Raw genomic sequence first — 367,811 nt, forward strand, 5'->3', positions numbered from 1 at the left:
CATGCGCCGCACCAGGGTGTCCCGCATCCTGGTCAGCGCCTCGATCCGCTCCGTCAGCTCGGCCACCCGCCGGGCCCCGACCTCGTGGTTCGCGGCGCAGGAATCCGAGTGCGCGAACACCTCGGGCAGGTCGCCGTCCAGGAAGCGCACGAAGGACTTGACGTTCTCCACGGTGAACCCGGAGGCGAGCAGGTCACGGATGTTGCGGACCCGCGTCTCGGCTCCGGGCCCGTAGACGCGGTAGCCGCCCGCGCTCCGACCGGACTCCAGCAGGCCCTGCTCCTCGTAGTAGCGCAGGGCGCGGGTCGTCGTGCCGGTCCGCGCGGCCAGGTCACCGATCAGCATCTCGCTCACCTCAGGGTTCACCTCTCCTGGTGGTCTACGGGAGTCAACTCCCCAGCCGTACCACGGTCTTCCCCGTGTATGCACCGCGGAGAAGATCGGTCAGCGCGCGGGGCGCGTTCGGCAGCCCGTCGATCACCGTCTCCTCGTAGACGATCTCCCCATCGCGCAGCCACCTGCGGAACTGCTGCCCGAACTCGGCCGCCTTGTCCAGGTGGTCGACGACGGTGAAGCCGCGGATGGTCAGCCGCTTGGCGGCCACGGTCAACAGGTCGCCGGGGCCCTGGTCGGGGCGGCCGGAGCTCTGGCGGGCGAGCGCTCCGCAGACGGCGATGCGGCCGTGCGGGTTCATCACCTCGACAGCGGCCCGCAGTTGCTCGCCGCCCACGTTGTCGAAGTAGACGTCGATGCCGTCGGGGGCGGCCTCGCGCAACCGGTCCAGGGCGGGGCCGTCGTGGCGGTCGAAGGCCGCGTCGAAGCCGAGCCTGCCGGTGAGGTTCCGGACCTTCTCCGGAGACCCCGCGCTGCCGATCACCCGCGCCGCGCCCTTGAGCCGGGCGATCTGACCGGCCAGAGAGCCGATCGCGCCCGCCGCGCTGGAGACGAACACCGTGTCGCCGGGCCGCAGTCGGGCGACATGGACGAGCCCGACGTAGGCGACCAGGCCGAAGCCGAGATGGAGGGAAGGGGTCGGGTAGGCGGCCGGGTCGACGCGGCGGAAGACCTCCGCCCCGGCCACGGCGTACTCCCGCCAGCCCAGCCGGTGCACCACCAGGTCGCCCTCCGCCAGGGAGGGGTCGGCCGAGGCGATCACCTCGCCGACGGCGTCCCCGTACAGCACCTCGCCGAGCTCGTAGCGGGGCCGGGGCACCGCGGGTTCGGCCGACATCAGCGTCAGCATGCCGGGGTCGAGGGACAGGTAGAGGTTGCGGACCAGCACCTGGCCGGGGGCCGGATGGGGCACCGGGACCTCGGCGATCTCGAAGTCGCCGGGGGTGGGCAGGCCGTCGGGCCGGAAGGCGAGTCGAACCTCCAGGCCCGTAGGGGAGTTCACAGCGGAAGTCGTCATGGCGGCGACGCTAGGGGTTGACCCATACGTGAAGGTCAAGCCGCCCCGCGCCGCCGCCCGCCCGGTCAGTGCCCGAAGTCGAACCAGTTCACGTTCACGAAGTCCGCCGGCTGGCCGCTGGTGAAGGTCAGATAGACGTCATGGGTGCCGGTCACCGCACTGATGTTGGCCGGGACCGTCTTCCAGGACTGCCAGCCGCCCGTGTTGGCGAGGGCGAAGCTGCCGATCGGAGTGGCGGTACGGCTGTCCAGGCGCACCTCGACCAGGCCGCTCACCCCGGATCCGGCGCCGCTCGCCACGCGTGCGTAGAACTGCGTGGCCGCCGTGGAACCGAAGTTGACGCCCTTGTAGAGGGCCCAGTCGCCGTTGGCCAGGGAGCCGATGTCCTGGCCGCCGCCGGTGTCCGTGGTGCTCTCCGTGACAGTGCCGGACTGGCTGTCGTACGACTCCGCCTGGATGGCGCTGTAGGCGTCACGGTTGCCGGAGGGAGGGGGAGTGGTCGTGCTTCCGCCGCTCGACAGGACCTGGACGTAGTCCACCAGCATCGGGTGGCCGGACTCGGTTGCGCTGGTCGGGCCGCCGCCGAACGCGGCCGGGAAGGCGCCGCCCATCGCCACGTTCAGGATGACGAAGAAGCCGTGGTTGGTGGCGTTGGCCCAGGTCGTTGCGTCCATCTGATCGGCGGTGACGGTCTGGTAGTTGACACCGTCGACGTAGAAGCGGATCGCCTCGGGGCTGACCGAGCGGTCCCACTCCATGGTGTAGGTGTGGAAGCCGGACTGGCAGGTGGTGCCCGGGCATGCGATCGAATTGCCGAGGCCCGTCGTCTCGTTGCAGGGGCCGCCGGGGTTGGTGCCGCAGTGCATCGTCGCCCAGACCTTGTTGATGCCCTGGACGTTCTCCATGATGTCCAGCTCGCCGACGCTCGGCCAGTTCTGGTAGTTGCCGCGATAGGGGGCGCCCAGCATCCAGAACGCCGGCCAGTACCCCGCGCCCGCATCGCCGGTGACGTCGGGCATCTGGAGACGGGCCTCGACGCGCAGCTTGCCGCCGGCCGGGGGCTGGAAGTCGGTGCGGTTGGTCTCGATACGGCCCGAGGTCCAGTTGCCGGCGGAGTCGCGGATCGGGGTGATCTTCAGGTTGCCGCTGCCGTCGAGTGAGACGTTGCTGGTGCTGTTCGTCATCGTCTCGACCTCGCCGGTGCCCCAGTTGGCGGCGCCGCCGGGGTACGAAGTCCCGGTGTCGTACTGCCAGTTGGAGGTGTTGACGCCGGTTCCGGCGGAGCCGTTGAAGTCGTCGAGGAAGAGCTGCGTCCAGCCCGACGGGGGCGTTGGCGCCGAGGCGTCGGCGGACTGGGTGGCGGCCGTGGCGAGCGCGGCCGCCAGGCCGAGCGTGCTGAGGACGGCGAGGAGCGCGCGTCGCCGTCTGGGCATGCCGGAGGTTGCACGCATGGGGGTGCCTCCCGGGTACGGAGTGATGGGCTGCGGGTGCTCTTGAGAGCGCTCTCAAAGTGGGCCCAATGTGCTCTCCGTCACCAGACTCGTCAAGAGTTAAAGCAAGGAAAGTCCTTCCGTGGCGTGGAAGTTCATGCCCTGAACGGTGCAAAGGTGTTAAAGCGCGCCCCCGCCTTCCACTCCGTGGCCGAACACCGGCCCTATGCGGGTCAGCTTGAATTTGTTGATCCTTTGAATTTCCGGGCCGATTCCTGAGATTCGGTGAGGAGTCGCCCTGAGAACGCCCGAAACCACGGTTGTCTCAGTCCTTGGGATTGTGAACAGAGTATGAGCGGCCCGACCGGGGCTCTGAGTGACCGACCACCGCCGGAGGTATACGTGACCGAAGTCCGCGAGCCGCACCACACCGTGGCCGTCGTCGGAGCGGGCGCGGCGGGCGCGCTGACCGCCGTCCAGCTCTGCGAGACGGCGACGCGCCGCCGGACACCGCTCGGCCTCGTGCTTCTCGATCCGGCCCCGGAGGCGGGCCGCGGCACCGCGTACGCCACCCGCGACCCGCGTCACCGCCTCAATGTGCCCGCGGGCGGCATGAGTTGCTACCCCGACGACCCCGGCCACTTCACCCGCTGGCTGTGCCGCCACGGCGAACCGTCGGTGACCTCGGCCGACTTCGCCACCCGCTACCGCTACGGCGCCTATCTCGCCGACACCCTCGCGCAGGCCATCGTCCGGGCGCAGGGCACGGTGACGGTACGCCGGCTGCGCACCCGCGCCGAGAGCTGTACCGGCACCCCCGAGGGCGGGCTGGAGCTCCGCCTCGCCGACGGGGGACACCTCACCGTGGACAGTGCGGTCCTGGCCACCGGCCCCGCCGCCCCCTCCGCGAGCTGGGCACCGCCCGCCCTGCGCGCCTCGGCCCGGTTCGTCGCCGCGCCCTGGGCGACGGGCGCCCTGGACGGACCGCTCTCCGACACCGCCGACGTCCTCCTCGTCGGCACCGGTCTGACGGCCGTCGACCTCTCCCTCACCCTCGACCGTCCCGGCCGCACGGTCCACGCCCTCTCCCGCAGCGGGCTGCTGCCGCAGCCGCACGCCCTCACCCCGGCCGGCCCGATGGGCGCACCCGAGGGCCTCGACGACACCTCGCTGGGCCGCCTGCGCAGGACCGTCTACCGTCACATCAGCCGCTCCGTGCGTACCCACGGCGACTGGCGTCCCGCCCTCGACAGTCTGCGCCCGCACACCGCCCGCCTCTGGGAGAGCCTCACCCCCGAGGACCGGGCCGAGTTCCTCGCCCGCGAGGGCGCCCTGTGGAACACCCACCGCCACCGCATGGCCCCCGCGACCGCCGAGTCCGTCACCCGGGCCCGTACGGCCCGGCGGCTCACCGTCCACACCGGCGCGGTGACGGAGGCGGTCGAGCACGACGGCTCACTCCTGGTCACCCTCTCCGACGGCCGTACCCTGCACGTCGGTTGGGTGATCGACTGCACCGGACCGGGACGACGGTTCGACGACCCGCTGTGGCGCTCCCTGTTCACGTCCGGGGCCGCGGTCCCGGGCCCGCTGGGGATGGGCGTGGCCACCCGCGAGGGGCGGCTGCTGGACTCGGAGGGCCGCGCCGAGCGCCCGCTGTTCACGCTGGGCGCCCCGCGCCGCGGCGAACTGTGGGAGACGACGGCAATCCCCGAGATCCGCGTCCAGGCGGCGGCCCTGGCGGGGCAGTTGCTCGCCCCGCTGACGGGCAGGTCGGGCAGGCCCCGCCCCTCCCGCCGTCCCGTCGACGGACAGGGGCTCGCCCTGTCCACCCACGCCGAGGCGGCCGCCGCCTACCGCAGTGGCCTCAACCGGGCCCTCAAGGTGCGTGCCGGCGCCGAGGACGCCTTCGCCCGGGCCGTGGCCCTCGACCCCGGGTTCGCCCTCGGCCATGCGGCCCTCGCCCTGCTGGGCCACGAGTGCGGCGCCGCCGTCGACGTACCGCAGGCACTCGCCGAGGCGCAGCGCTCCGCACGCGAACACGCCGACGAGCGGGAGCGCTCCTTCGTGGACGTGGTCACGCGGCGGGTGCACGGCGACGACGGCGACACGGCCCTCGTACGCCACCTCGACGCCTACCCCGGCGACGCGCTCGCGCTGGCCGTCGCCGTGCCCACCATCGCCTTCTCCGGCGTCACCGACCTCGACGACGACCACGCGCTGCGGCTGGTCGAGCGGACGTCTCCCGCCTACGACGGCCACTGGTTCCACACCTCGCTGCTCGCCTTCCTCCGGCAGGAGCAGGGGCGGCTGCACGAGGCCGGTGAGCTCGCCCACCGCGCTCTGGCTCTGGAGCCGGCCTCCGGACACGCCGTGCACGCCCTGGCCCACGTGCACTACGAGTCCGGCGTGCACGAGGCGGGCCGCGACTGGCTGGACGACTGGGTGTCCGGGCAGGGCCGGGGCGCCGTCCACCGGGCCCACTTCTCCTGGCACATCGCCCTGCACGAACTCGCCCTCGACGACCCGGCGGCGGTCCGCAGGCGCTGGTTCGCACAGCTTGCACCGGGCCGGGTGGTGACCGGGGTGCGGGCGCTCGTCGACTCGGGGTCGCTGCTGTGGCGGGCCCGGCTGAGCGACAGCTGGCGGGGCGAGCTGCCCGCGGGGGACGTCCTGGACACGGTCGCCCTGGACGTCCTGGAACGTCCGGCCACCGCCTTCACCGCGCTGCACGCGGCCGTGGCTCTCGCCGCCGCCGGGGATCTGGCCGCGCTGCAGCGGCTGCGGGACCACGCCGCCGGTGCCGACGAGGTGCAGCGGGAGGTGATCGTGCCGCTGTGCGAGGCGTTCGCCGCGGTGGTGGAGGAGCGGTTTCAGGACGCCGTGCGGGGGCTGGATGCGGTGTTGCCGATGCTGCGGCGCGTGGGCGGCAGTGCCGCTCAACGGGAGGTCGTCGAGGAGACGTTGCTGTATGCGCTGGTGTCGGCGGGGCGGTGTGACGCTGCGCGTCGGCTGTTGGATGCGCGGTTGGAGCGGAAGGAGGCGCCGCGGGATCGGCGTATGCGGGCCGGCCTGCCGGCCTGAGCCGGAGCGCCGCTGGAAGAGCCGGGATGTGTCGTTTGGCGTGTGCGGCGTCGTCGTGGCTGGTCGCGCCCACGCGGCGGAGCCGCATATTGATACAGTCCCCCGCCCCCAAAGGCCCGGGGGACTGGCCGCCAGTTCCTCAGCTGTGTGTCAACTCCCGCTGCCTGGGCGCCTCTTCGTGCAAGCCAAACCTGTCGTGCACCCGCCGCAGTTGCTTCGGCGCCCACCATGCCCAGCGCCCCAGCAGGGTCATCGTCGCCGGGACCAGCAGCATGCGTACGACCGTGGCGTCGACCAGGACCGCGAGGGTGAGGCCGAGGCCGATCTGGAGGATGGGGGAGAAGCCGCCCGTCATGAAGGCGCCGAAGACGACGGCGAGGAGCAGGGCGGCGCAGCTGACCACGCGGCCGGAGCGGCGCAGGCCGGTCACCACTGCCTCCTCGTCGTTGCCGGTCAGGTGCCGGGCCTCCCGCATCCGGGCCAGGATGAACAGCTCGTAGTCCATGGCCAGTCCGAAGGCGATCGCGACGATCAGCGGTGGGGCGGTCAGGCTCAGCGCGCCCAGGCCCTCGGCCCCCAGCGCGCCTGCCAGGTGGCCGTCCTGGAAGACCCACACCACCACGCCGAGCGCCGCGCCCAGGCTGAGCAGCGTGGTCAGGATCGTGCGCAGCGGGATCAGCACCGAGCCCGTGAACGCGAACAGCAGGACGAAGATGCCCGCCAGTACCGTCAGTGCGGCCCAGGGCGCGCGGTCGGAGAGCATCGCGCGGAAGTCGACCAGACGGGCGGCCTGTCCGGTGACCTGGACCGGTTCGGTGCCGCGCAGGTCCCGTACCTGCTTCACCAGGTCGGTGGCCTCCTTGCCGTCGACCCGGCCCGACGGCTGGAGCTGTACGACCGTCCCGCCGTCGGGCAGTTCGCGGGACTGTGCCGTCGGAGACAGGGCGTGGATCCGGTCCGCGGTCGCGGAGTCGGTGCCCGGCCTGAGGACGACGGTGACCGGCGAGACCCCCGTGCCCGCCGGGAAGTGCGCGTCGACCGTGTCGTACAACTGCCGTGCCTCGGTGCCGGCGGGCAGCTGGGTCGCGTCGCCGATCTCGATCCTCATGCCGGTGACGGGCAGCGCCAGGACGAGCAGGGCCGGGACCACCGTGGCCAGGACGGCGACGCGGCGGCGGGCCGAGAAGCGGGCCACACGGGCGAAGAAGCGGCCCTCCTCGCCCTCCGGCACGGCCTTCGCCGGGGCGATCTTCGCGCCGAACCTGGCCAGCAGCGCCGGCAGCAGCGTCAGCGCGGCCAGCATGTCGATGACGACCACGGCAGCCACCGCCAGGCCCATGCTGCGCAGGAACACACTGGGGAAGACGAGCAGACCGGTCAGGCTGACGGTCACCGTGAGCCCGGAGAACAGCACCGTCCGCCCGGCCGCGGCGACCGTCCGGTGCACCGCCTCCACGACGTCCTCGGTGGTCCGCCGCTCCTCGCGGAAGCGGACCAGCATCAACAGGGCGTAATCCACGGCGAGTCCGAGGCCCAGCATCGTCGTCACCTGGATCGCGTACACCGAGATGTCGGTGACCTGGCTGAACCCGAACAGCGCCAGGAAGGCGCCCGCGATCCCGCTCACCGCGATCACCAGCGGCAGCCCTGCCGCGCGCAGTCCGCCGAACACGACGAGCAACAGGGCGAGTACGACGGGAAGTGAGATCAACTCGGCATTCTTCACGTCCTGTTGGGCCCGCTCACCGAGTTGCTTGCCCAGCAACGGGCCGCCACTGACGTGCACTTGGGGCGCGTCGATCTGCTTGATGCGGTCGGCCGTCGCGTCCACCGCCTTCTTTTCGGCGCCGTCGGCGAGCCCGCCCTTGAAGGTGACGGGGACGATCAGGGCCTGCCGGTCGGCGGCGGTCAGACCGCGGGTCCGGTACGGGTCCGGCACCGCGGCGACACCGGCGATGTCTCGTACGTCCGCCACGGCCCGCTCGACCTGCTCGCGCAGCCCGGGGTCGGAGACGGCGGTCCCCGCGACGACGGCGGTGATCGACTCGCCCGTCGGGTCGGCGCGGTCCAGGTACTGGGCGGCGCGCTCCGACTCGGTGCCCGGCACCTCGGGCACGTTGTCGGAGAGCCGTCCGAAGACGCCCGTCCCCAGCCCGAAGCCGAGCAGCAGGAAGAGCATCCACAGCAGGATGACGGTCAGCGGGCGGCGGGTCGCCGCCCGGGCGAGTACGGAGAGCACGGTCCCTCCCGGCGGGTCGTCGGTTCTCATCGCCTTCAGGTTCGTGCTGACGGAGGGTGTGGCGGATCGCCGGAGGGAGTGGTTTCGGGGCCTCGGTCGTACGAGGGAGGCAGACGTCCGGCTCACCCCTGAGAGGGAGACGGCGGGAATCCTGCGCATGCGCACCGGGGTTGAGGGAGCAGCAGAACCGCGATCTTGGAGGAGCCCGTATGTCCGGTGAACCCGCCGTCCGCGAACTCCGTCTCGTCGTCACGGCGGCCGACTACGACGAGGCCCTGCGCTTCTACCGTGACGTCCTCGGCCTGCCCGAGCGCGCCGCCTTCTCGTCTCCCGACGGGAGAGTCACCATCCTCGAAGCGGGCCGCGCCACACTGGAGTTGGCCGACCCGAACCACGCCGCCTTCATCGACGACGTCGAGGTGGGCCACCGCGTGGCCGGGCACATCCGGGTCGCCTTCCAGGTCGACGACGCCGGCGTCGCCACGGCCCGACTGGCCGCCGCAGGGGCCGAGGTCCTCGCCGAGCCGACACGCACCCCGTGGAACTCCCTGAACTCCCGCCTCGAAGCTCCGGGAGCCCTCCAACTGACCCTCTTCGAGGAACTGGACGGCTAGGAGGCCCCCGGCGTCACCAGCCCCGTCTCATACGCGCAGATCACCGCCTGTACCCGGTCCCTGAGCCCCAGCTTGCTCAGCATGTTGCTGACATGGGTCTTGACGGTGTGCTCGCTCACGAAGAAGGCAGTGGCGATCTCGGCGTTGGACAGGCCGCGGGCCAGCAGCCGCAGCGTCTCCACCTCGCGGGCGGTCAGGGCGTCCAGCCGCTGCGGGACGGCCGGGTCGGCACTCTGCTCGCGGCGCCGCTGGACGATGTCCGCGACCAGTCGCCGTGTCACCGTCGGCGCGAGCAGCGAGTCGCCGGCCGCGACCACCCGTACGGCGTGCACCAGGTCGTCCCGGCGCACGTCCTTGAGGAGGAAGCCGCTGGCGCCCGCGTACAGCGCCTCGTACACGTACTCGTCCAGGTCGAACGTGGTCAGCATGACGACCTTGCAGCAGGACTGCGCACACACCCGCCGGGCCGCCTCCAGGCCGTCCATGACCGGCATCCGGATGTCCAGGAGCAGCACGTCCGGTGTGTGCCGCCGGACCGCCGCGACCGCCTGCTCGCCGTCGCCGGCCTCGGCGACCACCTCGATGTCCCGCTGCGCCTCCAGGATCATGCTGAAACCGCTGCGGACCAGTTCCTGATCATCGGCGACGACCACCCGGATGCTCACCCGAGGGCCGCCTGACGGTCGGCCGCGGCAGGCAGGCGTACGACGACCCGGAAGCCGCCGTCCGGTCCGCGCCCGGCCTCGGCGCTGCCCCCGCACGCGGCGGCCCGCTCCCGGATGCCGATCAGCCCGTGCCCGCCGCCGGGCGTCGCCGGGCCCCGTCCGTCGTCGGTCACCGTGAGGGTCAACAGGTGCTCCGTCCAGTCGAGTTCGACGGTCGCGCAGGCAGCGTACGCATGCTTCACCGTGTTGGTCAGGGCCTCCTGCACCACGCGGTAGACGGCGACCTCGGCGTCCGCGGGCAGGGGGTGCGGGTCGCCCGTGGTGTGCAACTCGACCCGCAGGCCCGCCGATTCCCCGACCTGGCGCAGCAGCCGGGGGAGCGCCCCCACACCCGGCTGGGGTGAAGTGCCGTTGTCCTGCTCCTCCTTGAGCACGCCGAGGATCCGCCGCAACTGCGCCATCGCGTCCCTCCCGGCCGCCGCGATCGCGTCGAAGGAGGCCTCCGCACGCTCCGGATCGCTGCGCACCACGACCGGTCCCGCTTCCGCCTGGACGACCATGAGGCTCACCGCGTGGGCGAGGATGTCGTGCATGTCCCGGGCGATCCGGGCGCGTTCCTGCGCGATGGCCCGTGCGGTGTCCGCGGCGCGCTCCCGCTCCATCCGCCGGGCCCGGTCCTCCAGTTCCGCGGTGTAGGCGCGCTGGACGCGGGCCAGCCACCCGAGCGAGTACGCGCAGGCGATGCAGAGCAGATGGAAGGCGTACTCGAAGGGCCGGACGTCCTCCTTGTGCTGCATGGTGACGGTGGCCCCGATCACCCAGCCGACCAGCATCAGGCGCCGCTGCCAGGGCAGGGCCCGGGCGGCCATGGTGTAGAGGACGACCAGTCCGCCCCACAGCACACCCGGCGGGGGCGCATGGTAGACGGCCATCGCGGGCGTGGCCGCCGACACCACCCATGCGGTCGCGAACGGCGCCCGCCGCCGCCACACCAGCGGCACGGCCGTCGCGGCACCCAGCAGCCAGCCCTGCCAGGTGAGCCGGTCGCCCCCCTCGTCGGGGAAGAGCCACTGCAGTGAGACGGCGAACAGGACGAGTGCGGCGAGCGCGGCGTCGACGGCGTACGGATTCGCCGTCCGCAGACGCGCGGCGGCCTGCGTGAACCAGGACTGCGGGGACATGGGCGGCTCCTCGGGGCAAGGGCCGTTCCAGTATCGCGAGGGTTCCTGGGCGGGGCCTCGCCGGTAAGAGGGATATCCGGGGGCGTCGGTCGTCTCCGAGCTTTGTCAGCGGAGCGCAGCGGTCCGCCTCCGTTTTGTCACCCTTTAACTATCAGTGCTTACCTACTCGTCCGTAACCTCGCGGCTCCTGGTCACCACGCAGAAGGGACGTTCTGAGGTGACGAAGAACCATTCGAAGAAGCCGCGCGACCGGAGAGCCGCACTCATCGGGGCCGGAGCCCTGCTCGGCGGGCTGCTGGCCGTTCCGGCCGTGACCGCGACGGCCGGGACGAACGGGGCTTGTTCCGATCCCGACGCCGCCATCTACCGGCCACCGGTGAGCGCGAGCGCCGCGCCGGGCGAGATCATCGCCTGCCGTACGGTCGACTCCCTGCCCATGGTGGGAGGGGGCACCCCGTTCCATGCCTGGAAGGTGCAGTACGGCTCCACCGACGGCCACGGCAGGAAGGACGCCGTGGCCGGCACGGTGATCGTGCCCCGCGAGGCCTGGCAGGGCCCGGGCGAGCGGCCGCTGGTCGCGTTCGTGCCCGGCACCCTCGGCATCGGACCGCAGTGCGCCTTCTCCAAGCAGCTCGCCGGCGCGTACCAGGACGCCTACGAGGGGCCGAACATCGCGGCGCTGCTCAAGGCCGGGTTCGCCGTCGCGGCGACCGACGGCGCCGGATACCTGGACGGCCAGGTCCATCCCTACGTCTCCGGCGCCGACGCCGGACACGCGGTCCTCGACGTCGTGCGCGCCGCCTCCCGGCTGCCCGGCAGCGGGGTGAGCCCCGACGCCCAGGTCGGGATCTGGGGCTACTCGGAGGGCGGTTCGGGCAGTCTGTGGGCCGCGCAGCTCGCCAAGTCGTACGCCCCCGAGGTGAAGGTGGCCGGTGTGGCGTCCGGCGGGGCCCCCGGCGACCTGAGGCAGGTCGGGAACTCGCTCGACGGCGGGGCGTTCGCCGGGTTCCTGGTGGACGCGGTGATCGGCCTGTCGGTCACCCACCCGGACATGCCGTTCGACGGACTGCTCAACGACACGGGCCGTCAGGCGGTCAAGGACGCCGAGTCGCTCTGCGCGGTCGGCACCGTCGCACGCTTCACCGGCGTCCACATCGAGAACTACACCAAGGACAAGCTCACCCTCGACCAGCTCTACGCCCTGCGCGGCCCCGACGGCACGACCTGGGGCGAGATCGCCGACACCAACAGACTCGGCGTCGGCGTGGGCCCGTCGGGATCCGGGGCCCGCTACGAGATGGGTTTCCCGGTCCTGCAGTACCGCGGCCTCCTCGACGAGGTGATCCCCGCTCAGACCGGCCAGGCCACCCGCCGCGCCTACTGCGACGCAGGGATAGCCACGCAGTGGACCTCGTACGCCGGCGACCATCTCCTCGGCGACCCGCAGGCCATCGGCGACTCGGTCGACTGGCTCACCGACCGGTTCGCGGGCAAACCGATGCCCGGCAACTGCTGAACGGTCTCTACGGCTGCTTCACAGGCCGCCACCCCAGGGCCCGCGAAATGCCGCGTGCCGCAAGCCGCACCGCAGGCGCCAGCACCGGTACCTGCGCATCGGCTTGCGGCACCACCACCGACACGGCGGCGACCACCGCCCCGCCCGGCCCGCGCACCGGGGCGGCCACCGACAGGGCGTCGTCGGTGACCTGACGGCTGCTCACCGCGACCCCTGTGCGCCGCACCTCGGCCAGCACCCGGCGCAGCTGGACCGGCTCGGTGATGGTGTACGGCGTGAACGAGGCGAGCGGCCCCGCGCAGTACTCCTCCTGCGCCTGCGAACCGCAGTGCGCCAGCAGCGCAAGCCCCACCCCGGTGGCGTGCAGCGGCCAGCGCGCCCCCACCCGTATGTGCACCCCGACGGCGCTGCGACCGGAGATCCACTCGATGTAGACGACCTCCCCGCCGTCCCGCACCGCCAACTGCACGTTCTCGTGCGTCGCCTCGTACAGGTCCTCCAGGTACGGCAGCGCGATCTGCCGCAGCGCGAGCCCGCGCGGGGCGAGCGCCGCCACCTCCCACAGCCTGAGCCCCACGTGGTAGACGCCGGATGCGTCCCGCTCCAGGGCACCCCAGTCGGTGAGGGCACCCACCAGGCGGTGCGCGGTGGTGAGGGTCAGCCCGGCCCGCCGGCTGATATCCGTGAGGGACAGCGCCGGGTGCTCGTGGTCGAACGCGGCGAGCACGGCGAGCAGCCGGTCGGGGGCGGAGCGGGCGGTCATGGCGTCAGCCGAGCCCGTCCCCCGCGATCCGCAGCAGCAGCGCGTGCAGCGTCTCGCGTTCGGCCGGCTCGAGCGGTTCGAAGAGCTCGTTCGTCGCCCGCAGCCCCGCCTCGTCGGTGTCGCGCAGGAAGGCGCGGCCGTCCTCGGTGAGGACGACGATGCGGCTGCGGCGGTCGTCGGGGGAGGGGCGGCGCTCGGCGAAGCCCAGCTTCTCCAGGTCGTCGACGAGGCCCACGATCGCGCTCGGGTCGTAGCCGAGGCGGGTGCTGAGTTCCCGCTGCAGGGCGCCGTCGGTGGTGGCGAGGAAGCGCAGGACCGCGTAGTGCCGCAGGCGCAGCCCCGACTCCTGCAGGAAGGCGTTGAACAGCTGTCCGGAGCGCAGGCCCAGGCGGTAGAGCAGGTAGCCGGTGTCCGCGTGCAGCCCACGCATCCACGGCTCGTCCACGTCGATGGGCTTCGGGGTGGCGTGCTGGCGTGTGATGGCGGGCTCCCTGTGCTCGATGCGTCCTGGTGATTCCAGCATGACGTGCCCATAGGTCGGCAACAACTATTGACGCCAACAATTATTGCTCTTAGCTTCGATCTCGAAGCCGCACCCCATGCGAAAGGGATCCACTCGTGCCCAGCATCGATCTCACCGGCAAGGTCGCCGTCGTCACCGGCAGCGGCCGGGGCCTCGGCCTCGCCTACGCGCACGCCCTGGCCGCCCACGGCGCGTCCGTGGTCGTCAACGACGTCGACGAGGCGGTGGCCGAGGCGGCCGTGAAGTCCATCGCCGAGGCGGGCGGCACCGCCGTCGCCGAGGTGGTCCCGGTCGGCACGAGCGAGGCCGCCGACCGGCTGGTGAATCGCGCGGTCGAGGAGTTCGGGCGGCTGGACATCCTGGTCACCAATGCCGGCATCCTGCGCGACAAGGTGCTGTGGAAGATGTCCGACGACGACTTCGACGCGGTGATCACCACCCATCTCAAGGGCACCTTCACCTGCGCCCGCGCCGCCGCGATCCGGATGCGCGAGCAGGGCGAGGGCGGCACCCTGATCCTGGTCGGCTCCCCGGCGGGCCAGCGCGGCAACTTCGGGCAGACCAACTACTCCGCCGCCAAGGCCGGCATCGCGGCCTTCGCCCGCACCTGGTCGATGGAGCTGGGCCGCGCGAACATCACCGTCAACGCGATCGTGCCGGTCGCCGCGACCGCCATGACCGAGACCATCCCGGCCTTCGCCCCGTACATCGAGGCCATGAAGAACGGCGAGCCGCTCCCGGACTTCCTGCGCAAGGGCGAGGGCTTCGGCACCCCCGAGGACTGTGCGGCCCTCGTCCCGTTCCTCGCCTCCGAGGCCGCGCGCGGAATCACCGGTCAGGCCATCGGCATCGGCGGCGACAAGGTGGCACTCTGGTCCCACCCGCAGGAGATCAAGGCGGCGTACGCCGACGGCGGCTGGACCCCGGACAGCCTGGCCGACGCCTTCCCCACCTCGGTCGGCGCGGAACTGCAGAGCGTCGGCGTCCCCGCCCCGAAGTTCCCGGAGGCCTGAGCCATGACGAGCATCGACGTCGAGGAACTCGTCGCGATCGACGTCCACACCCACGCGGAGGTCTCCTCCAAGGGCCACTCCTCCCTGGACGAGGACCTGCACGACGCGTCCTCCGCCTACTTCAAGGTCGAGGGCAAGCGGAAGCCGACCCTTCAGGAGACCGCGGCCTACTATCGCGAGCGCAAGATGGCCGCCGTGATCTTCACGGTCGACGCCGAGTCCGCCACCGGCACCGCGCCCGTCCCGAACGAGGAGGTCGCCGAGGCCGCGGCCGCCAACGCCGACGTCCTGATCCCCTTCGCCTCCATCGACCCCTTCCGCGGCAGGGCGGGCGTGAAGCAGGCCCGCCGGCTGGTGGAGGAGTACGGGGTGAAGGGCTTCAAGTTCCACCCCAGCATCCAGGGCTTCTTCCCCAACGACCGCTCGGTGGCGTACGACCTGTACGAGGTGATCGAGGAGACGGGCGCCATCGCCCTCTTCCACACCGGCCAGACGGGCATCGGCGCCGGAGTCCCCGGCGGTGGCGGAATCCGCCTCAAGTACTCCAACCCCCTGCACGTGGACGACGTGGCCGCCGACTTCCCGCACCTCAAGATCATCCTGGCGCATCCGTCCTTCCCCTGGCAGGACGAGGCCCTCGCCGTCGCCACGCACAAGCCGGGCGTGCACATCGACCTGTCCGGCTGGTCGCCGAAGTACTTCCCGCCGCAGCTCGTGCAGTACGCGAACACGCTGCTCAAGGACAAGGTCCTCTTCGGCTCCGACTTCCCCGTCCTGACCCCCGACCGCTGGCTCGCCGACTTCGAGAAGCTGTCGATCAAGGACGAGGTGAAGCCGAAGATCCTCAAGGAGAACGCCGCCCGCCTGCTCGGGCTGACGAAGCCGTAAGGGGCCGTAGATGCGCAACGAGGGACTCGGGTCATGGCCCGCACGCCGGGCCCGCAAGACCCCGCACCGTGCCGCCCTGGTCCACGGCGGCACCACGCTCACCTACGGCGAGCTGTACAGCCGCACCACCCGCCTCGCCCACGCCCTGCGCGCCCGGGGTGTCAGGCGCGGCGACCGGATCGCGTACCTCGGGCCCAACCACCCCTCCTTCCTGGAGACCCTGTTCGCGGCCGGGCTGCTCGGCGCGATCTTCGTCCCGCAGAACACCCGCCTGGCCGGCCCCGAGATCGGCTACCAGCTCGCCGACTCCGGTGCGAAGGTCCTCGTCTACGGCCCCTCGCACGCCGGACTCGTCGCCGGACTGCCGGGCAGCACGGACGTGCGCGTGTTCCTCGAAGTCGGCCCGGAATACGAGGAGTTGCTCTCCGCGTCCCCGGACGAACCGATCGACGAGCCCGTCGCCGCCGACGACACCTGTCTGATCCTCTACACCTCGGGCACCACCGGCCGCCCCAAGGGCGCGATGCTCTCGCACGCCAACGTCACCTGGAACGCGGTCAACTTCCTCATCGACAAGGACCTCCAGGCCGACGAGCGGGCGCTGGTGTCGGCGCCGCTGTTCCACATCGCCGGCCTGACCGTGCTCACCCTGCCGGTCATACTCAAGGGCGGCACCTGCGTCCTCGTCGAGGCCTTCGATCCGGCCGCCACCCTCGACCTGGTCGAACAGCACCGGATCACCTACATGTTCGGGGTGCCGGCGATGTTCGAGCAGATCGCCCGCCAGCCGCGCTGGCCGGACGCCGACCTGTCGTCGCTGCGGATGCTCAGCTGCGGCGGCGCCCCGGTGCCGACCCCGCTGATCGAGACGTACCAGGCGCGCGGGCTGACGTTCCTGCAGGGCTACGGCATGACCGAGGCGCTCGGCATCTGCTTCCTCGACGGCCCGCAGTCGGTCAGCAAGACCGGCTCGGCGGGCGTGCCGCACTTCTTCGCCGACGTCCGGGTGGTGCGGCCCGACCTCAGCCCGGTCGAGCCGGGGGAGAACGGCGAGGTCGTGGTCCGCAGCCCGGCCGTGATGTCCGGCTACTGGGGGCTGCCGGAGGAGACGGCGGCGGCCTTCGCGGACGGCTGGTTCCGCACCGGGGACGCGGCGCGCGTCGACGAGGACGGCTACGTCTACATCGTCGACCGCATCAAGGACATGATCATCTCCGGGGGTGAGAACATCTACCCCGCCGAGATCGAGGACCGCCTCCTCGCCCACCCCGACATCGTCGAGTGCGCCGTCATCGGCGTGCCGGACGAGAAGTGGGGCGAGGTGCCGCGCGCGGTCGTCGTGCCCCGCGAGGGCGCCACGATCGACCCCGACGAGATCCTCGCCTCCCTCGCCGGACAGCTCGCCAAGTACAAGATCCCGAAGTCGGTGGTCCTCGCGGACGAACTCCCGCGCACCGCCTCCGGAAAGCTCCTCAAGTCCCGCGTGCGCAAGCGCTACGGCACCCACTCCTGAACTCCTGAACTTTCCACGTAAGGACAGCTACATGAGCGTCACCGTCAACGGCATCGACGAACTGAAGAAGCTCGCGGGCAGCGACCTGGGCACCAGCGAATGGATCGAGGTCACCCAGGAGCGCATCAACACCTTCGCCGACGCCACCGGCGACCACCAGTGGATCCACGTGGACCCCGAGCGCGCCGCCGAGGGCCCCTTCGGCGCCCCGATCGCCCACGGCTACCTCACCCTCTCCCTGTTCATCCCCCTGTTCACCGAGCTCCTGGACGTCCAGGGCGTCACCACGAAGGTCAACTACGGCCTGAACAAGGTCCGTTTCCCCTCCCCGGTGAAGGTCGGCTCCCGCATCCGCCTGGTCGGAAGGCTCGCGGAGGTCGAGGAGGTGCCGGGCGGTGTGCAGATCACCGTGGACGGCACGATCGAGATCGAGGGCGGCACGAAGCCGGCGGCCGTACTGCAGAGCCTGTCGCGGTTCTACGCCTGATCGGGGCGTACCGGCATCAGGTCGAGAAGGCGCTCCGCGGCCTCCCGTGCGAGCGGTGTGAGCCGCTCGTGCACCGCCCGGAACGTCTTCTCGGCCCGTTCCGCCGGCCAGTCGTCCGGCAGGTGCTTGACCGGGAGGCGCGGGTCGCGGCGGATCACCTGCAGCCACTCGGCCTGCAGCCGCAGCCGCAGCGCGAGAGCGTCGTCGGCGTCCGGCAGCCGGCGCTCCCAGGCCTCCCAGCGGCTCACGAACTCCTCGTAGCGCGCGGCCAGTTCGGACAGCTCCCAGGTCTCCTCGATCATCGCGCCGATGTCCATGCCGGCGTCGGCGTGCGCACGGAACACCTTCACATGGGCGGCGAGCCCGAGCTCGGACACCAGCTCCGCCACGTCGACCTCGCCCGGCGCGATCCACAGACCGCTGAACAGCGGCCCGAAACCGCTCCAGGTGAGCTTGGAGCGCAGATCGTGCCGCTGTCGCTGCCAGGACTCCGGCAGCGAGAACCCGAGCAGGGTCCAGGTGCCGTCCCAGTGCCGGTTGACCGCACCGGTCTGCCAGATCCGGTGCTCACCGTCGCGCAGCACCGCCGCCGAGTGCTCGGTCAGCCCGAAGTACATCTTGCGGCCCTCGCGCTGGCGCCGCAGGAGGCCTCGCTTGACCATCCGGGTCAGCGTCGAGCGGGTCGCCTGCTCACCGACCCCGGCACGCGCGAAGACATCGATCACGCTGCCCGAGTACACACAGACGTCCCGCCCCAGCACCTGGTCCCCCAGAAACGTCAGCAGGAGGGACTGCGGCCGCAACGACTCTTCACCGGTCATGCGGCCACGGTACGACGCGAAGGATCACTTCGACGCGTCAGCCACCTACCACGTCGACGAAGACGGGGTTCGAGTAGAACCACGTGTCCGCCCACGGGTCACCGTTCCCGGGCTCATGCGGAATCGGCCCGGCAGGGTCGACCGAGGCACCCAGATACCCCACCCCGTGACGGTTCCCGTCACTCCCGCGCAGCCGGACGTAGAAGGACTCGTCCCCGGCGGTCAGTGGGATGCGCAGGGTGTACGTCCCCGTCCGGCCGGACACGTCCTTCGTCTGGACGACCCTGGTGTCCGGCGCCTTCCAGCTGTCCCGGTCGCTCACCGGTCCGCGCACCGCGCCCCGGATCACGTCCACGTGCGCCAACTGGGGCAGGATGCCCTGCGGATTGGCCCGGGAGGCGGTGGTGACGGTGACGTACAGGGTGATCCTCTCGCCCTTGCGGACGCGCAGCCGCCCGCCGAGCGTGACACCCCGGCCCGCGTCGCAGTCCCGCTTCACCCTGACGTCGAGGCCGTCGAGCAGATGTCCGTGGTCGAGCCAGACACGGCCCGCGCGCAGGCCCGCCATCACCGCGCGGTAGCCGTAGCGGGTCACGCCGACGTGGGTGCGGCTGAACTCGCCGGGCCAGAAGTCGCTGCCGGGCTGCGGGGTGTCGGTGTTCACCGGGTCGGGCAGCCTGCCGGTGTTGTCGAAGTTCTGCCCGGCCGGCCAGTCGCCGTTCTTCCAGGTGTCGAAGACCGTGCGGTGGTTGTCGGAGTTGGTGGTGATCGTGAAGAGGCGGCCCTCGGCGAGCATCGAGTCCCACAGACCGCCGACGGTCGCCGTCGCCCAGTCGAAGCCGCCGTACGTCAGATACGCGTCCGCCGGGTAGCCCGCCCAGGACTGCGCCGACGGCTTGTTCTCGTACTCGCCGCGGATCGAGGTGGCACCGCGCCAGCCGGGGATGGCCGCGCCCTGGGCGCCGGGTGCGCCCTCCATACCGATCATGATCTCGGGGGCCGCGTCCCGCCAGCCCCGCATCTCGTGCGGGGAGTCGATGCCGAGGCGCAGGGGGTGGTTGGCGAGGACGAGGACGTCGTCCACGTAGCCCGAACTGCGCTGCTCGGCCAGCCATTTGACGGCCTTGACGGCGTGGGCCTCGTTGCGGGCGGTGTCGGCGCCGGTCGCGGAGCCGTCGGTGTAGCCGAGGAGCTTGCCGTCGTAGGCGAGCTCGAACTGCGTGAGCAGATCGACCTCGTTGGGGCCGGGCGCGGCGAACACGGTGCAGTGCTCGGCGGCCGGGATGTACCACTCCAGGCCCTGGAAGATCAGCTGACGCGGGTTCTCGGCGCGGGCCTTGAGGATCTCCTGGTGCTCCAGCGCGGCGCCGTGGTGGGCGTGCCCGAAGTTGGAGTGCTCGTTGAACACCATCCAGTCCAGGCCATACTTGGCGGCCGCCTGCGCCTGCTGGGAGAACGTGTACTTGGCGTCGTGGCTGTAGACGGAGTGGACGTGGTGGTCGCCGACGAGGTACGCGAGGCGCGGGTCGTCGCCCCCGAAGGCGGGCTGCCGGGAGGAGGCGAAGGCCGGGGTGGCCGCCGACCCGAGGGTGAAGGCGGCGCCGAACATGCCTGCGCGGCGCAGGAGCCCGCGGCGGGAGACGCCCTGGGCGTCGAGGTGGGCGGGGGAGACGGACGGGTCGGCCCAGGCGGGCAGCTGCTGCTCGGTCATGGTGGGTCCCTGTCGCGGGTCAGTGGTTCATGAAGGAGGTGACGGGCAGCGCCCGCGAGACGATCCGCACGTCGCCGAGGCGGCCGTGCAGGATCTGGTCGATCTTGCCCGCGTACTCGTAGCCGCCGAGCAGCCACGGCAGTCCGACGGAGGTGATGCCGATCGCGGGGGCCTTCGGGTTGCGGACGACCGGGCAGCCCTCGACGTAGAGCGTCGTGTGCTTGCCGTCGTTGACCACCGCGAGGTGCCACCAGGTCTCCAGCGGGGTCTCCTGGCCCCAGTTGGTGGCGATGCCCTGCTGGTTGAGCGGGCGCATCGCCCACTGCGGCTCGCGGTCGTTGGACAGCGAGAGGGTGGCCAGCGGCTCGTCGGGGTCGTCGGCGGTCTTGCCCGCCGCGCCGCCGGTGCCGGTGCGGCTGACGATCCCGGACCAGGCGTTGTGGTCCGGGTCCCAGTCGGCGGGCAGCCGGTAGAACGCCTCGATGGTGTAACCGTCCTTGAACGTCGCCGAGTTGAGCGGGGCGCCGTCGACCGTCTTCAGATACGCGCCCTTCAGCGGCGACTTGTAGCCCTGGAACTCCAGGCTGCCGTGGCCGGGCTGGTCGGGGTGGTGGTCGGAGGACCAGTTCAGGGCGCCGCCGCCCACGGTGACGAGGGTGAGGTCGTTGCCGCGCCCGGACAGGTCACGGACGGTGCCGCCGACCGCCGTACCGTCGTCGTGTCCGTCGAATCGCCAATAGGCGACCGTGCCGGGGATGACGACCTTGGACGCCGGGCGGGCCGGACGTGCCGGGGCCGGGGCGAATCCGGCGAAACGTTTCTCGAAGTCGATCTCCACCGAGAAGCGGTCCGCGTCACCGCTCAGCTCGATCTCCTGCCGCTCCAGCTCGTTGAGGTCCTTGCGAGCCCGGCCGAGGATCCACGGGGAGACGGTCTCCACGTCGATGACGTTCCGGTCCAGGTCGAAGCGGTAGAGGCGGATCATCGCCGCGCCGCCGAAGTAGCGGTTCTGGTAGTTGGTGAGGTGCAGATGGACGTCGTTGCCGGCCGCGTTCTTGCGGGTCGCGCGGCCCGCGGGCCAGTAGTGGCCGTTCAGGGTGAGGAAGATCTGGTCGTGCTCCTCGACCAGCTGGTCCCACAGCTGCTGCCCGTACGTCGACAACTGGTCGTCCTGGACGACGAGTTCATGCGTGGTGAGGATGACCGGCGCCTTGGGGTGCCGGGCGAGCACGTCCTTCGCCCAGGCGTACCCCTTCGCCGACAGCCGCCAGTCCAGCGCGAGCACCAGCCACTCGCGCCCGGCAGCCCTGAACAGGTGATAGGTGTTGTAGCCGTCGTCGGACGCGCCGCCGAACGTCTTCCTGCCCTTGAAGCGCTGCGGCCCGAACGTGTCCAGGTACGGCGTCGAGCCGCGCTGGTCGTCCGTCGAGGACCTCACGTCGTGGTTGCCGGCCAGCACGCTGTAACCGACACCCTTGCGGTCCAGCAGCCCGAACGCCTCGCCGATCGCGGCGAATTCGTCCTCGGCGCCGTTCTGCGTGAGGTCGCCCAGGTGGGACAGGAAGACGATGTTCTCGTCCTTGCCGTGCTCCAGCAGATAGCGCAGGGAGGCCTCGACCGGCGCCTTGTCGATGCTGGGCCCGTCGAAGAGGTATTGCGTGTCGGGCATGACGGCGAGCGTGAAGCGACGGCTGTGGACGTCGGGCCGCCAGCTGCTCGCGCTCGCCGGTGCCGCCTCGGCGACGGCCGGCAGCGCGACCCCGGCACCGGCGGCGGCGCCGAGCAGCGCGGTGGCTCTGAGGAAACTGCGTCGGGCGGCACCGGCCTGTGCGGCCTCGCCCTGGTTGTGGTCATGCGAAGTGCACACGTGTGCTCCGTGAAAGGTGACGTGAGGAACGGGGAAGGGCGGCGGTCAGAGAACGCGCAGGGTCCAGCTCCAGCGGTGGACCCCCGGCGGGATCAGATACGAGGCGGAGGTGTCGGGGCCGCACGACGCCGTGCCGAGCCCCCGGTGCGCCGCGTCGAGGTGCACCACACACCCGGAGCGCGGCACCAGCTCGTCGTGGTGCGAGGCGGCGGTCAGGTCCTCGGCGCGATGGCGGGTGACGGAGACCTGGCGCGGTTCGTCCAGCACGACCGCGAGGCCGGTCGCGTCCGCCGCGGACAGCGTGAAGTGCCGTACACCGTGCCGTCCGCCGCTCTCCTGCGGGCGCAGATAGGGGGTGAACAGCGCGTCCACGGGCACGGAGTGGTGGCCGACGGGCGCGCCGACGCTCCGGTCGGGATACGACTCCCACGGGCCCTGCCCGAACCACTCCAGCAGGTCGAGGCCGTCCGCCGTCTCGAAGACCGAGCCGACCCGCGCCACATCGTGGAACTCGTCGGGCAGCTCGGCCTCCTCGTCGATGCGGATGCCGCCCTCGACCGGTGTGAACACCTGCCGGTGCCGTACGACGCCGACCGTGCCCGCGTACTCGGCGTCCACGGTGACCCGGCCGCCGTCCTGCCGTACCGACACGACCTTGCGGACGAGCGAGTCGAGCCCCCAGGTCCGCCAGCGCAGGGCGATGCCGCCGAGTTCGTCGTTGTCGGTGGGCGCCCGCCACAGGGAGAGCGTGGGGGCGGCCGTCAGCAGCGGATGGACCAGGAGACCCTCGTCGTCGACCTCGACGGTGCCGGCCACGGGGACCTCCCAGGACACGGACGGCCCGCGCAGTTGCACCTGGGGCGCGCACACATCCGTGCCGCGCGGCGCCCACGGCTGGTCCTCCGCGGTCGTCACCCGCAGCGTGAGCCAGGCCTCGCCGCCGTCGCGCGGGAGGTCGAAGGGCAGCGGCACTGCGGCCGTCTCGCCGGGCCGCAGGGCGGGCAGTTCGGCGGGCGCGGTCAGCGTGCGGCCGTCGGCGAGGGACAGTTCCCACCGGCCGGACAGCCAGTCCAGGCCCCGGAAGTGCTGGTGGTTGCCGAGCACGATGCCCTCGTGCTTGAAGCATTCGATGCGCACCGGCGCCGCGATCTCCCGGTGCTCGTACAGGACCGGCTTCGGGGCGCGGTCCGGGAAGACGACTCCGTCGGCGATGAACGCTCCGTCGTGGATCGTCTCGCCGAAGTCGCCGCCGTAGGCCCAGCGGTGGCCGGGCGCGGCGACACCGTTGTCATACAGCCCGGCGCCCCCACGCCCGACCGGTCTTCCGTCGTTCACACGCTGGAGAATGCCGTGGTCCCAGAACTCCCAGATGAACCCGCCCTGAAGACCTGGCGTTGACTCGATGGCCGCCCAATGGTCCGCTAGGGTGCCGTTGCTGTTGCCCATCGCATGCGAGTACTCGCACTGGATGAGCGGCCGGGTCTGCCGGCCGGACAGGGCATGGGCGACGCAGTCCTCCAGCGGCGCGTACATGGGGCAGGCGATGTCGGAGGCGTCGTCCGTCGCCGCCCAGTCGAGCTTCGCGGCACCCTCGTACTGGATCGGCCGCGTCGGATCGTGCCGCCGCACCCACCCGGCCGCCGCGTCGTGGTTGGCGCCGTAGTCGGACTCGTTGCCCAGCGACCAGATGATGATCGACGGGTGGTTCTTGTCCCGCAGGACCATCCGCGAGACCCGGTCCACGAAGGCTCCCAGGTAGCGCGGGTCGTCGGCGATCTCGTGGGCGTGGTCGTGGGACTCGATGTCCGCCTCGTCGACGACGTAGAAGCCGAGTTCGTCGGCGAGGTCGTAGAGCGTCGGGTCGTTCGGGTAGTGGGAGGTGCGGATCGCGTTGAAACCGAACCGCTTCAGCAGCACGAGGTCCGCGCGCATGTCGTCGTACGACACCGTGCGGCCGGTCAGCGGATGGAAGTCGTGCCGGTTGACGCCCCGGATGAACACCCGCTCGCCGTTGACGAGCAGGTCCCGTCCGACGATCTCGACGTCGCGGAAGCCGATGCGGTGCCGCGAGGTGTCGGCGACGGTTCCGTCGGCGCGGTGCAGGCGGACGGTGAGGTCGTACAGCTCGGGAGTCTCGGCGTTCCAGGTGCGCACCTCGGGGACGGAGGTCTGGATGCGGGCCTCGCCGAGGAAGTCGGAGACGCGGTCGTCCTCGGCGTTGACGCGGTCGAACTCCCGGTCCTGCGTGAGGAGTTGTCCGTCCAGTTCGCCGCTGACGTACCACCCGTCGGGCAGCGCTCCGCGCGTGTCCCGCACCCGGCAGTCGACGCGCAGCTCGCCGCCGTACGACGCCCGCACCGTCACGTCGGCCAGGTGCAGGGGATCGGTCGCGTACAGCAGCACCGAGCGTGTGATGCCGCCGTGCCACCACTGGTCCTGGTCCTCGATGTGCGAGGCGTCCGACCACTTCACGACGGTGAGCCGTACGGCTGACGGCCGGCCGGGACGCACCACGTCCGTGAGGTCGAACTCGGCGGCCAGATGGGAGTCCTTGGAGATCCCCACGGGGCGCCCGTCGACATGCACCAGCAGCACGCTCTCGGCGGCCCCGACCTGGAGCACGATCCGGCGCCCGGCCCAGTCGGCGGGGACGTCCACCTCGCGTTCGTACACGCCCGTCGGACTGGCGTCCGGTGAGCCGGGCGGGAACTCGGGGAACGGCATGCGGACGTTGGTGTACTGCGGCAGGTCGCCGGCACCGGCGGGCTGCATGGTCCAGACGCCGGGGACGTACGACGAGGACCAGTCACCGCCGACCGGCACGTGCGGAGCGGGAAGCAACTGGAAACGCCAGTCGCCGTCCAGGGAGAGGGCTCCGGAGCGCCGGTCGACGGCGTTCATGGGGAGGCGGCCCCAGGAGGTCACCTCGGGTGCCTGCCAGGGGCGGAGGGCGATCAGGGGATCCGCGGGGAGTGCGTCGGTCATGACCTGTCCGAAGTCGGTGCGATGGGCCGGGGGAGGACGCGGCCCTGCAGGCCCCAGGCGGGGTCGACGGGGATGCCGAGCCGGTCCAGGACGGTGGGGGCGATGTCGATGAGGCGGGGTGCGTCGAGCTGGGCGCCGGGGGGCCGGGGGTTGTCGGGTCGGTTGTCGGCGGGCTGGGCGCTGTTGGGGCGGGTGCTGTCGGGTCGCGCGCTGTGGGGTCGCGTGCCGTCGGGTCGCGCGCTGTTGGGGTGCGTGCCGTCGGGTCCGCGGTCGGCGGGCTGGGTGCTGTGGGGTCGGTTGTCGGCGGGTTGGGCGCTGTGGGGTCGCGTGCTGTTGGGTCGCGTGCTGTTGGGGTGCGTGCCGTCGGGTTGCATGCCGGTGGGTCCGCGGTCGGTCGGCTGGGCGCTGTGGGGTCGGTTGTCGGCGGGCGGGGTGCCGAGGGGCCCGGGGTCGGTGGGTCCGCGGTCGGCGGGTTCGGCGCCGAAGGGCCGGGTGTCGTCGGGGCGGTCGCCGGTGGGCCTTGTGCCGTCCAGCCCGCCGGGCTCCGCCAGGATGACGAAGACCTCCCGTTCGGCGTGCGTGTCCCCGCCGTGGCCGCCGCTGTCGAGGTGGCCGTGGTCCGTGGTGACCAGCACGGTCCAGCGTTCGTGGGCGCGGCGCGGGTCGCTGCGCCGGGCGTCGATCGCCTGCAGCAGCCGCCCCAGGTGGGCGTCCTGGGCGAGGAGGGCCCGGTCGTAGGCGGGGGAGAGGGGGCCGGTGTCGTGGCCGGCCTCGTCGGTGGCGCCGAAGTACACGAACACGACGTCCGGGTCGTGCCTGGTGAGCCAGCGCAGGGCGGTGCGGGCGACGCGGCGGTCCGCGGTCCGGTAGCCGCGGAACTCGCCGTTGAAGCGCCGGCGACGGTCGATGGCGGGGCCCAGGACGCCGCGGCGGACCAGTTGCGGCCAGGACACCGCGGCCGCGGTGCGCAGACCGGCTGTGGCGGCGCGGGTCAGGAAGTCGGGGTAGCGGGCGTAGTCGGCGCCGCCGAAGTCGTTGCCCCGCACGCCGTGCCGGTCGGGCCACACCCCGGTGAGGATGCTCGACCAGCCTGGCCCGGAGTCGGTGTAGGCCATGCTGGTCGACGGGCCGTTCTCCGCATGGCCGTCGGCCTCGCCGTAGGGCAGCAGGCTGGTGCCGACGGCGCCCGCCGCCATCAGGCCGTGCAGGACGGGGGCCGCGGACGGCGACCGGGTCAGCCGGTCGAACCGCAACCCGTCCATGCCCACCACGAGCACCTTGCCGCGCCCCGGCCGCGCACCGCCGACGTCGTGGCTCACCGCCCACCCCTCTCTCGCGACTTCGCCTCAGCTGCCCTGCACGGCCCCTTCTGTGGCCCCCGCGATGAACCCGCGGGCGAAGATGCTGAACACGATGACCAGTGGCAGCGCCGCCATCAGTACACCGGCCATGACCATGCTGTAGTCGGTGGTGTGGCCGACGTTGAGCTGGGCGAGCTCCACCTGGAGCGTCACATGGCCGGGGTTCGTGAGCACGACCAGCGGCCAGACGTAGTCGTTCCAGCAGTTGACGAAGGCGTAGATGGCGAGGAACGACAGCGCGGGCCTGATCATCGGCAGCGCGATGTTCCAGTACTGGCGGAAGAACCCGGCGCCGTCGATGCGCGCGGCGTCGAGGAGTTCGTCGGGCACGCCGTTCTGGATGTACTGGTGCAGCCAGAAGATGCCGAAGGCGTTGGCGAGGGACGGCAGGGCCAGCGCCTTGAGCATGCCCACCCAGCCGATCTTCGACATGAGGATGAACTGCGGCAGGATCGCCAGCTGCAGCGGCAGCATCATGAACAGCAGCAGCGTGCCGAAGAGCAGCTTGCGCCCGGGGAAGTCGAACTTGGCGAAGGTGAAGGCCGCCAGGGAGTCGATGAACAGCACCAGGACGGTGGTGACCGTCGCGACCATCACCGTGTTGAGCATCGACCCGAAGAAATCGATGGTGTTCAGCACATGCCGGATGTTCTCCAGCAGATGGGAGCCGAAGGTGAACTTCGGCGGGCTCTTGTAGATGTCCTGGGTGGTGTTGGTCGCCATGACGATCGTCCACGCGAAGGGGAAGACCGAGACCAGGACGGCCACGACGAGGATGATGTGCGCCGTCAGGCCCCTGGGGCGGCGCCGCCGCCTGCCGCCCGTGGCCGGCCGCGCGGTGTCCACTGCCGTCATGCCTTCCTCCCTCGTGTGGTGATGCGCCAGTTGACGGCGACGAGGATGATGATCAGTACGAAGAAGGCCCACACGATGGCCGCGCCGTAGCCGTAGTCGTTGTTGAGGAAGGCCGACTGGTAGAAGTAGAGCAAGGTGGTCAGACCCGCCTGGCCCGGACCGCCGAGGTTCGCGTTGGCGGCGTTGCTGCCGAACAGGACCTGGGGTTCGCTGAAGCTCTGCAGACCGTTGATGGTCGAGATGATGACGGTGAACAGGATGATCGGCCGCATGATCGGGATCGTGATCTGGAAGAACGTGCGGATGGGGCCCGCACCGTCCATCTTCGCCGCCTCGTAGATCGAGTTCGGGATCGCCTGCAGACCGGCCAGATAGATGATCATGTTGTAGCCGGTCCACTGCCAGGTCATCAGCAGCGCGATGACCAGCTTGATCAGCCACGGGTTGCTCAGCCAGGGAACCGGCGAGATTCCCACCATGCCCAGGATCGCGTTGACCAGGCCGAAGTTGTTGCTGAACACCGCGCCGAAGAAGATCGCCACGGCGACGATCGAGGTGACGTTCGGGACGTACAGCGCGATGCGGTAGAAGCCCTTGAAGCGGCGCACCGAGTGCAGCAGCGTGGCCAGCATCAGGGCGCCGAAGAGGGTGGGCACGGTGGACAGCACCCAGATCACCAGGGTGTTGCGGATCGACAGCCAGAACACCGGGTCGTCCCACAGGAACCTGAACTGCTGCAGGCCCACGAACTGCATGGTGCCCATGCCGTCCCAGCGCTGGAAGGCCAGGTACAGCGAGTAGAAGACGGGGAAGAAGGAGAACGCGGCGAAGATCAGGTAGAACGGCGAGATCGCCAGGTACTGCCGCCAGTACGACAGCGGCCCGCGCCGCCTGGGCCGAGCGGAGCCCGCGGGCGGGGTGCGCCGCGGGCGGAACCGGGCCGGGACCGGCCCGCCGAGGCGCTGCGGCACCTCGGCGGAGCCGGTGACCGGAGGGGACGACACCTCAGCTCACCCCCTGCCGGCGGGCGATCTGCTTGGCCTGGCTGACCGCGTCCTTCCAGGCGTCGTCGGGCTTCTTGCCCTTGGCCTCGATGTTGGTCAGTTCCGTCTTGTAGGGGGCCATGACAGCCGCGTCGGCCGGGGCCTCGTACGCGAGCGGCACCGCCTTGGCGGCCGGACCGAAGACCTCGATGATCTTCTGCCCGCCGAAGAAGGCGTCGGGACCGGTCATGGCCGGCATGGAGTACGCGGCCGGTGCGGCGGGGAATATGGCGGCGTCGGTGAAGCCGCGGGCGTCGTTGGCGGGGCTCAGGATCCAGCTGATGATCTTGAAGGCCTCTTCGGGGTTGCGGCACTGCCTGGGCAGCGCCAGGTAGGAGCCGCCCTGGTTGGCCGGTCCGACGGGCATCGGGCACACCCGCCACTTGCCCTTGGTCTGCGGGGCGGCCTGCTCGATGTCCAGCGCGTGCCAGGCCGCGCCGAGCTCGGTGAGGAGGGTCTTGCCGACGGCGGCGTTCCAGGTGTTGTCGTTGATCTTGGCGTCGAGGCCCAGGGTGTAGGGGCGCACCGACGTGGTCCATGCGGCGCGGATGTGGTCCTGGTCGCCGATGAAGTGGTTGTTCTTGTCGATGAACCGCTCGGTGCCCTGGCCGACGGTCATGTCGAACATGGAGCCGATGTTGTTGACCAGGTAGGTGCCGGGGTTCTTCTTCTGCAGCTCGGTGCCGAGCTGGAAGTAGTCCTCCCAGGTCTTGACCAGGGCGGCGACCTTGGCGGGGTCGGTTTCCACGCCGGCCTTGGCGAACAGGTCCTCGCGGTAGAACAGCGCGGTCGGGCCGATGTCGATCGGGAAGCCGATCTGCTTGCCGTCCTTGGTCTGGGCGAGCTTGGTCTTCCAGTCCAGGTACTGGGACGAGACCTTCTTGAAGCCGAGGTCGTTCAGGTCGAGGAAGCGGGAGGCGTTGGGCAGGAAGGACGCCATGTCCTCGCCCTTGATGCCGGTGATGTCCGGCACGGAGGTGCCCGCCGCGATGGTGGTGGTGAGCTTCTGCTTGAAGTCGCCGCCGATGGAGGCGGAGGTCAGCTTGACCGAGCTGCTGAAGTGGGTCTTCGCCTCCGCGACCACCTTGTCGCTGAGTGCGCCGCCCCAGTACCACAAGGTGAGGTCCTTGCCGTTCTTGGTGCCGCCCGAGCCCGAGCTGCCGCCGCATGCGACGGTCAGGCCGGAGGCGGCCGCGGTGAGCGCGGCGGCCTGGAGGAAGCCTCTACGAGAAAGGTCCACGGGTCACTCCTGTTGTTCCTGTTCGACTGGAGAGGGGGTTCGAGGGGGTGCTGCCGCCGTTCTCAGGCGTGGGGGCCGACGGGCGTGTGGGCGGGCGGGGTGACGGGGGCGTGCCGCACGGGCGGTCCGGGCTCGGCCGGGAGCCGGTCGGCCAGGAAGCCGTACGCGCGCCGCAGTTCGGGGTCCTTCAGCGACCGCCACCAGCGGTCGACGCCGTACCAGCCGGGCGCGGCGAGCGCCCCGCCGTGGTGCCGGACCGACAGCCCGGCGGCGAGGACGGCGAACCGGAGCCGTTCCTGAAGGGGCCAGCCGCCGAGCGAGGCCGCGACGAAGCTCGCCCCGAAGACGTCGCCGGCGCCGGTGGCGTCCAGGACGTCGACGTCCAGGGCCGGGACCTCGGCGTACTCGCCGGTGGTCTGGTCGACGGCCACGGCGCCGTCGCCGCCGCGGGTGACGACGGCCACCGGTACCAGCTCGGAGAGCGTGCCGAGCGCGGCGACCGCGCTGTCGGTGCGGGTGTAGGCCATCGCCTCGGTCTCGTTGGGGAGGAAGGCGTGGCACAGCTTCAGCTGGTCGAGGAGGTCGGTGGACCACTCCTGGGTGGGGTCCCAGCCGACGTCGGCGTAGATCCGGGTGCCGTTCGCGGCGGCCTTGGCGAGCCATGCGCGGGGCTCGGCCTCGATGTGCACGAGGGCGGTGCGCGCCTCGGGCGGGTCACCCATCAGGGTGTCCTGCGAGTACGGGGGTGCCTGGCCGTGGGTGACGAGAGCCCGGTCGTGGCCGGTGGCGAGCGAGACGGTGACGGGGGTGGGCCAGCCGTCCGCGGTGCGGGAAAGCGAGAGGTCGATGTCCTCCTGGTCGCACAGGACGTCACGGCAGTACTCGCCGTAGAAGTCGTCGCCGAAGACCGTGGCCAGCGAGGTGCTGAGGCCGAACCGGGACGCGGCCACCGCGAGGTTCGCGATGCCGCCGGGGCCGCAGCCCATCCCGCCCGTCCAGATCTCCTCGCCCGGTGTCGGCGGCTTCCCGAGCCCGGTGAGGACGAGATCGTAGAAGAGCAGCCCGGTCAGGAGCACGTCGGGCCTGTCGTCGTCCACGCGAAACAGCCTCTCGTCAAAACTCGTCATTTTCGATGACCGGAATCGTGCGCTGATCCATGAGATTGGTCAATACCCGAGCAGAACTGAGCATGGATTTGATTGAAGATGACGAGTAGTGTTCACGCCGTGCTGGCAGAACGACGACACCAACTCATCCTGCGGGCCCTGCGCTCCGGCGGGCCCGCGGCTGTGACCGACCTCTCCGAGCAGCTGGGTGTGAGCCCCGCCACGATCAGGCGCGACCTGGTCAAGCTGGAGGAGGACGGCCTGCTCACCCGTGTGCACGGCGGCGCCGTCGTGGAGGAGGGCGACCAGCCCTTCGCCGAGGTCGCCGAGGTGCGGGTGTCCGAGAAGGACGCCATAGCCGAGCGGGCCGCCGCCATGGTCGCCGACGGCCAGTCGGTGCTGCTCGACATCGGCACCACCGCCTTCCGGCTCGCCCGCCAGCTGCACGGCCGCCGCCTCACCGTGATCACCAGCAATCTGGTGGTCTACGAGGAGCTCGCCGACGACGAGGGCATCGAGCTGGTGCTGCTCGGCGGCATGGTCCGCCGCGAGTACCGCTCCCTGGTCGGCTTCCTCACCGAGGACAACCTGCGCCAGCTGCACGCCGACTGGCTCTTCCTCGGCACCAGTGGAGTGCGCCCGGGCGGGCAGGTGATGGACACGACGGTCGTCGAGGTGCCGGTCAAGCGCGCCATGATCAGAGCGAGCGACAAGGTCGTCCTCCTCGCCGACCAGGCGAAGTTCCCGGGCACGGGCATGGCGAAGGTCTGCGGTCCCCAGGACCTGGACGTGGTGGTGACGAACGCCCCGGTCGACCCGGCGACCCGCTCCTCCCTTGAGGAGGCGGGCGTCGAGGTGGTCGTGGCAGGAAAGGTGCAAGGGTGAAGCTGACGATTCTGGGCGGCGGCGGGTTCCGCGTGCCGCTCGTGTACGGGGCCCTGCTGGGCGACCGCGGCGAGGGCAGGGTCACCGAGGTCGTCCTGCACGACCTGGACGCGGGCCGGCTGTCCGCGGTGACCCGGGTCCTCGCCGAGCAGGCCGCGCAGGTCGCCGACGCCCCCGAGGTGACCGCGACGACCGACCTCGACGAGGCCCTGCGCGGCGCCGACTTCGTCTTCTCCGCGATCCGCGTCGGGGGCCTCGAGGGCAGGGCGAACGACGAGCGCGTGGCCCTCGCGGAGGGCGTCCTCGGCCAGGAGACGGTCGGCGCGGGCGGCATCGCCTACGGCCTGCGCACGGTCCCCGTCGCCGTCGACATCGCCCGGCGGGTGGCCCGGCTCGCCCCGGACGCCTGGGTCATCAACTTCACCAACCCGGCCGGCCTGGTCACCGAGGCCATGTCCCGGCACCTGGGCGACCGCGTCATCGGCATCTGCGACTCACCGGTCGGCCTCGGCCGGCGTATCGCCCGGGTGCTCGGCGGGAACCCCAAGGAGGCCTGGATCGACTACGTCGGCCTCAACCACCTCGGCTGGGTCCGCGGCCTGCACATCGCGGGCCGCGACGAGCTGCCCCGGCTGCTCGCCGACCCCGACCTGCTCGGCTCCTTCGAGGAGGGCAAGCTCTTCGGCGTCGACTGGCTCCAGTCCCTCGGTGCGATCCCCAACGAATACCTGCACTACTACTACTTCAACCGCGAGGCCGTCCGCGCCTACCAGCAGGCCGAGAAGACCCGCGGCGCCTTCCTGCGCGACCAGCAGGCCCACTTCTACGAGGAGATGCGCGACCCCGGCGCCCACGCCCTCGCCGCCTGGGACCGCACCCGCGCCGAGCGCGAGGCCACGTACATGGCCGAGAACCGCGAGACCGCCGGTGCCGGTGAACGCGACGCCGACGACCTCTCCGGCGGCTACGAGAAGGTCGCCCTCGCCCTGATGCGGGCCATCGCCCGCGACGAACGCACCACGCTGATCCTCAACGTCCGCAACCGCAGCACCCTCTCGGTGCTCGACTCCGAGGCCGTCATCGAGGTCCCCTGCCTGGTCGACGCCAACGGTGCGCACCCGGTCGCCGTCGCCCCGCTGCCCGAGCACGCCACCGGCCTGGTCTGCGCCGTCAAGGCCGTCGAGCGCGAGGTCCTCGCCGCCGCCGAGTCCGGCTCCCGCACCACGGCCGTGAAGGCCTTCGCGCTGCACCCGCTGGTCGACTCCGTGAACGTGGCCCGACGGCTGGTCGAGGGCTACACGGCCGTACACCCGGGCCTTTCCTACCTGAAGTAAGCTCCGGCGGAAAGCGCTTTCCAGCACCTTGCGCCCTCGCCGCCCTCTCTCTGGAGACCTCTCATGCACGACGAACGCCGCCGGATCGAGGAGCGCGCCGAGCGCCTCCACAACCAGCGCATCAAGACCGCGATCTACGCGGCCACCGTCCCCCTGACGGTCGAGGCCTGGCAGGCGCCGGGCGAGCCGGTCCCCTTCGAGGAGGCCGCGGCCGCGTCCTACGAGCCCTTCGCGATGGGCACCCCGTGGGGCCCGCCCTGGGGCACGACCTGGTTCCGGATGCGCGGGCAGGTGCCCGCCGAGTGGGCCGGCCGGCGTGTGGAGGCCGTCATCGACCTCGGCTTCGTCGGCGACTGGCCGGGCAACCAGGCCGAGGCCCTGGTCCACCTCACCGACGGGACACCGCTGAAGGCGGTCAACCCGCTCAACCAGTACGTGCCGATCGCCAACCCGGCCACGGGCGGCGAGGAGATCGACTACCTGGTGGAGGCGGCCTCGAACCCGGACATCCTGGCGAACAACTTCGCCGAGCCCACGCCCCTCGGTGACGTGCTGACAGCGGGCGACAAGCCGCTGTACACCTTCCAGCGCGCCGACCTCGCCGTCCTCGACGAGGAGGTCTTCCACCTCGACCTGGACTTCCAGGTGCTGCGCGAGCTCATGGTCCACCTCGGCGAGCACGAGCCGCGCCGCCACGAGATCCTGCACGCCCTGGACCGCGCCATGGACGTCCTCGACCTGGACGACGTGGCGGGCAGTGCCGCCGCCGTCCGCGCGGTGCTCGCCCCCGTCCTCGCCAAGCCCGCGCACGCCAGCGCCCACACCGTCTCCGGTGTCGGCCACGCGCACATCGACTCGGCCTGGCTGTGGCCCATCCGCGAGACCAAGCGCAAGACGTCTCGGACCTTCTCCAACGTCACCGCACTCGCCGACGAGTACGACGACTTCATCTTCGCCTGCTCCCAGGCCCAGCAGTACGAGTGGGTGCGCGACAACTACCCCAAGGTCTGGGCGCGCATCCAGGAGTCCGTGAAGAAGGGCCAGTGGGCGCCGGTCGGCGGCATGTGGGTCGAGTCCGACGGCAACCTGCCCGGCGGCGAGGCCATCGCCCGCCAGCTCATCCACGGCAAGCGGTTCTTCATCGAGCACTTCGGCATCGAGACCAAGGGCGTCTGGCTGCCGGACTCCTTCGGCTACAACGCGGCCTACCCCCAGCTCGCCAAGCTCGCCGGCAACGAGTGGTTCCTCACCCAGAAGATCTCCTGGAACCAGACCAACACGTTCCCCCACCACACCTTCTGGTGGGAGGGCATCGACGGCACCCGCATCTTCACCCACTTCCCGCCGGTCGACACCTACAACGCCCGCTTCAGCGGCGAGGAGATGGACCGCGCGGTCCGCAACTACGCCGAGAAGGGCGCCGGAACGCGCTCCCTGGCCCCCTTCGGCTGGGGCGACGGCGGCGGCGGCCCCACCCGCGAGATCATGGAACGCGCCCGCAGGCTCGCCGACCTGGAGGGCTCGCCCAAGGTCGTCGTCGAGCACCCGGACGACTTCTTCGCCAAGGCCCGCGAGGAGTACCCGGACGCCCCGGTCTGGAACGGCGAGCTCTACCTGGAGCTGCACCGCGCCACCTACACCTCCCAGGCCCGCACCAAGCAGGGCAACCGCCGCTCCGAACACCGCCTGCGCGAGGCCGAGCTGTGGGCGACCACGGCCGCACTGCACGCGCCGGGCTACTCCTACCCGTACGAGAAGCTGGACCGGCTGTGGAAGACGGTCCTGCTCCACCAGTTCCACGACATCCTGCCGGGCTCGTCGATCGCCTGGGTGCACCGCGAGGCGGAGGCCGAATATGCCCGGGTGGCAACGGAGTTGGAGGAGCTGACGGCCGAGGCGATCGCCGCGCTCGGGGGTGGCACGGCGCGGGTCTTCAACACCAGCCCCTTCGACCGGGCCGAGGTCGTGCGTACGGCCGAGGGCGCCCCGGCGTATGTCGAGGTGCCCGCGAGCGGCAGCGCTCCGCTTACGGCCGCCGAGCCGCCGCAGCCCGTGACGGTGGCCGGACGGGTCCTCGACAACGGCCTGGTCCGCGTCGAGGTGGCCGAGGACGGCACCCTGGCGTCCGTACGGGACCTGCGGGCCGGCCGCGAGGTCCTCGCCGACCGGGGCAACCTGCTGCGCCTGCACACCGACCTCCCGAACTACTGGGACGCCTGGGACATCGACAAGCACTACAAGAACCGCTACACGGACCTGCTGGACGCCGACTCGGTCACCGTCGTCGAGGAGGACCCGCTGCTCGGCGCGATCCGAGTCGAGCGCAGCTTCGGCAAGGGCTCCAGGCTCACCCAGACGATCACCCTGCGCGCCGGCAGCCCCCGCATCGACTTCGAGACGGACATCGACTGGCACGAGGCCGAGAAGATCCTCAAGGCGGGCTTCCCGGTCGACATCCGCGCCCCGCACTCCTCCGCGGAGATCCAGTTCGGCCACATCCAGCGGCCCACGCACACCAACACCAGCTGGGAGGCGGCCCGTTTCGAGGTCTCCGGACACCGCTGGGTGCACATCGCCGAGCCCGGCTACGGCGTCGCGGTCATCAACGACTCGACCTACGGCCACGACGTCTCCCGCACGGTCCGCGAGGACGGTGGTACGACGACCCGCGTCAGCCTCAGCCTGGTCCGCGCCCCGCGCATCCCGGACCCGGAGGCCGACCAGGGCCGCCACCGCTTCGTCTACTCCCTGCTGCCCGGCGCGAGCATCGAGGACGCGGTCGCGGAGGGCTACGCCCTCAACCTCCCCCTCCGGGTGGCCGATTCGGCGGGTGCGCCGGAGCCGGTCGTCTCGGTGGACGGCGAGGGCGTGACGGTCGAGGCCGTGAAGCTGGCCGACGACGAGTCCGGCGACGTGGTCGTCCGGCTCTACGAGTCCCGCGGCGGCCGCGCCCAGGGCGTCCTGCGCACCGGCTTCCCGCTGGCCGGCGCCCAGGTCACCGACCTGCTGGAGCGCCCGCTGGAGGACGCGGAGCTCGTCGAGGGAGCCGTCCCGGTGACGCTGCGCCCCTTCCAGATCCTGACCCTCCGGCTGCGGAGGGGCTGACGCATGGCCATGCAACCCTGGTTCACCGACGCCAAGTTGGGGATCTTCATCCACTGGGGCATCTACGCCGTCGACGGCGTCCAGGAGTCCTGGTCGTTCTACGACGACATCGTGCCGCACGACCGGTACATGTCCCAGTTGGAGCGCTTCACCGGCGCCAAGTACGACCCGAAGGCCTGGGCGGACCTGTTCGCCCGGGCGGGCGCCAAGTACGCGGTCCTGACGTCACGTCACCACGACGGCGTGGCCCTGTGGGACACGGAGTACGGCAACCTCAACCTCGGCAAGGACTACCTCGGCCCCTACGCCGAGGCCCTGCGGGAGAAGGACCTCAAGGTCGGCTTCTACTACTCCCACTCCGACTGGAACCACCCCGACTACGCGTCCACCCGCAAGCCGGGCCGCCCGCCGGAACAGGAGGACAACCGTTACTCGGAGGTCGCCGCCGAGGACGAGGACCTGGACGCCTGGGAGCGTTTCATCGCCTATCGGGACGGTCAGATCCGCGAACTGGCCTCCCGCTACCGGCCCGACCTGATGTGGTTCGACGGCGAGTGGGACCGCAGCGAGGAGCAGTGGCGCATCCCGGAGTTGGCCGCGCTGATCCGCTCGTACGTCCCCGATGTCGTCTTCAACGCCCGCATGCTCAGCGAGGGCGACTACGCGACGCCGGAGCAGGGCGCCCCCATCGTGCCGCCGGACGGCCCCTGGGAGCTCTGCCTGACGATCAACGACTCGTGGGGGTACCAGCACCACGACCACAACCACAAGTCGCTCGCCCAGCTGATCCGCTACTTCACGGAGACGATCGGCGGCGGCGGGAATCTGCTTCTGGACGTCGGCCCGATGGAGGACGGCACCATCCCGCAGCCGCAGGTCGAACGGCTGGAGGGCCTGGGGGAGTGGATCCGCAAGCACGCGGATGCCGTGTACGGAACGGTCCGCGGGCTGCCCGCCGGGCACCACTACGGCCCCAGCACCCTCTCCGCCGACCGCCGCACCCTCTACCTCACTCTGTTCGACATCCCCCGCGCCGACATCGGCGTCCGCGGTCTGGCCACGAAGGTCCGCAAGGTCAGCGTGGTGGGCACCGGCACCGAGCTCGGTCACCGGGTGGTCGGCGGTCTGCACGACGCGGTGGGCGTGCTGTGGATCGACCCGCCGGCACAGGCGGATCTGGACCCCTACGCGACCGTGCTCGCCGTCGAGCTGGAGGGCGAGCTGGAGCTGTACCGGGGCTCGGGCCGCTTCTGAGACCCGCTCACATATAGCCGTCCCGGTTCTCGTCGCGCTGCTTCCGGGCTTCCCGCCGTCCTTGTACGAGTTCGGTCAGGGGAGCCCGGAGCGCGAAGATGCCGACGAGGGCGCCGGAGATGCCCGCCGCCGTGTACAGCCAGTTCCGCATCGAGGTGAAGCGGTGCGACCAGGTGTTGTACACCTTCAGATGGACCTTGATCGGTGGGCTGAGGGTCTCCAGGGCACGGCTCGTCTCACCCTGGTAGGTGATGACGGTGAGAGCGAGGTCGTAGTCGCCAGGCTCGTCGGCCGACACGCTCCACTGCCACTGGGCGTTCTCGCCCGGCGCCCCGATGGCCTGCCTCTGCGGGCCGTGCAACACCGTCTTCACCTCCGGGCCGTCCGCCGACAGCCCGGCGCCCTGCCATCCGCCCACCCGGAAGACCCGGGTCTCCAGGGCGGCCTGCGCGGCGCGGCGCGCCGACTTCTCGCCGCGCGCGGTGAGGACGACGGCGTAGGTCAGACGTCCACCGACGGACATCGAGACGTCCGGGGTGTAGGTGAGGGACCCGTCGAAGAGGTGTTTGCGGTCGTTGCGGATCGACGCCTCCAAGGCGGCCTGACTCAGCCCCGCCCCCGAGCCCGACTCGCCGGGCACCCCGCAGGCGGCGAGGCCGAGCGTGAGGAGGAGCAACAGACACCAGGCGGCTGCGATCCTCGTCCTCACGCCTGCGCCGCCCCCGATTCCCGTCACGTCGAACCACGGGAAGGCCCCCGCGGCGGGACAAGATTCTTCCCGCCGCGGGGGCCCGGGCGCCAGCCCTTCTTCCGGCCTCCTCCCTTGCTCCTCAGCCGGTGAACCCGGCCGTGATCGAGGTGAACTGCCAGTTGTTCTGGCTGATGCCGGAGCAGTTGCTCACCACGCCGCCGCCGGGGCACGGACGGTCGCGGTTGACCGACCAGAAGGCGAGCCGGGCGATGTGGTGGCTGTTCGCCCAGTCCTTGATCTGGGTCCAGATCGCCGGAGTGGTGGTCTCCTGCTGGTCGGACAGGCCGTTCATGCCCGAGATCCCGATGTGGGAGTAGGCGGTGGCGTCGTCCCAGCCGAACGTCGACTTCAGCTTGGCCTTCAGGCCCTCCGCCGCGTTCACGGTGTTGCCGTACATGTCGGAGCCGCCGCCGAAGTCGAACGGCATGATGGTGAAGACGTCGATGTCGGCGCCCAGCGACTGCGCCTGCTCGATGAGCCGGTTGCCGTAGTACGTCGGGCCGGTCGTCGAGGTGCCGAAGGTGACGATGGTCTTCAGGCCGGGGTTGTTGGCCTTGACCGTCTTCAGGGCGGTGAGGATCTTCGCCTGGACGGCCTCGTTCTCGAACTCGTCGGAGTTCTCGATGTCCATGTCGATCGCCTTGAGCGAGTAGGCGTCGATCACCTTCTGCAGGGCCCCGGCGAGCGCGCTCGCGGAGGAGCAGTTGGCGCCGAGCTTGCTGCCCTGCCAGCCGCCGAACGACGGCACGATGTCACCGCCGGCCGAGCGGACGGCGTTGATCGCGGACTGGTCGGCGCCTCCGGTCAGCGGCCGGCTGCCGTCCCAGGCCGGGGTGCAGCCGCCGGAGTCCAGCACGAAGGCCATGGTGAACCACTTGATGCCGGTCGCGCTCATCACCGTCGACGGGTTCGGCGGGTCGCCCCAGCCCTCGTACAGATAGGGCGCGGCCTGCTTGAACCCGGTGCCGCCACCGCCGCCCGCATCCGTGGTGACGGAGACGGCGTTGGAGGCCCCGGAGGTGTTCCCGGCCGCGTCCCGCGCCTTGACGGTGAAGGTGTACGACGTGCTCGGCGAGAGCCCGCTGACCGTGGCGGTCGTACCGGAGACGCTGAGCACGTTGTTGGAGCCGCTGTAGATGTCGTACGCCGTGACGCCGACGTTGTCCGTCGAGGCGTTCCACTGCAGCGACACGCTCGACGAGGTCCTGCCGGTGGAGGTCAGCCCGGTCGGCGCGGTCGGCGCCTGGGTGTCCGAACCGCCGCCACCGCCGCCGGGGCCGTCGAGACTGATGTCGTCGGCGTAGTAGGTGCCCTGGGCGTACCAGCCGTGGACGTAGATCGTGGCGCTGGTCTGCGAGGCACCCGTGGTGAACGAGACGGACAGCTGGCTGTACGCCGACGGGGAGGTCGTCCAGTTCGACGCACCGCCGGTCACGCCCAGGTAGACGTAACTGCCACGCACCCAACCGGTGAGGCTGTACGTCGTGTTGGGCTGTACGGAGACGGTCTGGGTGCACTGAGCGTTGTCGCTGTCGGTCACCGCCCCCTGCAGGGCCTTGGAGCCGCCGTGCACGGGGGAGGAGACGACCGAACCGAGGTTGCCGGTGCAGGTCCAGGGGGAGAGGCTGCCCGACTCGAAGCCGGGATTGGTCAGGATGTTGGCCGCTTGGGCCGTACCGGGAAGAGCGATGGCTCCGGCGAGCGCGAGAGCAGCGGAGCCGAGCAGAGCAAGAAGCCGACGTCTGTGACGTCCGAGTGTGTTGCGCACGCGATCTCCCAGGAGGAATGGGGGTGTTCGGGAGTGCACGGGATGCAGAGAACTGCGCAACACAAGTTGGTATGGACCAATCCCGCTGTCAATACCTGACGCGGAATTGGTCCATACCGGTGAGCTTCTTCAGAGGCGCGGGCCTAGAGCGGCAGGACCTGAGCCGAGACCTCGACGGAGTCGACCGGTGCAAGTACGGCCGGCAGCAGGGGCTCGGACTCGTGGGCGCGCTGCTGCGGCAGCGACACCGGTCGGAGCTGCCGCGGCCCCGACACCACCGTGTAGTCCTGCCCCAGGAACGGCGGAGCCATCTCGCCCGGGTCCTCGCCGAGAGCCAACTGCACAGCCGCCCAAGGGGCGTTGACCCCGCACAGCGACAGCTGGTGCAATCCGCCCGCGGGCCGCGTGTTGACGTCCATCAACACCGGCTCGTCGCCGAACATCCGGAACTGGATGTTGGACAGATAGTGCAGCCCGAACCCCTCCGCGATCCGCCGCGCCGGCTCCAGCCACTGTTCGTGCAGCGTGAACCCGCGCCGCCGCCCGTTCTTGGTGCGCCCGATCGCCAGCCGCACCCGGTTGTCCGGACCGGTGAGGCAGTCCACCGACACCTCCGGCTGCTCCAGACGCGGCATCACCAGCCAGTCGACGGGCTCGTCGGCCTGCCGCAGCGCCTCCACGACCAGATCCAGCGGCACATGCGGGCCCGGGAAGCCGTTGAGGTGAACGAGCGAGAAGGGGGCGCGCGTGATCACACGGAAGCCCACGCCGCCCGCGCCGGACGCCGGCTTGAAGCACGCCTTGTGCCCGCCCGCCTCCAACTCCTCCACAGCGGCGACGAGTTCAGCAGCGGTCCGTACCCGCCACCACGGCGGCACCGGCACCCCGATCGCCTGCACCGCCTCGTACGCGATCACCTTGTCGTGGAAGACGGCCACCGCCTCCGGAGGCGGCGCCAGCAGCGCCGTACCGACCGCCTCGAAGTCGGCGCGGTGCGCCACGATCGCCGCCTGCTGCAGCCGGGGCACGAACACGTCGATGCCGCGCCGCTGGCACTGGTCGAGGGCGTACTCGACGTACGCGGCCGGGGACAGGCCCTCCGGCTCCAGATCGGCGGTGTCGGCGGCGGCCAGCACGGGGGAGTCCGCGTCCCCGTGCGTCGCATGGATCTCGACGGCGCGATCGCTGGGATTTCGCCGCAGCTGATCCATGAAGAACACGTTCTCCGCGTACGTGCGGTTGAGCCAGACGCGTACGCGAGAGACCATGCAGGGCCGTCCTTTCACGGTTCGCGGGCACGGCTGAGCAGCCCGTGCCCGGGCAGGGGAGATGGAGGGTCACCAAACCGCCCTTGAATGAAGGGAAGTTCCCGGCGGTGGTGTTGGGGCGATCATACGGCTTCCCGGAGGCCGCGCGTGCAACGTACGTGTTACGGATTCAACGATCTTGCCGCCTTGTCGGTGAGCCGGGAAATGTGTTCTCGTGGTCCCATTCGTGAGTCCGCGGATGCGCTGCGTGTACGGAGGGGGCGACAGGTGACGTCGACGGCCGGTGGTGCCGGACAACTGCTGGCCATCAGCGACCTGCACATCGGATACGCCGAGAACCGCGCCCTGGTCGAGGCGATGCGCCCCGAGTCGGACGAGGACTGGCTGCTGGTGGCCGGCGACGTCTCGGAGAACGTGGCCGACATCCGCTGGGCCCTGAAGACGCTCGCGAGCCGTTTTCGCAAGGTGATCTGGGCGCCGGGCAACCATGAGCTGTGGACCCATCCGAAGGACCCCGTCACCCTGCGCGGCGTCGCCCGCTACGAGCACCTCGTCGCCATGTGCCGCGAACTCGGCGTGACCACCCCCGAGGACCCCTACCCGGTGTGGGAGGGCCAGGGCGGCCCGGTGGCCGTCGCACCGCTCTTCCTCCTCTACGACTACTCGTTCCTGCCGGCTGGCTGCACCACCAAGGAGCAGGGCCTCAAGTACGCGCACGGCACCGGCATCGTGTGCAACGACGAGTTCCTGCTGCACCCCGACCCCTATCCGAGCCGCGAGGCCTGGTGCCGGGCCCGGGTCGCCGAGACCGAGGGCAGGCTCGCCGCCCTCCCCGCCGATCTGCCGACCGTCCTGGTCAACCACTACCCGCTGGACCGGCACCCCTGCGACGTCCTGTGGCACCCGGAGTTCGCCATGTGGTGCGGCACCGAACTGACCGCCGACTGGCACCGCCGCTTCCGCGTCGAGACCATGGTGTACGGGCACCTCCACATCCCGCGGACCACCTGGCACGAGGGTGTCCGCTTCGAGGAGGTGTCCGTCGGCTATCCCCGCGAATGGCGCAAGCGGCCGCAGCCGCCGGGGAGACTGCGACGCGTGCTGCCCAAGGAGGCCGGAGTCCGGTGATCGAGGAACTGCTGCCGGACGACGTGGTGGCCGTGGAGGCTCACGGCGACGACGGGAGCGAGCCCGCACCGCTGTACCCCGAGGAGGCGGCGGCCGTCGCGCAGGCCGTCTACAAGCGCCGCCGCGAGTTCGCCCTCGTACGGGCCTGCGCGCGCCGCGCCATGGAGAAGCTCGGCGTGCCCGCGCAGCCCCTGCTGCCCGGCGAACGCGGGGCACCGGGCTGGCCGCCCGGCCTGGTCGGCAGCATGACCCACTGCGACGGCTACTGCGCTGCCGCCCTGGTCCGCGCCACCGACCTGGCCTCCGTCGGCATCGACGCCGAACCCCACCGGCCGCTCCCGGAGGGCGTCCTGGACGCCGTGTCCCTGCCCGCCGAGGCGGGCAGGCTGCGCCGCCTGGCCGTGCGGCATCCCGAGGTCCACTGGGACCGGCTGCTGTTCAGCGCCAAGGAATCGGTCTACAAGGCGTGGTTCCCCCTCACCGGACTGTGGCTGGAGTTCACCGAGGCCGACATCGAGGTCTTCGTCGACCCCGACGAGCGGCTGCACGGCGGCTTCCGCGCCGAACTCCTCGTCCCCGGTCCGCTGGTCGGCGGCCGTCGGCTCGGGCACTTCGAGGGCCGGTGGACCGTCCAGCGGGGGCTGGTGGCGACGGCGATCGCGGTGCCGCACGCCCGCTGAGTCCCTGCCTGGCGGCCGCGGGCTGTCGGGGCTTCGGGTGTCGGCTCTGGCGGGGCTGGTGGTGACGGCGATCGCGGTGCCGCACACCCGCTGAGTCCCTGCCTGGCGGCCGCGGGCTGTCGGGGCTTCGGGTGTCGGCTCTGGCGGGGGCTGGTGGCGACGGCGATCGCGGTGCCGCACGCCCGCTGAGTCCCTGCCTGGCGGTCGCGGGCTGTCGGGGCTTCGGGTGTCGGCTCTGGCGGGGGCTGGTGGCGACGGTGATCGCGGTGCCGCACAGCCGCTGAGTCCCTGCCTGGCGGCCGCGGGCTGTCGGGGCTTCGGGTGTCGGCTCTGGCGGGGGCTGGTGGCGACGGTGATCGCGGTGCCGCACACCCGCTGAGCCCCCGCCCGGCGGCCGCCGGCCGTCAGGGCTCCGGGCACCAGCTCTGCAGCAGTCGGAAGAACTCCTCCTCGTTCCCCGCCAGTCCCGCGGCCGCCAGTGCCTGCTCCGCCTCGGCGAGCACGGCGGGCGGTACGACGGGTGGTCGCGGGGAGCCGGGGGGACCGTCGAACGCGGCTCGTACGGTGTGCAAGAGCCGCAGGTAGGCCTGTACGGCGGTGCGCTCGCGGTCGGTCAGTACGGCAGTGGGCATCGGTCGGCTCTCCCCGCGTCGGCGTCGTCGGTCGCACCCCGCACAAGGGGGCGCGACTCCAGCTTGCCGCCCGCCACTGACAATGGGGTCCGGGCACCTGTCGGTTCGCCCGCTTAGCGGAGGCGAAACGTCCTCGAAATCCCTTGTGGGAAAGCAGTTCTACGCTGGAGGACAAGGGCTTTCGGCCGCTTTCGCGCGGCCCTGGAAAGGGGAGGCGAGTGCGTGGTCGACGTCCCACGACGGCGCCCGGTGCGCGCCGTACGACTGCGCCCGGTGGGCGACGCAGAACTCGAGTTGCAGTACCGCGTGGTGCACGGATACCGGCGCGCCTTCCGCATGGCGGGCGAGGGCCCGGCGCTGGTGCTCATCCACGGCATCGGCGACTCCTCCGCGACCTGGGCCGAGTTGATCCCCGACCTGGCCCGCACGCACACCGTGATCGCGCCCGACCTGCTCGGCCACGGCGCTTCCGACAAACCGCGCGCCGACTACTCGGTGGCCGCGTACGCGAACGGCGTGCGGGACCTGCTCACCACGCTCGGCATCGAGTCGGCGACGCTGGTCGGGCACTCGCTGGGCGGGGGCGTGGCCATGCAGTTCGCCTACCAGTTCCCCGAGCGCACCGAGCGGCTCATCCTGGTGAGCGCGGGCGGGGTGGGACGCGAGGTCAATCCCGTGCTGCGGCTGGTCTCCCTGCCCGGCGCCCATCTGATGCTGTCGACGCTGCGGTTGCCGGGGATGCGGCTGCAAGTGGGGCTGGCGGTGCGTCTGATGAAGCTCCTGGACACCGATCTCGGCCAGGACGCACCCGAACTGCTCACCCTCGTCGACGCCCTGCCGGACGAGACCTCCCGCAACGCGTTCATCCGCACCCTGCGCGCGGTCGTCGACTGGCGCGGCCAGGTCGTCACCATGCTCGACCGGTGTTATCTCACCGAGGGCATGCCCACCATGCTGCTGTGGGGCGACCGGGACAGCGTGGTGCCGGTGCGGCACGCGTACGGGGCGCACGAGGCGATGCCGGGCAGCCGTCTGGAGATCTTCGAACAGGCGGGCCATTTCCCGTTTCACAGCGACCCCGCGCGGTTCGTGTCCCTGGTCGAGGAGTTCACGTCGACCACGCATCCGGCCGACTGGAGCCGGGAACACTGGCGCGAACTCCTCGTCGGGGGGCGGCCGGGCAGCACCGCAGGCCGGCCGGACACGGCCCGCAACCGTAAGGTGGAACGGGATCTGAGGGAGGCGAGCGAACGCAGTGCAACGTGACATGCCACCGCGGTACTCGCCCGAAGGGACACCCCTGGGGCGCACCGCGGACGACCTCAGGTTCAGCACCGGCTACTCCACCAGGACTCCCCGTGCCCGCAAGCTGTGGTGGCGCATCAGGGGCGTGCTGCGCCGGCCGGTGAAGAACAGCACGCAGAGCCGGTGATGCGCGCACCCGTGCCGTTCGTCCGCCGCTAGCCCTGCGGCCCCAGATACCCGAGCGACGCCTCGATCCGCCCCGCCAGATGATCGCGTTGCACCGGCCCCCGCACCCCCGAACCCGCCAGCCACGTACGGCATCTGCTGGCCAGCAGCAGGCCGAAGGACTCGGCCTCCCGCTCCTCGGCGAGGTCGAAACGGCTGCGGGCGGCCACCGTGCGGACGGTGTCCCGCAGGTCCGCGTCGTCGCTGAGCAGCCGGGCCGCGACCCGGGCGCCCTCGACGTGATGGCCGCAGTGGCCGGCCTTCATGTGCCACAGCTCGTGTCCGAGAATCACCAACTGGTGGTCCGGCGCGGTCCGTTCCTCGATCACGACGAGGTCCTGGTCGGTCATGTCGAGCCACAGCCCGCTCGCCGTGCCGGTCGGGAAGGCGGCCGTGCGGAAGTGCACCGGCCGGCCGCGCCGTCTGCTCATCGCCTCGCACAGCGCGCCGTACAGGTCCTCGGGCGGCGCCGGTGCGGCAAGGGTGAGCTCCGCGACCAGCTCGCCGCACAGGCGGCGCATGTCCCTTCCGATGCCCACAGCTCTCCCCAGGCTCACGACTCGGGCCGCTTGACGCTCTCCAGGAGCATGTCCAGCCACTCCGCGACCTTGTCGCGGTGCTGGTCGGTGGGCAGTTGTGCGGCCCGCCAGGCGATTCCGCGGACGCCGTGGTCCTGCAGCAGCCGCTCCAGCGGGTCGTCGGCGGCCGCGGCCGCCTCCCGCTCGGCGAGCTTGTGCAGCAGTTCCTGCTCCGTGCCCTGCAGGGCGCCCGTGAGGGCCTCGGGGTCCTCGGCCGTGAGGAATCCGGCGTGCACCCGGAAGAAGCGCTGGATGGCGTCGCAGTGCTCCATGGTGGGCCGCCGGTCGCCGTTGATCAGCGCGCCCGCCTGCTGGCGCGACATGCCCGCACCGTCGGCGATCTCCTGCTGGGTGTACTTGCGACCGTTGGGCTTGAGCCGGGTGCGCCGCAGCAGATCGAGCCGTTGCAGAAACCGCTCCTGCACATCGGGCTCGCCCGCGGGACGGCCGCTCAGCAGGGCTCTGACCACGGGCTCGGGAACCCCCGAGGCGGCGGACAGGCGCCCGGTGTCGAAGACCTCCGCGTGCGGCACGCCGAGCCGGTCGGCGAGCGCGGTGACGCGGGCGACGACGGCCGGCAGTGCAGCGGTCGTGGCCGTGGTGCCCGGACTCTCGAAGCCATCCGTCACCGACAGATCTCCTACGTTTCTCACAGGCTTCTCACAAGCGGTTGCCGTGAACCCGACGGAGATTACCGGGTAGTTCGAACTCACATCCAGGTGTCGCCACAACTGTGGCCAAATTCAGCCGTCAACAAGCATGAAATGCCACGATAGTTGACACGACTCGACCCGGGGCCGCAGGATCAAGGCGCCGCGTGAAGGCCGCAGAGGCAAGAGGGGTGACCTCCCGATGGCATATCAGGCAGGAGGGCAGCGTCCGGCACCGCGGCCCGTCCCCGAGAGTCTCGAGGCCCAGGCGTATCTGCAGGACTACGCCACCCTCCTGGAGGCCGTTCCGTTTCCGTCCGTCGTCCTCGACCACCGCTGGGACGTCGTTCTGTCCAACAATGCTTTCGCGTCACTTTTCCGTGAGGTGAGCCCGCATCCGACGGCGATGCCCGGCGACAACTTCCTCAGATTCGTGCTGTTCCACCCCGATGCGGGCACGGTCCTGGGCGAGCACGAGTCCAGCTGGTGCCTGCCGATGCTCGCGCGCTTCGCGGCCGCCGTCGAGCGCTACGGCCACGACCACGGACTGCAGTCCATCCGCCGCGACATCGCCCAGGACCCGATCATGGAGGCCGCCTACCGGCAGGGCCTGCCGCACTGGATCCGCGCGGTCGGCGAACAGGCCGTGGCGCACGACGGCGCCGTACGCCCCCTGACGCACCCCGATCCGCGCTGGGGCGCCACCGACTGCCGTGTGGTGGACGAGACCCCGAGGACGCTGCAGGACATGGGGTACACACGGATGACGCTGGTACTGCGGGAGACCCGACCCGCCCGCCCCAGAGCCCGCAAGCCCCGGCACACGGCGGCGCACCTGAGGGTGGTACCGGCCCCCGAGGCCTGACCGCCACCGGGATCAGCGCGGGGAGACGACCAGCACGAGGGGGATGTCCCGGCAGGGGACCAGCCGCAGTCCGCGAAACCGTCCGGGCCGCGCCCGCCGCAGCACGGCGGCGAAATCCGGCCCCTTCGTGAGGGACCCGGCGAGATGGGCGGGGTCGGCGGAGGCGGTCACCCGCCCGCGGGCGTTCACCAGATGGGCCGGCCCGGGCAGTCGGCGGAGCATCGGCAGCACGGCCGCCTCGAAGTGCCGCAGATACACGTCCGCCGCGGCCACTCCGGCGAACCGTCCCTCCATCTGCACCGGCGCCGACAGCGTGAGGCTGTACTCGTCGGAGCAGAGATAGTCGACATACGGCCCGGCCACCGCACGCTCCCCGGTGTCGCGGGGCAGGGCGAACCAGTCCCAGTGCGTGTAGTCCGCGTACGCCGACTGCTCGGGATCGAGGTCCAGCAGCAGCGGCCGTACATCGCCGTCGGAGCCGCTCTGCCACCACTCCAGCCAGGCCGGTACGTCGGTGAGCAGCCCCGGAGCGGCGACGAAGCCGACGCCGGAGACCAACTCGGTGCGGGCCAGGCGCAGATGGAGACCGGGGCGCAGTGCGGCGAGGTCGACGGTCGCGGGGCGGCGGCTCTCTGCGGCCACCCGGGCCAGCAGCTCCTCGGTGTCGGTGCGGGTGGCGGCCACGGCGTCGAAAACGCTCTCCAGGGCGGAGCGGACCGCTGCCGCGACCTCGGATGCCGTACCGACTGCTGCCGTCGCGAGGCTCATGGGCGCCCTCCAGCGGACCGGGACCGGTCGCGACGCCTACAGGGCCAGGCGCAGGGCGACGAGCCGCGCCGTGGAGTCCTGGACGCACCGCTCGGCCAGTTCCCTGGCCGTTTCACGGTCCCCATCCTGCACGGCCGAGATCACGGAGCGGTGACGGTCCGCCACCTCTTCACGATATTCGTCGTCCCCGAGCACAAGACACAGCAGCGCACCGATCTCGGTCTGCAGCGCGATCTGTTCCCGGGTGAGGCGGGCGGACTGCGCCGCGGCGGCCAGCTCCACATGGAAGCGGCCGTACACACGACTGCGGGCCGCCGCATCGGCCGCCTGCGTCAACTCCTCGGCCGTACGCCTCAGTGGTACGAGATCGTCCGGCTCCGTGCGCTCTGCGGCGAGCCGGGCCGCCGTACCGGACAGGGCCGCCCAGTGGTCGCCGAGGTCGCGCAGCTCCTCGGTGCTCCAGCCGCGCAGCCGCACCTTGAGCCGCTCCTCTCCGGGGACCTCGGGCAGGGAGACGAAGGAGCCGCCGCCGCGACCCCGGCGGGTGGTGACAAGGCCCTGCTGGCGAAGGGCCATCAGCGCCTCGCGCAGGGTCACCGTGGACACGCCGAGCTGCCCGGCCAGCTCGCTCTCGCCCGGCAGCTGCTCACCGTCGGCGAGCAGGCCGAGCTCGATGGCGTCGCCGATCCGCCGGACGACCGCGTCGACCCGCGCCCGGTTGTCCACCGGGCTGAAGACGGCTCTGCGGGCGCCGCCGTCCATCTGCTGCTGCTTCACGGCCACCACCTGGTGCATTGACTCAAGCTTTACCCCAAGGGCCTCTTGAGCTTTGAACTATGACTTCATATCTTTTCGTGCAACGTAGCAACGTACGAGAACGCCAGAAAGGTTCCCGTCCATGGAGGGAATTGCGATCCGGCTGCAGGATCTGCGGAAGTCGTTCGGGGAGACGACCGCCGTGGCCGGGATCGACCTGGAGATCCGGGACGGCGAGTTCTTCTCCATGCTCGGCCCCTCCGGCTCCGGCAAGACCACCGTGCTGCGGATGATCGCCGGGTTCGAGATCCCCACCGCCGGCCGCATCGAACTGGCCGGCCAGGAGGTCACCGGCCTCGCCCCCTTCGAACGGGACGTGCACACCGTCTTCCAGGACTACGCCCTGTTCCCGCACATGACCGTCGAGCAGAACGTCGCCTACGCCCTCAAGATCCGCAAGGTGCCCAAGCCCGAACGCCTGGTCCGCGCCCGCAAGGCCCTTGCCGAGGTCCGCCTCGAAGGCTTCGGCAAGCGGCGCCCCGCCCAGCTCTCCGGCGGCCAGCGCCAGCGCGTCGCCCTCGCCCGCGCCCTGGTCGGACGCCCTCGCGTGCTGCTCCTCGACGAACCCCTCGGCGCCCTCGACCTCAAACTGCGCGAGCAGATGCAGGTCGAGCTCAAGGAGCTCCAGCGCGAGGTCGGCATCACCTTCGTCTTCGTCACCCACGACCAGCAGGAAGCCCTGACGATGAGCGACCGCATCGCCGTCTTCGACCAGGGCCGCATCCAGCAGGTCGGCACCCCCGCCGAGATCTACGAACGCCCCGCGACCCCCTTCGTCGCCTCCTTCGTCGGCACCTCCAACCTGCTGGACGGCGAATCCGCGCAACGCGTCGTCGGCACCCCCGGCATCTACAGCATCCGCCCCGAGAAGATCCGCGTCCTCAAGGAGTCCGCGGAGGCCGACCAGCCGGACCACGCCACCGCCACCGGCACCGTCGCCGAGGTCGTCTACCTCGGCGACGCCACCCGCTTCCTGGTCGACCTCGACGCCGGCGGCCGCCTCACCGCACTCCAGCAGAACCTGGAGACCTCCGCCGAGGACGTCGCCGCCTACCGCGGCACCCGGGTGCGCCTGCAATGGCACCACCGCCACACCGTCCAGGTCCCCGACGCCCGCTGAAGCCCCTTGTCCCGTTTGTCCCGTAGGGAGAACGTCGTGCGCCCCACCCGAACCCTCCAGGTCGCGGCCTGCGCCGCCGCACTGCTCCTCGCCGCCACCGCCTGCTCGTCCTCCGGCAAGGGCGGCTCCTCGGCCACCGGCCTCAACCCCCCGGACCTCAAGGCCCCCACCAAGCTCGGCAGGACCGAGGGCGAGGTCAACCTGATCGCCTGGGCCGGCTATGTCGAGAACGGCTCCAACGACCCCAAGGTCGACTGGGTCACCCCCTTCGAGAAACAGACCGGCTGCCGGGTCAATTCGAAGGTCGCGGCCAGCTCCGACGAGATGGTCAAACTGATGAAGACCGGCGAGTACGACGCCGTCTCCGCCTCCGGCGACGCCTCCCTGCGCCTGATCGCCTCCGGCGACGCGGCCCCCGTCAACACCAAGCTCGTACCGAACTACAAGGACATCTTCAGCGGCCTGAAGAACGGCAGCTGGAACTCCGTCAAGGGCCAGATGTACGGCATCCCGCACGGCCGCGGCGCCAACCTGCTGATGTACAACACGCAGAAGGTCGACCCGGCCCCGACCTCGTGGTCCGCCGTGTTCGACGACGCCGCCAAATACAAGGGCCACGTCACCGCGTACGACTCGCCGATCTACATCGCCGACGCCGCCCTGTATCTCAAGGCCACCAAGCCCGAGTTGAAGATCAAGAACCCGTACGCGCTCGACCAGAAGCAGTTCGACGCCGCCGTCGCCCTGTTGAAGAAGCAGAACGCGAACGTCGGCGAGTACTGGAGCGACTATCTGAAGGAGATCTCCGCCTTCAAGAGCGGCGACTCCGTCGTCGGCACCACCTGGCAGGTCATCGCCAACCTCGCCGCAGGCGAGGGCGCCAAGGTCAAGGCCTTCGTGCCCAAGGAGGGTTCGACCGGCTGGTCCGACACCTGGATGGTCTCGGCCAAGGCCAAGCACCCCAACTGCGCCTACAAGTGGCTGGACTGGATCGTCTCCCCGAAGGTCAACGCCCAGGTCGCCGAGTACTTCGGCGAGGCCCCCGCCAACTCCAAGGCCTGCGACCTGACCAGCGACAAGAACTTCTGCACGACCTACCACGCCGCCGACGAGGGCTACTGGAAGAACATCGCCTTCTGGAACACGCCCATCGAGCAGTGCCTCGACGGCCGGACGGACGTCACGTGCGTGCCCTACGCCAAGTGGGTCCAGGCCTGGACCGAGATCAAGGGCTGAGTCCATGGCCGTACTGGCCCGGACCGCGGGGGCGCTGCACCGCCGCCCCCGCCTCCGGCTGACCCTGCTGCTGACGGCGCCGCTCCTGTGGCTCGCCGTGCTCTACCTCGGCTCGCTCGGCGTGCTGTTCGCCTCCGCGTTCTGGACGACCAACTCCTTCACCTCCCAAGTGGTGAAGGTCTGGTCGACGGACAACTTCCGCGAGCTGTTCACCACGCCCGTGTACCGCCAGGTCGTCCTCCGCAGCATCGGCGTGGCCCTCGCGGTCACCGCCCTGTGCGCGGTGATCGCCTTCCCGGTGGCCTTCTACACGGCTCGGGTCGCCAGGCCCAGCCGGCGTCCGCTCCTCGTCGTCGCCATCCTCACGCCGCTGTGGGCGAGTTATCTGGTGAAGGTGTACGCGTGGCGGCTGATCCTGTCGGAGGGCGGGCTCGCCGACTGGATGCTGAAACCGTTCGGGCTGAGCGGGCCGGGGTTCGGCCTGCCGGCCACGGTGCTGACACTGACGTACCTGTGGCTGCCGTACATGATCCTGCCGATCCACACGGCGCTGGAGCAGCTGCCCGCCAACCTGCTCGACGCGTCCGCCGACCTGGGCGCGCACGGCTGGCGGACCTTCCGGTCGGTGGTGCTGCCGATGGTGCTGCCGTCCGTCGCCGCCGGGTCGATCTTCACCTTCTCGCTGAGCCTCGGCGACTACATCACCGTGCAGATCGTCGGCGGCAAGACCCAGCTGATCGGCAACGTCGTCTACTCCAACATCGAACTCAACCTGCCGATGGCTGCGGCGCTCGGCACCGTTCCGGTCGTCGTCATCGTGCTGTATCTGCTGGCGATGCGGCGCACGGGTGCGCTGAGCAGCCTGTAGAGGAGCCTGCCGTGCAACTGTCCCGCTCCGCGCGCATCGCGCTGCGTACCGCCGCCGGTCTGGGCTTCGCGGTCATCTACGTCCCGCTGCTGCTCGTCCTCGTCAACTCCCTCAACCCTGACCGCAGTGCGAGCTGGCCACCGCCCGGACTCACCGTGCGCTGGTGGTCCGTCGCCTGGCAGAACTCCGGTGCTCGGGAAGCGCTTTGGGTCTCCGTGAAGGCGGGCCTCGGCGCCACCGCGATCGCCCTGGTCCTCGGCACCCTGATCGCCTTCGCCGTGGCCCGGCACCGGTTCTTCGGCCGCGACGCCGTCTCCTTCGTGGTCGTCCTGCCGATCGCCCTGCCCGGCATCGTCACGGGCATCGCCCTCAACTCGGCCTTCGGCACGGTACTCGCGCCGCTCGGCGTCGGCCTCGGCCTGTTCACGGTGGTCGTCGGGCACGCCACCTTCTGCATCGTCGTCGTCTTCAACAACGTCGTGGCCAGGCTGCGACGCACCGCCGGCTCGTACGAGGAGGCGGCCATGGACCTCGGCGCGAACACCTTCCGCGCCTTCGCCGACGTCACCTTCCCGCTGGTGCGCTCGGCGCTGTTCGCGGGCGGGCTGCTCGCCTTCGCGCTCTCCTTCGACGAGATCGTGGTGACGACCTTCACCGCCGGCCCCGGCATCGAGACGCTCCCCATCTGGATCTTCAACAACATGACCCGCCCCCAACAGGCACCGGTGGTGAACGTGGTGGCGGCCGTGCTCGTCCTGCTCTCGGTCGTTCCGATCTACGTCGCGCAGCGGCTGTCGGCGGACACGGCAACCGGGAGCCGGGTCTGACTGCACCCCAGGGGTCATGGCGACCGAGCGACCTGGGATGACGTCGCTCATGGGCAGTCGGTCTCACTACCCGGCGTGATGCCCACATCAGCGGCACCGCGAGGAGCATTGCGGCCGGCCGTGTGCGCGCCATGTTCAGAATCAGTGGTATGTGACATAGTACTGCCGTGAGTCAGCCACTGACCTGCGATGTCGTGATCGTCGGAGCCGGTATGACAGGCGCCGCCTGCGCCCTCTACGCCTCCCGCGCAGGCCTGGACGTCATCGTCGTGGACCGCGGCCCGGTGGCCGGCGGCACGACCGGTGCGGGGGAGGGCAACCTCCTCGTCTCGGACAAGGAGCCCGGCCCGGAGCTCGACCTCGCGCTTCTCTCCCACCGCCTGTGGGCCGAACTGGCGCAGGAGTTCGGGGAGGCCATCGAGTACGAGGCCAAGGGCGGCGTGGTGGTGGCCACCTCCCCCGGCGGTCTCGTCGCGCTGGAGGACTTCGCCGCCGGCCAGCGAGCCGCCGGAGTGACCGCCACGACGGTCGCGGGCACCGAACTGTACGCACTCGAACCCCATCTGGCCCCCGGCCTGCCCGGCGCCGTCCACTACCCGCAGGACGCCCAGGTCATGCCCGCCCTGGCCGCCGCCCACCTGGTCCGGGCCTCCGGCGCACGCCTGTTCACGGGCCGGACGGTGACGAGCGTTCTGCGCACAACCGACGGGAACGTACGGGCAGTTCGCACAGACAGCGGCGACATCCACACTCCGGCCGTGGTGAACGCGGCCGGAACCTGGGGCGGTGAACTCGCCGCCCTCGCGGGCACCTCCCTGCCCGTCCTCCCGCGACGCGGCTTCGTCCTCGTCACCGAACCGCTGCCCCGCATGGTCCACCACAAGGTGTACGCCGCCGACTATGTGGCCGACGTGGCCAGCGACTCGGCCGCGCTACAGACCTCGCCGGTCGTGGAGGGCACGGCCGCGGGCCCGATCCTGATCGGCGCGAGCCGGGAACGGGTCGGCTTCGACCGGTCGTTCTCGCTACCGGCGCTGCGCGCCCTCGCTGCGGGCGCAACCCGCCTCTTCCCCTTCCTGTCCGATGTCCGCGCCATCCGCTCCTACGCCGGTTTCCGCCCGTACATGCCCGACCATCTGCCCGCCATCGGCCCCGACCCCCGCGTCCCCGGCCTCTTCCACGCCTGTGGCCACGAGGGCGCGGGCATCGGGCTCGCCACCGGCACCGGGCACCTGATCGCCCAGACCCTGACCGCGAAGACACCCGACCTGGACCTCGCCCCGTTCTGTCCCGACCGCTTCCCCGAGGAGACCCCGTGAGCTCCCCACTGGACCTGGCACAGGCCCACCCGCGCCCGGCCTTCACGGTCACACTGGACGGCCGGGAGATCGAAGCGCTGCCCGGCCAGACGGTCGCCGCCGCGCTCTGGACAGCGGGCATCACCTCCTGGCGCACCACCCGGGACGGAGGCCGCCCGCGCGGCGTCTTCTGCGGGATCGGCGTCTGCTTCGACTGCCTGGTGACCGTCAACGACCGCCCCAATCAACGGGCTTGCCTGGCCTCACTGCAGCCGGGTGATGCGATCCGCACCCAGGAGGGGACCGGCCATGGCGACTGACCGCCCCCATCTCGCCGTCATCGGCGCGGGCCCGGCGGGCCTGGCCGCGACCGCGGCCGCCGCCGCGCACGGCGTGCGGGTCACGCTCCTCGACGCGGCCGCACAACCGGGCGGCCAGTTCTACCGGCAGCCCGCCGCCGAACTGCGCGCGCACCGCCCCCAGGCGCTGCACCACGACTGGCGGACCTGGGAGCGACTGCGGGACGGGCTCGACACATACGCAAGGGCTGGTGCCGTCACGCACTTGACGAACCATCATGTCTGGTTCGCCGAACGTCACGCGGACCGGTTCACCGTGCACGCCCTGCTCGGACCCGAGCAGGAGGACCCGGTGGCCGTGCAAGCCGACGCCGTGCTCCTGGCCACCGGTGGCTACGAGAAGGTGCTGCCCTTCCCCGGCTGGACCCTCCCCGGCGTCCTCACCGCGGGCGGCGCCCAGGCCATGCTCAAGGGAACCCTCGCGGTGTCCGGACGCACCGCCGTGGTCGCCGGCACCGGCCCGCTGCTGCTGCCGGTCGCGACCGGGCTCGCCGCGGCCGGAGTGCAGATCGCCGCGCTGGTCGAATCCGCCGATCCCAAGGCGTTCGTACGACGGTCCCGGGCGCTCGCGGCACAACCGGGCAAGCTCGCCGAAGGGGCCGGATACGCGGCCCGGTTGCTCCGGCACCGCGCGCGCACCCTCACCCGGCACACCGTCGTCGAGGCGCACGGCACCGAGCGGCTGGAGGCGGTGACCGTTGCCGCACTCGACGGCGAGGGGCGGGTCCGGCCCGGCACCGCGCGCCGCATCTCCTGCGACACCCTTGCCGTCGGCCACGGCATGCTCCCGCACACCGACCTCGCCGAGACCCTCGGTTGCCACCTCGACGGCGTGAACGTGCAGGTGGACGACGAGCAGCGCACCGACGTCCCCGGTGTCTGGGCCGCGGGCGAGACCACCGGCATCGGCGGCTCGGCCCTCGCACTGGCCGAGGGGCACATCGCCGGACGCTCGGCCGCAGCCCGCCTCGCGGGCCGTGCACCGGACCAGCGCGAGTGGGCCGCGGCCGCCAAGTCCCGTACGCGGCTGCGGGAGTTCGCCTTGGCGCTCGACGGCTTGTACGCGCCGCCCGCCCGCTGGAGCGAGCTGATCACCGACGACACCGTGGTGTGCCGCTGCGAGGAGGTCACCGGTGGCACGATCCGCGAGGCCGTCGCGGAGCTCGGCGCCGGCGACGTCCGCACGGTGAAGCTGCTGACCCGGGCCGGGATGGGCTGGTGCCAGGGCCGGATGTGCGCGGCCGCGGTCGCCGGGCTCGCCGGGTGCCGACTCGCCCCGTCCAGACGGCCGTTCGCACGTCCCGTACCGCTCGGTGTCCTCGCCCGCGAGGACACGCACCCCACCGAGAGAGGATCCTCATGACCGACCACCGTCCCTGGCGCGGAGTCCTCGTCGCCACCGCACTGCCGCTGAACGACGACCTCACGGTGAACCATGACAGATACGCCGAGCACTGCGCCTGGCTCGTGGAGAACGGCTGCGACGGCGTCGTCCCCAACGGCTCGCTGGGGGAGTACCAGGTGCTCACCCCCGAGGAACGCGCCAAGGTCGTCGAGACGGCCGTCGCCGCGATCGGCGGGCAGCGGGTCATGCCCGGGGTGGCCGCATACGGGTCCGCGGAGTCCCGCCGCTGGGCCGAGCAGGCCCGCGACGCCGGCTGCCACGCGGTGATGCTGCTGCCGCCCAACGCCTACCGCGCCGACGAGCGTTCGGTGCTCGCCCACTACGCCGAGGTCGCGAAGGCGGGTGTGCCGGTGGTGGCGTACAACAACCCGATCGACACCAAGGTCGACCTCGTGCCGGAACTCCTCGCGAAGCTGCACGGCGAGGGATACATCCACGCCGTCAAGGAGTTCTCCGGGGACGTCCGCCGCGCCTACCGGATCGCCGAACTCGCCCCGGAACTGGACCTGTTGATCGGCGCCGACGACGTCCTCCTCGAACTGGCGATCGCGGGCGCGAAGGGCTGGGTGGCCGGCTACCCGAACGCCCTGCCGGCCGCGAGCGTGGAGCTGTACCACGCGGCCGTCGACGGCGATCTGACCACCGCGAACCACCTCTACCGGCAGCTGCATCCGCTGCTGCGATGGGACTCCCAGGTGGAGTTCGTGCAGGCGATCAAGCTGTCCATGGACATCGTCGGGCGGCACGGCGGGCCGGTCCGGCCGCCCCGTGTGCCGCTGCTGCCGGAACAGGAGGCGGTCGTCCGTGCGGCCACCGAGAAGGCCGTCGCCGCCGGACTCGCGTAACCCACAAGGAGGCAGGCCATGCGCAGCAGACTCGTCCTGCACGCCGTCGACTCGCACACCGAGGGTATGCCCACCCGTGTGATCACCGGCGGGATCGGGACCATCCCCGGTTCGACGATGAACGAGCGGCGGCTGTACTTCCGCGAACACCGCGACGACATCAAGCAGTTGCTGATGAACGAGCCGCGCGGGCACTCCGCGATGAGCGGTGCGATCCTCCAGCCGCCGGCCCGGGCCGACTGCGACTGGGGTGTCGTCTACATCGAGGTGTCCGGCTATCTGCCGATGTGCGGGCACGGCACGATCGGTGTCGCGACCGTGCTCGTCGAGACCGGCATGGTCGAGGTCGTCGAACCGGTCACCACCATCCGCCTCGACACCCCCGCCGGAGTCGTGGTCGCCGAGGTGGCGGTGCAGGGCGGCGCGGCCAAGGCGGTGACGCTGAGGAACGTGCCGTCGTTCGCGGTCGCGCTCGACCGCAAGGCGACGCTGGCTGACGGGCGGTCGGTGACATACGACTTGGCCTACGGCGGAAACTTCTACGCCATCCTCCCCCTGGACCGGTTCGGCCTCCCCTTCGACCGTGCCCGCAAGGACGAGATCCTCGCGGCGGGGCTGGCGTTGATGGACGCCGTCAACGCCGAGGACGAGCCCGTCCACCCCGAGGACCCGTCCATCCGCGGCTGCCACCACGTCCACCTGCTGGCCCCCGGCTCCGACGCCCGCCACTCCCGGCACGCGATGGCGATCCACCCCGGCTGGTTCGACCGCTCACCCTGCGGCACCGGCACCAGCGCGCGCATGGCGCAGCTGCACGCACGCGGCGAACTCCCGCTGCACACCGAGTTCGTCAACGAGTCCTTCATCGGCACCCGCTTCACCGGCCGCCTCCTCGGCACCACCGAGGTCGCGGGCCGCCCCGCCGTCCTGCCCAGCTTCACCGGCCGCGCCTGGATCACCGGAACCGCCCAGTACCTGCTCGACCCGGAGGACCCGTTCCCCGCGGGGTTCGTGTTGTAGGCGGCCCGATAATGTCCGGTAACCCAAGGAGGACGGTCACCATGGCCCAGCAGCATCGCCCCGCCATCCCCTCGCTCGGCGGCAGGAAGCCCAGCTTCCGGGAGAAGGTCGTGGACGTGCTGCGGGCCGCGCTGATCTCCGGTGAACTGCGCCCCGGCCAGGTGTACTCGGCGCCCGCCCTCGCACCCCGCCTCGGCGTCTCCGCGACCCCGGTGCGCGAGGCGATGCTCGAGCTGGTGAAGGAGGGCATGGTCGAGATCGTCCCGAACAAGGGGTTCCGGGTCACCGAGGTCTCCGAGAAACAGCTCGACGAGTACACCCACATCCGGTCCCTGATAGAGATCCCGACGACGGTCGGCCTCGCGACCAGCGCCGGCCTCGACGACCTGAAGGCGCTGCGCCCGCTCGCCATGGAGATCGTCACCTCGGCCACCCGAGGCGACCTCACCGACTACGTCGAGGCCGACCTGCACTTCCACCTCGCCCTGCTCGCCCTGGCCGGCAACGACCACCTCGTGGAAGTCGTACGGGACCTGCGGCAGCGTTCACGGTTGTACGGACTGACGGCCCTGGTCGAGACCGGACGGCTGAAGGCCTCAGCCGAGGAGCACCTCGAACTCCTCGATGCGCTGCTCGCACGCGACTCGGAGGCCGTGCGCGAGGTGATGACCCGGCACCTCGGACACGTCCGGGGGCTCTGGGCCGCACACTGAGAGCTGCTTTCGGCATTACGCAAACCGTTTGCATTTCTTGCGCTATTCTTGCGTTCGTGACGCGACGACTTGCTGAGGTGGCGAAGAAGGTAGGGGTCAGTGAGGCCACGGTCAGCCGGGTGCTGAACGGCAAGCCCGGGGTCTCGGATTCCACCCGGCAGGCGGTGCTCAGTGCCCTGGACGTCCTCGGCTACGAGCGGCCCACGCAGCTGCGCGGCGAGCGCGCCCGGCTCGTCGGACTCGTCCTGCCCGAGCTGCAGAACCCCATCTTCCCGGCGTTCGCCGAGGTGATCGGCGGCGCCCTCGCCCAGCTCGGCCTGACCCCGGTGCTGTGCACACAGACCAAGGGCGGCGTCTCCGAGGCCGACTATGTGGAGCTGCTGCTGCAACAGCAGGTCTCCGGCGTCGTCTTCGCCGGCGGCCTGTACGCCCAGGCCGACGCCCCGCACGACCACTACCGCCGGCTCGCCGAGCGCAACATCCCGGTGGTGCTGGTCAACGCGTCCATCGAAGACCTCGGCTTTCCCCGTGTGTCCTGCGACGACGCGGTGGCGGTGGAGCAGGCCTGGCGACACCTGGGCTCGCTGGGGCACGAGCGGATCGGGCTGGTGCTGGGGCCGGACGACCACGTTCCGTCGGCCCGCAAACTGGCCGCCGCCAAGGCGCTCGCAGACCTTCCGGACGAGCATGTCGCGCGCGCGATGTTCTCCATCGAGGGCGGTCACGCTGCTGCCTCCCGTCTCATCGACCGCGGTGTCACCGGCTTCATCTGCGCCAGCGACCCGCTCGCCCTCGGCGTCATCCGGGCCGCGCGCCGCAAGGGACTGGACGTGCCGGGCCGGGTCTCGGTCGTCGGCTATGACGACTCGGCGCTGATGAACTGCACCGAGCCGCCCCTGACCACCGTGCGCCAGCCCATCGAGGCGATGGGCCGGGCGGCCGTGGAGCTGCTGAACGCGCAGGTCGGCGGCGGTTCCGTACCCGCCGAAGAGCTCCTGTTCGAGCCGGAGCTGGTGGTGCGCGGATCGACCGCGCAAGCCCCTCGTCCCTGAGGACCGATCGCCTGTCGAATAATTGCAGATTCTGCGCGACATCTTGCGGACGGATGGGGGCGGTGCTTGAGTGTGCGGCGCCCACCGCTCCTGCCACGAGGGGTCCACCGATGAGAAGCACCGGGTTCCGCCGTACGTTCGTCGCGCTCAGCGTCTGTTCTCTCGCACTCGCCGCCTCCGCCTGCGGATCGGGCGGCGACGGATCCGCGAGCGGAAAGACCCGTATCACCGTCAACTGCGAGCCGCCCCAGAGCGCCAAGGTCGACCGTGGGTTCTTCGAGCAGGACGTCGCCGCCTTCGAGAAGCAGCACCCGGACATCGACGTCGTCGCGCACGACGCGTTCCCCTGCCAGGACCCGAAGACCTTCGACGCCAAGCTCGCCGGCGGGCAGATGGAGGACGTCTTCTACACCTACTTCACCGACGCCAGGCACGTCGTCGACATCCACCAGGCGGCCGATCTCACGCCGTACATCAAGGAGTTGAAGAGCTACGGCACCATTCAGAAGCAGCTGCGCGACATCTACACCGTCGACGGGAAGATCTACGGCATCCCACGCACCGGCTACTCGATGGGCCTGATCTACAACCGGGAGCTCTTCCAGAAGGCCGGCCTCGACCCCGACAAGCCCCCGGCCACCTGGGACGAGGTCCGCGCCGACGCCAAGAAGATCGCGGCCCTCGGCAACGGGACCGTCGGATACGCCGACTACAGCGCCCAGAACCAGGGCGGTTGGCACTTCACCGCCGAGCTGTACTCCCAGGGCGGCGACGTCGTCAGCGCCGACGGCAAGAAGGCCACCATCGACACCCCCGAGGGGCATGCCGTCCTGCAGAACCTGCACGACATGCGCTGGACCGACGACTCGATGGGCAGCAAGCAGCTCCTGGTCATCAACGACGTGCAGCAGATGATGGGCTCGGGCAGGCTCGGCATGTATCTCTCCGCCCCGGACAACATCCCGATCCTGGTGAAGGAGAAGGGCGGCGACTACAAGGACCTCGCCCTCGGCCCGATGCCCGGCGGCAAGGGCACGCTCATCGGCGGCGACGGATACATGTTCAACAAGCACGACACGCCCGCCCAGATCCGCCCCGGCCTACAGTGGCTCGACCACATGTTCCTCACCCCCGGCAAGGGCTTCCTCGGGGACTACGCCCGCGCCAGGAAGGCGAACGCCCCGGTCGGCCTGCCCGAGCCGCGCCTGTTCACCGGCGCCGCCGACGCCAAGGACCAGCAGGTCAAGAAGGCCAACGCCAATGTGCCGGTGGAGAACTACCAGGCCTTCCTCGACGGCAACCACAGCCTCCAGCTGAAGATCGAGCCGCCCGACGCCCAGCAGATCTACTCCGTCCTCGACTCCGCCGTCTCCGCCGTCCTCACCAAGAAGGACGCGGACATCGACCAGCTGCTCAAGGACGCCTCCGGCAAGATCGACGGCATCCTGGCGCGGGGCTGAGGACATGACGAAGACGGCCGAGCGGCACCCCCTCCAGAAGGCCGCGGTCCATCCGGTCCAGGCGCCGTCCCCGTCAGGGGGCCGGGGACGCCGCCGCCTCGCCGACCAGGCCCGCGCCTACGCCTTCCTCCTCGGCGGCCTCGTCTGCTTCGCCCTGTTCTCCTGGTACCCGGCGATCCGTGCCGTCGTGATCGCCTTCCAGAAGTACACGCCGGGCTCACCGCCCGAGTGGGTCGGCGCCGCCAACTTCACCCGCGTCTGGCACGACCCCGAGTTCACGGCCGCCTGGCGCAACACGCTCACCTTCACCGTGCTCGCCCTGCTGCTCGGCTTCGCGGTCCCCTTCGTGCTGGCCCTCGTCCTCAACGAACTGCGCCACTGGAAGGCCTTCTTCAGGGTCGTGGTGTATCTGCCGGTGATGATCCCGCCGGTGGTCAGCGCGCTGCTGTGGAAGTGGTTCTACGACCCGGGAGCCGGCCTCGCCAACGAGACCCTGCGGCTTCTGCACCTGCCCACCTCGAACTGGTCCAACGGCACCGACACCGCCCTCGTCTCGCTGGTCATCGTGGCCACCTGGGCCAACATGGGCGGCACCGTCCTGATCTATCTGGCAGCACTCCAGGCCATCCCCGGCGAGCTGTACGAGGCCGCCGAACTGGACGGCGCGAACCTGCTCCTGCGCATCCGGCACGTGACGGTGCCGCAGACGCGGTTCGTCATCCTCATGCTGATGCTTCTGCAGATCATCGCGACGATGCAGGTCTTCACCGAACCGTTCGTGATCACGGGCGGCGGCCCGGAGAACGCCACGGTCACCGTCCTCTACCTGATCTACAAGTACGCCTTCCTCTACAACGACTTCGGCGGCGCCTGCGCGCTCAGCGTCATGCTCCTCGCGCTGCTCGGCGCCTTCTCCGCCGTATACCTGCGCCTGACCCGCTCCGGAGAGGAGGACGTGTGAGCGCCACCCGCACCCTCATCTCCCCGGCGACGCTGGCCCGCCCGCGGGGGAGGACCGTGTACTGGACGGTGTTCACGCTCGTCCTCGTCCTGTTCGCGCTCGCCTTCCTGTTCCCCGTCTACTGGATGGTGACCGGCGCGATGAAGTCGCCGGACGAGGTGGCGCGGACCCCGCCCACGTTCGTCCCCGAGCACTGGCGCCTCGGCGGCTACACCGACGCCTGGGACCTCATGCAGCTGCCCCAGCACCTGTGGAACACGGTGGTCCAGGCGGCCGGCGCCTGGCTGTTCCAGCTGGTCCTCTGCACGGCCGCCGCCTACGCCCTGTCCAAACTCAGGCCCGCCTTCGGCAAGCTGATTCTCGGCGGCATCCTCGCCACCCTGATGGTGCCGGCCCAGGCCCTGGTCGTACCGAAGTACCTGACCGTCGCCGACCTCCCCCTGATCCACACCAGCCTGCTCAACGACCCTTTGGCCATCTGGCTGCCGGCCGTCGCCAACGCCTTCAACCTCTACCTGCTCAAACGGTTCTTCGACCAGCTCCCGCGAGACGTCCTGGAAGCGGCCGAGATCGACGGCGCCGGGAAGCTGCGCACCCTGTGGTCGATCGTGCTGCCCATGTCGCGGCCGGTGCTCGGGGTCGTGTCGATCTTCGCGCTGGTCGCGGTGTGGCAGGACTTCCTCTGGCCGCTGATGGTCTTCTCCGACACCGGCAAACAGCCGATCAGCGTGGCACTCGTGCAGCTGTCGCAGAACATCCAGCTGACCGTGCTCATCGCCGCGATGGTGATCGCCAGCATCCCGATGGTCGCGCTGTTCCTGCTCTTCCAGCGGCACATCATCGCCGGGATCAGCGCGGGCAGCGCCAAGGGCTGACGCCCTCCCTCCGACAGAAAGGCCAGCACAGTGGGACAGCCCCGCCATGCCCCCACGGAGTGGTGGCGCTCCGCCGTCATCTACCAGGTCTACGTCCGCAGCTTCGCCGACGGCGACGGTGACGGCACCGGTGATCTCGCCGGCGTCCGCGCCCGACTGCCCTACCTCGCCGAACTGGGCGTGGATGCCCTGTGGTTCAGCCCCTGGTACCTGTCACCGATGAAGGACGGCGGCTACGACGTCGCCGACTACCGCGTGATCGACCCGGCCTTCGGCACCCTCGCCGAGGCGGAGAAGCTGATCGCCGAGGCCCGCGAACACGGCATCCGCACGATCGTCGACATCGTCCCGAACCACGTCTCCGACCAGCATCCCTGGTTCCGGGCCGCGCTCCTCGGCGGCTCCGAACGGGAGCTGTTCCACTTCCGCCCCGGCCGCGGCGCCCACGGCGAACTCCCGCCCAACGACTGGACCTCCCAGTTCGGCGGCCCCGCCTGGACCCGGCTGCCCGACGGCGACTGGTACCTGCACCTCTTCGCCCCCGAACAGCCCGACCTCAACTGGGCGCACCCGGCGGTCCGCCAGGAGCACGAGGACATCCTGCGGTTCTGGTTCGAGCGGGGCGTCGCCGGAGTCCGCATCGACTCGGCCGCCCTCCTCGCCAAGGACCCGGCCCTGCCGGACTTCACCGAGGGCAGCGACCCGCACCCGTACGTCGACCGGGACGAACTCCACGACATCTACCGCTCCTGGCGTGCCGTCGCCGACGAGTACGACGGCATCTTCGTCGGCGAGGTCTGGCTCCCCGACACCGAACGCTTCGCCCGCTATCTGCGCCCCGACGAACTCCACACGGCCTTCAACTTCGCCTTCATGACCTGCCCCTGGGACGCGCGCAGGCTGCGTACGTCCATCGACGAGACCCTCGCCGAGCACGCACCCGTGGGCGCACCCGCCACCTGGGTGCTGTGCAACCACGACGTCACCCGCACGGTCACCCGCTACGGCCGCACGGACACCGGCTTCGACTTCGCCACCAAGGCCTTCGGCACCCCGGCCGACCTGGCTCTCGGCACCCGGCGCGCCCGCGCGGCCGCCTTGCTGTCACTCGCCCTGCCCGGCGCGGTCTACGTCTACCAGGGCGAGGAGCTGGGCCTGCCCGAGGCCGACATCCCCCTCGACCGCATCCAGGATCCGATGCACTTCCGGTCGAACGGCACCGACCCGGGACGCGACGGCTGCCGGGTGCCGCTGCCCTGGGCGGCCGGGGCGCCGTATGCGGGTTTCGGCAGCCGTGAGGAGCCCTGGCTGCCGCAGCCGGCCGGCTGGACGGCGTACGCCGTCGACCGCCAGGACGCGAACGCCGACTCGATGCTCGCCCTGTACCGCACGGCCATCGGGTTGCGCCCCGTGTTCGGCGACGGGCCGCTCACCTGGGAGTCCGCACCCGAGGGCGTGCTCGCCTTCACCCGATCCCAGGCCCGGTGCCTGGTCAACCTCGCCGACACCCCCACCGACCTGCCCGCCGACCTCCAACTCCTCCTCGCCAGCGGCCCCTTGGACGCCGAGGGACGACTGCCGAAGGACACCGCGGTCTGGCTGCGCGCCTGAGCCGCACCGCACCCTCCCCGCTATCCCCGCACCCCCACCGAAGGGATCAGCACATGCACCGAACTGTCAGGGGCATGCCAGTGGCGATGGTCGTCGCCCTCTCCGCCGGTCTGCTCACCGCCACGGCCCCCGCCGCACACGCGGCCTCCGGCGCCACCCTGCCCTTCACCTCGGTCGAGGCCGAGTCGGCGACCACCACCGGCACCAGGATCGGCCCCGACTACACCCAGGGCACCCTCGCCTCCGAGGCCTCCGGGCGCCAGGCCGTACGTCTCACCTCGGGCCAGCGCGTCGAGTTCACCGTGCCGCGCGCGGCCAACGCCGTGAACGTCTCCTACAGCGTCCCCGACGGCCAGTCCGGCACGCTCGACGTGTACGTCAACGGCCAGAAGATCGACAAGTCGCTCGCGGTCACCTCCAAGTACTCGTACATCGACACCGGCTGGATCCCCGGCGCCAAGACCCACCACTTCTTCGACAACGCCCGACTGCTGCTCGGCCGGAACGTCCAGGCCGGTGACAAGATGGCCCTTCAGTCGACCGGAACCCAGGTCACCGTCGATGTCGCCGACTTCGAGCAGGTCGACGCTGCTGCCGGACAGCCCGCCGGTTCCGTCTCGGTCACCTCCAAGGGTGCCGACCCCAGCGGCAGCGGCGACTCCACCCAGGCCTTCCGGGACGCGATCTCCGCAGCGCAAGGGGGAGTGGTCTGGATCCCGCCGGGCGACTACCGGCTGACGTCCTCGCTCAGCGGCGTCCAGAACGTCACCCTGCAGGGCGCCGGCAGCTGGTACTCCGTCGTGCACACCTCCCGTTTCATCGACCAGTCGAGCTCGTCGGGCGGAGTGCACATCAAGGACTTCGCGGTGATCGGCGAGGTCACCGAGCGCGTCGACTCCGACCCGGACAACTTCGTCAACGGCTCGCTGGGACCGAACAGTTCGGTCTCCGGCATGTGGATCCAGCACATGAAGGTCGGCCTCTGGCTGATGGGCGACAACGACAACCTGGTCGTCGAGAACAACCGCATCCTCGACACCACCGCGGACGGCATCAACCTCAACGGCAACGCGCGCGGGGTCCGCGTCCGCAACAACTTCCTGCGCAACCAGGGCGACGACTCGCTCGCCATGTGGTCGCTGTACTCCGCCGACACCGACTCCAGCTTCGAGAACAACACCATCTCGCAGCCGAACCTCGCCAACGGCATCGCGATCTACGGCGGCACCGACATCGCGGTGAGGAACAATCTGGTCGCCGACACCAACGCCCTCGGCAGTGGTATCGCGATCTCCAACCAGAAGTTCCTCGACCCGTTCTCCCCGCTGGCCGGCACCATCACCGTCGACGGCAACACGCTCGTGCGCACCGGCGCGATGAACCCCAACTGGAACCATCCGATGGGCGCACTGCGCGTCGACTCCTACGACAGCGCCGTCAACGCCACCGTGAACATCACCGACACGACCGTCACCGACAGCCCGTACAGCGCCTTCGAGTTCGTCTCCGGGGGCGGGCACGGCTACCCGGTCGGCAACGTCACCGTCAGCGGTGCGACCGTGAAGAACACCGGCACGGTCGTCGTCCAGGCGGAGACTCAGGGTGCGGCGACGTTCAGCAACGTCCAGGCCACCGGGTTGGGCGCGGCGGGCATCTACAACTGCCCCTACCCGTCCGGTTCCGGCACCTTCGCCCTGACCGACGGCGGCGGCAACTCCGGCTGGAGCAGCACCTGGGCCGACTGCTCGACCTGGCCGCAGCCCGGCCAGGGCAACCCCGACCCCGACCCGAACCGCAACCTCGCCCAGGGCCGCCCGGCCACCGCCACCGGCTCCCAGGACGTCTACACGCCGGGCAAGGCGGTCGACGGCGACGCGAACAGCTACTGGGAGTCGACCAACAACGCCTTCCCGCAGTCCTGGACCGTCGACCTCGGTTCCCCGCAGGCCGTGCGCCGGCTGGTGCTGAAGCTGCCGCCGTCGACCGCCTGGGGCGCCCGCACCCAGACCATCACCGTGCTGGGCAGCACCGACGGTTCGACCTACTCGACCGTCGTCGGCTCCACCGGCTACCGCTTCGACCCGGCGACCGGCAACACCGCCACCGTGTCCCTGCCGTCCACCACCAGCCTGCGCTGTCTGCGGCTGACCGTCAGCGCCAACACCGGCTGGCCCGCAGGGCAGTTCAGCGAGGTGGAGGCGTATTCGACTCCGTGACCGCGGCTGCGCCCCCTGGCATGTGCCGCGTCAGGGGGCGCCATCGCCGGCCAGGAGCGGGCCGGCCTTGGGATCACAGGTCCAGCACGAGCTTCTTCCCACGGCAGCGGGACACACAGATCATCATCGTCTCCCCGCTCTGCTGTTCCTCGGCGGTGAGCACCGAGTCCCGGTGGTCCGGGGTGCCGTCGAGGACGTCGGTCTCGCAGGTGCCGCAGGTGCCCTCCGTGCAGGAGAACAGCACCTCCACACCGGCCGCACGGACGGCATCCAGCACGGAGACGTCCGGCGCGACCGTGACGGTACGGCGGCTCCGCGCCAGCTCGACCTCGAACTCGCTGTCCTCCCCCGACTCCTGGGCCTTCGGCGAGAACCGCTCGACCCGTAGCCGCTCGGCCGGGCACCGCTCCTCGACCGCGTCCAGCAGCTGCCCGGGACCACAGCAGTACACGAGCGTGTCCTCGGGCAGGTCGTCCAGCACGGAACCGAGATCGAGGAGCCCGGTCTCGTCCTGCGGGCGGACGCTCACCCGCTCCCCGTACCGTCCCAACTCCTCCAGGAAAGCGATGGAGTTGCGGGTGCGGCCGCCGTACAGCAGCGTCCACTCGGCGCCCGCGGCCTCCGCGGCGGCCACCATCGGGAGGATCGGCGTGATGCCGATGCCGCCCGCGACGAACCGGTAACGCGGCGCGCTCTCCAGCCGGAAGTGATTGCGCGGCCCGCGCACCCGCACCTTGTCGCCCTGCCCCACCTGCTCGTGCACATGGGCGGACCCACCGCGCCCGTCCGGCTCCCGCAGCACGGCGATCCGCCACACCGTACGGTCCGCGGGATCCCCGCACAGCGAGTACTGCCGCTCCAGCTCCGGCCCGAGCACGACGTCGACATGGGCGCCCGGCTCCCAGGCCGGCAGGTCCTCGCCGAGCGGATGGCGCAGGGTCAGGGTTACCACCCCTTCGGCCGCGAACTCCCTGCGCTCGACGACGAGTTCGGCTTCGTACACGGTCATGAGCTGTTTCCTCGTGGCGCGGCGGGCTCGTGTCCTTCGGGGTGGCCGAGCATCCACTCCCACATCTCGACGGGGTCCTGGGCGCTGTGCTCGGCACCGCAGTGACAGGTACCGTGCAGGACGTCGGTGCCCGGCAGCCAGTCGATGCGGTAGATCTCGCCGGTGGAGCTGCTCACAGGACCTTCTCCACGGGCTTGTCGCCCTCCTCGACCAGCCGGGCGAGGATACGGCGGGCGGCGAGACCGCCGGTGTCGATGTTGATGCTGAGTTCCTGGTACCCCGTCCGCTCCGTGCCGAGCGTCTTGTGCAGCAGGTTGAGCGCGACCACGTCCTGCATGACCACGGTGTGGTTGTTGCTCCGCATGAACTCGGTGACCTCGCTGTCGTCCGTCGCCCAGTCGCGGGAGACGGCCCAGAAGTCGTACACCTTGCCGTCCGTCGACGGCGTGATCGCATAGGTGATCTCGGTGTGGAAGCCGTTGGGATCGCTGCCGTCGGCCTCCGGCACCACGCCCACCGGAGCGATCCGGCTGTGCAGCAGATACAGACAGGGCGCGTGGTACTCGATGTCCTGCCAGCGGGTGATCCGGCCCTGGATGCCGGTGGAGTTGGCGTAGAACGGCGGGCACTCGGCGTCGTCCATGTGCCGGCTCACCCGCACGATGCCCGCGCCCTCGTCGACCTCGGTGGTGATCGGCGTCTCGGCGACCTCGGGGGTGCCGATGTAACCGCCGTGCAGATACGTCTCGTGGGAGAGGTCCAGGAGGTTGTCGACCAGCAGCCCGTAGTCGGCGTCGATGGGCTCCATGCCACGGACCGTGACCCAGCCGGGCGCGTCGAGGTGCCGGGCCCGGGGGATGGTCTGCGCATCGGCGAGGGCCGGGTCGCCGATCCACACCCACACCAGGGAGTCCAGCTCGACCACCGGGTAGGAGGCGACCCGGGCGGTGCGCGGGACGCGCTTCTGTCCGGGCACGTACACGCAGGTACCCGTCGTGTCGTACGTGAACCCGTGGTAGCCGCACACCAGCTTGTCGCCGTCCAGCCGGCTGGGCTTCTCGTGCAGCGGGAAGCGGCGGTGCACACAGCGGTCGGCGAGCGCGACCGGCGTGCCGTCCTCCTCCGTCCGGTAGAACACGAGCGGTTCACCGAGGATGGTCCGGCCGAGCAGCTCCTCGCGCCCGACCTCGTGGCTGTAGGCGGCGACGTACCACTGGTTCCTGGCGAAGGCGGTCATGTGAGGCATGGGGTTCCCGTCCCTGTCGGCGGGGCGCCGTCGCCCCGCGTGCCGTGGTTGGACTCAGCGTCCTGACGGCTGCGGTGGGCACGCAAGACGGCTTCTGCCAGGCGGAAGTGGTTCCGCGAACGGGCTGGTCAGCCTTGTCCGACACCGGATGCCGCGGCCCGGGTGCTTCTGTCGCACCCGGCCGGCTTCGGCATGTGCCGCGCCGCGATCCGAAGGGTGAAGCGGGCGCCGCCGAGGGGGCTGTGGCCGCAGGCCGGGGTGCCGCCGTGGGCGAGGGCGATCCAGGAGGCCATGGACAGGCCGAGACCGGTGGAGCCGCTGCCGCTGTGGTAGCGCTTGAAGAGGGAGTCCGCGAGTCCGGGCGGGGCAGGCTGCGCCCGTGCTGGTCCGTCAGGTCGTGATCCTCGCCGGTGGCCGGGCCGGCGTGCCTGCGGCCCTGGACCAACCGTCTCCCCAAGGCACTCGTCGAGGTGGCCGGCCGGCCCATCCTCCAACAACCCCCGCCTGATGTTCGAGCGCACTTTCGGTGCGTGCAACGCCTCGCCGCCTGCGCCGGGACACATGTGGCCGCGGGCATCCTGACCCGCGACGTCGGCGGCACCGCTTCCACCGAGGACGTCACCCAGGCCCTCATCGACGCCCTGACGGCCTGATCCCGCAAGCCCCCTACGGCTCTACGCAGCCACAGCGCCCCACGCGCGCTCGCCGCCGCGGCTCCCGGTACATCAGCGGACTCGACGCCGTCCGAGTCGACGGAGGTCACAGCGCGTGGATCTGACGGCCGTGGACGTGCCGGACGGGACCGCGTCCCTGGCGATGACGGACGGTACGGCGGCAGCGGGTGCGGGCGAACTTGCCTCGCAGCGGGCCGCGTTGGCAGCAGCCGCCGCACCCACCACGCCCGCCTCCTGCTGCTAGCGTCCGGGTGCGTGAGCGACAACGTGTACGTGGGGAACGCCGGCGAGGACGCGGCACTCGACCGGGGCTGGCTGCTCGGGCACTTCAAGGACGCCGGCGACCCTCGCCACAGTACGGACGTGGAGATCAAATGGGGTGTCCATCCGCCCGGCGACGAGCGGGCGGAGTGGGTGAGGGGCGAGGAGCGGACCGCTCTCCTGGTCCTCGTCAGCGGCCGCTTCCGCGTCGAACTCCCCGGCCGCAGCGTCCTCCTGGCACGGCAGGGTGACTATGTGGTGTGGGGGCGCGGAGTCGAGCACTCCTGGTTCGCCGAGGAGGAATCGGTGGTGCTGACGGTCCGCTGGCCGTCGGTGCCCGGCTACGCGGTCTGAAACGCACCACCGAGGCCCGTCAGCGGGCCGGTACCGTGCCGGTCCGCCGGCAGCAGACGACGAACTGGCGCCCTGCCCCCAGCAATGTGACGTGTCACCGAGGTCAACGCCCGGCGCTCGGCGAACGGTTTGCCACCGGAAACACCGACGATCCGCAGTCCGGTACGTCCGCAGAGCGCGGCCGGCGGCCTCTCCCGCAGCGTCCGGCCGGCCCAGCACGACCAGGTCCGCATGGCGCAGCACGCCGTGACGCCGGGCGAACCCGACCGCCCCGGAAAGCGTCTGCAGCCGTTCCAGCTCGGCGGTCATCGCCCATGGCCGGGTGCGGCCGACGAGTGCCGGATGCGTTCGGCGACACACTTGTCGGCGGGCAGCAGCCAGCAGCTCCCGCAGTAGCCGGACGGCGGCGGCCCGGCTCCCCGTTCGGCGGAGAGGCGGGCTACAGGGGCCCGTCGGTGCGCAGCGCGCGGGCGACCGGGGCCCGAGTGCACTCCGGTGGACGGCCTCCCGAGCGGGACCGTGCCCTCGTAACCGACCGAAGGCCACGCCGCCAGGAGCCGCCGCCGACTGCACCTGAACTCCATGGGCTTGCTCCCCGGAGTCGCCCCGGGTTCGGTGGGGCAGGGCAAATCATCAGCAAAGGATTCTTGGGCAACGCTTGTCCGGTTTGTGAGGGGCGGCGAGTGTGCGCTGCCTAGCATTGCCGCGGTGCGTCCGGACGGGTGGGAGTGGATGAGTACGAGTCGACGTATGGTGCTGGCGGCCCTGGCCGGGGGAGCTCTGGCGGGCTGCACGGCGCAGAAGGGGCCGTCCAAGGCGGAACCGGCTGTGGCTGCCTCCTCCTCCGCTCCCTCCTCCGCTGGTCCCTCGCCCTCGGCCGTGGCCGGGCCGGCCCGGCCGGCCACGGCGACCCGCGCCGAGATCGTCGCCCGCTACGGTCACGCCGTGCCGCACACCTGGGGCTTCGACGGGCCCGGTGTCGTGCACCGGCTCCCCGCCGGTCATCGGGGCATCGCGCTGACCTTCGACGCTTGCGGCGGCCGGGGCGGCAGCGGCTACGACCATGTCCTGATCGACTTCCTGCGCAGGCGGGAGATTCCGGCGACGCTGTTCATCAACTCCCGCTGGATCGAGGCCAACCCGGCCGTCTTCCGCCGACTGGCCGCCGAGCCGCTCTTCGAGATCGCCAACCACGGCACCCGCCACCTCCCCCTCTCCGTGACCGGCCGCTCCGCCTACGGCATCCCCGGCACCCGCGACGCAGCCGAGGTCTACGAGGAGATCGCCGGCAACCGGGCGAAGCTCACCCGTCTGCTGGGCCACCCGCCGCGTTTCTTCCGCTCCGGCACCGCGTACTGCGACGACGTCGCGGCCAGGATCGTCACCGCCATGGGCGAGCGGTTCGCCGGCTTCTCGGTCAACGGCGACGGAGGGGCCACCTTCACCCCTGAGCAGGTCCGTACGACGGTGGCGTCCGCGCCTGCAGGCTCCGTCGTCATCTGCCACATGAACCACCCGGAGGGCGGTACGGCCGCGGGTATCACCGCCGCAGTGCCCCGGCTGCTGGCCTCCGGCCATACATTCGTACGACTGTCGGACGCGCTGCACTGAGCACACGGGCCGCGTCCCGGCCCTGCTGCTCGGCGAGTTCGCGGCCTGGTCGCATTGCTCGGATGGCACAGGCGCCGCGGTACACCTCCCGTACCGACGACTTTCACATGGGTGCCACCGGACCCTTCCCTGACGTTTGGTGCTCTTGGAACACTCGCACCGCGCGCAATCCGTCATGTTCCGGCCGTCCGCACCAGGATGAGAGGCACTCAACCCATGCCCGAAGTCAATCGGCGCCGATTCCTGCAACTCGCGGGCGCGACCACCGCCTTCAGCGCCCTGTCGAACAGCATCCAGCGCGCCGCCGCGCTGCCCGCGAACCACCGCACGGGATCCATCGAGGACGTCGAGCACATCGTCGTCCTGATGCAGGAGAACCGTTCCTTCGACCACTACTTCGGCACCCTCAGAGGCGTCCGCGGCTACGGCGACCCGCGCCCCGTGGTGACCCGCCAGGACGCGAAGCCGGTCTGGTACCAGGCGGACGCGAACGGCAAGGACATCCTGCCCTTCCACCCGGACGCCGACGACCTGGGCCTCGCCTTCATCCAGGACCTCCCGCACGGCTGGAACGACGGACATGCCGCCTTCAACGGGGGCAAGTACGACAAGTGGGTGCCCTCCAAGGGCTCCACGACGATGGCGTACCTGACCCGCGAGGACATCCCGTTCCACTACGCGCTCGCCGACTCCTTCACCATCTGCGACGCCTACCACTGCTCGTTCATCGGCTCGACCGACCCGAACCGCTACTACATGTGGACCGGTTACACGGGCAACGACGGCCAGGGCGGCGGCCCGGTCCTCGGCAACGACGAGGCCGGCTACAGCTGGACCACCTACCCCGAGCGCCTGGAGAAGGCCGGCGTCTCCTGGAAGATCTACCAGGACGTCGGCGACGGACTCGACGCGAACGGCGGCTGGGGCTGGATCCAGGACGCCTACCGCGGCAACTACGGCGACAACTCGCTGCTCTACTTCAAGCAGTACCAGAACGCCCAGCCCGGCAGCCCGCTCTACGAGAAGGCCCGCACCGGCACCGACGCCCGCAGGGGCGAGGGCTTCTTCGACCGGCTCAAGACCGACGTGAAGGGCGGCAAGCTGCCGCAGATATCCTGGATCGTCGCCCCAGAGGCCTTCACCGAGCACCCCAACTGGCCCGCCAACTACGGCGCCTGGTACGTCGCCCAGGTCCTCGACGCGCTCACCTCCGACCCGCAGGTGTGGGCGAAGACGGCCCTGTTCATCACGTACGACGAGAACGACGGCTTCTTCGACCACCTCGTCCCGCCGTTCGCTCCGGGCTCCGCGGCGCAGGGCAAGTCGACGGTCGACGTCGGCCCGGACCTGTTCAAGGGCGACGCCGGCCACCCCGCCGGCCCGTACGGGCTCGGCCAGCGGGTGCCGATGATCGTCGTCTCGCCCTGGAGCAAGGGCGGCTACGTCTGCTCCGAGACGATGGACCACACGTCGATCATCCGGTTCATGGAGCGTCGATTCGGCGTGCACGAGCCGAACGTCTCGCCCTGGCGGCGGGCGATCTGCGGCGACCTGACCTCCGCGTTCGACTTCTCCCGCACCGACACCAAGCCGGTCGCCCTGCCGGGCACCGACGGCTACCGGCCGCCGGACCACAACCGCCACCCCGACTATGTGCCGACCCCGCCCGCGAACCCGGTCCTGCCCAAGCAGGAGCGCGGCCTGCGCCCGGCGCGCCCCCTCAAGTACGCCCCGCACGTGGACGGTTCGGTGGACACGGCCTCCGGGAAGTTCACTCTGACCTTCGCCTCCGGAGCGAAGGCGGGCGCCGCCTTCCTGGTGACCTCCGGCAACCGCACCGACGGGCCCTGGAGCTACACCACCGAGGCCGGCAAGACCGTCTCGGACGCCTGGAACTCGGCGTACTCCAACGGCTCGTACGACCTGGCCGTGCACGGCCCGAACGGCTTCCTGCGCGTCTTCAAGGGGCCGAACAAGGTGGCAGGGCCCGAGGTCACCGCCCGCCACAGCGGCGACGACATCCAGCTGACCTTCACCAACAAGGGCTCCGGCACGGTCCGTCTGAAGCTGACGGGTGGATACGGCTGCAAGCCCCGGACCTTCACGGTGCGGCCCGGAGCCACGGTGAAGCACACGGTCGACCTCGCCGCGAGCCGGCGCTGGTACGACCTCACCGTCACCTCCGAGGCCGACGCCCAGTTCCTGCGGCGGTTCGCGGGACACGTGGAGAACGGGCGGCCGGGGGTGAGCGACCCGGCGATCATCACCGGGTGAACTGTCGGGTGAAGGCTGCCGAACAGCGGTTCGCGGGTACTGGCCAGGGGCCGGTGGGCCCGGGGTAGTGTGCCCCGGTGACCACGCATTCGAACACTCCTGCAGGCTGGTACCCGGATCCGCACGGAGCGCCCCAGACGCTCCGTTACTGGGACGGCGCCCAGTGGACCCAGCACACCAGCCCGGACCAGGGCGCCCAACAGGCCCAGGCCGCCCAGCAGGTCCCGCAGCAGGCCGCCGGGCCGGACCCGCGTGTGCAGCGTCAGGTGCAGCAGCAGGCCGGGGTCTCCGCGGGCGGTCCCGGCGGCGGCAGCCTGTTCACCGAGCCGGTCCTGGTGGTCAACCAGAAGGCCAAGCTGATCGAGCTGACCAACGAGTACAAGGTCATGGATCAGAACGGCCACCAGATCGGCTCGGTGACGGAGGTCGGGCAGAGCACGCTGAAGAAGGTGGCGCGCTTCGTCTCCAGTCTCGACCAGTTCATGACCCACCGGCTGGAGATCCGGGATGCCCACGGCCGGCCGCAGCTGGTACTGACGCGGCCCGCCAAGGTGTTCAAGTCCCGGGTGCTGGTGTCTCGTCCGGACGGTTCGCCCGTCGGTGAGATCGTTCAGCAGAACATGATCGGGAAGATCAACTTCGCGATGAACGCGGACGGGCAGCAGGTCGGGGCGATCAAGGCGGAGAACTGGCGGGCGTGGAACTTCGCGATCGTCGACCATGCGGAGAACGAGGTCGCGCGGATCACCAAGACCTGGGAAGGTCTGGCCAAGACGATGTTCACGACCGCGGACAACTATGTGCTGCAGATTCATTACCAGCTGCCCGAGCCGTTGTTGAGTCTTGTGGTGGCGACGGCGTTGACCGTGGATACGGCCCTCAAGCAGGACTCTCGCGGGTTGGGGTAGTGGCGCGAGGGGTTGTCGGCCGCCGCGCGCACCTTACGGGGCGCTCAGAGCGGGGTCAGGTGTCCCGGCCCGGCGGGCTGACGGGGTACCAACGACGGTTCGGGGGTTGCCGTTTCCGGTCGTAGAGCCAGGACCGCGGCCACCGGGTGGTCCTCGTCGTCCGACGTGACCGGAGCAGATGTCGCCCTGGTCAGGAGCACGACGCCCCGGGACGCCACCGCCGCGCCTGCGAGGGCGAGGAGGATGCCCTCCGGGCCGCCGCGGAGGCCCTGGCCGAGCAGGGTGAGGCCGATCAGCGAGGCTGCCACCGGGTTGGAGAGCGTCACCATGGCGAGGGGGGCGCCGAGTCCGCCCCGGTAGGCCGTCTGGGAGAGCAGCAGGCCGCCGACCGCGAAGGCGGCCACCAGTACCGCCACCAGGACGACCTGGAGGCTCAGCGCGGAACCGGACCGGTCGGTCGCCGCCACCGTCACGGTCTGTGTGAGCGCCGACGCGACGCCCGAGGCGAACCCGGACGCCGTGGCGTGCCGCAGGCCCGGCCGGGCTCCCGGCCGCGACAGCAGCCCGATCAGCGCGGCCGTGGTCCCCGCCACCGCCAGCGCCTCGGTCAGGCTCAGCACCTGCTCGGGCGCCGAACCGGACGCGGTGACCAGCAGCGCGGCCAGCCCCGCCAGCGTCAGCGCGGTGCCCCGCCACTCGGTCGGGCTGACTCGCCGCCCGGCCGCCCGCGCCCCCATCGGCACCGCGGCGACCAGAGTGAGTGCGCCGAGCGGCTGGACCACGGTGAGGGGGCCGTATTTGAGGGCCACGACATGCAGCAGCGCCGCGCCGGCGTTGAGCCCGACCGACGCCCACCAGGCGCCCGTGCCCAGCAGTCGCAGCATGCCGGTGCCTGAGCTGCGGGAGGCGAGCCGCTCCTGGGCCACGGCGGCGGCCGCATAGGCGACGGCGGAGACCAGCGACAGGGCGACGGCGACGAGTGTGGCGGTCATCGGCCCGCTCCTACGAGGACGTGGTCGTCGGCGACGGGTGCGGCGAGCCTCTCGCCGCCGCGCCCGGCCGTGGTGACCATGCGGTGCGGCCGGTGGACCAGCGCGAGCGCGGCGCCGAGCATGGCAGTCGCGACGATGGCGTCGAGCCAGTAGTGGTTCGCCGTCCCCACGATGACGAGCAGTGTCACCAGCGGATGCAGCAGCCACAGCCAGCGCCAGCGGGACCGGGTCGCCGCGATCAGGCCGATCGCGACCATCAGGGCCCAGCCGAAGTGCAGTGACGGCATCGCCGCGAACTGGTTGGAGAGGTGGTCCGAGGAGGGCGGGCCGTAGACGGACGGCCCGTACACGTGCGCCGTGTCGACGAGGCCCGTGGCGGCCGGCATCCGCGGGGGCGCGAGCGGGAACAGGAAGGGCAGCACCAGGGCCGCGGAGGTGAGGGTGGCCAGGACCCGGCGGGCCCACACATAGTGTGCGGGGCGCCGCAGGTAGAGCCAGATCAGGAAGCCCGCGGTGGCCGGGAAGTGGACGGTCGCGTAGTAGGTGTTCGCGAGGTGCACCAGGGTGTCGCTGTGCAGCAGTACGGACTGCACCGAACCCTCGCCGGGCAGATGGAGCGTCCGTTCCAGGTCCCACACGCGGTGCGCGTTGCGCAGTGCTTCGCCGGTGTGGCCGGCCGCCAGCCGGCGGCCGAGCTTGTAGACGAGGAAGAGCCCTGCGACGAGCAGGAACTCACGGACGACCGGAGGCCGCGCTATCGCGCCGGTCTCTCCTTCTGCAGGCTCGGTGCGGGCATTCATCCCCCGGCCCCTTCGCTGACGGTGGTGCGTGTGCTGGTGCGTGGTGAGACCCGGGCCGGAGCCCGAACTCATCGGTACGCTTGCGTGCCGAAACGAAAGCGTTCCGATACGGCAGTGTACCGATACGCGAGCGTTCCGGTACACTGGCGTATCGATTGAGGTACGACACACTGGAAGCCGGGAATAAGGCACGCGTAAAGCTCGGCACGCGAAGTGAGGGAGAAGAGCAGATGACGTCGCAGGCCGCGGAGGGACCGCAGACGGTCGCCGCCTCGCGCCGCTCCAAGATCACGCGTGAGCGTGAGCAGGAGTTCTTCGACGCCGTCCTCGAGCAGATCCGCGAATGCGGATACGAAGCCGTCACCATGGAGGGGATCGCCGCCAGTACGCGCTGCAGCAAGTCCACGCTGTACCGGCAGTGGAAGACCAAGCCCCAGTTCGTGGTGGCCGCCCTGCGTTCCCGCCGCAAGGCCCGCTTCGAGGGCATCGACACCGGATCGCTCGCGGACGACCTGCGCGAGGCCGCGCGGGCCGTGGGCCGCTGGTCGCAGAACGACACCAAGCTGCTGCAGGCCCTCGGGCACGCCGTCACCCAGGACGCCGACCTCGCCAAGGCGCTGCGGGAGGCGCTCGTCGACCCGGAGATCGCCGCGCTGAAGGAGATGCTGAGGCGCGGGGTCGAGCGCGGCGAGATCACCGCCGGCCATCCGGCGCTGGAGTACATCCCGGCGCAGATGTTCGGCGTCGTACGCGCCCGCCCCGTCGTGGACGGCGAGTACGCCGACCCCGACTACCTGGTCCGCTTCGTGGAGGCCGCGGTGCTGCCGGCACTGGGTCTGACCTGAGAATCAGGTCGCCGTCCGTGGGATGACTGGACGGTGACCTGCTCGCGCCGCACCGTGGGGACGGGGGCGGCGCGCACCCACGGCCGGGTGGGGCTCCTCTTGAGCGGAGGGGCGCCCCACCCGGCCGATCGGTGTCCGGGGCGGTTCACACCGTCTGGCCGTTGCCGCCGCCGGTCGACACCTTGATGCCCTTGGTGATGTCGTCGATGACCGACTGCTTCTCGGCGACGTCCACGCCGAAGCGGACCACGACGATCTGCGACGGGTTCGCGGGGGAGGGGAAGGCCAGCGACTCGACATAGCCGTCGGAGCCCTTGCTGGTGATCGCCTCCCAGCGGACCAGGTAACCCTGCTGCCCGGCCACGGTGACCGCCCTGGAGTCGAGCACCTTGTGCGAGGTGATCGAGCCGTAGGTCTTGCCGCCGTAGGACTGCTCGGCGTTGGCCTCGATGTCGGCCTTCGCGACCTCCTCGGCCGTGCTGCCGGCGGTCTTGAGGAGCGCGGCCGGCGCCGAGAACGCGCCGCCCTTGGTGCAGGTCTGCGAGGTGTCCCCGGGGCACTTGTAGGAATCGTTCGACGTGATCGAAGCGCCCGCCGGGAGCTGCTGGCCGTACCAGTCGGCCGGGATGGGCAGGCTGATCCCGCTGATCGGGTCGGACACCGAACCGCTCTTGATCTTCGGAGCCTCGGACTGACCGGGGCCGGGCGACTGGTTCCCGCCCGAACCGCCCGAACCGCCCGAGCCACCGGACCCGCCGGTGCCGCCGCCCGGACCGCCCTGACCTCCGCCCGGCCCCTGCTGCGAGTTGACGTTGCCGCCCGAACCGTCGTTGCCGGCCAGCGCATACACACCCACACCGATGCACGCGAGGACGACCACGGCCGCCCCGACGGCGATGCCGGTGCGCAGACCGCGCCGCGGAGCGGCCGGGGGCTGGGCGGGCCAGACCGGATAGTCGGGGTATGCCGCATAGGCCGGGGCCGCCGGAGGGACGGGGCTCGCGGGATCCGGCCCGGCCGTCGGCGTCTGCGCCGGGGGACCCCATACGGCGGCCGACCCCGCGGGGCGGGTCCGGTCCGTCCATGCCTTGCCGTCCCACCAGCGCTCGGTGGCGGGAGCCTCACTTGTCTGCCCGGGGTCGGGATACCACCCGGGAGGAGTCACCTGCGTCATGCCCCCACCGTATGAGGCCTCGGTGAAAGCGGGATGAGAGGATTCCGGCTTCAGGCCCCCAGCAGCCGTTTCGACGCCCGCGCGCCCGGCGGCGGCAGCCGCAGCCCGTCCCGGCCGGGTGGATCGAACCCAGCACGCCCGCATGCCGGGCCCCGGCCCTCGGGCGGCGGGGTCCGCAATCCAGTGCTCATGGGGATGCTGGGGCAGCGGGTGCCGGGGATTCCGCTGCGCGCCTCCGACGAGCTGGGGCTGGCCTCGGACGCGTCGGACGCGAAGGAGGCGTACGCGTCGCGGTGAGATCACCTCGGTGGCGCCCAGGGCGAGCACGGCGTCCGCGACCGTCCGTGCCGTGAGCATGGTCAGCGTGGCGACGACCTCCTCGGCCCGGAGCGTCCCGAACCCGGCCAGTGCGTCCCGCAGACAGCCGAGGTGGAACAGTTCCTTGCCGGTCGTCCTGGGTGCGGGCAGTGCGTAGTACGGCTCCTCCGGCAGCCGCCGCAGCAGCGGTTCGTGGACGGCGCCGCGGGCGGCCGGCGCGCCGTCGACGTCGTAGGCCATGGAAGGCCGTGCCGTCGGGGGCGGTGAGGTGGGCGATGCCGCCGAGGTCGAGGGCGACGGGGGTGCCCGGGAGGCCACGCGGCCACAGCAGGTCGACCAGGCCGACCAGGGGTGCGCCCTGGCCGCCCGCGGCGATGGCCCGCGGCCGGAAGTCGGCCACCACCGGCAGCCCGGTCGCCTCGGCGATCCAGGCGGGCTGCCCGAGCTGCAGCGTGCCGTGCACCTTGCCGCCGTCCGCCCAGTGGTGGACGGTCTGCCCGTGCGAGCCCACCAACTCGGTCTGCCCGCCGCACAGTTCACGGTCAGCGCGGCTGCGGGCGCGTCCTGCACCTCCTTCGCCCGCGTGGGTCCTCTCCACCGCATCCGTTCAACCCCGCCTGCCGTTTCGGTGCCTTGGCCAGTGTGGGGGCGCTCACCGTACGGCGACGACGCATACGTCCCGACCAGCGTGCCGTGGACACCGAACTCGTACCACTCGACGAAGTTGCCCACCGACCCGGCAGCCAGGGCCCGTACCGCAGACGACTGCCGCACGGCCCGGCGTTGTCCGGAAAACAGCGTCATCTCAGCGCTTTTTGACTGTCGGTTACCTTCAGACAGGCAGATGACAGGCTTCATGCGTCGCCTGCCCGCACCCGCTGTCACCCATCACGGCAACAGCTGCCCGGACCCCCCTCCACTTCCGCGATCCGACGGCTACGCTCGATGTCTGTACGTCGTTCGGGCGACTTGGGGAGGTAGCGGGATGACGGAGGTCCGGCCCATGGAGGCCGCCTCGGCCTCCCTGTGGGAGCGCGACGAGGAGATCACCGCCGTCAAGCAGGCTCTCGACACGCTGTGCGCCGACCGTTCGTCCTCGGGCAGCCTGCTGATGGTCCGGGGCGAGGCCGGCCTCGGCAAGACCGCCCTGCTGGCCGAGATCCGCCGCATCGCGGAGCAGCGCAACTGCACGGTGTGGTCGACCCGCGGCGGCGAGACCCTCAGATCCGTTCCCTTCAATGTGGTGCGCCAGTTGCTGCAGCCCGCACTGGTGTCCCTCATGCCGGAAGAAGCCCGCGAATACCTCGGCGACTGGTACGACATCGCGGGCCCCGCCCTCGGCATCACGGAACCGGGTGAACGCCAGCCCGACCCGCAGGGTGTCTGCGACGGCCTGGTCGCCGGGGTGCGCCGGCTGGCCCGCCGGGACTGGCCGCTGGTCCTGCTGATCGACGACGCGCACTGGGCCGACCAGGAGACGCTGCGCTGGCTCGCCGCGTTCGCCGAACGCCTCGACGACCTGTCCGTCCTGGTCGTCGTGGCCCGCCGGCCCGGCGAGGTCAGCGGCGAGAGCGCCCGCCACCTCGATGCGATCGCCGCCGCCTCGGGCCAACCCGACGCCGATCTGAACGCCCTCACCCCGGACGCCACGGCGGGCCTCACCCGCGCCACCCTCGGCGCGCACGCCGACGCCCCGTTCTGCCGCGAGGTCTGGGCCGTCACCGGCGGCAACCCCTACGAGACCGTGGAACTCCTCGCCAAGGTCCAGGACAGCGAACTGGAGCCGACCGAGAGTGCGGCCGGCGAACTGCGCGCCCTCAATCGCTCGGCCCGCGGCGGCGGCCTCGTCGCCCGCCTCGAGGAACTCGGCATCGACGCCACCCGCTTCGCCTGGGCGGCCGCCATCCTCGGCAACGGCATCTCCGTCGGCCTGGTCGCCGAGCTCGCCACCATGGACCACGACGAGGCACTGCGCTGCGCCGAACTGCTCCAGGACGCCCGCATCCTCACCGAACCCGACCCGGCGAGCGCCCAGGCCGACGACGGGGACCTGGAGTTCGTGCACCCGCTGATCGCCACCGCCGTCTACAACTCCATCCCGGACGCCCTGCGCACCGCCATGCACGGCATCGCCGCCCAGGTCGTCACCGAGTCCGGACGCGGCGCCGCCATGGCCTCCCGGCACCTCCTCCAGGTGCACCCGGACGACGACGAGGAACTCGTCGAGCAGCTGCGCGAGGCGGCCCGCGAACACCTCGCCGTCGGCGCCCCCGACGCGGCCCGCCGCTGCCTGGAGCGCGCCCTGCTGGAACCGCCCCTTCCCGAGGTCCACGCGCGCGTGCTCTACGAACTCGGCTGCGCCACCCTCCTCACCGCCCCCGCAACCACGATCGACCATCTGCAGTCCGCGCTCGGCATGCCCGGCCTCGACGGCGACGAGCGCGTCGACGCCGTCTTCCGCCTCTCCCAGGCCCTCCTCCACAACGACCAGATGGAGGAGGCCGTCCGCACGGTCGAGGCGGAGGCGGCCCGGCACCCGGAGGGGCCCGCGAAGATGCGGCTGCAGGCTGTGCAGTACATGTGGGAGGGCATCTACTCCGGAGAGTCGAACTCGCCGGGACGCTCCCAGCGGCTTGCCGACCTGGCCCGCACCTGCACCGGCCGCAACAACTCCGAGCGCGTCCTGCTGATGCTGCGCGGCTTCGACGCCCTGATCCAGGGCGAGAACGCCGAGGAGGTCGTCGAGGTGTGCGACCGCGCCCTCGTCAACGGCCGCCTCGCACCGGGACTCGGCTGGACCGACACCGAGTGGGGCATCGAACTGCTGGTGATGCTCGCCAACTCCTACGCCTACACCGACCGTCTCGACCGCGCCGAGAGCTTCTACAACGAGGCCGTGCGCACGTACGAGTCGGCCGGCTGGAGCGGCGGTCATCTCTCCCTCGCTCATGCCCACATCGGCCTCGGACACCGCAGGCGCGGTCGGCTCAGGGAGGCGGAGGCGTCCCTGCGCGAGGCGCTGCGCCTCGCCGAGCGCGTCGGCCGCGGACTGCCCCTGTACTGGTGCGCCGCCAGCAATCTCATCGACGTCCTGCTCGCCCGTGGCCATGTCGACGAGGCCTGGGCGATCGCCGACCAGTGCGGTTTCGCGCCGCCCTACCCGTCCCCCATGGTGATGCTGGACCCGCGCTCCGTGCGCGGTCGGCTGCTGCTCGCCGTCGGCCGCACCCAGGACGGCATCAACGAACTGGAGGAGGCCGAGAAGGCCGCGGCTGCACGCGGCCACCACAACCCCCTGGTCATCCCCTGGGCGTTCGACCTGGCCCGGGCCCTCGCCAAGAAGGACCCGGCCCGGGCCGCGCAACTGGCCACGGATGCCCGGCGGCGGGCCGAGCGCTTCGGTACGGACACCGCCATCGGGGAGGCGCTCAGGTGCGCTGCCGCGCTGGAGACCGGGCAGCGGGCGGTTCGCCTGGCCGCGCAGGCCGTGGCCTATCTGGAGGCGTCACCTTGCCAGTACGAACATGCGGCCGCGCGGGTCGAGTACGGGATCGCCGCGAGGTCCGTCACCGAGCTGAACCGGGGGTTGGCGTTGGCTCGTTCGTGTGGGGCGGACGGCTTGGTGGCGCAGGCTCGGGCGGCGCTGGAGAGCGGGCTCGGCGTGGGCTGAAGAGCTCGGGGCGCAAGGCTGTGCGGCGGCCCCGCGCCCCTGGGCGGCTCACAGCGCCAGCAGTTGGTCGGTGACCGTCGACAGACGCTTCTGCACCTCTCGGTCGTACGTCGACTCGTGCGCCCTCGACGGGGTCGTGCCGTCGAAGTAGCCGCCTGTGCCAAGGTCCTGGGTCGCCAGGGCCAGTACGCCGGGAGCGCCGTCCGCGACCGTGTTCCAGGGGGTGACTCCGCCCTCGCGGACCATGGCAGTGTCCATGAAGGTGGCCGGGTGGAGGACGTTGACCGAGACGCCGGTGTCCGCCAGCTCCTCGGCCAGGGCGAAGGTGTGCGCCGCGAGGGCGAACTTGGCGCGGCGGTAGGCGGCGAAGCCGTCGTACCGGCGTCTGAATTCGATGTCGTCGAAGTCGAGGGGGTCCTGGCCGACCGAGCCGACGTTGACGATCCGGGCGGGTGTGTTCGCGCGCAGTACCGGGAGCAGGGCGCGGGTCAGTACGACCGGTGCCAAGTAGTTCACGGCGAGGCGCAGTTCGTGGCCGTCGGCGCTCAGCTCCCGCCCGGCGCCGGGCGCGCCCGCTCCCACCCCCGCGTTGTTGATCAGGACGTCGAGGTCGGGGCGGGCGTCGGCGACGTGGGCGCCCAGCTCGCGCACCTGCGTCAGTGAGGCGAGGTCGGCGACGAAGCCTTCCGCGTCGCCCTCGGCGCGCAGCTCCTCGACCAGCCGCTCCGTGCGGCCCGGATCGCGGCCGTGCGCGAGCACGACGTGCCCCGAGCGGACCAGCTCGAAGGCGACGTAGCGGCCGAGGCCGGAGGTGGCGCCGGTGATCAGGATGGTGGACATGCCTCCACCGTAGGCACGCGGTGCAGGCATGTGCGAGAGGCTGCTGGAGGTACTACCAGCGGGGTCACCCTCAGCGGCCGGTCAGCCTCAGAGGCCGTCCTCCTCGGCCAGCACCCGCTGGGCCGCCGCGAACGCCGAGTTCGCCGCGGGGACCCCGCAGTACACGGCCGTCTGCAGCAGTACGGCGGCGATCTCCTCGGGGGTGAGCCCGTTGCGTCGGGCCGCCCGGACATGCATGGCCAGCTCGTCGTAGTGCCCGTGTGCCACCAGCGCCGTCAGTGTGATCATGCTGCGCTCGCGGCGGCTGAGCGTCGGGTCGGTCCAGATCTCGCCCCAGGCGTAGCGCGAGATGAAGTCCTGGAAGCGGGCGGTGAAGGGCGTCTGCCGGGCCTGCGCCCGGTCCACGTGCGCATCGCCGAGCACCTCCCGCCGTACCTCCATGCCCCGCTTGGCACCGCCGCCGAGGTGGGTCCTGAGGGCGGTCAGCACGGCTTCCGGGCACTGCGCGGGCGCCAGATGCGCGGCGTGCGGAAGCTCAACCAGCGTGGCGCCGGGCACGGCGTCCGCGATCTCCCGCAGATGCGGCGGCGGCGTCGCCCTGTCCTCGCGCCCGGCGATCAGCAGCGTGCGCACGGAGATCTCCGGGAGCCGTTCCCGCAGATCGAAGGCGGCCAGCGCGTCACAGCAGGCGGCGTACGCCTCGGGGTCGGCCTCCGCCTGGTCCCGCACCAGTTCCGGCACGGTGAAGCCGGGCGTGAACCAGCGCGCGTCGGCACTCGCCACCAGCGAGCCCAGCCCCTCGCGCCGCACCAGCTCGGCCCGCTCCTGCCACGGCCCCGCGCCGTCGAAGTGCGCCGAGGAGCAGATCACGGCCAGGGAGGACACCCGCTCGGGGTGGTGCAGGCCGAGATGCAGTCCGACGGCACCGCCGAGCGACACCCCCGCGTACGCGAACCGTTCGATGCCCAGCGAGTCGGCGAGCGCGAGCACCAGATCGGCGAGGTCACCGACGGTCGCGCCGGGGCCGATCAGACCGGGCGCCGACCCGCCGTGCCCCGGCAGGTCCCAGCGGATCACGCGGTGGGTGATGGACAGCTCGGGTGCCACCTTGTCCCACAGCGCGTATGAGGTCCCGAGCGAGGGCCCGAGCAGCAGCGGCGGAGCGGAAGCGGGCCCCTCGGCACGGTGGTTGAGGAGTTTCTCGGTCAACGTCGCTCCAGGGCACGGTCGGTGAGGGCTCCGGCGGAGCCGGTGTAGCGGGCGGGATCGGTGAGCTCGGCGACGCTGACTTCCTTCAACTGCGGCTCTTCGGCGAGCAGTTCGGCCAACGGCCGCCCCTCGCTGTAGGTGCGCTTCGCCAGCTCCGTGAGCAGGGTCTTGGCGCGGGCGCGGCCGAGCACCGGGGCCAGCTCCGCGGACAGCCGCTCCGAGACGATCAACCCATGGGTCAGGTCCAGGTGTTCACGCATGGCGTCCGTGTGCACGCGCAGGTCTTCGGCCAGTTCTGCGGCGTCCCGGGCGGCACCGCCGACCAGCCGCAGCAGATCCCGGAGCGGTTCCCACTCGGCGTGCCAGGCCCCGGCCGGACGCTCGTCCTCGGCGGCCAGCGATCCGTACAGGGTGGCCGCGAGCTGCGGAGCCCGCCGGGCCGCGGCCGCGATCAGCGTGGACCGCACGGGGTTCGCCTTGTGCGGCATGGCCGACGAGCCGCCGCCGCTGCCCTCCGCCACCTCGGCGACCTCGGTACGGCCGAGCGTCAGTACGTCCGCGGCCGTCTTGCCCAGCGCCCCGGCCGCGAAGGCCAGGCAGCCGGCGAGGTCGGCGATCGGCGTGCGCAGGGTGTGCCAGGGCAGGAGCGGTTCGCGGAGCCCGAGTTCGTGGGCGTACGCCGCCGTCAGGGCCTGCGTGTCCTGGGCGCCGTACACGGTGAAGGCCGCCAATGTCCCTGCTGCGCCGCCGAGTTGGGCGGGCAGTGAGTCCCGTACGGCCTTGATGCGGTCCCGTGCGTCGAGGGTGAGCGAACGCCAGCCGGCCGCCTTCAGCCCGAAGGTCGTCGGTACGGCGTGCTGGGTGAGCGTCCGTCCCGGCATCGCGGTGTCACGGTGGTCGGCGGCCAGCCGCGCCAGCGCCGCTTCGGTGCGGCCGAGGTCGGCGAGGACCAGGTCCAGGGTGCGCACGGCGACCAGCATCGTCGCCGTGTCCATGATGTCCTGGCTGGTCGCGCCGCGGTGGACATAGGGCCCGTACTCCTCGCCGACCGCCTTCGTCAGGTCGGCGACCAGGGGGATGACCGGGTTGCCGCCCGCGCGGGCGCGCTCGGCGAGGGAGCGTACGTCGAAACGAGCGGCGACGGCCGCCTCGGTCACCGCGGCCGCCGCCTGCGAGGGTGCGAGGCCGAGAGCGGACTGGGCCCGGGCCAGGGCGGCCTCGGCGTCGAGCAGGGCCTGCAGAAAGGCCCTGTCACCGGTCGCCGAGGCGGCGGGGGAGCCTGCCCACCCGGGAGCGAGCAGGCCGCTGTCGTCGAAGCCGGCAGATGTCACTGGAACTCCAGGAAGACCGTCTCGCCTTCGCCCTGAAGGCGGATGTCGAAACGGTATGTGCCCTTGCCGTCGTCCGTCGCGATCAGCGTGCCGCGTCGTGCCTGAGGCACCCGGGACAGCACCGGGTCCGCGGCGAGCACTGCCTCGTCACCGGGCAGATAGATCCGGGTGAACAGGTGCACCAGCAGCCCGCGCGCGAACACGCACACACTGAGGTACGGCGCACTTTGCCCGCGCGGACCGGGCCGCAGCGTCCGCGCGTACCAGTGGCCGTTGGCATCCGTCTGGATGCGTCCCCAGCCGGTGAACTCCACGCCGTTGCGGCCCAGATAGCCGCCGCTCGCCGGGTCGCGCCGGATCGAACCGTCGACCTGCGGGATGTTGCCGTCGGGGTCGGCGCCCCACAGCTCCACGAAGGCGTCCGGCAGCGGGTTGCCCGCTCCGTCGTAGATGTACCCCTGGACGGTGATCGTGTCCGGGTGGCCGACCGGGGCGATGTCACCGCCGCCGGGGAAGGGCAGGGCATGGCCGTAGAAGGGGCCGACCGTGTGCGAGGGGGTCGGGAGGACGGTCTCCGGGCGGCTCGTGTCGATCTTCGTCATGGCAGCTCAGCGCCCTTCTTCGATCCAGGTGGCGTGCGGCCCGTCGAGCACGATGTCCCAGTGGTAGCCCATCGAGAACTCCGGCACGGACAGGTTGTGGTCGTACGTGGCGACCAGCCGCTGCCGGGCCGCGTCGTCGGTCACCGACTGGATGATCGGGTCGTACGGGAACAGCGGGTCGCTCGGGAAGTACATCTGCGTCACGAGCCGCTGGGTGAACGCCGTGCCGAAGAGCGAGAAGTGGATGTGCGCGGGCCGCCAGGCGTTGAGGTGCTGACGCCACGGGTAGGGGCCCGGCTGCACGGTGGTGAAGTGGTAGTGCCCGTCGTCGTCGGTCAGCGTGCGGCCGACGCCGGTGAAGTTCGGGTCCAGCGGGGCATCGTGCTGCTCGCGCTGGTGGGCGTAGCGGCCGGCCGAGTTGGCCTGCCAGATCTCGATGAGCTGACCGCGGATCGGACGCCCGTCGCGGTCGAGCAGCCGTCCGGAGACGGTGATGCGCTCCCCGATCGGTTCGCCGGTGTGCTGCCGGGTGAGGTCGTTGTCGATCTCAGTGATGTCGCGCTCGCCGAAGGCGGGGGAGGAGAGCTCCACCAGCTCCGGGTCCTTCGTCACGTCGATGGTGATCGGCGGCTGCTTGGGGTGCCGCAGGACGGACGAGCGGTACGGCGCGTAGTCGCGTCGCGGCTGGTGCTCCACGGGCGCCCCGTCGGCGATCCGCTTCTCGTACGCGGCGTGCTCGGCCGCGATCTCCTGGTCGATGTCGTGCTGGGTGAGAGTCATGGGGTCCCTGGGGCTTCCTGGGTGTTCTTGACGCCTGGGTGTTCTCAACGTTCGAGGACCAGGGCGAGGCCCTGGCCGACGCCGATGCAGAGGGTGGCGACGCCGGTGCCGGAGCCGCGGCGGGCGAGCTGGTGCGCGACGGTCCCGGCGAGCCGGGCACCGGAGGCACCGAGCGGGTGACCGAGGGCGATGGCGCCGCCCTGCGGGTTGAGGATCGCGGGGTCGAACTCGGGCCATTCGGCGACGCAGCCCAGCACCTGGGCGGCGAACGCCTCGTTCAGCTCCAGCACGGACAGGTCGGCGAAGGTCCTGCCCGCCTTGGCCAGGGCCCGGTTGACGGCCTCGACCGGGGCGAGGCCGAAGTAGTGCGGGTCGACGGCGTTGACGCCGGTCGCCGAGACACGGGCCAGCGGCTCGCGGCCGACCGCTGCCAGGCCCTCCTCGTCGACCAGCAGCAGGGCGGCGGCGCCGTCGTTCAGGGGCGAGGCGTTGCCCGCGGTGACCGTGCCCCCGTCCTTACGGAAGGACGGCTTCAGCTTGGCCATCGCGGCGAGGGAGGCGTCCGCGCGTACCGATTCGTCGGCGGCGAAAGCGACCGGGTCGCCCTTGCGCTGCGGGATGGAGACGGGGGCCGACTCCGCGTCGAACAAGCCCTGTTGCTGGGCGGCGGTCGCCTTCTGGTGCGAGGCGAGCGCGAACTCGTCCTGCTGCTCCCGGCTGATCTTGTGCTTGTCGGCGATCAGTTCGGCCGACTCGCCGAGCGGGATGGTCCACTGCGGGTCCATCTGCGGGTTGACCATGCGCCAGCCCAGCGTGGTGGAGTACAGCTCGGTGTGGGCGGCCGGGAAAGGCTTGTCGTTCTTCGGCAGCACGTACGGGGCGCGGGTCATCGACTCCACGCCCCCGGCGACGGCGATGTGGGCGTCGCCGACCGCGATGGCGCGGGCCGCCTGGACGACCGCCTCCAGGCCGGAGGCGCACAGCCGGTTGACGGTCACCCCGGGCACGGAGGTCGGCAGCCCGGCCAGCAGGCCGGCCATACGGGCGACGTTGCGGTTCTCCTCGCCCGCCCCGTTCGCGTTGCCGAAGTACACGTCCTCGATCCGGGAGGGCTCCAACTGCGGTGTCCGGGCGAGGAGTTCACGGATCGCGTGGGCGGCCAGGTCGTCCGGGCGGACGGAGGCGAGGCCGCCGTTGTAGCGGCCGATCGGGGTGCGCACCGCGTCGACGATGTAAACCGTGTTCACAGCAGGTCCTCCGCAACGGTCAGCTTGGCGCCGGTCCGGGTGATGACCTCGTCGAGGCTCACGCCGGGGGCGACCTCGGTCAACACGAGCCCGTCCGGTGTCACGTCGATCACGCCGAGATCGGTGATGACTCGGTTCACACACGCCTTGCCGGTCAACGGCAACGCACACTCCTCGAGGATCTTCGCCGCGCCGTCCTTGGCGGTGTGGGTCATCACCACGATCACCGTGCGCGCCCCGTGCACCAGGTCCATCGCCCCGCCGATCCCGGTGATCAGCTTCCCCGGGACGGCCCAGTTCGCCAGGTCGCCACGCGCGGAGACCTGCATCGCGCCCAGCACCGCGACATCGATGTGCCCGCCCCGGATCATCGAGAACGACAGTGCCGAATCGAAGAAGGACGCCCCCGGCAGGACGGTCACGGTCTCCTTGCCGGCGTTGATCAGATCCGGGTCGACGGCGTCCTCGGTGGGGTAGGGGCCGGTGCCGAGGATCCCGTTCTCCGACTCCAGCACCACCTCCACGCCCGCCGGGAGGTAGTTCGGGATCAGCGTCGGCAGCCCGATGCCGAGATTGACGTACTGCCCGTCCTCCAGCTCGCGCGCGGCCCGCGCGGCCATCTGCTCGCGTGTCCAGGCCATCAGCTGCTCACCGTCCGCTGCTCGATCTTCTTGTCGCCTGTCTGCTCCGGTGTCAGGGCGACCACCCGCTGCACGAAGATCCCCGGCAGATGCACCGCGTCCGGATCGATCTGGCCGGGTTCCACCAGCTCCTCCACCTCGGCGATCGTGACCCGCCCGGCCATCGCGGCGAGGGGGTTGAAGTTGCGGGTGGACTTGTTGAACACCAGGTTCCCGTGCCGGTCGCCCTTGGCCGCCCGGACCAGCGCGAAGTCGGTGCGGATGCCGCGCTCCAGCACATACTCGGTGCCGTCGAACTCCCGCACCTCCTTCGGCGGCGAGGCCAGTGCGACCCCGCCCTGGCCGTCGTAGCGCCAGGGCAGTCCGCCGTCGGCGACCTGTGTGCCCACCCCGGCCGGGGTGTAGAAGGCCGGGATTCCGGCCCCGCCCGCGCGCAGCCGCTCCGCCAGCGTGCCCTGCGGGATCAGCTCCACCTCCAGCTCCCCGGCCAGGTACTGCCGCGCGAACTCCTTGTTCGCCCCGATGTAGGAGCCGGTCACCCGCGCGATGCGCCCGGCCGCGAGCAGGACCGCAAGGCCCGTCTCCATCGCCCCGCAGTTGTTGGAGACCACGCTCAGCCCGGACACGCCCCGCTCGTACAACGCCCCGATCAGCACGTTCGGCACACCGCTCAGCCCGAACCCGCCCACCGCGAGCGATGCACCCTCCGGCACATCCGCCACCGCCTCCGCGGCCGTGGCGACCACCTTGTCCATCCGTGAAGCCCCATCCCGTCCGAGCGCCCGGTCACGAATTAATCAGGGCACTGAGTATTTCGGTGAAGTTTCCTTCACGCTGCCACCGGAGCCGCCGGACGTCAAGACCCCCGAGAACCACAAGGTCAGTAGCCGGGGGCAGCTCTACAGACAGTCGAGTGGGCGACCGGTATCGTTCAGTGCACCAACGAATTCGACCTCGGGAGCGCACATGGCCGCGGTGGACCTCACCACCCACCCCGGGCACCTGGCCCGGCGACTGCAGCAGGCCCACTACCTGCTGTGGAACACGATGGTCTCGGAGGAGATCACCTCGCCGCAGTTCGCGGTCCTCAACGCGCTCGTCGCCGAGCCGGGCCTGGACCAGCGCACGGTGGGGGAGCGGGTGGGCCTCGACCGGTCGACGATCGCCGAGGTGATCAGCCGGCTCGGGCGCCGCGGGCTGCTCGACAAGGTGCGTGATCCGCAGGACGGCCGCCGTTTCCTGCTGCGCCTGACCGAGGACGGTGTGCGCACCCACCGCAAGCTGACGGTGCGCACGGCCCGGATGAACCAGGTCTTCCTGGCCCCGCTCTCCGCCGAGGAGCAGTCGGTGTTCTTCGACCTCATCCGGCGGGTCGCCGATGCGGCCGAGGGGCTCCGCAACCCGACGGAACCCCTCGTGGCACAGGGCTGAGCGCACCGGCCCTAGCCCGGTGCCTTCGTCAGCAGCACCCATACCTGGCCCTGCGCGAAGTCGGCCGGCTTGCCGTCCCTCGTCGTGAACCGTGTGCCGTCGGTGGCTTTCCCGCGCTGCCAGTTGACGTCGTAGACCCGTCCGTCGCGCAGGACCTGCGCCTTTCCGGAGCCGACCGTCTCGGTGTACGGCGTGTTGTTGCCGAGGCGGTCGTGGAAGGCGGACTGGCGCACCTTCACGTACTGCACGACGACCGTCGCCGGTGCCACCCGCTTTCCGTCGGTCGTCGTGGTGGGTTTCCCGTCCATCGTGACGAGGTAGCGGTGCAGGCCCGCGGACCAGGTGAAGGTGAAGCCGGCGGCCGGGAAGCGGATGGTGCGGGTGTTCTCCGGTCTGCCGCCGGCCGGTGCGGCGCCGTAGCGGAAACCGGTGGTCAGCGCCTTCGCGCCCGGTGGCGACGACATCAGGCGGGCAGGGTGCAGATACAGGTTGTGCGGTGCGGGTCTGTCGGTGCCGCGGAAGTAGGCGCTGGGCGCCTTCTCGGGTGGCTCCGGCTGCAGGGGCGCGCTGTTGATCAGCGGCAGCAGCTTGTGCTGCGCCCCGGAGAAGGCGAGCACCGGACGGTGGAACTGGCGCAGCAGCTCCAGATCGGACTCCCGGGCGCTGCGCACCGGCCCGACGACCTTGGGCAGCGTGCTCGCGTACACGGCCATCAGACGGCTCAGGCCGCCCTCGACCTGTTCCGCGTACACGACGTCCGCCGAGTCGAGCCCCGTCTGGGGCCGGGCCTCGGGCGCGTTGTCGATCTTCACGGCGAGTACGGGGGCGCCCGCGGCGGTCTCCCGCGGCTGCCTGGGGGTCTGCGTCCGGCCGCGGCCGTCCTGCGCCGGGCCGTGCTGATGTGTGCAGCCCGCCGCCAGCGCGGCCGTCGTCGTGGCGGCCAGCAGCGCCACTGTCATCGAGGCGCGTCGCGGACGCGCCCACCGTCCCGTGCTCACCGTGGCCACCACATCCCGTGTCAGTGATTGTGCGCTTATACGTTCATTGATGCCCATACCCGCTCGGTTCTGATTGCGCGCGTTCGATACGCCCATTGGCCCTGACCGGCGCCGGGCCCTGTTTCGGGCTGTGCTCCCGATCCCGCTTCGGGAAGCGGCGGGGCGGGTACCCGGGCGGCACCGCAGGAGCAGACACACCTGTGCGATGGAGGGAGCGCCACGCGATGAAGGCTGTGACCTGGCAGGGGAAGCGGGACGTACGGGTGGAGGAGGTGCCCGATCCGGGCATCCAGGAGCCGACCGACGCCGTCATCCGCATCACCTCGACGGGGCTGTGCGGCTCCGATCTGCATCTGTACGAGGTCCTCACACCGTTCATGACACCGGGTGACATCCTCGGGCACGAACCGATGGGCATCGTCGAGGAGGTCGGGGCCGCGGTGCCGGACCTCGCGGCGGGCGACCGGGTGGTGGTGCCGTTCCAGATCGCGTGCGGCAACTGCTGGATGTGTCTGACGGGGCTGCCGACGCAGTGCGAGACCACACAGGTGACCGGCGAGGGCATGGGTGCGGCTCTCTTCGGCTACACCCGCCTGTACGGCGCGGTGCCGGGCGCCCAGGCCGAGTACCTGCGGGTGCCGCAGGCGCAGTACGGGCCGATCAAGGTCCCGGAAGGTCCGCCCGACGACCGTTTCGTCTATCTGTCCGACGTCCTGCCCACCGCCTGGCAGGCGGTCGAGTACGCGGGGATCCCCGAGGGCGGCAGCGTCGCGGTGCTCGGTCTCGGGCCGATCGGTGACATGGCCTGCCGTGTCGCCCAAGTGCGCGGCGCCGGGCGGGTGTTCGGGGTGGACCTGGTGGGCGAGCGGCTGCGCCGGGCGAAGGCGCGCGGCGTGGAGACGTACGACCTGCGGAGCTTCGACAGCGAGAAGGAGCTCGTCCAGGCGATCCGTGACGAGACCGACGGGCGCGGGCCCGACGCCGTGATCGACGCGGTCGGCACCGAGGCCCACGGCAGCGCGGCCGCACGGCTGGCCCAGCAGGCCTCGGCGCTGCTGCCCCGCAAGATCGCGGGCCCGCTCGCCGAACGCTTCAGCATCGACCGCCTCGCCGCCCTGCACACCGCCATCGAACTGGTCCGCCGCGGCGGCACCCTCTCCCTCGTCGGCGTCTACGGCGGAACGGCCGATCCGATGCCGCTGCTCACCATGTTCGACAAGCAGATCCAGATCCGCATGGGCCAGGCCAACGTGCGCCACTGGAGCGACGAGATCATCCCGTATCTGACGGACGAGGACCCCCTCGGCGTCGACGACTTCGCCACCCACCGGCTGCCGCTGACCGACGCCCCGCACGCGTACGAGATGTTCCAGCGCAAGCAGGACGGCGCGGTCAAGGTACTCATGACGCCGTAGGGCATCAGCCCGTCCGGCGTTTGAGGACGAGGCCGTTCAGGCCGAACGGGGGTCTGGGGCGGAGCCCCAGGGCAGCTGTGGCACCGCCGGTCAAGCCCCAGCCCCGAAGATCTCCGCGAGGTCGTACCGCACCGGCTCCTCCAGCTGGGCGTAGGTGCAGCTCTGTGCGGTGCGGTCCGGGCGCCAGCGGCGGAAGCGGGCCGTGTGCCGGAACCGGGCCCCGTTCTCCATGTGGTCGTACGCCACCTCGGCAACCCGCTCCGGTCTCAGCGGCACCCAGGACAGGTCCTTCTTGCTCGACCAGCGGCTCGGGGCACCCGGCAGCCGGGCCGTCTCGTGCGCCGTCTCGTCGGACCAGGCCGCCCAGGGGTGCCCCGCGGCGTCCTCCATCCGCAAGGGCTCCAGTTCCTCGATCAGCTCCGCGCGCCGCTTCATCGGGAACGCCGCCGACACGCCCACGTGCTGCAGGGCGCCCCGGTCGTCGTAGAGGCCGAGCAGCAGTGAGCCCACGATCGGGCCGCTCTTGTGGAAGCGGTAGCCCGCGACGACGACGTCCGCCGTGCGCTCGTGCTTGATCTTGTACATGGCGCGCTCGTCCTGGAGATACCGCAGGGTGAGCGGCTTGGCGATGACGCCATCCAGGCCCGCCCCCTCGTACTGCTCGAACCAGCTCTGCGCCACGTCGATGTCGGTGGTGGCCGGCGCGAGGTGGACCGGCGCGGTGACCTCGGCCAGCGCCCGCTCCAGCAGTGCCCGCCGGTCGGTCAGCTGCACGTCGAGCAGTGACTCGTCCGCCAGGGCCAGCAGATCGAAGGCCACGAAGGACGCCGGGGTCTTCTCCGCGAGCATCCGCACCCGGGAGTCCGCCGGGTGGATGCGCTCGGTGAGCGCGTCGAAGTCAAGACGGCCCTCCCGGGCGATGACGATCTCCCCGTCCAGCACGCACCGCTCGGGCACCCGTTCCTTCACCGCGGTCACCAGCTCGGGGAAGTACCTGGTCAGCGGCTTGCCCGTACGGCTGCCGAGCTCGACCTCGGTCCCGTCGCGGAACACGATCGCCCGGAAGCCGTCCCACTTCGCCTCGTAGTGCATGTCCGGCGGGATTCTTGCCACCGACTTGGCGAGCATCGGCTTCACGGGCGGCATCACCGGCAGATCCATGGTTCCGATTCTGCTCGCATACGCCGCTTGTCGCCCGGTATGCGAGGTTTACGAGGTGCGCCTACCGTGGCCGCATGGGTGAAGCGGTGGAGCTGGAAGCGGGCGGCCGCACCGTCCGCCTGTCCAGCCCGGACAAGATCTTCTTCCCGGAGCGCGGTTTCACCAAGCTGGACCTCGCCCGGTACTACATCGCGGTCGGCCCCGGCATCCTGCGCGCCCTGCGCGACCGGCCCACCACCCTGGAGCGCTACCCGGAGGGGGTGAACGGCGAGAACTTCTTCCAGAAACGGGCGCCCAAGAACATGCCCGACTGGATCCCGACCGCCCACATCACCTTCCCCAGCGGTCGCAGCGCCGACGAGATGTGCCCCACCGAGGAGGCCGCCGTCCTGTGGGCCGCCCAGTACGGCACGCTCACCTTCCACCCCTGGCCGGTGCGCCGCGACGACGTGGACCGCCCCGACGAACTGCGCATCGACCTCGACCCGCAGCCCGGCACCGACTACGACGACGCCGTCCGCGCCGCCCATGAACTGCGCGTCGTCCTCGACGAGTTCGGCGGGCTCAAGGGCTTCCCGAAGACCTCCGGCGGCCGCGGACTGCATGTCTTCGTGCCGATCGAACCGCGCTGGACCTTCACCCAGGTGCGCCGCGCCGCCATCGCCGTGGGCCGGGAGATGGAACGCCGGATGCCGGACCACGTGACGATCAAGTGGTGGAAGGAGGAGCGGGGCGAGAAGATCTTCATCGACTACAACCAGACCGCCCGCGACCGCACCATCGCCTCCGCCTATTCCGTACGACCCCGCCCGCACGCCCCGGTCTCGGCGCCCCTGAGGTGGGACGAGGTGGGCGTCGCGCACCCGCGGGACTTCGACATCGCGACCATGCCCGCGCGCTTCGCCGAACTCGGCGACGTGCACGCGGACATGGACGACCGGCGCTTCTCGCTGGAGGCCCTGCTCGAACTCGCCCGCCGTGACGAGCACGACCACGGGCTGGGGGATCTGCCGTATCCGCCCGAGTACCCCAAGATGCCGGGGGAGCCCAAGCGGGTACAGCCGAGCCGGGCGAAGAAGCAGCCGCCTGCAACCCCCTGACGAGCGCGGCGGGGGAAGACCTGGTCGCCACGGCGCGTCCCGATGATCCGAGAGCGCTCTCACGGCGCCGCCCGCCCGGAGCTATCCTGATCGGCAACCGCCGAGCAGGAGCAGGAGCCCGAAGTGACCGACACAGCGCCGCGCCCCACACTGGAGGCCGTGGCCGCCCGGGCGGGCGTGTCCCGGGCGACCGCCTCACGCGTGGTGAACGGCGGCGACGGGGTCAGGGAACCCCTGGTGGCGCGGGTCCGGCGGGCGGTGGAGGAACTCGGGTACGTGCCCAACCAGGCCGCCCGCAGCCTGGTGACGAGACGGCACGACGCCGTGGCCGTGGTCATCGCCGAGCCGGAGACCCGCGTCTTCGCCGACCCCTTCTTCGCGTTGCAACTGAGGGGCATCAGCAAGGAGTTGACGGCCCATGACAACCAGCTCGTGCTGCTGCTCACCGAGGGCCGCGACGACCACGCCCGCGTCGGCCGCTACCTGGCCGGCGGTCATGTCGACGGTGCCCTCGTCTTCTCCCTGCACCTCGACGACCCGCTGCCCGGGCTGATCCAGCACGCGGGCGTGCCGACCGTGTTCGGTGGGCGGCCCGGCTGGAGCGACGGCCGCAGCGGGGTGGTGTACGTCGACAGCGACAACCGCGGCGGCGCCCGCGAGGCCGTACGCCATCTCGTCGGCCTCGGCCGGACCCGGATCGCCCACATCACCGGGCCCCTCGACCAGACGTCCGCGGCGGACCGGCTCGACGGCTTCCGGGACGTCATGGTCGACGCCGATCCCCGGCTCATCGTCGAGAGCGACTTCACCCCGGCCGGCGGTGAGCGGGCGATGCGCGAACTCCTCGAGCGCCGCCCCGACCTGGACGCCGTGTTCGCCGCCAACGACCTCACCGCGGCGGGTGCCCTGCGCGTGCTGCGCGAGCGCGGGCGGCGAGTGCCCGAGGACGTCGCCGTGATCGGCTTCGACGACATGCTGCCGGTCGCCGAGCAGAGCGATCCGCCACTGACGACGGTGCGTCAGGACATCGAGGAGATGGGCCGGCTGATGGCCCGGCTGCTGCTGCGCCGCCTCGGTTCCCGCTCCACCGACCAGGGCGTCGCAGGCGCACCGTCCAGCGTGGTCCTGCCGACGACACTCGTGCGACGGGCCTCGGCCTGAGCCGAATCGACAGCGTGTCCGCCGTGCGCGGGCGGCTGGGCCGGACGGTGGTGACGTCAGGCCGTGGCGTGGGACCGTGTGCTGTTGGGCGAGCTGCCGGAGCGGTCCGCCTCGTCCTGCACGAGCAGCGAGAGCAGTGCTGCCACGGTCAGTCCGGCCTCGGCCGGATGGCGCAGGACCTTGCTGGGATCGATCCGGTAGGTGTTGGTCCGTCCCTCCCTGGTGTGGGAGAGATAGCCGGCCTCTTCCAGGTCGGAAATGATCTTCTGGACGGCGCGTTCGGTGAGGCGGCAGCGTGCGGCGATGTCGCGGATCCGGGCGCTGTGGTTGTCGGCGATTGCTGCCAGTACGCGCGCGTGATTCGTGACGAACGTCCATCCGGTGTGTGGCTCGGGCACTCCATCCATGTCCCAACTGTAGCGACTCACTATTCGCGCATTCAAAAGCACGTACTGGATTTCATGTATTTCTTGACGTGTGCGGGGGAAGAGGGGAACCTTGGGAGCGGAGACGGACGAGCACTCGAGGGAGAGAAGGCCATGCCGGAGCCTGCGCAGTCCGCGCAGACATGCCTGGTGACGATCGACGTGGTACCGGACGGCGATCGCATGAACGTCCGGGTGTGCGGTGAGCTCGACCACGGCGGCCGACAGCTCGAACGCGGCCTGACGGAGGCCCTGGACGGCTCGGCGAGCGGTATCGACCTGGACCTGAGCGCCATCGGTTTCTGCGACTGCTCCGGCCTCAACCTGCTGCTCGGTCTGCGACGGAAGGCTCTCGACGAGGGCAAGACGATCACCATCGCCTCCAGCGGCCCTCCGGTCGACCGGCTGCTGGAGCTGACCGGCGCCCGGGAGCTGTTCGCGCGCCCCGGCTCCGACGATGCCGGGAGCACCGGGCCGGATGCCGCCGGTGACGGACTGAACGCGCCGGAGGCGGTCGATCAGGAGCTGCGCAAGGAGGTCGCCGAGCTGCGACGGGCGATGCAGACCCGGCCCGCCATAGATCTGGCCCGCGGCATCCTGATGGCCTCCTTCAGTCTGAGCCCCGAGTTGGCGTGGACCGTGCTCGTCACGGCCTCCCAGAACACCAACACCAAACTGCACGTCCTGGCCCAGGACCTGGTCGGCACCGTTCAGGGCACGCCGCTGCCCGAGCAGGTGCAACAGCAGCTGGCGGCCGCGGTCGCCCAGGCGCGCGCGGCCGTCCCGCTGGCATGACCGTCGGGCCTCCTCGTCACCTCACGTCTGCGGCGCTGCGCTCTTGATCACCGCGAATCGGGCGCCGTAGGGGTCGGCGAGTTTGGCGAAGCGGCCCACGCCCTCGATGTCGGTGGCGGGGACGCGGATCTCGCCGCCCAGTTCCTGCGCCCTGGCGACCGTGGCGTCCGTGTCGGCGACCTCGAAGTACGGCAGCCAGTAGGCGCGGTCCTCCGACGGGTCCTCGGCGAGCGGGACGATGCCGCCGAACATGGAGTCCTCACCGCCCCCGGCGGGGTTCACGGTCGTGTACGTGCCGCCGGGGAAGTCCACCGCCGCCGTCTCCAGGCCCAGCGTCTCGTGGTAGAACCAGGCGGCCGCGGCGATGTCCGGGGTGTACAGCTCGACCCAGGACAGCGCCCCCGCCTCGTTCGCCACATCCACGCCCTTCGTCCGGCCGGGCTGCCAGATGCCGAAGGGCACGCCCGCCTTGTCGGCGAGGACCGCCATGTGTCCCTCGCCCATCACGTCCATGGGCGGCATCAGCACACTGCCGTGCGCCTGCTCGGCCGCCTTGGCGGTGGCCTCGGCGTTCCCGCTCTGGAAGTACACCGTCCAGGACGGCGGGCCCTGCTCGGGCGTGGTCTGCACTCCGCCCGCCGCGGTCTTCCCGTCCAGCTGGAAGAAGCCGTATCCGCCGGCGTCCGGCCCCGCCGACTGGAACCGCCAGCCGAAGAGTCCGCCGTAGAAGGAGATGGCGCCGTCGATGTCGGGGGTGCCGACGTCGAGCCAGTTGGGAGCGCCGTTGACGAAACGGGTGGTGAGCATCTTCGCCCTCCTCGGAAGGGTCCCGTTCTCTGCACTGCCGAGTCTTGCACCGCCCACTGACAATCGCTGCCGGAGCCCAGGTTCCGCCGGCTTCCGCGCGCCGCCGTGCGCCGCGGTGGGTCAGGGCGCCACCATCAGGGTGGCCGGGGGCCCCGCCGGGCGGCGTTGATGACGCGTTGATCGAACGTTTTTCGGCCCCCGGCACGATCTCGTCCATGCACATCGACACCATCACCCCGGCCGACTTCGCCTGGCAGGCCCAGGCTCAGGCGCTGTGCGCGCAGACGGGGGCGGACTTCTTCTTTCCGGAGCCGGGCAGCTCGGTGCGTGAGGCGAAGCGCATCTGCGGTATGTGCGAGATGCGCCCGGCCTGCCTCGAGTACGCCCTGGAGAACGACGAACGCTTCGGCGTCTGGGGCGGCCTGTCGGAGAAGGAACGCCTCGAACTCAGGCGGACGACACGGTGAAGCGGCCGGTACGCGCGTGCGTACCGGCCGCTTCCCGGCCCGAAGCCGGGCCCGGTCTCAGGTGTGCCGTCAGCCTGCGGCGCGCGCCGCCATGCGCGCCTTGCGTGCAGCGAGCTTCTCGTCGAACTTCAGGGCCTCCGCGTCCAGCCCGCCCAGGAACAGCCCGAGTTCGTCCTGGGCCTGCTGCCCCTCGGGGCCGAGGCCGTCGATCTCCATGATCTTCAGGAAGCGCAGGACCGGCTGGAGCACGTCGTCGTGGTGAATGCGCAGGTTGTAGACCTCGCCGATCGCCATCTGCGCGGCGAACCGCTCGAAACCGGGCATGCCGTGGCCGGGCATCCGGAAGTTCACCACGACGTCCCGGACCGCCTGCATGGTCAGGTCGGGAGCCAGCTCGAAGGCGGCCTTGAGGAGATTGCGGTAGAAGACCATGTGCAGGTTCTCGTCGGTGGCGATCCGCGCCAGCATGCGGTCGCAGACCGGGTCGCCGGACTGGTGGCCGGTGTTGCGGTGCGAGATACGGGTCGCGAGCTCCTGGAAGGCCACGTAGGCGACCGAGTGCAGCATCGAGTGCCGGTTGTCCGACTCGAAGCCCTCGCTCATGTGGGCCATGCGGAACGCTTCGAGCTTGTCCGGGTCCACCGCGCGCGAGGCGAGCAGATAGTCGCGCATCACGATGCCGTGCCGGCCCTCCTCGGCGGTCCAGCGGTGCACCCAGGTGCCCCAGGCGCCGTCACGGCCGAACAGCGAGGCGATCTCGTGGTGGTAGCTGGGCAGGTTGTCCTCGGTGAGCAGGTTCACGACCAGTGCGATCCGGCCGATCTCGGTGACCTTGGACTGCTCCTTGTCCCAGGCCTCGCCGTCCTCGAACAGACCGGGGAAGTTACGGGCGTCCGACCAGGGCACGTACTCGTGCGGCATCCAGTCCTTGGCGACCTTCAGATGGCGGTTGAGTTCCGTCTCGACCACTTCCTCCAGGGCGTACAGCAGCTTGGCGTCGGTCCAGACGGCGGGGCTGCCGAGGTGCGGGGAAGTGATCGTCACGGGAACTCCAGGGGGACGCGTAACAAAGGGGACAGGCCGGCGAGCGGTGCCGAACCTACGGGATCGTAGGCTACGAAACCGTAGGTTACGAAGCCGTAGGTTAAGCACGCTGTAAAGATCCCTGATCAGGGCATGTTTCCCAGAACTTCCGAGGAACCCCGAAAAGCCCCAGGACCCGCAGGTCCCAGGGCTGAAAGGGTGACCGCCGCACCCGTCAGGCGTACAGCTCCCGCAGGCGCACCGAGAGACATGTCACACAGCCCTCGAGCTTCTCGAACTCGCTGATGTCCACCACGACCGGATCGTGACCGAGGTCGGCGAGCAGCTCCGCCGACTTCGGTGCGCTCGCCGCCATCAGCAGCTTGCTGCCGCCGAGCAGCACCACGTGCGAGCCCGACTCCTCGGGCACCGACAGGAAGCGCGGGAACAGCGACGGCCGGTCCACCTTGGGGATGTGCCCGATCACCGTCCCGTCAGGCAGCGCCGTGACCGCCGACTTCAGATGCAGCACCTTGCTCACGGGTACGGCGACGACCCGCGCCCCCAGCGGCTCGAAGGCGGCCCGCAGCTGCTGGACGCCGGCCGCGTTGGTGCGGCCGCCCCGGCCGACGTAGATCGTGTCGCCGATCTTCAGCACGTCGCCGCCGTCCAGGGTGCCCGGCTCCCAGATCCAGTTGACCGAGCAGCCGAGGCGGGCGACGGCCTCCTCGACACCGGCCGTCTCCTCCCGCCGGGAGTCGGCGCCCGGCCGGGTGATCAGTGCGACGTTCTTGTACATGACGACGGTGTCCTCGACGAACACGGAGTCCGGGCAGTCGTCCTCCGGGTCCACCTCGACCGTCTCCCAGCCGTGCTCGCGCAGGGCCTCGACATACGCCTCCCACTGCTCGACCGCGAGATCGAAGTCGACCTTCTCCCGCTCGATGTGCGTCACCAGCCCTTCGGCGAGGCGGGGGCTCGGGCGGCGGACGAGGGCCTTCTTGCTGGGCACGACGGAACTCCGAATCGGCGGGACGGCAGACCGGGCGCCCATGACGCGACACCCGGTCCGCCATCATGCAGCGCCGATCCACCACGGCAAAACCCTCGTTGCCAGGCTGTGCCCCTCCTGAGACGCGCGATCGGCGGCTATCCGATCGCCTCAGGCGTCGTCTCCTGCAGTTCGCCGTCCAGCAGCAGCCACCGGGTGATCCCGATCGACTCCAGGAACGGCAGATCGTGGCTGGCCACGATCAGCGCCCCTTCGTACGACTCCAGGGCCGAGGTCAGCTGCCGCACGCTCGCCATGTCGAGGTTGTTCGTCGGCTCGTCGAGCATCAGCAGCTGTGGTGCGGGTTCGGCCAGCATCAAAGCGGCCAGGGCCGCCCGGAAGCGTTCCCCGCCGGACAGGGTGGCCGCCTTCTGGTCGGCGCGGGCCCCCCGGAACAGGAAGCGGGCAAGGCGCGCCCGGATCCGGTTGTTGGTGGCGGCCGGCGCGAACCGGGCCACGTTCTCGGCGACCGACAGCTCGCCGTCGAGCACGTCGAGGCGCTGCGGCAGGAAACGCAGCGGCACGTGCGCGTGCGCCTCACCCGCCACCGGCGCCAGCTCCCCGGCGATGGTGCGCAGCAGCGTCGTCTTGCCGGAGCCGTTGCGCCCGATCAGCGCCACCCGCTCCGGGCCGCGCAGATCAAGACCACCGGCCACGCGCGCGCCGTACGCGAGCTGCAGGTCCATGAGGGTCAGGACGGTACGGCCCGGCGGTACGGCCGTGTACGGCAGGTCGACGCGGATCTCGTCGTCGTCCCGTACGGCGTCCACCGCCTCGTCGAGCCGTTCCTTCGCCTCGCTGAGCCGCTCCTCGTGCATGATGCGGTGCTTGCCCGCGGACTCCTGCGCCGCGCGCTTGCGCGCCCCCATGACGATCTTCGGCTCGCGCTTCTGGTCCCACATCTTCTGCCCGTACCGTTTGCGCCGGGCCAGCTTGACCTGGGCGTCGACCAGTTCGCGCTTCTGCTTCCTGAAGTCGGCCTCCGCGACGCGCACCATCCGCTCGGCCGCCTCCTGTTCGGCGGCGAGAGCCTCCTCGTACGCGGAGTAGTTGCCGCCGAACCAGGTGACCTCCCCGGAGCGCAGATCGGCGATCTGGTCGACCAGTTCCAGGAGTTCGCGGTCGTGGCTGACCACGACCATCACTCCCGGCCAGGACCCGACGGCGGCGTAGAGCCGCCTGCGCGCATACAGGTCGAGGTTGTTGGTCGGCTCGTCCAGGAGCAGGACGTCCGGGCGGCGCAGCAGCAGTGCGGCCAGCCGCAGCAGCACCGACTCGCCGCCCGACACCTCGCCGATGGTGCGGTCCAACTCGATGTGCGCGAGGCCGAGTTCGCCGAGCGTGGCGAGCGCGCGTTCCTCCACGTCCCAGTCGTCGCCGACCGTCTCGAAGTGCTCCTCGGCCACGTCGCCCGCCTCGATGGCATGCAGCGCGGCCCGCTGTGCGGCGATGCCGAGCGCCTCGTCGACGCGCAGCTCGGTGTCGAGCGTGACGTTCTGCGGGAGGTAGCCGACCTCGCCCGCGACGCGTACGGCGCCGTCGGCCGGGGCGAGCTCACCGGCGATCAGCTTCAACAGGGTCGATTTCCCGGATCCGTTGACGCCGACGAGCCCCGTCCGGCCGGGAGCGAAGGAGACATCGAGGCCGTCGAAGACGGGGGTGCCGTCGGGCCAGGTGAAGGACAGGGACGTACAAGTGAGGGAAGTAGACATACGGGCCTCGCGGTTGCTCGGTGCGGTCAGGGGCAAACGCGTATCGAGACACCGGAGACCTACGACGGGAGAGGAGAGCCCTGGGGCACGAAAAAAGCCCTGCTCCGTCAGGACGGCTCGAACGCCGAGGTCGCACGCAGCGCACACACCTCATGTGTGTGACACGGTGTCTCAGGACCTCAGACGAGCAACGTCCTTCTCCAATCGACGGCAACAGAACCGCTGTACACCGTAGGAGGCGGTCCGCGGACTGTCAACGGATTAACGTGCTCTGCGCCCTCACCGCACGAAGGAGTTCCCGTGCCCAACGGCCCGCTCTCCCTGCCCGCCCGGCTCTATCTGCTGGCCTGGGACACCCGCACCGCCGAGGTCACCGCCGCCGCCCGCCTGCACCATCTGGTGCGGGCCGGCGCCCTCACCGAACTGGCCCAGCGCTGTCTGCTCGTCGACGAGGACGGCATCGCCACGCCCGCCGACCTGGACTCCCTCACCGGGGACGCCGTCCTTGACGGGCTCCTGGAACTGGTCCGCGAGTCCCGGCCGCACCGCTGGCAGACCTGGGTGACGCTGCACGCGCGCGTGACCCTCGACGCCGTACGGGAGCAACTGACGGCGGAGGGCTGTCTGCGGGCGGAGAAGAAGCGGGTCCTCGGGGTCTTCCCGAGCGTGGAGCACGTACTGGCGCGGGCGGACGTCGTGGACGCGCTGCGTGCGGGGGCACGGCAGGTTCTGGAGGGCCCGGTGCCGGTGGCGGAGGTCTCTGACCGGGACGCGGCCGTGGTCGCCCTCGCCGCCGCCGCGGAGCTGCCCACGCTGGTGCCGGGCAAGGACCGCAAACGCCTCCACGCGCGCGTGGCGGAGCTGACCGAGCGCAGTGGGGCGGCGGCACCCGCGCTGCGGAAGGTCGTCACCGAGGTGCACTCGGCGGTGACCGCGTCCCGCACGGCGGCCGCCGCGGCCACGGGCAGCTGATGTCGGATACCTGCCGGCCGCCCTGGAGCGACGCCCTGGTCCACCGCGCCGCGCGGGAGCTGCTGGGAGCGGGGACGTACCGGGGGCTGGGGGCCTTGATTCAGTACCGGTTGGCGGGCTCGCCGCGTGGACGCGACCAGCCACGATGGTGCTGCTGACCATCGCGCTTCACTCGCGGAGCGCTCAGCAGGCGTCCCGAATCAGCTCCGCCAGGTCATGGTCCAGATCCAGCTGCAGATGCTCCAGCCCCACCGGCACCAGTGCACTCGTGGCGTCGAGGAACCGGCGTATCTCGTGCGACCGGACGTGCACGACGGCGGTGCCCTCGGGCGCGTGGAACTCCAGGACGGTGCGCTCGTAGCCGTACGGCCGCACGCGCACGTCGCCGTGGCCCTCCGGCTCGTGCAGACCGGCCGAGAGGAGGTCGCGGGCGAACGTCCAGCAGACCTCCACGCCCTCCAGGGTGGCAGGCGCCGGGAAGGTCATACGGACCGCGAACGGGTCGCTGCGGTCGTAGTGCAGCTTCGCAGGGATGCTCGGCATGCGCGGCGCGGCGGCGACGAGGCGGGCCTCCACGGGTTGTTCGATGACGGTGGACAACGCCTTGCTCCCTTGTGACGTCTGGACGGACTTCCGAGTGGATTGGGCCGGGCACTGCTAGAGACGCTGGAATCAGCCAATCCGTGCACACCTATTCCGAGTGACCTGCGTCACCGCATTCATGCACAGGAGTGACGCAGTGCATTTCCCGTGCACCGACGGGCAGTTGTGGAAAGGGCCGCCATCTGGACGGGATCCGGGGTGTCGGATAGCTTCGCCCGCCATGAGGCGTATGGGGAACACGCGACGAATGAGACGTACGTTTCGGACAGTGGCCGCAGGGGCGGTGTGCTCGGCCGCGCTGGCCGCCCTGACCGCCGTACCCGCACAGGCACAGCAGCCCGGGCACCCAGCGCCGCACTGGGAACTCAAGGACACCGGCGCGACCGGTGTGCGCTTCCGGGGGCTCGCGGCCGTCAGCCGGGACACCGCCTGGGTGGCCGGGACCGGCGGCACCGTGCTGCGCACCACCGACGGCGGGGCGAGCTGGCGGAACGTCTCGCCGCCGGGCGCCGGCGAGCTGCAGTTCCGGGACATCGAGGCGTTCGACGCGCGGCGCGCCGTGGTGCTGGCCATCGGCGAGGGCGAGGCCTCCCGCGTGTACCGCACCGACGACGGCGGCGCGAGCTGGACCGAGTCCTTCCGCAACACCGACACCAAGGCCTTCTACGACTGCCTCACCTTCTTCGACCGCCGCCACGGCCTCGCCATGAGCGACCCGGTGGACGGCAAGTTCCGCATCCTGTCGACCGGCGACGGGGGCCGCTCCTGGAAGGTGCTCCCCAGCGACGGCATGCCGGCCGCCCTGGACGGCGAGGCGGGCTTCGCGGCGAGCGGGCAGTGCCTGGTCGCCTCCGGCCCCTCGGACGTCTGGCTGGCCACCGGCGGCGGTGCACGCGCGCGCGTGCTGCACTCCGCCGACCGCGGGCTCACCTGGACGGCCACCGACACACCGGTCCCGGCGGGCGATCCGGCGAAGGGCGTCTTCGCGCTCGCCTTCCGCGACCGCACCCATGGGCTCGCGGTCGGCGGCGACTACCGCCCCGACCAGGCCTCCCCGCAGGCCGCGGCCCGCACCTCGGACGGCGGCCGCACCTGGCAGCCCGCCGACACCCCGCCGCCCGCCTATCGCTCCGGCGCCGCCTGGCTCCCGCACAGCCGCACCGCCGCCCTCGCGGTCGGCCCCACCGGCACCGACCTCACCACGGACGGCGGCCGCACCTGGCGGACCGTCGACACGGGGTCGTACGACACCGTGGACTGCACTGCGGACCTGGGCTGCTGGGCGGCGGGGGAGCAGGGAAGGGTGGCTCGTCTGGAGCGGTGACGCATGGGGTGAATGCGGGTACTCGGTCGCGGACTGCGAAAGGAGTGAGCGAGCATGCCCGCAGGTTCCAGCTCCAAGCGTGAGCGCCAGTACGAGCACATCAAGAAGAGCGCGCAGGACCGGGGTGAGAGCACCGGACGGGCCAAGGAGATCGCGGCGCGGACGGTCAACAAGGAGCGTGCCCGGTCCGGCGAGTCCAAGTCCGCCAGCCGCAGCTCCACGAAGGACATGTCCTCCGGCAAGCGCGGTGGCCAGCGGTCCGGCCAGGGCTCCCAGGGCCCCACCCGCGACCAGTTGTACAACGAGGCCAAGCAGCGCGGTATCGAGGGCCGTTCGAACATGAACAAGGACCAGCTGCAGCGCGCGCTGAACGCGAAGAAGGGCTGAGCTCCCCGTCCCCCGCGACAGCGAGGATCCCCCGCCGTCGCGGGGGTCCTTGCGCCCGGCGGCGAGGCGTCCGCCGCCCGATCAGGGGCCGTACGCTCGTCCCATCATGACGACCGTACGCATCCCCGCGGGCTGGCCCGCGACCGAGGAACAGGCCCGCGCCGTACAGGACCGGCTGCGGGCACAGGTGGTGCTCGACGAGCCGGGGCCGCCGCCGGGCACCGGCCATGTCACCGGTGTCGACGTGGCGTACGACGACGAGCGGGACGTCGTCGCCGCCGCGGCGGTCGTCCTGGACGCGGCGACCCTGGAGGTCGTCGCGCAGGCCACGGCGGTCGGCCGCATCTCCTTCCCGTACGTCCCTGGTCTGCTCGCCTTCCGCGAGATCCCCACCGTCCTCGCCGCCCTCGACGCCCTGCCGTGCCCGCCCGGCCTGGTCGTCTGCGACGGCTACGGCCTGGCCCACCCGCGCCGCTTCGGCCTCGCCGGCCACCTCGGCGTCCTGACCGGCCTGCCCACGATCGGCGTCGCGAAGAACCCCTTCACCTTCACCTACGCCGACCCGGCCACCCCGCGCGGCAGCACCTCGCCCCTCCTCGCGGACACCGAGGAGGTCGGCCGCGCCCTCCGCACCCGCGACGCGGTCAAGCCGGTCTTCGTGTCGGTGGGCCACCGAGTGACCCTCGACAACGCCTGCGCCCACACCCTGGTCCTCACCCCGAAGTACCGCCTGCCGGAGACGACCCGCAGAGCGGACGCGTTGTGCCGCAAGGCATTGCGGGAGGCCGCCGCCCCGAGGAAACCCCTGGCCGACCGTGCGGCGGCGGACCCCACCCGGTCGTGGGGGCGCACCCTGTTCGAGCGTCAGTCCGACCCGGTGACCTGGGCGGGCCGGGTGCTGCGGGCGGCGGCCCTGGGGCAGCGGCGGACGCCGGAGATCGAGGCGGCCCTGGAGTTCGCGGGGGACCGCGACCGGTGGAGCCATGGACGCGAGGTGTTCGAGCTGGTCCGCCGCGGATGGGCGGACGAGGAACAGTTCACGCCGGAGCAGCGGATCGTGTTCCGCCTCGCGGAGCTGGTCGGCAAGGTCGCCCACAACGAGGCCGGGCCTCCGCCGTTCTTCGACCACCACGCGGGGTGGCAGATCGGCCCCCTCGCCTGGAGGCTCGCCGCCGCGGCCGACCCCGCCGTGCGGGACCGGATCGCGGTCGCGCTGGGCGAGCGGCCGCCGGAGCCGCTCGACGGGTGATCTGAGTACCCGGACTGAGTACCCGTACGGATGTGGGTGCGGGGCGTCGGTCGGCAGGGTGTGGCTCATGACGACGCACCGTGCCTCGAAGCCCCTCGCCGATCCCAACCGTCCCGTCGAGCGGGCCGTGACGGCCGCGCTGGTCCTTGCCGTGCTGGCGGGGCTCGGCTGGATCGCCGGGATGCTCTACACGGTGGCCGGCTGGTCCTGAGGGGCCTGCTCAGCGGCTTGCGGCCACCCGGAAGGTGAGGCCCGCCCTGCGCAGGCGTTCGGTCAGTGCGTCGCCCATCGCGACCGCCGTGGTGACCTGACCGGCCGTCGGGGGCAGGTCGTCGAAGGCCAGCGACAGCGCCGACTCGGCGAACATCTTCGCCGTCTCGTCGTACCCGGGGTCGCCGCCCGCGACCTCCGTGAGCACCTGCCGGCCGCCGCCCTCGCCCACGAAGCGGACCTTGAACCAGCTCTTCGCCCGCTTCTCGGCGCTCGGCCCCTCGCCGGGCTTGAGCCGGTCGGACAACCACCGCCGCGCGGGCGGCAGTTGGGCGGCCGCGAAAAGGCCGCCGACGGCCGCGATCCCGCCCACGGCCACGGGCAGGTGCCGCACCGCCGCGTAGTGGCGGTAGCGGAAGTCGGGGCCGTAACGCTCCAGGGCCTTCGCGGAGCGGCCCACGATCTGCGCGTCGATGGTCGGCAGCGGCAGCGCCCACGCGCCGACCTCCTTCGCGAACCGCGGCACACCCGTGGGCGCGGCGGCCCGCCGCCCCACCAGGCGCGGCTCGTGCCGCTTGCGGTCCCGCTCGGCGGCCAGCATCGGCCGCACCCGCGAGAACTGGTTCAGGGCAGAGGCGAACGTCCCGCCGGAGAAGGTGGCGTCCGCCGTCACGAACCCGTCCACCGTCAGCGGCACCCCCTCGGGCAGCTGCCGCACGGTGAAGTACGCGCCCAGGTCATGGGGGATCGAGTCGAACCCGCAGGCGTGCACCAGCCGCGCACCGGTCTCACGCGCGCGTGCATCGTGGCGGACGTAGGTCAGGTCGACGAACTCGGGCTCACCGGTGAGGTCGAGATAGTCCGCACCGCTGTCCGCGCAGGCGGCGACCAGCTCTTCGCCGTACGTCACATACGGTCCCACCGTCGTGGCCACCACACGCGCGTGCTCCGCGAGTTCGCGCAGTGACGCCGGGTCGGCCACGTCCGCCCGCAGCACCCCGACCTTCCCGTTGCCGGGCAGCCGCTCGCGCAGCCGCTCCAGCTTCTGCTCACTGCGGCCGGCGATCGCCCAGCGCAGATCGTCGGGCGCATGCGCGGCGAGGTACTCCGCGGTGAGCGTCCCGACGAAGCCCGTGGCTCCGAAGAGCACGATGTCGTACGGACGGTCCGTCCTGTTCAGCCTGCTCATGACACCCCTCGGTCCGCAGCACGCGCCGTTGTCGGTGGCCGAGGCTAGCGTGAAGAGTGCGGAGCCCCGACAGCGACCTCGGCGCAACTTGGCTAAGCGCTTGCTCTCCCAGGTCTTGTGTCCGCTGAAACGTGTTCCTAACATCACTAGTGTTACAGCAGTTGTGTCACGACCCCTGGGGACTGCATGGCAGAGGCAAAGACGCCTGGACACGGCCCGCTCTCCGGCGTGCGCGTGGTCGAGCTGGCCGGTATCGGGCCCGGCCCGTTCGCCGCCATGCTCCTCGCCGACCTGGGCGCCGACGTCGTCCGCGTGGACCGCCCCGGCGGCGTCGGACTCGCGATCAACACGGAGTACGACATCACCAACCGCAACAAGCGCTCGGTGATCGTCGACCTGAAGTCCGCGGACGGCCCCGCGCGCGTCCTCGACCTCGCCGCGCGCGCCGACATCCTCATCGAGGGCTACCGCCCAGGCGTGGCCGAACGCCTCGGCGTAGGCCCCGAGGCCTGCCACGCCCGCAACCCGGAACTCGTCTACGGCCGCATGACCGGCTGGGGCCAGCAGGGCCCCCTCGCCCACCGCGCAGGCCACGACATCGCGTACATCGCCCTCACCGGCACCCTCGGCATGATCGGCAGCCCGGACGAGCCCCCGGCCGTCCCCGCCAACCTCCTCGGCGACTACGCGGGCGGTTCCCTCTACCTGGTCGTCGGCGTCCTCGCCGCCCTCCACCACGCGCGCGCGGGCGGCACCGGCCAGGTCGTCGACGCCGCCATCGTCGACGGCACCTCCCACCTCGCCGCGATGATCCACGGCATGTTCGCCGCCGGCGGCTGGCAGGACCGGCGCGGCGCCAACCTCCTGGACGGCGGCTGCCCGTACTACGGCACCTACGAGACGGCCGACGGCAAGTACATGGCCGTCGGCGCCCTGGAACCGCAGTTCTACGACGAGTTCGTACGCGTCCTCGGCATCCCGGAGCACGCCGACGCCCGCAAGGACTGGACCCGCTGGGGCGAACTGCGCGAGGCGGTCGCGGCCGGCTTCAAATCCCGCACCCGGGACGAGTGGACGGCCGTCTTCGAGGGCTCCGACGCCTGCGTGGCGCCCGTGCTGTCCCTGCGCGAGGCCCCGCACCACCCGCACCTCGCCGCCCGCGGCACCTTCACCGAGCACGGCGGCATCACCCAGCCCGCCCCCGCCCCCCGCTTCTCCGCCACCCCCACGGCCGTACGCAGCGGCCCCGCGCAGCCCGGCGCCGACACCGCCGACGTGGCACGCGACTGGGACGTACCCGACCTCCTGAAGGGCCCCGAATGAAACGGCAGATCTTCGCCCCCGAGCACGACGCGTTCCGCGCGACCGTGCGTGCCTTCCTGGCCAGGGAGGTGCTGCCGTACTACGAGCAGTGGGAGAAGGACGGCATCGTCTCCCGCGACGCCTGGCGGGCGGCCGGCAAACAGGGCCTGCTCGGACTCGCCGTGCCCGAGGAGTACGGGGGCGGAGGCACCTCCGACTTCCGCTACGCCACCGTACTGGCCGAGGAGTTCACCCGCGCGGGTGCTCCCGGGCTCGCCCTCGGCCTGCACAACGACGTCATCGGTCCCTACCTCACCGGCCTCGCCACCGACGAGCAGAAGCGGCGCTGGCTGCCCGGCTTCTGCGACGGATCGATCATCACCGCCATCGCCATGACCGAGCCCGGCGCCGGGTCCGACCTGCAGGGGATCCGTACGCACGCCGAGGACCGGGGCGACCACTGGCTGCTCAACGGCGCCAAGACGTTCATCTCGAACGGGATCCTCGCCGACCTGGTGATCGTCGTCGCGAAGACGACCCCGGAGGGCGGCGCCCACGGCCTGTCCCTTCTCGTCGTCGAACGCGGCACGGCCGGCTTCGAGCGCGGCCGCAACCTCGACAAGATCGGCCAGAAGGCGCAGGACACGGCTGAGTTGTTCTTCACCGACGTGCGCGTGCCCAAGGAGAACCTGCTCGGCACGCTGAACGGCGCCTTCGGCCATCTGATGACCAACCTCGCGCAGGAGCGCCTCAGCATCGCCGTCGCCGCGATCGCGGCCGCCGAGCACCTGCTGGAGATCACCACCGAGTACGTCAAGGAGCGCGAGGCCTTCGGCAGGCCGCTCGCCACCAAGCAGCACATCCGCTTCGAGATGGCCGAGATGGCCACCGAGTGCGCGGTCACGCGCGCGTTCCTCGACCGCTGCGTGGAGGAGCACTCGGACGGCCGGCTCGACGCCGTGGACGCCTCCATGGCCAAGTGGTGGGCGACCGAGCTGCAGAAGCGGGTCGCCGACCGCTGCCTCCAACTGCACGGCGGCTACGGCTACATGACCGAGCACCCGGTCGCCCGGGCCTTCACCGACGGCCGTATCCAGACCATCTACGGCGGAACCACCGAGATCATGAAGGAGATCATCGGCCGTTCCCTGCTGGGCTGAAGCGCATCGCCCGTCCGACCCTCACCCCGAAAGGCCTTCCAGTGAGCACCGAAGCGTACGTGTACGACGCGATCCGCACCCCGCGCGGCCGCAGCAAGGCGAACGGCTCCTTGCACGGCACCAAGCCCATCGACCTGGTCGTCGGGCTCATCCACGAGATCCAGGGCCGCTTTCCCGGCCTGGACCCGGCGGCGATCGACGACATCGTGCTGGGCGTCGTCGGCCCGGTCGGCGACCAGGGCTCCGACATCGCCCGTATCGCCGCCGTCGCCGCGGGCCTCCCGGACACGGTTGCCGGCGTACAGGAGAACCGCTTCTGTGCGTCCGGCCTGGAGGCCGTCAACATGGCCGCCGCCAAGGTCCGTTCGGGCTGGGAGGATCTGGTTCTCGCGGGCGGCGTCGAGTCCATGTCCCGGGTTCCGATGGCCTCCGACGGGGGCGCCTGGTTCAACGACCCGATGACCAACCTCGCCGTCAACTTCGTGCCGCAGGGTATCGGCGCCGATCTGATCGCCACCATCGAGGGATTCTCGCGGCGGGACGTCGACGAGTACGCGGCGCTCTCGCAGGAGCGGGCGGCCACGGCCTGGAAGGAAGGCCGCTTCGACCGCTCCGTCGTCCCGGTGAAGGACCGCAGCGGACTGACGGTCCTCGACCACGACGAGCACCTGCGCCCGGGCACCACCGCCGACTCCCTCGCCAAGCTGAAGCCGTCCTTCGCGGACATCGGTGAGCTGGGCGGCTTCGACGCGGTGGCGCTGCAGAAGTACCACTGGGTCGAGAAGATCGACCACGTGCACCACGCGGGCAACTCCTCCGGCATCGTCGACGGCGCCTCGCTGGTCGCGATCGGCTCGAAGGAGGTGGGCGAGCGGTACGGACTGCGCCCGCGCGCGCGGATCGTCTCCGCCGCCGTCTCCGGCTCCGAGCCGACCATCATGCTCACCGGTCCCGCGCCAGCCACCCGCAAGGCGCTCGCCAAGGCGGGCCTGACCATCGACGACATCGACCTCGTCGAGATCAACGAGGCGTTCGCGGCGGTCGTCCTCCGCTTCGTGAAGGACATGGGCCTGTCCCTGGACAAGGTCAACGTCAACGGCGGCGCGATCGCGCTGGGCCACCCGCTCGGCGCGACCGGCGCGATGATCCTGGGCAGCCTCGTCGACGAACTGGAGCGCCAGGACAAGCGCTACGGCCTCGCGACCCTCTGCGTCGGCGGCGGCATGGGCATCGCCACGATCGTCGAGCGCATCTGAAGACCCGGCGGAACCAAGCCACTTCACAGACTTCAACGGAGACCCCCGTCATGACGCAGAGCACCACCATCCGCTGGGAACAGGACCGCACCGGCGTCGTCACCCTCGTACTCGACGATCCGAACCAGTCCGCGAACACCATGAACCAGGCGTTCCGCGACTCCCTCGCCGTGATCACGGATCGTCTGGAGGCCGAGAAGGACTCCATCCGCGGCATCATCCTCACCTCCGCCAAGAAGACCTTCTTCGCCGGCGGTGACCTGCGCGACCTCATCCGGGTCACCCCCGAGACCGCGCAGGACCTCTTCGACGGCGGCATGGCCATCAAGCGCAACCTGCGCCGCATCGAAACCCTCGGCAAGCCGGTCGTCGCCGCGATCAACGGCGCGGCCCTGGGCGGCGGCTACGAGATCGCGCTCGCCTGCCACCACCGGGTCGCCCTCGACACCTCCGGCACGAAGATCGGCTGCCCGGAGGTCACCCTCGGCCTGCTCCCCGGCGGGGGTGGCGTCGTACGCACCGTACGCCTGCTGGGCATCGCCGACGCCCTGCTGAAGGTGCTGCTGCAGGGCACCCAGTACAACGCCCAGCGCGCCCTGCAGAACGGCCTGATCGACGAAGTGGCCGCCAGTCAGGACGAGTTGCTCGCCAAGGCCCACGCCTTCATCGACGCCAACCCCGAGTCGCAGCAGCCGTGGGACAGGCCCGGCTACCGCATCCCGGGCGGTACCCCCGCCAACCCCAAGTTCGCGGCCAACCTGCCCGCCTTCCCGGCCAGTCTGCGCAAGCAGACGGGCGGCGCGCCCTACCCGGCGCCGCGCAACATCCTCGCCGCGGCCGTCGAGGGCTCCCAGGTCGACTTCGAGACGGCGCAGATCATCGAGGCGCGCTACTTCGTGGAGCTGGCCGCCGGCCAGACGTCCAAGAACATGATCCAGGCCTTCTTCTTCGACCTCCAGGCCGTCAACTCCGGCGCCAACCGCCCCAAGGGCATCGAGTCGCGTCCGGTCCGCAAGGTCGCCGTCCTCGGCGCCGGGATGATGGGCGCGGGCATCGCGTACTCGTGCGCCCGCGCCGGCATCGAGGTGGTCCTGAAGGACGTGTCCCTGGAGGCGGCGGTCAAGGGCAAGGGCTACTCCGAGAAGCTGTGCGCGAAGGCGGTCTCCCGGGGCCGTACGACTCAGGAGAAGGCGGACGCGCTGCTCGCCCGCATCACGCCGACGGCGAACCCGCAGGACGTGGCCGGCTGCGACGCGGTCATCGAGGCCGTGTTCGAGAACCCGGAGCTCAAGCACAAGGTCTTCCAGGAGATCCAGCACATCGTCGAACCGGACGCGCTGCTGTGCTCCAACACCTCGACCCTGCCGATCACCGCGCTCGCCGAGGGAGTGGAGCGCCAGTCGGACTTCATCGGTCTGCACTTCTTCTCGCCCGTCGACAAGATGCCGCTGGTGGAGATCATCAAGGGCGAGCGGACGGGCGAGGAGGCCCTCGCGCGCGCCTTCGACCTGGTCCGCCAGATCAAGAAGACGCCGATCGTCGTCAACGACTCGCGCGGCTTCTTCACCTCCCGGGTGATCGGTCACTTCATCAACGAGGGCGTCGCGATGGTCGGCGAGGGCATCGAGCCCGCGTCCGTCGAGCAGGCGGCGGCCCAGGCGGGATACCCGGCCAAGGTCCTCTCCCTGATGGACGAGCTGACGCTCACGCTGCCGCGGAAGATCCGCAACGAGTCCAAGCGGGCCGTGGAGGAGGCGGGCGGCACCTGGCCCACGCACCCGGCCGAGGCGGTCATCGACCGCATGGTCGACGAGTTCGGGCGCACGGGGCGCAGTGGGGGAGCGGGCTTCTACGACTACGACGAGGCGGGCAAGCGGGCGGGGCTGTGGCCCGGGCTGCGCGAGCACTTCACCAAGCCGGGGCATGAGATTCCGTTCCGGGACATGCAGGAGCGGATGCTCTTCTCCGAGGCGCTCGACACGGTGAAGCTGCTGGAGGAGGGGGTTCTGACGTCGGTGGCCGACGCGAACATCGGGTCCGTCTTCGGGATCGGGTTCCCCGGTTGGACGGGTGGTGTCCTGCAGTACATCAACGGGTACAAGGGCGGACTGCCGGGCTTCGTGGCACGCGCGCGTGAGCTGGCGGACCGCTATGGGGAGCGGTTCACGCCACCTTCGCTGCTGGTGGAGAAGGCGGAGAAGGGGGAGCGATTCGCGGACGCGTGATCCCTTGGCGGCGGAGGGTGTTTCGCCCCCGCCGCCCCTTCCCGTCCCGACCCGGGGGCCGGCCCCCGGACCTCCGCTCCTCAAACGCCGGGGCACCGATCCGTGCCCACCCGGACACTGCGGCCCAGGCCGGACGGCCGGCTGCCGAAGTGGGTGTTCGCGCGTGGCGTGCTGCTGTTGCGCGCCTGCGGCGACTCCGAGACGGCCCTCCCCCTCACCGAGCTGGTGGCGGACGAGGGCAGCGGCTTCCAGACCGGGCAGACGCTCAACGTGTCAGGAGGCCCGGCCTTCCTCTGAGACGCCTCCCTCTGGGACGCCTTCCTCCGGGAGGGCGAGTGAGGCGTCCAGCCACTGGTGGACCTCCTCCTTGAGCGACCGCTGGAAGGTCGTCAGCAGCGCCTGCACCACGATGGGCTGCATATGCGCGGACAGCGACTTCACGTCCTGCTCCGCCCGCTCGGACACCTCGCCCCGGAACAGCTGCGACAGCTCGTGCGCGGCGGCCCGCGAGTGCTCGATCAGCACCCTGCGCGCCGCGAGGATCGCCTCCTCGGACAGCGGTACGTCGAGGAGCTGCACGGCGAGCCGGAGCAGGCCGGAGTCGACGCGGTACGACTCCCCGTCGCGCCGGATCACGTTCATGGCGCACAGCCGCTCGACCTCCTCCGCGGTCAGCGGCCGCCCCGCCCGGCGCCGCAGCTCCGCCGCGCTCACGGTCTCCACGGTGTCCGGCGCCCAGGACGCCACCACGGCCCGGTGCATCGCCAGGTCGTGGTGGCTGAGGCCGGGCGGCAGCTGCGCCATGTACCGCTCGATCGCCGCCAGCGTCATGCCCTGATGCTGCAGCTCCTCGATCAGCGCCAGCCGGGCCACGTGCTGCTGCCCGTAGCGGCCCACCCGGCGCGGACCGATCACCGGCGGCGGCAGCAGTCCCTTGGTGCCGTAGAACCGGACCGTGCGGACCGTGACGCCGGCCCGCGTCGCCAGTTCGTCGATCGTGAGCGTCGGCTCCTCGGTGTCGCTGCCCGGGTCGCTGTCGGTGTCGGTCGTCATGTGCAGCAGTATCGCTGTCACACCAGTACTGCGAAACCCGTTACCAGGGGCCCGTGAGGCCTGTGAGAAGTACCGCTGTGTGATCTACGCCATCGCATGGGCGCCGCCACCTGGGGGAAGGTGCCGCGTTGGTCTGCGTCTTCCACCGAAGAGCGCGACCGAGTACGTCCGGACACCCGAGCGCGACCCGCTCGGGCGCACCAGAGAGTGGAACCACCTGTGAGCAAGGACGCCGTGGACACGGCACAGGCCGCCACCCGGACCGACGTGGCCCAGGCGCCCGCGGACGCGGGAGACGCCGGCTACAGCAAGGACCTCAAGGCCCGCCACGTCAACATGATCGCCATCGGCGGCGCCATCGGCACCGGCCTCTTCCTGGGCGCCGGCGGCCGCCTGCACAACGCGGGCCCGGCCCTCGCGCTCGCCTACCTGGTGTGCGGGATCTTCGCCTTCTTCGTCGTCCGGGCACTGGGCGAACTGGTCCTCTACCGCCCCTCCTCCGGTTCCTTCGTGTCGTACGCGCGCGAGTTCCTCGGTGAGAAGGGGGCGTACGTTGCCGGCTGGATGTACTTCCTGAACTGGTCGACGACCGGAATCGCCGACATCACGGCGATCGCGCTGTACACGCACTACTGGAGCATGTTCACGAGCATCCCGCAGTGGGTGCTCGCCCTAATCGCGCTGGCCGTCGTGCTCGCCGTGAACCTGATCTCGGTGAAGATCTTCGGCGAGATGGAGTTCTGGTTCGCGATCATCAAGGTGGCCACGCTCGTCGGCTTCATGCTGATCGGCATCTTCCTGCTGGCCACCCGGCACGAGGTCGGCGGACACACGCCCGGCCTGTCCGTGATCAACGACCACGGTGGTGTCTTCCCGCACGGCCTGATGCCGGTCGTCCTCGTCATGCAGGGCGTGATCTTCGCCTACGCCGCCCTGGAACTGGTCGGCGTCGCCGCGGGCGAGACCGCCGAGCCGGAGAAGGTCGTCCCGCGCGCCGTGAACTCCATCATGTGGCGGGTGGGCCTCCTCTACGTCGGCTCGGTCGTCCTGCTGGCCCTGCTGCTGCCGGGGTCGGTGTACTCGGCGGACGAGAGCCCCTTCGTCACGGTGCTGTCGAAGATCGGCATCCCGGCGGCGGGCGACGTGATGAACCTGGTGGTCCTGACGGCCGCGATGTCCTCGCTGAACTCGGGCCTGTACTCGACCGGCCGCATCCTGCGCTCGATGGCGACGGCGGGTTCCGCGCCCAGGTTCACGGCGCGCATGAACCGCAGCCAGGTCCCCTACGGCGGCATCCTGCTCACCTGCGCGGTGTGCGTGCTCGGCGTCGGCCTCAACTACCTCATGCCGAGCCAGGCCTTCGAGATCGTGCTGAACGTGGCCTCCCTCGGCATCGTCTCGACCTGGGTGATCATCATGATCTGCCACCTGGTCTTCGTCCGCCGCGCCAAGGCGGGCCTCGTCACCCGCCCCTCCTTCCGCCTCCCCGGCAGCCCGGTCACGGAGATCACCACGATCGCCTTCCTGCTCGCCGTACTCGCCCTGATGTGGAACGACCCCGAGGTCGGCCGCAAGACCCTCCTTCTCATCCCGGTGATCGCCGCCATGCTGGTCGCCGGCTGGTTCGCGGTACGCCGCAGGGTCGTACGAAACGGCGACCAGGAACTGACGGAACTGACGAAGTAGCAGGCCAGGACCACTGTCAGTGGCATCGCCTACGGTGGCGTCATGTCGGAGATCAGCTTTGTCCGGGGTGATGCCACCGTTCCGTCGGTGAAGGGCGTCAAGGTGATCGCCCATGTCTGTAACGACATCGGGGGATGGGGGAAGGGCTTCGTCCTGGCCGTGTCCCGCCGCTGGCCAGAGCCGGAGGCGGCGTACCGCGCCTGGCACCGCGACCGCGCCGCCAACGACTTCGGGCTGGGCGCGGCCCAGTTCGTCCGGGTCGAGCCGTATGTGTGGGTGGCCAACATGGTCGGCCAGCGCGGGACCAGGACGGGCAGCAAGGGCGTCCCGGTGCGCTACGAGGCGATCGACACGGCCCTCGGCGCGCTCGCCGACAAGGCTCTGGACCTGGGCGCCTCCGTTCACATGCCCCGGATAGGCTGCGGTCTGGCCGGTGGTACGTGGTCCCGCATCGAACCGTTGGTCACCGAGCGGCTGGTGAAGCGGGGCGTGCAGGTAACCGTCTACGACCATGGGGAGGCCAGAGTTGAGCCGTGACATCGACGTCCTCGTGCTGGGCGGCGCCGGCGTGGACACCATTGTGTATGTGCCGGAGCTCCCGCTGCCGTACGCCGACAGTTACATGATCGAGCGTGGGATCCGGACCCGTGCCGGGCAGACGGGCGACTTCGTCGCCCTGGGGCTCGCCGCCCTCGGCCTGCGCGTCCATCACCTCGACATGCTCGGTGACGACCCCGAGGGCGACCTCGTCCGCGCCCTGCACCGGGACAACGGCATCGCGCTCACCGCCGTCCCCCACTCCGCCGGCACCAAGCGCGCGGTCAACCTGGTCGGCCCCGACGGCAGACGCCTGTCGCTGTACGACGTGAGCCGCACGCAGGGCGAGGACCGCTTCCCGGAGGACACGGTGCGCGCTCTGGCCGGGGCGAGCCGCCACGCGCACCTCGCCATCACCCAGCCCTGCGCCCACGCCCTGCCGGTGCTGCGCGAGGCCGGCGTGACCGTCTCCACCGACCTGCACGACTGGGACGGCAGGAACACCTACCACGAACCGTTCGCGTACGCGGCGGACGTGGTCTTCCTGTCCGCCGCAGCCCTGACCGACCCCGAGCGGACCATGCGCCGAATCGCGGACCGCGGCCGGGCCCAGGTCGTCGTCGCCACGGCCGGTGCCAAGGGCGCGTACGTCCTGGCCGACGAAGAGCTGACCCACATGCCGCCCGTCGCACCGCCCGCCCCGGTGGTGGACTCCAACGGCGCGGGCGACGCCTTCGCCGCGGCCTTCCTGCACGGCTGGCTGAACCGCGAAACCCCACAGCGCTGCGCTCTGTACGGTGCCATCGCCGGCGCCCACGCCTGCACGATCCCTTCGACGGAGACGGAGGCGATGAGCCGGGACGCACTGCTCGCCCTCGCGGCGGGGACGGAGCCGCGGCCGTAGGGCAGCGGCCCCGCCGTCTCCCGCCCTACCGCTCGCCGTGCCCGTGCCCGTGCACGTCGTTCGTCGCCTCGATCTTCTTCCACGACTTCGGCTGCACGGGAGCCGCCGCCGACTTCGCGATCGACGCGGAACGCGCCGCCGGCGCGGCCGGCTTCGACGGCTGGAACAGCCAGGCGTCGAACAGCGCACCCAACGACTTCCCGGAGACCTTCTCGGCGTAGGCCTGGAAGTCGGCGACGGACGCGTTCCCGTACGCGTGATCCCGTGGCCACCCCTTCAGAATGGCGAAGAACGCGTCGTCGCCGACGGCGTTCCGCAGAGCCTGCACTGCCAGCGCCCCCCGGTCGTAGACAGCGATGTCGAACTGGTTGTCAGGACCGGGGTCTCCCGGCTTGACCGTCCAGAACGCGTCGTCCGCCGGATGCGAGGCGTAGACGTAGTCGGCGAGCTGCTGCGTCGTGCCCTCGCCCTCGTGCTCGGACCACAGCCACTGCGCGTACCGAGCGAAGCCCTCGTTGATCCAGATGTCCTTCCAGCCCTTCAAGGACACACTGTCGCCGTACCACTGGTGCGCCAGCTCGTGCACGACCACCGAGGTGTTGGAGCCGTTCGCGAACTGCTTGGGGCTGTAGTACACGCGGGTCTGCGTCTCCAGCGCATACCCGGTGGTCGTGTTGGGCACGTACCCGCCGGCCGAGCTGAAGGGATACGGCCCGAAGTAGCCGCTCAGCCAGTCCACGAGCTCCCCGGTGCGCTCCACGCTCGCCCGCGCGGCCGCGTCGTTGTCGCCGAGGTCCTTGCTGTAGGCGTTGACGACCGGCACACCGCCCTCGGAGGTGCTGGTCGTGATGTCGAACTTGCCGACCGCCAGCGTGGCCAGATAGGTCGCCTGCGGCTTGTTCTCCCGCCAGTTGTAGCGGGTCCAGCCGAGCTTCGAACTCGTCGACTGCAGCGTGCCGTTGGAGATGGCCTGGGTGCCGTCCGGCACGGCCACCGACACGTCGTAGGTCGCCTTGTCCAGCGGGTGGTCGTTGCTCGGGAACCACCACCAGGCCGCCTCGGGCTCGTCCGCCGCGACCGCCCCGTCCGGCGTGCGGTGCCAGGTGTTGAAGCCGTACGCGCTCTTGGTGGACGGCACTCCGCTGTAGCGGACCACCACGGTGATCGGCGTGTCCTTGGCCAGCGGCGTCTTCGGCGTCACCACCAGCTCGTGCTGTCCCGAGGTCGCGAAGGACGCCTTGACGCCGTTGACCCGCACTTCGCTGACATCCAGCAGGAAGTCCAGGTCGAAGCTCGACAGATCCTGCGTCGTCTTCGCCAGGATCGTCGCCGTGCCCGCCAACTCATCGGTGGCGGGCTGGTATTGGAGCCGCAGGTCGTAGTGGGAGACGTCGTATCCGCCGTTGCCGTAGGCCGGGTAGTAGGGGTCGCCGATGCCCGGTGCGCCGGGGGAGTAGCTCGCGGCCGACGCCGGGATCGCCAGCATCAGCGACGCGGCAGCGAGTGCGCCCGGCGTGATGATTCTGCGGTGCACGAAAGCTCCAAGTCGTAGGAGTACGAGGTCTGTTCGGAGCCTATTCAGTCCCTGTGTCCCCGGGCATGTCCATGGCCCCACGTGTCACACGATCGCCATTCGGCCGACATGAGCAGCCGCCCCCACGGCCTCAGGGACCTCACAGGCGTCCGATTGCACTCTTCTGTACGGGAGTTGACCGTTGTACCGTCCGCGCATGCCCATACGCATGCGCTTCACGACCTGGAGACCGCTCGCAGCGGCGGCCGTCGCCGCCCTCATGGCAGCGTTCCTCACCCCCGCGGCGGCTCACAGTGCCCCGCAGGAGAGCCGCCCCGTCTACTCCTACGACAACGCCATCCGGGAGGCCGTATGGGTGGACACCGGACTCGACGGGGACGGCGACGGCAAGGCCGACCGGGTCGCCGTCGACATCGTCCGCCCCCGCGAACCCGCCCAGCAGGGCCGCAAGGTTCCGGTCATCATGGACGCCAGCCCCTACTACTCCTGCTGCGGCCGCGGCAACGAGAGCCAGAAGAAGACGTACGACGCGAGCGGCAATGTCGTCCAGATGCCGCTCTTCTACGACAACTACTTCGTGCCCCGCGGCTACGCCTTCGTCGGCGTCGACCTCGCCGGCACCAACCGCTCCGACGGCTGCGTCGACGTCGGCGGCCGCAGCGACATCCAGTCCGCGAAGGCGGTCGTCGACTGGCTGAACGGCAGGGCCAAGGCGTACACGACCCGCACCGGTACCACCACCGCGAAGGCGACCTGGACCAACGGGAAGACCGGCATGATCGGCAAGAGCTGGGACGGCACGATCGCCTACGGCGTCGCCGCCACCGGCGTCAAGGGACTCAAGACCATCGTCCCGATCAGCGCCATCTCCTCCTGGTACGACTACTACTTCGCCAAGGGCGCCCCGCTCTACGACTCCGGCCCCGACTGGCTCTCGAACTATGTCGACAGCCCTGACGCCCAGGCCAAGTGCGCCGCCGTCCAGCAGAAGATCGCCGACGGGGCGCCGCGCACCGGCGACTGGACCCCGTTCTGGACCGAACGCGACTACGTCAGGAACGCGAGCAGGGTGCGGGCCAGCGTCTTCCTCGTGCACGGCATGCAGGACCTCAACGTCCGCACCAAGAACTTCGGCCAGTGGTGGGACGCCCTCGCCAAGAACGGCGTCGAGCGCAAGATCTGGCTCTCCCAGACCGGTCACGTCGACCCCTTCGACTTCCGCCGCGCCGCCTGGGTCGACACCCTGCACCGCTGGTTCGACCACGAGCTCCTCGGCTACGACAACGGCATCGACCGCGAGCCGATGGCCGACATCGAGCGCCACCCCGACCAGTGGGTGACCTCGCAGTCCTGGCCCCCGAGCGGCACCCGCACCACGACCCTGCGCCCCGACCAGGGCACCAGGGCGGGCGTCGGCACCCTCGGCCTCACCAAGGGCGACGGCACCGAGACCTTCACCGACAACCCGCAGCTGAGCGAGACCGACTGGGCCGCGAAGATCGACACGTCGACCCCCGACAAGGCCGGCTTCGTCACCAAGCCCCTCACCCACGACCTGCGCCTGTCCGGCTCCTCCAAGGTCACCGTCACCGCGACCCCGACCACGAAGACGGCCCACCTCTCCGCCGTCCTCGTGGACCTCGGCCCGGACACCATCCGTGACTACGCCGACTCCGCCGAGGGCATCACCACCCTCACCGACCACACCTGCTGGGGTGCGAGCACGGCGGGCGACAGCGCCTGCTTCAAGGCCACCGAGGCCAAGAAGACCGCCGTCGACTACACGGTGTTCAGCCGCGGCTGGGCCGACCTCGGCAACTACGCCTCCGACCGCAAGGGCGTCCCGCTCACCCCGGGCAAGGCGTACACCATCACCCTGGACCTCGCGGCCACCGACCACGTCGTCCCGGCCGGCCACCGCCTCGCCCTGATCGTCGCCGGTACCGACAAGGACCTGATCGACCCCCCGACCGACAAGCCGACCCTCACCCTGGACCTGACCCACACCTCGGCCAACGTCCCGCTGGTCGGTGGCGCGGCGGCCTTCGCCCGCGCCACCTCCGGCAAGACGGCAACCGCACCTGCGGCCACGCCGCTCAAGGGCGTGGGCGATCCGAGCACCGCGCACCGCGTCCCCGGAGACGGTTGGCCACCCATCGGCTGACCAGAGCGCTCCGGGCTCCTGCAGGTCTTCAGGGGCGCGGGGCTGTGTCAATATGCGGCTCCGCCGCGTGGGCGCGACCAGCCACGACGGCGCAGGCGACAAACGACCCATCGCGGCACAGCCGGCGGAGCGCTCAGGCGGCCGGGCAAGCCAGCCCGGCCGCCTCCTCCGCACATCCCCAGGCCACGGTCACCCCGGCCCCGCCATGCCCGTAGTTGTGCACCAACACCCGCCCACCGGGCAGAACTTCACGCTCCAGCCGCGCAGCGAACCGCGCGGGCCGCAGCCCAACCCGATGCTCCAGAACCCGCGCCCCCGCGATCTCGGGCCGCAAAGCGGCACACCGCCGTACGATCGCCGAGGCCACCTCCGGATCAGGCTCCAGCGACCAGGCGTCCTCATCCGCCGTGCCGCCCAGCAATAGCCGCCCGGGCTGCGGAAAGAAATACGCCATCTCCCCGTCCACGCCGGTGGAAGTGAGCCACGTCCGGATGCCCGGGTTCTCCACCACCACCAACTGCCCGCGCACGGGCCGCACGGACGCATCCGGCACGAGCGAACGCGCCCCCAGCCCGGTGCAGTTGACGAGCACCGGTGCGTCCGCCTCGGCGAAGTCGGCGACGGTACGCTCCTCGACCACCCCACCCGCCCTCACCAACCGCTCCCGCAGCCATGGCAGATGAGTCGACATGTCGATGAGCGGCAGCCGCGCCCACAGCCCCCTCTCGGCGTACTCCTCGGCCGTCGAGGCCCGCAGCCCGGGCACGCGGGCGGCCGCCCACGCCTGGGCCCGGTCGAGATCCGCCTCGCCCAGTACTCCTTCGACCATGCGTACGCCGGTCGCCCCGGGCCGGGTCGCCAACTCCTCGTACACATCGAGCGATCGCAGTGCCCAGGCGCGCGCCCGCGCGACCGGCTCGATCCGGTACGGCCACCACAGCGCGCCCGCAACCGCCGAGGTGGTCGCCGCCACGGGATCCCGCGCCCACACCCGCACCCGTACGCCGCGCTCGGCGAGGACGACGGCCGTCGTCAGCCCCATGACCACGGCGCCCACCACGATGACATCGTTGTTCCGCACGCTCTCCACGCGAGGACGCTAGCGGAATGTGTCATGCCGTGCTCAGACAGCTCCCACTGCGGGAATACTCACAGCATGTCTGCCGAATACGCGACCTTCGGCCTGGCACCGGCGATGCGTGCCGGTGGAGTCCTCGCCAACGGTGACTACCAAGTGCACCGGGACTTCGTGGACTTCATCGTCGACGGACGTCCGCTGCTGTTCCAGCTCTCCGACCTCGACGCCGTCTCCCCGCTCGCCTCCGACATCCCACCCGCGATCTTCACCGAGCACGTCCGCAGCCTCCTCCTGGAGGCGGACCCACCGCTTCCGGACGGCCGTTACGTCATCTACGGCTGCCCCGAGTGCGCCGACCTGGCCTGCGGCGCGGTGACCGCGATCATCGAACGGGGAGGCCAAGAAGGGGAGGACTACATCTGGCGGGACTTCGCCTGGCAGACCGACGAACACGCCGACCTCGAACTCAACGGCTACCACGGCATCGGACCCTTCCGCTTCCAGGGCGCCGAGTACCGCGAGGCGCTCGCCGCCCTCCTCGACGGCGAGTCCCCGGGCACCCGCCGCCGGGTCCTGCTCATCGGCGCCCGCGTCGCCCTGCTCGCCAAGCTCGCCGCCGCGCTGCGCACCATCGGCATCGGCGCCGACATCGCCCACGACGCCGACGGTGTCCCCGCCGACGAACTGCGCGCCTACGGCGCCGTCGCCTTCGGCCGTGCCGTCACCCAGGAGGAACGCACCGCCGTACGCCGCTCCTTCGAGCAGGCGGGCGTCGACGTGGTGTACGTCGAGGGCCTCGCCCCGATCGTGCCGCTCCTCGTCGCCCAGATCGAACACGCCCTGGACCGCAGCCCGGCGCAGCAGCGCCGTCTGACCCGCCTGGTGGCGGCCGACGGCGAGGCGGGCGTCGAGATCACCTCATCCTGCCGGGTCCGCCTCACCGCGTACCGTCTCGACCGCCTCTACCGCACCCACACCCACGAGGTCTTCGACGGCGTCCTCGAACCGGGCCGCCACCGCATCGCCCTGGACGCCAAGGCGGTGAAGGGGGAGTCGTTCGTGGTGGCACGGACGGCGGGGAGCGTGCTGGTGGAGGCGATGGCGCGCTGAGGACGGGGCGGTACGGCGGCTAAAATCGGCGCCCTGATGACTGCCACCCTCGTCGCCAAGAACCTCGCCGCCGGCCACGGCGACCGCTCCCTCTTCTCCGGGCTCGACCTCGTCGTCGCGCCCGGAGACGTGATCGGACTGGTCGGCGCCAACGGCGCGGGCAAGTCCACCCTGCTCAGGATGCTCGCGGGGCTGCTCGCCCCGGAACAGGGCGAGCTCCGGCTCTCCCCGCCGACCGCGACCGTCGGCCACCTCCCGCAGGAGCCGGAGCGGCGCCCCGGCGAGACCGTCCGGGAGTTCCTCGCCCGCCGCACCGGTGTCGCCGAGGCGCAGCGTGTGATGGACGAGGCCACGCAGGCCCTGGTCGACGGTGCACCCGGCGCCGACGACGCGTACGCGACCAGTCTGGAGCGCTGGCTCGACCTGGGCGGCGCCGACCTGGACGAGCGGGCCGAGGAGGTCGCCGACTCCCTGGGCCTGGCCGTGGACCTGGACCAGCCGATGACGTCCCTGTCCGGCGGCCAGGCGGCACGCGCCGGACTCGCCTCCCTGCTCCTGTCCCGCTACGACGTCTTCCTCCTCGACGAGCCGACCAACGACCTCGACCTGGACGGCCTGGAGCGCCTGGAACGGTTCGTGAAGAGCCTGCGCGCAGGCACCGTCGTCGTCAGCCACGACCGCGAGTTCCTCACCCGCACCGTCACCAAGGTCCTCGAACTCGACCTCGCCCAGCGGCAGATCAACCTCTACGGCGGCGGCTACGAGGCCTACCTGGAGGAGCGGGACGTCGCCCGCCGGCACGCCCGCGAGGGCTACGAGGAGTACGCCGACAAGCGCGCCGCCCTCCAGGACCGGGCCCAGATGCAGCGCTCCTGGATGGACAAGGGCGTCAAGAACGCCCGCCGCAAGGCGAGCAACGACAACGACAAGATCGGTCGCAAGTTCCGCAGCGAGGCCAGTGAGAAGCAGGCCGCGAAGGCCCGGCAGACCCAGCGGATGATCGAGCGGCTCGACGTGGTCGAGGAGCCCCGCAAGGAGTGGGAGTTGCGCATGGAGATCGCGTCGGCCCCGCGCTCGGGCGCCGTCGTGGCCACGCTGCGGGAGGCGGAGGTACGGCGCGGCGACTTCACCTTCGGCCCGGTGTCCCTGCAGATCGACTGGGCGGACCGGGTGGCGGTGACCGGGGCGAACGGCGCCGGCAAGTCGACCCTGCTGGGCGCGCTGCTCGGCCGGATCCCCCTCGACGCGGGCCATGCGAGCCTCGGCTCCGGCGTCCTGGTCGGCGAGGTCGACCAGGCCCGCAAGCTGTTCCACGGCCCGGAGGCCCTGCTGGACGCCTTCTGCGCCGCCGTACCGGACACCGAGCCGGTCGAAGTGCGCACCCTGCTGGCCAAGTTCGGCCTGAAGTCCGACCACGTCCTGCGCCCGGCGGCGACCCTCTCCCCGGGCGAACGCACACGCGCCGCCCTGGCGCTGCTGCAGGGCCGAGGCGTCAACCTGCTCGTCCTCGACGAGCCGACCAACCACCTCGACCTGCCGGCCATCGAACAGCTGGAGTCGGCCCTCGACGCGTACGAGGGCACCCTCCTGCTGGTCACCCACGACCGCCGCATGCTGGACGCGGTCCACGTGAACCGGCGGCTGGAGGTGGCGGACGGCAAGGTCACGGAGCGCTAGCGCCGACTGCGGCAGAGCCGCAAAGGGACTCAGCGCAGGAGCGTCGCCAGCCCGGGATAGTCGACGACGCAGCCGTGCGCGTCGAACTCCAGGTCACTGCGGAACTCGCCGGACGTGAACCGGACATGGCCGCCGCCGTCGGTGCGCCCGAGGTGGGTGTAGGTCTGCCGCGACGGCCGTACCACCAGTCCCGGCACCGACACCCACGCCATCAGGAACTCCCGCTCGCCGGGCGCCCGATGAAGGTCGTGCCGCAGCACCGGCATGGTGTTGGTGAGCGGGCACAGTCCCAGATCGCAGTCGAGCGCCCCCTCGACACCGGGCACCGGTTCGCCGTCCGCGGTCCACCGCCCGCCGTCGTCACGCCGAAGATCGAGAGTGCGGGTACTGCTCTCGGTCTCCGCGGTGACAGCCAGCCGCCGGGTCACGAACCCTGCACCGGTCTCGAGCTCGTACGAGATCCAATACGGCTCGGGAACGGCCCCGACGGCTCGCCCGCGGGCCCGTAGCGAGCCGTCGCCGAACTCGACCCAGGCGGTCTCGTACCCCCGGCTCTCCAGCACTTCCCAGGTGACGGCGTGCGATGTGACCATGCCGTCACCTTAGGTCTGAAGGGCGCGAAGCGCCCCTCACCACCCCCCGTCAGCTCACCGCTTACCCTTCGGATCAAGCAACCCGGCCCGGCGCAGAGCATCTGCCATCGCACTGTTGGCAGGCGCAGCCGCCTGGCGCGAACCGCCGCCCTGTGCACCCCGGCCGCCGCCCTGGCGCTGCTGCTGCCGCTGCTGAGGCGGACGCGCACCCCGCTGCCGGCGGTCGCCGCTGCCGTCTCCCTGCGGCGCGGCCTCGTCGTCGAGGCGCAGCGTCAGCGAGATCCGCTTGCGCGGAATGTCGACGTCCAGCACCTTCACCTTGACGATGTCCCCGGGCTTCACCACGTCCCGCGGGTCCTTGACGAACGTCTTCGACAACGCGGAGACATGCGCCAGACCGTCCTGGTGGACACCGATGTCGATGAACGCACCGAAGGCCGCCACATTCGTGACCACGCCCTCCAGGACCATCCCGGAGGCCAGGTCGGAGATCTTCTCGACGCCCTCCTTGAAGGTGGCCGTCTTGAAGGCGGGCCGCGGGTCGCGCCCGGGCTTCTCCAGCTCCTTGAGGATGTCGGTGACGGTCGGCAGACCGAAGGTCTCGTCCACGAACTCACCCGGCTTCAGCGAGCGCAGCACGCTCGTGTTGCCGATGAGCGACGCCACCTCCTGCCCGGACGTCTTCACCATGCGCCGGACGACCGGGTACGCCTCAGGGTGCACGCTGGAGGCGTCCAGCGGGTCGTCGCCGCCGCGGATCCGCAGGAAGCCCGCGCACTGCTCGTACGCCTTCGGACCGAGCCGCGCCACGCTCTTCAGCTGGGTGCGGGATTTGAAGGGCCCGTTGGCGTCGCGGTGCGCCACGATGTTCTCGGCCAGCCCGGAGGTGATGCCGGAGACCCGGGCGAGCAGCGGGGCCGAGGCCGTGTTGACGTCCACGCCGACACCGTTCACACAGTCCTCGACCACCGCGTCCAGCGAGCGCGACAGCTTCATCTCGGACAGGTCGTGCTGGTACTGGCCGACGCCGATCGACTTGGGGTCGATCTTGACCAGCTCGGCCAGCGGGTCCTGGAGGCGGCGCGCGATGGAGACGGCGCCGCGCAGCGACACGTCCATGTCGGGCAGCTCCTGCGAGGCGAACGCGGACGCCGAGTACACGGACGCGCCCGCCTCGGACACCATCACCTTGGTGAGGTTCAACTCGGGGTGCTTGGTGATGAGTTCACCGGCGAGCTTGTCGGTCTCGCGCGATGCCGTGCCGTTGCCGATCGCGATCAGCTCGACCGCGTGTTCCTTCGCGAGGCGGGCCAGCTTGGCGAGCGCCTCGTCCCACTTGTTCGCCGGAACGTGCGGGTAGATGACGTCCGTGGCCACCACCTTGCCGGTGGCGTCGATGACGGCGACCTTCACACCCGTACGGAAACCGGGGTCCAGGCCCAGGGTCGCGCGCGTGCCGGCCGGGGCGGCGAGCAGCAGGTCGCGCAGGTTCGCGGCGAACACCTGGACGGCCTCGTCCTCGGCGGCCGTGCGCAGCCTGAGGCGCAGGTCGATGCCGAGGTGCACCAGGATGCGGGTGCGCCAGGCCCAACGGACGGTGTCCCTCAGCCACTTGTCGGCGGGACGGCCGCGGTCGGCGATCTGGAACTTCGCGGCCACGATGCCCTCGTAGGACGAGGGGCCGTCGGTGGGCTCCTCCGGCTCCAGGACGAGGTCGAGGACCTCCTCCTTCTCGCCGCGCAGCATGGCGAGAATGCGGTGCGAGGGCAGTTCGGTGAACGGCTCGGCGAAGTCGAAGTAGTCGGCGAACTTGGCGCCCGCTTCCTCCTTGCCCTCCCGCACCTTGGCGGCCAGCCGCCCGCGCACCCACATGCGCTCGCGCAGCTCGCCGATCAGGTCGGCGTCCTCGGAGAACCGCTCGGTGAGGATCGCGCGGGCGCCGTCCAGGGCGGCCTGCGGGTCGGCGACTCCCTTGTCCGCGTCCACGAACGCGGCCGCCGCGGCGAGCGGCTCGACCGTCGGATCGCCGAGCAGGCCGTCGGCGAGCGGTTCGAGCCCGGCCTCGCGCGCGATCTGCGCCTTGGTGCGGCGCTTGGGCTTGTACGGCAGGTAGATGTCCTCGAGCCGCGCCTTGGTCTCGGCGCCGCGGATCTGTGCCTCCAGCTCCGCGGTCAGCTTGCCCTGCTCGCGCACCGACTCCAGGATCGCGGTCCGCCGCTCCTCCAGCTCCCGCAGATAGCGCAGCCGCTCCTCGATCGTGCGCAGCTGCGCATCGTCGAGCATCTCGGTCGCTTCCTTGCGGTAGCGGGCGATGAAGGGCACCGTCGAACCGCCGTCGAGCAGCTCCACGGCAGCCCTGACCTGCCGCTCCCGGACGCCGAGCTCCTCGGCGATCCTGCCTTCGATGGACCCTACGTTGGTGGACCCGCTGGACCCGGGTGTCGTCACGATCCCGTACCGCCTTCTCACTGAGGTTGCGCCGCAATTGTGGCAGGCGGCACCGACAGTCGGGGATCAGGGCGACAACCGGCGAGGCGGGACGGCGGAATCAGGCCCCGTGGCCCCGCGCGGAACTGGAGGCTCCGCCGAAGAGCCGGGCCACCGCCCGGAAGGGCAGGGTGACGACGGTGGCGATCGCTCCGCCGATCTGTCGCAGCACGTCTGCAATGGCGCGGAACACGAAATTCCCCTCTCTGTTCCCGGTTTCCATCCGACCGAGGCGGCCGGGCGAGGTCCGGGTACCCGGGTTTCGCCAGTGCTTGCCGATCAGATCCGCGGCTCTGGGGCGTGTGTGGTCCGTGGGAGTTCTGTGCCGGCGTTCGTGGGCCGGGCGGCGCCCTCGGGGCCTCGGTTCTTCGTTGGTGCTTGCCGATGAGATCGGCGGGGTGGAGTCTGCCGACCGGGCGGCGCCCTCCGGGCCCGGTCTCTCGTCAGCCCTTGCCGATCAGATCCGCCGGGTAGGCGCCGGCGGCGAGGGCGGCCCGTGCGAACCCCGCTCCCAGCTCCGTCAGACGTGCGACGCCCTCCGCTCCCAGGTGCTCGTACGGCGCCCGGTCCAGGCGGTCCGTCTCCGCCTCGATGTGCGCCCGCAGCGCCGCGCCCCGCTCCGTCAGCTCGTCCGACTCGTCCAGCAGCCCGCGCTCGCGCAGCCGCTCGCAGGCCGCGTCCCAGTCCTCCTGCTTCCAGCCGCGGCTGCCGAAGACCCACTTCGGTGTCATGCCCTTGCCGGTCGCGGTGTGCGTCACCACGGCCTCCAGACCGTCCAGCTCCGCGGACATCAGCACGGCGAGATGCCCGTCGCCCCGGTGCTCGCGCAGCAGCGTGGTGGCGTGGAAGTACGCCAGATGCGGCGTCTCGGGCACCGGCAGATCGGCATACGCCGAGTACAGCGGCCGGGCAGCGCGTGAACAGGCCTCGGCGGCCCGCAGCGCCAGCCGCGCCGCCTGAGCCATCTCCTCGGACGCCACGGTGTCCTCGCCCAGCAGACGCCGCAGGGTCGCATCGACGGCACGCGCGCGTGCGGCCAGGACCTGGGCGGGCGCGGCGCTCTCCCACACGGCGGGCACGTAACGGGCCACGAGCTCGTACTTGTAGTTGTAGAACGTCGCTGCCACCGTGCCCGGTCCGACCGGCCCCAGCGCGGCCGCCCGGGCTGCCAAATTGACGGCCCTTGGGTGGGTGATGCCGAGAGCGCCCAGTTCCCTGCCCAGGTCGGGCGAGAAGTAGTACGTCGCGTGCAGGGAGTTGAGCGCGTTGTGGCAGCGACGACCGGCGTGCGGATCGATGGCGGCAGTAGTCATGCCCGGCAGGTTACCGACTGGTCGGTACGTACTCCAGTGCCCCACACCGGATGGCAGGAAAGGTGGGGAACTCGTCATTGCGGCCATCCGCCCGGCTGCGTGGGTATGCCGCAGCGAACCGTCCTGCTCGTCCTCTTCGACGGCGTCCAGAGCCTCGACGTCACCGGCCCCCTTGAGGTCTTCGCGGGCGCCGAACTGCACACCCCGGGCACCTACCGCCTCCGTACGGCCTCCCCGGACGGCGCCCCGGTCCGCACTTCCAGCGGCCTGACCCTCGTACCTGACCGAGCCCTCGCGGACGCGCCCGCCCCGCACACCCTTCTGGTGCCCGGCGGCCAGGGCACCCGCAGTCCGGGGCCCGACCCGCGGCTGACCGACTGGCTGCGCGAGTGCGGCCCGCGCGCGGAACGCCTCGTCTCCGTCTGCACCGGCGCCCTCCTGCTCGCGGAGGCGGGCCTGCTGGACGGGCGCCGCGCCACGACTCACTGGGCGCACTGCGACAAGCTCGCCCGCGACCACCCGTCCGTCGAGGTCGACCCCGACCCCATCTATGTGCGCGACGGTCACGTCTTCACCTCGGCCGGCGTCACCTCCGGCATCGACCTCGCGCTCGCCCTGGTCGAGGAGGACCTGGGGCGGGAGGTGGCGCTGACCATCGCCCGCCACCTGGTCGTCTTTCTGCGCAGGCCCGGGAACCAGGCCCAGTTCAGCGCGCAGCTCGCCGCCCAGACCGCCCGGCGCGAACCGCTGCGCGAGGTCCAGCAGTGGATCACCGAGCACCCGGACGGCGACCTGGACGTCGAGTCGCTCGCCGCCCGCGCCGCCCTCTCGCCCCGTCACTTCGCCCGCGCCTTCCAGGCGGAGACCGGCATGACCCCGGGCCGCTATGTCGATCGTGTCCGCCTCGAACACGCCCGCCGCCTCCTGGAGGACTCGGCCGACGGCATCGAGGAGATCTCCCGTGCCAGCGGCTACGGCACTCCCGAGGCCATGCGCCGCGCCTTCGTCAGGACCCTCGGCACCGCCCCGGCGGAATACCGCCGCCGCTTCCGGCCCGTATCCACCCGCTGAAAGGAACCCGATGCAGATCGCCATCCTGCTCTTCGACCGCTTCACCGCCCTGGACGCCGTGGGCCCGTACGAGACCCTGGGGCGCCTTCCGGACGCGGAGACCGTCTTCGTCGCCGAACGGACCGGTCCCGTCCGCACCGACACCGGCAACCTCGCGATCGTCGCGGACAAGACCCTGGCCGAGGTGGAGCACCCCGACATCGTGATCGTCCCGGGCGGCCCCGGACAGACCCCGCAGATGGAGAACGAGGCCCTCCTGGACTGGCTGCGCACCGCCGACGCCACCAGCACCTGGACGACATCCGTGTGCACGGGCTCCCTGCTGCTCGCCGCGGCCGGGCTCCTTCACGGCCGCCGCGCGACCTCCCACTGGCTGGCCCTGGACTTCCTGAAGCAGTTCGGCGCCGAGCCCACGGGGGAGCGGGTGGTCCTCGACGGCAAGTACGTCACCGCAGCCGGCGTCTCCTCCGGCATCGACATGGGCCTGACCCTCCTCGGCCGTATCGCCGGCGAGGAACACGCCCAGGCCGTACAGCTGCTGACCGAGTACGACCCGCAGCCGCCCTACGACGCGGGGTCGCCCGAGAAGGCGCCCGCGCACCTCGTCGAGGAGTTCCGCTCCAAGAGCCGCTTCATCCTGACGTAGTCCAGGTGAAGCGCGGCTGCCTGCGCTCCAGGAACGCGGCGACTCCCTCCACGGTGTCGCCGCTGCCGCGCGCCTGCTGCGCCCAGTACGCGTCCCGGTCGGTGCGCCCGTTCGCGAACTCCTTCGCCGCGGCCTGGGTGAGCTGCGAACGCGACACCAGGATCCGGGTGAACTCCGCGACCCGCTTGGCGAGTTCGCCCTGCGGCAGCACCTCGTCCACCAGGCCGGTGCGCAGCGCCCGCTCCGCGTCGATCAACTCGCCGGAGAACAGCAGGTACTTGGCCGCGGCCGGACCCACCAGCGACACCAGACGGCGGGTGGAGGAGGCCGGATACACGATCCCGAGCTTCGACGGCGTCACCCCGAACAGCGCCCCCTCCATGGCGAACCGCAGATCACAGGCCGCCGCCAGCTGCGACCCGCCGCCCACGCAGTGTCCGCGGATCGCGGCCAGCGTCGGCTTCGGGAAGGCGGCCAGGGCCTCCTCGGCCCGCACCGCGAGCCCCTGCGCCTCCTCCGGCGACCCCTGCAGCGTGGAGATGTCCGCCCCCGCACAGAACGTCGAACCCTCACCGGTCAGGACCAGCGCCCGTACTCCCGGATCCGCCGCGAGGGTGTCGAGCAGCGGCGGCAGGGCGGCCCACATCGCGGCCGTCATGGCATTGCGCTTGGCCGGGTGGTGGATGACGACGGTGGCGACCGAGTCGGTGACGCTGTGCAGCAGCTGGGGCTCCATGGCCGGATGCTAGCCGCCGCGCCGGACACCTGATCAAGAAGGGGGCGCCCTAACCCGTACAACCCGAAGAGTTCGCGAAGTCGGCTGAAGCGAGACAGGACCAGTCCCACAACTGACCGTGTCATACGCCAACGGTCATAAGTGCTCGATACCTGCTGACTTGTGTTCAGTCATCCGGAGTGCAGTGGGTCGTTCCCAACACTCGACGTGTGGTGACAATCGAGCGCAAGGGTGGCGACCGGACGATGGACAACCATGGGCGCGGGTCCGGCCCACGCCCAGAAGGCGGCGCCGACGAGCGCCGCGACCCGGGGCCGCCCGCGGACCCGCTGCCGTACGAAGGCGTCTGGCGGTTCACCGCTCCCGCCATCGAGGCCTCCGTCCCGCAGGCCCGGCACGCCGTGCGGGACCTGCTCCACCGCCAGGGGGTGCCGGTCTCCGACGATCTGGTCCACGGCCTGCTGCTGATCGTCTCGGAGCTGGTCACGAACGCCGTCCGGCACGCGGCGCTGCTCTCGCCGATGCTCGCCGTGGAGGTCGCCGTCGGCGCCGAGTGGGTGCGGGTGTCCGTGGAGGACAACCACCCCTACCGCCCGACCGCTCTGGAGACCGACCACAGCGGCGAGGGCGGCCGGGGGCTGCTCCTGGTCAGCGAGGTCGCCCGGGAGGCGGGCGGTGTGTGCGACGTCGAGCACACGTCGAGCGGCGGCAAGGTGATCTGGGCCGCCCTGCCGCTCAAACCCCTGAGGGTGCTCTGACGGAGGTCACCAGCCGGCCGACGGCCCGGTCAGCTCCCTGACGGCCGGGCGGGCCGCGTCCAGCACGGTCATGAACCAGGACGAGAAGGTGTCCTTGGCGTGCCGCTCCGCGAGCTCCACGGGCGTCACGAAGGCCGTCGCGCCGACCTCCTCCGGGTCCGGCCGCAGGGGCGACTGCACCATGCCGACGAAAAGGTGGTTGTACTCCTGCTCGACCAGGCCCGAATCCGGGTCCGGGTGGTTGTAGCGGACCGTGCCCGCCTCGGCGAGCAGCGAGGGGGACACCCCCAGCTCCTCGTACGTGCGCCGGGCCGCCGCCGCGAAGGGCGCCTCTCCGGGGTAGGGGTGGCCGCAGCAGGTGTTGGACCACACGCCGGGGGAGTGGTACTTGCCCAGGGCCCGCTGCTGCAGCAGCAGTCTGCCGCGCTCGTCGAAGAGGAAGACGGAGAAGGCGCGGTGCAGCTGCCCCGGCGGCTGGTGGGCGGCGAGCTTCTCCGCGGTGCCGATCGTGACGCCGTTCTCGTCGACCAGTTCCAGCAAAATCGCGTCTGCGGCGCCGTTCGACGAAGTGTGCGTCGCGGTAGCAGGTGTGATCGGCATACCCATCCTTCACATCGGTCTTCGCGCCCCAAGTCTGCCGTACGAATCCGGCACTCCCGGCACTTCGCGGCGCGCCCGCATGTCCCGCGCGCGGCGCGGGAACGGCCGTCACCGGTTGAAGACCGGAAGAGGGGCCCGGTAGTTGATCGTGCCCTTGGCGGTCGGCGGGGAACCGTCCGGGGCAGCGCTGTGAGGCTTAACGACGCGGGGTCACGCCGGACGGCTGCATTCCGGCCAAGCTGCGGCACACCTGCCTCAATGGCACACCCTCGCCTCGTGTTCCGCGTGCCCGCCCGGTTCCAGCTGGAAGGTGCAGTGGGCCACGTCGAAGTGGTCGCCGAGGCACTCCTGGAGCTCGTGGAGCATCTTCTCGTGGCCGATGGCGCTCAGGACGTCGGAACGCACGACCACGTGCGCGGACAGCACCGGCATCCCGGACGTGATCGTCCAGGCGTGCAGGTCGTGGACGTCCTCGACCCCGTCCAGGTCCAGGATGTGGGCCCGTACGTCCGCCATGTCGACGTCCCTGGGGGCCGCCTCCAGCAGGACGTCCAGGGTCTCGCGCAGCAGCTTCCAGGTGCGCGGCACGATCATCAGGCCGATCACGAGCGAGGCGATCGGGTCGGCGGCCTGCCAGCCGGTGGCCAGGATCACCAGCGCGGAGATGATCACGGCGAGCGAGCCGAGCGCGTCCGCGGCGACCTCCAGGAACGCCCCGCGCACATTCAGGCTCTCCTGCCGGCCACGCATCAGCAGCGTCATCGAGATCATGTTCGCGACCAGGCCGATCGCACCGAACACGATGGTCGTCCCGCCCGCGGTGTCGGCGGGCGTGACGAAACGCTGGATCGCCTCGAACAGGACGTAGCCGCCGACGCCGAGCAGCAGCAGACAGTTGGCGAGCGCCGCGAGGATCTCGGCGCGGGCGTACCCGAAGGTGCGGTTGCCGCTCGGCGGGCGGCTCGCGAAGTGGATCGCGAACAGCGACATGCCCAGGCCCAGGGCGTCGGTCGCCATGTGGGCGGCGTCCGCGATCAGCGCGAGCGAGTCGGCGAGCAGACCGCCGACGATCTCGACCACCATGACGGTGAGCGTGATCGACAGTGCGACGCGCAGCCGCCCGCGGTACGCCGCCGCGGCCGTACCGGTGGGCGGGGCATGCGAGTGCCCGTGCCCGTGATCGTGCCCAGCCCCCATGGCAGCCGCCTTCCTGTGTTGCGCCCGGGATGACAGTGAACTACGGGCGGGGGGTATCGGGCAACGCGGCACTGAACACCGTTGTCATGTGCCCTGACCTGCGGAAACGATATGCAGGTCAGGGCAGCTCAGTTCCCTTGCCGCGGTGTCACTTGCCGTGGTGCAGCAGCCAGCCCTGCCAGGCCGACTCCACCATCTCGGGCACTCCGCGCCGTGCGGTCCAGCCCAGCTCCTGTGCGGCCCGGGCGGCGGAGGCGACCGCGCGGGGCGCGTCGCCGGGGCGGCGGCCCTCGACCAGGGCCGGGCGGCGGTCGCCGGTCACCTCGCCGATGACGGTGATCAGCTCGCGGACGGAGACGCCCTCGCCGCGGCCGATGTTCACCGTGAGGTCACCGCTGCGGCCGGCGAGCCGCCGTGCCGCGGCCAGATGCGCCTCGGCCAGGTCGGCGACGTGGATGTAGTCGCGGATGCAGGTGCCGTCCGGAGTCGGGTAGTCGTCGCCGAAGATCCGCGGGGCCTCGTCGCGGGTGAGCCGGTCGAAGACCATGGGGACGATGTTGAAGACGCCGGTGTCCGCCAGCTCGGGTGCGGCGGCGCCCGCCACGTTGAAATAGCGCAGGCAGACCGTGGAGATGTCGTGTGCCAGGCCCGCCGCCCGGACCAGCCACTCACCGGTGAGCTTGGTCTCGCCGTACGGGTTCACCGGCGCGCACGGGGTGTCCTCGGTGATGAGGTCCACATCGGGGTTGCCGTAGACGGCCGCGGACGAGGAGAACAGGAACTTCCCGACCCCGGCCTCGGCGACCGCCTCCAGAAGCGTCGCGAGACCCCCGACGTTCTCCCGGTAGTAGCGAGTGGGCTGCGCCACGGACTCGGCGACCTGCTTGCGCGCGGCGAGATGGACGACGCCGGTCACCCCGTACTCGGCGAACACCCGCTTCAGCAGGTCGCCGTTGAGCGTCGAGCCCTCGACGAGCGGCACGTCCGCCGGCAGCCGCTCGGGGAACCCGGCCGAGAGGTCGTCGAGTACGACGGCACGCTCCCCGTCTCCGGTCATGGCCCGCGCCACATGGGCCCCGATGTATCCCGCTCCGCCTGTGATCAGCCATGTCATGGTCGCCCACCCTATGCCGACAGCACCCGGCGCTCCCCAATGTCCCGGATGCCTGATCTGGGCACCGCGGTTTGTCGGCGGGACCCCGGATCACCGATGATGATCGCGGCAAAGGCCAGTGGAGACGGCGTTGATCGACCCGTGAACGGGCGGTGAACTCCGCTCTCCCGGCATCCGATAGCCTCTGCCGACATGCCGCCCGCCTGGTGCAGCCAAGGGGCGCCCACCATGCACATGACCGGCGCCGGCGCGTCGGCACCCAGGGAGTGAGTTCGGTTGTCGACCGCCATCCTCACCGGTCAGCCGGTCCCCGGATCGTCGATCGAGGGCGATCTGCGGTCCCTCGGTTTCGAGGTACGGATCGCCGCCGACACCGCCGACGCCGAGACGCTGCTGGCCCAGGTCCCCGGCGACCAGCGGGTCGCCGTGGTCGACGCCCGCTTCGTGGGCCATCTGCACGCCCTGCGCCTCGGCCTCACCGACCCCCGCTTCCAGCTCGTCGCGATCCCGGGCGCCGTCACGGCCCAGCCGGCCGGCCGCCAGACCCTCACCCGTGCGATGGCCCGTGAGAACTCGGCCGACGGCGGCGGCACGGCACTCGCCGTCGACAGCCTCACCGACCGCATCGCCACCGCCCTCGACAGCGACGGCGCCGATGTGCACCGCCCGGAACTCGGCAGCCTGGTCGCCGCCGTCCCCGCAGACCCGCAGTCCCGCAACGAGGCACGGCAGGCCGTCGCGAACGTCGACGACGAGGCCGTACGTCTGAAGTCGGCCGTGAAGTCCCGGGACGGCTTCTTCACCACGTTCTTCATCAGCCCGTACTCCCGCTACATCGCCCGCTGGTGCGCCCGCCGCGGTCTGACCCCCAACCAGGTCACCACCGCCTCCCTGCTCACCGCGCTGATCGCGGCGGGCTGCGCGGCCACCGGCACCCGGGTCGGCTTCGTCGCCGCGGGCGTCCTGCTGATCGCCTCCTTCGTACTGGACTGCACCGACGGCCAGTTGGCCCGCTACTCCCTGCAGTACTCCACGCTCGGCGCCTGGCTGGACGCCACCTTCGACCGGGCCAAGGAGTACGCCTACTACGCCGGGTTGGCGCTGGGAGCGGCCCGCGGCGGCGACGACGTATGGGCGCTGGCGCTCGGCGCGATGATCCTGCAGACCTGCCGGCACGTCGTCGACTTCTCCTTCAACGAGGCCAACCACGACGCCACCGCCAACACCAGCCCCACGGCGGCCCTTTCCGACAAGCTGGACAGCGTCGGCTGGACGGTGTGGGTGCGCCGCATGATCGTGCTGCCGATCGGCGAGCGCTGGGCGATGATCGCGGTCCTCACGGCGGTCACGACACCCCGCATCACCTTCTACGTGCTGCTCATCGGCTGCGCGTTCGCGGCGACTTACACGACCGCGGGCCGGGTGCTGCGCTCGCTGACCCGCAGGGCCCAGCGCACGGACCGGGCGGCGAAGGCGCTGGCGGACCTCGCGGACAACGGTCCGCTCGCCTCCTTCCTGGGCCGTGTGACCCCCCGCCAGCTCGGCGGTCCCTTCCTGATCGCCCTCGCGGGCACGGTCGTTCTCGCCGTGTCCCTGTTCTCCGGCGTGATCTGGGCCCCCGTCGTCGGCGCCCTCGTGTTCGCGAACACCGCAGGTCAGGCTCTGCGCCGCCCGCTGAAGGGCGCCCTCGACTGGCTGGTCCCGCCCCTGTTCCGCGCCGCCGAATACGGCACCGTCCTGATCCTCGCGGCCAAAGCGGACGTGAACGGGGCGCTTCCTGCGGCTTTCGGGCTGGTGGCGGCCGTCGCCTACCATCACTACGACACGGTGTACCGCATCCGCGGCAACGCCGGAGCGCCCCCGGCCTGGCTGGTGCGCGCCATCGGGGGGCACGAAGGGCGGACGCTGCTCGTCACCGTCCTGGCCGCCGCGCTCACCGCCTCGCAGTTCAAGGTCGCGCTCGCGGTGCTCGCCGTGGCCGTCGCCCTGGTGGTGCTCGTCGAGAGCATCCGCTTCTGGGTGTCCGCTGGGGCGCCCGCCGTACACGATGAAGGAGAACCCGCATGATCGGCCTCGTGCTGGCGGCCGGCGCCGGACGCCGTCTGCGCCCCTACACCGACAGCCTTCCCAAGGCGCTGGTGCCGGTGGGGCCCGCGGGCATAGAGGGCGAACCCACGGTTCTCGACCTCACCCTCGGCAACTTCGCCGAGATCGGTCTGACCGAGGTCGCGGTCATCGTCGGCTACCGCAAGGAGGCCGTGTACGAGCGCAAGGCCGCCCTGGAGGCGAAGTACGGCCTCAAGCTCACCCTCATCGACAACGACAAGGCCGAGGAGTGGAACAACGCCTACTCCCTGTGGTGCGGGCGTGACGCCCTCAAGGACGGCGTGATCCTCGCCAACGGCGACACCGTCCACCCGGTCTCCGTCGAGCAGACGCTGCTCGCCGCCCGCGGCGACGGCAAGAAGATCATCCTCGCCCTGGACACGGTGAAGGACCTGGCCGACGAGGAGATGAAGGTCGTCGTCGACCCCGAGCAGGGCATGACGAAGATCACCAAGCTGATGGACCCGGCGGAGGCGACCGGCGAGTACATCGGCGTGACCCTCATCGAGGGCGACGCCGCCCCCGAGCTGGCCGATGCCCTGAAGGCGGTCTGGGAGACCGACCCGCAGCAGTTCTACGAGCACGGGTACCAGGAACTGGTGAACCGCGGCTTCCGGATCGACGTGGCGCCGATCGGCGACGTCCAGTGGGTCGAGATCGACAACCACGACGATCTCGCCCGCGGACGGGAGATCGCGTGCCAGTACTGACCCGGCTCATCCCCTCGCCGCTCGTCGTGGACATCCGCCCGGGTGCCCTCGACGATCTGGCCTGCGTGCTCGCCGACGAACGCATCTCGACCTCGGGTCGGCTCGCCGTCGCCGTCAGCGGCGGCTCCGGCGCCCGGCTGCGCGAGCGCATCGCCCCGACCCTGCCCGGCGCCACCTGGTACGAGGTCGGCGGCGGCACCCTCGACGACGCGGTCCGGCTCGCCGCCGACATAAAGGCCGGCCACTACGACGCGGTCGTGGGCCTGGGCGGCGGCAAGATCATCGACTGTGCCAAGTTCGCGGCGGCGCGGGTCGGCCTGCCCCTGGTCGCCGTACCGACGAACCTCGCGCACGACGGGCTGTGCTCGCCGGTCGCCACCCTCGACAACGACGCCGGCCGCGGCTCGTACGGCGTGCCGAACCCGATCGCGGCCGTCATCGACCTGGACGTCATCCGCCAGGCCCCGGCGCGCTTCGTGCGCGCGGGCATCGGCGACGCGATCTCCAACATCAACTCGATCGCGGACTGGGAGCTGTCCAACCGCGTCAACGGAGAGAAGATCGACGGCCTCGCCGCCGCCATGGCCCGCCAGGCGGGCGAGGCGGTGCTCCGCCACCCCGGCGGCATCGGCGACAACGACTTCCTCCAGGTGCTCGCCGAGGCGCTGGTCCTCACCGGCATCGCGATGTCGATCTCCGGCGACTCGCGCCCCGCCTCGGGCTCCTGCCACGAGATCAACCACGCCTTCGACCTGCTCTACCCCAAGCGGGCCGCCAGCCACGGCGAGCAGTGCGGCCTCGGCGCAGCCTTCGCGATGTATCTGCGCGGCGCGCACGAGGAGTCGGCGTACACGGCCGAGGTGCTGCGCCGGCACGGGCTTCCGGTGCTCCCGGAGGAGATCGGCTTCACGGTGGACGAGTTCGTCCGCGCCGTGGAGTTCGCCCCGGAGACCCGGCCCGGCCGTTACACCATCCTCGAACACCTCGACCTGAAAACCGACCAGATCAAGGACATCTACGCCGACTATGTCAAGGCCATCGGTAGCTGAACTCCGTCCGGTCGTCCACCCCGCAGGGGTCAAGGACCGGCGCAGCGGTGAGCACTGGATGGGACGCCTCTACATGCGTGAGGTGTCCCTGCGGGTCGACCGCTACCTGGTGAACACCAGGGTCACGCCCAACCAGCTCACGTATCTGATGACCGTCTTCGGCGTGCTCGCCGCCCCGGCCCTGCTGGTGCCCGGGATCACGGGCGCCGTGCTCGGCGTGGTCTGCGTGCAGATGTACCTGCTCCTCGACTGCGTCGACGGCGAGATCGCCCGCTGGAAGAAGCAGTACTCGCTGAACGGCGTCTATCTGGACCGGGTCGGCGCCTACCTCACCGATGCCGCCGTCCTCGTGGGCTTCGGGCTGCGCGCCGCCGACCTGTGGGGCAGCGGCCGTATCGACTGGCTGTGGGCCTTCCTCGGCACCCTGGCCGCCCTCGGTGCCATCCTGATCAAGGCCGAGACCGACCTGGTCGGCGTCGCCCGGCACCAGACGGGCAAGCCGCCGGTCCAGGAGGCCGCCGCCGAGATGCGCTCCTCCGGCATGGCACTGGCTCGCAAGGCCGCGTCCCTGCTGAAGTTCCACCGGCTGATCCTCGGCATCGAGGCGTCCCTGCTGATCCTGGTCCTGGCGATCGCCGACCAGGTGCGCGGCGACCTGTTCTTCTCCCGGCTCGGTGTCGCCGTACTCGCCGGCATCGCGCTGCTGCAGACCCTGCTGCACCTGGTGTCCATCCTCGCCTCCAGCAGGCTGAAGTGAGCGGCATGAAGGTCGGCGCGGTGATCATCACCATGGGCAACCGCCCCGACGAGCTCCGCGCCCTGCTCGACTCGGTCGCCAAGCAGGACGGCGACCGTGTCGAGGTGGTCGTGGTCGGCAACGGCTCGCCCGTCCCGGACGTCACGGAGTTCTCGTCGGTTGTCCGTACGATCGAGCTGCCCGAGAACCTCGGCATTCCCGGTGGCCGCAACGTCGGCATCGAGGCCTTCGGCCCCAGCGGCCGCGACGTCGACATATTGATGTTCCTCGACGACGACGGGCTCCTCGCCCAGCACGACACCGCCGAGCTGTGCCGCCGGGCCTTCGAGGCCGACCCGAAGCTCGGCATCATCAGCTTCCGCATCGCCGACCCCGACACCGGGGTCACCCAGCGCCGCCACGTGCCGCGGCTGCGCGCCGCCGACCCGATGCGCTCCTCCCGGGTCACCACCTTCCTCGGCGGCGCCAACGCCGTCCGTACGAAGGTCTTCGCCGAGGTCGGCGGGCTCCCGGACGAATTCTTCTACGCCCATGAGGAAACCGACCTGGCATGGCGGGCCCTCGACGCGGGCTGGATGATCGACTACCGGTCCGACATGGTGCTGTACCACCCGACGACCGCGCCCTCGCGGCACGCGGTCTACCACCGCATGGTCGCCCGCAACCGGGTCTGGCTGGCCCGCCGAAACCTTCCGGCCCCGCTGGTCCCGGTCTACCTCGGGGTCTGGCTGCTGCTCACCCTCGTCCGCCGCCCCTCGCGGCCCGCCCTGAAGGCATGGTTCGGCGGGTTCAGGGAAGGCTGGACGACTCCGTGCGGGCCACGCCGGCCGATGAAGTGGCGTACCGTGTGGCGGCTGACCCGGCTGGGCCGACCTCCGGTGATCTGACAAGCTCGTAACTGTGAGCAATCGGCCCCACCCGGGCCCAGGCTCTTGCACAAGCCCGCACAGGCTGCGCATCCCGAAGACGAAAGTTTCCACCAGTGAGTGAGACAACGCACGACGGCACGGTCGCCCAGGGTGCGGCCATGTCGCCCGACGAGGGCCTCCCGGCGAGCCGGCTGGCCGCCAAGTACGGTCTGACCGTGAGCGGCGCCCGGCCCTCCCTTGTCGAGTACGTCCGCCAGCTCTGGGACCGGCGTCACTTCATCCTCGCCTTCTCCCGGGCGAAGCTGACCGCCCAGTACAGCCAGGCCAAGCTCGGCCAGCTGTGGCAGGTGGCCACGCCGCTGCTGAACGCGGCCGTCTACTTCTTCATCTTCGGCATGCTGCTCAAGGCCAACCGCGGACTGCCGCGCGACATCTACATCCCGTTCCTGGTCACCGGCGTGTTCGTGTTCACCTTCACGCAGAGCTCGGTGATGGCGGGTGTGCGGGCGATCTCCGGCAACCTCGGCCTGGTGCGCGCGTTGCACTTCCCGCGCGCCTCGCTGCCGATCTCCTTCGCGCTCCAGCAGCTCCAGCAGCTGCTCTTCTCGATGATCGTGCTGTTCGCCGTGGCGATCGGCTTCGGCAGCATCCCGGACCTGTCCTGGCTGCTGATCCCCGTGGTACTGGCCCTGCAGTTCCTGTTCAACACCGGCCTGGCGCTGATCATGGCCCGGGCGGGCGCCAAGACCCCGGACCTCGCCCAGCTGATGCCTTTTGTGATGCGGACATGGATGTACGCGTCCGGCGTGATGTTCTCCATCCCGATCATGCTGGCCGACAAGCCGCAGTGGCTGGCGAACGTCCTGCAGTGGAACCCGGCCGCCATCTACATGGACCTGATGCGCTTCGCCCTCATCGACGGCTACGGCTCCGAGAACCTGCCCGACCATGTCTGGGTGGTCGCGGGCGGCTGGGCCGCTCTGATCGCCCTCGGCGGGTTCCTGTACTTCTGGAAGGCGGAGGAGAGGTACGGCCGTGGCTGAGCAGACCGCCCGGCAGACCGGCGAGCGGATCCCCACCGTCATCGCCGACGAGCTCCACATCGTCTACCGCGTGCACGGCGCCAAGACCGGCAAGGGCAGCGCCACCGCCGCCCTCAGCCGCATCATCAAGCGCGGCGAGGAGCGTGGGGTGCGCAAGGTGCACGCCGTCAAGGGCGTCTCCTTCGTCGCCTACCGCGGCGAGGCCATCGGCCTCATCGGCTCCAACGGCTCCGGCAAGTCGACCCTGCTGCGTGCCATCGCCGGGCTGCTCCCGGCGGAGAAGGGCCGCGTGTACACCAACGGCCAGCCCTCGCTGCTGGGCGTGAACGCGGCCCTGATGAACGACCTGACCGGCGAGCGGAACGTCATATTGGGCGGGCTCGCCATGGGCATGTCCCGCGAGCAGATCAGGGAGCGCTACCAGGGGATCGTCGACTTCTCGGGCATCAACGAGAAGGGCGACTTCATCACCCTGCCGATGCGCACCTACTCCTCCGGCATGGCGGCCCGACTGCGCTTCTCCATCGCCGCCGCCAAGGACCACGACGTCCTGATGATCGACGAGGCGCTGGCCACCGGCGACCGCAAGTTCCAGAAGCGCTCCGAGGAACGCATCCGTGAGCTGCGCAAGGAGGCCGGCACGGTGTTTCTCGTCAGCCACAACAACAAGTCGATCCGCGACACCTGCGACCGCGTCCTGTGGCTGGAACGCGGCGAGCTGCGCATGGACGGGCCGACCGAAGAGGTCATCAAGGAGTACGAGAAGTTCACCGGCAAGTAGTGCATCCGGGCCTGGACGCACCGGCCAGGACGGATCGCGGGGCCCCGCCGCAACCTCTGCGGCGGGGCCCCGCGTCTGCAAAGGAAACGTCAACTCGGTCTCGCCTTAGGAATCTTGACGCCAATCGGTGTGTTGTTGTGATGTGCAGGACACCCCAGGGAACCTCGCCGCGTTGTACAACGTAAGCTGTACCGGTCCCGAAACGCGGCAAGTGGGGCGATAACGCACGACACCCTCGGCCGGGACAGCCGCGCGGACGGCCGGGCGGCGTGTCCGAAATAGTATGCATTGGGTCGGCAGTGTAGAACGGGAGATGTGACGGCAATGGCTACGGAAACTCCCCAGCTGAACGCAGCATGTGCCGTCCCCGCCCAGGGCAGTCACCGGTGACGGGTACCGGCATGTCGCACGCCGTTGATCCGGAGCGCGACACGCTCGACAAGGCCGCGGGTGAGAACTTCCCCGTGGCACCTTTCTTCCTGCCCAGGGCCTGGCGCGCCGACCTCATGGCCGTGTACGGCTTCGCCCGCCTCGTCGACGACATCGGCGACGGCGACCTGGCCCCCGGCGGCGCCGACGCCCGTCTGCTCGGCGTGTCGCCCGAGGACGCCGAGGACCGGCTGCTGCTCCTGGACGCCTTCGAGGCCGATCTGAACCGGGTCTTCGACTCGACCCCGCACCACCCCCTGCTGCGCCGCCTCCAGCACACGGTCCGCCGCCGCTCGCTCACCCCCGAGCCATTCCACGGCCTGATCGCCGCCAATCGCCAGGACCAGCTCGTCAGCCGCTACGAAACCTACGACGACCTGCTCGCGTACTGCGAACTGTCGGCCAATCCCGTCGGCCGCCTGGTGCTGTCCGTCACCGGCACCTCGACGCCCGAACGCATCCGCCTCTCGGACGCGATCTGCACCGCCCTCCAGATCGTCGAACACCTGCAGGACGTCGCCGAGGACCTCGGCCGCGACCGCATCTACCTGCCCGCCGAGGACATGAAGCACTTCCATGTCCAAGAGGCGGATCTCGCCACGTCCACCGCGGGCGCATCGTTGCGCGCACTGGTTGCGTACGAAGCACAACGCGCCCGCGATCTCCTGAATGAAGGCGCCCCTCTCGTGGGTAGCGTCCACGGCAGGTTGAAGCTGCTGCTTGCGGGATTCGTGGCGGGGGGAAGGGCGGCGATCAAGGCGATCGCCGCCGCGGAATACGACGTATTTCCCGGCCCGCCCAAGCCCGGCAAGGTCCAGCTGCTGCGCGAGGTGGGCGTGACTCTGCGAGGAGAGGGGTGATCCGGACCGTGGAGTCGGAACAACACGTGTCCGCACCGGTACTCGCCGCCTACAGCTACTGCGAGGCCGTCACCGGACAGCAGGCCCGTAACTTCGCCTACGGCATCAGGCTGCTGCCGACGCCCAAGCGCCGCGCGATGTCGGCGCTCTACGCGTTTTCCCGGCGCGTCGACGACATCGGCGACGGCGCACTGGCCGGCGAGGTCAAGGCGGCAAGACTCGAGGACACCCGGGCGCTGCTGACCCGGGTGCGGGAGGGGTCGGTCGCCGAGGACGACATCGACCCGGTCGCCGTCGCCCTCACCCATGCCGCCGAGACCTTCCCGATCCCGCTCGACGGCCTGAACGAGCTGATCGACGGCGTGCTGATGGACGTACGCGGCGAGACCTACGAGACCTGGGACGACCTGAAGGTCTACTGCCGCTGTGTCGCGGGTGCCATCGGACGGCTCTCGCTCGGCGTGTTCGGCACCGAACCCGGGGCGCGCGGCGCCGACCGCGCGCCGGAGTACGCCGACACTCTGGGCCTCGCGCTGCAGCTCACCAACATCCTCAGAGACGTCCGCGAGGACGCCGAGGGCGGCCGCACCTATCTGCCCTCCGACGACCTCGCGAAATTCGGGTGCTCGGCCGGGTTCAGCGGGCCGACCCCACCGGAGGGCTCCGACTTCGCGGGCCTCGTGCACTTCGAAGTGCGACGGGCCCGCGCCCTTTTCGCCGAGGGCTACCGGCTGCTGCCCATGCTGGACCGGCGCAGTGGTGCCTGCGTCGCCGCGATGGCCGGCATCTACCGGCGGCTGCTCGACCGCATCGAGCGAGACCCGGAGGCCGTGCTGCGCGGCCGGGTCTCGCTGCCCGGCCGGGAGAAGGCCTACGTCGCCGTGCGCGGACTGTCAGGGCTGGACGCCCGGCATGTGACGCGGAGGACCGTCAGGAGGCGCGCCTGATGGACAAACAGGGCCAAGGTGATACCACCGGCGAAATGCGGCACGCAACCCTCCGGGCGGGGACGGCGTCCCTGACTGCAGCGGTCGGCCGTGCACGGTTCAACCACGGCGGTCGCGCAGGGGAGGGTGCACGATGAGCGACGACGGCACACGGGCCGAGGAGCCGCTCGCGGATCCGGCGGGGCGTTCCGCAAGGGACGCCGTCGTGGTCGGCGGCGGGCTGGCCGGCATCACCGCCGCACTCGCACTAGCCGACGCGGGAGTCCGCGTCACCCTGATCGAGGGCAGGCCGAGACTCGGTGGCCTGGCCTTCTCCTTCCAGCGCGGCGAACTGACCGTCGACAACGGACAGCACGTCTACCTGCGCTGCTGCACGGCCTACCGGTGGTTCCTGGACCGCATCGAGGGAACGGCGCTGGCACCGCTGCAGGATCGTCTCGACGTGCCCGTACTCGACGTGGACAAGCCCGAGGGACGGCGGCTGGGCAGGCTGCGGCGCGACGCCCTGCCGGTGCCTCTGCACCTGGGGCGCAGCCTCGCCACGTATCCGCATCTCTCGCTCGCCGAGCGGGCCAAGGTGGGCCGGGCCGCGCTCGCGCTCAAGGGGCTCGACCTCGCCGATCCGGACCTGGACACCCAGGACTTCGGCAGCTGGCTGACCGCGCACGGTCAGTCGGCGCGTGCCGTCGAGGCCCTGTGGGACCTGGTCGGGGTCGCCACCCTCAACGCGGTCGCGGGCGACGCCTCGCTGGGGCTCGCCGCGATGGTGTTCAAGACCGGTCTGCTGTCCGACCCGGGTGCGGCCGACATCGGATGGGCGCACGTCCCGCTGGGCGAACTGCATGACCGGCTGGCCCGCAAGGCGCTCGACTCCGCGGGCGTCCGTACCGGGGTCCGTACACGCGTCACCTCCATCCTCACTGACGAGAACGGGCGCTGGAGCGTTCAGGTTCCCGGAGAGACCCTCACCGCGGACGCCGTCGTGCTCGCCGTACCCCAGCGCGAGGCCCACGACCTGCTGCCCCAGGGCGCGCTGGACGCCCCGGAAAATCTCCTGCAGATCGGCACCGCGCCGATCCTCAACGTCCATGTCGTCTACGACCGCAAGGTGCTGCAGAGGCCGTTCTTCGCGGCGCTCGGCACCCCCGTGCAGTGGGTCTTCGACCGCACAGAGGCCTCCGGTCTGCGCGAGGGCCAGTACCTCGCGCTGTCCCAGTCGGCCGCGCAGGACGAGATCGACGAGCCGGTCGCCGTGCTGCGCGAGCGCTATCTGCCCGAGTTGGAACGGCTGCTTCCGGGTACGCGCGGTGCCGAAGTGAAGGACTTCTTCGTGACCAGGGAGCGCACGGCGACGTTCGCCCCCACTCCCGGCGTCGGGCGGCTGCGGCCCGGCGCCCGTACCAAAGCCCCCGGCCTCTACCTGGCCGGAGCGTGGACCGCCACCGGGTGGCCCGCGACCATGGAGAGTGCGGTCCGCAGTGGAGTGAGTGCGGCGGAGGCCGCGCTCGCCGCCCTGGGCCGGCCCCGTCCGAATCACCTCTTCGACTTCGAGGAGGCGGCCTCCTGCATCTTCCCGGGGGACGCTGTGTCCCCTGGTGGCTCCGCCACGGGCCGGGCCCCCGGCCGAAAGCTGGAGGGGACCGGCGCTTCACTGCGAGGTGGGCGCCAGTGAAGGTCGATCAGCACGCGGCAGGCCCCCGCACCCCCGGTACCGCAACAAGAGGAGAGACTGTGCCCACTGTGCCCCCGGCCGAGAAGGCCGATCGAGCGACCGCAGTGGACGTGACCGCGCTCCTGGAGCGCGGCCGGACCCTTGCCACACCGGTACTGCGGGCGGCCGTCGACCGCCTGGCCCCTCCCATGGACACCGTTTCCGCCTACCACTTCGGCTGGATCGACGCCGAGGGCAACCCCGCCGACGGCGACGGAGGCAAGGCCGTGCGCCCCGCCCTCGCGGTCCTGTCCGCCGAGGTCACCGGCGCCGCACCCGAGGTCGGCATCCCCGGCGCCGTGGCCGTCGAACTCGTCCACAACTTCTCCCTGCTGCATGACGACCTGATGGACGGCGACGAGCAGCGCCGCCACCGCGACACCGTCTGGAAGGTGCACGGCCCCGCCCAGGCGATCCTCGTCGGCGACGCCCTGTTCGCCCTCGCCAACGAGATCCTTCTCGAACTCGGCACCGTCGAGGCCGGCCGCGCCACCCGCCGTCTGACCACCGCCACCCGCGCCCTGATCGACGGCCAGGCGCAGGACATCTCCTACGAGCACCGCGACCGCGTCAGTGTCGAGGAGTGCCTGGAGATGGAGGGCAACAAGACCGGCGCCCTGCTCGCCTGCGCCTCCTCCATCGGCGCCGTGCTCGGCGGCGCGGACGACCGCACCGCCGACACCCTGGAGAAGTACGGCTACCACCTGGGCCTCGCCTTCCAGGCCGTCGACGACCTGCTCGGCATCTGGGGCGACCCCGTCTCCACCGGCAAGCAGACCTGGAGCGACCTGCGCCAGCGCAAGAAGTCCCTGCCGGTCGTCGCCGCGCTCGCGGCGGGCGGATCCGCCTCGGAGCGGCTCGGCGAGATCCTGGCCGCCGACGCCAAGAGCAGCGACTTCGAGAACTTCTCCGAGGAGGAGTTCGCCTCGCGCGCCGCCCTCATCGAGGAGGCGGGCGGCCGCGAGTGGACCGCCGAAGAGGCGCGTCGTCAGCACAACACCGCCATCCAGGCCCTGCACGCCATCGACATGCCCGACCCGGTCCGGGACCGGTTCACGGCGCTCGCCGACTTCGTCGTCGTACGAAAGAGATGATCACTATCGGTCGAATAGCCCTCGCGTAGTCGCCGGTCGGTGTCGCGGGAACACGAGCACCGGCCGACGGCGGACCCACAGCAGCACGATCTGTACGACTGCACGAAGGGGAAGCCATGACAGCGACGACCGACGGAAGCACCGGGGCCCTGCCGCCCCGGGCAGCCTCGGCCAGCGAAACCGACAGCACGAGCCCCGTGGCGGCGGGGGTACGCGAGGCCGCCGTACGCGCCGTCCAGCGCTCCACCGACTTCCTGCTGTCCCGGCAGGACGCCCAGGGCTGGTGGAAGGGCGACCTCGAGACCAACGTGACCATGGACGCCGAGGACCTGCTCCTTCGGCAGTTCCTGGGCATCCTCGACAAGGACACCGCGCACGCCGCCGCCCTGTTCATCCGCGGCGAGCAGCGTGAGGACGGCACCTGGGCCACGTTCTACGGCGGACCGGGCGAACTCTCCACCACCATCGAGGCATACGTCGCCCTGCGTCTCGCGGGTGACACGCCGGACGCCCCGCACATGGCGCAGGCCTCCGCCTGGATCCGCGAGCAGGGCGGCATCGCCGCGGCCCGGGTCTTCACCCGGATCTGGCTCGCCCTGTTCGGCTGGTGGAAGTGGGAGGACCTGCCCGAACTCCCGCCGGAGCTCATCTACTTCCCCAAGTGGGTACCGCTCAACATCTACGACTTCGGGTGCTGGGCCAGGCAGACGATCGTCCCGCTGACGGTCGTGTCCGCGAAGCGGCCGGTGCGGCCCGCGCCCTTCCCGCTCGACGAGCTGCACACCGACCCGAACCGTCCGAACCCGCCCAAGCCCCTTGCCCCGGCCGCCAGTTGGGACGGCGCCTTCCAGCGCCTGGACAAGGTGCTGCACCAGGTGCGCAAGGTCATCCCGCGCAGACTGCGCAAGGCGGCCATGAACTCCGCCGCCCGCTGGATCATCGAGCGGCAGGAGAACGACGGCTGCTGGGGCGGTATCCAACCGCCGGCCGTGTACTCGGTGATCGCCCTGTACCTGCTGGGCTACGACCTCCAACATCCGGTGCTGCGCGAGGGGCTGGCGTCGCTGGACCGTTTCGCCGTGTGGCGCGAGGACGGGGCCCGGATGATCGAGGCCTGTCAGTCGCCCGTGTGGGACACCTGCCTCGCCACCATCGCGCTCGTCGACGCGGGCGTGCCCGCCGACCATCCGCAGCTGGTCAAGGCCGCCGACTGGATGCTCGGCGAGGAGATCGTCCGGCCCGGCGACTGGGCCGTCAGGAGACCCCAACTGCCGCCCGGCGGCTGGGCGTTCGAGTTCCACAACGACAACTACCCCGACATCGACGACACCGCCGAGGTGGTCCTCGCGCTGCGCCGCGTCAAGCACCACGACCCCGAGCGGGTGGAGAAGGCGATCGGGCGCGGGGTGCGCTGGAACCTCGGGATGCAGTCGAAGAACGGGGCGTGGGGCGCCTTCGACGTCGACAACACCAGCCCCTTCCCCAACCGGCTCCCGTTCTGCGACTTCGGCGAGGTCATCGACCCGCCGTCCGCCGACGTGACCGCGCACGTGGTGGAGATGCTGGCCGTCGAGGGCCTCGCCCACGACCCGCGCACCCGGCGCGGCATCGAGTGGCTGCTCGCCGAGCAGGAACCGGACGGCTCCTGGTTCGGGCGCTGGGGGGTCAACTACGTCTACGGCACCGGATCGGTCGTACCGGCCCTCGTCGCGGCCGGATTCCCCGGCTCCCACCCCGCGATCCGGCGGGCCGTGGCCTGGCTGGAGTCGGTGCAGAACGACGACGGCGGCTGGGGCGAGGACCTGCGCTCCTACAAGTACGTCGAGGAGTGGAGCGGCAGGGGCGCCTCCACCGCCTCGCAGACGGCCTGGGCGCTGATGGCCCTGCTGGCCGCGGGGGAGCAGGACTCCAAGGCCGTCGAGCGCGGTGTGGAGTGGCTCGCGGCCACCCAGCGTGAGGACGGTTCCTGGGACGAGCCGTACTTCACCGGGACCGGCTTCCCCTGGGACTTCTCGATCAACTACCACCTCTACCGGCAGGTCTTCCCGCTGACCGCACTCGGCCGCTACGTCAACGGCGAACCCTTCTCCAGGAAGCCTCTCGCCGAGGCCGAGGGGGGCTGATGAGCACCCGGCCCGCCCCGGCCCCGCTGCTGATCGCCTGCGCGCTCGGCATCGAGCACCTCGCCCTGCGCGCCGGCGACCGCGGCGGGGCCGGCGGGCCCGTCACCCTGCTCCGTACGGGCATGGGGCCCAAGGCGGCCGAGCGCTCCGTCACCCGGATGCTCGCGGACCCGGCCTGGAGCGGGGCCGCCGTGCTCGCCACCGGCTTCTGCGCGGGACTCGCCCCCGGCATGCACCCCGGGGACCTGGTCGTCGCCGAGGAGACCCGGGGCCCGGACGGAACCGTTCCGTGCGTGGGGACCGACCTGCTCGTCAAGGAGCTCGGGCGCGCGGTGCCCGGGCGCACCGTCCACACCGGTCCCGTCACCGGCTCCGATCATGTCGTGCGGGGTCACGAACGGTCGGATCTGCTCGCGACCGGCGCAATCGCCGTCGACATGGAGTCCGCGGCGACGCTTCTGAGCGCCGTGCGCACCGGCGTGCGCCCGGTTGCGGCCGTGCGGGTGGTCGTGGACGCTCCTGAACATGAACTTGTTCGAATCGGCACGGTACGCGGTGGAATATCAGCTTTCCGTGTCCTACGTGCCGTACTTCCATCTTTCTTCGAATGGCACCGTTCTTTGCTGCTCCCCAGGAGGTGAGCCAGATGGCCATGCCGCTGCGTCAGTCCATCAAGGTCGCTACGTACTTGGCTGAACAGAAGCTCCGCAAGCGGGACAAGTTTCCGCTGATCGTGGAGCTGGAACCGCTCTTCGCGTGCAATCTGAAGTGCGAGGGCTGCGGCAAGATCCAGCATCCGGCGGGTGTGCTCAAGCAGCGCATGCCGGTCGCACAGGCCGTCGGGGCGGTCCTCGAATCCGGTGCCCCCATGGTGTCCATCGCGGGCGGCGAGCCCCTGATGCACCCTCAGATCGATGAGATCGTGCGGCAGCTGGTGGCGAGGAAGAAGTACGTCTTCCTCTGCACCAACGCGATGCTGCTGCGCAAGAAGATGGACAAGTTCAAGCCCTCTCCTTATTTCGCCTTCGCCGTGCACATCGACGGGCTGCGTGAGCGGCACGACGAGTCGGTGGCGAAGGAGGGCGTGTTCGACGAGGCCGTGGAGGCGATCAAGGAGGCCAAGCGGCGGGGCTTCAGGGTCACCACCAACTCGACCTTCTTCAACACGGACACCCCGCAGACCATCATCGAGGTGCTCAACTTCCTCAACGACGACCTCAAGGTCGACGAGATGATGATCTCACCCGCCTACGCCTACGAGAAGGCGCCCGACCAGGAGCACTTCCTGGGCGTGGAGCAGACCCGCGAACTGTTCAAGAAGGCCTTCGCGGGCGGCAACCGCCGGAAGTGGCGGCTGAACCACTCCCCGCTGTTCCTCGACTTCCTCGAGGGCAAGGTGGACTTCCCGTGCACCGCCTGGGCGATCCCCAACTACTCGCTCTTCGGCTGGCAGCGCCCCTGCTATCTGATGAGCGACGGGTACGTGCCGACGTACCGCGAACTCATCGAGGACACCGACTGGGACAAGTACGGCCGCGGAAAGGACCCGCGCTGCGCCAACTGCATGGCGCACTGCGGCTACGAGCCCACCGCCGTCCTCGCCACCATGGGGTCCCTGAAGGAGTCCCTGCGCGCGATGCGCGAGACGGTCTCCGGAAACCGGGAGTGACACGATGACCGCCATCTCCTTGGGCGTCCCCGAGGTACCGGCCCGGCCGATCGCCGAGCGGCGCCTGTCGCGGCAGATCCATGTCGGGCCGGTGGCGGTCGGGGGCGGGGCCCCGGTGTCGGTGCAGTCGATGACGACGACCCGTACCTCGGACATCGGCGCCACCCTGCAGCAGATCGCCGAGCTCACCGCCTCCGGCTGCGAGATCGTGCGGGTCGCCTGTCCCACGCAGGACGACGCGGACGCCCTCGCGACCATCGCCCGCAAGTCGCAGATCCCGGTGATCGCGGACATCCACTTCCAGCCGAAGTACGTGTTCGCGGCGATCGAGGCCGGGTGCGCCGCGGTGCGGGTGAACCCCGGCAACATCAAGAAATTCGACGACCAGGTCAAGGAGATCGCGCGGGCCGCCAAGGACCACGGCACGCCGATCCGCATCGGCGTGAACGCCGGGTCTCTGGACAAGCGGCTGCTGCAGAAGTACGGCAGGGCGACTCCCGAGGCGCTCGTCGAGAGCGCACTGTGGGAGGCGTCGCTCTTCGAGGAGCACGACTTCCGGGACATCAAGATCTCGGTCAAGCACAACGACCCGGTCGTGATGATCGAGGCGTACAAGCAGCTCGCCGCGCAGTGCGACTACCCGCTGCACCTCGGAGTGACGGAGGCCGGGCCCGCCTTCCAGGGCACGATCAAGTCGGCGGTCGCCTTCGGGGCACTGCTCTCGCAGGGCATCGGCGACACCATCAGGGTCTCGCTCAGCGCCCCGCCCGCCGAGGAGGTCAAGGTCGGCCTGCAGATCCTTGAGGCCCTGAACCTCAAGCAGCGGCGCCTGGAGATCGTCTCCTGCCCGTCCTGCGGCCGCGCCCAGGTCGACGTCTACAAACTGGCCGACGAGGTCACGGCCGGCCTCACGGGCATGGAAGTCCCCTTGCGGGTAGCCGTGATGGGTTGTGTGGTCAACGGCCCGGGTGAGGCGCGGGAGGCGGACCTGGGTGTCGCCTCCGGCAACGGCAAGGGGCAGATCTTCGTCAAGGGCGAGGTCATCAAGACCGTACCCGAGTCGAAGATCGTGGAGACCCTCATCGAGGAGGCGATGAAGATCGCCGAACAGATGGAACAGGACGGTACCGCGTCGGGGGAGCCGGCCGTCACCGTGAGTTGAACAGCACGGACCGAAGGGGGCCCGAGCGTGACGATTCTGGAGAACATCCGGGGACCACGCGACCTGAAGGCGCTGTCCGAGACGGAGCTTCGCGAACTGTCCGAAGAAATCAGAGAGTTCCTGGTGCACGCGGTGGCCAGGACCGGCGGGCACCTCGGGCCCAACCTGGGGGTGGTGGAGCTCTCCATCGCGCTGCACCGGGTCTTCGAGTCGCCCGTCGACCGTATCGTCTGGGACACCGGCCATCAGAGCTATGTGCACAAGATCCTGACGGGCCGTAAGGACTTCTCCAAGCTGCGCGGAAAGGGCGGCCTGTCCGGCTATCCCTCGCGCGAGGAGTCCGAGCACGACATCGTCGAGAACAGCCACGCCTCCACGGCCCTCGGCTGGGCCGACGGACTCGCCAAGGCCCGCCAGGTGCAGGGAGAGAAGGGACACGTCGTCGCGGTCATCGGCGACGGCGCCCTCACCGGCGGCATGGCCTGGGAGGCGCTGAACAACATCGCGGCCGCCAAGGACCGCCCGCTGATCATCGTCGTCAACGACAACGAGCGCTCGTACGCGCCGACCATCGGAGGCCTCGCCAACCACCTGGCCACCCTGCGCACCACCGACGGCTACGAGAAGGTGCTCGCCTGGGGCAAGGACGTGCTGCTGCGCACGCCGGTCGTGGGCAACACCATCTACGAATCGCTGCACGGCGCCAAGAAGGGCTTCAAGGACGCGTTCGCCCCGCAGGGCATGTTCGAGGACCTGGGCCTGAAGTACGTCGGCCCGATCGACGGACACGACATCGGAGCCGTCGAGTCCGCGCTGCGGCGCGCCAAGCGCTTCCACGGACCGGTCCTCATCCACTGCCTGACGGAGAAGGGCCGCGGCTACGAGCCGGCCATCGCCCACGAGGAGGACCACTTCCACACCGTCGGCGTGATGGACCCGCTCACCTGCGCGCCCCTCGCCCCCGCAGGCGGCCCTTCGTGGACCTCGGTGTTCGGAGACGAGATCGTCGCGATCGGCGAGGAGCGGAAGGACGTCGTCGCGATCACGGCGGCCATGCTGCACCCGGTGGGGCTCGGGAAGTTCGCCGCCCGCTTCCCGGACCGGGTGTGGGACGTCGGCATCGCCGAGCAGCATGCGGCCGTGTCCGCGGCCGGCCTTGCGACCGGCGGTCTGCACCCGGTCGTCGCCGTCTACGCCACCTTCCTCAACCGTGCCTTCGACCAGCTGCTGATGGACGTGGCGCTGCACCGCTGCGGGGTGACGTTCGTGCTGGACCGGGCCGGTGTCACCGGCGTCGACGGGCCTTCCCACAACGGCATGTGGGACATGTCGATCCTCCAGGTCGTGCCGGGGCTCAGGATCGCCGCGCCACGCGACGCCGACCAGTTGCGGGCGCAGCTGCGGGAGGCCGTCGCCGTCGACGACGCGCCGACGCTGGTCCGCTTCCCGAAGGAGTCGGTGGGGCCCGAGATCCCGGCGGTCGACCGGGTGGGCGGCCTCGACGTCCTGCACCGCGGCCCGGACACCCCCGATGTGCTGCTGGTCGCCGTCGGCGTGATGGCGCCCGTCTGCCTGCAGGCCGCCGAGCTGCTGGAGGCGCGCGGCATCTCGTGCACCGTCGTCGACCCCCGCTGGGTCAAGCCCGTCGACCCGTCGCTGCCGGGGCTGGCCGCCGAGCACCGGCTGGTGGCCGTGGTCGAGGACAACAGCCGTGCGGCCGGAGTCGGCGCGGCGGTCGCGCTGGCGCTCGGTGATGCCGAAGTCGACGTCCCGGTACGCCGGTTCGGCATCCCGGAGCAGTTCCTCGCGCACGCCAAGCGCGGGGAGGTGCTGGCCGACATCGGCCTCACGCCGGTCGAGGTGGCCGGACGGATCAGCGCGAGCCTCGCCGTCAAGGAGGCCGAGGACACCCTGGCCGTCAAGGAACAGCTGGACGGCACAGTCAAGGAGAAGGCTGAATGACCAAGGAGTTCGACCTCGGCGCACTCCTGGCCGAGCGCGGAGCCGAGCGCTACGAGCTGCACGGGAAGTACCTGAACCACCAGCTCCCGCGCATGCTGCACACCATCGGCTTCGACAAGGTCTACGAGCGCGCCGAGGGCGCCCACTTCTGGGACGCGGACGGCAACGACTACCTGGACATGCTCGCCGGGTTCGGGGTGATGGGTCTGGGCCGCCACCACCCCGTCGTCCGCAAGGCGCTGCACGACGTCCTCGACGCCTCTCTCGCCGACCTCACCCGCTTCGACTGCCAGCCGCTGCCCGGGCTGCTGGCGGAGAAGCTGCTCACGTACAGCCCGCACCTGGACCGGGTGTTCTTCGGCAACAGCGGCACGGAGGCGGTGGAGACCGCGCTGAAGTTCGCCCGCTACGCCACCGGGAAGCCGAGGATCCTGTACTGCGACCACGCCTTCCACGGCCTGACCACCGGCTCCCTCTCGGTCAACGGCGAGGACGGCTTCCGCGACGGTTTCGCCCCGCTGCTGCCCGACACGGCCGTACCGCTCGGCGATCTCGACGCCCTGGCGCGGGAGTTGAAGAAGGGCGACGTCGCCGCCCTGATCGTCGAACCGATCCAGGGCAAGGGCGTGCACGAGGCCCCGCCCGGCTATCTGCGGGCCGCGCAGGAGCTGCTGCGCAAGCACAAGGCGCTGCTCATCGCCGACGAGGTGCAGACGGGCCTGGGCAGGACCGGGGACTTCTACGCCCACCAGCACGAGGAGGGCGTCGAGCCGGACCTGGTGTGCGTGGCCAAGGCGCTCTCCGGCGGCTATGTGCCCGTCGGCGCCACCCTCGGCAAGGACTGGATCTTCAAGAAGGTGTACTCGTCGATGGACCGGGTGCTGGTCCACTCGGCGAGCTTCGGGTCCAACGCCCAGGCCATGGCGGCCGGTCTAGCCGTGCTGTCCGTCATGGAGAACGAGCAGGTCGTCGCCCACGCGCGGGTGACCGGAGAGCAGCTGAAATCCCGGCTCACCGCGCTGATCGACAAGTACGAGCTGCTCGCGGACGTCCGCGGCCGGGGCCTGATGATCGGCATCGAGTTCGGCAGGCCCAAGTCACTGAAGCTGCGCAGCCGCTGGACCATGCTGCAGGCCGCGCGGAAGGGACTGTTCGCGCAGATGGTCGTGGTACCGCTGCTGCAGCGGCACCGGATCCTCACCCAGGTCTCCGGCGACCACCTGGAGGTGATCAAGCTGATCCCACCCCTGATCATCGGCGAGCAGGACGTGGACAGGTTCGTCGACGCGTTCACCGCCGTCATGGATGACGCGCACAGCGGCGGCGGCCTGATGTGGGACTTCAGCAAGACGCTGGTGAAGCAGGCGGTCGCCAACCGGTAGACCAACAGCGGTATTGCCTCTGAGGCAAGAAATTTGCCGCACAGGCAAAGCTCCGGCTGAATGGAGGGCATGAGCCCTCAGGAAGCCGAAGCGGAGCTTCCCGCTGTCGCACCCCAACTGCGCGCGCTGCGCCGCCGCGCCTCCCTCACACTGGAGGCCGCGGCGCGTGCCGCCGGGCTGTCGGCGGCCCATCTCTCCCGGCTGGAGACCGGGCAGCGACAGCCGTCGCTGCCGATGCTGCTCGCCCTCGCACGTGTCTACGGTACGACGGTGTCCGAGCTGCTCGGCGAGACGGTCGCCGACCGGGACGCCGTGGTGCGCGCCGCCGACATGGAACCGACCGTCGCCGGCGGCTGGACCTACTTCCAGGCCGGCGCGCCCGGCCGCGGCATGCAGGCCCTGCGGGTCCGCGTCCCGCACGGCTCGCAGGGCGACATCGTGCGGGTGCACCCCGGCGAGGAGTGGCTGTACGTCCTCAAGGGGCGGCTGCGGTTGCGCCTCGGGGACACCACGCACCGGCTCGCCCCCGGTGACAGCGCGCACTTCGACTCGCTGACTCCGCACCGGCTCGCCGCCCAGGATCCCGACGGCGTGGAGCTCCTGTTCGTGCACACCCTGCTGCAGAGCCCGACGGCCACGCTGTGCCTGGGCCCGATCACCGGAGAGATGCCATGAGCAACAGCAACATGGAGGAGAAGTTCCCCCGCGCCCTGTGGGTGCGTCTGATCATCTACATCGCGGTGGGGCATCTCTTCGCGGCCTTCGTCTACCTGCTGTTCGAGGTGGGGGCGAAATAGCGCAATGGCCCGAGTGATCAGTCGAGCAGCCGCTCGCGCAGGAGCTCGCGGAGTTCCGGGGTGAGCCCCAGGCCCTGCTCCAGATAGGTGTCGACGTCGCCCCACGTCTCCTCGATCGTCTCGAAGGCCGCCGTCAGATACTCGGTGCGTGCCTCGAACAGGGGGCTGAGCAGCTCCATCACCTCGGGGGAGTACGCCGCGGCGGAGCTGCTGCTGCGGTGCACCTTGTAGCGGCGGTGCTTGGCGTTCGACTCCAGGTAGTCCGCGAAGATCGCCTCGCGCTCGACGCCCAGCGCGAGCAGTGTCACGGCTATGGACAGGCCCGCACGGTCCTTGCCCGCTGCGCAGTGCATCAGGGCAGGGAGACTGTCCTCGGCGAGCGAGCGCAGCACGCGCGTGTGCTCGGCGGTGCGCTCCTTGATGATCGTGCGGTAGGAGACGATCATGCGGTTCGCCGCCTTGCCGTCGCCGAGGAGCTCGCGCAGCTGATCGATCTCGCCGTCCCGGACCATCTTCCAGAACCCGGAGCCGTCCGCCGGGTCCGACAGCGGCAGGTTCACATTGCGCACGCCCGGCAGCTCGACGTCCGGGCCCTCCAGCTTCTGGTCCGCCGCATTGCGGAAGTCGAAGATCGTGTGCAGCCCCAGGGAGGACAGGAACTCGGCGTCCTCCTCGGTCGCGTGCGCGAGGTGGCCGCTGCGGAACAGCACCCCGTGGCGCACCCGCCGTCCGTCCACCGTCGGAAGTCCTCCCACGTCACGGAAGTTGCGGACTCCGGCGAGCTCGGGTTCGGTCGACGGGATCTGCTGCGTCACGGGGGCTCCTCCCAGTCCGCCCGGCCGGCGCGGCTCGTCGTCGGGCGCTCTCCCGACGATACGACATGGATTCCTGAGGCAATGAGTTGTCCACAGGCGTTGCGACCAGGCCTCACGTGCCTTGATGATGTTGCGGATTGGTCGCACCTGTTCGAATGTGTGAGGGCTTGATGCTGGAGATCGCAGACAACGGACGTACGTGGCTCCTCTCGGGGCCGGCCAGCAGTTACGCCGTCCACCTGACCGGGGACGACGAGCTGCTGCACCTGCACTGGGGCCCCCGGATCGCGCTCGCCGACGCCGAGGCACTCGCCGTCCGCCCGCTGCCCGACTACTGGCCCTTCGAGTCCCCGCTCGACGGGCGCGAGGAGTACCCCGTGGAGGGCGGCCCCCGCTTCGTGCGGCCCGCCCTGTCCGTGCGCAGCGAAGAGCGGCGCGGCACCGAGTGGCGCTTCGAGCGGTACGAGGCGGAGGGCGACCACCTCCGGCTGGGCTTCCGGGACGGCGGGCTCGCGATCACGCTGCACTACCGGATGCGGCACGACGTCGTGGAACGCTGGGTGACCCTCGGCAACGAGGGGCCCGCCCTGGAGCTGCTGCGGGCCGACTCCGCGACCTGGACGCTGCCCGATCGTGAGGAGTGGCGGCTTTCCCAGCTGCACGGCCGCTGGGCCGCCGAGTCCCGGCTGACCGCCTCGCCTCTCACCTACGGTGAGAAGATCATCGGCAGCCGCCGCGGCCACACCGGCCACCAGCACCTGCCCTGGGTCGCCCTCGACACCGACGCCACCGAGGAACGCGGCGAGGTCTACGGCTGCGCTCTGGGCTGGTCGGGTTCCTGGCGGATCGCGGTGGCGCAACTCCCGGACGCGCGCGTGCAGATCACCGGCGGCGCCGGTTACGACGACTCCGGGCTGCTGCGCCTGGAGCCGGGGGAGTCGTACACGAGCCCCGTCTTCGCCGGTCTGTGGAGCGACGGCGGCTTCGGTGGCGCGAGCCGCGCCTGGCACGCCTACCAGCGCGCACACGTCATCCCGGACGCCGACCAGGACCGGCCGGTGCTGTTCAACTCCTGGGAAGCCACCGAGTTCGACATCTCCGAGGAGCAGCAGGGCGCCCTCGCGCGGCGGGCCGCGGCCATCGGCGTCGAGCTGTTCGTGGTCGACGACGGCTGGTTCGGCAAACGCACCAGCGACCGCGCCGGACTCGGCGACTGGACGGTCAACCGGGACCGCTTCCCGAACGGCCTCAAGCCCCTCGCGGACTATGTGCACGCCCTGGGGATGCAGTTCGGCATCTGGGTCGAGCCCGAGATGGTCAACCCGGACAGCGAGCTGTATCGCGCCCACCCCGACTGGGTGCAGTTCCAACCGGGACGGAAGCGGACGGAATTCCGCAACCAGCTCGTACTGAACCTGGCCCGGGAAGACGTCCAGGAATACCTCTGGGAGCAGCTCCACGCGCTCCTCTCCAGCGCCCCGATCGACTATGTGAAGTGGGACTTCAACCGCTGCTTCACCGACGCGGGCTGGCCGGGGGAGCCCTATCCGCAGCGCCTCTGGGTCGATCATGTCCGAGCCCTGTACGCCCTGTTGGACCGGCTGCGGGCGGCCCACCCGAATGTCGCCTTCGAGTCCTGCTCGGGCGGCGGCGGACGGATCGACCTCGGGATCATGAGCCGTACGGACCAGGTGTGGACCTCCGACAACACCGACCCGCTCGACCGGCTCGCCATCCAGCACGGCTTCAGCCAGATCCACCCCGCGCGGGTGATGGCCGCCTGGGTCACCGACAGCCCGAACACCCAGCTCAACGGCCGGATCAGCTCACTGCGCTTCCGGTTCGTGAGCTCCATGGCCGGCGTGCTCGGGGTCGGCGGGGACCTCACCCGGTGGACCGAGGAGGAGCTCGCCGAGGCCGGCGAATGGGTGGCGCTGTACAAGGAGATCCGGCCGCTGGTGCAGCACGGCGACCTCTACCGGCTGCGGCCGCCGCGGGGCGGGCTGAGTGCGGTGCAGTACGTGCGCGGGGGCGAGGCGGTCGTCCTCGCCTGGCTCCAGTCGCAGAGCCATGGCGAGCCCGTGCCGGCGCTGCGACTGCGGGGCCTCGAACCGACAGCCTCGTATGAATGCCCTGAAACGGGCGAAATTCATAGCGGTGCCGTATTGCTGCATCACGGACTGCGTACCGGATTGCGTGGTGACTTCGACGCGGCAGTTTTCCGTCTGCGGCGCATCTGAGTCTTCTGTCCGGATTGGCGCTCCTTCGGCCCCTTCATTCCAACTCGCTCCTGAAGAGGGGATCCTGGGGCGGGGGTACGTGAGGAGGGTCATATCCGTGACGGTGCGTGGCGCGTCATGTCCACGTAATTCAGGTGCTTCACAAGGGCGTTTGACGGAGACGATCACCGGGGAATTCACGCAAAGTCACCGGGTTTTCTCTCAAGGGATCAATAGAAACGCATTCACGGGGAACCGGCACTTGTTTGCTTGCGTCCCGGTCGCTTACGTTCGCCACCAATCCGGACGGACGCCCAATCCTGCCGCCGCCCGGTGCCCGCACAACTCACCCGTGAACGGCAGGAGCGGGGGACCCACAGGTACAACCGCCTGTTCCGGTCTCCGGAACGGCTAGGGGTAAAGCCGCGTCGCAGGCGCGGCCGGGCATCTCCAGCCCGAACCCGACAGCTCACCTCGCAGGCGCCGGAGAGGAATTCGTCATGCCCGCGAAGGGTAAGCACCGCCGCCCGAAGCCCCAGCGCTTCACCCGCTCCATCGCCGTCGCCGGAACCGGTGGCGCCGCACTCGCTCTCCCGCTCATGGGGGCCACCGGCGCCCATGCCGCCACCACTCAGTCCGCTTCCCAGACGGTTTCGAAAAAGGCCGTCCAGTCCCTTCCGGTCGTAGAGAAGAAGGCGACCCAGAAGAGTGCCGCCGGCCATGCGGGCGTGCGGACCTATTCGGTGCGGACCGGTGACTACCTCTCGAAGATCGCCGAGGAACAGCATGTCGCCGGCGGCTGGCACAGGCTCTACTCTGACAACCGCCGGGCCGTCGGTGACGACCCGTCGCTGATCCACCCGGGCCTGAAGCTGACGATCGGTCGGAAGGCCGCGACGGACACCACCGAGCCGTCGTCCTCGTCCGCCTCGAAGACGTCCTCGTCGGCGGCCAAGGCGACCGCCACCAAGGCCTCCGAGTCCGCCCCCACCGGCTTCACCCTCCCGGTGATCGGCGGCACCATCGGCACCGGCTACCACGTGGCCGGCAGCATGTGGTCCAGCGGGTACCACACGGGCGTCGACTTCGTCGTCCCGACCGGCACCTCCATCAAGTCCGTGGGCGCGGGCACCGTCGTCTCCGCGGGCTGGGGCGGCGCCTACGGCAACCAGGTCGTCGTCAGGCTCGCCGACGGCTACTACGCCCAGTACGGCCACATGTCCCAGATCTCCGTCTCGGTCGGCCAGACCGTGGCCGAGGGCCAGCAGCTCGGCCTCTCCGGCGCGACCGGCAACGTGACCGGCCCGCACCTGCACTTCGAGATCCGCACCACGCCCGACTACGGTTCCGACGTGGACCCGGTCGCCTACCTCCGCTCGAAGGGCGTCGGCGTCGGCTGACCTCCCCTCGCAACCACCTGCCTGACACACCGCCGAAGGCCGGACCCCGATCCCCGGGTCCGGCCTTCGGTGTGTCCGGCCGCGCGCACGTGTGCTGTGTTGCGTTCGTGACGCCCGCTCCCCGGACGACCTCTTCGCCACCCGGCGCGGCGGGGCTTCGGCCAGCGGCCGTATACAAGGGGGCACTTCGCGTTCCGGACCACCTGGAGCCATTTCCGGATCGCCGACTTCAGGGTCGGCGGCTCGCCCCGTACGATCGCTGACGCCTCAACATCCCTGGTCGGAGGGTTATTCCGGGCTTGGCGAACACTTTAGAAGTGGCTTATCTCACCGCGCGTCAACCCTTTCCTACGGTCGCGTAGGTCACATTCGAAGGTGAATCATGGTCGATGTGGCAGACGATTCGAAGAGTGACAGCAGATCAGTGATCGGGTCGTACGTTGCGGTGGGGGACAGCTTCACCGAGGGCGTCGGCGACCCCGGCCCCGACGGGGCGTTCGTCGGCTGGGCCGACCGGTTCGCGGTGCTTCTCGCCGACCGGCGGCCCGAGGGCGACTTCAGGTACGCGAACCTCGCCGTGCGCGGCAAACTGCTCGACCAGATCGTGGAGGACCAGGTACCGCAGGCCGTCGAACTGGCGCCGGACCTGGTCTCCTTCTGCGCGGGCGGCAACGACATCATCCGTCCCGGCACCGACCCCGACGAGGTCGCCGAGCGCTTCGAGCGGGCGGTGGCCCGGCTCACCGAAGTCGCCGGCACGGTCATGGTGACCACCGGCTTCGACACCCGAGGCGTGCCCGTGCTCAAGCACCTGCGCGGCAAGATCGCCACCTACAACGGGCATGTCCGGGCCATCGCCGACCGGTACGGCTGTCCCGTGCTCGACCTGTGGTCCCTGAAGACCGTCCAGGACCGCAGGGCGTGGGACGGCGACCGCCTCCACCTCTCACCCGAGGGGCACACGCGTGTGGCGCTGCGCGCCGGGCAGGTCCTCGGTCTCGAGGTGCCGGCCGACCCCGACCAGCCCTGGCCGCCGCTCCCGCCGCGCGGCACCCTCGACGTGCGACGGGACGACGTGCACTGGGCGCGCGAGTACCTGGTGCCGTGGATCGGCCGCCGACTGCGCGGCGAGTCGTCAGGGGACCACGTCACGGCGAAGGGCGCGCTGTCGCCGGACGACATCAAGATGCGGATCGCTTCGGTGGCCTGACGGGCGTTCGAGGGTCGGCTGAAACCGTGCTGGGCGGGGCGCTCGTGATGGCTTGGGAGCGGCCCTCGCTGCGGCCGGTGGTGAAGGTGAAACGGGCCCGGTGGCACGAGCCCCCGCCGAGTGCGGGGGCTCAGTGCTCCGAAGCCGTCAACGCCGCCCGCTCCAGCCCCAGTTCCCGGGCCAGCGCCTCGTCCACCCACTCCTGCGCCCGTGCCCGCGACACCGCACCGGCGTACGAGGTCAGCTGCACGGCGAGCCCGTCCAGCAGGGCGGTCAGCCGCAGGGCCGCGCCGTGCGGGTCCGGGCAGTGGAACTCGCCCGCGGCCACGCCCTCCGCGACGACCTCGGCGATCGCCGCCTTCCACTGCTTGTCCAGGTCGCGTGTGACCTCCTGCAGCGCGGGCTCGCGCAGTGCCGCCGCCCAGCCCTCGATCCACAGCCGCCAGCCCTTGGCCTGGCCCGTCGGCGCATACCAGCGCACCGCCGACCGCAGTCGCCGCAGCGCCGTCGTACGGCGGCCGAGAAGCTTGCGCAGATGCGCGAGGTCGTCCTCGGCCGCGAAGGTGAACGCGGCGGCGACCAGCTTTTCCTTGGTGGAGAAGTGGTACAGCACCAGCGCGTTGCTCACACCGAGCGCCGAGGCCACGTCGGCGATCCTGACCGCCGCCACACCCCGCGCCTCGATCTGCCCGATGGCGGCCCGCAGCAACTCCGCGCGCCGCTCAGCCACACTCAACCGCACTCTCGCCACGCGGTCACCCTATTGCGTCGCCACTGGTGACGCCGGGCGAGGCCGACACTTGGCGGGTTCGAGAGGGTGCCCGTTGTCGGCCGTGCCCCTGCTCTGCTCGGATCGTCGTCACCGGTGCGGTGGCCGCCCGCGGGGTCGTCCCGTCGGCTTCCGTGCGGGTCGGTATCTGTTCGGTCGGGGTGCGTATCGAGCGGCGGGTGTGGGCGAGCGCCTCCTTGGCGCGGGTGAGGTCGGCGTTTGGCGGGTTCGAGGGGGTGCGCGGTGTCGGCCGTACACCTGCTTGCTCTTTCCCGGGGGTGCCGGGATGTCGGGCACGCGTGCCCGGACCGTCGTCACCGGTACCAGCCGAAGCGTTCCGCGATCACCGGCAGCCGGTCCGCGACGATGGCGTGGGTGGCCGCCCGCGGGGTCGTCCCGTCGGCTTCCGTGCGGGTCGGTATCTGTTCGGTCGGGGTGCGTATCGAGCGGCGGGTGTGGGCGAGCGCCTCCTTGGCGCGGGTGAGGTCGGCGTTTGGCGGGTTCGAGGGGGTGCGCGGTGTCGGCCGTACACCTGCTTGTCCTTTCCCGGGGGTGCCGGGATGTCGGGCACGCGTGCCCGGACCGTCGTCACCGGTACCAGCCGAAGCGTTCCGCGATCACCGGCAGCCGGTCCGCGACGATGGCGTGGGCGGCCGCCCGCGGGGTCGTCCCGTCGGCTTCCGCGCGGGCCAGCATCTGCTCGGTCAGGGTGCGCATCGAGCGGCGGGTGTGGGCGAACGCCTCCTGGGCGTCCGCGCCGATGTCGCCGAACAGGGTCCACCACCACCAGGCGTTGGTCCCGGAGTTGACGACCACGTCCGGCAGCACGGTCACCCCGCGCGCGGCCAGCAGCTCCTCCGCCTCGGGCAGTACCGGCATGTTGGCCGCCTCGACGATCCAGCGGGCGGTGATCCGCTCCTGGTCGGCGGCGTCGATCGCGTACGAGACCGCCGCGGGTACGAGCACCTCCGCCTCCGCAGACAGCCAGGCGTCGCCGGGCAGTTCACGGTCGTCGGGGCGCAGGGCCGCACGGTCCACGGTGCCGTACGCGTCACGCGCGGCGAGCAGCGCCTCGACGTCGAGGCCGGCCGGGTTGGTGATCGTGCCCTTGATGTCGGCGACGGCGACGACGGTGAGCCCGGCGCGCGCGAGGAAACGCGCCGTCGCCCCACCCATCGTGCCCAGACCCTGCACGGCCACCCGGGTTCCGGCGTACGCCACCCCGGCCCGGTCGAGAGCCGCGAGCGCCGACTCGGCGACCCCGCACCCGCCGACCAGCTCGTCAAGACCGATGCCGTCCACCTCGATCGCGAAAGCGTCCGCGAGCCGCCGCCGTGCCTCCGCCTCGTCGTCGAGCAGGGGATACACGGCCTGGATCGACGACACCAGCCCCGCCTCGGCCGCCGCCCGGTCCACCAGGTCCTGGCTGAGTCCGAGGTCCTCCCCGGTGGTCCAGAAGCTTTCGACGTACGGCTTCATGGCGCGCAGATAGCGCACCAGGAGCGCGTACGCCCCGGGGTCCCGAGGGTCGCAGTCGATACCCCCCTTGGCGCCGCCCAGAGGGACGTACCGGCCCTCGGGGTTGTAGTGCAGCGCCTCCTTCATGGTCATCCCGCGCGCGAGCCCGGCCACCTCGTCCAGGGTGCAGCCCGCCCGCATGCGCAGTCCGCCGCTGGACACGCCGCGCACCAACCGGTCGACGACCAGGAAGCCCTGGCGGCCGGTGAGGTGGTCGGTCCAGGTGACCGACATCAGGGGGGCGGTCATGCGATCTCCTCGCGGATGATGATCAGGGGCCGGCAGGGTGTCGAAGACCCCGGTTACTGAATCGTGAGTCAGTATCGGAACCGGGGGCACACGCTGTCAACGGCCGAATGATCGCCCTGGCGCCGGCAGGGCGACGGGAATGGAGGCCGACGGTCCGCCGTTCACCGAGCGGTGGGCAATCCTTGGGCTTTCCTTGGAATGAGCCCGCGGCGACCCGGACGACCCAGGTGTTGTCGGAGGAGCCGACCATAATGGAATGCCTCGTCGACTCCATCTGGAGGTACCGTGTCCGGTTTCCGTTCCCTGAGCTCCGGGCTCCGCGCGCTGCAGCCCGCGGGCTTCGGCGCGGACCCGAGCGGTGAGCGCCTCGCGCGCATCCGCAGATCACCGCACTTCAAGGACGGGGTCTTCCAGAATCCCGGAGGCACCGCACGGACCCGGCCCTCCGGCTCCACGCTGGACTTCGCGAAGGTCTTCTTCGACAAGGACGAGCGCCCCCAGCGCGCTCCCAAGGGCACGATCCCGGTGCACCCCACGACGCTCGCCGACATCGCGAAGCCGCCGGCCACCGGACTGCGGCTGACCTGGATGGGGCACTCCAGTGTGCTCGCCGAGATCGACGGACAGCGGGTGCTCTTCGACCCCGTGTGGGGCGAGCGCTGCTCCCCCTTCTCCTTCGTCGGCCCCAAGCGGCTGCACCCGGCACCCCTGCCGATCGCCGCGCTCGGCCCGGTCGACGTCGTCGTCATCTCGCACGACCACTACGACCACCTGGACCTGCCCACCATCAAGGCACTGGCCGACACGGACACGCTGTTCGCCGTCCCCCTCGGCGTCGGCGCCCACCTCGAACACTGGGGCGTCTCCGCCCACCGGCTGCGCGAGCTGGACTGGCACGAGGCGACCAAGGTCGGCGGCCTCACCCTGACCGCCACGCCCGCCCGCCACTTCTGCGGCCGCGGCCTGCGCAACACCCAGCACACCCTGTGGGCGTCCTGGTCCGTCGCCGGGGACGAGCACCGGATCTTCCACAGCGGCGACACCGGCTACTTCGAGGGCTTCAAGGACATCGGTGCCGAGCACGGGCCCTTCGACGCCACGATGATCCAGATCGGCGCGTACTCCGACTTCTGGCCCGACATCCACATGACCCCCGAAGAAGGCATGCGCGCCCACCTCGACCTGCAGGGCGGTGAGCCGCACGGCGTGATGATGCCGATCCACTGGGCCACCTTCAACCTGGCCACACACCCCTGGGCGGAGCCCGGCGAGGGCACGGTCGCGGCCGCCCGCGCCACAGGCTCCCGCATCGCCCTGCCCCGCCCCGGAGAGCCCTTCGAACCCACCGCCGAGACCGTTCCCTCCGAGCCGTGGTGGCGCGCCGTCGCCCAGGCCCCGGCCGGTGGCTGGCCGACGGCGGACGTGCTGACGAAGGCGGCGATCAAGACGACCGCCGACTCCGGCGCCGAGGCCCAGGCCGAGGCCGACGGCAAGTCCCCGGACGGCACCGGGGAGCCCGAGACGGTCTCGGCGGGCTGACCTCGGCGGGGGAGGCGCGTACCCCGACCGGACACGCCCAGGAGGGGATCCCGGTGGGCCATCAGCGGACGGTGACGGTCGGGGTCGACCTGGCGGCGAGTGCACGGCGTACCGCCGTGTGCCGTGTCGTGTGGGCGGCCGACGGCGCCCTGACGGCCGAATTCGTCGTGCCGGGAGGGGACGAGGACCTGCTGGCGCTGGTCCGGTCCGCCGACAAGACCGGACTCGACTGCCCGCTCGGCTGGCCGTCGAGCTTCGTGGACACGGTCCTCGCCCACCACCAGGGTCTACGGCTGCCGCCGTCGGCCCGGTTCGAGGAGCGCACGGACGGCCGTCCCGGCCTGGACCCGCTGCGGTTCCGGCTGACCGACGACCTCACCTGGAAGGCGACCGCGATGCGCCCTCCGCTGTCGGTGTCCACCGACCTGCTGGGCGTCGTGGCGCTGCGTGCGGCCCGCCTCCTGGACGCGCTCGCGGCCACCGGCACCCCCGTGCCCCGGGACGGGTCGGGCCGGGTCGCCGAGGTGTACCCGGCCGCCGCGCTGCGACGGTGGGGCATCCGCCCGGTCCGCAGCTACAAGAGCGCCACGTCCGAAGCACGCGAGGTCCGCGAGCACATCGTTCTCGCGGTCGGGGAGGGTCTGGGAGTGGCTCTGCCCGAGCCCGTGCGCTCCACGTGCACCGACAGCCACGACCATCTCGACGCCCTCCTCTGCGCCCTGGTCGCGAGGGCCGTTCTGGTCGGGGACACCCGGTGGCCGGAGACTGCGCAGGAGCGCGCGGCAGCCGGACAGGAGGGCTGGATCCACCTGCCGGACGGGGAGCTGGCCGCCCTGCGCTGACAGCAGCGCCGTATGCGGTGGCGGCGTCTCAGCCCGTGCGACGTCAACACCGTCGCCGAAGCATGGTGTGATGGCGCCGTGAGCCGCGCCGCAGAAGAAACGAACCGCCGCATGCTGCGGGCCCGGGACGCGATGGACCGCGCCTACGCCCAGCCGCTGGACGTGCCCGCCCTGGCCCGGATCGCCCACGTCTCCCCGGCACACTTCGCCCGCACCTTCCGCGCCACCTTCGGCGAGACACCGCACCGCTATCTGCAGCGCCGCCGCGTCGAGCGCGCCATGTTCCTGCTCCGGGAGACCGACCGGAGCATCACGGACATCTGCTTCGAGGTCGGCTTCGGCAGCCCGGGCACCTTCAGCCGTACCTTCCGCGACGTCGTCGGCCGCTCTCCCAGGGAGTACCGCAAACAGGCCGTCGCCCTGGACGTCCCCACCTGTTTCACGATGGCGTGGATGCGGCCGAGCGCCTGACAGCTACCTCGTCCGTCCGATCGTTTCGTCCTTCTGCTCGTTCTTCGGCGGACAGAGCAGTTTTGGATAAGTTTTCGCGGGGCCGGGCTCGTAGCGTGATGCTCATGTTCACAGCAATCACGCACTCGCAGATCTACGTTCTCGACCAGGACGAGGCCCTCGACTTCTACGTCGGCAAGCTCGGCCTGGAGGTCAACACCGACGCCGACCTCGGTTTCATGCGCTGGCTCACCATCAACGTCCCCGGCCAGCCCGACCGCGAGGTCCTCCTGGAGCGGCCGGGCCCGCCGCGGCTGTCCGAGGAGACCGCGGAACAGGTCCGCGAGCTGCTGACCAAGGGTGCGACGGGCGGCTTCCTCATCTTCCGGACCGAGGACTGCCGTAAGACGTACGAGACCCTCAAGGCCAAGGGCGTCGAGTTCACCGAGGAGCCCACCGAGCGGCCGTACGGGATCGACTGCGGCCTGCGCGACCCCTTCGGCAACAGCATCCGCTTCACCCAGCCGAAGGGCTAGATCTATACGTTGCGTGACGTTCGGGGGATGACTTCCGAAGACGCGTGAGCGTCCCCAAACGGTCCCGGCGGGTTGTCGGCCGGACAGAAAAGAGCATGCGCTGAGGGCCGGGGAGCAGTCGCTCCCCGGCCCTCGCCCTTTCCTGGTGACCGCTTCTGACCAGCTCTGATCGATCCCTCGTTCAGCGGGACCGCGTGCTCGCTGGGTTTATCGGTCTGTCGTACGAGCCCTCATACCAGAGCGGGACGCCATGCGTGGGACTTTGTCAACTGCCCACCGCACATGATGCGTTGGCGACTACTGTGAGTGTCCATCGGGCGACGCATGCCCGAACCGCGCAGCACGCGCCCCAGGCACCGACGGATCAGTACGACGAGGACACCGATGTCTCACCTTCGCGCACCGGCCGCACGCGCAGACCGCCGCGAGGGCGGGCGGCACGGACGGCCGGTTGCCCGTCCCGTGCCCTCGCTGCCCGAGACCCACATACGGCCCCAGTTGCTGCGGCTCGCCGTGCTGCCGCCGATCGCGGTCGCCCTGAGCGCGAGCGCGGCCGTCCTGTTCACCGTCCGCAGCACCGGAGCACGGCCCAGCCTCACGCTGTGGGGCGTGCTCGCCGGCGCCGCCGCGGTGGCGTTCGCAGGGATCCTGATCGCCTCCGTCGCCGCCGACCGCACCGCCAAGTCGGTGAGCGACCGCCTCGGCGCCCTGCGCCGCATCAGCGGCCGCGGTGAGGCCGACCTGCGCGCTCTCGTCGAGTCGCTGCGCCGCGGCGACACCCCGCCCCCGCGCAAGCCGCGCAGCTCTCCGCCGGACGATGCCGACGACTTCGAGCTGCTCGCCGCCGACCTGACCCGCGCACACGACGGCGCCGTCACCGCCGTCGTGCAAGCCGCCCAGCTCTCCAGCCAGGCGGGCAGCGAACAGAAGCTCGAGGTCTTCGTCAACCTCGCCCGGCGCCTGCAGTCGCTGGTGCACCGGGAGATCTCCATCCTCGACGAGCTGGAGAACGAGATCGAGGACCCCGACCTGCTCAAGGGCCTCTTCCACGTCGACCACCTCGCCACCCGGATCCGTCGGCACGCCGAGAACCTCGCCGTCCTCGGCGGCGCCGTCTCCCGACGGCAGTGGAGCAACCCCGTCTCCATGACCGAGGTGCTGCGCTCCGCCATCGCCGAGGTCGAGCAGTACTCCCGGGTGAAGCTGGTGCCGCCGATCGACGGCACCCTGCGCGGCCACGCCGTCGCCGACGTCATCCACCTGCTGGCCGAACTCGTCGAGAACGCCACGGTGTTCTCCGCCCCGCACACCCAGGTCCTGCTGCGCGCCAACCTCGTCACCTCGGGACTCGCCGTCGAGGTGGAGGACCGCGGCCTCGGCATGCCGGTCGGCGAGCAGAAGAAGATGAACGCCCTGCTCGCGGACCCCGACCAGGTCAATGTGGCGAGCCTGCTGGCAGACGGCCGCATCGGACTGTTCGTCGTCTCGCAGCTCGCGCGACGGCACGGCATCAACGTCCGGCTGCAGACCAACATCTACGGCGGGGTGCAGGCCGTGCTCGTCGTACCGCAGGGGCTGCTGGGCCCGACGGCGGGCGTTCCCGGGGGCGCAGGGCAGCCGCACAGTGTCACGGGCGTGATGGGGATGCCCGAGCCGTCCGTACCGCCGCGGTCCCAGCCACAGGCTCCGCCCGGCCCCCGATCCGAGACCGTCGGGCCTCGGGTCACGCCCCCGCCGTCCCCGCGGTCCACGGCCGCCGTGCCGAACGGCACTCCGCTGGGCGGCAGCACGGCGGCCGGCAGCGGAGCGGCGCCGCTCCCGGTGCGCGGGGCCCAGGAGGAGCGGGCCAACCCCGCGGAGGCCCTGCCCGGAATCCGTCCGGACGACCGGCGGCTCGTCGAGGAGAACGCGGGCACACCGCCGACGCCCCGTACCGGCACGGTCCGCGGCACCATGGGCAAGCCCCAACTGCCGCGCCGCCGTGCCCAGGAGCACATCGCACCCCAGCTGAGGGACGGCCCGGCACCCCGCCAGGAGTCCGAGTACCTCGCCGGCCACGACCCGGGCCTGATGGCCGCATTCCAGCGCGGCATCGGTCTGGCGGAGGCCCAGCAGAACCTCGAGTCGGAGTCCACCGAATACGCGGAGCACCCTGAGTACACATCGGAGTACACAGGGGCCGTACACACGGCGTCGTCGGCGCATCCGGAGCCGGACCACATGGCTTCGCGGCACATGGAGTCGCCTCATATGGGGGCGCCTCATATGGAGTCGGCGCACACGGAGTCCAGGCACACGGAGTCCACGCACACCGAGTCCGCCTACATGGCCGTCGAGCCCGTGGGACAGACGGCGCGCATCGAGTCGCGTCCCCTCACCGACCCGGCTCACACAGACGCCGCGCCCATCCTCCCGAGCTCGCCCTTGGACGTGCTCCACACGGACGTCACCGCCACCACCCCGCCGCCCTCCATCGACGTATCGCACATGGACCCGGCCCACATAGCCGAGGCGCGCCCCGCGTCCGCGCGCGGCACCGACCATCCCAGCCGGCACGACGGGAGCGCACCAGCCGGATGACCACCCCTGTTCCCACCCCCGTTACCGCCCCCACCGCTCCCGCAGACCTTCGTACCCCAAGGAGTCGATCCACCATGGCGAGCGATGCGCCCACCGGCCATGTATCCGATCTCGACTGGCTGATGAGCGGCCTCGTGCAGCGCGTACCCCACACGACCAGTGCGGTACTTCTGTCCTGCGACGGGCTTGTGAAGTCAGTCCACGGCCTCGACCCGGACAGCGCCGACCACATGGCCGCCCTGGCCTCCGGCCTGTACTCCCTCGGCCGCAGTGCCGGGGTCCGCTTCGGCGACGGCGGCGACGTCCGCCAGGTCGTCGTCGAACTCGACTCGACCCTGCTGTTCGTGACCACCGCCGGCTCCGGCACCTGTCTCGCCGTACTGGCAGGCCGCGAGGCCGACGCGGCGGTGCTCGGCTACGAGATGGCCATGCTGGTCAAGAGCGTCCGCCCCTACCTGGTCACCGCGCCCCGGCAGCACGCCGTCGAACCCACGGCGATGAGGCCTTGAGGGTGGCGGCGGTCGGCGACGGGCCCTGGCTCGACGACGCGGCCGGTCGGCTGGTGCGCCCCTTCACGGTCAGCAACGGCCGCACCCGGCCCACCATCGCGCTCGACCTCCTGTCGCACGTGATGGCCACCGGGGCCACCCCCCTCGGCTACCTCGGTCCCGAACACGCGCAGGCGCTCGACCTGTGCCGCGCGCCCGTCTCGGTCGCCGAGGTCGCCGCCCAACTGAAGCTGCCGGCCGTGGTCACCAAGGTGCTGCTGTCGGACCTCGTCGACTGCGGGGCGCTCACCACCAAGCCACCCGAGTTCCACCACAACCCGACTGACCGGGCCCTTCTGGAGGCAGTGCTCGATGGACTACGACGACAGCTCTGACCCCTTCCCCACCGCACTGAAGATCCTGGTGGCGGGCGGGTTCGGAGTAGGCAAGACGACCTTCGTGGGCGCGGTCAGCGAGATCGCGCCGCTCAGTACGGAGGAACTGCTCACCACGGTCAGCGCCGCGACCGACTCCCTCGAAGGGATCGAGAACAAGGTCGAGACGACGGTGGCGATGGACTTCGGCCGCATCACCCTCGACCGGGAACATGTGCTGTATCTGTTCGGCACGCCCGGGCAGGAGCGGTTCTGGTTCATGTGGGACGAGCTCTCCGAGGGCGCGCTCGGGGCGGTCATCCTCGCCGACACCCGCCGCCTGGAGGAGTGCTTCGCGGCGGTCGACTTCTTCGAGCAGCGCGGTCTCGGCTTCATCGTCGCGATCAACGAGTTCGACGGCTCGTACCGCTACGACCCCGAGGAGGTCCGCGCCGCCATCGACCTCGATCCGGCGATCCCCGTCGTGCGCTGCGACGCCAGGATCTCCAGCTCAGGAGTGCAGACCCTGCTGACCCTCGTACGTCACCTCATCGCCCACGCCCCGGCTCATGCGCCGAGCCACGGCGCCCACATGTGATCCCCGCACACCGCCACGGAGCCCGTATATGCCCTGCGTCCACAGTGACGGAGCCCGCTCATGAGGTACGACCCGTCGCGCCCGGCCGGTCGTCTGCTGCTCACCCCCGAGGACAAGGAGGCCCCCGCCCGGGCCCGGCGCCTCGGCCAACTGGGCCTCGCAGAACACCCGGACCCCGCCCTCGACGCCTACGCGGACCACCTCGCCGAGCTCACCGGGACGCCGTACGCCATGGTCAACTTCATCGACGAGAACCGGCAGTTCTTCGCCGGCCTGCATCTCTCGGACGTCGCCCGGCCCGTGGTGAAGGCCGACGGCACCACCCCGGTGCTGGGCCGCGAACTGGCCCGCGACCACGGCTTCTGCCCCCATGTGGTGGTCCGGCGCAAGGCGCTGGTCCTGGAGGACGTCTGCGACTACCCGCGGTTCGCGGGCAATCCGGTGGTGGACGAGTTCGGCATCCGCTCCTATCTGGGCGCGCCGCTGATCGACAGTACGGGGATGGTTCTCGGCACCGTGTGCGTCGTCGACGTGGAGCCACGGCCCTGGGGCAGGCCCGGCCTGGAGACCATCAAGTCGACGGCGGCCGACCTGGTCGCCCGGCTGGAGCGACGGGAGGCGGACGGGCTCCCGCTGCTGTGACGGCGGCCCAAGACAGCCACTAGCCGACCGGTCCAGTACTTACGTACCCTTGCGCCGTGGGACGCACCAGTGACGTCAGGCAGAAGATCCTCGATGCCGCACGCCCGCTCATCGAGGGACGCGGCTACACGGCGCTGGGCGTGGCCGAGATCTGCAAGGCGGCCGGAGTGCCGAAGGGCAGCTTCTACTACTTCTTCGAGTCGAAGGAGGCCCTCGCACTCGCCGTCGTCGACGAGCACTGGGCGGCCCAACAGCGCGACTGGGCGCGGGCGTTGGGCGGTGACGGGGAACCGCTGCAGCGGCTGCGACGGCTCTTCGAGGAGACGGAGGCCGGACGGCTCGCCGCCCAGCAGGGCTGCGGCACCGTGTCGGGCTGTCTGTTCGGCAACCTCACGCTGGAACTGAGCAACCAGGCCGAGGCCGTCCGCGGCCGCCTGCAGGAGATCTTCGACGCGCAGGTCGACATGGTCGAGGCGGTCGTCGCAGAGGCCCGCGACCGCGGCGAGATCACTGCGACGGACACCCGCGAGGCGGCCCAGGCGGTGGTCGCTCAACTGGAGGGCCAGATGATGTTCGCCAAGCTGTACAACAGCACCGGGCGCCTGAGCCCCCTGTGGGACAACTGCCGGGCACTGCTCGGCGCCACGGGTTCCCACTAGTCGCCAAGAGGGCCTGCTGAAGTCCGCCGCGGGTCGGCAGCGGCTTTTTGGGCGCGCGGGAACTGCGCGACCAGCCACAACGGCGCCGCAGACGACCGACGGCCGAGAGCGGCCCCCGGAGCGCCTAGTAGCCGCGCCAGACATTGTCGAACGCAGCGTCCTCGATGGCCTTCCGCTGCCGCACCGCCTCCAGTTCCATCACCGCATCGCCGACGGCGGCCAGCACGGTCGTGACCGCCTCACCGGAGAGTTCGTCCTGGTCGCCGGCTCGCTCCTCGTGGATCCCGGCGGCCGCAGCCAGGGCGGCGAGGACCGGCTCGCCCGACGCCCAGCGCTCCTCGGCCTGCCGCCGGGCCGGCGAGTCGACCAGCTCCGGCCGTCCGGTCCGCAGCGGAATCCGGCGCCCGCGCGGCCGGGCGGTCAGCCCCACCCGCTCCAGGTCGTCGACGTAGGCCGAGGACAGCCCACGGCCCCGGCGCCACAGCCACTCCTCGACCGACTCGTACGGCTCCTGTCGTACGAGGGAGGAGGCGGCCTCGTCCAGCAGACGGTCGCCCGTGGGTGACGGGGCGCTGGGGAGGATGCGGTCACCGTCCAGGGCGAGCGCCAGGGCCTCGATGAGGTCGAGCACCTCGGCTCCCGCGAGTGCGAGCGAGAGTTCGCCCTGCTGGACCTGGTGGCTCGGTGCCGCGTCCAGGGCGACGATCGCGAGGTCCCGTGCGGTGTTCATCGGCGGCTCCAGGTCAGTTGGCCGAGTGCGGGGCGAGAGCGTCGGGGCCGGCCTCTGCGGGCCGGGCCTCCTCGGACGATTCTCGCTGCCGCGGCGGGGCTGTGTGTCGTACTACGACCATGTGGTGCGGGAAGCCGATCCGCAGCACGGCGGCGGCCGCGGCGGCGGCGAGCACCACGAGGGCGGCCGTCAGCAGCGCCCGCTGGTAGCCGTGGTGCAGCAGTGGGGCGACGGTGAGCGGGCCCAGGATCTGGCCGACGGAGTAGCCGGCGGTCAGCAGCGCGACCGAGCGGGGGAAGCGCAGGTGGGCTCCGGTGGCCAGGGCGAGCATGCTGATGCCCAGGAAGGTGCCGCCGAACAGCACCGCCGAGACGAGTGCGGCAGCCGCTGAGCCGATCAGGGCGGGCAGGGCGATGCCGACCGCCTGCACCACCAGCGCGGCGAGCAGCAGCGCGGGCCGGGACCAGCGGCGTCCCAGCCGCGCCCACAGCGTCGGGGACGCGGCGGCGGCCAGCCCCACCAGCACCCAGGAGCCGTTGCCGACCCAGCCGGGGGAGCCCTGGCCGATCGCGGCGACCAGAAAGGTTCCGGCGACGATGTAGCCGATGCCCTCCAGGGAGTAGCTCACGAGCAGCGCGCCGAACCAGCGGTGGGTCCGAGGCGCCGTACTGTCCGGTTTCCCGCTGCTCGCGGCCGCGGCCGTCTCCGGGCGCAGGCTCCACGCGCCGACGGTGAGCAGCGCCGTGAGCGCGGCCGAGGCCCACCAGGCGACCCGCCAGTCCGCGACGGACCGCAGCGCCAGGAGCAGCAGACCGGACAGCGCGATGCCGGCGCCGACACCGCCGATGGCCCAGCCGGGCAGGTGCGCCGGGTGCCCGCGCAGATGGTGCAGCAGAGAACTGGCGGCGACGACGAACACCAGGGCGCTCGCCACCCCGGCCAGCAGCCGCAGCACGGCCCACATCGCGGTGCTGTGGGTGACGGGCATCGCGGCGAGTGTCGCGGTCAGCGCGAGCAGGGAGCCGCGCAGGACGGCACGTGATCGCACGAGCGAGGGCAGCAGGATGCCCGCGAGCGCCCCGACGAGATAGCCCACGTAGTTGGCGGTGGCCAGGTCGGCTCCGGTGCCGGCGGACAGGCCCGCCTGGGTGTGCATCAGGGGCAGGATCGGCGTGTAGACGAAACGGCCGACCCCCATGCCCGCCGCGAGCGCCGCCGCGGCCCGGGCGACATGGGTCCAGGGGGAGGAGGGGGTGCTCATCGGGTGCCGTCGACCCGGCCCGGGTCGTTGGGGTGGGACTCCAGCGGGGTGACGGCGAGGGTCATCCATGGACGCAGCGGCAGTGTGCCGAGCACCTTCTCGTGCAGCTCCGCCTCGTCGGCGGCCCGCCACACGCCGATGCTGCGCAACTCGCCCACGGGACGCCACAGTCGGGCCAGATTGCCGGTGGCGGCCAGCTCCCGCGCACGGACGGCCTCGGCGGCCCGCCGCCGGTCGACCTCGTCCTGGCCGGTGCCCTCGGGGATCGTGGTGGTGATCTCGACCAGGAACTCGCGCATGATGTGCTCCGATCGTCGTTGGTGGGCCCATCGTGCGCCCGTGACCAGCACCGATGCCAGGACCGGCTTCCTCGCTGCTGATAGGCGCAGCCTCCCAGCGCGCGTAGCATGGCGCGCGTGGAACTGCGCCAGCTGCGCTACTTCGTCGCGGTCGCCGAGGAACTGAACTTCGGCCGGGCCGCCGAGCGGCTGCTCATCGCGGGGCCGTCGCTCTCCCAGCAGATCAAGGCCCTCGAACGGGATCTGGGCGTCCGGCTGTTCGACCGGGACCGCCGCTCGGTCTCCCTCACCCCCGCCGGAGCGGATCTGCTCCCGCACACCCGTGCCCTGCTGGAACGGGCCGACGACCTCAAGCACCGGGCCGGGAGGCTGTCGGGCTCGCAGTCGGTACGGCTCGGTTACGTCAACTGGCTTCCTCCGGACCTGACTTCACGCACGGCAGCGGTGGCCCGGGTGCACGTCGACGCGTGGGTGGCGCCCTCGCACACGCAGGCCGCCCGGGTGGCCGACGGCAGCCTGGACCTCGCGGTGTGCTGGCTGCGCGGAGAGGACCTCGAACGGCTCGGGCTGCGGGCGCGGCTGATCGGCGCCGACCGGCTGTACGCCGTCGCCAAGGGCGGCGACTCCCATGACGTACCGGATGTGGCGGCCCAGGACACCGACGTCCTCATCGACGACGACATCACCTCCTGGGCGTCCTGGAACGTGTACGCCGAGGAGCTCGCGCAGATCACCGGCGCGCGTGTCGTACGCATCTCGGACGGGGCGATCACCGGACCGGCCTTCTTCGACCACGTGCGCCGCTGTCGCCGCCCGGTCCTCAACTCGCCCAAGGGGCAGACCACTGCGCTCCCGCCCGACCTGGTCCGCCGAGAGGTCGTCGCCCCGAAGGTGTACTGGACCTGGTCCCTGGTCCGGCGGGAGGCCGAGGACCGCGCGGGCGTCCTCGCCGCCGTGGACGCGCTGTGCGAGGGCGTCGGCGACCTCGGCATCCACGCGCGGGACGCCTGGCTGCCCACCGACGATCCTCACCGGCTCCCGGCTGACCAGCTCTGAAAGCCTGCGCCTCCCACCCAGGAGCAAGCCGATCCTTCCGTCGCCGAGCGCCCGGACATACCTTCCAGATAGTCGACCGGTCGGCTAGTTGCCGGTCAATCTCTCGGAAGAAGGTCACCATGAGCACGCACCACCAGAAGGTCGCGATCATCACCGGCGCTTCGCAGGGCATCGGCGCCGCCCTCGTCGAGGGCTACCGCAAGCTCGGCTACGCGGTCGTCGCCACCTCGCGGACCATCGCCCCCGCCGACGACGCCGACGTCCTCACCGTCCAGGGCGACATCGCGGACCCGGCGACCGCGGAGCGGATCGTCGCGGCCGCCGTCGAGCGGTTCGGCCGTATCGACACGGTGGTCAACAATGCGGGCGTCTTCGTCGCCAAGCCGTTCACGGAGTACACGGCCGAGGACTACGCCGCCGTGACCGGCATCAACGTCGCCGGCTTCTTCCACCTCACCCAGCAGGCCGTACCGCACCTGCTCGCCCAGGGCGGCGGCCACATCGTCAACGTCACCACCAGCCTGGTGGACGCCGCGGACTCCCGCGTCCCCTCCGTCCTGGCCTCGCTGACCAAGGGCGGCCTGCAGTCCGCCACCAAGTCCCTCGCCATCGAGTACGCCACCCGCGGCCTGCGCGTCAACGCCGTCTCGCCCGGCACCGTCAAGACCCCCATGCACCCGGAGGAGGCCCACGAGTTCCTCGCCGCCCTGCACCCCGTGGGCCGGATGGGCGAAGTGAGCGACATCGTCGACGCCGTGCTCTTCCTGGAGACGGCTCCCTTCGTCACCGGCGAGATCCTCCACGTGGACGGCGGCATGAGCGCCGGACATTGACAACTCGTCAGAACCCACCAAGGAGCGGCCATGACCACCACCACGGACGACAAGACGATCCTGAGCGCGGTCCTCGACGCCTGGAAGTCCGACGTCGACGCACACCAACCGGAGCGCGTCGCCTCCCACTTCACCGAGGACGCCGTCTTCCAGGGGCTGCACCCGTACAGCGTCGGACGGCAGGGCGTCGCCGAGTACTACGACTCCCAGCCCCTCGGCATGAAGGCGGCCTACCGCATCCTCGAGACCAGACGGTTCACGGAGGACCTGGTGCTGGGCTACCTGGACGTCGACTTCACCTTCACCGACCGGCCGCCGATCGCCGTCAAGCTCTCCGTCCTGGCGAAGCGCGTGAAGGAGGGGTGGTCGATCGCTCACTACCAGGTGTCCCGCCTGGAGCAGGGGGCCGCACAGTCCCAGATCGAGCAGGCGAAAGCCGCAGAAGCGCAACCGTGATCGAGCCGGCCGCGCACGTCGAGGCAGGTCTGCGGGGCGGGTGTGAAGCGGAGCTGTGGCGCGGGTTAAGAAAAGCTCGATGGACCCGGGGTGGCGTGGTGCGGCAGATTGCTACGCGATTCCACCCCTCTCCCCGGATACGGGCGCCTTCGGCATGCCCGGGCCCGGGGTCGCACCCACAGGAGCCGTAGCGTTGAAGGCGCTGGTCAAGGAGAAGGCTGAGCCCGGACTGTGGCTCGCGGACGTGCCGGAGCCGGGCGTCGGACCCGGTGACGTACTGATCAAGGTGTTGCGGACCGGCATCTGCGGGACCGATCTGCACATCCGGGCCTGGGACGGCTGGGCGCAGCAGGCCATCCGTACACCGTTGGTGGCCGGGCACGAGTTCGTCGGTGAGGTCGTGGAGACCGGGCGTGATGTCACGGACATCGCCGTCGGTGACCGTGTGAGCGGCGAGGGGCACCTCGTCTGCGGGAAGTGCCGCAACTGTCTCGCGGGGCGGAGGCACTTGTGCCGGGCGACGGTCGGGCTCGGCGTCGGACGGGACGGGGCCTTCGCGGAGTACGTCGCCCTGCCCGCCGCCAATGTGTGGGTGCACCGGGCGCCGGTGGATCTCGACGTCGCGGCGATCTTCGACCCGTTCGGCAACGCCGTCCACACGGCCCTGTCCTTCCCGCTGGTCGGCGAGGACGTGCTCATCACGGGGGCCGGCCCGATAGGCCTGATGGCCGCCGCGGTGGCCCGGCATGCGGGCGCCCGCAACGTCGTCATCACCGACGTCAGCGAGGAGCGGCTGGAACTGGCGAGGAAGATCGGGGTGAGTCTCGCGCTGAACGTCGCGGAGTCGGAAATCGCCGATGGACAGCGGCAGTTGGGGCTGCGCGAGGGCTTCGACATCGGCCTGGAGATGTCCGGCCGCCCCGAGGCCATGCGCGACATGATCGCCAACATGACGCACGGCGGCCGTATCGCCATGCTCGGCCTGCCCGCCCAGGAGTTCCCGGTCGACTGGGCCCGCATCGTCACCTCGATGATCACCATCAAGGGGATCTACGGCCGGGAGATGTTCGAGACCTGGTACGCGATGTCGGTGCTGCTGGAAGCCGGCCTCGACCTGTCACCCGTGATCACCGGCCGGTACGGCTACGGCGACTTCGAGGCGGCGTTCGCCGACGCGGCGAGCGGCCGCGGCGGCAAGGTCATCCTCGACTGGACCGTGTAACTCCCCTCATCCGTCAGCACTTTCAGGAGCTTCCCCATGTTCGACTCCGTGCGCGACGACCTGCGCGCCACCCTCGACGAGATCCGCGCCGCCGGCCTGCACAAGCCCGAGCGCGTGATCGGCACCCCGCAGTCCGCCACCGTGAACGTCACCGCGGGCGGCCGCCCCGGCGAGGTCCTCAACTTCTGCGCCAACAACTACCTCGGCCTCGCCGACCACCCCGAAGTCGTCGCCGCCGCGCACGAGGCCCTGGACCGCTGGGGCTACGGCATGGCGTCGGTCCGTTTCATCTGCGGCACCCAGGAGGTGCACAAGGAACTGGAAGCGCGCCTGTCCGCCTTCCTCGGCCAGGAGGACACGATCCTGTACTCCTCCTGCTTCGACGCCAACGGCGGTGTCTTCGAGACGCTGCTCGGCGCCGAGGACGCCGTCATCTCCGACGCCCTGAACCACGCGTCGATCATCGACGGCATCCGTCTGTCCAAGGCGCGTCGCTTCCGCTACGCCAACCGTGATCTGGCCGATCTGGAACGGCAGTTGAAGGACGCGTCCGACGCCCGGCGTCGGCTGATCGTCACCGACGGCGTCTTCTCCATGGACGGCTATGTGGCACCGCTCGGCGAGATCTGCGACCTCGCCGACCGCTACGACGCCATGGTCATGGTCGACGACTCCCATGCCGTCGGCTTCGTCGGCCCCGGCGGCCGCGGCACCCCCGAGCTGCACGGCGTCATGGACCGCGTCGACATCATCACCGGCACCCTCGGCAAGGCGCTCGGCGGCGCGTCCGGCGGCTATGTCGCGGCCCGCGCCGAGATCGTCGCGCTGCTGCGCCAGCGCTCACGGCCGTACCTCTTCTCGAACACTCTCGCCCCGGTGATCGCCGCCGCCTCGCTCAAGGTCCTCGACCTCCTCGAGTCGGCGGACGACCTGCGCGTCCGTCTCGCCGAGAACACCGCCCTGTTCCGCCGCCGGATGACCGAGGAGGGCTTCGAGATCCTCCCCGGCGACCACGCCATCGCCCCCGTCATGATCGGCGACGCGACCAAGGCGGGCCGCCTCGCGGAGCTGCTCCTCGAGCGGGGCGTGTACGTGATCGGCTTCTCGTACCCCGTGGTGCCGCAGGGGCAGGCCCGCATCCGCGTGCAGCTGTCCGCCGCGCACTCGACGGACGACGTCAACCGTGCCGTCGACGCCTTCGTGGCGGCACGGGCGGAACTGGAGGCCTGATCCGGCCGTCCCGGACATATTGAGATAATCGATCCCATGATCGAAGCGCGGCGGCTCCACATCCTCCGTGCGGTGGCCGACCACCGCACGGTGACGGCGGCTGCCGCCGCGCTGTATCTCACGCCCTCCGCCGTCTCCCAGCAGCTGACGGCGCTGGAGCAGGAGACGGGCCACCGACTCGTCGAGCGCAGCGCCAAGGGTGTACGGCTGACCCCGGCCGGCGAGATCCTGCTCAGCCACACCAACGCGGTCCTGGCCCAGTTGGAGCGGGCGGAGGCCGAGCTCGCCGCCTACGGCTCGGGCGCCGCCGGCACGGTCACCGTCGCCTCCTTCGCGACCGGGATCGCCCTGGTCGTGGCGCCGGCCGTGGCGCGCCTCGCCTCCTTGGCGCCCGGCATCCGTATCCGCGTCCAGGACGCCGAGGGCGACGCCAGCCTGCCGATGGTCCTGGACCGACAGGTCGACGTCGCGGTGGCGGTCGAGTACCGCGGGGCGCCGCCCGCCGACGACCCGCGCCTGACCCACGTACCGCTGTACGCCGAGCCCTTCGACGCGGTCGTCCCGGTGAACCACCGGCTGGCGGAGGCCCCCGAGATCCCGCTGGCCGACCTGGCCAAGGACCCCTGGATCGGCCCGTATCCCGGCAACCCCTGTCACGAAGTGGTCGTCCTGGCCTGCGAGAGTGCCGGATTCCAGCCACGCCTGGAACACTCCTCCGACGACTTCCGGGCCGTCGTCGCCCTCGCCTCGTCGGACGCGGGCGTGGCCCTCGTCCCGCGCTCGGCGCTGCGCGGAATGGACCTCACGGGCGTGGTCGTACGTCCGGTGGACGGAGTCGCACCCACCCGCCGGGTCTTCGCTGCCGTACGCCGGGGAGCCGAGGAGCACCCGCTGATCAGGCCGGTGCTGGAGGCGCTGGACGAGGCGGCGCGCGCGTAGAGGCCCCGCCATGTGACGCGAGCCACAAGATTGAGCGTCTCTGATCTGGGATAACATCCCAGATATGAAACAAGATGTCGCCGAGGCCGGGCCCGACCCGGTCGACGCCCGGCTCGGTGCCAGGCTGTCCGAGCTGCGGGCCGAACGGGGTTGGTCCCTCGGGGAGTTGGCGGAGCGCAGCGGCATCAGCCGCTCGACGCTCTCCCGTGCCGAACGGGCCGAGATCAGCCCCACCGCCTCGCTCCTGAACCGCCTGTGCGGTGTGTACGGGCGGACCATGTCCCAGCTGCTCAGCGAGGTGGAGGCGGAGCCCGCGCTGCTGGTACCGGCCGCCGAGCAGCAGGTCTGGGAGGACAGGGCCTCCGGTTTCGTACGACGTTCCGTGTCGCCGCCGCACGCCGGGCTGCGCGGCGAACTCGTCGAGGGACGGCTGACCGCGGGCGCGGACATCGCGTACGACCGGCCGCCCGTGCCCGGCCTTGAACAGCACATCTGGGTTCTGGAAGGAGCACTGGAGGTGACGGCGCTGGAGGTGGAGCACCACCTCGGCACCGGGGACTGTCTGCGGCTGCGGGTGTGGGGCCCCACGCGGTTCCGGTGCGCGGGACCGGACGACGTGCGGTACGTCCTGGCGGTGGTGCTGCCGTGATCGTGAACAGGCTGGACTGCGACGAACTGCACGCGCGCGTGGACGCGTTGGCGGACCTCCTCGTCGACACCGTGGACGGCGGCGCCTCCATCGGCTTCCTCGCGCCGCTCGACCGCGCGGAGGCCCTCGCCTGGTGGAAGGAGCGCGCCGCGGCCGTCGCCGCCGGGCAGCTCGCGGTGTGGGCGGCGCGCGACGCTGAGCGGGTGGTGGGCACCGTCAGCCTGGCCTTCCCGGACAAGCCCAACAGCCGCCACCGCGCCGAACTGGTCAAGCTGATGGTGCACCGGGACGCCCGGGGACAGGGCCTCGGCCGCACACTCCTGACCACTGCCGAGAAGGCGGCCGCCGCGGCGGGCATCACCCTGCTGCACCTGGACACCGAGACCGACAGCCTCGCCGAGCACCTCTACCACGCGGCCGGCTGGACCCGGATCGGCGCGATACCGGACTACGCGGCCGCCCCGGACGGCGTGCTGCGCCCGACGTCGATCTACTTCAAGCAGCTGGGACCTGCCGGCCGCGTGAGGTAGTTGCCCGACGTCCTCACCAGGTGATTGTCAGTGGCAGCGGCTACGGTGCGGAGCATGCCGGATGCCGAAGACGTACGCCGTATCTGCCTTGCCCTGCCGGACACGACGGAGAAGATCGCCTGGAGCATGCCCACGTTCCGGGTGGCGGGGAAGATGTTCGCCACGCTGCCCGAGGACGAGACCTCCATCGCCGTGCGCTGCCCCAAGGAGGAGCGCGACGAACTGGTGCTGGCCGAGCCGGGCAAGTTCTGGATCGCCGACCACGAGGCGCAGTTCGCCTGGGTGCGGGCCCGCCTCGCCGCGATCGAGGACGAGGGGGAGCTGCGCGACATCCTCGCCGACTCCTGGCGCCAGGCGGCCCCGCCCCGACTGCTCGACGCCTACCCGGAGTTGGGGCTTCCGGGCGCGGACTGAAAACGCTTCGAGCGTTGTCAGTGCCGCGTGACATGATCCGAAGTCGGGTGGGAGCCGGGGCGGAGGGGGCTTCGGCTACCACCGAGACGTCGGGGTGCGGGGATTGCGGCGGACGGAGCTTCGGGGAGGGGAGTGGGACCGGGTGACCGGGATGTCATCACAGCCATCGGACTCAGGGGCCGGGGCGGGACGACAGCAGGGCGGCTCGGAAGGAGCGGCCTGCGGATCGCATGACATCGTTGCCGAAGGCCGGGCTGCCCGGGGAGACGGGCGACCGGTGTGGTCACGGGGCTTCGCACTGTTCTTCGTCGCGCGTGCCGTCGCCCGGCTCGGTGACACCATGCTGCCCGTCGCCCTCGCCGCGGGTCTGCTGCAGCACGGGTACGGAGCGGGCGCGGTCGGTCTCGCGATGGCCGCGAGGTCCGTCGCCTTCGCCGGCCTTGTGATCTTCGGCGGGGTGGTCGCCGACCGCTTCAGCACGCAGAAGCTGATGATCGGCGCCGACCTCGTACGCCTCGGCACACAGTCCCTGGCCGCGGCGCTGTTCTACTCCGGTCACGTGGTGCTCTGGGAAATCTGCGCCATCGGGTTCGTCAGCGGTGTCGCCGGGGCCGTGTTCCAACCCGGCGTCGCCAGTACGGTGCCCCGCCTCGCCTCCGACATGCAGGGCGCGAACGGCGCCATACGCATCGCCGAGTCCGCGGCCCAGCTCGTCGGCCCCGCGCTCGCCGGCGTTCTGGTGGGCTTCGCCTCACCCGGCGGCGTCTTCGCGGCCGATGCCGCTACCTACGCGGTCAGCGCCCTGTGCCTCCTGCTGCTCCGCCTGCCCCCGCTCGCCCCGGTCAGCGGCCCGACGGGACACGGCGGCGGCAAGGCCTTCCGGGCCGATCTGATCGAGGGATGGCGGGAGTTCAGGGCGCGCACCTGGCTGTGGGGCGTGATCGCCATCTGGTGCGTGTACATGATCGCCGTCTGGGGCCCTTCCGTCCCGCTGGTCGCGACGCAGGTCGTCCAGCAGCACGGCCCGCGCGCGTACGGCCTGGTCAACTCCGCCCTCGGCGCCGGCACCGTCATCGGCGGCCTCCTCGCGCTGCGCCTGCGCCCCCGCCGCATGCTGCGCGCCGGTGCCGTCTCCCTGTTCGCCTTCGTGGGGTTCCCGGCGACCGTCGGGGCCGGGCTCGGCGTACCGGCCATGGCGGCCGGAGCCGCTGTCGCCGGGGCCGGGATGTCCTTCTGGGGCGTGATGTGGGCGACGAGCGTCCAGACCCAGGTCCCGCCCGACGTCCTCAACCGCATCCACGCGTACGACGTCGCCGGCTCCCTGGCGATGATGCCGGTCGGTCAGACCCTCGCCGGCCCCGCCGCCACGGCCGTCGGCGCCGACCACGTCCTCCTCGCCGCCGCAGCGATGAGCTTCGCCGTCCCGATCTCCCTGTTGTCGGTACCGGCGATACGCAACCTGGTGCGCGCCGATGCCCCGGCGCAGGGCGCGGGCGCGGGGGTGGCGGACCGGAGGCCGCGCTCGGAGTCGACCGGCTGACGGCGGACATCCGTCTGCCTGGCTCGCCCGCGGCCCCGGGTCGCCCATCCGATCCGGCCCCCCGGCCTCACGTCACGCGGGCTGACTACTCCCCGTCAGCCGCGCGCAAAAGCCATGCGCGACCATCGACCCGAGTGCGGTATGGTTTCCATGCACGTTCGGCCGGGGGAAACCCCAGGTCAGACGGTCACCGGGACGTGGCGCAGCTTGGTAGCGCACTTGACTGGGGGTCAAGGGGTCGCAGGTTCAAATCCTGTCGTCCCGACGGTGTTCACCAGCGGGTTTGCCGACAATGGCAGACCCGCTGGATGCGTTTGTGTGACACCTGACGGCGGCGTGCCGGTGTGCCTGACCGCCTCGGCGCCTCCGCCTCGGCGGTCGTGTGGATCACGGATTGCTGATGGCCGTCTTGTACAGGTCGGCCGCCTGGTTGCCCAGTGTCACGCTGTAGGACACGTCGTCGGTGTCGCCGCCCTGGTCGTAGCCGCCGAGGACGCCGACGACCTGGCCGGCGTCGTTGATCCAGGGGCTGCCGCTGGTGCCCTGGGTGAAGGCGGGGCAGTCGATGCGCTGCTGGGTGCTGCTGTATGCGGTCGGCTTGTTGGTGCAGCTGATGGGCGTCTCCCGGGAGTCGGGGTAGCCGACGACGGTCACGGGGGTGGCGCCCGTGGTCGTGCCGGGCGTGAACCGGTTGGCCCCCACGACGTCCTCGATCGCCCTGCCGTCCTGCTCGTCGACGGTGGCGAAGGCCAGATCGCTGTCCTCGTCCTGGTCCTTGGTCCATCCGTCGGGCAGATAGCGGTGGTCCAGCTTCCACACCCCGTACGGCGCGTGCCCGTCCCGGTAGCCCGGCACGAACACCAGATCGGTACTGGCGTCGCCCACGCAGTGCGCGGCGGTGACGACGAGGTCGCGCTGCGGGCTGTGCACCACCGAGGCCGTGCACAGATGTCCGCCCGCCAGGTCGTCGGCCCGGTCCGCGCCGAACAGCGCGCCGATCCGCGCCGACGCCCGATCGGCTACGACGTCGACGGTGGCCCCTAAGGCCTGTGTCGGCGGTCGCGCCTGTCCCGCGGAGCCCGCTTTTCCGCCGGACGACGGGACTTCCGACGCCCGCCCCGGGTGCCTGTGCCCGACCTCCGCGGCCGCCACGGACGAGGCCAGGGTGAACATCATCACGACGCCTAGCAACGCGTGACGCGAGGTGACCATGATGCGTGAGATGCGCTCCATCAGTGATCACTCTGTCTCACGAAGGTGAGGGCAGGCGCTTGACTTGGCTGAGAATTTCTTGTGAAACCCTTACGGACGCCACGCTCCGCAATTTCACCAAGGTGTCAGTGCCCGTTTGGCGTGGCGGACCTCGGCGCGCAGTCGTACACACGGAACGTCTGGTGAGGCATCTGTATGCAGTGGGCGCGTACCCACTGCGCGGCGGCGCGGCCCGGGGCGGTCGGTGCGCCGCCGAGGACGACGTAGCGCAGCCGGCCGGTGGCGATCAGGTCGTGGAACCCGGCGCTGGTGGGCGTGGGTGCGGCACCCGTGAAGCCGCCCATGGGGAGCACCTTGGCGCCCGCGAAGAGGATGTAGGGGGAGGCCGAGCGCCAGCTGGTCGTGGCGAAGACGAAGGTGGCATGGCCCTGGTGGGCCTTCATGAAGGCCAGGAAGCGCTGCTGTTCGGGGGTGAGTGCCGTCCGGTAGTCGTATCTGACTGCGGTCCTGTGCGGACTCCTCGCACGGGGGGAGCTGTCGTCCGGAGCCGGGTCGTACACCGAGGCGCGGGTCTTGGCCCAGCCGTGCCGGACGTGGTGCCAGGTGGAGACCGGTCCGGCCGCGCCCATGCCCGAGTGGCCGTACTTCGGATCCAGGACGGTTGACGCCCAGGCGGCGGACGGCAGCAGCATGCCCACGATGACCGCCCCCGCCCCCAGTACCGCGATCCGGTAGGGCGCCCGCCGGCCGGTGGTGCGCGACACGGCGAGCAGCAGCAGCCCTGCGGTCCCCGCGACGGCCGCGGCGGGGGCCAGCCAGGGCAGGAACGAGTACCGCGTCGCGATGAACGCCGACCACGCCACGGTGCTGACCGCCGCCGTCGGCAGTGCCCACGAGCGGGTCCGGTCTCCGCGCTGCCAGGCCCGCCAGAACTGCACGGTGCCGCCGCCGAACAGCGCGGCGAGCGGGACCGCCACCACTCCCATGTAGTACGTGTGGGCGCCGACCGCGCCGGCACTGAAGACCAGGAAGTACGTGGCCAGCCACACGCCCCACAGCAGGAAGCCCGCCCGCAGCGGATCCGTACGGTGCCTGCTGCGGAGCCAGACCAGGCCGCACACCACGGACAGCGCGGCCACCGGGTAGAGCCAGCCGACCTGGGAGGCGAGCGAAGGGCCGAACATCTTGGCCCACAGGCCGGCGGACTGGCCGCCGGAGTGTGCCGGCGCGGTGCCGGCCATGGTCGTGGCGGCGACGCTGCCGGTGTCCTTGGCGCTGATGCCGAGGCTGGCGAAACGGTTGAGGAAGTTGTATCCGACGACCTGGCTGAACGCCGAGTTGTCGGTCGTGCCGTCGATGAACGGGCGGTCCTGGGCCGGGGTCAGGGCCACCAGGACCATCCAGGAAGCCGACGCCGCGACGCACACCGCTCCGGCCGTCGCCAGGTGGGTCAGCCGACGGCGCAGCGTCGCCGGGGCCGAGACCAGGTGGAGCAGGCCGAGTGCGGGAAGCACCGCCCAGGCCTCCAGCATCTTGGCCTGGAAGCCGAGACCGACCCACAGCCCGGCCATGAGCAGCGGACGCAACCGGGCCTCGCGGGCGGCGCGCAACGTGGCGTCCGCGGCCAGCAGGACGCACAGGGTGAACGCCGGGTCCTCGACCTCCGTGCGGAACATCCCCGCGACCACGGGCGTCAGCGTGAAGGCGCCGGCGGCGAGGAGTCCCGCGCTCTCCCCCGCCCAGCGGCGCACGGCGCGGTGCAGCACGGCGACGCAGAGGACGCCCTCGACGACCTGCGGCAGGGTCAGTGCCCACGGATGGAAGCCGAAGATCCGCGCGGACAGGGCCTGCGGCCAGAGGAAACCCGGGAGCTTGTCGATGGTGACCGTGTTGCCCGGGTCGAACGAGCCGAAGAGGAAGCCCTTCCAGCTCTCCGTCATGCTGCGCGCGGTCTCGGAGTAGAACGAGTGGTAGGTGCTGTGCTGGATGTCCCAGGTGAACAGCACCGTCGCCGCCAGCATGATCGTCCACCAGGCCAGTCGGGCGTTGAACCCGTTCCCGCGCCGAGGCGGCGGGCCGTCCGTGCTCCGGACAGGCCTGATGAGTTCCGAGGTGGTGACCCCCATGGACGAACCTTCCCGAACGCGCGTCAGCCGTACGACGTGCAAGAGGGCGAGGACACCGCTCGGGATGCCTGGGACCGGTTCACATTCAGGTGAAAGTCAGGTGTACCGCAGTTGTACGACTGGCGCGGTGCCGCGGCTCAGTACGCGTGGTGGGTCTGCCAGAAGGCCCAGGCCTGGCAGGGGCTGCCGTACGTGCTGTTCATGTAGTTCAGGCCCCACTTGATCTGGGTGGCGGGGTTGGTGTGCCAGTCCGAGCCGGCGGACGCGTACTTGTAGCCGGGCAGCGCCTGCATGAGGCCGTAGGCGCCGGAGGAGGCGTTGAGGGCCTGCATGTTCCAGCCGGACTCGCGGTCCACGATGTTGCTGAAGCACTGGAACTGGCCGCCGGGCACGATCTGCCGGGCTATCGCCTGGATCTCGGCGACGGTGTACGAGCTCTTGGCCGGGACGACCGTGCTGCTGTGGTCGGCGGCCGCCTTGGTTTCGGTCTGCTTGTTCGCAGCCTTCTCCGCCGCGGCCTTCTGCGCGGCTTCCTTCTTCGCGACCGCGGTCTGGGCGGCAGCCCTGCGGGCCGCCTCCTCGGCGTCCTTCCGGGCGCTCGCGTCCGCCTGGACGCCCTGGGCGTCGGCCTGCTGCGTCAGGGACGCGGTCTGCACCTGGGCCTGCTGCCCTGCGGGTAAGTCCGCGAGCAGCGTCGAGCCGGCGGCCGTCGCTTCGGCGTCGTTCGACTGCGCGGTGCCGGGCGAGGTGGCTCCGACGACGCTTCCGACAGCGGTGACCGCGGAGGCCGAAGCCACTGCCAGTCCCCGGACCGAAATCGGGCTCACACGTCTTCCTTCCGCTTCGTCCGCGAGGCCATGCCGTGACGCGCACGGGCAACTCGCCTGCCGTCTCCGGCAGTTCGAACACTCTGCCGCGCGGGGGCGGGTGGCGCAATGGTGAAGGAGGTGTGGATGCTCACATCTGATGTCAGTGAAACCCCGCCCGGATGCGGACAATTGACGCGCCGGGGCTCCCCGCCGCAGTGGTGGGGAGCCCCGAGGACGGTCCGGACCTTCGCTGCGGCTACCGGGAGGCGAGTGCGTCCTGGGCGTCGCTGCGGCGGATGCGTTCGCGAACCAGGGAGACGGCGATCACCAGCGCGGCGACGAGTACCGACAGCAGTACCTGGATGCGTCCGCCGCCCTTGCTCCGGCGGCGCACCAGGTGGTGGGCGGCGACCCGGGCGGCACCCAGCAGTGCCCGCTCCGAGTGCTCGGACAGCGGTGTCGAGCCCTCCTGGACCCGGATGGTGCCCAGCTGCCGCTCCCCGGAGCGGATGGCCACCGCGAGCCGGCGCCGGATGTCCAGCTCCGGGTGGCTGTCGATGCCGATCACCTTGCCACTGGAGTGCAGGTGCTGGAACATGCCCCACTCGCGCAGCTTCGCCAGATACGCCTCAGGGCCCTGCCAGCCGAGGATGGAGCGCCGCCGCAGGTCGTCGATCTCGTCGGAGTCGGTGGAGCGGGAGTACGCCAGCACCCGGTTGGCGGCGTCCTCGATGCTGACGATGCCGCCGGTCAGCACGGCGGTCGTCTGGGCGGGCGAGAACAGGTCGCCCTCCTCGGCCCCTGCCTCGTACTCGCCCGGCGGTGCGTCGTCGAGGGGGGCGCGGGCCAGCGCGTTCACCTGCTCCCGGCGGGCCTCGCCGCGCAGTGAGAGCAGGGCGATCCCGGCCTCGGCGGCGGTCTCCGTCACGACCGGCGGCGCGCAGCGCGGGGAAGGCGGCCCGGCCGCGCGCCCCGATGACGAGGACCAGCTCACCGGGCTGTGCCGTCGGCGGGTCCTCGGGATCGAGCAGTGCCACGCCCTGGATCTCGACGTCCAGTCCGGCGGGAGCGGCCTCCACCTCCACCAGCGAGTCGCCCAGGGGCATCAGCAACTGGCGCAGGCTGACGCCCGCGGGGGGCGGGGAGACCGCGGCCGGATCCATGTTCGTCGCCTCTGCCGGGAGCCATGCCGGAGCTCTGATGCCAACCGGCACGACCGAGCACGCTGTGCTCACAGGCGCGGGGAGCGGCGGACGGTCAGGACGGCGATGTCGTCGTGCCGGCGGTCGGCGTCGGTGAACGCGAGGGCGTCCTCGTGCAGGGCCCGGGGCAGTTCGGTGGGGGAGAGGCCGAGGTGCTTGGTCAGCCGCTCGTCGAGCGGGTAGAACGTGCCGTCGGTGGCGCGGGTCTCGGTGAGGCCGTCGGTGGTCAGCAGCAGCGTCGAACCGGCCGGGAAGTCGAACCAGTCCACGGTCGTGGGCTGGACGGCTAGTTCGGCGAGACCGAGCGGGACACCGGAGTCCAGCGGCGGTGTGGTGACGAGGCCCTCGTGCATCAACCGGGGAGGAATGTGGCCGCAGTTGACGACCTGCACCTCGTCGCCCGCGTCGACGCCGAGGATGAGCGCGGTGACGAACCGCTCGTCGTCGCCGGTCTGTTCGGCGTAGGAGTTGTGCCGGACGACCGCCGCGTCCAGGGCGTCGACGAGCGCGGTGAGCGTGGGCTCCCGGTGGGCCGCCTCACGGAAGGCGCCGATGACGGCGAACGCGGCGCCCACGGCGGCCAGCCCCTTGCCCTGCACGTCGCCGATCAGCACCCGGGTGCCGAAGGGCGAGTCGACCACGTCGTAGATGTCCCCGCCGACCAGCCGGTCCTCCTGCACGGGCTCGTAGACGCCGTTGACCAGCACGTCCTCGGTGACCAGCGGCAGCGGGTGCAGGATGTGCCGCTGCATGGCCGCGGCGGTGGAGCGAAGCCGCAGCATCTCGTGCTCGCGCCGGATGCGCCAATGACAGGCGTAGACGGAGGCCACCCCCAGCGCGAGGGTGAACAGCACCAGCAACAGCCGGTCCAGCCAGTGCCCGCCGACCGGGGCCCGCACCACCGCGGTGGTGGTGACGACGAGCGAGGTCCACGCGGCGACGAACCCCGTCTGCCGCACGGTGCACAGCGCCGACGCCGTCCCCGGCAGGAAGACCAGCAGCCCGAGCAGCCACACATCGGACCCGGACAGCACCCCCAGAACCTCCACCAGCACGGTCACCGACACCACGCCGACGACCAGCTCGACGTTGCTCGGCGGCTCGATGGCATCGGAGACTTCGACGGGTCTCTTCCGTCGGCTACCGGTCATGTGGGGACTCCCGGTCAGTGGGCCGCGCCCCAGAGGGGCGCGGGGCAGCATTCATGTGCGGCTACGCCGCGGGGCGCGACCCGCCACGACGGCGCCGCGGTCGAACGGACGACCTGTCGCGGCGCCGCCGGCGGAGCGCCTAGTCGACGTCGACCGGCCCGTCGTCCGCCTTCCTCTCCTTGCCCGAGCGCAGCTGAAGCAGCCCGCTGCTGCTGCCGCTGTTGTCCTCGGACCGGCGCCCGTCCGTGGCGTCCTGGCCGTTCAGGTTCTGCCGGACCGAGTCGAGGATGGTCAACCCCTGGGAGACCAGACCGGCGGCGATCTCGCCCAGACCGTCCGCGCCGTTCAGGACATTGACGTTCGCGCCCGCCAGGCCGCCCGCCGCCTCCTTCACGATCTGCGGCAGCTGGTCGATCAGCATCCGGTCGAGCGCGACCCGGTCGTACGAGGCCGCCGCCTCGGCCTGGATCTTCATGCGCTGCGCCTCAGCGGCCGCCAGCACCCTGACCCGCTCGGCCTCGGCCTCGGCGGGCTTCACGATCTCGGCGACCAGCTGCTGCTGACGCAGCTTGGCCTGGCGCTGCGCCAGTTCCGTCTGCGCGGCGAGCACCTCCTGCTGGGCGTGCGCCTGCGCCAGCGGCCCGGCCTGGGCCGCCTGAGCCTGGGCGCGGTCGACCTCGGCCGAGTACTGCGCCTTCACGATGGCGGTCTGCCGTGCGTACTCGGCCTGCTTGCGGGCCGCCTCCTGCTCCGCCTCGACCGAGGCCTGGGTGGCCTGGGCCTGGGCGATCTGGGCCTGCCGCTGGATGGCCGCCTTGTGCGGTGCGGACATCGCGTCGATGTATCCGGCGTCGCCGTCGTCGATCGACTGGATCTGCAGCGAGTCCACGATCAGACCGATCTTCGCCATCTCGGTCTTGGAGGTGTCCAGGACCTCCGCGGCGAGCTTCTGCCGCTCGGTCACGATCTCCTCGACCGTCATCGAGCCGATGATGGCACGCAGGTGACCGGCGAAGATCCGCCCGGTCAGGACCGACATCTGGTCCTGGTCGGAGAGGAAGCGCTGGCCGGCGTTGATGATGCTCTCGTGGTCGTTGCCGACCTTGAAGGCGATGACTGCGCGGACGTGCAGGGCGATGCCCTGCCGGGTCACACAGGTCTCGGTGACCTCGGACTCGCACATCGACAGGGTGAGGAAGCGGGTCTTGCGGAAGAACGGGATCACGAACTTGCCGTGCCCCGTCACCACTCGGAACGGCGCGCCCCCCAGTCCCCGCCTGCCTCCCGAGATCAACATCGCCTCGTCGGGAGCGGGAACGCGGTATCCGAACATTTTTCTTTCTACTCCTCAGTCAGCGCCGACGGCGTCGCCGCCGAGCGCGTCCAATGGATCCACCCACTCGATGACGCCGACCTCACGACATCCGCGCGACTCGATCACCAGCACCGTCGCCCCCGTGAGCAGGGGATCTTCGGACCAGGCGAGGAAGGTCTCGGAACCGCCTCTGACCCGCACCAGGATTTCGCCGGGCCCCGCGGATCCACGCGTTCCGACGAGCACCTTCCCCGTGCAGCCGATCACGGCTTCGTCCTGCGGCATCACGGCCGCTCTCCTATGTTCTGGCCCACGATTCAGACGATAGACCTACCTGGGTCGGGGACCCAACGGGCTCGTCGATCCGGTGCGAGCCGCACGGGTCCCGTCGTCCCCGCCCGGCGGGTCTCCGCGCCCCCGGAACCGGCGGACTCCCTTTGCGCGAAAGGCCAGTTGCCTGCTTCCCACCTCTGGCCCCGCAGACATACCGAGCGGTATACAGGCTGCGTCGCGTGTGATGCCGCGCCTGGGTGCGGCTCCGCGCGACGTCCGGGTCTCAGGGGGAGGAATCGCATGGCGGACGACACGCGTTCGGGCTCAGCGGCGAGACGCCGGCGGCGGGGGATGGCGGTGGGGGCGGCGCTCGGCGGCTGCGCCCTCGTCGCGGCGTCCACGACGCCTGCCGCGGCACACGGAGGGGGACACGGCCGGGACACCCGCTATGTGTCGCTCGGGGACTCCTACACGGCGGGCCCTCTCATCCCGCAGCAGGTGGACGCCAACTGCGCCCGCTCCGACCACAATTACCCCTCGATCGTGGCGGCGGCGCGCAAGGCGACCGCGTTCAAGGACGTGAGCTGCAGCGGAGCGACCACCGACAACATGTGGAAGGCGCAGGGCACCAATGAGCCCCAGCTGGACGCGCTGAACCGCGACACCGGTCTGGTGACGGTCCAGATCGGCGGCAACGACATCGGTTTCAGCTCCATCATCGGCACCTGCGCCCGCCTCAGCTCCCAGGACCCGACGGGCGACCCGTGCCGGCGCTACTACGCCTCGTCCGGCATCGACCAGCTCACGGTCGCCATCGCGCGGACCGCGCCGAAGATCGACGCGGTGCTGCGGGCCGTGCACGCGCGGGCGCCGCACGCCCGGGTGCTCGTCGTCGGCTACCCCGACCTGCTGCCCGACGACGGCAGCGGCTGCTACCCCGCCGTGCCGTTCGCGGCCGAGGACTTCGCCTATCTGCGCGACACCGGCAAGCGGCTGAACCTGATGCTTCGGCTGGTCGCCGAGTGGGACCGTGCCGGGTACGTCGACACCTACGGGCCCACGGTGGGCCACGACATGTGCAAGGCGCCCGACGTCCGCTGGATCGAACCGCTCCAGCCAGCCTCGCCCGCCGCCCCCGCACATCCCAACGCCAAGGGTGAGGAAGCGATGGCGCGTGCCGTTCTCGAACGTCTGGACAAGGGGCACGGCCGCGATTGAGCGGCTGCGGTGCCGAGGTTCGGCCCCATTGGTGTGACGTCGGGTACGGGGATGAATGAAAGGTGCTGAACTGGCAAGCTTCCCCTTCATGCCCCGCTTCATGCACAGCACGAACAGTCCCCTGCAGGTGATTCGATGACGACGGCGACCAGGGCGCCCCGGACGCCATCGACCACCGAGACCGCAAGCACCACGAGGAGTTCCCCGTCCGCTCCGGCGCCCTCGCTGCCGTCCCTCACCGGCCTGCGATGGATGGCCGCACTGCTGGTCTTCGGACTGCACGTGCACAACTTCCACTACTTCGACGGCAGCGCCGGCTCCCTCGTCACCTGGGCGTTCGGAGCCGGCGCGACGGGGGTGTCGTTCTTCTTCGTGCTGTCCGGGTTCGTGCTGACCTGGTCGGCCCGGCCGGGCGACCGCGCGCCCGCCTTCTGGCGCCGCCGTATCGCCCGCATCCTGCCGGTCCACCTGGTCACCGCCGCGATCGCGCTGCTCATGGCGTACACGCTGGCCCACCAGTCCAAGCCGACCCTGAGCCAGGGGCTGGCCAACGTCCTGCTGGTGCATTCCTGGTGGCGGCCCTGGTGGCAGACGCTGGACCCGGTCAGCTGGTCACTGGCCTGCGAGGCCTTCTTCTACGCCGTCTTCCCGCTGCTGGCGCTGCTTCTGCGCCGTCTCGGCGCCCGCGGCTCGGCCGTGCTGGCCGGAGCGTCGGTGCTGGCCGTGCTGGGGCTGGCGTGGGTGGATGCGCACCACTGGCTGGGCCAGCAGATCTACTCCTTCCCCGCCGCGCGGCTGCCCGAGTTCGTCCTCGGTGTCGCCGTCGCCCGGCTGGTGCTGCTCGACCGGTGGCGCGGACCCGGCCTGGAGGCCTCGCTCGCCCTCGCGATCATCGGCTACTTCCTCGTCCCGCACGTCCCGCACATCACCGACGGCTACCCGGCCACCGTCTGCACCGTCATCGGGTTCGCCCTGCTCATCGCCGCGGCGGCCGTCGCCGACCTGCACGGTCTGCCCTCGATGTGGCGCCACCGGCGACTGGTACGGCTGGGGGAGCTCTCCTTCGCGTTCTACATGGTCCACCTGCTCGTGCTGCGCGCCGGGACCAACGTGCTCGGCACGAAGCCCCTCTTCGGTCCGACGGCGGGTCTGGCCGTCACGGCCGTCGTGTTCGCCGTGTCCCTCGGCTTGTCCTGGGTCCTGTACGAGGCCGTGGAGTGCCCCGCGAGACGCCTGCTGCTGCGCCGCCGCCCCTCCGCCGAGTCCCGCTCGGTCGTACGGCAGCCGGACGGCCAGGACGCCTAGGGCGTACTGTCGCGCAGGCCCAGCCGCAGATGCTCCACGTGGTAGAGGGCCTGCTCGAGCAGTTCGGCGACGTGGTTGTCGTAGAGCGCGTAGATGACCGAGCGGCCGCGGCGCTCGCCGGTGACCAGACCGAGGTTGCGCAGCAGGCGCAACTGGTGCGAGCAGGCGGACTGTTCCATGCCCACGGCGTCGGCGAGTTCGGTCGCCGCGCACGGGCCCTCCTGCAGACGGGCCAGGATGCGCAGCCGGGAGGGGGTCGCCAGGGCCTGGAGCGTGGCGGCCACGTCGGCGGCACCCACTGTCTCCAGGCGCTCGCGTGCCGTTGCGGCGGTGGTGGTGTCAGCTCCATGGCCCATGCCGTTCATCCTACGGAGGGTGAGCGGCCGTAGTCCCGTACCCATGCGCTCATGACCATGCACCCATGACCGAGCACTCATGAAGAAATGAATGGGTCTTCATGTGTTCCTGTATGGTCGGAGCATGACCTCCACGCTCACTCCGCCCCAGGCCGCTCCGGTCCCGCCCGCGCCCGTGTCCCCGCGGCGCACCCGGATGCTCGCGCTGCCCGAGGTGCGCTGGGCCGTCGCTGCCACCGTCTGCTTCCTGCTCGCGCTGCCGCTGCAGCTGACCGGCGCACCGGCCTGGAGCTGGGGGCCGCTGTATGCGGCGGCGTACGTCACCGGCGGGTGGGAGCCGGGCCGGGAAGGGCTCAAGGCGCTCCGCGAGAAGACCCTCGACGTCGACCTGCTGATGGTCGTCGCGGCCCTCGGCGCGGCAGCCATCGGGCAGGTCATGGACGGCGCCCTGCTGATCGTCATCTTCGCGACCTCGGGCGCACTGGAGGCGCTGGCCACGGCCCGGACCGCCGACTCGGTGCGCGGCCTGCTGGACCTGGCGCCCGCCACGGCGACCCGGATCGCCCCGGACGGATCCGAACGGGCCGTGCCCATCGAGGAGTTGACGATCGGGGACACCATTCTGGTACGGCCCGGTGAGCGGGTCGGCGCCGACGGCCGCGTACTGGACGGGGCGAGCGAGGTCGACCAGGCGACCATCACCGGCGAACCGCTGCCCGCCCTCAAGGAACCCGGCGACGAGGTGTTCGCCGGGACCGTCAACGGCACCGGCGCGCTGCGTGTCCGCGTCGAACGGGACGCCTCCGACTCCGTGCTGGCGCGGATCGTCCGCATGGTCGAGGAGGCGTCCGGGACCAAGGCGCCCACCCAGCTGTTCATCGAGAAGGTCGAACAGCGCTACTCGCTCGGCATGGTGGCGGCGACCCTCGCCGTCTTCCTCGTGCCGCTCGCCTTCGGCGCCGAGCTGACCGGAGCGCTGCTGCGGGCCATGACCTTCATGATCGTGGCCTCGCCGTGTGCGGTGGTCCTGGCCACCATGCCGCCCCTGCTGTCTGCCATCGCCAACGCCGGGCGGCACGGCGTGCTGGTCAAGTCGGCGGTGGTGATGGAGCGGCTCGGCCAGGTCGACACCGTCGCGCTGGACAAGACCGGCACCCTGACCGAGGGCGTACCCCGGGTGACCGACGTACGGCCGCTTCCCGGATCCGGCATGGGGGAGCGGGAGTTGCTGACACTCGCGGCCGCCGCCGAGCACCCCAGTGAGCATCCGCTGGCGCGGGCCGTCGTGGAGGCGGCGCGCGAGCGGGAGCTGCCGCTGCCGTCCGTGCGGGACTTCGACTCGACGCCCGGCGTCGGGGTGACGGCCAGGGTCGACGGGCGGCGGGTCACGGTCGGCGCCCCGGCCCGGCTCCTGGGCGGCGCGACCGACGCCGCGGCGGCGCACGCGGCGGTTCATGCGGCCGAGCTGGAGGAGTCCGGCCGTACCGCAGTCCTCGTCGTGGCCGACGGCGCCCCCGTCGGACTCCTGGGCCTCGCCGACCGGTTGCGCCCGGACGCCGCCGCCACGGTCGCCTCCCTCACGCACCTCACCGGCACTGCCCCGACCCTGCTGACCGGCGACAACCCGCGCGCGGCCGGGCGCCTGGCCGCCGAGGTCGGCATCGAGGACGTCCGGGCGGGACTGCTGCCGCAGCACAAGGTGGGCGCGGTGACGGAACTGGAGCGCGCGGGACGCAAGGTGCTGGTCGTCGGGGACGGCGTCAACGACGCCCCGGCCCTCGCGGCCGCCCACACGGGTGTCGCCATGGGCCGGGCGGGATCCGACCTGGCACTGGAGACCGCGGACGCCGTCATCGTCCGCGACGAACTCGCCACCGTGCCCGCGGTGATCGCCCTCTCCCGCCGGGCCCGGCGTCTGGTCGTGCAGAACCTGGTGATCGCCGCGGTCTTCATCGTGGGCCTCGTCGTCTGGGACCTCGCAGGCACCCTGCCACTGCCCCTCGGCGTCGCCGGCCACGAGGGCTCCACCGTCCTCGTCGGCCTCAACGGGCTGCGGCTGCTGGGGGAGCGGGCTTGGCGACGGGCGGTCACCGAGGGAGGGTGACGGCCGCGGTCGAAAACCGGTGGATCAGCGCCGCTGTGCTGCCCTACCGTGCTGCCGACCCGAGTCGCCCAGGCAAGGACGTGCCGTTGTACACCGTGTGAGACCCCCCGAGAGCTGATCTGTCGCGCGTCGCGCAACTGCGCCGCGCTGCTTCCTGCTGCGGACTTCTCACTGAAACCGGTGTACTTCTGTGCTCCATACCTGGGTGGTCATGCCCACCTGCCCGCCGACCGTTCTACGCCGCTGCCACGTGTGCGCGTCCGAACGCTTCCGGGCCAACGGCAAGTTCCGTGTCAACGCACACCACAAGCTTCTCGACGCCTGGCTGCTGGTGCTCTGCACCGGCTGCGGGGACACGGCGAAGCTCACGGTCCTGGACCGGACGAACGTACGCTTCGTACGACCTGGGCTGCTGGACCGGATGCACGCCAACGACTCCGATCTGGCAGCCGAGTTGCTCCAGGATCCGGCCCTGCAGCGCCGTAACCACGCAGCCCTCGACTGGGACGGCGCCTGGCGCCTGGACACCGGCGGAACGGATCATCTGGACCGCGAGGTGATCGACGTCTCGGTGCGCTTCGCCGCACGGATCCCGGTCCGGCCGGTGCGGCTGATCGCGGACGGCTGCGGTCTCTCGCGGGCCGAGGTCGAGCGTCTGATCACGGACGGGAAGCTCGTCTCGGCAGCCCGGCTGAGCGGCAAGCTCTCCGGCGACTTCACCTTCACGCTCAAGCGCTGAGCCCTCCCCGGGGCGCGGGCCCGTCCGGCAGCTCCGCCGGACGGGCCTTCAGCTCTTCGGCTGCAGGCGCGCCGCCGGTCCAGGTGTCACCGTGACCTCCCGCGGGGAGAGCTCGGTGTGCTCGTCGGGGCACTCGACCACGACCCGCACCGGGGCGCCGCAGTCGCGGTGCCGGATCTCCAGGACCGGGCCCTCGGGATCCCCGACGTACGCCTCGCCCCACTGCCGCAGCGCCACCATGACCGGCCACAGATCACGGCCCTTGGCGGTGAGCCGGTACTCGTGGCGGGTCCGGCTGCCCTGCTCCTGGTAGGGGACCGTCCGCAGGATCCCGGCCGCGACCAGCTTGCGCAGCCGGTCGGACAGGACCGCCTCCGACAGCCCCACATGGCGGCGGAAGTCGTCGAAGCGCCGCACCCCGTTGAAGGCGTCACGCAGAAGCAGCAGTGACCACTTCTCGCCGATCAGGTTGAGGCTGCGCTGGACCGGACAGTTCTCGGTGCTCATCTCGAGCCACTTCATACCGCCATCCTAGAACACCTGGCTTCTACATTGACAGTCAGCTGACCGCAGAGCTAGCTTCGAGAAACATAGTCAGTGGGTCAGAGAGGAACCGCAGCCGCATGGAACGCTCTCGTACGTACGAGTGGGACGACCCCGCGATCTCGGCGGGCGCCGTCGGGCAGGGCTCCGGCCTGCACTTCCTCCGTGAGATCCTCGCCGGCCGGCTGCCCGCGGCGCCGATCGCCGCCACGCTGGGCATGTCGATCGAAGAGGTCGACCACGGCCACGCGGTGTTCTCCCTGGAGCCCGGTGAGGAGCACTACAACCCCATCGGCAGCGTCCACGGCGGCATCTACGCCACGATGCTCGACTCGGCGGCAGGCTGCGCCGTGCAGTCCACCCTGCCGGCGGGCATGGGCTACACCTCGCTCGACCTGACGGTGAAGTTCCTGCGCCCGGTCACCGCAGACACGGGCAAGGTCCGCGCCGTCGGCAGCGTCCTGAGCAGCGGTCGGCGCACCGCACTCGCCGAGGCGCAGCTCTTCGACTCGGCCGACCGCCTGCTCGCCCACGCCACCAGCAGCTGCATGCTGTTCCCGGTGCCGGGCGCCTGAGGGCCGACTCAGCCCTACCGAGTGGCCAAGGCCGCGCTCGGCCCCGACGCGGTCGCCATCGGTACGGCCGCGCTGATCGCGCTCGGCGACCATCACCCCACGTACGACGCCAAGGGGGCCCAGACCCTCGCCCGCGCCCGCGCCTGCGGCAAGGCCCACCTCCCGTATCCCGAGCCCGCAGACCTGGTTGCCCTTACCATCGAATCCGCCGCCATGGCCCGCGTCCCGCTCGCGGGCACGAACTGGATCCCCGGGGAGGGCCTGTGATCGCCGTCGTGGGCGCCGGGCTGATGGGCGCGGCCACCGCCTGGCAGCTGGCCCGGCGCGGCCACGAGGTCACGCTGATCGAGGCGTACGGCATCGGCCACAAGAAGGGCAGCTCGCACGGCAGCTCACGGATCATCCGGCGGGCGTACGCCGACCCCTTCTACGTACAGCTGACCGGGCAGGCGTACGAGCAGTGGCGGGAACTGGAGCACGACAGCTCAACTCCTTTGCTGCGCACCACCGGTGGCCTCGACATGGGGGAGGAGCGCGACACCGAGGCGATCGCCGAGTTCCTCTCCGCGGCCGGAGTGCCCCATGAGCTCCTCGGCCCGGAGGAAGCCTCGGAGCGCTGGCCGTACATCCGCATCACGGGCCCGGTGCTCCACCACCCGGACGCGGGCGTCGTCGACGCCGACCAGACCGTCGCGGCCTGCGCCCGGCGGGCGATCGAGCACGGCGCGGAAGCGATCACCGGCACCCGTGTCACGGGTATCGACGTCCGGGGCGGCGAGCGGGTGCTCCTGCGCACCGACGACGGGCGCGAGATCCTCGCGGACACCGTGGTGGTCGCCGCCGGTGCCTGGCTGCCGGAGCTCGAACTGCCCGTACCTCTGCCTCCGTTGGAGGTGACCCAGCAACAGGTCTTCCACTTCCCGCAGCGGGATCCGTCCGTGCGGTGGCCGACCCTCATCTGGGACGGGGCGCTGCACCTCTACGGCCTGCCGTCGGGAAGCGACGGCGGCCCGCTGCCCACGGTCAAGGTCGCCGAGCACGACCGCGGCACGCCCACCACCGCCCGCACCCGCAGCGGAGTCGTCGACGCGTCGTCGCGGACGCGGGTCGGCGGCTTCGTCCGCGACCGTCTCCCGGGTCTCGACCCCGACCCCGTCGCCGAGGCCACCTGCCTCTACACCACCACCCCCGACGAGGACTTCGTCCTCGACCGGCACGGCCCCTTCGTCATCGTCTCCCCGTGCTCCGGACACGGCGCGAAGTTCACCCCGCTCATCGGCGCGATGGCCGCCGACCTCGCGACCGGCCGCGCCGAGCCGCACCCCCGCTTCCGGCTGGGGCGCACGGCGTAAGTTGCGCCGGTGACCGAGCAAGCCACCTCCGACGACGAGGCCCTGGAGCGCATGATCGCGGTCCGGACCCGGGAGTACCGGAAGGCCGCCGGGCTCTCGGTCGGCTGGACGGCGCAGCGGGTCCGCATCTCCAAGGCCATGCTGTCGAAGATCGAGAACGCCCGGACCGCGTGCAGCCTCACCACCCTCTCCCGGCCGGCGCGCTCCCGCGACGTGCCGGCCACCGCCCTGCTCCGCGGCATGGACGGCGAACGCGAGGCGGCGGACGCGGCCCGCGCGTGAGCTGTCAGGGCGGCCCACTAGGCTCCCGCGCATGAGCGACGAGGGCAGAGACACCCCTGCGAGACGGGTTGTCGACGGACGGTTCGAGCTGACGTCACGGCTCGGAGGCGGCGGCATGGGCATGGTCTGGCGGGCCACCGACCTGATGCTGCACCGCAGTGTGGCCATCAAGGAGGTACGGCCGTCCGACCCGGGCCTCGCCGAGTACGACCCGGAGGCCGCACGGCTGCTGCGGGAGCGGGTGCTGCGGGAGGCCCGTGCACTGGCCCGGGTCGACCACCCCAACGTGGTGACGATCCATCACATCGTCGACGGCGGCCCCGGGACCTACCCGTGGATCGTCATGGAACTCGTGACCGGCGGCTCCCTGGCCGACCGCCTCGCCCGCGGCCCGATGAACCCGATCGAGGCGGCACGCATCGGCCTCGAAGTGCTGGACGCGCTGCGGGCCGCCCACGAGGCCGGCATCGAACACCGTGACGTGAAACCGGCCAACGTCCTGCTGCGCCCCGACGGCCGCCCGGTGCTCACCGACTTCGGCATCGCCGCCCTCCGCGAGGCCACCGCCCTCACCGCCACCGGCTCCGTCATCGGCACCCCCGACTACATGGCGCCCGAGCGGGTCTCCGGCAAGGACGGCGGCGCGGCCTCGGACCTGTGGTCGCTCGCGATGATGCTGTACGTCGCCGTCGAGGGCCACCATCCACTGCGCCGGGGTACGACCCTTGCGACCCTCGCCGCCGTCCTCACCGACGACATACCGCCGCCGGTCAAGGCCGGCCCCCTGACGGACGTCCTCGCCCGCGTCCTCGTCCGCGATCCCCAGGCCCGCCCCGACGCCCGGCAACTGGAACGGATGCTGGCCGACGCCGCCCGGCAGACCCAGACCGGGACCCTTACGTCCTTCCCCTTGCAACCCCCGGCCGTCCCACCGTGGGACACCTCGCCGCAGGACGCCCCACCGCCGTACGCCGCACCGACCACCCCGGTGCCTGCCGGTCGCCGTCGCTGGACGCTGCTCGTCCTGCCCACCGCCGGAGTCACCCTCGCCGGGGTCCTCGTATGGACCCTGCTGCCGGGGTCGGACACGCACGCGTCCGGAGGCACGGGCTCCCGCACCACGGGCTCCCGCGCCACGGCCACGCCCTTGGCCGGCTCCACCGCCTCTCCCACGGCCGAGGAACAGACCGCCACGACCGACCTGTTGACCCCGCAGGGCATCCGCACCGCGATCGCGGCCATCGAGAAGGAGACCGGCCGGGACCGCTTCGGCGACCTGACGGTCTACCCGCAGTACGTCTCGGCCGACGTGATGGTGAAGGGCAGCGACACCGCGTACGACTCGTACACCTACCGCTCCGGCCAAGGCGTACAGGAGGACATCAGCAAGGGCACACTGTCCGGCGAGGAGAAACCCGTCCGCCTGGACGGCTTCGACTGGGACAAGGTCCCCTCACTGCTGGTCCAGGCGAAGAAGAGACTCAAGGTGCCCAAGGCGAACACCCGATACCTGTTGCTGGACCCCCCGGGCAACGCCTTCGGCTTTGCCGTCGGGATGAGGATCTACCTCACTGACGACTACGGCCGGACCGGCTATCTCGTGGCGGACAAAAAGGGCGAGATCAGCAGTGTGATGCCCGCCGACAGCTGATCCTCTACGCCACCCCTCCGCCCCCCACCCATTGCGGCCCCGTCCGAGACGTCCGAGTCTGGGAGCAATGCCTGGCTGGGCGGAGGAGGCGGCGATGGCGGAGGACAGTGGCACGGTGGGCGCCGAACGGCAGCGGCTCGCCGAGGCCGACGCGTCCCTGGCGGACTGGCGCCGCTGGGGCCCCTACCTCAGTGAGCGGCAGTGGGGAACCGTCCGGGAGGACTACAGCCCGGATGGCGAGGCCTGGTCGTACTTCACCCACGACCAGGCGCGCTCCCGCGCCTACCGCTGGGGCGAGGACGGCATCGCCGGCATCAGTGACGACAAGCAGCGGCTCTGCTTCTCCCTGGCCCTGTGGAACGGCCGCGACCCGATCCTCAAGGAACGGATGTTCGGCCTGACCAACGCCGAGGGCAACCACGGCGAGGACGTCAAGGAGTACTACTTCCACCTCGACAGCACGCCCACCCACTCGTACATGAAGTACCTGTACAAGTATCCGCAGGGGGAGTTCCCCTACGCCGACCTCGTCGACACCAACAAGGCCCGCGGCCGCCGCGACTTCGAGTACGAACTGCTCGACACCGGCATCTTCGACGAGGACCGCTACTTCGACGTCTTCGTCGAGTACGCCAAGGCCGGCCCCGAGGACATGCTCGTGGAGATCACCGCGCACAACCGCGGCCCCGAGGAGGCCACCCTCCACCTCCTGCCGACCCTCTGGTTCCGGCACACCTGGTCCTGGGCCGGCGGCACCGCCGTACCGAGCCTCACGAAGACGGCGGACGCCATCCGCGCCGACCACGACGAACTCGGCCCGCGCCGGCTGTACTGCGACACGGACGCCCCTGCCCTGTTCACCGACAACGAGACCAACAACCAGCGCATCTTCCACAGCCCCAACAGCACGCCCTACGTCAAGGACGGCATCGACCGCTGCGTCGTCCACGGCGAGACCGGCGCCGTCAACCCCGCGCAGACCGGTACCAAGGCCGCCCTCCACCACACCCTGACCGTCCCCGCCGGTGACAGCGCGACCGTCCGGCTACGGCTCTCCGACGTCGAACTCGCCGATCCCTGGGCGGACTTCGCGGCCACCATGGACATCCGCCGGACGGAGGCCGACGCCTTCTACGAGGACGTCGTCCCCGACGGCATGAGCGAGGACGAGCGGCGGCTGGTGCGCCAGGCGCTCGCCGGGATGCTGTGGAGCAAGCAGTACTACTACCTCGACGTCGAGCGCTGGCTGGCCGAGCACGGCGTGGACCCCCTCGCAGCCGACCCGAACATCCGCAACAGCGCCTGGTACCACATGGTCAACGACGAGGTCATGTCGATGCCGGACACCTGGGAATACCCCTGGTTCGCGGCCTGGGACCTCGCCTTCCACACCCTCGCCCTGTCCATGGTCGACATCGGCTTCGCCAAGGGACAGCTGGAGCTCCTCCTGCGCCGGCTCTACCTCCACCCCAACGGCCAGATCCCTGCGTACGAATGGAACTTCGGCGACGTCAACCCGCCCGTGCACGCCTGGGCGGTCCTGTTCGTCTACGAACTCGAGAAGCACCGCACCGGCCACGCCGACCGCGCCTTCCTCGAGAACGCCTTCCAGAAGCTGATGAAGAACTTCACCTGGTGGCTCAACCGCAAGGACGTCGACGGCAACAACGTCTTCCAGGGCGGCTTCCTCGGCCTGGACAACATCGGCGTCTTCGACCGCAGCGCGCCGCTGCCCACCGGCGGCCACATCGACCAGGCCGACGGCACCGCCTGGATGGCGCTGTACTGCCAGAACCTCCTCGACATCGCCATCGAACTCGCCGTCGACAACCCCGTCTACGTCGAGCAGGCGCAGATGCTGTTCGAGCACTTCGCGTGGATCGCGGTCGCCATGAACCGCATCGGCAAGGACAACGCCAGCCTGTGGGACGAGGAGGACGGCTTCTTCTACGACGTGCTGCGGCTGCCCGACGGCACCGCGACCCGGCTGAAGGTGCGGTCCCTGGTCGGCTTGATACCGCTGGCGGCGAGCAGCGTCATCGGCGGCCGCGCCGACCGTACCTTCCCCGAACTCGTGGAAGGAGCCAAGGAGTTCATCCGGCGGCATCCGGCAGTCGAGGCCGTCGTCCAACAGCACGACCTGGGCACGGCCGACGAGAACGGCCGCTACCTGTTCGCCCTCTTCGGCGAGGACCGGCTGCGCCGCATCCTCGCCCGCATGCTCGACGAGGAGGAGTTCCTCGGCCCGCACGGCATCCGGTCCCTCTCCCGCTACCACGCCGAGCACCCGTACCACTTCGACGTGCACGGCCAGACGTACGGCGTCGGCTATCTGCCCGCCGAGTCCGACTCCGCCATGTTCGGAGGCAACTCCAACTGGCGCGGCCCGGTCTGGTTCCCGATGAACCTCCTGCTCATCCGCGCCCTGCTGAACCTGCACGGCTATCACGGTCCCGGCTTCACCGTGGAGTGCCCGACCGGCTCCGGACGGCAGCTGAACCTGTACGAGGTCGCCCGCGAGATCTCCGACCGGCTCACCGCCACCTTCCTGACCGGCGAGGACGGCCACCGCCCGGTCCACGGCGCACAGCCCAAGTTCGCCAAGGACCCGCACTGGAAGGACCTGATCCTCTTCTACGAGTACTTCCACGGCGACAACGGCGCGGGCCTCGGCGCCTCCCACCAGACCGGCTGGACCGGACTGGTGGCCGCCACCGCGACCCTCTTCCACGCCATCAGCGCCGACGACTGGCACCGCGGCGGCCGGGAGTCGCTGCGGTCTGTGAATGACCAGGACAAGCGGGATGAACGGTTCGCGGGCTCGGGCGACGAGGAGCCCCTGTCATGACCGTCGTCCACGAGATCAACACCCTTGTCTGGTTGGGTGAGTTGAGTGGGCGGTACGGGCGCCGCGTCACCCTCGGCGATGTCCCCGCCGAGGTCTGGGACGAGGTCGCCCTGCCCGGCATCGACACCGTCTGGCTGATGGGCGTCTGGGAGCGCAGCCCGGCAGGCCTCGCGATCGCCCTGCGCGACGAGTCCCTGCTCGCGTCGTTCCGCCAGGCGCTGCCCGACCTGACCCAGGCGGACATCGCCGGATCCGCCTACTGCGTACGGAACTACGTCGTCGACGCCTCACTCGGCGGCCCGGACGGCCTGGCCGAGGCGCGCGCCCGACTGGCCGACCGGGGCGTGCGGTTGATCCTCGACTACGTGCCCAACCATGTGGCCCCCGACCACCCCTGGCTCACCGAGCATCCCGAGCGCCTGATCCAGGGCAGCCGCGAAGACCTGGACCGGTCACCCGAGGCCTTCCTCGACGTCGGCGGCCACATCTACGCCAACGGCCGCGACCCGTACTTCGCCCCCTGGCCGGACGTCGTCCAGCTCAACGCCTTCAGCGCGGACCTGCGCACCGCGGCCGTCGACACGCTCGTCTCCATCGGCGACCAGGCGGACGGCGTGCGCTGCGACATGGCGATGCTGCTGATGAACGACGTCTTCGCCAAGACCTGGGGCGACCGGGCGGGCCCGCCCCCCGCGGACGACTTCTGGCCGTACGTCGTTCCGCGCGTCCGGGCGCACCACCCCGACCTCCTCTTCGTCGCCGAGGCGTACTGGGACCTCGAATGGGCCCTGCAGCAGCAGGGCTTCGACCACTGCTACGACAAGCGGCTGTACGACCGCCTCCTCCACGAGGACGCCGAGTCGACCCGCACCCACCTCCAGGCCGACCTCACCTACCAGCGCGGCCTGGTCCGCTTCCTGGAGAACCACGACGAGCCGCGGGCCGCCGCCACCCTGCCCGGCGCGCAGGAGCGCGCCGCAGCCGTCACCATCGCCACCCTGCCCGGCGCGACGCTCTGGCACGAGGGCCAGTTCGAGGGCCGCAAGGTCCGCCCACCCGTCTTCCTCGCCCGCCGCCCACAGGAACCCCCCGACGAGCAACTCCGCGCCTTCTATGGCCAGTTGCTCCCTGCCGCGACCGCCGTTCGCGAAGGCGACTGGCGTCTTCTCACCACCACCGGCTGGCCGGACAACGACACCCACCGCAACCTGCTCGCCTGGAGCTGGACCGGCCCCGCCACCCGTCACCTCGTGATCGTCAACTACTCCGACACCCCGTCCCAGGGCCAAGTCCCCCTACCCTGGCCCGACCTGTCCGGCCACCCCTGCCACCTGACCGACCTGCTCACGGGCCAGACCTACGACCGCGACGGCGACCAACTACTCACCCCGGGCCTCTTCGTCGACCTGCCGGCCTGGCACTCGCATGTGCTGAGCGTGGCTTGAGCCGTGGCGGCGGAGTCCGTCCCGCCTGTCCGGTGGCAGGAGGAGCCAGCTCTCGGATGCGTTCGCGATCTCGTGACCGGCATTCGATGCGAGGCCATGACTCGCTGATGGGACGCGGCTTCATCTGCCCTCCGGCCCCCCGGCCTCAGCCGGAGACGGCCGCGGCCATGGTAGAAGCGAGCATGACCCACTTTCACACAGCCTTCCGCAGGACCGGCGGTGTCCGATGACCGCCGGCATCGACACCCCGGACCGCCGCGGCCGTACCGGCCTGGACCGTGCCGGGCTCGACCTGACCGGCAATCCCCGTGTGAAGGTGCGGGAGGTGAAACTGCTCTCCAGCCACTGGTACGTCGAGCGCGCCACCACCTTCGACTTCCGGCACGCCGACGGCAGTTGGTCCACCCAGCAGCGCGAGACACACGACCGCGGCAACGGCGCCACCATGCTGCTCTACGACACCGAACGCGAAACCGTGCTGCTCACCAGGCAGTTCCGCTTCCCGGTGTATGTCAACGGGCATCCCGACGGCATGCTGGTCGAGACCCCGGGCGGACTCCTCGACGACGAGGACGAGCACCCCGAACTGGCCGTCCGCCGCGAGGTGGTGGAGGAGACCGGGCACACCATCGGCGAGGTCCAGCACGTCTTCGACGTCTACATGAGCCCGGGCTCGGTCACCGAACGCGTCAGCTTCTACGCCGCCGCCTACGGCCCCTCGACCCGCACCCACGAGGGCGGCGGCCTCGACGAGGAGGGTGAGGACATCGAGATCGTCGAACTGCCCTTCCGCCGGGCCCTGGAGATGATCCGCACCGGCGAGATCGCCGACGCCAAGACGATCATGCTGTTGCAGTGGGCGGCGCTGGAGGGTCCCTTCAGGAAGTAGTGCGCCCGGGTCCCCTTGACTTCGTGTGCGCTTCAAGCTGAAGACTCCCGTTCGTACCCGAAACCGCGGGCGCGAAGGGGAGGACCCGGCATGAAGTACCGCACCATCGGAACGGACCCGCACACCAGCCGCGAGGTGAGCGTGCTCGCGCTCGGCGCGATGCTGTTCGGCTCGCGGACGGACGAGGAGACGTCGTTCGCTCTGCTCGACCGGTACGTCGAGGCCGGCGGCAACTTCATCGACACCTCCGACAACTACGCCTTCTGGGTCGACGGCGGCCAGGGCGGCCAGAGCGAGGAACTCCTCGGCCGCTGGCGGCGCAGCCGCGGCATCGGCGACGAGATCTTCATCGCGACGAAGCTGGGCGCCCGCCCGCTGGCCCCCGGCACCAGCTACATCGACAACCCGGAGGGCCTGTCGGCGAAGGTCATCCGCGAGTCCGCCGAACGCAGCCGCGAACGCCTCGGCGTCGACAGGCTCGACCTGCTCTACGCCCACATCGACGACCCGACCGTGCCCCAGCGCGAGACGGTCGAGGGCTTCGCGGAACTGGTCGCCGAGGGCACGGTCGGACTGCTCGGCGTCAGCAACCAGGCCGCCTGGCGGGTGGAGCGGGCCCGCGCGATCGCCGCCGCGGCCGGGCTGCCGGGCTACGAGGTGCTCCAGTACGCACACAGCTATCTGCGCCCGCGCACCGACGTACCCGGCGACATGTTCCCGGACGGCAGCCTCGGCCACGCGGGCCCCGACCTGCTGACGTATCTGCGAGCCGACCCGGCCCTGACCCTGGTCGCGTACTCACCCCTCCTCAAGGGCAGCTACACCCACCCCGACCGACTGCCCTCGGACTACGACCACCCCGGTACTCCGGCCCGGCTCACCGTCCTGCGCGAGATCGCCCGCGAGACGGGCGCCACCGCCAACCAGATCGTGCTGGCCTGGCAGTCGGGTGGCGATCTCCCGATCATCCCGCTGGCCGGTGCCTCCACGCTCGCGCAGCTGGAGGAGAACCTGGCAGCGGTCGACCTGGAGTTGACCCAGGAGCAGCGGTTCCGGCTGGACGCCGCGCACTGAGACCGTTCCGCCTCACTTGGGCGGCAGACCCGCGGCGAAGCCGTACCCCTCGTCGATCCATTCGCCGAGTGTCTCGTCCTCGGTCACCGCCGAGGAGTCCACGACGACCCAGCCGCGCATCGGGCGGCCCGTCATGTCGAACAGACGGGCACCCGGGCGGGCCAGCGCGGCGTCCGTCGCGTCGGGGCCGACCCGGACCATCAGATCGTCGCCGGTCACACCGACGGCCATGTTGCCGTGCAGCAGGAACGCGATGCCGCCGAACATCCGCTTCTCGGCGACGCCGGGATCGGCGCCCAGATGCTGCCGAATCCGTTCGGCAAGTCCTTCGTCGTACGCCATGAGGGGCCTCAATCCGTGTGGTGCGTGAGTCTGCGTTCGAGGTCGCGGAGGTCCTTGCGCAGGGACGAGCGGACCTGGCGGGCCAGGAGCGGCGCGGCCAACCGGTAGAAGCCGCCGGAGCCGCCCTGGACCCGGATGCGGGCCAGGGTGCCGTCCGGGCTCGGCTCGAAGGAGTACGTCACGTGCATGGGCATGGGACCCGCCACCGACACCATGTCCAGCAGCCGCGGGAAGTCGTGTGCGGCCACGCGCAGGACGTAGTCGATGCGCCGTCCGAGGAAGAACGCCGTCCGGGTGACCTCGGCACCGACGCCGAAACCGCCCCCGTCCGCCTCACGGGTCAGCTCGGCCGTACGAATGCCCTGCGTCCAGTCGGCGTCGTGGCGCCAGTCCATGGCGTACTCCGCCACCCGCTCGGGTGACAGCGGAATGACGCGTGCCACGGACACGTCGATCGTCATCCTTCCAGGATCCCCGCACCGGGCTGCCGACGCGCGGCGTACGCCGTCCCGATATGACGGGTCTCTTACGCCGTCGCGCCAGAGCAGGACAAAACGCCGCCCCGGCGAGAGGCTGCTGCTGAGCCGCGGCTCGGACCCGCCCCGGCGATCCCGTCTGAAGGAGTACGCCCATGACCGCATCGCCCGCGACCGACGAGGCGTATCGCTTCGAGGACCTCACCGCCCTGTTCGTCAACTGCACCCTCAAGCCCTCGCCCCAGCTCAGCCACACCCAGGGACTGATCGACAAGAGCGCGTCGATCATGATGTCGCGCGGGGTCACCACCTCCGAGATCCGCGCCGTCGACCATGACATCGCGCCCGGCGTCTACCCCGACATGACCGAGCACGGCTTCACCACCGACGACTGGCCGGCGCTGTACGAGCGGGTGATGGCCGCGGACATCCTGGTCATCGCCGGGCCGATCTGGCTCGGCGACAACAGCTCGGTCACCAAGCAGGTGATCGAGCGGCTCTACAGCTGTTCCTCGCTGCTCAACCCCGCCGGACAGTACGCCTATTACGGCAGGGTCGGCGGCTGTCTGATCACCGGCAATGAGGACGGCGTGAAGCACTGCGCGATGAACGTCCTCTACAGCCTCCAGCACCTGGGCTACACGATCCCGCCGCAGGCCGACGCCGGCTGGATCGGGGCGGCGGGGCCCGGACCGTCGTATCTGGACCCCGGATCGGGCGGCCCGGAGAACGACTTCACCAACCGCAACACCACGTTCATGACCTGGAACCTGATGCATCTGGCCGCCATGCTGAAGCGCGCCAAGGGCATCCCGGCCCATGGCAACCAGCGTTCCGAGTGGGACGCCGGCTGCCGCTTCGACGCGGAGAACCCCGAACACCGCTGAATCCGTACCCTCGACTCCAGCCGCGTCACTGCGAACCCGGGAGTCCGCCATGCCCCGCTCCGAAGCCCGCGTCATCACCGACCGCCCGCACCGCTACGCCAAGCAGCTCGCCTCCCACCTCGGGCGCCGCATCCAGACCAGTTGGGACGAGGAGAGCGGGGAGGGAAGCCTGGTCTTCCAGGACGGGACGGGCTCCCTCACCGCGGCCGAGGGAGCCCTGTTGCTCTCGGTGGAGGCCGACGCCGAGCACCTCGACCTGCTCGAGGACGTCGTCGGCCGCCACCTGGTCCGCTTCGGTACCAAGGACGAACTGGTCGTCGAATGGCACCGCGACACCGGCACCCCCGGCACCGCTCAGCGCAGGACGGAGGACCCGGCCTGACCCCCGTGACCAGGGCCGGCGTCAGGCCTCGCCCACGGTGAAGACCATGCTGCGTACCGCTGCAAGCATCTGCAGGCGCTCCGCGTCCTCGGCGCAGGCGCGGCCCTCCGGGGAGGCGAACGACGTGCGCAGTTCCTCCATCGTGTCCCACTCCAACTCCGCGACCAGATGGGGTGGTTCGCCCCCGCGTACGGCGGTGGCCTCGCGGCCGAGCGTGTACCGGCGCAGGCCGGGCAGCTTGCGGGCGAGCGGGAGGTGCACCTCGCGGTAGTGCCGGTCGAATGCCGCGGGGTCGGGCGGAGTCCCGTAGAGGACGAGGAAGCGTGCCGTCATCGTCCGGTCCTGCGGTAGCACGCGAGGACGGCAGGACCCGTCCGCTCCGCCGACTCGCACTCGAGGTGGACGGGCGGGGTGTCCGTGGGGAAGAGACGGTCGCCCGTGCCGAGAAGCGTGGGGAAGGTGATCAGCCGGTATTCGTCGACCAGGTCCTCGGCCATCAGGGCGCGGACGACGCTCAGGCTGCCGGCGACCACCACGTCACGCTTCTCCTGCTTGACCGCGTCCACCAGGGCGCCCGTGAGGATCTGCGAGTTGGCCCAGGCGGACACGTCGGTGAGGGTGCGGGTGGCGACGAGCTTCCGGGCGGCGTTCATACGCGCGGAGAACGCGTCGTCGCGGTACGGCCACAGCTGGGAGAACAGCTCCCAGGTGGTGCGACCCAGCAGCAGGACCCCCTCGTCCAGGGCGGCCCCGAGCCGGAACTTGTCCCCGGCCACCGCCTCGGGGCCGTGCCGGAACATCCAGCCGCCGCCGGGGGTGCCCGCGCGGCCGTCCGGGTCGGAGACGAAGCCGTCCAGAGTGGTGAATGCGATGACGATGACGCTCATGGCGAGGTCCTCTGGAAGTCTCGATCGGTGGTCACCGGTATGTACCGGCGACCCCTCCCGGACTCATCGCCCGCGGCCGAAGTCGTCCCGAGAAATCTCCCCGGGCAGGTCGAACGCCTCGAAGACACGCGGATCCGCGAACACCACATTCCTCGCGACCCGCCCGCCGGCCACCGTGAACACCTGCAGGGTGTGCAGCCGGTGCCGGCCGTCCTCGGCGGGCGCGTAGGCGGCGAGAGCGGGCTGTCCGCCGGCGGACAGCTGCCGTGTGAGCCACCCGGTCCCGCGCATCTCGAAGACCCGCTCCATGAACAGGCCGTAGTCGCGGCGGCCCCGGTACCACAGCGGCACCGGAGGCATCTCCAGCACGGCCGCGTCGGTCAGCAGCCGCACCAGGGCGGGGACGTCGGCCGCCTCGAAGGCACGCGCGTACCGCTGCACGACCTTCCGTGCCTCCGCGTCGTCCGGCTCCTGTACCTCGCCCGGATCGCCCGCCTCGGCGACCGCGGCGCGGGCCCGCTGCAGCGAGCTGTTGACGGCGGCGACCGTCGTCCCGAGCTGTTCCGCGACCTCCGCGGCACTGAACTCCAGCACCTCGCGCAGCACCAGCACGGCCCGCTGCCGCGCCGGCAGCAGCTGCATCGCCGCCACCAGCGCCAGCCGTAGAGCGGCCCGCGTCTCGACGTCGTACCGCGCGTCGGGGAACGGCTGCAGCCACGGGATGTCGAAGGCCGGCGTGAGCGGCGCCCCCGGGTCCTCGCTCGGCGCACCGAGCCCGGACGGCAACGGCCGGCGCGCCCGCCCCTCCAGCGCGGTCAGACAGACGTTGGTGGCGATCCGGTACAGCCAGGTCCGCACCGACGCGCGCGAGGCGTCATACCGCTCCCGGGCCTTCCACGCCCGCAGCATCGTCTCCTGCACCAGATCCTCGGCCTCGTGGAACGAGCCCACCATCCGATAGCAGTACGCCACCAACTCGCCCCGGTACGGCTCAAGGTCCATGGGGGCCATCATGCCTTCAGCCGGGTTGGAAGAACGCGAGCAGTTTCCGCGCGGGGTCCGGTGACGACAGGAGTTGCTGCATGCGCGCCGACTGCCGGCCGGCGGCGCCGGTGCGTTCGAACATCTCGCGTTCGTACTCCTCGACGGCGGCGGGCTGGTCGTCGGGGTGCGCGGCCAGCGCGAGGCCGAGCAGGGCGCCGTCGAGCAGTGCCATATTGGCGCCCTGACCCACCGGTGGCATCAGGTGCGCGGCATCGCCGACCAGGGTGACGTCCGGCCTCGACGGCCAGGTCAGACCGACCGGGAGAGTGGTGATCGACCGCGGCAGCACCGTGTCGTCACAGGCTGCGATCAGTGCGGTGAACCGTGGGTGCCAGCCGCTGAACAGGTCGATCAGCCGGGCCCGGGCGGCCGCTGGGTTGCCGAAGGGGATCCCGCTGGTGGCGAGCCAGTCCTCGGCGGTGTCGTGGAAGCTGAGGTACACACGTACGCGGCCGTCGCCGTTGCGCTGCGCCGACAGGGCTTGTCCGTCGCCGAGGACCCAGTAGTTGCCGCGCCCAACCATCGCCGCGAGGTCCGGGTGGGTGCGGTCGATGTCGGGAATACCGAGCTCGACGATGCTCTGGCCGGTGTGCACCGGTCGGGCGTCGGTGAGCAGTGCACGGACCCGGGACTGCGCGCCGTCGGCGCCGACCAGCAGGTCGTACGTCGTACGGCTGCCGTCGGCGAAGCGCAGCAGTCCGTCGTCGGCGGCTTCGACCGCGTGCCCCCAGCGCACCGTGTGGTCGGGAAGGGAGTCCAGCAGCAGGTTGCGCAGATCGGCACGGTCGACCTCGGGTCGGTCGGGCGGGGCGTCGTCGGGCGTGTCCTCCTGGAGCAGCAGGGTGCCGTCCGGCTCGAGAAGGCGCATGTCCTGGCCTTCGCCACGGGCAATCGCGTGGAACTGGTCGATCAGACCGGCCTCGCGCAGTGCCCGCTGGCCGGAGTGGATGTCGAGCATGCCGCCCTGGCCGCGCGCACCGCGCGACGCTTCACGCTCGTAGACGACGGAGTCGATGCCGTGCACGTGCAGCACACGGGCAAGTGCCAGGCCGCCCAAGCCGGCTCCCACGATGGTGACGTTCATCGGCGGAGCCGGGGCGCGAGGACCGTGCGGACGGCCTTGGCGACCTTGCTCGCGGCCGATCCGTCGTCTTCTTCCGGCTCCGGTTCCAGGGTGCGCCGGATCTGCTGGAGGAGCTGGTCGGCCGAGCGCCACAGCGGGACGAACAGGCCGGCGACCGGTCCGACGCCCTGGATCGGGCCGCCCGACAGCTCGGTCACCTTCTTGGCCGCCGCGACCGTCGTGGGGTCCCGCAGGATGAGGTGCACCTCGTCGTCGACCAGCCGGATCTCCATCTTGCGGGCGGCGGCCTCCTCCGGGTTCGCGTCCGTGGTCGTCTCCGGATCCAGTTCGTCGATCTTGGCGGCTACGGCGTCCGGGTCGACGCCGAGTTCGCGCAGCACCCTGGCCGCCATGCTGTTCTCCGCCCGCAGCATCGCCTCCAGCAGGTGATGGCTGCCGACCGGAGCGCCACCGGCCAGTGCGCCCGCGGTGGACAGGGTGTCCTCGGTGGCGGGTGTCCCGCTCGGCCATGGGCCGGCCGCAGCGTCCTGCGCCCCCTCCACCGATGCCAGCACCGCGGTGCGGATCTTGCTGATCGGATGGATCCGCTCGGCGAGCACCTTCGCGCCGATGCCCGCACCCTCCCTGACCAGGGCGAGCAGGATGTGTTCCGTACCGACGTGGTTGTGGTGCAGTCGCTGCGCCTCGCGCAGAGCGAGTTCCAGTGTCTTCTTCGACTGCGGCGTGAACGGGATGTGGCCGCTCAGCTCCTGCGTGCCGGGCTTGACGATCGCGGCGATGTCGGCCTGCACCGCTTCCTTGCCGTACCCGAGCTGGTGCAGGACCTTCGCTGCCGTGCCGTCCGGCACCTCGAGCAGCCCCAACAGGAGGTGCTCCGTACCGATGTAGTTGTGCTTGAGCAGCCTCGCCTGCTCCTGAGCAGCGACGACCACCTGACGGGCTTTCCCCGTGAACCTCTCGAAAGTCATGTCTCCATGCTCTCAACCCTGTCAATACACTGCTATTGATAGGGTCACCGTGTCGAAGGGAGGGTGTGATGGAGACACCGTCGGACTGGGAGGACCGGCTCGCGCGCTGGCAGAACGAGCTGGAACTGTTCGAACAGCTGGACGAAAAACCCTGGGTCACACTGGCCAAGGCGGAAGCCGAGACCGGGGTGTCTCGCTCGGCCCTGCGCGCCTGGTACCGCAACGGCGAGATCCAGTCCCGGCTGGTGGACGGCCCGAACGGGCCGCAGCGCCTCGTCCAGCTCGACGCGGTGATCGAGCGCGCCGCCGCGTCCCCGCGCATTCAGCGCCGGGCGGAGCGGGAAATCAGCCTGGAAGCCCAGGTCGCCCTGCTACGGCACCGGGTCGACCAGCTCGAACTGCGGCTGGCCGCGCTGGAGCGCAGGTGACCGCCTGCTGAGCCGTCAGCGAACGGCCGTATGGCCGCAAGGGCGGCCCGGCACGCTGAAGGCATGGATGTGATCGAGGTACTGCCGGAGCTATGGGTGCTTCGCTTTCCGGTGGGGGCGGCCTGTCTGTGGCGGGACGGCGACGAGCTGACCCTGATCGACACCGGGACGGCGGACTGCGCCGCGCAGATCGAGGAAGCACTCGACGGCGCGCTGCGGCGGATCGTGCTGACGCACTGGCACGAGGACCACACGGGCTCGGCCGCAGAACTGGCCGCCCGGCACGGCGCGGAGGTGCTGGCGCATCGGCTGGAGGCGCCGGTGATCCGGGGAGAGACGGCCGGGGCGCCGCCGGTGCTGGAGGACTTCGAGGTGCCGATCCTGGCGGCGCTACCGCCCCTTTCCCCGGCTCCGCCGTGCCGGGTGGACAGGGAGGTGGAGGATGGTGATGTGCTGGACTTCGGCGGCGGCGCAGTGGTGGTCGCGGTGCCCGGGCACACGGACGGGTCGATCGCCCTCCACCTGCCCGGGCCGAGCGTCCTGTTCACCGGAGACGCCGTCGCCAACGTCGGCCGCACCATGCTGGGCGTCTTCAACACCGATCGCGCCCGGGCCGTCCAGTCGCTGCACCGCCTGGCCGAGTTGAAGGCCGACACGGCGGTCTTCGGCCACGGCGACCCGATCGTCCACGGCGCGGCGACCGCCCTGCAAGAAGCGGCCGCCGCAACCGTGTGACGACCGAGTGCCCTGACGACGAGCCGAAGGAGAGCGGTCCATGAGTGCACTCCCCACCGAACGATCCCTGCGCACCACCCCCGAAGGCCTCCTGTGGGAGCCCAGCGAACGCTGGGTGCGCGGCCGCAAGGGTGACGTCACCGTCGTCGACAGCAGGCACCCCGTCCTCGTCTGGGAGCCCTCGCTGCCCGTACCGCAGTACGCCTTCCCGCGCGAGGACGTCCGTGAGGACCTGCTGCGCCCCGCGAAGAACCCGCGGACGGGCGCCCACACCGGCTCCAGGATCTTCTACGACCTCGAAGTCGACGGTGAGCTGCTGGAGAACGCCGCCTGGACCTTCCCGGCCGCCGACCTGGCCGAGTACATCGCCTTCGAGTGGTTCCGGCGCAGCGGCAGGGGCCTGGACCACTGGTACGAGGAGGAGGAAGAGATCTTCATCCACCCCCGTGACCCGCACAAGCGGGTGGATGCCATCGCGAGCAGCCGGCATGTCCAGGTGTCGGTCGGCGGCATGCTCGTCGCCGATACCCACCGGCCCGTGCTGCTCTTCGAGACCGGTCTGCCGACCCGCTACTACCTTCCGCGCGAGGACGTCCGCCTCGACCTCCTCGAACCCACCGAGCACCACACCGGCTGCCCCTACAAGGGCACGGCACAGTACTGGTCGGTGCGGGGCGAGGCCGACGTGCCGCCGAACATCGTCTGGAGCTACCCGGAGCCGCTGCCCGCCGTGGGCGCGATCAAGGGACTCCTGGCGTTCTACAACGAGGCGGCCGACATCACCGTGGACGGGGAGCGCATGGAGCGCCCCGTCACACCCTTCAGCACGATGCTCAAACAGAGCAGCCGACGTGAGCGAGGGCCTGCCTGAGCAGCACCCCGTGCCCGCCGGGCATCTCGCTCTGCACCGCCTCCGACACGGCCTCCTGCGGGCTGAACCACACCAGGTCCAGGGCGTCCTGCCGGGGCCGGCAGTCGCCGGTGACCGGGACGACGTAGGCCAGGGACACCGCGTGCTGGCGCGGGTCGTGGTACGGCGTGACGCCCAGCGTCGGGAAGTACTCCGCCACCGTGAAGGGCTGAAGGGAGGCCGGGATCCGGGGCAGCGCCACCGGGCCGAGGTCCTTCTCCAGGTGCCGCAGCAGGGCGTCACGGACCCGCTCGTGGTGCAGGACGCGACCGGAGACCAGGGTCCGGCTGACCGTCCCGTCCGGGCCGATGCGCAGCAACAGGCCGACGCTGGTGACTTCGCCGCTGTCGTCGACGCGCACGGGCACGGCCTCGACGTACAGGATCGGCATACGGGCGCGTGCCAGCTCGAGGTCGTCGGAGCTGAGCCAGCCCGGCGTGGTTTCGGTCATGTCAGACATTGCTTGATCATACTTTCAGGAGGGGCCGGAAAGGCCGTAGACCCGGCGCGCATTGTGTGCTCCCGCCCACTCGGCGAACCGCAGTGCGTCCGGCAGACTCAGTTCGTCGGCGTCCACCCGGTCCTGCAGCAGACCGGCCAGCCCGCGGCGGAAGGCGAGCGCGCCCAGACAGTAGAACTCGGCCACACCGTACGCGTCGGAGCTGTACAGCAGCTTGCGGAACGGCGTGATCTCCAAGGCCTCCTCCAGAACCGCCCGGGCGCGCGCCGGGCCGACGTAGTGGAGGGTGAGGCCCACGTCCAGGTACACGTGCTCGAACACCGCGGCCAGATAGGCGGCCTGGCGCTGGTACGGCCAGCAGTGCAGGAGCAGCACCGGGATGGTGCCGGCCGTCAGGTGCAGCCAGTCGGTGAGGTGGGCGGGGTCGACCCGGTGCAGCCGGATGTCGTTGTCGCCGAAGCCGGTGTGGAGCTGCAGGGGGAGGCCGAGGTCGACCGCGGTCCACAGCAGGTGCCGTACGAGGACCGGATCGTCCAGCCGGCCGCCGCCCGCCGACCAGTGCCGGGCCGCTTCGGTGACCTCTGCGACGGACGGGCGCGCCGGGTCCAGGTCGAAGCCGGTGCGGTACGCGGCCACGGACTTCACCGCCACCACGCCCGGCCGCTGCACAGCCTCCAGCGCGGCGGCCTGGAAGGCGTCGCCATAGTCGTCGGGCTCGACGCCCTGCGCCGCCACCGCCTCGGCGACGCCCTCCAGCCGTACGACCTCGTACGCCGTCCCGCCCGCGGTCCCGGCCAGTTCCGCGGGCGTGGTGAGGCGCTCCGGGGCGTACCCGGTGTCCACGCAGAAGGTGCTCGTCCGCGCGGCGGTGAGGAAGCGGCGGTGTACCTCCTGCCGGCCCAACTCGGCCCGCCGGGCGAGGTACTCATCGGGTGGTGCGTGGCGCGGCAGATCCAGCAGCGGGGCGCAGTGGCGGCGGATCGATACGCCGACGGGGCTGTCGAAGGGGGAGCTGCCGGGCCAGGCAGCGCCCTCGGTGATCAGGTCCTCGAAGTCCTCCCGAGTCAGGTCGGCGGTGACGACGCCGTGGCAGTGGTGGTCCACCAACTCCAGTGCGTCGAGCGCCTCTTGGATCGGGCCGGCCATGGTCAGTACTTCCAGCGGTAGGCCGCCGCCAGCCGCTCGTCGTCCATCCCGTGTGCCGCCGCGACCTCCCCTTGTCGTACGGCGATCACGGCGTCCGCGAGGACCGGGCCGAGCGCGGCCCGCAGCAGTTCGTCCTTGCGGAACTCCTCGACGGCTTCGGTGAGCGACGTCGGCAGGCGGTGTACGCCCCGGGCCGCCGCGTCCGCGGGGTCGAGGCGGGCGGGATCGCCGGTGATCTCCTCGGGCAGGGGCGTGGACGAGGTCAGGCCGTCGAGTCCGGCGGCGATGAGGCAGGCGAGGGCCAGATACGGGTTGGCGGCCAGGTCGACCGGTTTGACCTCCAGGTTCGCAGCCTGGTCGCGCAGGCCCGCCGTGCCCGTGACCACCCGTACCGCGGCCTCGCGGGTCTCGCGGCCCCAGGCGGTGAACACTCCTGCCCACTGGGAGGGTTTGAGACGCAGATAGCTCGCCGGGCTGGGTGCGGTCACGGCCGTGAGGGCCGGGAGGCGGGCGAGTACCCCGGCCGCGAACGACTCGGCGTCGGCGGTCATGCCGTAGCGGCCCTCGCCCCCGGAGTGCAGGTTGACGCCGTCGCGCCAGGCGGAGAGGTGGACGTGGCCGCCGTTGCCGACGCCCTGCGCGAAGACCGCCGGGGCGAAGGACACCACCACCCCGTGGCGCCGGGCCACCGCCCGGATGGTCTGCCGGACCAGGACGCTCCGGTCGGCCGCCGCCACCGGGTCGAGGGCGCCCACCGAGATCTCGAACTGCCCCGCCGCGTACTCGGGATGGATCTGCTCGACGTCCACGCCCTGCGCCGCGAACGCGGCCAGCAAGTCGGCCGTGTAGTCGCTGAGTTCGACCTGGCGGGTGGCGCTGTAGGCGGGACCCGAGGTCGCGGGTGCGAAGTCGCCGCCCTCCGCCGGGCCCTGTCCGACGGCCCACTCGATCTCGATGCCCGCCTTGAAGGTGAGGCCGTGCCGGTCCGCGGCCTCCGAGACGATGCGGCGCAGGACCGTGCGGCTGCAGCCCGGGTGCGGCTCGCCCTCCTGTGTGATCCGGTCGACCGGCGTCCAGGCCCAGCCGGGCTGCCCGGCCAGGACGACGAGCTGGTCGAGGTCGGGGTAGAGGCGCAGGTCGCCGTCCGGGGAGCCCAGGACGTCGGTGGAGACGATGGAGTCGTTCGCCAGGAACGTGTCGAACACCGGCGACATGCCGACGCCCCAGGCCGCCGCCGAGGCGAGCTTGGCCGTGGGGATGGTCTTCACCCGGCCGACGCCCGCGGTGTCGACGTAGGCCAGGACGATGCCGTGCACGCCCCGCCCGGACAGTTCGCCGCCGAGCGCGGTGGCCCGTTCGACGTCACCCGGGCGGCCGCCGGGGACGGGGTCGGCAAGGGTCGTCATACGTCCTCCACGCTCGGCGTCCGTCAGGGCTGCTCCGTCATGGTTTCACGGCCACCGCGCCGAACTGCGGTACCACGGCGGGCGATCCGGGCTCGGCGCGCCACTTCGAGCACGACACCAGGCCCGGCTCCAGGAGGTCCAGCCCCTCGAAGAAGGCGGCGATGTCCTCGCCGCTGCGGGCGGTGATCGGCGGGGTGGCGTTCTCGTTCCAGAACTTCATCGCCGGGATCTGGCCCGCGCCGCCCAGGTCGTCGTCGAAGGTGGGGTGGGTGAGGACGAGGAAGCTGCCGGAGGGCACCGCGGCGACGACCTTCCGTACGATCTCGCGCGCCTTCTCCGTGTCCAGGACGAAGTTGAGGATGCCCAGCATCATCACCGCGACCGGCCGGCTGAGGTCGAGAGTCCGGGAGGCGCGTTCGAGGATGGCGTCGGGATCGTGGACGTCCGCGTCGATGTAGTCGGTGACGCCCTCATGGGTGCCCGTCAGCAGGGTGCGGGCGTGGGCCAGCACGATGGGGTCGTTGTCCACGTAGACGATCCGGGCGTCGGGAGCGATCCGCTGGGCGATCTGGTGGGTGTTGTCCGCGGTCGGCAGCCCGGTGCCGATGTCCAGGAACTGCCGCACCCCGCGCTCCTCGGCCAGGAACCGCACCGCCCGGCCGAGGAACCAGCGGTCCGCGCGGGCGATCTCCCGGATGATCGGGAACATCCCGGCGACGTGCTCGCCGACCTGCTGGTCGACCTCGTAGTTGTCCTTGCCGCCGATCCAGTAGTTCCACACGCGCGCGTTGTGCGCCACACCGGTGTTCAGCCTCGCCGACCCGCCCGGGGTGTGGCTCTCACTCACGACTCTGCTCCTTCTCAACACCTGTGGCCGTCGCCGCCATTGTGCCGCCCGGTGATCACGCTGTCCCGGGAATCGGCCGATCAGGTGTGCGGAGCGGGCCCGTTGAACAGCCGTCAGCCGCTCCGGCCGGGACCGACGGCGGGCGTCTTGCCGGGCGGTGGGCGTGTTCTCGACGAGCGGGGAGGCGGTGACCTCGGTGGCCGTCGGACCACCGCCGCCGCCCCGCCCGAACAGGCAGCGGTGGTCAGCAGTGAGCAGGATCCAGTCGTACGGCAACCCGAATGCCCTGCTCGGCACGCTGCTACCGGCCAGTACCCCCGCCGTGTGACCCAAATGACACCTGAGGTACCGTCCCTGCGGGTTCGCCGGCGAGGCAAGGGGCGCGGGGCTCCGCCGCGCGGGCGCGACCAGCTCGGCGGCGCCGCAGGTGATCGGCACATCCCGCGGAGCGCTCTGCAGACGGTGTCGAAGGGGGCGGCGGAAGCATGGAGTTCCACTTGGTCGACGAGGACAGCGCGGAGCGGGCCGGCGCGCGGCTGGAGGACCTCGCTCCGGAACCCCTGCTCACCCGGGACTACGAGACGCGTCCCGCGCTCGTCTACGAGCGGCTGCGGAAGCGCCACGGCCCGGTCGCGCCGGTCGACCTGCTGGGTGTGCCGGCGTGGCTGGTGCTCGGCTACCGCGAGTCGCTGCAGGTCCTCCAGGACGACGCCGGCTGGCCCAAGGGCCTGGAGAACTGGCGGGCCCGTACGGAGGGCCGGGTGCCCGCCGACTGGCCGCTCGGCCCCTCCCTGGAGGTCAACCACGTCCTGATCCAGGGCGGCCCCGGCCACCGCACGCTGCGCGGCGCCTGGGACACGGCCCTGCGCCCCTTCCAGGACCCGCGCAACCCGCAGGCCAAGCGGCTCAAGGCGGCCGTCACGGGATACGCCGACGAGCTGATCTCCCTGCTCGCCCAGGGCGGCGGCACGGGAATGGCCGACCTGTCGGCGCAGTTCTCCCGCCCGCTGCCGCTGATGGCGGCGAGCCATCTGCTCGGCTTCCCCGGCTCGCAGGGCGACGACGCCCTGATGGACATGTGGCGGGTGCTGGACGCCGGCCCGGACGCCGAACCCGCCCTGGCCCGTCTGCTGGTGACGCTCAGCGAACTGGCCGCCGCCAAGATCGAGAGGCCGGGCGACGACTTCCCCTCCCATCTGCTGGCCGCCCACCCGGACCTGTCGGTCGACGCGTTGGCCCGCGAGCTGTTCATGTTGCTCGGCATGACCTCCGACCACGTCGGCATCCTCATCTCCAACACGGTCGTCGAGGTGATCGCGGGAGAGAACGAGGGCGGCGTCCGCACCACCCTGTCCGCCGGGATGGTGCGCGAGACCATGAACCGGGTGGTCATGCGCAAGCCGCCGCTGGTCAACTTCGTGCCGAGGTTCGCGGCCGCGGACACCCCGCTCGGCAAGTACACCATCCGCGCCGGTGACCCCGTGTGGGTCTCCTCCGCCGCCGCCCACGCCGACCCCCTCTTCGCCGGCCGGATGGCACCCGGCGCCGGTATCAGCAGCCGCGCCCACCTGTCGTGGGGCGCCGGGCCCCGACAGTGCCCGGCCCGCGAGCTGGCGTCGACGATCGCCGCGGCAGGCGTAAGCCGTGTCTTCGAACGGTTCGGGCACCTGGAGCTCGCCCTCCCTGTCGACCAACTGCCCTGGCGTTCCTCGCCGTTCATGCGAGGACTGCGCTCACTGCCGGTGCGCTACGAACTGTCCGGGCCGCCGCTGCCTCTCGCGCCGGCACCCGCGGCGGACGTACCGGACGCACCCGCGGTACCGGACCAGGCCGCCAAGCGGCGCTCGTCGCTGTGGCGCTACCTGACGGGCCTGATCCGGTCCGGAAGCTGAGCGTCCGCGCAGCTCGCGTAGGGTGACTGGACCGCCGTAAGCCGTCCGGCGCCCCGTCGCGCCCCACCGGAAGCAGGTCATGTCCTCCGCCGCCTCGCCCCTCCTCACCGCCTGTGGCCCGCCCACCGGTTCCGCCGACATACGCCTCGTCGTGACCGACATGGACGGCACTCTGCTGGACGACGCCAAGCGGATCCCGCCCGGCCTGTGGGAGACGCTGGCCGAACTGCGCCGGCGCGGAGTGCTGTTCAGCCCGGCGAGCGGACGCCAATACGCCACCCTGGCACGGGAGTTCGCCGAGGTCGCCGAAGGCATGGTGTTCATCGCGGAGAACGGCACGTACGTGGTGCGTGACGGCGTGGAGTTCAGCTCGGACCCGCTGGAGCCGGGCGTCGCGGCTCGCGTCGTGCAGGCCGTACGGCAGCTGGTCGCCGAGGGCGTCGACGTGGGCGCCGTCGTCTGCGGCAAGCGCTCCGCCTACGTCGAGCGGGGCGACGAGGCGTTCCTGGCGGAGGTGCGCAAGTACTACGTCGAGCACCGCGTCGTCGAGGACGCCACCGCGCTCGACGACGACGTCATCAAGGTCGCCCTCTTCGACTTCGGCTCCGCCGCGCACACCACCGCACCCGCGCTGGAGTCCTTCAGCGCCACCAACCAGGTCGTCGTCTCCGGCGAGCACTGGGTCGACGTCATGAACCGCACCGCCAACAAGGGCGCCGCCCTGCGCCGCCTCCAGCGCGAACTGGGCATCACACCCGCCCAGACCATGGTCTTCGGCGACTACCTCAACGACCTGGAGATGCTCGACGCCGCCGAGTGGTCCTTCGCCATGGCCAACGCCCACCCGGACGTCATCGCCCGGGCCCGCCACCTGGCCCCGTCCAACAACGACAACGGAGTGCTGCGCACCGTCGCGCGCGTGCTGAACCTCTAGCCGGTCGGCTGCGCATCCCCGCAGCACGCGGTCGCGGACCCGGGTGGGAGGTACGAGCGGTCTTCCCGCGGGCGCGCTGATCTCCGTGCTTCGCTCCTCGCCCGGGACTCTGGCCTCGCGCCCGGCCCCGGCTGTTCAATGGTGCTGCACATGTCCGCCCGAGAGGGGAGCAGCCGTGTCTCCTGCCGCCGTGCCGCCCGTCGGCGCACGCATCCGGCAGGCACGCCTCGCCAAAGGCGTGAGCCTGCGCTCCCTCGCCCGGGAGGTCGGCGTCTCCGCGAGCCTGGTCTCCCAGATCGAGACCGGCAAGAGCCAGCCGTCGGTGAGCACGCTGTACGCCATCACCACCGCACTCTCGATCTCCGTGGAGGCGCTCTTCGACGGCTACGGGGACGAGGCCGCCGCCCCGCCGGTCGTGGCCGCGGCCGCCGCCCCCGCCACCGTCCTGCACGCCCTCGCGGCCTTCGCCGCCGACCCCGGCCGACGCATCGGACCGCTGGTCACACCGGGGGAGCGGGAGCTGCTTGAGCTGGACTCGGGGGTCGTGTGGGAGCGGCTCGGGCATGTTCCGGGCTCGGACGTCGACTTCCTGCTGGTGACCTACCGGCCCGGCGGCTCCTCCTCCAGCTCCGGCGGCCTGATGCGGCACACGGGCACCGAGTACGGCTATGTGACCTCCGGCGAGCTCGTCCTCACCCTCGGCTTCGACGAGTACACGCTGGGCCCCGGGGACGCCGTCTGTTTCGAGTCGACGACCCCGCACCGCTACCGGAATGATGGAACGGAACCGGCCGTCGGGGTCTGGTTCGTGTTCAGCCAGAGTGTTCAGTAGCACTTGACACCTGCCCGGCCTGGTCGTTCACTCCGGAGTGGGGGTGGTCGCCATGGCGATCCGCACATATGGACCCAACGCCGTCGACTGGGAAGAGCGCATCGACCTGGACCGGCTGCGCAAGCAGCGCCTGGCCCGGCTCGACGAGACCCTGAACCGCTCCTCTCTGGGCGCGGTGCTCAGCTTCGACTTCGCCAACATCCGCTACATGACCGCCACGCACATCGGCACCTGGGCGATGGACAAGCTGATCCGCTTCGCCCTGCTGGTGCGCGGCGGCGAACCGGTCGTCTGGGACTTCGGCTCCGCGGCCCGCCACCACCAGCTGTACAACCCGTGGCTGGACTACAGCGACGGCAAGGAGGGCCCGCCCACCGGCGCCCGCGCCGGCATCTCCACCCTGCGCGGCGCCTTCCACCCGCAGGCCGGGATCGCCGAGGACGTCGCAGCCAAGATCGCCGCCGAGCTGCGCGAACACGGCCTCGCGAACGAACCCCTCGGCATCGACGTCGCCGAGATGCCGGTCCTCGCCGCCCTGCGCGCCGAGGGCATCGACGTCGTCGACGGCCAGCAGGTCTTCCTGGAGGCCCGCCGCACCAAGACCCGCGACGAGATCTCCCTGCTCACCCAGGCCTGCGCGATGGTCGACGCGGCCTACGAGGAGCTGTACGGCCATCTGCGCCCGGGCGTGCGCGAGAACGAGTGTGTCGGCCTGGTCAGCAAGGTCCTCTACGACCTCGGCAGCGAGTACGTCGAAGGCGTCAACGCCATCTCCGGCGAACGCTGTTCACCCCATCCGCACGTCTACAGCGACCGTCTGATCCGCCCCGGCGACCCCGCCTTCTTCGACATCCTGCACAGCCACCTCGGCTACCGCACCTGCTACTACCGCACCTTCGCCGTCGGCAGCGCCTCCCGCGCCCAGCGCGACGCCTACGTCCGCTGCCGCGAGTACATGGACGAGGCCATCGCCCTCGTCCGCCCCGGCGCCACCACCGCCGACATCGTCCAAGTGTGGCCGCGCGCAGAGGAGTTCGGCTTCGCCGACGAGACCGCCGCCTTCGCCCTCCAGTACGGCCACGGGGTGGGACTGTCGATCTGGGAGAAGCCCATCTTCAGCCGCCTGGTCTCCCTCGACCACCCCGAAGTCCTCGAAGAGGGCATGGTGTTCGCCCTGGAGACCTACTGGCCGGCCGCCGACGGCTGGTCCGCGGCCCGGATCGAGGAGGAACTGGTCGTCACCGCCGACGGCTGCGAGGTCATCACCAAGTTCCCCGCCGAGGAACTGCTGGTGGCGGGCCGCAAGTACTGGACGGTCGGCGGCGAGCTCAACACCCGCCGCGAGGCCCAGTCCCACCTCAACACCCGCACCGACGGGGGTGCTTGATGGACGACCGCGACGAACTCCTCACCCTGTACGAACAGATGGCCGTCATCCGCCGTACGGAGAAGGCCGCCCACGACCTGTTCCTGTCCGGACTGGTCAAGGGCACCACCCACCTGGCCGCCGGGCACGAGGCGATCGCCGTCGGCGCGAGCGCCGCCCTGCGCCCCGACGACTACGTCTTCGCCACCTACCGCGGCCACCACCACGCCATGGCCCGCGGCGCCACCCCCGAGGAGTGCCTCGCCGAACTCATGCAGAGGGCCACGGGGCTGTGCGGGGCCAAGGGCGGCTCCATGCACCTCACCAAGGCGGATGCGTTCATGCTCGGCTCGTACGCCATCGTCGGCGCCCACCTGCCGATGGCGGTGGGAGCGGCCTGGTCGGCCCGGCTGCGCGGCAGCGGGCAGCTCGCGGTTGCCTTCTTCGGCGACGGTGCCACCAACATCGGCGCCTTCCACGAGGCGCTCAACCTGGCCGCCGTGTGGAAGCTGCCGGTGCTGTTCGTCTGCGAGAACAACCTGTACATGGAGTACACGCCGATCGCCGACGTCACGGCCGTGGCCCGCCCGGCGGCCGACCGGGCGCCCGCGTACGGCATCCCCGGCGAGGTCGTCGACGGCAACGACGTCCTCGCCGTGAAGGAGGCGGTCGCCCGCCTCGCCGAGCGGGCCCGGGCAGGAGACGGGCCCGCTCTGCTGGAGGCCGAGACCTACCGCCACTTCGGGCACAGCCGCGCCGACCCGGCCACCTACCGCCCGGCGGAGGAGGTCGAACGCTGGCTCAAGCACGACCCGTTGGACCTCGCCCGCGGACGCCTGGTGGAGCTGGGAGTGGACGAGGCGACGGTCACCGCGGCCGACGAGCGCGCCCGTGACGCCGTACAGCAGGCGGTCGAGGCGGCCAAGAACGCGCCGCCGCCCGATCCGGGCGACGTGTTCACCGACGTATGGGCGGACGGAGGTGCGGCATGGCGGACGTGAGCACGGACCGTGACGTCATCACCTACCGCGAGGCGGTCGCCGAGGGCATCGCGCGGGAGATGCGCCGAGACGCGGCCGTCGTCTGCCTCGGCGAGGACATCGGCGAGGCCGGCGGGGTGTTCAAGACGACCGTCGGGCTGCTCAAGGAGTTCGGGCCCGAGCGGGTGTGGGACACGCCGATCTCCGAACAGGCCATCGTGGGCGCGGCGATGGGGGCCGCGATGACCGGGATGCGGCCGGTCGCCGAGATCATGTTCTCCGACTTCCTGGCCTGCTGCTGGGACTACCTCGCCAACGAGATCCCGAAGGTGCGGTACATGACGGGCGGACAGGTCACCGTGCCGCTCGTGGTGCGCACCGCCAACGGCGGCGGCCTCGGCTTCGGAGCCCAGCACTCGCAGGCCACCGAGAACTGGGCGCTGACCGTCCCGGGGCTGAAGATCGCCGCCCCCGCCACGCCCGCGGACGTCATCGGCATGATGGCGGCGGCCATTCGCAGTGACGACCCGGTGGTCTTCTTCGAGCACAAGGGGCTGCTGGCGAGCAAGGGCGCGCCGGCGCCGCCGGACCATGTGGTCGAGCTGGGCCGCGCCGGCGTGGTGCGTGAGGGCTCCGACATCACTCTCGTCGCCCTGGCCTCCATGGTCCCGGTGGCGCTCCAGGCCGCCGCGCAGCTGTCCGCGGAGGGCATCGACGCCGAGGTCGTCGACCTGCGCTGCCTCGTCCCGCTCGACGTCGCCACCGTCCTCGCCTCCCTCGCCAAGACCTCGCGGCTGGTGACCGTGGAGGAGAACCCCTTCCAGGGCGGCTGGGGCGCCACCCTCGTGTCGGTCGTCGCCGACGAGGGCTTCGGGCTGCTGGACGCGCCGGTGCGCCGGGTGGCGGGGGAGTGCGTGCCGCTGCCGTTCGCCGACGCGCTGGAGGAGCAGGTCATTCCCACCGTGGACAAGGTCGTGGCGGCGGTGCGGAGTCTCGCCGCGTACTGAACACCCCTGAGGAGGAAGCGCGATGACCGATCGGATACTGCTTCGCGCGGGGCACGTGCTCTCGATGGACCCTGCCGTCGGGGATCTGCCGAGGGGTGACGTCCTCATCGAGGACGGCAGGATCGCGGCGGTGCAGCCGGAGATCAGCGCCGACGCCGAGGTCCTCGACATGAGCGGCCGCATCGTGATCCCGGGCTTCGTCGACACCCACCGCCACACCTGGGAGGCCTCGATCCGTGGCGTCGCCCCCGACGCCACCCTCGACGACTACTTCGTCGACATCCTCGACACCTTCGCCCCGCTGTACACCCCCGAGGACGTGTACGCGGCCAACCTCGCCGGCGCCCTGGAGTGCCTCAACGCCGGTATCACCACGCTCGTCGACTGGTCCCACATCAACAACACGCCCGAGCACCCGGACGCCGCGATCCAGGCGCTGACGGAGACCGGCATCCGCGCCCAGTACGCCTACGGCAGCGCCAACACCTCCCTCGCCGACTACTGGTTCGAAAGCAAGATCGCGATCCCCGGCGACGACGTCCGCCGTATCCGCGCCAAGTACTTCTCCTCCGACGACGGTCTGCTAACCATGGCACTGGCCACCCGCGGCCCCGGCTTCTGCGTGGGCGACGTCGTCACCTCCGAATGGGCGCTCGCCCGTGAACTGGACATCCCCATCACCGTGCATGTGGCGATGGGGCGCCTCGCCGGCCGCTTCGGCATGGTGAAACAGCTCAACGACCTCGGCCTCCTCGGCCCGGACACCACCTACATCCACTGCTGCTACCTGCACGAGGACGAGTGGCAGATGGTCGCCGACAGCGGCGGTACGGTCTCCATCGCGCCGCAGGTGGAGACCCAGATGGGGCACGGCTGGCCGCCCGTGATGGCGGCGATCGAGCACGGACTGCGACCGTCCCTGAGCATCGACGTCGTCACCACCGTGCCCGGCGACATGTTCACCCAGATCCGCGCGGCCTTCGGCGCCGAACGTGCCCGGCTCAACGCCGACTGCTGGCAGGCCAACATGCCCGTGCCGGAGACCATGTTGACGGCACGTCAGATGCTGGAGATCGCCACGAGGAACGGCGCGCATGTCGCGGGACTGGAGCACCGCACCGGTTCCCTGACCCCCGGCAAGCGCGCCGACGTCGTCGCCCTCGACGCCACCGCACTGAACATCGCGCCGGTGCACGACGCGGCCTCCGCGGTCACGCTGTGCGCGGACGTCTCCAACGTGGAGACCGTCATCGTCGACGGCGTGATCCGCAAGCGCGACGGCAGGCTGACGGCCGACGTCGCTCGGGCCCGGCAACTGGTCGAGGAGTCCCGCGACCGGCTGCTCGCGGCGAAGGAAGCGAAGGCGAAGGAGGCGAAGCCGAGCGCATGACCCGGCATCTGGTGCGGCGGGCCGCCGACGCGGCCGAGCCGCCGTACGACGCACACGGCTACCGGCGCCGCACCCTGGTCGGCGAGGACGACGGCAGTGTGCACACCGGCTTCGGCCTGTGCGAACTGCGCCCGGACGGCGGGCTGTCGGCGCATGTGCACTCGTACGAGGAGAGCTTCCACATCCTCGGCGGGACCGTGATCCTCGACATGCCTGAGGGCTCGTACCTCCTGGAGGAGGGCGACTACGGCATCCTGCCGACCGGCGTCCCGCACGCCTGGCGCGGCATCGGGGACGCGCCCGCACGCTGGGCGGACATGCTGGCCCCGGTCCCGCGGGCGCGCTACGGCCACGACACCCAGGCCGTGCGCGACCTGCCTGCGCGCAGCCCCGTCCGCATCGACGTCCGCGACCCGCGCACCCGCATCTTCGGCCATTTCGAGCCCGCCCAGATGGACCCCGGCAAACAGTCCCAGGACCTTCTCGCCGTCTCCGCGAGCATGCGCACCGCGCTGCTCGTCTACAGCGGCATCACCGTCAAGATGATGGTCGACAGCGACCTCGGCGCGGTCGCCTCGACGATGTTCATGGTCCAGTACGCGCCCGACGGCGTCGCCGGCACCCACGACCACCCCTTCGAGGAGACGTACTACTTCCTCGAAGGCGAGGCGGACGCGGTGTTCGACGGCGAGCGCCACCGGCTCGGACCCGGCGACTGCGCCTGGGCGGGCGCCGGCTGCGTGCACGGCTTCGCCAATGCCGGTACGGGGCCGCTGCGTTGGCTGGAGACCCAGGCGCCGCAGCCGCCGCCGCGCCACTCGTACCGGTTCACGCGGGACTGGGAGTACCTGAGGGAGGCCCTGGAGTCATGAGCAGCGTCGTTGTCGTCGGTGGCACGTCGGGCATCGGCCGCGAGTTCGCCCGGGTCCGGGCCGAGCGGGGCGACGACGTCGTCCTCACCGGCCGCGACCCGGACCGCGCCGACGCCGTCGCCAAGGAGGTCGGCGCGCGAGGCCTCGCTCTCGACCTGTCCCGGCCGCGCGAGATCGCCGCGGCCCTGGCGGACGTCGGACGTGTCGACCACCTGGTCCTCGCGGGCGTCTCCCGCGACGAGAACCGGGCGACGGACTACGACATCGCCGCCGCCCTGCGCCTCGTCACAACCAAACTGGTCGGCTACACCGAGGTCGTGCACGTGCTGCGGCCGCGCATGACCGACGACAGCGCGATCGTCGTCTTCGGCGGCCAGGCCAAGGAGCGCCCCTACCCCGGCGCCACCACGGTGGCCACGGTCAACGCGGGCGTACGCGGTCTGGTGAACACCCTCGCGGTCGAACTCGCACCGGTCCGCGTCAATGCCGTCCACCCCGGAGTCGTGGGCGACAGTCCCTACTGGCAGTCCAAACCGGAGGAGGTCCTGGCCGCCCTCCGTGCCAGGACCCCGACCGGACGGCTCGCCACCGTGGCGGACGTCGTGGACTCGGTGGACTTCCTGCTGCGCAACAGGTCGGTCAACGCAGTGGAGTTGAACGTGGACGGCGGGTGGCTGCTGGGATGAGCGACACCGGTACGAACGAAACGCGACCGCCCGTCGCGGTCATCGGCACCGGCCGGATGGGCGCGGCCATGGCGGTTCGGCTGCGCGAGGGCGGCTTCGCGGTCACGGCGTACAACCGCACCCGCGCCAAGGCCGAGGCGACCGGGGCCGCCGTCGCCGACACGCCCCGCGAGGCGGCCGCGGCGGCGGACGTCGTCCTCGTCTCCCTCGCCGACGACACCGCCGTACGAGAGGCATACGGCGGCCAGGACGGCGTCACTGCCGGGCTGCGCGCTGAGGCGGTGGTCGTGGAGACCAGCACCGTCGCCCCCGAAACGGTGACCGCCCTGGCACCCCTCGTCGAAAAGGCGGGCGCGGCCCTGCTGGACGCCCCCGTCTCCGGCAGTGTCGTCTTCGTCGAACAGGGCCGGCTCACCGTCATGGCGGGCGGGGACGCATCGGCCCTGGAACAGGCCCGACCCGTGCTGGACGTGCTGGCCTCCCACGTCGTCCATGTCGGCCCCGCCGGGACCGGCGCGGCGATGAAGCTGGCCGTCAACTCCCTGCTTCTCGGCCTCAACCAGGCCCTCTCGGAGGCGCTCGTCCTCGCCGAGCGGGCCGGGGTCGCCCGGGAGGCGGCGTACGAGGTGTTCGCTGCCGGTGCCGCAGGGGCGCCGTTCGTGCAGTACAAGAAGGACGCGTATCTGCACCCGGAGAGCGCGACGGTCGCCTTCACCCTCGACCTCGTCGCCAAGGACCTCGACCTGGCCCTCGCCCTCGCCGAGCGCGTGCGGGCACCCATGCACCAGGCCGCTGCCAACAGGCGGCTGGTGGGAGAAGCCGCCGAACATGGCCTGGGGCAACGGGACTTGAGCGCTCTGGCGGAATTCCTCCGCGGTGACCGGCGGCCCTGAGTCAGACCTTCACGCCGACGCCCCCGTACAGCGACACGGGCCCCTCGCCGTCCGGTGTCTCGTCCACGCCGAGTTCGGGATGCCAGTCCACCACGGACACGATCCCCGGCTCGACGAGGTCGAGTCCCTTGAAGAAGCCGCCCATTTCGGTGTGCGTGCGGGCCACCAGGGTCACTCCGCCCGCCGCGTAGGCCTCGATGCCCCGCCGTACGTTCTCCGGCTCGAAGTCGGCCGTCATCGCGGACAGGACCAGGCAGCTGCCCGGTGCGAGGGTGTCGACGAGGGTGCCCACCAGGTCGTAGGCGCCGTCCTCGTCGGCGATGAAGTGCAGCAGGGCGATCAGGGACAGGGCGATGGGGCGGGCGGAGTCGAGGACGTGGCCCGCCTGTTCGAGGATGGCGGCCGGGTCGCGGGCGTCGGCCTGCAAATACTCGGTGACGCCCTCCGGGGTGCCACGCAGCAGGGCGCTCGCGTGGGCGAGGACGATCGGGTCGTTGTCGACGTAGACGACGCGTGCCTCCGGCGCGACGCGCTGGGCGATCTGGTGGAGGTTGGGCTCGGTGGGTATGCCCGTGCCGATGTCGAGGAACTGGCGGATTCCCGACTGCTCGACGAGCCTGCGCGTGGCGCGCTGCATGAACCGGCGGTTGGCGCGGGCGGCCCGCGGCGCGTCCCCCTGGATCGACGCGATCTGCCGGCCCAACTCCTCGTCGACGGGGTAGTTGTCCTTGCCGCCGAGGAACCAGTCGTAGACGCGGGCCGGGTGCGGCCTGGTCGTGTCGATCCGCAGTGCGGCCGGCTCGGTCCCCGTCACGTGACGCTCCTCTGCTCGACAGGCCCAAAAGGGCGTGCGTGCGAGCAGTGTTACACGATCATGCTGCGCGGCGGAGACTGTCTTCGGCCACCTCCTTGTGGAGCGCGGCCCGCACCAACGCGGCCGCGAGCACAGCCGGTTGCGTGTTCCGGCCCAGCCTCACCAGCCGGTCCGGGTCCTTCGGCAGACCCAGCCGCTCCGCTCCGTCGAGCGCCTTGCGGTCGAGATACGGTGCGGCTTCCGGCCACACCCGCTGGGCCTCGCGCAGAAAGATGTCGGCGCCGGCCGGACCGAGGCCGGGGACCTCCTGGAGCAGACGGCGCAGTTCGTCGACGTCGCCGTCCGCCTCTTTCCGCATCCGGCGCAGATCCCCGCCCCACCGCTCGATCAACAGCTGTGCGCCGTCACCGAGTTGAGTGGCGGTGCGCTCGTCGTAGCGTCGGTAACCGCCGCGGCCCAGCGCGTCCACCCGTTGCTGCCAGTCGGCCTCGGCCATCCGGCGCGGGTCGCGCAGCCCCGCCCGGTACAGCTCACGGGCGGTGTCGACGGCGATGGACCCGCGGATGCGGGCACTGAGCAGCAGCGCGAGGACCAGCAACCGGTACAGCGGCTGCGGGGTGTCCTTGAGCGTGATGCCCGCCTCCTCGGCGAACGTCCGCCCATGTGCCCGCACCAGTTCGCGGACGACGTCCTTCTGGCCGCTCATGGCTTCAGCGGGTCGTGGCCGATCGTCATCAGCCGGTGCCGGCGGTCGGTGTCCTCGGCCTCCGGCTCGTTCTCCAGGTCCGACTCCTCCGTCACCGTGTCCACGACCTCGTACATCACCCGGATGTCGTCGTCCGTGAGGTCCGTGCGCCGCTTCTGCAGGATCGCGAGAACGTGCTGCCCGGTGGGCGAGCCCGCCTGCTCGGGCAGGGGCTCCGTGTTCTCGCCGGCGTCGCTCACCCGCAGCCAGGCCGCGAGCTCCTGGGAGGTCATGTTCACCGCGCGGTGGAAGTCGTCCCACAGCGCGTCGAGTTCGAGGGCGTCGGTCATCGAGTGCCCCTTCCGTACGTGCATGGTCCGGCCGTCGACGGGTCAGTCCTCGCGCGGCCAGTTCTCCGCGTCGAACATCCACCGCTGCTTCTCGAGCTCAGCGGTGAGGGAGATCAGCAGGTCCTGGGTGACGGGATCCGGCTCGGCGGTCGCGGCGATGCGCTCGCGCAGCCGTCCGATCGCCGCCTCCAGCGCGTCCGCGATCAGCTGGACGACGTCCGTGTCGCGCACCCAGCCGTCCTTCGGACCCGGCAGCGTGTAGGCCGCCGCGATCGTCTCGGGCCGCCCGTCGGGCGGCAGGCCGAGCGCCGAGGAGCGCTCCGCGACCGTGTCGGCGTAAGTGCGGGCCGTGGCCACCACCTCGTCGAGCTGGAGGTGGATCGAGCGGAACCGCGGGCCCACGATGTTCCAGTGCACCTGCTTTGCGATCAGTGAGAGTCCGAGAAGATCCACGAGTGTGCTCTGCAGCGCGTCACCGGCGATCTTGCGGGCCGGTTCCGGAAGTGTGCTCTTCACCGCAGTCATCAGGGCGCTTCTCCTTCCAGCCGTTGCGGTCACTCCACGCGATCTCGGGTGCCCATGGCGAAGTGCTGCAAACAGCAGGCGCGGCTGGTCGGTGGCGTCTCAGTCCGTGAGCACGTCGTCCAGGAACCGGGACAGATCCGCGAAGACCTCGGCCTTGTTGGTCTCGTTGAACACCTCGTGCCGGGCGCCGGGATAGATCCGCTCGGTGAGGTCGCCGCCGCTGAGCTGCTCGACGCCGACACGGCTCCCGGCGAGCGGGACCAGCCGGTCGTCGTCGCCGTGCAGCCACAGCAGCGGCAGCCGGCCGACGTCACCGTTCTTGGCGACGGTCTCCAGAGTCCGGGCGAACGCCTCCACGGTCGGCCGCTTCATCGGGCCGTGCCAGACCAGCGGATCGGCCACATACGCCGCCCCGACCGCCGCATCCCGGGACAGCGAGGCCGGGCTGATGGGCGTGTCGGGGATCTCGTCGAGCGCGAGCAGCTGTCCCGGCAGCTCCCATGCGCCGATCACCGGGCCGGACAGCACGAGCGCGGCGAGCTCGTCGCCGTGGCGCTGGGCGTAACGGGCCGAGATCAGCCCTCCCATGGAATGCCCGATCAGCACGACCGGCAGCCCGGGGTACGCGGACCGCGCCAGCTCCGCCACGACATGGACGTCACCGACCACGTCCTCGAAGTCCTCGACCAGCACCCGCTCGCCGGCCGACCTGCCATGCCCCACATGATCGGGCGCGAACACGGCGGCCCCGTGCTCGACCAGCACACCGGCCACCTCCTCGTACCGGCCGGCGTGCTCGCCGTAGCCGTGCACGACCAGCGCCACGTACCGGGGCCGCTCCCGGGGCCACTCGCGTACGGCGATCGAGCCGCGGCTCCCCGTGGCGACGTGCTCGCGGGCGTCGGCCATTGTCTCCTCCAGCTGCATCGGTGGTGACCTGCCGGGATCTTCCCAGGCGGCGCGGCAGCGGTCTACACTCCAAAACTAGCAGCGCTAATTAAGTGTGCCGTCGGTCAGGAGTCCTGTCGTGCGCCCCGTCCACTTCGCGGCCGCCCGCCGCACCCCCATCGGAAAGCTGCGCGGAGCCCTGTCCTCCGTGCGCCCCGACGACCTCGCCGGGCACGTGATCCGCTCCCTCGTGGCCGACGTCCCCGCCCTCGACCCGGCACGCATCGACGACGTCTACTGGGGCGCCGCCAACCAGGCGGGCGAGGACAACCGCAATGTCGCCCGCATGGCCGCCCTGCTCGCCGGCCTCCCCGAATCCGTCCCCGGCGCCACGGTCAACCGCCTGTGCGCCTCGGGCCTGGAAGCGGTGACGTCGGCCGCCCGTACCATCGCCGCCGGAGAGGCCGACATCGTCCTCGCGGGCGGCTCCGAGTCCATGAGCCGCGCGCCCTTCGTCCTGCCCCGCCCCGACGAGGCCCTCCCGTACCGCATCGAGACCGTCGACACCCGCCTCGGCTGGCGCCTGGTCAACCCGGCGATGAAGGACATCCACGGCCTGCTCTCCATGGGCGAGACCGCGGAGGAGGTCGCCGACCGCTACGGCATCACCCGCGAACGCCAGGACGAGTTCGCCCTGCGCAGCCACCAACGCGCCGCGGACGCCCGCAAGAACGGCCACTTCGACGACGAACTCCTCCCGGTGGAACGCCCCGACGGTGTGCTCGTCGACGCCGACGAATGCATCCGTGAGGACACGTCGTACGAGAAACTCTCCCGCCTACGGCCCGTCTTCCGCGCCGGAGGCACGGTCACCGCGGGCAACGCCTCCCCGATGAACGACGGCGCCGCCGGCCTCCTCCTGGTCAGCGAGGAAGCCCTCAACGACCTGGGCCTGGAATCCCTGGGCCGCTACGTCGCCGGCGCCTCGGCGGGAGTCCACCCCGACGTGATGGGCATCGGTCCGGTACCCGCCACCCGCAAGGTCCTGGCCCGCGCCGACTGGACCGTCGCCGACATCCAGGAGGCGGAGTTCAACGAGGCGTTCGCCGCCCAGGCCCTCGCCTGCGTCGACCAGCTCGGCATCGACCCCGACCTGGTCAACCCGAGCGGCGGGGCGATTGCCCTGGGCCATCCGCTGGGCTGCTCGGGAGCACGGATCCTGACGACGCTGCTGCACCGGATGCGGCGGACGGGGGCGGAGCGAGGGCTGGCGACGATGTGTGTGGGGGTGGGGCAGGGGAGTGCGGTGCTGGTGGAGCGGCATTGAGGATTACTGTTTTTCAGCCCGTCCGGCGTTTGAGGACGAGTGCCCTTAAGGGCCGAGGGGGGTCTGGGGGCGGCAGCCCCCAGCACACGGCGACACCACCGCCGGGTGCCAACCAGCGAGACGGTACTTACACGCCCCGTTGCCTGCACATAGCATCGGTTCCCGCATGAACACGATGACGCTCTGGCACATAACCGGCTGGGACTTCGCCGCCCTCGCCTGCGCAGCCCTCCTCGTCGGCTTCTCCAAGACCGCCGTGAGCGGCGCCAACACGGTCAGCCTCGCCATCTTCGCGGCGGTGCTGCCCGCCCGCGCCTCCACCGGCGTACTCCTGCCGATCCTGATCGTCGGCGACGTCCTGGCCGTCCTCACCTACCGGCGGCACGCCCACTGGCCCACGCTGTGGCGGCTGTTCCCGGCGGTCGCGGCGGGCGTGGTCGTCGGCACGGTGTTCCTGATGTGGGCCGACGACGGCATCGTACGGACCTCGATCGGCGCGATCCTGCTGCTGATGGCGGGCGTGACGGTGTGGCGGCGGCGCACGGCGGAGACCGACGAGGAGCCGGACTCGGTGGCCACGAGGTCCGGCCGGGTCAAGGCCCGCTCGTACGGCGTGCTCGGCGGCTTCACCACGATGGTCGCCAACGCGGGCGGCCCGGTGATGTCGATGTACCTGCTGTCGGCGGGCTTCCGCAAGCTCGGCTTCCTGGGCACCTCGGCGTTCTTCTTCCTGATCGTGAACGTGTCGAAGGTGCCCTTCAGTGCCGGCCTCGGACTGATCGACGGCCGCTCGCTGTTCCTCGACGCCGCACTCGCGGTGTTCGTCGTGCCCGGTGCGTTGTTCGGCAAATGGGCTGTGAACCGAATCAACCAGCGCCTCTTCGAGCAGCTCGTGATCGCCGCGACGATCGTGGGCGGCCTGCAACTGCTCCTGCGCTGATCGAGCTACCCCTGCGTCGACCCCCGCAACAACCCCGGCAGATCCGCAAACGACTCGATGACGTGATCGGGCGTACCGCTCGCGTCCCGATGCGTCTCCGGGAGATACTTGCCGGTCTTCACCAGCACCCCGGTGATTCCGGCCCGCTGCGCCGCCAGCACATCGGACTCGATGTCGTCCCCGACCATCAGCGCCTCACCCGCCCTCACCCCGAGCCGTGCAAGCCCCGCCTCGAAGAACGCCGCCGACGGCTTCCCCGTCACCTCGGCCTCGGTCCGGGCCGCCTGCTCCAGCCCCACCAGAAACGCCCCGGAGTCGAGCTGCAGCCCGGCATCGGTACGCCAGTACAGATTCCGGTGTACGGCCACCAGCCGGGCACCGCGCTGCAGATACCCGAAGGCCCGGTTGAGCGCGTCGTAGTCGAACTCCGGTCCCGCACCCCCGACGATCACGACATACGGCACACTCTCCGCATCGTCAGGGTCGACATCCGCACGGTCCAGCAGCGCGACCCCGTCGAGATCCTCCCGGATGTCGCCGCTGTTCAGCAGCACACACCGGGCCCCCGGACAGTGCTCGGCGAGATACGCGGCGGTGGCGACGGGCGCGGTCAGGATGTCCTGCGCCTCGACGGCGAACCCCGCCTCCCGCAAGGTCCCGGCGATCGACGCCCGGGTCCGCGACGTCGTGTTGGTGACCAGCGCGACCCCGAACCCGGCCTCGCGGATCTCCCGCAACGCCTCGACCGCCCCCGGCAACGGCTGCCACGAGACGGTGAGCACCCCGTCGATGTCGATGAGAACGGCACGCACGGACCCACGCACAGACTCACTTCCCGACTCAGGTACGGACTCCATGCCTGGAAGATAACCGCGCATAGCCCGCCACCCCGGGAATGCGACGGCCGAAGCCGTTGTTGGACCGGCTGTGATTGACATGCTCGGATCAAAGATCCGTGGCGTGGGCGAAGGGAGAACCTCATGGCACGCAGCACCGCGCGCCCCGTCGTCAAGCTGAAGTCGACGGCCGGAACCGGAGTCACCTACGTGACCCGCAAGAACCGCCTCAACGACCCCGACCGGCTCGTCCTGCGCAAGTACGACCACGTGGCCGGCGCGCACGTCGAGTTCCGCGAGGAGCGCTGAAGCAGCCCGCGACGACCAGGCCGCGGCCTTGAGGAACCACCCTCCGGCCGCGGTCCCGGAAAGGAAAACCCCATGAAGCCCCGCATCCATCCCGTCTCCCGCCACGTGGTCTTCCGCGACCGCACCGCGGATGTCACCTTCCTGACCCGCTCCACCGCCGACTCGTCGAAGACGATCGAGTGGGAGGACGGCCACACCTACCCCGTGATCGACGTAGAGATCTCCTCGGCGTCCCACCCCTTCTACACGGGCAGGTCACGGGTCCTGGACACGGCCGGCCGTGTGGAGCGCTTCGAGCGCCGCTACGGCCGCCCCACGGCGACCCGTCACTGACGGGTCCCGCGCCCTACCCGAGGAGAGCAGAACCATGAAGGTCCGCACGTCCCTGCGCTCGCTGAAGTCCAAGCCAGGTGCCCAGGTGGTCCGCCGACGGGGCGTGGTCCACGTGATCAACAAGAAGGACCCGCGCTTCAAGGCCCGCCAAGGCTGAGCGCACAGAGGAGACGGCCGCCCGGTGCCCCCACCGGGCGGCCGTCCCGCATCCCCCGCAACCACGCCCGCCGCCGACCTCGTACGCTCGCACCCATGTCTCCCCACGTCCTGATCCTCGGCGGCACCACCGAGGCCCGCGAACTGGCCGCCGCGCTTACGGCACATCCCGGCGTACGCGTCACGACCTCGCTCGCGGGGCGGGTGACCCGGCCGGGCGCGCCGGCAGGGGACGTACGTGTCGGAGGCTTCGGCGGGGCGCAGGGGCTGGCCGACTGGCTGCGCGAGCAGCGCGTGGACGCTCTCGTGGACGCCACGCACCCCTTCGCCGAGGCGATCACGGCGAACGCGGCGCAGGCCGCATCGGCGACCGGCGTCCCGGCGGTCGTCCTGCGCCGGCCGGGCTGGCGGCCCGGCCCCGAGGACCGCTGGCACATGGTCCCGTCCCTGGCCGCGGCGGCGGACCTGCTGCCCCGCTTCGGCCCCCGCGTGTTCCTGACCACGGGACGCATGGGCCTGTCCAACTTCGCACACCTGACGGACCGTCACTTCGTCGTACGGTCCGTGGAGGCCCCCGAGCCGCCGATGCCGCCGCACACGGAAGTGCTGCTGGCACGCGGGCCGTTCACGGTAGAGGACGAGACGGCGCTGCTCGGCGAGTACCTGGTCGACGTCGTGGTGACGAAGGACAGCGGGGGGGAGGCGACGGCCGCCAAGCTCACGGCCGCCCGCGGCCTTGGGCTGCCGGTCGTGGTCGTACGAAGGCCGCCGTTGCCTCAGGGCGTGACCGCCGTCCCCGACGTGCCGCAGGCCCTTGCCCGGCTGGGCCTCAGCCCGAAGTGACCGACGCCCGCAGCCGGTCGATCGCGCGCAGTACCTCGGTGCGGTTCTTGGCGCTCTTGATCCAGGCGGGCAGCCTCGCGACGAGCGTCATCTTCCGCCCGGTGTCATACCAGGGCGCCCGCTCCCGCAGATCGGCGGCGACGAACCGCCTGATCAGATCCAGGTGTTCGAGGTTGTACGCCCACAACTCACCGTGCCTGGTCGCCGCCCGCAGCCACAGGGCCGGCCTGTAACAACCCTGCCCGGGCCGTCGGGTCGCGCCATGCGGTCCGGTGTGGATGCGGGACAGGCCGCAGGAGCGGCAGACCAGACGCCGTTCCGGATACGTCCGGCCCTGAGCGTCCGCCGCCCGGCCCGGGCGCCGCTCGAAGTGGGCCACGCGCTCGCAGCGCGGGCAGCGCACCAGCGCGGACCCGGCGAAGTCGTACACCGTGCGGCGGGTGTCGTGGAAGCGGACGGGCGCGGGAGACATGGGGCGAGTATGGCGACCGTCCGGCTCGCGGAGCACCCGGTTTTCAGGCAGCGGCGGTGATCGTCTCCCGTGACCGCTGGGGCAGACCGGTGCTCAGGTCCCCGACCAGGAGGCGCTTGGCGATGGAGTCCATCGCCGCCCGCAGGTCGGTTGCGGTGCGGCGGCCCGCGCCCTCCCGGACCCGTGCCTCCCGCCGGTTGCCCCACGCCTTGCTGGTGACGGCGGCCTCCCGGTCACCCGCCCCCTTGTGGGAGAGCAGCATGCCTACTGGTCCCCGGGATGCCTGCGCAGCAGATATGTGTCCATGATCCATCCCTTGCGTTCCCGGGCCTCGGCCCGCAGCCGCTCGATCCGCGGCGCGGCCTCACCGATCGGCCCGGAGGCGAGGATCTCGTCCGGAGTGCCGATGTACGCGCCCCAGTAGATGTCGATGTCCTCGTCGGCGTACTGCCGGAAGGTCTGGTGGGCGTCCAGCATCACGACCACGTCGTCCACCCCCTCCGGGAAACCCTCGGCGAGCCGTCGCCCGGTGGTGATCTGGACGGGCCGGCCCACCCGGTTCAGCCCGGTGCGATGCCGGGCGACCAGCGCGGAGACACTGCTGATGCCCGGCACGACGTCGTAGTCGAACTCGACGCCCCCCCGCTCCCGGACCTCCTCCAGGATCCCGATGGTGCTGTCGTACAACGCCGGATCCCCCCACACCAGGAACGCGCCGCTCTCGTCCTCGCCCAGCTCCTCGGCGATCAGCCGCTCGTAGATGTCGGCACGGGCACTGCGCCAGTCCCCGACGGCGGGCGAGTAGGCCGCACCGCCCGCCTTCCGGTCCCGCTCCGGATCCCGCGCCTCGACCACCCGGTATGACGCCCCGTCCGGTATGTGCGCGTCGAGCATGTCCCGGCGGAGGCGGGTGAGGTCGTCCTTCACCTCACCCTTCTCGAGAATGAAGAACACGTCGGTGCTCCGCAGCGCCCTGACCGCCTGCAGGGTGAGCTGGTCGGGGTCGCCCGCGCCGATACCGATGACATGAATCTTTCGCACACCCCGAGTCTGCCGCACCCCACTGACAGTCCGTACACCGCATCCCTACCGAGCGGGTACGGACGGCCGCAGCCCCACCGGCCCTACACGGTGCGCCCACGCAACCGCGGCGCCCGCGCCCCGGCGTCGACGGCCCCGTCCCCGCCCTCCACGTCGTCCGCCAGCTCACGCCCCCAGCCGGCCACCCCCACCAGATCCATCCCGTACGGCCGCTGCCGCCCCGATTCCGCCGCCCACTGCTCCACGGCCCCGGCACCCCGCCGCAGCAGCCGGGCGCCGCCGGTGACATTCCCCCGAGCGGCATGCGTGAGCCCCACGGCGAGCTGCGCCAGCCCCCGCCACAGCTCCCGCTCCTCCTGCGGCCCCGACTTCCACGCGTCCTCGAACACCTCATGCGCATGGAAGGGCTTGCCGGCATCCAGCAGTTCCTGCGCCTCTACGACGCTCTGCTCCGGGGTGCGCACCACGCCCTCGGGCTGCCGGGCCACTCCGTCCGCACCGTACGGCAGCGGCCGTCCGAGCCCGTCCCGCGGCCGGGCGTTGCGCGCCCGCCCCTCGCCGTCCCGGTCCCGCGCCCCGGCCACCCGGCCCGAGGGCGCGCTGCTCCTGCGTCCCGTACTGCCCATAGGCCCGATTGTCCCGCGCCTCCGGTCCGCTTCGGCACCACCCCGCACGTGGGGTAAAGTGCTGTCCGCGCGATCACGCGGTTCACCGCGGGAAGCGCACCGGGACGTGGCGCAGCTTGGTAGCGCACTTGACTGGGGGTCAAGGGGTCGCAGGTTCAAATCCTGTCGTCCCGACTTTGCGAAGTCGCAGGTCAGGGGCCGTTTCAGAGGAGATCTGAAACGGCCCCTTGATCATTCTTGGGGACCACTTGGGGACCAGGGCGCTTGACAGGGGTTGTGGCGCACCTTGACCCGGTCAAGGTGCGCCCCGGAGTGGACGGTAAGGCGCAGAGCGGGTGGCTCGCGGAGTCGTTTATGTGTTTCCGGTGACGCACCATGTTGAATGCGTGGCGATCCATGAGCCTGCGGCAAAGGGCTCCTGACCTGCCGGTTCGGGTGGTGTGCGTTATGCACGCTGTGGGCGTTACGGGCGATATCTTGACGCATGCGGCGCATGTTTGACGCACGTACTGATGGCCCGTCAGGTGACTGCTCTTGCAGGTGACGGACAGCCATCTGCTCCCTCTGCTCCCTGCTGGAAGCCCTCCTTTGCCGTCTCTTGGTGAGGGTGCGGTTCAGCAGGGGCTGGGGTCATACGGGCTCCAGCCGTGGAGGAACGGCTCCACGTCTGCGGGTCTGGGCTTGGGGGCGCGGGGAGTTTCGGGGCTGCACTGGTCTCGGTGAGGCGCTGGAGATGCTCGTCTGCGAACGTGAGCCACACTTCGATGTCGGTCTTCTCCGCGTCGGCGAACGGGCTGGCACTGAGACGGGGGGAAGCTACCTCTGGTTCATTGCCATCTGCGGCATTCTGGGGGCCCTCGTGGTCAGGCAGCCACAAGGGCCATCCATCAGGCGGTGGGAGGCAAGAGGCGGGCGGAGTCCATCCTGCGGGCGGAGTTCACCCTTCGGGTGGGTTCGGCCAGTTGGGCGGCGGGTTGAATTTCATTTGTCACCGCGTGCGGACCCGCACGCCGCGAGTAGCGTCGGCTGGCACAAGGTCAAACGGGGACTTGGAAACGGCCGCGCCCAGGTGTTCAAGCGTTGCCTGAGGGACGACATTCGTGAGGTCGAAGCGTCCCTGGCCGTGCGCTCGCGTATCTCCTGCCATTGCGCCCCGCGGGATCACCGTGGGCGGGGCGCGGTACCACGACGTGCCTGCCCCGTTGCGCGCGATCGACCGGCTGTGCTGCGCCTGGCCATCGGCCGCGTCCATCCTCCTGGCGAGCGCCCTCCGGACTCCCTGACCCCAGTTCCCATCACAGATCAAGAACGAGCCTGGGTGACCGGGCACGGGAAACACAGATCATCATCGTCGTGTTCTCCACCCGTTCCTCGTCGGTGAGCAGGACAACTCACTGCCACTATCTCCATCCTGCCGCGACCAACCCGAGGACGCCTTCAAGGGAAGGATCTCCCGGATCTCGTCGATGATCCGAATCTCACCATCCACCACCTTGAAAACTCCCAGCATGTACATGGCTCCAGCGTCGGGCCGCGGGTGGTCCGGGATGGGGTGAAAGTCGACCACCACAAAGCTCGCCGCCACGCCCAACTCCGTGTCGAGCACCGGAAACCGGCGCTCACGGGCGTGCGGGCGCGCCGCACGGGTGTCGTTGAGCGCGGACGCGCAACTGTGAACCTTGGCGTCGGGCGACAGAAGCGTACGCAAGGTATTCGTCGTCTTGGCGCCGTTGTCGAACTTGTCGCACCGGTAGTTGAAGCACGGAATCATCCCATCGCTCTGCTCCAATCCCTCCCAATATGAATTGGCCGCTGCGCGCAGTCCCTCTCGATCGACGCGGCGGTCGGCCGGAACTACTGCCGAATAAATGATGTCGGGCTTCAGAAGGTGTGCGGCGTCGGCGAAATGCCCATGAGAATCGGAACTGACGATCGCTTCGGCTTCGAGGATCAGCTGTCCACGCACCTGAATACGTTGCGCGAAAGGCTGGGGTCGGCCGCCTTCGAATGTGACCACGCCCATGCACACCGCCTGGCCGGTGAGCGGATCGGCGAAGCTGTTGATCCCTCCGAATTGCGGCGCCCGACGCCACAGTCCGTGGCCGATCTCCACGAGTGCACCGTTCTCGGTGCTGCGGAAGTCAGTATGGAATCCGAGCGCCTCAGGTGCGCCACTGGACAGTGCGGACAGATAGTCGGCGAGAAGGCCGGTCAGGTCACTTGAGTCCATCACGATATACCTACAGGGGAGTGATCGAAATGAACGCGACCATAGTTGAGCGCAGCGCTGTCGGACTGATGCGCGAGATGGCCGCGCAGCACGCCGACATTGCGCCAGTACCGGCCCAGCAACGCATCCTTCCTCGCCGCCGAAGAGCCCACCGTCCGGAACATGATGTCGACTGCCTCGTGCGCGAGATGGACGCTTTGCAGCATGACCATCGCCAGGCGCCGGCTGTCGTCTTCCGGACATGGTTCGCCTGTCGTGAACGTGCGATCCGCGATCTCCATGTAGTCGGCCGCGGTGTGCAGCAGCGCGGCTCGCGCCGTATCGACCAGGGCGCGGCAACGTCCGAAGTTGAACTGGTACTCGGCCAGATCGGCACGTGAGGCCCCGGTCGGGCCGGTCGCCTTCCGCGCCCGGAAGGTCTCCTCGTAGACATCGAGCGCGCCTTCTGCGGCACCGACGATCACTGCGACGGACTCGGTGATGACGAAGGGCCGAGCGGGGCCGTAGAAGAGCGAACTGTCGCGGTAGACCTCGGCAGGGGGCATCGCCGCTGTCTGCGGGTACGGCTTGGTCCGGTGCGCCGGCACGAAGACCTCGTTCATCACGACGCGGTTGGACCCGGTGCCCTGCATACCGATCACGTCCCAGTTCCGCACGATCTCGTAGTCGGCGCGTTCGAACAGCCCCATCCGCAAGGGCGAGTCACCCGGCCGGGGGTCGTCGACCAGGAATGTCAGCAGGATGTGCGTGGCGTGAGCGCACCCCGATGCGTAGTCCCACGCACCGCTCACCCGAAAGCCTCCCGGCACCGCCACACCGGTCCCCTGCGGGGCGGCCACCTCCGGCGCTCGGAAATCACCGAGGGCGCCGTACGCCTCCCGCTGGGCATCAAGGGGGAAAGTAGCAAGCTGATGCACGTGTCCCGACACGATGGAGAGCACCCAGGCGGTTTCCGGACAGCCCCGCGCCACCGCCGTGACAAGGCGGACAAAGGTCGGCAGGTCGAAGCCGTAGCCACCGAACAGACGCGGCTGGATCACACGGTACAAGCCCGCCTCCACCATGACCCGGTTGGTCTCCGCCAGGACGTTTCCCGCCGCCTCCGTCTCCGCCTGGCGGTCGCGAAGCTGCCCGAGCATCTCCTCGGCACGCAGGATCAGTGCCCCTGGGGACAGATCGGGCTCCGGAGGCGCGATCGAAATGAATGGTGCCGTGCGCTGCTGCGCGCGCATCGGAGCGGTCATGATGTGCCTCTCCTTGTTGAATGAGCCTTTGCCGGTAACGGATCGTGACGTTCTGTGATCGTTCAAGTGGTGCGGTCGTACTCGAGTTGGAGCAGGACGAGGGCTGCGGCGGCGATCTTCGTGATGCGGCTGGGGTCGAGGCTGACCCGGCGCAGTGCCTTGAAGGTCGTCTTGAGCAGGGAGTTGGCGCGCTCGCAGACGCCGGGGATGCCGCGGATGACCTTGTTGTAGGTCTGCTGGGCCTCGGTCAGCTCGCCTCCGGCGGGCTTTTTGTGCGGATGGCGGAAGCCGTCGCCGGCGTTCTCGTAGCCGAGGTCGACCAGGGTCGGCATGTCCAGTTCGGCGGCGATCCGGTTGAGGGCGTCGATCAGGCCGTGGTGGCGGGCGCCGGTGGTGTCGTGCTCCCGGCCCGGGCGGACCGGTGTGACCCAGATCGGCCAGCCGTCCGGCGTGGCGATGACCTGTACGTTTCCGTCGTGGTGCTGGTGTTTTCCGGACCACCACAGGTCCGCGCCGCCCGGGCCGGGGGCGGCGACGCGGTCGGTGCGGATGACGGTGTCGTCGAGGTTCAGGTGTGTCAGCCCGGCCGCTTTCGCGCGATCCAGCGCGGTGGCGGGGTCCGGTGCCCCGGCCGCCAGGACGGTCAGCCCCTCGTGCAGGCAGCGGTAGGCGGTGGAGACCGACACCCCGTTGTCGCGGGCGAGTTGGGCCAGTCGGGTGCCGCCGAGGAACCAGCGCAGCACGAGCACGGCCTGCTTGAAGCAGCCCAGGGCGCGTCGTCTCTTGCGGGTCCCGGCCGCGATCCGGTGGCCGCGCAGGAGGCCGGCCAGGTGCTCGGCGGTGGACCGCTTCACATCGAGCACGGCGGTATATGTGACACTGGTCGACACGTGAGGCCCCTCGGTCAGAGCAATCTGTCGCAAGACCGTTTCCACCAGGGGCCTTACGCCTGCCCGGACTTGGAGACCACCGGGCCGCAGCGTCAGCATCGCGATCACAACGAGGGACGGATGCTCACGGGGAAAGACTCACTGGGTACCCAACGGAGTTCTTGCTCACGGTTGATCTTGGTCGGCACCGTTCCAGCCCCGTTCCAGCCGGAACTCCGTTCCCTATTTCAAGGGGTTGACCCACCGCCTCACGCCTTGACTACACGGCCTTGCCACTAGTTCCCGCAGGCCGGGAAGGCCCTTGCGGCGCTCGGCCAGAGCCGAATTGAATGCGGCGACCGCCCCGGATACCGCGTCGGGCGCGAACGGATCGCGGCCGAGCAACGGGTCAGCTCCGAGCATTGACACGTGCCAGCTCCTGTCCAACCAGGCTGCGACGGTTCAGTCATTGCACCACGCTCCACCTAATCGCCGCCTACCCGAGGAAGGTTCCACCGGTCGCGTCGATGACTTGTCCGGTGATCCAACTGGATTCACCACTCGCGACGAAGGCCACGATGTCTGCGATCTCCTCGGGCGTGCCGATACGCCCCAGGGCGGATTGCGCTGCTGCCTGCTTCACGAAACCGGGGTCACCCGCCGACATTCTCAGAAACTCCTCGGTGCCCGTTGGCCCGGGGGCCACCGTGTTAACGGTGATCTGGCGCTGACCGAGATGCAGTGCCAGGGTCTTACTGAAGACCTCGAGCCCACCTTTCGCCATGGCGTAGGCGATCACCCCGGGATTGACGACACGCGCGGTGCCGGACGAGATGTTGATGATGCGCCCGCCGTCGCGCAACCGCGCCAGCGCAGCCTGGGTGATGAAGAATGGCGCCTTCACATCCACAGTGAAGGCATCGTCGAACTGTGCTTCGGTAATGGTTTCGATGGTTCCGATAACCATCTGCCCGGCGTTGTTGACCAAGATGTCCAGGTCCTTGCCGGACTGCCGCCCCATCAACTCACCGTCGATAGCCTCGAACATGGGAATGACGGACTGAGCTGGCTTGCCGAGATCGGCCTGTACGATGCAGCCACTCCCGCCTTCCGCTTCTATCATGGCGAGTGTTTCTCGGGCGCCTTCTTCACTTTTCCCGTAGTGGATGACGACGAAGGCGCCATCGGCGGCGAGGCGACAGGCGATGGCGCGGCCGATACCCCGGCTGGCACCGGTGACGAGCGCAACTTTTCCGGCGAGGCGCGACATGTCAGTTCGCCCCGAGAAGATGCGTCTCGCCCATCAGTTGACGCTTCCCGTACCAAAATCCGTGGCCCGTGCTGCGCACGCGCATCGGCAGGGCCACGGTCGCGATCGGCGGGCCGTCGATATTCTGCGCGTCGAGGATCAGGAACTCGCTGCGCATTTCCTCGTGTCGTCCGACGACAACGAGGACATAGCCTTCGCCTTCGGCAGCCCCGTCGTGCGCCGGAACGAACTGGGGCTCGCTGATCGAGCAGTTGTGGCCAGCATAGCGAATCCGGGTCGGCTTCTTTCCGGTGACATCCATGGTCGCGATCCACTGCCACCCGCCGCCGACCCGATCCTGACCGGGCACATCGAGAAGGTTCAGCGCACAGAAGCTGTAGGGCTGGGTCTCGAAACGGGTATCGATGCGCGGGAGTTCGCAGGGATACTGCAGCAGCTGACGCTCCGTGAAAGTGTCGCCCTCGCTACCCATGTCGATGACCCAGCGCTTCATGTAGGGTTTTGTGTCTTCCGGGTCGAAGGGCGAACCGTCGACGTTGGGGAAGAACGGGAAGAAGCTGCGGACACTCAGCGTGTTGTCGGCGTAGATGTAGCGGCCGTCGTCATAGGCGCCCACGGTGTGCCCGTGACACTGGTTGGGGCCGACGAACCAGCGAATCTGATCTGCGGTGCCCTTGCGCGGCAGTACACCAAGGTGCACCTGCTCGCCGGTGTCGTACTTGAACGCCGGCTCGCGCTTCTCCAGCCATTCGTATTCGTGACGCAGCGGCGTAATAGGGAACACCACGTAGTTTTGGGTCACCATGATGTCGTGCACCATGCAGGTGTATGGCGCTTCGAACCAGGTCTCGTGGATGATCTTCCCGGTCCGGTCCGCCTCGTAGTATGCGATATCTTTCGTGGCCGGGCCTTTCGCGCAGTAGCCGAAGAACACCAGTTCGCCGGTGCGCGGGTCGATCTTCGGATGGGCGGTGCAGGCTTCGGACGTGAAGTCTCCGCCGAAGGTGTACTCCCCGATCGTCTCCAGGGTGAAGGGATCCATCTCGACCGGCGGGCTGTCCTCCTTGAGGGCGAAGAACTTGCCGGCGTGCGAGAGCATGGTCACGTTGGCTGTTCCGCGGCGGACGCCTTGCACTGACGGGTCGTCGGTGAACGGGTTGCGGTACGCGCCGAAAAGTGCCCGGCCGGCCTGCTCCTCGGCAACGAATCGCGGAGTTCTGACATACCGTGTCCGGAAGTCCACGCGGCCGTTCGAGATGCGCAGGCATGAGGCCATGCCATCTTCGTTCAGCAGGAAGATGTCGTTTTCGGTGAAGGAAGGCCACTGGCGATCGCCGAGCAGTCGGTAGAAGCCGCCGTCGAGATGCTCCGGAACCTCGCCCTGAACTACTTCCAGTCCTCGGATGTCGATCTCCGCGCGCATGGGTGCCTCGAAGCTCTGGAACTCGTTCTGCGGAAATCTGATCTGCTGCATCCTGCATTCCTTCCACTGCGTCGGGGACCCCGTCGAGGGGCGGCGAAGCGGGGCGGGCGTCCGGTCGCGGCCCGGCCCGGTCTCGTTGGATAGAGTCAAGCGGCTTGGCCCCTGCACGCACTTGGTCCCGGACGACAATGAAGCGCCCGGTGTTTGTGGTGGCAACCACAACGGGAACCGCTCGAGGAGGAGCCGGTGGCCGCACGATGGGTGCTCGATCTTCGGACCGGGCCCACGGAACCGCCGGTGACGCCCTGCTGCCCGGCGCCGACGGTGACCGCTGCCCGGGAGGTGCTCGGACCGGGCCCGGTCGGGTGGGCCGCACAGGTGGCCAGGGAGGCGGAGCTGCGAGTCGTCGAGCTCGTGCCGGAGCTGGCCGGTTCCACCTCCATCGACACCGTCCGACGGCCCGCGGAGGCCTGTATCCTCACCATCCTCATCGCCCTGCACGCCGACACCCCCGGCGAGGCGGTCGCGACTCCGCAGGTGGCGCTCGACGGCAACCGCGACAGCGTGCACCGCGGCGTCGCCCTGGACCGGGTGCTCCGCGCGATGTGGATCTCGCACGTGCACCACTACGAGCGACTGCTCGAGTTCCTGGAGGAGACCCTGCCTCTGCACGAGCTCGCTGGCGAGGTGCGCCGGGTGACCGAGCTGTCCTTCGCCTACGTGGAGGCGTTCACGGCGCGGTTCAGCGCCGAGTACACCGCGGAGCGGGAGGCGTGGCTGGGAAGCCTTGCCGCAACGAGGCGTCAGGTCATCGAGGACATCATCGCGGGTGTCCCCATCTCGGTGCGCGATCCGGAGCTGGTGCTCGGCCTCGACCTGTCCCGTCACCACCGGGCCGCCGTGCTCTGGACCGAGGACGAGGCGGGGACCGACTCCGCCCACACCCTCCACCGGCTCGCGGCCCGCCTCGCCGACGCCGCGGATACCGGCCAACCGCTGGTGGTGCGCCCCGGCGGGACCTCGCTGTGGCTGTGGATGAGCTGGGCCGCGCCGCCGGAGCAGGGGCTCGCCGAGCGGCTGCGCGGCGCCGTCGACGCCCCGCACGGTATCCGAGCCGCCCTCGGCCCGCTCGACGCAGGCATTGACGGGTTCCGCCGCAGCCACCTCGGCGCCCTCGAGGTCCGCCGCGTCGCCGCAGCCTCCACCCGACGGTCGTCGTGGCTCGCCGACCACGACGAACTCGAGGTGATCGCCCTGCTCACGGCGAACCCCGAACACGCCCGCTGGTTCGTCCACCGCTGGCTCGGTGCGCTGGCCACGGACGACGACCGCTCGGCGGAGCTACGCGAGACGCTGCGGCTCTACCTGGCATTCGAGCGCAGCCGCACGGCTGCCGCCCGAGTCCTGCACGTCGCCCCGAACACCGTCGGCTACCGTGTCCGGCAGGCCGAGGCCATCCTCGGTACCGACCTGGCCAATGACCCGCTCCGGATCGGGCTCGCGCTAGAGATCTACGACTACCTGAATCCTGAAAAATAGGTAAACATCCTGCGTCGCGGGCGTAGTTCGATCGTCGGGCTACCGGGGGCGGAACTCGACCGCGGACCGGCCCTGGACCTCCTCGGCATGCTCACCGACGACCGGCCGGTCCCGAGTTGGCTCAAATTAGTGCCCTCGTGAGCGGGTACGGATCACGTCGAGGGCGGCCCGGAGGTCGTCGGGTAGGGGGTCAGCGGCGGTGAGGGTGTGCTCGCCGGTCTTGATCTGGATGGTGCGGTAGCGGCGAGCGGTCTTCACGAATCGTTTGACCGACCAACCAGTGGTGTTTTCGATCCGGTGAGAGATCACAAGGGCGGTTCGAGTCAGGGCTTCGGCGAGTGCCTGGATCGTCCCGGCCTGGGGTGTTGATCTCGATGGTGGGCCCTGGAAGCAGGTGAACACGGCACCTGCGGATCATGTAGTTCTCTACGCTGCAAGATCCATGAAGGTGCCGTGTTCGTTCCTCCATCACCCCCTGTCGCTGTCCACGTGCCTCGTGCGCCCTGCCTGGAAGCCCTCGGCGAGGGTGCCGCCAAGGACCAAGTCCGCAGCCTGGTAGCCGAGTTCGAGTCGGTCACCGATCCGAGGGGGGCTTGCGGAGTGCGGTACCGGCTCTCCTCGCTGCCGGCCCTGGTGGTCTGCGCGATGACATTCGCCGGCCAGGACTCGATCACCGCGGCGGCGGAGTGGTGCCGGCGTGCGACGCCGGAGGAACTGGCCGCCTTCGGCCTGCCCTACCACCCACTCCTGGGCCGCTACCGGGTACCGAGCGAGAAGACCCTGCGCAGCGTCCTGTGCAGGCTCGATCCCGGCGAGATCGGCGCGGCCGGTTACGAATACCTTCGGCCCCTGCTGTCCGCACAGCCCCGCCGGCCGGAGCCGGTGATGCCCGACGGCGGCACCGAGCGCGAACAGCGCCGGGCCCATCGGGCGGCCGCCCGCGCCGACCGGGTACGGCTGCGGCGGCGGGCGACACGAAATCCCCGAGTTCGCACCTCTCATCGACCAGATCGACGACACGGATCTCGCGGGGGTGGTCGTTACCGCCGATGCCCTCCACGCCCCACGCGACCACGCCACCTACCTGCACGAACGCGGCGCTCACTACCTGCTGACCATCAAGAACAACCAACGCGGCCGGGAATCCCGCCGCCTGGGCTGCCTGCCATTGGCGGCGACGACCTCGTCAACTGCCTCCCTGGACAGCTCCGAAGCCAGCACCCCGAACGGCATGAGCTCCTGCAACAACCCGATGGCATCCCGTCAACGTTCATGGTCACGGCGGAACCCTACGCACCCACACAGACAGCGAGTTCTCACAGAAAACGGACTGACGATCTTGAGGTCGGATTGCCCGTACACCTCCTGAGAACCGAGATCCGCCGTCTGGTTTCGCCGGCGATCCGGGGCATACCCTCCAGGCACCCAAGCGGGTAACTTGCCTGTAATCCTCTGGATACCCCGAAATATAGGTGCATGACATTTCCTGACCGACATGCCAGGAATGATTCGGAAGTAAACGTCATCATCGCGTGAACGAAACCGACAAGGCGCGACTGCTTCGTGGAGTGGAGGAATGAGTCAGGCGCCGGAGCTGCCGGCGTGCGCGGCCCGCTGGGTACCGGGACGGCACGTCAAAGGAAACCGAACTACCGGAACGTAGGGACGCAAAGACAGGAGGCGGCATGTCACGAAGCGCTCGTATAGCCGCGACGGTTGGTATATTCCTTTGCATGGCCTTCAGTATGGGAGGGATATTCGCGGGGTCCTTCTCGGTCTTCCTCAAGCCCGTATCCGAATCCCTGGGATGGGCAACAGCGGGCTTTACGCTGATTTTTACGCTTTCGCAGATTGTGATGGCGGTCATGAGCCCGGTAGCCGGGCGCATCATCGACCGGATCGGCGTGAAGACTCCTCTGTGCGTCGGGGTCGCGTTCTTCGCACTGGGCCTCTTCGGGCTGTCGACGATGAAATCTACCGGAGCCGTCTATTGGCTGTCTGCGGTGGCCATAGGTATAAGCGGGGCCCTCGCCGGCCCGGTGGTGGCTATGCGGGTCGTGGCGTCCTGGTACAGCACAAGCCGCGCGCTTTTCCTCGGCATGGTGATCGCTGCCGCGCCGCAGTTGGCGCAGTCCATCGTCGCGCAAATATCTCGTTTGCTCATCAATGACTACGGCTGGCGCACCGCCTACGAAGTGTTCGCGCTGGCCGCTCTTGTATGCGGTGGCAGTGCCGCGTTCTTCCTCGTGCGGACCAAGCCTGTCGACGCGGCGGAAGTGGCACTGGTTGAGGTGGAGAAGGCGGCCAACGCGGCCGAGCCGGGAGTCCCCGCCAAGCATGCCTTCCGCTCCCGGATCTTCTGGACCATCGCAGGGGCCGACGCTCTGGCGACCGGAGCCCTGGTCGGCGCGCAGACGGTGCTGGTGAACTGGATGACGGGACGCGGCACCTCTGAGGGGACCGCGACGACCCTGGCGTCGATTCTGGCCCTGTCCGTCGTGGTCGGTGTGCTCCTGAGCGGGTACGTCGCCGACCGTGCTCAGTCTCCCCGAACCGCGACCGCGTTTTACCTCCTACCCGTCCTCGGGCTGACTCTGCTCCTGGTCTCCGGTACCACGTTCGTCCTTCAGCTCCTCGGCGTCATCCTGACGGGTACCGGGATGGCGACCGTCGCCATGCTCCTGCCGTATCTGATCACCCGTTACTTCGGTCTGCGGACCTCCGCCGAGATCTACGGCGTCAGTGCGGGATTGAACGTAGTGGCAGCGGGCCTCGGCTCCGTGCTGATCGGTATCGGATTCGACGCGACAGGAAGCTACACGCTCCCGATCTCGATCGCCCTGGGCGCCACAGTCATCGCCCTGTTGCTGATGACAACCTTGAAGCCCTACACCTACGGCGTCTCCACCCCCGAGGTGTCTGCGGTCAGCGATTCGCCGGCTACCACGTCAAACCCAGCCGTGTACTGATTTTTGACTACGGGCTTGATACGGGTGTGGCGAGTTCGAGGCCGGCCCCGGCCAGGAATCCGGTGAGGAGTTCGGGCTGGCGCTCGTTGAGGTCTTACAAGCGGATCGGCCTCGGACTGCTGCCTCGAAGTCCTGGCAGATGAATGCCGCCTGGGTGCTGACTGTTCGTGCTGGTCATCGGGGTGGACTCCTGTCTCCCGCGAAGAGGGTGACCCGGCTCGCCGGGCGTCTCACCAGAGACTGGCAGGGAGGGCCTTGCCGGACCACGAAATGGGTACGGGGGACGACAGAGGTATGCGAGAGCCGTCGGTTGCTCCTCGGGAGACCGACGGCCTCCTCACGGGTTCCTTCAGTCTTCGTCCCAGTGGTCGAGGACGAGCTGGCGGATGTGTGCCGGGTAGGCATGGGCGAACGAGCTGTGGGGCATCCGTCCGTGGCCCGGCGCGGGCTGGAGGCCGTCGTGGACGACGACGGGTCCGGTTAGGGTGGCCCGTTCGGTGTCGAGGTAGCAGCCCAGGAGTGGGTGGATGGGGCCGGTCCAGGTCTCGGCGCGCTGGGTGGGGTGGATGCGGGTGGCCAGGGCCCATAGCAGGTCGGTGTCATCGGCAGGGTCGATGTCGTCGTCGAGTACGAAGATCTGGGAGCTGAGCCGCCCGGAGCGGACGACCTGCAGGACCTCGCCGATACGGTGGACGAACTCCTGCGAGTCGGTGTCCGGGAGTACATCACGCCAGTCGGCCGGCACGGTGACGACCATCCAATGGGAGGCGGCTCGGAGCGGAGACCAGGCGGTGGTGATGGGCAGTCCGGCAGCGCGCAGGGCGTGGAGGAGTTCGGCGGCGGTGCCGACTCCCGTGACGGTGTGGAATTCATCGATCGGGCGCCCCTCGGCGACGACCGGCCAGATCGGGTTGTCGCGGTGAGTGATGCACTCGACGGTGTATACGGGCTGGTGGGAAGTCTCATCGGGGATGTACCCGGCGAACTCACCGAACGGCCCCTCGATGCCGCTTCGTTCCACGGACAGGTGACCCTCGATGACGATCTCGGCGCTCGCGGGCACTTCGAGGTCGGAGAGTTCACACTTCACGACTTCGAGGGGATCACCCTGCAGGGCGCCGATGAAGCCGGCCTCGTCGGCGCCTTCCGGGATCTGGATGCCGCCGACGAAGGGGATCACCGGGGCGCCGCCCTGGACGAGCGCATACGGCATGGGCTCGCCGATCTTCGCCCACTCCTGCCAAATGAGGCCGATGTGCTGTGGCGGCATGACGAGGCCGGTCATGTGCTTGCCGTCGATCATCATGATGCGGGCGATGGACCAGTTGGTCCACGAGCCGTCGGGGGTGCGCGCGACGATGATCCCCCACGTGTTGGCGTACCGACCGCCGTCCTGTTCGTGTACGCGTGGCACGGGGAAGCGGTCCAGGGTCGCGTCATCGCCAGTGAGCACGTTCTGCTTGCACGACGCCTCCTCACGCGACACCAGCTTGGGCGGTACCGGCGGCAGGTCCCGGGTGGCAGCGAGCCGGTCCACGAGCTGTGCGGGGGTCAGGTCCGGGGGCAGGCCGAGGGAGAGCGCGACGCGGGCGAGTGGCTTGCCGGGCACGGAGCTGAGCGCGGCGGGCGCACCCATCAGCCGGAAGCCCGGCGCCACTCCCGTGACGTGCTCGAAGAGCGGCGCGGGCGCAGTGCGCTCGTAGGAGAGCCTGGTGGCGGCAGCGGCCTCCATGTCCCAGCTCACCTCGCGCTGCACACGCCTGAGGTCGCCGATGGCTTCGAGTGCGGCGATGTGCCCACGCAGGTCCTTGTCATGATTCACGATGGGGTTCCCTTCAGTTGTGGTGGCCCAATGACCGGGAGGCCGCGGAGCGCATGCCCTCCCAGCGGCGGGCTCGGGTTGCCTGAAGTCCGAACTGGTCGCAGATCCGCGCCACGATGTGGTCGACGATGTCGTCCACGGTCGCGGGATGGTTGTAGAAGGCCGGCATGGGAGGCACGATCGCGGCGCCCATGCGGGCGAGCGCGAGCATGTTGTGCAGGTGGATCTCGCTCAGAGGGGTCTCGCGAGGAACGAGGACCAGTTTGCGGCGCTCCTTGAGCGTGACGTCCGCGGCGCGGGCGACCAGCCCGTCGGTGTACCCCGTGCGTATCCCGGCGAGGGTTTTCATGCTGCACGGGACGATGATCATCCCGTCGGTGAGGAACGAACCCGACGAGATCGATGCCCCCTGGTCGTCGGGGGAGTGGACCACGTCGGCCAGCTTTCCCACCTCGCGGGCGCCCAGTCCGGTCTCCAGCTCAATGGTTGCCCGTGCCCAGCGGGTCATTACCAGGTGTGTCTCCACGTCGGCGTGGCGGCGCAGTTCCTCAAGCAGCCGTACCCCGAGCACCGAGCCAGTCGCTCCTGTCATTCCGACGATCAGACGCATGTGGTCTCCTGAGGCAACCATCAGTTAACAGAATGTCCGTGATCTGAATATACTCGATCCATGACTGGAGAGGAACCTCTGATTGAGCTGAAGACGGAAGATGCCCTTCCGCATCAGTTGCGCAGGGGCGTTCAGGCATGGACCGCCATCTGGCAGCAGCAGTTCGACGACCTCACCACGCCGCAGTTCGGTGTGCTCCGTGTCCTTCAGGAGCGAGGATCGCTCGACCAGACGGCACTCGGTGGCCTGACCGCCATCGACCGGTCCACCCTCACCACATTGCTCGACCGTTTGGAGGGGCGCCGGCTCGTCACCAGGACCATCGATCCGGCCAACCGGCGCATCCGCATCGTTGCCCTTACCGACGAAGGCCGCGCATACCTGGACGAAGCCTTGGTGAAAGCGGCGCGACTCCAGGAGTACCTGGCAGGGTTCTTCGACGACGATGAGCTGGGCCGCCTCGTGGTCCTCCTACGGCGACTCGGCGATGTGCCACCACCCCAGGACGCCTGATAATCCAGCCGGACTTCTGTATTTCTCCCGGTCAACGGCTTGGCGGTGGGAAGTGCAGCGGGAGTTGGGCAGGGCCGGGACGGTCTTGGACCGACCGTCCCACCAACGGGTGCCCACGCCGCAGGTAAGGGCAGCGAGGTGAGCAGTCCCTCGCCGTGATCCACGACGCACCGACGAACGACCGAGCCTGCGAACAGTACGAAGCGCCAGACGGGAGCGACCTGCCCGACGTGACGTACTGCTCGCACGTCACCGTCCTCGTCCTCTGCTCCGTATGCTCCGGCGCCAGCGCCAACCACGCCATCAAGAACGAGATCGCCTGGGACGACTGCGAACACCGCTCGGGACTTGAGCTGCGGTGCTACCTGCTACGCAACCAAGATCAAGTGCTTGGCGTTACTGACTGTTCCGTTGGTCCCCACGGCCGAACGACTACCAGGGCAAGTGGAGCGTCGGATTGCTGCGCGTCAACCAGGAGTGGCTCAATAGCGGGGGCAACCGAGACCCAAGGGCCACACTCAAGGCGCGCATCGCGACAAGATCCTGTGGCTCTGGCGCGACGCCGAACTTGCGGAAAACGTCCTCCTGCACAGCTCCGACACCGACCGGGAAGCGGTCTTCGAGCGTAGCTCTGGTCAGACCCGGCTCAACGAGTTGTTCCGGCGAGTCCAACGGCGCGGGATCGGACGCAACACCGTCCGCACCGTGGTGCAGCAGCGGGACTACATGAAGCGCGTCCGCGGAAACGGCGGATCCCGCTCAGCGCTTCGGAACGAGGGGATCGTCATCTTGGGCGACTACGACTCACATCGGCGCGTTGCGCGTCAGCTCGGTCTCCCCGTCCCCAGGGAAGGGGAGTTCATCAGCGCGAGGGTCGCACCGGCTGTGCCTGGGGCGGCAAGCCTGTCTTGGAGATGGACGGCCGATTCGCGAGCTTCACGCTGCTGCCGAGGGCGATGCGAGCACGAACGACGGGCGCACGACCTGCCGGTACTGAAACAAGCATCCGAGAATGGCTCGATGATCCGTCCGACAATGGCTGGTCCGTAGCAGGCGGATACCCGCGCTGTCACCCCTGCCCTGGGGACCAGTTGGGGACCACACGGTGCTCGCGACTCTGAACAATACGCTCGGGAACGCACGTCCCGCACCCTAGTTCAACCTGATATGTGCAGGTAATACCTATGACCCTCACTCCTGGGGGTCGCAGGTTCAAATCCTGTCGTCCCGACTGGAGTCTTCTCCGTAGTCGCAGGTCAGAGGGCCCTGCCTCACATTGTGAGGTGGGGCCCTTGATCGTGTTCTGGCCCGCCGTGTCACATTTGGACAAGCCCTGGCGGCGATCAGCCATCACCGTAAGACATCAGCCAAAGTGTCCGATTGTGAAGGTGGTCTGTGCTGCTCAGAGGGCAAGATGCCGCTGTGTCAGGTTCATCGCGACCGCGGTCAGGGGGACGAATGCAGGTTGTGATTCGGATCGAGAGTGAACGTCGGGAGGAAGAACTTCGGTCGCTCGACGGGTGGCTACGCCAGGAACCGTCCATTCGACGATCGGCTACCGTCTCGTTGCACACTGAGGCTGCGCCAAGCGGATCAATGGGTGGTCTCATCGACAGCCTTGGACTGATCACCAGTAACGGGTGGAGTGCGGCATCTTTCGCCCTCTCCCTCGTGACCTGGCGGCAGACCCGCCCACGGCCTCCGAAGATCGTCGTCCGACGTGGCGACGTAGAGATCAGCCTGACGGAGGCGACGGAGGAAGAGGTCCGCCGACTGGTGGACGCATTGGAGCAAACGGACGAGACCTCTTCCCCTTCATGAGCGCGCTGCCCAACCCAGCTCTCTCACGGGCCGTTCTCGGAGGCGTCAGCCACTACTCGAAGCTTGAGTCTTTGCCGGCTGTGGCGAACAATCTCAAGGATCTTGCGGCTGTCCTGATGAGTCCGCTCTCGTGGGAGTTGCCCGCCGAGTACTGCACTGTCGTGGCCGAACCGGGTACCTCCCACGACCTCCTCGACCCAATAAGCCGCGCGGCTGATGAGGCCCAAGACACGCTCCTGGTGTACTTCGCGGGGCACGGCCTCCTCGACGGCCGGGGTGAACTCTTCCTGGGGCTGCCAGGTTCGGTCCAGGGCCGGAGCCACACGGGAGTCCCGTACCAGGCGCTTCGCGAGATCCTCATGGACTCCCGCGCTCAACGGCACGTGATCATCCTCGACTGCTGTATGAGCGGACGAGCCCTCGGAATGATGAGTGGGCAGGATGTCCTGGCCGACCAGGCAGAGATCGACGGTAGCTATCTACTGGCCGCCTCACCGGAAAACGGCGTGGCTCTGGCTCCACCAGGCGAGACCTACACGGCCTTCACTGGAGGGCTGCTGCACCTTATCCGTGAGGGCATCCCCGGACCCGCTCGCGAGTTGGACCTGGACATGATCTACGAGCACCTCAAACGCGAACTCGCCGCACAGAGCAAGCCCATTCCGCAGCGACGCGCTCGCAACACGGCCGGACGGATCGTCCTAGCAATTAACCCGGCTTTCGACCTCGCCACTGCCGCGCGGGCCCACCGCACCGCCGACACCCCCTGGCCCGAGCCGGGCAACTGCCACACGTCCCAAGCCTTCATCGAAGCGCTGGCGAAGGTCAGAGCGCTGACCGGCTGGACGATCCCGGAGGTGAGTCAAAGGGCCGCTCAGCCCATAGCACCTGGGACCATCGGTGCACTCCTCAACCGAAAAACCATGCCCCGGTCGTGGAAGACGACAGGTATCTATCTGGAAGCCTGCGGTGTCCCCGAAGAGCAGCTCGATGCCTGGAAAGCGACTTGGCGACGGCTGCGAACGCTCGAACAAGCTCAACCCGTCACTCCCAATCCAGCATCCGTCACGTCCCGACGGCGCAGCTGGCCAACGAAATTGATCAAGAGGAAGCGAGACAGCCGGTGAGCTGACCTGGATCAGCGGCCCGCAGAAGGTGAGGCCGTTGACGGATGATGCGGCGTTGTCCCCTGGGCGTTCGAACCCTGATTGAACAGTCCCAGCCAAGCACCCAATATGAGAAGTCCGACCACGATGATGCCTGTGGCGGACTTCTTCGCAGGCTTCCCCTTGCCAGTGGGCCGATTCACCCAGTGTCCGCCCCTGTAGTACTGACCAGAACGCTCTGCCACGCGTATACCCCCGAGACCATTCGTGCGACGGACTGCCCGCCGCGGTCACAGAGTGTCGCAGTCTCGGGCATAGCTCGGTACCGGATAGGCCGAAACTGTCTGATAAATGCCACCTGGTGTCCTTGATCGCTACCAGGACACTCACAGCTCGCTGGCCGGACCACCGCACCGCATCACCCCAGCAGCTCGCTTAGCTTCTCCGAGCCTGCCTTGAGGCTCTGGGGATCGGGGTGGACGTACACCCGCTTGGTGAACGACCGCGGGTGTGGGGATAGCCCACCACTTCCATCTCGTTGCCCTTGTTCAGCAATCAATTTTTGCTGATCTAGTAGTTCGTTCTCTTGGCAGTCGCATTCTCGCTATATGTAGCAGGCGCGATCAGCTCTGCTCCGTAATTCGCTGTCTTCTGAGGCTTTGGCCGGTGGTCTGTGTAATTCCTGTGTCGTGCTGGGAGAGGGGAAAGTCACCCGTTCGGATCAAGCGCCATAGGCTGCAGGTGGCGCGAAGTAGGCGTATGGCATATGACAGAAGAAATGTCCATGCCTACGAATGTAGACACGACGCAGAAAGTGAACCATGGCACGAAACGACCAGCCCATCATGGGCCGACTCGGCAAAGCTCCCGCCAGAGTCGACAGGCGTACGCTCAACTTCGCGCAGTATCTGCACCCCACACTGCCACCGGCCCCTGTGGCGAAGAACTGGACTGACAAGGTCATTGACTGGCAGGCGCTGGGCAATGACCGGTACGGCGACTGCGTCGAGGCTGCTGCGCTCCACATGGAGCAGAACTGGTCAGCGTACGAGGGCTCGGAAGAGTTTGAGCCCACCGACAAGGAAGCGCTGGATGCCTACACTGCTCTCACCGGGTTTCAAGCCGGGGACCCCTCAACCGACCGAGGGACCAACATGCTCGACGCGCTGAACTTCTGGCGTCAGGAGGGCATCGGGGGAAACAAGGTCTTCGGGTTTGCTGCCTGCGAGCCAGGCAACGCCGAGCATGTGCGAAACGCCATCGCGCTGTTCGAAGCCGCATTTGTCGGGCTGCAAATGCCCTACAGCGCCCAGGGGCAAAGTGTCTGGATGGTTCCCCCGGGAGGGCCAGTGGGACCTGGCCAGCCCAACAGCTGGGGTGGCCACTGTGTGCCCGTGATTGGGTACACCCCCACCCAGTTGATCTGTGTTACCTGGGGAAAGCTCCAGCCAATGACCTGGCAGTTCTTCGAGACCTACTGCGACGAGGCCTATGCGGTACTCAGTCGGCAGTGGGCCGATGCGGACCGCCCTGACCCGGACGGCTTCACCTTCGCTCAGTTGAGAGAGGATCTTGCAGCGATCTCCGGCTAGTGGCCTGAAGGCTTTGGCCGGTGGCCTCTCTCGTGCTGGGAGTCAGGTCGGCCGTCGGCTTGTCCGCCGCGTCGGGCAGCAGTAGCTGTCCGACAAAGCCCGAACATGGCCGACCTGGCGTAGGGCCCCAGCACGAGAGAGGTGCGCAAAGCCTTTGGGCCAACCCGCCCGGCAGTCAAAGCCGCGCGGTCGCGAACCCATCCCAGGAGACTGGCTGATCCGTCACACGTCTCACGCATCTCTCACAGACCGGCTCACACCATCAGACGCCCCAAGCCTCTGACCTGGGCGTTCGCCGGACTCCCTGCACTGTACGGACGCTCTGACCTGTGCGTCAGCTACTGGGGGCCAAGGGGACGCAGGTTCAAATCCTGTCGTCCCGGCTTTACGAAGTCGCAGGTCAGGGGCCGTTTCAGAGGAGATCTGAAACGGCCCCTCGATCATTCTTGGGGACGTGCGGCGGCACCCGGGGCCGGTTCGGTGCCCTGGCCACGGCGGTGTCGCTGGACCCGGCCACCGGGATCGAACTCGCCGCTCATCTGCCTGCCACCTTCTCCCGCACCCGCTCCGCCACCCCCGTCGCGAACTCCTTCGCCGCCGATGCGTCGGACAGGTGGGCCGGGGTCGCCGCTCGTTTCCCCTGCGCCGGGTGTTCCGCGAACAGGGCTACCGTGACGGACAGTCGGGGGCCCGACTCGGTGTGCCAGAGGGTGCGGGTGGTGGTGGCGCCGGAGCCCGCGGTGCCGGTGTAGCCGGTCATGCCCCTGGCGGCCGGACGGACGCCGACCGCGGGCAGGAGGTCGCGGGTCTCGCGGTGGGCCGTGTAGAGGGTGCGGCCGCCGCGGGTGATCTTCGTGACCGTGTACGGCTTCGCGTACGTCCCCTGCGCCGCAGCCGTCGCGTACGCCGAGGCCAACTGCAGCGGGGTCGGGGTCGGCGTCCTGACGAGGGAGGAGACCGCGGCCGCGCCGGGCTTGCCGGCTCGTAGCGGAGCAAGGGCGCTGCCCGCCTCCACCGCCCCGGCGACGGCGTCGTTGAAAGGCTGCCTGGCGTAGTCCGCGCCGCCGTAGAGGACGCGGATCGCGCCGTCGCCGGGGACCATCGTGACGACGGCGGTGTGCAGGCGTGTCCTCTTGGCGGCCGGAGGAGCCTGGCCCACCTGCTGGGCGGTGTCGTCCTGCGCCTCGATGTCGAACGTCGTACGGACCGTGTAACCGCCCCGCGCCAGCTGGTCCTGGGTGATGCCCAGCCGGTCGGCCGCCTCGGCCGCCGCCGCGTCGATCAGGTACTGTCGCTGCCCGTCCGTGTCGCCCGGCGGATAGAAACGGAACGCCGGGAACAGGGCCGACGCCCGCTCCCCGGCCGTGATCGTGCCCGCCGCGCGCATACCGTCCAGGACCCACGCCCACCGCTTCTGCAGCGTCGCCGTCACCTTCGCGTCCGCACCGACCCGTTCGTAGTACGACGGCAGGTTGATGATCGCCGCCAGGGCCGCGCCCTGGGAGAGGTCCAGGTCCTTGGCGTCGACGCCGAAGTAGTTGCGGGCCGCCGACTCGATGCCGGCCGCCCCCCGGCCGAAGTACACCGTGTTCAGGTACCCCTTGAGGATCACGTCCTTGGAGCGGGTGCGGTCCAGCTTGAGGGCGATCAGCGCCTCGCGCGCCTTGCGGGACAGCGACTGCTCGGGGGTGAGCAGCGCGTTCTTCACGTACTGCTGCGTGATCGTGGAGCCGCCCTGCCGTTCCGCGCCGCTCAGCGTGGACCAGGCGGCCCGCGCGATCGCGGTCGGTGAGACGCCCGAGTCCGTGCGAAAGGAGCGGTTCTCCGCCGCGATCACCGCGTCCTGCACCTCGCGCGGCACCTGGGACAGGGGCACCTCCTGCCGGTCCACCGGGCCGCGCCGGCCCAGGTACTGCCCGCCGGTGTCCAGGAACACCGTGCTCTGGATGACCGTCTCCGGATGCGGGGCGGGGACGACCGTCAGCTGATAGGCGACGACGGCCGCGGTGCACAGGGTCAGCAGGAGGACCAGTACGGCGATGAGCGCGCGGCGGATCCAGCGGGCGCGGCGGCGCCGGGTGCGGATGCGGAAGGGGACCCGGCGACGATGGCGTACGGGCTTCTCGTGGATCTCATGGGGTACGTCCGTCGTGCTGCTCACCGGCCCACCCCGCCCTGTGCCAGGACCGCGCCCCGTGCGTCGTGGATCGTCACCCGCGCAGCCAGCAACTGTTGTTCGTCCTTGGGGAGTTCGCCGGTCGCGTACCACGCGCTCCAGCCGGGGCTGCCCGCGAGTGTCAGCAGTGTGCCGGACGTCGTGCCGAACGGTGTGCGCAAGGTCACGCGGGCCGCGGGCGTCTGCCCCCGGTAGGTGCCGGTCAAGAGATAGCGGTTGCCCGTACCCAGCACCGTCATGGTCACCGCGGCCCTGCCCCCGGCCCGCCCTGGGGGCGCCAGGACCAGCCCCGGCGCCGCCGACCAGTGCTCTCCCTCCTTCGTCAGCCACAACTCCTCGTCGGACAAGGGGCGTACGTGCTCGCCCGCCGCGACGACCCGTACCGTCGCCGCCCCGGCGGAGGGCGTCAGGTCTCCGGAGGCGGTCCTCGCGGTCACGCGCGGTACGACGACGTGGGCGGTCCCCCCGAGCAGTAGAGCGACTGCCGCCAGCCACCGGACCCGCCGCCGCCTTCTCCACGCACGCCCCTCGCGCTCGATCTGCGCCAGCGGGGGCGGCGGCGGCACCAGATCACGTACCTCGGCCGCGAACGCCTCACTCAGTTCGACGCGTCGCAGGTCGACTTGGCGTGCCTCGGTGCGGTTCATCGGCGAACCTCCGGGAGAGAGCGGGTACTCAGGGCGGCCAGTCCCCGCCGCGCGTACGACGTCACCGCGCCTTGCGAGCAGCCCAGCAACTCGGCGATCTCCGACTCGGCGAGTCCGTCGCCGTGGCGCAGCACGAGCACGACCCGCTGCCGGACGGGCAGGTCCGCCAACGCACGCCCGAGCGCCGTGAGTCGGCGTCGGTCTCGGGGCGAACGGCGGCGGCCGTGCAGCCGTACCAATGTCCGCCGCACATAGAAGTCGGCGTCGTCCCGCGGCACCCTCCGTCTGCGCGCGTACGTCTGAGCCAGCGCCGCCCGTGCCAGGTCGGCCGCCTCGTCCGCGTCGCCGGTGAGGAGGCGGGCGGTGCGCAGGAGGCGGGGCCAGGCTTCTTCGGCGTAGGCCGTGAAGTCCCCACCGGGAGAGGGAGAAGGGGAGGACTTGGCTCTGGTGCTGGTCATCGTGATTCCCCTGCGGTGTGTTTCGATGTGCGACGTACGGGACCTGTACGCACGGCAGGGACCACCGGGTTGCAAGGGACGCCAGGGAAAATGACGGAGGATGAGTTCGACGCGTTCTACGCCGCCGCGTTCCCCCGGCTGACCGGCCAGCTGTACGCCTTCACCGGGGACCGCGGGGAGGCGCAGGACGTCGTCCAGGAGGCGTTCGTACGGGCCTGGGACCGGCGGCGGGACTTCCTTGCCGACGGGGCGCCCGAGGCGTGGGTCAGGACGGTGGCGATGCGGCTCGCGGTGAGCCGGTGGCGGCGGGCGCGACGGTGGCTGGAACTGGTGCGCCGGACGCCGCCGCCCGAGAGCACTCCCGGACCCGAGTCGCAGCACACCCATCTCGCCGATCTCGTCGCGGCGTTGCGGCGGCTGCCGGAGGCGCAGCGGATGGCGGTGGTACTGCACCATCTGTGCGACCTGAGCATCGAGCAGGTAGCCTCCGAGACCGGCGCGCCGGTGGGGACGGTCAAGGCCCGGCTGTCCCGTGGCCGAATCGCGCTGCAGCGGGAACTGGGGACCGAGTACGCGGAGTTCGGGGAGAGGGAGGACGACCGTGTCCGATGACCTCACCGTCGGCCTGCGTGAACTCGCTGAGTCCGCCGAGCAGTTGCCCCCGTCCTCCGGCGCCGACGTCCGCCGCCTTGCCCAGCGGCGAAGGGGCCGGCGTCGTACGATCGCGGCCCTCGGCGGGACGGCCGCCGTGGCGGCCGTGGCCCTGACACTGGTGCTGAGCCTCGGCGGATCGGGCACCGGACGACAGGACATGCCGGCCACCCGCCCGACGGGCACGCTCATGCGGCAGCCGGCGCCCGACGCCGAGGTGGATCTCTCGTCGCGGCTTCTCAAGGCCGGCGGCCGGAGCATGCCCGTCTCGTCCGGCTTCGTGCGCACCCCGACTCCGACCGGGCGGATGACCGTCATCTCCAAGGTCGTGGTCACCATGGTGTCGGGAGAGGTGGTCGGCCGGCCGAGCGACCTCCGGTACAAGGTGCCCTGGGTGATCCGGCTCCGCGCGGACGACGGCAGGACGACGGCAGTCTTCGGCTTTGCCACCGACGAGACGGTGCCGGGTGTCTACGACATGACGTCCGGCTGGATCGGCCTGCGGACGGTCGACGCCAAGTGGCTCTACGACCGGTTGCGGACCGGGTCGGTGGTCGACATCGAGGGCCATGCACCGGCGGTCCCCTGGGCCGTACCCTCCGCATGACGGAGGCCGGAGCCGCGCCAAGTGACTCCGGCCTCGGGGTCGTTCGGTTCCCGGCTCGAAAGACTCTGCCGAGGCGATGCAACCTGGTCCACCGCCGGTTCGTATGGCCAGTCGACCGATTCGTTCTTCGTCGACTTCCGAAAGTGGAGCATCTCCATGAAGCAGCTTGCCAAGCGGGCGACTCTGGCCGCGACGACGACCCTGGCACTGACGGCCTCGCTGACCGCCGTCACGACGACGGACGCGTTCGCGATCAATACCGTGTCGTGCGGCCGTAGCGACTTCCTGCAGATCACCGTGCACACAACCGACTCCGGCGGACCCTACGACTGGTGTCTGGCGAACGCCGGAACGTGGGACACGACGGGCGCCAATATGTGGCTGCACCGGATCTCGACCGGCAACAACCGCGTCCAGTGGTACGGGGACGGAAGGTGGCAGCCGGCCACGCCGATCGACAGGAACACCGTCTACACCTTCCCGAACAACCCGGGCGGGGTCCGCATGGACCAGATCAGGATCCTCTGAACCACCGGTGACAGGGACGGCGATCCTGTCCGACTGCCGTCCCTGTCACCCCTACCGGCGTGTCCGAGATGCGTTCCGTGCCTCGGGTCGGGGTCTGCCCGTCTGCTCAACTGCGCTCGCGTTCCTCGGTTCTGAAGGGGCGGAAACCTCGACGGTGATAGTTGGGCAGAGCATGGGGATGGTCCAGCGTCGATGTGTGCAGCCAGACCCTGTTCGCCGAGGGAGCCGACTCCCACGCCTGCTGAACCGCGAGCGTCAACGCGAATCCGCCCAGGCCCTTGCCGACGAACTTCGGCAACAGTCCGAAGGTCTCGATCTCCACCTCGCCGTCCGGATGGAGATCGCAGGAGACCAGGCCCGCCGGTTCGCCCTCGAAGGACAGCAACCAGAACGTCCTGTCCGGTGCCTCGGCGAACCAGACGAGCCATTCCTCGCTGCTGCGGCTCGCGCTCTTCCAGCCGTAGGGAGCGCCGATCTCGGCCTGGATGTCGACGACCAGCGGCGAGTCCCGGTCCAGGGGCTCCAGGACCAGGCCAGGTACCGGCGCGGCCGGGTTGAGCTGGTCAGGGGCAGTCATGTCGAGATACGTCACTGTCTCCTTCACGCCGCGAAGGGTACGTGACTCACGGCGGCGGCCAACTGCTCGCAACAGCAGGGCGATCAGAGCTTGTCGGCCTACGCCGCCGAGGGGATTTCAAGGTCGCCCTCCACGTACTGGGCGCGCCCGAAGCCGAAGGACCAGTCGGACGGGGTGTTCTCGACGTATCCGATGAAGACGTCCTCCCCGGCCACCCCCAGCTTGGCCAGCGAGTCGGCGATGGCGGCGTAGAGCTGTTGCTTGACCGTGGTCGAGCGGCCTGTCTGCGTGAAGATCTGGATGAGCACGGTGTCGTCGCTCCGCTCGAAGCCCAGGCCGGCGTCGAGCGCGATGATCCGGCTCGCCTCGTGCTCGGTGATGATCTGGAAGCGGTCGCGCTCGGGGACGCCCAGCACCTCGACGACGGCCGCGTGGACGGCGTCGGCGACGGCGCGGACCTGGGCCTCGTTGCGGCCCTTGACGAGGTCGATGCGGACCATGGGCATGGCAGAACTCCTTGTTCGGGGCAGGGGCTTGCGGCTGTGCCTCCAGCGTGCCGAGCGGGGATTGATAGGTCAAAGACCTAGCTCTTCCCTCAGCTATAAGATTCCCGAATAGGCTGAGGTCATGGAGGTGCGCACGCTGCAGTACTTCCTCGCGGTTGCCGAGGAGGAATCGTTCACCAGGGCCGCGGCTCGCTGTCACGTCGCCCAGCCCGCCATCAGCCAGCAGATCCGTTCCCTGGAGCGGGAACTGGGCGAGGCGCTGTTCGAGCGCGACTCCCGGACCGTCCGGCTGACCGCTGCCGGCGAGGCGCTGCTGCCGCATGCCCGCACGGTGACGGGGGCGGTTGCCGCCGCGAAGGCCGAGTTCGCCGCGCGCTCCGGACTGCTCACCGGGACCCTTTCCATCGGAGCGGCCGACGGCGTGGAGAGCAGCAGCCTCCCGGCGCTGCTGGGCATGTTCCACCGGCTGTATCCCGGGGTCGGCGTGCGCCTCGTCGAGGGGGCGAGCGCGAGCCTGGTCCTCCAGGTGCGGCAGGGCTCCCTCGACGCGGTGTTCGTCGCCGTCCCGCTGGAGGGGTTCGGGCACCGGGTCCTCGTCCGGGACGAGATCGTGGCGCTGGTCGCCTCCGACCAGCCGCAGGCGCGAGCGGCTGCACTGTCCCTCGACGAGGTGTCCGCCGCCCCGCTGATCACCTACGGCTCGGACAGCGGGCTGTATCCCCGCCTGCGTACGGCCTTCGAGGAGGCCGAAGTCCCCTTCCGGCCCGCCTACGCCACCAACCATGTCGCGCTGCAGCTGGAACTCGTCGCCGCCGGTGTCGGCATCGCTCTCGCGGCAGGCGCGGCCCGGGGCATCACCGGCGATCCGCGGATCACCGTGGTGCCGGTGACCCCCCGTATCCCGTACGCCAAGGCGTTGCTCTGGCGCTCCGGCCCGCACTCGTCGGCTCCGCTGCGTGCCCTGCTGGACCTTCCGGCACCGGCTGCCGAGAACTCGACCGCCGAGTGAAGGGCCGCGCACAGCTGCTGTGGAGGTGCATGGCGCATGTACGACCCGGTGCAGCCGCCTCGACGGCACCGACGGCGCATGCCTCACCGTCATGGCGTTGCCGGGGGAGCGACAGGGACGGATCGGGGCATAAGGCTTGAAAACCGCGAAACTCGTCACCTGGCGTCGAGCACCGAGGGACGTCGGGCACGGAGGGACGCGGTGGACCTGGAGACGGTCGCGGGCGAGCTGTACGCGCTGAAGCCGGAGGACTTCACCGCGGCCCGCGACGCCCGTGCGGCCGAGGCCCGCAAGGCCGGTGACCGCACCCTCGCAGGGAAGATCAGCAAGCTGCGCCGTCCCAGCCTCTCGGCCTGGGCGAGCAACCTCCTCGTCCGTGAACAGCCGGAGGAGACCGACGCGCTGCTGCGTCTCGGCGAAGGCCTGCGCCAGGCACACCGCGACCTGGACGGAGCGCAACTTCGGGAACTCAGCCGTCAGCAGCATGCCCTGATCAACGCGCTGTCCCGGCAGGCACGCCAACTGGCCTCCCAGGCCGGACACCCGGTCGGCGAGAGCGTCCAGCGCGAGGTCGAGACCATCCTGCATGCCGTACTCGCCGACCCGGATGCCGCCCGGGAGTGGGCCGGTGGACGCCTGGTCAAGGCCTTCGACCAGGTTGCCGGCTTTCCGGCGGCCGCCGACGGCGCGCGCCCGCGTCCTCGCGCGCCGGCACCGGCCCGGCCCGCGAGAGACCGCAGCAGGGCGGGGGAGGAGCAGCGCCGACGGCTCGAGCAGGCCCGGCAGCAGGCCGAGGGCGCCGAACGCGACCTGGCCGCCCGCCGGCAGGAGGCCGCGGCGGCCGACCGGCAGGCGCAGGACACGCAGGCCCGCGCCGGTGAACTGGAGCAGCGCCTGGCCGAGCTGGCCGACGAGATCAAGCGGCTGGAGAGCGAACACCACCAGGCCGAGTCGGCCGCCCGGAAGGCACGCGAGCAGGCCCGCGCCACCGACCGTCAGGTGCGGGAGGCCCGCCGTCGCGCCGAATCCGCTGCCGCCCAGGTCAAGCGTCTGAGCGGGCCGGAGCGGGGAGCACACGCACACAGGACGAGAAGCGAAAGGTGAGGTGAGAGGTGATGGCGCGACCCGTCTGGAGCGGAGTGGTGACGCTGGGGCTGGTCACCGTTCCGGTGGCCCTCTTCACGGCGACCGAGGACCACACGGTCCACTTCCACCCGCTGCAGCGCGGCACCTCCGACCGGATCCGCAACAAGCGCGTCAACGAGCGCACCGGCAAGGAGGTCGACACCGTGCGGGGGTCGTCGTGGGCGGCGAGGGCCATGCGGATGAACTCCTCGAGCTGGAACGCCTCGGGGCCGCCGACCTCCACCACACCGCCCGCCGGGGCGCCGACGGTGGTGCGGGAAACGGCCGCGGCCACGTCGTCGGAGACCATGGGCTGGATCCTGGCGTCGGGCACCCGCACGGTGTCACGTTCGATCATCCCGTCGGCGAGCCCCTTGCCGAACTCGAAGAACTGGGTCGCGTGAACGATGGAGCAGTCGATGCCCGACGCCGGCCTCGGTCTGCGCCTCGCCCGTCAGCGTGTTGACGCCGGTGCTGGGCGCGGCCGCGACCGCCTCGTGCCCGTGCTCGCCGAGCCTGGCGACGTCACGCCTCCTGCATGCAGTACGTCCTCCGCCTCCGCATGTCAGGACCGTGCGCGGGCCCGCGGTTTCACGGGTCCATGCCGAGCCCGGTCGCCTATCGTCCAGGCATGGACTCCACTGCTCCACCCCGCGTCCTCGTCATCGGGCTTGATCCGTACCGGGTGCCCGGGCCGTGGGATCCCGAGCCGGTGGCCGAAGCGATCGAGGCGGGACTGGCCAGGTTCGCCGAACACGGGGTGGGTGTGGAGACCTGTCTGATCGGCCTCGACGGAAGTGACGACGTGGAAGCGGTCGTCGGTGCTGCGCTGCGAGCCCATCCGTGGGAGTGCGTCACCGTCGGCGGTGGTCTGCGGCACTCGGACGATCAGGTTGAACTCCTGGAGCAGGTGATCAACCTGATTCGGCGGCATGCCCCAGACGCGGCCATCGCGTTCAACAGCACGCCCGCCGCCACCTACGAGGCCGCTGCCCGCTGGCTCGTGTGACGCGCTTGGTTCGGACGCGCACGGCGTGTCGGCATCAGGAGCCGCCGGTTTCTGGCTCACCCAGGGTGATCGCCCCGGAGGGGCAGACGCCGGCGGCCATCCGTGCGGCCGCGCGGTGGGCGGCCGTCGGCTCGGCGGGCAGCAGGAGTACGCGGCCGTCGTCGGGGTCCTGGTCGAAGACCTCGGGGGCGGTGAGGGCGCACATCCCGGCGCCGATGCAGCGCTCACGGTCGATGCGCAGGTGCGTCGTCGTCATGGCTACTCCCTGTCCCAGGTGACCGGGAGGCTCTTCACCCCGTAGATGTCCGCGGTCTCCGGGCGCAGGACGACTTCTTCGGCCGGTACGGCCAGGCGCAGGGTGGGGAAGCGGTCGACCAGCGCGCGGAACGCGACCCGCATCTCGACGCGGGCCAACTGCTGCCCCAGGCACTGGTGGATGCCGTGGCTGAAGGCCAGATGCCCGCCGGCGTCCTGCCTTTGCAGGTCGAGCACGTGGGGGTCGGCGAAGCGCTCGGGGTCGCGGTTGGCGGTGTTGTACGACAGGACGACCGTCGTCCCCGCCTCGATGGTCCGGCCGCCCAGCTCGATGTCCTCGAGGGCCGTCCTCATGAACGTCTTGGCGACGCTCAGATAGCGCAGCAACTCCTCCACGGCCCCGTCCGTGAGCGCCGGATCGGCGCGCAGCGCGGCCAGTTGCGCCGGGTTCTGCAGCAGCGCGAAGGTGCCGAGGGAGAGCATGTTCGCGGTGGTGTCGAAGCCGGCGGCCAGCAGGATCAGGCTGATCCCGCGCAGCTCCTCGTCGGTCAGATCGCTGCCGGTGAGCTCGCTGAGCACGTCGTCGGTGGGGTTCGCCCGCTTGGCGGCCACCAGTTCCGCGAGGTACTCCTGGGTCGCGGTGTAGGCCGCGATCAGCTCCTCTTCGCTGGTCTCGCCCCCCATGAAGGTGTCGATCTGCTCCTGGAAGGAAGCCCGGTCCTGGTACGGCACCCCCAGCAGCTCACAGATGACGATGGTGGGGATGGGCTTGGCGAACGCGGTCACCAGATCCGTCGGCGGCCCCGCCTTCTCCATGGCGTCCAGGCAGTCGGCGGTGATCTGCTCGATGCGCTCGGTGAGCAGGCGCATCCGCCGCACCGTGAACCTGCCGACCAGCGGCTTGCGATAGCGCCCGTGCTGCGGCTCGTCCATGAGGAGGAACTCGCCGGGCGGCGCCGGAGGAACCTCGAAGTCGCCCACGTTCAGAAGCTCCTTGCGCGAGCTGAACCGCGAGTCGGCCAGCACGGACCTGACCAGGTCGTATCCGGTGATCAGCCAGCCGGGTCTGCCGCCGACGTGGGTGAAGCGGCTGATGGGTCCGTGCCGGCGGGCGTCGAGTAACTCGGCCGGAGGGTCGAAGGGGCAGCCGGACCGACGCGTCGTCGGCAGGGTGGTGACCATGTGGAGGGACTCGCTCATGGCTATGCCTCATCTCGTTCGAGATATGACGTGTTTTGGATTCACCGAAAGCTACGTTGCATTCGGTATTACGTCAATCTCTTGCGAGGTGCTGCCGCAGGTCATAGCCGGTAAATTGATGCAATGACGGTGCCGTTGAATGCAACGTTGCGTTGCAATGAAGCGTTAGGGAGTGATCTGCAGTTCCGCCCACCGACTCGTCCCGCCCGAGTGCACGTGTACACCGCACCGGGTCGCCAGTGCGCTGACGATGCCGAGGCCCCGGCCGTGCTCGTCCGGGTCGAGGGTGGATGCCTGCAGCCCCGTCGCCGTCACCGGGCCCCTGTCGGTCACCTCGACGCGTACGGCTCCACACCTGTCCACCTCGCTCCGCGAGAGGCTCAGCGTCGCCGGGGGCAGGGCGTGGACGACGGCGTTGGTGAGCAGTTCCGAGGCCACCAGCAGTACGTCTTCGGTCAGGTCCGCGGTCAGGTTCCAGTCGGTGAGGATCGTGCGGATGTGTCGGCGGACGGCCGAGACGGCTCCCGGCGCGTGCGGCAGCGGAAAGACGTGCTCGGCTTCCCCGCGGGGCGCGGCGTCGAGCTGCGCTGCTGGCATGTTTCCTCCTCGGGGAAGCGCGTGGCGGCAGACCGGGCGTGGTGATGGCACGCTAAGGAGGGAAATTCCGCCGGTCAATGAACATCGGTCGGCATTACCGAACGACAGTCCCAAATCGGAAAAACTCGGACTACCATCGCTTCATGGCCGGCCCAGTCCAGTCCATAGAGCGAGCCGCGGCGATCCTGCGCCTGCTCGCCGGTGGATCCCGTCGAATGGGGCTGGGCGAGGTCGCGTCATCGCTGGGTCTGGCCAAGGGCACCGCCCACGGAATCCTGCGCACCCTGCAACACGTGGACTTCGTGGAGCAGGACCCGGCGACCGGAAAGTACCAGCTCGGGGCGGCTCTGCTGCACCTCGGCACCAGCTATCTCGACGTCAACGAACTGCGCTCGCGCTCCATCAACTGGGCCGACGCCCTGGCCGCCCGCAGCGGCGAGGCCGTACGCCTGGGCACGCCCCTGGAGGGCAGGGTGCTCGTCATCCACCATGTCTTCCGGCCGGACGACACCCTCCAGACCCTGGACGTCGGCGCTCTGCTGCCCTTGCACGCCTCCTCACTCGGCAAGGTCCTGCTGGCCTTCGGTGCCACGCCCGTCGACGCCCTGCTGGAGGAGGCACCCGAGCCGTACACCCGGCACACCCTGGTCCACCGGGAGGAGATCAACCGGGCGCTGGCCGAGATACGGGAGCTCGGCTGGGGCGCAGAGGTGCAGGAGATGAGCATGGGGGAAGCCGGAATCGCCGCGCCGATCCGGGGGCAGGGCGGTCTGGTGGTGGGCGCGATCGGGGTGTCCGGCGCCGTCGAGCGGATCTGCGACACCAAAGGCCGGCCTCAACCGGCCCTGATCACCGTGCTGCGGGAGGCGGCACGTGCGATCTCCAGAGACCTGGGCGCGGCCCGCTGGTAGGCCCCCAGCACCTCCGCGACACATCGGAAGGGAGGGCCGATCATGGTTGAGCGGTATGTGATGTCCATCGACCAGGGCACCACCTCCACGCGCTGCATCCTGTTCGACCACAGCGGACGGCTGGTGTCGGTCGCCCAGCGGGAGCACCAGCAGTTCTTCCCGCGGCCGGGCTGGGTCGAGCACGATGCCGTCGAGATCTGGCGCAATCTCCAGCGCGTCGTACCCGAGGCACTGTCGAACGCCGGCATCGACGCGGAACAGATCTCGGCCATGGGGATCGCCAACCAGCGCGAGACGACGGTCCTGTGGGACCCACGGACCGGGGCCCCGCTGGGCAGGGCCATCGTCTGGCAGGACACCCGCACCGCCCCGCTCGTCGACGAGCTGCGAAAACAGCCCGGGGACGAGTTCTTCCTCGAACACTGCTGCCTGCCCCCGTCGACCTACTTCTCCGCACCCCGCATTCGCTGGCTGTTCGACCACGTCGACGGACTGGAGCAGCGCGCCAGGGACGGCGAGGTGCTCTTCGGCACGATCGAGAGCTGGCTCATCTGGAACCTCACCGGCGGCACGGACGGTGGCCTGCACATCACCGACGCCACCAACGCCAGCCGCACCATGCTCATGGACATCCGCACGCTGACCTGGGACGAGGCCCTGATGGACTTCTTCGGGGTGCCACGCTCGATGCTCCCGGAGATCCGGCCCTCGGCAGAGCGGTACGGCGAGGCCCGCTCGCTCCTGCCGGGCGTCCCCATCACGGCCGCCCTCGGCGACCAGCAGGCGGCCCTGTTCGGACAGACCTGCTTCTCGCCCGGAGAGGCGAAGTGCACCTACGGGACCGGCAGCTTCCTGGTGATGAACACCGGCACCGACCTGGTGCGCTCCCAGCACGGGCTGCTCACCACCGTCGCGTACAAGATCGCTGACCAGCCCACGGTCTACGCCCTGGAAGGCCCGATGGCCGTCACGGGCTCGCTCGTCCAGTGGTTCCGCGACCGGCTGGGCCTGATCCACAGCGCACCCGAGATCGAGACACTGGCGCGCACCGTGGAGGACAACGGCGGCTGCTACATCGTCCCCGCCTTCTCCGGCCTCTTCGCACCCCACTGGCGCAGCGACGCCCGGGGCGTCATCGTCGGCCTCACCTCGTACATCACCAAGGGGCATCTGGCCCGGGCCGTCCTGGAGGCCACCGGCTGGCAGACCCGCGAGGTGGTGGACGCCATGAACGCCGACTCCGCCCTCGCCCTGAAGCAGCTCAAGGTCGACGGCGGCATGACCTCCGACCATCTGCTCATGCAGATCCTGGCCGACGTGCTCGACGTTCCCGTCGTACGGCCCCTCGTCCACGAGACGGTGTCCCTGGGCGCCGCCTACGCGGCGGGGCTCGCGGCCGGGTACTGGCCGGACCTGCAGGTGCTGCGCCGCAACTGGCACATGGCCGGCCAGTGGCTGCCGGACATGGACCCCGGACGGCGCGAATGGGAGTACGCCAGCTGGAAGCGGGCCGTCGAGCGGTCCCTGGGGTGGATCCAGCCGCCGATGCGGCCGTGACGTGCCGGTGTTCAGGAGGGTGGCGGACTGGTACTGGGCCCGCTCGGTGGCGTTGCAGGGCTCGACGGCGGGTCCGTGGGTGTGGGCGGTCCGGTCCCGCTCGGCGTGGGCGTAGGGGGAGCCGTGGTCGCCGGGGGCGTGCTCGGCGGCGGCGTGGGCGTGGCCGTCGTAGGGGCGGGGGCCGTCCGAGTGGGGGGCGTGGTGTGGCTCGGCGGGTTCGCGGGGTGCGGCCTGGCCTCGGTCTGCGGGCTGTGGGTCTGCGCGGGCAACTGGAGACGGAAGTCGTCCACCGGTCGGCCTTTCAGTGCGGCGGACATGTACGCCGTCCAGATCCGGGTCGGATAGGAGCCGCCGTTGACCCGGCTGATGCCGGCGGCGTCACCGAGGGAGATCCGGGTGTGGTCCGTGGGCTTCTCGGCGAACATGGCCACCGATGTGGTCAGTTCGGGGGTGTAGCCGACGAACCATGCCGAGAGGTTGTTGTCCGTCGTACCGGTCTTCCCGGCGGCCGGCCGGCCGAGAGCGGTGGCCAGATAGCCGGTGCCCCCGGGGCTGACGACGCCCTTCAGCACCGAGGTGACCTGGTCGGCCGTGGCGCGGGAGAACGCCCGGGTGGCGTCGTGACCGGGCAGGTCGTACGCCTTGTTGTCGCGGGTGAGCTTCTGCACCGCCCAGGGGGCGATGTGCCGGCCGTGGTCGTCGAAGGTCGCGTACGCCCCGGCCATGTCGAGCGGACTGGGCGTGGCCACGCCGAGGGTCAGGGCGGGTGTGGCCCCCATGTCGGGCGTGTCGGCGGGGAGTCCGGCCGCGACGGCGGCCTTGCGGACCCGGGCGAGTCCGGCGTCGGCGCCCTCCTGCGCGTACACGGCGTTGACGGACTTCATCATCGCCGTACGCAGACTGATCCGGCCGTAGTCGCGGTCGTCCTCGTTGGGCGGGCAGTAGTGCAGACCACGGGGCAGGCCCTGCACGCAGTGGCGGCTGGTGCCGTCGTAGCGGGTCCCGGGAGTGATGGCTCGGCCGTCCTGCGTGGTGGCGTGGTGCTCCAGTCCGGCCGCGAGGTCGAACGGCTTGAAGGTGGAGCCGACCTGGAGATCGTGCCGGACGGCGTCGTTGTAGGGACGGACGGCGTAGTCGGGTCCGCCGTAGGCGGCGACGATCCGTCCCGTCGACGGGTCGACGGACGCCGCGCCGACCCGGATGGACCTGGCCTTACGGGTGCCGGGCAGCTCCCGCAGGCCGTTCTTCACCGCGGCGACCAGCGCCTGCTGGTCCTTCCTCACAAAGGTGGTGGTGATCTGCCAGCCGCCCGAGCCGAGCGTGGCCTCGTCGACGATGCCGTTGTCGACCAGGTACTTGTGGGCGATGTCGATGAGGTATCCGGCCTGGCCGCCGACACCCGGCGTGGGCCGGGGCGGCTCGGGCGTCGGGAAGGCCATCCCGGCGCGCCGGTCCTTGTCCAGGTAGCCGAGGTGGACCATGCCGTCCAGGACGTAGTTCCAGCGCGCGACGGCCGCGGCCCTGAGGGCCGGGGTCGCGGTGGAGACGTCGTAACTGCTGGGTGCCTTGAGCAGCGCGGCGAGGTAGGCGCTCTGAGGAACGCTCAGCTGGGAGGCGCGGATGCCGTAGTACGCCTGGGCGGCGGCGCGGATGCCGTAGGCGTTGCGGCCGAAGTAACTGGTGTTCAGATACCCCGCCATGACGGAGTCCTTGCTCTGCGTCTCGTTGACCTTGATCGCGATGATGGCCTCTTTGACCTTGCGGTCGAGGGTCTGCTCGCGGGTGAGGTAGTAGTTCCGCACGTACTGCTGGGTGATGGTGGAACCGCCCTGCAGCCCTCTGCCGGTGACGGTGCTCCAGGCCGCGCGCAGGATGCCGCGGGCGTCCACGCCCTGGTTGGAGTAGAACGTGCGGTCCTCCGCGGCCACCACGGCGTGCTGCATGGCGACGGAGATCTCCGACAGCGGCAGCGATTCGCGGTTGACCGCGCCCGTACGGCCGATCTCGGTGCCGTCGGCGTAGTAGTAGACGTTGCTCTGACTCACCGCCGCGGCGTTGGGATCGGGGACCTGGACGATCACGTACAGCGCGAAGAACGCCGCGACCGCGAGCAGCACCACGGTCAGCAGACTGCTGAGCACCATGCGCCAGGTGGGGAACATCCTGCGCCACCAGGGCATCGCCTCGCGTGCCGCCCTGCGCAGCAGCCGGGCGCGTCGACGGGTCTGCCGCGCGGTGCGAAGTTGCCTGCGCCAGGCGGCGACCGGTCTGCCTGCGGACTCGCTGTCCCCCTTGTTCATACCTGCGCCGTTCTTCAGGCCGGCAGGGTCGGGGGGTGCGCCTCGGGGCGCGAACCGGACGCGGCGCGCCGCTCCGAAGTGCCGTAAATACCACTAATGGAATAGCATTTTCCCCTTTGTGGACGAACCATGCCTGTGACGGTGGCCCGTGGGGCAGCTTTCCGGCAGGGCGGGACGGGTCCACGACCCATGCCCGACGGGGCGAACAGCCGGACCCCTTGGGGGAGTTGTCCCTTCCCCTGGCGAGAAGCGGTCTTCGCACACCCCTCGTGCACGGAACGGGCGCGGAGGCACTCGGCGTCTCCCGACCCGCAAGGGCAGGGGACGACCGTCCTGTCCGGTGATGTCGCGGGCGCGATCGGCTCGACCACCGGCTGGTCGACGCGATCGTGCCGCTCACCCGTCCGGTGGTCGTCGGCCAGGGCACGCGCCTCTTCGCCGCCACCGGCCCGGACCCTGGGACTCGACTTGGTCGACCTGCGGTCCACGCCGAAGGGGCTGACCATCCAGACCTACCGCACCACTGGCCGCCCGCGGTACGAGGCGGCCACGGCCTGAACCACGGCCGCGGCCACCTCGGGCTGCCTCAGGGCGTCATGGCCTCAAGCACGAGCGCCGTGTCCACGAACTGTTCGAAGCGGACGATCAGGCCGCCGCGGACCACGAAGTGGTGCGCGACGCGGACGCCGATCGGCTTGCGGGTGGCCTTGTTGACGGCCGTGTAGCGGGCGAGGACGACGACGTTCTCGCCGTCGACGACGTAGGTGTCGTCGTGGGCGGTCCAGCCGTCCCAGTCCTTGCCGAGTTTCTCCATGACGTGGGAGGTGACGCCCTCGGGGGTGCGGTACGTACCGGCCAGCGGGAAGCCGGCCATCTCCGTCCACTCCACATCGGGGGCCAGGGTGGCGCGCAGGGCCTCCAGATCACCGGCCGCGGAGGCCAGGTACTGGCGGCGTACGACGTCGGCCGGGGCGGTGGAGGTGGCGAACTCGGCCATGGTCAGCCCCACTTCATCTCGCCCTTGGCGACCTTCGCGCCGATCTGGGCGGCGATCTGCATGCCGTTGCCCGGGTAGCGCTTGATGAGCGCCTCCGTCAGGGCGGCGCCGTCGGCCGCCTTGTCGAGCTCCTCCTCGAAGGCGAGCAGGTACTCGCGGGTGGCGGCGATGGCGGAGGCGTCGGCGGGCGCGTCCGGGAGGCGGTGGCCGGGGACGACCAGCTGCGGCTCCAGGGCGGCCATGTCGTCGAGCAGGTCGATCCAGGCGGCGCGGTCGCCGGGGGTGGGGGTGTCGGCGACCCAGACGTGTTCCTGCTGGAAGAGCAGGACGCCGCCGAGCAGGGCGCGGTGCTCGGCCTGCCACAGGTAGTGGCGGTCGGGCAGTCCGGACGGGCCGCCCCTGAGCTCGAAGCGGTGGCCCTCCAGGGTGAGGTCACCGGTCAGGGGCTCGATGTCGACGAGGCGGGTGGGCAGGTTCGGGCCGAGCGCGGCCCAGGCCTTGAGCTTGCCCTCGTAGGAGTGCCGGATGTGCTCGATGACGATCGGGGTGGCGACGAACCTCGCCTCGGGGAAGGCGTCGGCGAGGGCCTCGGCGCCGAAGTAGAAGTCGGGGTCGCCGTGGCTGATGAAGACGGTGGTGAGGGTCTTGCCGGAGTCGAGGATCTCGGCGACCAGGCGGTGGCCGTCGGCGCGGGTGAAGCCGGCGTCCACCAGCAGTGCCTCGTTCTCGCCGGTGACGAGGGTGGCGGTCTTGTTCTTGCTGCCTGCGGGGAAGTCCAGGTCGAGGACCTTGAAGGACAGGGTGCTCATGGGTGGTTCCTTGAGGGGAGTGGGCGGGGTGGGGACGCTGGGAGGGCGATCAGGAGGCGTGCAGGGCGGTGAGCTGCCGGTCGATCTCGTCGGCGTCGGCGCGGCCGTAGGCCACAGGGGTGACGTGGTCGTCGTCGACGGCGAGGAGGGTGGGGAAGCCGGTGACGCCGAGTTCGGCGGCCCGACGGAAGTCGGCCTCGGCGGCCGGCTGCGCCTCGGCGCCCTCGAAGGCGGCCACGACGGCGTCGGCGTCCAGCCCGGCCTGCTCGGCGACCTTCCGGTAGGTGGCCGGGTCCGAGAGGCTGAGGCCGTCGACGTAGAAGACATGCTGCAGAGCGGCGGCCAGTTCCGCCGCGCGGGCGGGAGCCGCCTGGCGCAGGGCGGCGACACCGCGCGCGGCGGCCTCCGAGTCCATCACGAACGAACCGTCGGCGATCAGCCGCTCGTACGCCGCGCCGAACTCGGCGCCGGTCACCTCGGCGATCTTGGCGTTCGCGCCCTGGACGTAACCGAACTCCCGGATCGGCACCCGGCGCGCCCCGGTGAACAGACCACCGGAGACCACCTCGACCGGGAGGCCGGGGTGACGGGAGACGACCTCGAGCAGCGTTTCGGAGAACCCGTGCGACCAACCGCAGTAGGCGTCGAAGACGTAGACCAGCTTCATCGAAGACCTCGGCAAGGAGAGGGTGCGCCCGCGTCTGCGAGCGCCTTGCCTGAGAAAACAGTAACTGACTCGTCAGATATTTCCTTACACGTGTGACGCCGACCACATTCAGGGCAGGCGCGGCAGTACGTCCCGGGCCGATTGGCTGAGGATGCGCAGGTCCTCGGCGAACCGTTCGTGATCCTCGGCCGGCAGAGGAGCCAGGAAGTAGCGGCGGATGTTCTCCACGTGCAGCCGGGAGGCACGCACCGCGGTCTCCTCGCCCCGTTCCGTGAGGCGCACCAGCCGGCCGCGCCGGTCGCCGGGATCCTCGGCGCGCTCCACCAGCCCGGCGGCCTCCATCCGGTCCACCAGGCGGGTGGCGCCGCCCGTGGTCAGCACCTGCTCCTGGGCGATGGCCCGCATCGACAGGCCCGGCTCGCCCGCGCGGCCCAGGATCAGCAGCACCTCGAACATCAGATGGCTGATCCCGCACTCCTCCTCCAGGGCGCGCCCCAGGATGTACTCCAGCCGGTTCGCCGCCCCCTGCAGCCTTCCGAACGCCAGCACCAGCGGGTCGTTCGCAGCGTCTCTCGCCGACGAGATGTCCGCCTGCTCGTCCACGTCGCCACCGCCTGTCGGGTCTTCCACGGCTTCCATCCATTGATCATGCCGTGCCGGCGCCCCGGACGTGGAGAAAGGGTGACGCCTCGGATGGGCAGTGGGCGGTGCCGGCACCGTTCCTGCCCGTTGTGCAGGTCCGCAGGCCGTCGGTCTACGGCCTCTTCCGCCGCCGGCAGCGGCCGGTGCCTGGGCGGCGGTGCCGACCGGGCTGCGGGCCAGGGCGGATGCGGCGGGGCCGATCACGTGGGAGGTCGACGTCGACTCCACGACCTGCCGGGCTCACCAGCACGCCGCAGCCCACCCCGCCGGAAAGGAGCCGCCCGGCGGCATGGGCTGCGGTCACGCGAGATTCGTACTGGTCGGGGCAACGGATGACACCGCCCCGGTAGCCGGTCTCGGCCTGGTACCGGGGCGCCGTCCTGAGCGCCGTGCGTGCTCAGTCGATGTCGGTGGTGGCGAGCCCGGCGTAGACGTCGGGCCGGGTGCGGCGCATCCGGGCGGCGAGGGCGACGCCGATGAGGAAGACGGCCGGGGTGAGGGCGACCAGCGACCAGTTGACGGCCGGGCCGGCGCCGGTGAAGAGGTTCAGGCGGGTGCAGACCAGAGCGGTGGCTGCGGCGAGCAGGACCGCGGCGGCGCCGGGGGCGACCAGGGTGCGCAGCCGTCCCTCGCCGCGTTGCGGGGCGTTGCGGCGGAAGAAGGCGACGACCGCGCAGGCCGCCAGCAACTGCAGGACGAGGATGCCGACCACGCCGGGGGTGTTCACCCACAGCAGGAACTGGTTGTACGGGTCGGCACCGATCGCCGCGAACACGGCCACGGTCGCTGCCGCAAGGATGCTCTGCACGAGGCCCGCGATCCACGGGGAACCGTGCCGGGGATGGATGCGGCCCACAGGGGTGGGCAGGGCGTGCTCGGTGGCGAGGGCGTAGCCGTAGCGGGTGATGGCGTTGTGGAAGGCGAGCAGGGAGGCCAGCAGGCTGGTGATGATCAGGATGCGCTGGAGGTCAGTGGCCCAGGTGCCGACGTACTGCGTCATGGCGGTGAAGAACATCTCGGCCGGGTTCTTGGCCGCCGCGCCGACCGCGCCGTCGTTGCCGAACGCCTGCACGATCACCCAGACGACGAACGTGTAGAAGAGGCCGAGGAAGCCGACGGCGACATAAGTGGCGCGGGGCACGGTGCGGTCGGGGTCGCGGGCCTCCTCACGGTAGAGGGCGGTGGCCTCGAAGCCGGTGAAGGCGGCGGCGGCCAGTCCCAGGGGCGCGCTCATCTGCGAGACGAACACGTGGGACGGTGCGAAGGAGGCGAGGCTCAGGCCGCTCGCCCCGCCCTTGATCAGGATCGCGCCCGCCAGCAGTACCAGGATGGCGGTCTCGGCGATCAGCAGCGCGGCCAGGACCTTGGCTCCCAGAGAGATGGAACGGAAGCCGAGGAACCAGACGACGGCCACGCCCGCGAAGGCGTAGGCCCACCACGGCAGGTCGACGCCGAGCAGGTCGTCGGCCGTGCCGGCGGCGAAGAAGCCGAAGGCCCCGAACACACCGATCTCCATGGCGTTGTAGGAGAACAGCGCGAGCAGCGCCGCACCGAGCCCGGCCGGACGCCCCAGCCCCCGCGTGATGTAGGAGTAGAACGCGCCCGCGTTGCGGATGTACGGCGTCATGGCCGTGAAGCCCGCCGCGAACAGACACAGCAGGACACCGATGGCCAGGTAGGCGACCGGGGCGCCGATGCCGCCGAAGAGGATCGCCAGCGGTGCGACACCGGCCATCACCGTGAGCGGCGCGGCCGCCGCCACCACGAAGAACACGATGTCGGCAAGGCCGAGCGTGCCGCGCCGCAGGTGGCTGCTCGCGTCGGTCCCGGCGGTCTGTGGGGGCTGCTGAGGTGCGGTGGGGACGAGGGGCTCGGTCATGAGGTCTCCCGGTGGCGGTGTGATCGAGGGGATGAGCGGGGGTGCCCCTGACCCGCGGGCCGGCCGTGGCGTCGGCGTACTGACCGTACGTCTAGCCTCTTGCGGCACGCGACGGGGTGGAGATGCCGGCTTCGTGTGTGCGGCGGCCGGCGAGCCAGGTGCCCAGGACGGGCAGGTGCGCCAGTTCTGCCGGTGCGGTGGTGACCGGGTCGGCGGCCAGATGCACCAGGTCGGCGCGCATACCGGGGCGCAGCGCGCCCCAGTCCTTCTCCTCGAACGCCTGGTGGGCGCAGCCCGCGGAGTAGGCGGCACATGCGGTCGCGGTGTCGATCCGCTCTTCGGGGAGCCAGCCGCCCTCGGGAGTGCCCTCGGGGGTCTGGCGGGTGACTGCGGTGGCGATGCCCCGCAGTGGTTCATGGGCGGTGACCGGCCAGTCGCTGCCGAAGGCGACGCGGGCGTCGGAGGCGAGCAGGGAGCCGATCTGGTACTGCCGCCGGCCGCGTTCCTCGCCGATCCGCGGCAGGATCAGTTTGGTCATCAGGGGGTCGCACTGTGCCCACAGCGGCTGCAGGTTGGCGATCACGCCGAGGGCCTTGAAACGGGGCAGGTCGGCGGGATCGATCAGCTCGGCGTGGGCGATGACGGGCCGCCGGTCGCGGGCACCGTTCGTACGGTCGGCCTTCTCGATGGCGTCCAGGGCGGAACGGACCGCGCCGTCCCCGATGGCGTGCACATGCGGCCGGAACCCGAGCGCGTCCACGGCGACGACGGCCTCGGCGAGCTCGGCAGGTGCCCAGGTGGCCATGCCGTGCGAGTGGGGACAGTCGGTGTAGGGCTCCAGCAGTGCGGCGGTGCCCGCCTCGATCACTCCGTCCGCGAAGAACTTCACACTCCGCGCGGTGAGCAGTCCGGGTGCGGCGCTCTCGATCCGTTCGCGGTCGGACGTGAAGCGTTCGATCCGCTCCCGCCAGCCGCCGGGTTCCAGGAGGAAGCACAGGTCGGCGCGGACCGGCAGGCCCGGTCCGGTGGTCGCGGCGGTGATCCAGACGTCCACGAGGTCGGGCGTGACCAGGGCGTCCTGCACCCAGGTCACCCCGGCGGCGGCGAACCGGGCGGCGGCCTCGCGCAGGGCGTCCACGTGCGCTGCGCGGGATGGCGTCGGCACGAGGGAGAGCACGGGGTTCAGGGCGCCGAACTCGCGCAGCGTGCCCAGCGGTTGGTCACCGCCGTCGCGGCGGACGATCTGGCCGCCCGCGGGGTCCGCGCCGGCGGCGGTGTACCCGGCGCGCCGTAGGGCCTCGCTGTTCACCCAGGCCGTGTGGTGGTCGGAGGTGCGCAGCAGCACCGGGCGGTGGGGTACGGCGGCGTCCAGCCACCGTGCGTCGAACAGCCCGTGCGGTGCCAGCCAGGGGTCGAAGCCGTCGCCGGTGATCCACTCCGCCTCGGGGTGCGTTTCGGCCCAGCGCCGTACGGCGTCGACGATCTCCTCGACGGAGGCGCACTCCCGGACGGGCACACCGCGCAGCCCGAGCCCGCCGAGCACCGGATGGGCATGGCCGTCACCGAACGCCGGCAGCAGCGCCCCGCCCTCCAGGTCGACCACGGCCGTACGAGGGCCCCGAAGGGCGAGCGCCTCGGCGCCCACGGCACTGATCCGGCCGTCCGTCACGGCGAGGGCCTCATGGCAGCGGGCGTCGGTGTCCCCGGTGCGGACGGTTCCCCCGGTGAAGACGATGTCTGCATGCATGGCGTGGCAGTGCCCTCCTGCGACCTGGTACGACGTCCGAGCCCGTAACTGAATGGCATTCGGTTTCGGGTAATGTAGGCGTCGCCGCAACGGAGCGGAAGAGTTTTACTGAAAGTCATTCGGTAATGTTTGGGATACGGCAGCCCGAGCGGCCCGCCCTCCCGTACACGCGAGACGAGGAGTCGCCGTGCCACGGCCACGCACCCCGCTGCTGGACCGGCGGCGCATCGGCGCCGCCGCACTGCGTCTGGCCGACGAGCAGGGCACCCTCACCATCCCCGCCCTGGCCCGCGCCCTCGGAGTGGCCCCCTCGGCGCTCTACCACCACGTCTCGGGCCGCACCGAGATCATCTCCCTCATGCGCGAGGAGCTGGCGCTGACCACCGGCGGCGCCGACCAGGACTGGTCCCAGCCCTGGGCCCAGGCCCTGGAGGCCTGGGCCCGCTCCTACCTCGCCGCGTTCGCCGCTCACCCCGGCGCGGTGCCGCTGCTCGCCGTCGCCCCGCTCGCCGAGCCCTTCATCCACGCCATGTACGAGAAGATCGCCGAACTGCTGCTCGCCGCGGGGTTCGCCGAAGCGCAGGTCATGCCCCTGGTCACCGCCCTGGAGAGCTTCATCCTCGGCTCGGCCCTCGACCTGGTCTCCCCGCCGGTCATGGTCTCCGACGTCACCCGCGAAACAGCCCCGCACCTCAGCGCCGTACTCGATCAGACCCCGACCGACCACACGCGCGCGCAGCACTCCTTCGACACCGGCCTGCGGGCCATGCTCACCGGCTTCGGCCACCTGCTGAGCGACAACTGACCCGCCCTCACCCCTCAGCGGGCCGAGGAACGGCCATCTCTCCGAGCGGCGACCAGTCGTCCTGCGGGACCGTCGCGTTGATGATGCGCGGGGTCTCGGCGAGATAGGACGGCAGTGTCTTCCGGGCGGTCCGGAAGTGCTCGGAACCGACGTGCCCGGCGCCCGCTTCCTCGTCGCGGAAGGCCTCCACGAGGACGTACTCGGCCGGGTCGTCGATGCTGCGGGACCAGTCGAACCAGAGGCAGCCGGGTTCGGCGCGTGTCGCCCGGGTGAATTCGGCAGCGATCTCCGGCCAGTCGTCCGCGTGCTCGGGCAGGACGCGGAACTTCGCCGTGATGAAGATCATCTCAGTGCTCCTCGGAGGGTGTGGTGGGCTGAACCGGCCGTGTCGAACGCGGCCGTGCTCTTCGTATGACATGGTCGCTGCCGAGGGCGTCGGCGCGCCGTGGTCGTATGCCTTCCCGCGAACACGGCGCGCCGGACCGAAGAGGGGCTTCGGCGACCGCTCCGCAACGACATGGGCCCAGTGGCGCCGCTCTGGGCACCCAAGTCGAAAGCCTGTCGCGGGCGGACAGGGCCGTTGCGGGCAGCGCCGGCATCGTGGCGTCGAACCACGGAACCCTCGGGTCAGCGCCGGCCCTCCCCACTGGGAGCAGGGCAGCCCAGGGGGCGCGCCGTGGAGTGACTGGGCGAGGATCCGCCGCTGCTCTGCTTCTGCCACCGAACCTTCAGTTGCCGCCACCAGGGCTGTGGATCATCCGGCTCGACGGGTGCGTCCGGCAGCGCCGAAAAGGCGCCGGCCTTCGCGTGCCAGCCGCTGAACACGGCACGGAACACCGGGTGGGGCTCGTGCGGTAGAGGGCCCCTCGATGAAGCCACTGTGCTCTCCTTCGCTTGCTCCGTTACCGTTAACGTGACCGCTAACGTGATTGTTGCCCAGCGGAGGAGAGCCCGTCAACGCCCACCGCCGTACGGGTGACCGGCGCGGCCGGCCCGTGGACCTGATTGACTTGGACACAGGGCGGCACAGGAACAGAAGTGAGTGGGCAGCGTGGCCGGACAGCGGGGAACGGAAGACCAGCGGGCGCGAGGTGTGAAAACCGTCAAGCGCGTCACGCTCCGCGACGTCGCCCAGGCGGCGGGCGTGTCCCATCAGACCGTCTCCCGGGCGATCAACGGCAAGGGGGAGATCGACCCGGCAACCCAGCAACGCGTGCTCGATGTCGCGAAGCAGTTGCGGTACCGGCCCAGCCGGTTCGGCCGGGGGCTGGTCCGCCCCGACGTCGTATCCGTCGGGCTCATCGTCCCCGACGTGGTCAACCCCTTCTTCCCGGAGTTCGTGGCAGGAGTGATCGCGGCCGCGGACGAACGCGACTGGCAGGTCCTCGTCGCCAGCACCGAGAACGACCGGTCCCGGGAGCTGGCCCTGGTGCGCTCACTCGGCCAGCAGGTCGACGCCCTGGTCGGCTACATCAGCCATCCCGACGCGCAGCTCGAGCCGTACGTGGGCGGCACGCCGCTGGTCCTGGTCGATCGCGGTACGGACTCGACGCACCACGCGCTGGTCCACATCGACACCGCGACGGGGATCCGGGCCGGGCTGCAGCACCTCATCGACCGTGGTCATCGCCGGATCGGCCTGATCGACTGCGAGTGCTTGAGCGCCCCGCTGGTCCGGCGCCGGACCTTCCTCGAACTCGCCGGCGAATACGCGCTGCCGGTCGACGAAGACTGGATCGTCATGGCCGAGCAGTCCCCGGCCGGGGGCGCCGCCGGGTTCGAGGCGCTGTACGCCGCGCACCCGGACCTGACCGCTGTGGTCGCCTTCAACGACCTGGTGGCGATCGGCGCGCTCCGGGCCGCCCGCCGGCTCGGGGTCCAGGTACCGGACGACTGCGCACTGGTCGGCTACGACGGGCTGAGCGTCGTCGATCTGATCGACCCGCCACTGACCACCCTGCACCTGGACAAGCGACGGCTGGGCGAACTGGCCATCCACCAGGTCGACCAGCTCCTCGCAGGCGAACAGCCACCCCCTATCGTCCTGACACCCAGCCTGAAAGTCCGTGGCACGACGTGATCCCGTCGGAAACGCCGAAACCCCGGTTCCGCCAACCCTGGCGGAACCGGGATCCTGCTCTTTGCGCCGACGCTTAACTCATCGCACCTCCCGCGCATACGGCGCCACGACGATCCGGTCGATCAGCGGTGCGTAGCGGGAGCGCAGCAGCACCCCCGGGAAGGTCTCCGAGGCGTACGTCGTGCCGTCGAAGTTCGGCAGTTCCTCCGAGCGGAAGGTGATGGTGTTCCGGCCCTTCTCGAGGTGGACCGGGACGGTCAGTTCCCAGAAGTTGTCCTGGTGGAAGGTGTGCGGGAAGCTGACGCGCTGCATCGTGCCGCCGTTCACGGTGATGTCGGCGTGGCGGGCCAGCGGGTCCGGGTTGTAGTGGGTGGCCTCGGACTGTTCGGGGTTCGAGTAGCGGACGCGCAGCGCGTACAGGCCGGGCTTGTCCGCGGTGACTGAGAACGTCGCCGTGTTGCCGTTGCCGGGATCGCCGCCGATCCCGGTGATCGCCGTACCGTCCGTCGCCAGGGGCAGTGAGGTCAGGGTGGCCGAGCCCGCGAGCCTGGCGTCCTGCGCCTCGTACGTACGCGCCTTGAGGGTGCCGTCGGTGGGTGTGACCCTCAGTCGGTCGACGAGGGTGGCGGTCGAACTCCCGGTCACCGTCACCTTGTTGATGCCGCCCGAGAGGGAGACGGCCACCTTGTGCCTGGCCTTGGTCACGTGCAGCACGTCGTGCCCGTTGACCGACAGCCGTGCGTCCGCGGCGCCGAGGGTGTCGATGTCGAGGGTGGCCTCGCGGTCGGCGGGGGAGTAGACCCAGAACGTGGCCGTCTGGCCCTTCGCGAGCCGGGCCGCGCCCGAGCCCGTGGCAGGGGTTCCGGCCTGCTTCGGCAGGTCGTAGACGGGCCGCGCCCCGCCGCCCAGCCAGGCCAGCTCGCCCTCGTAGACCTCGGTGGCCGCCGACGGGTCAGGCAGGGACAGGGTGAGGCGGTCGACGATGGCGTCGCCCTTGGTGGCGCGCTTGCCGTCGAGGCTCTGCGCGGCGAGCGTCAGGGTGTGCCTGCCCTTGGTGAGATGCACCTTGGTGTCGGTGTGGTCCCACACGACCCACTTGTAGCCGAGCGGCAGGTACAACTCCTGCTCGCTGTCGGCCTGTCCGTCCACCCGCAGGAAGACGTTGGTGGGGCCCTGCTCCTTCACCTTGTCGAAGGTGTTGAGGGAGTTGGCGAAGACACCCAGGTCGTACGTGCCGTCCTCGGGGACGTCCACGGCGAAGTCGAGCGTGACGTCCGAGCCGGTGCGCAGGCCGCCGACGTCGTAGCCGCCGGAGGTGTAGAACTTCGACACGTCGGCCGTCGAGCCCTCGGGACCGTTCCTGGAGTAGCCGGACCCGGTGTGGGCCGCGTCCTCCGCCTCGTACGACCCCTGCCAGCGCACGGGCGCCGACTGTGTCCCCTTCGCCTTCCCGGCGGGGCTAAGGACGATCTCGTACGCCGAGGACTCCTTCAGCTTCGGCAGCGCGCCGTCGCCGAAGTCCACGACGGCCGTTCCGTCGGCACCGACCTTCAGGTTCGTCTCCGTCAGCAGCTTCGGGCCGGAGTTGTCGCCGATCTGCCCGCTCCAGTCGATCTCCCGCACCCAGGCGTGGACCTGATCTCCGAAGACCTTCTTGGGGATGCCCGCGAAGGTGATGTGGCCGTTGCCGTTCGAACCGCCGAAGATCAGCCTGGTCTGCTTCTTCTTCTCGTCCAGCGTGGCCACGCCCTGCATCGTGTAGTTCTGGCCGGGGAACGGCGGGGTCACCTTCACGGTGTGGCCGCTCATCGAGGCGTACGAGTGCAGCAGCCACCACTGGCCGTTGCCGCGGCCCGACTGCACCGCCGAGTCGGAGAGGTTGCCGTCGATGTTCCAGTACGCGATGTCGGCGTCCACCTTGGACTCCTCGATCGCGGACACCCACTGGATCATCTGGCCGGGGACGGAGGTGTGGTAGTTGAAGGCGTACTCGTTGATGTTGATGGGGAGTTGGGTGCCCTCGCGGGAGGTTCCCCTGAAGAGGTCCTTCTCCCACGCCCGGTATGTGGCCACGCTCTCGCGCACCGCCTCCGGGTGGCTCAGCTCGTGCCAGGTGATGACGTCCGGGAGCGTACCGGCGGCCAGGGTGTGGGTGAGGAAGCCCTTCACCTGGTCGTACAGGATGCTGGTGTTGGGGCCCGCGATCTTGGCGTCAGGCATCTTGCCCTTGATGAGCTTGTAGGCGGAGTCCCAGGCGGCGAAGTAGTCCTTGGGGTCGCTCAGCCAGCTGACCTTGTCGTAACTCCACTCGCCGGTGCCGAACATGTTGCCCTCGGGCTCGTTGAACGGCACGAAGACGATGTTGTCCTGGTACTGCTTGGGCAGTTGCAGCACCTGGTCGACCTGCTTGGCGATCTTCTCCTCGTAGAGCCTGAGCTTCTCCGCCGGGGTGTCGCCGGGCCACTCGTACGGGAAGCCGCGGTGGATGTCCGTCATGTAGATGTACACGTCGCCGTCGGTGGAGTCGGCCAGCGGCTTGACCACGTCCAGTGCGTCGGCGCCGGGGTGCTGCGGGCCGTCCTGTGCCTTGGTGGAGACCGTGCGCAGTCCCATGCCCTCGATGAGGTTGTTGGTGGGGACGCCCGGCCCGTACACGCCGTAGAGGGTGCCTGAGGCGCCGCCGTGGAACGTGCCGGTGTCCGAGCCGAGGTCGACGGTGAGCGCTCCCTCGCGGACCACGGTGACGGTCGCCTTCACCGCGCGTCCGGCGGCGGTTCCGGCCACCGCGAAGGTGCCCGGCTGCGCGTACTTCTCGGCCGGTACGGCGTCCCAGGTGACCGGCGTGTCGCGGTCGTAGCCGTCGGAGAAGGAGGAGCGGACGGCCGCGGGCAGGGAGGGGGCCGCCCCGGTCGTCGTACGGACCTCGAAGGACGTCTGCGAGAGCTGCTGGAGGGTGGGAAGCGTCCCGACCGTGCCGGCCACCTGCTCGGCGGTGAGTGCCGAGTGCCAGACCGTGAAGTCGTCGACCGCGCCCTTGAGCAAAGGGTCCGGGTAGAAGGACCTGCCGATGTAGCCGGCCGCGGTGGCCGAACCGTCCAGCAGATCCCTGGCCCTGATGTTGGTGGCGGCGGAGGAGACCGCCACGCCGTCGAGGTAGGTGGTGACCCGGTGGGCGGCGGTGTCGAGGGTGACGGTGACGGTCCGCCAGACGTCCGCGGGCAGCGGAGCGTACCCGGAGACCTGCGCCTCCGCGCCCCCTCCGCCGGTGGTCACGGCGGTGCGCAGCACACTGCCGTTGTACGGCGTCGTGAACAGGTACTTGCCGGTGTCGGTGCCCAGATCGAAGATCCGCTGCCAGGCCGACTTGTCGCCGCTCCACTTCACCCGGGCCGAGACCGTCAAGTCGCTTGCGTCACCCAGCACTTCGCGGGGGAGGCGGACGTACGCGCCGTCCGAGGTGGGCGCCCCGCCGGGCAGGGACAGCGCCTTGCCGCCGTCCGATCCTGCGACGGACTGCGCGGTGGAGCCGTTCACCAGGGTCGCCGTCAGCCCGTTCCCGGAGCTGTCGGTGATCCTGCCGGAGGCGAGGTCGTCCTGGTCGAAGGTGTAGTGGGCGGCGGGCTGGGGCGTATCGGCTGCCTGCGCGGGGACGGCCGGTGCGGCCAGCAGGCCCGCACCGAGAGCCAGCACCATGGCGGCCGGAGCCCGGCGCCGGGCGGATCTGTCAGCGGATGGCATGGATTGCGTCCTCAATCCTCGGAGTCTGCGTCGAACCGGTTCGGTTCTGTGGCCGACCGGGCCCGTATTTGTTGGCGAGGCTCTGCGCGGCCCGCGGTCGTCGGAAGGATCACTTCATCGAACCGGTTCGGGGAAGCTAGCACCGGGGGTCCTGGTCATCAATCCCCTCGACCGGAGGAATCAGGACCTTCTGTCGCACGCGAAAGTTTTCGTCCAAGGTGTTGACAGCCGTTGTGTCCGTTCCTACCGTCACTTCACGCGAACCGGTTCGACGATCGGAATCGCCCAGCAGCTCCCAACCCCCTGTCGGTGAACCGATGAGTACTCTCTCCCAGGAGAAGTCGAACCGGTTCGAGCAAGATTTCGAGCAAGGAGCCGCCCGTGAACATCGGAGAGATCGCCCGCCGGGCCGGTGTCTCGCGGAGCACCGTCTCCTACGCACTGAGCGGCAAGCGCCCGGTCTCGGACGACACCCGCCGGAAGATCCAGCAGGTCATCGACGAGCTCGGCTACCGCCCGAACGCCAGCGCCCGCGCCCTCGCCAACGGTCGCACCAACACCATCGGCCTCGTCTTTCCGCCCGCCGGCAACCACTACACCGGCATGCAGCTCGACTTCATCGGCAGCGTGGTGGAGGCCGCCGCGGCCTACGACTACGACGTACTGCTCTCACCCAGCGGCGTCGACAGCGACCGTTCGTTCCAGCGGCTGCTGGGGGAGCGGCGGGTCGACGGCGCGATCCTGATGGAGATCAGGCTCGAGGACGACCGGGTCGACCACCTGGCCGAGCTGGGCTTCCCCTCCGTCGCCATCGGCCGTACCGCCCACCCGGAAAGCGGCTGGTGGGTCGGCCTGGACCACACGGCGCTGGCGGCGGCGTGCGTCCACCACCTGGCAGACCTCGGCCACCGCCGGGTCGCCTTCGTCAACCGTCCCGAGCAGCTGCTGCGGGCCGGGTACGAGTCCGCGCACCGCGGCCTGGACGGCTTCACCAAGGCCGCGGCCGAACGCGGGCTGAACGTGCGGACGTACTGCTGCGGGGACGACGCGGCCTCCGGCGAGGCCTGCCTGGAACAGATCCTGCACGACGACCCGGCCACCACCGGCCTGGTCACCCTGAACGAGGCCGCGCTCGGGGGCCTGTACCGAGGGCTCGCCCAGGCGGGCCGCCATGTGCCGCGCGACTTCTCCGTCACCGGGGTCGTCGCCGGCCGCTGGGCGGAGACGGTGACCCCGCAGCTCACCGCCGCCGACGTACCGGCCGAGGAGATGGGCCGGCGCGCCGTCGACCTGCTGGTGGAACGGCTCGACCATCCCGACGCCCCGCCCCGGCACCATCTCCTCGCACCGCCGATCTCCCTGCGGGCCAGCACCGGGCCCGTCACCGCGCCCTGACCGCACCCGCGTAGCACTCCTCAACTCGCCTCACTCAACCGGCCGTTCGCACCGCTCGACAGCGCGCCCTCCGTCGTGCCCGCTTCTCCTCGCCGTGCCCGCTCGTCCTCGCCCTGCCAGGACAGGCCTGTACCACCCATGCCTTCACCCACCCGTGCCCTCGGCACCCGCATGCCCAGACCAAAGGAACCCTCGCCATGAACAGCTCCTCCAGACAGCGCCGTCTGACCGCCGCGGCCGTGACCGCGCTCGCCGTGGCCGTCTCCGCCACCGCCTGCTCCTCCGGCTCGGGCAGCACCGACACCAAGGGCGCCGGCGGCGGCACGTTCACGATCTGGGACCCGTACCCGCAGTTCGACAAGAGCTCGGACTGGGCGAAGCTGCTGGACCAGTGCGGCACCAAGGCCGGAGTGAAGGTCAAGCGGACCGCCTTCGACACCAGCGACCTGGGCAACAAGACACTGCTGGCGGCGCAGCAGGGCAACTCGCCGGACGTCCTGATCGTCGACAACCCGGTGGTGTCCACCCTGGCCGAGGCAGGCGTGCTCACCACCACCGACGACAACAAGCTGGACACCTCGAAGGTCGACCCCAATCTGCTCGCGGCCGGCCAGTCCGGCGGCAAGACCTACGGCACGCCCATCGGCGCCAACACCCTGGCCCTCTACTACAACAAGGCGGTGCTGAAGAAGGCCGGCGTGGACGTCGCCTCGATCAAGGACTGGACGTCGCTGACCGCGGCGCTGGCGAAGGTCAAGGCGGCCGGCAAGAAGGGCATCACCTTCTCCGCGATCGGCACCGAGGAGGGCAGCTTCCAGTTCCTGCCCTGGTTCTGGGGATCCGGCGCCAAGCTCACCGCACTCGACTCCTCCCAGGCCGTGTCCGCGCTGTCCCTGTGGAAGGACTGGCTCAAGCAGGGCTACGCCCCCAACTCGGTCCTCAACAACACCCAGACCACCAGCTGGCAGGAGTTCGCCAGCGGCGACTACGCGTTCAGCGAGAACGGCACCTGGCAGCTCGCCAACGCCAAGAAGGCGGGCTTCGACTACGGCGTCCTGCCCATCCCCGCGGCGACGGGCGGCAGCGCGGCGGCCCCGACCGGCGGCGAGTTCGTCACCGTCCCGGTCCAGAAGGACACCGGCCGCTACGCCACCTCCCAGAAGCTGGTGACCTGCCTGACCAGCGGCGACAACCTCTACACCACCGACACCACGCTGTCCTACGTGGCCCCCACCAGCGAGGTCCAGGACAAGCAGGTGACCGCGAACGCCGATCTGAAGCCCTGGGTCGCCGCGGTCAAGGCCGCCAAGGGCCGCACCAGCGACGACCTGGGCACCAAGTACCCCAAGATCTCCGAGCAGATGTGGAAGGCCGTCCAGTCCGCCCTCAGCGGCTCCAAGTCGCCCAAGGACGCGTTGAGTTCGGCGCAGGCCGCGGCCAAGTGACATGAGCCCCATGAAACAGATGAAGCAGACGACCCGTCCGCCTGACCAGCGGCCCGCGGACGTCCGGAACGGGGCGGCCACCGCCGCCCCGCCCCCGGCCCGCGCCAGGAAGCGCCGCCGGCCGGCCTCCACGCAGTGGGCCGCCTGGGGATTCCTCGCCCCGGTGACCCTCTACCTCGCCCTCTTCTACGCCTATCCGCTCTACCGCAACATCGACCTGAGCCTGCGCAACTACACGGTCCGCTCCTTCGTCCAGGGCGACGCCCCCTTCACCGGTCTCGCCAACTACCGCACCGTCTTCGACAACCCGACCTTCGCCCCGGCCCTGCTGCACACCGCGCTCTTCACCGCCGTCTGCCTGGTCTTCCAGTACGCCATCGGGCTCGCCCTCGCGGTCTTCTTCAACCAGCACTTCCGGCTCTCCGCGACCCTGCGCGCCCTGTTCCTCGTACCGTGGCTGCTGCCGCTGATCGTGTCGGCGTCCACCTGGTCGTGGATGCTCAACACCGACTCCGGCGTCGTCAACGCCGCCCTGCACGCCCTCGGCATCGGGCCGGTCGACTGGCTGACCTCGCCGTCCTGGTCACTGACCTCGGTGATCATCGCCAACATCTGGATCGGCGTCCCGTTCAACCTGGTCGTGCTCTACAGCGGTCTGCAGTCCATCCCGGCCGGCCTGTACGAGGCCGCCGCGCTGGACGGGGCGGGTGCCTGGCGGCGGTTCTGGAGCATCACGTTCCCGCTGCTGCGCCCGGTGTCCGCGATCACCCTGCTGCTGGGGCTGGTCTACACGCTCAAGGTCTTCGACATCATCTGGATCATGACCAAGGGCGGCCCGGCCGACTCCTCCACCACCTTCGCCACCTGGTCCTACCAGCTCGGCTTCGGCAACCTCCTGCCGGCCTTCGGCCCGGGAGCGGCCGTCGGCAACCTGCTCGTGGTCGCCGCGCTCGTCTTCGGCCTGGTCTACGTCCGGGTGCAGAGAAAGCAGGCCCTGTCATGAGCCGCCTCCACAGGCGTACGTGGCTGAAGACCACGATCGGCGTCGTGCTGACCGCGATCATGCTCTTCCCGGTGTACTGGATGCTCAACGTGTCCCTCACCCGTGACCAGGACATGCGCAAGAGCCCACCGGACCTGCTGCCGCTGCACGGCACCCTGGCCGGCTACCGCACCGTCCTCGACGAGCAGTTGCCCTACCTCGGCACCAGCCTCGTCATCGGCCTCGGCACCGTCCTGCTGACCGTGCTCCTGTCCGCCCCCGCCGGCTACGCACTCGCCAAACTGCGCCCGCGCGGCGGCGGCATCCTCAGCTTCGTGCTGCTGGCCGCGCAGATGATCCCCGGCATCATCATGGCGATGGGCTTCTATGCCATCTACCTGCAACTCGGGCTGCTGCAGTCCGTTCCCGGCCTGATCGTCGCCGACTCCACCCTGGCCGTCCCGTTCGCGGTGCTGATCTTCACGGCCTTCATGTCCGGCATCCCCGGCGAACTCCTCCAGGCCGCGCAGATGGACGGGGCGATGGCGCTGCGTACCTTCTGGTCCGTGGTGCTGCCGATGAGCCGCAACGCCGTCGTCACGGTGTCCCTGTTCGCCTTCCTGTGGTCCTGGTCCGACTTCGTCTTCGCCAGCACCCTGGTCAACGGCGGCGCCCATGAGCCGATCACCCTCGGCATCTACCACTACATCGGCAACAACAACCAGCAGTGGAACGCCATCATGGCCACCGCCGTCGTGGCCTCGCTGCCGGCCGCGGTGATTCTTGTTCTCGCCCAGCGATACGTTGCGGCCGGCGTCACCGCCGGTGCGGTGAAGGACTGAGCCGTGCGCTGCCGCTGCGGCTGCCGTCCGCTGTCTGCGGCTGCGTCGTGGCTGGTCGCGCAGTTCCCCGCGCCCCTTGAGGGTGGTGTCCCTGCCCCCAGCCTGCTCAGAGCCCCCGTTGTTGCCTCCTGCTCCAGAAACGAGTCACGTCACCATGACCGCCGCCCGATCCGGCCCGGCTTTCTCCGTCCACGACATTCCGTTCAGTACCTACGGATCCTGGTTCGACATCTCGCCCGTGATCGCGGAGAAGACGTACGCCGAGGATCTCCACCTCGTCTCGCACCAGAACGGCATGCACGGCGTCCTGCGCCTGGTCCCCCTGAACCCGGCGAAGGGCGATCGCGCCGCGACCAGTGTCGAGGCGACTCCGGGCCTGCTCAGCTGGATCGGCGGGAGCGGCCGTGTCGACCTCGCCTACGAGTCGCCGGACACCGTACGCCTGCGGGGGAGTGGCCTGGGCATCGGGGTGTTCGCCGCCGCGCGGGCACTGACCCCGTTCAGCGGGACGTACTTCTTCCACGACCCGGCGGCGGGCGCGTACGTCTTCACGTCGTACGAGACCGGACGCCGGTACCGCGTGACCGTACTGTCCGGCACCCTCGCGGAGGCGGCCGGAGCCCAGGCCCTGGGTAGTGCCGACCGCGGTGTCGCCATCTCCGAGGAGGCGGGAGGCAGTTGGGAGATCGCGGTCGAGGAACTCGACACCGCCCGCCCGCCGTACAAGTCCTCGGCGACCTTCGCCGAGATCGTGGCGAGCGCACAGGGCACGTTCGCGGACTTCGTCGACGCGGTGGCACCCTGGCGTTCGTCCGCCACACCCGCCGCCGAACTCGCAGCATACGTGGTCTGGTCGGCGACGGTACGGCCCACGGGCCTGGTCACCCGGCCCGCGGTGCTGATGTCCAAGCACTGGATGGACAAGGTCTGGAGCTGGGACCACTGCTTCAACGCCCTTGCCCTGGCACCCGGTTCGCCGGAGCTGGCGCTGGATCAGTTCCACCTGCCCTTCGATCACCAGGACGCCGCAGGCGCGCTGCCCGACTCGGTCACCCACTCCGAGGTCCTGTACAACTTCGTCAAGCCGCCCATCCACGGCTGGGCCTTCGGCCACCTGCGCCGCCGTCTGCCGACACCGCTCGACCGGGTCCAACTGGCCCAGGCGTACGACCGGTTGGAGCGCTGGACGCACTTCTGGCTCACGGCACGACGAGCCCCGGGGGCCGAACTGCCCTACTACCAGCACGGCAACGACAGCGGCTGGGACAACGCCACCACCTTCGACCCGGAGCGCGTGGTCGTCACCGCCGACCTGGCCGCCTTCCTCGTCCTCCAGCTGCATGAACTCGCCGATCTGGCCGGAGAGTTGGATGATGCGGACGCAGCGCGCCGATGGGCGGCCGCCGCCGAGGAGACACAGGCGGCGCTGCTCGACCAGCTGTGGACCGGCGAACGGTTCGTCGCCCGGAGAGCCGCCGGCGGGGACACCTGGAGCAGCGCAAGCCTCCTCGACCTGATGCCCATCGTGCTGGGCGAGCACCTGCCCGGCGAGATCAGCAGCGCGCTGGCCGACCACATCAAGGCCCACCTCACTCCGTACGGCCTGGCCACCGAACTGACCACCTCCCCGCACTACCTCGCCGACGGCTACTGGCGCGGCCCGATCTGGGCCCCGGCCACCGTCCTGGTCGAGGACGGCCTGCGCCGCGCCGGACACCACCGGCTGGCCGACGACGTCAGCGCCCGCTTCCGCGCCCTGTGCGAGACCCACGGCTTCGCCGAGAACTTCGACGCCCTCACCGGAACGGGCCTGCGCGACCGCGCCTACACCTGGACCGCCAGCAGCTACCTCCTGCTGGCCGAAGCCCACGCACACCGAGAGGGCCGCTGAGCGGCCGCCTCCCGCGAGCTCCGGGGCCGTTCAGTCCCCGGTCCGTCCCCCCCACCCTGTTAGGAGTCGCACAATGAAGTCGCTCTCCGAACCGCCCGGACGCCCACCGCGCACCAGACGCCGAGCCGTCTCGTCCACGGCCGTCCTCCTGGCCACCCTGGCCGCGACCCTGGTGCCCGCCACTTCGTCACAGGCCGCCGACACCACCGTCGCTGTCGACTTCTCCGTCGCCGGGGGCGCCCCCACGTACCATGCCTCGGGCACCCTCTACGGGATGACCGAGGACGGTTCGCTGCCCCAGGACCACTTCTACAAGGACATCAAGTGGAAGTTGGAACGGGCCGGCGGCGCCCAGCTGGACAGCCCGGGAGGCTGGGTCGCCGGCAAGTACGACCGCCGGTGGATCTCCACCCTCGCCCAGTACAAGCGCACCAAGGCGCTCGGCGGCACCTTCGTGATCCTGCCGCACGACCTCTGGGGTGCCGACGGCACCACCAAACCCACCTTCCCCGGTGACAACGGCGACTGGTCCAGCTTCGACGCCTTCTACAACCGTCTTCTCAGCGACGTGAAGGCCGCGGGCATGACCGACATCGAATGGGACATCTGGAACGAGCCCGACTGCCCCGGGTTCTGGGGTTCCGGCATGCCCCAGTACCTGGAGATGTGGAAGCGCGCCTACCAGAAGATCCGGGCCGCCATACCCGGCGCAGTCGTCGTCGGCGCGAGCACCTGCGGCCACCCCACGGTGGACAACGGTTGGTGGACCACGTACCTCGACTACGTGAAGGCGAACAACGTCGCGCCGGACATCTACAGCTGGCACGACCTCCCCGGCGATCCGGTCGCCCACAGCAACTCCCTCAAGTCCCTGCTGTCGGCGCGGTCGATGACGACCAGCCGCCCCTTCCAGGTCAACGAGTACGCCGCCAACACCGAACAGAACCCCGGCCGCGGCGGTTGGTACATCTCCCGTCTGGAGCGCGCTGGAGCGGACGGACTGCGCGCCAACTGGGCGTGGGGTGCCAACCTGCACGACTTCGAGGCGAACCTGCTCACCAAGACCGGCAGCCAGTATCTGCCACTGGGCGAGTGGTTCCTGTACCGGTACTACGGCTCCCAGACCGGCAACATCGTGAACCTCACGCCCGGTACGAACACCGACGGGCTGGCGACGAAGGACAACTCCGCGCGGAACGCGAAGATCCTGCTCGGGAGCAACGGCAACACGGGCAACGTCACCGTCGGCCTCAACCGTCTCGACACCACCTCGGTCGTGGAGAACGGCCGGGTCCGCGCGATAGTCCAGCGCATACCGAACAACGGCGGCGCCGCGGTGACGGGTCCGGTGACGGTCTCGGACCAGACCCTCACCGTGAGCGGGAACTCCGCTTCGGTGAGCGTGCCGTGGACGGACGCCGCGGACGGCTACACGGTCACGCTGCTGCCGCCGTCGAACACGACCGTCTCCACCGTCGCGGTGGCCCAGCACAGTGGTCAGTGCCTGGACGACACCAACCTCAGCACCGCCGACGGCACGCAGTACCAGCAGTACTACTGCGAGGGCGGCTACCAGCAGATGCTCGATTTCAAGCCGGTGGCCGGGCGGGCGAACACCTACACCGTCGTGAACGAGCACAGCGGTAAGTGCCTGGACGTCTCGGGCGCCTCCACGGCCGACGGCGCAGCCGTCATCCAGTGGACCTGCAACGGCGCCACGAACCAGATGTTCACCCTGAACCCGGTGACCGCGCTCGGCAACAGCAAGGACTACCAGCTGGTCGCGGTGCACAGCGGCAAGTGCGTCGACGTCAGCGGGGTCTCGACCACACCTGGCGCGGTGATCCACCAGTGGACCTGTGACCCGGCGAGCGCGCTGAGCACCAAGAAGAACCAGATCTGGCGGCTCGCCGGCAAGAGCTGACAGCGCTTGTCAGACGTGTGGGTGTGGCCGTCCGGTGTCGCTGCCGGACGGCCGCACGTGGTGTGCGAGGCGCGTCATCCGCCGCCGTCGAGGTCCGGCCGCTGCCGGAGCACCCGTAGCTCGTGGCCGACGAGCTGTATCTCGTACAGCTTCCCGCGGGCGTTCTCGAACGGGCGGTGAAGGACCATCATCAGACGGTCGTCGAAGGTGTGGAACAGCATGCCGTGACCGCTGTCGTCCCGGACCAGCGGCCGGTGCTGCCGCCAGGGCCCGGTGATCTCGCCGGACGCGGAGACTGCGTAGGTCTGCACATAGCCGCCGCTGACGGTGCCGTCCTCGCCGACCAGGTTCTTCTCGTACGTCGACCACAGCATGAGCAGCGATCCGTCGGGTGCGCGGTGCAGCTGGGGGCCGTCGGTGATGTAGGGCGGGAGCTGGCCCGGGACGCCGGCGGGGATCTGCTCGCCGAGCCAGAACGCGTCCGAGCCCTTGAACAGGAAGACCGGGTCTCCGACGGTGCCCGTCAGGTCCGGGGTCAGCCGGATGGCCTCCATGGTTCCGTCGACGGTCTGCAGCCACTCGTGTGCGTACACCATCCAGGGCTGACCTGACCGGTCGACGTGGAGCGTGCCGTCGAGGGTCATCAGGTTCCCGGGCGGGGTGGGCCGGGCGGGGTCGACGGCGGTGAAGGGACCCAGCAGCGAGTCGGACACGGCGGTGATCGTGCCGCGCATGTAGTTGCGGAGCTGGAACAGCGTGCCCCACTGGTTGGCGGGTGGCACCGGGAGCGGCCTGTCCTCGTTGTGGAGGGTGGTGAACAGGTAGTACCGGCCGCCCAGTTCATGGACCTCCGGGGCCCAACCGCCGTCCGTCGCCCAGATTCCGCTCTGCTCGCCGGCCCGGAAGACGACCACGGGTCGCGTCCACTCGCGCAGGTCCTGGCTGCGGTAGACCATCGTGCCGGTGCCGTCCACGCTCGAAACGGACGGCTCGTTTGAGGTGTAGAGGTAGTACGTGCGGGTCGCCCGGTCGGCGACTATGAACGGATCGTGCAACGGCATGTCGGGAAGCTGCATCAGCTCGGTCTCAGCCACCGCCGAAGAATACGTTCCGACGGATGCCTACTTTCCGGCGATCTCCCCGAACCGGTCGAGCAGCGCGTCGAGGCCCACGGCAAGGCCCTCCGGTCCGCCCGGCTCGGTGAGGGCGGGGGCGGCCTCGCGGAGCCCGGGCAGCTCCTGGGGCGGCATGCGGTGCAGACCGAGACGGAACGCCGGGTCCTGCTCGTCGGGGTTGTCCACCATCGGCCGCAGCTCCACGGACACATAGCCCAGCAGCCAGGCCGTGAAGGCCCGGAAGACGGCCGCCGCACCGGCGCCGTCGAGCCCGGCCTCCCCGAGCAGCGCGAGCACCCTCTCATGATCCTTGAGCACGGCGAGCGGCCGCCGCGCGAGCGGGACGGCGAGCATACGGGTGGTGAGCAGCGGGACCGCCTGGGGGTGGGCGAGGCAGACGTCGTAGGTGGCGCGGGCGATGCGGTGGAGTTCGGCGCGCCACGACGGTCCGTCGGCGACGGCCTCCGCCTCGGCGCTCAGGCGTTCCTCGAGCTCCAGGTACAGGGCTTCGACGAGGCCGTCGAGGAGGGCGTCCTTGCTGGGGGCGTAGCGGTAGAGCGCCATGGCCTCCACACCGAGCTCGGCGCCGAGCCGGCGCATGCTCAGCGCGGAGAGGCCCTCACGGTCCACCAGCGCCAGGGCGGCGGCCAGTACGCGCTCACGGTTGAGCCTGCCGTAGCGGCCGCGGTCGCTGGCGCGGCGCGCTTGGCCTACCCCGGAGTCACCTGCCATGCCCCTGCCTCCTCGCCCTGTGACCAGGCTGATCGCCGCAGTCCGAATACAGCGTAAACATGCATGCACCGGCATGTGGGATTACATTTCGTGACTGTCTCGGTAGGGAGGAGGGCCGCATGGACCTCACAGCGGAGCTGCGCGGCTTCCTGCCGATGTTTCCCGCCGGTCCACTGACCCGTCCGGCCGACTTCCTGACCGCTCGTCGGTTGGCTGGTTCCCTCCGCGCTGACGGCCTCCCCTACGGCGGCCCGCACGATCCGCGGCGGACGGTCTCCGACCTCCTGGTTTTCCGCCTCGACGGCGGTGCTGCGCCGCCCCTGGTGGTCAAGCACCCTCGCAGCCCCCGCGCCATGGCGGCGCTCACGCGGGAGTGCGAGGTCGTACAACGCCTGGAACACGACGAGCGCCTCGGCCCCTGGCATCGGTTCGTGCCCCGGGTGGAGCATCGACGACTGCACGGACCGTTGCCCCTGGTGGCGCAGCGCTGTCTGCCGGGCATCGAAGGGGACGCTTTGCTGCAACGTTTTCCGCAGCTCACCCACGAGACGGCGATGTCCGCGTTGCGCGCGATCCGCGCATTGCACCTGGCGACCGGCCAAGCGGAGGAGGTGACGGCTCGCCTGGGCGGTTGGATCGACCCCCGGCTGGCCGTCCTCGCACAGGAGGTGCGCTGGTGTCGGCGCAGCCATGGCGCGGATGCCATGTCGGTGCTGAGGGACCGTCTGCTGCGGACTCTGTCCGGCCGCAGCCTGCTCGTCGGATGGACGCATGGCGACTTTCACCCGGGAAACGTGCTGGTGACGCGGGAGCACGCCGGAGTGCTCGGAGTGATCGACTGGGCGGGGGCCGTCCCCGACGGGCCGTCCGCCGTCGATTGCTACACCTTCGTACTGACCATGCGGCACCAGCACGAAGGGAGCCAGTTCGGGCGGGTCGTGGCCGATGCGGTGCGCCAGGCGTCCCTGCGGCCCGAGGACCGACGGCTGCTCGCCGAGGCAGGGGAACCTGCGACGGACAGCCAAGGCGAGACCGCACTGACACTCCTCACCTGGCTGTGGCATGTGGCGGGCAATGTGGCGAAATCGGCCAGGTACGGGCGCAGCCGTCGTTGGGTCGCCGAGAACGTCGTTCCGGTGCTCAGCGAGGTGGTGGCGCAGGCAGGCCCTGACCGGACAAGTCGCCGGACACCCCACGCCTGAGATGCCGCGTACCACCCGCCCCGCCTAGCATCAGTGTGTGGGGGCACGAGGGTCTTCGCTCCGGGGTGTCGTCCTCGTGGGGGCCATATCCCGGTGGGAGGATGCTTTGAACCCACCTGCCCGACCTCCGCTCACTCGTACGAGCTGCTCCGGGCCGAGCAGCCCGAACCGCCTCTGGCCCGTTCAAAGCGGGCTTCGCGGGAGCAGATGGCTTCTCGTCCCCCCATTACGTCGACGTCCGTGAGCAGCTTTCCGCTGGGGGTGGACTGTCAACGTCGTCAGCCGAGTGATCCGCTTCGAGGACGCCTGACGTTGCCTTCCCGTCGGTTGCGGGGCGCGGCCCGGGCGTCGTGATCGGCCGCGTGGCCGGCACGCCGGGGTTCCCACACGGGAGTGCGAGCGGTCCGCGACGAGAGGAGTGGTCCCGATTTCTCACCACCACACAGACACCCTCCAGCGGGTTCCCGATCTGTGCGCCGACGTGACAGAACTGCATGGTGGCCTGCTTGAGGCCGCAGTCCGCGGTGACCCCCTGGACGCCTATCTTTTCGCGGCCGGCCTTGTCCAGGTCTGCGAGGATCGGCTCAACGGCACTCCTTGGCTGCTCAGCCGAGCCGCGCAGCAGTTCAATGGCGCAGGCGCCGGGACCATGCTGCGCCTCGTGCTGAACGGCACCGTGACCGCCGCCGGGGTGAGGCCCGACATACGTCGGCTCCGATCGTGGTTGTCGGTGGCGCAACGGCTGACCGATGCCCTGGCAGATGTCCTGACGGCCCAGCCGCCCGACGGCGGCACAGGCCAGAGCGCGCTCACCGGTCGGGTCCGCGAACTGCTGGAGCGTCTGAGCGCCGAGGTGCCGGCGCCGGCCGCCGCACTGCTCAACGGCAGTGTCCTGCGCCCCCCGTCCTGCTTCCGCAGCTTCGACCAGCATCCCCGTGACGTCCTCGAACTTGTCGCACGCTTCGCCCATCAGTACTCCGACCGGAGTCGTCCGCTACTTGTGATCGGACTGCGTACGTCGGGCAGTTACCTCGGGCCACTGGCGGCGGCCGCCCTGCGTGCTGAGGGGTATCCGCGCGTAGGAGTCTGCACGACGAGACCGGCGGGCGGGTCCTCACGGGCAGACACCGCAAGAGTGCGGTCCGCCATGCGTGAGGGTGCCCTTGCCCTGCTGATCGACGATCCGCCGGGCACCGGCGACAGTCTGGCCACGGTGGCACGGGATCTGCTGCGGGCGGGCTTTCCCACCGAGCGGATCGTCCTGCTCCTTGCCGTCTTCCATGACTGGCCGCCGGTTCCTGGAGCCCTCGCCGGCCATCCCGCCGTCGTACTGCCCCCGAGCGAGTGGTACATCCGTGAGCGGATGAGCAAGGAAGGGCTGCAACGGATCCTGGCGGCCCTGCTGCCGGACCATCATGTGCTCGACCTCTCGGCGGACGAGCCTGGACTGCCCTCCCGCTGGTCCCACCTGGACGTGCCCCTCACAGCCCAGGTGCGCACCGACCGCGGGGAAAGAGAACTGCACCTTGTGGCGCGGGGCGCCGGAATGGGTTACTTCGGCCGACATACGCTGGCGGCCGCCGAGGCACTCGACGGACTGGTGCCGCGGGTGCACGGATTCCACGACGGAGTGCTGCTGATGGAACGGCAGCCCGCAGAGCCGGACCGATCGTCCCACCCCACCCCGACGCAACTGGTCCCGCCGGCGGATGTCGTTCGCTATGTCGTCGGACGTCGTGAACGTCTGCCGCTGAACAGGGATCGCAGCCCCTTGCTGACGGGCTGCCATCCGGTCTGGGAGGTCGGCGCCCGGTTGTTCGCCGACAGATGCGGAAGGCTGTCGGCCCCGCTGCGCCCGCTGCTGATCGACCCTCTGCTGCGCGACCTTCTTTGCACCTCGTCCCCCTCCCTGGTGGACGGGCACATGGCGTTCGGGCACTGGTGGCCCGGGCCCGAGGGATGGACCAAGTACGACTTCCACGAGGGGTACTTCAGCCACTTGGACCTGGCCGCCTATGACGCGGCCTACGACCTGGCGGGTGCGGCGCAGGCTCTGCCGGCACACGTGGATCAGTTGCTGGCTGAATACGAGCGACTGGCGGGCACCCGGGTGCCTGCCGCGCGATGGTGTGTGTACCAGGTCGTCCTCGGCTGGAACGCCGAGCACCTCGCCTGTTCCGGTAATGGCGCCGGTATCGACGAGACCGCTGCCCGGCGGGCGCTGTCCGGAGCGGTCCAGCAGTATCTCGCCGGTCTGTACCTCGGTGACCTCAAGGACGTCACGCCGGCTGCCGCGACCGTGCCCCCCTCGGAGGCGTGGTGCGCGCTCGACGTGGACGGCGTCCTGGAGTCGGACCTGTTGTTCGGTGTCGCCGCGCCCTCGCCGACCGGGATGCTGGCTCTGCGCGGTCTGCGCGCACATGGGTACCGGGTGCTCCTCGCCACCGGGCGGTCCGTACCTGAGGTCCGCGACCGTTGTCGTGCGTACGGGCTGCCCGGTGGCGTCGCCGAATACGGTGCCGCGGCGTACGAAACGGAGCGTGACCGTTTCACCCCGCTGGTGGAGGGGCCAGACCGCGCCCCGTTGGCCGGCTTGCTCTCCGGGCTGCCCTCCGTGACGCTCGACCCCCAGTACCGCTGGTCCCTGCGGGCCTACCGTGGACGCGGTGAGCACCGTACGGCGCTCGACGCACGAACCGTCCGCGAAGTGACCAGCCGCCCGGAGGCCGCCGGCTTCGCCGCCGTACAGGGCGAGGCGCAGACCGACTTCGTGCCGACGGGCGTCAGCAAGGCCACCGGTCTGACGGCGCTGCTCGAACTGCTCCGTGCCCCGCCGGGGACCCGCCCGGTTCTGGCCGTGGGCGACAGCGCCACAGACATTCCGCTGCTGCACCGAGCCCGGTACGGCTGTGCACCGGGCAATGCCGCTCCCGCGGTACGGGCGGCGGGACTCCCGGTTCTGCGCCGGCCGTACCAGGCCGGCCTGGCCGACGCGGTGGGGCAACTCCTCGGGCACTCACCGGGGTGCTGTCCCCACTGCAGCGTGCCCGCCCTGTCACCCGCCGATTCGGCCCTGACGGCCCTCCTGGCCCTGTCCGAGGCCGGCCGGGTCGGCATGCCTGTCCGCCTCGCTCGACTCGCAAGAGCCCGCGTCCTCGTGGCCGGCTCCCGTTCCGCAAGAAGAGATGACCCGACTTTTGCGTCTCCGGATCCAGGGGGTGCCGGAGGCCCCCGTCAGAGGCGGTCGCGATGAGAACCACCGGCGTCGCCCGCCTGTTGCGTGGGGTGGACACCGGAGCCGGGGGGATCCGGTCCATGCAGATCTGGTCATTGGAAACGGTGGTGCGCAACGGCCACATGCTCACCTTGAGTTCGTTGCTCACATCGGCCCTCGGAGCCGTGTATTGGGCGGTAGCCGCACACTCGTACACCACCGAAAGCCTCGGGCGGAACTACTCCGCGGTGGCGGCGATGATGTTGCTGGCCGGCGTGGGCCAGCTCAACATGACCAATGTGATGATCAGGTTCACTCCTGGGGCGGGTCATCGCAGCCGGCGCTTGGTCGCCGCCGCATATCTGGCCGCGTGCTCGACCACCGCTGTGCTCGCCGTGGGGTTCGTGCTTCTGATCCCGAGTGTGTCGCCGGGCCTGATGTTCCTCCGTCATCCGCTCGTTGCCGGCGGTTTCGTGCTGGCGACCGTCGGCTACGCCGTCTTCGTGCTGCAGGACGGGGTGCTGACGGGCTTGCGCAGGCCTGGCTGGGTGGTGCTGGAGAATCTCGTCTTCGCCGTGGTGAAGATCGGTCTCGTGGTGGTGCTGGCTTTCCTTGCGGCCACCGGCATCCTCTGGTCCTGGGCCCTTTCGGTCGTCGTCGCCATCGCGCTGACCAACATCCTGCTGTTCGGCCGGTTCCTGCCCCGGCGGGCCGACGCCATGCCCGACGACCGCGTGGACACCAGCCGACCCACCCGCAGCTACGTCATCGCGGACTACTTGGCGGCCTTGTGCTGGTTGGGCGCTACCGTCTCCCTGCCGATCATCGTCCTCGATCGACTCGGCGCCCGCCAGGCCGCCTATTTCTCGCTCGCCTGGCTGGTGGCCTTCTCGCTCTTCCTGCTGAACACCAACATGGGCGCTTCCCTCATCGTCGAGGCGGCCAACGACCCGTCCCGGATCGTCGCTCACTGCCGGTTGGTCCTTCGCCACACGGCCGCATTGCTGCTGTGCGGCATCGCGGTCCTGTGCGCTGCAGCGCCGATCATCCTCCGCGTCTTCGGGCCGGACTACGCTCGCTACGGCGCCAACCTGCTCAGGCTCGCCGCTCTGTCAGCCCTCCCGAACATCGTGGTGGTCGCAGCCGTCAGCATGTGCCGGGTCCGACGCAGGCTGCGCCTGCTGGTCGGCATCCTGGCGGGGGTGTGCACGCTGGCCACCGTGCTGTCGTACGCCCTGCTGCCCGTCATGGGCATCACTGGAGTGGGTGCAGCCTGGCTCCTTTCGCAGGCCGCTGCGGCGGCCGTGTTGTGGTGGCGCAGGGCGAACTGGTTGCCCGGGCCGTGATGCGTCCGCTACCAGACGTCGACGGGCTCGGCCTCGGCGGTGTGGTTGAGGGGCTTCAAGCGATAGGCGTCCAGCAGCGTGCGCAGCAGTCCGAACAGATTGTTGGGCTGGGCATTCTCGCCCCGCTGCACGTGTGCACCGACGAGAATTGTGGGGATGCGATTGTTGCCCGCGTCGGAGCTCTCGTCCCACGTCACCACCAACAGGCTGTTGTGCCTGGTCGCCCAGCGAGCGTAGTCGCCGAGGTTGTCCCGCAGCCAGGTGTCGGCCTTGCGCACGCTGCCGTCGTGCATGTCGTGTTCCACGTCCGGGACGACGAACGAGACATTGGGCAGATGCGTGTAGTCGCGGGGAAAGCGGGTCCAGGGGCGGTTGGTGGAGGCAGGAAGGTTGGTGAAATCCACCCAGGGGTTGTGCCGACGCACATACGCCCCGCTGGTGCAGCCGGTGAAGCCGACCCGCGGCATGCTCTGCGCGTAACCGGCGAAGGTCAGCCCCGCCTGCAGAAGGTGGGAACCGAGATTGTGATCCGTACTGGTGACGGGACAGTCGTCCCCAGTGACTCCCTGCGCTGAGCCTGAGAAGAGTGCGAGGTAATTGGGCTGACTGGGATGGGTGATGGCGTAGAACTCGGTGAGGGAGGCACCCTGCCCGGCCAGTTCGTTGAGGTAGGGAGCCTGCGGGTTTCCGATGATGTCGCCGTATGAGCGATTCTCCTCAACCACCACCACGATGTGGTCCGGACGAGGGATTGAGTGGCCCTGCGGTTTCGGCGCATCGCAGCCCGCCACAGACAGAAGGCTCGCCACCGCCGCGACCCCGAGTCGTTTGTACCTCGATCGTGAGCTCACTGCTCTCCCTCCACGGGCCGTGGCGCGAACTGCCGTACACGACAAACGGAAGTAACGTAATTCTCGTCATTCTCGTCTCATTTCAGCCTAAAAAGGGTGCGATCGTGGAGGCGTCTCCATGGGCAAAGGCACCATGCCGGCGGGCAACCGCGGGGCCTCCCTGACCAGTGCCGCGGTGCGATGGCCGGTCGCGGCTGTGACCAACCGGCGTCGTCTGCAGCGTGCCACGGCACGCCAGTGGACGGCGTGGACGGCTTTGCCTGCCGCGCTTTGCCTCTGGCTGCTGTCCCTGCGCCATGTGAATCTGCGCCGGATGCACGACTACGGCCTCCTACAGGTGCTGCCGGTGCTCTACTGGGCCGCCCTCGGCCTGCTCACCCTCGGCTTCTGTCTGTCCATGATCGACCGGCGCACGAGAAGCGGTTGGTTCGCCGGCTATGTCCTCGGGCTGATCGCGGTCCTCCATGCGACACCCACGCTGCTCTACCCGGCATTGCGCTACGGCTGGGCGTGGAAGCACGTCGCGATCGTCGACGCGGTGATCCGCAACGGCGGGACGGTTCCGAACGCGGACAAGCTCGACCTCTACAACCAATGGCCGGGTTTCTTCCAGCTCAACGCCTTGTTCCTGAAGGCAACGGGCCTCCAGTCGGCAATGGCCTACGCAGCCTGGACCCCGCCTGTCTTCAACGCCCTGCTGCTAGTCCCCCTGCTGTTGCTGTACCGGACCGTGACACATGATCGTCGACTGGTCTGGGGAGCCGCGTGGGTCTACTACTCGTGCTCCTGGGTGGGGCAGGACTACTTCGCGCCCCAGGCGTTTGCGTTTCTGATGTTCGTGACATTGATCGCGCTGGTCATGGGACGGCTGCCCGCGGCGCACCGTCAGGACGACCCTCCCGGCCGCTGGCCGATCGCCAGGCTGGTACTGGTACTGCTGATCGCAGCTGTCATCGTCACTTCGCACCCGCTGACACCGCTGATGCTGATCAGCGCGCTCGTGGCGTTGTCGATTCCACGTCGCAACCGACGTGTGGTGCTGCCTGTCCTGGCCGGTGCGGTGCTGTTGACCGTGGTCTGGGACTCCACCGTCGCGCGCCCCTATATCTCGGCCAATCTGAACAATTTCGTCCAGTCGCTGGTACAGCCCAACAGCAACGTCGTCTCGGGGCTGGCCGCGCTGGGCACCGCGGCGCCGGGACAGGTCGTGGTGTCGTGGGTCGACCGTGCCCTGTCCGCCGCCGTCTTCTTTCTGGCGGCCGTGGCCTTCGTACGTCGTCGGTGGGTCCGTCGCACCGGCCTCCCGCTACTCGTAGTGTCTCCACTGCCGCTCCTGGTCGCGAACGCCTACGGCGGGGAGATGATCCTCCGCTCCTATCTGTTCGCACTGCCGGCAGCCGCTTTCCTCATCGCCGCCCTGCTCTTCCAGTGGGGCAGGCGTCCGCGTCTCCACGTCCTCCTCTCGTATCCGCTGCTCATGGCCGTGCTCGGCGGGCTGGTCTTCGGCTACTACGGCAAGGAGGCGGCTGACTACTTCACCAAGGACGAGGTCGCCGCCGCCCATTTCGTCACGGCCACGGCACCACCCCAGTCCCTGATCGTCTCCGTCACCTCGGCGGTGCCCGGCCTGTTCATGCACTACGACGAGCATCCCCGGGTGGAACTGGACGAGCAGGACATCCACACCCGCCGAGAGCTGGTCAGAGATCCGCTGTCCGGCCTCGAGCCCTTCATCCAGGGGGCCACGACACGCCAACCGGCCTACATCATCCTGAGCCGCGCGCAGACTGCCGAGACTTACCTCAACGGAGTCCTGCCCGCTGACACGACGCAGCGGATGGACGCCGCCATGGCACGGGCACCGGGCTTCGTGCCGGTCTACCGCAACAGGGACGCGGTCGTCTATCTGTACGGGAACCCGGCAGGAGGGGCGGGGCCATGAGCCTGCTGCGCTGGGGGCTTGCGTCATCCGGCTGGGTGGCCCTGGCGGCGGTCGCCTTCCTGCCGGAGGCCGCCGTCCTGCGCGTGATCCTCACGACGGCGTTCCTGCTGGTCTGCCCGGGACTGACGGCCCTACGGTGGGGTGCGCCGACTTCGGCGCGTGCCACGGATCCGGCGATCTTGCTGGAGACGGCGGTCCTGGCCCTGGTGGTCAGCATGTCGCTGTCGGTGCTCGTCGCGGAGGCCCTGTTCCTGAGCGGCGTCTTCACCGTCACGCGAGCGCTGCTCACGCTCGCGGTCCTGACGTCCCTCCTGGCGATGCTGCCTCGACCCGGCGGCACCCGCGGCCCGGTACGCCGAGCCGCTCCGGACGATGGTTCGCCGACGGCTGTCGCCGACCGGACCGAACCTCCTGCGGGGGGCGGAGGCGCTGGGCCGATCATGGGCGTAGCCACCGCCGCCGGTCTCACCGCCCGTCGGTTCGCCGCCGCGGTGGTGGCCGGGGTCCGGAGGTGACTGTGCGGTGCCGTCGGGTACAGCGGGCGCTGGCCGCAGGTGCGCTGCTGCTCGCAGTCGCCTGCCGCGGTGTTGCCGGCGACGGCGGCGGTGGTGGGGGTGGCGGTGACAGCGGCAGCCACACAACGACGTCACAGTCGAAGCCGCCGGGACATTGGCGGCTGGTCTTCCAGGACGACTTCCAGGGCTCGAAACTCGACACCGACCGCTGGGCCACCTGCTACGACTGGAATGTGAACGGGTGCACCAACAGCGGCAACCAGGAAAAGGAGTGGTACCTGCCCGGCCAGGTCTCGGTGGGGGGAGGAGCACTCACCCTGAGTGCCGACCGCCGTCCCACTCGGGGTAGCGACGGTCGGGTCTACCCATGGACCTCGGGCATGATCTCCACAGGTCGAGACAGCTGGAACGCCCGTCCCCGTCGGACCTTCACGTACGGTTATTTCGAGGCGGCCGTCAAGATCCCCGCGCAGGCCGGTATGTTCCCGGCCTTCTGGTTGATGCCCGCGTCCCGGTATGTCCCTCCGGAACTGGACATCATGGAGTTCTTCGGGACCACACAGCGGGTGTTGATGAACGTGCACTGGCGGGGGATGAGCGGTTTCGTCGAGCAGGCGGAGAAGAAGTACGGTCCGATCGACTTCCCCGCCGGATACCACGTCTTCGCGCTGCTCTGGAAGCCCGGCGAACTGACCTGGTTCGTGGATGGTGTCGAGCGGTTCCAGCTGACAGGGGCGGACCGTGTTCCGAACGTTCCCATGGAGCTCCTGCTCAATCTGGCTGTCGGTGTTCCGCAGGTCCCGCCGCGCTCCGTGAACTCGGCGCAGATGAAGGTCGACTGGGTGCGCGTCTGGCAGCAGTGACGGGCCGCGACCGTGACGCGACCGCCTCCCTCTTCTCCCTTGACGACCGGGGCAAATCGGACGAAAGTGTGAGTATACGCCGTAAGCGTATGGCGTATGTGTTCGGAGGCACCTGACCATGTACAGCGACTCGATCACCAGCAGTGGGAACGGCGGGGGAAAGGGTGCCACTGTGAGCCTGGTCGTGCCGGCGCGCAACGAGGCCCGGAACATCCCCTGGGTCTTCGAGCAGATCCCCGAAAGCGTGGACGAGGTCATCCTCGTCGACGGGGACTCCGTCGATGCGACGGTGCCCATGGCCCGGCACTGCCTGCCGAGCGTGCGCTTCGTCCGGCAGAACGGACCCGGCAAGGGAAACGCCCTGCGCACCGGCTTCCTCGCCGCGACCGGTGACTATGTGGTGATGATGGATGCCGACGGCAGCATGTCGCCGGCGGAGATCCCGCACTTTCTGCACTTCCTCGAGCACGGCTACGACTTCGTCAAGGGTTCGCGCTTTGTCGCGGGTGGTGGCTCGCTGGACATCACCCGCTTCAGGCGGATGGGCAACCACGTACTCCTGGCCGCGGTCAACCGGCTTTACCACGCCTCCCTGACCGATCTCTGCTACGGCTTCTGCGCCTTCCGGCGCAGTTTCCTGGAGCTGTTGGACCTGCACGCCTCCGGCTTCGAGATCGAGACCGAGATGATCGTGCACGCCCTGCGCTCCGGGCTGCGCATCGCAGAGGTCCCCAGTCTCGAACTGCCTCGGCGCAGCGGCTCCTCCAACCTGCACGCGATATCCGACGGGCGTCGGGTACTGCACACTCTGATCTCGGAACGGCCGGGCGCGCACTCCGCCACCGCAGGCTTGCGGAGCGCCTCATGACGTCTGTCGCCGTACGCCCCGCCCCCGCTCTCGCCCCGGTCCGGGTGGTCGATGTCGACCTGGCCCGTCCGGGCGAGTTCAGACTCCCGGCCGGTCCGCTGCTGGCCGAACCGCAGGGGCCGGTGCGAGCCCTGGTGCGACTGCACGGTCAGCCGCTCGGCATGGTCAGTGCAGCGGACCCCTCCGGGGCCGCTGGCCTGTGGCGGGCGGTCGTACATGCCGCCGGCCGGCAACTGGCGGCTCAGATCGCCGGGCACCGAGCCGCGGACCGGACCGCAACCCCGGGCGCAGGCACCGACGACTGGCCCTGTCAGGCCGGACAGGGCCGCACGATTCAGCGGCCACCCGCGATCAGCGTGATCGTGGCCACCCACAACCGGCCGAAGCAACTGCGCCGGTGCTTGCAGTCGCTGCTGCGGCAGGACTACCCCGAGTTCGAGATCATCGTGGTCGACAACGCCCCGGCCGACGGTGCGGCAGCGGCCCTGACCCACGGAGTGTTCCGGGAGCAGGTCGGTTACGTCAGCGAACCCGTCCCCGGCCTTGCTCGTGCCCACAACCGAGGGCTGGCGCGCGCCCGCGGATCCCTCGTCGCCTTCACGGACGACGACACCCTCGTCGACCCGGGGTGGCTGTCTGCCCTGGCCATGACGTTCGAGCAGGACTCACGGGTCGGCTGTGTCACCGGACTGATCGTCCCCGCCGAACTGCAGACTCCGGCGCAGATCGCGCTTGAGCGACAGGGCGGCTTCGCCAAGGGATACGAGCCTCGCATCTGGTCGCTGGCCGATCCGCCGCCGGACCCGCTGTTCCCCTTCACCGCGGGGCACTTCGGCTCCGGCGCCAACATGTCCTTCCGTACCGATGTACTCCGCTCCATGGGCGGATTCGACTCCGCGACCGGAGCCGGGACCCCTGCCCGAGGTGGGGATGATCTGCTCGCCTTCTTCGAGGTGCTGACCGCCGGTCACGCCCTCGCCTACCAGCCGGGTGCCATCGTCTGGCACCGGCACCATCGAACCCAGGCTGCGGTGGACGCGCAGGCATTCGGGTACGGCGCCGGTTTCGCCGCCTACCTCACAGGCGCCGTGACGCGCGATCCGCGCAGGCTCCCCGCCCTACTGCGCCGCCTTCCAGGCGGCATCCGTCACGCGGTGACGAGGACACGTGAACGCAGTGCCGATCCCGAGGCCGCCTGGTCGGGGCGACTTGCCCTGCTAGAGGCACGCGGGATGGCATACGGCCCCTGCGGCTATCTCCGCGGGCGTCTTGCAGGCAGCCGTGCCGGACGCTGACCGCACCGCGACCGGACTGTGAAATGAGGGGTGGGCACCGTGCCGACGGCAGCGCAGTCCGCCCGAGTTCGGCGTGCGTTTCCTGATGGCGCTCGTTCCGCTGACCCGGAGGTCATCATGAACGACACGAGGTCCACCGCTCACTCCGGCCCGACCCTGTCCGTGGTCGTCTGCGCCTACACCATGGAACGGTGGGACGACCTGCGGGGCGCGATCGCTTCGGTGCTGACCCAGAACCGGCCCCCGGACGAGGTCGTACTGGTTGTCGACCACTGCCGGGCCCTGTACGAGCGGGCATCCGAAGTGATGCCGGCGGTCCGGGTGGTGCCCAGTCGCGGTCCCCGTGGACTGTCCGGAGCACGGAACACGGGCGTAGCGGTCTCGCACGGCGATGTGGTCGCCTTCCTCGACGACGACGCGGCCGCCGAACCGGAATGGGCCGCCCGTCTGCTGGAGCATTATGCCAACCCCAGGGTGGCGGGGGTCGGTGGACTGGTCAGACCTCGCTGGTCCACCCGGCGGCCGGTGTGGTTCCCCCCGGAGTTCGACTGGGTGGTCGGTTGCTCCTACCGGGGACTGCCCGAGCGCACTGCTGCGGTGCGCAACTTCATCGGAGCCAACATGTCCTTCCGCAGAACGGAGTTGCTTGCGGTCGGCGGCTTCCTCACGACCCTCGGGCGGGTGGGTGCCCGGCCGACGGCGGGGTGCGAGGAGACGGAGCTGTGCCTGCGCATTGCATCCCACCACCCGGATGCCGTCCTGGTGTACGAACCGGAAGCGGAGGTGCGCCACCGGGTCCCGGAAGCCCGTACCCGCTGGTCCTACTTCCTGTCCCGCTGCTACGGCGAGGGGCTGAGCAAGGCGTTGGTGGCACGGTACGACGGCAGCGGGCCGGCCCTGGCCAGCGAACGCGTCTATCTGCGGTCCACCGTTCCGCGGGCGCTGGCCCGTAGCCTGAGCCGGACCGGCCGTCCCGGCGCCGTGCGCACCATGGGGGCGCTGTCCGCGGGAGTGTGCGTCACCGGCACCGGTTATCTCGTCGGACGGCTCCGGGCACCAGGGCCCGGGCGCTTCACCTGGCGTCCGCCGGTGCCGGTTCAGGCATTGTGGGACGGGCCATGAACGCCATACCCGTCTTCCTCTATCACGCGGTGTCCTGCGACCCGCCGGTGTGGCTTGCACCGTACACGGTGAGTCCGCGCACGTTTGTGGAGCACCTGGACATGATCGCCGACAGCGGCCTGCGCCTGGTCCCGCTGCGGCAGTTGGTCACGGCGCTGCTCGGCGGCCCCGAGCTGCCGCCCCGGTGCGCCGTGCTGACCTTCGACGACGGTTACGCGGACTTCGCGTCCACGGTGGCTCCGCTGCTCCTCGCCAGGGGACTTCCCGCCACCTTGTACGTCACCACTGATGCCCTGACGTCCCCCGGAACGCTGTCACGTCGCGGACCCTTTCCGTCCGTCGCGATGCTGAGTTGGGCTCAAGTCCGGGAACTGGACGCGGCAGGCGTCGAGATCGGCGGACACAGCAGGACGCATGCGCAGCTCGACACCCTGCCACGCAAGGCGGTGAGGGAGGAAGTGGGCGGATGCAAGCAGGAGCTCGAGGACGCCCTCGGTCATTCCCTCACCTCCTTCGCGTACCCGCACGGCTATTCGAGCCCTCGGGTTCGCGCGATGGTGCGGGAGGCCGGCTGGACCTCGGCCGCCGCCATCCGGGCTTCGGCGTTCAGCTCGTTCCGGGACGATCCGCTGTGGTTCGCCCGGCTCATGGTGCGGGCGGACACCGGGCGGGAACGCTTCACGCTGTGGACCCGTGGAGAGGGCGCCCCCGTCGCGCCGTTCGCCGAGGGGGCGCGGACTCGTGGGTGGCGGGCGTACCGCCGGACGAGGGAGATGGTTGGGCGACCGTACAAGGCCCTTCCCGCTTGAGCCGCCTGATCTCCTGAACGAGGCGCCGGCCGGGGAACAGCGGCCGGCGCCCGGAGCACAGCAGTCGGCTCAGTGCTGCCAGACCCTCACGTAGTCGACCATCATGTCGGCCGGGACCTGGGTGGGCCCGCCATAGGTGGAGCTGACGGCGTTGTTGAGGATCAGATACATGGGAGCCGAGGTGATCCCTGACGTGATCTGACCGACCTGCTTGCCGTCGTAGTAGTACGTGACCGCCCCTGGTTTCCATTCGGCACCATAGGTGTGCCATCCGGTGTAGCTGCCGGGGGCGCAGCCGCCTGGCCCACCGGCTGGGGAATGGAAGTGGTAACAGGCAGAGCCGCTCAGGCCTTCCATGACGTCCATCTCGCCGTCGGTCGGCCAATTCTGGCCATCTGTCCAGAAGGCGGGCCAGTTGGCGATCTGGGTGCCCGACGCGGGCGTATAGATGCGGGCTTCGAAAGCGCCGTAGGTGAACTGGGCCTTTCCGTTGCTCTCGACCAGTCCGGAGACATAGGGATGGGTCTTGCCGTTGACGGTCGTCGACTGCTGGATGGCTTTGAGGTGGAGATATCCCCCGCTGACGCTGACCTGTGAGGGAGAGTAGGCGGCCTCTTCGGATGAGTTCACGGGCGGCGTTACGCATCCGGAGCACCCGAGCCAGTTCGGATTCCACTTGGAGCCGTCAAGGTTCGTGCCGTCGAATTCGTCACTGAACACATTGCGCCATGTCCCGGGAATGCCGAGCGGTGCGGCGACGGTCGTCGAAGGCGCCGAGGACGGTTCGCCGGCCGTCGCTGTGGACGTGGCAGTCGGCGTGGACGTGGAGGTGGGCGTCGGCGCGACGGTGGGAGCGGATGCCGTTGCCGAGGGTGTGGGTGTGGGTGTGGGTGTGGGTGTGGAGTCGGTGCCGGAGGTGAAGGAATTCACCGGAGAAAGGTTGTGCCAGCTGTCGTGCAGCTTGTATGAGAGGAAATAGGTATACGTACCCGCGGGAAATGCGCGACTGCCCGAGGTATAGACAGTGGGCCAAGTCTTCAGCGTGGTCGCGGCCGCTCCCGGAAAGTCATAGACGGCGCCGTCTGAAGACCGTGCCGTGACAGCAAGGGCCTGCACCTTGATCGTCTTAGTGGCGTGAACCTTCGCGGTGGCCTTGAATTGTCCGTCGGCTGTCGTCGACATGGACAGGGAATCGACGACGACGTCAGTCGTCGAGGCGTTCGCCAGGCCGGCTTGGGTAAGCGCGCCCCCTGCGAGGGCGGCGGTGGCGAACGCGAGGGCGCCCACCTTCGTCCGTACGGCGAAGCGGCGGCGATGTCGCGGAATTCCAGCTTTTTGTTCCATTGGCATGTACGGCGTGACCTTTCACCCCCACCCTGCGGCAGCAGAGCCCGCTTTTGCGCGAAGCAAAGGCGGACTGAATGGTCATGGACTCTGCGTGAGGTGCATTCGATCCGCAAGAGCCTGTTCGGGGTCCAAGTGCCTGCTGGGTGTTCGAATTTCCTGTCCTGCATGCGAGTTGGCCGCATCGAGCCGCCTCCCGTGATGTCCGCCACATGGAGGAACAATTCGGTCATATGTGCTTTGAATTGCCTTTAATGACCCTGGGCTCCGGGCTGCCCCTCATTCCTGTGTGCCGTGCCGCTGTCTCTTCGGCCGCCCGGTCGTTCGTTGCCTCGGCGGGCGTCCTGGGCTTGACCCGGAAGGTTCGGAAGTAGATGATGTACGTATACGTCGTAAACATACGTATTTGGTGATGAACGCCCCCATCGAGGACTACGCCCTCCTCAGCGACCTGGAGACCGCCGCCATGATCGGCCGGGACGGCTCCGTCGACTGGCTGTGTCTGCCCCGCTTCGACTCGCCGGCCTGTCTGGCCGCGCTGCTCGGTACGCCGGACAACGGATTCTGGCGGGTCGCGCCCCTTGGCGGCGACCGGTGCACGCGCCGGTCCTACCGGCCCGACACGCTGGTGCTGGATTCGTGGTGGGAGACCCCGACGGGGGTCGTGCGGGTCACGGACTTCATGCCGCCGCGGGCGGGGGTGCCTTGTCTGGTCCGAGTGGTGGAGGGACTCTCGGGCTCCGTGTCCATGCGCAGCGAGCTGCGGCTGCGCTTCCACCAGGGTCGGGTCGTGCCCTGGGTCCGGGCCGTCGACCAGTGCGCGGTGGCGGTCGCCGGCCCGGACGCCGTCTGGCTGGGCGCCGACGGAGCCGCACGGGAACCCGGCGGCGTCGACGCCACGGTCCACGACTTCACCGTCCCCGCCGGACGGCGACTCGCGCTGACGCTGGTGTGGTCGCCCTCGCACCTGCCCGAACCGCCCACGCCGCTGAGCGTCCCGGCCGAGACGCTGCTCAAGGAGACCGCCGACTACTGGCGGACCTGGACCGCCCAGTGCTGCTACGAAGGGCCGTGGCGGGACGCCGTGGTGAGGTCACTCATCACCTTGAAGGCGCTCATCTACGCCCCCACGGGCGGCATCGTGGCAGCCCCCACCACCTCCCTGCCCGGCTGCATCGGCGGCGAGCGCAACTGGGACTACCGGTACTGCTGGCTGCGCGACTCCACCTTCGCACAGTCCTGCCTCCTGCACAGCGGCTACCGGGAGGAGGCGACGGCCTGGCTGGACTGGCTGGTGCGGGCCATCGCCGGCAACCCGTGCGACCTGCAGACCGTGTACGGCGTCGGCGGGCAGCGTCTGCTCCCCGAGACCGAGGCGCCCTGGCTGACCGGCTACGAGGGCTCGCGGCCCGTCCGGTTCGGCAACTCCGCGGCGAACCAGTTCCAGCTGGACGTGTACGGCGAGGTCCTCGACACCTTCTGGCTGTCGCTGCGAGCCGGCATTGCGATGCCGGCCCATGTGTGGCATCTGGTGGAGGCGATGATGGGCTATCTGCAGCGGCACTGGCGTGAACCGGATCAGGGTCTGTGGCAAATGCGGGGCCCGCGGCGGCAGTTCGTGCACTCCAAGGTCATGGCCTGGGTCGCCGCCGACCGTGCCCTGCGGATGGGCGAGCTGCTCGGCCGCAACGGCTCCTCCGGCGAATGGCGCGCCCTGCGGGACGAGGTGCACCGTCAGGTCTGCCGGCAGGGCTGGGATTCCGGACAGTGCAGCTTTGTGCAGTCATACGGCTCCCCGGCGCTGGACGCGTCGGTCCTGCTGATGCCACGGTTCGGCTTCCTGCCCGCACATGACCAGCGGATGCGCGGCACCGTCCGCGCGATGGGGCGGCTCGATCTCGGGGGCTTCGTGCGGCGCTACGCGTCGGACGGCCACGGCGTCCATGAAGTGGACGGTGTGCACGGCTCGGAAGGCGCCTTCGTGTCCTGCTCTCTCTGGTACGCGGACGCCCTTGCCGCGACCGGTCACGTCGAACCGGCCCGAGACCTCTTCGAGCGTGTGCTCGCGGTGCGCAACGACGTGGGCCTGCTCTCGGAGCAGTGGGATCCCGACGCGGGCCGTCAACTGGGCAACGCGCCCAAGGCGTTCAGCCACATCGCCCTGGTGGAGACGGCGTTCGCCCTCAGGGCTTCGGGTTCGGGCGCCGCTCGGCACCGGCGTACCCGTGCGGGTTGAGCCGCTGGAAGTGCCAGGCGTCCCGGCACATGTCCGCAAGGGTTCGGGTGGGCCGCCAGCCCCAGGCGCGGCTGACGGCGCTCGCGTCGGCGACGAGGGTGGCGACGTCCCCGGGACGGCGCGGCCCGACTTCGTACGGAATGGGCTTGGCGCTGGCCTCGGAGAAGGCGGCGACCACGTCCAGGACCGAAATGCCCTGTCCCAGGCCGAGGTTGAACACATGCATGCCAGGGGCGTCGGCGAGGTGGTCGAGTGCGATGCGGTGCGCCTCGACGGTGTCCATGACGTGGATGTAGTCGCGGACCGCGGTGCCGTCAGGGGTGGGGTAGTCACCGCCGAACACCTGCAGCCGCTTGCTGTGACCGAGGGCGACCTGCGCCACGTGCGGCATGAGGTTGTCGGGGGCGCCCTGCGGGTCCTCGCCGAGCAGCCCGCTGGGATGGGCGCCGGCCGGGTTGAAGTAGCGCAGGCACAGCACCGTGTACTCGGGACGGCGGCAGCAGACATCGGCGAGGATCTGCTCGCAGGCACGCTTCGAAGCCGCGTAGGGGTTGGTCGGATGTGCCGGGGTCGATTCGTCGAGCGGGCCCGCGCCCGCGTCGCCGTAGACCGAGCACGAGGAGGAGAACACGAGCCGGTGGACTCCGTGCTCGTGCATCGTGCGCAGCAGTGAGGTGGTGCCGCCCACATTGGTGTCGTAGTACTCGACCGGCGACTCGACCGATCCGCTCACCGACTTGAGCGCGGCGAAGTGCATGACGGCGTCCACGGGATGCCGGTCGAAGACCGCCGACAGGGCGCGCCGGTCCCGTATGTCCAGTTCGTAGACGGCCCCGACGAACCGGCCCGCGATCCGCTCCACCCGCGCGAAGACATGGGGCGTGCTGTTCGCGTAGTCGTCGACCACGATCACCTCGTAACCGTGGTCGAGGAGCTCGACGCAGGCGTGGCTGCCGATGAACCCGGCGCCGCCGGTGACGAGGACGGTGGACGGAGCCCAGGAGGGTGCGGCCCCCGGGCGTGCATGCGCTCGCCTGTACTTGTCCACGGTTCCTCGTCGGGCCTGAGGATGACGTCGTATGTTTACGGCGTATACCTAAGACAGTGCGCTTTCCGCCCCCGAGGAGTCAAGAGCGCCGGTTCACGGCCTGACCAGCAGCTGGAAGTCGAACGCGTAGCGGGACGCACGGTAGATGTGCGTCCCGTACTCCACCGGTCGCCCGGTGTCGTCGTACGCCGTGCGCTGCATGGTGAGCAGGGCCGCGCCCTCCTCCTCGTCGAGGCGGGCGGCCTCCTCGGCGGTGGCGGAGCGGGCGCCGATGGTCTGGTGGGCGCTGTGCAGGGTGATGCCGGCGGTGCGCATCATCCGGTACAGGCCGGTCGACTCCAGGCGGGCGGAGTCGAGTTCCAGCAGGGTCGCGGGGAGGTAGTTGCACAGCAGGGCGACCGGCTGGCCGTGGGTCAGGCGCAGCCGCTCCAGGACGATCACCTCGCTGCCCTCCGCTATGCCGAGCGCGGCCGCGACGTCCGGGGACGCGGGCTCGCGCTCGTTGCGCACCACCTGCGTGGTGGGGCCCTGTCCGGCCGACTCCAGGTCGTCGTAGAGGCTGCTGAGCTCCAGCGGGCGCTTGACCTGGCTGTGCACCACCTGAGTGCCGACCCCTCGGCGGCGCACCAGCAGCCCCTTGTCGACCAGGGACTGGATGGCCTGGCGGACGGTGGGTCTGGACAGGCCCAGGCGCGTCGAGAGGTCGATCTCGTTGCCCAGGAGGTTGCCCGGGGCGAGCGCTCCGTGCTCGATCGCCGCCTCCAGCTGCTGGGCCAGCTGGTAGTACAGCGGCACCGGACTGCCCCGGTCCAGGGCGAAGTCCAGCGAGTCGACAGCGGCCGTCGCGGCCCGTGTGGTGCCGCCGGTCCTCGCCATGGGCGTACCTCCCTCTGGATGCTGACGAAACGTCAGGAGTGGCTGGGGAAACCGAGGTTGATGCCCGCGTCGGCCGGGTCCGGCCAGCGCGTGGTGATCACCTTCCCCTGCGTGTAGAAGGCGATGCCGTCATTGCCGTAGACGTGCAGATCGCCGAAGAGGGAATCCTTCCAGCCGCCGAAGGAGTGGTAGCCCACGGGTACCGGGATCGGCACGTTCACGCCGACCATGCCCGCCTTGACCTCCAGCTGGAAGCGGCGGGCGGCGCCGCCGTCCCGGGTGAAGATCGCGGTGCCGTTGCCCCAGCGGGAGTCGTTGATCAGCTTGATGGCCTCGTCGTACGACTCGGCACGGACCACGGCGAGGACCGGGCCGAAGATCTCGTCACGGTACGCGTCTGCCGTCAGCGGCACCTTGTCCAGGAGCGTCACGCCGATGAAGAAGCCGTCGGCGCATTCGGGGTGGTCCTCGACCGTGTAGCCGCTGCCGTCGACGACGACCTCGGCGCCCTGCTCGGCGGCGCTCGTCACATAGGAGGCCACCTTGTCGCGGTGCTCGCGGGTGATCAGCGGGCCCATCTCGGAGGACGGGTCGTTGCCGGGGCCGATCTTCAGGTTCTTCGCACGCTCGGCGATCTTGGCGACCAGTTCGTCGCCCGTGTCGCCGACCGCGACCACGACAGAGACGGCCATACAGCGCTCGCCCGCCGAACCGTAGGCCGCGTTGATCGCCTGGTCGGCGGCGAAGTCCAGGTCGGCGTCCGGCAGGACCAGCATGTGGTTCTTGGCGCCGCCCAGGGCCTGGACGCGCTTGCCGTGCTCGACCGCCTTGAGCTGGATGTACTTGGCGATCGGCGTCGAGCCGACGAAGGAGACCGCCTCGACGTCCGGGTGCTCCAGCAGGCGGTCCACGGCCACCTTGTCGCCCTGCACGATGTTCAGGACGCCGTCCGGCAGGCCCGCCTCGGTGGCCAGTTCGGCCAGGCGGAAGGAGGCCGAGGGGTCCTTCTCGCTCGGCTTGAGCACGAAGGTGTTGCCGCAGGCGATGGCCAGCGGGAACATCCACATCGGCACCATGGCCGGGAAGTTGAACGGAGTGATGCCCGCGACCACGCCCAGCGGCTGCCGGATCGAGGCGACGTCGACGCGGGTGGAGACCTGCGTCGACAGCTCGCCCTTCAGCTGCACGCTGATCCCGCAGGCCAGCTCGACGATCTCCATGCCGCGCGCGACCTCGCCGAGCGCGTCGGAGTGGACTTTGCCGTGTTCGGCGGTGATCAGCTCGGCGATCTCGTCGCGGTGCGCGTCGAGCAGCTCGCGGTACTTGAACAGGATCGCGGTGCGCTTGGCCAGCGAGGACGAACCCCAGGTCTCGAAGGCGGCCTTCGCGGAGGCGACGGCGGCGTCCACCTCGTCGACGGTCGCGAATCCGACCTGCTTCTCCTGCGCGCCGGTCGCCGGGTCGTACACGGCGCCGTGGCGGCCGGAGGTGGACTCGACGGGCTTGCCGTCGATCCAGTGGGTGATGGTCTTCATGGTGCGGGGGCCTTTCACAAAGGGGTCGTGCGGGGGAGGTCAGAGGTGGCGGCGCTGCCCGGCGACCTGCCGGTCGTACTCCTGCCGGGCCTGTACGGCGGCCTCGCGGGAGGCGGTCTCGGCGACCGGCACGTCCCACCAGGCCTCCGCCGGGGGAGCGGTCGGGGTGGCGGTGTCGGTCTCGATGTAGACGCAGGTCGGGCGGTCGGAGGCGCGGGCCGCGGCGAGCGCCTCGCGCAGTTCGCGGACCGTCTTGGCGCGCAGCACGTCCATGCCGAGGCTGCCGGCGTTGGCGGCGAGGTCGACGGGGAGGGGGGCTCCGGAGAAGGTGCCGTCGGCGGCCCGGTAGCGGTAGGCGGTGCCGAAGCGCTCGCCGCCGACCGACTCGGAGAGGCCGCCGATGGAGGCGTAGCCGTGGTTCTGGATCAGGACGAGATTGACGGGCAGGCCCTCCTGGACGGCCGTGACGATCTCGGTCGGCATCATCAGGTAGGTGCCGTCGCCGACCAGGGACCAGACCGCGGTGTCGGGGGCGGCCTGCTGGACGCCGATGGCGGCCGGGATCTCGTAGCCCATGCAGGAGTAGCCGTACTCCAGGTGGTACTGGCGGGGGCTGCGGGCCCGCCAGAGCTTGTGCAGGTCGCCGGGGAGCGAACCGGCCGCGTTGATCACCACGTCGTCCTCGCCGACCACCGCGTCCAGGGCGCCGAGCACCTGGGTCTGGGTGGGGACGGCGTTCTCGTCGGCGGCGGTGAAAGCGGCGTCAACCACCTGCTCCCAGCGTTCCTTGCCGACGCGGTACTCGTCCTCGTAAACCGAGTTCACACGGTGACCGGCTAGAGCCTGCGTCAACGCTGTGAGCCCTGCGCGCGCGTCGCACACCACCGTCCGCGCCGCCAGCTTGTGAGCGTCGAACGCGGCGATGTTGAGGTTGACGAACCGGACCTCCGGCCGCTGGAAGAGCGTGTTGGAGGCGGTGGTGAAGTCCGTGTAGCGGGTCCCGACGCCGATGATCAGGTCGGCCGTGCGTGCGAATTCGTCGCAGACCGCCGTGCCGGTGTGACCGATGCCGCCGAGGTCGGCGGGGTGGTCGTACCGCAGCGAGCCCTTGCCGGCCTGGGTCGAGGCGACGGGGATGCCGGTGGCGTCCACCAGCGCCTTGAGCGCCTCCTCGGCCTGGCTGTGGTGGATGCCCCCGCCCGCGACGATCAGCGGCCGCTCGGCGGCCCGGATCGCCGCCACCGCCTCCGCGAGCTCGTACGGGTCGGGAGCCGGCCGCCGCATATGCCACACACGCTCGGCGAAGAACTCCTCCGGCCAGTCATAGGCCTCCGCCTGCACGTCCTGCGGAAGAGCCAGAGTCACGGCACCGGTCTCGGCGGGGTCGGCGAGGACCCGCATGGCGTTGAGGGCGGAGGGGATCAGGGACTCGGGACGGGTGATGCGGTCGAAGTACCGCGACACCGGGCGCAGGGTGTCGTTGACCGACACGTCCGCCTCGGTCGGATGCTCCAGCTGCTGCAGCAGCGGGTCGGCGACCCGGGTGGCGAAGTAGTCGCCGGGCAGCAGCAGGACGGGCAGGCGGTTGATGGTCGCGAGCGCGGCGCCGGTGACCAGGTTGGTGGCGCCCGGGCCGATGGACGTCGTCACCGCCTGTGCGGAGAGGCGGTCGAGCTGGCGGGCGTAGCCGACGGCCGCATGCACCATGGCCTGCTCGTTGCGGCCCTGGTGGTACGGCATCGTCTCCTCGCCCGCCTCCAGGAGGGCCTGGCCGATCCCGGCAACGTTGCCATGGCCGAAGATGCCCCAGGTGCCCGCGATCAGCCGCCGGCGCACGCCGTCGCGCTCGGTGTACTGGACGGACAGGAACCGCACCAGGGCCTGGGCGACGGTCAGGCGGCGGGTGGTGGTGCTCATCAGGACTTCTCCGGTGCCGTGTAGAGGGGGAGGCGGGGGTCGACGGGCTGCTCGGGCCAGGTGGAGCGGACCCAGGCGTGATCGGGGTGGTCGCAGATCAGCCAGGCACGCTCGGGCTCCGGGCCCGCCATGACGTTGAGGTAGTACATGTGGTGGCCGGGCACGGCCATGGAGGGCCCGTGCCAGCCGTCGGGGATCAGCACGACGTCCCCGCCGCGCACCTCGGCCAGCACATCCGTGTTGCGGCCCCGCCCGGAGGGGGAGACCCGCTGGTAGCCGAGGCCGGGGATGCCGTCATGGGCGGCGAACTCGAAGTAGTAGATCTCTTCCAGGACGGACTCCTCGCCGGGCCGGTGCTCGTCGTGCTTGTGCGGCGGGAACGACGACCAGTTGCCGCCCGGCGTGATCACCTCCACCGCGATCAGCTTGTCGCACTCGAAACCCTGTCCATCAGCGCCTCCGGCGCGGGTCGCCGCCCCGAAGTTGTTGACCTGGCGGGAGGAGTTGCCGGTGCCGCGCAGCTCCACCGGTACGGACGAGGCCGGTCCGTAGCGGGCGGGCAGCCGCCGGGTGCAGCGCGCGCCGGTGAGCGCGAACCGTCCGCCGCCGGTGGACGTGATCGTCGTACGGGCGTCCCTGGGGACGTACGCGAAGTCGCTGACGGCGCTGAACACGCTGTCGCGGCCGGTGAGTTCGAAGGTGTCGTGGCCGAAGTCGTCGGCGGCCGCGACCGCGCAGCCGCCGCTGAGCGGCAGCACGATCCACTCGCTGTCGCCGGTGTCGAAGGTGTGCGCGCCGCCCGGCGGGAGCTCCAGCACACGCAGGCTGGAGTAGCCCCAGCCGGCCTTCTCCGGGGTGACGTCCACGACGTAGGGGCCGCCGAGGGCCTTGCCGGCAGGCAGGTGGTAGGTCATGGGGCGCTCCGGTGGTGGGTCATACAGCACTCCTCCGACTCACAGCAGTCCTACGGCCGTGTCGACCGCCGTCTCCACACTGCCCTCCGCCGGGTAGAGCAGCGAGCGCCCGACGACCATCCCCTGCACGGTCGGCAGCCTCAGGGCCTTGCGCCAGCGCTCGTACGCGCCCGCTTGTGCCTCCGCGGACTCGCCCACCTCGCCGCCGAGCAGCACGGTCGGCAGCGTGGAGGTCTCCAGCACCTCGCCCATGTCGTCCGGGTCGTCGGTGACGGGCAGCTTCAGCCAGGTGTAGGCGGAGGTGCCGCCCAGGCCCGCGGCGATCGCGATGGACTTCGTGACGGCCTCTGCGGACAGGTCGTTGCTGACCCGGCCGTCTGTGCGGCGCGAGATGAACGGCTCGACGAACAGCGGCAGCCGGTGTGCCGCCATGTCGTCGATCGCGCGGGCCGTGGACTCCAGCGTGGTCAGCGAGCCCGGGTCGTCGTAGTCGATGCGCAGCAGCAGCTTGCCCGCGTCGAAGCGGAGCCGGGCGATGTCCTCGGCGCGGTGGCCGGTGAAGCGGTCGTCCATCTCGAAGACGGCGCCCGCGAGGCCCCCGCGGTTCATGGACCCCATGACGACCTTGTTCTCCAGCACCCCGAGCAGGAGGAGGTCCTCCAGGATGTCGGCGGTGGCCAGCACCCCGTCCACGCCCGGCCGCGACAGCGCGATGCACAGGCGCTCCAGCAGCTCGGCGCGGCCGGCCATGGCGAGCCGGCGGTCGCCGACGCCGAGGGCGCCGCGGGCCGGGTGGTCGGCGGCCACGATCATCAGGCGGCCGCTGTCACCGATGAGCGGGCGGCGCGTGCGCCGGGCGGCCGCCTCGGCGACGGCCTCGGGGTGGCGGGCCCTGACCGAGACGAGGTCGGGGATGCTGAGGGACAAGGGGAAGCTCCGTTTCAGAGGGTGGCCCGCGCGAGGAGGTCCTCGACCTCGGCCTCGGTGGGCATCGCGGAGGAACAGGCGAGACGGGAGGCGACGAGGGCGCCGGCCGCGTTGGCGTACCGCATGATTTCGGCCAACTCCCAGCCGGCCAGCAGGCCGTGCACGAGGGAGCCGCCGAAGGCGTCGCCCGCGCCGAGACCGTTGGCCACCTCGACGGGCACCGGCGCTACCTCGGCGCTGGTGCCGTCGCGGTGCACGGCGAGGACGCCCTTGGGGCCCTGCTTGACGACCGCCAGTTCCACGCCCGCCTCCAGCAGCGCCTCGGCGCAGGCCCGCGGCTCGCGGACACCGGTGGCGACCTCGCACTCGTCGAGGTTGCCGACGGCGACCGTGACATGCCGCAGCGCCTCCGCGTAGTAGGGGCGGGCCTCCTGGGGGTGCTCCCAGAACATGGGCCGCCAGTCGAGGTCGAAGACCGTCGTACCTGCCTTGTCGCGTGCCTTGAGGGCGGCGAGTGTGGCGGAGCGGCTGGGCTCCTCGCTCAGGCCGGTGCCGGTGATCCAGAAGACCCGGCTCGCACGGATGGCGAAGTAGTCCAGCTCGTCGGAATGTATCTCCAGGTCAGGAGCCTTAGGCTGCCGGTAGAAATACAGAGGGAAGTCATCCGGAGGGAAGATCTCGCAGAAGGTCACCGGTGTCGGGTACGCGGCGACGGGTGCGACCCAGCGGTCGTCGACGTCGAACTCCTTCAGCGCCTCGTGCAGATAGGCGCCGAAGGGGTCGTCGCCGGTGCGGGTGATCACCGCGGTGTTCCGGCCGAGCCGGGCGGCGGCGACCGCCACGTTGGCGGCCGAACCGCCGAGGAACTTGCCGAAGGTCTCGACCCGGGCCAGGGGCACCCCCGACTGCAGTGGGTAGAGATCGACTCCGATACGGCCCATAGTGATCAAGTCGAAGGACTGGTCTGACTCGGCCATGCGCGACGCTCCTCGAGCTGGTCTGGGGATGCGGGTCCCAGAGGGCCTGCCGCCCCACAGGTGTAGGCCTCGGAGGGCGACGCTGTCAATAGTTTGTACTTACATTCGGACTAGCTCGTGAAATGATGTCTTAACAAAGTATTGACAGCGGGCGCGGCCAGGGGTTTGATCCCGTCCCAGGCCGACCGCCGCGTTTGCGGCAGACGACCCGGGCATGCCAAGATCCCGGGCCGCTGGATCATCGTGATCCCCCTCTCCCTTTCCCCCGCAACGCACAGTGAGGTGCCAGGAAAGATGGACCGCTCTTCTCACCCCCGCTCCCGCAGAATCGCCCCCGTTGTCGCGGTGGCCGCGGCGGCTGCCCTGACCCTCGCCGGCTGCTCCAGCAGCTCCGGGGGCAAGAAGTCCGAGGAGGGTGGCGCCAACGCATCGGCAGGCAAGGCCACCACGCCTCGGATGACGGTCGCTCTGGTCACGCACCAGTCGCCCGGCGACACCTTCTGGGACATCGTCCGCAAGGGTGCCGAGGCCGCCGCGGCCAAGGACAACATCAAGCTGATCTACTCGTCCGACCCGAACGCGGGCAACCAGTCCAACCTGGTGCAGAACGCGATCGACCAGAAGGTCGACGGCATCGCCGTCACCCTGGCCAAGCCGGACGCCCTCAAGGCCGTCGTCGGCAAGGCGAAGTCCGCCAACATACCCGTCGTGGGCCTCAACTCCGGTGTCAGCGACTGGAAGAAGCTCGGCCTGATGGAGTTCTTCGGCCAGGACGAGTCCGTGGCCGGCGAGGCGTTCGGCAAGAAGCTCAACGACCTCGGCGCCAAGCACACCGTCTGTGTCATCCAGGAGCAGGGCAACGTCGGTCTGACCCAGCGCTGCGACGGCGTGAAGAAGACCTTCTCCGGCAAGACCGACGTCCTCTACGTCAACGGCACGGACATGCCGTCGGTGAAGTCGACGATCACCGCGAAGCTGAAGCAGGACTCCTCCATCGACTACGTCACCGCCCTCGGCGCCCCGTACGCGCTGACCGCGGTGCAGTCGGTCTCGGACGCCGGCAGCAAGGCGAAGGTCGCCACCTTCGACCTCAACAAGGACCTCACGACCGCCATCAGCAAGGGCACGATCCAGTTCGCGGTGGACCAGCAGCCCTACCTCCAGGGCTACCTGGCGATCGACTCGCTGTGGCTGTACAAGAACAACGGCAACTACATGGGCGGCGGTGAGCAGCCGGTGCTGACCGGTCCTGCGTTCGTCGACAAGTCCAATGTCGAGGCGGTCTCCAAGTTTGCCGCCAACGGAACCCGGTGATGAGTATGACCCAGCACGCCGAGCCGGCGGTGACCTCACCGCCGGCCCCCGGCCCCAAGGAGACGGACGGGCGGACCGCCGAACGGCCTCTGGTCGTGCGGCTGTTGGCCCGGCCCGAGGTGGGTGTCTTCCTCGGTGCCGTCGCGGTGTACGTGTTCTTCCTGGTGGCGGCGCCGCCGGTGCGTGACGCCAGTTCGATGGCGAACATCCTCTACCAGTCCTCGACGCTGGGCATCGTGACGATCCCGGTGGCGCTGCTGATGATCGGCGGGGAGTTCGACCTGTCGGCCGGTGTCGGGGTGATCACCTCGGCGCTGACCGCGGCCATGATCAGCTACCAGCTCACCATGAACGTGTGGGTGGGGGTGATCGCAGCGCTGGTGGTGTCTTTGGCGATCGGTTTCTTCAACGGCTGGATGGTCGTCAAGACGGGCCTGCCCAGCTTCCTGGTCACGCTGGGCACCTTCCTGATCCTGCAGGGCGTCAACCTCGCGGTGACCAAGCTGGTCACCGGGAACGTCGCCACCGACGACATCAGCAACATGGACGGCTTCGACCAGGCCAGGAAGGTCTTCGCCTCCAGCTTCGACATCGGTGGCGTGCAGGTGAAGATCACTGTGTTCTGGTGGCTGCTGTTCGCGGCGCTGGCGACCTGGGTGCTGCTGCGCACCAAGTACGGCAACTGGACCTTCGCGGTGGGCGGCAACAAGGAGAGCGCGCGGGCCGTCGGTGTGCCGGTGGCGTTCACCAAGATCAGTCTGTTCATGCTGGTGGGCTTCGGTGCCTGGTTCGTGGGCATGCACCAGCTGTTCACCTTCAACACCGTGCAGTCCGGTGAGGGCGTCGGCATCGAGCTGATCTACATCTCCGGCGCGGTGATCGGCGGCTGCCTGCTGACCGGCGGCTACGGCTCGGCGATCGGCCCGGTCTTCGGTGCGTTCATGTTCGGCATGGTGCAGCAGGGCATCGTCTACGCCGGCTGGAACCCCGACTGGTTCAAGGCCTTCCTCGGCGTCATGCTGCTGGGCGCCGTCCTGATCAATCTGTGGGTCCAGCGCACGATGACCCGAAGGTGACATTGCGATGACAGACAACACCAGCAAAACCCACGGAGCCATCCTCCCCGATGCACCGCCCGAGAAGGACGGGGCGATCGTGGAGCTGCGCAATGCGGGCAAGGCGTACGGCAACATACGCGCCCTGCACGGGGTGAGCCTCAAGGTGCATCCCGGCCAGGTCACCTGCGTGCTCGGCGACAACGGCGCCGGCAAGTCCACGTTGATCAAGATCATTTCCGGGCTGCACCAGCACACCGAGGGCGAGTTCCTCGTCGACGGCGCCCCGGTGCGCTTCACCACCCCGCGTGACGCCCTGGACCGCGGGATCGCCACCGTCTACCAGGACCTGGCGACCGTGCCGCTGATGCCGGTGTGGCGCAACTTCTTCCTCGGCTCCGAGATGACCCGCGGCCCCTGGCCCATCCGGCGTCTGGACATCGAGAAGATGAAGAAGACCGCCGACCATGAGCTGCGGGAGATGGGCATCGTCCTGGACAACCTGGAACAGCCCATCGGCACCCTCTCCGGCGGCCAGCGCCAGTGCGTGGCGATCGCCCGCGCCGTCTACTTCGGCGCCCGCGTCCTCATCCTCGACGAGCCCACCGCCGCCCTGGGCGTCAAGCAGTCCGGGGTGGTGCTCAAGTACATCGCGGCGGCCCGCGAACGCGGCCTGGGCGTCATCTTCATCACCCACAACCCGCACCACGCCTACATGGTGGGCGACCACTTCAGCGTGCTGCGCCTGGGCACCATGGAACTGTCCGCCGAACGCTCCCAGATCACCCTGGAAGAGCTGACCAACCACATGGCCGGCGGCGCCGAACTCGCCGCGCTCAAGCACGAGCTGTCCCAGGTCAGCGGTGTCGACGTCGAGGAACTCCCGGAGCAGGAAGACCTCACCGCACCCGTGGCGGCAAGCCCGGAAGGAACCTCCTGACATGGCAGGCGCTCTGGACCGCATCCGGGTCGGATCGGCCCCCGACTCCTGGGGCGTCTGGTTCCCGGACGACCCTCAGCAGGTGCCCTGGGAACGCTTCCTCGACGAGGTCGCCGAGGCCGGCTACTCGTGGATCGAGCTGGGCCCCTACGGCTATCTGCCGACCGACCCGGCCCGCCTCACCGACGAGATCGCCAAGCGGGACCTGAAGGTCTCGGCGGGCACCGTCTTCACCGGCCTGCACCGCGGCCCCTCCGTCTGGGAGTCCACCTGGGAGCACGTCAGCCAGGTCGCGGCGCTCACGCAGGCGATGGGTGCCAAGCATCTCGTCGTCATCCCGTCGTTCTGGCGGGACGACAAGACGGCCGAGATCCTGGAGCCGCCGGAGCTGACCGGTGAGCAGTGGGCGTACCTCACCAAGGGCATGGAGCGGCTCGGGCACGAGGTGAAGGAGACGTACGGCCTCGACATCGTCGTACATCCGCACGCCGACACCCACATCGACACCGAGGACCACGTCGAGCGCTTCCTCGACTCGACCGACTCCGAACTGGTCAACCTGTGCCTGGACACCGGGCACTACGCCTACTGCGGCGGGGACAGCGTCAAGCTGATCGAGGCCTACGGCGAACGCATCGGCTATCTGCACCTCAAGCAGGTCGACCCGCAGATCCTCGCCGACGTCCAGGCCAAGGGCACACCGTTCGGGCCTGCCGTGGCGCAGGGCGTGATGTGCGAACCGCCCGCCGGCGTCCCGGAGTTGGGGTCGGTGATGGAGGCCGCGCAGAAGCTCGGTGTGGAGCTGTTCGCCATCGTTGAGCAGGACATGTACCCGTGCGAGCCGGACAAGCCGCTGCCGATCGCGGTGCGCACCCGTAAGTTCCTGAGGTCCTGCGGCGCCTGACCCTTCGAAGGGGGACGAACGACCATGGCTCGGCAAGGAACACTGCAGGTCGCGGTCGTCGGCACCGGCAAGATGGGTGCCGACCACGTCCGCCGTATCCAGGAGGTCGTCAGCGGGGCCAGGGTGACGGCAGTCGTGGACGTCGATGCGGAACGCGCCAAGGACGTCGCCGCCCGCATCGACGGCTGCACCGCCTACTCCGACCCGGCCGCCGCCATGTCGGCAGCCGATGTCGACGCCGTGCTGATCGCCTCCCCGGGCCCCGCCCACGAGGCGGCCCTGCTGACGGCGTTCGAGCACGATCTGCCCGTGCTGTGCGAGAAGCCGCTCACCCCGGACGCGGCCTCCGCGCTGCGGGTGCTGGAAGCGGAGCAGAAGCTGGGCCGTCGCCTCGTCCAGGTCGGCTTCATGCGGCGCTACGACGCCGAGTACCTGAAGCTCAAGTCGCTCCTCAACACGGGTCAGTTGGGACGCCCGCTGATGCTGCACAACCGGCATCGCAACCTCGCCTCCCCGCCCGGCTGGCGCAGCGAGATGCTCATCAACGACTCCGTCGTGCACGAGATGGACGTGACGCGCTGGCTGCTCGGCCAGGAGATCACCGCCGTCACCGTCCTGCGCCCGACGCCGTCCGCGAACGCCCCGGACGAGATGCAGGACCCGCAGTTCGTCGTCTTCGAGACCGACGGCGGCGTCATCGTCGACGTCGAGATCTTCGTCAACTGCGGCTTCGGCTACCAGGTCCAGGCCGAGGTGGTCTGCGAACGCGGCACCGCCCGCATCGGCGACGGCCACGCCATGGTCACCAACATGGCAGGCCGCTGGGGCGGCACCATCATCCAGGACTACATCGAACGCTTCGCCGACGCCTACGACCGCGAGGTCCAGGCCTGGGTCGACGCCACCCGCCGCGGCGAGGTCGTCGGCCCGAGCGTGTGGGACGGCTACGCCGTCGCCGCGGTCTGCGAGGCGGGCGTGAAGGCGCTGGAGCAAGGCACCCGGGTGCCGGTGGAACTGGTGGACCGACCGGCGCTGTACGAGGTCACCCGACAGCCCGGCTGAACACCACCCGGTCCTCGCCGGGCCCGTTGTAGTCCGCCTCCACATTCACCTCGAACCCGAGACTGCGGTGGAAGGCCACCGACCCTTTGTTGCCCAGGCTCGTGATGGCCTTCAGCCGGACCGCCCCCTGCCGCCGCGCGGCCTCGGTGAACGCACCGTACAGCTCCCGCCCCAGACCGCTGCCCCGGGCGTCGTCCCGCGTCGCGATCAGATGCACATACCCGGTGCCGCCGGGCGTGACGAACCCGATCAGATACCCGAGAATGCCGTCGTCGGACCGGGCGACCAGACAGGTCTCGCCGAACTCCTGCACCAGAGCCAAAAGATGCAGATCACGCAGATCGCGCTCGCCCCAGTAACGGGGGTGGTCGGCGAGGACCTGCTGGATGTCGGTGACTTGGGCGGGTGCGATGTGTACGGCCATGGCGCCGATCATCGCAGAGGGGGCTGCGGCTGGGGCTCGTGCGCATCCTGCTGCTGCCACGCAGATCGCGGCCTGGCCGGCGCCCGGGGTTGGCCGGAGGAGGAAGCCGTCCTGGGCGAGTTCACGGACAACGCCGCCGAACCCGCCCTGACGCCCTTCCCGTTGGCCACCTGACCGCCCACCGCGCCGGAGTCGTATCCAGCCTTCGGTCACGCCCGGCTCCGCGGCCGCGGTTCGAATCCCGCCGCCCGGTAGCTCTGGTCGATCAGGGTCATCGTCGCCAGCGCGTCGTCCGCGTCCAGGGGCAGTGGAGTGCCCTCACGGACCCGGGCCGTGAAGGCCTCCAGCTGGTACGTGTACGAGGACCGGGTGCCGAGTTGTTCCGTTCGTTCGCCGTCGGGAGTGCGGATCACGATTGTGTCGTCCATCTGGGGGAGGACGAAGTTCGGGGCCAGGGCCTCGCCGCGGCTGCCGATGATGCGGCAGCTCATCTCCAGCTTGTCGTACGCCATGTGGCAGCGGGCGGAGGCGGTGGCGCCGTTCGGGAAGGTGAGGTCGGCGTCCAGCCATTCGTCGACGCCGGGTGCGCCCGCGCGTTCCCCGCCGCGGGCGGAGACCAGGCTCGGTGTGCCGCCTGCCCAGGGGGCCAGCATCCGTACGGCGTGCAGGCTGTAGCAGCCCAGGTCCATCACGGCGCCCCCGGCCAGGGGCAGGGACCAGCGTGGGTCGCCGTCCGCCGGGGCGGGGATGGCGACCAGGGTCTCCACTCGCTGCAGCTCGCCCAGTTCACCACTGGCCACAAGCTCGTGCAGGCGGCGGGTGACCGGGTGGAAGAGGTAGTGGAAGGCCTCCATGAAGACCGTGCCGGCCTTGGCCGCAGCTTCCCGCACCTCGGCGGCCTCCTCGGCGTTGCTCGCCGACGGCTTCTCCGACAGGACGTGCTTGCCGGCCGCGAGTGCGGCCAGGTTCCACGGGCCGTGCAGGCCGTTGGCGAGCGGGTTGTAGACAACCTCGACCTCGGGGTCGGCGAGCAGGGCGGCGTAGGAGTCCGCGACCCGCTCCACACCGTGCTCGGCGGCGAAGGCCTCGGCGCGGGAGCGGTCGCGGGCGGCCACCGCGACCAGCCGGTGGCCGGCGGTGCGGGCCGGGTCGATCAGGGCGCGTTCGGTGATCCGGGCGGCGCCGAGGACGCCGATGCGCAGGGGTTCGCGGACCGCTTCGCTCATGAGGTCGTTTCCTTCTCTGTCCGTTCGTGCAGGGCCAGTGTGCCGTCGGCGGGCGGGAAATGGCGGCGGACCAGGTCCTGGGCGTGGGCGATGGTGCATTCGATGAGCTCGAAGGCGGGCAGGCCGCCGACGTAGTAGGTGTGGTCGCGGCCCTGCAGCGCGTCGAGCCGGTCCAGGGCGCCGTCCGCGAGGTCTTCGCTGCGGAAGTGCGGCATGAACGCCCACTGGCGGTGCAGATGCACTTTCTCCAGCCGTCCGCCGAGTGCCGCCACGTCGGCTTCCAGCAGCGCGCTCACGTCCTCGGAACCGCCGTAGGAGTAGAAGGTCCGCACATCGCTGCCCGGGTAGCGGTGGTGGTACGAGACGCAGTGGCCGGCCGCCTCGCGGGTCGCGGTGTGGCGGTCGAGGAAGTAGAAGGCGTTCTCGGGCAGGCCGGACGCCGTGGCGAGGGTGGTGTGGTAGGCGTTCGAGACGATCCTCGCGGCGAGGTCGCGCTCCTGCGCGGTGGCGTCCAGGACCGGCAGGATGCGGTCCAGAGGGACGGCGAGCACCAGGTCGTCGGCCTCCACCGGGCCGGAGTCCGTGTGCACCCGTACCCCGCCCTCGTGCCGCTCGACCGACACCACGCGCACCGCGCACCGCACGTCCTTCAGCTCCTCGGCGACCCGCTGCCACAGGGTGGCGAATCCGCCGGTGACGGTGAACGCGCCTCCGTGGCCCAGCAGTTCGGGCCCGGGAGACAGCAGGCCGGTCATCTCGGCGTACTTGACGAAGTACAGGGCGGGCACCTGCTCGTCGAGATAGCCGTAGCCGGCCGCGGTGTAGCCGGTGCCGAACGACTCGGCCATGGACTCGAGGCCGTGTTCGGCCAGCCACTGGGTGACCGGTGCGGCCAGGGCCCGCGCCGAGTGGGCGAGCCCGGGCTCCGCGATGCGCGGGAACTCCCGCTCGCGCAGCGCCCGGTAGCGCCGGAAGGCGCCGTCGCGCAGGAACGACATGGTCTGGCGGGCCGCGGTGCGCCGCTCGACGTCGAGGACGCGATAGCGGGTGGTGCGCTCCGTCTCCATGTCCAGTTCCGTCAGCAACTGTGCCGTCCGCTCGTACTGGTTGGTGCAGATGTGGCCGCCCAGATCGTGGGCCCGGCCGTCGACGTGCACGCTCTGGCACTTCCCCGCCACCGTCTTCTGCTCCTCCAGGACGGTCACGCGGTGTCCGGAGCGCTCCAGTTCACGGGCTGCCGCGAGGCCGCTGGGCCCGGCGCCGATGACCACCGCACGCCGTTCACTGCGTAACCGCCCGCCGGACAGGGCGGGTTGACGGTTGTCGGTGTGGGGCCGGGATATCTCGCCGGTGCTCATGGTCGTTGCTCCTCGTCGGTCCGACGTGCGTGGATCTCATGGTGGTACGGGGAGATCCCGCGGTCGTGACCGACGAGGGCAACGTGGCGATTCGCACACTCGTGCTCCGGGCGCCGGAGGCCGGGCCGGCGCCCGGAGCACGAGGGACCGGGGCCGCCGCTCAGGCGGTGCGGACCTCGGCGATGGTCACCGGGCGGTGCTCGTGCAGCGACAGCGTGCACGCGTCGGCGATCCAGCCCGCCTCCAGGGCGTCCGCGATCGTGCAGGGCGAGGGGCGGGTACCGGCGACGACCTCGGTGAACGCGGTGAGTTCGGCGCGGTAGGCCGCGGTGAAGCGGTCCATGAAGAAGTCGTGCGGGGTGCCCGCCGGGAAGGTCACGCCGGGCTCGACGGAGCGCAGCGGCAGCTTGTCCTCCAGGCCCACCGCGATGGAGTCCGTAAAGCCGTGGATCTCCATGCGGACGTCGTAACCGCGGGCGTTGTGGCGAGAGTTGGAGACCACTGCGATGGTGCCGTCGTCCAGGGTGAGGACGGCGCCGGTGGTGTCGGCGTCACCCGCCTCCTTGATGTACTCGGCACCCCGGTTGCCGCCGACTGCGTACACCTCGACGACCTCGCGGCCCGTCACCCAGCGGATGATGTCGAAGTCGTGGACGGAGCAGTCGCGGAAGATGCCGCCGGAGGCGGCGATGTACGCGGCCGGCGGCGGCGCCGGGTCCAGCGTGGTCGACCGTACGGTGTGCAGCTTGCCCAGCTCGCCGCTCTGCACGGCGGCGCGGGCGGTGACGAAACCGGCGTCGAAGCGGCGGTTGTAGCCGATCTGGATCGGCACGTCCTTGCCCTCGACGGCCTTGAGGACCTCGACGCCCTCGGCCATCGTCCTGGCGACGGGCTTCTCGCAGAAGACCGGGATACCGGCCTCGACGCCGGCCAGGATCAGCCCGGGGTGGGCGTCCGTCGCGGCCGCGACCACGATGCCGTCCACGCCGGCCGCCAGCAGGGCCTGGGGCGAGTCCACGACCTCGCCGCCGAACCGCTCCGCCGCGGACTTGGCGGCGTCCGCGAACGGGTCGGTCAGCACGAGCGACTCGACCACGTCGAGCCCGGAGAGGGTTTCGGCGTGGAAGGCGCCGATGCGGCCGAGGCCGAGGATTCCGATACGCATGAGCTCCGCTGCTTTCTGGTGTGTTGTTGCTGTCCGTTGCCGGGGCTCCGCCCCGGGCCCCGATCGCCCTTCGGGCTCGTCCTCGATCGCCGGACGGGCTTGAATATCAGTAATCGCCGGACGGGCTGGAATGTCAGTCCAGGCCGCCCAAGACGTTCTGGTCCCAGTCGATCACCGATCCGGTCACCACGCCCGACCGCTCCGACAGCAGGAAGACCACGAAGTCCGCGATCTCGTCCGGCTGGCCCAGCTTGCCCATCGGCAGCTTGGCGGCGGCCTCCTGGCGCCAGTTGTCGTCGGCGCCGTGGAAGGTCTTCTGGGTGGTGTCCTCGCCCTCGGTGGCCGTCCAGCCGATGTTGAGGCCGTTGATCCGCACCCGGTCCCAGCGGTGCGCGTGCGCGGCATTGCGGGTCAGGCCGATCAGGCCGGCCTTCGCGGCGACGTACGGGGCCAGGAACGGCTGCCCGCCGTGTGCCGAGGAGGTGATGATGTTGACGATCGTGCCGGGCGCCTTGCGGAAGATCATGTCGGCGACGGCGGCCTGCATCGCGAAGAACGGCGCCTTGAGGTTGATCGCGATGTGCTGGTCGAACAGTTCGGGCGTGGTGTCCAGCAGGGTGCCGCGGGAGGTCAGGCCCGCCGAGTTGACCAGGCAGTCGATGCGCCCGTACGCGGCGACCACGTCGCCCACCGCGGCCTTCGCCTGCTCGGCGTCGGACAGGTCGGCGCGCACGAACATCACCTTGCCCCCGGCCGCCGTGAGTTCGGCCACCAGTGCTTCGCCGGGTTCCGCCCGCCGGCCCGTGACGGCCACGACCGCCCCCTCGCGCACGGCGGCGCGCGCGATGGCCGCGCCGACGCCTTGGCTGCCGCCGTTGACGAGGACGACCTTGTCGTCGAGAAGTCCCATGGCTTTTCGTTGTCCTTTCGGCTCGCGTCAGCTGGTGCGGCGTTCGGCGCTCGCCCGCAGTTCGTCCCGCAGCACCCGCGGCAGCCGGCCCTCGCGCAGCGCCCGGCGTACCAGGTCCGCCTGCGAGGGCGGGGCCAGGCCGTCGACCGGCGGGTCGCTGTCGAGGTTGGTGGGGAAGGGGTAGCCCTCGGCGCTCGCGGCGATCACGTTCTCCAGCCAGGCCTCGTCCGCGCCGTCCGCCTTGCGGCGCAGCAGCACGGGGTAGACCGCGTTCGTCACCGCCTCCCGGTCCACGGTCTCCATGGCCCGGCCGAACGCGGAGGACACCTGCAGCAGGTTGGCCATGCGCCGCACGTCCGTGGTGCGGTTGGTCCCGGCGGCGTGGAACAGCGCCGGGTTGAAGAAGACGGCGTCGCCCTTGGCGAGCGGGAGCTGGACGTGGTGCTCCTCGAAATACGCCTGGAAGTCGGGCCGCCGCCATGCCAGATAGCCCGGCTCGAAGCCTTGCGAGAACGGCAGGTACAGCGTCGGCCCCGACTCCACCGGCATGTCGCAGTGCGCGACCGCGCCTTGCAGGGTGAGCACGGGGGAGAGGCGGTGGACGTGCGCCGGATAGGCCGCGGCCATCTCGTCGGAGAGGAAGCCGAGGTGGTAGTCGCGGTGCACGGTCTGCGCGAGGCCGCCCGGGTTGACCACGTTGACCTGGGAGGTCACCTGGTAGCCGGGGCCGAGCCAGGCCTCGCTGACCAGGGCGAGGACCGGGTTGGCGTAGTAGTCGGCGAACGCCGCCGGGTCGTAGAGGGCCGCCTTCTCCAGCGCGTTCCACACCCGCTCGTTGGCGCCGGGCTTGGCGAAGTGGTCGCCGGCCGTCGTGCCCGCCGCGTACTGCTCGCGGATCAGCGCGTCGAAGACGTCGGTGGCCCGGTCGATGACCGCGTGATCGGGGAAGGCGCCCCGGAAGACCACCACTCCGGGTCCGTCGGTGAGGGCCCTGACGAGCTCCTCCTGGAGGCCCCGGCGGTCCTTCGCTGTACGGACGCGTTCGGCGTCGTACAGCAGGACGTTCCGCTCCACCGCGGAGGCTTGCGGGTAGTCGGCGGGGTCGGCCGTCCGCTCGACGAGCGCGCGGAACGAGTCGAGGTCGCAGTCCTGCTCGGAGAGCCAGGCACGGTGGTGTACGGCGGTGAAGGACATCGGTGTCCTCTCGGTGACAGGGGCGACTCAGCCCTGTCATTCTTGTCAGTACAAACCCGTCGAACAACCAGCAGGCGGCCATCAAAAACCCCTCAACCCGACGAGAGGAGCCCGCGGTGGGCCATCCCTTCCCGATCCGGGAGATCGCACGTCAGGCGGGCCTGAGCGAGGCCACCGTCGACCGGGTCCTCAACGGCAGGGGCGGCGTCCGGGAGAGCACCGCACGGGAGGTCCAGCAGGCCATCGCCGACCTGGACCGGCAGCGCACCCAGGTCCGGCTGGTCGGCCGCACCTTCATGATCGACATAGTGATGCAGACGCCGGAGCGGTTCTCCACCGCCGTACGGGCCGCGCTGGAGGCGGAGCTGCCCGCCCTGCACCCGGCCGTCGTGCGCTCGCGCTTCCACTTCCGCGAGACCGGCCCGGTGGCGGAGCTGACGCGGACCCTGGACCGGATCGCCCGCCGCGGCTCGCAGGGAGTCATCCTCAAGGCCCCGGACGTGCCCGAGGTGACGGCCGCAGTCGGCCGCCTCGCCGAGGCCGGCATCCCCGTCGTCACCCTCGTCACCGACCTGCCCGCCACCGCCCGCCTCGCCTACGTCGGCATCGACAACCGGGCCGCCGGCGCGACCGCCGCGTACCTCATGGGCCAGTGGCTGGGCGAGCGCCCCGGCAATGTGCTCACCAGCCTCAGCAGCGGGTTCTTCCGCAACGAGGAGGAGCGCGAGATGGGCTTCCGCAGCGCCATGCGCAGCCGTCACCCCGACCGCACCCTGGTCGAGATCGCCGAGGGACACGGCCTGGACGCCACCCAGTACGACCTGGTGCGCGCCGCCCTCGAACGCGACCCGGACATTCGCGCGGTCTACTCGATCGGCGGCGGCAACAACGCCACCCTGCGCGCCTTCGAGGACCTGGGCCGCGAGTGCGCGGTGTTCGTCGCGCACGACCTCGACCACGACAACACCCGCCTGCTGCGCGAGCACCGTCTGTCCGCCGTCCTCCACCACGATCTGCGCCAGGACATGCGCGAGGCCTGCCACATCGTGATGCGCGCCCACGGCGCCCTGCCGCCCGCGGGGCCTACGCTGCCGTCGGCGATCCAGGTGGTCACGCCGTACAACATGCCCCCGCAGGCGACGAACCGAGGAGCAGGGTGACGACGAGCAGCGAATACGTGGAGATCGAGGGCGTCCGCCTGTTCGCCACGCTCACCACGGGCGGCGAGCTGGGACTGCTGGCCCTGCACGGCAGCAACGAAGGCGGTACGGCCGAGTTGGCCCGGGCGGTGGCCGAGCGGTGCGGGGCCACCAGTCTGGTCTTCACCCAGCCCGGCATGCCCGATCCGGTGCACATCCCCTCCCCGCGCATGGCGGTCGCCCACTGCACGCTGCTGCGGGACTTCCTGTCCCGGGTGGCGCTCACCGTCTCCCTGCACGGCCACAACAGGACCGCGACGCCACGGGCCATCTTCCTCGGCGGCGGCAACCGGCGGGCAGCCCGTCTCGTCGCCGGCGGACTCGACGCCCTGCGGCCGGAGTTCATCCCGGTCACCGACCTCGACGAAATCCCCGTGAGGCTGCGCGGCCTGCACTCCAGGAACCCGGTGAACCTGACCCGCCGGGGCGGAGTCCAGGTGGAACTCCCGCTCGCGGCCAGGACCGAGCGCAGGCGTAAATGGGTGCCGGGAGTGCCGGACACACCCCCGCGGTCCGTCGTCGACGCCCTGGCCAAGGGCGTGGAGTCGCTGACCTCCGCTATGCCCGGAGACTGACCCAGGCCCCGCTCTCGACCGACCGCACCATGGCCTCCAGTACGGCGGCGCTGTGCACGGCGTCCGGGAGCGTGGCACCCTGCGGCTTGCCCTCCGCGATGGAGCGCAGGAAGCGGTGGGCCTCGATCACCTTCAGGTCGTCCATGCCCATGGCGTTCGCCGCGCCCGGCTGGAACGCCCCGAACTCGCCGTCGCCCGGGCCGACGTACACCGTGCTGACCGGCTGGTCCTGGTAGCTCGTGCCGCGGCTGACGCCCAGCTCGTTCATGCGCCGGAAGTCCCAGAAGACGGCCCCCCGGGTGCCGTGCACCTCGAAGCCGTAGTTGTTCTGCTCACCGACCGAGACCCGGCAGGCCTCCAGTACCCCGCGGGCGCCGGAGGCGAAGCGCAGCAGGCAGCCCACGTAGTCCTCGTTCTCGACGGGGCCGAGCTCGCCGCCGGTGGCGCGGGTGTGGCCGGCCGTGGCGCCGGTGGGCCGGGCCCGCTGGGGGATGAACACGGCCGTGTCGGCGGTCAGCGCCTCGATGTCGCCCAGCAGATGGCGGGCCAGGTCGGCGCCGTGCGAGGCGAGGTCGCCCAGGACGCCGCTGCCGCCGCGCTCCTTCTCGTAGCGCCAGGTCAACGCACCCTCGGGATGGGCCGCGTAGTCGCTGAAGAGGCGGACGCGGACATGGGTGACGCTACCGATGGCGCCGGAGGCGATCAGCTCACGGGCGGCCTCGACGGCGGGCGCGTTGCGGTAGTTGAAGCCGACGGCGCCCTGGACCCCTGCCATGGCGACCGCGTCGGCGACCGCCCGGGCGTCCGCCGTGCTCAGGCCGACCGGCTTCTCGATCCAGATGTGCTTGCCGGCCTCCGCCATGGCGACGCCGATCTCGCGGTGCAGGAAGTTCGGCGCGGTGATGCTGACCGCCTGGATCCGCGGGTCGTCGACGACATCACGCCAGTCACGGGTCGTCGAGGCGAACCCGAACTGCGCGGCCGCCTCCTCGGCCCGCCCGGGCACCTCCTCGGCGACCGTGATCAGCTGCGGGCGCAGGCCCAGCTGCGGGTAGTGGTGCAGGACACGGGCGTACGCCTGGGTGTGCACCCGGCCCATCCAGCCGAACCCGACGACGGCGACACCGAGCGAATCCACCATGACAGCCCCTCTTTGGACCGGTCCACAATCTGTCCAGGCCACCCTGAAGCCCCCGCTCAGCCGCTGTCAACCCTCCCCGGACCCTTTGACAAGCCGCACCGGCCCATGGAACGGTCCACAGCATGAAGCAGCCGACCATCCGCGACGTGGCCGAACAGGCCGGCGTGTCCAAGTCGCTGGTCTCGCTCGTGCTGCGCGGCTCCGAGCAGGTGCGGCCCGAGAAGCGGGAGGCCGTGCTGCGGGCGGTGCGGGAACTCGGCTACCGGCCCAACGCCGCCGCGCGCAGCCTCAGCGAGCAGCGCACCCGCACGGTCGGCGTGCTCCTCAACGACCTGCGCAACCCCTGGTTCGTCGACCTGCTCGACGGCCTCAACTCACTGCTGCACGACAACGGCCTGCGGATGCTGCTGGCGGACGCCCGCCTCAACCGCCGCACCGGCCAGGACCCCGCCGACCCGCTCCTGGACCTGCGGGTGGACGGCCTGGTCGTCGTCGGCACCCTGCCCGACCCGGCCGCACTCGGCACGGCCGCCGAGCGGATCCCGGTCGTCGTCGCGGGCGCCCGCGAACCGGCCCCCGCGGGCGTGGACATGGTGGCGGGCGACGACCAACGGGGCGCCCGCCTGGTCACCGAGCATCTGATCGGCCTCGGCCACCGCCGCATCGCGCACATCGCGGGCTACGGCGCCGTCGGAGAACTGCGCCGACGCAGCTTCGAGGCCACGATGCGGGCGCACGGCCTCGCGGACCAGGCCCTGGTGGAGGCCGGTGACATGACCGAGGAGGGCGGCTACCGCAGCACCGTCCGGCTGCTCAGCCGCCGGGACCGGCCCACCGCGCTCTTCGCCGTCAACGACATCGCCTCCGTCGGCGCCCTCTCGGCGGCCGAGGAGCTCGGCCTGCGCGTCCCGCAGGACGTGTCCGTCGTCGGCTACGACAACACGAGCATCGCCCGCCTGCGCCACGTCTGGCTGACCACGGTCGACAACGGCAGCCACGAGGTCGGCCGCCGCGCAGCCCGCTGCCTCCTGGACCGCTTCGAACACCCCGGGGGAGCGGGCCAACTGCACCTGACCGCACCGACGTTGAAGATCCGCGGCACCACCGCGGTACCGGTCACAGATTGACGGCGTACGCCTTCCGCAGCGTCTCGTGCACCGTCCACGTCGTACGGTCGCCCTCGCGCAGGACGGCCATGTCCCCGGGCCCCACCGTCAGCGTCGGCCCGCCCTCGACCTCGACGGTCGCCGACCCGCTGATCACCACGAACAGCTCGTCCGCCTCGGTGTCGGTGACGACGCCCGGAGTGATCTGCCAGATCCCGCGGACCTGACGGCCGTCCGCCGACTCCCACACCACCTTCCCGCTCACCTCCGGCGCCCCGGAGACGATCTGCCCCGGGTCCAGGGGCTCGGGCTCGAGCTCGGCGTCGGGGACGTGAAGAACGAAGCTGTGCGTCATGCGCCGACCCTAGCGACCGCTCCCCCCGGCCGTGCATGGACAGTGTGTGCCGCATCGCCCAGGTGGGAGGACACATCGTCGGGTCGCGACCGGCGGCCGGGCACCACCCCCAGAGGGGCGCGGGCTGCGGGATATGCGGCTCGGCCGCGTGGGCGGGACCGGCCACGATGGTGCTGCAGCCGATCGACGGTCCCTCGCGCTCGCGGGGGAGTGGCAAATCGGCACAGTGAGCGGAGCGCGCGGGTGTCGGCCAGGCGTGATCTGCCGGACCCCAGGGAGCCGGTGCTGGACACTGTCTGTGGTATCACCCCATGTGAAACGGCACTTCATCGGCCCCGACCGGCGGCCGCGCAGTGCCCGCAGAGGGGCGCGGGGCTGCGTCGGTATGTGGCTCCGCCGCGCGGGCTCGACGGGCCACGATGGTGCTGCAGCCGATCGACGGTCCCTCGCGCTCGCGGGGGAGTGGCAAATCGGCACAGTGAGTGGAGCGCGCGGGTGTCGGCCAGGCGTGATCTGCCGGACCCCAGGGAGCCGGTGCTGGACAGTGTCTGCGGTATGACCCCGTGTGAAACGGCACTTCATCGGCCCCGACCGGCGGCCGGGCACCACCCCCAGAGGGGCGCGGGCTGCGGGCTATGCGGGTCGGCCGCGTGGGCGGGACCGGCCACGATGGTGCTGCAGCCGATCGACGGTCCATCGCGGCCCGCGGGGGAGCGGCAAATCGGCACAGTGAGCGGAGCGCGCGGGACACTTTGTGGGGCCCCGACCGGCGGTCGGGCTGCGCCCCCGGAGGGGCATCGGGCTGCGGGATATGCGGCTCGGCCGCGTGGGCGGGACCGGCCACGATGGTGCTGCAGACGATCGATCGTCCATCGCGGCCCTTCGGCGGAGCCGCACGTCTGCACGGTCGACGCTCGGGTGTCGGTGACGACGCCAGGCTTGACCTGCAAGGCTCCGCGGAGCCCGTGCCCGGACCACTGTCTGCGGTATCACCCCAGGTGGGCGTCGGGTCGCGACTGGCGGCCGGGCAGGGGCCGGGTGATCGTGGAGGGCATGGCGCAGACAACCACGGCCGCCCCCGGGCAACGGCACCACGACACCCGCGAGGCCGTCCTCTTCGGCGGTGTCTACGGCTCCGTACTGGCCTGCTCCATGGTCGCGGCGCTCAGCCAGTACGGCCACAGCTCCCGCGTCAGTCGCCGCTACGACGCCATCTGGCTGCTGGTGACCGCGCTCGCCTCCGCCCTCGCCCACGGCTACGCCCACTACATCGCCGAGCGGGCACCGCACCGCCGCTGGGACGCCCTGCGCGCCCTCGTCGACGAATGGCCCCTGGTCACGGCGGTGCTGCCGACCGTGGCGATCCTCGCGGGAGCGGGCTGGGGCTGGTGGCCGGCGGACGGGGTGGAGGATCCGGCGTTCACCCTGAACATCGCACTGCTGTTCGGCCTGGGACTGGCCACCGCACGATGGTCGGGCCGCTCCTGGGCCGTGGCCCTGCGCACCGGCCTGGTCGACGCACTGCTCGGCGTCGTCGTGGTCGTCGCGAACGCCGTCATCAAGTGACGGCCATCCGGGGCCGATTGCCCCCCGGACTGTCGTATGGTCATCCCTCGTGGGTACGGACATCGACGGTGTCATCGAAAGCCGCTCGCCCGATGGGCACTGGCGGTTCACGGCCGATCTGCTGGACTTCGAGCCTCCCAGGGACTACGTCGCCTGGGAGTGTCTCTTCGGCGTCCGCGGGGCGGGGGACGTGGAACGTCCGCTCTTCGCCGCCCGCGGGCTACCGGACGGCATCTCCGACGCCGTGCGCGAGTCGGGCATCGGGGAGTTCCAGCACGACCACACCTACGCCACCTGGGCCGAGGTCGCGGCGGTCGACTGGGACGCCCCGCTCGCCCACGGTCCGGCCTGGAACTGGGCGGTGCGGTCCCTGCCGGACGGTGACGAACTCGTGCGGGTGACCCCGGGCCTGCGCGCGGCGGCCGCCGAGACCTTCGGCGGAAGCCTGCTGCTGGCGCCCCCGGAGTGGCCCCCCGGCGCCGAGGTGCGTCTGGCCGACGTGGCGCACCGCCCCGTGATCCTCACGGCACGGATGCTCGCCCCGCCGGACGAGGGATGCTGGGCACAGGTGTGGAGCGCCATGCGGGGCCTGGCGGCCAGATACGGCGACGAGCACGTACGGCTCGTCGTCTGGTTCGGCTGACGACCCGTGCACCGGTGAAGGGAGCCGACATGACCACCGACGCCACCGACACCACGATCACGGACGAGGCGGTACGCAGCCTGCACGCCACCTCCGACCCGCGCCTGCGCGAGCTGCTGGCCGGCCTGATCCGCCACCTCCACGCCTTCGCCCGCGAAACCGGGCTCACGCAGCAGGAGTGGGAGCGGGCGATCGGCTTCCTCACGGCGACCGGGCAGATGTGCACGGACACCCGGCAGGAGTTCATCCTTCTGTCGGACGTGCTCGGCCTGTCGATGCTCGTCGAGACGATCAACGGCGACCGCGCCGCCGGAGCCACCGAGTCGACGGTCCTCGGCCCCTTCCACATGACCGAGTCCCCGGCGCGCGAACTCGGCGCGACCATCGACCTGGTCGGCGGCGGCGAACCCTGCGTGGTCAGTGGCCGGGTCCTGTCCCGGGACGGAACGCCGCTGCCGGGCGCGGTCGTCGACGTCTGGCAGGCCGACGGGAACGGCTTCTACGACGTCCAGCGCCCCGACGTGCAGCCGCCGGGCAACGGCCGCGGGCTGTTCACCGCGGACGCGGAGGGCCGCTTCTGGTTCCGCACCTGCGTGCCGAGCCCGTATCCGATCCCCACCGACGGCCCGGTCGGCGACCTCCTGCGCGCCACCGCCCGCCACCCCTACCGGCCCGCGCACATCCACTTCATCGTCTCGGCCGCAGACCACGTACCGGTGACCACGCACATCTTCGTCGCGGGCAGCGACTACCTCGACTCGGACGCGGTGTTCGCCGTCAAGCCGAGCCTGGTCCAGGAGTTCACCCGAACGGATGACTCTGTGCTGGCGCGGGAGTTCGGCGTCCCGAACCCCTTCCGCCACGCCCGCTTCGACCTCGTACTGGAGCAGTCGTGAAGCACCACCTCGACTTCTCCTACGAGTCCCGGCCCGTGCGGGTCGTCTTCCGGCCCGGGGCCGCCACGACAGCGACCGCGGGCGAGGCAGCGGCGCTCGGCCTGCGGCGGCTGCTGGTGGTGTGCGGCAGCCACGGCGCCCGGACGGCACGCGCGGTCGCCGACTCGCTGGGCCCCGCCTGCGCGGGCCTGCACGACGGAGCCCGGATGCATGTGCCCGTCGAGGTCGCCGACCGGGGCGTCGAGGCGGCCCGTGCGGCGGGCGCGGACGGCTGTGTGGCCGTCGGCGGCGGTTCCTCGATCGGCCTCGGCAAGGCGATCGCCCTGCGCACCGGCCTGCCGCTGATCGCCGTGCCCTCCACCTACTCCGGCTCGGAGATGACCCCGGTCTGGGGCCTGACCGAACACGGCGCCAAACGCACCGGCCGCGACCCCGTCGTCCTGCCCCGGAGCGTCGTCTACGACCCCGAGCTCACCCTCTCCCTGCCGGTGCCGCTCTCCGTCACCAGCGGGATCAACGCGATCGCCCACGCCGTCGAGGCGCTGTACGCCCCCGACACCTCACCCCTGATCGCACTGCTGGCCCAGGAAGGCGTACGGGCCATGGCGGGCGCCCTGCCCGAGGTGGCCGCCGACCCGGCATCCCTGGAGGCCCGCAGCCGCGCCCTGTACGGCGCCTGGCTGTGCGGCTCCTGCCTCGGCGCCACGACCATGGGTCTGCACCACAAGCTGTGCCACGTCCTCGGCGGCACCTTCGGCCTGCCCCACGCCGAGACCCACACGGTGGTCCTGCCGTACGCCCTCGCGTACAACGCGCCCGCCGCCCCGGACGCGGCGGCCGCCGTCGCCCGCGCCCTCGACACGGACGACGCCCCGCACGCCCTGCGGAACCTGGCCGGACGCCTCGGCGCACCTCGCTCCCTCGCGGAACTCGGCCTGAAGGAGGGCGACTTGGCAAAGGCGGCCGCGCAGACGGCGGGCCAGGCCTACGCCAACCCCCGCGAGGTCACGGCCCACGGGGCGCTCGCCGTGCTGCGGGCGGCGTACGAGGGCGCGGCACCGGAGTTCCCCGCCGCCTGACTCGGCAGGGCCGCCGCCCCGCCGGAGCGGGACGACGGCCGAGTTCCGGACGGTCGCGGCTCAAGCCTGTGCGGCTGCGGCCTCCGCCTGCTCGGGCGCGTCCTTCGGGGCCTGCACCGCCGGCTGTCGGCGTGGAATGAAGGAGGCGACCAGGAAGGCGAGCAGGGCCGCTCCGGCGCCGATGGCCATGACGACCTTGAAGCCGTTCTCCGAGGGAAGGGCGCGACCGCCGAAGTCGGTGGTCAGCTGGGCCAGGATGACGCCGGCCAGGGCGCTGGCGAACGACGTGCCCAGGGACCGCATCAGGGTGTTGAGGCTGTTGGCCGCACCGGTCTGGGAGGGGTCGACCGCGCCCATGATCAGGGCGGGCAGCGCGCCGTAGGTGAAGCCGACGCCGGCGCCGATGATGCAGGAGACCAGGATCAGGTGCCAGACCTCGGACATCAGCAGGATGTTCAGGCCGTAGCCGGCGGACACGATCAGCGCGCCGATCATCAGCGTGACCTTCGGGCCCTTGGCCTGGGTGACCTTCGCGGACGCGGCGGACATCACCATCATGACCAGACCCTGCGGGGCGAGCACCAGGCCCACCGTCAGCATGGACTTGCCCAGGCCGTAGCCGGTCTGGGTCGGCAGCTGCAGTAGCTGCGGAAGCACCAGGGACATCGCGAACATCGAGAAGCCGAGGGCGACCGAGGCCAGGTTGGTGAACAGCACCTGCGGCTTGGCGGTCGTCCGCAGATCGACCAGCGGCTGCCTGGCCTTGAGTTCCCACCACCCCCAGGCCGGCAGGACCACGACGGCGGCGGCGCCCATCCCGAGCGTGGTGCCGCTGGTCCAGCCCCAGTCACCGCCCTTGGACACCGCCAGCAGCAGGGAGACCAGACCGGCGGACAGACCGAGCGAACCGACCAGGTCGAAGCGGCCACCGGTGCGCACCTTGGACTCCGGCACGATCAGCAGCACCAGCAGGAAGGCGACGGCACCCAGCGCGCCCGAGGTCCAGAACAGGATGTGCCAGTCCCACTTGTCGGCGATGAACGCGGCCGCCGGCAGACCCAGCGCACCGCCCACCCCCAGCGAGGCGCTCATCAGTGCGGTGGAACCCGCCAGCCGCTCGGCGGGCAGCGCGTCCCGCATGATGCTGATGCCCAGCGGCACCACGGCGGCCGCGAGGCCCTGCAGCGTACGACCGATGATCATCGGGAGGAGCGAGTCGGCCAGCGCGCAGACCACCGAACCGGAGACCAGCAGCACGATGCTGACCAGCAGCATCCGCCGCTTGCCGATCATGTCGCCGAGACGGCCCACGACCGGGGTGGCCACCGCGGCCGCGAGGAGGGTGGCGGTGACGGCCCAGGCGGTGTCGGAGGGCGAGGCGTGCAGCAGGGTGGGCAGCTCCGGGACGATCGGAATGACGAGCGTCTGCATCAGCGAGACGACGATCCCGGCCAGGGCCAGCACCGCCACCACGGCGTTCGGCCTGGGCGGGGCGGATGTCCCCGCGGCGGCGGGTCGGGCGAGTGCTTCGGACATGGCAGGGCCTCCAGCAAGAGTTTATTGCTTGACTTACGCAATCATATAGGGCGGGCCCGGCAGCACGAGCGCCTGATGGTCATGGCGGGGCTGACGCTCGACCGGGCTGCCGTCGCCGTCCTGCGGCACATCGCCGAGAGCGAGCCGATGCGCCCCGGTGTGCTCGCGGTGCGGCTGTCCGTGGAGGCCTCGCATGTCACCCGGCAGCTGCGGCAGTTGGAGCAGGGCGGCCATGTGGTGCGGATTGCCGACCCTGACGACCGGCGCGCCCAGCGGGTCCGGATCACCGACCTCGGCTTGGCGGCGGTCGACCGCATCCGCGAGGTGAACCGCCGGGGGCTGCAGATGGCGCCGGCCGACTGGTCGGCGGAGGATCTGGAGCAACTCGCCGCCCTCTTCCACTGGTTGGTGGACGACTTCGTCGCCCATGCCGAGGATCCGCTTCCGGGGCCTCCGGCCGCCTGAACGGGCCCGACGCCTCCCTGTTCGCACGGAAGGGGTGTCCAGCCGTGCTCGCAATATGGCCGACAGAATTGTTGACAATATTGTCCGACTAGATTTAGGTTCGACAGGCGCTCACTCAGGGGAGGGCAGCGATGCCGACAGAAGCCCGTCCGGGCACCGGAGAGCAGGCCAAACAGCATGCGCTCGCGCAGCTGCGGCAGGCGATCCTGCACGGCGAGATGGCACCGGCACAGCGGCTGGTGGAGAACGAACTCGCCGAGCAGTTCGGTGTGACGCGGGCCAGCATCCGCGCGGCACTCATCGATCTGGAGGCCCAGGGTCTCGTCGAGCGGATCCGCAACCGCGGCTCGCGGGTGCGGGTGGTGACCGTGGAGGAAGCGGTCGCGATCACCGAGTGCCGGATGGTCCTCGAAGGACTGTGCGCGGCGAAGGCCGCCGTCGCCGCCAGTGACGAGCAGCTGGCCGAGCTGACGGAGCTGGGCACGGCGATGACCAAGGCCGTGGCCGACGGTGAGCCGGTGACCTACTCCGAGCTCAACCAGGAACTGCACGCCAAGGTGCGCGAGTTCTCCGGCCAGCGCACGGCCGTGGACCTGCTGGAGCGGCTCAACGCCCAACTGGTGCGCCATCGCTTCCAGTTGGCGCTGCGGCCGGGGCGTCCGCAGCAGTCCCTGAGCGAGCACCTGGTGATGATCGAGGCGATCAGGGCCAGGGATCCGCAGGCGGCCGAGACGGCCGTCCGCGCCCACCTCACCAGCGTGATCGAGGCGCTGCGCGACTGACAGCCGCGCGGCCGAGAGCCGCTGGAAGGGGCGGGCGCCCACCTGTCACCAAGACATTGGGAGATTGCAGCATGACCCAGGCCAACGCGCCCGCCTCCCCACGGTCCACCCTCGTCGTCACGGCGCATGCCGGGGACTTCGTGTGGCGGGCGGGCGGCGCCATCGCCCTGGCCGCCGCCCGCGGGGAGAAGGTCACCATCGCCTGTCTGACCTTCGGTGAGCGCGGGGAGTCCGCCAAGGCGTGGCGCGAGGGCAGGAAGCTCGACGAGATCAAGGCGATACGCAAGGACGAGGCCGAGCGTGCCGCCGCCACGCTCGGCGCCGAGGTCCGCTTCTTCGACGCCGGCGACTACCCGCTCATCCCCACCGCCGAGCTGACCGACAAAGTCGTCGCCGTCTACCGCGAGACCCAGCCGGACGTGGTCCTCACCCACCCGGTCGAGGACCCGTACAACGGCGACCACCCGGCCGCCAACCGTATGGCGCTTCAGGCCCGCATCCTCGCCCAGGCCGTCGGCTACCCGGGCGAGGGCGACATCATCGGCGCCCCGCCCGTCTTCTACTTCGAGCCGCACCAGCCCGAGATGAGCGGCTTCAGGCCCGAGGTGCTCCTCGACATCACCGAGGTGTGGGACACCAAGCGCAAGGCCATGGAGTGCCTGGCCGCCCAGCAGCACCTGTGGGCGTACTACACGGACCTCGCCGTCCGCCGGGGCGTCCAGCTCAAACGGAACGCCGGCCCGAACCTGGGTCTTGCGCACGACACCATGGCCGAGGCGTACATGCGGCCGTTCCCGCAGATCACGAAGGAGCTGGCATGAGCGGTGTGATCGTCACCAACCCGCCGAAGGCCGCTGCGAAGGACGTCGAGGCGCTGGGAGGCTTCGGCGTGGCCACGGTCAGCGAGGCGATGGGCCGCACCGGCCTCCTCGGACCGGACATCCGCCCGATCCAGCAGGGTGTACGAGTCGCCGGTACGGCCGTCACCGTGATCGGCTGGCCCGGCGACAACCTCATGATCCACGCGGCCGTCGAGCAGTGCGGCGAGGGCGACATCCTGGTCGTCACCACCACCTCGCCCTGCACGGACGGTCTGTTCGGCGAGCTGTTCGCGACCGCCCTGAAGCAGCGCGGCGTGCGCGGTGTCGTCCTCGGCACGGGAATCCGCGACACCCAGGAGTTGCGGGACATGGGCTTCGCCGCCTGGTCCCGGGCCGTCTCCTCGCAGGGCACGGTCAAGGCCACCGGCGGTTCGGTCAATGTGCCGATCGCCGTCGACGGCCAGGTGATCCGCCCCGGCGACGTGATCCTCGCCGACGACGACGGGGTTGTCGTAGTACCCCGTGAACGCGCCCGGGAGACGGCGGAGAAGGCGGAGGCCCGCGAGACCAAGGAGGCCGCCACCCGCGCCGCCTTCCTCGGCGGCCAACTCGGCCTGGACCGCTACGGGTTGAGGGACACGCTCAAGCGGCTCGGCGTCGAGTACCGGACGTACGAGGAGTACGCGGGGGAGCGGCCGTGACCGGTGGTCCCGAGGGGGTCCGCTGTCTGCTGATGCGGGGCGGCACCTCCAAGGGCGCCTACTTCCTCGCCGACGACCTCCCCGCGGAACCCGCCCTGCGCGACGAGCTGTTGCTGCGCATCATGGGCAGCCCCGACGAGCGGCAGATCGACGGGCTCGGCGGCGCACATCCGCTCACCAGCAAGGTGGCCGTGGTGTCCGTCTCGGCCGATCCGCGCGCCGACGTCGACTACCTCTTCCTCCAAGTCGCCGTTGGCCGAGCAGAGGTGAGTGACAGTCAGAACTGCGGCAACATCCTCGCCGGCATCGGCCCGTTCGCCGTTGAGCGCGGGGTTGTGGCGGCGGGGGAGGAGGAGACCTCCGTCCGCATTCGCATGGTCAACTCCGGGGACTTCGCCGTGGCGACCTTCCCGACCCCCGGCGGTCGCGTCGACTACACGGGGGACGCCGAGATCTCGGGCGTGCCGGGGACGGCCGCCCCCGTGGTCATCGAATTCCCCGCCGGGGCAGGGAAGCTGCTGCCCACCGGAAAGGTCCGGGACGACATCGACGGCATCCCTGTGACCTGCGTGGACAACGGCATGCCGACGGTGCTCGTCGCGGCCTCGTCCCTCAAGGTCAGCGGCTACGAGTCGCCCAAGGGTCTGGAGGAGGACCTCGCGCTCGCCGACCGGCTGCATGAGATCCGCCTGGAAGCAGGCCGGTTGATGGGCCTGGGTGATGTCTCGGACACCACCGTGCCCAAGCTCACCCTCCTGGCCCCGCCCCGGGACGGCGGCGCGATCTCCACCCGCACCTTCATCCCGGTGCGCTGCCATACGTCGATCGGTGTGCTCGGCGCCGCCAGTGTGGCCGCCGGCCTGCGGATCGAGGGCGGGGTGGGCGCGGAGCTCGCACAGCTGGATGCCGGCAACGACCGTATCCGTATCGAACACCCCACCGGGTTCCTGGACATCGAAAGCAGCCTCACCACCGGTCCCGACGGACTGCCCGCCGCCCGCCGTACCGCCGTGGTCCGCACGGCCCGCAAGATCTTCGACGGCACCGTCTTCCCACGGTCCGCCGAGACGGCACCCATCTCCCCAGAGCCCGAAGGAGGTCACCGATGACCCCGCCGCTCGGCGACATCGCCCACATCGGCCACGCCCAGCTCTTCACCCCGGACCTGGACGCCAGCGTCGCCTTCTTCACCGACTACCTCGGCCTCACGGTCAACGGCCAGGACGGCGACACGGTCTATCTGCGGACCTTCGACGACTACGAGCACCACAGCCTGGTCCTCACCGCCCGCGAACAGCCCGGCCTCGGCCGGCTCGCCCTGCGCGCCTCAAGCGAGGGGGCCCTCCATCGCCGTATCGAAGCGATCGAGGAGGCGGGCGGCTCCGGCAAGTGGGTCGAGGACGAACCCGGCCTCGGCAGGCTCTACTCGACCACCGACCCGGACGGCCACGAGCACGCCCTGTACTGGGAGAGCGAGCACTACCGGGCCCCCGAGGAACTCAGGCCCGCACTCAAGAACCAGCCGCAGGCCAAGCCCAACCGGGGCGTCGGGGTGCGGCGACTGGACCACATCAACTTCCTCGCGGCCGACGTGCTCGCCAATGCCGAGTTCCACCAACACGTGCTGGGGGCACGCCCGACCGAGCAGATCCGGCTCGACTCCGGCCGGATCGCGGCGCGTTGGCTGACGTACACGAACAAGTCGTACGACGTCGTCTACACCGAGGACTGGACCGGCTCCACCGGGCGGCTGCATCACATCGCCTTCGCGACCGACACCCGCGAGGACATCCTGCGCGCCGCCGATCTCGCCATCGACACCGGCGTGTTCATCGAGACCGGCCCGCACAAGCACGCCATCCAGCAGACCTTCTTCCTGTACGTCTACGAGCCGGGCGGCAACCGCATCGAGCTGTGCAACCCGCTCACCCGCCTCGTGCTCGCGCCCGACTGGCCACTGATCACCTGGACCGAGGAGGAGCGGAAGAAGGGGCAGGCCTGGGGGCTCAAGACCATCGAGTCGTTCCACACGCACGGGACGCCACCGGTTGCCTGACGGCCCTTCGGCCTTGGCCGGACCTTGGCGGGCGTCGGCCTCGGCGGTCTGCTGCCCACCGCGATCGGCAAGCATGGTCTGCGACGACGCTCCACGCGGCCGCGGCGCCCGCGTTATCGGCATGCTCATGACCGCGCACCATTCCTCGTCGCCAAGGGGACGAGGTGAAGAGGCGAAGGCGCTCGCCGCGCGCTACGACGTCGAGCTGCCGCCGCGGCCGGCCAGGAGCTGGTCACCGCCCGCTGACGGGCGCCGGCCGCCGCAGCGGATGCGGGGGCGGGCGTCCGGCGTCAGGCTCGGAGTATGAGCGAGCAGTGGGATGTCCGCCGTACGGGGCCGGAGCAGGCGCCGCACCGGGTGCTGATGATTCCGGGCGGGCTGTGCTCGACCGAGTTCTACGCGGACGTGATGGCCGAACCGGCGCTGGCAGAACTGGGGCTGGTCGCCGTCACCATGCCCGGATTCGGCGGGACCACGGCCCCCGAGGACGTGACCATGGAGCACTACGCCCGGATGATGGCGGACTTCGCCGCCGAAGCGGGCTGCGACGTGGCCGTCGGGCACAGCCTCGGCGCCAACGTCGTGATCGAGATGGCGGCGGCAGGCCTGTTCCACGGGCCGCTGGTGCTGCTCTCGCCGACCTTCTCGCGCGGGGACGAGGCCAAGTTCCTGGCGGTGATGAACACCGTGGGGCGGATGCCCGGAGTCGGCATCGCGGCCTGGACCGCCATGCTGAAGATGCTGCCCAAGGCCATGAAACGCGAAATGCCCGCACACCGGGCCGAGGCGCTGGCTGCGGACATGGCCCACAACGACCCGGCCACCTGCCGCCGCATCGTGCGGCGCTACTACGAGTACCTGGACCGGTATCCGGCACTGGTCCCACGGCTGTGCGAGGCCGCCGTCCCGGCCTGGGTGGTGCGTGGCGACCACGACGAGATCGGCCTCACCGACGTCGAGCGGCGTGGCCTGGAGGCCTGCCCGCAGATCCGGACGGTCACCGTCCCCGACGCCGGGCACCTCGTACTGGTCGAACAGCCCGCACGGGTCGCCGACGTGATCCTGGACGCGGCCACCGGGACGCGCTGAAGCCCGCTCCCCTGGGGGCTTGGCGGTGCTGTGTTTCTGTCTGGCTGCCGTGTTCGGGGTGGGGCGGACAGATGGACGGGACACTGGGGCCATGCAGGACACACATACGGGGGCGGCTCGGCTGCGGGCCGTGCTGCGGGCGCCGTTCACGGCTCAGGCCTGGGCCGAGGCCGCCTACTGCCTGGTCGGGTTTCCGGTCGCCCTTGTCGGGTTCGTACTCGTGCTCGTCGTGCTTGCCCTCGGTGCCGGGTTCACCGTCTCCCTCGTCGGTGCCGTGCTCGGGCTGCTGCTCGTCGTCGGCTCGACCGGGCTCGCCCGTGCCTTCGCCGCCGTGCATCGTCGGCTGGCGGCGGGCCTGCTGGGGGAGCGGGTGGCGGTGCCGCCGGCGCTGCGGCCCACGGGCAAGGCGTTCGCGCGGCTCGACGCGCGGTTACGGGACGCCGCCGGATGGCGCTCGGTGGCGTACACATTGGTCAAACTGCCCGTTGCCGCCTTGCAGTTGTATGCCGTGGGCTGGTGGCTGACCGGCCTGCTCGATCTGTCCGCCCCGATCCGGTGGGCCTTCGGGCAGCGTCCGCACCCCGGCGGGGAAGGCATGCCGACCATCACGCCCGTGCCGGTCGGCGGTGGTGCCCCGCACAGCACCGCCTTCGCGGAGACCTTCGTGGCCGCCGCGATCGGTGCGGTCACGCTGCTCGCGGCACCGTGGGTCACCCGCGGCATCGTCGCCGTGGACCGCTGGCTGGTGCGTGCCCTGCTGGGGCCGGGCGAACTCGCCCAGCGGGTAAGGAACTTGGAGGAGACCCGAGCCCTGGCCGTCGACGACTCCGTGGCGCTGCTGCGCCGGCTGGAGCGGGACCTGCACGACGGGGCGCAGGTGCGGCTCGTCGCGCTGGCCATGAGCCTCGACATGGCGAGGGAGGGGCTGGGCGCGGAGGGCGAACCGGTCGCCGACCCCGGGCGGCTGCGCCGACTGATCGAGACCGCGCACACCAACGCCACCGAAGCCCTCAGCGAGCTGCGCGACCTGGCCCGCGGCATCCACCCGCCCGTACTGGACGACGGCCTGCCCGACGCACTCACCACGCTGGCCGCCCGCAGCACCGTACCCGTGGAACTGGCCGTCGACGTCCCTCGGCGGCCCACTCCGGCGATCGAGGCCATCGCCTACTTCTGCGCCGCCGAACTGCTCACCAACGTCATCAAGCACAGCGGTGCCCGGCGGGCGGTCCTGCGTGTCACCCAGGACAAGGGCCTGCTGCGGCTGTGTGTGACCGACGACGGGCGCGGGGGCGCGGCGCCCGGTGCGGGCAGCGGTCTGACGGGTCTGCTGCAGCGGGTACGCACGGTCGACGGCACCATGCACGTCAGCAGCCCGGAGGGCGGGCCGACGGCGGTGACGGTCGTACTGCCGCTGCACGCGTGAGCGGGCGGCCAGAGGTGAGGGAGCATTCCGGTATGCGTGTCGTGATCGCCGAGGACGCCGCCGTCCTGCGGGAGTTGCTGGCCCTGATGCTCACCGAGCGCGGCCACGAGGTGGCCGCCGCCGTGGGCGACGCCGAGGGGCTGCGGGCGGCCGTCGCCGCACACCGGCCGGACGTCGGCGTCGTCGACATCCGTATGCCGCCCACCCACACGGACGAGGGCCTGCGCGCCGCCATCGACATCCGGCGGGAGTATCCCGGGACCGGGGTGCTGCTGTTCTCCCAGTACATCGAGACGAAGTACGCGACGAGACTGCTGGCCGAGGGTTCGGCCGGCGTCGGCTATCTGCTCAAGGACCGGGTCGCGAACGTGGCCGAGTTCACCGACGCCCTGACCCGGGTGGCGGCCGGCGGGACCGCCCTCGACCCCGAGGTCGTCACCCAGCTCGCCGGCGCCGGCCGTCGGGGCGAGGACCTCGAAACACTGACGGCACGCGAGCGCGAGGTGCTGGCGCTGATGGCGCAGGGCAGGTCGAACGCCGCGATCGCGCAGACCCTCGTGGTGTCGGCCGGCACGGTGGAGAAACATGTGGCCGCCGTCTTCGGCAAGTTCGGCCTTGCCGCCTCGCAGGACGGGAACCGGCGGGTGCTGGCGGTGCTTCGCTACCTGGGCGCATGAGCGGCTGACGTCGGCAGAGGACTGCTGACCAGCAGAAACGCTGAACCGCTCCTAGACTTGCAGCGGAAGCGAGCCCTCCAGTGGTGCGTCCTGGTGCGTCTGGTGCGGGAAGGCGGTGACGCTCCATGCCGTACGTCGCAGTGAGCGCGGTGAGCCATCCCGGGCTGCTGCGCGAGCGGAACGAGGACAGCCTCGTCGTAGGACCGTGGACCCTGTGCGCCACCGTGACCGAGAGCCCGCAGACCCTGGTCTTCCCTCTCGGAACGCCCCTGGTCGTCGCCGTCGCGGACGGGCTCGGCGGACATCCCGGCGGCGACGTTGCCAGCGCCCTGGTCGCCCGCCGGATCGCGTCCATCGGCCCTGCCCTGGACGACGAGGACGCCGTCCGCGCCGCCCTGCACGCCTGCAACCGTGCCGTGTACCAGGCCGCAGCAGAGGGCAGCGAGCTCACCGCCATGGGAACGACCGTGGCCGGCATCGTCGTACGACCCGGCTCGCTGCTGGTCTTCAACGTGGGCGACAGCCGGGTCCTTGCCGCCTCCCGTGACGGCCTGCGCCAGGTGAGCACCGACGACAGCCCGCCGCTCGCCCCCGGTCGGCGCACCACGTCCCTGGTCACCCAGTGCCTGGGCGGCAGTCCCGACTACCGGGCCATCAGCCCCCATGTGACGACGGAGCCCCTCTCACCCGGCGACCGCTACCTCGTCTGCACGGACGGCCTGACCGACCCGCTGACGACGGACGTCATCGAGGAGGTGCTCACAGACCACGACGACGGCAGGGCGGCCTTCGAGCTGTGGAAGGCGGCGATCGCGGCGGGCGGGCCGGACAACATCACGCTGGCGGTGGTACGGGCCGCGGACGACCGATGATCCCTGTGGATGATCCACCAGACGACCGGCGACGGCGCATTCGAGACGTACCAGGGGCAGAAACTCGGTCATGACCTGGTGGTGCCGGAGGAACCGCTGCCCCGGTGGGGACAGGAATTCGCCGGGCAGCAGGACGGGTGGGCCGACTTGGGCGGGTGCCCCGCATCGCCATGAAGCACGCCACGTCGGCCCCTCGCCGCCCTTGAGCAATGCCGGGCGGCCGACGGGGCAACGTTCCGTCATGCTGGGACAGGGGGCATCTCTTCCTGCGGCAAGGAGCACGGTATGCGCACGGACCCGGTCGGACGATTCCTGGCAGCCCTGGGCCCCGAGCAGCGCGAGGCCGTCGGCGCCAAGCCACGCCAGGAACAAGAACGCCTTGCGGCGGCCTGGGAACAGGAACTCGAAGCGGACGACGAACTCGACACCCTCGACGAACTGTCACCGCCGGCGGCAGAGGCCGAAGCGGCCCGCCGCATCCTGCACAGCGGGACCGACTAGCAGCCACCGCCCGGCAGACGCCGAGCGGCCACTCAGTCGAGACAGAACTCGTTGCCCTCGATGTCCTGCATCACGATGCAGGACTCGTTGACGCCGTCGGCGCGCAGCAGACGCACGCGTGCCGCACCGAGCGCGACCAGCCGTGCACACTCCGCCTCGAGGGTGGCGAGGCGCTCCTCGCCCACGAGTCCGGTACCGGCCCGTACGCAGAGGTGCACGCGATTCTTGACGACCTTGCCCTCGGGGACGCGCTGGAAGTACATGCGCGGGCCGACCCCCGTGGGATCCATGCAGGCAAACGCGGCACCCCGACGCTCGGGCGGCAGCGAGCGGTCGAAGTCGTCCCACGTGGCGAACCCCTCGGGCGGCGGCGGGACCACGTACCCCAGAACCTCGCACCAGAAGCGAGCGACGCGCTCGGGTTCCGCACAGTCGAAGGTGACCTGGAACTGCTTGACCGATGACATCGGCGCACCATAGCAGGGGTGATCATCTGCTCGTCCCGTCGGGTCCGCAGGCGGGCGGAGGACGGGTGAGAGGGCGTCAGGAGTTGCTCGTGGCGCCGACGATGGCGGAGAAGATCCGGTCCTGCGGGGAGGTCGGCACATGGAAGAAGCCGTTGTTGCAGCCGAGCCGCAGAACCGCCGCCTCGTCCGCGACCGCCTTGACGTCTCCCAGGTTGTGACTGATGAGGATCACTCCGATGCCCTGCTCGCGGAGCTCCTCGACCAGGTCGAGGACGTGACTGGCCTGTGCGATGCCGAGCGCCGCGGTGGGCTCGTCCAGGAGGACGGCCTTGGGCCGGCCGAGGAGCGCGCGGGAGATCGCGACGGTCTGCCGCTGGCCCGCGGACAGTGAGGCGACCGGGGCACGCAGGTCGGGGACGCGGATGCCCAGCGTGTCGAGCTGCCCGCGCGCCTCCCTGCGCATCCCGCTGTCGTCCATCGACCGGAACAGGCGGCCGCGGGCACCGGAGCACCGCCGCTCCCGCCCCAGGAAGAGGTTCGCGGCGACATCGAGGTCGTCGCACAGTGCCAGGTCCTGGTACACGGTCGCGATGCCCAGGCGCTGGGCGATCCGGGGAGTCCTGATCTGGACGGCCCGCCCCTCCCACTCGATCACGCCCTTGTCGGGGGGGTCCACCCCCGAGATGACCCTGATCAGGGTGGACTTGCCGGCACCGTTGTCACCCAGAAGGGCGACGACCTGGCCCTTGTGGACCTCCAGGTCGACATCCTTGAGGGCTTGGACGGCGCCGAACCGCTTGGAGATTCCGTGCAGCGCGAGCAGCGGCGGCCCAGTCACGCGCACCTCGCCTTCTCCGCGCGACCGCGGTGACGCCGCACGGCCCCGGTGGAACCCCGGCCTGTTCCGATCACCATCTTTCGTCCCGATCCGGACGTATGCAATGCAGAGCGCAGGAATCTGTTCGAAGGGTGCGTCCAGCCGCGCCCGCCCTAAGAGGAGACTGAAGCGACACAGTGCGATATGTATGAACAAACTGGACATGGTTGGAGGAGGGTGTCACCGATGGCACACCACTGCACCGTCCGCAGGCGCGGTCGGCCACGGAGTTCGCGCGCGGGGCCGACGCTCCTCCTGGTGTCAGCCATGCTGCTCGGCGCCGCGGCCTGCGGCGGAAATCAGACCTCCACGGGTGGCCAGGGGACGGGGAAGGTCACGATCGGTCTGGTGACCAAGACGGAGACCAATCCGTTCTTCGTGGCCCTGCGCGAGGCGGCCCAGGCCGCGGCGAAGAAGAAGGGCGCCGAGCTCATCGCCCTGTCCGGCAAGTTCGACGGCGACAACGAGGGCCAGGTCAACGCGGTGGAGAGCCTCATCGCCCGCCATGTGCGGGGCATCATGATCACACCGTCGAACACGACGGGGATCCTGGGCGCCATCGCCGAGGCCCGCCGGCAGGGCATCCTGGTGATCGCGCTGGACACCGCGACGGACCCGGAGAACGCGGCGGCGGCCACGTTCGCGACCGACAACTTCAAGGCCGGACGCCTCCAGGGCGCCTATGTCAGGGCTGTGCTCGGCCGCCGGGCACCCAAGCTGTTCATGCTCGACGGCACGGAGGGTTCCACGGTCAGCCAACAGCGCCACGACGGCTTCCTCAGCGGCTTCGGGATCAAGGACGACTCACCGGCGATCCGCGGACGGGCGATCACCAACGGCGACCGCAACCGTGGGCAGACCGCGATGGAGAACCTGCTGCAGCGCACCAGCGACGTGAACTCGGTGTACACCATCAACGAACCGGTGGCCGACGGCGCCTACACGGCCCTCGCGGCACGCGGTCTCGACGGGCGGGTGACCGTCGGCTCCATCGACGGCGGATGCGAGGGCGTGCGCGACGTCAGGTCCGGCAAGTACGCGGCCACCGTCATGCAGTTCCCGGTCAGGATGGCCGACCTGGGCGTGGCCGCGGTCACCGACTTCGTCAGGCACGGGAAGAAACCGTCCGGCTTCACGGACACGGGCACACAACTCATCACCGACAGGCCGGTGCACGGGCTGGCGTCCCGCGACACGGGCTGGGGACTCCGGCACTGCTGGGGGTGACCTGCGGGCGCCGACCGGGCGAAGGGATCAGTAACGGATCATGAGATCACCCGTGACCACCAGCGCCGCCACCGACGGTGAGCCGGGCACCGCGCTGCGGGACGCACTGCGGTACGCCCTGCGCACCCCGACCGTCGGCCCCCTCGCGGCCCTGGCCGTCGCCGTACTGGTCTTCTCGGTCGCGACGGACACGTTCCTGACGCCCGAGAACCTCGCCCTGGTACTCCAGCAGTCCATCGTGACCGGCACGCTGGCACTGGGCCAGACCCTGATCATCCTCACGGCGGGCATCGACCTGGCGAACGGGGCCATCGCGGTCCTCGGCACGCTCGTCATGGCCAAACTCGTCTTCGAGGGGCACGGCCCCGCGGGGGCGCTGTTGCTCGGCCTGCTCACGGCGACCGTCCTCGGGCTGGTCAACGGCCTGCTCGTGGCCCGCCTGGGCCTGCCTCCCTTCATCGTGACGCTGGGCGCGCTGACCGTCATCTACGCCGTGGCCAGGCTCTACTCCAACTCCCGCAGCTTCCCGGTCACCGACGACCTGCTCGTCTTCTGGGGCAACGGAGTCCACGTCGGCAGCGTCCTCGTCACCTGGGGGACGTTCCTGCTCGTGGGCCTGTACGTGTTCTTCTGGTACGGGCTCGCCAAGACGGCCTGGGGGCGGCACATCTACGCCGTCGGCAACGCCCCCGAGTCCGCCCGCCTGACCGGCATCAACGTGCAGCGCACGGTCCTGTCGGTCTACGTCACCGCCGGCCTTCTCTACGGCATCGCCGCCTGGCAGGCCCTCGGCCGTATCCCCAACGCCGACCCGAACTCCTACCAGACGGCGAATCTGGAGAGCATCACGGCCGTCGTCATCGGCGGGACCAGCCTCTTCGGCGGCCGGGGAAGCGTCGCGGGCACGCTCATCGGAACACTCATCGTCACCGTGCTCCGCTCCGGCCTCACCCAGGCGGGCATCGACAGCCTCTACCAGGACGTCGCCACCGGGACGCTGGTCGTCGTCACGGTCGCCGTCGACAAGGTCCTGCGCAGGGGATCCGCCCGCTGACGCCGACGCGCCACCGTTCAGCGACCGGGCTCGGGGTCGTGTCGAGAACCGTGCGCCGGCTCCGTCCCAGGGGTGCCGGATTTCCGCTCCAGAGAGGACCGTCCGTCATGGCCGTCGCCGATGACCTCGACCGCGCCACCGACTCGCAATGGGACTGGGTCGCTGAGCAGACCCGTACATATCTGGCCTCGGGAGGCTCGGAGGGACACGAGTCGAACGGCGTCCACACGCTCGTGCTCGCCACGACCGGACGCCGGACCGGCATTCCGCGCCGCACGTGCCTGATCTACGGCACCGCGGGCGAGGACTTCGTCGTGGTCGCCTCCAAAGGCGGAGCCGACGACCATCCGGCGTGGTTCAAGAACCTCCGGGCGGACCCGAGCGTCGGAGTCCAGGTCGGCAGCCGCCGTTTCACCGCTCACGCCCGGGTCGCCTCCCCGGCCGAACGTGAGCTTCTGTGGCCCCGGATGGCGCGCATCTTCCCGCTGTACGACGAGTACGCCCAGAAGACCGACCGCGAAATCCCGATCGTCCTGCTCACACCGCGGGACTGATTCGACTTCGACCTGCTCCGGGCAGACCCGCCCGTTGCCCGTGTCGCGCACCGCGTCGAGCGTCGCGTGCGGCCCCCCGCGCATACGGCCGCGCGCGCCCATGGAGAGATGACCCCGGTGCCGCCCTGCCGTCCGCTGTTCGGGCGTGCCAGCGGCACGACGCCGGCCTCGCAGCCGCCGTACCAGGGGCCGTGCGGTTCGAGCCGGGTCGGGGGCGCCGATAACCGTTGGTCGGCCTCCCCGTGGTTCTGTCAGGGTGGCGGGCGTGACGCGTCGTTTTCTTCCCGGTCTCGAGTTGGCCGAGCTGTTCCACAGGGAGGTCGTCGCCCCGATCCTCGACACCGCGCTGCACGGCGTGGCGTACTCGGCGGCGCTGATCGGCTACGGCTCGGAGGTGCAGGGTTTCGACACCGTACGTTCCACCGACCACGCCTGGGGGCCGCGCCTGGAGGTGTTCCTCGCCGGTGAGGACTTCCGGGCCCGGGCGCAGCACCTGGACGCGGAGCTCGACCGGCGGCTGCCGGAGGAGTTCCGCGGCTGTCCGGTGCGGTTTTCCTTTCCCGACGGCGCGCCGGCCCGGCACTGGGTCCACATCAACCATCTGCAGGCCTTCTTCAGCGAGCAGCTCGGCGCCGACCCGGCTCACGGATTGTCGATGCGTGAGTGGCTCATGATTCCGACGCAACTGCTGCGGGAACTGACCGGCGGCGCGGTCTTCCACGACGGCCTCGGCCTGCTGGAGACCTACCGAGCCGCTCTCGCCTGGTATCCCGATGACGTGTGGCGTCATGTGCTGGCCTGCCAGTGGATGCGCCTGTCCCAGGAGGAACCGTTCGTCGGGCGCTGCGGCGAGGTCGGCGACGACCTGGGCTCCGCGGTGGTCGCCGCCCGGCAGGTGCGCGACCTGATGAAGCTGTGCCTCCTGATGCACCGCGTCTACCCGCCCTACAGCAAGTGGTTGGGCAGCGCCTTCGCCGCACTGCCCTGCGCCGCGGAACTCACCCCGCTCCTGGCGGGCGCGTTGGCGGGGCGCAGCTGGCAGGAACGCGAGCAGTACCTCTCACCGGCTTACGAGCTGGCCGCAGGCATGCACAACAGCCTCGGGCTGACCGAACCCCTTGACGTGAAGGTCCGTCACTTCCACACCAGACCGTTCCTGGTCCTGGACGCCCACCGCTTCACCGATGCCCTGATCGCCTCCATCGGCGATCCCGCCCTGCGCGCACTGCCCCCGGTCGGTGCCATCGACCAGTACGTCGACAGCACCGACGTCACCGACCGCAACCACACCGACCGTCGTATCCGCTACATCGCCGGACCGGGCCTCTCCGCCTGACCGCCGAGCGATCAGTGCCCGCGCTGCCTGTCATGCGGGCAACACCACTCATCCCCGTGCCCAAGCTGCCGCACCGGCTCGCCGGGCACCCCCGCCGCCTTCATCTGCGACGCGCACGCCGCCCGCTTCGCGCTCTCGATCATGTCCTCGCTGTCGGACGCGGCGTTCGCCAGGCTGGTGCAGCACACCGCCAGCAGCAACGCACCCCCGACGAACGGCAGCGCCCGACGCGGCGGAGGAGGCGCGAGCAGCGCGCGTACCCGCTGCGGTACGGCGCCTCCGGCCGCCGCCAGCATGCCCGTACGGGGCGGGTGCGCCGCGGAGGCGAGGGCGGCGCGGCCGACCGAGCGCGCGACGATCCGCCGATCGCCGACCTGCGCGGCGGCCTCCTCGTCCGCCCAGCGCTCCAGGATGAAACCGCCCGTCGCGGCCAGCGGACGCAGCAGCGGACTGACGGCCGCGGTGAGCCGCCACAGGGTCTGGAAGAGATGGTGCCTGCCGCGCAGATGCGCCCGCTCATGAGCCAGCAGCGCCTCGCGTTCGCTGTCGCCGAGGCAGCGCAGCATGCCACGGGAGACCACGATCCGCCCGGGTGCGCCGGGCAGGGCGAAGGCGGTCGGTGACGCGTCGTCCAGGACCGCCAGTTCGGTGTCGCCCGACAGCCGCCGGCACTCCCGCCGCGCCCACCTCAGATGCCGCAGCTGGCGTACGGCGGCGACCCCCAGCCCGGCGCAGGAAGCGGCCAGGGCGAGGGCCGCGGCCGTCGCGACGGTGAGGTACACCGGGTCGTCGGCGCTCAGTGCCGACACCGACCAGCGGCCCTCCGCGGCGACCTCGGGGATGCGTGCGAAACCGGCGAACGCCAGCAGGGCCAGCGACCCCAGCCAGCCCAGCGCCGTCACCAGCGCTGCACAGGCCAGCGCCCAGGCGGCCGGACGCGGAGCCAGCCGCCGTGCCGGACCGGGGACGAGCACCGCGAGGACGACGGTGACCAGGAGGGGGACGTAGACGCTGATCCGCACCGGCTCACGGCTCCTTGCCGGCGCGACCGGAGTCGTGGCCGGTGTCCTGGTCGGACAGCAGCCGGTGCAGCAACTGCTCGTCCTCCTGGGACAGTTCGGAGACGAAGCGGCTGAGGACCGCCTCGCGATCGGAACCGTGCTCGAGGAGTGCGTGCATCTGATCGGCGGTGTGGGAGGCCTCGTCGCGGACGGGTGCGTAGGCGTAGCCGCGGCCTGCCCGGTGCCGGACGAGCATGCCCTTGTCGTACAGCCGCGACAGGATCGTCAGCACGGTCGTGTAGGCGAGATCGCCGGGCAGCCGGTCCCTGACCTGCCGTGCGGTCAGCGGCTCCTCGGCTCCCCACAGCGTGGCGAGCACCCCGCTCTCCAGCTCACCGCGCGCCCGCCTGCCGGCTGCCTCGCCCTCCCGGTCGTGCACTGTTCACCTCACCGTCCTTCGTCGCTCGGTGGCACAGCCTATCCGCCTGTCCACTACGACATGTAGGACATGGGTCCGGACTGCCGGGATCGACCGCCCGGTCGGCCTCATCGAGTTACTACTACAACTTGTACGAGTTTACCTACTACATGTTGTAGAGTTTCGCCGCCTCACTCCACCTGCGGAGGAACAAGCCCATGCCCCACCTCGGAAGTACGGTGCATCTGCGCGCCCTTGCGGCCGCCGCCCTGAGCACGCGGCCCGCGGCGACGCCCCGCCGTACGGCACCGGCCGAACGCGTCGTGATCGTCTCCGCCAGCATCGGGGCGGGCCATGACGGTGCCGCGCACGAGCTGCACCGCCGGCTCCAGGCTGCCGGTGTCGCCGTCGACCGGTACGACCTGCTCGACCTGCTGCCCGCCCGGCTCGGCCGGGCCGTCCGCGACGGGTACCACCGGATGCTCGTCCGGGCGCCCTGGATCTACCAGCGGGTCTACGACAGCACCGAGCGCGCCGGTGGTGGCGGCCCGCTGGCCCGTGCGCTGCTGCGTACCGCCGAGGACCGGATGCTGCGCGCCCTGCCCGTGGACACCGGCGCTGTCGTGTCCACCTATCCCGGGGCCAGCCGGGTGCTGGGCAGGCTGCGGCTGGCGGGGCGCCTCGACGTGCCGGTGTTCACCTACCTCACCGACTTCTCGGTGCACCCGCTGTGGGTGGCCGACGGCGTGGACGTCCACCTCGCCGCCCACGCCGTGCCCGCCGCCCAGGCCCGGGCCCTCGGTGCGCACGACGTCCGGGTGGGCGGGCCGGTCGTCGACCCGCGCTTCCGGCCCCCGCAGGCGGTCGAACGCAGCGCCGCCCGGGCCCGGTTCGGGCTGCCCGCCACCGCCCCGCTCGCCCTGCTGGTCGCGGGTTCCTGGGGCGTCGGCCCGGTCCGGCAGATGGCGCTGGAGCTGCGGGACTGCGGAGCGGCCGTGCCGGTCGTGGTCTGCGGCCGCAACGAGGCGCTGGCCCGGCAGCTGCGGGAGGACGGCATCGAGCACGCCTACGGCTGGGTGGACGACATGCCCGGCCTGATGCATGCCGCCGACGTGCTCGTCCAGAACGCCGGCGGACTGACCTCGCTGGAGGCCTTCGCCGCAGGCCTGCCCGTCGCCAGCTACCGCTGCATACCCGGTCACGGACCGGCCAACGCGGCCGCGCTCGACGAGGCGGGCGTCGCTGCCTGGATCCGGGACCCGGCCGAACTCAAGCCCGTCCTCTGCGACTTGATCGACGGCCCCCGCGGCCTGCTCCAACGCGAGACAGGGCTCGCCCTGTTCGCCACCCCCGGCCGCGGCCCCGCAGACGCAATAGCCCGCGCCTGCGGCGCCCGCGCCCCACTCGCCCTTGCATCGTCCGCCGGACGAGCGACCGGGCCTTCCGCCGGACACCCGACCGGAGCCCGTCCGGCGGTGGGGCCTATTGCCGGACGCGGGGCGGGAAGCCGTCCGGCGGTTGGCCCGTGGGCCGTACACGGGGCGGAGGGTGGTTCGGCGGTTGAGGTGTCTGCCGGACGCGGGACAGGAAGCTGTCCGGCGGTTGAGCCGTGTGCTGCACGGGGGGCCGGGGGTGGTTCGGTGGTTGAGGCGTCTGCTGG

At 70.5% G+C, this 367,811-nt stretch carries 346 protein-coding genes, 2 tRNA genes, 10 pseudogenes and 1 riboswitch (1 of these 359 only partly in view); of the genes and pseudogenes, 210 read left to right on the forward strand and 148 right to left on the reverse strand.

Features of this window, described 5'->3' with window-relative positions:
* From ABD355_RS12085 to ABD355_RS12095, 3 genes are all read right to left on the reverse strand, one after another.
* On the reverse strand, positions 1–345 hold the 5' portion of the coding sequence (locus tag ABD355_RS12085; RefSeq protein ID WP_344401183.1) for a MerR family transcriptional regulator. It extends 30 nt beyond the left edge of the window; 345 of the gene's 375 nt are visible here — the first part of the coding sequence; its start codon is at positions 343–345; the stop codon falls past the left edge of the window.
* Positions 346–388: 43 nt separating this feature from the next.
* Positions 389–1,411: an NADP-dependent oxidoreductase gene (locus tag ABD355_RS12090; RefSeq protein WP_344400209.1), complete on the reverse strand. Its 1,023-nt coding sequence runs from the start codon at positions 1,409–1,411 to the stop codon at positions 389–391.
* A 65-nt stretch (positions 1,412–1,476) separates the two neighbouring features.
* On the reverse strand, positions 1,477–2,862 hold the full coding sequence (locus tag ABD355_RS12095; protein WP_344400210.1) for a glycoside hydrolase family 16 protein: 1,386 nt from the start codon (positions 2,860–2,862) through the stop codon (positions 1,477–1,479).
* A 381-nt stretch (positions 2,863–3,243) separates the two neighbouring features.
* On the opposite strand from ABD355_RS12095, the gene ABD355_RS12100 reads away from it, so the two are divergent.
* The gene (locus ABD355_RS12100) at positions 3,244–5,925 is read left to right on the forward strand and encodes an FAD/NAD(P)-binding protein (RefSeq protein ID WP_344400211.1); all 2,682 of its coding nucleotides are present in this window, start codon (positions 3,244–3,246) and stop codon (positions 5,923–5,925) included.
* A gap of 139 nt (positions 5,926–6,064) precedes the next feature.
* Here ABD355_RS12100 and ABD355_RS12105 read toward each other — a convergent pair whose 3' ends face one another.
* Positions 6,065–8,164, reverse strand: coding sequence for an MMPL family transporter (locus ABD355_RS12105; protein ID WP_344401184.1), 2,100 nt, complete (start codon positions 8,162–8,164; stop codon positions 6,065–6,067).
* A gap of 209 nt (positions 8,165–8,373) precedes the next feature.
* Here ABD355_RS12105 and ABD355_RS12110 point away from each other — a divergent pair, with 209 nt between their 5' ends.
* Positions 8,374–8,778: a VOC family protein gene (locus ABD355_RS12110; RefSeq protein ID WP_344400212.1), complete on the forward strand. Its 405-nt coding sequence runs from the start codon at positions 8,374–8,376 to the stop codon at positions 8,776–8,778.
* Here ABD355_RS12110 and ABD355_RS12115 read toward each other — a convergent pair.
* Complete coding sequence (locus tag ABD355_RS12115) at positions 8,775–9,443, reverse strand: response regulator (protein WP_344400213.1); 669 nt, start codon at positions 9,441–9,443, stop codon at positions 8,775–8,777. The two genes, ABD355_RS12110 and ABD355_RS12115, sit on opposite strands and share 4 nt — an antisense overlap.
* Entirely contained in the window at positions 9,440–10,624 is a 1,185-nt protein-coding gene (locus ABD355_RS12120) for a sensor histidine kinase (RefSeq protein WP_344400214.1), read from the reverse strand. Before ABD355_RS12120 ends, ABD355_RS12115 begins: the two co-directional genes overlap by 4 nt.
* A 217-nt stretch (positions 10,625–10,841) precedes the next feature.
* Here ABD355_RS12120 and ABD355_RS12125 point away from each other — a divergent pair, with 217 nt between their 5' ends.
* Positions 10,842–12,140 (forward strand): lipase family protein, encoded by a 1,299-nt coding sequence (locus ABD355_RS12125; protein ID WP_344400215.1) that lies wholly within the window; start codon positions 10,842–10,844, stop codon positions 12,138–12,140.
* A 7-nt stretch (positions 12,141–12,147) separates the two neighbouring features.
* On the opposite strand, the gene ABD355_RS12130 is transcribed toward ABD355_RS12125, so the two are convergent.
* The gene (locus ABD355_RS12130; RefSeq protein WP_344400216.1) at positions 12,148–12,903 is read right to left on the reverse strand and encodes an IclR family transcriptional regulator; all 756 of its coding nucleotides are present in this window, start codon (positions 12,901–12,903) and stop codon (positions 12,148–12,150) included.
* Between the two features lie 4 nt (positions 12,904–12,907).
* Complete coding sequence (locus ABD355_RS12135; RefSeq protein WP_344401185.1) at positions 12,908–13,333, reverse strand: MarR family winged helix-turn-helix transcriptional regulator; 426 nt, start codon at positions 13,331–13,333, stop codon at positions 12,908–12,910.
* A 188-nt stretch (positions 13,334–13,521) separates the two neighbouring features.
* Between ABD355_RS12135 and ABD355_RS12140 the strand changes: the two genes are divergently transcribed.
* The 4 genes from ABD355_RS12140 to ABD355_RS12155 are packed head-to-tail and all read left to right on the forward strand — an operon-like array spanning position 13,522 to position 17,327.
* On the forward strand, positions 13,522–14,439 hold the full coding sequence (locus ABD355_RS12140) for an SDR family NAD(P)-dependent oxidoreductase (protein ID WP_344400217.1): 918 nt from the start codon (positions 13,522–13,524) through the stop codon (positions 14,437–14,439).
* 12 nt (positions 14,440–14,451) lie between these two features.
* Positions 14,452–15,327, forward strand: coding sequence for an amidohydrolase family protein (locus ABD355_RS12145; RefSeq protein ID WP_344401186.1), 876 nt, complete (start codon positions 14,452–14,454; stop codon positions 15,325–15,327).
* A gap of 10 nt (positions 15,328–15,337) precedes the next feature.
* Positions 15,338–16,840 carry an acyl-CoA synthetase gene (locus ABD355_RS12150; RefSeq protein WP_344400218.1) on the forward strand — a complete coding sequence of 501 codons (1,503 nt, stop codon included), beginning with the start codon at positions 15,338–15,340 and terminating at the stop codon, positions 16,838–16,840.
* 31 nt (positions 16,841–16,871) lie between these two features.
* Positions 16,872–17,327, forward strand: coding sequence for a MaoC family dehydratase (locus ABD355_RS12155; RefSeq protein WP_344400219.1), 456 nt, complete (start codon positions 16,872–16,874; stop codon positions 17,325–17,327).
* On the opposite strand, the gene ABD355_RS12160 is transcribed toward ABD355_RS12155, so the two are convergent.
* The 9 genes from ABD355_RS12160 to ABD355_RS12200 all read right to left on the reverse strand — a co-directional run bounded on the left by ABD355_RS12160 (position 17,318) and on the right by ABD355_RS12200 (position 30,307).
* The gene (locus tag ABD355_RS12160) at positions 17,318–18,148 is read right to left on the reverse strand and encodes a PaaX family transcriptional regulator (protein ID WP_344400220.1); all 831 of its coding nucleotides are present in this window, start codon (positions 18,146–18,148) and stop codon (positions 17,318–17,320) included. The genes ABD355_RS12155 and ABD355_RS12160 overlap by 10 nt on opposite strands.
* Before the next feature lie 37 nt (positions 18,149–18,185).
* Positions 18,186–19,859 carry a histidinol-phosphatase gene (locus ABD355_RS12165; RefSeq protein ID WP_344400221.1) on the reverse strand — a complete coding sequence of 558 codons (1,674 nt, stop codon included), beginning with the start codon at positions 19,857–19,859 and terminating at the stop codon, positions 18,186–18,188.
* A gap of 19 nt (positions 19,860–19,878) precedes the next feature.
* On the reverse strand, positions 19,879–21,726 hold the full coding sequence (locus ABD355_RS12170; protein ID WP_344400222.1) for a LamG-like jellyroll fold domain-containing protein: 1,848 nt from the start codon (positions 21,724–21,726) through the stop codon (positions 19,879–19,881).
* A 45-nt stretch (positions 21,727–21,771) separates the two neighbouring features.
* Positions 21,772–24,711 (reverse strand): glycoside hydrolase family 2 TIM barrel-domain containing protein, encoded by a 2,940-nt coding sequence (locus ABD355_RS12175; RefSeq protein WP_344400223.1) that lies wholly within the window; start codon positions 24,709–24,711, stop codon positions 21,772–21,774.
* Positions 24,708–26,030 (reverse strand): alkaline phosphatase family protein, encoded by a 1,323-nt coding sequence (locus ABD355_RS12180; RefSeq protein ID WP_344400224.1) that lies wholly within the window; start codon positions 26,028–26,030, stop codon positions 24,708–24,710. The genes ABD355_RS12175 and ABD355_RS12180 overlap by 4 nt, the downstream gene beginning before the upstream one ends.
* A gap of 27 nt (positions 26,031–26,057) precedes the next feature.
* Positions 26,058–26,927: a carbohydrate ABC transporter permease gene (locus tag ABD355_RS12185; RefSeq protein WP_344400225.1), complete on the reverse strand. Its 870-nt coding sequence runs from the start codon at positions 26,925–26,927 to the stop codon at positions 26,058–26,060.
* Positions 26,924–27,898, reverse strand: a complete 975-nt coding sequence (locus ABD355_RS12190) for a carbohydrate ABC transporter permease (RefSeq protein WP_344401187.1) — start codon at positions 27,896–27,898, stop codon at positions 26,924–26,926. Before ABD355_RS12190 ends, ABD355_RS12185 begins: the two co-directional genes overlap by 4 nt.
* Positions 27,899–27,932: 34 nt before the next feature.
* A complete protein-coding gene (locus ABD355_RS12195; protein ID WP_344400226.1) occupies positions 27,933–29,210 on the reverse strand; it encodes an extracellular solute-binding protein in 1,278 nt (425 codons plus the stop codon).
* Between the two features lie 62 nt (positions 29,211–29,272).
* Complete coding sequence (locus ABD355_RS12200; RefSeq protein ID WP_344400227.1) at positions 29,273–30,307, reverse strand: carbohydrate kinase family protein; 1,035 nt, start codon at positions 30,305–30,307, stop codon at positions 29,273–29,275.
* Positions 30,308–30,436: 129 nt separating this feature from the next.
* Here ABD355_RS12200 and ABD355_RS12205 point away from each other — a divergent pair, with 129 nt between their 5' ends.
* The 4 genes from ABD355_RS12205 (at position 30,437) to ABD355_RS12220 (ending at position 36,894) form a co-directional block, all read left to right on the forward strand.
* Positions 30,437–31,201, forward strand: coding sequence for a DeoR/GlpR family DNA-binding transcription regulator (locus tag ABD355_RS12205; RefSeq protein WP_344401188.1), 765 nt, complete (start codon positions 30,437–30,439; stop codon positions 31,199–31,201).
* Positions 31,198–32,535 carry a 6-phospho-beta-glucosidase gene (locus tag ABD355_RS12210; RefSeq protein WP_344400228.1) on the forward strand — a complete coding sequence of 446 codons (1,338 nt, stop codon included), beginning with the start codon at positions 31,198–31,200 and terminating at the stop codon, positions 32,533–32,535. Before ABD355_RS12205 ends, ABD355_RS12210 begins: the two co-directional genes overlap by 4 nt.
* Before the next feature lie 63 nt (positions 32,536–32,598).
* Positions 32,599–35,640 carry an alpha-mannosidase gene (locus tag ABD355_RS12215; protein ID WP_344400229.1) on the forward strand — a complete coding sequence of 1,014 codons (3,042 nt, stop codon included), beginning with the start codon at positions 32,599–32,601 and terminating at the stop codon, positions 35,638–35,640.
* Between the two features lie 3 nt (positions 35,641–35,643).
* On the forward strand, positions 35,644–36,894 hold the full coding sequence (locus ABD355_RS12220) for an alpha-L-fucosidase (RefSeq protein ID WP_344400230.1): 1,251 nt from the start codon (positions 35,644–35,646) through the stop codon (positions 36,892–36,894).
* Between the two features lie 7 nt (positions 36,895–36,901).
* Here the strand turns inward: ABD355_RS12220 and ABD355_RS12225 are convergent, their stop codons facing one another.
* The 3 genes from ABD355_RS12225 to ABD355_RS12235 form a co-directional block, all read right to left on the reverse strand.
* Positions 36,902–37,603, reverse strand: coding sequence for a hypothetical protein (locus ABD355_RS12225; protein ID WP_344400231.1), 702 nt, complete (start codon positions 37,601–37,603; stop codon positions 36,902–36,904).
* 121 nt (positions 37,604–37,724) lie between these two features.
* Positions 37,725–39,413, reverse strand: coding sequence for a carbohydrate binding domain-containing protein (locus ABD355_RS12230; protein WP_344400232.1), 1,689 nt, complete (start codon positions 39,411–39,413; stop codon positions 37,725–37,727).
* Between the two features lie 143 nt (positions 39,414–39,556).
* On the reverse strand, positions 39,557–40,681 hold the full coding sequence (locus ABD355_RS12235) for an ATP-grasp domain-containing protein (RefSeq protein WP_344400233.1): 1,125 nt from the start codon (positions 40,679–40,681) through the stop codon (positions 39,557–39,559).
* Positions 40,682–40,948: 267 nt separating this feature from the next.
* Here ABD355_RS12235 and ABD355_RS12240 point away from each other — a divergent pair, with 267 nt between their 5' ends.
* Together ABD355_RS12240 and ABD355_RS12245 are read left to right on the forward strand one after the other, a co-directional pair.
* Complete coding sequence (locus tag ABD355_RS12240) at positions 40,949–41,809, forward strand: metallophosphoesterase family protein (RefSeq protein WP_344400234.1); 861 nt, start codon at positions 40,949–40,951, stop codon at positions 41,807–41,809.
* A complete protein-coding gene (locus ABD355_RS12245; protein ID WP_344400235.1) occupies positions 41,806–42,489 on the forward strand; it encodes a 4'-phosphopantetheinyl transferase family protein in 684 nt (227 codons plus the stop codon). The genes ABD355_RS12240 and ABD355_RS12245 overlap by 4 nt, the downstream gene beginning before the upstream one ends.
* Positions 42,490–42,893: 404 nt before the next feature.
* On the opposite strand, the gene ABD355_RS12250 is transcribed toward ABD355_RS12245, so the two are convergent.
* On the reverse strand, positions 42,894–43,121 hold the full coding sequence (locus tag ABD355_RS12250) for a hypothetical protein (RefSeq protein WP_099932627.1): 228 nt from the start codon (positions 43,119–43,121) through the stop codon (positions 42,894–42,896).
* 222 nt (positions 43,122–43,343) lie between these two features.
* Between ABD355_RS12250 and ABD355_RS12255 the strand changes: the two genes are divergently transcribed.
* Both ABD355_RS12255 and ABD355_RS12260 read left to right on the forward strand, forming a co-directional pair.
* A complete protein-coding gene (locus tag ABD355_RS12255) occupies positions 43,344–44,387 on the forward strand; it encodes an alpha/beta fold hydrolase (RefSeq protein ID WP_344400236.1) in 1,044 nt (347 codons plus the stop codon).
* Entirely contained in the window at positions 44,377–44,553 is a 177-nt protein-coding gene (locus ABD355_RS12260) for a hypothetical protein (protein ID WP_344400237.1), read from the forward strand. Before ABD355_RS12255 ends, ABD355_RS12260 begins: the two co-directional genes overlap by 11 nt.
* 28 nt (positions 44,554–44,581) lie before the next feature.
* On the opposite strand, the gene ABD355_RS12265 is transcribed toward ABD355_RS12260, so the two are convergent.
* On the reverse strand, positions 44,582–45,112 hold the full coding sequence (locus tag ABD355_RS12265; protein ID WP_344401189.1) for a toxin-antitoxin system, toxin component: 531 nt from the start codon (positions 45,110–45,112) through the stop codon (positions 44,582–44,584).
* A gap of 32 nt (positions 45,113–45,144) precedes the next feature.
* Complete coding sequence (locus ABD355_RS12270; RefSeq protein WP_344400238.1) at positions 45,145–45,798, reverse strand: helix-turn-helix domain-containing protein; 654 nt, start codon at positions 45,796–45,798, stop codon at positions 45,145–45,147.
* A gap of 223 nt (positions 45,799–46,021) precedes the next feature.
* Here ABD355_RS12270 and ABD355_RS12275 point away from each other — a divergent pair, with 223 nt between their 5' ends.
* Positions 46,022–46,684, forward strand: coding sequence for an MmyB family transcriptional regulator (locus tag ABD355_RS12275; protein ID WP_344400239.1), 663 nt, complete (start codon positions 46,022–46,024; stop codon positions 46,682–46,684).
* Between the two features lie 12 nt (positions 46,685–46,696).
* Here ABD355_RS12275 and ABD355_RS12280 read toward each other — a convergent pair whose 3' ends face one another.
* Complete coding sequence (locus ABD355_RS12280) at positions 46,697–47,452, reverse strand: cache domain-containing protein (protein ID WP_344400240.1); 756 nt, start codon at positions 47,450–47,452, stop codon at positions 46,697–46,699.
* 36 nt (positions 47,453–47,488) lie between these two features.
* A complete protein-coding gene (locus ABD355_RS12285; protein ID WP_344400241.1) occupies positions 47,489–48,247 on the reverse strand; it encodes a FadR/GntR family transcriptional regulator in 759 nt (252 codons plus the stop codon).
* A 103-nt stretch (positions 48,248–48,350) separates the two neighbouring features.
* On the opposite strand from ABD355_RS12285, the gene ABD355_RS12290 reads away from it, so the two are divergent.
* The 16 genes from ABD355_RS12290 (at position 48,351) to ABD355_RS12365 (ending at position 66,134) form a co-directional block, all read left to right on the forward strand.
* Positions 48,351–49,388 (forward strand): ABC transporter ATP-binding protein, encoded by a 1,038-nt coding sequence (locus ABD355_RS12290; protein ID WP_344400242.1) that lies wholly within the window; start codon positions 48,351–48,353, stop codon positions 49,386–49,388.
* A 36-nt stretch (positions 49,389–49,424) separates the two neighbouring features.
* A complete protein-coding gene (locus ABD355_RS12295) occupies positions 49,425–50,624 on the forward strand; it encodes an ABC transporter substrate-binding protein (protein ID WP_344400243.1) in 1,200 nt (399 codons plus the stop codon).
* Positions 50,625–50,628: 4 nt separating this feature from the next.
* Positions 50,629–51,492 carry an ABC transporter permease gene (locus ABD355_RS12300; protein ID WP_344400244.1) on the forward strand — a complete coding sequence of 288 codons (864 nt, stop codon included), beginning with the start codon at positions 50,629–50,631 and terminating at the stop codon, positions 51,490–51,492.
* Positions 51,493–51,503: 11 nt separating this feature from the next.
* Positions 51,504–52,319 carry an ABC transporter permease gene (locus tag ABD355_RS12305; protein WP_344400245.1) on the forward strand — a complete coding sequence of 272 codons (816 nt, stop codon included), beginning with the start codon at positions 51,504–51,506 and terminating at the stop codon, positions 52,317–52,319.
* Positions 52,320–52,486: 167 nt separating this feature from the next.
* On the forward strand, positions 52,487–53,638 hold the full coding sequence (locus tag ABD355_RS12310; RefSeq protein ID WP_344400246.1) for an NAD(P)/FAD-dependent oxidoreductase: 1,152 nt from the start codon (positions 52,487–52,489) through the stop codon (positions 53,636–53,638).
* Positions 53,635–53,937 carry a (2Fe-2S)-binding protein gene (locus ABD355_RS12315; protein WP_344400247.1) on the forward strand — a complete coding sequence of 101 codons (303 nt, stop codon included), beginning with the start codon at positions 53,635–53,637 and terminating at the stop codon, positions 53,935–53,937. Before ABD355_RS12310 ends, ABD355_RS12315 begins: the two co-directional genes overlap by 4 nt.
* A complete protein-coding gene (locus ABD355_RS12320) occupies positions 53,927–55,339 on the forward strand; it encodes an FAD-dependent oxidoreductase (protein WP_344400248.1) in 1,413 nt (470 codons plus the stop codon). The genes ABD355_RS12315 and ABD355_RS12320 overlap by 11 nt, the downstream gene beginning before the upstream one ends.
* Positions 55,336–56,226, forward strand: coding sequence for a dihydrodipicolinate synthase family protein (locus ABD355_RS12325; RefSeq protein ID WP_425585730.1), 891 nt, complete (start codon positions 55,336–55,338; stop codon positions 56,224–56,226). The genes ABD355_RS12320 and ABD355_RS12325 overlap by 4 nt, the downstream gene beginning before the upstream one ends.
* Before the next feature lie 18 nt (positions 56,227–56,244).
* The gene (locus ABD355_RS12330) at positions 56,245–57,246 is read left to right on the forward strand and encodes a proline racemase family protein (RefSeq protein ID WP_344400249.1); all 1,002 of its coding nucleotides are present in this window, start codon (positions 56,245–56,247) and stop codon (positions 57,244–57,246) included.
* Between the two features lie 41 nt (positions 57,247–57,287).
* Positions 57,288–57,959 carry a GntR family transcriptional regulator gene (locus ABD355_RS12335; RefSeq protein ID WP_344400250.1) on the forward strand — a complete coding sequence of 224 codons (672 nt, stop codon included), beginning with the start codon at positions 57,288–57,290 and terminating at the stop codon, positions 57,957–57,959.
* 77 nt (positions 57,960–58,036) lie between these two features.
* Positions 58,037–59,011 carry a LacI family DNA-binding transcriptional regulator gene (locus tag ABD355_RS12340; protein ID WP_344401191.1) on the forward strand — a complete coding sequence of 325 codons (975 nt, stop codon included), beginning with the start codon at positions 58,037–58,039 and terminating at the stop codon, positions 59,009–59,011.
* 110 nt (positions 59,012–59,121) lie between these two features.
* Positions 59,122–60,471, forward strand: coding sequence for an ABC transporter substrate-binding protein (locus ABD355_RS12345; protein WP_344400251.1), 1,350 nt, complete (start codon positions 59,122–59,124; stop codon positions 60,469–60,471).
* Between the two features lie 4 nt (positions 60,472–60,475).
* Positions 60,476–61,432, forward strand: coding sequence for a carbohydrate ABC transporter permease (locus tag ABD355_RS12350; protein WP_344400252.1), 957 nt, complete (start codon positions 60,476–60,478; stop codon positions 61,430–61,432).
* Positions 61,429–62,307 carry a carbohydrate ABC transporter permease gene (locus ABD355_RS12355; protein ID WP_344400253.1) on the forward strand — a complete coding sequence of 293 codons (879 nt, stop codon included), beginning with the start codon at positions 61,429–61,431 and terminating at the stop codon, positions 62,305–62,307. The genes ABD355_RS12350 and ABD355_RS12355 overlap by 4 nt, the downstream gene beginning before the upstream one ends.
* A gap of 30 nt (positions 62,308–62,337) precedes the next feature.
* On the forward strand, positions 62,338–63,918 hold the full coding sequence (locus tag ABD355_RS12360) for a glycoside hydrolase family 13 protein (RefSeq protein ID WP_344400254.1): 1,581 nt from the start codon (positions 62,338–62,340) through the stop codon (positions 63,916–63,918).
* A 74-nt stretch (positions 63,919–63,992) separates the two neighbouring features.
* The gene (locus tag ABD355_RS12365; protein WP_425585731.1) at positions 63,993–66,134 is read left to right on the forward strand and encodes a discoidin domain-containing protein; all 2,142 of its coding nucleotides are present in this window, start codon (positions 63,993–63,995) and stop codon (positions 66,132–66,134) included.
* 73 nt (positions 66,135–66,207) lie between these two features.
* On the opposite strand, the gene ABD355_RS12370 is transcribed toward ABD355_RS12365, so the two are convergent.
* From ABD355_RS12370 to ABD355_RS12380, 3 genes are read right to left on the reverse strand one after another with little or no spacing between them, the layout of a single operon-like run.
* Positions 66,208–67,143 (reverse strand): PDR/VanB family oxidoreductase, encoded by a 936-nt coding sequence (locus tag ABD355_RS12370; RefSeq protein ID WP_344400256.1) that lies wholly within the window; start codon positions 67,141–67,143, stop codon positions 66,208–66,210.
* Positions 67,140–67,319: a hypothetical protein gene (locus tag ABD355_RS12375; protein ID WP_344400257.1), complete on the reverse strand. Its 180-nt coding sequence runs from the start codon at positions 67,317–67,319 to the stop codon at positions 67,140–67,142. Before ABD355_RS12375 ends, ABD355_RS12370 begins: the two co-directional genes overlap by 4 nt.
* Positions 67,316–68,389: a Rieske 2Fe-2S domain-containing protein gene (locus ABD355_RS12380; protein WP_344400259.1), complete on the reverse strand. Its 1,074-nt coding sequence runs from the start codon at positions 68,387–68,389 to the stop codon at positions 67,316–67,318. Before ABD355_RS12380 ends, ABD355_RS12375 begins: the two co-directional genes overlap by 4 nt.
* Positions 68,390–68,919: 530 nt before the next feature.
* Here ABD355_RS12380 and ABD355_RS12385 point away from each other — a divergent pair.
* The 7 genes from ABD355_RS12385 (at position 68,920) to ABD355_RS12415 (ending at position 74,471) form a co-directional block, all read left to right on the forward strand.
* On the forward strand, positions 68,920–69,042 hold the full coding sequence (locus ABD355_RS12385) for a hypothetical protein (protein WP_344400260.1): 123 nt from the start codon (positions 68,920–68,922) through the stop codon (positions 69,040–69,042).
* 115 nt (positions 69,043–69,157) lie between these two features.
* A complete protein-coding gene (locus tag ABD355_RS12390) occupies positions 69,158–69,307 on the forward strand; it encodes a hypothetical protein (RefSeq protein ID WP_344400261.1) in 150 nt (49 codons plus the stop codon).
* Positions 69,308–69,318: 11 nt separating this feature from the next.
* Positions 69,319–69,678 (forward strand): cupin domain-containing protein, encoded by a 360-nt coding sequence (locus ABD355_RS12395; protein WP_344400262.1) that lies wholly within the window; start codon positions 69,319–69,321, stop codon positions 69,676–69,678.
* Positions 69,679–69,909: 231 nt separating this feature from the next.
* Positions 69,910–70,074, forward strand: a complete 165-nt coding sequence (locus ABD355_RS12400; protein ID WP_344400263.1) for a hypothetical protein — start codon at positions 69,910–69,912, stop codon at positions 70,072–70,074.
* A gap of 336 nt (positions 70,075–70,410) precedes the next feature.
* On the forward strand, positions 70,411–71,289 hold the full coding sequence (locus tag ABD355_RS12405) for a polysaccharide deacetylase family protein (protein WP_344400264.1): 879 nt from the start codon (positions 70,411–70,413) through the stop codon (positions 71,287–71,289).
* Positions 71,290–71,505: 216 nt separating this feature from the next.
* Positions 71,506–73,563, forward strand: coding sequence for a phosphocholine-specific phospholipase C (locus ABD355_RS12410; RefSeq protein WP_344400265.1), 2,058 nt, complete (start codon positions 71,506–71,508; stop codon positions 73,561–73,563).
* A 77-nt stretch (positions 73,564–73,640) separates the two neighbouring features.
* On the forward strand, positions 73,641–74,471 hold the full coding sequence (locus ABD355_RS12415; RefSeq protein WP_344400266.1) for an LURP-one-related family protein: 831 nt from the start codon (positions 73,641–73,643) through the stop codon (positions 74,469–74,471).
* Between the two features lie 44 nt (positions 74,472–74,515).
* Here ABD355_RS12415 and ABD355_RS12420 read toward each other — a convergent pair whose 3' ends face one another.
* Together ABD355_RS12420 and ABD355_RS12425 are read right to left on the reverse strand one after the other, a co-directional pair.
* Entirely contained in the window at positions 74,516–75,463 is a 948-nt protein-coding gene (locus ABD355_RS12420; RefSeq protein WP_344400267.1) for a DMT family protein, read from the reverse strand.
* Positions 75,460–76,263: a phosphatase PAP2 family protein gene (locus tag ABD355_RS12425; RefSeq protein WP_344400269.1), complete on the reverse strand. Its 804-nt coding sequence runs from the start codon at positions 76,261–76,263 to the stop codon at positions 75,460–75,462. The genes ABD355_RS12420 and ABD355_RS12425 overlap by 4 nt, the downstream gene beginning before the upstream one ends.
* A 230-nt stretch (positions 76,264–76,493) precedes the next feature.
* On the opposite strand from ABD355_RS12425, the gene ABD355_RS12430 reads away from it, so the two are divergent.
* Positions 76,494–77,108: a TetR/AcrR family transcriptional regulator gene (locus tag ABD355_RS12430; protein ID WP_344400270.1), complete on the forward strand. Its 615-nt coding sequence runs from the start codon at positions 76,494–76,496 to the stop codon at positions 77,106–77,108.
* Between the two features lie 145 nt (positions 77,109–77,253).
* Here the strand turns inward: ABD355_RS12430 and ABD355_RS12435 are convergent, their stop codons facing one another.
* Positions 77,254–78,282: a DUF2510 domain-containing protein gene (locus ABD355_RS12435; protein ID WP_344401192.1), complete on the reverse strand. Its 1,029-nt coding sequence runs from the start codon at positions 78,280–78,282 to the stop codon at positions 77,254–77,256.
* Between the two features lie 159 nt (positions 78,283–78,441).
* On the opposite strand from ABD355_RS12435, the pseudogene ABD355_RS12440 reads away from it, so the two are divergent.
* A pseudogene (locus ABD355_RS12440) lies at positions 78,442–78,555 on the forward strand (anhydro-N-acetylmuramic acid kinase); the annotation flags it as partial.
* A gap of 93 nt (positions 78,556–78,648) precedes the next feature.
* Here ABD355_RS12440 and ABD355_RS44665 read toward each other — a convergent pair.
* A pseudogene (locus tag ABD355_RS44665) lies at positions 78,649–78,840 on the reverse strand (anhydro-N-acetylmuramic acid kinase); the annotation flags it as partial.
* 82 nt (positions 78,841–78,922) lie between these two features.
* Positions 78,923–79,198 (reverse strand): annotated as a pseudogene (locus tag ABD355_RS44670) (anhydro-N-acetylmuramic acid kinase); the annotation flags it as partial.
* A gap of 387 nt (positions 79,199–79,585) precedes the next feature.
* Between ABD355_RS44670 and ABD355_RS12450 the strand changes: the two are divergent.
* Positions 79,586–82,270 (forward strand): ATP-binding protein, encoded by a 2,685-nt coding sequence (locus ABD355_RS12450; RefSeq protein ID WP_344400271.1) that lies wholly within the window; start codon positions 79,586–79,588, stop codon positions 82,268–82,270.
* A 48-nt stretch (positions 82,271–82,318) separates the two neighbouring features.
* Here the strand turns inward: ABD355_RS12450 and ABD355_RS12455 are convergent, their stop codons facing one another.
* From ABD355_RS12455 to ABD355_RS12490, 8 genes are all read right to left on the reverse strand, one after another.
* A complete protein-coding gene (locus ABD355_RS12455) occupies positions 82,319–83,110 on the reverse strand; it encodes an SDR family NAD(P)-dependent oxidoreductase (RefSeq protein WP_344400272.1) in 792 nt (263 codons plus the stop codon).
* Positions 83,111–83,197: 87 nt separating this feature from the next.
* Positions 83,198–84,319 carry a bifunctional 3-oxoadipate enol-lactonase/4-carboxymuconolactone decarboxylase PcaDC gene (gene pcaDC, locus ABD355_RS12460; RefSeq protein WP_344400273.1) on the reverse strand — a complete coding sequence of 374 codons (1,122 nt, stop codon included), beginning with the start codon at positions 84,317–84,319 and terminating at the stop codon, positions 83,198–83,200.
* On the reverse strand, positions 84,316–85,650 hold the full coding sequence (gene pcaB, locus ABD355_RS12465; protein WP_344400275.1) for a 3-carboxy-cis,cis-muconate cycloisomerase: 1,335 nt from the start codon (positions 85,648–85,650) through the stop codon (positions 84,316–84,318). The genes pcaDC and pcaB overlap by 4 nt, the downstream gene beginning before the upstream one ends.
* The gene (gene pcaG / locus ABD355_RS12470) at positions 85,647–86,252 is read right to left on the reverse strand and encodes a protocatechuate 3,4-dioxygenase subunit alpha (RefSeq protein ID WP_344400276.1); all 606 of its coding nucleotides are present in this window, start codon (positions 86,250–86,252) and stop codon (positions 85,647–85,649) included. Before pcaG ends, pcaB begins: the two co-directional genes overlap by 4 nt.
* Before the next feature lie 6 nt (positions 86,253–86,258).
* Entirely contained in the window at positions 86,259–87,032 is a 774-nt protein-coding gene (pcaH, locus tag ABD355_RS12475) for a protocatechuate 3,4-dioxygenase subunit beta (RefSeq protein WP_344400277.1), read from the reverse strand.
* A gap of 44 nt (positions 87,033–87,076) precedes the next feature.
* A complete protein-coding gene (locus ABD355_RS12480; protein WP_344400278.1) occupies positions 87,077–88,279 on the reverse strand; it encodes a thiolase family protein in 1,203 nt (400 codons plus the stop codon).
* A complete protein-coding gene (locus ABD355_RS12485) occupies positions 88,276–88,920 on the reverse strand; it encodes a CoA transferase subunit B (RefSeq protein ID WP_344400279.1) in 645 nt (214 codons plus the stop codon). Before ABD355_RS12485 ends, ABD355_RS12480 begins: the two co-directional genes overlap by 4 nt.
* Positions 88,920–89,675, reverse strand: coding sequence for a CoA transferase subunit A (locus tag ABD355_RS12490; protein ID WP_344400280.1), 756 nt, complete (start codon positions 89,673–89,675; stop codon positions 88,920–88,922). The genes ABD355_RS12485 and ABD355_RS12490 overlap by 1 nt, the downstream gene beginning before the upstream one ends.
* Before the next feature lie 211 nt (positions 89,676–89,886).
* Between ABD355_RS12490 and ABD355_RS12495 the strand changes: the two genes are divergently transcribed.
* Positions 89,887–90,351 carry a MarR family winged helix-turn-helix transcriptional regulator gene (locus tag ABD355_RS12495; RefSeq protein WP_344400281.1) on the forward strand — a complete coding sequence of 155 codons (465 nt, stop codon included), beginning with the start codon at positions 89,887–89,889 and terminating at the stop codon, positions 90,349–90,351.
* A gap of 11 nt (positions 90,352–90,362) precedes the next feature.
* Here the strand turns inward: ABD355_RS12495 and ABD355_RS12500 are convergent, their stop codons facing one another.
* On the reverse strand, positions 90,363–91,310 hold the full coding sequence (locus ABD355_RS12500) for a DUF3048 domain-containing protein (protein WP_344401193.1): 948 nt from the start codon (positions 91,308–91,310) through the stop codon (positions 90,363–90,365).
* Positions 91,311–91,573: 263 nt separating this feature from the next.
* Between ABD355_RS12500 and ABD355_RS12505 the strand changes: the two genes are divergently transcribed.
* Positions 91,574–92,764 carry a zinc-dependent alcohol dehydrogenase gene (locus ABD355_RS12505; RefSeq protein WP_344400282.1) on the forward strand — a complete coding sequence of 397 codons (1,191 nt, stop codon included), beginning with the start codon at positions 91,574–91,576 and terminating at the stop codon, positions 92,762–92,764.
* A gap of 90 nt (positions 92,765–92,854) precedes the next feature.
* Here ABD355_RS12505 and ABD355_RS12510 read toward each other — a convergent pair whose 3' ends face one another.
* Positions 92,855–93,925, reverse strand: coding sequence for an ATP-dependent DNA ligase (locus ABD355_RS12510; RefSeq protein WP_344400283.1), 1,071 nt, complete (start codon positions 93,923–93,925; stop codon positions 92,855–92,857).
* A gap of 74 nt (positions 93,926–93,999) precedes the next feature.
* Here ABD355_RS12510 and ligD point away from each other — a divergent pair, with 74 nt between their 5' ends.
* The gene (ligD, locus tag ABD355_RS12515; RefSeq protein WP_344400284.1) at positions 94,000–95,025 is read left to right on the forward strand and encodes a non-homologous end-joining DNA ligase; all 1,026 of its coding nucleotides are present in this window, start codon (positions 94,000–94,002) and stop codon (positions 95,023–95,025) included.
* Positions 95,026–95,148: 123 nt separating this feature from the next.
* A complete protein-coding gene (locus ABD355_RS12520; RefSeq protein ID WP_344400285.1) occupies positions 95,149–96,186 on the forward strand; it encodes a LacI family DNA-binding transcriptional regulator in 1,038 nt (345 codons plus the stop codon).
* A gap of 56 nt (positions 96,187–96,242) precedes the next feature.
* Here the strand turns inward: ABD355_RS12520 and ABD355_RS12525 are convergent, their stop codons facing one another.
* On the reverse strand, positions 96,243–96,593 hold the full coding sequence (locus ABD355_RS12525) for a helix-turn-helix transcriptional regulator (RefSeq protein WP_344400286.1): 351 nt from the start codon (positions 96,591–96,593) through the stop codon (positions 96,243–96,245).
* 132 nt (positions 96,594–96,725) lie between these two features.
* Here ABD355_RS12525 and ABD355_RS12530 point away from each other — a divergent pair, with 132 nt between their 5' ends.
* Positions 96,726–97,406: an ANTAR domain-containing protein gene (locus ABD355_RS12530; protein WP_344400287.1), complete on the forward strand. Its 681-nt coding sequence runs from the start codon at positions 96,726–96,728 to the stop codon at positions 97,404–97,406.
* Positions 97,407–97,427: 21 nt separating this feature from the next.
* On the opposite strand, the gene ABD355_RS12535 is transcribed toward ABD355_RS12530, so the two are convergent.
* On the reverse strand, positions 97,428–98,213 hold the full coding sequence (locus ABD355_RS12535; RefSeq protein WP_344400288.1) for a VOC family protein: 786 nt from the start codon (positions 98,211–98,213) through the stop codon (positions 97,428–97,430).
* A gap of 215 nt (positions 98,214–98,428) precedes the next feature.
* Here ABD355_RS12535 and ABD355_RS12540 point away from each other — a divergent pair, with 215 nt between their 5' ends.
* Complete coding sequence (locus tag ABD355_RS12540) at positions 98,429–98,680, forward strand: WhiB family transcriptional regulator (RefSeq protein WP_344400289.1); 252 nt, start codon at positions 98,429–98,431, stop codon at positions 98,678–98,680.
* 69 nt (positions 98,681–98,749) lie between these two features.
* Here ABD355_RS12540 and ABD355_RS12545 read toward each other — a convergent pair whose 3' ends face one another.
* From ABD355_RS12545 to ABD355_RS12555, 3 genes are all read right to left on the reverse strand, one after another.
* Positions 98,750–99,724 carry an acyl-ACP desaturase gene (locus ABD355_RS12545; protein ID WP_344400290.1) on the reverse strand — a complete coding sequence of 325 codons (975 nt, stop codon included), beginning with the start codon at positions 99,722–99,724 and terminating at the stop codon, positions 98,750–98,752.
* Between the two features lie 214 nt (positions 99,725–99,938).
* Positions 99,939–100,715, reverse strand: coding sequence for a dimethylargininase (ddaH, locus tag ABD355_RS12550; protein WP_344400291.1), 777 nt, complete (start codon positions 100,713–100,715; stop codon positions 99,939–99,941).
* Between the two features lie 137 nt (positions 100,716–100,852).
* The gene (locus ABD355_RS12555; protein ID WP_344400292.1) at positions 100,853–102,466 is read right to left on the reverse strand and encodes an ABC-F family ATP-binding cassette domain-containing protein; all 1,614 of its coding nucleotides are present in this window, start codon (positions 102,464–102,466) and stop codon (positions 100,853–100,855) included.
* 300 nt (positions 102,467–102,766) lie between these two features.
* Between ABD355_RS12555 and ABD355_RS12560 the strand changes: the two genes are divergently transcribed.
* Complete coding sequence (locus ABD355_RS12560; RefSeq protein ID WP_344400293.1) at positions 102,767–103,438, forward strand: GOLPH3/VPS74 family protein; 672 nt, start codon at positions 102,767–102,769, stop codon at positions 103,436–103,438.
* Between the two features lie 183 nt (positions 103,439–103,621).
* Here ABD355_RS12560 and ssgD read toward each other — a convergent pair whose 3' ends face one another.
* Complete coding sequence (gene ssgD, locus ABD355_RS12565; RefSeq protein WP_344400294.1) at positions 103,622–104,038, reverse strand: spore wall synthesis regulator SsgD; 417 nt, start codon at positions 104,036–104,038, stop codon at positions 103,622–103,624.
* A gap of 250 nt (positions 104,039–104,288) precedes the next feature.
* On the opposite strand from ssgD, the gene ABD355_RS12570 reads away from it, so the two are divergent.
* The 4 genes and pseudogenes from ABD355_RS12570 to mmpA all read left to right on the forward strand — a co-directional run bounded on the left by ABD355_RS12570 (position 104,289) and on the right by mmpA (position 107,212).
* Positions 104,289–105,365 carry a WD40/YVTN/BNR-like repeat-containing protein gene (locus ABD355_RS12570; RefSeq protein ID WP_344400295.1) on the forward strand — a complete coding sequence of 359 codons (1,077 nt, stop codon included), beginning with the start codon at positions 104,289–104,291 and terminating at the stop codon, positions 105,363–105,365.
* A 54-nt stretch (positions 105,366–105,419) separates the two neighbouring features.
* Positions 105,420–105,752: a plasmid stabilization protein gene (locus ABD355_RS12575; RefSeq protein WP_344400296.1), complete on the forward strand. Its 333-nt coding sequence runs from the start codon at positions 105,420–105,422 to the stop codon at positions 105,750–105,752.
* A gap of 106 nt (positions 105,753–105,858) precedes the next feature.
* Positions 105,859–106,542: pseudogene (locus tag ABD355_RS12580) on the forward strand (endonuclease V); the annotation flags it as partial.
* A gap of 526 nt (positions 106,543–107,068) precedes the next feature.
* Entirely contained in the window at positions 107,069–107,212 is a 144-nt protein-coding gene (gene mmpA / locus ABD355_RS12585) for a morphogenic membrane protein MmpA (RefSeq protein WP_181922587.1), read from the forward strand.
* A 9-nt stretch (positions 107,213–107,221) separates the two neighbouring features.
* On the opposite strand, the gene ABD355_RS12590 is transcribed toward mmpA, so the two are convergent.
* Complete coding sequence (locus ABD355_RS12590; RefSeq protein ID WP_344400297.1) at positions 107,222–108,400, reverse strand: saccharopine dehydrogenase family protein; 1,179 nt, start codon at positions 108,398–108,400, stop codon at positions 107,222–107,224.
* A 186-nt stretch (positions 108,401–108,586) separates the two neighbouring features.
* On the opposite strand from ABD355_RS12590, the gene ABD355_RS12595 reads away from it, so the two are divergent.
* The 5 genes from ABD355_RS12595 (at position 108,587) to ABD355_RS12615 (ending at position 114,640) form a co-directional block, all read left to right on the forward strand.
* Positions 108,587–109,723 (forward strand): CaiB/BaiF CoA transferase family protein, encoded by a 1,137-nt coding sequence (locus ABD355_RS12595; protein ID WP_344400298.1) that lies wholly within the window; start codon positions 108,587–108,589, stop codon positions 109,721–109,723.
* Entirely contained in the window at positions 109,720–110,862 is a 1,143-nt protein-coding gene (locus tag ABD355_RS12600) for an acyl-CoA dehydrogenase family protein (RefSeq protein ID WP_344400299.1), read from the forward strand. Before ABD355_RS12595 ends, ABD355_RS12600 begins: the two co-directional genes overlap by 4 nt.
* 41 nt (positions 110,863–110,903) lie before the next feature.
* Positions 110,904–112,118: an acetyl-CoA C-acetyltransferase gene (locus tag ABD355_RS12605; RefSeq protein ID WP_344400300.1), complete on the forward strand. Its 1,215-nt coding sequence runs from the start codon at positions 110,904–110,906 to the stop codon at positions 112,116–112,118.
* A gap of 50 nt (positions 112,119–112,168) precedes the next feature.
* Positions 112,169–114,343, forward strand: a complete 2,175-nt coding sequence (locus ABD355_RS12610) for a 3-hydroxyacyl-CoA dehydrogenase NAD-binding domain-containing protein (protein WP_344400301.1) — start codon at positions 112,169–112,171, stop codon at positions 114,341–114,343.
* A gap of 102 nt (positions 114,344–114,445) precedes the next feature.
* Positions 114,446–114,640: a hypothetical protein gene (locus ABD355_RS12615; protein WP_344400302.1), complete on the forward strand. Its 195-nt coding sequence runs from the start codon at positions 114,446–114,448 to the stop codon at positions 114,638–114,640.
* Here ABD355_RS12615 and ABD355_RS12620 read toward each other — a convergent pair.
* Positions 114,617–115,396, reverse strand: a complete 780-nt coding sequence (locus tag ABD355_RS12620) for a MerR family transcriptional regulator (RefSeq protein ID WP_344400303.1) — start codon at positions 115,394–115,396, stop codon at positions 114,617–114,619. The genes ABD355_RS12615 and ABD355_RS12620 overlap by 24 nt on opposite strands.
* Positions 115,397–115,615: 219 nt before the next feature.
* Here ABD355_RS12620 and ABD355_RS12625 point away from each other — a divergent pair, with 219 nt between their 5' ends.
* The 3 genes from ABD355_RS12625 to ABD355_RS12635 are packed head-to-tail and all read left to right on the forward strand — an operon-like array spanning position 115,616 to position 118,523.
* Positions 115,616–117,082, forward strand: a complete 1,467-nt coding sequence (locus ABD355_RS12625; protein WP_344400304.1) for an amino acid permease — start codon at positions 115,616–115,618, stop codon at positions 117,080–117,082.
* 42 nt (positions 117,083–117,124) lie between these two features.
* The gene (locus ABD355_RS12630) at positions 117,125–117,619 is read left to right on the forward strand and encodes a macro domain-containing protein (RefSeq protein ID WP_344400305.1); all 495 of its coding nucleotides are present in this window, start codon (positions 117,125–117,127) and stop codon (positions 117,617–117,619) included.
* Positions 117,609–118,523 carry a PfkB family carbohydrate kinase gene (locus ABD355_RS12635; RefSeq protein WP_344400306.1) on the forward strand — a complete coding sequence of 305 codons (915 nt, stop codon included), beginning with the start codon at positions 117,609–117,611 and terminating at the stop codon, positions 118,521–118,523. Before ABD355_RS12630 ends, ABD355_RS12635 begins: the two co-directional genes overlap by 11 nt.
* A gap of 25 nt (positions 118,524–118,548) precedes the next feature.
* Here ABD355_RS12635 and ABD355_RS12640 read toward each other — a convergent pair whose 3' ends face one another.
* Positions 118,549–120,057, reverse strand: a complete 1,509-nt coding sequence (locus ABD355_RS12640; RefSeq protein WP_344400308.1) for a M1 family metallopeptidase — start codon at positions 120,055–120,057, stop codon at positions 118,549–118,551.
* 196 nt (positions 120,058–120,253) lie between these two features.
* On the opposite strand from ABD355_RS12640, the gene ABD355_RS12645 reads away from it, so the two are divergent.
* Positions 120,254–122,221: a Xaa-Pro dipeptidyl-peptidase gene (locus ABD355_RS12645; RefSeq protein ID WP_344400309.1), complete on the forward strand. Its 1,968-nt coding sequence runs from the start codon at positions 120,254–120,256 to the stop codon at positions 122,219–122,221.
* A gap of 133 nt (positions 122,222–122,354) precedes the next feature.
* On the opposite strand, the gene ABD355_RS12650 is transcribed toward ABD355_RS12645, so the two are convergent.
* Positions 122,355–123,263 (reverse strand): NAD(P)/FAD-dependent oxidoreductase, encoded by a 909-nt coding sequence (locus tag ABD355_RS12650; protein ID WP_425585746.1) that lies wholly within the window; start codon positions 123,261–123,263, stop codon positions 122,355–122,357.
* 114 nt (positions 123,264–123,377) lie between these two features.
* Here ABD355_RS12650 and ABD355_RS12655 point away from each other — a divergent pair, with 114 nt between their 5' ends.
* Both ABD355_RS12655 and ABD355_RS12660 read left to right on the forward strand, forming a co-directional pair.
* Positions 123,378–124,409 (forward strand): oxidoreductase, encoded by a 1,032-nt coding sequence (locus ABD355_RS12655; protein ID WP_344400311.1) that lies wholly within the window; start codon positions 123,378–123,380, stop codon positions 124,407–124,409.
* A 36-nt stretch (positions 124,410–124,445) separates the two neighbouring features.
* The gene (locus tag ABD355_RS12660) at positions 124,446–126,086 is read left to right on the forward strand and encodes an ABC-F family ATP-binding cassette domain-containing protein (protein ID WP_344400312.1); all 1,641 of its coding nucleotides are present in this window, start codon (positions 124,446–124,448) and stop codon (positions 126,084–126,086) included.
* A gap of 29 nt (positions 126,087–126,115) precedes the next feature.
* Here ABD355_RS12660 and ABD355_RS12665 read toward each other — a convergent pair whose 3' ends face one another.
* The 4 genes from ABD355_RS12665 to ABD355_RS12680 form a co-directional block, all read right to left on the reverse strand.
* Complete coding sequence (locus ABD355_RS12665; protein WP_344400313.1) at positions 126,116–126,679, reverse strand: putative glycolipid-binding domain-containing protein; 564 nt, start codon at positions 126,677–126,679, stop codon at positions 126,116–126,118.
* Positions 126,680–126,733: 54 nt separating this feature from the next.
* Positions 126,734–129,127 (reverse strand): Tex family protein, encoded by a 2,394-nt coding sequence (locus ABD355_RS12670; RefSeq protein WP_344400314.1) that lies wholly within the window; start codon positions 129,125–129,127, stop codon positions 126,734–126,736.
* 100 nt (positions 129,128–129,227) lie between these two features.
* On the reverse strand, positions 129,228–129,359 hold the full coding sequence (locus ABD355_RS12675; protein ID WP_344400315.1) for an LPFR motif small protein: 132 nt from the start codon (positions 129,357–129,359) through the stop codon (positions 129,228–129,230).
* Positions 129,360–129,609: 250 nt separating this feature from the next.
* Positions 129,610–130,479: an SCO6745 family protein gene (locus tag ABD355_RS12680; RefSeq protein WP_344400317.1), complete on the reverse strand. Its 870-nt coding sequence runs from the start codon at positions 130,477–130,479 to the stop codon at positions 129,610–129,612.
* A gap of 105 nt (positions 130,480–130,584) precedes the next feature.
* On the opposite strand from ABD355_RS12680, the gene ABD355_RS12685 reads away from it, so the two are divergent.
* The gene (locus tag ABD355_RS12685) at positions 130,585–131,550 is read left to right on the forward strand and encodes a GlxA family transcriptional regulator (RefSeq protein WP_344400319.1); all 966 of its coding nucleotides are present in this window, start codon (positions 130,585–130,587) and stop codon (positions 131,548–131,550) included.
* A 10-nt stretch (positions 131,551–131,560) separates the two neighbouring features.
* On the forward strand, positions 131,561–132,196 hold the full coding sequence (locus ABD355_RS12690) for a DJ-1/PfpI family protein (RefSeq protein WP_344400320.1): 636 nt from the start codon (positions 131,561–131,563) through the stop codon (positions 132,194–132,196).
* On the opposite strand, the gene ABD355_RS12695 is transcribed toward ABD355_RS12690, so the two are convergent.
* On the reverse strand, positions 132,183–132,932 hold the full coding sequence (locus ABD355_RS12695) for an enoyl-CoA hydratase/isomerase family protein (protein ID WP_344400321.1): 750 nt from the start codon (positions 132,930–132,932) through the stop codon (positions 132,183–132,185). The two genes, ABD355_RS12690 and ABD355_RS12695, sit on opposite strands and share 14 nt — an antisense overlap.
* A gap of 245 nt (positions 132,933–133,177) precedes the next feature.
* On the opposite strand from ABD355_RS12695, the gene ABD355_RS12700 reads away from it, so the two are divergent.
* Positions 133,178–133,690: an ATP-binding protein gene (locus ABD355_RS12700; protein WP_344401195.1), complete on the forward strand. Its 513-nt coding sequence runs from the start codon at positions 133,178–133,180 to the stop codon at positions 133,688–133,690.
* Between the two features lie 6 nt (positions 133,691–133,696).
* Here the strand turns inward: ABD355_RS12700 and idi are convergent, their stop codons facing one another.
* The 3 genes from idi to galE (ABD355_RS12715) form a co-directional block, all read right to left on the reverse strand.
* Positions 133,697–134,290, reverse strand: coding sequence for an isopentenyl-diphosphate Delta-isomerase (gene idi / locus ABD355_RS12705; RefSeq protein ID WP_344400322.1), 594 nt, complete (start codon positions 134,288–134,290; stop codon positions 133,697–133,699).
* A 255-nt stretch (positions 134,291–134,545) separates the two neighbouring features.
* Positions 134,546–135,487: a cation diffusion facilitator family transporter gene (locus ABD355_RS12710; protein ID WP_344400323.1), complete on the reverse strand. Its 942-nt coding sequence runs from the start codon at positions 135,485–135,487 to the stop codon at positions 134,546–134,548.
* Positions 135,488–135,635: 148 nt separating this feature from the next.
* Positions 135,636–136,601 (reverse strand): UDP-glucose 4-epimerase GalE, encoded by a 966-nt coding sequence (gene galE, locus ABD355_RS12715; RefSeq protein ID WP_344400324.1) that lies wholly within the window; start codon positions 136,599–136,601, stop codon positions 135,636–135,638.
* 276 nt (positions 136,602–136,877) lie between these two features.
* Here galE (ABD355_RS12715) and ABD355_RS12720 point away from each other — a divergent pair, with 276 nt between their 5' ends.
* The 20 genes from ABD355_RS12720 to ABD355_RS12810 all read left to right on the forward strand — a co-directional run bounded on the left by ABD355_RS12720 (position 136,878) and on the right by ABD355_RS12810 (position 158,052).
* Complete coding sequence (locus ABD355_RS12720) at positions 136,878–138,668, forward strand: DUF5941 domain-containing protein (protein ID WP_344400325.1); 1,791 nt, start codon at positions 136,878–136,880, stop codon at positions 138,666–138,668.
* Positions 138,665–139,417 (forward strand): phosphocholine cytidylyltransferase family protein, encoded by a 753-nt coding sequence (locus ABD355_RS12725; RefSeq protein ID WP_344400326.1) that lies wholly within the window; start codon positions 138,665–138,667, stop codon positions 139,415–139,417. The genes ABD355_RS12720 and ABD355_RS12725 overlap by 4 nt, the downstream gene beginning before the upstream one ends.
* Entirely contained in the window at positions 139,405–140,466 is a 1,062-nt protein-coding gene (locus tag ABD355_RS12730; protein WP_344400327.1) for an iron-containing alcohol dehydrogenase family protein, read from the forward strand. Before ABD355_RS12725 ends, ABD355_RS12730 begins: the two co-directional genes overlap by 13 nt.
* Positions 140,444–141,223, forward strand: a complete 780-nt coding sequence (locus ABD355_RS12735) for a CDP-alcohol phosphatidyltransferase family protein (protein WP_344400328.1) — start codon at positions 140,444–140,446, stop codon at positions 141,221–141,223. Before ABD355_RS12730 ends, ABD355_RS12735 begins: the two co-directional genes overlap by 23 nt.
* Positions 141,224–141,228: 5 nt before the next feature.
* On the forward strand, positions 141,229–142,110 hold the full coding sequence (locus ABD355_RS12740; protein ID WP_344401196.1) for a glycosyltransferase family 2 protein: 882 nt from the start codon (positions 141,229–141,231) through the stop codon (positions 142,108–142,110).
* A gap of 95 nt (positions 142,111–142,205) precedes the next feature.
* Positions 142,206–143,135: an ABC transporter permease gene (locus tag ABD355_RS12745; RefSeq protein ID WP_344400329.1), complete on the forward strand. Its 930-nt coding sequence runs from the start codon at positions 142,206–142,208 to the stop codon at positions 143,133–143,135.
* Positions 143,128–143,916 (forward strand): ABC transporter ATP-binding protein, encoded by a 789-nt coding sequence (locus ABD355_RS12750; RefSeq protein WP_344400330.1) that lies wholly within the window; start codon positions 143,128–143,130, stop codon positions 143,914–143,916. Before ABD355_RS12745 ends, ABD355_RS12750 begins: the two co-directional genes overlap by 8 nt.
* A 401-nt stretch (positions 143,917–144,317) precedes the next feature.
* Positions 144,318–145,205 carry a squalene synthase HpnC gene (gene hpnC, locus ABD355_RS12755; RefSeq protein ID WP_425585732.1) on the forward strand — a complete coding sequence of 296 codons (888 nt, stop codon included), beginning with the start codon at positions 144,318–144,320 and terminating at the stop codon, positions 145,203–145,205.
* On the forward strand, positions 145,202–146,152 hold the full coding sequence (gene hpnD, locus ABD355_RS12760) for a presqualene diphosphate synthase HpnD (RefSeq protein WP_344400332.1): 951 nt from the start codon (positions 145,202–145,204) through the stop codon (positions 146,150–146,152). Before hpnC ends, hpnD begins: the two co-directional genes overlap by 4 nt.
* Positions 146,153–146,187: 35 nt before the next feature.
* Positions 146,188–146,289: a DUF6380 family protein gene (locus ABD355_RS44675; protein WP_425585733.1), complete on the forward strand. Its 102-nt coding sequence runs from the start codon at positions 146,188–146,190 to the stop codon at positions 146,287–146,289.
* The gene (gene hpnE / locus ABD355_RS12765; protein WP_344400333.1) at positions 146,286–147,824 is read left to right on the forward strand and encodes a hydroxysqualene dehydroxylase HpnE; all 1,539 of its coding nucleotides are present in this window, start codon (positions 146,286–146,288) and stop codon (positions 147,822–147,824) included. Before ABD355_RS44675 ends, hpnE begins: the two co-directional genes overlap by 4 nt.
* Positions 147,825–147,892: 68 nt before the next feature.
* Positions 147,893–148,957 (forward strand): polyprenyl synthetase family protein, encoded by a 1,065-nt coding sequence (locus ABD355_RS12770; protein ID WP_344401198.1) that lies wholly within the window; start codon positions 147,893–147,895, stop codon positions 148,955–148,957.
* A 116-nt stretch (positions 148,958–149,073) separates the two neighbouring features.
* Positions 149,074–151,080 (forward strand): squalene--hopene cyclase, encoded by a 2,007-nt coding sequence (shc, locus tag ABD355_RS12775; protein WP_344400334.1) that lies wholly within the window; start codon positions 149,074–149,076, stop codon positions 151,078–151,080.
* Positions 151,080–151,721, forward strand: coding sequence for a phosphorylase family protein (locus ABD355_RS12780; protein WP_344400335.1), 642 nt, complete (start codon positions 151,080–151,082; stop codon positions 151,719–151,721). Before shc ends, ABD355_RS12780 begins: the two co-directional genes overlap by 1 nt.
* Positions 151,722–151,726: 5 nt before the next feature.
* The gene (gene hpnH / locus ABD355_RS12785; protein WP_232650550.1) at positions 151,727–152,749 is read left to right on the forward strand and encodes an adenosyl-hopene transferase HpnH; all 1,023 of its coding nucleotides are present in this window, start codon (positions 151,727–151,729) and stop codon (positions 152,747–152,749) included.
* Positions 152,750–152,753: 4 nt separating this feature from the next.
* On the forward strand, positions 152,754–153,911 hold the full coding sequence (gene ispG, locus ABD355_RS12790; RefSeq protein WP_344400336.1) for a flavodoxin-dependent (E)-4-hydroxy-3-methylbut-2-enyl-diphosphate synthase: 1,158 nt from the start codon (positions 152,754–152,756) through the stop codon (positions 153,909–153,911).
* A gap of 27 nt (positions 153,912–153,938) precedes the next feature.
* Positions 153,939–155,873, forward strand: a complete 1,935-nt coding sequence (gene dxs / locus ABD355_RS12795; RefSeq protein WP_344400337.1) for a 1-deoxy-D-xylulose-5-phosphate synthase — start codon at positions 153,939–153,941, stop codon at positions 155,871–155,873.
* Entirely contained in the window at positions 155,870–157,255 is a 1,386-nt protein-coding gene (locus ABD355_RS12800) for an aspartate aminotransferase family protein (RefSeq protein WP_344400338.1), read from the forward strand. Before dxs ends, ABD355_RS12800 begins: the two co-directional genes overlap by 4 nt.
* A 69-nt stretch (positions 157,256–157,324) precedes the next feature.
* Complete coding sequence (locus tag ABD355_RS12805; RefSeq protein WP_344400339.1) at positions 157,325–157,930, forward strand: helix-turn-helix domain-containing protein; 606 nt, start codon at positions 157,325–157,327, stop codon at positions 157,928–157,930.
* Entirely contained in the window at positions 157,927–158,052 is a 126-nt protein-coding gene (locus ABD355_RS12810; protein ID WP_344400340.1) for a DUF6126 family protein, read from the forward strand. The genes ABD355_RS12805 and ABD355_RS12810 overlap by 4 nt, the downstream gene beginning before the upstream one ends.
* Positions 158,053–158,069: 17 nt before the next feature.
* On the opposite strand, the gene ABD355_RS12815 is transcribed toward ABD355_RS12810, so the two are convergent.
* Positions 158,070–158,867 carry a tyrosine-protein phosphatase gene (locus ABD355_RS12815; protein WP_344400341.1) on the reverse strand — a complete coding sequence of 266 codons (798 nt, stop codon included), beginning with the start codon at positions 158,865–158,867 and terminating at the stop codon, positions 158,070–158,072.
* Between the two features lie 170 nt (positions 158,868–159,037).
* Between ABD355_RS12815 and ABD355_RS12820 the strand changes: the two genes are divergently transcribed.
* From ABD355_RS12820 to ABD355_RS12830, 3 genes are all read left to right on the forward strand, one after another.
* Positions 159,038–161,107, forward strand: coding sequence for an alpha-galactosidase (locus tag ABD355_RS12820; protein ID WP_344400342.1), 2,070 nt, complete (start codon positions 159,038–159,040; stop codon positions 161,105–161,107).
* A 316-nt stretch (positions 161,108–161,423) separates the two neighbouring features.
* Positions 161,424–161,582, forward strand: a riboswitch (cyclic di-AMP (ydaO/yuaA leader).
* A 4-nt stretch (positions 161,583–161,586) separates the two neighbouring features.
* Positions 161,587–162,486, forward strand: a complete 900-nt coding sequence (locus ABD355_RS12825; protein WP_344400343.1) for a M23 family metallopeptidase — start codon at positions 161,587–161,589, stop codon at positions 162,484–162,486.
* Between the two features lie 424 nt (positions 162,487–162,910).
* Complete coding sequence (locus ABD355_RS12830; protein WP_344401200.1) at positions 162,911–163,696, forward strand: SGNH/GDSL hydrolase family protein; 786 nt, start codon at positions 162,911–162,913, stop codon at positions 163,694–163,696.
* A 130-nt stretch (positions 163,697–163,826) separates the two neighbouring features.
* Here the strand turns inward: ABD355_RS12830 and ABD355_RS12835 are convergent, their stop codons facing one another.
* From ABD355_RS12835 to ABD355_RS12845, 3 genes and pseudogenes are all read right to left on the reverse strand, one after another.
* The gene (locus tag ABD355_RS12835) at positions 163,827–164,447 is read right to left on the reverse strand and encodes a TetR/AcrR family transcriptional regulator (protein ID WP_344400344.1); all 621 of its coding nucleotides are present in this window, start codon (positions 164,445–164,447) and stop codon (positions 163,827–163,829) included.
* Between the two features lie 332 nt (positions 164,448–164,779).
* Positions 164,780–164,941 (reverse strand): annotated as a pseudogene (locus ABD355_RS12840) (glutamate dehydrogenase); the annotation flags it as partial.
* A 112-nt stretch (positions 164,942–165,053) separates the two neighbouring features.
* Entirely contained in the window at positions 165,054–166,232 is a 1,179-nt protein-coding gene (locus ABD355_RS12845) for a glutamate dehydrogenase (protein WP_344400345.1), read from the reverse strand.
* Positions 166,233–166,517: 285 nt separating this feature from the next.
* On the opposite strand from ABD355_RS12845, the gene ABD355_RS12850 reads away from it, so the two are divergent.
* From ABD355_RS12850 to ABD355_RS12895, 10 genes are all read left to right on the forward strand, one after another.
* Complete coding sequence (locus ABD355_RS12850) at positions 166,518–167,771, forward strand: MBL fold metallo-hydrolase (protein WP_344400346.1); 1,254 nt, start codon at positions 166,518–166,520, stop codon at positions 167,769–167,771.
* A 53-nt stretch (positions 167,772–167,824) separates the two neighbouring features.
* Positions 167,825–168,613, forward strand: coding sequence for a DUF429 domain-containing protein (locus ABD355_RS12855; RefSeq protein ID WP_344400347.1), 789 nt, complete (start codon positions 167,825–167,827; stop codon positions 168,611–168,613).
* 78 nt (positions 168,614–168,691) lie between these two features.
* Positions 168,692–169,084: a helix-turn-helix domain-containing protein gene (locus ABD355_RS12860; RefSeq protein ID WP_266529597.1), complete on the forward strand. Its 393-nt coding sequence runs from the start codon at positions 168,692–168,694 to the stop codon at positions 169,082–169,084.
* A 104-nt stretch (positions 169,085–169,188) separates the two neighbouring features.
* Positions 169,189–169,599, forward strand: a complete 411-nt coding sequence (locus ABD355_RS12865; protein WP_115913750.1) for a VOC family protein — start codon at positions 169,189–169,191, stop codon at positions 169,597–169,599.
* Positions 169,600–169,983: 384 nt separating this feature from the next.
* Positions 169,984–172,179 (forward strand): sensor histidine kinase, encoded by a 2,196-nt coding sequence (locus ABD355_RS12870; protein ID WP_344400350.1) that lies wholly within the window; start codon positions 169,984–169,986, stop codon positions 172,177–172,179.
* Positions 172,180–172,253: 74 nt separating this feature from the next.
* Positions 172,254–172,688, forward strand: coding sequence for a roadblock/LC7 domain-containing protein (locus tag ABD355_RS12875; protein ID WP_030936144.1), 435 nt, complete (start codon positions 172,254–172,256; stop codon positions 172,686–172,688).
* Positions 172,689–172,690: 2 nt separating this feature from the next.
* Positions 172,691–173,062: a DUF742 domain-containing protein gene (locus ABD355_RS12880; protein WP_030936141.1), complete on the forward strand. Its 372-nt coding sequence runs from the start codon at positions 172,691–172,693 to the stop codon at positions 173,060–173,062.
* The gene (locus ABD355_RS12885) at positions 173,040–173,639 is read left to right on the forward strand and encodes a GTP-binding protein (RefSeq protein ID WP_344400351.1); all 600 of its coding nucleotides are present in this window, start codon (positions 173,040–173,042) and stop codon (positions 173,637–173,639) included. The genes ABD355_RS12880 and ABD355_RS12885 overlap by 23 nt, the downstream gene beginning before the upstream one ends.
* A gap of 60 nt (positions 173,640–173,699) precedes the next feature.
* On the forward strand, positions 173,700–174,281 hold the full coding sequence (locus ABD355_RS12890) for a GAF domain-containing protein (RefSeq protein WP_266963216.1): 582 nt from the start codon (positions 173,700–173,702) through the stop codon (positions 174,279–174,281).
* Positions 174,282–174,337: 56 nt separating this feature from the next.
* Positions 174,338–174,940, forward strand: a complete 603-nt coding sequence (locus ABD355_RS12895) for a TetR/AcrR family transcriptional regulator (RefSeq protein WP_344400352.1) — start codon at positions 174,338–174,340, stop codon at positions 174,938–174,940.
* 124 nt (positions 174,941–175,064) lie between these two features.
* On the opposite strand, the gene ABD355_RS12900 is transcribed toward ABD355_RS12895, so the two are convergent.
* Genes ABD355_RS12900 through ABD355_RS12910 form a run of 3 tightly spaced genes read right to left on the reverse strand, consistent with a single transcriptional unit; the run spans position 175,065 to position 177,230 of the window.
* The gene (locus ABD355_RS12900) at positions 175,065–175,670 is read right to left on the reverse strand and encodes a GOLPH3/VPS74 family protein (protein WP_344400353.1); all 606 of its coding nucleotides are present in this window, start codon (positions 175,668–175,670) and stop codon (positions 175,065–175,067) included.
* Positions 175,671–175,683: 13 nt separating this feature from the next.
* Positions 175,684–176,931 carry a YbfB/YjiJ family MFS transporter gene (locus ABD355_RS12905; RefSeq protein ID WP_344400355.1) on the reverse strand — a complete coding sequence of 416 codons (1,248 nt, stop codon included), beginning with the start codon at positions 176,929–176,931 and terminating at the stop codon, positions 175,684–175,686.
* The gene (locus ABD355_RS12910; RefSeq protein ID WP_344400356.1) at positions 176,928–177,230 is read right to left on the reverse strand and encodes a muconolactone Delta-isomerase family protein; all 303 of its coding nucleotides are present in this window, start codon (positions 177,228–177,230) and stop codon (positions 176,928–176,930) included. The genes ABD355_RS12905 and ABD355_RS12910 overlap by 4 nt, the downstream gene beginning before the upstream one ends.
* A gap of 108 nt (positions 177,231–177,338) precedes the next feature.
* Between ABD355_RS12910 and ABD355_RS12915 the strand changes: the two genes are divergently transcribed.
* From ABD355_RS12915 to ABD355_RS12965, 11 genes are all read left to right on the forward strand, one after another.
* Entirely contained in the window at positions 177,339–178,286 is a 948-nt protein-coding gene (locus ABD355_RS12915) for a LysR family transcriptional regulator (protein ID WP_344400357.1), read from the forward strand.
* A 119-nt stretch (positions 178,287–178,405) separates the two neighbouring features.
* The gene (locus tag ABD355_RS12920) at positions 178,406–179,119 is read left to right on the forward strand and encodes an SDR family NAD(P)-dependent oxidoreductase (protein WP_344400358.1); all 714 of its coding nucleotides are present in this window, start codon (positions 178,406–178,408) and stop codon (positions 179,117–179,119) included.
* A 30-nt stretch (positions 179,120–179,149) separates the two neighbouring features.
* Positions 179,150–179,575: a nuclear transport factor 2 family protein gene (locus ABD355_RS12925; protein WP_344400359.1), complete on the forward strand. Its 426-nt coding sequence runs from the start codon at positions 179,150–179,152 to the stop codon at positions 179,573–179,575.
* Positions 179,576–179,768: 193 nt separating this feature from the next.
* On the forward strand, positions 179,769–180,797 hold the full coding sequence (gene tdh, locus ABD355_RS12930) for an L-threonine 3-dehydrogenase (protein ID WP_344400360.1): 1,029 nt from the start codon (positions 179,769–179,771) through the stop codon (positions 180,795–180,797).
* A gap of 36 nt (positions 180,798–180,833) precedes the next feature.
* A complete protein-coding gene (locus ABD355_RS12935; RefSeq protein WP_344400361.1) occupies positions 180,834–182,027 on the forward strand; it encodes a glycine C-acetyltransferase in 1,194 nt (397 codons plus the stop codon).
* Positions 182,028–182,063: 36 nt separating this feature from the next.
* On the forward strand, positions 182,064–182,966 hold the full coding sequence (locus tag ABD355_RS12940) for a LysR family transcriptional regulator (protein ID WP_344400362.1): 903 nt from the start codon (positions 182,064–182,066) through the stop codon (positions 182,964–182,966).
* A 64-nt stretch (positions 182,967–183,030) separates the two neighbouring features.
* Positions 183,031–183,615 carry a helix-turn-helix domain-containing protein gene (locus ABD355_RS12945; protein ID WP_344400363.1) on the forward strand — a complete coding sequence of 195 codons (585 nt, stop codon included), beginning with the start codon at positions 183,031–183,033 and terminating at the stop codon, positions 183,613–183,615.
* The gene (locus ABD355_RS12950; RefSeq protein WP_344400364.1) at positions 183,612–184,145 is read left to right on the forward strand and encodes a GNAT family N-acetyltransferase; all 534 of its coding nucleotides are present in this window, start codon (positions 183,612–183,614) and stop codon (positions 184,143–184,145) included. Before ABD355_RS12945 ends, ABD355_RS12950 begins: the two co-directional genes overlap by 4 nt.
* Before the next feature lie 54 nt (positions 184,146–184,199).
* Positions 184,200–184,559 carry an MmcQ/YjbR family DNA-binding protein gene (locus ABD355_RS12955; RefSeq protein WP_344400365.1) on the forward strand — a complete coding sequence of 120 codons (360 nt, stop codon included), beginning with the start codon at positions 184,200–184,202 and terminating at the stop codon, positions 184,557–184,559.
* Between the two features lie 151 nt (positions 184,560–184,710).
* Complete coding sequence (locus tag ABD355_RS12960; protein ID WP_344400366.1) at positions 184,711–186,099, forward strand: MFS transporter; 1,389 nt, start codon at positions 184,711–184,713, stop codon at positions 186,097–186,099.
* 191 nt (positions 186,100–186,290) lie between these two features.
* Positions 186,291–186,364 (forward strand) — tRNA-Pro (locus ABD355_RS12965).
* Positions 186,365–186,486: 122 nt separating this feature from the next.
* On the opposite strand, the gene ABD355_RS12970 is transcribed toward ABD355_RS12965, so the two are convergent.
* The 7 genes from ABD355_RS12970 to ABD355_RS13000 form a co-directional block, all read right to left on the reverse strand.
* Positions 186,487–187,332, reverse strand: a complete 846-nt coding sequence (locus ABD355_RS12970) for a trypsin-like serine peptidase (RefSeq protein WP_344400367.1) — start codon at positions 187,330–187,332, stop codon at positions 186,487–186,489.
* A 104-nt stretch (positions 187,333–187,436) separates the two neighbouring features.
* A complete protein-coding gene (locus tag ABD355_RS12975; protein WP_344400368.1) occupies positions 187,437–189,437 on the reverse strand; it encodes an ArnT family glycosyltransferase in 2,001 nt (666 codons plus the stop codon).
* A 137-nt stretch (positions 189,438–189,574) separates the two neighbouring features.
* Positions 189,575–190,264: an aggregation-promoting factor C-terminal-like domain-containing protein gene (locus tag ABD355_RS12980; RefSeq protein WP_344400370.1), complete on the reverse strand. Its 690-nt coding sequence runs from the start codon at positions 190,262–190,264 to the stop codon at positions 189,575–189,577.
* Positions 190,265–190,502: 238 nt separating this feature from the next.
* Positions 190,503–191,174, reverse strand: coding sequence for a hypothetical protein (locus ABD355_RS12985; RefSeq protein WP_344400371.1), 672 nt, complete (start codon positions 191,172–191,174; stop codon positions 190,503–190,505).
* A gap of 303 nt (positions 191,175–191,477) precedes the next feature.
* The gene (locus ABD355_RS12990; RefSeq protein ID WP_344400372.1) at positions 191,478–192,599 is read right to left on the reverse strand and encodes a PP2C family protein-serine/threonine phosphatase; all 1,122 of its coding nucleotides are present in this window, start codon (positions 192,597–192,599) and stop codon (positions 191,478–191,480) included.
* A 139-nt stretch (positions 192,600–192,738) separates the two neighbouring features.
* Positions 192,739–193,932 carry an SPFH domain-containing protein gene (locus ABD355_RS12995; protein ID WP_344400373.1) on the reverse strand — a complete coding sequence of 398 codons (1,194 nt, stop codon included), beginning with the start codon at positions 193,930–193,932 and terminating at the stop codon, positions 192,739–192,741.
* Between the two features lie 15 nt (positions 193,933–193,947).
* Positions 193,948–194,199 (reverse strand): hypothetical protein, encoded by a 252-nt coding sequence (locus ABD355_RS13000; protein WP_344400374.1) that lies wholly within the window; start codon positions 194,197–194,199, stop codon positions 193,948–193,950.
* Between the two features lie 288 nt (positions 194,200–194,487).
* Here ABD355_RS13000 and ABD355_RS13005 point away from each other — a divergent pair, with 288 nt between their 5' ends.
* Together ABD355_RS13005 and ABD355_RS13010 are read left to right on the forward strand one after the other, a co-directional pair.
* On the forward strand, positions 194,488–195,405 hold the full coding sequence (locus tag ABD355_RS13005; RefSeq protein WP_344400375.1) for an SGNH/GDSL hydrolase family protein: 918 nt from the start codon (positions 194,488–194,490) through the stop codon (positions 195,403–195,405).
* A 135-nt stretch (positions 195,406–195,540) separates the two neighbouring features.
* On the forward strand, positions 195,541–196,710 hold the full coding sequence (locus ABD355_RS13010; protein ID WP_344400376.1) for an acyltransferase family protein: 1,170 nt from the start codon (positions 195,541–195,543) through the stop codon (positions 196,708–196,710).
* Here the strand turns inward: ABD355_RS13010 and ABD355_RS13015 are convergent.
* Positions 196,707–197,066 (reverse strand): ArsR/SmtB family transcription factor, encoded by a 360-nt coding sequence (locus tag ABD355_RS13015; protein ID WP_344400377.1) that lies wholly within the window; start codon positions 197,064–197,066, stop codon positions 196,707–196,709. The genes ABD355_RS13010 and ABD355_RS13015 overlap by 4 nt on opposite strands.
* Before the next feature lie 124 nt (positions 197,067–197,190).
* Between ABD355_RS13015 and ABD355_RS13020 the strand changes: the two genes are divergently transcribed.
* Both ABD355_RS13020 and ABD355_RS13025 read left to right on the forward strand, forming a co-directional pair.
* The gene (locus ABD355_RS13020; RefSeq protein ID WP_344400378.1) at positions 197,191–199,170 is read left to right on the forward strand and encodes a heavy metal translocating P-type ATPase; all 1,980 of its coding nucleotides are present in this window, start codon (positions 197,191–197,193) and stop codon (positions 199,168–199,170) included.
* A 190-nt stretch (positions 199,171–199,360) separates the two neighbouring features.
* The gene (locus tag ABD355_RS13025) at positions 199,361–199,909 is read left to right on the forward strand and encodes a DUF1062 domain-containing protein (RefSeq protein ID WP_344400379.1); all 549 of its coding nucleotides are present in this window, start codon (positions 199,361–199,363) and stop codon (positions 199,907–199,909) included.
* A 48-nt stretch (positions 199,910–199,957) separates the two neighbouring features.
* Here ABD355_RS13025 and ABD355_RS13030 read toward each other — a convergent pair whose 3' ends face one another.
* Positions 199,958–200,431, reverse strand: a complete 474-nt coding sequence (locus ABD355_RS13030; protein WP_344400381.1) for a winged helix-turn-helix transcriptional regulator — start codon at positions 200,429–200,431, stop codon at positions 199,958–199,960.
* 101 nt (positions 200,432–200,532) lie between these two features.
* Here ABD355_RS13030 and ABD355_RS13035 point away from each other — a divergent pair, with 101 nt between their 5' ends.
* The 9 genes from ABD355_RS13035 (at position 200,533) to ABD355_RS13075 (ending at position 210,568) form a co-directional block, all read left to right on the forward strand.
* Positions 200,533–201,027, forward strand: a complete 495-nt coding sequence (locus tag ABD355_RS13035; RefSeq protein ID WP_344400382.1) for a PaaI family thioesterase — start codon at positions 200,533–200,535, stop codon at positions 201,025–201,027.
* Between the two features lie 21 nt (positions 201,028–201,048).
* Complete coding sequence (locus tag ABD355_RS13040) at positions 201,049–201,294, forward strand: hypothetical protein (RefSeq protein WP_344400383.1); 246 nt, start codon at positions 201,049–201,051, stop codon at positions 201,292–201,294.
* Complete coding sequence (locus tag ABD355_RS13045; RefSeq protein ID WP_344400384.1) at positions 201,291–202,379, forward strand: FAD-dependent oxidoreductase; 1,089 nt, start codon at positions 201,291–201,293, stop codon at positions 202,377–202,379. Before ABD355_RS13040 ends, ABD355_RS13045 begins: the two co-directional genes overlap by 4 nt.
* Before the next feature lie 9 nt (positions 202,380–202,388).
* Positions 202,389–202,661, forward strand: a complete 273-nt coding sequence (locus ABD355_RS13050) for a helix-turn-helix domain-containing protein (protein WP_344400385.1) — start codon at positions 202,389–202,391, stop codon at positions 202,659–202,661.
* Positions 202,662–202,692: 31 nt separating this feature from the next.
* A complete protein-coding gene (locus ABD355_RS13055) occupies positions 202,693–204,312 on the forward strand; it encodes a serine/threonine-protein kinase (protein WP_344400386.1) in 1,620 nt (539 codons plus the stop codon).
* A gap of 94 nt (positions 204,313–204,406) precedes the next feature.
* Positions 204,407–207,160: an MGH1-like glycoside hydrolase domain-containing protein gene (locus tag ABD355_RS13060; protein ID WP_344400387.1), complete on the forward strand. Its 2,754-nt coding sequence runs from the start codon at positions 204,407–204,409 to the stop codon at positions 207,158–207,160.
* The gene (locus tag ABD355_RS13065) at positions 207,157–208,605 is read left to right on the forward strand and encodes an alpha-amylase family protein (protein WP_344400389.1); all 1,449 of its coding nucleotides are present in this window, start codon (positions 207,157–207,159) and stop codon (positions 208,603–208,605) included. Before ABD355_RS13060 ends, ABD355_RS13065 begins: the two co-directional genes overlap by 4 nt.
* Positions 208,606–208,831: 226 nt before the next feature.
* Positions 208,832–209,494, forward strand: a complete 663-nt coding sequence (locus ABD355_RS13070) for an NUDIX domain-containing protein (protein ID WP_344400390.1) — start codon at positions 208,832–208,834, stop codon at positions 209,492–209,494.
* Between the two features lie 90 nt (positions 209,495–209,584).
* A complete protein-coding gene (locus ABD355_RS13075) occupies positions 209,585–210,568 on the forward strand; it encodes an aldo/keto reductase (RefSeq protein ID WP_344400391.1) in 984 nt (327 codons plus the stop codon).
* A gap of 12 nt (positions 210,569–210,580) precedes the next feature.
* Here ABD355_RS13075 and ABD355_RS13080 read toward each other — a convergent pair whose 3' ends face one another.
* Together ABD355_RS13080 and ABD355_RS13085 are read right to left on the reverse strand one after the other, a co-directional pair.
* The gene (locus tag ABD355_RS13080; protein WP_344400392.1) at positions 210,581–210,910 is read right to left on the reverse strand and encodes a TfoX/Sxy family protein; all 330 of its coding nucleotides are present in this window, start codon (positions 210,908–210,910) and stop codon (positions 210,581–210,583) included.
* Positions 210,911–210,918: 8 nt separating this feature from the next.
* Positions 210,919–211,371, reverse strand: a complete 453-nt coding sequence (locus ABD355_RS13085) for an SRPBCC family protein (protein WP_344400393.1) — start codon at positions 211,369–211,371, stop codon at positions 210,919–210,921.
* Positions 211,372–211,541: 170 nt separating this feature from the next.
* Here ABD355_RS13085 and ABD355_RS13090 point away from each other — a divergent pair, with 170 nt between their 5' ends.
* Together ABD355_RS13090 and ABD355_RS13095 are read left to right on the forward strand one after the other, a co-directional pair.
* Positions 211,542–212,273, forward strand: a complete 732-nt coding sequence (locus ABD355_RS13090) for a flavodoxin family protein (RefSeq protein WP_344400394.1) — start codon at positions 211,542–211,544, stop codon at positions 212,271–212,273.
* A 49-nt stretch (positions 212,274–212,322) separates the two neighbouring features.
* Positions 212,323–212,655, forward strand: coding sequence for a DUF2218 domain-containing protein (locus tag ABD355_RS13095; RefSeq protein WP_344400396.1), 333 nt, complete (start codon positions 212,323–212,325; stop codon positions 212,653–212,655).
* Positions 212,656–212,676: 21 nt separating this feature from the next.
* Here the strand turns inward: ABD355_RS13095 and ABD355_RS13100 are convergent, their stop codons facing one another.
* The 5 genes from ABD355_RS13100 to ABD355_RS13120 all read right to left on the reverse strand — a co-directional run bounded on the left by ABD355_RS13100 (position 212,677) and on the right by ABD355_RS13120 (position 216,638).
* Entirely contained in the window at positions 212,677–212,988 is a 312-nt protein-coding gene (locus ABD355_RS13100; protein ID WP_344400397.1) for an EthD family reductase, read from the reverse strand.
* Positions 212,985–213,542: a dihydrofolate reductase family protein gene (locus tag ABD355_RS13105; RefSeq protein ID WP_344400398.1), complete on the reverse strand. Its 558-nt coding sequence runs from the start codon at positions 213,540–213,542 to the stop codon at positions 212,985–212,987. Before ABD355_RS13105 ends, ABD355_RS13100 begins: the two co-directional genes overlap by 4 nt.
* A 63-nt stretch (positions 213,543–213,605) precedes the next feature.
* The gene (locus ABD355_RS13110) at positions 213,606–214,556 is read right to left on the reverse strand and encodes an RNA polymerase subunit sigma-70 (RefSeq protein WP_344400399.1); all 951 of its coding nucleotides are present in this window, start codon (positions 214,554–214,556) and stop codon (positions 213,606–213,608) included.
* A gap of 4 nt (positions 214,557–214,560) precedes the next feature.
* Positions 214,561–215,670 carry an FAD-dependent oxidoreductase gene (locus ABD355_RS13115; RefSeq protein WP_344400401.1) on the reverse strand — a complete coding sequence of 370 codons (1,110 nt, stop codon included), beginning with the start codon at positions 215,668–215,670 and terminating at the stop codon, positions 214,561–214,563.
* Complete coding sequence (locus tag ABD355_RS13120) at positions 215,667–216,638, reverse strand: Clp protease N-terminal domain-containing protein (protein WP_344400402.1); 972 nt, start codon at positions 216,636–216,638, stop codon at positions 215,667–215,669. Before ABD355_RS13120 ends, ABD355_RS13115 begins: the two co-directional genes overlap by 4 nt.
* A 68-nt stretch (positions 216,639–216,706) precedes the next feature.
* Here ABD355_RS13120 and ABD355_RS13125 point away from each other — a divergent pair, with 68 nt between their 5' ends.
* The 3 genes from ABD355_RS13125 to ABD355_RS13135 all read left to right on the forward strand — a co-directional run bounded on the left by ABD355_RS13125 (position 216,707) and on the right by ABD355_RS13135 (position 218,672).
* On the forward strand, positions 216,707–217,066 hold the full coding sequence (locus ABD355_RS13125; RefSeq protein ID WP_344400403.1) for an excisionase: 360 nt from the start codon (positions 216,707–216,709) through the stop codon (positions 217,064–217,066).
* A 63-nt stretch (positions 217,067–217,129) separates the two neighbouring features.
* Complete coding sequence (locus tag ABD355_RS13130) at positions 217,130–217,801, forward strand: MBL fold metallo-hydrolase (RefSeq protein WP_344400404.1); 672 nt, start codon at positions 217,130–217,132, stop codon at positions 217,799–217,801.
* Between the two features lie 40 nt (positions 217,802–217,841).
* Complete coding sequence (locus tag ABD355_RS13135; protein WP_344400406.1) at positions 217,842–218,672, forward strand: DUF427 domain-containing protein; 831 nt, start codon at positions 217,842–217,844, stop codon at positions 218,670–218,672.
* Here the strand turns inward: ABD355_RS13135 and ABD355_RS13140 are convergent.
* From ABD355_RS13140 to ABD355_RS13155, 4 genes are read right to left on the reverse strand one after another with little or no spacing between them, the layout of a single operon-like run.
* Entirely contained in the window at positions 218,635–219,171 is a 537-nt protein-coding gene (locus ABD355_RS13140; RefSeq protein ID WP_115910498.1) for an NUDIX hydrolase family protein, read from the reverse strand. The two genes, ABD355_RS13135 and ABD355_RS13140, sit on opposite strands and share 38 nt — an antisense overlap.
* A gap of 15 nt (positions 219,172–219,186) precedes the next feature.
* Complete coding sequence (locus tag ABD355_RS13145; protein WP_344400407.1) at positions 219,187–220,317, reverse strand: amidohydrolase family protein; 1,131 nt, start codon at positions 220,315–220,317, stop codon at positions 219,187–219,189.
* A gap of 2 nt (positions 220,318–220,319) precedes the next feature.
* The gene (locus tag ABD355_RS13150; RefSeq protein WP_344400408.1) at positions 220,320–221,723 is read right to left on the reverse strand and encodes a glutamine synthetase family protein; all 1,404 of its coding nucleotides are present in this window, start codon (positions 221,721–221,723) and stop codon (positions 220,320–220,322) included.
* 37 nt (positions 221,724–221,760) lie between these two features.
* Positions 221,761–222,570: an SAM-dependent methyltransferase gene (locus tag ABD355_RS13155; protein WP_344400410.1), complete on the reverse strand. Its 810-nt coding sequence runs from the start codon at positions 222,568–222,570 to the stop codon at positions 221,761–221,763.
* A gap of 485 nt (positions 222,571–223,055) precedes the next feature.
* Here ABD355_RS13155 and ABD355_RS13160 point away from each other — a divergent pair, with 485 nt between their 5' ends.
* From ABD355_RS13160 to ABD355_RS13205, 10 genes are all read left to right on the forward strand, one after another.
* Complete coding sequence (locus ABD355_RS13160) at positions 223,056–224,462, forward strand: cytochrome P450 (protein WP_344400411.1); 1,407 nt, start codon at positions 223,056–223,058, stop codon at positions 224,460–224,462.
* A gap of 79 nt (positions 224,463–224,541) precedes the next feature.
* Positions 224,542–225,396, forward strand: coding sequence for a Cof-type HAD-IIB family hydrolase (locus ABD355_RS13165; protein ID WP_344400412.1), 855 nt, complete (start codon positions 224,542–224,544; stop codon positions 225,394–225,396).
* Between the two features lie 175 nt (positions 225,397–225,571).
* Complete coding sequence (locus tag ABD355_RS13170) at positions 225,572–226,228, forward strand: helix-turn-helix domain-containing protein (RefSeq protein WP_344400413.1); 657 nt, start codon at positions 225,572–225,574, stop codon at positions 226,226–226,228.
* A 52-nt stretch (positions 226,229–226,280) separates the two neighbouring features.
* Complete coding sequence (locus ABD355_RS13175; protein ID WP_344400414.1) at positions 226,281–227,615, forward strand: M24 family metallopeptidase; 1,335 nt, start codon at positions 226,281–226,283, stop codon at positions 227,613–227,615.
* Positions 227,615–228,595, forward strand: coding sequence for a thiamine pyrophosphate-dependent dehydrogenase E1 component subunit alpha (locus ABD355_RS13180; protein WP_344400415.1), 981 nt, complete (start codon positions 227,615–227,617; stop codon positions 228,593–228,595). Before ABD355_RS13175 ends, ABD355_RS13180 begins: the two co-directional genes overlap by 1 nt.
* A complete protein-coding gene (locus ABD355_RS13185; protein ID WP_344400416.1) occupies positions 228,583–229,581 on the forward strand; it encodes an alpha-ketoacid dehydrogenase subunit beta in 999 nt (332 codons plus the stop codon). The genes ABD355_RS13180 and ABD355_RS13185 overlap by 13 nt, the downstream gene beginning before the upstream one ends.
* Before the next feature lie 22 nt (positions 229,582–229,603).
* Positions 229,604–230,971, forward strand: coding sequence for an amidohydrolase family protein (locus ABD355_RS13190; protein WP_344400417.1), 1,368 nt, complete (start codon positions 229,604–229,606; stop codon positions 230,969–230,971).
* A complete protein-coding gene (locus tag ABD355_RS13195; protein ID WP_344400418.1) occupies positions 230,968–231,843 on the forward strand; it encodes a cupin domain-containing protein in 876 nt (291 codons plus the stop codon). The genes ABD355_RS13190 and ABD355_RS13195 overlap by 4 nt, the downstream gene beginning before the upstream one ends.
* Positions 231,840–232,529, forward strand: coding sequence for an SDR family NAD(P)-dependent oxidoreductase (locus ABD355_RS13200; RefSeq protein ID WP_344400419.1), 690 nt, complete (start codon positions 231,840–231,842; stop codon positions 232,527–232,529). Before ABD355_RS13195 ends, ABD355_RS13200 begins: the two co-directional genes overlap by 4 nt.
* Complete coding sequence (locus tag ABD355_RS13205; protein WP_344400420.1) at positions 232,526–233,422, forward strand: NAD(P)-dependent oxidoreductase; 897 nt, start codon at positions 232,526–232,528, stop codon at positions 233,420–233,422. Before ABD355_RS13200 ends, ABD355_RS13205 begins: the two co-directional genes overlap by 4 nt.
* Before the next feature lies 1 nt (position 233,423).
* Here the strand turns inward: ABD355_RS13205 and ABD355_RS13210 are convergent, their stop codons facing one another.
* The 5 genes from ABD355_RS13210 to ABD355_RS13230 form a co-directional block, all read right to left on the reverse strand.
* Positions 233,424–234,236: an SAM-dependent methyltransferase gene (locus ABD355_RS13210; RefSeq protein WP_344400421.1), complete on the reverse strand. Its 813-nt coding sequence runs from the start codon at positions 234,234–234,236 to the stop codon at positions 233,424–233,426.
* A 58-nt stretch (positions 234,237–234,294) separates the two neighbouring features.
* Positions 234,295–234,942, reverse strand: a complete 648-nt coding sequence (locus ABD355_RS13215; RefSeq protein WP_344400422.1) for an HhH-GDP family DNA glycosylase — start codon at positions 234,940–234,942, stop codon at positions 234,295–234,297.
* Positions 234,939–235,271: a DUF3140 domain-containing protein gene (locus ABD355_RS13220; RefSeq protein WP_344400423.1), complete on the reverse strand. Its 333-nt coding sequence runs from the start codon at positions 235,269–235,271 to the stop codon at positions 234,939–234,941. Before ABD355_RS13220 ends, ABD355_RS13215 begins: the two co-directional genes overlap by 4 nt.
* 42 nt (positions 235,272–235,313) lie before the next feature.
* Complete coding sequence (locus ABD355_RS13225; protein WP_115910514.1) at positions 235,314–235,796, reverse strand: ferritin-like domain-containing protein; 483 nt, start codon at positions 235,794–235,796, stop codon at positions 235,314–235,316.
* A gap of 99 nt (positions 235,797–235,895) precedes the next feature.
* Positions 235,896–236,705 carry an alpha/beta hydrolase gene (locus ABD355_RS13230; RefSeq protein WP_344400424.1) on the reverse strand — a complete coding sequence of 270 codons (810 nt, stop codon included), beginning with the start codon at positions 236,703–236,705 and terminating at the stop codon, positions 235,896–235,898.
* A 118-nt stretch (positions 236,706–236,823) separates the two neighbouring features.
* Here ABD355_RS13230 and ABD355_RS13235 point away from each other — a divergent pair, with 118 nt between their 5' ends.
* Positions 236,824–238,011, forward strand: coding sequence for a thiolase family protein (locus ABD355_RS13235; protein ID WP_344400425.1), 1,188 nt, complete (start codon positions 236,824–236,826; stop codon positions 238,009–238,011).
* Positions 238,012–238,177: 166 nt separating this feature from the next.
* The gene (locus ABD355_RS13240) at positions 238,178–238,951 is read left to right on the forward strand and encodes a sulfite exporter TauE/SafE family protein (RefSeq protein WP_344400426.1); all 774 of its coding nucleotides are present in this window, start codon (positions 238,178–238,180) and stop codon (positions 238,949–238,951) included.
* Between the two features lie 5 nt (positions 238,952–238,956).
* Here ABD355_RS13240 and ABD355_RS13245 read toward each other — a convergent pair whose 3' ends face one another.
* On the reverse strand, positions 238,957–239,808 hold the full coding sequence (locus ABD355_RS13245; RefSeq protein ID WP_344400427.1) for an HAD-IIA family hydrolase: 852 nt from the start codon (positions 239,806–239,808) through the stop codon (positions 238,957–238,959).
* 123 nt (positions 239,809–239,931) lie between these two features.
* On the opposite strand from ABD355_RS13245, the gene rpmG reads away from it, so the two are divergent.
* The 4 genes from rpmG (at position 239,932) to ABD355_RS13265 (ending at position 241,428) form a co-directional block, all read left to right on the forward strand.
* Positions 239,932–240,096: a 50S ribosomal protein L33 gene (gene rpmG / locus ABD355_RS13250; RefSeq protein ID WP_030935936.1), complete on the forward strand. Its 165-nt coding sequence runs from the start codon at positions 239,932–239,934 to the stop codon at positions 240,094–240,096.
* A gap of 72 nt (positions 240,097–240,168) precedes the next feature.
* Positions 240,169–240,429 (forward strand): type B 50S ribosomal protein L31, encoded by a 261-nt coding sequence (locus ABD355_RS13255; RefSeq protein WP_344400428.1) that lies wholly within the window; start codon positions 240,169–240,171, stop codon positions 240,427–240,429.
* A 34-nt stretch (positions 240,430–240,463) separates the two neighbouring features.
* A complete protein-coding gene (gene ykgO / locus ABD355_RS13260) occupies positions 240,464–240,586 on the forward strand; it encodes a type B 50S ribosomal protein L36 (protein ID WP_344400429.1) in 123 nt (40 codons plus the stop codon).
* Between the two features lie 95 nt (positions 240,587–240,681).
* Positions 240,682–241,428: a cobalt-precorrin-6A reductase gene (locus ABD355_RS13265; protein ID WP_344400430.1), complete on the forward strand. Its 747-nt coding sequence runs from the start codon at positions 240,682–240,684 to the stop codon at positions 241,426–241,428.
* Here the strand turns inward: ABD355_RS13265 and ABD355_RS13270 are convergent.
* The 4 genes from ABD355_RS13270 to ABD355_RS13285 all read right to left on the reverse strand — a co-directional run bounded on the left by ABD355_RS13270 (position 241,415) and on the right by ABD355_RS13285 (position 243,567).
* Positions 241,415–241,900 carry a hypothetical protein gene (locus tag ABD355_RS13270; RefSeq protein WP_344400431.1) on the reverse strand — a complete coding sequence of 162 codons (486 nt, stop codon included), beginning with the start codon at positions 241,898–241,900 and terminating at the stop codon, positions 241,415–241,417. The two genes, ABD355_RS13265 and ABD355_RS13270, sit on opposite strands and share 14 nt — an antisense overlap.
* 43 nt (positions 241,901–241,943) lie before the next feature.
* Positions 241,944–242,162 carry a hypothetical protein gene (locus ABD355_RS13275; protein WP_344400432.1) on the reverse strand — a complete coding sequence of 73 codons (219 nt, stop codon included), beginning with the start codon at positions 242,160–242,162 and terminating at the stop codon, positions 241,944–241,946.
* 2 nt (positions 242,163–242,164) lie between these two features.
* Positions 242,165–242,941 (reverse strand): precorrin-6A synthase (deacetylating), encoded by a 777-nt coding sequence (cobF, locus tag ABD355_RS13280; protein ID WP_344400433.1) that lies wholly within the window; start codon positions 242,939–242,941, stop codon positions 242,165–242,167.
* 83 nt (positions 242,942–243,024) lie between these two features.
* Complete coding sequence (locus ABD355_RS13285; RefSeq protein ID WP_344400434.1) at positions 243,025–243,567, reverse strand: DUF309 domain-containing protein; 543 nt, start codon at positions 243,565–243,567, stop codon at positions 243,025–243,027.
* 100 nt (positions 243,568–243,667) lie between these two features.
* Between ABD355_RS13285 and ABD355_RS13290 the strand changes: the two genes are divergently transcribed.
* A tRNA-Pro gene (locus ABD355_RS13290) sits at positions 243,668–243,741 on the forward strand.
* A gap of 1,171 nt (positions 243,742–244,912) precedes the next feature.
* Here the strand turns inward: ABD355_RS13290 and ABD355_RS13295 are convergent.
* The 5 genes from ABD355_RS13295 to ABD355_RS13315 all read right to left on the reverse strand — a co-directional run bounded on the left by ABD355_RS13295 (position 244,913) and on the right by ABD355_RS13315 (position 250,654).
* The gene (locus tag ABD355_RS13295; protein WP_344400435.1) at positions 244,913–245,797 is read right to left on the reverse strand and encodes a DUF8021 domain-containing protein; all 885 of its coding nucleotides are present in this window, start codon (positions 245,795–245,797) and stop codon (positions 244,913–244,915) included.
* Positions 245,797–247,041: an acyl-CoA dehydrogenase family protein gene (locus ABD355_RS13300; RefSeq protein ID WP_344400436.1), complete on the reverse strand. Its 1,245-nt coding sequence runs from the start codon at positions 247,039–247,041 to the stop codon at positions 245,797–245,799. The genes ABD355_RS13295 and ABD355_RS13300 overlap by 1 nt, the downstream gene beginning before the upstream one ends.
* Positions 247,042–247,103: 62 nt before the next feature.
* Entirely contained in the window at positions 247,104–247,931 is an 828-nt protein-coding gene (locus ABD355_RS13305; RefSeq protein WP_344400437.1) for an HARBI1 family protein, read from the reverse strand.
* A gap of 475 nt (positions 247,932–248,406) precedes the next feature.
* The gene (locus tag ABD355_RS13310) at positions 248,407–249,180 is read right to left on the reverse strand and encodes an SDR family oxidoreductase (RefSeq protein WP_344400438.1); all 774 of its coding nucleotides are present in this window, start codon (positions 249,178–249,180) and stop codon (positions 248,407–248,409) included.
* A gap of 1 nt (position 249,181) precedes the next feature.
* Positions 249,182–250,654, reverse strand: coding sequence for a carotenoid oxygenase family protein (locus ABD355_RS13315; RefSeq protein WP_344400439.1), 1,473 nt, complete (start codon positions 250,652–250,654; stop codon positions 249,182–249,184).
* Positions 250,655–250,849: 195 nt separating this feature from the next.
* On the opposite strand from ABD355_RS13315, the gene ABD355_RS13320 reads away from it, so the two are divergent.
* Positions 250,850–252,142 (forward strand): PucR family transcriptional regulator, encoded by a 1,293-nt coding sequence (locus ABD355_RS13320; protein WP_344400440.1) that lies wholly within the window; start codon positions 250,850–250,852, stop codon positions 252,140–252,142.
* 126 nt (positions 252,143–252,268) lie between these two features.
* Here the strand turns inward: ABD355_RS13320 and ABD355_RS13325 are convergent.
* A pseudogene (locus tag ABD355_RS13325) lies at positions 252,269–252,457 on the reverse strand (IS1634 family transposase); the annotation flags it as partial.
* Between the two features lie 138 nt (positions 252,458–252,595).
* On the opposite strand from ABD355_RS13325, the pseudogene ABD355_RS13330 reads away from it, so the two are divergent.
* Both ABD355_RS13330 and ABD355_RS13335 read left to right on the forward strand, forming a co-directional pair.
* Positions 252,596–253,310 (forward strand): annotated as a pseudogene (locus ABD355_RS13330) (transposase family protein); the annotation flags it as partial.
* A gap of 565 nt (positions 253,311–253,875) precedes the next feature.
* Complete coding sequence (locus tag ABD355_RS13335) at positions 253,876–255,111, forward strand: MFS transporter (protein WP_344400442.1); 1,236 nt, start codon at positions 253,876–253,878, stop codon at positions 255,109–255,111.
* 349 nt (positions 255,112–255,460) lie between these two features.
* Here ABD355_RS13335 and ABD355_RS13340 read toward each other — a convergent pair whose 3' ends face one another.
* Together ABD355_RS13340 and ABD355_RS13345 are read right to left on the reverse strand one after the other, a co-directional pair.
* The gene (locus tag ABD355_RS13340) at positions 255,461–256,933 is read right to left on the reverse strand and encodes a UbiD family decarboxylase (protein WP_344400443.1); all 1,473 of its coding nucleotides are present in this window, start codon (positions 256,931–256,933) and stop codon (positions 255,461–255,463) included.
* 13 nt (positions 256,934–256,946) lie between these two features.
* On the reverse strand, positions 256,947–257,543 hold the full coding sequence (locus ABD355_RS13345; protein ID WP_344400444.1) for a non-oxidative hydroxyarylic acid decarboxylases subunit B: 597 nt from the start codon (positions 257,541–257,543) through the stop codon (positions 256,947–256,949).
* Between the two features lie 60 nt (positions 257,544–257,603).
* Between ABD355_RS13345 and ABD355_RS13350 the strand changes: the two genes are divergently transcribed.
* The 5 genes and pseudogenes from ABD355_RS13350 to ABD355_RS13370 all read left to right on the forward strand — a co-directional run bounded on the left by ABD355_RS13350 (position 257,604) and on the right by ABD355_RS13370 (position 262,575).
* Positions 257,604–258,056 (forward strand): MarR family transcriptional regulator, encoded by a 453-nt coding sequence (locus ABD355_RS13350; protein ID WP_344400445.1) that lies wholly within the window; start codon positions 257,604–257,606, stop codon positions 258,054–258,056.
* A gap of 403 nt (positions 258,057–258,459) precedes the next feature.
* Positions 258,460–259,106 (forward strand): annotated as a pseudogene (locus ABD355_RS13355) (NaeI family type II restriction endonuclease).
* A gap of 408 nt (positions 259,107–259,514) precedes the next feature.
* On the forward strand, positions 259,515–259,877 hold the full coding sequence (locus ABD355_RS13360; RefSeq protein WP_344400446.1) for an effector-associated constant component EACC1: 363 nt from the start codon (positions 259,515–259,517) through the stop codon (positions 259,875–259,877).
* The gene (locus ABD355_RS13365) at positions 259,874–261,004 is read left to right on the forward strand and encodes a caspase family protein (protein ID WP_344400447.1); all 1,131 of its coding nucleotides are present in this window, start codon (positions 259,874–259,876) and stop codon (positions 261,002–261,004) included. The genes ABD355_RS13360 and ABD355_RS13365 overlap by 4 nt, the downstream gene beginning before the upstream one ends.
* A gap of 800 nt (positions 261,005–261,804) precedes the next feature.
* Entirely contained in the window at positions 261,805–262,575 is a 771-nt protein-coding gene (locus tag ABD355_RS13370; RefSeq protein ID WP_344400448.1) for a hypothetical protein, read from the forward strand.
* Positions 262,576–263,110: 535 nt separating this feature from the next.
* On the opposite strand, the gene ABD355_RS13375 is transcribed toward ABD355_RS13370, so the two are convergent.
* Genes ABD355_RS13375 through ABD355_RS13385 form a run of 3 tightly spaced genes read right to left on the reverse strand, consistent with a single transcriptional unit; the run spans position 263,111 to position 265,856 of the window.
* A complete protein-coding gene (locus tag ABD355_RS13375; protein WP_344400449.1) occupies positions 263,111–264,736 on the reverse strand; it encodes a transglycosylase domain-containing protein in 1,626 nt (541 codons plus the stop codon).
* On the reverse strand, positions 264,733–265,398 hold the full coding sequence (locus ABD355_RS13380; RefSeq protein ID WP_344400450.1) for a hypothetical protein: 666 nt from the start codon (positions 265,396–265,398) through the stop codon (positions 264,733–264,735). The genes ABD355_RS13375 and ABD355_RS13380 overlap by 4 nt, the downstream gene beginning before the upstream one ends.
* Complete coding sequence (locus ABD355_RS13385) at positions 265,395–265,856, reverse strand: sigma factor-like helix-turn-helix DNA-binding protein (RefSeq protein WP_344400452.1); 462 nt, start codon at positions 265,854–265,856, stop codon at positions 265,395–265,397. Before ABD355_RS13385 ends, ABD355_RS13380 begins: the two co-directional genes overlap by 4 nt.
* 90 nt (positions 265,857–265,946) lie before the next feature.
* Here ABD355_RS13385 and ABD355_RS13390 point away from each other — a divergent pair, with 90 nt between their 5' ends.
* The 3 genes from ABD355_RS13390 to ABD355_RS13400 all read left to right on the forward strand — a co-directional run bounded on the left by ABD355_RS13390 (position 265,947) and on the right by ABD355_RS13400 (position 267,642).
* Positions 265,947–266,468, forward strand: a complete 522-nt coding sequence (locus ABD355_RS13390; protein WP_344400453.1) for a SigE family RNA polymerase sigma factor — start codon at positions 265,947–265,949, stop codon at positions 266,466–266,468.
* The gene (locus ABD355_RS13395; RefSeq protein WP_344400454.1) at positions 266,458–267,114 is read left to right on the forward strand and encodes a L,D-transpeptidase; all 657 of its coding nucleotides are present in this window, start codon (positions 266,458–266,460) and stop codon (positions 267,112–267,114) included. Before ABD355_RS13390 ends, ABD355_RS13395 begins: the two co-directional genes overlap by 11 nt.
* 156 nt (positions 267,115–267,270) lie before the next feature.
* Positions 267,271–267,642, forward strand: a complete 372-nt coding sequence (locus ABD355_RS13400; protein ID WP_344400455.1) for a beta/gamma crystallin domain-containing protein — start codon at positions 267,271–267,273, stop codon at positions 267,640–267,642.
* Positions 267,643–267,748: 106 nt separating this feature from the next.
* Here ABD355_RS13400 and ABD355_RS13405 read toward each other — a convergent pair whose 3' ends face one another.
* Positions 267,749–268,246: a GNAT family N-acetyltransferase gene (locus ABD355_RS13405; protein WP_344400456.1), complete on the reverse strand. Its 498-nt coding sequence runs from the start codon at positions 268,244–268,246 to the stop codon at positions 267,749–267,751.
* 71 nt (positions 268,247–268,317) lie between these two features.
* Positions 268,318–268,725, reverse strand: coding sequence for a tautomerase family protein (locus ABD355_RS13410; RefSeq protein WP_344400457.1), 408 nt, complete (start codon positions 268,723–268,725; stop codon positions 268,318–268,320).
* 121 nt (positions 268,726–268,846) lie between these two features.
* Here ABD355_RS13410 and ABD355_RS13415 point away from each other — a divergent pair, with 121 nt between their 5' ends.
* The 3 genes and pseudogenes from ABD355_RS13415 to ABD355_RS13425 all read left to right on the forward strand — a co-directional run.
* Positions 268,847–269,734, forward strand: coding sequence for a LysR family transcriptional regulator (locus tag ABD355_RS13415; protein ID WP_344400458.1), 888 nt, complete (start codon positions 268,847–268,849; stop codon positions 269,732–269,734).
* A gap of 201 nt (positions 269,735–269,935) precedes the next feature.
* Positions 269,936–270,838: a hypothetical protein gene (locus ABD355_RS13420; protein WP_344400459.1), complete on the forward strand. Its 903-nt coding sequence runs from the start codon at positions 269,936–269,938 to the stop codon at positions 270,836–270,838.
* Positions 270,839–270,849: 11 nt separating this feature from the next.
* Positions 270,850–271,020 (forward strand): annotated as a pseudogene (locus ABD355_RS13425) (Ku protein); the annotation flags it as partial.
* Here the strand turns inward: ABD355_RS13425 and ABD355_RS13430 are convergent.
* Positions 271,014–271,428: pseudogene (locus ABD355_RS13430) on the reverse strand (SDR family oxidoreductase); the annotation flags it as partial. The pseudogenes ABD355_RS13425 and ABD355_RS13430 overlap by 7 nt on opposite strands.
* Before the next feature lie 62 nt (positions 271,429–271,490).
* On the opposite strand from ABD355_RS13430, the gene ABD355_RS13435 reads away from it, so the two are divergent.
* On the forward strand, positions 271,491–271,868 hold the full coding sequence (locus tag ABD355_RS13435; protein ID WP_344400460.1) for a hypothetical protein: 378 nt from the start codon (positions 271,491–271,493) through the stop codon (positions 271,866–271,868).
* Positions 271,869–271,902: 34 nt separating this feature from the next.
* Here ABD355_RS13435 and ABD355_RS13440 read toward each other — a convergent pair whose 3' ends face one another.
* The 3 genes from ABD355_RS13440 to ABD355_RS13450 all read right to left on the reverse strand — a co-directional run bounded on the left by ABD355_RS13440 (position 271,903) and on the right by ABD355_RS13450 (position 273,920).
* On the reverse strand, positions 271,903–272,124 hold the full coding sequence (locus ABD355_RS13440) for a ferredoxin (protein WP_344400463.1): 222 nt from the start codon (positions 272,122–272,124) through the stop codon (positions 271,903–271,905).
* Positions 272,125–272,126: 2 nt separating this feature from the next.
* Positions 272,127–273,323 (reverse strand): cytochrome P450, encoded by a 1,197-nt coding sequence (locus ABD355_RS13445; RefSeq protein ID WP_344400464.1) that lies wholly within the window; start codon positions 273,321–273,323, stop codon positions 272,127–272,129.
* Positions 273,324–273,488: 165 nt separating this feature from the next.
* Positions 273,489–273,920 carry an ATP-binding protein gene (locus ABD355_RS13450; protein ID WP_344400465.1) on the reverse strand — a complete coding sequence of 144 codons (432 nt, stop codon included), beginning with the start codon at positions 273,918–273,920 and terminating at the stop codon, positions 273,489–273,491.
* Positions 273,921–274,063: 143 nt separating this feature from the next.
* Between ABD355_RS13450 and ABD355_RS13455 the strand changes: the two genes are divergently transcribed.
* Positions 274,064–274,831 (forward strand): IclR family transcriptional regulator, encoded by a 768-nt coding sequence (locus tag ABD355_RS13455; RefSeq protein WP_344400466.1) that lies wholly within the window; start codon positions 274,064–274,066, stop codon positions 274,829–274,831.
* 42 nt (positions 274,832–274,873) lie between these two features.
* On the forward strand, positions 274,874–276,388 hold the full coding sequence (gene glpK, locus ABD355_RS13460) for a glycerol kinase GlpK (RefSeq protein WP_344400467.1): 1,515 nt from the start codon (positions 274,874–274,876) through the stop codon (positions 276,386–276,388).
* 11 nt (positions 276,389–276,399) lie between these two features.
* Here glpK and ABD355_RS13465 read toward each other — a convergent pair whose 3' ends face one another.
* The 7 genes from ABD355_RS13465 to ABD355_RS13495 all read right to left on the reverse strand — a co-directional run bounded on the left by ABD355_RS13465 (position 276,400) and on the right by ABD355_RS13495 (position 285,429).
* Complete coding sequence (locus ABD355_RS13465; RefSeq protein WP_344400468.1) at positions 276,400–278,688, reverse strand: transglycosylase domain-containing protein; 2,289 nt, start codon at positions 278,686–278,688, stop codon at positions 276,400–276,402.
* A gap of 586 nt (positions 278,689–279,274) precedes the next feature.
* Positions 279,275–279,685, reverse strand: a complete 411-nt coding sequence (locus tag ABD355_RS13470) for a nuclear transport factor 2 family protein (RefSeq protein ID WP_344400469.1) — start codon at positions 279,683–279,685, stop codon at positions 279,275–279,277.
* A 2-nt stretch (positions 279,686–279,687) separates the two neighbouring features.
* A complete protein-coding gene (locus ABD355_RS13475; protein ID WP_344400470.1) occupies positions 279,688–280,494 on the reverse strand; it encodes an MBL fold metallo-hydrolase in 807 nt (268 codons plus the stop codon).
* A gap of 49 nt (positions 280,495–280,543) precedes the next feature.
* Positions 280,544–281,161, reverse strand: coding sequence for a DsbA family protein (locus ABD355_RS13480; RefSeq protein WP_344400471.1), 618 nt, complete (start codon positions 281,159–281,161; stop codon positions 280,544–280,546).
* A 108-nt stretch (positions 281,162–281,269) separates the two neighbouring features.
* Positions 281,270–281,764 (reverse strand): MarR family winged helix-turn-helix transcriptional regulator, encoded by a 495-nt coding sequence (locus ABD355_RS13485; RefSeq protein ID WP_344401202.1) that lies wholly within the window; start codon positions 281,762–281,764, stop codon positions 281,270–281,272.
* Positions 281,765–282,200: 436 nt separating this feature from the next.
* The gene (locus ABD355_RS13490) at positions 282,201–283,682 is read right to left on the reverse strand and encodes an APC family permease (protein ID WP_344400472.1); all 1,482 of its coding nucleotides are present in this window, start codon (positions 283,680–283,682) and stop codon (positions 282,201–282,203) included.
* A gap of 91 nt (positions 283,683–283,773) precedes the next feature.
* Positions 283,774–285,429, reverse strand: coding sequence for an amidohydrolase (locus tag ABD355_RS13495; RefSeq protein ID WP_344400473.1), 1,656 nt, complete (start codon positions 285,427–285,429; stop codon positions 283,774–283,776).
* Between the two features lie 187 nt (positions 285,430–285,616).
* On the opposite strand from ABD355_RS13495, the gene ABD355_RS13500 reads away from it, so the two are divergent.
* A complete protein-coding gene (locus tag ABD355_RS13500; RefSeq protein ID WP_344400474.1) occupies positions 285,617–286,234 on the forward strand; it encodes a TetR/AcrR family transcriptional regulator in 618 nt (205 codons plus the stop codon).
* 7 nt (positions 286,235–286,241) lie between these two features.
* Here ABD355_RS13500 and ABD355_RS13505 read toward each other — a convergent pair whose 3' ends face one another.
* A complete protein-coding gene (locus ABD355_RS13505; protein ID WP_344400475.1) occupies positions 286,242–286,580 on the reverse strand; it encodes a putative quinol monooxygenase in 339 nt (112 codons plus the stop codon).
* A gap of 747 nt (positions 286,581–287,327) precedes the next feature.
* Between ABD355_RS13505 and ABD355_RS13510 the strand changes: the two genes are divergently transcribed.
* On the forward strand, positions 287,328–288,314 hold the full coding sequence (locus ABD355_RS13510; RefSeq protein WP_344400476.1) for a LacI family DNA-binding transcriptional regulator: 987 nt from the start codon (positions 287,328–287,330) through the stop codon (positions 288,312–288,314).
* 78 nt (positions 288,315–288,392) lie between these two features.
* Here ABD355_RS13510 and ABD355_RS13515 read toward each other — a convergent pair whose 3' ends face one another.
* A complete protein-coding gene (locus ABD355_RS13515) occupies positions 288,393–292,007 on the reverse strand; it encodes a LamG-like jellyroll fold domain-containing protein (RefSeq protein WP_344401203.1) in 3,615 nt (1,204 codons plus the stop codon).
* Between the two features lie 426 nt (positions 292,008–292,433).
* On the opposite strand from ABD355_RS13515, the gene ABD355_RS13520 reads away from it, so the two are divergent.
* The 6 genes from ABD355_RS13520 to ABD355_RS13545 all read left to right on the forward strand — a co-directional run bounded on the left by ABD355_RS13520 (position 292,434) and on the right by ABD355_RS13545 (position 300,531).
* Complete coding sequence (locus ABD355_RS13520; protein WP_344400477.1) at positions 292,434–293,447, forward strand: LacI family DNA-binding transcriptional regulator; 1,014 nt, start codon at positions 292,434–292,436, stop codon at positions 293,445–293,447.
* A gap of 197 nt (positions 293,448–293,644) precedes the next feature.
* A complete protein-coding gene (locus ABD355_RS13525) occupies positions 293,645–294,892 on the forward strand; it encodes a sugar ABC transporter substrate-binding protein (RefSeq protein ID WP_344400478.1) in 1,248 nt (415 codons plus the stop codon).
* Positions 294,893–294,911: 19 nt separating this feature from the next.
* Positions 294,912–295,895 (forward strand): carbohydrate ABC transporter permease, encoded by a 984-nt coding sequence (locus ABD355_RS13530; protein ID WP_344401204.1) that lies wholly within the window; start codon positions 294,912–294,914, stop codon positions 295,893–295,895.
* The gene (locus tag ABD355_RS13535) at positions 295,892–296,716 is read left to right on the forward strand and encodes a carbohydrate ABC transporter permease (protein ID WP_344400479.1); all 825 of its coding nucleotides are present in this window, start codon (positions 295,892–295,894) and stop codon (positions 296,714–296,716) included. Before ABD355_RS13530 ends, ABD355_RS13535 begins: the two co-directional genes overlap by 4 nt.
* A 154-nt stretch (positions 296,717–296,870) precedes the next feature.
* A complete protein-coding gene (locus ABD355_RS13540) occupies positions 296,871–298,607 on the forward strand; it encodes an amylo-alpha-1,6-glucosidase (protein ID WP_344400480.1) in 1,737 nt (578 codons plus the stop codon).
* Positions 298,608–298,680: 73 nt separating this feature from the next.
* On the forward strand, positions 298,681–300,531 hold the full coding sequence (locus ABD355_RS13545; protein WP_344400481.1) for an RICIN domain-containing protein: 1,851 nt from the start codon (positions 298,681–298,683) through the stop codon (positions 300,529–300,531).
* A gap of 74 nt (positions 300,532–300,605) precedes the next feature.
* Here ABD355_RS13545 and ABD355_RS13550 read toward each other — a convergent pair whose 3' ends face one another.
* Together ABD355_RS13550 and ABD355_RS13555 are read right to left on the reverse strand one after the other, a co-directional pair.
* Positions 300,606–301,607, reverse strand: a complete 1,002-nt coding sequence (locus tag ABD355_RS13550) for a glycoside hydrolase family 43 protein (protein WP_344401205.1) — start codon at positions 301,605–301,607, stop codon at positions 300,606–300,608.
* 45 nt (positions 301,608–301,652) lie between these two features.
* The gene (locus ABD355_RS13555; RefSeq protein WP_344400482.1) at positions 301,653–302,378 is read right to left on the reverse strand and encodes a TetR/AcrR family transcriptional regulator; all 726 of its coding nucleotides are present in this window, start codon (positions 302,376–302,378) and stop codon (positions 301,653–301,655) included.
* Between the two features lie 119 nt (positions 302,379–302,497).
* Between ABD355_RS13555 and ABD355_RS13560 the strand changes: the two genes are divergently transcribed.
* The 3 genes from ABD355_RS13560 to ABD355_RS13570 all read left to right on the forward strand — a co-directional run bounded on the left by ABD355_RS13560 (position 302,498) and on the right by ABD355_RS13570 (position 308,140).
* Positions 302,498–303,580: a phosphotransferase family protein gene (locus ABD355_RS13560; protein WP_344400483.1), complete on the forward strand. Its 1,083-nt coding sequence runs from the start codon at positions 302,498–302,500 to the stop codon at positions 303,578–303,580.
* Between the two features lie 481 nt (positions 303,581–304,061).
* Complete coding sequence (locus ABD355_RS13565; protein WP_344400484.1) at positions 304,062–306,833, forward strand: HAD hydrolase family protein; 2,772 nt, start codon at positions 304,062–304,064, stop codon at positions 306,831–306,833.
* The gene (locus ABD355_RS13570; RefSeq protein WP_344400485.1) at positions 306,830–308,140 is read left to right on the forward strand and encodes a lipopolysaccharide biosynthesis protein; all 1,311 of its coding nucleotides are present in this window, start codon (positions 306,830–306,832) and stop codon (positions 308,138–308,140) included. The genes ABD355_RS13565 and ABD355_RS13570 overlap by 4 nt, the downstream gene beginning before the upstream one ends.
* A gap of 8 nt (positions 308,141–308,148) precedes the next feature.
* On the opposite strand, the gene ABD355_RS13575 is transcribed toward ABD355_RS13570, so the two are convergent.
* Entirely contained in the window at positions 308,149–308,949 is an 801-nt protein-coding gene (locus tag ABD355_RS13575; RefSeq protein WP_344400486.1) for an alkaline phosphatase family protein, read from the reverse strand.
* A gap of 160 nt (positions 308,950–309,109) precedes the next feature.
* Here ABD355_RS13575 and ABD355_RS13580 point away from each other — a divergent pair, with 160 nt between their 5' ends.
* The 7 genes from ABD355_RS13580 to ABD355_RS13610 all read left to right on the forward strand — a co-directional run bounded on the left by ABD355_RS13580 (position 309,110) and on the right by ABD355_RS13610 (position 316,405).
* Positions 309,110–310,933, forward strand: a complete 1,824-nt coding sequence (locus ABD355_RS13580) for a glycosyltransferase (RefSeq protein WP_344400487.1) — start codon at positions 309,110–309,112, stop codon at positions 310,931–310,933.
* On the forward strand, positions 310,930–311,448 hold the full coding sequence (locus tag ABD355_RS13585) for a hypothetical protein (protein WP_344400488.1): 519 nt from the start codon (positions 310,930–310,932) through the stop codon (positions 311,446–311,448). Before ABD355_RS13580 ends, ABD355_RS13585 begins: the two co-directional genes overlap by 4 nt.
* Positions 311,449–311,450: 2 nt before the next feature.
* Positions 311,451–312,311 carry a glycoside hydrolase family 16 protein gene (locus ABD355_RS13590; protein WP_344400489.1) on the forward strand — a complete coding sequence of 287 codons (861 nt, stop codon included), beginning with the start codon at positions 311,451–311,453 and terminating at the stop codon, positions 312,309–312,311.
* A 172-nt stretch (positions 312,312–312,483) separates the two neighbouring features.
* Positions 312,484–313,179, forward strand: coding sequence for a glycosyltransferase family 2 protein (locus tag ABD355_RS13595; RefSeq protein WP_344400490.1), 696 nt, complete (start codon positions 312,484–312,486; stop codon positions 313,177–313,179).
* Entirely contained in the window at positions 313,176–314,474 is a 1,299-nt protein-coding gene (locus ABD355_RS13600) for a glycosyltransferase family 2 protein (RefSeq protein ID WP_344400492.1), read from the forward strand. Before ABD355_RS13595 ends, ABD355_RS13600 begins: the two co-directional genes overlap by 4 nt.
* 117 nt (positions 314,475–314,591) lie before the next feature.
* The gene (locus tag ABD355_RS13605) at positions 314,592–315,596 is read left to right on the forward strand and encodes a glycosyltransferase family 2 protein (RefSeq protein WP_344400494.1); all 1,005 of its coding nucleotides are present in this window, start codon (positions 314,592–314,594) and stop codon (positions 315,594–315,596) included.
* A complete protein-coding gene (locus ABD355_RS13610) occupies positions 315,593–316,405 on the forward strand; it encodes a polysaccharide deacetylase family protein (protein WP_344400495.1) in 813 nt (270 codons plus the stop codon). The genes ABD355_RS13605 and ABD355_RS13610 overlap by 4 nt, the downstream gene beginning before the upstream one ends.
* 69 nt (positions 316,406–316,474) lie before the next feature.
* Here the strand turns inward: ABD355_RS13610 and ABD355_RS13615 are convergent, their stop codons facing one another.
* The gene (locus ABD355_RS13615; protein ID WP_344400496.1) at positions 316,475–317,755 is read right to left on the reverse strand and encodes a glycoside hydrolase family 16 protein; all 1,281 of its coding nucleotides are present in this window, start codon (positions 317,753–317,755) and stop codon (positions 316,475–316,477) included.
* Between the two features lie 406 nt (positions 317,756–318,161).
* Here ABD355_RS13615 and ABD355_RS13620 point away from each other — a divergent pair, with 406 nt between their 5' ends.
* On the forward strand, positions 318,162–319,985 hold the full coding sequence (locus tag ABD355_RS13620; protein ID WP_486388675.1) for a glycoside hydrolase family 15 protein: 1,824 nt from the start codon (positions 318,162–318,164) through the stop codon (positions 319,983–319,985).
* On the opposite strand, the gene galE (ABD355_RS13625) is transcribed toward ABD355_RS13620, so the two are convergent.
* From galE (ABD355_RS13625) to iolC, 7 genes are all read right to left on the reverse strand, one after another.
* Complete coding sequence (galE, locus tag ABD355_RS13625; RefSeq protein ID WP_344400497.1) at positions 319,933–321,033, reverse strand: UDP-glucose 4-epimerase GalE; 1,101 nt, start codon at positions 321,031–321,033, stop codon at positions 319,933–319,935. The two genes, ABD355_RS13620 and galE (ABD355_RS13625), sit on opposite strands and share 53 nt — an antisense overlap.
* A 93-nt stretch (positions 321,034–321,126) precedes the next feature.
* Positions 321,127–321,909 (reverse strand): GntR family transcriptional regulator, encoded by a 783-nt coding sequence (locus ABD355_RS13630; protein ID WP_344400498.1) that lies wholly within the window; start codon positions 321,907–321,909, stop codon positions 321,127–321,129.
* A 32-nt stretch (positions 321,910–321,941) separates the two neighbouring features.
* Positions 321,942–323,444, reverse strand: coding sequence for a CoA-acylating methylmalonate-semialdehyde dehydrogenase (locus tag ABD355_RS13635; protein ID WP_344400500.1), 1,503 nt, complete (start codon positions 323,442–323,444; stop codon positions 321,942–321,944).
* Between the two features lie 39 nt (positions 323,445–323,483).
* Entirely contained in the window at positions 323,484–325,361 is a 1,878-nt protein-coding gene (iolD, locus tag ABD355_RS13640) for a 3D-(3,5/4)-trihydroxycyclohexane-1,2-dione acylhydrolase (decyclizing) (protein WP_344400501.1), read from the reverse strand.
* Positions 325,361–326,275 carry a 5-deoxy-glucuronate isomerase gene (gene iolB / locus ABD355_RS13645; protein WP_344400502.1) on the reverse strand — a complete coding sequence of 305 codons (915 nt, stop codon included), beginning with the start codon at positions 326,273–326,275 and terminating at the stop codon, positions 325,361–325,363. The genes iolD and iolB overlap by 1 nt, the downstream gene beginning before the upstream one ends.
* Before the next feature lie 39 nt (positions 326,276–326,314).
* The gene (locus tag ABD355_RS13650) at positions 326,315–327,202 is read right to left on the reverse strand and encodes a Cgl0159 family (beta/alpha)8-fold protein (RefSeq protein WP_344400503.1); all 888 of its coding nucleotides are present in this window, start codon (positions 327,200–327,202) and stop codon (positions 326,315–326,317) included.
* A 14-nt stretch (positions 327,203–327,216) separates the two neighbouring features.
* On the reverse strand, positions 327,217–328,179 hold the full coding sequence (gene iolC, locus ABD355_RS13655) for a 5-dehydro-2-deoxygluconokinase (protein ID WP_344400505.1): 963 nt from the start codon (positions 328,177–328,179) through the stop codon (positions 327,217–327,219).
* Positions 328,180–328,473: 294 nt separating this feature from the next.
* On the opposite strand from iolC, the gene ABD355_RS13660 reads away from it, so the two are divergent.
* The 5 genes from ABD355_RS13660 to ABD355_RS13680 are packed head-to-tail and all read left to right on the forward strand — an operon-like array spanning position 328,474 to position 333,454.
* Positions 328,474–329,493 (forward strand): sugar ABC transporter substrate-binding protein, encoded by a 1,020-nt coding sequence (locus tag ABD355_RS13660; RefSeq protein ID WP_344400506.1) that lies wholly within the window; start codon positions 328,474–328,476, stop codon positions 329,491–329,493.
* Positions 329,493–330,569 carry an ABC transporter permease gene (locus ABD355_RS13665; RefSeq protein ID WP_344400507.1) on the forward strand — a complete coding sequence of 359 codons (1,077 nt, stop codon included), beginning with the start codon at positions 329,493–329,495 and terminating at the stop codon, positions 330,567–330,569. The genes ABD355_RS13660 and ABD355_RS13665 overlap by 1 nt, the downstream gene beginning before the upstream one ends.
* Before the next feature lie 7 nt (positions 330,570–330,576).
* Positions 330,577–331,488 (forward strand): ATP-binding cassette domain-containing protein, encoded by a 912-nt coding sequence (locus ABD355_RS13670; protein WP_344400508.1) that lies wholly within the window; start codon positions 330,577–330,579, stop codon positions 331,486–331,488.
* Position 331,489: 1 nt separating this feature from the next.
* On the forward strand, positions 331,490–332,392 hold the full coding sequence (locus ABD355_RS13675) for a sugar phosphate isomerase/epimerase family protein (RefSeq protein WP_344400509.1): 903 nt from the start codon (positions 331,490–331,492) through the stop codon (positions 332,390–332,392).
* Positions 332,393–332,416: 24 nt separating this feature from the next.
* The gene (locus ABD355_RS13680; RefSeq protein ID WP_344400510.1) at positions 332,417–333,454 is read left to right on the forward strand and encodes a Gfo/Idh/MocA family protein; all 1,038 of its coding nucleotides are present in this window, start codon (positions 332,417–332,419) and stop codon (positions 333,452–333,454) included.
* Here the strand turns inward: ABD355_RS13680 and ABD355_RS13685 are convergent.
* From ABD355_RS13685 to ABD355_RS13710, 6 genes are all read right to left on the reverse strand, one after another.
* Positions 333,435–333,878: a GNAT family N-acetyltransferase gene (locus ABD355_RS13685; protein ID WP_344400511.1), complete on the reverse strand. Its 444-nt coding sequence runs from the start codon at positions 333,876–333,878 to the stop codon at positions 333,435–333,437. The two genes, ABD355_RS13680 and ABD355_RS13685, sit on opposite strands and share 20 nt — an antisense overlap.
* Before the next feature lie 209 nt (positions 333,879–334,087).
* The gene (locus ABD355_RS13690) at positions 334,088–335,104 is read right to left on the reverse strand and encodes a Gfo/Idh/MocA family protein (protein WP_344400512.1); all 1,017 of its coding nucleotides are present in this window, start codon (positions 335,102–335,104) and stop codon (positions 334,088–334,090) included.
* Positions 335,101–336,462, reverse strand: coding sequence for a protoporphyrinogen/coproporphyrinogen oxidase (locus ABD355_RS13695; protein ID WP_344400513.1), 1,362 nt, complete (start codon positions 336,460–336,462; stop codon positions 335,101–335,103). The genes ABD355_RS13690 and ABD355_RS13695 overlap by 4 nt, the downstream gene beginning before the upstream one ends.
* A gap of 160 nt (positions 336,463–336,622) precedes the next feature.
* A complete protein-coding gene (locus ABD355_RS13700) occupies positions 336,623–337,627 on the reverse strand; it encodes a Gfo/Idh/MocA family protein (protein ID WP_344400514.1) in 1,005 nt (334 codons plus the stop codon).
* Positions 337,628–337,760: 133 nt separating this feature from the next.
* Positions 337,761–338,537: an SDR family oxidoreductase gene (locus tag ABD355_RS13705; RefSeq protein WP_344400515.1), complete on the reverse strand. Its 777-nt coding sequence runs from the start codon at positions 338,535–338,537 to the stop codon at positions 337,761–337,763.
* A 27-nt stretch (positions 338,538–338,564) separates the two neighbouring features.
* Positions 338,565–339,731 (reverse strand): phytanoyl-CoA dioxygenase family protein, encoded by a 1,167-nt coding sequence (locus tag ABD355_RS13710; protein ID WP_344400516.1) that lies wholly within the window; start codon positions 339,729–339,731, stop codon positions 338,565–338,567.
* A 116-nt stretch (positions 339,732–339,847) separates the two neighbouring features.
* On the opposite strand from ABD355_RS13710, the gene ABD355_RS13715 reads away from it, so the two are divergent.
* Together ABD355_RS13715 and ABD355_RS13720 are read left to right on the forward strand one after the other, a co-directional pair.
* Positions 339,848–340,891: a LacI family DNA-binding transcriptional regulator gene (locus ABD355_RS13715; protein WP_344400517.1), complete on the forward strand. Its 1,044-nt coding sequence runs from the start codon at positions 339,848–339,850 to the stop codon at positions 340,889–340,891.
* Entirely contained in the window at positions 340,888–341,505 is a 618-nt protein-coding gene (locus ABD355_RS13720; protein WP_344400518.1) for a poly-gamma-glutamate hydrolase family protein, read from the forward strand. Before ABD355_RS13715 ends, ABD355_RS13720 begins: the two co-directional genes overlap by 4 nt.
* Here the strand turns inward: ABD355_RS13720 and ABD355_RS13725 are convergent.
* Positions 341,489–342,646 carry a Gfo/Idh/MocA family protein gene (locus ABD355_RS13725; protein ID WP_344400519.1) on the reverse strand — a complete coding sequence of 386 codons (1,158 nt, stop codon included), beginning with the start codon at positions 342,644–342,646 and terminating at the stop codon, positions 341,489–341,491. The two genes, ABD355_RS13720 and ABD355_RS13725, sit on opposite strands and share 17 nt — an antisense overlap.
* Positions 342,647–342,768: 122 nt before the next feature.
* On the opposite strand from ABD355_RS13725, the gene ABD355_RS13730 reads away from it, so the two are divergent.
* Positions 342,769–343,773: a LacI family DNA-binding transcriptional regulator gene (locus ABD355_RS13730; protein ID WP_344400520.1), complete on the forward strand. Its 1,005-nt coding sequence runs from the start codon at positions 342,769–342,771 to the stop codon at positions 343,771–343,773.
* Here ABD355_RS13730 and ABD355_RS13735 read toward each other — a convergent pair.
* Entirely contained in the window at positions 343,763–344,107 is a 345-nt protein-coding gene (locus tag ABD355_RS13735; protein ID WP_344400522.1) for a cupin domain-containing protein, read from the reverse strand. The genes ABD355_RS13730 and ABD355_RS13735 overlap by 11 nt on opposite strands.
* Before the next feature lie 1,053 nt (positions 344,108–345,160).
* Here ABD355_RS13735 and ABD355_RS13740 point away from each other — a divergent pair.
* Genes ABD355_RS13740 through ABD355_RS13755 form a run of 4 tightly spaced genes read left to right on the forward strand, consistent with a single transcriptional unit; the run spans position 345,161 to position 348,291 of the window.
* Entirely contained in the window at positions 345,161–345,673 is a 513-nt protein-coding gene (locus ABD355_RS13740; protein ID WP_344400523.1) for a hypothetical protein, read from the forward strand.
* A 49-nt stretch (positions 345,674–345,722) separates the two neighbouring features.
* Positions 345,723–346,316: a hypothetical protein gene (locus tag ABD355_RS13745; RefSeq protein ID WP_344400524.1), complete on the forward strand. Its 594-nt coding sequence runs from the start codon at positions 345,723–345,725 to the stop codon at positions 346,314–346,316.
* 29 nt (positions 346,317–346,345) lie between these two features.
* Positions 346,346–347,212 carry an intradiol ring-cleavage dioxygenase gene (locus ABD355_RS13750; protein ID WP_344400526.1) on the forward strand — a complete coding sequence of 289 codons (867 nt, stop codon included), beginning with the start codon at positions 346,346–346,348 and terminating at the stop codon, positions 347,210–347,212.
* The gene (locus tag ABD355_RS13755) at positions 347,209–348,291 is read left to right on the forward strand and encodes a maleylacetate reductase (protein ID WP_344400527.1); all 1,083 of its coding nucleotides are present in this window, start codon (positions 347,209–347,211) and stop codon (positions 348,289–348,291) included. Before ABD355_RS13750 ends, ABD355_RS13755 begins: the two co-directional genes overlap by 4 nt.
* A gap of 60 nt (positions 348,292–348,351) precedes the next feature.
* Here the strand turns inward: ABD355_RS13755 and ABD355_RS13760 are convergent, their stop codons facing one another.
* On the reverse strand, positions 348,352–349,827 hold the full coding sequence (locus tag ABD355_RS13760) for an MFS transporter (protein ID WP_344400528.1): 1,476 nt from the start codon (positions 349,825–349,827) through the stop codon (positions 348,352–348,354).
* Between the two features lie 24 nt (positions 349,828–349,851).
* Between ABD355_RS13760 and ABD355_RS13765 the strand changes: the two genes are divergently transcribed.
* The 11 genes from ABD355_RS13765 to ABD355_RS13820 all read left to right on the forward strand — a co-directional run bounded on the left by ABD355_RS13765 (position 349,852) and on the right by ABD355_RS13820 (position 359,217).
* The gene (locus ABD355_RS13765; protein WP_344400529.1) at positions 349,852–350,292 is read left to right on the forward strand and encodes a MarR family winged helix-turn-helix transcriptional regulator; all 441 of its coding nucleotides are present in this window, start codon (positions 349,852–349,854) and stop codon (positions 350,290–350,292) included.
* 131 nt (positions 350,293–350,423) lie between these two features.
* Positions 350,424–351,074: a GntR family transcriptional regulator gene (locus ABD355_RS13770; protein WP_344400530.1), complete on the forward strand. Its 651-nt coding sequence runs from the start codon at positions 350,424–350,426 to the stop codon at positions 351,072–351,074.
* A 71-nt stretch (positions 351,075–351,145) separates the two neighbouring features.
* Positions 351,146–351,895: a PIG-L deacetylase family protein gene (locus ABD355_RS13775; protein ID WP_344400531.1), complete on the forward strand. Its 750-nt coding sequence runs from the start codon at positions 351,146–351,148 to the stop codon at positions 351,893–351,895.
* Complete coding sequence (locus ABD355_RS13780) at positions 351,892–352,596, forward strand: 4-carboxy-4-hydroxy-2-oxoadipate aldolase/oxaloacetate decarboxylase (protein ID WP_344400533.1); 705 nt, start codon at positions 351,892–351,894, stop codon at positions 352,594–352,596. The genes ABD355_RS13775 and ABD355_RS13780 overlap by 4 nt, the downstream gene beginning before the upstream one ends.
* Positions 352,593–353,705, forward strand: coding sequence for a 4-oxalomesaconate tautomerase (locus ABD355_RS13785; protein WP_425585734.1), 1,113 nt, complete (start codon positions 352,593–352,595; stop codon positions 353,703–353,705). Before ABD355_RS13780 ends, ABD355_RS13785 begins: the two co-directional genes overlap by 4 nt.
* The gene (locus tag ABD355_RS13790; RefSeq protein ID WP_344400534.1) at positions 353,702–354,652 is read left to right on the forward strand and encodes a catechol 2,3-dioxygenase; all 951 of its coding nucleotides are present in this window, start codon (positions 353,702–353,704) and stop codon (positions 354,650–354,652) included. Before ABD355_RS13785 ends, ABD355_RS13790 begins: the two co-directional genes overlap by 4 nt.
* Before the next feature lie 303 nt (positions 354,653–354,955).
* A complete protein-coding gene (locus tag ABD355_RS13800; protein WP_344400535.1) occupies positions 354,956–355,741 on the forward strand; it encodes an alpha/beta fold hydrolase in 786 nt (261 codons plus the stop codon).
* A 91-nt stretch (positions 355,742–355,832) separates the two neighbouring features.
* Positions 355,833–357,167: a sensor histidine kinase gene (locus ABD355_RS13805; protein WP_344400536.1), complete on the forward strand. Its 1,335-nt coding sequence runs from the start codon at positions 355,833–355,835 to the stop codon at positions 357,165–357,167.
* 32 nt (positions 357,168–357,199) lie between these two features.
* Positions 357,200–357,844 carry a LuxR C-terminal-related transcriptional regulator gene (locus ABD355_RS13810; RefSeq protein ID WP_344400537.1) on the forward strand — a complete coding sequence of 215 codons (645 nt, stop codon included), beginning with the start codon at positions 357,200–357,202 and terminating at the stop codon, positions 357,842–357,844.
* A 125-nt stretch (positions 357,845–357,969) separates the two neighbouring features.
* Positions 357,970–358,716 (forward strand): PP2C family protein-serine/threonine phosphatase, encoded by a 747-nt coding sequence (locus ABD355_RS13815; protein WP_344400539.1) that lies wholly within the window; start codon positions 357,970–357,972, stop codon positions 358,714–358,716.
* 285 nt (positions 358,717–359,001) lie between these two features.
* On the forward strand, positions 359,002–359,217 hold the full coding sequence (locus tag ABD355_RS13820; RefSeq protein ID WP_344400540.1) for a hypothetical protein: 216 nt from the start codon (positions 359,002–359,004) through the stop codon (positions 359,215–359,217).
* A gap of 32 nt (positions 359,218–359,249) precedes the next feature.
* Here the strand turns inward: ABD355_RS13820 and ABD355_RS13825 are convergent, their stop codons facing one another.
* Together ABD355_RS13825 and ABD355_RS13830 are read right to left on the reverse strand one after the other, a co-directional pair.
* Complete coding sequence (locus ABD355_RS13825; protein WP_344400541.1) at positions 359,250–359,684, reverse strand: VOC family protein; 435 nt, start codon at positions 359,682–359,684, stop codon at positions 359,250–359,252.
* A gap of 76 nt (positions 359,685–359,760) precedes the next feature.
* Positions 359,761–360,522 (reverse strand): ATP-binding cassette domain-containing protein, encoded by a 762-nt coding sequence (locus ABD355_RS13830; protein ID WP_344400542.1) that lies wholly within the window; start codon positions 360,520–360,522, stop codon positions 359,761–359,763.
* A 306-nt stretch (positions 360,523–360,828) separates the two neighbouring features.
* On the opposite strand from ABD355_RS13830, the gene ABD355_RS13835 reads away from it, so the two are divergent.
* The 4 genes from ABD355_RS13835 to ABD355_RS13850 all read left to right on the forward strand — a co-directional run bounded on the left by ABD355_RS13835 (position 360,829) and on the right by ABD355_RS13850 (position 364,732).
* Positions 360,829–361,788 (forward strand): substrate-binding domain-containing protein, encoded by a 960-nt coding sequence (locus tag ABD355_RS13835; RefSeq protein ID WP_344401208.1) that lies wholly within the window; start codon positions 360,829–360,831, stop codon positions 361,786–361,788.
* 52 nt (positions 361,789–361,840) lie between these two features.
* Entirely contained in the window at positions 361,841–362,842 is a 1,002-nt protein-coding gene (locus ABD355_RS13840; RefSeq protein WP_344400543.1) for an ABC transporter permease, read from the forward strand.
* A gap of 107 nt (positions 362,843–362,949) precedes the next feature.
* Positions 362,950–363,396, forward strand: a complete 447-nt coding sequence (locus ABD355_RS13845; protein ID WP_344400544.1) for a nitroreductase family deazaflavin-dependent oxidoreductase — start codon at positions 362,950–362,952, stop codon at positions 363,394–363,396.
* 265 nt (positions 363,397–363,661) lie between these two features.
* Positions 363,662–364,732: a DUF4037 domain-containing protein gene (locus ABD355_RS13850; RefSeq protein WP_344400545.1), complete on the forward strand. Its 1,071-nt coding sequence runs from the start codon at positions 363,662–363,664 to the stop codon at positions 364,730–364,732.
* Between the two features lie 11 nt (positions 364,733–364,743).
* Here the strand turns inward: ABD355_RS13850 and ABD355_RS13855 are convergent, their stop codons facing one another.
* Together ABD355_RS13855 and ABD355_RS13860 are read right to left on the reverse strand one after the other, a co-directional pair.
* On the reverse strand, positions 364,744–365,754 hold the full coding sequence (locus ABD355_RS13855) for a M56 family metallopeptidase (protein ID WP_344400546.1): 1,011 nt from the start codon (positions 365,752–365,754) through the stop codon (positions 364,744–364,746).
* A gap of 4 nt (positions 365,755–365,758) precedes the next feature.
* Positions 365,759–366,172, reverse strand: a complete 414-nt coding sequence (locus ABD355_RS13860; RefSeq protein WP_344400547.1) for a BlaI/MecI/CopY family transcriptional regulator — start codon at positions 366,170–366,172, stop codon at positions 365,759–365,761.
* A 197-nt stretch (positions 366,173–366,369) separates the two neighbouring features.
* On the opposite strand from ABD355_RS13860, the gene ABD355_RS13865 reads away from it, so the two are divergent.
* Positions 366,370–367,811: glycosyltransferase (locus tag ABD355_RS13865; RefSeq protein WP_344400548.1), on the forward strand; the 1,442-nt coding region annotated here is incomplete at its 3' end.

Source organism: Streptomyces longisporus (genome assembly GCF_039532765.1).
In the GTDB taxonomy this organism is placed as follows: Bacteria; Actinomycetota; Actinomycetes; order Streptomycetales; family Streptomycetaceae; genus Streptomyces; species Streptomyces longisporus.

Bases quoted from the DNA above. Each gene is read 5' to 3' on its own strand.
- ABD355_RS12455 (WP_344400272.1), bottom strand. From the start codon at position 83,110: ATGTCCACCATCCTGATCACCGGCGCCACCTCCGGCCTCGGCCGCTAC.
- ABD355_RS13620 (WP_486388675.1), top strand. From the start codon at position 318,162: ATGAACGCCCCCATCGAGGACTACGCCCTCCTCAGCGACCTGGAGACC.
- ABD355_RS12945 (WP_344400363.1), top strand. From the start codon at position 183,031: ATGAAACAAGATGTCGCCGAGGCCGGGCCCGACCCGGTCGACGCCCGG.
- ABD355_RS13475 (WP_344400470.1), bottom strand. From the start codon at position 280,494: ATGAGCACCCTGTCCTTCAAGGTCCTCGACCTGGACTTCCCCGCAGGC.
- iolD (WP_344400501.1), bottom strand. From the start codon at position 325,361: ATGAGCACCACCACCCGCCGCCTGACCGTCGCCCAGGCCCTGGTGCGG.
- ABD355_RS12695 (WP_344400321.1), bottom strand. From the start codon at position 132,932: ATGGAGCCCCAGCTGCTGCACAGCGTCACCGACTCGGTCGCCACCGTC.
- ABD355_RS13555 (WP_344400482.1), bottom strand. From the start codon at position 302,378: ATGGCAGGTGACTCCGGGGTAGGCCAAGCGCGCCGCGCCAGCGACCGC.
- ABD355_RS13390 (WP_344400453.1), top strand. From the start codon at position 265,947: ATGACGGAGGATGAGTTCGACGCGTTCTACGCCGCCGCGTTCCCCCGG.
- ABD355_RS13005 (WP_344400375.1), top strand. From the start codon at position 194,488: ATGGCGGACGACACGCGTTCGGGCTCAGCGGCGAGACGCCGGCGGCGG.
- ABD355_RS12735 (WP_344400328.1), top strand. From the start codon at position 140,444: ATGTCAAGGCCATCGGTAGCTGAACTCCGTCCGGTCGTCCACCCCGCA.
- rpmG (WP_030935936.1), top strand. From the start codon at position 239,932: ATGGCACGCAGCACCGCGCGCCCCGTCGTCAAGCTGAAGTCGACGGCC.
- ligD (WP_344400284.1), top strand. From the start codon at position 94,000: ATGGGTGAAGCGGTGGAGCTGGAAGCGGGCGGCCGCACCGTCCGCCTG.
- ABD355_RS12490 (WP_344400280.1), bottom strand. From the start codon at position 89,675: ATGGACAAGGTGGTCGCCACGGCCGCGGAGGCGGTGGCGGATGTGCCG.
- ABD355_RS12825 (WP_344400343.1), top strand. From the start codon at position 161,587: ATGCCCGCGAAGGGTAAGCACCGCCGCCCGAAGCCCCAGCGCTTCACC.
- ABD355_RS12710 (WP_344400323.1), bottom strand. From the start codon at position 135,487: ATGGGGGCTGGGCACGATCACGGGCACGGGCACTCGCATGCCCCGCCC.
- ABD355_RS13550 (WP_344401205.1), bottom strand. From the start codon at position 301,607: ATGCAGCTTCCCGACATGCCGTTGCACGATCCGTTCATAGTCGCCGAC.
- ABD355_RS13200 (WP_344400419.1), top strand. From the start codon at position 231,840: ATGAGCAGCGTCGTTGTCGTCGGTGGCACGTCGGGCATCGGCCGCGAG.
- ABD355_RS13225 (WP_115910514.1), bottom strand. From the start codon at position 235,796: ATGACTGCGGTGAAGAGCACACTTCCGGAACCGGCCCGCAAGATCGCC.
- ABD355_RS13480 (WP_344400471.1), bottom strand. From the start codon at position 281,161: ATGAAGCTGGTCTACGTCTTCGACGCCTACTGCGGTTGGTCGCACGGG.
- ABD355_RS13700 (WP_344400514.1), bottom strand. From the start codon at position 337,627: ATGCGTATCGGAATCCTCGGCCTCGGCCGCATCGGCGCCTTCCACGCC.
- ABD355_RS12235 (WP_344400233.1), bottom strand. From the start codon at position 40,681: ATGGTCTCTCGCGTACGCGTCTGGCTCAACCGCACGTACGCGGAGAAC.
- ABD355_RS13175 (WP_344400414.1), top strand. From the start codon at position 226,281: ATGGCGATCCGCACATATGGACCCAACGCCGTCGACTGGGAAGAGCGC.
- ABD355_RS13415 (WP_344400458.1), top strand. From the start codon at position 268,847: ATGGAGGTGCGCACGCTGCAGTACTTCCTCGCGGTTGCCGAGGAGGAA.
- ABD355_RS13115 (WP_344400401.1), bottom strand. From the start codon at position 215,670: ATGAACGTCACCATCGTGGGAGCCGGCTTGGGCGGCCTGGCACTTGCC.
- shc (WP_344400334.1), top strand. From the start codon at position 149,074: ATGACAGCGACGACCGACGGAAGCACCGGGGCCCTGCCGCCCCGGGCA.
- ABD355_RS13545 (WP_344400481.1), top strand. From the start codon at position 298,681: ATGAAGTCGCTCTCCGAACCGCCCGGACGCCCACCGCGCACCAGACGC.
- ABD355_RS12420 (WP_344400267.1), bottom strand. From the start codon at position 75,463: ATGACCGCCACACTCGTCGCCGTCGCCCTGTCGCTGGTCTCCGCCGTC.
- ABD355_RS13310 (WP_344400438.1), bottom strand. From the start codon at position 249,180: ATGTCGCGCCTCGCCGGAAAAGTTGCGCTCGTCACCGGTGCCAGCCGG.
- ABD355_RS12150 (WP_344400218.1), top strand. From the start codon at position 15,338: ATGCGCAACGAGGGACTCGGGTCATGGCCCGCACGCCGGGCCCGCAAG.
- ABD355_RS12285 (WP_344400241.1), bottom strand. From the start codon at position 48,247: ATGCACCAGGTGGTGGCCGTGAAGCAGCAGCAGATGGACGGCGGCGCC.
- ABD355_RS12335 (WP_344400250.1), top strand. From the start codon at position 57,288: ATGGCCCAGCAGCATCGCCCCGCCATCCCCTCGCTCGGCGGCAGGAAG.
- glpK (WP_344400467.1), top strand. From the start codon at position 274,874: ATGGTTGAGCGGTATGTGATGTCCATCGACCAGGGCACCACCTCCACG.
- ABD355_RS12350 (WP_344400252.1), top strand. From the start codon at position 60,476: ATGACGAAGACGGCCGAGCGGCACCCCCTCCAGAAGGCCGCGGTCCAT.
- ABD355_RS12655 (WP_344400311.1), top strand. From the start codon at position 123,378: ATGTCTGCCGAATACGCGACCTTCGGCCTGGCACCGGCGATGCGTGCC.
- ABD355_RS13780 (WP_344400533.1), top strand. From the start codon at position 351,892: ATGAGCGGTGTGATCGTCACCAACCCGCCGAAGGCCGCTGCGAAGGAC.
- ABD355_RS12780 (WP_344400335.1), top strand. From the start codon at position 151,080: ATGAGCACCCGGCCCGCCCCGGCCCCGCTGCTGATCGCCTGCGCGCTC.
- ABD355_RS12280 (WP_344400240.1), bottom strand. From the start codon at position 47,452: ATGAGCCTCGCGACGGCAGCAGTCGGTACGGCATCCGAGGTCGCGGCA.
- ABD355_RS12870 (WP_344400350.1), top strand. From the start codon at position 169,984: ATGTCTCACCTTCGCGCACCGGCCGCACGCGCAGACCGCCGCGAGGGC.
- ABD355_RS12485 (WP_344400279.1), bottom strand. From the start codon at position 88,920: ATGGCCTGGACACGCGAGCAGATGGCCGCGCGGGCCGCGCGCGAGCTG.
- ABD355_RS13810 (WP_344400537.1), top strand. From the start codon at position 357,200: ATGCGTGTCGTGATCGCCGAGGACGCCGCCGTCCTGCGGGAGTTGCTG.
- ABD355_RS12865 (WP_115913750.1), top strand. From the start codon at position 169,189: ATGTTCACAGCAATCACGCACTCGCAGATCTACGTTCTCGACCAGGAC.
- ABD355_RS13400 (WP_344400455.1), top strand. From the start codon at position 267,271: ATGAAGCAGCTTGCCAAGCGGGCGACTCTGGCCGCGACGACGACCCTG.
- ABD355_RS13100 (WP_344400397.1), bottom strand. From the start codon at position 212,988: ATGACGGCACGCTTCCTCGTCCTCTACGGGACTCCGCCCGACCCCGCG.
- ABD355_RS13505 (WP_344400475.1), bottom strand. From the start codon at position 286,580: ATGATCTTCATCACGGCGAAGTTCCGCGTCCTGCCCGAGCACGCGGAC.
- ABD355_RS12630 (WP_344400305.1), top strand. From the start codon at position 117,125: ATGTCGGAGATCAGCTTTGTCCGGGGTGATGCCACCGTTCCGTCGGTG.
- ABD355_RS13730 (WP_344400520.1), top strand. From the start codon at position 342,769: ATGAAGCAGCCGACCATCCGCGACGTGGCCGAACAGGCCGGCGTGTCC.
- ABD355_RS13365 (WP_344400447.1), top strand. From the start codon at position 259,874: ATGAGCGCGCTGCCCAACCCAGCTCTCTCACGGGCCGTTCTCGGAGGC.
- ABD355_RS12290 (WP_344400242.1), top strand. From the start codon at position 48,351: ATGGAGGGAATTGCGATCCGGCTGCAGGATCTGCGGAAGTCGTTCGGG.
- ABD355_RS12165 (WP_344400221.1), bottom strand. From the start codon at position 19,859: ATGACCGAGCAGCAGCTGCCCGCCTGGGCCGACCCGTCCGTCTCCCCC.
- ABD355_RS12620 (WP_344400303.1), bottom strand. From the start codon at position 115,396: ATGACGACCGACACCGACAGCGACCCGGGCAGCGACACCGAGGAGCCG.
- ABD355_RS12920 (WP_344400358.1), top strand. From the start codon at position 178,406: ATGAGCACGCACCACCAGAAGGTCGCGATCATCACCGGCGCTTCGCAG.
- ABD355_RS13580 (WP_344400487.1), top strand. From the start codon at position 309,110: ATGGGCAAAGGCACCATGCCGGCGGGCAACCGCGGGGCCTCCCTGACC.
- ABD355_RS13530 (WP_344401204.1), top strand. From the start codon at position 294,912: ATGAAGCAGACGACCCGTCCGCCTGACCAGCGGCCCGCGGACGTCCGG.
- ABD355_RS12535 (WP_344400288.1), bottom strand. From the start codon at position 98,213: ATGCTCACCACCCGTTTCGTCAACGGCGCTCCCAACTGGCTCGACGTC.
- ABD355_RS13030 (WP_344400381.1), bottom strand. From the start codon at position 200,431: ATGAAGTGGCTCGAGATGAGCACCGAGAACTGTCCGGTCCAGCGCAGC.
- ABD355_RS12110 (WP_344400212.1), top strand. From the start codon at position 8,374: ATGTCCGGTGAACCCGCCGTCCGCGAACTCCGTCTCGTCGTCACGGCG.
- ABD355_RS12975 (WP_344400368.1), bottom strand. From the start codon at position 189,437: ATGGGGGTCACCACCTCGGAACTCATCAGGCCTGTCCGGAGCACGGAC.
- ABD355_RS13015 (WP_344400377.1), bottom strand. From the start codon at position 197,066: ATGGGCCATGGAGCTGACACCACCACCGCCGCAACGGCACGCGAGCGC.
- ABD355_RS13335 (WP_344400442.1), top strand. From the start codon at position 253,876: ATGGCCTTCAGTATGGGAGGGATATTCGCGGGGTCCTTCTCGGTCTTC.
- ABD355_RS13615 (WP_344400496.1), bottom strand. From the start codon at position 317,755: ATGCCAATGGAACAAAAAGCTGGAATTCCGCGACATCGCCGCCGCTTC.
- ABD355_RS12265 (WP_344401189.1), bottom strand. From the start codon at position 45,112: ATGCGCCGCCTGTGCGGCGAGCTGGTCGCGGAGCTCACCCTTGCCGCA.
- pcaG (WP_344400276.1), bottom strand. From the start codon at position 86,252: ATGACGAAGATCGACACGAGCCGCCCGGAGACCGTCCTCCCGACCCCC.
- ABD355_RS13770 (WP_344400530.1), top strand. From the start codon at position 350,424: ATGCCGACAGAAGCCCGTCCGGGCACCGGAGAGCAGGCCAAACAGCAT.
- ABD355_RS12910 (WP_344400356.1), bottom strand. From the start codon at position 177,230: ATGCGCGAGTTCCTGGTCGAGATCACCACCACGATCCCCGAGGGCACC.
- ABD355_RS13360 (WP_344400446.1), top strand. From the start codon at position 259,515: ATGCAGGTTGTGATTCGGATCGAGAGTGAACGTCGGGAGGAAGAACTT.
- ykgO (WP_344400429.1), top strand. From the start codon at position 240,464: ATGAAGGTCCGCACGTCCCTGCGCTCGCTGAAGTCCAAGCCAGGTGCC.
- ABD355_RS13300 (WP_344400436.1), bottom strand. From the start codon at position 247,041: ATGACCGCTCCGATGCGCGCGCAGCAGCGCACGGCACCATTCATTTCG.
- ABD355_RS13105 (WP_344400398.1), bottom strand. From the start codon at position 213,542: ATGAGCGTCATCGTCATCGCATTCACCACTCTGGACGGCTTCGTCTCC.
- ABD355_RS13675 (WP_344400509.1), top strand. From the start codon at position 331,490: ATGGCAGGCGCTCTGGACCGCATCCGGGTCGGATCGGCCCCCGACTCC.
- ABD355_RS13740 (WP_344400523.1), top strand. From the start codon at position 345,161: ATGGCGCAGACAACCACGGCCGCCCCCGGGCAACGGCACCACGACACC.
- ABD355_RS13690 (WP_344400512.1), bottom strand. From the start codon at position 335,104: ATGAGCGAAGCGGTCCGCGAACCCCTGCGCATCGGCGTCCTCGGCGCC.
- ABD355_RS12220 (WP_344400230.1), top strand. From the start codon at position 35,644: ATGGCCATGCAACCCTGGTTCACCGACGCCAAGTTGGGGATCTTCATC.
- ABD355_RS13790 (WP_344400534.1), top strand. From the start codon at position 353,702: ATGACCCCGCCGCTCGGCGACATCGCCCACATCGGCCACGCCCAGCTC.
- ABD355_RS13185 (WP_344400416.1), top strand. From the start codon at position 228,583: ATGGCGGACGTGAGCACGGACCGTGACGTCATCACCTACCGCGAGGCG.
- ABD355_RS12090 (WP_344400209.1), bottom strand. From the start codon at position 1,411: ATGACGACTTCCGCTGTGAACTCCCCTACGGGCCTGGAGGTTCGACTC.
- ABD355_RS13245 (WP_344400427.1), bottom strand. From the start codon at position 239,808: ATGGAGTCCGTACCTGAGTCGGGAAGTGAGTCTGTGCGTGGGTCCGTG.
- hpnH (WP_232650550.1), top strand. From the start codon at position 151,727: ATGGCCATGCCGCTGCGTCAGTCCATCAAGGTCGCTACGTACTTGGCT.
- ABD355_RS13800 (WP_344400535.1), top strand. From the start codon at position 354,956: ATGAGCGAGCAGTGGGATGTCCGCCGTACGGGGCCGGAGCAGGCGCCG.
- ABD355_RS13000 (WP_344400374.1), bottom strand. From the start codon at position 194,199: ATGCCGCAGGACGAAGCCGTGATCGGCTGCACGGGGAAGGTGCTCGTC.
- ABD355_RS12725 (WP_344400326.1), top strand. From the start codon at position 138,665: ATGATCGGCCTCGTGCTGGCGGCCGGCGCCGGACGCCGTCTGCGCCCC.
- ABD355_RS13135 (WP_344400406.1), top strand. From the start codon at position 217,842: ATGAGTGCACTCCCCACCGAACGATCCCTGCGCACCACCCCCGAAGGC.
- ABD355_RS13180 (WP_344400415.1), top strand. From the start codon at position 227,615: ATGGACGACCGCGACGAACTCCTCACCCTGTACGAACAGATGGCCGTC.
- hpnE (WP_344400333.1), top strand. From the start codon at position 146,286: ATGAGCGACGACGGCACACGGGCCGAGGAGCCGCTCGCGGATCCGGCG.
- ABD355_RS13205 (WP_344400420.1), top strand. From the start codon at position 232,526: ATGAGCGACACCGGTACGAACGAAACGCGACCGCCCGTCGCGGTCATC.
- ABD355_RS12400 (WP_344400263.1), top strand. From the start codon at position 69,910: ATGGCGCAGCACGCCGTGACGCCGGGCGAACCCGACCGCCCCGGAAAG.
- ABD355_RS12540 (WP_344400289.1), top strand. From the start codon at position 98,429: ATGCACATCGACACCATCACCCCGGCCGACTTCGCCTGGCAGGCCCAG.
- ABD355_RS13295 (WP_344400435.1), bottom strand. From the start codon at position 245,797: ATGGACTCAAGTGACCTGACCGGCCTTCTCGCCGACTATCTGTCCGCA.
- ABD355_RS13230 (WP_344400424.1), bottom strand. From the start codon at position 236,705: ATGGCCGACGCCCGCGAGCACGTCGCCACGGGGAGCCGCGGCTCGATC.
- ABD355_RS12935 (WP_344400361.1), top strand. From the start codon at position 180,834: ATGTTCGACTCCGTGCGCGACGACCTGCGCGCCACCCTCGACGAGATC.
- ABD355_RS13010 (WP_344400376.1), top strand. From the start codon at position 195,541: ATGACGACGGCGACCAGGGCGCCCCGGACGCCATCGACCACCGAGACC.
- ABD355_RS12120 (WP_344400214.1), bottom strand. From the start codon at position 10,624: ATGTCCCCGCAGTCCTGGTTCACGCAGGCCGCCGCGCGTCTGCGGACG.
- ABD355_RS12275 (WP_344400239.1), top strand. From the start codon at position 46,022: ATGGCATATCAGGCAGGAGGGCAGCGTCCGGCACCGCGGCCCGTCCCC.
- ABD355_RS12990 (WP_344400372.1), bottom strand. From the start codon at position 192,599: ATGACCGGTAGCCGACGGAAGAGACCCGTCGAAGTCTCCGATGCCATC.
- ABD355_RS13605 (WP_344400494.1), top strand. From the start codon at position 314,592: ATGAACGACACGAGGTCCACCGCTCACTCCGGCCCGACCCTGTCCGTG.
- ABD355_RS13490 (WP_344400472.1), bottom strand. From the start codon at position 283,682: ATGACCGAGCCCCTCGTCCCCACCGCACCTCAGCAGCCCCCACAGACC.
- ABD355_RS13350 (WP_344400445.1), top strand. From the start codon at position 257,604: ATGACTGGAGAGGAACCTCTGATTGAGCTGAAGACGGAAGATGCCCTT.
- ABD355_RS13035 (WP_344400382.1), top strand. From the start codon at position 200,533: ATGGAACGCTCTCGTACGTACGAGTGGGACGACCCCGCGATCTCGGCG.
- ABD355_RS13535 (WP_344400479.1), top strand. From the start codon at position 295,892: ATGAGCCGCCTCCACAGGCGTACGTGGCTGAAGACCACGATCGGCGTC.
- ABD355_RS12970 (WP_344400367.1), bottom strand. From the start codon at position 187,332: ATGGAGCGCATCTCACGCATCATGGTCACCTCGCGTCACGCGTTGCTA.
- ABD355_RS12685 (WP_344400319.1), top strand. From the start codon at position 130,585: ATGCCGCAGCGAACCGTCCTGCTCGTCCTCTTCGACGGCGTCCAGAGC.
- ABD355_RS13540 (WP_344400480.1), top strand. From the start codon at position 296,871: ATGACCGCCGCCCGATCCGGCCCGGCTTTCTCCGTCCACGACATTCCG.
- ABD355_RS13255 (WP_344400428.1), top strand. From the start codon at position 240,169: ATGAAGCCCCGCATCCATCCCGTCTCCCGCCACGTGGTCTTCCGCGAC.
- ABD355_RS13065 (WP_344400389.1), top strand. From the start codon at position 207,157: ATGACCGTCGTCCACGAGATCAACACCCTTGTCTGGTTGGGTGAGTTG.
- iolB (WP_344400502.1), bottom strand. From the start codon at position 326,275: ATGACCTACCACCTGCCTGCCGGCAAGGCCCTCGGCGGCCCCTACGTC.
- ABD355_RS12495 (WP_344400281.1), top strand. From the start codon at position 89,887: ATGGCCGCGGTGGACCTCACCACCCACCCCGGGCACCTGGCCCGGCGA.
- ABD355_RS12435 (WP_344401192.1), bottom strand. From the start codon at position 78,282: ATGACGCAGGTGACTCCTCCCGGGTGGTATCCCGACCCCGGGCAGACA.
- ABD355_RS13085 (WP_344400393.1), bottom strand. From the start codon at position 211,371: ATGACGATCGACGTGTCCGTGGCACGCGTCATTCCGCTGTCACCCGAG.
- ABD355_RS13835 (WP_344401208.1), top strand. From the start codon at position 360,829: ATGCTGCTCGGCGCCGCGGCCTGCGGCGGAAATCAGACCTCCACGGGT.
- mmpA (WP_181922587.1), top strand. From the start codon at position 107,069: ATGACGACGCACCGTGCCTCGAAGCCCCTCGCCGATCCCAACCGTCCC.
- ABD355_RS13070 (WP_344400390.1), top strand. From the start codon at position 208,832: ATGACCGCCGGCATCGACACCCCGGACCGCCGCGGCCGTACCGGCCTG.
- ABD355_RS12160 (WP_344400220.1), bottom strand. From the start codon at position 18,148: ATGACCGGTGAAGAGTCGTTGCGGCCGCAGTCCCTCCTGCTGACGTTT.
- ABD355_RS13075 (WP_344400391.1), top strand. From the start codon at position 209,585: ATGAAGTACCGCACCATCGGAACGGACCCGCACACCAGCCGCGAGGTG.
- ABD355_RS13270 (WP_344400431.1), bottom strand. From the start codon at position 241,900: ATGTCTCCCGCGCCCGTCCGCTTCCACGACACCCGCCGCACGGTGTAC.
- ABD355_RS12425 (WP_344400269.1), bottom strand. From the start codon at position 76,263: ATGAATGCCCGCACCGAGCCTGCAGAAGGAGAGACCGGCGCGATAGCG.
- ABD355_RS12095 (WP_344400210.1), bottom strand. From the start codon at position 2,862: ATGCGTGCAACCTCCGGCATGCCCAGACGGCGACGCGCGCTCCTCGCC.
- ABD355_RS13440 (WP_344400463.1), bottom strand. From the start codon at position 272,124: ATGACGACGACGCACCTGCGCATCGACCGTGAGCGCTGCATCGGCGCC.
- ABD355_RS13805 (WP_344400536.1), top strand. From the start codon at position 355,833: ATGCAGGACACACATACGGGGGCGGCTCGGCTGCGGGCCGTGCTGCGG.
- ABD355_RS12250 (WP_099932627.1), bottom strand. From the start codon at position 43,121: ATGCCCACTGCCGTACTGACCGACCGCGAGCGCACCGCCGTACAGGCC.
- ABD355_RS13660 (WP_344400506.1), top strand. From the start codon at position 328,474: ATGGACCGCTCTTCTCACCCCCGCTCCCGCAGAATCGCCCCCGTTGTC.
- ABD355_RS13095 (WP_344400396.1), top strand. From the start codon at position 212,323: ATGCCCCGCTCCGAAGCCCGCGTCATCACCGACCGCCCGCACCGCTAC.
- ABD355_RS12885 (WP_344400351.1), top strand. From the start codon at position 173,040: ATGGACTACGACGACAGCTCTGACCCCTTCCCCACCGCACTGAAGATC.
- ABD355_RS12330 (WP_344400249.1), top strand. From the start codon at position 56,245: ATGCGCAGCAGACTCGTCCTGCACGCCGTCGACTCGCACACCGAGGGT.
- ABD355_RS12130 (WP_344400216.1), bottom strand. From the start codon at position 12,903: ATGACCGCCCGCTCCGCCCCCGACCGGCTGCTCGCCGTGCTCGCCGCG.
- ABD355_RS12590 (WP_344400297.1), bottom strand. From the start codon at position 108,400: ATGAGCAGGCTGAACAGGACGGACCGTCCGTACGACATCGTGCTCTTC.
- ABD355_RS12365 (WP_425585731.1), top strand. From the start codon at position 63,993: ATGCCAGTGGCGATGGTCGTCGCCCTCTCCGCCGGTCTGCTCACCGCC.
- ABD355_RS12665 (WP_344400313.1), bottom strand. From the start codon at position 126,679: ATGGTCACATCGCACGCCGTCACCTGGGAAGTGCTGGAGAGCCGGGGG.
- ABD355_RS13145 (WP_344400407.1), bottom strand. From the start codon at position 220,317: ATGGCCGGCCCGATCCAAGAGGCGCTCGACGCACTGGAGTTGGTGGAC.
- ABD355_RS13455 (WP_344400466.1), top strand. From the start codon at position 274,064: ATGGCCGGCCCAGTCCAGTCCATAGAGCGAGCCGCGGCGATCCTGCGC.
- ABD355_RS13410 (WP_344400457.1), bottom strand. From the start codon at position 268,725: ATGCCCATGGTCCGCATCGACCTCGTCAAGGGCCGCAACGAGGCCCAG.
- ABD355_RS12660 (WP_344400312.1), top strand. From the start codon at position 124,446: ATGACTGCCACCCTCGTCGCCAAGAACCTCGCCGCCGGCCACGGCGAC.
- ABD355_RS13515 (WP_344401203.1), bottom strand. From the start codon at position 292,007: ATGGTGCTGGCTCTCGGTGCGGGCCTGCTGGCCGCACCGGCCGTCCCC.
- ABD355_RS13285 (WP_344400434.1), bottom strand. From the start codon at position 243,567: ATGGGCAGTACGGGACGCAGGAGCAGCGCGCCCTCGGGCCGGGTGGCC.
- ispG (WP_344400336.1), top strand. From the start codon at position 152,754: ATGACCGCCATCTCCTTGGGCGTCCCCGAGGTACCGGCCCGGCCGATC.
- ABD355_RS12510 (WP_344400283.1), bottom strand. From the start codon at position 93,925: ATGGATCTGCCGGTGATGCCGCCCGTGAAGCCGATGCTCGCCAAGTCG.
- ABD355_RS13275 (WP_344400432.1), bottom strand. From the start codon at position 242,162: ATGCTGCTCTCCCACAAGGGGGCGGGTGACCGGGAGGCCGCCGTCACC.
- ABD355_RS12680 (WP_344400317.1), bottom strand. From the start codon at position 130,479: ATGACTACTGCCGCCATCGATCCGCACGCCGGTCGTCGCTGCCACAAC.
- ABD355_RS13090 (WP_344400394.1), top strand. From the start codon at position 211,542: ATGACCGCATCGCCCGCGACCGACGAGGCGTATCGCTTCGAGGACCTC.
- ABD355_RS12300 (WP_344400244.1), top strand. From the start codon at position 50,629: ATGGCCGTACTGGCCCGGACCGCGGGGGCGCTGCACCGCCGCCCCCGC.
- ABD355_RS13385 (WP_344400452.1), bottom strand. From the start codon at position 265,856: ATGACCAGCACCAGAGCCAAGTCCTCCCCTTCTCCCTCTCCCGGTGGG.
- ABD355_RS12610 (WP_344400301.1), top strand. From the start codon at position 112,169: ATGACGCAGAGCACCACCATCCGCTGGGAACAGGACCGCACCGGCGTC.
- ABD355_RS12645 (WP_344400309.1), top strand. From the start codon at position 120,254: ATGCCCATACGCATGCGCTTCACGACCTGGAGACCGCTCGCAGCGGCG.
- ABD355_RS13635 (WP_344400500.1), bottom strand. From the start codon at position 323,444: ATGAAGACCATCACCCACTGGATCGACGGCAAGCCCGTCGAGTCCACC.
- ABD355_RS13560 (WP_344400483.1), top strand. From the start codon at position 302,498: ATGGACCTCACAGCGGAGCTGCGCGGCTTCCTGCCGATGTTTCCCGCC.
- ABD355_RS12700 (WP_344401195.1), top strand. From the start codon at position 133,178: ATGGACAACCATGGGCGCGGGTCCGGCCCACGCCCAGAAGGCGGCGCC.
- ABD355_RS13465 (WP_344400468.1), bottom strand. From the start codon at position 278,688: ATGAACAAGGGGGACAGCGAGTCCGCAGGCAGACCGGTCGCCGCCTGG.
- ABD355_RS13685 (WP_344400511.1), bottom strand. From the start codon at position 333,878: ATGGCCGTACACATCGCACCCGCCCAAGTCACCGACATCCAGCAGGTC.
- ABD355_RS13705 (WP_344400515.1), bottom strand. From the start codon at position 338,537: ATGGGACTTCTCGACGACAAGGTCGTCCTCGTCAACGGCGGCAGCCAA.
- ABD355_RS12600 (WP_344400299.1), top strand. From the start codon at position 109,720: ATGAAACGGCAGATCTTCGCCCCCGAGCACGACGCGTTCCGCGCGACC.
- ABD355_RS13570 (WP_344400485.1), top strand. From the start codon at position 306,830: ATGAGAACCACCGGCGTCGCCCGCCTGTTGCGTGGGGTGGACACCGGA.
- ABD355_RS12995 (WP_344400373.1), bottom strand. From the start codon at position 193,932: ATGTTCGGATACCGCGTTCCCGCTCCCGACGAGGCGATGTTGATCTCG.
- ABD355_RS13125 (WP_344400403.1), top strand. From the start codon at position 216,707: ATGGAGACACCGTCGGACTGGGAGGACCGGCTCGCGCGCTGGCAGAAC.
- ABD355_RS13710 (WP_344400516.1), bottom strand. From the start codon at position 339,731: ATGTCCTTCACCGCCGTACACCACCGTGCCTGGCTCTCCGAGCAGGAC.
- ABD355_RS13165 (WP_344400412.1), top strand. From the start codon at position 224,542: ATGTCCTCCGCCGCCTCGCCCCTCCTCACCGCCTGTGGCCCGCCCACC.
- ABD355_RS12810 (WP_344400340.1), top strand. From the start codon at position 157,927: ATGAGCAACAGCAACATGGAGGAGAAGTTCCCCCGCGCCCTGTGGGTG.
- ABD355_RS12370 (WP_344400256.1), bottom strand. From the start codon at position 67,143: ATGACCGTGTACGAAGCCGAACTCGTCGTCGAGCGCAGGGAGTTCGCG.
- ABD355_RS12890 (WP_266963216.1), top strand. From the start codon at position 173,700: ATGAGGTACGACCCGTCGCGCCCGGCCGGTCGTCTGCTGCTCACCCCC.
- ABD355_RS13055 (WP_344400386.1), top strand. From the start codon at position 202,693: ATGAGCGACGAGGGCAGAGACACCCCTGCGAGACGGGTTGTCGACGGA.
- ABD355_RS13630 (WP_344400498.1), bottom strand. From the start codon at position 321,909: ATGGCGAGGACCGGCGGCACCACACGGGCCGCGACGGCCGCTGTCGAC.
- ABD355_RS12690 (WP_344400320.1), top strand. From the start codon at position 131,561: ATGCAGATCGCCATCCTGCTCTTCGACCGCTTCACCGCCCTGGACGCC.
- ABD355_RS13080 (WP_344400392.1), bottom strand. From the start codon at position 210,910: ATGGCGTACGACGAAGGACTTGCCGAACGGATTCGGCAGCATCTGGGC.
- ABD355_RS12925 (WP_344400359.1), top strand. From the start codon at position 179,150: ATGACCACCACCACGGACGACAAGACGATCCTGAGCGCGGTCCTCGAC.
- ABD355_RS13815 (WP_344400539.1), top strand. From the start codon at position 357,970: ATGCCGTACGTCGCAGTGAGCGCGGTGAGCCATCCCGGGCTGCTGCGC.
- ABD355_RS12155 (WP_344400219.1), top strand. From the start codon at position 16,872: ATGAGCGTCACCGTCAACGGCATCGACGAACTGAAGAAGCTCGCGGGC.
- ABD355_RS12805 (WP_344400339.1), top strand. From the start codon at position 157,325: ATGAGCCCTCAGGAAGCCGAAGCGGAGCTTCCCGCTGTCGCACCCCAA.
- ABD355_RS13735 (WP_344400522.1), bottom strand. From the start codon at position 344,107: ATGACGCACAGCTTCGTTCTTCACGTCCCCGACGCCGAGCTCGAGCCC.
- ABD355_RS13140 (WP_115910498.1), bottom strand. From the start codon at position 219,171: ATGTCTGACATGACCGAAACCACGCCGGGCTGGCTCAGCTCCGACGAC.
- ABD355_RS12215 (WP_344400229.1), top strand. From the start codon at position 32,599: ATGCACGACGAACGCCGCCGGATCGAGGAGCGCGCCGAGCGCCTCCAC.
- ABD355_RS13110 (WP_344400399.1), bottom strand. From the start codon at position 214,556: ATGATGGCCCCCATGGACCTTGAGCCGTACCGGGGCGAGTTGGTGGCG.
- ABD355_RS12650 (WP_425585746.1), bottom strand. From the start codon at position 123,263: ATGGGGCTGACGACGGCCGTCGTCCTCGCCGAGCGCGGCGTACGGGTG.
- pcaH (WP_344400277.1), bottom strand. From the start codon at position 87,032: ATGACTCTCACCCAGCACGACATCGACCAGGAGATCGCGGCCGAGCAC.
- ABD355_RS13820 (WP_344400540.1), top strand. From the start codon at position 359,002: ATGCGCACGGACCCGGTCGGACGATTCCTGGCAGCCCTGGGCCCCGAG.
- ABD355_RS13585 (WP_344400488.1), top strand. From the start codon at position 310,930: ATGAGCCTGCTGCGCTGGGGGCTTGCGTCATCCGGCTGGGTGGCCCTG.
- ABD355_RS13680 (WP_344400510.1), top strand. From the start codon at position 332,417: ATGGCTCGGCAAGGAACACTGCAGGTCGCGGTCGTCGGCACCGGCAAG.
- ABD355_RS12570 (WP_344400295.1), top strand. From the start codon at position 104,289: ATGAGACGTACGTTTCGGACAGTGGCCGCAGGGGCGGTGTGCTCGGCC.
- ABD355_RS13665 (WP_344400507.1), top strand. From the start codon at position 329,493: ATGAGTATGACCCAGCACGCCGAGCCGGCGGTGACCTCACCGCCGGCC.
- ABD355_RS12405 (WP_344400264.1), top strand. From the start codon at position 70,411: ATGAGTACGAGTCGACGTATGGTGCTGGCGGCCCTGGCCGGGGGAGCT.
- ABD355_RS12500 (WP_344401193.1), bottom strand. From the start codon at position 91,310: ATGACAGTGGCGCTGCTGGCCGCCACGACGACGGCCGCGCTGGCGGCG.
- ABD355_RS13600 (WP_344400492.1), top strand. From the start codon at position 313,176: ATGACGTCTGTCGCCGTACGCCCCGCCCCCGCTCTCGCCCCGGTCCGG.
- ABD355_RS13190 (WP_344400417.1), top strand. From the start codon at position 229,604: ATGACCGATCGGATACTGCTTCGCGCGGGGCACGTGCTCTCGATGGAC.
- ABD355_RS13470 (WP_344400469.1), bottom strand. From the start codon at position 279,685: ATGGCCGAGTTCGCCACCTCCACCGCCCCGGCCGACGTCGTACGCCGC.
- ABD355_RS12915 (WP_344400357.1), top strand. From the start codon at position 177,339: ATGGCGCGCGTGGAACTGCGCCAGCTGCGCTACTTCGTCGCGGTCGCC.
- ABD355_RS12905 (WP_344400355.1), bottom strand. From the start codon at position 176,931: ATGAGCACCCCCTCCTCCCCCTGGACCCATGTCGCCCGGGCCGCGGCG.
- ABD355_RS13380 (WP_344400450.1), bottom strand. From the start codon at position 265,398: ATGAACCGCACCGAGGCACGCCAAGTCGACCTGCGACGCGTCGAACTG.
- ABD355_RS13750 (WP_344400526.1), top strand. From the start codon at position 346,346: ATGACCACCGACGCCACCGACACCACGATCACGGACGAGGCGGTACGC.
- ABD355_RS12955 (WP_344400365.1), top strand. From the start codon at position 184,200: ATGCCGGATGCCGAAGACGTACGCCGTATCTGCCTTGCCCTGCCGGAC.
- ABD355_RS12175 (WP_344400223.1), bottom strand. From the start codon at position 24,711: ATGACCGACGCACTCCCCGCGGATCCCCTGATCGCCCTCCGCCCCTGG.
- ABD355_RS12800 (WP_344400338.1), top strand. From the start codon at position 155,870: ATGACCAAGGAGTTCGACCTCGGCGCACTCCTGGCCGAGCGCGGAGCC.
- ABD355_RS12380 (WP_344400259.1), bottom strand. From the start codon at position 68,389: ATGCCTCACATGACCGCCTTCGCCAGGAACCAGTGGTACGTCGCCGCC.
- ABD355_RS13495 (WP_344400473.1), bottom strand. From the start codon at position 285,429: ATGCATGCAGACATCGTCTTCACCGGGGGAACCGTCCGCACCGGGGAC.
- ABD355_RS12450 (WP_344400271.1), top strand. From the start codon at position 79,586: ATGACGGAGGTCCGGCCCATGGAGGCCGCCTCGGCCTCCCTGTGGGAG.
- ABD355_RS12575 (WP_344400296.1), top strand. From the start codon at position 105,420: ATGCCCGCAGGTTCCAGCTCCAAGCGTGAGCGCCAGTACGAGCACATC.
- ABD355_RS13120 (WP_344400402.1), bottom strand. From the start codon at position 216,638: ATGACTTTCGAGAGGTTCACGGGGAAAGCCCGTCAGGTGGTCGTCGCT.
- ABD355_RS12555 (WP_344400292.1), bottom strand. From the start codon at position 102,466: ATGTCTACTTCCCTCACTTGTACGTCCCTGTCCTTCACCTGGCCCGAC.
- ABD355_RS13450 (WP_344400465.1), bottom strand. From the start codon at position 273,920: ATGCCAGCAGCGCAGCTCGACGCCGCGCCCCGCGGGGAAGCCGAGCAC.
- idi (WP_344400322.1), bottom strand. From the start codon at position 134,290: ATGCCGATCACACCTGCTACCGCGACGCACACTTCGTCGAACGGCGCC.
- ABD355_RS12345 (WP_344400251.1), top strand. From the start codon at position 59,122: ATGAGAAGCACCGGGTTCCGCCGTACGTTCGTCGCGCTCAGCGTCTGT.
- ABD355_RS12410 (WP_344400265.1), top strand. From the start codon at position 71,506: ATGCCCGAAGTCAATCGGCGCCGATTCCTGCAACTCGCGGGCGCGACC.
- ABD355_RS12875 (WP_030936144.1), top strand. From the start codon at position 172,254: ATGGCGAGCGATGCGCCCACCGGCCATGTATCCGATCTCGACTGGCTG.
- ABD355_RS13150 (WP_344400408.1), bottom strand. From the start codon at position 221,723: ATGACGACCCTTGCCGACCCCGTCCCCGGCGGCCGCCCGGGTGACGTC.
- ABD355_RS12325 (WP_425585730.1), top strand. From the start codon at position 55,336: ATGACCGACCACCGTCCCTGGCGCGGAGTCCTCGTCGCCACCGCACTG.
- ABD355_RS13060 (WP_344400387.1), top strand. From the start codon at position 204,407: ATGGCGGAGGACAGTGGCACGGTGGGCGCCGAACGGCAGCGGCTCGCC.
- ABD355_RS12430 (WP_344400270.1), top strand. From the start codon at position 76,494: ATGACGTCGCAGGCCGCGGAGGGACCGCAGACGGTCGCCGCCTCGCGC.
- ABD355_RS12960 (WP_344400366.1), top strand. From the start codon at position 184,711: ATGTCATCACAGCCATCGGACTCAGGGGCCGGGGCGGGACGACAGCAG.
- ABD355_RS13370 (WP_344400448.1), top strand. From the start codon at position 261,805: ATGGCACGAAACGACCAGCCCATCATGGGCCGACTCGGCAAAGCTCCC.
- ABD355_RS12505 (WP_344400282.1), top strand. From the start codon at position 91,574: ATGAAGGCTGTGACCTGGCAGGGGAAGCGGGACGTACGGGTGGAGGAG.
- ABD355_RS13670 (WP_344400508.1), top strand. From the start codon at position 330,577: ATGACAGACAACACCAGCAAAACCCACGGAGCCATCCTCCCCGATGCA.
- ABD355_RS12820 (WP_344400342.1), top strand. From the start codon at position 159,038: ATGCTGGAGATCGCAGACAACGGACGTACGTGGCTCCTCTCGGGGCCG.
- ABD355_RS12530 (WP_344400287.1), top strand. From the start codon at position 96,726: ATGCCGGAGCCTGCGCAGTCCGCGCAGACATGCCTGGTGACGATCGAC.
- ABD355_RS13695 (WP_344400513.1), bottom strand. From the start codon at position 336,462: ATGAGCACCGGCGAGATATCCCGGCCCCACACCGACAACCGTCAACCC.
- ABD355_RS13445 (WP_344400464.1), bottom strand. From the start codon at position 273,323: ATGAGCGAGTCCCTCCACATGGTCACCACCCTGCCGACGACGCGTCGG.
- ABD355_RS13775 (WP_344400531.1), top strand. From the start codon at position 351,146: ATGACCCAGGCCAACGCGCCCGCCTCCCCACGGTCCACCCTCGTCGTC.
- ABD355_RS12900 (WP_344400353.1), bottom strand. From the start codon at position 175,670: ATGAACACCGCACGGGACCTCGCGATCGTCGCCCTGGACGCGGCACCG.
- ABD355_RS12320 (WP_344400248.1), top strand. From the start codon at position 53,927: ATGGCGACTGACCGCCCCCATCTCGCCGTCATCGGCGCGGGCCCGGCG.
- ABD355_RS13760 (WP_344400528.1), bottom strand. From the start codon at position 349,827: ATGTCCGAAGCACTCGCCCGACCCGCCGCCGCGGGGACATCCGCCCCG.
- ABD355_RS13215 (WP_344400422.1), bottom strand. From the start codon at position 234,942: ATGAGCGGCCAGAAGGACGTCGTCCGCGAACTGGTGCGGGCACATGGG.
- ABD355_RS12135 (WP_344401185.1), bottom strand. From the start codon at position 13,333: ATGCGTGGGCTGCACGCGGACACCGGCTACCTGCTCTACCGCCTGGGC.
- ABD355_RS12525 (WP_344400286.1), bottom strand. From the start codon at position 96,593: ATGGATGGAGTGCCCGAGCCACACACCGGATGGACGTTCGTCACGAAT.
- ABD355_RS12185 (WP_344400225.1), bottom strand. From the start codon at position 26,927: ATGACGGCAGTGGACACCGCGCGGCCGGCCACGGGCGGCAGGCGGCGG.
- ABD355_RS13315 (WP_344400439.1), bottom strand. From the start codon at position 250,654: ATGCAGCAGATCAGATTTCCGCAGAACGAGTTCCAGAGCTTCGAGGCA.
- ABD355_RS44675 (WP_425585733.1), top strand. From the start codon at position 146,188: ATGCGGCACGCAACCCTCCGGGCGGGGACGGCGTCCCTGACTGCAGCG.
- ABD355_RS13845 (WP_344400544.1), top strand. From the start codon at position 362,950: ATGGCCGTCGCCGATGACCTCGACCGCGCCACCGACTCGCAATGGGAC.
- ABD355_RS13240 (WP_344400426.1), top strand. From the start codon at position 238,178: ATGAACACGATGACGCTCTGGCACATAACCGGCTGGGACTTCGCCGCC.
- ABD355_RS13195 (WP_344400418.1), top strand. From the start codon at position 230,968: ATGACCCGGCATCTGGTGCGGCGGGCCGCCGACGCGGCCGAGCCGCCG.
- ABD355_RS13525 (WP_344400478.1), top strand. From the start codon at position 293,645: ATGAACAGCTCCTCCAGACAGCGCCGTCTGACCGCCGCGGCCGTGACC.
- ABD355_RS12740 (WP_344401196.1), top strand. From the start codon at position 141,229: ATGAAGGTCGGCGCGGTGATCATCACCATGGGCAACCGCCCCGACGAG.
- ABD355_RS12940 (WP_344400362.1), top strand. From the start codon at position 182,064: ATGATCGAAGCGCGGCGGCTCCACATCCTCCGTGCGGTGGCCGACCAC.
- ABD355_RS13610 (WP_344400495.1), top strand. From the start codon at position 315,593: ATGAACGCCATACCCGTCTTCCTCTATCACGCGGTGTCCTGCGACCCG.
- hpnC (WP_425585732.1), top strand. From the start codon at position 144,318: ATGTCGCACGCCGTTGATCCGGAGCGCGACACGCTCGACAAGGCCGCG.
- ABD355_RS13220 (WP_344400423.1), bottom strand. From the start codon at position 235,271: ATGACCGACGCCCTCGAACTCGACGCGCTGTGGGACGACTTCCACCGC.
- ABD355_RS13435 (WP_344400460.1), top strand. From the start codon at position 271,491: ATGGACTCCACTGCTCCACCCCGCGTCCTCGTCATCGGGCTTGATCCG.
- ABD355_RS13825 (WP_344400541.1), bottom strand. From the start codon at position 359,684: ATGTCATCGGTCAAGCAGTTCCAGGTCACCTTCGACTGTGCGGAACCC.
- ABD355_RS13160 (WP_344400411.1), top strand. From the start codon at position 223,056: ATGGAGTTCCACTTGGTCGACGAGGACAGCGCGGAGCGGGCCGGCGCG.
- ABD355_RS13345 (WP_344400444.1), bottom strand. From the start codon at position 257,543: ATGCGTCTGATCGTCGGAATGACAGGAGCGACTGGCTCGGTGCTCGGG.
- ABD355_RS13725 (WP_344400519.1), bottom strand. From the start codon at position 342,646: ATGGTGGATTCGCTCGGTGTCGCCGTCGTCGGGTTCGGCTGGATGGGC.
- iolC (WP_344400505.1), bottom strand. From the start codon at position 328,179: ATGGCCGAGTCAGACCAGTCCTTCGACTTGATCACTATGGGCCGTATC.
- ABD355_RS13020 (WP_344400378.1), top strand. From the start codon at position 197,191: ATGACCTCCACGCTCACTCCGCCCCAGGCCGCTCCGGTCCCGCCCGCG.
- ABD355_RS12595 (WP_344400298.1), top strand. From the start codon at position 108,587: ATGGCAGAGGCAAAGACGCCTGGACACGGCCCGCTCTCCGGCGTGCGC.
- ABD355_RS13265 (WP_344400430.1), top strand. From the start codon at position 240,682: ATGTCTCCCCACGTCCTGATCCTCGGCGGCACCACCGAGGCCCGCGAA.
- ABD355_RS12845 (WP_344400345.1), bottom strand. From the start codon at position 166,232: ATGACCGCCCCCCTGATGTCGGTCACCTGGACCGACCACCTCACCGGC.
- ABD355_RS13130 (WP_344400404.1), top strand. From the start codon at position 217,130: ATGGATGTGATCGAGGTACTGCCGGAGCTATGGGTGCTTCGCTTTCCG.
- galE (WP_344400324.1), bottom strand. From the start codon at position 136,601: ATGACATGGCTGATCACAGGCGGAGCGGGATACATCGGGGCCCATGTG.